The organism is Amycolatopsis echigonensis, from assembly GCF_002846615.1.
In the GTDB taxonomy this organism is placed as follows: Bacteria; Actinomycetota; Actinomycetes; order Mycobacteriales; family Pseudonocardiaceae; genus Amycolatopsis; species Amycolatopsis echigonensis.
On sequence record NZ_PJMY01000002.1, the window covers coordinates 113,034 to 567,208 of the forward strand.

General features: G+C 69.9%; 430 protein-coding genes, 4 tRNA genes, 7 pseudogenes and 1 riboswitch (2 of these 442 cut by a window edge). Of the genes and pseudogenes, 231 read left to right on the forward strand and 210 right to left on the reverse strand.

The features are described 5' to 3' along the window. The 4 genes in view from ATK30_RS02170 to ATK30_RS02185 are tightly spaced (each overlapping or abutting the next) and all read left to right on the forward strand, a layout consistent with a single transcriptional unit that may run on beyond the window. Positions 1-668 carry the 3' portion of an alpha/beta fold hydrolase gene (locus tag ATK30_RS02170; RefSeq protein WP_244194476.1) on the forward strand. Its footprint begins 40 nt before the window's first position, so the window shows 668 of its 708 coding nt (coding positions 41-708); its start codon lies off the left edge, out of view; its stop codon occupies positions 666-668. Continuing rightward, on the forward strand, positions 669-1,970 hold the full coding sequence (gene hisD / locus ATK30_RS02175) for a histidinol dehydrogenase (protein ID WP_101434058.1): 1,302 nt from the start codon (positions 669-671) through the stop codon (positions 1,968-1,970). Continuing rightward, a complete protein-coding gene (locus ATK30_RS02180) occupies positions 1,955-2,731 on the forward strand; it encodes an SDR family NAD(P)-dependent oxidoreductase (protein ID WP_101434059.1) in 777 nt (258 codons plus the stop codon). The genes hisD and ATK30_RS02180 overlap by 16 nt, the downstream gene beginning before the upstream one ends. After that, positions 2,728-3,468 carry an HpcH/HpaI aldolase family protein gene (locus ATK30_RS02185; RefSeq protein WP_208637242.1) on the forward strand — a complete coding sequence of 247 codons (741 nt, stop codon included), beginning with the start codon at positions 2,728-2,730 and terminating at the stop codon, positions 3,466-3,468. Before ATK30_RS02180 ends, ATK30_RS02185 begins: the two co-directional genes overlap by 4 nt. A 185-nt stretch (positions 3,469-3,653) precedes the next feature. On the opposite strand, the gene ATK30_RS02190 is transcribed toward ATK30_RS02185, so the two are convergent. Next, positions 3,654-5,099 (reverse strand): amidohydrolase family protein, encoded by a 1,446-nt coding sequence (locus ATK30_RS02190; protein WP_101434061.1) that lies wholly within the window; start codon positions 5,097-5,099, stop codon positions 3,654-3,656. Between the two features lie 55 nt (positions 5,100-5,154). Next, positions 5,155-5,556 carry a hypothetical protein gene (locus ATK30_RS02195; RefSeq protein ID WP_101434062.1) on the reverse strand — a complete coding sequence of 134 codons (402 nt, stop codon included), beginning with the start codon at positions 5,554-5,556 and terminating at the stop codon, positions 5,155-5,157. A 340-nt stretch (positions 5,557-5,896) separates the two neighbouring features. Here ATK30_RS02195 and ATK30_RS02200 point away from each other — a divergent pair, with 340 nt between their 5' ends. Continuing rightward, a complete protein-coding gene (locus ATK30_RS02200; RefSeq protein ID WP_244194477.1) occupies positions 5,897-7,207 on the forward strand; it encodes an NAD(P)/FAD-dependent oxidoreductase in 1,311 nt (436 codons plus the stop codon). Positions 7,208-7,274: 67 nt separating this feature from the next. After that, on the forward strand, positions 7,275-8,486 hold the full coding sequence (locus ATK30_RS02205) for a PucR family transcriptional regulator (protein WP_101434064.1): 1,212 nt from the start codon (positions 7,275-7,277) through the stop codon (positions 8,484-8,486). 4 nt (positions 8,487-8,490) lie between these two features. Here ATK30_RS02205 and ATK30_RS02210 read toward each other — a convergent pair whose 3' ends face one another. Beyond that, on the reverse strand, positions 8,491-9,165 hold the full coding sequence (locus tag ATK30_RS02210) for a TetR/AcrR family transcriptional regulator (protein WP_143271340.1): 675 nt from the start codon (positions 9,163-9,165) through the stop codon (positions 8,491-8,493). A gap of 66 nt (positions 9,166-9,231) precedes the next feature. Here ATK30_RS02210 and ATK30_RS02215 point away from each other — a divergent pair, with 66 nt between their 5' ends. The 3 genes from ATK30_RS02215 (at position 9,232) to ATK30_RS02225 (ending at position 14,522) form a co-directional block, all read left to right on the forward strand. After that, the gene (locus ATK30_RS02215) at positions 9,232-11,283 is read left to right on the forward strand and encodes a prolyl oligopeptidase family serine peptidase (protein ID WP_158242437.1); all 2,052 of its coding nucleotides are present in this window, start codon (positions 9,232-9,234) and stop codon (positions 11,281-11,283) included. A gap of 86 nt (positions 11,284-11,369) precedes the next feature. Further along, positions 11,370-13,040, forward strand: coding sequence for a DUF885 domain-containing protein (locus ATK30_RS02220; protein WP_158242438.1), 1,671 nt, complete (start codon positions 11,370-11,372; stop codon positions 13,038-13,040). Between the two features lie 75 nt (positions 13,041-13,115). Further along, on the forward strand, positions 13,116-14,522 hold the full coding sequence (locus ATK30_RS02225; protein WP_208637243.1) for an MFS transporter: 1,407 nt from the start codon (positions 13,116-13,118) through the stop codon (positions 14,520-14,522). A 366-nt stretch (positions 14,523-14,888) separates the two neighbouring features. Here ATK30_RS02225 and ATK30_RS02230 read toward each other — a convergent pair whose 3' ends face one another. The 10 genes from ATK30_RS02230 to ATK30_RS02275 all read right to left on the reverse strand — a co-directional run bounded on the left by ATK30_RS02230 (position 14,889) and on the right by ATK30_RS02275 (position 25,591). Further along, a complete protein-coding gene (locus ATK30_RS02230) occupies positions 14,889-16,319 on the reverse strand; it encodes an aldehyde dehydrogenase family protein (protein ID WP_101434067.1) in 1,431 nt (476 codons plus the stop codon). Positions 16,320-16,338: 19 nt separating this feature from the next. Then, positions 16,339-17,112, reverse strand: a complete 774-nt coding sequence (locus tag ATK30_RS02235; RefSeq protein WP_101434068.1) for an SDR family oxidoreductase — start codon at positions 17,110-17,112, stop codon at positions 16,339-16,341. Next, positions 17,112-18,002, reverse strand: a complete 891-nt coding sequence (locus ATK30_RS02240) for a dihydrodipicolinate synthase family protein (RefSeq protein WP_220817753.1) — start codon at positions 18,000-18,002, stop codon at positions 17,112-17,114. The genes ATK30_RS02235 and ATK30_RS02240 overlap by 1 nt, the downstream gene beginning before the upstream one ends. Before the next feature lie 5 nt (positions 18,003-18,007). Further along, positions 18,008-18,793 carry an enoyl-CoA hydratase-related protein gene (locus tag ATK30_RS02245; RefSeq protein WP_101434070.1) on the reverse strand — a complete coding sequence of 262 codons (786 nt, stop codon included), beginning with the start codon at positions 18,791-18,793 and terminating at the stop codon, positions 18,008-18,010. Then, entirely contained in the window at positions 18,790-19,977 is a 1,188-nt protein-coding gene (locus tag ATK30_RS02250; protein WP_101434071.1) for a CaiB/BaiF CoA transferase family protein, read from the reverse strand. Before ATK30_RS02250 ends, ATK30_RS02245 begins: the two co-directional genes overlap by 4 nt. Beyond that, positions 19,974-21,320 (reverse strand): FAD-dependent oxidoreductase, encoded by a 1,347-nt coding sequence (locus ATK30_RS02255; RefSeq protein ID WP_101434072.1) that lies wholly within the window; start codon positions 21,318-21,320, stop codon positions 19,974-19,976. The genes ATK30_RS02250 and ATK30_RS02255 overlap by 4 nt, the downstream gene beginning before the upstream one ends. 9 nt (positions 21,321-21,329) lie before the next feature. Further along, positions 21,330-22,628, reverse strand: coding sequence for an MFS transporter (locus ATK30_RS02260; protein WP_101434073.1), 1,299 nt, complete (start codon positions 22,626-22,628; stop codon positions 21,330-21,332). A 133-nt stretch (positions 22,629-22,761) separates the two neighbouring features. Further along, positions 22,762-23,361, reverse strand: a complete 600-nt coding sequence (locus tag ATK30_RS02265) for a helix-turn-helix domain-containing protein (RefSeq protein ID WP_101434074.1) — start codon at positions 23,359-23,361, stop codon at positions 22,762-22,764. Continuing rightward, on the reverse strand, positions 23,358-24,416 hold the full coding sequence (locus ATK30_RS02270; protein WP_244194478.1) for an IclR family transcriptional regulator: 1,059 nt from the start codon (positions 24,414-24,416) through the stop codon (positions 23,358-23,360). The genes ATK30_RS02265 and ATK30_RS02270 overlap by 4 nt, the downstream gene beginning before the upstream one ends. 281 nt (positions 24,417-24,697) lie before the next feature. After that, positions 24,698-25,591, reverse strand: a complete 894-nt coding sequence (locus ATK30_RS02275) for an SDR family oxidoreductase (RefSeq protein ID WP_101434075.1) — start codon at positions 25,589-25,591, stop codon at positions 24,698-24,700. Positions 25,592-25,671: 80 nt separating this feature from the next. Here ATK30_RS02275 and ATK30_RS02280 point away from each other — a divergent pair, with 80 nt between their 5' ends. The 3 genes from ATK30_RS02280 (at position 25,672) to ATK30_RS44605 (ending at position 27,124) form a co-directional block, all read left to right on the forward strand. Continuing rightward, on the forward strand, positions 25,672-26,250 hold the full coding sequence (locus tag ATK30_RS02280) for a TetR/AcrR family transcriptional regulator (protein ID WP_158242439.1): 579 nt from the start codon (positions 25,672-25,674) through the stop codon (positions 26,248-26,250). Between the two features lie 261 nt (positions 26,251-26,511). Next, on the forward strand, positions 26,512-26,739 hold the full coding sequence (locus tag ATK30_RS44600) for a hypothetical protein (protein ID WP_143271341.1): 228 nt from the start codon (positions 26,512-26,514) through the stop codon (positions 26,737-26,739). 4 nt (positions 26,740-26,743) lie between these two features. Continuing rightward, positions 26,744-27,124 (forward strand): hypothetical protein, encoded by a 381-nt coding sequence (locus ATK30_RS44605; protein ID WP_143271342.1) that lies wholly within the window; start codon positions 26,744-26,746, stop codon positions 27,122-27,124. 385 nt (positions 27,125-27,509) lie between these two features. On the opposite strand, the gene ATK30_RS02285 is transcribed toward ATK30_RS44605, so the two are convergent. Next, positions 27,510-28,211 (reverse strand): FadR/GntR family transcriptional regulator, encoded by a 702-nt coding sequence (locus ATK30_RS02285; RefSeq protein WP_101434077.1) that lies wholly within the window; start codon positions 28,209-28,211, stop codon positions 27,510-27,512. A gap of 87 nt (positions 28,212-28,298) precedes the next feature. On the opposite strand from ATK30_RS02285, the gene ATK30_RS02290 reads away from it, so the two are divergent. The 3 genes from ATK30_RS02290 to ATK30_RS02300 all read left to right on the forward strand — a co-directional run bounded on the left by ATK30_RS02290 (position 28,299) and on the right by ATK30_RS02300 (position 31,693). Beyond that, on the forward strand, positions 28,299-29,618 hold the full coding sequence (locus ATK30_RS02290) for an MFS transporter (protein WP_101434078.1): 1,320 nt from the start codon (positions 28,299-28,301) through the stop codon (positions 29,616-29,618). Between the two features lie 93 nt (positions 29,619-29,711). Further along, positions 29,712-30,920 carry a CaiB/BaiF CoA transferase family protein gene (locus tag ATK30_RS02295; RefSeq protein WP_101434079.1) on the forward strand — a complete coding sequence of 403 codons (1,209 nt, stop codon included), beginning with the start codon at positions 29,712-29,714 and terminating at the stop codon, positions 30,918-30,920. Further along, a complete protein-coding gene (locus ATK30_RS02300; protein ID WP_101434080.1) occupies positions 30,917-31,693 on the forward strand; it encodes an enoyl-CoA hydratase/isomerase family protein in 777 nt (258 codons plus the stop codon). Before ATK30_RS02295 ends, ATK30_RS02300 begins: the two co-directional genes overlap by 4 nt. A 369-nt stretch (positions 31,694-32,062) precedes the next feature. On the opposite strand, the gene ATK30_RS02305 is transcribed toward ATK30_RS02300, so the two are convergent. Next, the gene (locus ATK30_RS02305) at positions 32,063-32,356 is read right to left on the reverse strand and encodes a hypothetical protein (protein WP_208637244.1); all 294 of its coding nucleotides are present in this window, start codon (positions 32,354-32,356) and stop codon (positions 32,063-32,065) included. Here ATK30_RS02305 and ATK30_RS02310 point away from each other — a divergent pair. Continuing rightward, positions 32,349-32,645 (forward strand): hypothetical protein, encoded by a 297-nt coding sequence (locus ATK30_RS02310; protein ID WP_167441801.1) that lies wholly within the window; start codon positions 32,349-32,351, stop codon positions 32,643-32,645. The genes ATK30_RS02305 and ATK30_RS02310 overlap by 8 nt on opposite strands. On the opposite strand, the gene ATK30_RS02315 is transcribed toward ATK30_RS02310, so the two are convergent. Both ATK30_RS02315 and ATK30_RS02320 read right to left on the reverse strand, forming a co-directional pair. After that, entirely contained in the window at positions 32,646-33,395 is a 750-nt protein-coding gene (locus tag ATK30_RS02315; RefSeq protein WP_101434082.1) for an LLM class flavin-dependent oxidoreductase, read from the reverse strand. Positions 33,396-33,418: 23 nt separating this feature from the next. After that, a complete protein-coding gene (locus tag ATK30_RS02320; protein ID WP_101434083.1) occupies positions 33,419-35,368 on the reverse strand; it encodes an acetoacetate--CoA ligase in 1,950 nt (649 codons plus the stop codon). A 131-nt stretch (positions 35,369-35,499) separates the two neighbouring features. Here ATK30_RS02320 and ATK30_RS02325 point away from each other — a divergent pair, with 131 nt between their 5' ends. The 3 genes from ATK30_RS02325 (at position 35,500) to ATK30_RS02335 (ending at position 38,875) form a co-directional block, all read left to right on the forward strand. After that, positions 35,500-36,486, forward strand: a complete 987-nt coding sequence (locus ATK30_RS02325; protein ID WP_101434084.1) for an LLM class flavin-dependent oxidoreductase — start codon at positions 35,500-35,502, stop codon at positions 36,484-36,486. A gap of 134 nt (positions 36,487-36,620) precedes the next feature. Further along, positions 36,621-37,307, forward strand: a complete 687-nt coding sequence (locus ATK30_RS02330) for a response regulator (RefSeq protein ID WP_101434085.1) — start codon at positions 36,621-36,623, stop codon at positions 37,305-37,307. Next, complete coding sequence (locus tag ATK30_RS02335; protein ID WP_101434086.1) at positions 37,304-38,875, forward strand: sensor histidine kinase; 1,572 nt, start codon at positions 37,304-37,306, stop codon at positions 38,873-38,875. The genes ATK30_RS02330 and ATK30_RS02335 overlap by 4 nt, the downstream gene beginning before the upstream one ends. Positions 38,876-39,571: 696 nt before the next feature. Here ATK30_RS02335 and ATK30_RS02340 read toward each other — a convergent pair. The 3 genes from ATK30_RS02340 to ATK30_RS02350 form a co-directional block, all read right to left on the reverse strand. Then, a tRNA-Arg gene (locus ATK30_RS02340) sits at positions 39,572-39,648 on the reverse strand. Positions 39,649-40,989: 1,341 nt separating this feature from the next. Continuing rightward, entirely contained in the window at positions 40,990-41,409 is a 420-nt protein-coding gene (locus ATK30_RS02345) for a peptidase inhibitor family I36 protein (protein WP_167441818.1), read from the reverse strand. Between the two features lie 187 nt (positions 41,410-41,596). Then, positions 41,597-42,643 carry a LacI family DNA-binding transcriptional regulator gene (locus tag ATK30_RS02350; protein WP_101434428.1) on the reverse strand — a complete coding sequence of 349 codons (1,047 nt, stop codon included), beginning with the start codon at positions 42,641-42,643 and terminating at the stop codon, positions 41,597-41,599. Between the two features lie 143 nt (positions 42,644-42,786). On the opposite strand from ATK30_RS02350, the gene ATK30_RS02355 reads away from it, so the two are divergent. The 8 genes from ATK30_RS02355 (at position 42,787) to ATK30_RS02390 (ending at position 56,876) form a co-directional block, all read left to right on the forward strand. Further along, the gene (locus ATK30_RS02355) at positions 42,787-44,805 is read left to right on the forward strand and encodes a bifunctional copper resistance protein CopD/cytochrome c oxidase assembly protein (protein ID WP_208637245.1); all 2,019 of its coding nucleotides are present in this window, start codon (positions 42,787-42,789) and stop codon (positions 44,803-44,805) included. A 102-nt stretch (positions 44,806-44,907) separates the two neighbouring features. Next, positions 44,908-46,584 (forward strand): energy-dependent translational throttle protein EttA, encoded by a 1,677-nt coding sequence (ettA, locus tag ATK30_RS02360; RefSeq protein ID WP_101434088.1) that lies wholly within the window; start codon positions 44,908-44,910, stop codon positions 46,582-46,584. A 19-nt stretch (positions 46,585-46,603) separates the two neighbouring features. After that, positions 46,604-49,174 (forward strand): hypothetical protein, encoded by a 2,571-nt coding sequence (locus ATK30_RS02365; protein ID WP_101434089.1) that lies wholly within the window; start codon positions 46,604-46,606, stop codon positions 49,172-49,174. Between the two features lie 742 nt (positions 49,175-49,916). After that, complete coding sequence (locus ATK30_RS02370; protein WP_101434090.1) at positions 49,917-54,893, forward strand: NAD-glutamate dehydrogenase; 4,977 nt, start codon at positions 49,917-49,919, stop codon at positions 54,891-54,893. Further along, on the forward strand, positions 54,890-55,312 hold the full coding sequence (locus ATK30_RS02375; RefSeq protein WP_101434091.1) for an acyl-CoA thioesterase: 423 nt from the start codon (positions 54,890-54,892) through the stop codon (positions 55,310-55,312). Before ATK30_RS02370 ends, ATK30_RS02375 begins: the two co-directional genes overlap by 4 nt. Continuing rightward, positions 55,305-55,940, forward strand: coding sequence for a hypothetical protein (locus tag ATK30_RS02380; protein WP_101434092.1), 636 nt, complete (start codon positions 55,305-55,307; stop codon positions 55,938-55,940). The genes ATK30_RS02375 and ATK30_RS02380 overlap by 8 nt, the downstream gene beginning before the upstream one ends. Positions 55,941-55,985: 45 nt before the next feature. Beyond that, positions 55,986-56,264, forward strand: a complete 279-nt coding sequence (locus tag ATK30_RS02385) for a hypothetical protein (RefSeq protein ID WP_101434093.1) — start codon at positions 55,986-55,988, stop codon at positions 56,262-56,264. Positions 56,265-56,456: 192 nt separating this feature from the next. Beyond that, a complete protein-coding gene (locus ATK30_RS02390) occupies positions 56,457-56,876 on the forward strand; it encodes a DUF6292 family protein (protein ID WP_101434429.1) in 420 nt (139 codons plus the stop codon). Positions 56,877-56,882: 6 nt separating this feature from the next. On the opposite strand, the gene ATK30_RS02395 is transcribed toward ATK30_RS02390, so the two are convergent. Beyond that, a complete protein-coding gene (locus ATK30_RS02395; RefSeq protein ID WP_101434094.1) occupies positions 56,883-57,779 on the reverse strand; it encodes an acyl-CoA desaturase in 897 nt (298 codons plus the stop codon). A 391-nt stretch (positions 57,780-58,170) separates the two neighbouring features. Continuing rightward, positions 58,171-58,374 (reverse strand): cold-shock protein, encoded by a 204-nt coding sequence (locus ATK30_RS02400; protein WP_101434095.1) that lies wholly within the window; start codon positions 58,372-58,374, stop codon positions 58,171-58,173. A 390-nt stretch (positions 58,375-58,764) separates the two neighbouring features. On the opposite strand from ATK30_RS02400, the gene ATK30_RS02405 reads away from it, so the two are divergent. Beyond that, positions 58,765-58,953, forward strand: a complete 189-nt coding sequence (locus ATK30_RS02405) for a hypothetical protein (protein WP_009081303.1) — start codon at positions 58,765-58,767, stop codon at positions 58,951-58,953. Between the two features lie 364 nt (positions 58,954-59,317). On the opposite strand, the gene ATK30_RS02410 is transcribed toward ATK30_RS02405, so the two are convergent. Genes ATK30_RS02410 through ATK30_RS02420 form a run of 3 tightly spaced genes read right to left on the reverse strand, consistent with a single transcriptional unit; the run spans position 59,318 to position 62,326 of the window. After that, complete coding sequence (locus ATK30_RS02410) at positions 59,318-60,907, reverse strand: glycoside hydrolase family 13 protein (RefSeq protein WP_101434096.1); 1,590 nt, start codon at positions 60,905-60,907, stop codon at positions 59,318-59,320. Next, positions 60,907-61,296 (reverse strand): globin, encoded by a 390-nt coding sequence (locus tag ATK30_RS02415; RefSeq protein ID WP_376772182.1) that lies wholly within the window; start codon positions 61,294-61,296, stop codon positions 60,907-60,909. The genes ATK30_RS02410 and ATK30_RS02415 overlap by 1 nt, the downstream gene beginning before the upstream one ends. 28 nt (positions 61,297-61,324) lie before the next feature. Continuing rightward, complete coding sequence (locus tag ATK30_RS02420; RefSeq protein WP_167441805.1) at positions 61,325-62,326, reverse strand: mechanosensitive ion channel family protein; 1,002 nt, start codon at positions 62,324-62,326, stop codon at positions 61,325-61,327. 411 nt (positions 62,327-62,737) lie between these two features. On the opposite strand from ATK30_RS02420, the gene ATK30_RS47060 reads away from it, so the two are divergent. The 4 genes from ATK30_RS47060 to ATK30_RS02440 all read left to right on the forward strand — a co-directional run bounded on the left by ATK30_RS47060 (position 62,738) and on the right by ATK30_RS02440 (position 64,746). Next, positions 62,738-63,190 (forward strand): HNH endonuclease, encoded by a 453-nt coding sequence (locus ATK30_RS47060; protein WP_101434098.1) that lies wholly within the window; start codon positions 62,738-62,740, stop codon positions 63,188-63,190. 349 nt (positions 63,191-63,539) lie between these two features. Beyond that, positions 63,540-63,713: a hypothetical protein gene (locus ATK30_RS45940; protein ID WP_244194481.1), complete on the forward strand. Its 174-nt coding sequence runs from the start codon at positions 63,540-63,542 to the stop codon at positions 63,711-63,713. Positions 63,714-64,022: 309 nt separating this feature from the next. Then, on the forward strand, positions 64,023-64,277 hold the full coding sequence (gene ctaJ, locus ATK30_RS02435) for an aa3-type cytochrome oxidase subunit CtaJ (protein WP_101434100.1): 255 nt from the start codon (positions 64,023-64,025) through the stop codon (positions 64,275-64,277). After that, entirely contained in the window at positions 64,264-64,746 is a 483-nt protein-coding gene (locus ATK30_RS02440; protein ID WP_101434101.1) for a DUF5130 family protein, read from the forward strand. Before ctaJ ends, ATK30_RS02440 begins: the two co-directional genes overlap by 14 nt. Before the next feature lie 588 nt (positions 64,747-65,334). Here the strand turns inward: ATK30_RS02440 and pepN are convergent. After that, entirely contained in the window at positions 65,335-67,902 is a 2,568-nt protein-coding gene (gene pepN, locus ATK30_RS02445) for an aminopeptidase N (protein WP_101434431.1), read from the reverse strand. Positions 67,903-68,082: 180 nt separating this feature from the next. On the opposite strand from pepN, the gene ATK30_RS02450 reads away from it, so the two are divergent. Beyond that, complete coding sequence (locus ATK30_RS02450) at positions 68,083-68,703, forward strand: mycothiol-dependent nitroreductase Rv2466c family protein (protein WP_101434432.1); 621 nt, start codon at positions 68,083-68,085, stop codon at positions 68,701-68,703. Between the two features lie 43 nt (positions 68,704-68,746). Here ATK30_RS02450 and ATK30_RS02455 read toward each other — a convergent pair whose 3' ends face one another. Both ATK30_RS02455 and ATK30_RS02460 read right to left on the reverse strand, forming a co-directional pair. Beyond that, entirely contained in the window at positions 68,747-69,538 is a 792-nt protein-coding gene (locus tag ATK30_RS02455; protein ID WP_101434102.1) for an MBL fold metallo-hydrolase, read from the reverse strand. Further along, a complete protein-coding gene (locus ATK30_RS02460) occupies positions 69,535-70,230 on the reverse strand; it encodes a 2-phosphosulfolactate phosphatase (RefSeq protein ID WP_341867335.1) in 696 nt (231 codons plus the stop codon). Before ATK30_RS02460 ends, ATK30_RS02455 begins: the two co-directional genes overlap by 4 nt. Before the next feature lie 85 nt (positions 70,231-70,315). Here ATK30_RS02460 and ATK30_RS02465 point away from each other — a divergent pair, with 85 nt between their 5' ends. Together ATK30_RS02465 and ATK30_RS02470 are read left to right on the forward strand one after the other, a co-directional pair. Then, positions 70,316-70,789, forward strand: a complete 474-nt coding sequence (locus ATK30_RS02465) for a ribose-5-phosphate isomerase (protein WP_101434103.1) — start codon at positions 70,316-70,318, stop codon at positions 70,787-70,789. Next, complete coding sequence (locus ATK30_RS02470) at positions 70,789-71,598, forward strand: Fpg/Nei family DNA glycosylase (RefSeq protein ID WP_101434104.1); 810 nt, start codon at positions 70,789-70,791, stop codon at positions 71,596-71,598. The genes ATK30_RS02465 and ATK30_RS02470 overlap by 1 nt, the downstream gene beginning before the upstream one ends. A gap of 161 nt (positions 71,599-71,759) precedes the next feature. On the opposite strand, the gene ATK30_RS02475 is transcribed toward ATK30_RS02470, so the two are convergent. Further along, positions 71,760-72,563 carry a hypothetical protein gene (locus ATK30_RS02475; RefSeq protein ID WP_101434105.1) on the reverse strand — a complete coding sequence of 268 codons (804 nt, stop codon included), beginning with the start codon at positions 72,561-72,563 and terminating at the stop codon, positions 71,760-71,762. Positions 72,564-72,705: 142 nt separating this feature from the next. Here ATK30_RS02475 and ATK30_RS02480 point away from each other — a divergent pair, with 142 nt between their 5' ends. Next, entirely contained in the window at positions 72,706-73,581 is an 876-nt protein-coding gene (locus tag ATK30_RS02480; RefSeq protein ID WP_101434106.1) for a TIGR03619 family F420-dependent LLM class oxidoreductase, read from the forward strand. A gap of 1 nt (position 73,582) precedes the next feature. Next, positions 73,583-74,023 (forward strand): nuclear transport factor 2 family protein, encoded by a 441-nt coding sequence (locus tag ATK30_RS02485; protein WP_101434107.1) that lies wholly within the window; start codon positions 73,583-73,585, stop codon positions 74,021-74,023. 217 nt (positions 74,024-74,240) lie between these two features. Here the strand turns inward: ATK30_RS02485 and ATK30_RS02490 are convergent, their stop codons facing one another. Then, positions 74,241-74,708, reverse strand: a complete 468-nt coding sequence (locus ATK30_RS02490; RefSeq protein WP_101434108.1) for a MarR family winged helix-turn-helix transcriptional regulator — start codon at positions 74,706-74,708, stop codon at positions 74,241-74,243. Between the two features lie 73 nt (positions 74,709-74,781). Here ATK30_RS02490 and ATK30_RS02495 point away from each other — a divergent pair, with 73 nt between their 5' ends. After that, positions 74,782-75,789: a substrate-binding domain-containing protein gene (locus tag ATK30_RS02495; RefSeq protein ID WP_183124517.1), complete on the forward strand. Its 1,008-nt coding sequence runs from the start codon at positions 74,782-74,784 to the stop codon at positions 75,787-75,789. A 34-nt stretch (positions 75,790-75,823) separates the two neighbouring features. Here the strand turns inward: ATK30_RS02495 and ATK30_RS02500 are convergent, their stop codons facing one another. From ATK30_RS02500 to ATK30_RS02535, 9 genes are all read right to left on the reverse strand, one after another. Continuing rightward, entirely contained in the window at positions 75,824-76,279 is a 456-nt protein-coding gene (locus ATK30_RS02500) for a GNAT family N-acetyltransferase (protein ID WP_101434109.1), read from the reverse strand. Positions 76,280-76,318: 39 nt separating this feature from the next. Continuing rightward, positions 76,319-76,480: a hypothetical protein gene (locus tag ATK30_RS44955; protein WP_158242440.1), complete on the reverse strand. Its 162-nt coding sequence runs from the start codon at positions 76,478-76,480 to the stop codon at positions 76,319-76,321. Positions 76,481-76,505: 25 nt separating this feature from the next. Continuing rightward, entirely contained in the window at positions 76,506-77,603 is a 1,098-nt protein-coding gene (locus ATK30_RS02505; RefSeq protein ID WP_101434110.1) for a glycosyltransferase family 2 protein, read from the reverse strand. A 180-nt stretch (positions 77,604-77,783) separates the two neighbouring features. Beyond that, positions 77,784-79,055 carry a cation:proton antiporter gene (locus ATK30_RS02510; protein ID WP_244194483.1) on the reverse strand — a complete coding sequence of 424 codons (1,272 nt, stop codon included), beginning with the start codon at positions 79,053-79,055 and terminating at the stop codon, positions 77,784-77,786. A 327-nt stretch (positions 79,056-79,382) separates the two neighbouring features. Next, positions 79,383-79,958 carry a dihydrofolate reductase family protein gene (locus tag ATK30_RS02515; RefSeq protein ID WP_101434111.1) on the reverse strand — a complete coding sequence of 192 codons (576 nt, stop codon included), beginning with the start codon at positions 79,956-79,958 and terminating at the stop codon, positions 79,383-79,385. A 70-nt stretch (positions 79,959-80,028) separates the two neighbouring features. Beyond that, on the reverse strand, positions 80,029-80,883 hold the full coding sequence (locus ATK30_RS02520; RefSeq protein WP_244194505.1) for an RNA polymerase subunit sigma-70: 855 nt from the start codon (positions 80,881-80,883) through the stop codon (positions 80,029-80,031). Positions 80,884-81,063: 180 nt separating this feature from the next. Continuing rightward, positions 81,064-81,729 carry a fasciclin domain-containing protein gene (locus ATK30_RS02525; protein WP_101434113.1) on the reverse strand — a complete coding sequence of 222 codons (666 nt, stop codon included), beginning with the start codon at positions 81,727-81,729 and terminating at the stop codon, positions 81,064-81,066. Positions 81,730-81,793: 64 nt separating this feature from the next. After that, complete coding sequence (locus ATK30_RS02530; protein ID WP_101434114.1) at positions 81,794-83,311, reverse strand: molybdopterin-dependent oxidoreductase; 1,518 nt, start codon at positions 83,309-83,311, stop codon at positions 81,794-81,796. A gap of 194 nt (positions 83,312-83,505) precedes the next feature. Continuing rightward, on the reverse strand, positions 83,506-83,991 hold the full coding sequence (locus tag ATK30_RS02535) for a DinB family protein (protein ID WP_101434115.1): 486 nt from the start codon (positions 83,989-83,991) through the stop codon (positions 83,506-83,508). A 371-nt stretch (positions 83,992-84,362) separates the two neighbouring features. Between ATK30_RS02535 and ATK30_RS02540 the strand changes: the two genes are divergently transcribed. Further along, the gene (locus ATK30_RS02540; protein ID WP_101434116.1) at positions 84,363-86,060 is read left to right on the forward strand and encodes a DUF1003 domain-containing protein; all 1,698 of its coding nucleotides are present in this window, start codon (positions 84,363-84,365) and stop codon (positions 86,058-86,060) included. Positions 86,061-86,062: 2 nt separating this feature from the next. Here ATK30_RS02540 and ATK30_RS02545 read toward each other — a convergent pair whose 3' ends face one another. The 4 genes from ATK30_RS02545 to ATK30_RS02560 form a co-directional block, all read right to left on the reverse strand. Further along, positions 86,063-86,473: a hypothetical protein gene (locus ATK30_RS02545; RefSeq protein WP_101434117.1), complete on the reverse strand. Its 411-nt coding sequence runs from the start codon at positions 86,471-86,473 to the stop codon at positions 86,063-86,065. A 67-nt stretch (positions 86,474-86,540) separates the two neighbouring features. Further along, entirely contained in the window at positions 86,541-87,368 is an 828-nt protein-coding gene (locus tag ATK30_RS02550) for an SCO6745 family protein (RefSeq protein ID WP_101434118.1), read from the reverse strand. Positions 87,369-87,375: 7 nt separating this feature from the next. After that, the gene (locus tag ATK30_RS02555) at positions 87,376-87,795 is read right to left on the reverse strand and encodes a HutD/Ves family protein (protein ID WP_101434119.1); all 420 of its coding nucleotides are present in this window, start codon (positions 87,793-87,795) and stop codon (positions 87,376-87,378) included. Between the two features lie 109 nt (positions 87,796-87,904). Then, positions 87,905-88,486, reverse strand: coding sequence for a TetR/AcrR family transcriptional regulator (locus ATK30_RS02560; RefSeq protein WP_244194484.1), 582 nt, complete (start codon positions 88,484-88,486; stop codon positions 87,905-87,907). 105 nt (positions 88,487-88,591) lie between these two features. Between ATK30_RS02560 and ATK30_RS02565 the strand changes: the two genes are divergently transcribed. Further along, positions 88,592-89,551, forward strand: coding sequence for an SMP-30/gluconolactonase/LRE family protein (locus ATK30_RS02565; RefSeq protein ID WP_244194485.1), 960 nt, complete (start codon positions 88,592-88,594; stop codon positions 89,549-89,551). 4 nt (positions 89,552-89,555) lie between these two features. On the opposite strand, the gene ATK30_RS02570 is transcribed toward ATK30_RS02565, so the two are convergent. The 9 genes from ATK30_RS02570 to ATK30_RS02610 all read right to left on the reverse strand — a co-directional run bounded on the left by ATK30_RS02570 (position 89,556) and on the right by ATK30_RS02610 (position 97,143). Next, positions 89,556-89,837 (reverse strand): hypothetical protein, encoded by a 282-nt coding sequence (locus ATK30_RS02570; RefSeq protein ID WP_101434122.1) that lies wholly within the window; start codon positions 89,835-89,837, stop codon positions 89,556-89,558. A 29-nt stretch (positions 89,838-89,866) separates the two neighbouring features. Then, on the reverse strand, positions 89,867-90,217 hold the full coding sequence (locus ATK30_RS02575) for a hypothetical protein (RefSeq protein ID WP_101434123.1): 351 nt from the start codon (positions 90,215-90,217) through the stop codon (positions 89,867-89,869). 13 nt (positions 90,218-90,230) lie between these two features. Further along, positions 90,231-92,135, reverse strand: coding sequence for a hypothetical protein (locus ATK30_RS02580; protein WP_101434124.1), 1,905 nt, complete (start codon positions 92,133-92,135; stop codon positions 90,231-90,233). A gap of 307 nt (positions 92,136-92,442) precedes the next feature. Continuing rightward, the gene (locus ATK30_RS02585) at positions 92,443-92,745 is read right to left on the reverse strand and encodes a hypothetical protein (protein ID WP_101434125.1); all 303 of its coding nucleotides are present in this window, start codon (positions 92,743-92,745) and stop codon (positions 92,443-92,445) included. A 120-nt stretch (positions 92,746-92,865) separates the two neighbouring features. Beyond that, positions 92,866-93,183 carry a hypothetical protein gene (locus tag ATK30_RS02590; RefSeq protein WP_101434126.1) on the reverse strand — a complete coding sequence of 106 codons (318 nt, stop codon included), beginning with the start codon at positions 93,181-93,183 and terminating at the stop codon, positions 92,866-92,868. Between the two features lie 272 nt (positions 93,184-93,455). After that, positions 93,456-93,716, reverse strand: a complete 261-nt coding sequence (locus ATK30_RS02595; RefSeq protein ID WP_101434127.1) for a helix-turn-helix domain-containing protein — start codon at positions 93,714-93,716, stop codon at positions 93,456-93,458. A 124-nt stretch (positions 93,717-93,840) separates the two neighbouring features. After that, positions 93,841-94,785 (reverse strand): hypothetical protein, encoded by a 945-nt coding sequence (locus ATK30_RS02600; RefSeq protein ID WP_158242441.1) that lies wholly within the window; start codon positions 94,783-94,785, stop codon positions 93,841-93,843. A gap of 459 nt (positions 94,786-95,244) precedes the next feature. Further along, positions 95,245-96,102, reverse strand: coding sequence for an SAM-dependent methyltransferase (locus ATK30_RS02605; RefSeq protein ID WP_167441807.1), 858 nt, complete (start codon positions 96,100-96,102; stop codon positions 95,245-95,247). A 123-nt stretch (positions 96,103-96,225) separates the two neighbouring features. Continuing rightward, positions 96,226-97,143, reverse strand: a complete 918-nt coding sequence (locus ATK30_RS02610; protein WP_101434129.1) for an SDR family oxidoreductase — start codon at positions 97,141-97,143, stop codon at positions 96,226-96,228. A 201-nt stretch (positions 97,144-97,344) separates the two neighbouring features. Between ATK30_RS02610 and ATK30_RS02615 the strand changes: the two genes are divergently transcribed. The 12 genes from ATK30_RS02615 to groL all read left to right on the forward strand — a co-directional run bounded on the left by ATK30_RS02615 (position 97,345) and on the right by groL (position 111,190). After that, on the forward strand, positions 97,345-98,382 hold the full coding sequence (locus tag ATK30_RS02615; RefSeq protein ID WP_101434130.1) for a M48 family metallopeptidase: 1,038 nt from the start codon (positions 97,345-97,347) through the stop codon (positions 98,380-98,382). 175 nt (positions 98,383-98,557) lie between these two features. Next, on the forward strand, positions 98,558-99,565 hold the full coding sequence (locus tag ATK30_RS02620; protein WP_101434131.1) for a Ppx/GppA phosphatase family protein: 1,008 nt from the start codon (positions 98,558-98,560) through the stop codon (positions 99,563-99,565). A 101-nt stretch (positions 99,566-99,666) separates the two neighbouring features. Then, positions 99,667-99,996 carry a VOC family protein gene (locus ATK30_RS02625; protein WP_101434132.1) on the forward strand — a complete coding sequence of 110 codons (330 nt, stop codon included), beginning with the start codon at positions 99,667-99,669 and terminating at the stop codon, positions 99,994-99,996. Between the two features lie 412 nt (positions 99,997-100,408). Beyond that, positions 100,409-102,184, forward strand: a complete 1,776-nt coding sequence (locus ATK30_RS02630) for a sigma-54-dependent Fis family transcriptional regulator (RefSeq protein ID WP_101434133.1) — start codon at positions 100,409-100,411, stop codon at positions 102,182-102,184. A 215-nt stretch (positions 102,185-102,399) separates the two neighbouring features. Continuing rightward, entirely contained in the window at positions 102,400-104,037 is a 1,638-nt protein-coding gene (locus ATK30_RS02635) for a ferritin family protein (RefSeq protein WP_101434134.1), read from the forward strand. A gap of 70 nt (positions 104,038-104,107) precedes the next feature. Then, positions 104,108-105,151, forward strand: coding sequence for an FAD-binding oxidoreductase (locus ATK30_RS02640; RefSeq protein ID WP_101434135.1), 1,044 nt, complete (start codon positions 104,108-104,110; stop codon positions 105,149-105,151). Positions 105,152-105,221: 70 nt separating this feature from the next. Then, complete coding sequence (locus tag ATK30_RS02645; RefSeq protein ID WP_101434136.1) at positions 105,222-106,325, forward strand: aromatic/alkene monooxygenase hydroxylase subunit beta; 1,104 nt, start codon at positions 105,222-105,224, stop codon at positions 106,323-106,325. Between the two features lie 5 nt (positions 106,326-106,330). Continuing rightward, a complete protein-coding gene (mimD, locus tag ATK30_RS02650) occupies positions 106,331-106,669 on the forward strand; it encodes a propane 2-monooxygenase effector subunit MimD (RefSeq protein ID WP_101434436.1) in 339 nt (112 codons plus the stop codon). A gap of 95 nt (positions 106,670-106,764) precedes the next feature. Further along, a complete protein-coding gene (locus ATK30_RS02655; protein ID WP_101434137.1) occupies positions 106,765-107,766 on the forward strand; it encodes an amidohydrolase family protein in 1,002 nt (333 codons plus the stop codon). Further along, positions 107,763-108,494, forward strand: coding sequence for a metal-sulfur cluster assembly factor (locus ATK30_RS02660; protein WP_101434138.1), 732 nt, complete (start codon positions 107,763-107,765; stop codon positions 108,492-108,494). Before ATK30_RS02655 ends, ATK30_RS02660 begins: the two co-directional genes overlap by 4 nt. After that, complete coding sequence (locus ATK30_RS02665; RefSeq protein WP_101434139.1) at positions 108,491-109,516, forward strand: NAD(P)-dependent alcohol dehydrogenase; 1,026 nt, start codon at positions 108,491-108,493, stop codon at positions 109,514-109,516. The genes ATK30_RS02660 and ATK30_RS02665 overlap by 4 nt, the downstream gene beginning before the upstream one ends. A gap of 27 nt (positions 109,517-109,543) precedes the next feature. Then, a complete protein-coding gene (groL, locus tag ATK30_RS02670; protein ID WP_101434140.1) occupies positions 109,544-111,190 on the forward strand; it encodes a chaperonin GroEL in 1,647 nt (548 codons plus the stop codon). 55 nt (positions 111,191-111,245) lie between these two features. Here groL and ATK30_RS02675 read toward each other — a convergent pair whose 3' ends face one another. Next, positions 111,246-111,659 carry an enoyl-CoA hydratase-related protein gene (locus ATK30_RS02675; RefSeq protein ID WP_101434141.1) on the reverse strand — a complete coding sequence of 138 codons (414 nt, stop codon included), beginning with the start codon at positions 111,657-111,659 and terminating at the stop codon, positions 111,246-111,248. Between the two features lie 149 nt (positions 111,660-111,808). On the opposite strand from ATK30_RS02675, the gene ATK30_RS44965 reads away from it, so the two are divergent. From ATK30_RS44965 to ATK30_RS02680, 3 genes are all read left to right on the forward strand, one after another. Beyond that, on the forward strand, positions 111,809-111,955 hold the full coding sequence (locus ATK30_RS44965; RefSeq protein ID WP_158242443.1) for a hypothetical protein: 147 nt from the start codon (positions 111,809-111,811) through the stop codon (positions 111,953-111,955). Between the two features lie 318 nt (positions 111,956-112,273). Beyond that, the gene (locus tag ATK30_RS47065) at positions 112,274-112,591 is read left to right on the forward strand and encodes a nucleoside hydrolase (RefSeq protein WP_246369068.1); all 318 of its coding nucleotides are present in this window, start codon (positions 112,274-112,276) and stop codon (positions 112,589-112,591) included. Next, positions 112,485-113,207, forward strand: coding sequence for a nucleoside hydrolase (locus tag ATK30_RS02680; protein ID WP_246369067.1), 723 nt, complete (start codon positions 112,485-112,487; stop codon positions 113,205-113,207). Before ATK30_RS47065 ends, ATK30_RS02680 begins: the two co-directional genes overlap by 107 nt. Here the strand turns inward: ATK30_RS02680 and ATK30_RS02685 are convergent. After that, on the reverse strand, positions 113,176-114,231 hold the full coding sequence (locus tag ATK30_RS02685) for a LacI family DNA-binding transcriptional regulator (RefSeq protein ID WP_101434142.1): 1,056 nt from the start codon (positions 114,229-114,231) through the stop codon (positions 113,176-113,178). The genes ATK30_RS02680 and ATK30_RS02685 overlap by 32 nt on opposite strands. Before the next feature lie 73 nt (positions 114,232-114,304). Between ATK30_RS02685 and ATK30_RS02690 the strand changes: the two genes are divergently transcribed. The 3 genes from ATK30_RS02690 (at position 114,305) to ATK30_RS02700 (ending at position 118,167) form a co-directional block, all read left to right on the forward strand. Beyond that, positions 114,305-115,741: an MFS transporter gene (locus ATK30_RS02690; RefSeq protein ID WP_208637248.1), complete on the forward strand. Its 1,437-nt coding sequence runs from the start codon at positions 114,305-114,307 to the stop codon at positions 115,739-115,741. Continuing rightward, positions 115,738-116,670 carry a ribokinase gene (locus ATK30_RS02695; RefSeq protein ID WP_279629980.1) on the forward strand — a complete coding sequence of 311 codons (933 nt, stop codon included), beginning with the start codon at positions 115,738-115,740 and terminating at the stop codon, positions 116,668-116,670. The genes ATK30_RS02690 and ATK30_RS02695 overlap by 4 nt, the downstream gene beginning before the upstream one ends. A 258-nt stretch (positions 116,671-116,928) precedes the next feature. Beyond that, the gene (locus tag ATK30_RS02700; protein ID WP_101434145.1) at positions 116,929-118,167 is read left to right on the forward strand and encodes a L,D-transpeptidase; all 1,239 of its coding nucleotides are present in this window, start codon (positions 116,929-116,931) and stop codon (positions 118,165-118,167) included. Between the two features lie 987 nt (positions 118,168-119,154). Here ATK30_RS02700 and ATK30_RS02705 read toward each other — a convergent pair. The 3 genes from ATK30_RS02705 to ATK30_RS02715 form a co-directional block, all read right to left on the reverse strand. Next, a complete protein-coding gene (locus ATK30_RS02705) occupies positions 119,155-119,631 on the reverse strand; it encodes an NUDIX domain-containing protein (protein ID WP_101434146.1) in 477 nt (158 codons plus the stop codon). Between the two features lie 5 nt (positions 119,632-119,636). Further along, a complete protein-coding gene (locus ATK30_RS02710) occupies positions 119,637-120,857 on the reverse strand; it encodes a helix-turn-helix domain-containing protein (protein WP_101434147.1) in 1,221 nt (406 codons plus the stop codon). Positions 120,858-121,057: 200 nt separating this feature from the next. Beyond that, a complete protein-coding gene (locus tag ATK30_RS02715; RefSeq protein WP_101434148.1) occupies positions 121,058-121,414 on the reverse strand; it encodes a GntR family transcriptional regulator in 357 nt (118 codons plus the stop codon). A gap of 195 nt (positions 121,415-121,609) precedes the next feature. Here ATK30_RS02715 and ATK30_RS02720 point away from each other — a divergent pair, with 195 nt between their 5' ends. The 12 genes from ATK30_RS02720 to mobF all read left to right on the forward strand — a co-directional run bounded on the left by ATK30_RS02720 (position 121,610) and on the right by mobF (position 135,547). Further along, positions 121,610-121,864 carry a helix-turn-helix transcriptional regulator gene (locus tag ATK30_RS02720; protein WP_244194506.1) on the forward strand — a complete coding sequence of 85 codons (255 nt, stop codon included), beginning with the start codon at positions 121,610-121,612 and terminating at the stop codon, positions 121,862-121,864. After that, positions 121,864-123,891, forward strand: a complete 2,028-nt coding sequence (locus ATK30_RS02725) for a type IV secretory system conjugative DNA transfer family protein (protein WP_101434149.1) — start codon at positions 121,864-121,866, stop codon at positions 123,889-123,891. The genes ATK30_RS02720 and ATK30_RS02725 overlap by 1 nt, the downstream gene beginning before the upstream one ends. Further along, the gene (locus tag ATK30_RS02730) at positions 123,891-124,280 is read left to right on the forward strand and encodes an SsgA family sporulation/cell division regulator (protein WP_101434150.1); all 390 of its coding nucleotides are present in this window, start codon (positions 123,891-123,893) and stop codon (positions 124,278-124,280) included. Before ATK30_RS02725 ends, ATK30_RS02730 begins: the two co-directional genes overlap by 1 nt. Continuing rightward, entirely contained in the window at positions 124,277-124,684 is a 408-nt protein-coding gene (locus tag ATK30_RS02735; RefSeq protein WP_101434151.1) for a hypothetical protein, read from the forward strand. The genes ATK30_RS02730 and ATK30_RS02735 overlap by 4 nt, the downstream gene beginning before the upstream one ends. A 95-nt stretch (positions 124,685-124,779) precedes the next feature. Beyond that, the gene (locus ATK30_RS02740; RefSeq protein ID WP_101434152.1) at positions 124,780-124,971 is read left to right on the forward strand and encodes a hypothetical protein; all 192 of its coding nucleotides are present in this window, start codon (positions 124,780-124,782) and stop codon (positions 124,969-124,971) included. After that, entirely contained in the window at positions 124,968-125,420 is a 453-nt protein-coding gene (locus tag ATK30_RS02745) for a hypothetical protein (protein WP_101434153.1), read from the forward strand. Before ATK30_RS02740 ends, ATK30_RS02745 begins: the two co-directional genes overlap by 4 nt. Then, complete coding sequence (locus ATK30_RS02750) at positions 125,417-125,680, forward strand: hypothetical protein (RefSeq protein ID WP_101434154.1); 264 nt, start codon at positions 125,417-125,419, stop codon at positions 125,678-125,680. Before ATK30_RS02745 ends, ATK30_RS02750 begins: the two co-directional genes overlap by 4 nt. Further along, entirely contained in the window at positions 125,677-126,435 is a 759-nt protein-coding gene (locus tag ATK30_RS02755; RefSeq protein WP_101434155.1) for a hypothetical protein, read from the forward strand. Before ATK30_RS02750 ends, ATK30_RS02755 begins: the two co-directional genes overlap by 4 nt. Then, positions 126,432-128,504: a hypothetical protein gene (locus ATK30_RS02760; RefSeq protein ID WP_101434156.1), complete on the forward strand. Its 2,073-nt coding sequence runs from the start codon at positions 126,432-126,434 to the stop codon at positions 128,502-128,504. Before ATK30_RS02755 ends, ATK30_RS02760 begins: the two co-directional genes overlap by 4 nt. Next, the gene (locus tag ATK30_RS02765) at positions 128,501-129,946 is read left to right on the forward strand and encodes a hypothetical protein (RefSeq protein WP_101434157.1); all 1,446 of its coding nucleotides are present in this window, start codon (positions 128,501-128,503) and stop codon (positions 129,944-129,946) included. Before ATK30_RS02760 ends, ATK30_RS02765 begins: the two co-directional genes overlap by 4 nt. Further along, complete coding sequence (locus tag ATK30_RS02770; RefSeq protein WP_101434158.1) at positions 129,943-130,866, forward strand: DUF2637 domain-containing protein; 924 nt, start codon at positions 129,943-129,945, stop codon at positions 130,864-130,866. Before ATK30_RS02765 ends, ATK30_RS02770 begins: the two co-directional genes overlap by 4 nt. Before the next feature lie 220 nt (positions 130,867-131,086). Then, positions 131,087-135,547 carry a MobF family relaxase gene (gene mobF, locus ATK30_RS02775; RefSeq protein ID WP_101434159.1) on the forward strand — a complete coding sequence of 1,487 codons (4,461 nt, stop codon included), beginning with the start codon at positions 131,087-131,089 and terminating at the stop codon, positions 135,545-135,547. 17 nt (positions 135,548-135,564) lie between these two features. Here the strand turns inward: mobF and ATK30_RS02780 are convergent, their stop codons facing one another. Next, positions 135,565-136,164 (reverse strand): hypothetical protein, encoded by a 600-nt coding sequence (locus tag ATK30_RS02780; RefSeq protein ID WP_101434160.1) that lies wholly within the window; start codon positions 136,162-136,164, stop codon positions 135,565-135,567. Between the two features lie 369 nt (positions 136,165-136,533). On the opposite strand from ATK30_RS02780, the gene ATK30_RS02785 reads away from it, so the two are divergent. The 3 genes from ATK30_RS02785 to ATK30_RS02795 all read left to right on the forward strand — a co-directional run bounded on the left by ATK30_RS02785 (position 136,534) and on the right by ATK30_RS02795 (position 138,903). Continuing rightward, positions 136,534-136,755, forward strand: a complete 222-nt coding sequence (locus ATK30_RS02785) for a hypothetical protein (protein ID WP_101434161.1) — start codon at positions 136,534-136,536, stop codon at positions 136,753-136,755. Between the two features lie 154 nt (positions 136,756-136,909). Further along, positions 136,910-137,326 carry a hypothetical protein gene (locus ATK30_RS02790; protein ID WP_101434162.1) on the forward strand — a complete coding sequence of 139 codons (417 nt, stop codon included), beginning with the start codon at positions 136,910-136,912 and terminating at the stop codon, positions 137,324-137,326. Then, positions 137,323-138,903: a DNA cytosine methyltransferase gene (locus ATK30_RS02795; RefSeq protein ID WP_101434163.1), complete on the forward strand. Its 1,581-nt coding sequence runs from the start codon at positions 137,323-137,325 to the stop codon at positions 138,901-138,903. The genes ATK30_RS02790 and ATK30_RS02795 overlap by 4 nt, the downstream gene beginning before the upstream one ends. Before the next feature lie 70 nt (positions 138,904-138,973). On the opposite strand, the gene ATK30_RS02800 is transcribed toward ATK30_RS02795, so the two are convergent. The 4 genes from ATK30_RS02800 to ATK30_RS02810 form a co-directional block, all read right to left on the reverse strand. Further along, the gene (locus ATK30_RS02800) at positions 138,974-139,432 is read right to left on the reverse strand and encodes a hypothetical protein (protein ID WP_143271344.1); all 459 of its coding nucleotides are present in this window, start codon (positions 139,430-139,432) and stop codon (positions 138,974-138,976) included. After that, positions 139,429-140,346 (reverse strand): DUF6192 family protein, encoded by a 918-nt coding sequence (locus ATK30_RS02805; RefSeq protein WP_101434165.1) that lies wholly within the window; start codon positions 140,344-140,346, stop codon positions 139,429-139,431. The genes ATK30_RS02800 and ATK30_RS02805 overlap by 4 nt, the downstream gene beginning before the upstream one ends. Before the next feature lie 289 nt (positions 140,347-140,635). Continuing rightward, positions 140,636-141,166: a hypothetical protein gene (locus ATK30_RS44610; RefSeq protein ID WP_143271345.1), complete on the reverse strand. Its 531-nt coding sequence runs from the start codon at positions 141,164-141,166 to the stop codon at positions 140,636-140,638. A gap of 5 nt (positions 141,167-141,171) precedes the next feature. Further along, a complete protein-coding gene (locus ATK30_RS02810; protein ID WP_101434166.1) occupies positions 141,172-141,438 on the reverse strand; it encodes a BrnT family toxin in 267 nt (88 codons plus the stop codon). 394 nt (positions 141,439-141,832) lie between these two features. On the opposite strand from ATK30_RS02810, the gene ATK30_RS44615 reads away from it, so the two are divergent. Continuing rightward, a complete protein-coding gene (locus tag ATK30_RS44615; protein ID WP_143271346.1) occupies positions 141,833-142,129 on the forward strand; it encodes a hypothetical protein in 297 nt (98 codons plus the stop codon). A gap of 204 nt (positions 142,130-142,333) precedes the next feature. Here the strand turns inward: ATK30_RS44615 and ATK30_RS02820 are convergent, their stop codons facing one another. Both ATK30_RS02820 and ATK30_RS45945 read right to left on the reverse strand, forming a co-directional pair. Continuing rightward, on the reverse strand, positions 142,334-142,522 hold the full coding sequence (locus ATK30_RS02820; RefSeq protein WP_101434168.1) for a helix-turn-helix transcriptional regulator: 189 nt from the start codon (positions 142,520-142,522) through the stop codon (positions 142,334-142,336). After that, on the reverse strand, positions 142,506-142,826 hold the full coding sequence (locus ATK30_RS45945; RefSeq protein ID WP_244194486.1) for an excisionase family DNA-binding protein: 321 nt from the start codon (positions 142,824-142,826) through the stop codon (positions 142,506-142,508). Before ATK30_RS45945 ends, ATK30_RS02820 begins: the two co-directional genes overlap by 17 nt. Before the next feature lie 375 nt (positions 142,827-143,201). Here ATK30_RS45945 and ATK30_RS02830 point away from each other — a divergent pair, with 375 nt between their 5' ends. After that, positions 143,202-143,453: an excisionase family DNA-binding protein gene (locus ATK30_RS02830; RefSeq protein ID WP_244194487.1), complete on the forward strand. Its 252-nt coding sequence runs from the start codon at positions 143,202-143,204 to the stop codon at positions 143,451-143,453. Between the two features lie 2 nt (positions 143,454-143,455). Beyond that, positions 143,456-144,916 carry a tyrosine-type recombinase/integrase gene (locus tag ATK30_RS02835; RefSeq protein WP_101434169.1) on the forward strand — a complete coding sequence of 487 codons (1,461 nt, stop codon included), beginning with the start codon at positions 143,456-143,458 and terminating at the stop codon, positions 144,914-144,916. 123 nt (positions 144,917-145,039) lie between these two features. Here ATK30_RS02835 and ATK30_RS02840 read toward each other — a convergent pair. Next, positions 145,040-145,113 (reverse strand) — tRNA-Pro (locus tag ATK30_RS02840). 102 nt (positions 145,114-145,215) lie between these two features. On the opposite strand from ATK30_RS02840, the gene ATK30_RS02845 reads away from it, so the two are divergent. Next, positions 145,216-145,289, forward strand: a tRNA-Gly gene (locus ATK30_RS02845). Here the strand turns inward: ATK30_RS02845 and ATK30_RS02850 are convergent. After that, positions 145,258-149,979: a HAMP domain-containing protein gene (locus ATK30_RS02850; protein ID WP_208637250.1), complete on the reverse strand. Its 4,722-nt coding sequence runs from the start codon at positions 149,977-149,979 to the stop codon at positions 145,258-145,260. The two genes, ATK30_RS02845 and ATK30_RS02850, sit on opposite strands and share 32 nt — an antisense overlap. Positions 149,980-150,134: 155 nt before the next feature. On the opposite strand from ATK30_RS02850, the gene ATK30_RS02855 reads away from it, so the two are divergent. Continuing rightward, the gene (locus tag ATK30_RS02855) at positions 150,135-151,646 is read left to right on the forward strand and encodes a SpoIIE family protein phosphatase (protein ID WP_101434170.1); all 1,512 of its coding nucleotides are present in this window, start codon (positions 150,135-150,137) and stop codon (positions 151,644-151,646) included. A 28-nt stretch (positions 151,647-151,674) separates the two neighbouring features. Here ATK30_RS02855 and ATK30_RS44970 read toward each other — a convergent pair whose 3' ends face one another. Further along, the gene (locus ATK30_RS44970) at positions 151,675-151,842 is read right to left on the reverse strand and encodes a hypothetical protein (protein WP_158242444.1); all 168 of its coding nucleotides are present in this window, start codon (positions 151,840-151,842) and stop codon (positions 151,675-151,677) included. 95 nt (positions 151,843-151,937) lie between these two features. Then, on the reverse strand, positions 151,938-153,236 hold the full coding sequence (locus ATK30_RS02860; protein WP_101434171.1) for a serine/threonine-protein kinase: 1,299 nt from the start codon (positions 153,234-153,236) through the stop codon (positions 151,938-151,940). Between the two features lie 213 nt (positions 153,237-153,449). Here ATK30_RS02860 and ATK30_RS02865 point away from each other — a divergent pair, with 213 nt between their 5' ends. Next, positions 153,450-153,902: a MarR family winged helix-turn-helix transcriptional regulator gene (locus ATK30_RS02865; RefSeq protein WP_101434172.1), complete on the forward strand. Its 453-nt coding sequence runs from the start codon at positions 153,450-153,452 to the stop codon at positions 153,900-153,902. Positions 153,903-153,953: 51 nt separating this feature from the next. Here ATK30_RS02865 and aspS read toward each other — a convergent pair whose 3' ends face one another. Both aspS and xylA read right to left on the reverse strand, forming a co-directional pair. Beyond that, on the reverse strand, positions 153,954-155,198 hold the full coding sequence (gene aspS / locus ATK30_RS02870; RefSeq protein ID WP_101434173.1) for an aspartate--tRNA(Asn) ligase: 1,245 nt from the start codon (positions 155,196-155,198) through the stop codon (positions 153,954-153,956). A 289-nt stretch (positions 155,199-155,487) separates the two neighbouring features. Continuing rightward, the gene (gene xylA / locus ATK30_RS02875) at positions 155,488-156,636 is read right to left on the reverse strand and encodes a xylose isomerase (RefSeq protein WP_101434174.1); all 1,149 of its coding nucleotides are present in this window, start codon (positions 156,634-156,636) and stop codon (positions 155,488-155,490) included. A 79-nt stretch (positions 156,637-156,715) separates the two neighbouring features. Here xylA and ATK30_RS02880 point away from each other — a divergent pair, with 79 nt between their 5' ends. Continuing rightward, positions 156,716-157,849 carry an ROK family transcriptional regulator gene (locus tag ATK30_RS02880; RefSeq protein ID WP_101434175.1) on the forward strand — a complete coding sequence of 378 codons (1,134 nt, stop codon included), beginning with the start codon at positions 156,716-156,718 and terminating at the stop codon, positions 157,847-157,849. On the opposite strand, the gene ATK30_RS02885 is transcribed toward ATK30_RS02880, so the two are convergent. Beyond that, complete coding sequence (locus ATK30_RS02885) at positions 157,846-158,568, reverse strand: dienelactone hydrolase family protein (RefSeq protein WP_101434176.1); 723 nt, start codon at positions 158,566-158,568, stop codon at positions 157,846-157,848. The genes ATK30_RS02880 and ATK30_RS02885 overlap by 4 nt on opposite strands. Positions 158,569-158,702: 134 nt before the next feature. On the opposite strand from ATK30_RS02885, the gene ATK30_RS02890 reads away from it, so the two are divergent. After that, positions 158,703-159,929, forward strand: coding sequence for an alkaline phosphatase (locus tag ATK30_RS02890; RefSeq protein WP_101434177.1), 1,227 nt, complete (start codon positions 158,703-158,705; stop codon positions 159,927-159,929). Positions 159,930-159,999: 70 nt separating this feature from the next. On the opposite strand, the gene ATK30_RS02895 is transcribed toward ATK30_RS02890, so the two are convergent. Next, positions 160,000-160,470, reverse strand: a complete 471-nt coding sequence (locus ATK30_RS02895; RefSeq protein WP_101434178.1) for an SRPBCC domain-containing protein — start codon at positions 160,468-160,470, stop codon at positions 160,000-160,002. Continuing rightward, on the reverse strand, positions 160,467-160,802 hold the full coding sequence (locus ATK30_RS02900; RefSeq protein WP_101434179.1) for an ArsR/SmtB family transcription factor: 336 nt from the start codon (positions 160,800-160,802) through the stop codon (positions 160,467-160,469). Before ATK30_RS02900 ends, ATK30_RS02895 begins: the two co-directional genes overlap by 4 nt. 388 nt (positions 160,803-161,190) lie before the next feature. Here ATK30_RS02900 and ATK30_RS02905 point away from each other — a divergent pair, with 388 nt between their 5' ends. Continuing rightward, positions 161,191-162,645 carry an amidohydrolase gene (locus tag ATK30_RS02905; protein ID WP_101434180.1) on the forward strand — a complete coding sequence of 485 codons (1,455 nt, stop codon included), beginning with the start codon at positions 161,191-161,193 and terminating at the stop codon, positions 162,643-162,645. Between the two features lie 86 nt (positions 162,646-162,731). Here the strand turns inward: ATK30_RS02905 and ATK30_RS02910 are convergent, their stop codons facing one another. Continuing rightward, positions 162,732-163,496 carry an SDR family oxidoreductase gene (locus ATK30_RS02910; protein ID WP_101434181.1) on the reverse strand — a complete coding sequence of 255 codons (765 nt, stop codon included), beginning with the start codon at positions 163,494-163,496 and terminating at the stop codon, positions 162,732-162,734. A 101-nt stretch (positions 163,497-163,597) separates the two neighbouring features. On the opposite strand from ATK30_RS02910, the gene ATK30_RS02915 reads away from it, so the two are divergent. Beyond that, a complete protein-coding gene (locus ATK30_RS02915; RefSeq protein ID WP_101434182.1) occupies positions 163,598-164,437 on the forward strand; it encodes an MmyB family transcriptional regulator in 840 nt (279 codons plus the stop codon). A 56-nt stretch (positions 164,438-164,493) separates the two neighbouring features. Here the strand turns inward: ATK30_RS02915 and ATK30_RS02920 are convergent, their stop codons facing one another. After that, positions 164,494-164,871 (reverse strand): winged helix-turn-helix transcriptional regulator, encoded by a 378-nt coding sequence (locus ATK30_RS02920; RefSeq protein ID WP_101434183.1) that lies wholly within the window; start codon positions 164,869-164,871, stop codon positions 164,494-164,496. A gap of 89 nt (positions 164,872-164,960) precedes the next feature. Here ATK30_RS02920 and ATK30_RS02925 point away from each other — a divergent pair, with 89 nt between their 5' ends. Next, positions 164,961-165,803 (forward strand): NAD(P)H-binding protein, encoded by an 843-nt coding sequence (locus tag ATK30_RS02925; RefSeq protein ID WP_101434184.1) that lies wholly within the window; start codon positions 164,961-164,963, stop codon positions 165,801-165,803. Here ATK30_RS02925 and ATK30_RS02930 read toward each other — a convergent pair whose 3' ends face one another. The 5 genes from ATK30_RS02930 to ATK30_RS02955 form a co-directional block, all read right to left on the reverse strand. Beyond that, on the reverse strand, positions 165,804-166,352 hold the full coding sequence (locus ATK30_RS02930) for a phosphoribosyltransferase family protein (protein ID WP_101434185.1): 549 nt from the start codon (positions 166,350-166,352) through the stop codon (positions 165,804-165,806). Between the two features lie 40 nt (positions 166,353-166,392). Further along, complete coding sequence (locus tag ATK30_RS02935; RefSeq protein WP_101434186.1) at positions 166,393-167,262, reverse strand: SAM-dependent methyltransferase; 870 nt, start codon at positions 167,260-167,262, stop codon at positions 166,393-166,395. Positions 167,263-167,293: 31 nt separating this feature from the next. Continuing rightward, complete coding sequence (locus ATK30_RS02940) at positions 167,294-168,172, reverse strand: helix-turn-helix domain-containing protein (protein ID WP_244194488.1); 879 nt, start codon at positions 168,170-168,172, stop codon at positions 167,294-167,296. 153 nt (positions 168,173-168,325) lie between these two features. Then, entirely contained in the window at positions 168,326-168,574 is a 249-nt protein-coding gene (locus ATK30_RS02945; protein ID WP_101434188.1) for a DUF397 domain-containing protein, read from the reverse strand. A gap of 1,054 nt (positions 168,575-169,628) precedes the next feature. Then, positions 169,629-169,967, reverse strand: a complete 339-nt coding sequence (locus ATK30_RS02955) for a hypothetical protein (protein ID WP_143271347.1) — start codon at positions 169,965-169,967, stop codon at positions 169,629-169,631. Between the two features lie 484 nt (positions 169,968-170,451). Here ATK30_RS02955 and ATK30_RS02960 point away from each other — a divergent pair, with 484 nt between their 5' ends. The 4 genes from ATK30_RS02960 (at position 170,452) to ATK30_RS02975 (ending at position 173,234) form a co-directional block, all read left to right on the forward strand. Further along, positions 170,452-171,078 carry a maleylpyruvate isomerase family mycothiol-dependent enzyme gene (locus ATK30_RS02960; protein ID WP_101434190.1) on the forward strand — a complete coding sequence of 209 codons (627 nt, stop codon included), beginning with the start codon at positions 170,452-170,454 and terminating at the stop codon, positions 171,076-171,078. A gap of 714 nt (positions 171,079-171,792) precedes the next feature. Beyond that, positions 171,793-172,023, forward strand: a complete 231-nt coding sequence (locus tag ATK30_RS02965; protein ID WP_101434191.1) for an HC3 family zinc finger protein — start codon at positions 171,793-171,795, stop codon at positions 172,021-172,023. A gap of 43 nt (positions 172,024-172,066) precedes the next feature. After that, positions 172,067-172,540 carry a hypothetical protein gene (locus ATK30_RS02970; RefSeq protein ID WP_101434192.1) on the forward strand — a complete coding sequence of 158 codons (474 nt, stop codon included), beginning with the start codon at positions 172,067-172,069 and terminating at the stop codon, positions 172,538-172,540. Between the two features lie 208 nt (positions 172,541-172,748). Beyond that, positions 172,749-173,234 (forward strand): DUF2127 domain-containing protein, encoded by a 486-nt coding sequence (locus ATK30_RS02975; protein WP_101434193.1) that lies wholly within the window; start codon positions 172,749-172,751, stop codon positions 173,232-173,234. Between the two features lie 6 nt (positions 173,235-173,240). Here ATK30_RS02975 and ATK30_RS02980 read toward each other — a convergent pair whose 3' ends face one another. The 5 genes from ATK30_RS02980 to ATK30_RS03000 all read right to left on the reverse strand — a co-directional run bounded on the left by ATK30_RS02980 (position 173,241) and on the right by ATK30_RS03000 (position 180,621). Beyond that, entirely contained in the window at positions 173,241-173,942 is a 702-nt protein-coding gene (locus ATK30_RS02980; RefSeq protein WP_101434194.1) for a PP2C family protein-serine/threonine phosphatase, read from the reverse strand. A gap of 88 nt (positions 173,943-174,030) precedes the next feature. Beyond that, positions 174,031-175,872, reverse strand: coding sequence for an ArnT family glycosyltransferase (locus ATK30_RS02985; protein WP_101434195.1), 1,842 nt, complete (start codon positions 175,870-175,872; stop codon positions 174,031-174,033). Further along, positions 175,869-177,134 carry a bifunctional glycosyltransferase family 2/GtrA family protein gene (locus tag ATK30_RS02990; protein WP_101434196.1) on the reverse strand — a complete coding sequence of 422 codons (1,266 nt, stop codon included), beginning with the start codon at positions 177,132-177,134 and terminating at the stop codon, positions 175,869-175,871. The genes ATK30_RS02985 and ATK30_RS02990 overlap by 4 nt, the downstream gene beginning before the upstream one ends. 103 nt (positions 177,135-177,237) lie before the next feature. Then, complete coding sequence (locus ATK30_RS02995) at positions 177,238-179,058, reverse strand: glycosyltransferase family 39 protein (RefSeq protein WP_101434197.1); 1,821 nt, start codon at positions 179,056-179,058, stop codon at positions 177,238-177,240. Positions 179,059-179,097: 39 nt separating this feature from the next. Continuing rightward, on the reverse strand, positions 179,098-180,621 hold the full coding sequence (locus tag ATK30_RS03000; RefSeq protein WP_101434198.1) for a sensor histidine kinase: 1,524 nt from the start codon (positions 180,619-180,621) through the stop codon (positions 179,098-179,100). Positions 180,622-180,798: 177 nt separating this feature from the next. On the opposite strand from ATK30_RS03000, the gene ATK30_RS03005 reads away from it, so the two are divergent. Next, complete coding sequence (locus ATK30_RS03005) at positions 180,799-181,314, forward strand: hypothetical protein (protein ID WP_101434199.1); 516 nt, start codon at positions 180,799-180,801, stop codon at positions 181,312-181,314. A 1-nt stretch (position 181,315) separates the two neighbouring features. On the opposite strand, the gene ATK30_RS03010 is transcribed toward ATK30_RS03005, so the two are convergent. After that, positions 181,316-182,164, reverse strand: a complete 849-nt coding sequence (locus ATK30_RS03010) for a fructosamine kinase family protein (protein WP_101434200.1) — start codon at positions 182,162-182,164, stop codon at positions 181,316-181,318. 175 nt (positions 182,165-182,339) lie between these two features. Between ATK30_RS03010 and tig the strand changes: the two genes are divergently transcribed. From tig to ATK30_RS03035, 5 genes are all read left to right on the forward strand, one after another. Further along, positions 182,340-183,722, forward strand: a complete 1,383-nt coding sequence (tig, locus tag ATK30_RS03015) for a trigger factor (protein ID WP_101434201.1) — start codon at positions 182,340-182,342, stop codon at positions 183,720-183,722. Between the two features lie 142 nt (positions 183,723-183,864). Further along, positions 183,865-184,470 carry a ClpP family protease gene (locus ATK30_RS03020; protein WP_101434202.1) on the forward strand — a complete coding sequence of 202 codons (606 nt, stop codon included), beginning with the start codon at positions 183,865-183,867 and terminating at the stop codon, positions 184,468-184,470. A 25-nt stretch (positions 184,471-184,495) separates the two neighbouring features. Further along, positions 184,496-185,158: an ATP-dependent Clp protease proteolytic subunit gene (locus ATK30_RS03025; protein ID WP_037364520.1), complete on the forward strand. Its 663-nt coding sequence runs from the start codon at positions 184,496-184,498 to the stop codon at positions 185,156-185,158. A 221-nt stretch (positions 185,159-185,379) separates the two neighbouring features. Further along, positions 185,380-186,675: an ATP-dependent Clp protease ATP-binding subunit ClpX gene (gene clpX / locus ATK30_RS03030; RefSeq protein WP_009081145.1), complete on the forward strand. Its 1,296-nt coding sequence runs from the start codon at positions 185,380-185,382 to the stop codon at positions 186,673-186,675. A 71-nt stretch (positions 186,676-186,746) separates the two neighbouring features. Continuing rightward, positions 186,747-187,142 (forward strand): hypothetical protein, encoded by a 396-nt coding sequence (locus ATK30_RS03035; protein WP_220817849.1) that lies wholly within the window; start codon positions 186,747-186,749, stop codon positions 187,140-187,142. Between the two features lie 72 nt (positions 187,143-187,214). On the opposite strand, the gene ATK30_RS03040 is transcribed toward ATK30_RS03035, so the two are convergent. Together ATK30_RS03040 and ATK30_RS03045 are read right to left on the reverse strand one after the other, a co-directional pair. After that, the gene (locus ATK30_RS03040) at positions 187,215-188,144 is read right to left on the reverse strand and encodes an alpha/beta hydrolase-fold protein (protein WP_101434204.1); all 930 of its coding nucleotides are present in this window, start codon (positions 188,142-188,144) and stop codon (positions 187,215-187,217) included. A gap of 48 nt (positions 188,145-188,192) precedes the next feature. Next, a complete protein-coding gene (locus ATK30_RS03045; protein ID WP_101434205.1) occupies positions 188,193-188,843 on the reverse strand; it encodes a TetR/AcrR family transcriptional regulator in 651 nt (216 codons plus the stop codon). Positions 188,844-188,908: 65 nt separating this feature from the next. On the opposite strand from ATK30_RS03045, the gene ATK30_RS03050 reads away from it, so the two are divergent. Beyond that, the gene (locus tag ATK30_RS03050) at positions 188,909-190,222 is read left to right on the forward strand and encodes a carotenoid oxygenase family protein (RefSeq protein WP_101434206.1); all 1,314 of its coding nucleotides are present in this window, start codon (positions 188,909-188,911) and stop codon (positions 190,220-190,222) included. On the opposite strand, the gene fdhD is transcribed toward ATK30_RS03050, so the two are convergent. Continuing rightward, the gene (fdhD, locus tag ATK30_RS03055; RefSeq protein ID WP_101434207.1) at positions 190,223-191,047 is read right to left on the reverse strand and encodes a formate dehydrogenase accessory sulfurtransferase FdhD; all 825 of its coding nucleotides are present in this window, start codon (positions 191,045-191,047) and stop codon (positions 190,223-190,225) included. 143 nt (positions 191,048-191,190) lie between these two features. Here fdhD and ATK30_RS03060 point away from each other — a divergent pair, with 143 nt between their 5' ends. From ATK30_RS03060 to ATK30_RS03070, 4 genes are all read left to right on the forward strand, one after another. Beyond that, positions 191,191-192,543, forward strand: coding sequence for an L-lactate MFS transporter (locus ATK30_RS03060; protein ID WP_101434208.1), 1,353 nt, complete (start codon positions 191,191-191,193; stop codon positions 192,541-192,543). After that, complete coding sequence (locus ATK30_RS46815; RefSeq protein WP_279629981.1) at positions 192,543-192,674, forward strand: MFS transporter small subunit; 132 nt, start codon at positions 192,543-192,545, stop codon at positions 192,672-192,674. The genes ATK30_RS03060 and ATK30_RS46815 overlap by 1 nt, the downstream gene beginning before the upstream one ends. 70 nt (positions 192,675-192,744) lie before the next feature. Beyond that, on the forward strand, positions 192,745-193,287 hold the full coding sequence (locus ATK30_RS03065; RefSeq protein WP_208637251.1) for an ArsR/SmtB family transcription factor: 543 nt from the start codon (positions 192,745-192,747) through the stop codon (positions 193,285-193,287). Then, the gene (locus tag ATK30_RS03070) at positions 193,284-194,528 is read left to right on the forward strand and encodes an MFS transporter (protein WP_101434210.1); all 1,245 of its coding nucleotides are present in this window, start codon (positions 193,284-193,286) and stop codon (positions 194,526-194,528) included. The genes ATK30_RS03065 and ATK30_RS03070 overlap by 4 nt, the downstream gene beginning before the upstream one ends. Here the strand turns inward: ATK30_RS03070 and ATK30_RS03075 are convergent. Then, positions 194,512-194,850, reverse strand: a complete 339-nt coding sequence (locus ATK30_RS03075; RefSeq protein WP_101434211.1) for a hypothetical protein — start codon at positions 194,848-194,850, stop codon at positions 194,512-194,514. The genes ATK30_RS03070 and ATK30_RS03075 overlap by 17 nt on opposite strands. A gap of 43 nt (positions 194,851-194,893) precedes the next feature. After that, on the reverse strand, positions 194,894-195,571 hold the full coding sequence (locus ATK30_RS03080) for a GntR family transcriptional regulator (protein WP_101434212.1): 678 nt from the start codon (positions 195,569-195,571) through the stop codon (positions 194,894-194,896). A 72-nt stretch (positions 195,572-195,643) separates the two neighbouring features. On the opposite strand from ATK30_RS03080, the gene ATK30_RS03085 reads away from it, so the two are divergent. From ATK30_RS03085 to ATK30_RS03095, 3 genes are read left to right on the forward strand one after another with little or no spacing between them, the layout of a single operon-like run. After that, on the forward strand, positions 195,644-196,066 hold the full coding sequence (locus ATK30_RS03085) for a VOC family protein (protein ID WP_101434213.1): 423 nt from the start codon (positions 195,644-195,646) through the stop codon (positions 196,064-196,066). After that, positions 196,063-196,806, forward strand: a complete 744-nt coding sequence (locus ATK30_RS03090; protein WP_101434214.1) for an SDR family NAD(P)-dependent oxidoreductase — start codon at positions 196,063-196,065, stop codon at positions 196,804-196,806. Before ATK30_RS03085 ends, ATK30_RS03090 begins: the two co-directional genes overlap by 4 nt. A 56-nt stretch (positions 196,807-196,862) precedes the next feature. Next, a complete protein-coding gene (locus tag ATK30_RS03095) occupies positions 196,863-198,290 on the forward strand; it encodes an LCP family protein (RefSeq protein WP_101434215.1) in 1,428 nt (475 codons plus the stop codon). A gap of 50 nt (positions 198,291-198,340) precedes the next feature. On the opposite strand, the gene ATK30_RS03100 is transcribed toward ATK30_RS03095, so the two are convergent. The 3 genes from ATK30_RS03100 to ATK30_RS03110 form a co-directional block, all read right to left on the reverse strand. Further along, entirely contained in the window at positions 198,341-200,653 is a 2,313-nt protein-coding gene (locus tag ATK30_RS03100; protein WP_101434441.1) for an FdhF/YdeP family oxidoreductase, read from the reverse strand. 46 nt (positions 200,654-200,699) lie between these two features. Continuing rightward, complete coding sequence (locus ATK30_RS03105) at positions 200,700-202,043, reverse strand: MFS transporter (protein WP_167441808.1); 1,344 nt, start codon at positions 202,041-202,043, stop codon at positions 200,700-200,702. Positions 202,044-202,115: 72 nt separating this feature from the next. Continuing rightward, the gene (locus tag ATK30_RS03110) at positions 202,116-202,562 is read right to left on the reverse strand and encodes a MarR family winged helix-turn-helix transcriptional regulator (protein WP_101434216.1); all 447 of its coding nucleotides are present in this window, start codon (positions 202,560-202,562) and stop codon (positions 202,116-202,118) included. Between the two features lie 81 nt (positions 202,563-202,643). On the opposite strand from ATK30_RS03110, the gene ATK30_RS03115 reads away from it, so the two are divergent. Next, on the forward strand, positions 202,644-202,994 hold the full coding sequence (locus tag ATK30_RS03115) for a hypothetical protein (RefSeq protein WP_101434217.1): 351 nt from the start codon (positions 202,644-202,646) through the stop codon (positions 202,992-202,994). On the opposite strand, the gene ATK30_RS03120 is transcribed toward ATK30_RS03115, so the two are convergent. After that, positions 202,991-203,332, reverse strand: a complete 342-nt coding sequence (locus tag ATK30_RS03120) for a hypothetical protein (protein ID WP_101434218.1) — start codon at positions 203,330-203,332, stop codon at positions 202,991-202,993. The two genes, ATK30_RS03115 and ATK30_RS03120, sit on opposite strands and share 4 nt — an antisense overlap. 60 nt (positions 203,333-203,392) lie before the next feature. On the opposite strand from ATK30_RS03120, the gene ATK30_RS03125 reads away from it, so the two are divergent. Then, a complete protein-coding gene (locus ATK30_RS03125) occupies positions 203,393-206,020 on the forward strand; it encodes a valine--tRNA ligase (RefSeq protein ID WP_101434219.1) in 2,628 nt (875 codons plus the stop codon). Between the two features lie 184 nt (positions 206,021-206,204). On the opposite strand, the gene ATK30_RS03130 is transcribed toward ATK30_RS03125, so the two are convergent. Together ATK30_RS03130 and ATK30_RS03135 are read right to left on the reverse strand one after the other, a co-directional pair. Next, on the reverse strand, positions 206,205-207,080 hold the full coding sequence (locus ATK30_RS03130; RefSeq protein ID WP_101434220.1) for an SGNH/GDSL hydrolase family protein: 876 nt from the start codon (positions 207,078-207,080) through the stop codon (positions 206,205-206,207). A gap of 94 nt (positions 207,081-207,174) precedes the next feature. Further along, positions 207,175-207,807, reverse strand: coding sequence for a class I SAM-dependent methyltransferase (locus ATK30_RS03135; protein WP_101434221.1), 633 nt, complete (start codon positions 207,805-207,807; stop codon positions 207,175-207,177). Positions 207,808-207,976: 169 nt separating this feature from the next. On the opposite strand from ATK30_RS03135, the gene folC reads away from it, so the two are divergent. Together folC and ATK30_RS03145 are read left to right on the forward strand one after the other, a co-directional pair. Then, on the forward strand, positions 207,977-209,656 hold the full coding sequence (gene folC, locus ATK30_RS03140) for a bifunctional tetrahydrofolate synthase/dihydrofolate synthase (RefSeq protein WP_101434222.1): 1,680 nt from the start codon (positions 207,977-207,979) through the stop codon (positions 209,654-209,656). After that, positions 209,653-210,060, forward strand: coding sequence for a DUF4233 domain-containing protein (locus ATK30_RS03145; protein WP_101434223.1), 408 nt, complete (start codon positions 209,653-209,655; stop codon positions 210,058-210,060). Before folC ends, ATK30_RS03145 begins: the two co-directional genes overlap by 4 nt. Positions 210,061-210,078: 18 nt before the next feature. Here ATK30_RS03145 and ATK30_RS03150 read toward each other — a convergent pair whose 3' ends face one another. Further along, a complete protein-coding gene (locus ATK30_RS03150; RefSeq protein ID WP_101434224.1) occupies positions 210,079-210,459 on the reverse strand; it encodes a VOC family protein in 381 nt (126 codons plus the stop codon). A 53-nt stretch (positions 210,460-210,512) separates the two neighbouring features. Here ATK30_RS03150 and ATK30_RS03155 point away from each other — a divergent pair, with 53 nt between their 5' ends. From ATK30_RS03155 to ndk, 3 genes are all read left to right on the forward strand, one after another. Continuing rightward, positions 210,513-210,995 carry a GNAT family N-acetyltransferase gene (locus ATK30_RS03155; RefSeq protein ID WP_101434225.1) on the forward strand — a complete coding sequence of 161 codons (483 nt, stop codon included), beginning with the start codon at positions 210,513-210,515 and terminating at the stop codon, positions 210,993-210,995. Between the two features lie 97 nt (positions 210,996-211,092). Further along, on the forward strand, positions 211,093-212,652 hold the full coding sequence (locus ATK30_RS03160; protein WP_101434226.1) for an alkaline phosphatase D family protein: 1,560 nt from the start codon (positions 211,093-211,095) through the stop codon (positions 212,650-212,652). Between the two features lie 70 nt (positions 212,653-212,722). Continuing rightward, complete coding sequence (gene ndk, locus ATK30_RS03165) at positions 212,723-213,133, forward strand: nucleoside-diphosphate kinase (RefSeq protein WP_101434227.1); 411 nt, start codon at positions 212,723-212,725, stop codon at positions 213,131-213,133. Positions 213,134-213,214: 81 nt separating this feature from the next. On the opposite strand, the gene ATK30_RS03170 is transcribed toward ndk, so the two are convergent. After that, on the reverse strand, positions 213,215-213,988 hold the full coding sequence (locus ATK30_RS03170) for an SDR family NAD(P)-dependent oxidoreductase (protein ID WP_101434228.1): 774 nt from the start codon (positions 213,986-213,988) through the stop codon (positions 213,215-213,217). Between the two features lie 86 nt (positions 213,989-214,074). On the opposite strand from ATK30_RS03170, the gene ATK30_RS03175 reads away from it, so the two are divergent. From ATK30_RS03175 to ATK30_RS03200, 6 genes are all read left to right on the forward strand, one after another. Next, positions 214,075-214,908, forward strand: coding sequence for a helix-turn-helix transcriptional regulator (locus ATK30_RS03175; protein WP_101434229.1), 834 nt, complete (start codon positions 214,075-214,077; stop codon positions 214,906-214,908). A 9-nt stretch (positions 214,909-214,917) separates the two neighbouring features. Further along, positions 214,918-215,643 (forward strand): maleylpyruvate isomerase family mycothiol-dependent enzyme, encoded by a 726-nt coding sequence (locus ATK30_RS03180; protein WP_101434230.1) that lies wholly within the window; start codon positions 214,918-214,920, stop codon positions 215,641-215,643. A 124-nt stretch (positions 215,644-215,767) separates the two neighbouring features. Continuing rightward, a complete protein-coding gene (locus ATK30_RS03185) occupies positions 215,768-219,103 on the forward strand; it encodes a phosphodiester glycosidase family protein (protein WP_101434231.1) in 3,336 nt (1,111 codons plus the stop codon). Between the two features lie 86 nt (positions 219,104-219,189). After that, entirely contained in the window at positions 219,190-220,392 is a 1,203-nt protein-coding gene (locus ATK30_RS03190; RefSeq protein ID WP_208637252.1) for an IS30 family transposase, read from the forward strand. A gap of 185 nt (positions 220,393-220,577) precedes the next feature. Continuing rightward, entirely contained in the window at positions 220,578-221,519 is a 942-nt protein-coding gene (locus tag ATK30_RS03195) for an ABC transporter ATP-binding protein (protein ID WP_101434232.1), read from the forward strand. Beyond that, positions 221,519-222,325, forward strand: coding sequence for an ABC transporter permease (locus ATK30_RS03200; protein WP_101434233.1), 807 nt, complete (start codon positions 221,519-221,521; stop codon positions 222,323-222,325). Before ATK30_RS03195 ends, ATK30_RS03200 begins: the two co-directional genes overlap by 1 nt. A gap of 8 nt (positions 222,326-222,333) precedes the next feature. On the opposite strand, the gene ATK30_RS03205 is transcribed toward ATK30_RS03200, so the two are convergent. Then, a complete protein-coding gene (locus ATK30_RS03205; protein WP_037366834.1) occupies positions 222,334-223,539 on the reverse strand; it encodes an IS110 family RNA-guided transposase in 1,206 nt (401 codons plus the stop codon). A gap of 230 nt (positions 223,540-223,769) precedes the next feature. Between ATK30_RS03205 and ATK30_RS03210 the strand changes: the two genes are divergently transcribed. Continuing rightward, on the forward strand, positions 223,770-224,609 hold the full coding sequence (locus ATK30_RS03210) for an ABC transporter permease (RefSeq protein WP_101434234.1): 840 nt from the start codon (positions 223,770-223,772) through the stop codon (positions 224,607-224,609). Between the two features lie 11 nt (positions 224,610-224,620). On the opposite strand, the gene ATK30_RS03215 is transcribed toward ATK30_RS03210, so the two are convergent. Continuing rightward, entirely contained in the window at positions 224,621-226,048 is a 1,428-nt protein-coding gene (locus tag ATK30_RS03215; protein ID WP_101434235.1) for a S8 family peptidase, read from the reverse strand. A 509-nt stretch (positions 226,049-226,557) separates the two neighbouring features. Between ATK30_RS03215 and ATK30_RS03220 the strand changes: the two genes are divergently transcribed. From ATK30_RS03220 to proB, 5 genes are all read left to right on the forward strand, one after another. Beyond that, on the forward strand, positions 226,558-229,773 hold the full coding sequence (locus tag ATK30_RS03220) for a translation initiation factor IF-2 N-terminal domain-containing protein (protein WP_101434236.1): 3,216 nt from the start codon (positions 226,558-226,560) through the stop codon (positions 229,771-229,773). 161 nt (positions 229,774-229,934) lie between these two features. Then, positions 229,935-230,249, forward strand: coding sequence for a 50S ribosomal protein L21 (gene rplU / locus ATK30_RS03225; RefSeq protein ID WP_009081084.1), 315 nt, complete (start codon positions 229,935-229,937; stop codon positions 230,247-230,249). A gap of 47 nt (positions 230,250-230,296) precedes the next feature. After that, positions 230,297-230,554 (forward strand): 50S ribosomal protein L27, encoded by a 258-nt coding sequence (gene rpmA / locus ATK30_RS03230; RefSeq protein ID WP_009081082.1) that lies wholly within the window; start codon positions 230,297-230,299, stop codon positions 230,552-230,554. A 118-nt stretch (positions 230,555-230,672) separates the two neighbouring features. Beyond that, the gene (obgE, locus tag ATK30_RS03235; protein ID WP_101434237.1) at positions 230,673-232,193 is read left to right on the forward strand and encodes a GTPase ObgE; all 1,521 of its coding nucleotides are present in this window, start codon (positions 230,673-230,675) and stop codon (positions 232,191-232,193) included. After that, a complete protein-coding gene (proB, locus tag ATK30_RS03240; protein ID WP_101434238.1) occupies positions 232,190-233,296 on the forward strand; it encodes a glutamate 5-kinase in 1,107 nt (368 codons plus the stop codon). The genes obgE and proB overlap by 4 nt, the downstream gene beginning before the upstream one ends. On the opposite strand, the gene ATK30_RS03245 is transcribed toward proB, so the two are convergent. Next, positions 233,293-233,916, reverse strand: a complete 624-nt coding sequence (locus ATK30_RS03245) for a TetR/AcrR family transcriptional regulator (RefSeq protein ID WP_101434239.1) — start codon at positions 233,914-233,916, stop codon at positions 233,293-233,295. The genes proB and ATK30_RS03245 overlap by 4 nt on opposite strands. A gap of 92 nt (positions 233,917-234,008) precedes the next feature. Between ATK30_RS03245 and ATK30_RS03250 the strand changes: the two genes are divergently transcribed. Next, positions 234,009-235,253 carry an FAD-dependent oxidoreductase gene (locus ATK30_RS03250; protein ID WP_101434444.1) on the forward strand — a complete coding sequence of 415 codons (1,245 nt, stop codon included), beginning with the start codon at positions 234,009-234,011 and terminating at the stop codon, positions 235,251-235,253. 2 nt (positions 235,254-235,255) lie between these two features. On the opposite strand, the gene ATK30_RS03255 is transcribed toward ATK30_RS03250, so the two are convergent. The 5 genes from ATK30_RS03255 to ATK30_RS03275 are packed head-to-tail and all read right to left on the reverse strand — an operon-like array spanning position 235,256 to position 240,086. Then, positions 235,256-235,732, reverse strand: coding sequence for a hypothetical protein (locus ATK30_RS03255; protein WP_101434240.1), 477 nt, complete (start codon positions 235,730-235,732; stop codon positions 235,256-235,258). Between the two features lie 28 nt (positions 235,733-235,760). Further along, on the reverse strand, positions 235,761-237,386 hold the full coding sequence (locus ATK30_RS03260; protein ID WP_101434241.1) for an AMP-binding protein: 1,626 nt from the start codon (positions 237,384-237,386) through the stop codon (positions 235,761-235,763). A gap of 13 nt (positions 237,387-237,399) precedes the next feature. Then, positions 237,400-238,134 carry an SDR family NAD(P)-dependent oxidoreductase gene (locus tag ATK30_RS03265; RefSeq protein ID WP_101434242.1) on the reverse strand — a complete coding sequence of 245 codons (735 nt, stop codon included), beginning with the start codon at positions 238,132-238,134 and terminating at the stop codon, positions 237,400-237,402. Between the two features lie 9 nt (positions 238,135-238,143). Next, positions 238,144-239,289, reverse strand: coding sequence for an acyl-CoA dehydrogenase family protein (locus tag ATK30_RS03270; RefSeq protein WP_101434243.1), 1,146 nt, complete (start codon positions 239,287-239,289; stop codon positions 238,144-238,146). Positions 239,290-239,291: 2 nt separating this feature from the next. After that, positions 239,292-240,086: an enoyl-CoA hydratase-related protein gene (locus tag ATK30_RS03275; protein ID WP_101434244.1), complete on the reverse strand. Its 795-nt coding sequence runs from the start codon at positions 240,084-240,086 to the stop codon at positions 239,292-239,294. Between the two features lie 115 nt (positions 240,087-240,201). On the opposite strand from ATK30_RS03275, the gene ATK30_RS03280 reads away from it, so the two are divergent. Beyond that, the gene (locus ATK30_RS03280) at positions 240,202-240,819 is read left to right on the forward strand and encodes a TetR/AcrR family transcriptional regulator (protein WP_101434245.1); all 618 of its coding nucleotides are present in this window, start codon (positions 240,202-240,204) and stop codon (positions 240,817-240,819) included. A gap of 1 nt (position 240,820) precedes the next feature. Here the strand turns inward: ATK30_RS03280 and argS are convergent, their stop codons facing one another. From argS to ATK30_RS03295, 3 genes are all read right to left on the reverse strand, one after another. Then, on the reverse strand, positions 240,821-242,539 hold the full coding sequence (gene argS / locus ATK30_RS03285) for an arginine--tRNA ligase (protein WP_101434246.1): 1,719 nt from the start codon (positions 242,537-242,539) through the stop codon (positions 240,821-240,823). Between the two features lie 57 nt (positions 242,540-242,596). Continuing rightward, positions 242,597-243,886 (reverse strand): MFS transporter, encoded by a 1,290-nt coding sequence (locus ATK30_RS03290; RefSeq protein ID WP_101434247.1) that lies wholly within the window; start codon positions 243,884-243,886, stop codon positions 242,597-242,599. Positions 243,887-244,831: 945 nt separating this feature from the next. Beyond that, positions 244,832-246,949 carry a RecQ family ATP-dependent DNA helicase gene (locus ATK30_RS03295; protein WP_101434248.1) on the reverse strand — a complete coding sequence of 706 codons (2,118 nt, stop codon included), beginning with the start codon at positions 246,947-246,949 and terminating at the stop codon, positions 244,832-244,834. A 166-nt stretch (positions 246,950-247,115) separates the two neighbouring features. Between ATK30_RS03295 and nadD the strand changes: the two genes are divergently transcribed. From nadD to ATK30_RS03320, 5 genes are read left to right on the forward strand one after another with little or no spacing between them, the layout of a single operon-like run. Then, positions 247,116-247,715, forward strand: coding sequence for a nicotinate-nucleotide adenylyltransferase (gene nadD, locus ATK30_RS03300; protein ID WP_078560899.1), 600 nt, complete (start codon positions 247,116-247,118; stop codon positions 247,713-247,715). 44 nt (positions 247,716-247,759) lie between these two features. Further along, entirely contained in the window at positions 247,760-248,167 is a 408-nt protein-coding gene (rsfS, locus tag ATK30_RS03305) for a ribosome silencing factor (protein WP_101434249.1), read from the forward strand. After that, complete coding sequence (locus tag ATK30_RS03310; RefSeq protein ID WP_101434250.1) at positions 248,164-248,778, forward strand: histidine phosphatase family protein; 615 nt, start codon at positions 248,164-248,166, stop codon at positions 248,776-248,778. The genes rsfS and ATK30_RS03310 overlap by 4 nt, the downstream gene beginning before the upstream one ends. A 4-nt stretch (positions 248,779-248,782) precedes the next feature. Further along, entirely contained in the window at positions 248,783-249,511 is a 729-nt protein-coding gene (gene octT, locus ATK30_RS03315; RefSeq protein WP_101434251.1) for a diglucosylglycerate octanoyltransferase, read from the forward strand. 4 nt (positions 249,512-249,515) lie between these two features. Beyond that, on the forward strand, positions 249,516-250,364 hold the full coding sequence (locus tag ATK30_RS03320; RefSeq protein WP_101434252.1) for a DegV family protein: 849 nt from the start codon (positions 249,516-249,518) through the stop codon (positions 250,362-250,364). On the opposite strand, the gene ATK30_RS03325 is transcribed toward ATK30_RS03320, so the two are convergent. Together ATK30_RS03325 and ATK30_RS03330 are read right to left on the reverse strand one after the other, a co-directional pair. Next, positions 250,357-251,043: a DUF3626 domain-containing protein gene (locus ATK30_RS03325; RefSeq protein ID WP_101434253.1), complete on the reverse strand. Its 687-nt coding sequence runs from the start codon at positions 251,041-251,043 to the stop codon at positions 250,357-250,359. The two genes, ATK30_RS03320 and ATK30_RS03325, sit on opposite strands and share 8 nt — an antisense overlap. 136 nt (positions 251,044-251,179) lie before the next feature. Beyond that, on the reverse strand, positions 251,180-252,103 hold the full coding sequence (locus tag ATK30_RS03330) for a GNAT family N-acetyltransferase (RefSeq protein ID WP_101434254.1): 924 nt from the start codon (positions 252,101-252,103) through the stop codon (positions 251,180-251,182). Positions 252,104-253,040: 937 nt separating this feature from the next. Here ATK30_RS03330 and ATK30_RS03340 point away from each other — a divergent pair. Then, the gene (locus ATK30_RS03340; RefSeq protein WP_376772266.1) at positions 253,041-254,069 is read left to right on the forward strand and encodes a ComEA family DNA-binding protein; all 1,029 of its coding nucleotides are present in this window, start codon (positions 253,041-253,043) and stop codon (positions 254,067-254,069) included. After that, positions 254,066-256,444: a ComEC/Rec2 family competence protein gene (locus tag ATK30_RS03345; protein WP_101434255.1), complete on the forward strand. Its 2,379-nt coding sequence runs from the start codon at positions 254,066-254,068 to the stop codon at positions 256,442-256,444. The genes ATK30_RS03340 and ATK30_RS03345 overlap by 4 nt, the downstream gene beginning before the upstream one ends. A 24-nt stretch (positions 256,445-256,468) precedes the next feature. On the opposite strand, the gene thrC is transcribed toward ATK30_RS03345, so the two are convergent. Further along, a complete protein-coding gene (gene thrC, locus ATK30_RS03350; RefSeq protein WP_101434256.1) occupies positions 256,469-257,734 on the reverse strand; it encodes a threonine synthase in 1,266 nt (421 codons plus the stop codon). Between the two features lie 13 nt (positions 257,735-257,747). Further along, positions 257,748-257,881: riboswitch (SAM riboswitch) on the reverse strand. A gap of 131 nt (positions 257,882-258,012) precedes the next feature. On the opposite strand from thrC, the gene holA reads away from it, so the two are divergent. Then, on the forward strand, positions 258,013-258,984 hold the full coding sequence (gene holA, locus ATK30_RS03355; RefSeq protein WP_101434257.1) for a DNA polymerase III subunit delta: 972 nt from the start codon (positions 258,013-258,015) through the stop codon (positions 258,982-258,984). 216 nt (positions 258,985-259,200) lie between these two features. Here holA and rpsT read toward each other — a convergent pair whose 3' ends face one another. Beyond that, entirely contained in the window at positions 259,201-259,461 is a 261-nt protein-coding gene (rpsT, locus tag ATK30_RS03360; protein WP_009081037.1) for a 30S ribosomal protein S20, read from the reverse strand. Positions 259,462-259,876: 415 nt separating this feature from the next. On the opposite strand from rpsT, the gene ATK30_RS03365 reads away from it, so the two are divergent. Next, positions 259,877-260,740: a DMT family transporter gene (locus tag ATK30_RS03365; protein WP_101434258.1), complete on the forward strand. Its 864-nt coding sequence runs from the start codon at positions 259,877-259,879 to the stop codon at positions 260,738-260,740. Positions 260,741-260,762: 22 nt separating this feature from the next. Further along, on the forward strand, positions 260,763-261,137 hold the full coding sequence (locus ATK30_RS03370; RefSeq protein ID WP_101434259.1) for a VOC family protein: 375 nt from the start codon (positions 260,763-260,765) through the stop codon (positions 261,135-261,137). Here ATK30_RS03370 and ATK30_RS03375 read toward each other — a convergent pair. Continuing rightward, complete coding sequence (locus ATK30_RS03375) at positions 261,134-261,745, reverse strand: class I SAM-dependent methyltransferase (RefSeq protein ID WP_101434260.1); 612 nt, start codon at positions 261,743-261,745, stop codon at positions 261,134-261,136. The two genes, ATK30_RS03370 and ATK30_RS03375, sit on opposite strands and share 4 nt — an antisense overlap. Positions 261,746-261,861: 116 nt before the next feature. Here ATK30_RS03375 and lepA point away from each other — a divergent pair, with 116 nt between their 5' ends. Together lepA and ATK30_RS03385 are read left to right on the forward strand one after the other, a co-directional pair. Further along, a complete protein-coding gene (lepA, locus tag ATK30_RS03380; protein WP_101434261.1) occupies positions 261,862-263,712 on the forward strand; it encodes a translation elongation factor 4 in 1,851 nt (616 codons plus the stop codon). A gap of 133 nt (positions 263,713-263,845) precedes the next feature. Further along, positions 263,846-264,367 (forward strand): Uma2 family endonuclease, encoded by a 522-nt coding sequence (locus ATK30_RS03385; RefSeq protein WP_244194491.1) that lies wholly within the window; start codon positions 263,846-263,848, stop codon positions 264,365-264,367. Positions 264,368-264,788: 421 nt separating this feature from the next. Here ATK30_RS03385 and ATK30_RS03390 read toward each other — a convergent pair whose 3' ends face one another. Beyond that, positions 264,789-265,235: a pyridoxamine 5'-phosphate oxidase family protein gene (locus tag ATK30_RS03390; RefSeq protein WP_101434446.1), complete on the reverse strand. Its 447-nt coding sequence runs from the start codon at positions 265,233-265,235 to the stop codon at positions 264,789-264,791. Between the two features lie 60 nt (positions 265,236-265,295). Between ATK30_RS03390 and ATK30_RS03395 the strand changes: the two genes are divergently transcribed. Beyond that, positions 265,296-266,345 (forward strand): NAD(P)H-dependent flavin oxidoreductase, encoded by a 1,050-nt coding sequence (locus ATK30_RS03395; protein WP_101434263.1) that lies wholly within the window; start codon positions 265,296-265,298, stop codon positions 266,343-266,345. Positions 266,346-266,971: 626 nt separating this feature from the next. Here the strand turns inward: ATK30_RS03395 and ATK30_RS03400 are convergent. The 3 genes from ATK30_RS03400 to ATK30_RS03410 form a co-directional block, all read right to left on the reverse strand. Continuing rightward, the gene (locus ATK30_RS03400) at positions 266,972-268,462 is read right to left on the reverse strand and encodes an amino acid permease (RefSeq protein WP_101434264.1); all 1,491 of its coding nucleotides are present in this window, start codon (positions 268,460-268,462) and stop codon (positions 266,972-266,974) included. A 120-nt stretch (positions 268,463-268,582) separates the two neighbouring features. Next, positions 268,583-269,605, reverse strand: a complete 1,023-nt coding sequence (locus tag ATK30_RS03405; RefSeq protein ID WP_101434265.1) for an alpha/beta fold hydrolase — start codon at positions 269,603-269,605, stop codon at positions 268,583-268,585. Positions 269,606-269,767: 162 nt separating this feature from the next. After that, positions 269,768-270,733: a zinc-binding dehydrogenase gene (locus ATK30_RS03410; RefSeq protein WP_101434266.1), complete on the reverse strand. Its 966-nt coding sequence runs from the start codon at positions 270,731-270,733 to the stop codon at positions 269,768-269,770. 60 nt (positions 270,734-270,793) lie between these two features. Here ATK30_RS03410 and ATK30_RS03415 point away from each other — a divergent pair, with 60 nt between their 5' ends. Genes ATK30_RS03415 through ATK30_RS03425 form a run of 3 tightly spaced genes read left to right on the forward strand, consistent with a single transcriptional unit; the run spans position 270,794 to position 271,808 of the window. Further along, positions 270,794-270,994: a hypothetical protein gene (locus ATK30_RS03415; RefSeq protein ID WP_101434267.1), complete on the forward strand. Its 201-nt coding sequence runs from the start codon at positions 270,794-270,796 to the stop codon at positions 270,992-270,994. An 11-nt stretch (positions 270,995-271,005) separates the two neighbouring features. Next, entirely contained in the window at positions 271,006-271,458 is a 453-nt protein-coding gene (locus tag ATK30_RS03420; RefSeq protein ID WP_101434268.1) for a guanyl-specific ribonuclease, read from the forward strand. Next, the gene (locus ATK30_RS03425) at positions 271,455-271,808 is read left to right on the forward strand and encodes a barstar family protein (RefSeq protein WP_101434269.1); all 354 of its coding nucleotides are present in this window, start codon (positions 271,455-271,457) and stop codon (positions 271,806-271,808) included. The genes ATK30_RS03420 and ATK30_RS03425 overlap by 4 nt, the downstream gene beginning before the upstream one ends. A gap of 40 nt (positions 271,809-271,848) precedes the next feature. Here the strand turns inward: ATK30_RS03425 and ATK30_RS03430 are convergent, their stop codons facing one another. Continuing rightward, positions 271,849-272,622 (reverse strand): enoyl-CoA hydratase-related protein, encoded by a 774-nt coding sequence (locus ATK30_RS03430; protein ID WP_101434270.1) that lies wholly within the window; start codon positions 272,620-272,622, stop codon positions 271,849-271,851. Positions 272,623-272,718: 96 nt separating this feature from the next. Between ATK30_RS03430 and ATK30_RS03435 the strand changes: the two genes are divergently transcribed. Both ATK30_RS03435 and ATK30_RS03440 read left to right on the forward strand, forming a co-directional pair. Beyond that, positions 272,719-273,294: an ArsR/SmtB family transcription factor gene (locus ATK30_RS03435; RefSeq protein WP_101434271.1), complete on the forward strand. Its 576-nt coding sequence runs from the start codon at positions 272,719-272,721 to the stop codon at positions 273,292-273,294. A 91-nt stretch (positions 273,295-273,385) separates the two neighbouring features. After that, positions 273,386-274,708: an alpha/beta hydrolase family protein gene (locus ATK30_RS03440; RefSeq protein WP_101434272.1), complete on the forward strand. Its 1,323-nt coding sequence runs from the start codon at positions 273,386-273,388 to the stop codon at positions 274,706-274,708. Positions 274,709-274,751: 43 nt separating this feature from the next. Here ATK30_RS03440 and ATK30_RS03445 read toward each other — a convergent pair whose 3' ends face one another. From ATK30_RS03445 to ATK30_RS47225, 7 genes are all read right to left on the reverse strand, one after another. Continuing rightward, positions 274,752-275,381, reverse strand: a complete 630-nt coding sequence (locus ATK30_RS03445; RefSeq protein WP_101434273.1) for a cyclase — start codon at positions 275,379-275,381, stop codon at positions 274,752-274,754. A 214-nt stretch (positions 275,382-275,595) separates the two neighbouring features. Continuing rightward, on the reverse strand, positions 275,596-276,339 hold the full coding sequence (locus tag ATK30_RS03450) for a sirohydrochlorin chelatase (RefSeq protein WP_101434274.1): 744 nt from the start codon (positions 276,337-276,339) through the stop codon (positions 275,596-275,598). Further along, positions 276,336-277,598, reverse strand: coding sequence for a sulfate adenylyltransferase subunit 1 (locus ATK30_RS03455; RefSeq protein WP_101434275.1), 1,263 nt, complete (start codon positions 277,596-277,598; stop codon positions 276,336-276,338). Before ATK30_RS03455 ends, ATK30_RS03450 begins: the two co-directional genes overlap by 4 nt. Continuing rightward, positions 277,598-278,518, reverse strand: coding sequence for a sulfate adenylyltransferase subunit CysD (cysD, locus tag ATK30_RS03460; RefSeq protein WP_101434276.1), 921 nt, complete (start codon positions 278,516-278,518; stop codon positions 277,598-277,600). The genes ATK30_RS03455 and cysD overlap by 1 nt, the downstream gene beginning before the upstream one ends. 10 nt (positions 278,519-278,528) lie before the next feature. After that, the gene (locus tag ATK30_RS03465) at positions 278,529-279,224 is read right to left on the reverse strand and encodes a phosphoadenylyl-sulfate reductase (protein WP_101434277.1); all 696 of its coding nucleotides are present in this window, start codon (positions 279,222-279,224) and stop codon (positions 278,529-278,531) included. Beyond that, positions 279,221-280,921, reverse strand: a complete 1,701-nt coding sequence (locus tag ATK30_RS03470) for a nitrite/sulfite reductase (RefSeq protein WP_101434278.1) — start codon at positions 280,919-280,921, stop codon at positions 279,221-279,223. Before ATK30_RS03470 ends, ATK30_RS03465 begins: the two co-directional genes overlap by 4 nt. A gap of 116 nt (positions 280,922-281,037) precedes the next feature. Further along, positions 281,038-281,460, reverse strand: coding sequence for a putative leader peptide (locus ATK30_RS47225; protein ID WP_369333436.1), 423 nt, complete (start codon positions 281,458-281,460; stop codon positions 281,038-281,040). Here ATK30_RS47225 and hemW point away from each other — a divergent pair. Together hemW and ATK30_RS03480 are read left to right on the forward strand one after the other, a co-directional pair. Beyond that, complete coding sequence (hemW, locus tag ATK30_RS03475; protein WP_101434279.1) at positions 281,384-282,601, forward strand: radical SAM family heme chaperone HemW; 1,218 nt, start codon at positions 281,384-281,386, stop codon at positions 282,599-282,601. The two genes, ATK30_RS47225 and hemW, sit on opposite strands and share 77 nt — an antisense overlap. A gap of 70 nt (positions 282,602-282,671) precedes the next feature. After that, entirely contained in the window at positions 282,672-283,592 is a 921-nt protein-coding gene (locus ATK30_RS03480; protein WP_101434280.1) for an NADP-dependent oxidoreductase, read from the forward strand. On the opposite strand, the gene ATK30_RS03485 is transcribed toward ATK30_RS03480, so the two are convergent. After that, entirely contained in the window at positions 283,582-284,289 is a 708-nt protein-coding gene (locus tag ATK30_RS03485; protein ID WP_101434281.1) for a TetR/AcrR family transcriptional regulator, read from the reverse strand. The two genes, ATK30_RS03480 and ATK30_RS03485, sit on opposite strands and share 11 nt — an antisense overlap. Positions 284,290-284,384: 95 nt before the next feature. Between ATK30_RS03485 and ATK30_RS03490 the strand changes: the two genes are divergently transcribed. From ATK30_RS03490 to ATK30_RS03505, 4 genes are read left to right on the forward strand one after another with little or no spacing between them, the layout of a single operon-like run. Beyond that, complete coding sequence (locus ATK30_RS03490; RefSeq protein ID WP_101434282.1) at positions 284,385-284,792, forward strand: SgcJ/EcaC family oxidoreductase; 408 nt, start codon at positions 284,385-284,387, stop codon at positions 284,790-284,792. Continuing rightward, the gene (locus ATK30_RS03495) at positions 284,789-285,151 is read left to right on the forward strand and encodes a hypothetical protein (RefSeq protein WP_101434283.1); all 363 of its coding nucleotides are present in this window, start codon (positions 284,789-284,791) and stop codon (positions 285,149-285,151) included. The genes ATK30_RS03490 and ATK30_RS03495 overlap by 4 nt, the downstream gene beginning before the upstream one ends. Before the next feature lie 57 nt (positions 285,152-285,208). After that, the gene (locus ATK30_RS03500) at positions 285,209-286,027 is read left to right on the forward strand and encodes a siderophore-interacting protein (protein ID WP_101434284.1); all 819 of its coding nucleotides are present in this window, start codon (positions 285,209-285,211) and stop codon (positions 286,025-286,027) included. 10 nt (positions 286,028-286,037) lie between these two features. Further along, positions 286,038-287,270, forward strand: coding sequence for a serine hydrolase domain-containing protein (locus ATK30_RS03505; RefSeq protein WP_101434285.1), 1,233 nt, complete (start codon positions 286,038-286,040; stop codon positions 287,268-287,270). On the opposite strand, the gene ATK30_RS03510 is transcribed toward ATK30_RS03505, so the two are convergent. From ATK30_RS03510 to ATK30_RS03525, 4 genes are read right to left on the reverse strand one after another with little or no spacing between them, the layout of a single operon-like run. Beyond that, on the reverse strand, positions 287,271-288,269 hold the full coding sequence (locus ATK30_RS03510) for a TIGR03842 family LLM class F420-dependent oxidoreductase (protein ID WP_101434286.1): 999 nt from the start codon (positions 288,267-288,269) through the stop codon (positions 287,271-287,273). 10 nt (positions 288,270-288,279) lie between these two features. Next, positions 288,280-289,662 carry a dihydropyrimidinase gene (gene hydA, locus ATK30_RS03515; protein ID WP_101434287.1) on the reverse strand — a complete coding sequence of 461 codons (1,383 nt, stop codon included), beginning with the start codon at positions 289,660-289,662 and terminating at the stop codon, positions 288,280-288,282. Further along, entirely contained in the window at positions 289,662-290,504 is an 843-nt protein-coding gene (locus ATK30_RS03520; RefSeq protein ID WP_101434288.1) for a nitrilase-related carbon-nitrogen hydrolase, read from the reverse strand. The genes hydA and ATK30_RS03520 overlap by 1 nt, the downstream gene beginning before the upstream one ends. Further along, positions 290,497-291,993, reverse strand: a complete 1,497-nt coding sequence (locus ATK30_RS03525; RefSeq protein WP_416332585.1) for an NCS1 family nucleobase:cation symporter-1 — start codon at positions 291,991-291,993, stop codon at positions 290,497-290,499. Before ATK30_RS03525 ends, ATK30_RS03520 begins: the two co-directional genes overlap by 8 nt. A gap of 250 nt (positions 291,994-292,243) precedes the next feature. On the opposite strand from ATK30_RS03525, the gene ATK30_RS03530 reads away from it, so the two are divergent. From ATK30_RS03530 to ATK30_RS03540, 3 genes are all read left to right on the forward strand, one after another. Further along, positions 292,244-292,915: a response regulator transcription factor gene (locus ATK30_RS03530; RefSeq protein ID WP_037714914.1), complete on the forward strand. Its 672-nt coding sequence runs from the start codon at positions 292,244-292,246 to the stop codon at positions 292,913-292,915. After that, entirely contained in the window at positions 292,912-293,979 is a 1,068-nt protein-coding gene (locus ATK30_RS03535; RefSeq protein WP_101434290.1) for a HAMP domain-containing sensor histidine kinase, read from the forward strand. Before ATK30_RS03530 ends, ATK30_RS03535 begins: the two co-directional genes overlap by 4 nt. Before the next feature lie 363 nt (positions 293,980-294,342). Next, the gene (locus ATK30_RS03540; protein WP_101434291.1) at positions 294,343-295,836 is read left to right on the forward strand and encodes a DUF4153 domain-containing protein; all 1,494 of its coding nucleotides are present in this window, start codon (positions 294,343-294,345) and stop codon (positions 295,834-295,836) included. Between the two features lie 256 nt (positions 295,837-296,092). On the opposite strand, the gene ATK30_RS03545 is transcribed toward ATK30_RS03540, so the two are convergent. Beyond that, on the reverse strand, positions 296,093-296,464 hold the full coding sequence (locus ATK30_RS03545) for an SSI family serine proteinase inhibitor (protein WP_101434292.1): 372 nt from the start codon (positions 296,462-296,464) through the stop codon (positions 296,093-296,095). A gap of 28 nt (positions 296,465-296,492) precedes the next feature. Continuing rightward, positions 296,493-298,139, reverse strand: a complete 1,647-nt coding sequence (locus tag ATK30_RS03550) for a PucR family transcriptional regulator (RefSeq protein ID WP_101434293.1) — start codon at positions 298,137-298,139, stop codon at positions 296,493-296,495. Positions 298,140-298,269: 130 nt separating this feature from the next. On the opposite strand from ATK30_RS03550, the gene ATK30_RS03555 reads away from it, so the two are divergent. Next, positions 298,270-299,763, forward strand: a complete 1,494-nt coding sequence (locus tag ATK30_RS03555) for a CoA-acylating methylmalonate-semialdehyde dehydrogenase (protein WP_101434294.1) — start codon at positions 298,270-298,272, stop codon at positions 299,761-299,763. Positions 299,764-299,770: 7 nt separating this feature from the next. Here the strand turns inward: ATK30_RS03555 and ATK30_RS03560 are convergent, their stop codons facing one another. From ATK30_RS03560 to ATK30_RS03580, 5 genes are read right to left on the reverse strand one after another with little or no spacing between them, the layout of a single operon-like run. Continuing rightward, positions 299,771-300,283 (reverse strand): hypothetical protein, encoded by a 513-nt coding sequence (locus ATK30_RS03560; RefSeq protein WP_101434295.1) that lies wholly within the window; start codon positions 300,281-300,283, stop codon positions 299,771-299,773. Next, complete coding sequence (locus tag ATK30_RS03565) at positions 300,280-300,858, reverse strand: hypothetical protein (RefSeq protein ID WP_101434296.1); 579 nt, start codon at positions 300,856-300,858, stop codon at positions 300,280-300,282. Before ATK30_RS03565 ends, ATK30_RS03560 begins: the two co-directional genes overlap by 4 nt. Then, positions 300,855-302,087: a PPE domain-containing protein gene (locus tag ATK30_RS03570; RefSeq protein WP_101434297.1), complete on the reverse strand. Its 1,233-nt coding sequence runs from the start codon at positions 302,085-302,087 to the stop codon at positions 300,855-300,857. The genes ATK30_RS03565 and ATK30_RS03570 overlap by 4 nt, the downstream gene beginning before the upstream one ends. Continuing rightward, on the reverse strand, positions 302,084-302,407 hold the full coding sequence (locus ATK30_RS03575; protein WP_101434298.1) for a type VII secretion target: 324 nt from the start codon (positions 302,405-302,407) through the stop codon (positions 302,084-302,086). Before ATK30_RS03575 ends, ATK30_RS03570 begins: the two co-directional genes overlap by 4 nt. Continuing rightward, positions 302,407-302,925 carry a YbaB/EbfC family nucleoid-associated protein gene (locus ATK30_RS03580; RefSeq protein ID WP_101434299.1) on the reverse strand — a complete coding sequence of 173 codons (519 nt, stop codon included), beginning with the start codon at positions 302,923-302,925 and terminating at the stop codon, positions 302,407-302,409. The genes ATK30_RS03575 and ATK30_RS03580 overlap by 1 nt, the downstream gene beginning before the upstream one ends. A gap of 221 nt (positions 302,926-303,146) precedes the next feature. Here ATK30_RS03580 and hrcA point away from each other — a divergent pair, with 221 nt between their 5' ends. From hrcA to ATK30_RS03670, 18 genes and pseudogenes are all read left to right on the forward strand, one after another. Further along, a complete protein-coding gene (gene hrcA / locus ATK30_RS03585; RefSeq protein ID WP_101434300.1) occupies positions 303,147-304,172 on the forward strand; it encodes a heat-inducible transcriptional repressor HrcA in 1,026 nt (341 codons plus the stop codon). A gap of 51 nt (positions 304,173-304,223) precedes the next feature. Further along, positions 304,224-305,386 (forward strand): annotated as a pseudogene (gene dnaJ / locus ATK30_RS03590) (molecular chaperone DnaJ). 2 nt (positions 305,387-305,388) lie between these two features. Next, positions 305,389-306,141, forward strand: coding sequence for a 16S rRNA (uracil(1498)-N(3))-methyltransferase (locus ATK30_RS03595; RefSeq protein WP_101434301.1), 753 nt, complete (start codon positions 305,389-305,391; stop codon positions 306,139-306,141). A 411-nt stretch (positions 306,142-306,552) separates the two neighbouring features. Then, the gene (locus tag ATK30_RS03600) at positions 306,553-306,930 is read left to right on the forward strand and encodes a histidine triad nucleotide-binding protein (protein ID WP_101434302.1); all 378 of its coding nucleotides are present in this window, start codon (positions 306,553-306,555) and stop codon (positions 306,928-306,930) included. Between the two features lie 93 nt (positions 306,931-307,023). Further along, positions 307,024-308,088, forward strand: coding sequence for a PhoH family protein (locus tag ATK30_RS03605; RefSeq protein ID WP_101434303.1), 1,065 nt, complete (start codon positions 307,024-307,026; stop codon positions 308,086-308,088). Beyond that, positions 308,085-308,636: an rRNA maturation RNase YbeY gene (gene ybeY, locus ATK30_RS03610; protein ID WP_037362443.1), complete on the forward strand. Its 552-nt coding sequence runs from the start codon at positions 308,085-308,087 to the stop codon at positions 308,634-308,636. The genes ATK30_RS03605 and ybeY overlap by 4 nt, the downstream gene beginning before the upstream one ends. A gap of 9 nt (positions 308,637-308,645) precedes the next feature. Beyond that, entirely contained in the window at positions 308,646-309,971 is a 1,326-nt protein-coding gene (locus ATK30_RS03615; protein ID WP_101434304.1) for a hemolysin family protein, read from the forward strand. Next, positions 309,964-310,302 (forward strand): cytidine deaminase, encoded by a 339-nt coding sequence (locus ATK30_RS03620; RefSeq protein ID WP_101434305.1) that lies wholly within the window; start codon positions 309,964-309,966, stop codon positions 310,300-310,302. Before ATK30_RS03615 ends, ATK30_RS03620 begins: the two co-directional genes overlap by 8 nt. Then, positions 310,299-311,198 carry a GTPase Era gene (gene era, locus ATK30_RS03625; protein ID WP_101434306.1) on the forward strand — a complete coding sequence of 300 codons (900 nt, stop codon included), beginning with the start codon at positions 310,299-310,301 and terminating at the stop codon, positions 311,196-311,198. Before ATK30_RS03620 ends, era begins: the two co-directional genes overlap by 4 nt. 76 nt (positions 311,199-311,274) lie before the next feature. Beyond that, positions 311,275-311,607: a CD225/dispanin family protein gene (locus ATK30_RS03630; RefSeq protein WP_101434307.1), complete on the forward strand. Its 333-nt coding sequence runs from the start codon at positions 311,275-311,277 to the stop codon at positions 311,605-311,607. After that, positions 311,604-312,053, forward strand: coding sequence for a DUF2752 domain-containing protein (locus ATK30_RS03635; protein ID WP_101434447.1), 450 nt, complete (start codon positions 311,604-311,606; stop codon positions 312,051-312,053). The genes ATK30_RS03630 and ATK30_RS03635 overlap by 4 nt, the downstream gene beginning before the upstream one ends. A 186-nt stretch (positions 312,054-312,239) precedes the next feature. Further along, positions 312,240-313,373 (forward strand): RDD family protein, encoded by a 1,134-nt coding sequence (locus tag ATK30_RS03640; protein ID WP_101434308.1) that lies wholly within the window; start codon positions 312,240-312,242, stop codon positions 313,371-313,373. A 45-nt stretch (positions 313,374-313,418) separates the two neighbouring features. Beyond that, positions 313,419-313,877: a CD225/dispanin family protein gene (locus ATK30_RS03645; protein ID WP_101434309.1), complete on the forward strand. Its 459-nt coding sequence runs from the start codon at positions 313,419-313,421 to the stop codon at positions 313,875-313,877. Between the two features lie 49 nt (positions 313,878-313,926). Continuing rightward, a complete protein-coding gene (gene recO, locus ATK30_RS03650; RefSeq protein WP_101434310.1) occupies positions 313,927-314,703 on the forward strand; it encodes a DNA repair protein RecO in 777 nt (258 codons plus the stop codon). Between the two features lie 26 nt (positions 314,704-314,729). After that, complete coding sequence (locus ATK30_RS03655; RefSeq protein WP_101434311.1) at positions 314,730-315,548, forward strand: isoprenyl transferase; 819 nt, start codon at positions 314,730-314,732, stop codon at positions 315,546-315,548. Then, a complete protein-coding gene (locus tag ATK30_RS03660) occupies positions 315,545-315,964 on the forward strand; it encodes a YbjN domain-containing protein (protein ID WP_101434312.1) in 420 nt (139 codons plus the stop codon). The genes ATK30_RS03655 and ATK30_RS03660 overlap by 4 nt, the downstream gene beginning before the upstream one ends. A 905-nt stretch (positions 315,965-316,869) precedes the next feature. Next, on the forward strand, positions 316,870-317,889 hold the full coding sequence (locus ATK30_RS03665) for a permease (protein ID WP_167441809.1): 1,020 nt from the start codon (positions 316,870-316,872) through the stop codon (positions 317,887-317,889). Beyond that, positions 317,886-318,641, forward strand: coding sequence for a TIGR03943 family putative permease subunit (locus tag ATK30_RS03670; RefSeq protein WP_101434314.1), 756 nt, complete (start codon positions 317,886-317,888; stop codon positions 318,639-318,641). The genes ATK30_RS03665 and ATK30_RS03670 overlap by 4 nt, the downstream gene beginning before the upstream one ends. Before the next feature lie 308 nt (positions 318,642-318,949). Here ATK30_RS03670 and ATK30_RS03675 read toward each other — a convergent pair whose 3' ends face one another. Next, positions 318,950-319,363, reverse strand: coding sequence for a Fur family transcriptional regulator (locus ATK30_RS03675; RefSeq protein ID WP_101434315.1), 414 nt, complete (start codon positions 319,361-319,363; stop codon positions 318,950-318,952). 2 nt (positions 319,364-319,365) lie between these two features. Continuing rightward, positions 319,366-319,653, reverse strand: a complete 288-nt coding sequence (locus ATK30_RS47635; protein ID WP_463672402.1) for an ArsR/SmtB family transcription factor — start codon at positions 319,651-319,653, stop codon at positions 319,366-319,368. Between the two features lie 769 nt (positions 319,654-320,422). On the opposite strand from ATK30_RS47635, the gene ATK30_RS03685 reads away from it, so the two are divergent. From ATK30_RS03685 to ATK30_RS03745, 13 genes are all read left to right on the forward strand, one after another. After that, a complete protein-coding gene (locus ATK30_RS03685; RefSeq protein ID WP_101434316.1) occupies positions 320,423-321,532 on the forward strand; it encodes a hypothetical protein in 1,110 nt (369 codons plus the stop codon). 3 nt (positions 321,533-321,535) lie between these two features. Beyond that, positions 321,536-322,174, forward strand: a complete 639-nt coding sequence (locus ATK30_RS03690) for a class F sortase (protein ID WP_101434317.1) — start codon at positions 321,536-321,538, stop codon at positions 322,172-322,174. Positions 322,175-323,004: 830 nt separating this feature from the next. Continuing rightward, a complete protein-coding gene (locus ATK30_RS03695; RefSeq protein WP_416332589.1) occupies positions 323,005-323,679 on the forward strand; it encodes a class F sortase in 675 nt (224 codons plus the stop codon). A 90-nt stretch (positions 323,680-323,769) separates the two neighbouring features. Continuing rightward, positions 323,770-325,158: a glycine--tRNA ligase gene (locus ATK30_RS03700; RefSeq protein WP_101434318.1), complete on the forward strand. Its 1,389-nt coding sequence runs from the start codon at positions 323,770-323,772 to the stop codon at positions 325,156-325,158. 150 nt (positions 325,159-325,308) lie between these two features. Further along, positions 325,309-326,238 (forward strand): ABC transporter ATP-binding protein, encoded by a 930-nt coding sequence (locus tag ATK30_RS03705; protein WP_167441810.1) that lies wholly within the window; start codon positions 325,309-325,311, stop codon positions 326,236-326,238. Next, complete coding sequence (locus ATK30_RS03710) at positions 326,235-326,975, forward strand: ABC transporter permease (protein ID WP_101434319.1); 741 nt, start codon at positions 326,235-326,237, stop codon at positions 326,973-326,975. Before ATK30_RS03705 ends, ATK30_RS03710 begins: the two co-directional genes overlap by 4 nt. A gap of 69 nt (positions 326,976-327,044) precedes the next feature. Further along, the gene (locus ATK30_RS03715) at positions 327,045-328,259 is read left to right on the forward strand and encodes a sensor histidine kinase (protein WP_208637269.1); all 1,215 of its coding nucleotides are present in this window, start codon (positions 327,045-327,047) and stop codon (positions 328,257-328,259) included. After that, positions 328,256-328,861 (forward strand): response regulator transcription factor, encoded by a 606-nt coding sequence (locus tag ATK30_RS03720; RefSeq protein ID WP_101434321.1) that lies wholly within the window; start codon positions 328,256-328,258, stop codon positions 328,859-328,861. The genes ATK30_RS03715 and ATK30_RS03720 overlap by 4 nt, the downstream gene beginning before the upstream one ends. Positions 328,862-329,310: 449 nt before the next feature. Further along, entirely contained in the window at positions 329,311-329,958 is a 648-nt protein-coding gene (locus ATK30_RS03725) for a YdcF family protein (protein ID WP_101434322.1), read from the forward strand. A gap of 30 nt (positions 329,959-329,988) precedes the next feature. Continuing rightward, positions 329,989-331,287, forward strand: coding sequence for a deoxyguanosinetriphosphate triphosphohydrolase (locus ATK30_RS03730; RefSeq protein ID WP_101434323.1), 1,299 nt, complete (start codon positions 329,989-329,991; stop codon positions 331,285-331,287). 34 nt (positions 331,288-331,321) lie between these two features. Beyond that, positions 331,322-332,395 carry a serpin family protein gene (locus ATK30_RS03735; RefSeq protein WP_101434324.1) on the forward strand — a complete coding sequence of 358 codons (1,074 nt, stop codon included), beginning with the start codon at positions 331,322-331,324 and terminating at the stop codon, positions 332,393-332,395. Between the two features lie 101 nt (positions 332,396-332,496). Beyond that, positions 332,497-334,230 carry a glycosyl transferase gene (locus ATK30_RS03740; RefSeq protein ID WP_341867337.1) on the forward strand — a complete coding sequence of 578 codons (1,734 nt, stop codon included), beginning with the start codon at positions 332,497-332,499 and terminating at the stop codon, positions 334,228-334,230. Positions 334,231-334,294: 64 nt separating this feature from the next. Further along, positions 334,295-334,861 (forward strand): carboxymuconolactone decarboxylase family protein, encoded by a 567-nt coding sequence (locus ATK30_RS03745; protein WP_101434326.1) that lies wholly within the window; start codon positions 334,295-334,297, stop codon positions 334,859-334,861. 64 nt (positions 334,862-334,925) lie between these two features. Here ATK30_RS03745 and ATK30_RS03750 read toward each other — a convergent pair whose 3' ends face one another. Further along, positions 334,926-335,867 (reverse strand): sigma-70 family RNA polymerase sigma factor, encoded by a 942-nt coding sequence (locus ATK30_RS03750; RefSeq protein WP_101434327.1) that lies wholly within the window; start codon positions 335,865-335,867, stop codon positions 334,926-334,928. Between the two features lie 51 nt (positions 335,868-335,918). On the opposite strand from ATK30_RS03750, the gene dnaG reads away from it, so the two are divergent. Genes dnaG through ATK30_RS03770 form a run of 4 tightly spaced genes read left to right on the forward strand, consistent with a single transcriptional unit; the run spans position 335,919 to position 339,748 of the window. Beyond that, complete coding sequence (gene dnaG / locus ATK30_RS03755; RefSeq protein ID WP_376772147.1) at positions 335,919-337,832, forward strand: DNA primase; 1,914 nt, start codon at positions 335,919-335,921, stop codon at positions 337,830-337,832. A 1-nt stretch (position 337,833) separates the two neighbouring features. After that, a complete protein-coding gene (locus ATK30_RS03760; RefSeq protein ID WP_101434329.1) occupies positions 337,834-338,355 on the forward strand; it encodes a hypothetical protein in 522 nt (173 codons plus the stop codon). A 50-nt stretch (positions 338,356-338,405) separates the two neighbouring features. Next, entirely contained in the window at positions 338,406-339,173 is a 768-nt protein-coding gene (locus ATK30_RS03765) for a trans-aconitate 2-methyltransferase (protein ID WP_101434330.1), read from the forward strand. Continuing rightward, positions 339,173-339,748: a class I SAM-dependent methyltransferase gene (locus ATK30_RS03770; protein WP_101434331.1), complete on the forward strand. Its 576-nt coding sequence runs from the start codon at positions 339,173-339,175 to the stop codon at positions 339,746-339,748. Before ATK30_RS03765 ends, ATK30_RS03770 begins: the two co-directional genes overlap by 1 nt. Before the next feature lie 11 nt (positions 339,749-339,759). Here ATK30_RS03770 and ATK30_RS03775 read toward each other — a convergent pair whose 3' ends face one another. Continuing rightward, entirely contained in the window at positions 339,760-339,939 is a 180-nt protein-coding gene (locus ATK30_RS03775; RefSeq protein ID WP_101434332.1) for a hypothetical protein, read from the reverse strand. Between the two features lie 165 nt (positions 339,940-340,104). Between ATK30_RS03775 and ATK30_RS03780 the strand changes: the two genes are divergently transcribed. The 8 genes and pseudogenes from ATK30_RS03780 to ATK30_RS47640 form a co-directional block, all read left to right on the forward strand. Further along, positions 340,105-340,177 (forward strand) — tRNA-Asn (locus tag ATK30_RS03780). Positions 340,178-341,663: 1,486 nt separating this feature from the next. Next, the gene (gene istA, locus ATK30_RS03785; protein WP_101434333.1) at positions 341,664-342,899 is read left to right on the forward strand and encodes an IS21 family transposase; all 1,236 of its coding nucleotides are present in this window, start codon (positions 341,664-341,666) and stop codon (positions 342,897-342,899) included. Next, positions 342,899-343,595: pseudogene (gene istB / locus ATK30_RS03790) on the forward strand (IS21-like element helper ATPase IstB); the annotation flags it as partial. The gene istA and the pseudogene istB, both read left to right, overlap by 1 nt. Positions 343,596-343,721: 126 nt before the next feature. Further along, complete coding sequence (locus tag ATK30_RS03795; RefSeq protein WP_208637253.1) at positions 343,722-344,804, forward strand: site-specific integrase; 1,083 nt, start codon at positions 343,722-343,724, stop codon at positions 344,802-344,804. Beyond that, positions 344,801-347,056: a tyrosine-type recombinase/integrase gene (locus tag ATK30_RS03800; RefSeq protein ID WP_208637254.1), complete on the forward strand. Its 2,256-nt coding sequence runs from the start codon at positions 344,801-344,803 to the stop codon at positions 347,054-347,056. Before ATK30_RS03795 ends, ATK30_RS03800 begins: the two co-directional genes overlap by 4 nt. Continuing rightward, entirely contained in the window at positions 347,046-347,441 is a 396-nt protein-coding gene (locus ATK30_RS03805; RefSeq protein WP_101434335.1) for a DUF6262 family protein, read from the forward strand. The genes ATK30_RS03800 and ATK30_RS03805 overlap by 11 nt, the downstream gene beginning before the upstream one ends. 47 nt (positions 347,442-347,488) lie before the next feature. Continuing rightward, complete coding sequence (locus ATK30_RS03810) at positions 347,489-347,641, forward strand: ATP-binding protein (RefSeq protein ID WP_208637255.1); 153 nt, start codon at positions 347,489-347,491, stop codon at positions 347,639-347,641. A gap of 557 nt (positions 347,642-348,198) precedes the next feature. Continuing rightward, positions 348,199-348,354, forward strand: a pseudogene (locus ATK30_RS47640) (IS701 family transposase); the annotation flags it as partial. 246 nt (positions 348,355-348,600) lie between these two features. On the opposite strand, the gene ATK30_RS03820 reads toward ATK30_RS47640, so the two are convergent. The 10 genes from ATK30_RS03820 to ATK30_RS03865 form a co-directional block, all read right to left on the reverse strand. Beyond that, complete coding sequence (locus ATK30_RS03820; protein WP_244194492.1) at positions 348,601-350,103, reverse strand: lyase family protein; 1,503 nt, start codon at positions 350,101-350,103, stop codon at positions 348,601-348,603. After that, positions 350,100-351,098, reverse strand: a complete 999-nt coding sequence (locus ATK30_RS03825; RefSeq protein WP_101434337.1) for a 1-aminocyclopropane-1-carboxylate deaminase/D-cysteine desulfhydrase — start codon at positions 351,096-351,098, stop codon at positions 350,100-350,102. The genes ATK30_RS03820 and ATK30_RS03825 overlap by 4 nt, the downstream gene beginning before the upstream one ends. After that, positions 351,095-352,432, reverse strand: a complete 1,338-nt coding sequence (gene xcbD / locus ATK30_RS03830) for a 3-sulfopropionylcysteine synthase XcbD (RefSeq protein ID WP_101434338.1) — start codon at positions 352,430-352,432, stop codon at positions 351,095-351,097. The genes ATK30_RS03825 and xcbD overlap by 4 nt, the downstream gene beginning before the upstream one ends. Continuing rightward, on the reverse strand, positions 352,429-353,319 hold the full coding sequence (locus ATK30_RS03835) for an XcbA family protein (RefSeq protein WP_101434339.1): 891 nt from the start codon (positions 353,317-353,319) through the stop codon (positions 352,429-352,431). The genes xcbD and ATK30_RS03835 overlap by 4 nt, the downstream gene beginning before the upstream one ends. Beyond that, the gene (locus tag ATK30_RS03840) at positions 353,316-354,146 is read right to left on the reverse strand and encodes a phosphosulfolactate synthase (protein WP_312878719.1); all 831 of its coding nucleotides are present in this window, start codon (positions 354,144-354,146) and stop codon (positions 353,316-353,318) included. Before ATK30_RS03840 ends, ATK30_RS03835 begins: the two co-directional genes overlap by 4 nt. A 131-nt stretch (positions 354,147-354,277) precedes the next feature. Then, complete coding sequence (locus ATK30_RS03845; RefSeq protein WP_101434341.1) at positions 354,278-355,381, reverse strand: cobalamin-independent methionine synthase II family protein; 1,104 nt, start codon at positions 355,379-355,381, stop codon at positions 354,278-354,280. 57 nt (positions 355,382-355,438) lie between these two features. Continuing rightward, on the reverse strand, positions 355,439-357,529 hold the full coding sequence (locus ATK30_RS03850) for an acetate--CoA ligase family protein (RefSeq protein WP_208637256.1): 2,091 nt from the start codon (positions 357,527-357,529) through the stop codon (positions 355,439-355,441). Continuing rightward, positions 357,523-358,359: a CoA-transferase subunit beta gene (locus ATK30_RS03855; RefSeq protein ID WP_101434343.1), complete on the reverse strand. Its 837-nt coding sequence runs from the start codon at positions 358,357-358,359 to the stop codon at positions 357,523-357,525. The genes ATK30_RS03850 and ATK30_RS03855 overlap by 7 nt, the downstream gene beginning before the upstream one ends. After that, positions 358,356-359,264 (reverse strand): CoA transferase subunit A, encoded by a 909-nt coding sequence (locus ATK30_RS03860; protein WP_101434344.1) that lies wholly within the window; start codon positions 359,262-359,264, stop codon positions 358,356-358,358. Before ATK30_RS03860 ends, ATK30_RS03855 begins: the two co-directional genes overlap by 4 nt. Next, a complete protein-coding gene (locus ATK30_RS03865; RefSeq protein WP_101434345.1) occupies positions 359,261-360,592 on the reverse strand; it encodes an FAD-dependent oxidoreductase in 1,332 nt (443 codons plus the stop codon). The genes ATK30_RS03860 and ATK30_RS03865 overlap by 4 nt, the downstream gene beginning before the upstream one ends. A 153-nt stretch (positions 360,593-360,745) precedes the next feature. Between ATK30_RS03865 and ATK30_RS03870 the strand changes: the two genes are divergently transcribed. Next, the gene (locus ATK30_RS03870) at positions 360,746-362,158 is read left to right on the forward strand and encodes an aldehyde dehydrogenase family protein (protein WP_101434346.1); all 1,413 of its coding nucleotides are present in this window, start codon (positions 360,746-360,748) and stop codon (positions 362,156-362,158) included. Between the two features lie 748 nt (positions 362,159-362,906). On the opposite strand, the gene ATK30_RS03875 is transcribed toward ATK30_RS03870, so the two are convergent. From ATK30_RS03875 to ATK30_RS03905, 7 genes are all read right to left on the reverse strand, one after another. Next, positions 362,907-363,824: a TIGR03564 family F420-dependent LLM class oxidoreductase gene (locus tag ATK30_RS03875; protein ID WP_101434347.1), complete on the reverse strand. Its 918-nt coding sequence runs from the start codon at positions 363,822-363,824 to the stop codon at positions 362,907-362,909. Between the two features lie 26 nt (positions 363,825-363,850). Continuing rightward, the gene (locus tag ATK30_RS03880; RefSeq protein WP_101434348.1) at positions 363,851-364,624 is read right to left on the reverse strand and encodes an SDR family NAD(P)-dependent oxidoreductase; all 774 of its coding nucleotides are present in this window, start codon (positions 364,622-364,624) and stop codon (positions 363,851-363,853) included. Between the two features lie 31 nt (positions 364,625-364,655). After that, positions 364,656-365,384, reverse strand: a complete 729-nt coding sequence (locus tag ATK30_RS03885) for an SDR family NAD(P)-dependent oxidoreductase (protein ID WP_101434349.1) — start codon at positions 365,382-365,384, stop codon at positions 364,656-364,658. 34 nt (positions 365,385-365,418) lie between these two features. Further along, on the reverse strand, positions 365,419-367,080 hold the full coding sequence (locus tag ATK30_RS03890) for an FAD-dependent oxidoreductase (RefSeq protein ID WP_183126906.1): 1,662 nt from the start codon (positions 367,078-367,080) through the stop codon (positions 365,419-365,421). A 170-nt stretch (positions 367,081-367,250) separates the two neighbouring features. Further along, positions 367,251-369,002: a helix-turn-helix domain-containing protein gene (locus tag ATK30_RS03895; RefSeq protein WP_101434350.1), complete on the reverse strand. Its 1,752-nt coding sequence runs from the start codon at positions 369,000-369,002 to the stop codon at positions 367,251-367,253. Continuing rightward, positions 368,986-369,582 carry an MEDS domain-containing protein gene (locus ATK30_RS03900; protein WP_158242445.1) on the reverse strand — a complete coding sequence of 199 codons (597 nt, stop codon included), beginning with the start codon at positions 369,580-369,582 and terminating at the stop codon, positions 368,986-368,988. Before ATK30_RS03900 ends, ATK30_RS03895 begins: the two co-directional genes overlap by 17 nt. A 117-nt stretch (positions 369,583-369,699) precedes the next feature. Beyond that, complete coding sequence (locus ATK30_RS03905) at positions 369,700-370,104, reverse strand: TetR family transcriptional regulator (protein ID WP_101434352.1); 405 nt, start codon at positions 370,102-370,104, stop codon at positions 369,700-369,702. Between the two features lie 216 nt (positions 370,105-370,320). On the opposite strand from ATK30_RS03905, the gene ATK30_RS03910 reads away from it, so the two are divergent. After that, positions 370,321-370,665 (forward strand): MDR/zinc-dependent alcohol dehydrogenase-like family protein, encoded by a 345-nt coding sequence (locus ATK30_RS03910; RefSeq protein WP_143271348.1) that lies wholly within the window; start codon positions 370,321-370,323, stop codon positions 370,663-370,665. Between the two features lie 725 nt (positions 370,666-371,390). Continuing rightward, complete coding sequence (locus ATK30_RS45955; protein WP_279629982.1) at positions 371,391-372,461, forward strand: replication-relaxation family protein; 1,071 nt, start codon at positions 371,391-371,393, stop codon at positions 372,459-372,461. Between the two features lie 30 nt (positions 372,462-372,491). On the opposite strand, the gene ATK30_RS03925 is transcribed toward ATK30_RS45955, so the two are convergent. The 6 genes from ATK30_RS03925 to ATK30_RS03950 form a co-directional block, all read right to left on the reverse strand. Then, positions 372,492-372,821 (reverse strand): J domain-containing protein, encoded by a 330-nt coding sequence (locus tag ATK30_RS03925; protein WP_098087039.1) that lies wholly within the window; start codon positions 372,819-372,821, stop codon positions 372,492-372,494. A gap of 14 nt (positions 372,822-372,835) precedes the next feature. Beyond that, entirely contained in the window at positions 372,836-373,204 is a 369-nt protein-coding gene (locus ATK30_RS03930) for a hypothetical protein (RefSeq protein WP_098085277.1), read from the reverse strand. Positions 373,205-373,289: 85 nt separating this feature from the next. Continuing rightward, entirely contained in the window at positions 373,290-373,484 is a 195-nt protein-coding gene (locus ATK30_RS03935; RefSeq protein WP_098085278.1) for a hypothetical protein, read from the reverse strand. A gap of 2 nt (positions 373,485-373,486) precedes the next feature. After that, positions 373,487-373,891 carry a hypothetical protein gene (locus ATK30_RS03940; RefSeq protein WP_098085281.1) on the reverse strand — a complete coding sequence of 135 codons (405 nt, stop codon included), beginning with the start codon at positions 373,889-373,891 and terminating at the stop codon, positions 373,487-373,489. 100 nt (positions 373,892-373,991) lie between these two features. Next, positions 373,992-374,423, reverse strand: a complete 432-nt coding sequence (locus ATK30_RS03945) for an Hsp20/alpha crystallin family protein (RefSeq protein ID WP_098085284.1) — start codon at positions 374,421-374,423, stop codon at positions 373,992-373,994. A 392-nt stretch (positions 374,424-374,815) separates the two neighbouring features. After that, entirely contained in the window at positions 374,816-375,211 is a 396-nt protein-coding gene (locus ATK30_RS03950) for a hypothetical protein (protein ID WP_143271349.1), read from the reverse strand. Positions 375,212-375,369: 158 nt separating this feature from the next. Between ATK30_RS03950 and ATK30_RS03955 the strand changes: the two genes are divergently transcribed. Further along, the gene (locus ATK30_RS03955) at positions 375,370-375,696 is read left to right on the forward strand and encodes a MerR family transcriptional regulator (RefSeq protein WP_098087040.1); all 327 of its coding nucleotides are present in this window, start codon (positions 375,370-375,372) and stop codon (positions 375,694-375,696) included. A 57-nt stretch (positions 375,697-375,753) separates the two neighbouring features. Here the strand turns inward: ATK30_RS03955 and ATK30_RS03960 are convergent, their stop codons facing one another. From ATK30_RS03960 to ATK30_RS44975, 4 genes are all read right to left on the reverse strand, one after another. Then, a complete protein-coding gene (locus tag ATK30_RS03960) occupies positions 375,754-376,275 on the reverse strand; it encodes a hypothetical protein (protein ID WP_098085288.1) in 522 nt (173 codons plus the stop codon). 189 nt (positions 376,276-376,464) lie between these two features. Beyond that, a complete protein-coding gene (locus ATK30_RS03965) occupies positions 376,465-376,854 on the reverse strand; it encodes an STAS domain-containing protein (RefSeq protein ID WP_158242446.1) in 390 nt (129 codons plus the stop codon). Then, positions 376,851-377,384: an ATP-binding protein gene (locus ATK30_RS03970; RefSeq protein ID WP_194999834.1), complete on the reverse strand. Its 534-nt coding sequence runs from the start codon at positions 377,382-377,384 to the stop codon at positions 376,851-376,853. Before ATK30_RS03970 ends, ATK30_RS03965 begins: the two co-directional genes overlap by 4 nt. Before the next feature lie 380 nt (positions 377,385-377,764). Next, positions 377,765-378,277, reverse strand: a complete 513-nt coding sequence (locus tag ATK30_RS44975; protein WP_158242447.1) for an STAS domain-containing protein — start codon at positions 378,275-378,277, stop codon at positions 377,765-377,767. Positions 378,278-378,762: 485 nt separating this feature from the next. Between ATK30_RS44975 and ATK30_RS03980 the strand changes: the two genes are divergently transcribed. Continuing rightward, positions 378,763-379,551, forward strand: a complete 789-nt coding sequence (locus tag ATK30_RS03980) for a GAF and ANTAR domain-containing protein (protein WP_229434788.1) — start codon at positions 378,763-378,765, stop codon at positions 379,549-379,551. A gap of 104 nt (positions 379,552-379,655) precedes the next feature. Here ATK30_RS03980 and ATK30_RS03985 read toward each other — a convergent pair whose 3' ends face one another. Next, complete coding sequence (locus ATK30_RS03985; protein WP_098085294.1) at positions 379,656-380,111, reverse strand: Hsp20/alpha crystallin family protein; 456 nt, start codon at positions 380,109-380,111, stop codon at positions 379,656-379,658. Between the two features lie 266 nt (positions 380,112-380,377). On the opposite strand from ATK30_RS03985, the gene ATK30_RS03990 reads away from it, so the two are divergent. From ATK30_RS03990 to ATK30_RS04030, 9 genes are all read left to right on the forward strand, one after another. Then, positions 380,378-380,992: an STAS domain-containing protein gene (locus ATK30_RS03990; RefSeq protein WP_143271350.1), complete on the forward strand. Its 615-nt coding sequence runs from the start codon at positions 380,378-380,380 to the stop codon at positions 380,990-380,992. Positions 380,993-381,224: 232 nt separating this feature from the next. After that, positions 381,225-381,680 carry a YflT domain-containing protein gene (locus ATK30_RS03995; RefSeq protein ID WP_244194494.1) on the forward strand — a complete coding sequence of 152 codons (456 nt, stop codon included), beginning with the start codon at positions 381,225-381,227 and terminating at the stop codon, positions 381,678-381,680. Between the two features lie 23 nt (positions 381,681-381,703). Further along, complete coding sequence (gene dnaK / locus ATK30_RS04000; protein ID WP_098085302.1) at positions 381,704-383,587, forward strand: molecular chaperone DnaK; 1,884 nt, start codon at positions 381,704-381,706, stop codon at positions 383,585-383,587. Between the two features lie 14 nt (positions 383,588-383,601). Next, positions 383,602-384,264: a nucleotide exchange factor GrpE gene (locus tag ATK30_RS04005; protein ID WP_101434356.1), complete on the forward strand. Its 663-nt coding sequence runs from the start codon at positions 383,602-383,604 to the stop codon at positions 384,262-384,264. 6 nt (positions 384,265-384,270) lie between these two features. Then, on the forward strand, positions 384,271-385,263 hold the full coding sequence (locus ATK30_RS04010; RefSeq protein ID WP_098085307.1) for a DnaJ C-terminal domain-containing protein: 993 nt from the start codon (positions 384,271-384,273) through the stop codon (positions 385,261-385,263). Beyond that, the gene (locus ATK30_RS04015; protein WP_098085310.1) at positions 385,260-385,616 is read left to right on the forward strand and encodes a chaperone modulator CbpM; all 357 of its coding nucleotides are present in this window, start codon (positions 385,260-385,262) and stop codon (positions 385,614-385,616) included. The genes ATK30_RS04010 and ATK30_RS04015 overlap by 4 nt, the downstream gene beginning before the upstream one ends. A gap of 3 nt (positions 385,617-385,619) precedes the next feature. Beyond that, a complete protein-coding gene (clpB, locus tag ATK30_RS04020; RefSeq protein ID WP_098085313.1) occupies positions 385,620-388,289 on the forward strand; it encodes an ATP-dependent chaperone ClpB in 2,670 nt (889 codons plus the stop codon). Between the two features lie 36 nt (positions 388,290-388,325). After that, positions 388,326-389,279, forward strand: coding sequence for a M48 family metalloprotease (locus ATK30_RS04025; protein ID WP_098085316.1), 954 nt, complete (start codon positions 388,326-388,328; stop codon positions 389,277-389,279). After that, the gene (locus ATK30_RS04030; RefSeq protein WP_208637257.1) at positions 389,276-390,310 is read left to right on the forward strand and encodes a S1C family serine protease; all 1,035 of its coding nucleotides are present in this window, start codon (positions 389,276-389,278) and stop codon (positions 390,308-390,310) included. The genes ATK30_RS04025 and ATK30_RS04030 overlap by 4 nt, the downstream gene beginning before the upstream one ends. Positions 390,311-390,380: 70 nt before the next feature. Here ATK30_RS04030 and ATK30_RS04035 read toward each other — a convergent pair whose 3' ends face one another. From ATK30_RS04035 to ATK30_RS04060, 6 genes are all read right to left on the reverse strand, one after another. Beyond that, complete coding sequence (locus tag ATK30_RS04035; RefSeq protein WP_101434357.1) at positions 390,381-390,974, reverse strand: methyltransferase domain-containing protein; 594 nt, start codon at positions 390,972-390,974, stop codon at positions 390,381-390,383. A gap of 120 nt (positions 390,975-391,094) precedes the next feature. Beyond that, entirely contained in the window at positions 391,095-392,213 is a 1,119-nt protein-coding gene (locus tag ATK30_RS04040) for a hypothetical protein (RefSeq protein ID WP_101434454.1), read from the reverse strand. 5 nt (positions 392,214-392,218) lie between these two features. Then, the gene (gene fxlM / locus ATK30_RS04045) at positions 392,219-394,312 is read right to left on the reverse strand and encodes a methyltransferase, FxLD system (RefSeq protein WP_101434358.1); all 2,094 of its coding nucleotides are present in this window, start codon (positions 394,310-394,312) and stop codon (positions 392,219-392,221) included. A gap of 45 nt (positions 394,313-394,357) precedes the next feature. Next, positions 394,358-395,608 carry a lanthionine synthetase C family protein gene (locus tag ATK30_RS04050; RefSeq protein WP_101434359.1) on the reverse strand — a complete coding sequence of 417 codons (1,251 nt, stop codon included), beginning with the start codon at positions 395,606-395,608 and terminating at the stop codon, positions 394,358-394,360. Next, positions 395,605-398,667, reverse strand: coding sequence for a lantibiotic dehydratase (locus ATK30_RS04055; RefSeq protein ID WP_244194495.1), 3,063 nt, complete (start codon positions 398,665-398,667; stop codon positions 395,605-395,607). Before ATK30_RS04055 ends, ATK30_RS04050 begins: the two co-directional genes overlap by 4 nt. 132 nt (positions 398,668-398,799) lie before the next feature. Next, a complete protein-coding gene (locus ATK30_RS04060; RefSeq protein WP_101434360.1) occupies positions 398,800-398,985 on the reverse strand; it encodes an FxLD family lanthipeptide in 186 nt (61 codons plus the stop codon). A 447-nt stretch (positions 398,986-399,432) separates the two neighbouring features. On the opposite strand from ATK30_RS04060, the gene ATK30_RS04065 reads away from it, so the two are divergent. The 5 genes from ATK30_RS04065 to ATK30_RS04085 all read left to right on the forward strand — a co-directional run bounded on the left by ATK30_RS04065 (position 399,433) and on the right by ATK30_RS04085 (position 403,519). Next, positions 399,433-400,716 carry a helix-turn-helix domain-containing protein gene (locus tag ATK30_RS04065; protein WP_009151813.1) on the forward strand — a complete coding sequence of 428 codons (1,284 nt, stop codon included), beginning with the start codon at positions 399,433-399,435 and terminating at the stop codon, positions 400,714-400,716. Between the two features lie 14 nt (positions 400,717-400,730). Beyond that, a complete protein-coding gene (locus tag ATK30_RS04070; protein WP_075849235.1) occupies positions 400,731-401,090 on the forward strand; it encodes a hypothetical protein in 360 nt (119 codons plus the stop codon). After that, positions 401,083-401,598, forward strand: coding sequence for an NUDIX hydrolase (locus ATK30_RS04075; protein ID WP_101434361.1), 516 nt, complete (start codon positions 401,083-401,085; stop codon positions 401,596-401,598). Before ATK30_RS04070 ends, ATK30_RS04075 begins: the two co-directional genes overlap by 8 nt. Before the next feature lie 152 nt (positions 401,599-401,750). Continuing rightward, positions 401,751-402,974: a helix-turn-helix domain-containing protein gene (locus ATK30_RS04080; RefSeq protein ID WP_101434457.1), complete on the forward strand. Its 1,224-nt coding sequence runs from the start codon at positions 401,751-401,753 to the stop codon at positions 402,972-402,974. Further along, a complete protein-coding gene (locus tag ATK30_RS04085) occupies positions 402,971-403,519 on the forward strand; it encodes a flavoprotein (RefSeq protein ID WP_009151797.1) in 549 nt (182 codons plus the stop codon). Before ATK30_RS04080 ends, ATK30_RS04085 begins: the two co-directional genes overlap by 4 nt. Before the next feature lie 83 nt (positions 403,520-403,602). On the opposite strand, the gene ATK30_RS45960 is transcribed toward ATK30_RS04085, so the two are convergent. The 17 genes and pseudogenes from ATK30_RS45960 to ATK30_RS04165 all read right to left on the reverse strand — a co-directional run bounded on the left by ATK30_RS45960 (position 403,603) and on the right by ATK30_RS04165 (position 415,104). Next, positions 403,603-404,505 (reverse strand): hypothetical protein, encoded by a 903-nt coding sequence (locus tag ATK30_RS45960; protein WP_244194512.1) that lies wholly within the window; start codon positions 404,503-404,505, stop codon positions 403,603-403,605. A 312-nt stretch (positions 404,506-404,817) separates the two neighbouring features. After that, a pseudogene (locus ATK30_RS45965) lies at positions 404,818-404,994 on the reverse strand (helix-turn-helix transcriptional regulator); the annotation flags it as partial. A gap of 96 nt (positions 404,995-405,090) precedes the next feature. Further along, complete coding sequence (locus ATK30_RS04095; RefSeq protein WP_009151795.1) at positions 405,091-405,723, reverse strand: PIG-L deacetylase family protein; 633 nt, start codon at positions 405,721-405,723, stop codon at positions 405,091-405,093. Further along, on the reverse strand, positions 405,720-406,577 hold the full coding sequence (locus ATK30_RS04100; RefSeq protein WP_009151794.1) for a 5'-3' exonuclease: 858 nt from the start codon (positions 406,575-406,577) through the stop codon (positions 405,720-405,722). Before ATK30_RS04100 ends, ATK30_RS04095 begins: the two co-directional genes overlap by 4 nt. Next, entirely contained in the window at positions 406,577-407,698 is a 1,122-nt protein-coding gene (locus tag ATK30_RS04105) for a glycosyltransferase family 4 protein (protein ID WP_009151793.1), read from the reverse strand. Before ATK30_RS04105 ends, ATK30_RS04100 begins: the two co-directional genes overlap by 1 nt. Beyond that, complete coding sequence (locus tag ATK30_RS04110) at positions 407,691-408,254, reverse strand: phosphoribosyltransferase (protein ID WP_101434362.1); 564 nt, start codon at positions 408,252-408,254, stop codon at positions 407,691-407,693. The genes ATK30_RS04105 and ATK30_RS04110 overlap by 8 nt, the downstream gene beginning before the upstream one ends. A 57-nt stretch (positions 408,255-408,311) precedes the next feature. Further along, positions 408,312-408,809: a helix-turn-helix domain-containing protein gene (locus tag ATK30_RS04115; protein WP_009151791.1), complete on the reverse strand. Its 498-nt coding sequence runs from the start codon at positions 408,807-408,809 to the stop codon at positions 408,312-408,314. A 67-nt stretch (positions 408,810-408,876) separates the two neighbouring features. Next, entirely contained in the window at positions 408,877-409,824 is a 948-nt protein-coding gene (locus ATK30_RS04120) for a radical SAM protein (protein ID WP_040925472.1), read from the reverse strand. Between the two features lie 17 nt (positions 409,825-409,841). Next, positions 409,842-410,156, reverse strand: coding sequence for a hypothetical protein (locus ATK30_RS04125; protein WP_009151789.1), 315 nt, complete (start codon positions 410,154-410,156; stop codon positions 409,842-409,844). Positions 410,157-410,223: 67 nt separating this feature from the next. Beyond that, positions 410,224-411,264: a glycosyltransferase gene (locus ATK30_RS04130; RefSeq protein ID WP_244194496.1), complete on the reverse strand. Its 1,041-nt coding sequence runs from the start codon at positions 411,262-411,264 to the stop codon at positions 410,224-410,226. After that, a complete protein-coding gene (locus ATK30_RS04135) occupies positions 411,261-411,749 on the reverse strand; it encodes a DUF6884 domain-containing protein (protein WP_009151787.1) in 489 nt (162 codons plus the stop codon). Before ATK30_RS04135 ends, ATK30_RS04130 begins: the two co-directional genes overlap by 4 nt. Further along, positions 411,746-412,303, reverse strand: coding sequence for a formylglycine-generating enzyme family protein (locus ATK30_RS04140; RefSeq protein ID WP_009151786.1), 558 nt, complete (start codon positions 412,301-412,303; stop codon positions 411,746-411,748). The genes ATK30_RS04135 and ATK30_RS04140 overlap by 4 nt, the downstream gene beginning before the upstream one ends. A 3-nt stretch (positions 412,304-412,306) precedes the next feature. Further along, positions 412,307-413,086: a reverse transcriptase domain-containing protein gene (locus tag ATK30_RS04145; protein WP_101434364.1), complete on the reverse strand. Its 780-nt coding sequence runs from the start codon at positions 413,084-413,086 to the stop codon at positions 412,307-412,309. Between the two features lie 214 nt (positions 413,087-413,300). After that, on the reverse strand, positions 413,301-414,005 hold the full coding sequence (gene queC / locus ATK30_RS04150) for a 7-cyano-7-deazaguanine synthase QueC (protein WP_009151784.1): 705 nt from the start codon (positions 414,003-414,005) through the stop codon (positions 413,301-413,303). Positions 414,006-414,007: 2 nt separating this feature from the next. Then, positions 414,008-414,490: a hypothetical protein gene (locus ATK30_RS04155; RefSeq protein ID WP_009151783.1), complete on the reverse strand. Its 483-nt coding sequence runs from the start codon at positions 414,488-414,490 to the stop codon at positions 414,008-414,010. 147 nt (positions 414,491-414,637) lie between these two features. Continuing rightward, on the reverse strand, positions 414,638-414,877 hold the full coding sequence (locus ATK30_RS04160; RefSeq protein WP_101434365.1) for a hypothetical protein: 240 nt from the start codon (positions 414,875-414,877) through the stop codon (positions 414,638-414,640). 17 nt (positions 414,878-414,894) lie between these two features. Then, the gene (locus ATK30_RS04165; protein ID WP_009151781.1) at positions 414,895-415,104 is read right to left on the reverse strand and encodes a hypothetical protein; all 210 of its coding nucleotides are present in this window, start codon (positions 415,102-415,104) and stop codon (positions 414,895-414,897) included. A 1,086-nt stretch (positions 415,105-416,190) separates the two neighbouring features. On the opposite strand from ATK30_RS04165, the gene ATK30_RS04175 reads away from it, so the two are divergent. Further along, complete coding sequence (locus tag ATK30_RS04175; RefSeq protein WP_158242448.1) at positions 416,191-417,597, forward strand: helix-turn-helix domain-containing protein; 1,407 nt, start codon at positions 416,191-416,193, stop codon at positions 417,595-417,597. A 30-nt stretch (positions 417,598-417,627) separates the two neighbouring features. Beyond that, positions 417,628-418,308 (forward strand): SDR family oxidoreductase, encoded by a 681-nt coding sequence (locus ATK30_RS04180; protein ID WP_244194497.1) that lies wholly within the window; start codon positions 417,628-417,630, stop codon positions 418,306-418,308. 368 nt (positions 418,309-418,676) lie between these two features. Here the strand turns inward: ATK30_RS04180 and ATK30_RS04190 are convergent, their stop codons facing one another. The 3 genes from ATK30_RS04190 to ATK30_RS04200 form a co-directional block, all read right to left on the reverse strand. After that, positions 418,677-419,267 (reverse strand): multicopper oxidase domain-containing protein, encoded by a 591-nt coding sequence (locus ATK30_RS04190; RefSeq protein WP_101434367.1) that lies wholly within the window; start codon positions 419,265-419,267, stop codon positions 418,677-418,679. Positions 419,268-419,328: 61 nt separating this feature from the next. Further along, positions 419,329-420,537 (reverse strand): IS110 family RNA-guided transposase, encoded by a 1,209-nt coding sequence (locus tag ATK30_RS04195; RefSeq protein ID WP_091517282.1) that lies wholly within the window; start codon positions 420,535-420,537, stop codon positions 419,329-419,331. An 82-nt stretch (positions 420,538-420,619) separates the two neighbouring features. Then, positions 420,620-422,776 carry a multicopper oxidase domain-containing protein gene (locus ATK30_RS04200; protein WP_143271351.1) on the reverse strand — a complete coding sequence of 719 codons (2,157 nt, stop codon included), beginning with the start codon at positions 422,774-422,776 and terminating at the stop codon, positions 420,620-420,622. Between the two features lie 121 nt (positions 422,777-422,897). Between ATK30_RS04200 and ATK30_RS04205 the strand changes: the two genes are divergently transcribed. Next, complete coding sequence (locus tag ATK30_RS04205; RefSeq protein ID WP_101434369.1) at positions 422,898-423,299, forward strand: hypothetical protein; 402 nt, start codon at positions 422,898-422,900, stop codon at positions 423,297-423,299. 18 nt (positions 423,300-423,317) lie between these two features. Here ATK30_RS04205 and ATK30_RS04210 read toward each other — a convergent pair whose 3' ends face one another. Continuing rightward, positions 423,318-424,001, reverse strand: a complete 684-nt coding sequence (locus tag ATK30_RS04210) for a uracil-DNA glycosylase (protein ID WP_244194509.1) — start codon at positions 423,999-424,001, stop codon at positions 423,318-423,320. Positions 424,002-424,222: 221 nt separating this feature from the next. Here ATK30_RS04210 and ATK30_RS04215 point away from each other — a divergent pair, with 221 nt between their 5' ends. The 4 genes and pseudogenes from ATK30_RS04215 to zwf all read left to right on the forward strand — a co-directional run bounded on the left by ATK30_RS04215 (position 424,223) and on the right by zwf (position 427,217). Further along, complete coding sequence (locus tag ATK30_RS04215) at positions 424,223-424,609, forward strand: DUF488 domain-containing protein (RefSeq protein WP_101434459.1); 387 nt, start codon at positions 424,223-424,225, stop codon at positions 424,607-424,609. Between the two features lie 25 nt (positions 424,610-424,634). Beyond that, positions 424,635-425,822 (forward strand): tellurite resistance/C4-dicarboxylate transporter family protein, encoded by a 1,188-nt coding sequence (locus tag ATK30_RS04220; protein ID WP_208637259.1) that lies wholly within the window; start codon positions 424,635-424,637, stop codon positions 425,820-425,822. A 74-nt stretch (positions 425,823-425,896) separates the two neighbouring features. After that, a pseudogene (locus ATK30_RS47230) lies at positions 425,897-426,142 on the forward strand (hypothetical protein); the annotation flags it as partial. Between the two features lie 82 nt (positions 426,143-426,224). Further along, entirely contained in the window at positions 426,225-427,217 is a 993-nt protein-coding gene (zwf, locus tag ATK30_RS04225; protein ID WP_208637260.1) for a glucose-6-phosphate dehydrogenase, read from the forward strand. Positions 427,218-427,222: 5 nt separating this feature from the next. Here the strand turns inward: zwf and ATK30_RS04230 are convergent, their stop codons facing one another. From ATK30_RS04230 to ATK30_RS04275, 11 genes and pseudogenes are all read right to left on the reverse strand, one after another. Then, positions 427,223-429,079, reverse strand: a complete 1,857-nt coding sequence (locus tag ATK30_RS04230) for a transketolase (protein WP_101434372.1) — start codon at positions 429,077-429,079, stop codon at positions 427,223-427,225. Next, entirely contained in the window at positions 429,076-430,314 is a 1,239-nt protein-coding gene (locus tag ATK30_RS04235; RefSeq protein ID WP_101434373.1) for an NAD(P)/FAD-dependent oxidoreductase, read from the reverse strand. Before ATK30_RS04235 ends, ATK30_RS04230 begins: the two co-directional genes overlap by 4 nt. 6 nt (positions 430,315-430,320) lie before the next feature. Continuing rightward, on the reverse strand, positions 430,321-431,445 hold the full coding sequence (tal, locus tag ATK30_RS04240) for a transaldolase (protein ID WP_101434374.1): 1,125 nt from the start codon (positions 431,443-431,445) through the stop codon (positions 430,321-430,323). Beyond that, positions 431,442-432,089 (reverse strand): GTP cyclohydrolase I, encoded by a 648-nt coding sequence (locus ATK30_RS04245; RefSeq protein ID WP_101434375.1) that lies wholly within the window; start codon positions 432,087-432,089, stop codon positions 431,442-431,444. The genes tal and ATK30_RS04245 overlap by 4 nt, the downstream gene beginning before the upstream one ends. Beyond that, positions 432,086-432,781, reverse strand: coding sequence for a dihydrolipoamide acetyltransferase family protein (locus ATK30_RS45970; protein WP_244194510.1), 696 nt, complete (start codon positions 432,779-432,781; stop codon positions 432,086-432,088). Before ATK30_RS45970 ends, ATK30_RS04245 begins: the two co-directional genes overlap by 4 nt. Before the next feature lie 174 nt (positions 432,782-432,955). Further along, positions 432,956-433,375: pseudogene (locus ATK30_RS45975) on the reverse strand (biotin/lipoyl-containing protein); the annotation flags it as partial. A 28-nt stretch (positions 433,376-433,403) separates the two neighbouring features. Continuing rightward, positions 433,404-434,378, reverse strand: a pseudogene (locus ATK30_RS04255) (alpha-ketoacid dehydrogenase subunit beta); the annotation flags it as partial. Next, a complete protein-coding gene (gene pdhA, locus ATK30_RS04260) occupies positions 434,375-435,457 on the reverse strand; it encodes a pyruvate dehydrogenase (acetyl-transferring) E1 component subunit alpha (protein ID WP_101434377.1) in 1,083 nt (360 codons plus the stop codon). The pseudogene ATK30_RS04255 and the gene pdhA, both read right to left, overlap by 4 nt. Positions 435,458-435,486: 29 nt before the next feature. Further along, positions 435,487-435,954: a CBS domain-containing protein gene (locus ATK30_RS04265; protein WP_101434378.1), complete on the reverse strand. Its 468-nt coding sequence runs from the start codon at positions 435,952-435,954 to the stop codon at positions 435,487-435,489. Further along, a complete protein-coding gene (gene gap, locus ATK30_RS04270) occupies positions 435,951-436,961 on the reverse strand; it encodes a type I glyceraldehyde-3-phosphate dehydrogenase (RefSeq protein WP_101434379.1) in 1,011 nt (336 codons plus the stop codon). Before gap ends, ATK30_RS04265 begins: the two co-directional genes overlap by 4 nt. A 101-nt stretch (positions 436,962-437,062) precedes the next feature. Beyond that, a complete protein-coding gene (locus tag ATK30_RS04275) occupies positions 437,063-440,257 on the reverse strand; it encodes a BTAD domain-containing putative transcriptional regulator (RefSeq protein ID WP_101434380.1) in 3,195 nt (1,064 codons plus the stop codon). 207 nt (positions 440,258-440,464) lie between these two features. Here ATK30_RS04275 and ATK30_RS04280 point away from each other — a divergent pair, with 207 nt between their 5' ends. Genes ATK30_RS04280 through ATK30_RS04315 form a run of 8 tightly spaced genes read left to right on the forward strand, consistent with a single transcriptional unit; the run spans position 440,465 to position 451,907 of the window. Then, on the forward strand, positions 440,465-441,295 hold the full coding sequence (locus ATK30_RS04280) for a hypothetical protein (protein ID WP_101434381.1): 831 nt from the start codon (positions 440,465-440,467) through the stop codon (positions 441,293-441,295). A gap of 20 nt (positions 441,296-441,315) precedes the next feature. After that, entirely contained in the window at positions 441,316-442,098 is a 783-nt protein-coding gene (locus tag ATK30_RS04285) for a succinate dehydrogenase/fumarate reductase iron-sulfur subunit (protein ID WP_101434382.1), read from the forward strand. A 13-nt stretch (positions 442,099-442,111) separates the two neighbouring features. Then, complete coding sequence (gene acnA / locus ATK30_RS04290; protein WP_101434383.1) at positions 442,112-444,895, forward strand: aconitate hydratase; 2,784 nt, start codon at positions 442,112-442,114, stop codon at positions 444,893-444,895. Positions 444,896-444,929: 34 nt separating this feature from the next. Continuing rightward, positions 444,930-448,571 (forward strand): nitrate reductase subunit alpha, encoded by a 3,642-nt coding sequence (locus tag ATK30_RS04295; protein ID WP_244194498.1) that lies wholly within the window; start codon positions 444,930-444,932, stop codon positions 448,569-448,571. Next, positions 448,571-450,175, forward strand: coding sequence for a nitrate reductase subunit beta (narH, locus tag ATK30_RS04300; protein WP_101434385.1), 1,605 nt, complete (start codon positions 448,571-448,573; stop codon positions 450,173-450,175). Before ATK30_RS04295 ends, narH begins: the two co-directional genes overlap by 1 nt. Then, positions 450,172-450,825 (forward strand): nitrate reductase molybdenum cofactor assembly chaperone, encoded by a 654-nt coding sequence (gene narJ, locus ATK30_RS04305; protein ID WP_101434386.1) that lies wholly within the window; start codon positions 450,172-450,174, stop codon positions 450,823-450,825. The genes narH and narJ overlap by 4 nt, the downstream gene beginning before the upstream one ends. Further along, a complete protein-coding gene (gene narI, locus ATK30_RS04310) occupies positions 450,822-451,565 on the forward strand; it encodes a respiratory nitrate reductase subunit gamma (protein ID WP_101434387.1) in 744 nt (247 codons plus the stop codon). The genes narJ and narI overlap by 4 nt, the downstream gene beginning before the upstream one ends. 15 nt (positions 451,566-451,580) lie before the next feature. Next, complete coding sequence (locus tag ATK30_RS04315) at positions 451,581-451,907, forward strand: cupin domain-containing protein (protein WP_101434388.1); 327 nt, start codon at positions 451,581-451,583, stop codon at positions 451,905-451,907. 39 nt (positions 451,908-451,946) lie between these two features. Here the strand turns inward: ATK30_RS04315 and ATK30_RS04320 are convergent, their stop codons facing one another. After that, positions 451,947-452,231: a hypothetical protein gene (locus tag ATK30_RS04320; protein ID WP_101434389.1), complete on the reverse strand. Its 285-nt coding sequence runs from the start codon at positions 452,229-452,231 to the stop codon at positions 451,947-451,949. 64 nt (positions 452,232-452,295) lie between these two features. Between ATK30_RS04320 and ATK30_RS04325 the strand changes: the two genes are divergently transcribed. The 3 genes from ATK30_RS04325 to ATK30_RS04335 all read left to right on the forward strand — a co-directional run. Further along, on the forward strand, positions 452,296-452,772 hold the full coding sequence (locus tag ATK30_RS04325; RefSeq protein WP_101434390.1) for a hypothetical protein: 477 nt from the start codon (positions 452,296-452,298) through the stop codon (positions 452,770-452,772). Positions 452,773-452,818: 46 nt separating this feature from the next. Then, on the forward strand, positions 452,819-453,721 hold the full coding sequence (locus ATK30_RS04330; protein ID WP_101434391.1) for a COX15/CtaA family protein: 903 nt from the start codon (positions 452,819-452,821) through the stop codon (positions 453,719-453,721). A gap of 150 nt (positions 453,722-453,871) precedes the next feature. Beyond that, on the forward strand, positions 453,872-454,175 hold the start of the coding sequence (locus ATK30_RS04335) for a DUF2249 domain-containing protein (protein WP_101434392.1). The gene runs 440 nt beyond the window's last position; only the first 304 of its 744 coding nucleotides appear in the window; it begins with the start codon at positions 453,872-453,874; its stop codon lies off the right edge, out of view.

Sequence of the window (454,175 nt, forward strand, 5' to 3'; positions counted from 1 at the left end):
GCGACGCCGACGTCTGGGCGGACGTGCGGCCACAGCTGCCGGGGCCGGTCGTCGACGCGGAGATCACCGCGCCGGACATCGGCGGGATGGCCGAGCAGATCCTGGCCGCGGTCGAGGGCCCGTTCGTGCTCGCGGGGCTCAGTCTCGGTGCGATCGCCGGCTTCGAGGTCGCCCGCCGGGCGCCGGAACGGCTCGCCGGATTCTGCGCCGTCTCGACCAACGCCGCCGCGCCGACCGCTGAGCAGCTCGCTGCCTGGGCCGGGTTCGACCGCCGCACGCGCGACGGCGAGTTCGATTCGGTGGTCGCGCAGGAGATCCTGCCGACGATGTTCTCTGGCCCGGATCCCGTGCTGCACCGGCGTTTCCTCGCCATGGCGCGACGGGTCGGCCCCAGCACGTTCCGCGCCCAGCTCGCCGCCCAGGCGACCCGGCAGGACGCGCACGCGGCCGTCGCGGGCCTCTCCTGTCCGATGCTCGTGGTTTCCGGAGCCCGGGACCGCTTGTGCCCGCCCGAATTCCACCGCTCGATCGCCGCGCGAGCGCGAAACGCCTCGTTGCGGGTGCTTCCGGAAGCCGGGCACCTGCTGACGTTCGAGGCACCCGGTGCCGCGGCGGCGGTGCTGGCCGACTGGCTGTGCAGTCTTTCCCCACTCTCGAAGGAGTCCTGAATGCCCAAGACCTTGAAATCCGCCGTCCCGGCCGAGCAGGTCGCGGCCGAGCGCACCGACGTCGGCGACCGGGTCCGCGCCCTCATCGCCGACATTCGCGAACGCGGGGACGCCGCGGTCCGCGACTGCTCGGCGAAGTTCGACGCGTGGTCGCCCGAGTCGTTCCGGCTTTCCGCCGAGGAGATCGAGAAGATCGTCGCCCGCGTGCCCGGCCAGGTGCTCGACGACATCCGGTTCGTCCAGGACCAGGTGCGCACCTTCGCGCAGCGGCAGCGGGATTCGTTGCAGGAGTTCGAGATCGAGACTCTTCCCGGTGTCCACTTGGGACAGAAGCATGTTCCGGTCGCCGCCGCGGGCGCCTACGTGCCCGGCGGCCGCTACCCGCTGACCGCTTCGGCGCACATGACGATCGTGACCGCGAAGGTGGCCGGGGTGCCGCGGGTTGCCGCCTGTACGCCGCCGATCCGCGGGGAAGTGCCGGAGGCGACGGTCGCCGCCATGCATCTGGCCGGAGCGGACGAGATCTACCTCCTCGGCGGAGTGCAGGCGGTCGCCGCGATGGCGGTCGGGACCGAGACCGTCGGGCGCGTCGACCTCATCGCCGGGCCGGGCAACGCTTATGTCGCGGAAGCGAAGCGCCAGTTGTTCGGCGAGGTGGGGATCGACCTGTTCGCCGGTCCGACCGAGGTGCTGATCGTCGCCGACCACACCGCCGATCCGTTCGTCGTCGCGGTGGACCTGTTGTCCCAGGCCGAACACGGCCCGGACTCCCCGGCAGTGCTGATCACCACGTCCGAGGACGTCGCTCGCGAGGTGCTGGAGCACGTCGAGGCGCTGCTGCCCGGGATGCCGACTCGCGATTTCGCCGGTCCGGCCTGGCGCGACCACGGGGAGATCCACGTCGTGGACGACCTCGACGAAGCGTTTGCGCTGGCGGACACCTACGCGTTCGAACACGTCCAGGTGCTGACCGAGGAACCGCGGCAGGCGTTGGAGAAGATGCGGGACTACGGCGCGCTTTTCCTCGGCCCGGGCACCTGCGTGTCCTACGGCGACAAGGTGATCGGCACCAACCACGTCCTGCCCACGCGCGGCGCTGCCCGGTACACCGGCGGGCTTTGGGTGGGGAAGTACTTGAAGACCGTGACCTACCAGGAAGTCACGAGCAGCGAGTCGAGCGTGCTGCTGGGCGAGGTTTGCGGGCGCGCGGCGCGCGTGGAGCTTTTCGAAGGGCACGCCCGCTCCGGCGACGTGCGCGCGGTCGAGTTCCGGCGGGGGGAGCTTTCGTGGAACCCGGCGTGACGGGCCAGCTCGCCGGGCGCACGGCGCTGGTCACCGGCGGCGGCAACGGTTTGGGCCGGGCGATCGCCGGTGCGCTATCGCATGCCGGTGCGCGAGTGGTCGTGGCCGGACGGCGAAAGGACAACCTCGAGGAAACGGTGGCGGCGCTGCCCGGACCGGGCCGGGCAGCCGTGTGCGATGTGGCGGATCCGGACTCGGTGGGCGCTCTCGCCGACGAACTCGCCGACGAGGAGATCTCGGTGCTGGTGAACAACGCCGGGGTCGCCGGGCCGGTCAAGCCGCTGGTCGACGTCGAACCGGAGGAGTGGGACGAGGTCTTCGGGGTCAACGTGCGCGGGGTTTACCTGGTGTGCCGGGCGTTCCTGCCGCCGATGGCGGCGCGGGGCACGGGCGACGTCGTCAACATCGCCTCGGTGAGCGGAAAACGTCCGCTGCTGCGCCGCACTCCGTACTGCGCGTCCAAAATGGCCGTGCTAGGCCTGACGGCCACGCTGGCCGGCGAGGTCGGACCGCAAGGGGTGACAGTGAACTCGCTGTCGCCCGGGCCCGTCGAAGGTCCGCGGATGGAACGCAATTTCCGGCTGGAGGCCGAACGCACCGGCGTCAGCTACGACGAGGCCGAGCGAGCGTTCACGAGCCGTGCGGCGTTGGGCAGGATGGTCACCGAGAAAGAAGTGGCTTCCGCGGTGCTCGCGATGCTGGCGATGCCGGGCTTGTGCGCGGCCGACATCGACCTGTCGGCCGGGATGGTGGCGCGGTGAGCACGCTGAAACAACGGCTCCGGTCCGGGGAACGACTGCTCGGCGGCCTGCTGCGGCTGCCCGCGGAGACGCTGGTCGAGATGGCCGGAGTGGCCGGGCTCGACTTCGTCGTGCTCGACTGCGAGCACGGGCCCGCGGACCTGGTGCCGCTGCAGCAGCACGTCGTGGCCGCCCAAGCGCACGGGCTCGGCGTCCTGGTCCGGGTCGGAGCGGCCGAACCCGCGCTCGTGCTGCGGGTGCTCGACCTCGGCGCGGACGGGGTGATCGTGCCGCACGTCGACACCGCAGAACAGGCCCGCGCCGCGGTCGCGGCCGCGCACTATCCACCGCTCGGGAAGCGGGGTTTCGCGACCTACAGCCGGGCCGGCCGGTTCGGTGCCCGCGGCATCGCCGAGCACCTGGAACAGGCGGCGGAAACGACCGTCGTGGTGCCCATGCTGGAGACACCGGAAGCCTGCGCGGCCGCCCCCGAGATCCTCGCGATCCCAGGCGTCGACTCGGTTCTGGTGGGGCCAGCGGACTTGGCGGTGGCGCTCGGCGGTGCCGCCGAACCCGCGGTCGCGCAGGCGCTCGACGCTGTCTCGGCAGCGGCGGAGTCCGCCGGCAAGCCGATGACGAGCATCGTCGGCACTCGGGAACAGGCTCGGCAAGCACCGCATGGGCTGGTGATCTACAACATCACGCACGTGCTGCTCCACACTCTGGCGGAGCTCGCCGAGAGGTCGCCGTTCGGCTGATCGGCGTCCGCGCGATGGTCGGACGGCGCCCTGGTGCGGACGGGTGAATCGCCAACGACGGTGCGCTGCACCCAGCCGAGGCGGTGCACCAGGCGAAACACCCGTCGCGCAACCGACTTCTCCGGCTCGGCCGCCGATGACCGGGGCGGCCGAGACCTTGAATTCACCAGATTCGTGAAGGCGGGTCAGTGCGCTCCGTCCAAACAGGACGGGCAACCCGGCAGGCGTGCACCATGATGGAGGAACCTTTCGTAGCGGGCTTCTTCCTCGAGCGGTGCGGGAAGGTCTGCGGTCAACAGCGGCCGCTCCGGGAGCGCGTCGAGATCTACCAGCGCGCCGTCCTTGATGACCGCGTGGATGCTCTCGTAGTTCTTGGCCCCCTGCAACGGATCCGCGTCGAGCACCACCATGTCGGCGATCTTGCCCGCTTCGAGTGTACCGAGATCGTGGTCGACCTTGTAGGCTTCGGCGACGTTGCGGGTCGCCGCGTGCAGCAAGTCCATCGGCGACATGCCCTTTTCCTCCATGGCCCGCAGCCAGAGGAAGTGACCTGTCGCCAGTCTCCCGAGAGCTTCGTCCTCGGGCAAGCCGTTCCAGGTGCCCTTGATGAGCGGCTCCCGCATGACCTCCGGCGCGAAAACGCCTCCGTCGTTGGCGAGCAGGATCTTCGCGCCGGAGCTCACGAGATTGCGGGTATTGGCATCCGCGGCCTTCCACATCGTCCATTCGGGGTCCGAAATGGACTGCTTGAGGATGGAAAGGCCGTTGTCCGTCAAGGGAAAAATGACGGCACAGCAGTTTCGCCGCGTGAACAGGTCGAGAGTCTCCTCCGGGATCTCAGTGGGCCCGGTCATGTTGCAATGCTGGATGAGGTCGCAACCGGCCTCGATCGACATTCGCAGGCCCTCGACCGTGGAAGTGTGCGATTGCGCGGTCAACCCGGCGCGATGGGCTTCTTCGACGATGACGCGCTGCGTGCGCTCCGAGAACTGGATGAAGGCGCCGGCAGCCGTCGCGCCGTGTTCGTTCGACGCGTATTTGACGAAATCGACACCGCGTTCGAGGTACTTGCGAACCTCTTCGCCCACCGCCTCGGGGGTCAGCCACATCAGATGCCGGCCGGTGTTTTCCACCCACGTCGCGTTCACCCGGTCGACGAGGTGAGAGGTCCCGATCCCCGGGACCCTGCCGTCGAAATCGCCGGAGAACGGGCCGTCGAGCCCGATGATGTTGCCGGCGCAGCGAATCCGGCTGCCCGCGACCTCGCCCCGGTCGATCTTGTCGCGAACCGCGATGAGCGCGCGCCGGGGCCCCCAGGAGTCGAACACCGTCGTCATTCCGCTTTTCAGGGCGACCTGGGCGGCCTCGGTGATCAAATCCTCGTAACGTCCTTCGTAACGGACGAGTATTTCCAGGAAGATGCTGATGAGGAGGTGCACGTTGGCGTTCATCAGCCCGGGGATGACGAACTTTCCGCTGAAATCCACGGTTTCGGCGTCTGCCGGGACCGGGAGCTCGGCAGGCCTGCCGATAGCCGCGATGCGATTGTTCTCGATCAGGATCGCCTGGCCGTCGAGGGCCTTGTCGGAAACACCGTCGATGACGGTCGCACCGGTCAGCAGGAGTGCCATCGTCTTCCTTTCCTGACTTCGTTGTCTGGCAATGTCATGACCCGGCAGGCACCGTTCAGACTTCCGGAAATACGGTCGGAAGCGTCGCGGTGCTCTGCGCGACCGAGTATGCCTCGGCGACGCGCTCGGTCACCGACGGATCGCCGCGCGTCTCGAGCACCGGTTCGGCGGCCTGAGCACCTTCGCGAGCCGCGCGACTGAAGCGAATCGCTTCGGCCCAATCCGACAGATAGGTCACGTCGGCGTGGACTGGCGGCTCCAGCGAGAACGACGCGCCCGCCTCCCGGTCGAAGCGCAACGTCCAGTACACGGTGCCACCCGGTCCGTCGCTCAGCTCGTAGGCGATCGCGTAGTCGCGGTCCAGCCGTGCGCACGCGGCAGCGACCTCGGCCGAGTCGCCGAGCAACTCGTTCATCCGGTCGATGTGTTCCTGGGACATGAAGATCAGGTCGGCCAACGTTGCTCCCAATCATCGGCGATGAGAGCCGTAGCGTATGACTGCGAGTCCCGCGCGGCTCTGTACAAAAGTCGCGAGAACACGGCGGTGCCCTCGACATTTGTCGATACGACGCGCTGTCGTCGCGACGGGTGCGCCGTCCGCATGCACGCGTAGTCGCCCTTCCTGGTCGGGAGTCGCTGCTGTCGTGCCGATGACCACCGTCATTCGTTGTCGGCGGACCGGTTCGGCCGCGACAGTTGTCTATCGCGGAAGGAGGTGTTCGCCGAGCACGATCGGCAGGACCGCGAATGCGAGGAAACGGCCCCGTGAGGCAGCGGGCACCGTCAGGGAGGACATGATGAGCGCGGAAATCGGCGCGGATGCCGTGGTGGTGGGCGCGGGGGTGATCGGCTCGGCCGTCGCGCTGGAGCTGGCCAGGGCGGGACGCCGGGTGGTCGTGGCCGACCGGGCGAGCGGGGCGGGCCAGGGCTCGACCAGTGCGTCGAGCGCGGTGATCCGGTACAACTTCTCCACCCTGGCCGGGGTGTCGGCGGCCTGGGAGGCGCAGTTCTGCTGGTCGGACTGGGCCGATCATCTCGGTCACGACGTCGGGGACCTGGCCCGGTTCGAGCGCAGCGGCCTGGTCGTGCTCGACGTGGACGTGGTGCCGCGGTCGGGGTGGGTCCCGCTGCTCGACGAGGTCGGCGTTCCGTACGAGGAGTGGGACGGCGCGACGCTGGCGCGGCGGGTGCCGGGCATCGACACCGGGCGCTACTGGCCGCCCAAGCGCATCGACGACGAGGAGTTCTGGTCCGACGCCACCGAAACGCTGGGCGGCGTGTACACCCCGGATGCCGGTTACGTCACCGATCCGCAGCTGGCCGCGCGGAACCTGGCGGCCGCCGCGGCGAAGGAGGGCGCGGAGTTCCGGTTCCGGGCCGCGGTGACCGGGATCGAGTCGGCGGACGGCCGGGTGCGCGCGGTCGTGCTGGCCGACGGGACGCGGATCGCGGCGCCGGTGGTGGTGAACGCGGCCGGGCCGTGGTCGGGGAAGCTCAACGAGCTGGCCGGGGTGGGGGAGGACTTCACCGTCGGCGTGCGGCCGATGCGGCAGGAGGTGGCGCACGTGCTCGCGCCCGAGGGCTACCACCCGGCCGGCGGCGTGGGGCCGGCGGTGGCCGACATGGATCTGGGCACCTACTTCCGCGGCGAGGTCGGCGGCGGGCTGCTGGTCGGCGGAACCGAACCGGAATGCGATCCGTTGCAGTGGCTCGACGATCCGGACGAGGCGAACCCGAATCCGACCATGGCCGTGTTCGAGGCGCAGGTGACGCGCGCGGCCCGGCGGCTGCCGGGAATGCGCGTGCCGAACCGCGCGCGCGGCGTGGTCGGGGTCTACGACGTGGCCGACGACTGGACGCCGATCTACGACCGGACGGGCCTGCCGGGGTTCTACGTGGCGATGGGCACCAGCGGCAACCAGTTCAAGAACGCGCCGGTGGTGGGCCGCATGATGAGCACCCTGATCGAGCAGGTAGAGGCGGGAGCCGACCACGACGCGAACCCGGTGCAGTACAAGGGCGTGCACACCGGGCTGCGGGTCGACCTCGGCGCGTTCTCGCGCAAGCGGGAGCGCAACGCGGGCAGCTCCGGAACCGTGATGGGCTGACCTCCGTCCATCGTGGACGGTGGTAGCGTCGGTGTCCGGCGCGCGGCCCGGGAAGCGATGGGTGCTTATGTTCGACGGTGATCTTCAGTCCATTGTGGACGATCTGGCCGAGCGCCTGCACCGCTCGGTGGCCATCGACGACCCCTCGATCCGGCTCCTCGCGGCCAGCCGCCACTTCGGCGACGAGGACCCGGTGCGGGTCAGTTCGGTGCTCAACCGGGCCGTGGAGTCCCCGATGGTCGACCGCCTCCTCGCGCTGGGCATCGCCCGCTGGACCGCGCCCGGCGTCGTCCACGTCGAGGGCACCCGGCCGAGACTGTGCGCGCCGGTGCGATGCAGCGGGATGCTGCTGGGTTACCTGTGGCTCATCGACGAGCACGGAGTGTTCAGCGAGGCCGAGCTGACGGCGGCTGCCGAGGCCGCGGCCGCCGCGGGCACCGTGCTCTACCGCGGGCTGCTGCTGCGCGAACGGACCAAGGCCCGGCACGAAGGCATCCTGCGGGAACTCGTCTCGCCCGACACCGCCGTGCGCGCGCAGGCGATCGAGGACCTGCGCGCCGAGCAGCTGTTCGACGAGGACCGTGCCCACTTCACCGTCCTCGCCGTGCAGTGCCGCACGGCCGCGCCGCCGCAACAGGTCGCCTTCGAGGCGGCCATCGAGGACGGCGTACGCGCGGTCACCGACGACGTGGCGCTGATGGTGGCCAACCCGTCCCGCGGCTGGATCCTGCTCGTCCAACGGCAACCCCCGGCCCGCACGCTGGTCGAGTCGGTGGCCGAGCGGATCACCAGCCGGTTTCAGCGGCTCACCGACCGCGACTCGCGTCCGGTCTTCGGTCTCGGCGGCACGGTCACGAGGCTCGACGCCGTGCTCACTTCGCATCAGCAGGCGTTCCTGGCCGCGCGGGCCGCGCTGCTCCTGCCCGGCATCGGTGCCGTGGCCCGCTGGGGCGAGCTGGGACCCTACGAGCTGTTGCTGAAGCTGCCGATGGACGACCTGCTCAGTACGGCTCAAGTGCCGGCGCTGGCGGCGATCGAGCGAGAGGACGGCCATCACGTCCTGCTCGACACCCTGACCGAGTTTTTCGATCGCGGCGGCAACATCCGGCGCACCGCCGACTCCCTGCACATCCACCGGGCCACGCTGTACCAGCGGCTCAAACGGGTCGAGCAGATCACCGGATACAGCCTCGACAACGGCGACGACCGGCTCGCGCTGCACCTGGGCCTCAAGCTGCGCGCCATCGCCGCCGCGTACCGCCGCCAGCTCGGCGACTGACGCGTCAGCGCGCGGCGCGACCCGGTGCGAGGCGGGTCTTGAGCCCCTCGATCACCGTGGTGACACATCGGCGGAAGGCCTCGTCGAGGTCATCCTCGGCTACGTCCGCGGCGAGCGCCCGCAGCGGGGAGTCGTGGGGCACCCGCAGGTCGTCCGCGACCGCGGTGAGATCTGCCTTGCCGAGGCGCCCTCGTCTCGCGGATATCGCGCCGCCGATGGCACAGGAACCAATGAGCTGCCCGGCGTCGGCTGCCTGGTTGATGGTGAACCCCGCATCCAGCAGAACCGCCAGCAACGCCTCGCTGAGGGGCGCGAACATCAACGACGCCCCGATCGAGAGCACGTCGAGCGTGTTCGCGTAGTCGATGAAGTGCCCCCGCAGGACGAACGCGGCCTCGACGACCCATTCCTCCCAGGAACAGGCGTCGCGCGGCGGGACGTCGAGCCGGCGCGACGCACGGCCGACGAGCTCCGACACCAGCTCGGCGCGGGACGAGAAGTAATGGTAGATCCCCGCGTGCGTGACGCCGAGCGACGACGCCAGCGCCGGTATCGAGAGATCTTCCGGAGCGAACTTCTCCGCGGTGGCAAGGATCTGTTCCCTGCTGATCGTCGGTTTGCGGCCGCCGCGGCGCCGACGAACAGACGGGGGGCCGTTCTCGATGTCTTGACTCGCCATAGCACCCAAGGGTACATAACCTTCATCTGTAAGTTACAGATGAAGGTTGAAGCGGGAGGGCTGGAAATGGCTCAGGACTACCCTTTGACGCGTCAGGTCGACGAGGTCGCCGGTGTGCCGGGCGCGCAGGTGGACGATCCCTACCAGTGGCTGGAGGAAGACTCGCCCGAGGTCGCGGCCTGGCAGGAGGAGCAGAACGCCGTCAGCCGAGCGCATCTCCACGCGTGGCCGCATTTCTCCGAGGTCCGCCGCGCGGCGCTCGAATACTCCGGACCCGACTTTCAGTCGATCGAGAACGGTGCGCCGATTTACGCGGGCGGTTTGTGGTTCAGCATGGGCACGTCCGACGGCGGGGCACACGCGGTTGTCGTCGTGGCGGAAGCACCCGGTGAACCGGTCCGGTGTGTCCTGGATCCGCGATCGGTCACCGGTGACGACACCGCGCTGCTGGCCGGATTCAGTCCCTCTCCGGACGGCAGACTGCTGGCGTTCTGGGTCTCGAGCCGCGGGAGCGAGCACGTCACGCTGCACGTCGTGGAGGTCGAGACCGGCCGCGAGCTCTCCCTGGGGCCGAGCCTGGTGTACGACGGGAGCGTCGCCTCGGCGGCCTGGCTGCCGGACAGCTCTGGGTTCTTCTGCAATCCGCTGACGGACGATCCCGGCCAGTTCGTGTTCCGGGTGGTGCTGCAGCGGATGGACGGCACCAGGCAGGTGGAGATTCCTTCGGTCGACGGGACATTCGTCAATCTCGCGGTCTCGGCCGACGGTTCGCGCGTGATCGTCAACGACCCGGTGGCCCGTAAACCACTCTTCGTCCGGGACATGGAGTCCGGTGCCTGGACGCCTCTGCTGCGGGGGATCGAGGGAGTCTTCAGCGGAGTCGTCGTCGGCGAGCACTTCTACGCGGTGACGAGTGTCGGCGCGCCGCGCGGCAGGCTCGTGAAAATCCCGCTGGCGTCCGCTGATGACACGAGCACCTGGGCGGAGCTGATCGCGCCGTCGGACGCGGTCCTCATCACCTGCCTGTACCGGGGCGACGCGCTCATCGTGCACGAGCTGGTCGACACCTACGCCCGAGTGCGGCTGCTCGCGCTCGACGGGACCGACCGCGGCGAGATCGGCCTGCCCGCGCCCGGATCGGCGGGATCGATTTTGCAGCTCGCGATGGGCGATCGGCGGCCCACGGGTTCGACCTACGTGTTCCCGTTCGAAACCTTCGATTCCTCACGCGCCTGGTACGCCTACGACGTAGCGGCCCGGGAGTTGCGGCAGCTGACCGTGCCGCAGCGGCGGATAGCCGGTACCACGACACGGATTGAGCGGTGCCTCGCCGCCGACGGCACGCCGCTGACCTACCATCTCGTCCACCGTTCGGATCTCGACACCTCGCTTCCGCATCCGGTCCTCGCGCACGGTTACGGCGACGGGCGGGCACCCTGGCTGCCGACGTTCGCCGGCATTTTCCAGCCCTTCATCGACGCGGGCGGCATCTACGTGCACCTGAATCTGCGTGGTGGCGGCGAGTACGGCGAGGACTTCTTCCGCGCCGGCACCATCCCGAACAAGGCCAACACCTTCCGCGACGCGCACGCGATCGCCGAAGACATGATCGCGAAGGGGATCAGCGAACCGCGGCGGATCGGCGTTGTCGGGGAAAGTTCCGGCGGTCTGCTCGCCGGGGCCGTGGCGACCCAGCGCCCTGACTTGTACGGCGTCTGCGTCCCGCGGGTGCCGATGGCCGATCTCCTTCGCCTGGCTGAGGAACCCTACGGCCTCGCGGCCGTGCGGACGCTGTGGGGCGACCCGACGACGGTCGACGGAGTGCGAGCCTTGCTGGAAATCTCGCCGTACCACCTCGTCCGGGAAGGCGTGGCCTATCCGGCCATGCTGGTGGAAGCGGGGGATGCCGACCATCGGTGCCCGCCGTGGCACGCGCGCAAGCTCGCCGCCCGGTTGCAGAACTCGACTTCGGCGGAGCAGCCGGTGCTGTTGCGAGTGTGGAGCGACACCGGCCACGCTTCGGGCATCGACCCCGCGGTGCGCGCCGAGCAGGTCGCGGAGTTCATCTCGTTCGCGATGATGACGTTCGATCTCGAGCCGGGCGGCGGTCGCCGATGACCCGCGACGATCGTGCGGCGTCCAGCGGAAAGGACGCGACCGTTGTCGATTCCCGGGCGGTCACCTCGGCGTTTACGTTTGCCCGCATGACGCGACACAGTGATCCGGCTCACCCTCTGGCTGACGAGTTGTGGGCGCACCTGCGGCGTACCCGGCCGCAGTTCGCGCTGCAGGCGGGCGAGCCGGTCATCCAGCTGCCGCGCGGCACCCATGAGGAGGCGAGCGAGGCCGCCGCGCTGGGCCGCCGGCTGCTGGCCGGGCTCGGCTCGCGGTCCGATGCGGACACCTCGACCGCCGCCGTGGTGCGCGAGGTGGCCGCCACCCTGGCCAGCGGCGACGAGGACTACTGGTGGAGCTTCCCGGTCGCGCCCTATCAGACCTACGAGTGGACGTTGTTCGGCCAGCAGGTGTTCCGTCCGTTCACCTTCGCCACCGGCGACGACGTGCGGCGCTACTTGTCCCTCGCTAGTGACTTCACCCGCGCCGTGAAAGCCGCCCGTGCCAAGCTCGCCGGTCAGGCCGAACGGGGCATCCAGCTGCCACGTCCGGCCCTGCCCGGCTTCCGGACCGCCGTCCGCGCGCATCGTGCCGCCGCCTCGGAGTTCCTGCGGCCAGCGGAGTCCCGGGTGGCCGGGCTCGATGCCGCCGCGCGCGGGGGCCTGGTGGACGGCGTGGACCGGCTCATCGCCGACGAGCTGCTGCCCGCTTTCGATGCCGTACTGGCCTATCTCGACGGACCGGGCGCGGACAGTGCGGTCGAGGGCATTGGACTCGGCCAGTACCGGGGCGGCGCCGAGGCGTACGGCAGGCTGGTGCGCCAGTACGCCACCTATCCCATCGAGCCCGCCGACGTGCACGAGCTCGGCCTGGCCGCGGTCGAGCAGCTGACCGGGCAACTGGCCGAGATCCGCCGTGAGGCCGGTTTCGAGGGCGACGAGACCGCCTACCGGGCCCGTCTCGCAGCCGACCCGCGTTTCCACGCCCGCGGCCCCGAGGACGTCGCGGCGACCTATCGCAGGCACATCGCCGCCATCGAACCCCTGCTCGGGCAATGGTTCCGGGTACAGCCGCGGGCGGAGTACGGCGTGCAGCGGCTCGACCCGGAACTGGAAGCGGGCATGACCTTCGGCTATTACGAGCCGCCCATCGCGACCAATCCGGTCGGCCGTTACCGCTTCAACGGTTCCGGCCTCGCCGATCGCGCGCAGATCTCGGCCGCCGCGCTGATCTTCCACGAACTCGTGCCAGGGCACCACTTCCACCTGGCGCGACAGGCCGAGGACGACACCCTGCACCCGTTGCAGGCGCAGGGCGCGGCGGATGCGTTCGGTGCCTACACCGAGGGCTGGGCCGAGTACGCGGCCTCGCTCGGCTTCGAAATGGGTCTCTTCGACGATCCGTGGGACCGCTATGGCGCCTGTCTGCACCAGCGGTTCGTGGCGCAGCGGCTGGTCGTGGACACGGGAATCAACCTGCTGGGCTGGTCCGAGGACAAGGCCCGCGCATACATGTCGTCGGTGACGATGGAGTCACCGGCACAGGTGGAGTCGGAGATCCTGCGCTACGGCACCGACCTGCCCGCCCAGTCGCTGTCCTACCGGCTGGGTTTCGAGAAGTTCTGGCAGCTGCGCCGCACGGCCGAACGGGAAATGCGCGACCGGTTCGACGTACGCGAGTTCCACGAAACCGTGCTCGGCCACGGCAGCCTTCCGCTCACGGCCGTCGAGCGCAACGTGCACACCTACCTGAGCCGCTGACTGCGACCGGAACCCGGCCTGATGTGCGAACCCCCATAACCCCGCCAAGTTCGTTCTCCTCCGAGGAGGCTTTCAATGTCGAAATCCCCGCTCACCATGGAAAAAGCACCGCGAACCGGGTCCTTCGCCGCGGGCGTCTTGGGCGCCGTCATCCTCGTCTACAGCCTGCTGGAGTCGATGCTCGCTCCGGCGCTGCCGATGATCCAGCAGGGCGTTGGCGCGTCCACCGCCGGGGTCAGTTGGGTCTTCACCGGGCTGTTGCTCTCCGGCGCGGTGTGCACGCCGCTCATCGGACGGCTCGGCGACATCCGCGACAAAAAGGTGGTCTTCCTCGTCGTGCTGGGCGTGGTCGTGGCCGGAGTGTTCCTCAGCGCCGTCGCCACGTCGATCGTGGTGCTCGCGGTCGGCCAGGTGCTCCAGGGCGCCGGGCTCGGCTTGGTTCCGGTGGGGATCGGCATTCTCCGGGATACGCAGTCCGACGGGACAGCGCGGACCGGCACCGGGCTGGTCATGGGAATGTCCGCACTGGGCTCGGCCGCCGGCGTGCTGGTCTCCGGCCCGATCCTGACGGTGCTGCCCTACACCTGGCTCTACTGGCTCCCGCTGATCGCACTGGTGCTCCTCGGCCTCGTGGCGGTGCCCGCCCTGCCGGCCACCCGGCCCAGCGGCGACGGCAAGGTCGACTGGACAGGCGCGGCCCTGCTCAGCGCCGGGTTGTTCGCGGTGCTCATCGGCGTCACCCAGGCTCCTTCATGGGGCTGGTCGTCGGCGAAGTTTCTCGTGCTCATCGCGGCCGGGGTCGTGCTGCTGGCCGCGTTCACCGCGGTCGAGCTGCGGATCGACCGGCCGTTGGTCGATCTTCGCACCGGCGGGAAACCGGTCGCCATCGTCTGCCTGGTCGCGTTCGCGGTCGGCTGGGCGACGTACGCGGTCTACCTCGCACTCCCGACCATCGTGGCAGCGCCTCCGGCCGTCGGATACGGGCTCGGCGAGACAGCGACCACGGCCGGGCTGCTGCTCCTTCCCCTGGGAGTGGTCGGCGGTCTCTCCGCGGCCCTGACCGGGCGGCTGGAACAACTGCTGGGCAGCAAGACCTTGATGGTCCTGTCCTGCGTCCCGGTCGTGGCCTCGTCCGCGATCCTGTTCCTGGCCCGCCACGACGCCGTTGTACTCGCCCTCGCAGCGGGGCTGGCGGGACTGGGCGTCGGCATCGGGCTGACCCAGGCGATCAACATCGTGTCGTCGTCCGTGCCCGCGGAGCGGCTGGCCAGCGCCATCGGTTTCGTCCTGATCGTGCGCACTATCGCGGGGACACTGGGCGCGCAGGTGTCCGGCAGCGTTCTGGCGAGCGACGTCGTCCCGGGCACGCCCTTGCCGACATGGTCCGCCTTCAGCTCAGCCTTCGTCATCGCGACTGTGGTTGGTTTGCTCGCGGTCGCTGCCGGTCTGGCTCTTCCCAGGCGTATCGCCGCCGCTGTATGAGCAGAAACGCTTGTCTGTCCGGCAAGAGACGACCGGATCGTCCGCCACGAGCACCGGGGCGGACGATCCGGCCGCAGTGAGCGGGAACCGTTTTGCTTGGCGGCTTCGCCTGAGGCACTGGCCGCTGTGGACGGACGGTGTGCCGGATCGCGGGCCGATGGTCGTCGCCCGTCACGCCTGACGCCCCTCGCTCTACGGGTGCGGTGATGGCGTAGGTGGAGCAGGCGTGGCGGGTGCGTTATCGCGAGCGGGCGGCAGTGTCGGATTTCGGGTCGCTGCGGGGCTGCGACCGGGTATGCCGGGAAGAAGCAGACCGATTGACTGGTTCGGAAGGCGTCCGAGCGACGGGACCGGGCAAGGCCGATTTCACTGATCGTGTCCCACATAGATGGTCTTGGACCAGGTGTAGAAGTCGGTTGCCGTCGGCCCCTGTTCCCGGAAGGTGTTGGAGGACGAGCACTTCACCCCGCCGAAGGGCACGTTGAGGTCGAGCCCGGTGGTCGGCCGGTTGATCTTCACGACACCGGCTTCGGCGTGTGCGGCGAAGTGGTGGGCGAGCGTGAGGTCGCGTGTGCACAGGCCTGCGGTAAGGCCGTAGGGGGAGTCGTTCACCAAGGCAAGGCCCTCGTCGTAGTCGTCGACCTGGATCACCGCCACAACCGGGCCGAAGACCTCGTTGCGCGCGACGTCGTGGTCGTGTGCGACGTCGGTCAGCACAGTGGCCGACAGGAAAAGCCCGTCTGCCTTTCCGCCCGTCGCGACGGACGCGCCCTGTTCGCATGCCCGCTCGATGGCGGAGAGATCGGTGTCCAGCTGTGCCGCGCTCACTACCGGTCCGATGGTGGTGCCTTCGGCCAGACCGTCGCCGGGGGAGAAGCGCTCGGCTTCCTTCACGAGTGCCTCGGTGAAGGCCGCTCGCACGCCCGGCGTGCAGTAGACGCGCGAGGTCGCTGTGCATGCCTGGCCGGTGAGCCCGAACGCGCCCGCGGCGACCGTCCGGGCCGCGACTGCCGGATCGGCATCGTCGAGTACCAGGTACGCGTTCTTTCCGCCCATTTCGAGCTGGACGCGCGCTCGCCGGGCGGACAGCGTCTGGTGCAGCCGCAGTCCGACCTCGGTCGACCCGGTGAAGGACAGCGCGCGTACCCGCTGGTCGGCGGCGAGCGCGGCACCGACCACGGACCCCTTGCCGTGCACGATGTTCAGCACTCCGGCCGGTAGGCCGGACTCCACCAGCGCGGCCGCGAGGTGGGTGGCGGACACGGGAGTCAGCTCGGCTGGCTTGAGCACGACCGAGTTGCCGCTGACCAGTGCCGGGGCGAGCTTCCACGCGGGGATGGCGATCGGGAAGTTCCAGGGCGTGATCAGCCCGACCACGCCGAGTGGTTCGGGCCGGGTGAACACGCTGGTGTCGGGTGTGCTGCTGGGGAACACGTCGCCGGTCCGCTGCCAGCCGTGCGCACCGAAGTATCGCAGGACGTCGATGGCCCGGCGCACCTCGCCGCGGGCCTCGGCCAGGGTCTTTCCCTCCTCTCGCACCAGATCGGCGGCGACCGTCTCGTGCCGCGAGCGCAGCAGCTCGGCTGCGTCGAGGAGGATCGCGCCGCGAGCCGGAGCCGGAGTGGCCGCCCAGGCGCGCCGCGCGTCCTCCGCCGCGGAGATCGCGGCGTCCACAGTGGACTCGTCGCCGGCGGGCGCGCGGACGGCGACTTCGCCGGGGCGCGCCGGGTTGTGCCGGTCCCGAACCGGGTCGCCGGTCCACTCGCCGCCGATGAGGTGTTGCACCGTGGTGGTCATGAGGCTCCTTTTCCGGACGTCACAGAGTCGGCACCAGGCCGCCGTCGCAGCGGATCGCGGTGCCGGTGAGGTAGGAAGCGGGCGCGCCGCACAGGAACGCGGCGGCCGCGCCGAACTCCGCCGGGTCGCCGTAGCGGCCCGCCGGGATGGTCGCGAGCGCGGCTTGACGGACGCTCTCGGCGCTCCGGCCGCTGCGTTCGCCGTTGGCCTGGTCGAGCGCCGCGACACGATCGGTCGCGATCCGGCCGGGCAGCAGCAGGTTGACGGTCACGCCGTCGGCGGCGACTTCGCCCGCGAGGGTCTTCAGGTACCCGGCCAGCGCGGCCCGGCCCAAATTGGACAGGGCGAGATTCGGGATCGGCGCTTCGACGCCGCTCGACCCGATCGCGAGGATCCGGCCCCAGCCGCGCTCGCGCATGCCCGGCAGCAGCGCCGACACGAGGCGCACGTGCGGGCGGACCAGTGATGCCACGGCGAGGTCCGCGTCGGCGACGGTGGTGTCCGCCGCGGTGCCCGGCTTCGGGCCCGGCCCGTTGAGCACCAGGACGTCGACCGAGCCGAATTCGGCGAGGGCCGCGTCGACGAGCTGCTGCGGCCCGTCCTCGGCGGTCAGGTCGACCTCGACCCCGATCGCGCCGGGCAGCTCCGCCGCGATGGCGCGGGCCCGTTCCCCGCGCCGCCCGCTGACCGCGACCCGAGCGCCCTCCGCCGCGAGGGCGCGAGCTACCGCCTCGCCCAGTCCGCCGGTCGAAGCGCAGACCACCGCGGTACGGCCGGTCAGTCCCAGATCCATTACGCAACCTCCGTCATCGTCGAGACCGCGGTGACGTGCCGGTGCAGCTGCTCGCGCAGTGCCTCCGGCAGCGCCGCCGCGGGCGGGCGCACGCCCGCGTCCATGATGAGGCCGCGTCGGCGCAGGCACTCTTTGCGGATCGCCAGTGCCACGGTTGCTTGCTGCTCGAAGTTCACCAGCGGCAGGTACGGCAGGAACGCTTCCCTGGCCGCGGAATACCCGCCGGTCCGCCACGCTTCGACGCACGCGAGCAGGCCCTCGGGAAACGAGAACCCGGTCATCGCGCCTGCCGCGCCCGCGGCGAGCTCATCCAGCAGCCCGAGCCCGCCCAGCCCGCCGAACACCGGGAGGTCGAGACTTTCGGTGAGCGTCGCGATCGCGGTGGTCGTCGGCGGGGCTTCGGCTTTCACCGCGACCACGCCAGGCGTCGCGGACAGCGCCGCGGCGAGCGCGGCCGGCCCGACCCGGACTCCGGAGACGAGCGGATAGTCCTGCACGACGAGCCCGGCCCCGGTCGCTTCGTGCACCGCGGCGAGGTGTCGCGACAGCACCTGCGGATCGCCGGAATTGACCTGCACCATCGCCCCTGCCAGCCGCGGCCCGGCGAGTTCCGCGGCGAGCGCGACGTCCTCGATGACCGGCGCGGTCGAGAGCCCGGTCGCGCCGACGACCACGGGGAGATCGACGCTGTCGAGCACGGTCTCCAGAACCGCGCGCCGTTCGGCCGTGTCGAGCCGCGCCGCTTCGCCGAACACGCCGAGCACGGTGAGGCCGGCGACCCCCAACGCGGCGTAGTGCTCGACGAGCCGCGCCAAGCTCGGTTCGTCGACGTCCAAAGCCGAACCGGTGAACGGGGTCGCGACGACGCCCCACACGCCGGGTGCCAGCATCGCCGTCACCGCCCCGGCCACACGGGCGGACGCTTCTCCTGGAACGCCCGCACACCCTCGACGCTGTCCTCGCTGTCGAGCGCGGACATCAGCGCGGGAAGCCGCGCCGCCCAGGCTTCCCGGGCGCTCAGCTGCGTGGTCCGCTGGACGATCTGCTTGATCGCGCGCAGCGACGTCGGCGCGCACGCCAGTACGTCCGCGACCCACCGGTCCACGACCGAGTCGAGTTCGCCGGCTGCGGCGACTTCGTTGACCAGGCCCATGCCGTGCAGTTCGGCCGCGCCGGCCCGGCGGCCGGTCAGCAGCAGCCCCATCGCCTGAGTGTGCGGGAGCCGGCGCACGAGCTGCGCGACCCCGCCGCCGAGCGGAAGCCGGCCGACGCGGGGCTCGGTCAGTCCGAACTGCGCGTGCTCGGCCGCGATCACGATGTCGCAGCCCAGCACCATTTCCATGCCGCCGCCGAGTGCGTAGCCGTTGACCCGGGCGATCACCGGCACGTCGAGCGTCGTGCGCAGGCACAGGCCGCCGAACCCGGTTTCCGGTTCGTCCGCCCAGAACCGCAGCCCGGTCTTCTCGATCGCGTTCGCCGACATGTCCGCGCCGACGCAGAACGCGCGCTCTCCCGCTCCGGTCAGCACGACCACGCGCACCTCTGGGTCCTTTTCGATCGCGTCCCAGATGTCGCACAACCGCCGCTGCGTTTCCGGTGCGACGGCGTTGAGCACCTGGGGCCGGTCGATCGTCACCCGGGCGACGTGCTTGTCGACCTCGAACCGCACCTCGTCGGTCACCGGAGCACCCCCGCGGCCTTGAGCGCGGCGATGCGCTCGGCATCGTAACCGTGCTCTGCCAGCACTTCCTCGTTGTGCTCGCCCAGCCGCGGCGGCACCCGGCGGACTTGCGCGGGCGTCTCGGACAGCCGGATCGGCGCGGCCAGCGCCCGCACCCGGCCCGCGGTCGGATGCTCCATTTCCAGCACCATCCGGTTCACCGCGGTCTGTTCGTCCTCGAGTGCCTCGGCGAGGCTGCGCACCGGGGCGCACAGGATGTCCTGTTCCTCCAGCCGTTTCACCCAGTATTCGGTGGTCTTCCCGGCGAACCGCTCGCGGAAGATCGTCTGCAGCTCCGGTTTGTGCTCGAACTGCAGCTCCAGCGTCGAGTACTCCGGTCGCGCGGACAGGTCCTCGGGGAGTTCGAGTGCGGTGCTGATGTCGCGCAACGGATTCTCCTTGAACGCGCCGACCATGCACACCGCTCCGTCGGCGGTCGGGAACACACCCGACAGCGGCATCGCGGCCCAGTTCACCTCGCGTCCGCGGTTGAGCTGCATGCAGGCTTCCTGCATCTGCATGTGGAGCATCGAGTCGTACATCGTCACCTCGACCTTCTGCCCCTCGCCGGTGCGCGCCCGGTTCACCAGCGCGAGCAGCACGCCCTGCATCAGGTGCATCCCGGTGGTGTAGTCGCACAACGTGGTCGGGTACACCGACAACGGCACGTCCTCGGACGCGCGCCGCCACATGACACCGGAGTACGCCTGCGCGATCACGTCCTGCCCGCCTTTGTGCCGGTACGGGCCCTCTTCGCCGAACCCGGTGCCGGACGCCCAGATCAGCCGCGGGTTGCGGCGGCGGCATTCGTCGTAACCGAACCCGATCCGCTCCATCACTCCGGAGCGGAAGTTGCTCACCACCACGTCCGCCTCGGCGATCAGGTCGCCGACGATCCGCTTGCCCTCCTCGGTGCGGGTGTCGATCGAGACGCTGCGCTTGTTCCGGTTGATGGACAGGAAGATCGGGTTGTCCGGCCCGTCCGGGTCCGGAATGGACGACCGCGACAGGTCGCCCGCACCGGGACGCTCGATCTTGACGACGTCGGCGCCGTAGTCGCCGAGCAGCTGCGTGCAGCTCGGCCCCAGGTAAACCTGGGTGAAATCGACGACGGTGATCCCGTCGAGCGGCAGCGGGGCGTTCATGCGACCTCCAATTCCACAGTGGCGTTCGGGGCGGGCACATCGCCCGGATCCGCGTCCTGGGCGCGCATCCCGGCCTGGATCAGTGCGGGATCGATCTCGCGCACGGTCTGCCCGCGGTCCGCGGCGATCCCGGCGGCGATGCCCGCGGCCTGGCCCATCGCCATGCACGGCGGGATCTCCCGCGAGATCCGCTGTGCTTCCGGTGTGGCCGAGTAGTGCCGTCCGGCGACGAGCAGCTGGTCGACGTCGCGGGGGAGCAAGGCCCGGTAGGGGGTGTAGTAGTCGCGGCCGCGGGCGACTGAATCGGCGAAGTGCCGCCGCTGCGTGATGTCGTCCTTAGTCACCACGTATTCGCCGCGCAGCAGCCGTGTCTGCCGCACACCGATCTGTTCGGCGACGTCGAGGAGGTAGCAGTGCCCGAACCCGGGCAGCTCGGCGCGGACGTAGTCGATCGCCGCGGAAATCCGTTCCCGGGCGTCGAATTCGGCCTCGGTGAGCGATTCCGGGTCGGCCCCGTCGTACCCGGTCAGGTGCGGGCAGTTGCACCACACGACGCCGGGCACCGGGGTCTTGAGCCACCACAGTTCCCAAGCACCGCCGAGCATTCGCTTCACCTTGCGGTTGATCGCCCGTGCCGCGCGGGGGTTCTCCTGCTCGAACTGCTGCGCCGCTTCGGTGTCCACTCCGCCGAGGCGGAAGACGAGTGTGACCAGATAGCTGTCGTGGGCGTAGGCGGCACCGGCCCGGGACGCGACGTCGATGTCGCCGGTCGTGTCGATCACGATGTCGCCGAGCACCGCCTGCGGGCCGGACTTCGTTTCGCACACGACGCCGCGCATCCGGCCGTCCTCGACCACCGGACGGGAGAACCAGCTGTGCAGCCGCAGATGCACGCCGGACTCGCGGACCAGGTCGTTCGACACGCGCTTCCAGCCGTCCGGATCGAACGCGACGGCATAGCAGATCGGCTTCGGGCTGGCGTGCGAGTGGAAGTCGAACGCGCCCCAGCGTCCCCATCGCCGCCACATCGCCGGCGACGAGATCCGGTCCGGCTCGGGCGGGTACACCGCGAGCCCGATCCGCTGCAACCGGTCGACGTACTCGGCGACGATGCCGCGGACCGACACCTCGCTGCCATTGCACATGTCGTCCAGCACCAGCACCATGCCGCCGGACGCGAGCCCGCCGAGAGCCGCGTAGCGCTCCAGCAGGGTCACCGAGGCTCCGGTGCGGGCCGCCGACACCGCGGCGCTGACGCCGGCCGGTCCGCCGCCGACCACCACCACGTCGCTGCGCCGCACTACGGGTGCGTCGAGATTCGATAGGGACATTGCGAGGTTCATCAGCACTCCTCACTCGCCTGCGTAGATGCCGGTGCGGCGCCGGGCCGCGAGATAAAGGGCCACACTGATCAAGCACAGCGCGGCGGTATAGGCGGGGAACATCCAGGGCGAGCCGTACTTGCCCAGCCACACCAGCAGGTACGACGCTGTCCCGCCGAAGAGCGCGACCCCGATGCCGTACCCGAGTCCGACGCCGGTCGCGCGGCACGGCGCGGGCAGCAGCGACGTGCTGACGACGTTGTAGAGCGTCATGTTCAGCACCAGTACGAGACCGCCGCCGAGCAGCACGGCGCTGAACCCGCCCAGTCCAGGCCCGGCGTACAGCAGCATCAGGAACACCGCGGGGACGGCGAGCAGCCGGGTCACGACGAACGTGCGGGACAGTTTCTTGCGGTCGGCCAACGCTCCGGTGAGGAGCGAGCCGATTACCAGGACCACGCCGAGCAGAGTGGTGATCGCGAATACGGACGTCGCGTTTTCCTTGTAGGTGCTACGGGCGAGCGTCGGCAGGCCGACGTTCCACGCGTAGTTGTACGCCTGCACCGCGCCGACGACGAAGATCATCGCGAGCAGCGCCAGCCAGTGCTTGCCGATCCCGCGCCATACCTCGCGGTTGCTGTTCGCGGGACGGTGCTCGGCGGCGGACGTGTGCAGGCTTTCCGGCAGTTGGCGTCGCATGTAGACGATCACGATGCCCAGCACCGCACCGAAAGCCATCGGCACCCGCCAGCCCCACGACTGCATCGCGGCGCCGCCGATTGCGGCGCTGGTGATGAAACTGATCAGAGAGGCGCCGAGGATGCCGAGGTTCACGAAGAGACTCATGATCCCGGCGGCGCGTCCTTCCCGGCCTTTCGCGGTGAGTTCGACGGCGTAGGCGGTCGCGAGCGGGCCTTCGACGCCGGTGGAGACTCCCTGTACGACACGGCAGATCAGGAGGATTACTCCGGACCACACGCCGAGGCTGGCGTAGCCGGGGACGACGGCGATGACGAGCGTCGCGAGTGCCATCGCGGCGACCGAGCCGAGCATCACCCTGCGGCGGCCGAACCGGTCGGCGACGAGGCCGAGCACGACGCCGCCGAGCGGACGGAACACGAAGCCGACGGCGAACACCGCGAGCGCGCTGAGCGTCGCCGCTACCGGATCGTGGTTGGGGAAGAACTGTGGTCCGACGAATGCCGACAGCAGACCGAAGATCTGCCAGTCGTACCACTCAAGGGTCCCGCCGAGCCCGAGCGCCACGAGCGGGCGGCGGGCGGCGAGGGAACGGGTTTGCCGGTGGGGTTCGGTGGAGGTGGAGGCCATGGTTTCCGCCTTAAGGGAAAGCGGTCTGCACAGAGGATCTGCCAGAAGGCAGGGCAAGGGAAGCCGTCGGACAGAATCGCCGGACGACCGCGCTGCGGGCAGGACGGCCCGTCGCGTGCTCAGTGTGCGGTGGTCACCAGGTAGGCGGGGTGATCACCCAGACGGCGACGCAAGTTTCGTCGCCGGAGTTCACGTACCAGTGCGGGATGGTGGAGGCGTACCGGATCGAATCGCCGGCTTCCAGGTGGTGCCGGACGCCGTCGAGGTACACGTCTTTGGCGCCGGAGAGGATGAGGCCGAATTCCTCGCCGTTGTGCCGGTAAGGGGTTTCGCTGCTGTCGTAGCCGGGCGGGGTTTCCACCCAGGTGGCCTCGAGCGCGCCGTTGAGGTCCGGCGTGAGCAGTTCGTAGACGCCGCCGTCGTTTTCGGCGATGCCGTGCCCGTCGATCCGGCGGCGCTCCTGGCGGCGCACGACCGGGGCGCGGTGCCCGTCCTCCTCGATCAGCTGGGCGATGGAGATGCCCAGCCCGTGTGCGATCTGCACCAGCGTGGAGAAGGACGGATTCGCCTTGCCGCGTTCGACCTGGCTCACGATTCCGGTCGAAACACCTGATAGCTCGCCGAGGCGCTCGACCGTGAGCCCGCGATCCTTGCGCAGGGCGCGGATCTTCCCGCCGATGACGTGCAGCATCGAAGCGCCCGGTACTCCGTTCGCTTCGTCCGCCGCCGTCATGACTGCCCGTCTCCCTTCACAGGATCGCTGGTGGATTTCAGCATAGTGACGGTCTTCAGGAAGTCAATGGCTATCTTCAGGATCCTGAAATTCCGCGCCGGGTCTGCTTGGCTGTCGAGCGGTCCGGGTTGGCGGCGGAGGAGCCGCGTCGAATTCCGCGAGAGTCCGCCTGGTGCCTCCGCAGGCGGACCACTTCCCGGACGCCCAGGTCTCTGTCGCCCGGTATGAGCACCCCGGTGAGATTCCTGTTTGTCAGGACGAGCATCAATTGCCGAGAAGTTCAAGGTTTCCGGTGATGGCCGCCGCCGTGTCTCGGACCGCACTCTCCACTTCGGACAGTCGCGAGCGGGGAGCCCGGCCGCCAGTGCGGCGACGCTGATCGCCGCGCAGACCTTGCCCGAGCTGTCGCGGATCGGGGCGGCGACGCCGAGGATGTGCTCGTCCAGTTCGCCGCGCGAGATCGCCACTCCGCGTTTGCGGATGCCGGCGAGCCGGGCGCGCAGGTCGTCCGGGTCGGTGACGGTGCGAGCGGAGAACCGCTCCAGCGGGGCTTGTCCGAGGACCGAGGCGACTGTGCGGGAATCCGCCCACGCCAGCAGCACCTCGGCGGACGCGCCGGCGTTGATGGGCAGGACATGGCCGCGCTCGTAGGACAGCCTGACCGCCTGGGGCGTTTCGACCAGGTCCAGGCGCACCACCGACCGCCCGGACCTGCGGGTGAGCAGTACCCTCTCGCCCACCGCGGCCGCCAGGTCCCGCATGACGGGCAGCGAAACCTCTGACAGGCCGAGACCGATCCTCGCCGAGCGGGCCAGCTGGAAGATCCGCGGGCCGAGCCGCAGTCCGCTGGCGTTCTCTTCGAGGAACCCGATGCGGACCAGGCTCTGGACGTAGCGGTAGCCGGTGGAGCGTGCGACGCTGAGTTCCGCCGCGATTTCCGTACCGCTCCACACCGGCTTGTCGGGCGATGCAGCAACAGGCTGTCGAGCGCGCGGTCGGCGGTCGAATTGCGCTCGCGATAGGTGCTGGTGCTGCGGCTGCGCGGAGACATGCACCACTCCTGATCGCCTCGTCTCCGGTCGCCCAGAAGATCATCCACATGAGGGCCGGTGCCGGGTGACCTCGACATTCACCGACGAAACCCCCCGCCGTCCCCGTCGAAGAGGGCACCTACTCGATTCCGCCTTCGCGTTTGATCTTTGCCGTGACTCCGCCTTTTTCAGTGAGCGCGCTCCACTTCGGCCTCCAGTCGCAGGTCTGCACCGGCGGCAGCCGCCGCTTCGTCAATGCGATCGAGGTCCGAGACCAGCACGAGGCCTGGCGGTTGATCCGTGACTCACTCCGGGTAGTTCCCGGCCTCGAGGTCGTCGAGCAGGCTGGGGTGGGAGGGCTGCCAGCCGAATTTCTTGCGGGTGAGTTCGCTGGATGCGGGCTGGTCGAGGGCGTAGACGGCACCGGCGGGGCCGAAGTGCTCGGCGGGCACGGAGCGGGTGGGCAGGCCGAGTTGGCCGCCGATGGCTTCGGCGAGGTCGCGCATGGGGTCGCCTTCGTCGGCGACTGCGTGCACGACCGTGCCCGGTTCGGCTTGTTCGAGGACCAGGCGGAACAGCCGGACGGCGTCGAGGTGGTGCACGGCGGGCCAGCGCTGTCCGCCGTCGCCCACGTAGGCCGAGACGCCCGTGCTGCGGGCGGCCGCGATGAGCGCGGAGGCGAATCCGTAGCGGTGGCCGCGGGAGTGGACCGACCGGGGCAGCCGCACGACCGCGGACCGGACGTCCTTGTTCGCCAGGTCGAGGGTGTACTGCGCGGTCTGTGCGCGCCTGCCCAAGGGTGAATCGGCCAGGGGGCCGGCGGCGACGGAGGGGTCGTTTTCGGTGGACAGCCGGCCGGGCACGATCGGGGTGCCGGAGGCGATGAGCAGCGCCTTGCCGGTTCTTTCGAGGGCGGTGCCGAATGTCTCGACCGCCTGGGCTTCGTCGGCGACCGATTTGACGAGGTCGGGGGAGTGGTTGAAGGCGACGTGGATGACCGCGTCGGCCTCGGCGGCGCCGACGCGCAGGGCTTCCGCGTCGGTGAGATCGCCGCGGAGCACGCTGGCGCCCGCGTCGGCGATCTTCTTAGCTGCGGCGTCGGAGCGGGCCAGGCCCAGCACTTCGTGTCCGGCGGCGGTGAGTTCGGGGACGAGCAGGGAGCCGATTCCGCCGCTGGCTCCGGTGACGAAGACCTTCATGTCGAACCTCCGTGATGGCAGTGACTGCCATCAGCGTAGCACCGCGATGGCAGTCACTGCTATCGCTTAGACTCCCGGTCATGGGTCGATGGGAGCCGAACTCGCGGGGCAGGCTGGCCAAGGCCGCGGTCGAGTTGTTTGCCGCGCAAGGCTTCGAGCAGACCACGGGTGCGCAGATCGCGGCGCGAGCCGGCATGCACGAGCGGTCGTTCTTCCGGCTGTTTCCCGACAAACGCGAGGTGTTCTTCTACGCGGTGGAGACGGCGCAGCGGGAGGCGATCGAGGCCATCGCCGACGCGCCTGAGGGCGTTGCCCCGATCGACGCGGTCGCGGCGGCGCTGGAACAGCGCTGCGAGATCATCCAGCAGCACCCTGAAGCGGCGTTGACCCGGCACAACCTCGTGTCGGCCAACGCGGAGCTGGCCGAGCGGGACTTGAGCAAGCACGCTGAGCTGGCCGACGGAATGGCTGAGGCGCTGGGCGAACGTGGCACGCCGGAGCCGGTCGCGAAGCTGATCGCGCATACCGCGGTTGTCGTGTTCCGCGTGTCCTTCGACCGCTGGATCGCGGACCCGAAGCGGCAGAACCTGTCGGCGATGTTCCGTGACGGCCTCAGCGAGCTGGCGTCGGTCCTAGGCTCCCGCGGCCGCTCAGCGTAAGGTCCGCGGCTTCTCTGCCGGGACAGGTACTAGGTCGGCGGGACCGGTGCGGCGGACATTTGTCGTCAGGTGCGTGCGGCGAACGGGTTCTCCGCAGGCCGCGGCTCAATCACACGTTCCGGTGGGTCAGTGCGGGTGTTCAGTCTCCGACGATGGTGACTTGTTTTATGTGGGCGGCGATTCCCAAGCCTGGATTTCTTAGCTTTCAACCGGCACAGCCACAATTCTTCAGGGTCATGGCCCGGCGTTCCTTGCCGCGATGTGGACAAGATCGCGGCCGACTTTTCCGTGGATGCGATCTTCATCAGCCCCACGGGGATCAAGCGAGATAAGGCCGGGGTACGACAGGGCTTCGTCGCAGATCCCGCTACCGAACGCCACGTCCCGGTGAATTGCAAGAAGGTCTTGCCGACCAGTGTTCGCCCGCGGGTTCAAGAAAAAGCAAAGAACGCGTGGTACATCGAGTTCGGTTCGCAAGTGGGAGAATAGTCCTATGGAACGCGAAGTGCTGATGGCCTTGCTGCGGTCAGGAAGCGGGGAAGCCTGGAGCCTTGCCGCCGATGCGCTCGCTCACGGGGCAGTGTGGGAAGGGTACGGCAGCAATGTCACCGCCAGCTTGAGTTCGATATTTCGCCGACGACGCAAGGTGGCGGAGAGGGCGGGACAGTATTCGGTGGGATTTGATGCTGCAGTGCATGCACTCAACGCATGGGGTGGGCACCGGTTGAAACTCGGGCAGATTGAGGACAAGTCGCGAAGCGGCATGGTTTTCCAGTTGTTTTTGAACACTGAATCGGATGCGGTAGTCGCCTGCTTCGGAATTGAACCTCCCGCTTATCGAGGGAAGTTTTCTCGGCCAGGAAAAGGGACGTAAGCATGATCGCGGGAAGCGGAAACAACACGCGCGCCGGCTCGACGGACGACCCGCGGAAGCAGCACACTCGGAGTTCTGAGCTTGTCATGAGCCCCGACCGTAGTTCCTGGCCAGCCGGGCGAAGGACTTCTGGGGCAAGTTGCTGAATGTGGTGATTAAGCGTGTTCGCCGTCGATGACGTCGTCGCAGCGGCCTGGAATGCCCGGACTGGCACCGTCGGCCTGCGCGGCACCTCGCCGCCACTGCGGGCGGCAAGGATCTGCTCTGCTGACAGGACCCCGCCCCGAGCAGCCGCTGCCTCGGCGACGCGGGTGGCACCGTTTGCGGTCGTGGCTCCGATAGCTGCCGCGCGGCCGCCTACGGCAGACTCGGAGCGGAAGACTCGTCAATCCTCGGGGTTCCAGCTGAGCAGGCGCACGCGGCTGACCGTCTCGAGGTGCTTCTTCATCGCCGCGGCGGCCGTCGCCGCGTCCTGGGCGCGGACGGCCTCGGCGATTGCGCGGTGCTGAGTCAGGGATCGGGGCGGCCGGTCGGGTTGCTGAAGGGATTCGTGGCGGCTTTCCGCGACGCCCGCGCGGATTTCTTTCATGAACTCCGCGAGGAGTGCGCTGTGTGCGGCGGCCGTTATGGCGGCGTGGAACCGGCGGTCGCCGTCTTCTCCTAGTTCGCCTGCTTCGATCTCGGCGCGCATGGCGTCGAGAGCGGCGTCTATTTCGGCGAGGTCCTCGTCCGTGCGGCGCAAGGCGGCGAGTTCGGCGAGTTTCGTCTCGATCGCTTCGCGCGCGTCGAGGACGTCCGGGAGACGGCGGCGCCGGTCGACGAGCGTGGCCACCGGCTCCGGGTCCAGCGTGTCCGTGCGCAGGTAGACGCCGCCGCCGTGCCGGCTCTCGACCAGGCCCTGGACCTCGAGCACAACGATCGCTTGCTTGATCGAAGCGCGGCTGACCTGCAGCCGCTCGGCCAGGTCACGTTCGGACGGCAGCCGGTCGCCGGCCTTCAGGCCCGCGCCCGCCACGTGCTCGCGCAGCTGGGCCATCACCTGCTCGTACAGCCTCGGCCGGGTTACCGGACGGAGCGAATCGGACACACGACCCCCTTGACAGACGATCGCCAGGCTAGCAGAGTTCCGGTTCACTGACCGAGTGGCTAAGTGGCTGAGCCAATGGAGGCCTGCATGTCGCGATCTGCCCCTGAGCGCCTGCACCGCAGGCGCGCCGTCATCGCCAGCACCATCGGCACGACCATTGAGTGGTACGACTTCTTCCTCTACGGCACGATCGCCGCACTGGTCTTCCCGAAGCTGTTCTTCCCGGGCAGTTCGGCGGGCGCGGGCGTGCTGGAGTCGTTCAGCACGCTGTTCGTCGGGTTCGCCGCCCGCCCGGTCGGCGCGGCGATTTTCGGCCACTTCGGCGACCGGATCGGCCGCAAGGCCACTCTGGTGACGACGTTGCTCATGATGGGTTTCGCCACCGTCCTCATCGGAGTGCTGCCCGGATACGCGGCCATTGGCGCAGCCGCCCCGATCCTGCTGACCGTGCTGCGGGTCGTCCAGGGCATCGGCGTCGGCGGCGAATGGGGCGGCTCGGTGCTGATGTCGATGGAGTGGGGGAGCAGGAAGCGCCGCGGGCTGATGGCGAGCCTGCCCCAGCTGGGCGTCCCGCTCGGCCTGCTGCTGTCGACCGCGATGGTCAAGCTCTGCACGTCGATCAGCGGCTCCGGGTTCGAGGCGTGGGGCTGGCGCGTGCCGTTCCTGTTCAGTGTAGTGCTGATCGGCATCGGGCTGTGGGTTCGGCTGAAGGTGGTGGAGAGCCCGGAATTCGCTGCCGTGAAGGTGAATCGCACAGTCGAACGCCGTCCCGTGTGGACGGCCATCCGCAAGCACCCGCGGGAGATCCTGACCTCCGCGTTCGTCCGGCTGTCGGAGCAGGCGCCGTTCTACCTGTTCATCACCTTCGTGCTCACCTATGGCACCAAGGAACTCGCGATGCCGCGCGGGGAACTGCTCAACGACACTCTGATCGCGGCGGCGATCGGCCTGCTCAGCGTGCCGCTGTTCGGGCACCTGTCCGACCGTTTCGGCCGCCGGCTCGTCTACGGGATCGGCATCGTCTGCACCGGCCTGTACGCCTTCCCCTACTTCGCTTTGCTGGACACGCGGTCGTCCGGCCTGGCGCTGCTGGCGATCGTCGTTTCGTTGCTGGTGCACGACGTCCAGTACGGTCCGCAGGCGGCGCTCATCGCCGAGAGCTTCGGCGCCAAGGTCCGCTACAGCGGCGCCGGGCTCGGCTACCAGCTCGCGTCGGTGATCGCCGGCGGCCCGGCACCTCTGATCGCGGCGGCCCTGCTGCAGGCCACCGGCTCCAGCGTCGGCATCAGCTGGTACATCGTCGGTTGCGCCGTGCTTTCCCTGGCTGCGCTCCTTCTGATGCCCCGGCGAGCCCGGGAAGCCGCTCCGGTGTCCGCTGTCGCGGCTCCCGAATCCTCGAAAGCCTGAAGGCCGCCTCCGCCGCCGAGTTCGCAGCTCGGCGGCGTGAGGCTCTTTCTTGATCGCAAGTGGCTCATCCACTCATCCAGTTAGGAGACCGTTGTGACAGCCTGGACGGAGCACCCCGGGGCCCTCGGCGGCCTGCGCGTGCTCGACCTCTCCCGCATCCTGTCCGGCCCGTTCTGCACGATGACGCTGGCCGACCTCGGTGCCGACGTGATCAAAGTGGAAGACGCCCGCGGCGGCGACGACACCCGCGCGTGGGGTCCGCCGTTCCAGGGCGACACCGCCGCGTACTTCCTCAGCGTCAACCGCAACAAGCGCGGCATCGCCGTCGACCTCAAGGACCCCGACTGCCGGCAGCTGCTGTGGGAGCTCGCCGCGACCGCTGACGTCGTGGTCGAGAACTTCCGGCCCGGCACCGCCGCCCGCCTCGGCTTCGGTTACGACGACGTCGCCGGGATCAACCCGCGCGTCGTCTACGCCTCGATCTCCGGCTACGGCCAGACCGGCCCGATGTCCGGCGAAGCCGGGTACGACGCGATCGCCCAGGCCCTGTCCGGGGTGATGAGCGTGACCGGCGAAGCCGACGGACCCCCGGCCCGCTTCGGCGTGTCAGGCGCCGACCTGGCCGCCGGGATGTGGGCCACCGTGGGAATCCTGGCCGCCCTGCACGAGCGCGAGCGCACCGGCCGCGGGCAGTGGGTGGACGTTTCCCTGCTGGACGGCCAGATCTCGTGGCTGACCTACGTCGCCTCGGGATACTTCGCGACCGGCGTGACCCCGGGCCGGTACGGGTCGGCGCACCCGACGATCGTGCCCTACCAGGCGTTCCCCACCGCCGACGGCCATCTCATGGTCGCCGCGGGCAACGACGGCCTCTGGCGGTTGTTCGCCTCGGCGGTGGGATTGGGCGACCTCGTCGACGACCCGCGGTTCGCCACCAATCCCGACCGCGTCCGCCACCGCGAGGAGCTGATTCGGCTGATCGAGGAAGCGCTCGAGGCACGGTCGGCACAGGAATGGGCGAAAATCCTGGCAGAGGCAGGGGTTCCGGTCGGCCCGATCAACACCGTCGGAGAAGCGCTGGAACACCCGCAGGTCGTCGCGCGCGGCATGGTCACCGAAGTCGAGCACCCGAGCGCCGGGACCGTTCGCGCGGTCGGCTCGCCGGTCAAGCTCTCGGCCAGCCCGCCCCAGGTGCGCACCCCGCCGCCCGGCCACGGCCAGCACACCGACGACGTCCTCTCCGCGCTCGGCGCCGACCCCGAGCTGCTCGCCGCCCTCCGGTCCCGGGGAGCGCTGCGATGACCGCCGACCTTGCGAACGGCGTTGAGTCCACTGTGGATTCCGGGATCGCGGTGCTGGTCATCGGTTCCGGACAGCGGCGAAACGCGCTGCCCGGCCGGGGCTGGACCGCCATCGAAGAGGCGGTCACCGCGCTCGGCGCCGACCCGGATACGCGGGTGATCGTGGTACACGGGCGGGGCGGCACGTTCTGCTCCGGTTCCGACCTGACCGAATGGGCAGGCGCTACCGCTGAGTTCGTCGAAGACTCCTTCGCCCGCATGGAATCGGCGTTCCGGGCGGTGGAGCGATGCCCGGTCCCGGTCGTCGCGGCGATCACCGGAGCCGCTGCCGGGGCGGGCTGTCAGCTCGCGCTCGCCTGCGACCTTCGGCTGGCCGCGGACACGGCCCGCATCGGCATGCCGATCGCCCGGCACGGCATCCTCGCCAGCCCTGCTTTCGCCGCGCGGCTGAGCACCCTCGCCGGACCCGGCCTTGCCCGCGAACTGCTTTACACCGGCAGGCTCCTGGACGGCCGAGCCGCCGCCGCGGCCGGCCTGGTGAACCGATCCTGCCCGGACGCCTCCCTCGACGCCGAGGTCGACCGGCTCGCCTCGGCGATCGCGGGACAACCGCGTCCGGCGGTCCTGGCAGCCAAACGCGCGGTGTCGGCCACACTGGCCCCCGTTCGCGCGGCCACTGGGCATTCACCGGGCCCGGCGGTGTCCATGCCGGAATTCCACGCCGCGATGGCCGCGTTCGGTGCCCGGGGTCGTCCCGACGAACGGTTTCGATGACGCGCTCGCACCACCGGCATCGCGATCACGATCTTCATAAGCGACGATCCGAGCAGACGCCACCGACAAAACCTTGCCGTCGCGAAGCGCGACTTAACCCGATCGAGGAGTCGTAGACCGTTCCCCGGGCTTCCTTACGGCTTCGTTGGCTCGTTCTCTGTCGGCGTTGGCTCAGCACCTCCGGGCCACTGCGCGGTAGACCAGTCGTCAGACCACCTCGTGGCCACTGGACTTCAGGAGCCGCATGGGTTGCTCGCCAGGTCCCGGCGGGGCTCACCGGCGACCACGGCGAAGGCGCGGGTGTGGCGCTGCGGAGCATGCCTCCAATGTTGACGGTGACCGCCACGGGCTGTCGTGACCCGTTGGCGGTCACCGATCCGCAGTCGAGGTCGAATTCGGGCCGTTCGGCGAATTTCGACTCCGGACTGAGTTCGAGGAATCCGTTGACGGGAGCGGTCTTGTTGCGCCGAAGGTGCGGTAGAAGCGGGAGATCGCCGCGGCGGCGGGGCGCCAGCCGTCGGGGTCGTCGGGCGAGTGGGCGTAGGTGTGGCGCAGGACCATGATCTGGGGCTGGGGGACTTCGGGGTGGTTGGCGACGGCGGTATCGAACTTCTGCTTGAGGTCGGCGACTTCCTCGTCGCCCTTCATCAGCGGCGTGACCATGACGTTGCAGTCTTGTTCGACGGCGAAGTCGACCCCTTCCGGCATGATCGACGAAGCCCACCGCAGTGCGGCGGATACCCGTTTGCTGAAGCGCCGCTTCTACGCGAGCTTTGCCGACCGTGACGCGACGCTGCTCGCGATGTTCGACGAATTCAGCATGCTCCTGATCGATGCCTTCCAATCCGGTGCCCACGGGGGGCATGGTCACCGCGCTGCTCATCGTCGCGGTCCCGCCGCGGTCGAGCCGAGTACCGGGTTCGGCGTGCGGCCGCGGGACGGCCTGGAGTGACTAGGGGAGCAAGGCTCGCACCCTCGCCGGGTCCGGTCCCTCCGGTCCGATGAGGACGACGGCGTCGTCGAATCCCGCCTCGGCGTAACGCTGTAGAACTTCGGCGGACGGCCCGAGATCGTCCGTCGCGGACATCGGGATTGCGCACACGATCGCCCGGCGGCCGCCGGCGGCCCGGTATCGCTGGTGGGCGGCGATGATCTGATCGGGGTCGCGGCGGTAGGCAGAGGCCAGCCATCCGTCGAATTCGCGCGCTGCCCGCTCGACGTTGGCGCCCCAAGAGCCGAGCAGCAGCGGCGGACAGCCGGCCTGTCCGGGCGGGGCGAGGTCGGCCTGATCGTCTCGTCCGAGCTCGAGCAGATGGCGCAGTCGCGGCAGGTTCTCGGAGAAGACCCGGAAGCGCGCCCGGTAGTCCCGGTCGAAGGCGGCGTAGTCGAGGTCGGTCGATCCAGGGCTGACCCCGAGTGCCAAGCGGTCGCCGCATACTGCCCTGAGCGACAGGATCCGGTGTGCGAGGTCGGCGGGATGGTGCAGCGGTACCTGCAGGGTGGCGGTGCCGACCTCGATGTTGTCGACCGCGGTCGCTGCGGTGGCCAGCGCGACGAACGGGTCCGGCGCCAGGAAGCCGCGTCCGATCACCTGCGCGGCCCACAAGCTCTCGAAGCCCTCTCCGGCAAGCCGTTTCGCCCATTCGCCGATGGCGATCGGCGGCCCGGGGCCGAGGCGGGCGAGGGTGGCGCCGAGCCGCATCCGCGCTCCTTTCTCGGGCCGGGTCAGCGGAATCGCTCCGCGGCGAACCGGGCGTACCAGCGCAGCGTGTCCGGGTCGTCGATCGAGGACAGGTTCGCGGCCTTCTCCAATTCCTTGCCCGCCAACAAGTTCTTGACCGGCACTTCGAGCCGCTTGCCACTCAATGTGTGTGGCACGGCGGGCGCCGCGACAATCTCGTCTGGTACGTGCCGCGGCGTCAGCCGAGTTCGCAGGGTGTCGACGATCCGCCGTTCGAGCGCTTCGTCGAGCCGGTGTTCCGGTGCGGGGACGACGAACAAGCCAAGCCAGTATCCGTTGTCCGGCAAGTCGATCCCGACAACCAGGGAGTCGGCGATCTCCGGGATTCCCTCCAGCACGTCGTAGAAATCCCCGCTGCCGAGCCGCACGCCGTCCCGGTTGAGCGTCGCGTCCGACCGGCCGTGGACCGAGACGCTCCCGTCGGCGTGGACGGTCACCCAGTCGCCGTGCCGCCACACGCCGGGCCAGGTGTCGAAATAGGACTCGGCGTACCGGACGCCGTCCGGATCGTTCCACAGCCGCACCGGCATCGACGGCATCGGCTGGGTGATCACGAGGTCGCCGACCTCGTCGACGACCGGTCGACCGGTGTCGTCCCAGGCCGCACAGTCGACGCCGGCGAGGCGGCCGCCGATCCGGCCTGCCCGCACCGGGGCGTATTCGTTGCCGCCGACGAATGAGCCGGAGATGTCGGTGCCGCCGCTGGTCGAGTCGATCCGCAGATCCGGGCTGACGTGGTCGGCCACCCAGCGGTAGCCGTCCGCGGGCAGCGCCGAGCCGCTGACCATCAGGTGCCGCAGCCGGCTCAGGTCGTGCTCCGCTCGGGGAGAGACGCCGGTCGCCGCAGTCGCCGTGACCACCGCGGCGCCCAGCAGCATGACGTTCGCGCCGGTGCGGGCGGCGACCTCCCAGATCGCGCCCGGCGGACGGGTGGGGCTTCCCTCGTAAAGCGTGATCGCCGCGCCCTGGCTCAGCGCGCCGAGCTGCATGTTCCACAACGCCCAGCCGGTCGAGGTGCAGGCGAACATCCGCTCCCCGGCGCGCAGCCCGCAGTACAGCCCCGACCACTTGAGCCCTTCGAGCGTGATTCCGCCGTGGCCGTGCACCAGGCCCTTGGGCGATCCGGTGGTGCCGGAGGTGAACAGGACCCACAGCGGATCGGAGAATTCGACCGGTTCGAACGCCAGCGGTTCGGGCCGCGAGAGCAGCTCGTCCCACGGCGTCGCACCGTCGGGATGCGGCTGGTCGAAGACATAGGGAACGTGCACGAAGCGACGCAGGCCCGGAAGGCTCTCGCGCAGGCGGGCGACGACGTCGCGGCGGTCGATCTCCTTGCCGTTCCAGTGGTATCCGTCGGCTGCGATGAGCACTGCCGGCTCCAGCTGCGCGAGGCGGCCGATGGTGCCGTCGGCGCCGAAATCCGGGGAGCAGCACGCCCACACGCCTCCGACCGCGGCGGTCGCGAGACAGGCGATCACCGCGTGTTCGGTGTTGGGCAGGTAGGCGGCGACCCGGTCGCCCGGCCGGACGCCCGCCCGGCGCAGCCAGCCGGCCGCGGCCGCCACCGCTTGGCGCAGCTCGCCGAAGGAGAACTCGCGTTCGGTCAGGTCGCCTTCTCGGACACAGATCAGCGCGGTGTCTTCGTCGGCGCCTCGGCGGAGCGCGTGGTGTGCCCAGTTCAGCCGTGCCCCGGGAAACCAGCGGGTGTCCGGCATGGGGCCAGCGGTCCGCACTCGCGTCCAGGGCGCGGTGAACTCGACGGCGTAGTAGTCGACGACGGAGGCCCAGAACCGGTCCAGGTCGGCGACTGACCAGGCCCAGAGCGCGTCGTGGTCGGGGAACGGCTGCCCTTCGCGCTCCTCCAGCCAGTTCAGATACGCGCGGAGCGGAGATTTCGCGATGCGGTCCGCCGTGGGGCGCCAGAGCACGTCCATGCCCGGAACATAGCCGGGGCGGGCCGAATTTCGCGGCGCTGTTGTTCGGGATTTGAGAATCGCGTGTGCCCGGGTTGAGACGGCCGCGCCACGATCGGCTCCGACGACGATGTCCCGAGGAGGCCGGACGCATGAAGCTCGCTCTTTACCTGCCCAACTTCCGCGACGAGGTGACGCTGAAGGAGCTCGAGGACCTCACCGCGCTCGCCGAAGACCGCGACTTCGACTCCGTCTGGACCCTTGACCGGATCTGCGTGCCCGAGTCCTCCGACCGCGGGGAGCTGCAGTACCCGTTCGGCATGATGTCCGACCTGCCGAACGCGCTGCCGGTCGTCGCGCGCGGCAAGTGGTTCCAGGGCATGACGCTGATCCCGTGGCTCGCCGCGAAGACTCAGAAGGTCCGGATCGGCATGAGCATCATCGACACGCCGTACCGGTCTCCCGGCGTGCTGGCGGCCGAGCTCGCCACCCAGGACCACCTGTCCGGCGGCCGGCTCAACGTCGGCGTCGGCTCCGGCTGGATGCCCGAGGAGTTCGCCGCGGCCAGCGTCCCGCAGCTGTTTCCGCGCCGGCACGGCCACGTCCGCGAGACGATCGAGATCATGCAGGGCATCTGGTCCAACGAGCTGTTCGAATACCACGGCGAGTTCGCGGACTTCCCGCCGTCCGGCTTCGGCCACAAACCGGTCCAGCAGCCGCCGCCGATCTACTTCTCCGGGCTCAAGGACCCGAAGCGCTCGGCCAAGCGCATCGCGAAGTACGGACTGCAGGGGTGGATCGGCATCCAGGACAGCCCGGAGGACATCAAGCGCTGGAAGGGCGAAATGGAGCGCGAACTGGGCGAGCTCGGCCGCGGCTTCCCGGACGGCTTCGACATGTGCAGCATGATCTGGTTCGTCATCACCGACGAGCCGATGGACCAGACTCCCGCGGGCAAGGCCACCAACCTGCTGGCAGGCAGCGCACAGCAGATCGAAGACATCCTCAAGCGGTACAAGGAAGCCGGAATGACCATGCCGCTGCTGTGGCCGCCGTTCCGGGACGTGCCGACCGCGAAGACCATCGACGACATCAAGCGGCTGACCGAGGAGATCATGCCGAAGGTGAACGCCGCCTAGCCGCCGCGTTCATGTGCCCGGGCGACACCGCCGTCGCCCGGGCAAGACCGCGTGCTTGGCCCGCGCTGTCCTGGTGCGGCACGATGAGGGGTGGCCGCCGCGCGGCGGCCGAGTGTCCGGCGAAGGGGCCCGCGATGACGGTCAGCGCGACGAAGCCGGGGCGGCTGGTGCTGGTCGTCGACGACGATCCGCGGGTGCGCACGGTCGTCGCGTGGCAGCTGGAGGCCGAGGGCTTCCGGGTCGCCGAAGCCGCGGACGGCCGCCGGGCTCTGGAGGCCATCGAACGGGAGCCCCTCGACCTCGTGGTCCTCGACCTCGCGTTGCCCGGGATCGGCGGTCTCGACGTGCTGCGCCGGCTGCGCGGGGGCGAACGGGATTCGGCGCTGCCGGTGATCGTCCTTTCCGGCCGCAGCGGCGAGACCGATCGGATCGTCGGCCTCGATCTCGGCGCGGACGACTACCTCGTGAAGCCCTTCTCGCCCGGCGAGCTGGTCGCACGAGTGCGTTCGGTGCTGCGCCGTTCCGCACCCGCCGAACCGGTCGCCGCGGCCGGGCTGCGGATCGACCACGCCGCCCGCGAAGTCTTCGTCGACGGACGCGAAACCGCCATGACTGCCAAGGAATTCGACCTGCTTGCCTTCCTGGCCGCACACCCGCGGCAGGTGTTCACTCGCGCCCAGCTGCTCGACCGGGTCTGGGCCAGCGCCGCCGAGTGGCAGAGCGAGGCGACCGTCACCGAGCATGTCCACCGCTTGCGCCAGAAGCTCGGCCCGCGTCCGGTCCGGACTGTCCGCGGCGTCGGTTACCGGTTCGAGCCATGACTCGTACGCACGAGACGACCTCTGACGCCGAAGCGTTGCTGCGGGCCCAATCAGGGGTCCTGGAACAGATCGCAGGCGGCGCGCGGTTGGCCGACGTGCTGGCCGAGGTCGCCGTCACGCTGGAACGGCTCATGCCCGGCTGCCACTGTTCCATCCTGTTGCTGGACCGGGACTCCGCGACCTTGCGCCACGGCGCGGCCCCGTCCCTGCCGGCGGCGTACTCCTCCCGCATCGACGGGCTGCCGATCGGCAGCGACGCCGGATCGTGCGGCGCCGCCGCGTATCTCGGCGTGCCGGTCGTCGCGGAGGACGTCACGACCGACCCGCGCTGGGTGCGCTACCGAGACCTCGCCAGCGCACACCGGCTCCGGTCCTGCTGGTCGACGCCGATCCGCGGCCGCGCCGGCGTGGTCGGCACCTTCGCCGTCTACCACGAACGCACCCACCAGCCGACCGCCCGCGAACACGGCTTGGTGCACCGTCTGACTCACTTGGCCTCGGTGGCCATCGACCACGACTCGCTGTTCGGCGCCCTCGCCGACAGCGAGGAGCGCTTCCGGCGCGCGTTCGACGACAACGTGATCGGCATGGCGATCACCGAGCCCGACGGCGCGGTGACCCGAACCAACGAGGCATTGCGGGAGTTGCTCGGCCGCACCGAAGACGAACTGGTCGGCATCCGCCTCGATCAGCTGCTCACCCCGACGGGACCGGACGCGTCCCTGTCGCATCCCGACGGCCGCACCCTGGACGTGGTCGTCTCCGTGTCGCCAGTGGCCGGCCCGGACGGCACGCCGGTGCGGCTGATCGCCAACGTCCTGGACGTCACCGAGCGCCGAGCGGCGGAACGGGAACGCCGTCGCCGCCACGAGGCGGAGGTCGCCCAGCGGGCAGCGGAGCACGCCAGCCGCGCCAAGACCGACTTCGTCGCGGCTCTGGGCCACGAGCTGCGCACCCCGTTGCAGGCCGTCACCGGGTTCACCGAGCTGCTTGGTTCGCTCGACCTGCCGCCGGACCGGCGCAAAGCGGCGCTGGAACACATCGCCACCGCGGCCGGCCACATCCTGGCGATGGTCGACGACGTCCTGGACGTCGCCCGGATCGAGGCCCGGTCCCTGCCGCTGCACCCGGCCGACGTCGACGTCACGGACGTGGTCACCAGCGTGCTGCAGCTGATGGAACCGTTGGCGGACGCGGAAAACGTCCAGCTGGCCAGCTCCGGCGAACCGGCCCGGTGCTGCTGCGACGAACGGCGGCTCAAGCAGATCCTGCTGAACCTGGTCTCGAACGCGGTCCGGTACAACCGGCCCGGCGGAACCGTCGAAGTCACCACTCGTACGGACGCTGGCCGGGTGGTAGTGGCCGTCGCGGACAGCGGCCGCGGCATCGCGCCCGAGCACCTGGAACGGCTGTTCACGCCCTTCGATCGGCTGGGTGTCGACAGCGATCAGGGCGTCGGGCTGGGGCTGCCGCTGGCGAAGGGCTTGGCGGAGGCGATGGGCGGAGAGCTGACAGTCCGCAGCAAGGCGGGGGAGGGAACGTCGGTCGAGGTCTCCTTGCCGCGGTGAAGTCGTATGCACGCAGGGGCCTGCCCGGCACGCTCCTGCCAACGTCCGGACGTGTTGCCGCGTAGTTAGCCGTTTTCGCGAAGGAGCCCAAGGTCACTGCGCTGGCACCGACAACGGGTGTTGGTTAGGCGGCTTCGTCGGATGGCGTGGTCTGTGTGGACTGTCGGTGCAACGGTGTTGTGGGCCGGTGGGCGAGGTCGATGTCGAGGGCGAGTTGCTGTGCTGACGGGCGTCTCGGCTGGCGTGCTCGGGTCGGTTCGGTGCCGTGCGTTGGTGTTGTGGCCGAATGCGCTGCGGCGGCGGGCGGGGTTGCGGGTGGTTGCTGCCTGCTTGCTGCCGGTGAGTGCGGGTGTCGGGCGAGGTGGTGGAGTTTGCGGAGGTGCCGTTGGACAAGTCCGGCGCGGCGGGCTTCCTCGAAGAGGGCTCGGGCTGCTCCGTTCCGCGTCCGTCGGCTGGGCTCGCGGTGATGGGTCATGGTTGTCCCGGGGCAAGGGCGGGCAGGGAAAGATCACATGTGTGTCTCGGTCCGGTCAGCAGGTAGGGCTGGCGGGTCGTGAAGAACGTGCTCGTCGGGCTTCCGGCGTCGCGCGCGCCTGGCGTGGTGAATCGCTGACGGGTGCGGTCCCGCGGACCCGGGAGGCGAAATCTCTCGCTGGAGAAACGCTGTGCTGGTGTCTCGCACAGCGTTTCCCCTGGTGGTGCCCCCGGCAGGACTCGAACCTGCGACCTAGAGATTAGAAGGCTCTTGCTCTATCCAGCTGAGCTACGAGGGCCCGGGCGGCTGACAGCTGCTGACCTCCAGCATGGGCAGCTTAGTCATCGCCAATCTCTCGATCGTTCGACACCGTCGAATCGTTTCAGCTTCCGTTCGTCGGATTTGCGGTTCTTCGGGGGCGGAATGCCACAGCGCGCGACGGTTCCGGCACGCACTGCGCGGGGAAGCGGTCTGGTGCGGTGAGCGGGCGGCGGTTTGTGCAGCCTGGACATCTGGATCTCCTGGTTGGTCCGACGGGGTCGGGGCGTTGCGGGCGGGCAGGGAGTGCGGCGATCTTGTGATGTTGGGCGTCTGGCCTGGGCGGGGACAGTTGGGCTGTTCGGCGGTTGTGGTCAGGCAGTGAGGTGTGAAGGCGGACCAGGTTGGGTGTCTGGTCAGGCAAGCGGTGGTGGCATGGATCGGCGGCTGATCGGTCCGGAGGCTGATGCGAGGCGGGTACCGGTGCGCGGCGGGCCTGGTTGACCTGCGCCTCAACCTGGCGGCGGGCGGGTGCCGGTGTGGGGCAGTGCCGGATGTCGCAGCCGAGCATCACCCGCGCGGGGTGCCGGTATGTGGGGGTGGACAAGGGAGACCTGCGGCGAACCTGACGTGGGCGGGCATCGGTGAGCAGCGGCGGACCCCGCAGCCGAGCCTGATCCGGGCGGGTGCCGGTGTGCTGCGGGACGGACCCGGTAGCCGGGCTTGACGCGGGGTGGCATCGGTACGCGAGCGGCGGACTGGGGCAGACCCGCGGCCGGACCGGACACCGGACGGGCATCCGTCTGAGCTGCGGCGGACCAGGGCGGAACCCAGGTTTCACCTCCCGGTTCCCAGTGTGGAGGGGGACCCGAGTTCCGGCTCCGCACTCCCAGCGCGGGGCCGGGGGCGGGACCTGGGTTTCATCTCCCGGTTCGCAGGTCGGGTTGGGTACGGAACTCCGGTTTCGCCTCTCGGCTCGCAGGTCGGGGCCGAGAGCTGAACCCAGATCTCGCCTTCCGGGCTCCCAGCCCGGGCAGGGAGCGGAATCCGGGCGTCGCCTCCCGTTCCCCGTGCGGATCGGGGGCGGGACCCGGGTTTCGACTCCCGACTTCAGCGCGGGTCGGGGCCGAGGGCGGGACTCGGGCCTGGCCTCCCGCCACCGGGTCGGGGCCGGTGGCGGGACCCGGGCCTCGCCTCCCGCCGCCGGGTCGGGGGCTGGGGCGGGAGGCGAGGGGTCCGAGGCCCGTGGGCGCGGATCTTCCGGGCTGCGCGCCCACGGGCCGGGGGGCCGCTCGGGGGTGCGGCCCCCGGGCCGGCGAACTGGGGCTGCGAGTCGACTCGTCCTGGAGCTGCCTCGTTCGCCTGGCCCGGTCTCGGGGGGCTATTCCCACACTTTCAGGGCGCGCACCGCGAACGGGGACTGCGGAACGTACGTGCCGCCGCCCGGATAGGTGATGAAATCGCCCTCCGTGGAACAGTCTGCTCCTTGGTAGATGGTGACGTCGCGGGTCATCCGGTTGACGAAGGAATGGCCTTGGAATCCCTCGGGCAGGGGAATGCAATCACCCGGATTTACCGTGCGCAGGTCATAACTCTGTGCGCTTCCGGAATAGGTTTCGGTGTCCCACAGGCAGAACTCGCCGGCACCGCAGGCGGGAGCGGGCGGATCCGCAGGAGCGGCTTGGGCCAGGCCGGACGTGGTCAGGAGACCGGCGGTGACCAGCAGCAGCACGCCGGGCAGGCGGGACGGGGCGGCGGGCCGGGAGCGGCGACCCGGGAAAGGCAGCAGGCGGCGGAACATCATGGGAACTCCCCCTCAATCGAAGCGGTGCCGGCGAAGGGGCCGGCGGTATCCCGGGAAACCGGGCGTGTTCTCCACCTTGGCGGGTTTCGTGCGATTTGTCTGCCCGCATTCCTACGTCTGTGGACAAGTAGTTTCCCTTCACCCGGAAGAGACCTAGTTGTCCACAGATCGCCGAACGGTCTTGCTAAATCGCCGCGGTGCTTTCGCGGACTGCCAGCGACACCGGGAGTTCGATCGGCGGGGGCACAGGCGACGCGGCGAGGAGGTCCATCACCAGTTCTCCGGCGACGCGGCCCTTGCCTGCCAGGTCCTGGCGCACGGTGGTCAGCGGTGGTTCAGACCACGCGGCCTGCGGGGTGTCGTCGAAGCCGACGATCGAGACGTCCGCGGGGACGCGCAGGCCCAGCCGGTGGGCGGCGGCGATCGCGGCGAAGGCGAGCTGGTCGGACATGCACAGCAGCGCCGTCGGACGCACCGGAGCGGTGAGCAGTTCGGTGGCCGCCGCGCGGGCGGTCGAGGCGGAGAGCCAGGGGGCTTCGGTGATGGTGATGTCGGTGATCCCGGCGGCGGCGAGCGTGTCGAGGTATCCGGCGAGGCGTTCCCGGGTGCCGTGGAAGGCGCTGGTGGCCGCGGTGCCGGAAAGGCGCGGGGCGGCCAGGATTCCGAAGCGCCGATGGCCCAATTCCACTAAATGGCGCGCGGCCAACGCCGCGCCGCCGCGGTCGTCGCAGCCGACTCGGGCCGTTTCCGGGAGCGGGGGCTGGTCGATGACCACCAGCGGCAAACCCCGTGCCCGCACGGCTTCCAGCGCGGGAGTTCCGTCGGCGAGGGAGTACGCCACGGCGATATCCGCTTGGGCGGCCAGGACTCGCGACGCCGGCGGGCCCTCCTCGGCTTCGCGGCCGGGCAACAGCAGCAGCGCATTCCCGGTCGGTTCTACGGTTTTCGCAAGCGCGTCCAGGGTGATCGACAGCGCGGGGTCGGAGAAGGCCGCCGACAGCGACGAATCCAGCAGGAAAGCGATCGCGCCGGTGCGGTTCGTGGCGAGGCTGCGGGCGGTCGGGTTCGGACCGGGGTAACCGAGTTCACCCGCCACGCGCAGAATCTGCTCCCGCAGCTGCGTCGACAGCTGGTCAGGCCGGTTGTAGGCGTTCGACACAGTGGCGCGCGACACCCCGACCGCCTCCGCGACGTCGTCCAGCGTCGGGCGGCGGCGACGGCTGCTGGTCATCGGCGGAGCATAGAGGAAAGCCTTGCGGTGCACCGGATTCCGTCCGGCAACCCGGCTCGACCAGCGCAAACGCCGCGAACGGGCGATGCGCGGAGAGACCCACCCCCGTGCCGCCGCGCGCGCGACCGGCCTAGTCTCGTACTGTGAGCTCGGAACCTGTGACGAAACCCGCCCCGAACCGCGGACGCAAGACCAGTGTGCTTCCGCTGCTTTCGGTCGGAGTAGTGCTCGCGGCGGTCGTCGCGGTCGGGCTCGTCGCGCTCACCGGCGGCGCGGGTTACGTCATCGCCGGATTGCCGGACCCGGGCCTCGTCACGCGCTACGGCGTCACGGTGGTCCGTGTGCTCGCCGAGGCGTCGTCGGTCGTGTGTGTCGGCGCTTTGCTGCTGGCCGCTTTCCTCGTGCCGCCACAGAAATCCGGCACGCTCGCCCCCGAGGGGTACGCCGCGGTCCGCACCGCCGGGATCGCCGCGTGGGCGTGGTTCGCCGCTTCGATCCTGTCCGTCGCGTTCACCGCCGCGGACAGCGCGGGCAAGCCGTTCGGCGACGTTCTTTCTCCGGACACCCTGCTCAGCCTCGTCAGCGCGATCGAGCAGCCCAAGGCGTGGCTCTGGACGGCGCTGATCGCGCTCCTGCTCGCCCTCGGCTGCCGCCTGGTGCTCAGCTGGGGCTGGACGGCGGTGCTGTTCTTCCTGTCCGTCGCCGGGCTCGTCCCGGTCGCGGTCACCGGGCACTCGGCCAGCGGCGGCTCGCACGACCTGGCCACCAACAGCCTGCTGTTCCACCTCGTCGCGGCCGCGCTGTGGGTCGGCGGTCTGCTGGCGGTGCTCGCGCTCGGCTGGCGCCGCGGCAAGAACCTCAGCCTCGCCGCGCAGCGGTTCTCCAAGCTCGCGCTGGTCTGCTGGGTCGTGATGGCGGTGTCCGGCATCGTCAACGCGCTGGTCCGGATCAACCTCGGCGACCTCTTCACCACCGACTACGGCCTGCTCGTCGTCGCCAAGATCGTCGCGCTGCTGCTGCTCGGCGTCTTCGGCCAGCAGCAGCGCAGCCGCGGCGTCGCGAACCTCGTCGACGGCAAGGGCGGCAGCCAGCTGCTGCGGCTCGCCGCCGTCGAGGTGCTGATCATGTTCGTCACCATCGGCATCGCGACCGGCCTCGCCCGCACGCCACCGCCGCCGGACGCGGTCACGCAGCCGGGCACCGTCGAACTCCTCATCGGCTACGACCTGCAAGGCCCGCCGACGTTCTGGCGGCTGCTCACCGACTGGCGGTTCGACCTCGTCTACGGCACCCTCGCGATCGTCCTGGCCGGCCTCTACCTGGCCGGCGTGCGGCGGCTGCGCAAGCGCGGCGACGCGTGGAAGACCGGCCGGACTGTGTCGTGGCTCGCCGGCTGCGCCGTGATCATGCTGGCCACGTCGTCGGGCATCGGCCGGTACGCGCCCGCGATGTTCAGCGTGCACATGGGCAACCACATGCTCCTGTCGATGGTCGCGCCGGTCCTGCTGGTGCTCGGCGGCCCGGTCACGCTCGCCCTGCGCGCGCTCCCGCCGGCCGGCCGCGAAGGCGCTCCCGGACCGCGCGAATGGCTGCTGGCCGCCGTGCACTCGCCGGTGTCGCGGTTCCTGACGAACCCGATCGTCGCGCTGCTGCTGTTCGTCGGGTCCTTCTACGGCCTGTACTTCTCCGGCCTCTTCGACAACGCGCTCAACTACCACTGGGCGCACCTGGCGATGAACGCGCACTTCCTGCTCGTCGGCTACGTCTTCTACTGGCCGGTGATCGGCGTCGACCCCGCGCCGCGGCGGCTGCCGCCGGTCGGCAAGCTCGGGATGATGTTCGGCGCGATGCCGTTCCACGCGTTCTTCGGCGTCATCCTGATGAACATGCAGACCGTGATCGGCCGCGAGTTCTACTCGTCGCTGAAGCTGCCGTGGGTCGGCGACCTGCTGACCGACCAGCGGCTCGGCGGCGGCATCGCGTGGGCCTCCGGCGAGGTCCCGGTGCTGCTCGTGCTGATCGCGCTGCTGGTGCAGTGGGCCCGCCAGGACGAGCGCGAGGCGAAGCGGCGCGACCGGCGCGAAGAGACCACCGGCGGCGAGGAACTGGCCGCCTACAACGCGATGCTGAAGAACCTCGCCGAGGGCAAACGGGCGGAATAGCGCGCCGGAAACAATGTCGCCGGAGTGACCTCGACTTGACCCTGGGTAGCGCGGTGGTGACCGCCGTCAAGCCGCCGGAGGAGCCACTCTACGATCGCTGTCATGGCCGAGTTCATCTACACCATGAAAAAGGTGCGCAAGACCGTCGGGGACAAGGTCATCCTCGACGACGTGAGCACCGCCTTCTACCCCGGAGCCAAGATCGGCGTCGTGGGCCCGAACGGCGCCGGCAAGTCGACCGTTCTCAAGATCATGGCGGGGATCGAGCAGGCCAGCAACGGCGAGGCGTTCCTGCAGCCGGGCGCGAGCGTCGGCATCCTCATGCAGGAGCCGGAGCTGGACGAGACCAAGACGGTCCGGCAGAACGTCGAGGAGGGGCTCGGCGACACCAAGAAGAAGCTCGACCGGTACAACGAGATCGCCGAGCAGATGGCGACCGACTACAGCGACGCGCTGATGGAGGAGATGGGCCAGCTCCAGGAGGAGCTGGACCACGCCGACGCCTGGGAGCTCGACTCGACCGTCGAACAGGCGATGGACGCGCTGCGCTGCCCGCCGCCGGACGAGCCGGTCACCCACCTGTCGGGCGGCGAGCGCCGCCGCGTCGCGCTGTGCAAGCTGCTGCTGTCCGCGCCCGACCTGCTGCTGCTCGACGAGCCCACCAACCATCTGGACGCCGAAAGCGTGCTGTGGCTGGAGCAGTTCCTCTCCAACTACAAGGGCGCCGTCCTGGCCGTGACCCACGACCGGTACTTCCTGGACAACGTCGCCGAGTGGATCATGGAGCTCGACCGCGGCCGCGTCGTCGGCTACGAGGGCAACTACTCCACCTACCTGGAGAAGAAGCGCGAGCGGCTCGAGGTCCAGGGCAAGAAGGACGCCAAGCTCGCCAAGCGGCTCAAGAGCGAGCTGGAATGGGTGCGGTCCAACGCCAAGGCGCGCCAGACCAAGTCCCGTTCGCGGCTCGACCGCTACGAGGAGATGGCCGCGGAGGCGGACAAGCACCGCAAGCTCGACTTCGAGGAGATCCAGATCCCGCCGGGCCCGCGCCTGGGCAGCGTCGTGGTCGAGGTCGAGAAGCTGCGCAAGGGCTTCGACGACCGGGTGCTCATCGACGGGCTCTCGTTCGACCTGCCGCGCAACGGCATCGTCGGCGTGATCGGCCCGAACGGCGTCGGCAAGACGACGCTGTTCAAGACCATCGTCGGGCTCGAGGAGCCGGACGGCGGCACGGTCAAGATCGGCGAGACGGTCAAACTGTCCTATGTGGACCAGAGCCGCGGCGGGATCGACCCGAAGAAGACCGTGTGGGAGGTCGTGTCCGACAAGCTCGACTACATCCACGTCGGGCAGACCGAAATGCCCTCGCGCGCTTACGTGAGCGCGTTCGGCTTCAAGGGCCCGGACCAGCAGAAGCCAGCCGGCGTGCTGTCCGGCGGCGAGCGCAACCGGCTCAACCTCGCGCTGACGCTCAAAGAGGGCGGGAACCTGATCCTGCTGGACGAGCCGACGAACGACCTGGACGTCGAAACGCTGGGCTCGCTGGAGAACGCGCTCGAGCAGTTCCCCGGCTGCGCCGTGGTGATCTCCCACGACCGGTGGTTCCTCGACCGGGTCGCGACGCACATCCTCGCCTGGGAGGGCACCGACGAGGACCCGGCGAAGTGGTTCTGGTTCGAGGGCAACTTCGAGGGCTACGAGAAGAACAAGGTCGAGCGCCTCGGCGCCGAAGCGGCGCGTCCGCACCGGGTCACCCACCGCAAGCTGAAGCGCGACTGACCGGCGCGGGGGGTCCCGAGTGGAAACCAGCAGGCACAACCGGCCCAGCCCGTCCGCGACCGCGGACGGGCGGCCCGCCGTTGCCCGTGGCGGGACCCTCGCCGACCTCGGTCGGCTGATCGACCGGGCGGAAGCTCTCCGGTTGCGGGCGCCCGAGCTGTCGCTGGTTCTCGGCGAGCGCTCGGCCGCGCTCGCGGAGGCGGCGGGCGCGGACGGGCACTGGATCCGGGCGGAAGCGCTCGTGGTGTCCGCTCGCGTGCGGACCGGGGCGCGGACGTCCACGGTCGGCCGCGCGGTCGCGGCTTTGCGCGCGGCTGAGCACGCCGGATACGCGACGACGGCGGCGCGGCTGCGCGTCGACCTCGCGATCTGCGCGCGCAGCCTCGGCGTTCCACTGATGGGGCTGGCCGCGCTGCGGCCGGTGCTGTCCGAGGACGTGCCGCCGTCGCTGCGCGCCGAAGCGCTGTGCCATCTCGTCGGGTGCCTCGCCCAGTTCGGCCGGAAGGCGGAGCTGGACCGGGTGCTCGTCGAGGCGGACCGGTTGCTGGTGGCCGACGATTCGCTCGACGCGGACGACCGGCTGCTCATGCGGGCGTTGCTGCGCAACGGAACCGCGGCGCACCGGCGCCGGCACGGGGACCTGACCGCGGCCGCGGACGCCGCGCGGACCGGGCTCGGATTCCTGGAGAAGATGGACCGTCCCCGCGACGACGGCGGTCTTGTCCGGATCCGGCTCGTGCTGCAGCTGGTCAGCACGCTGCTCGACCGCGGCGACGCGGACATGGCTTACGACATCGCCGAGCCCGTGCTGCGGGAACCGGTGCGTGCCGCCGGGGTCGCGCCCGCGGCGTGGCTGCGGCTGGCGGTCGCGACCCGGGTGCACCTGCCCTCCGGCGCGGGAGACGCCGCTGCCGAGCTGGTGCGGGAGGCCGTCGCGGCCACCGACCGGCACGGGCTCGCGGCGGTCACCGCGCGGTTGTGGCTGGAACTCGCGCAGATCGAGGAACGGTTCGGCAGCGCGGAAGAGGCCATCGGGTGCCTGCACCGGGCTCGGGCCGCGGAACACGTGCACTCGCGGGCCCGGCGCCAGGCGTGCGGGCTGATCGCGGGCGAGCTGGGCGGGGACTCGATCGCCTCGATGGACCTCGACGACGTCCTCGCCGCGTCCGCTCCCCGCGACGGCCGCCCGGTGTCGATGGAGGTCGAGCCGCGGGTCGCGGCCGAGGAGACCTCGGTGATGCCGGCGATCCGGGACGTCCCCGCGGAGCGGCCGGATCCGGTGGCGGCTCCGTTGCCGGTCGTTCCGGCGCAGGTCGAGGTGGCCGCTGAGCCGGTCTCGGCTTCGGCGTGGGTCGAGGCGGCGGAGAAGAAGCCGGCGTGGTCGTTCCGGCGGGCCGCGGCGGAGACGGAGGTCGAGCAGACCTCGGTGCTTCCGGCGATCCGGGAATCGGCCGAGGAGGCCCCGCGGACGGGCGGACGGCGGCGGGCGGAGGACCGCAAGTCGCCGGTGCTGCCGGGATGGGCGCGGCCGTTCGGGCGGAAGGACGCGGAAGCGCCTGCACCGCGGAAGCGGGCGGCTGCCGAGCCGGGCGGCCGGGAAGAGGCTTCGCGGGCCGAGTCGGGTCGTCCGGCGCAAGTCGCCGAGAACGCGGCTGAGGCGCGGGCTTCCCGGGCCGACGTGTCCGTTCCGCGGTCCGAGACGCCGCAGAAGAGCACGGCGGACTCGGCCGCTTCGCAGGTCGCGGAGACCGTGCCCGGTCGTGCACCGAAGAAGGCCGAGGACACCTCGGTTCGCTGGCCGGAGAAGCCGCCGGCGGCGCGTCGGTCCGCGGAGGACGCTCCTGCCCGCCGGGAAGAGAAGACGCAGTCCGACGAAACGAAGATTCCGTGGGCGCGGGAGGAAACCCCTCGTCGCGCGGCGGAAGAGACCGACGAGCCGCCGAAGTTCTCGCTGCGGATGCCGGATCTGTCGGACATCCTGCCGGAGCTGCCGCTCGCCCCGGCTCCCGCGGACGAGCCCGCCGCGCCGTTGTGGGAAAGCGCCGAGTGGGCGCAGGAGGAAGCGGCCCGCCGCGACGTGCGCGGGCGCAAGACCCGGCACGACGCCGAACACGGCTCGGTCGCCGCGAAGTCCGTGCTGGACCGGCTGGGCATCACCGCGACCGGCGGAGGCGGTGGACGGCGCCGGGCCGACGAGCCCGGACGCGCCGAATCCGCCGCGGCGGAACCGGAACCGGCGGCGAAGGACAAGCCGGACCTGGCTCCCGCGCCGCGGCCGGAGGAACCGGACCCGGTCGAGGAGCCCTGGCTGCCGCGGTTGCGGATGCCGCCCGCACTCGACCCGCTGTCCGACATCGACGCATGGACTCCGTCGGAGCAGCCGTTCCCGGAGGGCTACGCACGCGCCATCGCGGAGGACGAACCGCCGCCGGACGCCGGTCTCGCGGAATTGCTCGCCCGCGCCCTCGCCGAACACCAGGCGGGCACCGCGAGCGCGGCCGCGCTGGTGAAACGCCTCGGCCCGAACGACGAACCGAAGCCGATCAACGGCCGCGCGACCGCGGACCGCCACCGCAACAACGGCGACTGAAAGTTCCCGCGCCGCAAGGGAAGCGCTGGCACGGCCGGGCAGATTCCGCGGCAGGGCAAGGAATCGCGCATCGACGCGGACGCGGCTTTGGGTTTAGCGGTCCGTGAAGGGCTCCTTGCGGGAATCTGATTCCCGCAAGGAGCCCTTCACGGACTTCTGCGGGAGGCAGCCACGCGGCTCACGCACCTCCGCGCAAGTACTCCGTGCCGGAGCGGAAAAGCTCCGCCGCTCGTCGCGTTTTGCGCTGCGCCAAGCGGTTTTCCCAGTCACTGGCTGGACGCGCCGAGATTATGCGGCAACGAGCCACCCGGGCCCGCCGATCTGCGAGCACCCCGCGATTGCCCCATCCTGAAAGCGAGGCTGCTCCGCCCAGCCCACCCCGCTCCCTCCGCCGCAACGGAAGAATTAGCCCGTACGGGTGGGAATTCTCGCAGGGGAGGGACGCAACCTTTTCCGTTCTCGCCGCGGGCGATACGGACACTGAACCGATCCCGAAGCGGCCGCCGCGCCCGCGAAACCGGCGCTCCGGCCTCGTGCCAAGCCTTTTGCCGACCGCCGCCCGGTCCGAACTCGTCGGTAGCTGAACCGATCCCGCCCGAGCGCGCCGCCGGGGATCCCGGAAACGAACCTTAAGTCTTTCCCCGCCGCGCACGGGGGCGGTCGAGCGCGGATTAGGGTGAGGGATGTCCGGCACGTTGTGGTGACGGACGCATCTCGGTCTCGCACACTGGAGAGTTGCTCAATGAGCTCGACGGGAGTCTCGTCCCCGCCCGATGTCGGCACCGAAGCCGGCGCCGCCCGCCGCACGGCCAGCCCGGAACAGATCCGGGACGAGCTGATCGACACCGCCGCGGCGCAGGCGCCGGAGATCGCGGACCTGATCCGCTTGTACTACCGGCACATTCCGGCCGACGAGATCGTCGGCGACGAGCCGGTCGCGCTCGTCGGCGCGGTGCGTTCGCACCTGCAGCTGGCGAAGAAGCGCATGCCCGGGCGCCCGGCGGTCCGGCTGCTGAACCCGACCACCGCCGAGGACGGCTGGACGCGCGACGCGACCGTCGTGCAGGTCGTCACCGACGACATGCCCTACCTCGTGGACAGCGTCACCGCGGAGTTCGCCCGCGACGGCGTGCAGGTGCAGCGCATCGTGCACCCGATCGTCGTGGTGAGCCGCGGCCTGACCGGCGAGCTGGAGGGCCTGCACCTGGACGCCGACCCGGCCGATCCGCCCGCCGGCGCGTCCGCGGAATCGTGGATGCTCGTGGAGATCGACCTCGTCACCGACCCGCAGCGGGCGCGCGAGCTGGACAACCGGCTGACGTCGGTGCTCGGCGACGTGCGCGAGGTCGTCGAGGACGCCGAGAAGATGGCGCAGACGGCCTGCTCGCTCGCGGAAACGCTGGAGCAGCACCCGCCGAAGCTGCCCGGCGACGAAGTCACCGAGGGCGCGCGCCTGTTGCGCTGGCTCGCCGACGGGCACTTCACCTTCCTCGGTTACCGCAAGTACGAGCTGGTCGACAGCCCGCAGCCGAACAGCGACGAGCCCGCCCTGCGCGCGGTTCTCGCCTCCGGGCTGGGCGTGCTGCGCCAGGACAGCCTCGCCGCGCGCAGCCTCACCGCGGGCCCGGACAGCTCCGTTGACGCGCTCGCGCCGTCGCTGCTCGTGCTCACCCAGGCCAGCGCGCCGAGCACGGTGCACCGTCCGGTCTATCCGTACTACGTCGGCGTGAAGACGTTCGACGACCAGGGCAAGGTCACCGGCGAGCACCGGTTCCTCGGCATGTTCACCACGACCGCGCTGCACGAGAACGTGCTCGACATCCCGGTGGTCGGCCAGCGCGTGCGCGAGGTGATCCACCGCGCCGGGTTCCCGATGGAATCGTTCTCCGGCCAGCGGATGCTGGAGGTCCTGCAGAACTGGCCGCGCGCGGACCTGTTCTCCGCGGACACCGATTCGCTGTACTCCACGACCACCGGCGCGATCACGCTGTCCGACCGGCGACGGCTGCGGCTGTTCCTGCGCCGCGATCCGTACGGCCGCTTCTACTCCTGCCTGGTCTACCTGCCGCGCGACCGCTACACGACGCGCTCGCGGCTGGCGATGCAGGAAGTGCTGCTGGAAGAACTCGAAGGCACGCAGCTGGAGTACAGCGCGCGCGTCGGCGAAACGCTGCTCGCGCAGGTGCACTTCATGGTGCACACCGACCCGTCGAACGTCATCGAGCCGGACACGCTGCGGATCCAGGAACGGCTCAACACCGTTGTGCGCAGCTGGGACGACCGGCTGGTCGAGGCGATCATCGCGGAGCGCCGCGAGCGTGTCGGCGACGGCAGCCCGACCGGGATGACGGGCGAGGAGTCCGCGGTCGACCGGGGCCAGCGCTTCGGCGCAGTGTTCCCCGAGGCGTACAAGGAAGATTTCACCGCCGAGGACGCGCTGGCCGACCTCGCCAAGCTCGACACCCTCTCGGACGAGGGCGACCTCGCGCTGTCGTTCTACCTGCCCGCGGACGCCGAACCGGGCGAGCGGCGATTCAAGCTCTACCTGCGCGGCGAGGGCGTCACGCTGTCCAAGGTGCTGCCGGTGCTGCAGGCCATGGGCGTCGAGGTGGTGGACGAGCGGCCGTACGAGCTGTTCCGCGAGGACGGCGGGGCCAGCTGGATCTACGACTTCGGCCTGCGCGTCGACAAAAAGGGCCTCGAGGAAGCGGACGAAGCGGCCGCGATCGAGGTGCGCGAACGGTTCCAGGACGCCTTCCATGCCGCGTGGCAGGGCGACGCGGAGGTCGACGGCCTCAACGCCCTGGTCCTGCGGGCCGGGCTCACCTGGCGGCAGGCCGCGGTGCTGCGGGCCTACTCGCGTTACCTGCAGCAGGCGCGCAGCCCGTTCTCCCAGGCCTACATCCAGAACACGGTCGTCAAGCACACCGAGGTCGCGACGAAACTGGTGCGGCTCTTCGAAACCCGCTGCGACCCGCAACTGTCCGATGTGGACCGCAAGACGCACGAGGAATCGCTGACCGCCGAGATCTCCTCGATGATCGACGAGGTCACGAGCCTCGACGAGGACCGGATCCTGCGCAGGCTGCTCGCGGTCGTCAACGCGACCCTGCGCACGAACTACCACGTGCGCGACGCCGACGGGAACCCGCGGCCGTACCTGGCGCTGAAGCTCGACCCGAGCGGCGTTCCGGAGCTGCCCGAGCCGCACCCGAAGTACGAGATCTTCGTGTACTCGCCGCGCGTCGAGGGCGTGCACCTGCGGTTCGGCGAGGTCGCCCGCGGCGGCCTGCGCTGGTCGGACCGGCAGGAGGACTTCCGCACCGAGATCCTGGGCCTGGTCAAGGCGCAGGCGGTGAAGAACGCGGTGATCGTGCCGGTCGGCGCGAAGGGCGGCTTCGTGGTGAAGCGCCCGCCGCGGCCCACCGGCGACGCCGGGGTCGACCGCGACGCGCAGCTCGCCGAGGGCATCGCCTGCTACCGGATGTTCATCTCCGGCCTGCTGGACCTCACCGACAACCGCGTCGAGGGCGAAACCGTGCCAGCGCCGAACGTGGTGCGCCACGACGCCGACGACAGCTACCTGGTCGTCGCGGCGGACAAGGGCACCGCGAAGTTCTCCGACATCGCCAACGAGGTCTCGGCGCAGTACGGCTTCTGGCTCGGCGACGCGTTCGCGTCCGGCGGTTCGGTCGGCTACGACCACAAGGCCATGGGCATCACCGCCAAGGGCGCGTGGGAGAGCGTGAAGCGGCACTTCCGCGAGCTGGGCAAGGACACCCAGACAGAGGACTTCACCGTCGTCGGCATCGGCGACATGATGGGCGACGTCTTCGGGAACGGGATGCTGCTGTCCGAGCACATCCGGCTCGTCGCGGCGTTCAACCACATGCACATTTTCCTCGACCCGAACCCGGACGCCGCGTCGTCGTACGCGGAACGGCGGCGGCTGTTCGACCTGCCGCGCAGCTCGTGGGACGACTACGACCGCTCGCTGATCAGCGAGGGCGGCGGGATCTACCCGCGCTCGGCCAAGACCGTCCCGATCAGCCCGCAGGTCCGCGAGGCGCTCGGCCTCGACGAGGGCGTCACCAAGCTCGCGCCGATGGACCTGATCCAGGCGATTCTGCTGGCCCCGGTCGAACTGCTGTGGAACGGCGGCATCGGCACCTACGTCAAGGCCGAGAGCGAAAGCCAGGCCGCGGCGGGCGACAAGGCCAACGACGCGATCCGCGTGAACGGCAACCAGCTGCGCGTGAAGGTCGTCGGCGAGGGCGGCAACCTGGGCCTGACCCAGCTGGGTCGCATCGAATTCGCCCGCAACGGCGGCAAGATCAACACCGACGCGCTCGACAACTCGGCCGGCGTCGACTGCTCCGACCACGAGGTCAACATCAAGATCCTGCTGGATCACCTGGTGGCGGGCGGCGAACTGGAGCACGCGCGGCGCAACGAGCTGCTCGGCGAGATGACCGACGAGGTCGGCGCGCTCGTGCTCGCGGACAACTACCGCCAGAACGCGGTGCTCGGGGTCAGCCGGGCGCACGCCGGGCCGATGGTGTCGGTGCACGCGCGGCAGGTGTCCGCGCTGGTCGCGAAGGGCGCGTTCGACCGCAAGCTGGAGGCCCTGCCGTCCCCGTCGCAGTTCCGCGCGCTGGAGAAGGCGGGCGAGGGCCTGACCTCGCCGGAGCTGGCGACGCTGCTCGCCCACGTGAAGCTCGACCTCAAGGACGAGCTGCTCGCCTCCGACCTGCCCGAATCCGAGGTGTTCACCCGTAGGCTGCCGGAGTACTTCCCGGCTCCGCTGCGGGAGCCGTTCGCCGCGGCGATCGCGCAGCACCCGCTGCGCCGCCAGATCATCACCACGCTGATCACCAACGAGCTGGTCGACGGCGGCGGCATCTCGTTCGTCTACCGCCTGATGGAGGAGATGAACGCGACCGCCACCGACGCGGTGCGCGCGTACGCAGTGGTCACGCACGTCTACGACCTGCCGCGGCTGTGGACCGAGATCGACGCGCTGGACAACGTGGTGCCGACCGCGGTCGCGGACCGGATGGTGCTGGAGACGCGGCGGCTGCTCGACCGGGCCGCGCGCTGGTTCCTGACCAACCGCCCGCAACCGCTCGCGCCGCTGGCCGAGATCAACCGGTTCGGCCCGGTGGTCGCGGAACTCGGCCCGAAGCTGGGCGAGCTCCTGCGCGGACGCGAACTGGAGTCGGTGGAGCAGGACGCGGCCGCCCTGGTCGACGAGGGCGTGCCCGCCGACCTCGCCCGCCGGGTGGCGCTGCTGCTGCACAGCTACGGCCTGCTCGACGTGGTCGAGGTGGCGGAGCTGGCCGAACAGCAGGTCGGGCTCGACGCGACGCACACCCCGGCCGACACCGCCGAGCTGTACTACGCGCTGTCGGACCACCTGGACATCGACAAGATGCTCACCGAGATCAGCGCACTGGAACGCGGCAACCGCTGGCACGCCCTCGCCCGGCTCTCGCTGCGCGACGACGTGTACGGTTCCCTGCGCGCGATCACGCTCGACGCCTTGCGGCACAGCGACCAGGACCTGTCGGTCGACGAGCAGATCGGGCAATGGGAGAAGGCCAACGCGTCGCGGCTTTCGCGGGCGCGCGTGGCGCTGGACGAGATCACCCGTTCCGGGCGGCTCGACCTCGCGACGCTGTCCGTGGCCGCGCGCCAGATCCGGAGCACGGTGCGGTGACATTCGTTTCCCACGTCCAGCCGCGATGGTCGGACATGGACGTGTACGGGCACGTCAACCACGCGAACGTGGTGACGCTGCTCGAAGAGGCCCGGGTCCCCGTGCTGTTCGGCGAAGCCGAGCGCGCGGGGCTCACCGAGCTGCCGAAGGGCGTCGTGGTCGTGAAGCTCGCCGTGCACTACCGCGCGCCGATCGTCGCGGCGCCCGGCCGCTCGGTGCGCGTGGAGATCACGCTCACCGAGCTGAAGGCCTCTACGGTGACCCTCGGGTACGTCGTGCGGACCGGCCCGGACGCGACCGACCCGGTCGCGGTCACCGCGGAGACCGTGCTCGCCCCGTACGACACGGTCAACCTCCGGCCGCGCCGGTTCAGCGACGAGGAAACCGAATTCCTCAAGCGGGTGCTGGCCGATGCCTGAGCTGCGGATTCCGGATCCGGACGACCGGGAGACGCTCAGCGCGTTCGTCGCCCGCGCGGTGCGGCTGGACGGCACGACCGCCGTCCGGCTGCGCCGCCGGGGCGACGACGTCGTCGAGGCGTGGACGGCCACGCCGTTCGAGGTCCTCGCGACCCGCGCGGTCGCGGGCACGGTGACCCCGGCGGACGTCACGGTGCCCGGCAACGAACTGCTCGCGGCGCTCGCCGTCGCGGGCGGCGAGGTGATGGACCCGGGTCCCGCGCGTGACCTGCTGTGGCACGCCGAGCTGCCGGTGTCCGACCGGTGGCAGAAGGTCGACGAGCTGCCGGTCGGGGTGGTGTCGGATCTCGCCGATCGCGGCGTCGCGCTCGCCCGCGACAACGCCGGGCCGCACGGCACGCCGCCCGCCTCGCTGATGGACCAGGCGGTGCTCACCGTCACCGGGGGAGACCTCGAGGTCAAGGTCCAGATGCGGTGCCTGTTCGCGCTGTCCGGGATGGGGTTGTTCGACTCGTCGATCGACGGTGACGTCATCCGCGTGACCGCCACTGATTCGTGGCTGCGCCTCGACGCCCGCTACGGCGCGGTGCTGAAGCGGCGCCAGGCGTTGCTGCCGCTGGTGTTCTGAGCCGGTCCGCTGGCGGGAGCCCGCCGGCGGCGCCATCGTGAACGGATGACCGAACCCGACGGCGACCCGACCGCGGACTTCCTCGCCGAGGTCCGGCCCGAGGAGACGCCGTGGCGCACGGACCGGCCCGCGGACGCGGCCGGGGAGCCCGTGCCGAAAGCCGGGCCTGAACCCGGTCGTGCCCGGTCGGTGGTGCGCGCGGTGGGGGAGGCCGCGCCGTATGTCCAAGCAGGACTCTTCGCCGCGTGGATCGCCATGTCGATCGCCGATTCCTCGGACGGCGGCGGCTCTTCGAGCGATTTCGGCGGCGGCCAGACGGGTTGATCGCGGCTGCGGGGGTTGTCCCAGCGGGTAGAGTCGGAGTCCGGTCCAGCTGCCGGATGCCCGATCCGGTGCGGCCCCGATCATCGCGACCGCCGGCCTTCGCGCGATGGCCCGACCCCGGTTCGGTTCCGCGCGAAGCGGAGACGGCGGCGGAAGAGGAGACCCATGCTCCTGTCCGGTCCGGAACGTCCGATGTCCCTGCCCACGGCCGACGATCCGCAGGTGCTGCGGCAGGCGCTGGCCGCTTACGTGCGCGAGGTCGCCGCCGCGGTCGGAGTGTCGGTGGAGTGCACGTCGTGCGAGGTCACCGACACGGTCACCGCGTATGTCGCGCTGAGCGGCCGGTCCCCGCGGTTCCCCGGCCGGGATTTGATGCTGCTGTGGACCATGCGGCAAGGCTGGTCGGTGGCGGTGGAGACGACGCCCGCCGAATCCCCGCAGCCGGTCGCCCAGTTGGGCGGCGACGTGACGCCCGCGCCGGAGCGGGTGCGGCGGTTCGTCGCGGACGTCCTGAGCTCGGCCGAAAAAGCGGGGAGTCCGGGGCCGGCGCTGGCGGTGTCCAGCCACGGCGACCTGCGGACCCGGCTCGAGGAGCGGGTCCGCAGGGCCTGAGTTCGCTCAGGCGGCCTTGAGCTTGCGCGCGAGACGTTCGGGCCGGGGCCAGCGCACGTGCGAGGCCCAGCGGAACTTCTCGAACATCCAGATCAGCCGCGCCGAGATGTCGAGCTGACCGCGGCCGACGCCGTGCCGGGCCCCGGTCGGGTCGGCGTGGTGCGAGTTGTGCCAGGACTCGCCGAAGGACGCGATCGCCAGCGGCCAGAAGTTCGCCGACCGGTCGCGCGCCTCGAACGGGCGCTCGCCGATCAGGTGGCACAGCGAGTTGACCGACCAGGTCACGTGGTGCAGCACCGCGACCCGGACCAGCCCGGCCCAGAAGAACGCGGTCAGCGCGCCCCACCAGCTCATCGTGATCAGGCCGCCCAGCAGCGCGGGCAGCAGCAGCGTCCCGACGGTCAGCACGGGGAAGAGCCGGTCGATCGTCCGCAGGTCGGTGTCGTCGAGCAGGTCGGGGGCGAAGCGGCGCGGGTTGGTCCGGTCGCGGCCGAACAGCCAGCCCATGTGCGCGTGCCAGAAGCCCTTGGCGAGCGCGGCGGGCGACGTGCCGAAACGCCACGGCGAATGCGGGTCGCCGTCGCGGTCGGAGTACGCGTGGTGGCGGCGGTGGTCGGCGACCCAGTCGATGACCGGTCCCTGCATGGCCATGCTGCCCGCGACGGCGAGCGCGATCCGCAGGCCGCGGCGGGCGCGGAACGAGCCGTGCGTGAAGTACCGGTGGAAGCCGACGGTGATGCCGAGGCCGCTGACGCAGTAGAAGGCGGCGGCGAGGCCGATGTCCAGCCAGCTCAGCCCCCAGCCCCAGGCCAGGGGCACCGCCGCGGCGACCGCGACGAGGGGGACGACGGCGAAAAGCTTCACCAGGAATGCCTCGGTGCCGCTCTTGCGGCCGGCGAGCATGGGCTGGGGCGATTTCGGGGGACGCTGGACGGTGCTCTGGGTGTCGATGGGTAACGCTCCTACTCGAGCTGGTCCGGCCGCCGCGCTCTGCGGGGCCGAGGCCGATGCCGCGGCGCGAGCCGAGCGGAGGGGAGCCGCTCCGGGGGACACGCCGTGCGTTGCGAACTGACCGGGCAGGGGAGGGCCGTGCGGCCAGTCGCGACCTGCCCTGGTCAACGGGTGATCTCGCGTCCGGGTTCCCAGGACGCGGAAGACCTCGTGCGCCCGGGAACATTCACCGGGGCGCACCGGATTGCCGAACGACGTCGGCCGCCGCGGGCGGAAAGTCCGCCCCGGCGCGGGTTCCCCCTGGTGCGGAAAGCTCTCGCACCAGGGGGAACACCGGGAAAACTCAGACGGCGCGAACGCCGGTGGCCTGCGGGCCCTTCTGGCCCTGGCCGACCTCGAACTCCACGCGGGCGTTCTCCTCAAGGCTGCGGAAACCGTTGCCCTGGATCTCCGAGTAGTGCACGAACACGTCGGCACTGCCGTCGTCCGGGCTGATGAACCCGAAGCCCTTTTCGGCGTTGAACCACTTCACGGTGCCTTGCGTCATAAAAACGATCTCCATCGGATCTCAACATCAGATGCCACCTCGGCATCCGGGCCGGCAACCGACGGAGTGTCTTCCGGGAAGAGAAACACCACGCCCGCTACATCTTGCGAGCGTAGCTGCGGGACGTACCCACCGCACGAACACAAAACACGACCACGGCCAGTAAAGCACGCCGGAGCCGGTCCCACCAGGGCTGCCGCCCGAACGGTCCACTGTGGACGTCGCGGCGCGCGCGGCGGGGACGGGCTCGCGGGCAGGCCGGGGGCGGGGAGTAGCGTCTGGAGCGTCGAGAAGTCTCACCGTGCGCCGGCGTTCGAGCCGGCGTCGTCCCCGGCGGGTCCGTTTCGCGCGGAACCGCCGGTGGCCCCTTCCACCTCGACGAGGAGCGACATGCGCTCGGAACGACGTCCGCTGTCCGCCGAAACCAGTGAATTCGCCCGTGCCCGGGTGTCCGCCGAACAGGACCTGCGCGTCCAGCAGGAACACGCCGCCCGCACCGTCGCGGGACACGCGCACGACGTTGACGACCTGCGGGGATTGCTCGCGATGCTGGGTCTGGAGGCGGGTGCCCGCGTCTGAGCCGCCGGGGCTCGCTCGTCGGTGTTGAGGCTGGTGGGCGGTGCGGTGGGTCGGCCGTGGCGGGTAGGTCGGGCGAGCTGTTTCGCCGGGGCCTACCCGAGCCAGGCGGCTGAATCCGGTGCGAGCCTGCCGTTGACCAGCGGGCTGCTGGTGCTGAGGGGCGGCATGCGGTCGGGATGACGTCCGGGTTGTCGCCGGGGGCCTGCGCACGTCGTTGACGACCTGCGGGGGTTGCTCGCGATGCTGGGTCTGGAGGCGGGTGCCCGCGTCTGAGCCGCCGGGGCTGGCTATCGGTGTTGAGGCTGGTGGGCGGTGCGGTGGGTTGGCCGTGGCGGGTAGGTCGGGCGAGCTGTTTCGCCGGGGCCTACCCGAGCCAGGCGGCTGAATCCGGTGCGAGCCTGCCGTCGACCAGCGGGCTGCTGGTGAGCAGCACCTCGCCCGGCGGCAGGACGATTGAGCTGGCCGAGGTGTTCAGCGCGCAGATCAGGCCGCCCCGGCCGCGGCGGAACGCGAAGCAGCCCGCGGGCGCGCCGTACCACTCCAGCTCGTCTCCGCCCCGGAACGCCGGGTGGTGTTTCCGCAGCTCCACCGCGCGCCGGTACAGCGACAATGTCGACTCCGGGTCTTCGAGCTGCCGTTCCACGGTGAGCGGAGCCCAGTCCGCGGGCATCGGCAGCCAGGTCTGTGCGGTGCCCGAAAACCCATAGGGCGGCAGCGTGCCTTCCCAGGGCAGCGGCACCCGTTCGCCGTCGCGGCTGAATTCCGGGCCCTGCGAGCGGGCACGGGGGTCGGTCATCGCCTCGAGCGGCAGGTCGGCGTTCGGCAGCCCCAGCTCTTCGCCCTGGTACAGGTAGACCGCGCCGGGCAGGGCGAGTTGCACCAGCGCCATCGCGCGCGCCCGGCGGAGCCCGGTCGCGCCGCCGCCGTAACGGCTCGCCGCGCGCCAGACGTCGTGGTTGGACAGCGTCCAGGTCGCCGGGGCGCCCGCCGAACGCGGCACCGCCAGCGAACGCTCGATCGACGTGCGCATCGCGTCCGCGTCGAAATGGGTGAGCACCAGGCGGAAGTTGAACGCCAGGTGCAGTTCGTCCGGCCGCAGGTACCGCGCCAGCCGCTCCTCGTCCTGCACCCAGATCTCGCCGACGGCCATCGCGTCCGGGTACTCGTCGAGCACTTTGCGGATCAGCTGGTGCACCTCGTGCACGCCGTCGTCGTCGAAGCGCGGATCGCCGGGCGCGCCGCCGCCGTGCGAGGGCGTGTCGGGGTCCATGTCGGGCAGCCCGGCGGGCTTGGCCATCCCGTGCGCGACGTCGATCCGGAACCCGTCCACGCCCCGGTCGAGCCAGAACCGCAGGGTGCGCTCGAGATCGGCGCGGACGTCCGGATTGGCCCAGTTCAGGTCCGGCTGCTGCGGCGCGAACAGGTGCAGGTACCACTGCCCGTCCGGCACCCGCGTCCACGCCGGGCCGCCGAACACGCTGACCCAGTTGTTGGGCGGTTCGGAGCCGCCCGGGCCGCGGCCGTCGCGGAAGTGGTAGCGCTCCCGCTCCGGGCTGCCCGGCCCGGCGGCCAGCGCGGACTTGAACCACGCGTGCTGGTTGCTCGTGTGGTTCGGCACCACGTCCACGGTGACCCGGATGCCGCGCCGGTGCGCCTCCGTGAGCAGCACGTCGAAGTCGCCGAGGGTGCCGAACATCGGGTCGACGCCGCGCGGGTCCGCCACGTCGTAGCCGTGGTCGGCCATCGGCGACGGGTAGAACGGCGTCAGCCACAGCGCGTCGACGCCCAGCAGCTCCAGGTAGCCGAGCTTGCTGCGGATGCCCTCGAGATCGCCGATGCCGTCCTCGCCCGAGTCGGCGAACGACCGCACGTAGATCTCGTAGAACACCGCGTCGGACCACCACGACGGCCGCGGCGGGCGGTCCGGCCGCCGCCGGCCGGCCACGCGTCTCATCAGACGAAGCTGTTCATCATGCTGTGCGCGGCCATTTCCAGGTACGCCCACAGCTGGCTGAGGTACGGCTCGGGCAGGTTCTCCTCGTCGATCGCGATCCGGATGCAGCGCAGCCACGCGTCGCGTTCGATCGGGCCGATCTTGAACGGCGCGTGCCGCATTCGCAGCCGGGGGTGGCCGCGCTGGTCGGAGTAGGTGTGCGGACCGCCCCAGTACTGGATGAGGAACATCCGGAACCGTTCCTCCGCCGGGCCGAGGTCCTCTTCCGGGTAGAGCGGGCGCAGCACCTCGTCGCGGGCCACTTCCTCGTAGAACCGCTTGATGATCCGGCGGAAGGTCGGTTCGCCGCCCACCGCCTCGTACAGGTTCGCCGGTTCCGGCTCGCTCACAGTCGACACACCTCCATCTTGCCCTGCCTCAGCTCTGCGGCGCGCCCGCCTGCTTGTCCTGCATGGACGACAGCAACCGGCCGAGCGGCGGTTCGAAACCGGCCTCTTCCAGCGCGCCGAGCAGCTGCCCGCGCAGCTTCCGCTGCACCGCCCACTGCTTGCCCGGTCGCACCTTGACCGTCAGGCGCAACACGATTCCCTCCGGCGTGACCTGTTCGACGCCGAGCATCTCCGGCGGCTCCAGGACGTTCGCCGAGAGCGCGTCGGCTTCGACCGCCTTCGTGGCCGCGCCGGTGAGAACCTCGGTCGCCCGGTCGACGTCCGCGGAATAGCTCAGCGGGACGTCCACCACGGCGTAGGCGAAGCCCTGGCTGGAGTTGCCCACGCGCAGCACCTCGCCGTTGCGGACGTACCAGACGGTGCCCTTCATGTCGCGGAGCGTGGTGATGCGCAGGCCGACCGCCTCGACGGTGCCGGTGGCCGAGCCGATGTCCACGACGTCGCCGACGCCGTACTGGTCCTCGATCATCATGAACATCCCGGAAAGGAAGTCCTTGACCAGATTCTGCGCGCCGAACCCGAGCGCGACGCCGACGATCCCGGCCGAGGCGATGATCGGGGCCAGGTTGATGCCCAGTTCGCCCAGGACGAGGATCACCGCGAGGCCGTAGATGAGGAACGTGGCCATCGACTTCAGCACCGAGCCGATCGTCTTGGCCCGCTGCCTGCGGCGCTCCACCACGGCCGTGCCGAGCATGTCCGGCGCGCGTTCCCGCAGCGGTCTCAGCAGCGACGGGATCTTGCCGTTGCTGCCCGAGGCCGGGAGCGTGGTGACCCGCTCGATCACTCGCTTGGTGAGATATCGCACCACGAAGGCGATGAGGAGGATCATGATGATCTTCAGCGGCTTCGTCAGGAGCCAGCCCGCCGACGCGGCGAGCCACTCGTTGTGCGTGACCGAATAGACCTGGGCGCACCACGTCCCGGTCTCGGAGATGCAGCTGGGCGGAGCGCTGAGCACGGCATTCACTGGCTGAGGAAGTCCCTTCTTGCGTGGTTGTCCCGGCGGCGCGCAAGCGGCCGCAGGGTAGCCGCCGGGTCGCGGGTATGTGACACGTCACAGAACACGCGTGCGCCGGGGCCCTGATGTGTGGTCGACTATGCCTGCACCGGTGGAGGTGGTCGAGTGCCAGACCGACAACCCGTCCCCCTCGGCGGAGCCGGCCAAGCCATGGCCGAGCTGCCGCCGGAGGCGATCCTGCGTGCCTGCCCGGGAGGGTCCGCATCCGGCGGCTCCGTCCCGTCCGGGCCGGGGACCCGTCCAGGGGGAGCGTCCCGTCCGCCCGGACAGCGTAGAGCCCGCGATCCGGTCGCCCCGGCGTGGGGGCGGCGCCGGGTCCTCCTGCTCAACGCCACTTTCGAACCGCTTACCGCGGTGCCCATGCGGCGCGCGGTGGTGCTCGTCATGTGCGGCAAGGCGGAGGTCGTCCACGGCGATCCGGGCGGCGTGGAACTGCACGCCGCGACGGTGTCGCTGCCCGTTCCCTCGGTGATCCGGCTCAGCACGTACGTGCGGGTGCCCTACCGGGCGCAGGTGCCGCTCACCCGGGCCGGGCTGATGCACCGGGACCGGCACCGCTGCGCCTACTGCGGCGGGCGCGCCGAGACGATCGACCACGTCGTCCCGCGCAGCAAGGGAGGTCCGCACAGCTGGACCAACTGCGTCGCCTGCTGCGCGAAATGCAATCACCGCAAGGCCGACCGGCTCCTGTCGGAGATCGGCTGGCGGCTGCGCGTCGTGCCGCGCGCCCCGCACGGTCCGCACTGGCGGCTGCTGGCGCATTCCAAAGAGGCCGATCCGCTGTGGCAGCCGTACCTCGGGTCGGCGGCCTAGCCTTCCGTACCCGGAGACGTCGGCGCCCCGGCTGCCGGTGCGGCGGCCGGGGCGAGCCGATGGAGCGCGCTCGACGTCTCGTGTCCGGTGCTGGGCTGGTGCTCAGGCGGCGAGGCTGTAGTCCGCCTGGCAGGTGACGCGCGTGCCCATCGTGACCCGGGTGCCGCGCGTGACGCGGGTTCCGCGGGTGACTCGCGTGCCCATCGTGACGCGGGTACCGCAGGTGACACGGGTTCCTGCCGTGACCCGCGTGCCGCGGGTGACCCGGGTTCCCCGCGTGACGCGGGTGCCCATCGTGACGCGAGTTCCGGCCGTGACGCGGGTCCCGCGGGTAACGCGGGTGCCCCTGGTGACTCGAGTTCCCATGGTCATCCGGGTACCCATTGTCACGCGCGTGCCCGCGGTGACCCGGGTTCCCCGCGTGACCCGAGTGCCGCGCGTAACCCTGGTGCCGGACGTGACCCGCGTTCCGGGCACGAATCCGGTTTCGCTGGGTGACGAAATGGTCTCGGTGATCGCCTGAGCGGGGGGCTGGACGCTCTGCATGAGGTGTCCTCCTGGGACCGGTGCGTGACGGGCTGGGGCTGGGGAGGCGGGCGCAAGGCCCGTACAGGTGAAAAAGCTACGAGGATTTCAGGGTTCGGACAAGCCGCTATCGCCCGGTACGGCCGCCTGTACGGCGAGTTGCCATCTTTCGGCCCGCAGCCCTTCGCCCCAACGTTCCAGCGGCGACGGGCCAAGCGGCGGACGGCGCCTCAGCGGCGACGAACGGTCGCCCCCGGTCGCCGGTGTCGCGCGGTGGCTCCGGGAGGCATCCGATACGCTCACCGGCGTGAACGTTGTCGAGACGATCCTGGTCTACGCGGTCATCCCCGGGGCCATTTACTTCGTGGTCGGCGCCGCGACCTTGCGGAAGAAGTTCTCGGGGACGCCGCGGTACCGTCCGGGGCAGCCGTGGGAGTACCCCGCTATGTGGTGGACCGCCAACCCGGACGGCGTAGGAGCCGGCCACGGCCCGGCGGTTGACGTGAATGCGGCGCCCTCGGGCGCTTCGACGGCCGCAGGAGGCGCTCGTGGCAAGTGGTGAACTGACCCAGACCGCGGTCGCGGAGAAGGACTTGGCGTTCGGCGAGGCCATCACCAACAGCGGCCGGCTGTCCGCGGCGAAGATGTACGAACCCGCCGCGCCGACGAGCCCGTTCACGGTGCAGCAGCTCGCGCGCCTGGACGAGGCCCTGACCTTCGCGACGCGGGAGACCGGCCTCGACTTCAGCATCTACCTGGGCGACCTGGGCGAAGACACCCGGGCCGGCGCGGAAGCGCTGCACGCCGCCACCGAGAACCCGTCGAACGCGGTGCTGATCGGGGTTTCCCCCGCCCAGCGCGTGATCGAGATCGTCACCGGCGAACGCTCGCACGCCCGCCTGCCCGACCGCGGAGCGAACCTGGCCGTGGCGAGCATGGTGGCCTCCTTCAAGGAAGGCGACCTGACCGGCGGCCTGGTCAACGCCCTGCGCATGCTGAGCGACCAGGCAGGCCCCGCGCCAAAGCACTGATCTTCACGACCCACCAGGGCCGTCCCGCACCCCGCGGGACGGCTCTTTCTCTGTTCCAGGCCCCGGCCCACCGTCCGTGAGGGGAACCCTGACGGAATCAGATTCCCTCAGGGTTCCCCTCACGGCCCTCTGCCGATGGCGAGGAACCCCGTTCCCGACCTGGATTCCCTCAAGGGCCCCTTCACGGCGAATGCATCCGAATGCGGCGTTGGATGCGTCAGACGCACCGAACAACACATTCGGTGCAACCCACGCACCCAACGCCACAGTGGAGTGCTAGCCCCCGGCCAAAACCGCAGCCCGCCCGCCGCCGAGATGCGCCCGATTGCGGCATTGGGCGCATCTGCCGCACCGAACGCCACCTTGGAGCGCTAACCCCCGGCCAAACCGCAGCAGATGCACCCCAACGAGCGAGGTGCCCAGCCCGCCCCCGCACCCCGATACGAAGCCTCCCTGCGGTTCGGGGGTGCTTGTCAAGGCATCTTTCCCGCCTTGACAAGCACCCCCGAACCGTCAGCACAGTCGGGCTTCGGGGTGCCCCACGCAACCACCCACCTGCAATGTCGCCGCCAGGCGACGAGCCGACCCTCAAGCCTGGCTGTCGAAATCCCGAGCAGCCAACGCCCGCACGATCCCCGCACGCCCCTCCGAAACCAGCCGCCGCAACGCCGCCGGGTGATCCCCGGCAAGCCACTCGTCCGAAGCGTTCACCGTCTCCGCCTCAACCGCCCAAGACGGGTACAACCCGATCGCCGTAGGTTGCGCCCGCTCGCTGGACCGCCGAGCCCACACGTCGTCGATGACCTCGAAGTACCGCTCGACGTACTCGCCGAGCAGATGCTTCTGCCCTGGGTGCGAGAACCCGGAAATCAACGCGTCGCTCACCGCGTTGGGGATCTCGTCGTCGTAGATCGCCCGCTGCCACGTGTCGGCCTTGGCCTCGGCGGTCGGCTGCAGCGCCCGCGCACGCTCGGCGTGGCGCCGGCCGGCCGCGGTGTCGTCGCGCTGCTGTTCGGCGTTGATCTCCGCCTCGCCCGCCTTGCCGTGCGCGACCAGCGCCTCCAGCAGCCGCCAGCGCAGGTCGGTGTCCACGGTCAGCCCCGGCAGCGGCGCGGACCCGTCGAGCCAGCCCGCGACCACGGCCACGGTCTTGTCGTCGAGCACGCCCCCGGCCAGCGAGTTCACGAACGCCAGCTGGTGGTCCGACCCCGCTTCCGAGGTCTGGGCCAGCTCCAGCAGCCGTCCGCTGAAAGCGGGCCAGCCCTCCTCGGCCGCCCACTTCTGGTTGGCGTAGGAGTTGAGCGCGGTCTGCGCCTGCAGCAGCAGCCGCTGGACCACGCCGACCTCGCTCTCGGCGTGGATTCCGCGCGCCACCAGGGTGACGAAGTCGCGGGCCTTCAGCTCGGCCTCGCGCGTCATCTCCCACGCGGCCGACCAGCAGAGCGTGCGCGGCAGCGATTCGGTGATGTCGCCGATCCGGTCGATCAGCGTGGTCAGCGACGCCGGGTCGAGCCGCATCCGGCAGTAGGTCAGGTCGTCGTCGTTGACCAGCACGAGCTTCCCCGCGGCCTGGCCGACCAGGTCCGGCACGTCGGTGCGCTCGCCGGTGACGTCCAGTTCGACGCGGCGGGTGCGCACGATCTTGCCGTCGCCGTCCTCGTCGTACACGCCGACCGCGACGCGGTGCGTGCGCAGTTCGCCCGCGCCCGGCTTCGCGCCGGTCTGCACGACGGCGAACGACGAGAAGGTGCCGTCCTCAGCGACCTCGTAGCGCGGGCTGAGCGAGTTGAGGCCGGTGGTCTCCAGCCATTCCGCGCTCCACCACGAGAGGTCGCGGCCGGAAGCTTCCTCCAGCGCCGCCAGCAGGTCGGCGAGCGTGGCGTTGCCCCACGCGTGCTTGCCGAAGTACACCTTGAGGCCGTCGAGGAAGTGCTCGATGCCCACGTACGACACCAGCTGCTTCAGCACGCTCGCGCCCTTGGCGTAGGTGATGCCGTCGAAGTTGACCTCGACCGCGTGCAGGTCGACGATGTCGGCCGCGATCGGGTGCGTCGAGGGCAGCTGGTCCTGCCGGTAGGCCCAGGACTTCTCGATGTTCGCGAAGCTGGTCCAGGCGTTCTTGTACTCGGTCGCCTCGGCCTGGGCGAACACGCTCGCGAAGGTCGCGAACGACTCGTTCAGCCACAGGTCGTCCCACCAGCGCATGGTGACCAGGTCGCCGAACCACATGTGCGCCATCTCGTGCAGCAGCGTTTCGGCGCGCCGCTCGTAGGCGTAGCGGGTGACGCGGCTGCGGAAGACGTAGTCCTCGAGGAAGGTGACCGCGCCGGCGTTCTCCATCGCGCCCGCGTTGAACTCCGGCACGAACAGCTGGTCGTACTTGGAGAACGGGTACGGGGTGCCGAATTTCTCGTGGTAGAACGCGAAACCCTGTTTGGTTTCGGCGAACAGCCGCTCGGCGTCCATGTGCTCGGCGAGCGACGCGCGGCAGTAGATGCCGAGCGGGATGGTGCGGTGCTCGTCGCGGAACTCGTCGGTCCATTCCGCGTACGGGCCGGCGACGAGCGCCACCAGATAGGTGGAGATCCGCTCGGATTCGGCGAACTGCGTGCGGCGCGCGCCGTCCTCGGTGTCCTCGGCGCTCTCGACCAGCGCGTTGGACACGACCTTCCAGTCGCGCGGGGCGCGCACCGCGAGCCGGTAGACCGACTTGAGGTCCGGCTGGTCGAAGCAGGCGAACATGCGCTTCGCGTCGGCGGTTTCGAACTGGGTGTAGAGGTACACGCCGTCGTCGACCGGGTCGACGAACCGGTGCAGGCCCTCGCCGGTGTTCATGTAGCGGCAGTCCGCGGTGACGACGAGTTCGTTGTCCGCGGCAAGGCCGGGCAGCGCGATGCCCTTTTCCTCGGTGTAGCCGCTGACGTCGAGCTCGGCGCCGTTCAGTACGGCGGAGCGGACCCCTTCGGCGACGAGGTCGATCCACGACGCTTCGCCGGGACGGCTGCTGGAGAACCGCACCGTGGTGGTGGAGCGGAACGTCTTCTCCCCGGGACGGCCGGAGCCGTCGGTGAGGTCCAGCTCGATGTCGTAGGACGACACGTCCAGCAGCCCGGAGCGCTGCTTGGCTTCGTCACGCGTCAGGTTGGGGGCGGGCACGGGCACCTCTGGTCTTCGGTTCCGGTGGGCACGACGTCCAGCATCCAATCATGACGAGCCCGGAAGCGGCGACCAGGGAACAATGCGGAGGGCTCCCCGCGTTGCCCCGCAGTGCGGGGGTTTCGCCCCGCCCTCCGGCGAGCGCCGGGGAGCAGCCGCGCCGAGGAGCCCGTGAAAAAGATGACTGACTCGTCCCAGCCCACCAAGGTCGACTTCTACTTCGACCCGATCTGCCCGTTCGCGTGGATCTCGTCGCGGTGGATCCTGGAAGTCGAGAAGCACCGCGAGCTGGACCTGACCTTCCGCGTGATGAGCCTGTCGGTGCTCAACGAAAACCGCGAAGACCTGCCCGAGCGGTACAAGGCGCTGCTGAGCGAGGGCTGGGCGCCGGTCCGCGTCGCCACCGCGCTGGCGCAGCACGAGGGCCAGGAAGCCGTGCGCGCCTTCTACACCGAGTTCGGCACCCGCTACCACAACCAGCACAACGAGGACCGCAAGCTCGTCATCAAGGAGGCGCTGGCGGCGATCGGAGCGTCGGCCGAACTCGCCGAGGCGGGCGAATCGACCGAGTACGACGAGGCGCTGCGCAAGAGCCACCACGAGGGCATGGACCCGGTCGGCATGGACGTCGGCACGCCGACTATCCACGTCAACGGGACCGCGTTCTTCGGCCCGGTGCTGTCGTCGATCCCGCGGGGCGAGGACGCGCTGAAGGTGTTCGACGGCGCGGTCGCGTTGGCGAGCTACCCGGACTTCTTCGAGCTGAAGCGCACCCGGACCGGGGACCTGAACTTCGACTGACGTCGTCGTGAGTGCTGATCACGGTTCTAACCGTGATCAGCACTCACGAGAACCCGAGCGCCGCCCTGGTGACGTCCTCCGGGTACGGCGAGTCCCGCAGTGCGTCCTCAAGCGACGCCCGGGCGGTCTTCAGCTCGTGCAGGCGCAGCAGGCCGTCGCGATGCGTCCGCACGAACGCTTCGTCCACCTGGTCGCCGTGGCCAGGCACGACGATGCGCGGTTCGAGTGCGAGCAGTGCCTCCATCGCGCGGGCCCACGCGTCCAGCTGGTCGTCCGGGCCGAACGAGTACGCGGTGAAGCCGTGCGGGCCGTGTTCCACGACATCGCCCGCGAAGACGACTTTCGCGTCGGGCACGTGCACCACCAGGTCGTGGTCGGTGTGCGCGGGCCCAGGGTGCACGAGCGCGACCGTGCGGCCGCCGAGGTCGAGTTCCGCGCGGTCGGGAACGAGGCGGTCCGGCGGCATGAGCCCGGTGCGTTCGATGGCTTCGGCGATTTCCGGCTTGCCCTCTTCGCGGTAGTGCGCGGCCCACTTTTGTTTGTCAGTTTCGCCGTTTTTCAGCAGGGCCCGCAGACAGCCGGGGTGAGCCCAGATGTCGCACGGCAGGAACGGCGTGGTGCCGAAGGCGTGGTCGAAATGCGCGTGCGTATAGACGACCGACCACGGCAGCTCGGTCAGCTCGCGGACCGCGGCGGCGAATTCGGCGCCCTGGTCGACGTCGCCGCGGGTGTCGATCACCAGGCACCGGTCCTGGCCGAGCACCAAGCCGGTGGTGAGGTCCAGTTCGTCGTACCGGCGGGCGAAAACCCCGTCGGCGACCTCGGTCCAGCTCATCGCCCCTCCAGAATTCCGTGCGACAGCCTCGCCACGCTATCGCTGACGTCGTGCTGTGCGGCGAGAACTACGTCGTTTCCGTGGCCGGTCGCGGCGAGTTCCCGGCCGGAGGTGCAGGAGTGCAGCGCGGCCGGTACGTCGGTGGCCGCGTAGGAAGCCGCCGCGAGCGCGGCTTCGGCGGACCACGAGCCGGCCAGCGCGCTGACGATCGCGCCCGCGCCCAGCTGGTCCTCGACGCACGGCCGCAGCGGACCGAACTCGGTGCCTTCTCCGAACAGGTCGACCCCCAGCGTTCCCCGGCGGGAATCACGCCGATCGGCTGCCCGTCGGCGATTTCCCTCGCTTTCGCCGCGGTCGCGGACGCATTCCGCAGGCAGCCGGCCAATACGTGCGCGCCGGTTTTCGCCGCGGCCGCGCAGAGCGTCGCGCCGTTGGGGGAGGGGAGCGCGAGCAGCGTGCCGGACGGGATCTCCGTCACAGCGGACGGCCGGAGCGTCCATTCCTCTTCGCCCGCGATCACCGCTCCCGCGCCGCGCGCCTCGGCGATTCCGCGTTCGTCCCGCCACCGCACCGGCAGCACCCGGCCGCCGCGACTGACGACGAGATCCGTTGTGGTGCTGAAGGAAAGCACGTCCACGATGATCAGCACGGCGCATTCCCGGCCGAGGATCCCGACCCCTTCGCCGCCCCATTCGAGGCGGACGTCCGCGCCGTTCTGCGCTGCGATGTCCACCCCCGGAGCATGCCGGGTCCCCGGCGAGATGGCACACTCCCGCTGTGCGTGTCTACTTGGGATCCGACCATGCCGGTTTCGAGCTGAAGAACCACCTTGTCCGCCACCTCGGCGAACAGGGGCACGAGGTGACCGACATCGGTCCGTTCGTCTACGACGCGGCCGACGACTACCCGGCGTTCTGCGTCGAAACCGCGCGCCGCGTGGCCGCCGACGAGGGCAGCCTCGGGATCGTCGTCGGCGGTTCGGGCAACGGCGAGCAGATCGCCGCGAACAAGGTGCCGGGCATCCGCGCCGGACTCGGCTGGAGCGTCGAAACCGCGCAGCTGACCCGGCAGCACAACCACGCCCAGGTGCTGGGCGTCGGCGCGCGGATGCACACCGAGGAGCAGGCGACCGAGATCGTCGAGGCGTTCCTCGCCGCGGAGCCGGACCCGGACGAGCGCCACGTGCGGCGCGTGCAGCAGCTGGTCGACTACGAGCGCACCGGCACCCCGCCCGCGCTGCCGGAGGCCTGATGCCCGAGGGGCATACGCTCCATCGGCTGGCCCGTCTCCACAAACGCCGGTACGCCGGCGGACCGGTCGGCCTCAGCAGCCCGCAGGGCCGGTTCGCCGCGGAGGCGGAGAAACTCGACGGGCAGGTGCTCGTTTCCGCTGAGGCGTATGGGAAACACCTGTTCCACCACTACGGTCCTTTGGGGACAGTCCATGTCCACTTAGGTCTGTACGGCACCTTCGGCGAAGCGCCGCTGCCCGAGACCGCGCCGGTCGGCCAGGTGCGGATGCGGCTGGTCGGCCGCACCCACTGGACCGACCTGCGCGGCCCGACGCGGTGCGAACTGCTGGATCCGGCGCAGGTCGACGCGATCAAGGCCCGCCTCGGCCCGGACCCGCTGCGCCGCGACGCGAAACCGGATCAGGCGTGGGAACGGATTTCGCGGTCTCGCACGACGATCGCTGCCTTGCTGATGGATCAGTCTGTGCTGGCCGGGGTCGGGAACGTTTATCGTGCGGAAGTGCTGTTCCGGCACGGGGTTTCGCCGATGCTCCCCGGGCGGTCGCTGGACCGCGCGCTGTGGGACGCCATGTGGGCGGACCTGGTGACGCTGATGCGCGCCGGGGTCCGGGTCGGCCGGATCGACACGGTCGCGCCGGAGCATCTGCCCGCGGCGATGGGCCGGGCTCCGCGGGAGGACCGGCACGGGGGCGAGGTTTACGTGTACCGGCGGGCTGGAATGCCGTGTCTGATCTGCGGGACGCCGGTGGCGCACAAGGAATTGGCTGCGCGGAATCTTTATTGGTGTCCTGCCTGCCAGCCTGAATGAGTACGGCGGATTGAGCTGGTGCTCGGAGCTGGTTGTGCATTCGCGTAGGTGAGTTCGCCGCATCCGGCCAAGCTGAACTCGCCAACGGCATCAGCCGAAGCGAATCCGCGAGCAGAGACGGTGAAGGCCCCGCGGCTAGCCTGCCGCGGGGCCCTCACTGGTCAGAAGTCGAAGCCTCCGCCGTCGAATCCGCCGCCATCGAAGCCGCCTCCGTCGAAACCTCCGCCGAAGTCCTGGCTTCCGTCGAACCCGCCGCCGTCAAAACCGGCTCCGTCGAAGCCGCCGTCCATGCCGCCGGCGTCCAGGGCGTCCGCCTGGCCCGCGTCGTAGCCCGATTCCCAGGCCGATGCGCTGGCGATGCCGCTCATGCCGGAGAACATGGCGCTGAACAGGAACATCGAGCCGAGGCCCCACGCGCCGGCCACGAGCGCGGGCTTCCACCACGGTTCGCTGTACCAGCCTTGCGGCACTGGGCGGCCCGCGACGCGGCCGCCGGGGTAGTAGTACGGCGTGTCCTGGCCGGGGTCGGGCGAGGCGGCGTAGCGCTGGCCTTCGACGTCCACCTCGCGGTGTTCGGTGACCTTGCCCGCGCGTTCGCGTTCGGCCTCGTCCGGCAGCGCGGGGCCCGGGTCCATGCCCATCGCCACGCGCGCGGCGCGCACGTAGTACAGGCCCTCGACGGCGGTTTCCTTCACCAGCCGGGCCTGCTCGACGGTCTTGGCCTGCTCCAGCTGGGAACCGGCGGCGTTGTAGCGCTCGCTCGCGTCGGCCATCGCCTGCTGGGAGGCGGTGTCCGTGCCGGTGATGTTGAGGACCTGGCCGCCGAGGCGCTCGACGAGGCGGCGCGCGTCGGCTTTCGCGTCGTCGAGCTGGCTCTGCCTGGTCGCGGCCTGCTTCCTGGCCAGGTACAGCCCGCCTCCGACGATGACGACGACCAGCACGATCAGGAGGATCGCGGTGCCCATGGGTCACTCCGTGTCTCGATCTGACGCGACGGCCGGGCAGCCGTCCCTAAACCGGACAACGCGGACCGTGCGCGGAGAGTTCCCGGCGGTGCCTCCGTTCGGGCGGTGGCAGGCAAAACTAGAACACGTTATAGTCCGCGGCATGAGGTTCTCCCTGTCGATCGCGATGAGCCCGCTCGACCAGCTGAACGGGCTGGCCCGCGCCGCCGAGGAGGCCGGGTTCTCCTCCGTCGTGCTGCCCGATTCGCTCTTCTACTCCGAGAAAGTGTCCGCCGACTATCCCTACACGCCGGACGGCAGCCGGTTCTGGGACGAGGAGACGCCGTGGGCGGATCCGCTGGTCGCGACCGCCTCGATGGGCGCGGTGACCGAGCGGATCCGGTTCTACACGTCCGTGCTGAAACTCGGTTCGCGCAATCCGGTGCTGCTGGCCCGCCAGGTCAACTCGGTCGCCGCGCTGACCGGCGGGCGGTTCGGTCTCGGGCTGGGGATCGGCTGGTCGCCCGAGGAATTCGAATGGTGCGGCGCGCCGTACGCGCGCCGCGGCAAGCGGTTCGACGAGGCGATCGAGGTGCTGCGGCTGATCCTCGACGGCGGCATGGTCGAGTTCCACGGCGAGTTCTTCGACTTCGACAAGCTCCGGATGAGCCCGACGCCCCCGTCGCGCGTGCCGTTCTACATCGGCGGGCACACCGACGTCGCGCTGCGCCGGGCCGCGCGCGTCGCGGACGGCTGGTCGTCCGCGATGATGACGCTCGAGCAGCTGCGCGAGACCATCGGCAAGCTCAAAGGCCTGCTTGCCGAGCGCGGGCGCGCCGACGATCCGTTCGAATTCCAGGCGGTATGCGTCGACCGGTTCGGGCTCGACGGGTTCCGCGAACAGGCCGAGGCGGGCGTCACCGACGCGATCACCATGCCGTGGGTGTTCGAGGGACACGGATTCGACGCGGAGCTGGGCCTCAAGGTCGACGCGATCCGCAAGTTCGGCGACGAGATCATCGCGAAAATCGAGGAGTGACATGGGAGTCGAGGTCTGCTGGGACCCCGCGGCGAAGCAGCCGCCCGCGCGGGAAGCGGCGTTCAAGTCGATGACGGCGGCGACCGCGGGGGACAAGGACGCCTGGCTTGCGCTGTTCGCCCCGGACGCGGTCGTCGAGGACCCGGTCGGCCCGTCGATGTTCGACGAGGAGGGCAAGGGCCACCACGGGCCCGACGGCCTGTCCGCCTTCTGGGACAAGACGATCGGGAACGTCGAGAAGTTCGAGTTCGTGATCCGCGATTCGCACGCGGCGGGCTCGGAGGTCGCGAACGTCGGGACCATCACGACGTATCTGCCCGGTGGCTACCGCGTCGACACCGACGGGGTGTTCGTGTACCGGGTCAACGAGGACGGGCTGGTCGTTTCGATGCGCGCGTTCTGGGAGACGGAGCGGGCGATGGCGACTGCGCGGCAGGTCTGACGTCAGGCCGGGTTTCGCTTCGACGAAGTCGAGAACGCGTGCGGTGACGAGGTCGGGCTGCTGGTTCTCGGCACGATTTCCGTACTGATACGGGGATTCGGTGCGGTGACGCGTGCGGCGACTTCGATCGCGCGGAGCTCGTCGTCGGTGCTCGCCGCGTTGGGGGGCTGTTGCGCCGGACGCGCGTGGGGCTGAATTTCGTTGCTTCGGCGGGTAGTCAGGCATTGTCCAGGCGTAGCAAGGTGTTCAGCAGATTTCCGCCCGGCAGTCCCTCGTCGCCGAAAATGCGGTGCTGCACCTCGATCACGAGCGGCAGCGCGGCGCGCAGGACGTCTCCGCCGGAGTCGGTGACCTCGACGCGTTTGGCCCGGACGTCCTCGGCACTGCGCGCGCGGGCGACGAATCCCTTGCGTTCCAGCGTTTTGAGGATCTGCGACACCTGCATCGGGTGGATGTCGCCGGAGGTCGCCAGGCCGGATTGGGTGACCGGGCCGCCGCCGCGGTTCAGCCACGCGGCGAGGGCGAGCGTCTGGAACTGCAGGTGCGTCAGGTCGAGCGGGGCGAGAGCCTGGTCGACCTCGCGGACGTAGCGGTGCACGACCCGCCACATGACGAACCCCACCGCGTTCTCGGGGGCGCCGAGCGAGGCGGTGGCGAAGAGCTCGGCGAGCGCGTCCTTGTCCATCGGAAGGCATCGTAGCGGTTGCCCGCAGATAGTAAACGCGTTTAGTATCGGACGGGACGGAAAGGGGCACCTGATGGCTGACCTGCGGCTGGACTTCGGCCTGTACCGCTACGACAACACCCGCGCGCTCTTCGACGGCCGGGTCCGCTTCGACGGCGTCGACGCGACCCTGCATACCGCCGACATCGTCTCGGACTTGTTCGAGCGCATGGTGCGGGGCAGGGAGTTCGCGGTCGCCGAGCTCGGGCTCACGTTCTACCTGCGCACCCTGGACCTGCCGGATCCGCCGTTCGTGGCGCTGCCGGTGTTCCCGAACCGGCAGTTCCGGCATTCGGCGATCTACGTCAACCGCCGCAGCGGCATCCGGTCGCCGCGGGATTTGATCGGCAAGACGATCGGCGAGTTCGCGACCTACGGGCACGACGCGGGCGTGGTGGCGAAAGGCATCCTGTCCGATGAATACGGCGTGCGGCCGGAACAAAGCCGGTGGGTGATCGGCGGATTCGACTGGCCGATGGAGTGGTTCGATTTCGTCCCGCGACTGCATCCCGCGGAAGTCGACGTGCGACAGGCTCCGGCGGGGAAAGCGCTCGGGCAGATGCTGGAGGCCGGGGAGATCGACGCGTTTGTTTCCGCGGATCCGCCGCGCGGGATCCGGGAGGATTCGCCGGAGGTGGCGCAGCTGTTCCCGGATTACGTGAGTGTGGAGCGCGAGTATTACCGGAGGACCGGAATTCGGCCGATCATGCACACAGTGGTGGTCCGGCGGGATTTGCTGGCGGAGCACCCGGGGTTGGCGGAGCGACTGTATCGGGGATTCGTGGAGGCGAAAGAGGTCGCGATGGCGGATTACCGGCGTGGTCGCGTCTTCAATCACATGGGCGAGGCCGGGATGGTGCCGTGGTTCAGCGCGCTGTATGACGAGAACCGGCGGCTGTTCGGCGAGGATTGGTGGCCGTATGGGATCGAAAAGAACCGGCGGTCGGTGGAGGCATTCTTGCGGTGGCACTTCGAACAGGGGCTGTCTCGGCGGTTGATGACGGTGGAGGAGGTTTTTGTGCCGGAATTGCTGGGGACTTAGCCGTTCCAGCAATGCACCGCGGCCGGCGGTCTGGTCAATCCTCCTGGCCCGGGCTTCGGGCCAGGAGGATTTTCCGTTCGGTTCGGCCGGTTTCGCGGAAACCGTGCCGCAGATAGAACGCGTGCGCGCGAGTGTTGACCGCGAGAACCTCGAGTACCAGCGGCTGTTCTCGCTCCGCCGCGACCCTGATCAGCCGCCGGAGCAGCCGTCCGCCGATTCCTCGGCCTTGGTAGCGCGGGTCGAGTTCGATCCGGCCGAGGAAGACCTCGGCCGGCCGGTGTTCGACCACGAGCAGGCCCGCGTCGGCTCCGTCGACCGTGATCACCTGCCACCTGCCGGGTGTGAAGGCGCGGTCGTGGTAGCCGCGTTGGATTTTGTCGTTCCAGCCCCAGATCGCGGCGACATACTCGCCAAGAGCGGCCCGGTGCACCTGGAAACAGAAGTCGCTGTCCGCGGGGGTCGTCGGGCGAAGGCCGACCTCGTCCGGCATGCGCGCCTCCGGTGCTCGGGAGCGCTCAGGGTAGCGCGGTCACCCGTCGTTTTTCCGCACCTTCGGAAGGACCCGCACCATCGCGGTTCCCGCTGCCAGCAAAGCGAATCCGGCCAGCAGCAGCCACAGCACGTTCACGCCGGTGAACGCGAGTCCGCCGGTCACTCCGGCAGCCGAGGCCGCGCCGATTTTCTGGTACATAAGGGTTCTCTCTTCCGTCGGGGATTCACCAGTTCTTGCGGGTGCGCAGGAGCGCGTCCGCATATGCCTTCAGGTGGCAGGCCTGCAGGAAATAGTCGAGCACCAGCTCGTACATCGACGCGGCGAGCAGCATCCGGCGCCAGCCGCGGTAGCGCACGGTCACCGCTCGCTCCACCACGAAGATCGCCGAGAGGCCGAGCCACCACGGGTTGAGGTGCAGGCCGCTGCGGTACAGGGCTGTCGCGAGGGTGCTCAGGTAGATTCCGCTCACCAGGACGCCGGCCATGGTCAGCAGCTGCCTGCCCCAGTACCGCCACGTGACGCGGGTCAGTCCGTATTGGACGCAGTTCTCCACCGCGCCCCGCTTCCATCGCAGCCGTTGTGTCCACAGTGCACTCCAGCTGGTCATGACCTCGGTTTCCAGCGTGCACGCGCTGGGCGAGATCACCCGGTGTCCGAGGTGCAGCAGGGCGAAAGTGAGCTCGTTGTCCTCGGTGAGGACAGTGGTGTCGTAGATCCCGCCGTTGCCGTCGCCTGCCGGCAGCTGTCCGACGAGCCGGGCGTCGGAGACTTCGCGGAGGGTACGGACCCGGAACATCGCCGCGGTTCCGGTCAGCACCAGGCATTTCCCGCGCAACCGGTGCACGTCGCGGGCATAGCGCGCGTATTCGTTGCGCTGCAAATGCCCGACGAAACCGCCGCCCGGGCCGCCGCGGAAGACGCCGCCGACGCCGCCGTATCCGCGGTCGAGGTGGTGCAGGGCGGTGCTGACGAACTGCGGGTCCAAAGTGGAGTCCGCGTCCTGGACGAGGATCACGTCGTCCTCGTCGAGCCTGGGCAGCAGCCACGCGAGCAGCTGGTTCAGTGCGCCGGCTTTCTTGTGCGCGTTGTCTTTGGACGGTCGAACCCGGGCTCCGGCGGCCGAAGCCACACCGGCGGTGTCGTCGGTGCAGTTGTCGGTGACGACGAAGACCTCGTCGACGCTCCGGTCCTGTCGGCGCAGCGCGGCCACGGTGTGCGCGATCTGCGCTTCTTCGTCGTGCGCGGGGATGACGGCGACGACACGCACGCTGCCGGAACGGTGCCGTCCGGTTCGCGGCTCGGCGAGCGTGGGTGCGGACATGAGCGGGGATCCTCTGCGCGGAACGGCGACGTGGTGCGTCGCGCCTGAACCCTTACTCTGTTCGTGGTCACGGAACGTTACGCGAATTTTCCAGACGTCACCCACAAGGGGGAGATTTGCCCGCGAACCTGTGGGCCAGCTGGGAATTTGCCCTCGTCCGGCACCTACTGTGAGTGGGTGTTACCGGGGCTGCCGGTGCGCCCGCGGAGGCATCAACCGGGTGATGAGCGGCGTCGATCCGAGCCCGTGCAGTGCCACGCTCCCGAGGACGCAGACCACGGTCAGCGTCAGCACGAGGTCGCTCTCTTCGCCGCTCAGGCCGTTGATCGCGAGCAGCCCGAAGACGATCGACGTCGTGCCGCGCGGGCCCAGCGCGCCGACGAGGAACCGGTCCCGCAGCGGCATCCGGGACCGCGTGAGCGACACCAGCACCGGGAAGATCCGCAGGACGGTCAGCGCGAGGAGGCAGAACACGATCGGCTGCCACTCCACGCCGAAGGACGCCACGACCACCGCGGCCGCGCCGACGACGAACCACATCGCCATCGTCAGGATTCCGGTGACCTCTTCGAGCAGCCGCAGGTCCTCCGACGGCCGGGTGAAGTGTTCTCGAGCGGGGCTGTCCGAGGTGCGGAGGTGCCGCGCGGCGAAGGCCCGGTAGACGTAGCGGAAGGCGATCCCGGAGACGAAACAGGCGACGAATCCGTTGCCGTCGATGGCGACTGTCGCCGCGTAAGTCAGCAGGGGAGTCGTGAGGAGGGCGATGCGCCGCCCCTGGCCGGAAGTCCAGCCGGAACGGACAGCGAGGAACAGCAGGAAACCGATCGCCGTGCCGACGACGGCTCCGGTGACAATGGCCTTGAGCGCGAACGGCAAAGCGGTCGCGAGAGCTTTTCCGGCGGTGTTCGCGGTATTGTCGCTGCGCGCGAGAATGAGCGCGAACAGGAACAGCGGCGAGACCAACCCGTCGTTGTAGCCGCTTTCGACATTCAGCACGCTGCGCACCTGCGGCGTCAGGGTTTTGTCCCGCACGACACGTTCAGCGGCGGCGAAATCGCTCGGGATGACGATGCACGCGACGATCAACAGCAACGGCCACGGCAGATCCGGGAAGAACGCCCAGCCGGCCAGCATGGCCAGCCCGAGGCTCAGCGGCAGCGCGAGGAACAGCACCCGCGCGACGAGGCTGGGCGCGTGTCCCCAGAGCCGTCCGCCGCGGACCTCGGTGGCGTCGACGAAAAGCAGCATCGCGAGAATGAGTTCGGCGACGTGCTGCGCGACTTCGGTGTCGAAGAGCTCGAGCAGTTTCTCCGGATTCGCGAACAACGCGGTCGCGACCCCGCACAGCACCATCAGCACGGGCGCGGCGATGTTCCACCTGTCGAGCTGTTTGGCCGCGAGCGCGCGCAGCATGACCGCTGTCGACAGGACCAGCAGTGCGGGAATCAACATCGTTCGTCCGGCTCCACGGCTTTTGATCGCGCCCAGCCGTCTTCGGCCGCTGACGCTCCACAGTGTACCGGCGGGCGCATGCGATTTCCGGTATTCCGGGTGTAAGTCACGTCCATCCGGAATCGGTCGATTCGGTCGGTTCCCCGCGCTAGCTTTCACCGCGGTGGCCACGTCGCGAATCCTTGGTGCAGAGGAAGAAGCTGGCTCGGCTCGCCGCGGTGGGCAAGCCGAGCCTGACGGGCCTCGTCGAGCAGGCACGCGGTGATGTCGATCCGGTCCGCGCTCGGCCGGGATCGGCCCGAGCGTACAGAGTTCGGCGGGTACGGCTTACCGCCCGGAATCCTCCACCGAATTTCCGCGCACATACCGCGAAAGCGTCCCCGCGCCCACGCGTTCGACCGAAACGCACTCCAGATGCGCGGTTCCCGTGCCGTCCGGGAACAGGCGGGTGCCGCCGCCCAGGACGGTGGGGAAGGTCAGCAGCCGGTACTCGTCGATCAGGTCCGCTCCCATCAGGGTGTGCACGACGCTCAGGCTGCCGGTGACGACGACGTCGCGTTCTTCCTGTTTCACCGCGTCGACCAGGTCGCCGTCGAGGACCGACGAGTTCTGCCACGCGCTGGTGTCGGCGAGGGTGCTGGTGGCGACCAGCTTGGGCACGGCGTTCATCCGCCGCGAGAACGGGTCGTCGCGGTGCGGCCAGATGGTCGAGAACAGCTGCCAGGTCGTGCGGCCGAGCAGCAGGACGCCGTCGTCCAGCGTGCTCCCGACCCGGAATTTGTCGCCCGCGACGGCCTCCGCGCCGTGCCGGAAAGCCCAGCCCCCGCCGGGGGTGCCGGAGGAGCCGTCCGGGTCGGACGCGACGCCGTCGAGGGTGGTGAAGGCGATGACGATGACGCTCATGGCGGAGATCCCTTCAGTCGGTGGTCGCCAGTACTTACCGGCGGCCCCGGCTGAACTCATCGGTCCCCGGCTAGAAAATCCTCGACGGCAGGTCGAAGGCCTCGAAGACCCCCGGATCGGCGAAGACGACGTTGTGCGAAATCCGCCCGCCGGTCACGGTGAAGACCTGCAGCGTGTGCAGGCGCCCGTCGGCCGGGTAGGCGGCGAGCGCGGGCTGGCCGTTGGCGGTGAGCCCGCGCATGGTCCAGCCGGTTCCGCGCATTTCGAACACGCGGTGCATGAACCGGCCGTAGTCGTCGCTGCCGCGGAACCAGAGCGGGACCGGCGGCATTTCCATGATCGCGTCGTCGGTGAGCAGCCGGACGAGCCCTTCGACGTCCGCGGCTTCGAAGGCTCGCGCGTACCGGTCGATCACGGCCTGGGCTTCCGCGTCGTCCGGTTCGGCGATCTCGTCCATCCCGCCCGCGTCGGCGAGCGTCGCGCGGGCCCGTTGCAGCGCGCTGTTGACCGCCGGAACGGTTGTCTCCAGCTGCGTAGCGACCTCGGCCGCGCTGAACTCGAGCACCGACCGGAGGACGACGACTGCTCGCTGCCGCGCCGGGAGGACCTGCGTCGCGGCGATCCAGGCCAGCCGCAGCCCGGCGCGCGTGTCGGCATCGCAGCGCGCGTCGGGGAACGGCTGCAGCCACGGGATGTCCATCGCCGGCTGCAGCGGTGCGCCCGGATCGTCGCTCGCGGCACCGAGACCGGAGGGCAACGGGCGGCGGGCCCGGCCCTCCAGTGCGGTCAGGCAGACGTTCGTCGCGATCCGGTACAGCCAGGTCCGCACGGAAGCACGCGCCGGGTCGTACCGGTCGCGGGCTTTCCACGCACGCAGCAGCGTTTCCTGCACGAGATCCTCTGCCTCGTGGAAGGAGCCGGCCATCCGATAGCAGTAGGCGGTCAGCTCGCCGCGGTGCGCTTCGAAGTCCACCTGGTCATCATCCGGCACGCGCGACGCTGAGGGAATGGGGTGGTACTGCGGTTCTTAGTCGCGGACGCCGCACACGCCGGGCTGTTCTGGGAAACCGGACCCGGCGCGGGAACACGCGCCGGGTCCGACGGCTCAGTTTTTGTTGGTGCCCGGGGTCAGCACCTTGTCGATGACGAAAACGGTCGCGTTCTTGGTCGGAATGTTCCCGCAGAGGATCTTCGCGCCGTTGACGGTCAGGTTCTCACCGGAACCTTCGATCTTCAGCGGGCCGCCCGCGGTGTTCAGCGAGGTGACGGTCCCGGCTTGTTCGAGGCCTTTGGCGTCGTAGCGCTTGCCGACAACGTGGTACTGCAGGATCGGCGCGAGCTGGTTCGGGTTGGCCGCCAGCTCGTTGAACTTCGCGTCGCCGAGGGCGTTGAACGCCGGGTCGGCGGGGGCGAAGACGGTGATGGCCTGCTGGCTGTTGAGCGTGTCGACCAGGTTGGTGGCCTTGACGGCCGCGACCAGCTTCGTGAGCAGCGGGTTCGTCGAGGCCGCGGACGCGACCGGCTGCGGGCCCATCGAGTCGAGCGAACCGGGCGCGCTGCCCTGCGGGAGCTGGGAACAGGCGGGGCCGAAGACCTGGTCGTTGGTGGTGACGCCGGAGGCGCTGCTGGACATCGGCGCGGAGATCGGAGCCGAGGACGGCATCGCTGACGGGCTGCTGCCGCTCGAGGCGTTGGTGTCAGTGCCGCTGCCACAGGCGGTGAGGGCGAGGGCGGCAGCGGCACCGATACCGGCGAGGCAAAGGGTCTTCACGGGAATTCTCCGTTCACAGTGGACTGTTCGAGAGGGATTCGGCGCCGGACCGGCAGCGGATTGGTCAGGAAGCGATGAAAGTCGTGGAATGCCATCCGGTCGCGCCGTCCGGCACGGTCCCAGCACGGGTTTCCGTCTGGGTATAGCCGGATTTATCGGTCGCCCGCACGAACACCTGGTGCGTACCCGGCTTCACCGCGATCTGGGTCCACCACATCCGCCAGGTATTCGGGTTCACCTCGGCGGACAACGTCGTCGCCTGCCAGGCTCCACTGTCCACTTTGATCTCCACGGCGGCGATCCCGGTGTGCTGCGCCCAGGCGACGCCCGCGAGGCGCACTGTCCCGGCGGGAACGGTGTCGAAGCCCTTGGGCGTGTCGATCCGCGATTCGGTTTTGATCGGCGCCTGCTCGCCCCAGCCGCGGCGGAGCCAGTACGCCTGCCGGGCCTTCCAGGTGGTGACCTCGATATCCACCACCCATTTGACCGCCGAGACGTACCCGTAAAGGCCGGGCGTGACCAGACGGGCGGGAAAACCGTGCTCCAGCGGCAGAGGCTCGCGGTTCATCCCGAGCGCCAGCATCGCGCCGCGCGAACGGTCGAGCGCGGCCGCCACCGGGGTGCCGGACGTCCAACCGTCCACACTGGAGCAGAACAACTGCTCCGCACCCGGCTGTACTCCGGCTTCCTCCAGAAGATCCGCGAGATCGACCCCGACGAAGTTCGAAGTGGACACGTAATCGCCACCGACCTCATTGGACACACACGTCATCGTCACCGTGCGCTCGACCAGAGGCCGGTCGCGGAGATCGCGATAGCGGTACCGGATTTCCCGCTCGACCATTCCGTGGATGCGCAGGCTCCAGTCCTCCGTGCGCACCTGCGGAACGGACAACGCGGTGTCGACGCGGTAGAAATTCCGGTTCGGCGTGAGAAACGCCGGGGTGCCGAGCTTGGCGAAGTCCGCGTCGGCGGGAATCGGCGGGGCGGAAACCGCGGGCACGAGCTGCCCGACCGCCGCACGGGAAGCCGCAGCGTCGCGCGTCCCGCTGATCGCCTGTCCGGCACCGCCGAGAACTCCGGTCCCGACGACGGTACCGACACTGCTGAGCAGAAAGCGCCGCCGCGAGGAGTCCGTTGCCTGCTGTCGCGTCGCGATTCGGTGCAGCAGAAGGAAGACTGCCGTCCCGGCGACCAGGCTGGCCAGCGGAGCCAGCAACGCGATCGCGGTCAGATCCGGTCGCGCGGCCACGGCGACCCCACCGATGAGTCCAAACGCGACAATCACCGCGACGCCCGGCCACGGCGTCCGGCGCGACAGCAGACCGGCCGTGGCGGACACGAGCACTAACACCGCTGCCATGCCGCCGAGCAGGACGGTCTTGTCGTACGTGCCGAAGGTTCGCACGGCGAAGTCCTTCAGCGGCAGCGGTGTCAGGTCGATCGCGCCGTTCCCGACCGCGAGATACGGCGAGGCGTTGATGTTGCCGAACGACGCGACCAGGTGCCCGGCGGCTAAGGCCGCGACCAGGGCGAGGACGCCGCACAGCGCTGCCGGAAGGATCCGCAGACGGGAGGACATGCGAGGCATTCGTCGCCGGACCATCGGCGGATGGGTGTGAGCTGGTCACCCGCCGGTGGGAGCCTCCCGCAGGAGGGGGTCACGTCCGAGAGACGTCGCATTTGTGCGATCTCGTGTGGACATGGCCGTTCTGTCGGCTAAGTTCTCGGATAACTCCGCCGCCGTCGGCGTCGACAAGGACGGTGCGTACCCGGTCAAGAAGCAGCCGCTTCCGCGAGGATTTGCTCGCGGAGGATGTCCGCGTGCCCGCAGTGCTGCGCCAGTTCGCGCAGCATGTGCAGGTAAACGAACCTCAGCGGCAACGGGCCGCGGCGGTTGCCGGGCAGGAGGTCGGTCAGCTCGAGCGACGCGGTGGCCCGGCGAGAGTCCTCGCACGCTTCGCGGTGCGCCCGCTGGACGGACTCGACGGTGTCGTCGTCGGTGAGGATGAACGATTCGTCCGGTGTCGCCGGGATGCCGATCTCGGCGCGGGACCGGCCGGTGACGGCTTCGTCGAACCAGACCTTCTCCACGAAGGTCGCGTGCTTGACCAAGCCGAGCAGCGTGGTCCGCGACGGCACGAGCGATCGGCGGGCCTGCTCCTCGGTGAGCCCGTCGAGGCAGTGCCGGAGCGCCTCGCGGTGCTCGTCGATGAAGTACTCGAACTGGTCCTTGGCGGGGTTGTCGATCGCTGATTCCATGGGCACCGGTCCAGCTTGCCGGATCTCCGGGTCCAGGTGAAGAAGGGGTAAGCCGTCGCTCGGCGGAAACTGCCCGCGGACGGGCATCAGGACGACGCCGGTCAGGGCGGACCAGGTGCCAGCGGAAAGCTCATCGGTTCCGGGGAAGCCAGCGGCGTCGTTGCCGGACGGCGGAAGAGTCCTCTGTGGACAGCGGAGCACGGGTGCCGTGGACCCCTCCCGGACCGCGCCGGGATACTGGTGCGCAGAGACCGGCTCGAAGCGGAAAGGGGCTCGACGGTGCCGCGGCGCGGATCCAGGGAGCGAACGAAAATGTGCGGGAAAGCCGGCGCGACCGCCGAATCCGGACAGATCGGGTGAACCGCCGACGCATGCCGCGCCTGCCGCGGTTGCCGCGGCGTCCGGCCACGACCGCGGACGAGCAGGTCGGTTTCAACGGCGCGTTCGCGGCCGCGCTGACGCGTGCGATCGGGTCGATGCCCGCGCTCTATGTCGTCCTCGCGCTCGTCGCCGGATGGATGGCGCTGGCGACGTGGGGCCCGCTGCGCGCGGTCGATCCGTATCCGTTCGCGTTCCTGCTGTTCCTGGACAACGTGGTGCAGCTGGTGCTGTGCTTGGTGATCCTGGTCGGCCAGCGGGTGCTGGGCGGCGCGGCCGACCGCCGTTCGGTGCAGACCTACGAGAACGCCGAGGCCGTCTTCGAGCAGATCGCGGACCTGCAGCGGCATCTCGACGAGCACGACCGGGCGCTCAGCCGCGGCGTGAGCCTGCTGGAATCGAGCCCGCATCCGTGGATCCAGCAGCACCGGGTCCAGCGGCCGCCGCAGGCGCTCGACCAGGCGGTGAGCGTCAACGGCCGGATCGCGGCCTGGCTGACGCAGCGGCTCGGCAGCATGTGGGCGTTCTACCTGGCGGCCGGGACGCAGGTGGTGTGGATGGGCCTGGCCGCGCTCGGCGTGCAGCGGCTGGATCCGTACCCCTTCCCGTTCATGACTTTCCTGTCCACGCTGGTCCAGCTGGTCTTCATGATCGTGATCATGGTCGGCCAGGGCGTCCTCGGCCAGGCGGGCGACCGCCGTTCCGAGCAGACCTACCTCAACGGCGAGGCGATCCTGCACGAATGCCGCCGGATGAAGGCGCGGCTGGAGGCGCAGGACCGGCTGATCGAGGACCTCAGCCGTTACACCCGCGGCGAGCTGATCGAGGATCTCGCGCGGGCCATCCACGACGTCGACGGCCAAGCCCAGCGTGCCGTCCACGCCTGGGTCCCGCCCCGCTGGGACCAAGCGCCCGAAGAGCACAAGGCGGTGACCCGCGCCCAGGCCCGGCAGCTGGGCGAGCATCTCGCACTGGTCGGCTGCGTGATGGTGCCGGCCTTCGACCCGGCCCTCACCGTCGCGTTCGCCGACGACGAGGTCCTGCTGCTGGCCCAGCGGGAACACGACCGGTGGCGGACCGAACAGGCCTCCGGCGAGCTGGCCGACCCGCACCTGGTCGCCTGGGACGATCTGCCGGAGCCGGTGCGGGCGCGGAAACTGCACGTCGCGCGCAGCATCCCGGGCCTGGTGGCCAGCGTCGGCATGCAGGTGGTCCGCGACGGGCGGGCTCGCGGCGGCGCGGGCGAGGAGGATTTCACCGCCGAGGAATGGGCGACCCTGCAGCGGGCGATGATGGCGTCGGGAATCCTGGTCGGGCTCTCCGTCGGCGGGGTGGATTCGGACGAAATGTTCGCGCTGGTGAAAACCTTGCGGGAAGCGAGCGTCGCCCATCCGAGGCGCTTCATCCGCGAGGTCGCCGCGTCGTCGGCGTTCGACACGGGCCTGCGGCCGGGCGTCAAATACTCCGAATACCTGCCGTACGCGGAAAAGACGATCCGCTCGGCCGCGGCGATCGTCGCCGCCACCGCACCGGCGGAGCTGCCGGACTTCCGCGAATTCCTGGTGGAGATCGCCACGGTCGTCGCCGAAGTGAACCAGGAAGGCGGATTCCTCGGCGTGGGCGCGCAACGCCGGACGCCCAAGGAGGTGGCGGCGATGGACGCCGTCCGCTTGGCCGCGCGCCACGACTGAGGTCACTTGATCGCCACGGCGGCTCCCATGACGGCCCCGTAGAGCACGAAGACGTTGACCAGTGCGATAAACGACGGTTGGAGCCACCGGATCAGCGGAGCTGCCTGGCCGGGCACCAGCGTGCCGTTGGCGTCGAGCGCTTTTTCGCCCGGTCGCGAAGCCAGCAGCGAAACCAGGCCGAACAGTGCGCAGAGCGTGAACGGGAACCAGTGGCCGTGCAAGGGATTCCAGAGCCGCTGCGCGCCGCCCCAGGCCGCGGAAACGGCGCCGGTCATGGCGGCGAAGTTGGTCAGCGATTGAACAGTGACGAAATCGCTGACGTTCTTCGTGCCCGCCGGCGCCGCGTCGCCGAGGTTGCCGCTCGTCGGTTCGGCGGTCGCGGTGGTGGTGGCGAAGGCTTTGGCAAGGGACATGAGACACCTCGTTGTGACCCGGATTCCCCGAAGTCGCAGCGAGGCGCGGACCCGTTACGCCGGCTCGTCACCGTGATCCGGTGGCCACCAGCCGCGCGGTGATCGGTTCGAGCGCGGCGATCAGTTCGTCGAGTTCGGCGGCTGACAGGGCTTCGTACGGCGCGGCGGCGAGTTCGTCGGTCAGGGTTTCGATGTGTTGCTTGAGCTCGCGGCCCGCGTCGGTGAAGTGGCCGTCGCTGTCGACGAGCCCTCGTTCGCGCAAGCCGTTCATGACCGCGGCCAGCCGCGTCTTCGGCAGATGGTGGACGCGTCCGAACGACTCCGGCGGATGGATGCCCATGTCCAGCGCGGACAGGATGTGCGCCTCCGCGCCGCTGATGCGCGCGCCGACCAGCGCGGCGATGTGCCCGTCCCCTCGGTGCTCGCGCAGCATGGTCGCGCAATGCCACAGCCGGGCGGCCGGATCGCTCGGCATCGGCAGGGTGCGCATTCCGGCGTACATCATCCGGCCCGCGGTGGGTGCGCTCGTCGCGGCCTTGGCGGTCAGGTCGGCGGCGCGCACCAGTCCTGGAGACCCGGCCAGTTCGTCGCCGAGGATCCGGCGCAACGAGGCCGCGCTGCCTCGTTCCCGCGCGGCGACGGAAGCGTCGGGCGGGATCGTCTCCCACGCGCTCGGGATGTGCCGCGCGACCTCGCCCTCGGCGAAGTTGTAGAAAGCCGCGTGCACGACCTCGGCCGGAACCCGCCCCAACGGCGCGGCGCGGCTGGCGAAATAGCCGTCCCAATAGGTGCGGTGGCCGAGCGCGGCCAGTTCGTCGTTGCACTCGTCGGCGAAGAACGTGACGAGGCAGATCGGCTCGAGAAGCTCGAACATGCGCCGGGCGGTACTGGTCATCGCTGCATCATGCCAGCGTCGTGAGGAGAACATCGGCGATTTGCCCGCCGAGGTCGACGCTCGCGACCGCTCCGTCCGTGCTCTCCGCCGAGGGGTCGCGGAGGAGGACCTCGGCCCGGCAAAGCCCGCGCCGGGTCATCACGTTGAGGGCCTGGGTCGGCTGGTCGAGGCTGACGGTCACGGTGTCCTCGCCGGCGAACCGGATCTGGTCGCCGCGCTCGAGGTCGGCCGGGGTCCCGTTGATCGTCAGCCGGAGCGGGCCGAGAGCGGTGAAAAGCCGGTCGATGCCGGGGAAAGCCGAGAACGGCGCGTCTTCGAGAAGGTCCGCGACGCTGATCCGCCAGCGGTCGGCATGGGCGGCGAGTTCCCGGGTGGTGCCTGCTCCGTTGCGCCAGGGGACCGGGGTGACTTCGGAGGGGATGAGCATCAGAGCATCTCACTCGTTCGCCCCGGCAGACGCAAACCCGCGTGCCCGGTCCGCGTCTCTGAAGCCGCTGCTGCCGCGTGCGGTGAGCAGCCTGTTCGTGCGGGCGCGCTCACTGCGGCAAAAGCGTACGGACCGCGTTGGGGAATCCGGCCACTCCGTCTGGCCCGGCCAGCGCCAAATTGAAGAGAAACCCGGGCAGGAGCGATAGAATCGCTTGCGCGAGAGCCTCGGCGGGTGCGCCGGTCCAGGCTCCGGCCTCCTGCCGGTCGCGTACGAGGCCGGCCACTTCGGCGCTCATCTCGACCGTCGCGGCGGTGAGGCGGTCGGCGAGTTCCCGGTTGCGCTGGGCTTCCGACCAGACCAGCACCGCCATGTTCGCCAATTGCCGGTCGCGGTGCAGGTCAGTCACGACCTCCAGCAGTTCCGCCATCACCTCGCCGACGCCGTTCTCGCCGGTGCCGCGGGCGAGGGCAGCGCGCAGCACCCCGGCGACGTCGTCGAGGTTCTGCGCGGCGACCGCGACGATCATGTCCTCCTTCTTCGGGAAGTACCGGTAAACCGCGCCCGCGGACTTGCCCGCCTCGGTGAAGACGTCCTGCATCGACGTGCGGTGGAAGCCGTTGCGGAGGAAGCAGCGGCGCGCGGCCGCCAGGATTTCTCCCCGCTGGTCGTCCTTGTACTGCTGGCTCACCCTCGGCAACGTCCGCTCCCTCACGTTGACAGTTCTCGCGCCGAGAGCATACCGTGAAAGAAAAGCGGATGTCCGTCCTCTTTTAAAGGAGCGCCAGCGATGCCCATGACCCCTGTTCCCGACGTCACGCTGACCCCGGTCGCGTCCTTCCCCGAGAAGTACTTCCCGGAGAACCTCGCCGTCCGCGGCGACGGTTCGGTGCTGGTCACCGTCCTCCTGCAGCAGGAGCTGTGGATCGTGCCGGAGCCGCGGCGCCCCGTGCTCGTGCACCGCTTCGACCATCCCGTGACCGGGATCGTCGAGGTCCTGCCGGACGTCTTCCTGATCAGCCTGACCGAGGGGTACACGACCCACGAATCGCATCTGGCCCGGCTCGACCTCACCGGCTGGACGCCCGGCGAACCCGTCGCCCCGGAGATCATCTTCACCTTCGACGAGCCGGTGCGCGCCCTCAACGGCAGCTGCCTGCTCGGCCCCGGAGTGCTGGCCGTCGCCGACTGCTTCGCCGGGCTGATCTGGCGCGTCGACCTCGATGCCGACGCCCGCGGTGCGAAGGCCCGGATCTGGCTGGCCCACGACACCATGGCCGACGACCCGGACGCCGAGGTCGCCCCGCCGCGACAGCCGGGCGTCAACGGCGTCCGGTACAGCGCCCGGACCGGATACCTCTACTACACCTCCACCGCGCAGAAGGTCTTCATGCGGGTGCCGGTCGACCCCGGCACGCTCGACCCGGCCGGAGGCGCGGAATTCGTCGCCGCGATCGACAACGCCGACGACTTCGCCCTCGACGAGGAGGCCGGTTTCGCTTACGTCACCAGGCATCGCGCCAACACGCTCGACCGGGTGCCGCTCATTCCCCGGCACGGCAGCGAAGTCCGGCACGTCGCGGGCGAGCCGTTCGACGAACTCCTGGTCGGGCCGTCCAGCGCTGCCTGGGTCCCGGGCGAGGAAGGGCGGGCCCTGTACGTGACCACAGACGGCGGCACGACCGCTCCGCCGGACGGGATCTTCCGCAACGCCATGCTGGTGCGGGCGGAGCTGCGTCCGCGCACCGGTTCGTGAAGCATCACCGCACCGGAGTACGGGCGCCCGGGCCAGGCTCCGCGCGAGTGCCGTCGGCCGGCACGCTCACCGTCGGGAGGATCTGGGCCAGCTGCGCCTGCGAACCGGGCTGAGCCGGGGCCGGCGGGTCTTGGTGGACCGGGCCGCAGCCGTGGATTCCCTGGTCGGCCGGGACGGTCATCGGACACACTTGCGTCGCGCTGGCTGTCGCGGTCATGGCGCCGAAGGTCAGCGCCGCACCGGCGGTGATCGTCGCGATTCGGGCCCAGCGGATGGCATCGGACATGACGAATCTCCTTCGTTCAGCGGACAGGGTCAAACGAGCGTGCAGCGGGCGTAAGCCTTGAGCTGGAACGGTTTCGCGGTGTTTCCGCTCGCGTAGACCTCCCAGCCGGTCCCGTCGTCGGTGGGCCGGTTCGTGTAGACGGTCGGCCCGTAGCTGGACACGGCGTAGCCGCCCGACGAGACCTGGTACCCGGACGGGCATTGAGCCACCGCGTGGGCGGCTCCGCCGGAGCTGTCGGCCGTCGCGGTGGCCGAGCGGTTCAGCGGATTCGACAGCGGCGGCGAGGAATCGGCGGCGGCGGTCCCGGCGGTCAGGACGCCTCCGGCGAGGGCCGTCGCGACGGTGATCGCGGTCCGGTGGATCGTGCGCGGTACGGGCATGGCAACCAACTCCTCAGCAATTCATCGAGACGCCCAGCAGCGGGCAGGACGGGCTCTGGGTCGGCGACAACGGCGGCGGTCCGCTCTCGGCGGGCGGTTCAGCCGGACCGCTGCCGCCGTTCGATCCGGTCGGAGGTGCGGGAGTGCCGGTCTCGCGGTGCCCGGTCGGTCCGGTGGGACGCTGAGTGCGGGACGGCGTGGTGGTGTCGTTGTGCTGGGCCGGGCGGTGGGTTTCGTGCGGCTCCGGCGTGGTTTCCGGTGCCGCCACCGCGTTCGCGGCCGGGGGAGCGGGTGCGGGAGAGGAGGACGAAGGCGGCGGTGCGGCGGAGGTGCTCGGGCGGTGTTCCGGACGAGCGGGTGCTGGGGTTGCCGCTGCCGGTTCCGCCGATTGATTGCCGGGCAGGGCACCCAGTGCCCAGCCGACTCCTCCGCCGACGGGAATCGCCACCGCGGCAGCAAGGGCGCCGTAAGCCAGTCGACGCCGCCGCTCCGGTCCGTCGGCGATCTTGCGGGCCAGACCGGGAAGGCGGAGCCGCGCCAGCCGCCACCCCGCACGGCCGAGCTGCCACGCGATCGCGGCGATCCCGGCGATCGGCAGCGCCAGCAACAGAATCTGCACGGCCGCCGAAATCGCGCCCAGCACGGGGTGCGGATCGGTCGCGGCGCGAGACAGCAGGCTGGACACCGCCTGCACGTCGGTATGGATCAACCCCGGAACCTGCCAGGCGATGTAGCCCAGCTCCAGCGCGAGAGCGGGCACGATCAGCAGCACCCACGTCGTGACGGCGGCTTGCGGCCAGCGCTTCAACGCGTCCAGCCGCTCGTCGCGCGGCCGGCGCAGGAGGTAGTGCGACAGGATCGGGCCGATGTAGCGGTAGAGGTCCGGTACGCCGACGAGGTCCGCCATGAGGTAGTAACCGTCGAAGCGCAGCGTGGGCAGGAGTTGCTGCACGATCTCCAGGTTCACCGACAACACCGCCACCAGCAGCGGCGCCCATCCCGTGCTGAAGTAGGCCGCGGCGAGGGCGAGCGCGAAGATCGCGTTGAAGTACACGCCGCCCAGATCGGTGCGCAGCCGCCCGGCGCGGTTGAGCCGGTACGTGTCGGTGATGTCGGTGTAGAAAGCGGGCCACACCAGGTAAATCCCGGCGCCCATCCCGCCGGGTACGGCACCGGAATAGCGGCACGCGGCGGCGTGCCCGCATTCGTGGAATCCCGTCGACGCGACCGCCAGTCCGAGCACCGCCAGCACGCCGATCGGGTCGGCGAGAGTGCTGCTCATCGCGTCGGAAACGCTGTGCCCGGCGAGCAGCCACCACTCCGCGATTCCGGCCGCGGCCAGCACGAGCGGGATCACGACCGGGAAGAACAGCCACCCCAGCAGGCCGCCGACGAGCCAGGTCGCCGCCGGGGCGAGCACCTGGACGCGCACCCGCAGCGCCAGGAAAGGGTTGTGCCGGGCCAATTCCGGGACGGTGCCGTCGGCGTAGGTGGTCAGGCCGAGCGGGGCGAGCTTGCGGTCCAGCAGGTATGCGAGGTGCTCGGCCTCCAGCCGCAACCCGGACTGCTCGCTCGCGGCCGCCGCGACTCTCGCCAGCATCTTGGCGTCGTCGCGGTTTTCGGTCTCTTCTGATTCTTCGGGCACGAAGGCTTGCTGGGCGACCAGCAGGCGGACGATCAAGTACAGCAGGGCGGGCAGCCGCACGAGTTGCCCGTCGGTGCGCGCGACGAGAAGCGGCGGTTCGCGGTACCCGCTGCCGCGGAATTCCCCGACCGGCTCGGTGTCGGGCAGCAACCCGACCGGACCGGATTCCCCGATCCGCGCCGTCGCCCCCGTTTCGCCGCTCGCCGCGGTCGGCACGGCAGTGCGGTCCGCGGTGTCGGCGGTGGCGGCGGGAAGTCCGGGATGCGGGCACATGACGGTCCTCTCCGGGGCGGGTCGGTGACGTGCGGCCGGGCTGGTTCGCGGCGGTGGCCGGTGCCGTCCGGACGGCGGCCTCAGTCAATGGCGTTGGGCGGCCCGAGTCCGAGCGTTTCGCTAGCGATGTCTGCCGGTGACGACGGATCTGGCACTGGATCCGCGGTCAGCTCGTGGGGCGAGTGCTGCCCGAGGCCCAGATCTGGTCCGTGCCAACGATGTTGGCGGGGCGGTCCGGATCACCGCTGCTCGCAGCGGGCGGGCACCGGGCCGACCGCCGCCCGCGGGGTCCTCGGGACCGGACGGATCAGTGGTTCTCGACCGCGGCAGGCATGCAGGTGGTGGTCGTCGACGGCGGTTGCCCGAGCCCCAGCGCGCCGACGACTCCGCCGCTGCCCTCGCTGTGGGTGGTTTGGCAGGCGTAGTAGACGGTTCCGCCGTGCCCGTCGGGCACCGCGTAGCGGCCCGGGTCGGCCGTCGGAGCGGCGGGGCTGCCAGTGACCGCGGAGAGCGCCGTGCGGGCCGGCAGCACCTCCCCGGCCAGCGCGTCCAGCTCCGCGAAACGCGGGTCCTCCGGAACGGACCCCGCGATGGGCTTTGCTTGGTGCACGGTAGTCGCCTTCTCTCCGCTGTCGTCTGGGGTTTCGTCCGCACGGGGCGGGGCCGGAAAACGGCCGGCCCCGCCCCGTCGGAGTCCCCGCGCCCACCCGGGCGGGGGCGGTCACCGTGCTCAGTAGCTGGACACGGCCGCCGGGGTGCAGCTCATCGTCTCGTTGGGGTTGTTGGAACCCAGCCCGAGCGTCCCGGTCAGGCCCGGAGTGCCCTCGGAGTGCGAGGACTGGCAGGCCGACAGCGCCGTGGCGCCGTGGTGACCGCCGTCGTAGACGACGGTGTTGCCGCCCGAAGCGGCCGCCGAGCTGCTCGAGGCGGAGCCGTTCGCGCCGCCGCCGGCGTTGTTGAACGGGGTGGACACGATGCCCAGCACCGCGCGCTCCGGCAGCACCTCGGCGGCCAGCGCGTCCAGTTCCTCAAACTTCACCGAATCCATGGTGCTCCTTTTTCGTTCTCGATCTTTCTTTCGATCAATCCCGGAAAAGAGCTCTCCGCGTACGAAGACGCTCGGTTGTGTTTCCCGGATTCCGCGAATGCGGCGACCCCTTTGTAACACCTTCTGCCGAGCGGGTGCAAACCCGTGATTGTCTTGACAGGTAAGGGAAGCTGTTCAGCGAGCCGGGCAAGTTCAGTGTGTCGGACGCCATTTCAGAATTCCTGAAAACGGGGGCCTGTGCGGAGTTTCACGATTCGTGAAATTGCTCGTCGTCAGCGGGCCTGCCGCGCGGGCACCGGCGTCAGCCGCGGACGGCTCGCCCGCTCCGGGACCAGCAGTTCGTCCACCGGACAGCCCAGTACCGCGCACAGCGCGTCCAGGTCGCCGAGTTTGACGCTGGCCGGTCGCCCGGACCACCACTTGGACATCTTCCCGGCGGACACGGCCAGTCCGTGCGCGGCCAGGCGGGTGCGCAGGTCGGTGGCGGTCCAGATGCCGCGCCGGGCCGCGGCCAGCCGCAAGTTCCACTCCATGGTGACAGGACCTTTCCTGGTCAGTCGGAGGCTCCGTGCCGCTCCTGGAGAGTCCATTGAGGACACGGCAAGCCGAGGGAAACCGCGCGCCGCGGTCGCGGCGCGCGGGGGAAGGCGGTCCTGGTCAATCCGGGAAAACGGTCGGCAGGTCCGCTCTCGATCGCGGACTTCGCTGCCGTGGCGTGTGCGCCGGTCCGGTCGGGCCGCGCGGCACCACGCGTCCAGCGTTCACGCTCAACGCGACGACCCCGCTCGTGCCAGCCTGGGCCGACGTCGTCCCGTCGCCGATCGGAGTCGACGGTGTGCACGAGGATGTCTTGGTCGGCGAGGGAAGCCCTTCGGTCCGGCTCGTGGTCCAGTAACCGTTGCCTGCCTTGGGTTTGTGCGGGTGCGGCGTCGGTCCCGTCCGTGGTGCGGCGACCGGTTTGCCAGAGTGGGCCTCGACGGGCCGGTCAGTGCGGGCCGGAGCGGCCTTTGCCGGGGGATCGTTGCTCGAGCCGACCGGCGGAGCGGTGACCGAGCGCACGGGATGGGTGGTGAGGACCTGGCCGCTGATCATGTTCGTAAGGCCGGATGTCGGCAGCTGGTCAGTGATCCGCCGTGCGGTGCTGGCGAGCGGAGTAGCGAGGATCTCTCCGGTGATCGACCGTACGTCGTTGACTGGAGAGGCGTGGTGCGTCTGACCGGTGGTCACCGCGGAGACTGTGCTGCGGCTTAGCCGGGTCGCCGTCTGCAACGTCCGGTCCGGATGCCGCAGGCCGGTGCCGACGATGTCCGGCAGCCGCGCGTTGTCGTCGTCAGGCTTGGTCTCACTTGGCGCGTCACTCCTGTTCGGACCCGGATCGGCGACCTGGCTGTAAGCCAACGGGCAGGGCGCGCCCGTCCGCAGCACCGGGGCCGTCACCGGACACTGGTCAGCCGCCGCGGTGTCTCCGCCGATGAGGGCACCGAGCAGCCAGCTCCCCGCCAGAAACCCGATCGCGACGAGCAAGCGCACCACCCATCGGCCGGGGCTCCGCGTCCGCTGCCGTGTGCTCCACAGCACGCGACCGGCGGGTCGGTGCGGCATGGGAATCAGGCGCACCGACAGGACGCCGCGGCGGCTGGCACTGACCTTGGTAATCCCGACACCTGGCCGTGTGTACACCGCGACTTTGCGGGAGGCAACCGCCTCGGATTCCTTCGCGGGTAAGGGATCGGCCGCTTGTCATCCGAAGCTGTGTCCTCGTGGGACGAACAGTTCGGCAGGTCGGCCGCGAACGTCGCCGAGATCAAATCCGGGGCCAGGCGCCGTCGACTGAACCGTGCTGTTTTCCCGGGAATTCACGAGAGGGTCACCCTTGTGAGCGACGCCGGGGGTGATCGTCCACTGTGGACACGCAGGCAATAGTGTTCCAGGTTACAGAAATTCCTCGCGACGAGGAGGTGTAGCCGCGAGACGACCGGGTATTCCCGCACGGTCTTGCGTGCTTTGTCCGGGAAAGGCGGTGATCACGTTTCCGTTGCCACACAACAGCTTCCGTGATGCTCAGCGCTTGCGCGCCACCCCGGCGAGCATCGCGGCCTCGCTTGGATCCGCGAAGTCGACAACGGGGGTGTTGGGTCCGCTTTCCTCGGGATGCCAGGCGGCAGTCCACGTGACGCCGGGATCCAGCAGTTCGAAGTCGCCGAACAGTGCGCGGATTTCCGCGCTGGAGCGCAGCACGTGCTTGCTGACATTGGTGTCATACAGCTGGATGACCGTGTGCAGCTGTCGGGCGATGTCCTCCGGCAGTCCCTCGTGGGTGAGCTGGGACAGCACCATGTACGAGCCCGGCGGCAGCATTTCCCGGTACCGCGCGACGGCCTGCGGCCCGAGGTCGCGCCCGTCCGGGCCGGGCTGCTGGATGTGCAGCACCGCGGTGACCAGCAAGGCCAGCGGCTGGCCGGGATCGACAACGCCGGTGTCCGCGACGGATTGCCACAGCTCGTCCGGTTCGCGAAGATCGCCCTGGATCACCGCATGGCGTTCGGGATCTCCGTGGCGCTCCAGCAGAATCCGGGAGTGCGCGACCGCGACGGGTTCGCGGTCGATGTAGACGACGCAGGAGTCCGGAGCGACCTCGTCGGCGATCTGGTGCACGTTGCCCATCGTGGGGACGCCGGAGCCGATGTCGACGAACTGGCGGACGCCGAGGCGCACGAGGTGCCGTACCGCGCGGTGCAGGAAGGCGCGGTTGGCTCGGGCGCAGTACATCCCGGCAGGGAAGGCGGACAGGACCATTTTGCCGAACTCGCGGTCGATGGCCCAGTTGGCCGTGCCGCCGAGATACCAGTCGTAAACCCGCGCCACGCTGGGCCGGTCGAGGTCGACGCCCGGGATGGGCTCGTCAGGTCCTTGCGCCACGCTGCCTCCCCGCAGTCGTGATCAATCGTAGCCAATCCGGCGGAGCGTGCCGGACGAACGAGCTGCCGGGGTTCCGCCGAATCGAGCGCTGTCGGCCCCAGGCGCGGGACTCCGCCTGGAGCGCTAGCCGGTGGCCCGGCCCGGTTCGAAGTAGTGCCCCAGGTCGAGGTCCTCGAGCAGGCCGACCTCGGCCGGGGCCCAGCCGGTGATCTCGCGGGTGCGGGCGCTGGAGACCGGGCTGTCCGGTTTGAGGAACATCCCGAGAAACCCGAAGTGCTCGTCCACCTGGTCCATCGGCACCGATCGGACGGGGAGGCCGAGGTGGCGTCCGATGGCCGAGGCGATGTCGCGGAGCGCGATGCCTTCCTCGGCGACGGCGTGCAGGTATCCGGCCGGTGCGACCTCGATCGCCAGCCGGAAGAGCCGCGCGGTGTCGCGCACGTGGACCGCTGGCCAGCGCCCCGACCCGTCGCCCGGGTAGCCGGAGAAGCCGGTCCGGCGAGCGGTGGCGATGAGGTGCGGGACGAAGCCGTTGTCTCCCTTGCCGTGGTTGGTCGGGGCGAGACGCACGACGGTCGGCCGGAGACCCCGGTCGGCGAGCGCGAGCTCGGCGTCGTCCGAGGGCTGCCGCGCGGCGAGGAGCGCGTCGGGCGAGGGGCGATCATGCTCGGTGGCGGGCACTCCGTGCCGCGCCAGTCCCGCGGTGCCGGACGCGACCGCGATCGGCGCGCCCGAGCCGAGCCCCTCGCCGAGGGTGCGGATCGTGGTGACGTCGGAGGCGACGGCCTCCGCCATCCCTCCGGACAGAGATCGGTCGACCGGGAACGCGAGATGGATGACGGCATCGACGCGGGCGGCGGCTTCCCGCACCGCGTCAAGATCCTCGACAGAGCCGCGGACGCTCGTCGCGCCTGCTGCTTCGACAGCGGCGGCGGACGCGTCCGAGCGGGCGAGACCGGTGACCTGGTGCCCGGCGGCCAGGAGCTCGGGTACGACGGCCGAGCCGACCCAGCCGGAAGCGCCGGTGACGAGGACACGCATCGGAAGAACCTCCCAACAGCGGCACGAGCTGCGCCGCCCCAGACGGCGGATGCTCCGCATGATCACCTGCCTCCAGCCCTACCACTCTTCGGCCCGGCTCGCGAGCAGCTGATCCTCCGCGGCGACGGCGTCCCAGTAAGTCGCAGCTCGCCGTGATCGTCTTTGAGTAGGCTGCTGCCAACGACTTTCTCTGGGGGAGACATGACCGACCACATCGAACCTGCGCGCCGGGCCGCCGTCCGGTTTCCGGGCATCAGCCCGCGGGCCTACGAACATCCGGTGGATCGCGGCGCGCTCGCCACGCTGCGCGCGGTGCCCGGGTTCGCCCAGGTGATCAAGGCGGTCTCCGGCTTCTACAACGAACGCGGCGAACGGCTGATGGCGCTGGCGTCGTCGATCCGCGTCGGACCGCGGCAGTACCCGGAACTCGACCGGCTGCGCCACGAATGCGCCGAAACGCTGGATCTTCCCGCCGTGCCGAACCTGTTCGTCTACCAGGACCCGCGGCTGCAAGCGTCGACGCTCGGCATGGACGAGCCGTTCATCCGGATCAGCACCGCGCTCGTGGACCAGATGAGCCACGAATCGCTTCGCTTCGCCATCGGCCACGAAATGGGGCACGTGCTGTCCGGGCACGCGGTCTACCGCACGATCATGGTGCGCCTGATCAACCTCCAGATGTCGATGTCCTGGACGCCGGTGAGCGCACTCGGCATCCGGGCGATCATCGCGGCGCTGAGCGAGTGGTACCGGAAAGCCGAACTGTCGTGCGACCGCGCGGGCCTGCTCTGCGGCCAGGACCCGACCGCGGCGTTGCGCGCCCAGATCCAGCTCGCCGGCGGCGTCGACCCGTCCCGCGTCGACATCCCGTCCTTCCTCCAGCAGGGCGCGGAATACGAGGCGGGCGAAGACATCCGGGACAGTTTGCTGAAGCTGAAATACGTCGAGACGGAGACCCACCCGTTCGCCGTGGTCCGGGCGACGCAGCTGCAGAAATGGGCCGCGTCCGAGGACTACCGGGCGATCCTGACCGGCGATTACCCGCGCCGGGACGACGACGCGCCGGCCACGGACTGGAAGGACGATCTGAAGTCGGCGGCGAAGTCGTACAAGGATTCCTGGACCGCCTCGGCCGATCCGCTGACGAAGGTCTTCACCGAAGTCGGGGAGACGGTCGCGGACACGGCGAGCAAGGTGTGGGCCAAGTTCGGCGGGGGTTCGGAGAACGGCAACGCGTGAGGCGATTCCGCCGCGGCTGCTGATGCGAAAAGAACCTGTGTGGCTGTGGTGACGACGAGGTGCGCCTACGCGAGGTAACCGGGAAGAGCCGGAACGTGAGGCTGTCGACCGGGTTCTCGGCAGCTTCGCCGCGGAAGACGCGGTTGCCTGGTGCGTTCCGGGGTATCCCGGCGCAATGCGACTGGCCGTATTGGACATCGGATCGAATTCCGCACAGCTTCAGGTGGTCGACGTCGTGGCCGGTGCGCCGCCGCTGTCGACGCACGCGGTGAAGGAGCCCACCCTGCTCGCGGAGGAGCTGCTGCCCGACGGGACGTTGAGCGAGCGCGGCATCGAACGCGCGGCGGCCGCGGTCGGCCGGGCGGTGGCCGCCGCGGTCCGGCTCGACGTCGATCAGCTGTATCCGTTCGTGACCGCGGCGATCCGGGACGCGGTCAACCGCGACCTGGTGATCGAGCGGATCGCGGAGGCGTCGGGGATCCGGCCGCAGTACTTGTCCGGCGAGGAGGAAGGCCGGTTGACCTATCTCGCCGCGCATCGCTGGTACGGCTGGTCGGCAGGCCGGTTGCTGCTTGTCGACATCGGGGGCGGCTCGATGGAGATCGCGTTCGGCCGGGACGTGGAACCGGAGCTGGCGGTGTCGTTGCCGCTCGGCGCGGGCCGGTTGAGCCGCGAGTTCGACGCGGCGGAGCAGACGTCGCGCAGGCAGCTCAAGGCGATGCGGAAACACGTGCGCGGCACGCTTTCGGAGGTGACGGACCGTCTGCGCTGGGAGGGAACCCCGCGCCGGGCGGTGGCGACGTCGAAGACGTTCAAGCAGCTGGCCCGGCTCGCCGGCGCGCCTCCGCAGCGGAAGGGCCCGTTCGTCCGGCGCTCGCTCAGCCGGGCCGATCTCAAGGAAATCGTTCCGCGGCTGGCGAAGCTGACCAGCGCGGAACGGGCGCGGCTGCGGGGAGTTTCCCAAGCGCGGTCGGGGCAGATCCTCGCCGGTGCGCTGGTCGCGGAGGCGACCATGGCCGCGCTGGACGTGGATTCGGTCGAAGTCAGTCCGTGGGCCCTTCGCGAGGGAATCATGCTGCGGCATCTGGAAGCGGTCGCGGAGCGGCCGGCCCTGCCGCTGCAGCCGCTGAGCCGGTCGGATTCGGCGACTGTGGTCCCGCTGTCCACGGCCGTGGACCACTGACGGCCCATCCGGTGGCGTCGGCCCGCGGACTGGACAGGGCGGAGGTGGCGCGACACACTCAGCGCATGCCTCCACCGGGGTTTCACACGGTGACACCGCGCATGGTCGTCAGCGACATGGCCGCCGCAGTGGAATTCCTGCGCGCGACGTTCGATGCCGTAGGCGAGGCGAACGCCAGCCGTCCCGCAGAGGTCCGGATCGGCGACTCGATCATCCTGGTCTCGACTGCCGACCAGCGTGAGGCGTTCCCCGCCTTCCTCTATGTCTACGTCGACGACGCCGACACGATCTACCGGCGGGCGTTGACTGCCGGGGCGACAAGCATCGAGGAGCCCGTCGACACCCCGTACGGCGATCGCCGGGCGATGGTCCGCGACCCGTTCGGCAACGTCTACCAGATGGCCACTCGGCAGGGCGAGGACGCGCGCTGAGAACTGTTCTCGCCTCGGCTGGAAACGGGTCGGCCCATTTACGGGAAACCACACGGCCCCGAAGGTGGCTCTCGCAGTACCTGTATCACCAGGATCTCCCGGACGTCCAGGCTGCCTGACAACCTGTTTGAGTCGGCTTTCACGGCAGAATGGACGAAAACCCATGGCGGACAGCCATTTCACCGCTCAAGCAGATCTTTTCGATTTGAGCGGGAAGCACGCCCTTGTCACTGGCGGCACACTGGACGCCCGGAACCGGGCATTCAGTGCCATACCGCCGCGCGTGCGGGGACTGCCTTGCTGCTGGCCACGCCTTGTCTCACTATGAGACAAAGTGACGCGCGCCACGAGTGCACCATGTTGCGCGTGGGGTGGGCAGGACCCCCGGCACTGGACGTCAAAGGAGACGGTGGTGACGACTCGAGGCAATGAGACCATGCGCGACCTGCGGGAGCGGTTCCTGTCCCGCGGCTCGCCCGAGGTGCCGGGGGTGCGCGACGTCATCACCGCGTCGTGGCAGCGGGCGCTGGAGAACCGGGTCGACGTGGAGCGGCCGGAGCCGGTCTACGTGTCCGATCGCGACGAGGAGAGCCTGCTCGCGCACAGCGCCGCTCCGGTGCTGGCGAATCTGTCCGAGGAACTGGCCGGCCATCCGACCGCGATCCTGCTGACCGACGCGAACGGCCTGGTCGTCGACCGGCTCAGCACCGATCGTGCGCTCACCGCCGGGCTGGACCAGGTCTCGCTCGCCCCGGGCTACAGCTATGCCGAGGAATCGGTGGGCACCAACGGCATCGGCACCGCGCTGGAATGCCAGAAGTCCGTGCTGGTCTCCGGTTTCGAGCACTTCAACGGCGAGCTGACCGGCTTCGAATGCGCCGGCGCGCCGATCGTGCACCCGGTTCGCGGCCACCTGGCGGGCGTTCTCGACCTCACCTCATGGGCTGACGCGTCCGGCCCGCTTCTGCTGACGCTGGCGCGCACCACCGCGAAGCGGATCGAAGAGGCGATGCTCGCCAGCACCGGAGCGCGCGAACTGAGCCTCTTCCGCGAGTACCTTGCCGCCTGTCAGCGCGGTTCCGGGGCGGTCCTGGCGGTCAACCAGGACGTCGTCATGGTCAACAGCCATGCCGAGGAGCGCTACGACGTCACCGACCGCTCGGCGCTGATCACGCATGCCACGGATCTCGCCGGTTCGGCGAAACCCGCCACGGTGCTGGCCGATCTGCCGTCGGGGATCAGCGCGCGTCTCGAATACCGGCCGGTCTACAACGGCGACGTGCTCGCCGGGGGCGTCTTCCGGGTCAAGAATCAGACTGTCTCCCGGCGCACTTCCGCGCGTGCCGAACTTCAGCTGCCTGGTTTGGCCGGTGCGAGCCCCGCGTGGCGGCAGGCCTGCGCCGCGGCGGACGCGAGCCTTGGCGGCGGGCAGTGGCTGGCGCTGAGCGGCGAAACCGGCGTAGGGAAAGCGGCCATCGCCCGCGCGGTCGCGCTGCGCCACGGACGCAGGCAGGTCGTGGTCGACTGCGCTTCGGCGGACGTCACTGAAGACTGGCTGCCCGCACTCGCCGAGGAGGCGGCGTGCAGCGACCCGCCCGTTGTTCTTCTCCGGCATTTGGACGCGCTGGACGAGACCGTGTTGCCCGCGCTGTCCGACCTGTTCACCGCGTGGCAGAACGATCCGGCGCAGCACGCGCCCGCGTGGGTGGTGGCGACGGTCGGCAGCGAACCCGTCGATCCCGGCATTCACGGTGCGGTGATGGCGTTCTTCGCGCGGAAGATCGAGGTCCCGCCGCTGCGCCACCGCATCGAAGACGTGCAGCGGCTCGTGCCGCATTTGCTGGCCCGCCGGGCAGGCAGCCGTTCGCTGTCCGCGTCCGACGCCTGCGTCCGGCAGCTGATGCGGCTGCCCTGGCCCGGCAACGTCCGTCAGCTCGACCGGGTGCTCGCCGCGGCGGCGCACCAGCTGCACGGCGGCGTCCTCGACGTCGCCGATCTTCCCGCCGAATGCCGCACCTTCACCCGGCGCCGGCTCACCAAGCTGGAGACCATCGAACGAGACGCGATCGTGCGCAGCCTCGCCGCGAACCGCGGCAGCAAGGAACGCGCGGCCAGTGATCTCGGGATGTCCCGGGCCACGATCTACCGCAAAATCCGCGCCTTCGGCATCGTCGACGAAATGTGCTGATTCCCGGTTGCACAGTGGACTGACCGATTCCGGGAAAATGACCGTCCGCGGCTGATCGAAAGCTCATTCCGAACCCGCCCTCCCGATGCGAGGGCGGGTTTTTTCCTGCTCGTCGGCCCGATCTCAGATTGAGATAGAACGCGGGCATTTCCCGGCACAGACTCTGCCAGTCAGACGGACAGCGGCGGAGATGCCGCCGGTTCCAGGAGGCCCCAGTGAGCAGGCAGAGCCTTACCAAGGCGCACAACAAGATCACCGAGCTGTCGTGGGAGCCGACGTTCGCCACGCCGGCGACCCGGTTCGGGACGGACTACACGTTCGAAAAAGCGCCGAAGAAGGACCCGCTGAAGCAGATCATGCGGTCCTACTTCCCGATGGAGGAGGAAAAGGACAACCGCGTCTTCGGCGCGATGGACGGCGCGATCCGCGGGAACATGTTCCGGCAGGTGCAGCAGCGCTGGCTGGAATGGCAGAAGCTGTTCCTCTCGATCATTCCGTTCCCGGAGATCTCCGCGGCGCGGGCGATGCCGATGGCGATCGACGCGGTGCCGAACCCGGAAATCCACAACGGGCTCGCGGTGCAGATGATCGACGAGGTCCGGCACTCGACGATCCAGATGAACCTCAAAAAGCTGTACATGAACAACTACATCGACCCGGCCGGGTTCGACATCACCGAGAAGGCGTTCGCGAACAACTACGCGGGCACCATCGGCCGCCAGTTCGGCGAAGGCTTCATCACCGGTGACGCGATCACCGCGGCGAACATCTACCTGACCGTGGTCGCCGAGACCGCGTTCACCAACACGCTGTTCGTGGCGATGCCGGACGAGGCGGCGGCCAACGGCGACTACCTGCTGCCCACGGTGTTCCACTCGGTGCAGTCCGACGAGTCGCGGCACATCAGCAACGGCTACTCGATCCTGCTGATGGCACTGGCCGACGAGCGCAACCGGCCGCTGCTGGAGCGCGACCTGCGGTACGCGTGGTGGAACAACCACTGCGTGGTGGACGCCGCGATCGGCACCTTCATCGAGTACGGCACCAAGGACCGCCGCAAGGACCGCGAGTCCTACGCCGAGATGTGGCGGCGCTGGATCTACGACGACTACTACCGCAGCTACCTGCTGCCGCTGGAGAAATACGGCCTGGTGATCCCGCACGACCTCGTCGAGGAAGCGTGGAACCGGATCACGAACAAGCACTACGTGCACCGCGTCGCACAGTTCTTCGCGACCGGCTGGCCGGTGAACTACTGGCGCATCGACGGCATGACCGACGCCGACTTCGAATGGTTCGAGGACAAGTACCCGGGCTGGTACGACCAGTTCGGCAAGTGGTGGGAGGCCTACAACCGGCTGCGCTACCCGGGCCGGAACAAGCCGATCGCGTTCGAGGACGTCGGCTACGAGTACCCGCACCGCTGCTGGACCTGCATGGTGCCCTGCCTGGTCCGCGAGGACCTGGTGGTGGACAAGGTCGACGACCAGTGGCGCACCTACTGTTCGGAGACCTGCGCCTGGACCGACAAGGTCGCCTTCCGGCCGGAGTACGAGGGCCGCGAGACGCCGAACATGGGACGGCTCACCGGGCACCGGGAATGGGAGACGCTGCACCACGACCGCGATCTGGCCGACATCGTCAAGGACCTCGGCTACGTCCGCGACGACGGGAAGACGCTGATCCCGCAGCCGCACCTGGACCTCGACGACCCCAAGAAGCTCTGGACGCTCGACGACATCCGGGGCATCCGGTTCGCCAGCCCGAACGTCGCGCTCAACGAGATGACCGACGCCGAGCGGGAGCAGTGGGCCGCGGCCTACCGCGCCAACCCGAACGTCACCGTCGCCTGACGAGCCCGGGTCCCGCGGCCGCGTCCTCGCGGTCCGGTCGCGGGACCCCGCCGGAAGAATCGAGAAACCCATGGGCGACAAGCACCGCATCTCCTTCGAACCGGTCGGTGTCGAGATCGAGGTCACCGAGGACGAGAAGATCCTGGACGCCGCCTTCCGCCAGGGCGTCCACCTCATGCACGGCTGCCGCGAGGGGCAGTGTTCGGCCTGCAAGTCCTATGTGCTCGAAGGCGACCTGCAGATGGAGCGGTATTCGACGTTCGCGTGCAACGACGCGGAGGTCGAGGAAGGCTACCTGCTGCTCTGCCGGGCGCACGCCTACAGCGACTGCACGATCGAGCTGCTGAACTTCGACGAGGACGAGCTGCTCAACTCGGCTCCGCTGCAGGAGATCGCCACCGAGGTCGCCGAGATCGTGCCGCACACCCGCGACATCGTCGGCCTCCGGCTGCGGACCGCGAGCCCGCTCCAGTACAAAGCCGGGCAGTACGCCGAGCTGACCATCCCGGGCACCGAGGACTGCCGGTCCTTCTCGATGGCGACCACGCCCTCGACCGAGGACCACGTGGAATTCCTCATCAAGAAATACCCGGGCGGCCGGTTCTCGGCGTTGCTGGAGGACGGCCTGGCGGTCGGCGATTCCCTGCTGCTGCGCGGACCGTACGGCAACTTCACGCTGAAGAAGGGCCACGTGCTGCCGCTGGTGCTGATGGCGGGCGGCGCGGGAATGGCTCCGGTGCTCAGCCTGCTGCGGCACCTCGCCGAAACGGCCGACCCTCGGCGGATCCGGTTCTACTACGGCGCCCGCACCGCGGCGGATCTGTTCTGCCTGGACGAGATCCGGACGCTGGGGGAGCGGCTGGCCGATTTCGGGTTCGTGGTCGCGCTGTCGGAGTCCGCGGACGGCGCGGGCGAACTCGGCGTGGCCGTCGAACCGGGGATGGTCACCGACGTGGTCGAGGCCCGCGAACCGGAACTGCACCGCGCCGAGGTGTACCTCTGCGGGCCGCCGCCGATGGTCGACGCCGCGCTCGATCTCGCGACAAGGCAAGGGGTTCCGGAGGACCAGGTGTTCTACGACAAGTTCACGACCTCGGTCAGTGACGACCAGTGACAAGCGGAGCTTCGCCCCGCGCCGGGGGCTCCGCCACCCGGACCCCCAAAGACAGTAAGAGGAGAAAGAGATGGCGAGCAGTCAGACAGCGACACGCAGCTTCCCGAAAGTGGAGTTCACCGACTCCGAAGCCGGCGCGCTGGAATTCCCCAGTTCGAAGAGCCGCAGCTACAACTACTTCACGCCCGCCAAGATGCGCGCGACCGTGTACGAGGACGTGACGGTCGACGTGCAGCCCGACCCGGAGCGGCACCTGAGCCAGGGCTGGATCTACGGCTTCGGCGACGGACCCGGCGGCTACCCGCAGGAATGGACGCGGGCGAAATCCTCCAACTGGCACGCGTTCCTCGATCCCAACGAAGAGTGGGAGCAGACGCTCTACCGCAACAACTCCGCGGTAGTGCGCCAAGTCGCGCTGAGCCTGGAGAACGCCAAGCGCGCCGGAGCCTACTCCCACTGGAAGCCGGCGTGGCAGACCTTCATCGCGCGCAACCTGGGCGCGTGGATGCACGCCGAGAACGGCTTGGCGCTGCACGTGTTCACCTCGATCCAGCGCTCCGGGCCGACGAACATGATCAACACCGCCGTCGCGGTCACCGCCGCGCACAAGATGCGCTTCGCCCAGGACCTCGCACTGTTCAACCTGGACCTGTCCGACTCGCTCGAGACCTTCGACGGCGAAACGCACCGGGCGGTCTGGCAGTCGGCGGAGGAATGGCAGCCCACCCGCCGTGTGGTGGAGGAACTGACCGCGGTCGGCGACTGGGCGGAGCTGCTCTTCGGCGCCAACGTCGTGTTCGAGCAACTGGTCGGGCAGCTGTTCCGGTCCGAGCTCGTCATGCAGGTCTCTGCGGCGAACGGCGACTACGTGACGCCGACGCTGGTCGGCACCGGCGAGTACGACTACAGCCGCGACCTCGCCTACACCCGGTCGCTGTTCCAGATGCTCGCCCGCGACGAGGAACACGGCGCCGCCAACAAGGAGCTGTTCGGCGAGTGGCTGTCGACCTGGGTGCCGAGGTGCCTGGCCGCGGCCGAGGCGCTGCAGCCGATCTGGTCGCAGCCGGCGGAGAAGACGCGCACGTTCGCCGATTCGCTCGCCGCGAGCAAGGAGAAGTTCGCCCAGCTCCTCGAGGAGATCGGGCTCGACGTTCCGAAGGAGCTGGACAAGTGAGCGACATGAAGTTCGGCGCGCAGACCGAAATCTCGAACATGTGCGGCGTGACCCTGATGAACACCCCGATCGGCCGGGTGGTCGCCGACGTGATGGGCGCCAAGGACGGGGTCGGGCTGGTCGAATACCCGTCGATGATCCGGGTCGACGGCACCCGGCTGCTCGAATTCGACTACGCCGAGCTGACCGACGCGCTCGGCCAGGAGTTCGACGGCTCGGTCTTCGAGGAGATCAGCTCCACCCACTACGGCCGCATGGTGCACCTCGACGACCGCACCCTGCTCTTCGCCAACCCGGAGGACGCCGCCGAGTACATCGGCTTCGACCTGCTGGCCCAGGGCTGAGGCCGGACCCCGAACTGCGCGGCGGCGGGCCGAGCCGCCCGCCGCCGCGTTCCCACCGCAGCACTGCCGAGCACAACGAAGGGCGAGGATCTCCGATGTACGCGAAGGATGGCGAGCAGTACTACGTCGTCGACGGGCATGTCCACATCTGGGACGCGCGGGAGTCGAACATCAAGAACGTGCACGGGAAGCAGTTCATCGACTGCTTCTACGACTACCACCGCAACCTCAGCCCGGAGGAGGTGACGTGGGACTACGGCACCTACACCTACTACGGCGGCGAGCGGCTGATGAAGGACGTCTTCCAGGACGGCCACGTCGACCACGCGATCTTCCAGGCCACCCTGCTGCGGGACTTCTACCGGAACAACTTCGGCCAGACCGGCGAATGCCTCGACCTGGTGCGCCAGCATCCCGGCAAGCTGACCTACAACCACGCCTACGACCCGCGCGACGGCGAGGCCGGCCTGGAGCAGCTGCGCCGCGACGCCGAACAAATGCAGCTCAAGGGCGTGAAGCTCTACACCGCCGAGTGGCACGGCGACTCCCGCGGCTACCGGCTGGACGACCCGTGGTCGCGGCGCTACCTCGAAGAATGCCTGGAGCTCGGCATCAAGAACATCCACGTCCACAAGGGACCGACGATCCGGCCGCTGGACCGCGACGCGTTCGACGTGGCCGACATCGACCACGTGGCCACCGACTACCTCGACCTGAACTTCATCGTCGAGCACGTCGGCCTGCCCCGGCTGGAGGACTTCTGCTGGATCGCCACCCAGGAGTCCAATGTGTACGGAGGGCTCGCGGTCGCGATGCCGTTCATCCACGCCCGCCCGCGCTACTTCGCGCAGATCATCGGCGAACTGCTGTACTGGCTCGGCGAGGACAAAATCCTCTTCGGCAGCGACTACGCGCTCTGGACGCCGCAGTGGCTGGTGGAGCGGTTCGTGGACTTCCAGATCCCGGAAGACCTTCCGGAGTACCCGCGGATCACCGTGGCGCAGAAGAAAAAGATCCTCGGGCTGAACGCCGCCGCGCTGTACGACCTGGACGTGCCGGCGCAGTTCCGGCTGCCCGCGGAGGCCGGTGCGCGATGACCACCGCCGCGGTTTCCCTGGACGCGCAGGTCCTGTCGGCGCTGGCGACGGTGTTCGACCCCGAGCTGGACCAGCCGGTGACCGAACTCGGCTTCGTCCGCTCGGTCACGATCGACGACGCGGGCGTGGAGGTGCATCTGCGGCTGCCGACCTCGTTCTGCGCGCCGAATTTCGCGTACCTGATGGTTTCGGACGCCTACGACGCGCTCTCGGCGCTTCCGGAGGCGGGCCGGGTCAGGGTGCTGCTGGACGACCACCACGACTCCGTGAAGATCAACAGCGGGCTCGCGGCCGGTGCCGGATACGTCGGAACATTCGGCGTCGAGGCGGAGCGAAGTCTTGACGAACTGCGCCGGACGTTCCAGCGGAAAGCGCATCTCGCCGCGGTCGAACGGTGCTGCCGCGCGGTGCTGGCCGGCGGTGCGTGGACGCTCGAAGAGCTGCCGCTGCTGGAGCTGCTCGACCTGCCGGAAGGCCGGTTGAAGAACGCACTGCTGCGCCGGCGGGAAGCGCTCGGGCTGCCGGCCGACGCGCACGCGCGGGTGGCCGTGGACCACACCGGCCGTCCGGTCGGCAAGCAGGACGCCGCGCTGTGGCTGCGTTTGGCGGCCGCCACCCGCATTTCGATCGAGGGCAACGCGCATTTCTGCCGCGGGCTGCTCGCCACCCGGTACGCGGATCCCGAAGGGGCCGCACCGCTCGTCGTCGACACCAGGAGCCGATCGTGAAAGCCGTCCAGGTCACCGGATACCACCGGAATCTCGAACTCCGCGACGTCGACGAACCGAAGGTCGCCGGCCCGCTCGACGTGGTGGTCAAAGTCGGCGCGGCCGGGGTGTGCCGCACCGACCTGCACATCCTCGAAGGGCAGTGGGCGGAGAAATCCGGCGTCGCGCTGCCTTACACGATCGGGCACGAGAACGCGGGCTGGGTGCACGCCGTCGGCGACGCGGTCACCAACGTCTCGGTGGGGGACAAGGTGATCCTGCACCCGCTCATCACCTGCGGGCTGTGCCGGGCGTGCCGGCGCGGTGACGACGTGCACTGCGAGCAGTCGGATTTCCCCGGCATCGACACGAACGGCGGGTACGCGGAGTACCTCCGCACGTCTGCCCGGTCCTGCGTCAAGCTCGCCGACAACCTCGAACCGGCCGACGTGGCCGCGCTCGCCGACGCCGGGCTCACCGCGCAGCACGCGGCCGCGAAGGCGGCGAAACTGCTGCGTCCCGGCGATGTCTGCGTGATCATCGGCGCGGGCGGGCTCGGTCACATCGGCGTTCAATGCCTGAAAGCGATGAGCGCGGCGACGCTGGTCGTGCTGGACCGCAACCCGGCGGCTTTGGCGCTGGCCAAGGAAATCGGCGCGGACGTCACGATCGTCGCCGACGGGTCTCATGTGGACGCAGTGCTCGACCTGACCTGCGGCCACGGCGCGGAAGCCGTGGTGGACTTCGTCGGCGAAGGCGGCGCGACCGCCGAAGGGGTGCGGATGCTGCGCCGCGCGGGCAATTACTACGTGGTCGGCTACGGCGAGAACCTCGACGTCCCGACCATCGACATCATTTCCACCGAGATCAACTTCGTCGGCAACCTGGTCGGCTCGTACTCCGATCTGCAGGACCTGATGGTGCTGGCCGCCCGCGGCGACGTGAAGCTGCACACCGCGCGGTACCGGCTGGACGACTTCCAGCAGGCGATCGACGATCTCAGCGCCGGCCGGGTCCGCGGCCGCGCGATCCTCATTCCCTGACACCGCAAGGAAAGGACGGAGACCATCATGGCGAAGCAGCTGAGGTTCGGCGTCGACGCGCGGCGACAGCTCGAGCTGGGGGTCAACACCCTGGCCGACGCGGTGAAGGCGACGCTGGGCCCGAAGGGGCGCAACGCGGTGCTGGAGAAGCTGACCGGTCCGCCGACGATCACGAACGACGGGGTGACCATCGCCCGGGAGATCCAGTTGGGCGAGCCGTTCGCGAACATGGGCGCCCAGCTGGTCAAGGAAGTCGCGATGAAGACCAACGGCGCGGTCGGCGACGGCACCACGACCGCCACCGTGCTGGCACAGGCGATGGTGCGCGAGGGCCTGGCCGCGCTGGGCGAGGGCGCGAACCCGATGCGCGTGCGGCGGGGGATCGAGGAGACCGTCGAAGCGGTCGTGGAATACCTGCGGAAGTCCGCGGTCGCGGTGTCCGGCGAAACCGAGCTGGAGCGGATCGCGACGCTCGCGGCCAGCGACGACGAGCGGATCGGCCGGGTGATCGCGCAGGCGCTCGCCGCAGTGGGCCGTGCGGGCGTGGTGGAGATCGAAGAATCGGACCAGCCGGGGCTGAGCGTCGAGCTGGCCGATGGGATCGAGTTCGACCACGGCTACACGTCGCCGTACATGGTCACCGACCGGGACCGGATGGAGGCGAGCTTCGCCGATCCGGTGCTGCTGCTGACCAACAAGAAGATCAGCCAGGTGCAGGACCTGATGCCGACCGTCGAGGCGGCCCGCCGGCTGGACCGGCCGCTGGTGGTGCTGGCGGAGAACGTGGACGGTCCGGCGCTGCAGCTGATCGTGAGCGGGAACGTGCACGGCACGTTCGCGGCGGCGGTGGTCCGCGCGCCGGGCTTCGGGCACCGGCGGATCGCCGAGCTGGAAGACCTCGCCGCGGCGCTCGGCGGACGGGTGGTGAGCGAGGATTCCGGCGTGACGCTGGCCGAGGTCACCGAACGGGACCTGGGCCGCTGCGCGCACATCACCATCACCGAGGACTCGACGACGATCCTCGGCGGCGCCGGAGCCGAGGACGTGGTGCGCGCCCGGATCAGCCAGCTGGAGAAGCAGCTGGAGCGGGCCCGGATCGAGCACGACCAGGACAGCCTGCGGCTGCGGATCGCGCGGCTGTCCGGGCGGATCGCGGTGGTGCGGGTCGGCGCGGCGACCAGTGTCGAGCTGAAGGACCGGATGCTGCGCGTCGAGGATTCCCTGGCCGCGGCCCGGGCCGCGCTCGAGGAAGGCGTCGTCGCGGGCGGCGGTGCGGCGCTGGCCCAAGCGGCGCTTCAGGTGGACTTGGACCTCGACGGCGACGCGGCGCACGGCCGCGACATCGTGTTGCGGGCGCTGGGCGAGCCGTTGCACTGGATCGCGGCCAACGCTGGCTACGAGGGAGCCGAAGTCCGGGAACGCGTCGCGGGACTGGCCAACGGCCAAGGGTTCGACGCGCTGGCCGGCGGGTACTGCGATCTGTTCGCCGCGGGGGTGATCGATCCGTTGAAGGTGACCCGCTCGGCGCTCGAGAGCGCGGCGTCGATCGCGGCCCTGGTGATCACCACCGAGACGGCGGTGGTGGAGGAGGTCATGGTCAACCCGGGTTCGATCATCGCGCCGGGCTTCGGGGACCTCGCCGAGGGCATGGTCCGTCCGTCCAACATCTACTAGGAACCGGGGGTCCCGCGCCGGGTCCGCTTCCTACGGGCGGACCCGGCGCGGTCGACTACGCGGCGGCGTCGGGGCGGGCGTACGCGGCCAGCCGGACAGCGAGGCTGAGCAGCCGTGCGGGCGGGCAGTGGAGATCCACGAGCCCAGCGGCGACCGCGGCGGCCGCGTCGAGCGGCTGCGGCCAGCCGGACGGGTGCACGACACCGCCGGACATGATCCGGAGGTCGGCAGCTTCGGCGAGCGCGTAGCCCGCGCCGATCGCGTCCCCGTTGATGGCGGCGACCACCGGTGCCGGGTGCTCGCGCACGGCAGCCAGCGCGGGGCCCGCCCCGAGATCGGGCGCGAACTGGCGGCCGATTCCGGTCAACACCACCGGACGCCGCCCGGCGTAAGCGAGTGCCGCGACGAGCTGGCCGGTTTCCCCTGCTCGGAAGCGCACCACGACCGTTCCGTTCCGGTATTCCAGCATCCCCGGACCTCCTGGCCTCCTGGGCATCGACGTCGCCGAAGCGTAGGTCGGGCCGAGGCCGGGTTCTGTCTCAGAACGAGATCTCCGCCGGTGTGCCGATGTGGTGCGGTGGTGCGGTGGTGCGGAATCTCCCGGAAAGGTATGTGCTGATGTCCGACGACGATGTTCCCGACCAGCTCTCCTCCGACGGGGCTTCCGCGCACCGCGAATGCCTCGAACGGGCCCGCCGGGCCTTGGCAGGCACCGGATGGGAGATCGAACGGCGCGTTGAGACGAGCGGGATGCGTGCTGGGTAGCCAAGATTGACCTGCCACTGTCCACAAGGGATTCCCGGCTGTCAGTGAGTGAGCATGGCCTGCGCCTTGCCGCGTAGTCCGGAGAACTACCAGGAGCGCAGTGCGAGGATCCGCCCCCGCCCAGTTCCTCCACCGGTGCCATCGCGGTGGCGGCCCGCCGCACCGACGCCTGCTGATGCGCACGTTTTCCCTCCCGGTGAAGTCACCGAGGGTCGGCGAGCGCCTGCCGTGCTCCTCGGACCTTGACAAGCCAAGCGGGGAGTGTAATCGTTTCCGCACCTTAGTGGAAACGATTACGCACCGCGTGAAGGAGTAAGCATGCCCACTCCGGTCATCATCGACTGCGACCCCGGCCACGACGACGTGTTCGCCCTCTGGCTGGCTGCCGGGAACCCGGCGATCGACCTGCTCGGCGTCACGACAGTCGGGGGGAACGGTCGCCTGGAACACACCACGCACAACGCGCGAGTCGCCCTCACCGTGGCCGGCGTCGAGGGCGTGCCGATCGCTGCCGGGGGCGGACAAGCCCTTGCGGCGCGAACTCACCCCGGCGACCTGGATCCACGGGGACAACGCGCTCGGCGGTCCGGTGCTGCCCGCACCCACGGTGCCGCTGGACGAGCGAAGCGCGCTTGAACTGATCGGGGAGATTCTCGAGAGCGCGCCGGCCCCCGTCACCCTCGTCCCGACCGGACCGCTCACCAATATCGCGATGTTGCTGGAGCAGCGCGCCGATCTTCGGGGGAAGATCAAGGAGATCATCTGGATGGGCGGCTCGACGGGGCGGGGGAACGTCGGCGCCTACGCCGAGTTCAACGCCTGGGTCGACCCGGAAGCGGCCGACGTCGTCTTCAAGTCCGGCCTCCCGCTCACGATGGTCGGGCTGAACATCTCGCACCAAGCCCTGATCACCGAAGAGGTGATTCAGTCGATCGGGGCGATCGGGAACGAAACCAGCGCCTTCGGTGTCGAGCTGCTCCGTTTCTTCTGCAGTACCTACGATGCGGTCGAAAGCATGCCGGAAGGGCCGTTGCACGACCCCATCACGATCGCGATCGCGATCGACCGGGCCGTGGCGACCGTGCAGCGGAGCCACGTCGACATCGAGACCAAGGGAGAGTTCACCTCCGGAGCCACGGCGGTCGACCTGCACGACATGCTGAAGAAGGAACCGAACGCCGACGTCGCGATCACGCTGGACGTGCCCAGGTTCTGGCAGCTCATCCGCGAGGCTGTCGCGAACCTGAAGTGACGCCGTGGGACGCCTCCGCCAAGGGTTGGCGACCGGTCGAGCCGCCTTGGCGCAACGTCGTGCGGAGCCGGGTGTGCGACCCGGCGGCGGTCGCGTCGTCGATCTGCCGCATCAGCTGGTTGACCGCGACCTCGGCGATCTTCGCCATCGGCTGCTGCGCCGTCGTCAAGGTCGGACTGCAGATGTCGGCCAGGATCGTGCCGTCGAATCCGGTGATCATGACGTCCTCCGGGACCGACCTCCCCTGGCGGACGAATCCGGCGAGGAGCCCGGTGGCGATGAGGTCGTCACCGGCGATCACCGCGTCCGGCAGCTTCGAACGCCGCATCAGCTGGCTCGCCGCCGACAGGCCGAATTCGAAGAGGTAGCGGTCGATGACCGGCTTCTGCACGGTGAGGCCGAGGCGTTTCGCGCTCGCCGCGAAGGCCTGCCGACGCTCCCGGCCGACTGAGGTCCGATTGTCGGCGCCGACGAATGCGACTGTTTCGGCGCCTTGGCCGGAGACGTGCCGGAGGACCTGGTCGATGCCCGCTGCGTTGTCGACGCCGACAAAAGACAAATCAGCGTCGTCTTCGACTCGGCGATCGACTTGTACGACAGGGAGGCGCTGTGCGACATCGACAATCGTCGGCCGTGACCGGTCGAAGTAGGCGGGGACGACGAAAATTCCCTTCACTCGCCTGCTGGCCAACGCTTCGAGGCGTTCGATCTCGCGGTCGAGTTCGCCGTGCGAGTCCGCGATGAGCAACTTCAGGTTGAATGCCGCCAATTGGTCTTCGAACTCGTGGACGAGGGACGCGTAGAAAGGATTGCTCACCATCGGAACCACGATCCCGACGACGCCGTCGGATCCCTCGCGGAGTGCTTTGCCCAGTACGTTCACCTGATAGCCGAGGCGATCCGCGGTCTCGCGCACGAGGCGCATCGTCGCTTCCGACACCCGGCCCTTGCTGCCGAGTGCGCGCGACGCGGTCGCGATCGAGACGCCGGCGGCGTCGGCGACATCTTGAAGCGAAACCGCCATTGCTACTCCGTAAATTCACACAATGAAACTGCGTCAGTCTACCACATTCATGATCGAAACCGAGGTGCCGACAATGACGTCTGTCAACCGAGCCCGGTCCGGGTCGCCGGTCGCGATATTGATGGTGGCTTTGCTTTCCGCTTGCTTGGCGTTCCAGTTGAACGCAAGCATGCTCAGTCCGGCGCTGGTGTCGATTCAGCGGGAATTGAACGTCAGCGCGGGCGCGGTGGCCGACACGCAAACCGCATTTTTCACCGCCGCCGCCCTGTTCTCGTTGTTTCTTCCCCGGCTCGCCGATATCGTCGGCCGGCGTCGTGCTCTCACCGGCGCGCTGCTCTTGATGGCCGCGGGCTGCGTGCTCGCCGCGCTGGCGACGAATGTCGAAATGCTTTTCGTCGGCCGGGTCATCCAGGGCGCATCCGGCCCCGTCGTCCCGATCTCGCTGGTGATGTTGCGCGTCGAGGTCCGAGAGCCGAAGACGTACGGAACGCTCATGGGGGTGGTCACCGCGGTCAACGGCGGGATCGCCGGATTCGACGCCCTCCTCGGCGGCTACCTCGTGACCGAACACGGATTCCACTCCATCTTCTGGACGATGGGGGCGGTGGCCGTTGTCGCAGCGGTCCTGGTGCGCCTGCTGACCCGCGAATCCTTCGCGAAGGACCGTCGCCGCCTCGACATCGGGGGAACTGTACTGCTCGTCGTCGCCGTCGGCGCGGCACTGATCGCCGTCAACGAACTGGGCAAGCTGCTCAACGCCAACTTGGCTATCGCGCTCGGAACCGTCGTTCTCGCCGCGGTCGCCTTCGCCGTGTTCTGGCTCGTAGAGGGACGTGTCTCCGCTCCCTTGGTCCCGATCTCGCAGCTGCGGGAGCGGGCAACCTGGGCATTGGTCAGCACGACCGCGCTGACTCTGGCCGGCGTCTTCGCGATGATGAACGGCATCCTCCCGGCGCTCGCTCAGGACGGCGCACTCGGGTTCCGCCTCAGTGCCGAAGGAGTGTCGGCTCTCGTCCTCACGCCCTACGCTGTCGCCGGTCTGCTCGTGGGCCCGCTCGCCGGACGGCTCGCCGCGGGTTTCGGCTACCGGACGATGCTGCGGTCGGGCATCGCCGGCGCGTTCATCGGCATGGTCGCCCTGACGTTCGGTGTGGCCGCCACCGCCCCGATCTTTCTGTTCGTCATCGCCGTATGGGTCGGAGTCACCTACGCGGGCGTAGCGAACATCATGCTGAACGGTCTCGGGGTCGTCCTGAGCCCGGCGGACCGCCCGGGTTCCCTACCCGGACTGAATACCGGTGCCTTCAACATCGGTGCCGGCCTCAGCTTTTTGGTGATCTATGCGATCCAGACAGCCGCGACGCCGTCTCCCACAGCCCCGGGCACCGGCTACGTCGCCGCGGCGATCGGCAGCGCGGCGCTTCTGGTCGCCGCCTTCGTCGTCTCGTTCGCGATCCCGCGCCCCGTTTCCGCTGAAGCAGCGGCCACCCCGGCCAGGACTGTCCATTGAGGACCGGCCGGATCCTGAGCGTCGGCTCGGTGAACATCGATCATTGTCTTGGGATGCCGGCGATCCCGAAGCCGGGGGAGACCGTGCTGGCCGAGTCCGTCAGCACCTGCGTGGGAGGCAAGTCCTTCAACCAGGCTGCGGCGGCGCGCCTGCTCGGCGGCGACGTGGAACTCGTCGCGATGGTCGGGGAAGACGACGCCGCGCGTACGGTCAAGGACGAGCTCCGTGAGCTCGGGATCGGTTCGGAGCGGATCCTCGTGCACCGGGAGGAATCGACCGGGTCTGCGTTCATCAGCGTCGACGGGAGCGGTGAGAACTCGATCGTTGTCGTCCCGGGCGCCAATGCGAAAATGGCGGCATGCGGTGAGGCCGATGCCGCGGTCGCGGAAGCAGATGTCGTTCTTCTTGCTTGCGAAATTCCGGTCGATGCGGTCGCTGCCTTCGCCCGGCGTGCCGCGATGACTGGTGCGAAAGTGGTACTCAACCTTTCGCCGTATCGGCCAGTCGCCGAAGAACTCTTCCGGGACTCATTCGTGGTCATCGTCAATGATCACGAACTGGCTCGGTTGCGATCGGACGCCATGCCTCCCGGCACTGCCGAAGATGACGCTGAGACTGCGGCGGCGTTGCGACACATGGGAATCCGCCGCGCCATCGTGACCCGCGGCTCTCGGGGATCGATGCTTGTCGACGCTGACGGGTGCACCAGTATCCCTGCTGTACAGGTGAATGCCGCAGACACGACCGGCTGCGGGGACGCTTTCGCCGGCACCGTCGGATACGGTCTCGCGTGCGGTCTCGATCTCGCCGCAGCGGTCAGGCTGGGTTCCGAGGTGGGAGCGTTCGCGGCGACACGCCCCGGAGCGCGCCCCTCGTATCCGACGATGAGTCAACTGGAAGCGTGGCGCAAGTCGGGCTACCCCAGGTGAAGGTGGTGCACGCCACCGCATCAGCTGGACGACGATCCGGACCGGCGACGCCGAGGCCACCGCCGCGGAACTGCGCGGTCCCCTCGGAGGCTTCTCCCAGCGATCGAGATCCGGGCGTCCTGGCCATTGTGGTCGCGCGCGGTCATGCATCAGCTGCCGACCCGGCGATCGTCGAACGTGTCTCACTGCACCCTGGCCTGTCCAGCGGGGAGCAATGTCACGGCGTCCCGGCTGTGGTCGGCGGTAGTCTCTTGTCGTATGGCACGAGGTGGACAACAGTCTCTGGCGCGCGAGACCGCCCGGCGGATCTTCGGGACGAAAAGATTGGCGGTCGGCGCGATCGTCGCGGTGGCCCTGTCGCTCACTGCCTGCTCGACGTCGAGCTCTCCGTCGGCGGGACCGGCGGGAGGCGCGCCGGCTCCGCGGCCGGTCGCGCAGGTGAGCATCTCGCCTTCGCCGGGTTCCGGGATCAACCCGACGACCCCGGTCGTCGTGCAAGCGGTGCACGGGAAGCTCACCACCGTCACGGTGACGAACGCGAGCAAGGGCAACACGGTCGCTGGCGCCTTGTCGCCGGACGGGGCGAAATGGACCTCCACCGAAGACCTCGCGTACGGGGCCAGCTACCGCGTGGTCGCGGACGCCACCGGCACGGACGGCAAGACCGTGACGCAGCAAAGCACCCTGACGACCGTGAGCCCGGCCGCGCAGGCGTTCCCGGCGTTGACCCCGGCGCCGCCCGCGCCCGGACTGACCTTCGGCGTCGGCCAGATCATCGGGGTGTCCTTCGACCACAAGGTCACCGACCGCGCCGCGGCCGAAAACGCGCTCACGGTCACCACGACGCCCTCGCAGCCAGGTAGCTGGCACTGGATCGACGACCGGACCCTGCACTACCGGCCGCCGTCCTATTGGCAGCCTGGCACCACCGTGAAGCTGGACGCGAAGCTGTACGGCGTCAATTTGGGCTCGGGCGTGTACGGCAAAACGGACCGGTCGGCTACTTACCACATCCACGACTCCTGGATCGCGAAAGCGGACGGTGCGACCGATCAGATGCAAATCGTGCACAACGGCGCGGTCGTCGGCACGATGCCGATCAGCATGGGTAAGGACGCCACCCCGACCCACAGCGGTCCGCACGTCATTTCCGACAAACAGCAACAAGTCGTCATGGACTCGTGCACCTACGGGGTCTGCCCGCCTTCGCCGAAGGCGTACAAGTCGACCGAGTTCTGGGCAGAACGGATCTCGAACGACGGAGAGTTCGTGCACGAGAACCCGGCGAGCGTCGGGGCGCAAGGCAGCACCAACGTGTCGCACGGATGCATCAACCTGAACCCGCAGAACGCGCAGATCTTCTTCAACGAGTTCGGCCTCGGCGACGTCGTGGAGGCGGTCAACACGCCTGGCGGGCCGTTGCCGATCTACGACACCTACGGGGACTGGGAACTCAACTGGACGCAATGGCAAGCGGGCAGCGCTCTGCACCACTGAAACCGGAACCTGACCAGGTGTCTGGCGCGAGAGTCATTAAAGACCCCGTCAAGCTATGGATTACGTGGTCGGGTCTGGCCCTTGGCATGCTCGGGTTCGTCGCATGGGGTCTCATTGCCGGAGATTTTCGGTGGGCATGGATCCCGATCGGGGTAATAGGTGCCCTTCGAATTGTTCCGTTTTCGATAATCGACGGCCGAGTCAAGGCGACGTAGCCAGTCTCGAGAAGCAGGCTTCGGGACGGAGGCCCTGGTGTGCACAAGGTCGCGCGCCAGGGCCAATTCTCACTTTGCAGACGAGCGACGTTGCGCAGTCGACGGTGTGTCGGCGGGCAGTTCCGGGCCTGTGGCCGAATGCGCGGGCTTGCGGCGCAGGCGCTCGGCGGTGACCGCACAACCGCCCGGCCCGGCTGTTCCGCGTCGAACCGCTGCCACGCGCGTCCACTGGCGTGCCGGATCGCTTCGTCAACTCGGCGAATTGTTCTGCGTGAGCGGTGACGGGTGGTCCTGCGGATGCCCCTTGCTGCCAGTCCGAACCCCCCACCGTGCAGGCGAAGATCATCGTGGGTGAACCAGGCGCTCAGCGCCCGGTAGTTGTTGTAGCAGCGGACCGTGCGCGGGCTCTTGTTCTCCGCCTCGAGTGACATGGCCCACTCGTCGATCAACGCCTGTCAGGGCACCGGAGCGGGGACCAGGGCTCGGGTGCGCAGGTGAAAGTCCTCAAATAGGAGGGTCACTGAGCGCCACGCCAGCTCCCGCGCCGCGTCGGACGGCACGAAAAAGGGGCAGAACCCGCAGGTCCAGCCCCTCTCGGTCGGGATGACAGGATTTGAACCTGCGACCCTCCGCTCCCAAAGACCTGGTTTGCCGGGTTGTTAGGTCACCCGAAGTTGCTTACGTGCTGGTCAGCGCGATATGAGCAACCCTCGCGAAGCTTGGAAACAGCACGAACTGAGACGGAAACTGAGACGGCTCAGGCGGGCAGTCCTCACTCGGTGGGCGCGCCGAGCGCGGGCTCGCCGTGTTCGAGGTAGACCGTCGTACTCGACTTATGCGCCTTGAATGCCTGTGACAGTCGTCGGGCGAGCCTCGGGATTAGATAGTCGTCAAGCTTCGAGACGGGCACCCACTCCCAGTGGTCGAGTTCCTGCCCGTCAAGGGTTATCCGGTGTTCGTCGTCCCCGAGCGGGCCGCAGTCGAAGACGTACAGCAGCTTGTCGCCTTCCTTCTCGTTCGGAGCCCAGTCCTGGACGAGGAGATGGACAGGCGCGCGGTCGAGACTGAGTTCCTCGCGAAGCTCCCGCTGGCAGGCACCTGCAGGCGATTCGCCGCGGTCGACGTAACCGCCCGGGATGTCCCAGCGGTTGCCGTACGTCTTGCGGACTAGCAGCACACGGTCGCCATCAACGAACAACGCCCCGGCGGCGACCCGGGGCGTTGCGAACTTCTCGGTTGGATCGCTCATGATCCCTACCCTACGACCCGCATCCTGCGGGCGAGCTGGTCTAGCTCGAAGGACGGCTTACCGGGCGCGTTGCGGACCCAGTTCAGTACGAGCTGGCGGCTCAGGTAGTGGTGCCTCACCTGGTCGGGAGCCTTGCGTTCCGCGTCGAGCACGGTACTCAATGCCATATCGGCCCGTCCGGAGCTGTTGTACGCGCGGGCGACATCCAGCAAGTGCCGAACCTGGCGCTCGGCTGGCAGCGCGCTCGTGTCGAGCGTTGGTCCGAGGTCGAGCGCGACCTGGATATCGCCCAGCTCCATCGCAGTGTTGACGCGGTGTATGGCGACGTTGGTTGGTCCGAACGCCGTCCATAGGTAGTTGCTATCCGTGCCGAGCCGACGTGCGGCGTCGTCTGCCTCGGCGAGATAGCTCCTGGTTGTGGTTCGGTCGTCGGACCTGGCTGCGGCCATCGAACCGGCAAGGAAGAGCGTCCCGTAGGCGGAAAGCACCTCGCCGTCTCCGGTGCCGACGTGCGGCTCAAGATATGCAGCTCCCGCCTCCGTCAGACGCATTGCTGGCTCGTGTCGACCGGTAGAAAGAAGAGCGAACGCTACCGATCGGAACAGCGAGCCAGTGATCGCGTGATTGTCCGACTGCTGCGCTGCCGCCAGGCCGCGCTCGGCGGCCATCCAGGCGAGATCCGACTCGCCGAGCTTGGTGAGAACTGACGCCCCAGCTTGGTAGCTCAGGGCCAGCAGTTCATGCGCACGAATTCGTTGGTCTCCTTCGTACTGGCGGGCAGCGAGTAGCGCGTCGGCCAGGAGGAGCGGTGCTCTGCCAGCTGCGAATCCGAACCGAGAGTTTTGATAAGCGTCGAACACCGATCGAAGCTCTGAGGCTAGAGCGTCGAGGCTTGGAGGTTCGGCGTCATCGGACGTTGCGCTCAGGATCGGCGTGAGCTGGCGGTAGTCCATCAGAGCGGCGCGGAGCGCCGGCACGGTTGATGTTCCGCTGTCTGGTGTCCAGTCGAGGAGCGCTGGCTCACCGATCAGGTCTCCTAGCGCAACGTCGAGCGCGTCGGCTAAACGACGGATCACAGAAAGTCGATCCAGCTCTGCGCGGTTGTTTTCCGCCTTGCGGAGCCATTCTCCGGTGCGACCGACGAGCCCGGCGAGCGCTTCCTGTGACATGCCGCGGCGTCGGCGGTACCACGCAACGCGCTCGCCGATGGTCAGGTTCTCCGTCATTCCTCGCATGCCATCACCCTCCCCGTTGCCTCTCGAACGTACCGGGAAAGTTTTTCCCGGGCGTTCCCGCAAACCGGTTCAAAGCTGAGCTCATGCGAAACCAGCGATACCAAGCGGTCGCCGATCCTCCGGGTACTGCTGCGGTACCGAGGAGGCACAGCTACGTCCGGAACTTCTGCGACGCACGACGAGGAAGGGACTCAAAGCCCGCGCGACTCGATGCGATCCAGCCGCTGCCTGAGCTCGGCCACTTCTGCGCGGAGTTCGGTGAGTTCGCTTACGAACTGACCAAACTCGTCGCTCTTGGGAGAGGCGGTAGCGGGGCCCTGTCCGACAAACGAGCCCTTTCCCTGGTGGGAGACGACCAGCTGTGCCGAGCGCAGCTGCTCAAGTGCCCGCTTGACTGTCTCCGTGCCCACGCCGTATTCGGCGGCCAGCTCGCGCTGAGTCGGCAGTTGGTCTCCGGGCGAGAGGTCGCCCGCCTCGATCTGCCTGCGAATCCCGTCCGCGACGCGCAGGTAGCCGGCGCGCGGATCGCTCAAGTCGATGCCGTCCATAGCCGCGAGTCTAGGAGCAAAGCCAGCCAAGACGGCGAAGTTGGCCAAACTAGGTTGTCTATGACGTCTAAGACGTCTAAGCTGTCTGTATTCTCAAGTTCTGCGGATGCCTCCGCAGTTTCCGTTCAACAGCAAGAGACCCCGGCCGGTGCTGCAACACCGACCGGGGCGCACATCGAAACCCTGGGAGTAACGATGCAGGTTGAGGCTACCCGGCTGTACCGGGTCCGAACGGTCGCTGACGAGCTCGACGTCTCTGTCGCGACGATCTACCGCGCAGTGGAGTCTGGCGCGCTGAAGGCAATCCGCCTGGGCACAGGGAAAGGCGCCGTACGAATTCCCGGTAAGGCCATCGAGGAGTACCTCGACGCATGCGCCTCTGCGGCCGCAACCCGAATTGGTCGCGGGGCTGAGGACGTGTGGGGGGCTTCGGCTGGGGGTGCTGCCTGATGCGCACGTTCTTTGCCGCCGTGGTGGCGGGTGTGTTGATTTTCTTGGGCGCGGCGATGGCGGACTGGCACATGAAGGTCGCCGTGGTGTGGCCGTGGTTCGTGGTCGCGGGCGCTGTGGTGGCGTTGTTCCGGCTGGTGGAGCTGACGCGTGGCAATGTGGCGCGGTTGATGGTCGGGCTCGCTGGTCTGGCGGTCGTGACGGTGTGGTTCGCGATCGAGGCTCCGGACGCCACGCCGGGTTATGACGTGTGGCCGTGGGGTTTGGCCGGGGTGCCGGTGCTGGTGGTCGCCGGAGTGATGGCGGTGCAGGCGCGCGGCGGGTCGCGGGGGTTGATCGGTCGGTGGTCGCGGCGTTCGCGGCGCAACGGCGGGACGGCGTCGCGGTGGCAGATCTTCCGGGTGGCGTCGAAGTTCGCGATGAAGCGCAAGGCGAAGGTGTTGAAGCCGTCGTTGCGCCGGGCGATGTGGTGGAGCCGCTGGCGGGTTCCGGTGACGGAGTACGCGACCGCGGTCGTGCGGGTGGGTCGGCAGCGGATCTGGTCCCCTGTGGAGGACGTGACGTTGCGGTTCGGCGGCCCGCGCTCGGGCAAGACCGGAGAGTTGACGTGCCGGATCCTGGACGCGCCGGGCGCGGTGATCGCAACCTCGACGCGAACGGATCTCATCGACCTGACGGAGAAGCTGCGGTCGCAGCGGGGGCCGACGTACGTGTTCAACCCGAGCGGACTCGGCAAGCTGGAATCGACGATCACGTTCGACCCGCTGGCCGGGTGCGACAACCCGGTGACCGCGACTCACCGCGGGAGCGACTTGCTGCCCGACAGCGGTGCGGGCGAGGAACGCGAGCACTGGGTGTCGCAAGCCCGTCGTGCGCTGGCCGCGTTGCTGCACGCGGCGGCGCTGGGCGAGCTGACGATGCGGGACGTCCTCAGCTGGGTCTCCGATCCGGAAGAGGCCGCGGACGAGGTGCTGCGGCTGCTGCGCCGTTCGCCGGAACCGGCGTTCGAGAAGGCCGCACAGCAGTTCCTGACGACGAACGACCGGACCCGGTCGTCGATCACAACGACGATCATGCCCGCGCTGGGCTGGCTGACCGATCCGAACGCGTCGGCTGCGGCGGCACCGGGCGGCAGTTTCGATGTCGAGCAGCTGCTGGCAGACCGGGGCACGGTGTACATGCTCGGCGCAGACGAGGGCCACACCGCTCCACTGGTCGCGGCGTTGACCTCGCACATCGCCCGGGAGGCCCGTCGGGTCGCGTCCGAGTCGCCGGGCGGGCGGCTGGATCCGGCGTTGACGCTGGTCCTGGACGAGGCGGCGCTGGTGTCGCCGGTGCCGTTGCCGAAGTGGACCGCGGACATGGGCGGGCGCAACATCACCATCCACATCGGAGCCCAGTCCCGTGCACAGCTCATCGAGCGGTGGGGTGCGACCGGGTGCGCGACGATCATGACGAACTCGGCGACATTGCTGGTGCTGTCGAACCAGAAGGACCCGGACGACCTGCAGGCGTATTCGCTGCTGACCGCGGATCGGCACGAGAAGGTCGAGAACGAGGACGCTGACGGGCATGTGACCGGCCGGACTCCGCAGCGGGTTCCGGTGCTCACGCCGGGGCAGATCTCGCAGCTGCCCAAGCTGCATGCGGTGGTCATCCGGCAGGGCATGCCGGCGGCGATCGGGAAACTGCAGATGGCGTGGAAGCGCGCCGACGTTAAGGCCGTCGAGCGTCAGGAGCGCTGGAGCGAGTTCGCTGAGCGCCACGCCGCCCGTATTGAGCGGTGGCAAGACCGCCGCGACGAGTTCGCGATCCGGGTGGGCGCCTTCGTGGACGCACTGGCCGACCGGGTTGAGCCGTGGCTGGAGCGGGTCGATGCCTGGTTCGACGCTCGCGCTGAGGCCCGCCGGCAGGCGCGCAGGGCGGCGCGGGTGCGGGTCTCGGAGCAGGACCACGCCGAGCCGATGGTGCGCGCCGACGCGCTGCGTGTTGACGCTGCTCCCGCCGAGCCGGGGGAGGGCGAGTGATGGACGCGATCACCATCCAGTTGCCGGTGTTGCTGGAGTCCGGGAACACGACCATCGCTGCCAGCTACCGGCGGGACGACCCCTACGCGGTCACGCTCGGGTTCGACGCTGTCCGGCCGGGGGCGGAGTGGGTGCTGGCTCGCGACCTGTTCTGCGACGCCTTGATCTACGGGCAGGCCGGAGGCAAGCCCGGGGACGTGACGGTCACCGTCCGCGGCGACCTGGTCGTGCTGGGCTTGTCCACTCCGGACGGAGCCGCCGCGGCGGTCTTCCGCCGCGACGACGTCGCCGACTTCATCGGCCAGACCCACCAGATCGTCCGCGCGGGACAGGAAACAGCGGAACTGGACTGGTCCGACACCGCCGAGTTCCCGGGGGTGTCGCTGTGAACCCGACGAACCCGGACGACCTGTTCGCCCCGGCGACCGATGCCGAACGGCGGACCTGGCAGCTGCGGGCGCACGCGGCACTCGCCATCGTGCTGTCCCGAGCCGCGGCTGCCGGGCTGGATCCGGTGACGTGGACGCTGACCGATCTCGGCGGCCTGTACGGGCGGATCAACGAATACGGCCGGGTCCTGACGGAAGACCAGGCCCGGGAGCGGTTCGCCCAGTGGGTGGAGTTCCTCGCCCTGAGCACGAACCCCCGCTCCGCCCGGCCGGAGTCGGCGGCGTTGCGCGCAGTGGGCTCGCTAGCCGCACGGGACGGCGGATCCGTCGTGGTCGTGCTCAGCGCCTTCCTGCCCGACCACCACGACCCGGACGGGCTCCACCCGGCCGGCGAGGAGTGCTGAGCCGTGCCCGCGCCCAAAGCCCCGTGGGAGATCCACGACCACGTCACCCGCGAAAACGAACGCATCGCCCGCGAACGACGCGAGAGGACCGGCCGATGACCACCGCCACCGCTCCGCGGGTGTGGCTCGCCGCTACCCCGGCCGACCGGCCGGTGGTCCGCGACCAGATGGGCCGCCGCTGGCAGCCCGAGAACCACGCCGACAGCTACCGCACCGCCGACGGCCGGCACCACGCCGACTGGCGCGAACTGCACACCCTTTTCGACCTCGTGGAGGTACCCCGATGAACACCGCGATCTACCCCGACACCAAGACCCTGGTCCAGAACTTCCGGCAGCACACGATCGACGAGATCGACGGCTGGTCCGTCGGGTGGCGCGGCATGCGTGTCGAGTCCGACGCGTGCGAGCTGCGGTCGTGGCTGGCGGGTTTCGACAGCACGGAGGCCGCGCTGGTCGAGCTGCACGCGACGATGCTGCGGTCCGCCACCGGCGACGTGACGACGGTGCCGGAGCGCATGACCGTTCCGGCTGCAGTCCTGTTCGGATTGACGCGCGCGGTCCAGCAGGGCGGGCGGGCCGTGTCCGACGACGTGGTCCTGCGGTGCGTCGCGCACGTGCTGGCCGCGGTCCACAGCCCGAACTACGGGGCTGACCATGGTCGCCACCTGGACATGGCGCGCTCGTGGATGGCGCAGGCGTACCTGCTTGCCGGTGTCGAGGCCGGTGCGCGATGAACGGTGAGCAGGACGGGATCGAGCAGGTCACGTTGTCCCGCAGCGTGATCCGGCAGATGCAGCGCGAGGCGCGGGCCCGCGGCTACGCCCGGGGCCGGGTCGACGAGCGCCGGGACGCCCTGCGCCGTCTGGAGCGCCGTCCGGTCGGCGAGGCCGAGTTCGTGCACGAAGCGATGGCGCGACCGGGCGAGCCGTTCGGGCTGGTCTGGAACGTCCTGCAGGCCGCTCCCCGAACCGAGACGGGAGGCGAACCCCGATGAGCACGATCGACAACAACGGCACCGGCCCCGTGCAGGGTCCGGAGGAGACGATGCGTGCGGTCGCGGGCCTGGCCCGCGAAGTCGAAGCGCTGCGGATGGCGGTGGAAGCGGTGTCTCCGCTGCCGGAGCAGGTGCGCGTCTTGCACGACGAGGTCGCGCCGCTGCCGGAGCAGGTGAGCAAGCTGGCGAAGGTCGTGAAAACCCTTGCCGAGCAAGCGAATCCCGACGGCGACGGCGGGAAGACCCGGCCGTTGTCGTGGCTGGACCTGGACGACGGCGAGGACGTCGTCGGCGATCCGGCCGAGGCCGCGCAGGAGACGCTGGAGGACCTGTCGGTCTGGCTGCGCCGGGTGTTCCTGCGCTACCGCGACGCGGCGGCGGCGCTGCCGGAGTGCTGGTGGTGGCACCCGGACGTGGTCGAGGAACTGGTGTGCCTGATGCGCTCGTGGCTCGCGGCCTACGTCGACAAGGACGCCACCGTGGGCCGGGCGGCGGACTGGCACGACCGCTACCGGCCCGGCGCGGTGAAACGGATCAAAAACGCGACCGCGAACTGCTCGCTGGAAGCCCACCTGGCCGACGGCGAGCACCACCGGCCCGCCGCGCCCGTGCCCGCCGGGCTCGCGCTCGCCCCGATCGCTCTGTGGTGGGGCGAAGACCGCGAGAGCACCGCGCCCGAACCCGACCAGCAGCTGATCACTGAGGCGCGTGCCGCCGAGGCCGCGCGCCGCCGCAACGGAGGTGTCCGGCGATGAGCATCCTCGACAGATTCCGCCGCAACCGCGGCACCCACGGTTCGCCCTACCTGGCTCCGGCCGAGCGGCCGGCGGTCCGCGCCCGGATCGCGCGGGAACAAGAGGAAATCCTGCGCGGGGCGGGAAACGACCCGGACACCGCGCGCAGGGTCGCGGCCGAGCGGGCGGCCCGGCGGTCGGTGATCCGGCCGGAGATCGCGAAACGGATCGACGACGCCGCCACCGCGGCGCTGGAGCAGGCGAACCGGGACGGGGCCGGGATGGGCGCCTACCGGAGGGCGGTCAAGGAGGAATGCGCCCGGGCGGGAGTGTCCGAAGCGGACTTCTACCGCGCCGAGCCGGGCCTGCTGGCGATGGCGTGGCCGAGCCTGCACGAGCACCTCGGCGACGAGGAACCGGTGTTCGACCTCGACGCCGAAGACGCCCACGAGCGCGCCGAATTCCAGCACCAACTGGAACTGCACGGCCTCGCCGACCCGATCGGCGAACCCGACGACGTCGACGACGTCGAGCCGATGACGGTCGAGCAGGCACGCGACATCGTGGTGCGCGCCGAAGAACTCAGCCGACACCTCGAGACGTGCAGCCTGGGCGAGGAGCACTGCCCGACCTGCAGCGTGAACATTCTCGACGCGGACGGGTTCTGGGACCACCAGGTCGGCAACGCGCGTGCCCGGCTGGCCGACTACAGCCTCGAGGACATCCTCGCCGGAAACTTCGCCGTCGCGGACCGGGCGGACACGGTGCCCGAGCGGGAACCGGAGCCGGGCAGCTGGATCGCCCGCAACCTGACCGCGACCGGGCAGCGCGACCCGTTCAGGTCAGAGGCCGCGAGCGCCCCTGAGGCCGACCACGATCTGCGCGGGTTGATGACCGAGGCGGAGGCCCGGGACACGCTCCTGCGCGCCGAGCGGCTGCGCGGCCACATCGACACGTGCACGACGCTGGCGGGGGAGTGCGCCACCTGCAGCGAGTACGACCCGAGCAGGACCGATTTCTGGGAGGTCGAGGTCGCCGCGGCGACCTCGCGGCTGGCCGATCAGGACCCGGACGCCGTGATCCTGGTCGACACCGACCGGGACGAAGTGGTCGTCGTCAACCCGCACCAGGTGGCCGCCCGCGCGGCGGACCGCATCGTCGGCGAACCCGACGTGAACGACGCCGACTGGCGAACGAACCCGCCCGCCGCGTCTCCGGTGCCCGAACGCGACCCGGAACCGGGCAGCTGGATCGCCCGAACCCTGACCCCCGCCGACAGCGCCGATCTCGGGCCGGTGGTCGACGGCGAGCGTGTCTACCTCGAGGACGTGCAAGCACGGCTGGCGCGGCTCGCGGACGGCCCGGTCACGGAAGAGTCCCTCGCACAGGTCGGCCTCGACACGAGCGAGCTTCACTCGCTCGAATATCGACAGTTGCCCGCTGCGGTGCAGGAGTTCTTGAGTGCGGAACGGGCACGGGTGTACGAGGAAGAACTGCGGGCGCACGAGGCGGAGCGGCGCGACGCCGCGGACAGCCTGACCGCCGCGCAGGCCCAGCGGATCCTCGACCAAGCCGCCGAGATCGATGCCCACACGAGCGGCTGCCAGATCTCCGTCCAGAACTGCCCGACCTGCAGCGAACAGGAACACGACGACGCCGCGCCCTTCTGGGACCGCGTCTCCGCCGCACAGGACCGGCTCGACGGGCTGACGCCCGATCAGATCGCCGCCCAGGCCGCCGCGGAACGCGTCGCGCATCCGGCGGGCGTCGGACAGGCCGTCGCGCGCGACGCCGAACCCGGCCGCCGCGCTCGTGCCGGGCAGCCGGTCCCGGCACAGGCAGCGTCCGATGTGGACAGCGTGCTGGGCCGGATCGACGAGGTGCTCGCGGCACCGGAACCGCTGCCGCTGGGCGACGCGGTGCGCGAGTGCGACCGGTCGCTGGCCGAGGCCGAAGACGCCGTCAACCGCGCGCAGACGGTGAACGAGGACGCCGCGCGGGCCGAGCGGTGCGCCCGGTGGAACAGCGACGACGCCTGCGCCGAGGCCGCCGACTGCGACCGGGACTGCGACGGGGGCGAGCGGACGTGATCGACGATCTGACCTCGCGCACCGGACAGCCGGAGTTCCGGGACTTCGCCCAGGCCGCGGAAGACGTGCTCAACGACTACGACAACGGGCTCGTCGCGGCCGAGGGCGAGCACGCCGCGACCGGGCAGCGCTGGCTCTGGCCGGCCGCCCTGTTCCGGCGGTTGTCCGCGGCGGGGGTCCCCCGCGACCTGGCGCGGACGGTCGCGGCGGACACCTACGCCGCGGTCGCGATGCGGCAGCAGCACCGGCAGACCGGTCCGGCGCTGGAGATCCAGGCCCGGTTCGACGCATTGGTCGACAAGGTCGCCGCCGGGACGGGGCCCGAGCTGGCGGTCGCCGACTACCGCGAGGACATCGCGGGCTGGCGCGGCGACGGGCGGGCGCAGGGCCTGTTCGCCACGCCGGTCCCGGTCTCGTTCGCCGACGGCACGGTCCTGCCCGACGGCATGGAGCTGGCGGGGATCCGGGAAACCGGGGCCCGCCGCGCCATCGTCGCCCCGCTGGTGGAAGCCGGGATCGACGGCTGCGACGCCGCCCGCGCCGCCGGGACCGCGGACACGCGGCCGTGGGCCGGAGCTTCGGACGTGCCCGGGGTGTCCGATGCCGTCGCCCGGTACTGGGCACGGATCGAGCTGGCGTGGGAGGAACCGGAACGGGCCCGCGCTGGGGTGCTGGCCGAGGTCGCCGCCCAGGCCGCGATCGGCCAGTTCCTGTCGCTGCGCGCCGAGGGCATGTCGTCGGGCGAGGCCGCCGCGGTCGCGGCGGCGGGCGACCCGGTCGCGGTGCACGCGATCGCGGGATTCGTGCAGCGCTGTCGCGACGGGGCCGCCGAAGACGAGGCCGAACTCGACGCGGTCGCTGCCGCGACGGCGGCGGTCGAGGACGGCGAGGACTACCGGGGCCTCACGCCGCGCGCCGACGAACTGCCCGGCTACGGCGAGATCCGCACCGAGGCCGAGGAGGCCCTGGCCTGGCACACACCCGGGCTCGCCCCGCCGACGGGGGAGGACCGGGTCGAGGGCGAGGTCGTCGGCCGGTTCGAACGGCTCGCCCGTTGCGGTATGGACCGCGCCACGGCGGCCCGGCTGGCGGTGGCCGACACCGCCGAGCGTCGAGCCCTGGCCCGCGAGGAGCGGGAGTCGGCCGTGTTCGGCGAGGCGATGACGGTCGTCGTCGACGCCGCCACCGATCTGCATGAGCACCTGGAAGCCCAGCTGCCGCGCTGGCCCGGCGACGACGACGAGGACGAGGACGGCGAGACCGACGAGGCGCCTGGCGGGCTGGGCCGGGCGGTCGCCGAGTCCGGCCGCGCCGTGGACGACGCGGAAGCCGCCCTCGGCCGCTGGCCGGACGACGAGGACGAAGAGTCGTGCGGCTACTGGGCCGATGCCAGCGACGACGACTGCTGTGACGACTGGGACGACGAGTGGGACGGACGATGAGCACGAACGACACGACCACGAGCGCGGCGGGGCCGCAGCGCGCGACGACGGCGGTGTTCGTCGCGGGGCTGCTGGTCGCGCTCGGCGCGGCGGCGGCGACGGCGCACGGCTTGTTCGAGGTGGCCGTGGCGTCCGGGGTGCCGTGGCAGATCGCGTGGATCTACCCGTTGATCACCGACGGGCTCGCGATCGTCGCCTACGCGGCGACCTCGCGGCTGCCCAAGCAGGGACGCCGCTACGCGTGGGGCGTGGTGATCCTGGCGGCCGGGCTGTCCGGGCTCGCGCAGGCGGTGTATCTCGCCGGCGGGGTCGCCCGCACCGCCGGGACCGCCTCGGCGGCGGACGGGCTGCTGCGGTTCGGGGTGGGGGCGTGGCCCGCGATCGCGGCGGCGATCGTGGCGCACCTGCTGTTCATGCTCGCCACCGACCGTCCAGCCGGGACGGCGGACGCCGCTTCCGGCGGCACTCTCCCGGACGCTCCGGAGCATCCGTCGACTGCCCGACCGGCCGCGCCGGTCGTCGCGGCGACGTCCGTTCAGCGTCCGGCCGTTCAGGCCCCGGATGTTCAACCGGGTCCTTTTCAGTCGCCCGGGTCGGACGCGTCCAGCGGCGCGGCGGCAGGTGAACGTACAGCCGACGAGCCGGGAACCGTACAGCCAGAGCCGTCCGGCGCGGACGCGGCGGAGCCGGTGAAGCCGGAGCGTTCAACCGCGCCGGTGTCGTCGCCGAAGAAAGACCGGGCGCGCGCGGAGGCCCGCCGCTTCCAGATCCACGCCGGGCGCCTGCCGACCGTGGACGAGCTGATGAAGCTCGCCGAAGTCTCGCGCGGAACCGCCGGAACAGCCCTGCAGGAACTGCGAAACCAGCCCGCAGCACTCCAGCTCATCACCGACCACAGCACTCAGCAGGCCAACTCATGACCACCACGACCCTCACCAGCACGACAGCCACCAGCACGCCACTCACGAAGCCCATCACCAAGCCTCCCAGGTCACCTCACAGCTCCAAGCCACAGAACCAAGACAGTGCACACCTAGGCATCACGATCCGACGGGCCGCCGCGCCCTGGCGGGCGCGCGGAACCGCGACCGCCGTTGTCGATCTTGAAAGCGCGCTAGTTGATCTTGTGAGGGCGTTCTGATGCTGTCGATCGCGCGGGGATATTCGGTGAAGTACCTGACCGAGGAAGTGGCGAAGGGGCGGGAGAACTACTACACCGACGCGGTCGCGGCGGGCGAGCCGCCGGGCCGCTGGTACGGGTCGGGCGCGGCGAAACTCGGGCTTGTCGGGCTCGTCGACGAGCAGGACATGCGCGCGGTCTACGAGCGGTTCGTGGACCCGCGCGACGCGGCGTTCAGGGATCCGGCGCGGTGGGGCGAGGCGTCCACTCTCGGGCACACCGGCCGGAATTATCCGACGCCGGACGAGTTGTACCTCGCCGCGTTGGACGCGGAGCCGGACGCGACGGCTGAACGCCGCGAGCAGTTGCGGTTGGACGCGAACAAGTCCGCGCGGCAGAACCTGGCGTTTCTGGACGCGACGTTCAGCGTCCAGAAGTCCGTGACGGTGTTGCATACGGCGTTCGAGGCGCAACAGGTGAAGGCCGAACGGAGGGCGCGGCGGCTGTCGGACGCGCTCGCCGCGGCCGCCGGATCCGGCGCGGACGCGGGGGAGCTGGCGGAGCTGGCGCGCCAGCGCGACGGCGCCGCGGCGGCGGCGGAGTCGTGGAGGGCGCACCGGGACGCGGTCGAGGACGCGATCTGGGCGGGCAACCGCGCGGCGCTGGACTACCTGTCCGAGCACGCCGGCTACAGCCGGGTCGGGCACCACGGCGGAGCCGCGGGACGGTTCGTCGACGCGCACGACTTCGTGGTGGCGTCGTTCTTCCAGCACGACTCGCGCAACCACGACCCGCAGCTGCACATCCACAACGCGATCCTCAACCGCGTCCAGGGCAGCGACGGGCAGTGGCGGACGCTGGACTCGCGCGCGATCCACAAGTTCCGCGGCGCGGCCGCGGCGGTGGGGGAGCGCACGATGGAGGAGCACCTGTCCCGCGCGCTCGGCGTGCGGTTCGCCGCCCGCCCGGACGGAAAATCCCGCGAGGTCGTCGGGATCGACCCGCAGGTCATGGATCTGTTCTCCTCGCGGCGGCGCGCGGTGACCGCGAAGACCGCGAGCCTGGTGGAGGCGTTCGAGACGAAGTTCGGGCGCGCGCCGAACAGCCTGGAGCTGGACCGGCTGCAGCGACAGGCCACGTTCGCCACCCGCAAAGCCAAGTCCCACGACGGGGAAACCGTCGAGGAACGGCTGCAGCGGTGGGACCGGGAAACACGCGCCGAGGTCGCCGACGGGCTCGCCGGGGTCGCGCGCGACGTGCTCGCGCTCGCGCACGGGCCGCGGGAGGCCGTCGAGTGGTCGCCGGCCGAGGTGCTCAAGACCGCGCTCGCCGACGTCCAGTCCGGCAAATCCGGGTGGACCGCGCCGGACCTGACCCGCTCGATCAGCGACGCGCTGCCCGACCAGCTCGGCGACCTCGACGGGCCGCGGCTGGCCCGGCTGCTGGACACCCTCACCGAAGAAGGCCTGAAACTGGCGACCCCGTTGCACGCGGAGCGGCCGGGAACCGCGGTGCTGCCGCCGCAACTGCGGCTCGCCGACGGCCGCTCCGCGTACGACGCGCCCGCCGGTCGCCTCTACGCCACGCCCGAGCACGTGCACACCGAACGCGCCCTCGCCGCCGCGACCGCCCGCCGCGACGCCCCGGCGCTGGACGCCGCGACCGCCGACGCGTTCGTGGCCGCGCTCGCCGAGCAGGGCGTGGTGCTGGGCGCGGACCAGGCGGCGGCGGTGCGCGGGGTCCTCACGTCCGGTGCGGCGCTGGAGTCGCTGGTCGGCCCGGCCGGGACCGGGAAGTCCTTTGTGGTCGGCGCGCTGGCGAAAGCGTGGCAGGACAACGACATGTGGGACGGGCACAGCCGGAAGGTCGTCGGACTGGCGTCCAGCCAGGTCGCCACCGACGTGCTGGCCGGCGAGGGCCTGACCGCGCGCAACATCGCCCGCTGGCTCACCGCGCAGGACAAGCTCGCCGCCGGCTCGACCCACCCCGAGCACCTCGAGTGGAAACTCGCGCCGGGGGACCTGGTGGTGGTCGACGAGTCGGCGATGGCGAACACCGCCGACCTGGCGAAGATCCACCACCACGTCCGGGAGGCGGGCGCGAAACTCCTGCTGACCGGGGACCACCGGCAGCTGGCCGCGGTCGGCGCTGGCGGCGGCATGGCGATGGTGGCCGACGCCGGAGCGGCCTACGAGCTGACCGAGGTCCGCCGGTTCGACGCCGAATGGGAACGCGCCGCGTCGCTGCGGCTGCGCGAGGGCGACGAGTCGGTGCTGGGCGACTACCACAAGCAGGGCCGGATCCTGGATTCCGGCACCCGCGAACAAGCCGAGCAGGCGGCCGGGAAAGCCTGGCTGGCCGACACCCTGGCCGGGAAGCACTCGATCCTGATCGTGGACACCAACGAGCAGGCCGCCCACCTGTGCGCGGAACTGCGCCGCGAACTCGTCCGCCTCGGCCAAGTCGAGGAATCCGGGGTGCCGCTGGGCCAGCAGGGCACCTGGGCCGGGGTCGGCGACCTGGTGCAGGCCCGATTCAACGGCTGGGACCTCGCCGGGGTCGAGGGCAACCGGGAAGTCCCGGTCAACCGCAAGCAGTACCGGGTGCTGGAGACCCGCGAGGACGGCGGCCTGGTCGCGGCCCGCGTGCTCGGCCGCGGCGAGGGCGGCGAGCGGCTCGGGCCGCGGGTGACGCTGCCCGCCGACTACGTCGGCGAACACCTCGCGCTCGGCTACGCCTCCACCGTCCACAGTGCACAAGGGCTGACCGTCGACACCAGCCACGCGGTCGTGACCGAGTCGACCCGGCTGGAAGCCCTCTACGTCGGCATGACCCGCGGCCGGTTCGGCAACACCGCGCACGTCACCACCCTCGCCGTGCCCGCCGCCGCGCCGGACGCCGCCGCGCTGGACGCGGTCAAGCGCACCCCGGCCGCGGTCCTCGCGGGCGCGTTCGAGGGCACCGGGCCGCAGCGGTCGGCGCTGGACGAGGCCGCCGACGCGGCGGCCGAGACCGACGCGATCCGCACCCCGGCCGAGCTGCTGGCCGACGCCACCGAGATCGCGACCGCAGGCCGGACCACCCGGTGGCTGGACGAACTGGCCGAGGAGGGCGCGCTGACCGAAGACCAGCGGACCCGGATCGCCGCCGAGGACGGAGCCGCGACCCTGGCGCGCCTGCTGCGCCGGGCCGAGCTGGCCGGGCACGACCCCCGGCAGGTCCTGCGCGACGCGGTCGCGGTCCGCGACTTCGACGGCGCACGCCAGCTGTCGAACGTCATCCACGGCCGCATCGCCACACGCGTCGACCTCGAACCCTCCGGCGACTCCTACGCCGACTGGCTGCCGCGCGTGGACGACCCGCAGTGGTCGGCCTACCTGCGGTCGCTGGCCGACACCGCCGACCGGCGCCGCCGGGAACTGGGGGAGCAGCTCGCCGAGAACCCGCAGCAATGGGCGATCGAGGCCTTCGGCCCGGTGCCCGAGGACCCCGACGCCCGCGGTGCCTGGGCCGAGCGCGCCGCGGTCGTGGCCGCGCACCGGGAACTGACCGGATTCGACGACGCCGCGACAGCCCTGGGCGCGGCTCCCAAATCGGGCCAGGCCGAGGCCTACGCCTCGTGGCGCGCGGCCTGGCGCGCGCTGGGACGGCCGGACGCCGGCCGCGACGAATGGGAGATGTCCGACGGACAGCTGCTGATCCGCGTCCGCGCCTGGGACCGGGAAAAAGCCTGGGGCCCGGAATTCGTCGCCAACGAACTCGCCGGCACCCGCCAGGCCCGCGACGCCCGCCGCCGCGACGCGGCCGTGCGCCGCGCCGAAGCCCACGCCGCGGCCGACGCCACCGAGCGGGAGCGGCTGCTGGCCGAAGCCGCCGACGCCGACGCGCTCGCCGACACGCTCGCCGCCCGCGCCGCCGAACTGGAAACCGCGGACGAGGCGCGGGCGCGGTGGCTCGCGCACACCGCCGAGACCCGCGCCGCGGCCGACCGGGCCCGGACCCAGCTCGCCGCCCGGGCCGCCGACAGCGACCCGGAGCCGACCGTCACCGCCGACGAATGGGTCGACGCGCACCGCGAGCACACGATCGCCGAGGACGCGCACCGCGTCGTCGCCGACGACTACGACCTCGCCGACGTCGTCGCGCAACGAGACCGCGACGTCGCCGACGCCCGCGCCACCGCAGACGCGGACGGCGAGCCCGTCGACGAGCAGCCGGTCCCGGAGACCGCCGTGGCGGACCTGCGCGACGTCGCCGCCGAGGAACCGGCGGTCGCGGACTCGGAAGAAACACGCGTGCCCTCGGCCGCCGAGACCGCCGCCACGATCGACCGCGCGCAGCGGACCCTGCGGGAAATCCAGGCCCGCGAGGCCGCCGACGCGGCCCGCGAGGCCGAAGAAGCGCACGCGGACGAACTGCACCGCCGGCACACGGCCGACGCCGAGGACGCCGCGGTCAGCGACGACGCGGCGGTCCTGTGATGCCGCCCCGCCCCGGGTCAGCCCCGACCCGGGGCGGGGTCCGCGGTGGCGTCGGCCAGGCGGCGCACGTGCCGCCAGTGCCGGCACGCATCGGCCAGGGCCTGCTCCCGGTAGGCCCGGTCCGCCTCCCGCCACGCCGGCGTGCCGCGCTGCGACGGCGGCACCGCGATGTGCGCGCGCTCGCGCGGAATCCCCGCCGCACGATGCCACCCGGTGCGGACCGGCCACTCCTCCCGCACCCCCAGCAGCCACGCCAACGCCCGCCACACGCCGTAGGCGTACTGTGCGTCGACCGGCAGTGCCGCCCGAGGCTCGACCTGCAACCGCTGCCAGTCGCGGTCCGTCGGTCCCGGCATCCCCGCCGCGGCGCACAACGCCACCCAGCTTTCCGCCCGCGCGGCCTCCCGGCTCACCGCCGCCCCGGACCGCTCGGTCATCGGCGAGACCTCGCCGATCACGAGCCAGTGCAGCGCGTCCACCGCGCCCTTCTCCATCTCGTCCGCGAACCCGGAGTCCGTCAGCCGGCAACCGACCCGGTAGCACTCCTGAACCGCGTCGAATTCCGGCGCGACCCACTGCGGCAATTCCCCGGTGATCTCGCCCCACGTATCCGCCATGACCCCGATGGTGACACCAGGCACTGACAAAAACAGCGGCCCGAACGGGGCAGTTCGCCTGCCGCAGCGGCGGTTCACCGACACCGCCCTCCGCGGGCGGAACAAGGTCCGCGCAAGCGCGGACAGTGCTTTCTCGCTCCGCAGCCCGGCTTAGCACGGCCCCACCTCACGATCAAGGGGTCAGAAAACTTTCGGGTCCACAAAAAGCGCGTGGACCCGAAACTTTTCTGCCTGATCCCTTGACCGCGAGCCTCCGGGGCCGCGCGAGGCGCCGATAAGGGCGACGGGCACAGCCGTCGCCCGCCCTCCGGGCAGCGAAGAAAACCACCCGCCCAGGGCAGCCGGCACTACTCGCACCGGGAGATCGCCATGGCAGCACAGGGAAAGAAGACCAAAGAAGAACTCGCCGCCGAAAAACTCGGCATTCCGGTCGAAAAACTCCGTGAGCTCAAGGCACAGACCAGGGCCGCGAAGAGCCGCGGGAAGCGCCCGGCCGGAACCGCCGGAGCCGAGACGAAACTCGCCGCCTGGGGCCCGGTCGAGGGACAGGAAGAACTGTTCGCCTGCGACACGGACCAGGCCGCGTCATGAGCTGCACGCACTGGCACTTCTACGTCCTCGCCGGACTCGCGACCTGCCTCGACTGCGGCCACCAGTGGCACGTCTGAGAAGCACAACCGCCCGGACCCCGCTGGCGTCCGCACCGCACACCCGACACTTCCGCTGCAGCACAAGGAGTTTTCCGATGGGGATCACCTACTGCGGGCCGTACGCCGACGCGCTCGCCGACGACCACGAGGGCTACGCCGCCCGGATCCTGCCCGACGGCACCGAGACGGGCACCTGGACGCACGCCACCCGCGAGTTCACCGGCTACCGCGCCCACTGCGCCTGCGGGTGGCGCGGCAGCGCCGCGTACCCGGCCACCGACGAGGGCGAGAACCTGGCCGTGGAGACATGGGGCCGCGACCACCTCATCCCGCTGGTCAACACCGTCGCCCGCCGGCACACCGTCACCGGCGAGCAACTGCTCACGCTGGTGCGCGAACTACGCGGCTCCGTCGACCGCGTCGGCGACGAGCAAGGCGCGGGCCTGCTCCACGCGGTGGAGCGTATCGAGGAACTGCTCGACAATCTGGCGCACGACGAGGCCGTCCGATGACCTTCACCCTCTACGACGAGTTCGCCGGATTCGGCGGCAGTTCCCAGGGCGCGGCCGCGGTGCCGGGAGTCGAGCTGACGCTGGCGGCGAACCACAACCCGCTCGCCGTCGACGTGCACGCACTGAACTTCCCGAAAGCCGACCACTACTGCGGGGACATCGCGAAAGCCGACATCGCCGGGTTCCCACGCGCAGACCTGTTCTGGTCCTCGCCCTCATGTCCGCCGTGGACCGACGCTCGCGGGGTGAAACGGGATTTCGACCGCTCGACCCAGGGAGTGCTGTTCGACCTCGCCCGCGGCCCGGTCGCCACCGACCCGAACGTCGCCCGCGCCCGAGCCCTGATGGAGGAGGTCCCGCGGTACCTGCAGGCCATGCGCCGCAAGGGCAAGCCGGTACTGGCCGGGGTAGTGGAGAACGTCGTGCAGGTCCGCAAGTGGGACCAGTTCGCGCGGTGGCGGCGCGAAATCGAGGCCGAGGGCTACCGCACCCGCCTGGTCGCGCTCAACTCCATGCACGTCACCGCCGCGGGAACCGGGCGGGTCGCGCAGTCCCGGGACCGGTTCTACATGCCGTTCTGGCTCGCCGACCTCGGCCGGAACCCGGACTGGGACAAGTGGCTCCGCCCGCGCGCCTACTGCCTCGGCTGCGACGAGGTGGTGGACGCGGTGCAGGTGTTCAAGAAGACCGGCGTGGACATGGGCCGCTACGGAATCAAAACCGGCCAGTACGTGTACCGGTGCCCGCGCAGCTCCTGCCGGCACCGGGTCGTCGAACCCGACGTGCTGCCTGCCAGCACGGTCATCGACTGGTCGCTTCACCCCGGGCAGAAAATCGGGGAACGCGTCGACGGCAAAGGCCGACCGGACCCGCTGGCCGAAGCAACCCTCGCCCGGATCGAAGCCGGGCTGCGCCGGCACGCGCGGCCCCTGCTCACCCCCGCAGGCGGGACCTGGCGGCAGGACGCCACCAGCATCGACATGCCGATGCCGACCCGCACCACCCGCGACACGGATGCCCTGGTGGTGCCGCCACTGGTGGTGCCGGTCGCGAAACGCGCAGGCGTCGACACCGCGACCAGCGTGCAGCAGCCGTTGCGGACCCAGACCTGCCGCCGCGAAACCGCGATGGTGATCCCGCCGTTCGTGTCCCTGCTGCGCGGCGGCGGCTCCAAAACCACCGCCTACCCCGTCCACGGGCCCCTGCCCACCGTGTCCGCCCAAGGCAACCACCACGGGCTCGTCCGGCCGAACGGCAAGGCGACGAGCATGCTGTTGGCGTACTACGCCAATGGGCCCGCGCGTCCGGTCAGCGAACCGGTCGGCACGCTCACCACCAAAGACCGCTACGCCCTCGTCAGCGACACCCGAGGCGCGGTCGAGCAGTGCACCTTCCGGATGCTCGCCCCGCACGAAATCGCCGCCGGAATGGGCTTCGCCAAGGACTACCAGGTCAAAGGCTCCAACCGCGACCAAGTCCGCGGCTACGGCAACGCCGTCACCCCACCCGCCGCCGAAATCCTCGTCTCCGCACTCGTCGAAACCATCAGCGGCGAAGACGCCTCAGCTCCTCACTGACCGCGAGAGCGATTCGGCCGGGCCTCGGACCACACAGGTCCGCAGCCCGGCCGCTTCGCGCCTTCCCGGTTCAGCGGGCCTGTGCTGCCTCTCGGATCTGCTTGGAATGGACCGAGTACCCGGACTGCCGCATGATGTTCAAGTTGTCGATCATCGCCTCAAGCTGTTTTTTGAGATACCGGAACGCTTCGTCGTGGACGCCGTCCTTCGCGATCGGGTCGCACGCGGACTTGTGCAGGCGTATGAGCTGCTTGTCGATGGACCGCATCTTCGCCGCCATTGCGGTGGCGGCACGTCCTGGATCGCGCGTCACTACGTACACGTCTCCGTCGTAGAGGAAGCACTTCTGCTCGTCGGCGCAGCGGTAGTCGCGCACGTGCGCCTTGCCGTTCTCGAACTGGCTGTGCGTCAGATTCTGCGTCTCGCAGATGTCGGGGCCTCGCAGGCCGGTCTCGCCAGTAGCCTCGACCGCTCGCCAGACGCGGTCACCTGCGTCGGCTGCAGGCAATGGATCAGGCTGGTTTGTCATGACTCACCTCCGAGCATCTTCGCCAGCGCTTCGTCCATCGACGTGTCGCCGGTGTTGATCACAGTCTCGGCCCAGCCTGCAGCTGCACGTACTCGCTCGATGCTCTCCAGCAGAGTGTGCTTGGTGTTCTTGTCATATTCGGCGACATGCAGCGTGGGGATCATGCGCTGCATCTGTGTGTAGAACGTGGTGCATGCCCCCAGCAGCTCGAGCACCTCCCGCGGTGCCTCGGAGTAGTGCACTTGCGACGTTCGCCGCGGCGGCGGAGGTGCGGACTCCGGCTCGTCGTATCCGACGTCCGGCTCGTTGTCCTCGTCGTCCTCGTCTGCGACGTAGTACCGGGGCCTGTCCGCCTGGCGCAGGATGTGCCGTGCGGACGGGTCATTGAGCACGTGCCGGACGACCGTTGGCCTCTTCAAGATGTCCTTGACCGCGAGAGCAGCGTCTTCGTCATCCCGCACCAGATCGCGGACGCGATCCACGCGTTCCTGCGGAGTCACCGGATGCTGAGGAGTGCGCCCGGCGGCGCGCAACGCCTCATTGACAGTCCAGCGACGCTCTCCGCTCACCGGGTCCAGGGGCGGTTTACCGATCTTGCGGAACCTGCTGGGATGAGCCGACAGAATGTCGTGAATTGTGAAGCTCACATCCGGGTTGCGCTTCTCCGCCGGCCAGGCAATCGCTACGTGCCGGTAGCTCTTGAGGGTGTTCGTGGACAGCCCGATCGCTGCAGCGTAGGCGCGCAGCACTGCCTCGACGCCGTGGTCCTCAAAGCCATTGCGTTGCTTTGGGATCATGTCAAGGGTGATTTCGCCCAGCTCGAACTGAATGTTGGTCTTGCTGCGGACCAGGGTGCGGCCGCGTTTGACCCACCGGTCCCATTGCCGGGCGGTGAACATGTCGGGTCGCGTCATTGTTACCTCCTGTTTGTACCTCGCAACAGGGGGTGCCGCGTCGTCCTCCGACCTGCACTGCTCAGCGCGTGCCGCGGGGTGCCGCAGCACCCGCTCGCTGACTAAAAATCAATCGAACCTCGGCCTGCATCCAGCTCCCCGCCTCCGGGGCACTGGCCATCCAAGTCTGCTCCTGAGCGCCCAGACCTACAAGAGCGTAGAAACGCGGACTGAGGCCGCTGCGGTCCCAGTCCGCGTCTCGCTGCCGTGAACGTGGATGCTGTCTCAACCCAGGTCGGTCGGGCCGGTTCTACTTTTTCTCGACCTTGTATGACACACCCGAGATTCCCTTGACTGACAACGACTTCTTCCCTTTTGCCGTCGGCAGTCTCGTTGCGGCGGCAGCTGCTGCTGCGGCGGCTCTCGTCGCGGTCCCGGTCCTACGCGTTCCGCCGTGTCGCTGTGTTCCGGCGCGCGGTCGGAGCGACCGAACCACGGTCGTCGGCTGATTCGACCGCGGGCTTTCCTGTGCGGGGATGTTGCGAATGTCTGCCAGTGCCGCTTCGAGCCGGGCCACTCGGGCTTCGAGGTCGGCTCGGTCTTCCATCGCAGCTTCCCTGCCCGAGAAATTCCTCTCCACCAGCTGGCGAATCCACGAAGTGGGCTTGACGCCGTCATCGTCAGCGGCTTGGCGGACGCGGTCCATCAAGGACTTTGGCAGTCTGATGGACGTTGAGATCATGGGGTCATCGACTACGTCCGTCTCCCATGTGCCCTGCTTCATCTCCTCTGCAAAGTCATGATTCGCTACGTATTCGGCCATCTCGTCGATCTTGGTCATCATCCTCACCTCGCTTTCTTGTCGAATGTGCGACGCTCCGCTGTGGTCATATTGCGCGCAGTCACCACGTATTCGCGCCCGTCGGCCGCCTCTGCCAGCACTACAAGCAAGCGTCGTCCGTTCGCAGTGCTGCCGAAGACCAGTGTCGTGTCGTCGCGGCCCGAGAGCGTCAGCCGGGGGTGGGTGTAGATGACCTCTTCGACCTCCTCCGGTCGAACTTGGTGCCATGCGATGTGCTCTTCGCTCTGCTCGGTCCAGTGGATCTCCCGCACAAGTCAATGTAGCACGAAGTGGCACAATGTGGCACGTCGTGAGTCCAATGCGGGCCGGCGGCTAGGAGGGACTGCGTCGGCCTGAGCCCCCTTGGCGACTTCGGATACGCCTAGCCGTGGGCCACGAAGGGTTGCGGGTCTGTGCGTGAAAACTGACTGGGTCTACGGTGACCGTGTGAACGCACGCCGTGACTTGCACCTCACTAGCGATGGCCGATGGGAAAGCTTCGACATCTTCTCCGGGGCTCCTGACTCTGAGGGTCTCAACGTGGGTGAGCACCTCCAGTCGCAGGGATGGGAGCACTTTCTCCGGTTGGGCCAGGGCGATTGGTGCAGTCTGACCTTGACTGCGTGGCGACGGCCGTTTGAGGACCGGGCGGAATACTTGCTATCTGTGAGCACCGGTCTGGCGGCCTCGGAGTTCCTGAAGGTCGACAACCTGCCCCAACTGATGGACTTGGTGTCGAAGTGGGCTCCGGCCGTCCAGGCTGCCACCCTCGCTGACCTCGTCGAGGACCTCAACGAGCCCGACCTCAACGAGATGGGAGTCCTGGAAATCGCGGCCGCTCGGGCGGCCTGGGGTGCGCGCGAGCGTTTGCCGGAGCTTGAAGCGGATCGGCAACGGATGATCGCCGAGCGACGTCAGCGCCGCCGCGACCAGGGCAGCAACCAGCCTCGACCAACCGACTGATCTTGGATCACGAACTGTCGGAGACCGGTGTCTTCACCGCGCTCGTGACTGTCAAGTGAGATGATCACTGGGGGCCACGATGGGTGCGAAACGTCGTCGAAAGCATCCGCTCCAGCCATCCCAGGCGGCGGCTACTTCGCTCTGATCAGCAGCGGACACCTGAGTTGGGATGAACCACTACTTTTGCAAAGCGGTGCTTGCCGGTTACAGGTCTTCCTCCCTCTCGTCGATCCAGCGATCGAGGTCGGCGCGTCGGACCCGGAGCTCCCCGTTCGGGAGCTTGATGCACTTAGGGCCGCGTCGCTTGGCTCGCCACTCGTAAAAGGTGCGTCGGGCTACGCGCAGCTCGTCGCACACCTCCTCGACTGTCAGCAAGCTATTGGGGCGGTTCATTCTGCTCCTTGCGAAGGCGTGCCACGAACTCGTCAACGGCGGCAGCCGGCACCCGCCGAGTGCGGCCGATCGTCACCGACTCGAGCTGCCTGGATCGCAGCAGCGCATAGACAACGGATCGACCGATCGCCAGCCGATCGGCTGCTTCCTCGACCGTGAGCAAGACCCGCGGTTGGCCACCGGGGAGTTCGCGGAGTCTCTGCGCGACGACGTCGCCGACTATCGTTGCGAACCGGTGGGCGAAAGCGTCCGAAATGGCTAGGTCCCCGACGCTGACCGCCGGCTTGTCTTGATCTCCTTGCACGGCTTTCTCCGTGAAGTGGGGCTGGGCTGTGGGCCTGTCGCGGTGGTGACGCTAGCGCTCATCCGGGCGTCGCGCAGTTGGGCGACGCGGACCGGTTGGGCTTCTCGCCAGGTGCCTGCCCTCGCCCTCGGGCAAGCAGGAGGGAGCCGGACGCGGCGGCCGATGCGTCCGAGGCTGGCACGCGATTGTTGCGGCATGACGTCGTCTCGATTGGTTCGGCTCTTCTTGCTGTTGACGCAGCGGCGGGCTTGCTGCCGACCTAATTGCAAGTTCATTTGCAAAACGTGCGACATGTGCAATACCTGCAATTAGAAATAAGAAATGAACTGTCATTTGCCCCGCTTTAATTCCGGTATTCGACGTACAATTTTGCTCATGTCGAACACGGAACGCCGCTTTGCTCAGGCGGCTCAAGAAACGCAGCCGGACGAGCGGTCGGCAGGGCCGCGCGAGATGTTGACGGTTGAGGAGGCAGCGGACTGGCTCGCGGTCAGCCGCACCACGATGTTCGCCCTCATCAAGGACGAAGTAGTGCCCAGCGTCTTGGTCGGCCGATACCGGCGGGTGCCGGCCGACGAGCTGGCGGCTTACGTCGAGGGGCTCATCGCACGAGCGGAGGAGTGCTGACGGTGGCGGCGAAGAAACGACCCGAAGGAACACGGGCACCCAATGGGGCCAGCAGCATCTACCTGGGGGCAGACGGGAAGTGGCACGGACGCGTCACGATGGGCGTCAAGGACAACGGCGAGCCGGATCGCAGGCATGTCGAGCGTTGGGACGAGGGTGATGTCATCGAGGCGGTTCGCGAGCTTGAACGGCAACGCGACAGCGGTCAGGTGTCCGAGCCCGGTTCGCGGAAATGGACGGTCGAGGCCTGGCTGACGCATTGGGTCGAGACGATCGCGGCTCCTTCGGTGCGCGAGAACACGGCCACCGGTTACCGGACGGCTGTCTACCGGCATCTCATTCCCGGGCTCGGTGCGCACCGGCTTCGCCGACTGGAGCCGGAGCATCTGGAGAAACTGTATTCGAAGATGACCGCCGCAGGTCTGAAGCCGGGTACCGCACATCAGGTCCACCGGACGGCGAAGACGGCGTTCAAGGTCGCACGCGATCGCGGGTACATGACCAAGAACCCAGCGAGTCTGGCCAAGCCGCCGCGGGTGGACGAGGACGAGATCGTTCCGTTCACGCCCGCCGAGGCGAAGCGGATCATTGCCGAGGCGGGAAAACGGCGGAACGGCGCGCGGTTCGTCATGGCGCTCGCGCTCGGCCTGCGCCGCGGCGAGGCGCTCGGCCTGAAGTGGACGCGGCTCGACCTCGACGCCGGTCTGCTGCGCACGCCGCGTCAGCTGCAGCGATACCCATGGAAACACGGGTGCGAGGACCCGCATGCGTGCGGAGCCCGGTTGCACAAGCGGACGCCATGCCCGCCCAGGTGCAAGCGCCACAAGCGATCGTGTCCGCCGGTCTGTCCGCCGGACTGTGTGCGGCATGCCGCGTCGTGTCCGCAGCGGCGCGACGGGGGACTGCGCGAGGTCGACGTGAAGTCCAAGGCCGGGCGGCGAACGGTCGGCATTCCCGGCCCGTTGCTGGAGATGCTGCGTCGGCAGAAGGAGGCCCAGGACGCGGAGCGGGAGTTCGCGGGAACGCTGTGGCACGAGGGCGGCTGGGTGTTCGCGCAGCCGACCGGACATCCCATTGCCCCGCGTGCCGACCACGACGACTGGAAAGAGTTGCTCGCCGGGGCCGGGGTCCGCGATGCCCGGCTGCACGATGCCCGGCACACGGCCGCGACCATGCTGCTGGTGCTGAAGGTGCCGCTGCCGGTGATCATGGAGATCATGGGCTGGGGAGACGCCGCGGTCGCGAAACGCTACGTCCATGTTCCGTCCGAGATCGTGGCGTCCGTCGCCGGCCAGGTGGGGGAGTTCCTCTGGAGCGACGACTCTGAGAAGCAGCCGGAGCCGCCGACGGCGCAGCCCGACGCCGCCGCGATCCTCGCGCAGCTGCAGCGCCTGCTCGACGCCACGAAGGACCCAGACGGCCACGACGGCGACGAGCCGCCCGGCCTCCGGGCGGTTGGCTGAGCGACACGAGGGACTGGAGCGAGCCCGTATAACGGCTTGTACTGAGACGGAAACTGAGACGGCGGGTGTGCTCTGGATCAAAGCACGCCCGCCGTTTTCGCTGGTCAAGCAAGTAAATCAGGGTCGGGATGACAGGATTTGAACCTGCGACCCTCCGCTCCCAAAGCGGATGCGCTACCAAGCTGCGCCACATCCCGGCACCCCCGGAGCCTTCGGAAACCCGCGGGTACCCGGGGGGTGTACGACCCACCCTAGCGGGCACGCTAAGCTGGCTTCGCTCCCGGGTCACCGAGGGCGCTGCGGGTGTAGCTCAATGGTAGAGCCCTAGTCTTCCAAACTAGCTACGCGGGTTCGATTCCCGTCACCCGCTCCATCGTTTCCACCTCGGACGACGCCGCGTCCGCCTCCAGGCGGGCGGCGATCACGTCCAGCAGCAGATCAGTGTCCACCGGCTTCGTGATGTAGTCGTCCGCCCCCGAAGCCAGGGTGCGTTCGCGGTCTTCCTCCGTCGCCTTGGCTGTGACGGCGATCACGGGCAGGTCTTCGTGGGCCGCTTCGGCTCGGATGGCTGCGATGGTCGCGTTGCCGTCCAGTTCCGGCATCATCACGTCCATCAGCACCAGCGCGGTGTCCTCGTGGCGTTCCAGGGCCCGGATCCCGGCCACGCCGGTGTCGGCGTAGATGACTTCCAGGCCTGCCTGCTCCAGCACCGCCGCGAGGGCGAAGACGTTGCGCAGGTCGTCGTCGACGATCAGGACCTTTTCGCCGTTGAACCGCTTCGGGGCGCTGTTCGGCTCGGCCACGGTGATCGTGCTCGGCAGGACCGGCAGCTTCGGCGTGGGACGCACGGGCGTCGTCGGGGCGATCAGGTTCGCGGCGCCCACCGGCAGGTACAGCGTGAAGGTGCTGCCCTTGCCCGGGACGCTGCTAACGCGCAGTTCGCCGCTCAGGAGTTCCGTCAGCTGCTGGCTGATCGACAGGCCGAGGCCCGTTCCGCCGTACTTGCGGCTCGTCGTTCCGTCGGCCTGGCGGAAGGCGTCGAAGATGACCTCCAGCTTCTCCTCCGGAATCCCGATCCCGGTGTCCTCGACCGCGAACGCGATGATCCCGGCCGCCGAGCGCAGGGATTCCTGTTCGACCTCCTCGGGGTCGGCCATCCGGATGTGCAGGCGCACGCCGCCCTCGTCGGTGAACTTCGCGGCGTTCGACAGCAGGTTCCGCAGCACCTGCTGCAGCCGGTGCTCGTCGGTGTGCACGCTGCCCGGCACCGGCGGGTCGATCAGGACCGCGAACTCCAGGCCCTTGTCCGCGGTCAGCGGGCGGCACAGCGATTCGACGTAGTTCACCAGCTCCGGCAGCGTCACGTCGGACATCTGCAGGTCCAGCTTCCCGGCCTCGACCTTCGCCAGATCGAGGATGTCGTTGATCAGCTGCTGAAGATCGCTGCCCGCCGCCCAGATCGTCTTCGCGAACTGGATCTGCTTCTCCGTGAGGTTGCCCTCCGGGTTCTCCGACAGCAGTTTCGCCAGGATCAGCGCGCTGTTGAGCGGAGTTCGCAGCTCGTGCGACATGTTCGCCATGAACTCGTTCTTGTACTGCGAGGCGACCGTCAGCTGCCCGGCCCGTTCCTCCAGCTCCTGGCGGGCCTGCTCGATCTCGATGTTCTTGACCTCGATGTCGCGGTTCTGCTGGGCCAGCAGCGCCGCCTTCTCGGCCAGTTCGGTGTTCGACCGGCGCAGTTCGCCCTGCTGGGCCTGCAGCTGCTCGGACCGCGCGCGCAGTTCCTGGGCCAGCCGCTGCGATTCGGTCAGCAGCGCCTCGGTGCGCGAGTTCGACAGGATCGTGTTCACGTTGACGCCGATCGTGTGCCGCAGCTGCTCCAGCAGGTCCAGATGCACCGCGGAGAACTCGTTGACCGACGCCAGTTCCAGCACGCCGAGCACCTCGCCCTGGAACAGCACCGGCAGCACGATCACGTTCACCGGCGGCGCTGAGCCGAGCCCGGACGACACCAGCGCGTACTCCGGGGGAGCGCCGTTGACCAGTATCGTCCGGCGGTCCACCGCGGCCTGGCCGATCAGCGATTCGCCGAGCCGGAACCGCAGCCCGGTGCGGGCCTGGGCGAGGCCGTAGGCGGCGATGCAGTCGAGCAGCTTGTCCGGGTCGCCGCCGTCCTCGTCGTCGTGCGCGATGAAGAACGCGCCCTGCTGCGCGCTCACCAGCGGGGCCAGCTCGGACAGGATCAGCGTCGCCACCGACGCGAGGTCGCGATGGCCCTGCATCCTCCCCGACAGCCGCGCCAGGTTCGTCTTCAGCCAGTCCTGTTCGCGGTTCGCGGAGGTGGTCTCCTTGAGGTTCGCGATCATCTGGTTGATGTTGTCCTTGAGGTCCGCCAGCTCGCCGGACGCGTCCACGGTGATGTGCCGCGTGAGATCGCCCGCGGTCACCGCCGTGGCGACCTGGCCGATCGCGCGGACCTGCGTGGTCAGGTTGCCGGCCAGCTGGTTCACGCTCTCGGTCAGCCGCTTCCAGGTGCCGGACACGCCCTCGACCTCGGCCTGGCCGCCCAGCTTGCCCTCGGTGCCGACCTCGCGGGCAACACGCGTGACCTCCGCGGCGAACGCGGACAGCTGGTCGACCATCGTGTTCATCGTGGTCTTCAGCTCGAGGATCTCGCCCCGGGCGTCGACGTCGATCTTGCGCGACAGGTCGCCGCGCGCGACCGCGGTCGTGACCTGCGAGATGTTCCGCACCTGGCTGGTCAGGTTGTGCGCCATGAAGTTGACGTTCTCGGTCAGGTCCTTCCAGGTCCCGGCCACGCCGGGCACCCGCGCCTGGCCGCCGAGGATGCCTTCCGTGCCGACCTCGCGGGCGACGCGGGTGACCTCGTCGGCGAACGCGCGCAGCGTCTCGACCATGTCGTTCAGCGTCCCGGCCAGCGCCGCGACCTCGCCCGCCGCGTCGATCGAGATCTTCTTCGACAGGTCGCCGTTCGCCACCGCGCTCGCCATCGTGGCGATGCTCCGCACCTGCACCGTCAGGTTGTCGGCCATGACGTTCACGTTGTCGGTGAGGTCTTTCCAGATCCCCGCGACGCCCGGGACGCGCGCCTGGCCGCCGAGGCGGCCCTCGGTGCCGACCTCGCGGGCGACACGGGTGACCTCGTCCGCGAAGGCGGACAGCTGGTCGACCATGGTGTTGAGGATGTTCTTCAGCTCGAGGATCTCACCGCGCGCGTCGACGGTGATCTTCTGCGTCAGGTCGCCGCGGGCCACTGCCGAGGTGACGTGCGAGATGTTCCGCACCTGCTCGGTCAGGTTGTTGGCCATGAAGTTCACGTTGTCGGTGAGGTCTTTCCAGGTGCCCGCGACGCCCGGCACGGTCGCCTGTCCGCCGAGCTTCCCGTCCGTGCCGACTTCGCGGGACACGCGGGTGACCTCGTCGGCGAACGCGGACAGCTGGTCGACCATCGTGTTCAGCGTGGTCTTCAGCTCCAGGATCTCGCCCTTGGCGTCGACCGCGATCTTCTTCGTGAGGTCGCCTCGCGCCACCGCCGTCGCGACCTGCGCGATGTTGCGGACCTGCGCGGTGAGGTTGTTCGCCATGAAGTTCACCGAGCCGGTCAGGTCGCGCCAGATGCCGGCGACCCCGGGCACGGTGGCCTGGCCGCCCAGCTGCCCCTCGGTGCCGACCTCGCGGGCGACCCGGGTGACCTCGTCGGCGAAGGACGAGAGCTGGTCGACCATCGTGTTCATCGTGGTCTTGAGCTCGAGGATCTCGCCGCGGGCGTCCACGGTGATCTTCTGCGTCAGGTCGCCCTTCGCGACGGCGGTGGTCACGTGCGAGATGTTGCGGACCTGGTCGGTCAGGTTGTCGGCCATCTGGTTGACCGAGTCGGTCAGGCCGCGCCAGGTGCCGGCCGCGCCGGGCACCTCCGCCTGACCGCCGAGGCGGCCCTCGCTGCCGACCTCGCGGGCGACTCGGGTGACCTCGTCGGCGAACGACGAGAGCTGGTCGACCATCGTGTTCAGCGTCGTCTTGAGCTGCAGGATCTCGCCGCGCGCGTCGACGTCGATCTTCTTCGTCAGATCGCCCGCCGCGACCGCCGTGGCGACCTGCGAGATGTTGCGGACCTGGTCGGTCAGGTTGTCCGCCATCAGGTTCACCGAGTCGGTGAGGTCGCGCCAGGTGCCCGCGACGCCCGGCACGCGCGCCTGGCCGCCCAGCCGCCCTTCGGACCCGACCTCGCGCGACACGCGGGTCACCTCGTCGGCGAACGACGACAGCTGGTCGACCATCGTGTTGATGGTGTTCTTCAGCTCGAGGATCTCGCCCCGGGCGTCGACGTTGATCTTCTGCGTGAGGTCGCCCCGGGCCACCGCGGTGGTGACCGACGCGATGTTCCGGACCTGCTCGGTGAGGTTGTCGGCGAGGAAGTTGACCGAGTCGGTGAGATCGCGCCACGTCCCGGCCACGCCGGGGACCTCGGCCTGACCGCCGAGGCGGCCCTCACCGGCGATCTCGCGAGAGAGCCGGATCACTTCGGCGGCGAACCGCGACAGCTGCGCGTTGAGGCCGTTCACGGTCTTGGCCAGCTCGGCGTACTGCCCGCGCAGCGGACGGCCGTCCAGCTGCAGCGCCATCGGCTGCGACAGATCGCCCTCGGCGACCGCGCCCAGCACCCGGTCCAGCTCCACGACCGGACGGCTGACGTCCTCGATCAGCCCGTTCACCGTGTCGACCGCGGCGCTCCAGCCGCCCGGGCCGATCTCGGCGCGCACGCGCTCGGTGAGCCTGCCTTCCTGGCCCACCGCGGTGCGCACGCGCATGAGTTCCGTCACCAGCCGCTGATTGCGCTCGGCGATGTCGTTGAACGCGGACGCGAGCCGGGCGGTGATCCCGTCGCCGTGCGCCACGAAACGCCGCCGGAAGTTGCCGTCCCCGAGGTCGTGGACCGCGGCGAGCAGCCGCTCCAGCGCCGCGACCTCGCTCGCCGGGACGAATTCCGGTTCCTGGGCCCCGGCGTTCCGGGAGCGCCCGGAAGTCTGGGGGGACTCTGTCATCTCTGCCGACCTTCCCACCACGCGTGTGTCAGCCATGGTCGTCGACCCAGCCTGCCACGGTTCGCCCTACACTTCGACCCAGTCCGCCCGCGCACACTGTGCCAACCTGGAAGGACCAGGACCGTCAGGTCGACCCGGAGGCAGGAGGTTCGTGCATGGTGTCACGGCCCGCTCCGGCGTCGGCCCTGCCACCCGGCGCCGACCTGCCCGAGCACGCCGGTTTCTGGCGCTCGGTGCTCGACGACGTCCGCGAGCCGGTCTTCCTGCAGGACCCCGAAGGCGCCCTGCGCTGGGCCAACGCGGCCGCCGAACGGCTCGGCCCGGCCGAACTCGTCAGCGTGACCGAGACCACCGGCAAGGTCGGCCACCGGCCGGCCAAGGTCCGCGTGCTTCCCGGAGGCTGGCGTGCCTGGACCGTGGTCGACGACGGCCGTCGCCGGCCAGAAGAGTTCCTCGCCGAGGCCGGTCCGAAACTGGCGCTCGCGCGCGGACGGCACGGCACGGCGCGGGTGATCGCCGAACTGGCCGCGTCCGCGTTGGGCGATTGCGCGTTCGTGCTGCTGCCGACGACCCGCGGCCGCTGGGAATGGTGGAGCTGCACCGAGCACGGCGCGGCGGGCCACGGCCGGATCCGGCGGGTTCCGCCGCAGCTCGCGCCGGTCGTGTCGGACGCGGTCACCGACGTCGCCCGGCCCGAGGTCCGCCCGGTGCCCGCGACCGAGGTCGCGGCGCTTCCGGCGGCGGTAGCCGAGCCGTTCGAGGGGCATCTCGAGGTGTCGGTGGTCTCGTTCGGCTCCGGCATGGCAGGCGCGGTGCTGCTCGGCAGGCGCGGCGAGCCGGCGTTCGGGCTGTCGCAAGGTGAAGCAGTCGAGGCGTTCGCGGACGCGGCTGGTACGGCGCTGGCCAACGCGCAGCGTTATGCGCGTCAGGAGGAAGCCACCCGCGGGCTGGAGTCGACGTTGCTGCCGACGCCGCCCGCGCAAGTCGACGGCGCGAATTTCGAGCTGTGGTACGAACCCGCCGGCGGAGTGCTGGGCGTCGGCGGCGATTTCTACGACGTCCTTTCCCGCGACGACGGCAGCGCGTTCGTGGTCGTCGGCGACATCTGCGGCAAGGGCGCCGAGGCGGCCGCGCTGACCGGGCGGGTGCGGCATTCGCTGGCCGCCCTGCACCTGGTCGAACGCGACGGCCGGACAATGCTGCGGCTGCTCAACGAACTCCTGATCTCCGGCGGCAGCAACCGGTTCGCGACGCTCGTGCTCGGTTCGGTCGCGGCCGCGGACTCCGGGCTCGACGTCACGCTCGCCTCCGGCGGCCATCCCGCCCCGCTCGTGCTGCGGCGCGGGGGACGGGTCGAGGAGATCAGCGTGCCCGGCACGCTGGTCGGCGTGTCGCCCCAAGCCCGCTTCGCCGAGGAGACGACGCATCTGGACGAGGGCGACGTCTGCCTGCTCTACACCGACGGCGTCACCGAAGCCCGCAACCGCACGGAATCCACCGAACTGTTCGGCGACGAACGGCTCTACACGGTGCTGGAGGACTGCGTCGGGCAGCCGGCGAGGGAAGTCGTGCGCCGGCTGCGCGAGGCGGTGCGGGCGTGGCTCGGGAATTCCGGCCACGACGACATCGCGGTGCTGGCGATCGAGGCCGCGCCGCGCGCGGAGTAAGCCCAGCCCTTGCGCGGCAAGGGAAATTTCACTTCCCGGACTGGACCTGTTCTTCCGTCACTTGGTCTGCCTTCGCCGCTTGCTCCGGCGCTGGAACGGCCTCGGCGTCCGGTTTCGGCTCGGCGGCGCGGGCGGCGTCCGGGCGCCCGAAGTGTTCCCGGCACTGCCTTCCGAACCGACGTGCGTGTGCGGTCATCGGTCCCACCTCCCCGGCTCGCCACCAGGATCGCGCGCCGGGACGGACTTCGCCACCGAATTGCGCCGCGTCAGCCGACCGGGTGGCCGGTCTGTCTAATGTGGATTCTTCCCGCTCGGCGGGCCGGTGCTGGGAACCTGGGGCAATTTGGTCAGTCCTGGCGGCGTTCTCGGCGGAGTCCGGCCCGGTTCGCTCGGTGGGTTCGCCTGGCCGGACGGCACGGTGCGGGTCGTCGGGCTCGGCGGCGGCGTCGTGGTTTGCGCGGGCGCGTCCGCTTTCGCCGAACGTGCTGGCAGGGCCGACGACGCGTGCCGCGGGGCCGAGTCCGGTGAATCGGACGGAGCGGACGAGGGCGGAGAAACCGGAGCCCGAGCCGGTTCGGGGACCGGCGCGGACCCGGTGCTCGGCCGGAGCGGAGCAGCGAGCAGCAGCGTCCCCGCCGCGACCAGCGCCACCGGCAGGCCCGCCGCGAGCACCGCGCGCCGCCGCGAGACCCGGTGGCGGCGGCAGAAGACCGCCAGCCGCGTTTTGATCGGAAGCCGCAACGTTTCCGTGCCGCGCAACGCACGCGCCACGGCGGTCGCGGACGGTCTTTCTTCCGGATCGCGCATGGTCATCGCGCGCAAGGTTCTCGCCAGCGGTTCCGGCGTGTCCGGCGGCACCCGTGGCGCCCGATGCAGCCGCACCACCGCGGTTTCCGCCGCCGTGCCCGGGTATTCGCGGACGCCGGTCAGGCATTCCAGGAGAACGAGCCCCAGTGCGTACACGTCCGAAGGCGGGCCGGGCTGCTCGCCGAGCACCTGCTCCGGCGAGAGGTAGGCCGCTGTCCCGACGACCGCGCCGGTGTCGGTCACGCGGGTCGCGTCCACGATGCGCGCGACGCCGAAGTCGGCGATCCGCGGGCCGTCGTCGGACATGAGGATGTTGGCGGGCTTGAGATCCCGGTGCGTCACCTCGTGCGCGTGCACGTGGGCGAGCGCCTCGGCCAGCTGCGCGCCCAGCTCCACGACCTGGCCGGCGGGCAGCGGTCCGGAGCGCAGCCATTCGGACAGGTTCGGCCCCTGCACGCAGTCCATGACAAGGTACGCGTACCCCTCGTCGACCCCGGCGTCGACGAAACTCACCAGCCCGGGATGGCGCACCGCGCGCAGTGCCGCGATCTCCTGGTCCCGGCGGTGGCGGCCCAGTTCCACCGCTCCGGCGTGGAACAGCTTCACCGCGACCTCGGCACCGGTTTCGCGGTCCTCGGCCTGGTGCACGCAGGCCGTCGCGCCTTCGCCGATCCGCTCGCCCACCGCGTACCGGCCGGCCAGGACCAGCGGAGCGGGCCCGTACCGGCCCAGCGCGAACCGTCTCGCGGTGGTGGCCGCGTCCGAATCGCCGGTGCCGGTCATCTCCGATCGCCCTTCCCCCGGGGTAGCGGGGCCAATTTACTCGCCGTCGGGCGGAGGCCAAAGCGGAGCTGGTCAGGCTGGCGGAGGAGCCCGCCCGGCCGTTTCGCGAGTACAGTGGCAGCTGAGTACTACCGGCGCGCGCAATACTTGCGCGCGCCGAAGACGCTCGGGGCCGCGGCCGCCCGCAACCGGGCCGCCTGGAGGAGGTGCACCATGTCGGTGTCGGACGACGCCGTCGAGGCGCGCGCGCAAGGCTGGCGGACGCTGGCGGCGCTGCACGCGCGGATCGAAGACCGGCTGAATCGCGCGCTGGAAAGCGAGCACGAGCTGTCGGTGAGCGAGTACACGGTGCTCGACGTGCTCGGCCGCCAGGACGGCTTCCACCTGCGGATGAGCCAGCTGGCCAACGCGGTGGTGCTGAGCCAGTCGGCGACGACCCGGCTGGTCACGCGGCTGGAGGAGCGCGGCCTGCTGTCGCGGTACCTGTGCCAGGACGACCGGCGCGGCATCTACACCGAGGTCACCCCGTCCGGGCAGAAGCTGCTGGCCGCCGCCCGCCCGACGCACGACGCGGCGCTCTCCGCCGCGCTCGCCGAGGCGGAGGAACTTCCGGAGCTGGCCCCGTTGGTCACCGCACTGGGCGCGCTCACCTTCGCTGCCCAGTGAGCGGTCCGGGAGGGGCACCCTGATTTCCGCGGGGTTCCCCTCCCGGAACCGTCACGGGCGCAGGCGGTGCAGGTCTCGCGGGAAGAGCGTCGCCCCGCGCACATTGGCCGCGCCCAGCACTCGCGCGACCCATCGCTCCAGCCCGATCGCGAACCTGCCGTGCGGCGGCATTCCGTACGCGAACGCGTCGAGGTAGTCCGAGTACTGCCCGGCTTCCTCGCCGAGCACGGCCAGGTAGTCCGCGTACCGATGGAGCCGCTGGCCGCCGGTGACCAGTTCCAGGCCGCGGAAAAGCAGGTCGAAACTGTTCGACCGGGCGGGGTCCGCCGGGTCCGGCTGGGTGTAGAACGGCCGTTTCGCCATCGGGTATCCGGTCACGAACAGGAATTCCGACCTGTGTTCCCGCTCGGCCCACTCGCACAGCCACCGTTCGTGCGCGGGCGCGAGGTCCGGTTCGCCGCGCGGGTCCTCGCCGATGTTTCGCGCCAGAAGTTCTTGCGCCGCGGCGAAATCGATCGACGGAATCTCGTCCGGCACCACCGGCGCGTCCGGCCCGGCAGCGGCGGCCATCTCCGCCACGACGTCGCGCAGCACGGCCATGACGTCCCGGTGGTCGGAGATGAAGCCCAGTTCCGCGTCGAGACTCGTGTACTGAGCCAGATGTCGTGCGGTGTCGTGGGGTTCGGCCCGGAAGACCGGCCCCACCTCGTACACCCGCTCGAAGACTCCGACCATGGCCTGCTTGAAAAACTGCGGCGACTGCGCGAGACAAGCCGGACGGCCGAAGTAATCGAGCCGGAACACATTCGCTCCGGATTCCGTCGCGGTAGCGACGATCTTCGGCGTATGGATCTCGGTGAAGCCCTGGCCGTCCAGCACTCGCCGAAACGCCGCGACGCTGGCCGCGGCCACCTCGAATCGCCTACGCAGCACCGGATGCCGCAACGCGACCGCCGCGTTGTCCAGTACCACAGGCAAACCAGCGGCCACCTCAGGCCGATACAGTTCGAACGGCGGCCGTTTTTCCGGTGCGGACAGCACCTCCCAAAGAGGCTCCCGGAGCTCGACTCCTTGCGGCGCCCGCGGATTGGCGACCACCTGCCCGGTGAGCCGCACAACGGTTTCCTCGGCAACATCCGGCGGCTCGGCGAAAACCGCTTGCGCGGTACCGGATCGGTCGCGGACGACCAGGAACGCCACGGATTTCAAGACGCGCCGGCGGTGCACCCAGCCGGCGATCGTCACGGTGGAGCCCACGCGGTCACGCAGGCAGGCCACCGGGGTGCGGGTACTCATTCCTTCTCCTGAGCGCACTCGGCGACCCCTTGGGGGTGCGGGCGAGAAGGGACACTCGCGGTGCCACCGCACCTTCGCCGCCCGGCGGGCGGCCTCGTTCTGGCCGGATGACGGCGGCCGGGCCGGCGGGGCATTTCCTCCCCGCACTCAGGAGTGTCTTCGCGCGGGGCCGCGACGCTGCCTTCTCACCGGCGGCAGCTCTCTGTCCCTCGCCGCGCCCCGCGCTACTCGTCTCCGTCAACGTGTTGCCCGCAACGGTAAAACACCGCCGCCACCCGCGTCGCCTGATTTACCGGACGCCCAGCAGATGCTCCAAGGCCAGCTGGTTGAGCCGGGTGAAGTGGTACCCGCGGCGGCCGGCTGCTTCGACATCGAAGTCGTCAGCGGCCAGATCGTCCAGAGTTTCGCCCTCGGACAGCGTCGGCGTGGCCAGCTCCGGGACCCGCGACGCGGCAAGCGCTTCGGCGACTGCCGGATCGGCCCGGAACGCGCGGGCTTTTTCGCGCAGGATCAGGTAGGTGCGCATGTTCGCCGCCGCGGAAACCCAGACGTCCTCGGGATCCTCGGTGCGCAGCGGTTTGTAGTCGAAGTGGCGCGGGCCGTCGTAGCCGCCGTGCTCCAGCAGGTCGACGAGGAAGAACGCGCTGGTGAGATCGCCGTGGCCGAAGATCAGGTCCTGGTCGTATTTCGGGCCGTGCTGGCCGTTGAGGTCGAGGTGGAACAGCTTGCCCTGCCACAGCGCCTGCGCGATGCCGTGCACGAAGTTCAGCCCGGCCATCTGCTCGTGGCCGACCTCCGGGTTCAGCCCGAACAGTTCGGGCCGCTCCAGCTGCGAGATGAAGCCCAGCGCGTGGCCGATCGTCGGCAGCAGGATGTCGCCGCGCGGTTCGTTCGGCTTCGGCTCGAGCGCGAACCGGAGGTCGTAGCCCTGCGAAACGGCGTAGTCGGCGAGGACGTCGAGGCCTTCCTTGTACCGGGCGAGCGCGGCGCGGACGTCTTTCGCCGCGTCGGATTCCGCGCCCTCGCGACCGCCCCACAGGACGTAGGTCTGCGCGCCGAGTTCCGCGGCGAGGTCGAGATTGCGCCGGACCTTGGTGAGCGCGTAACGCCGGATGTCGCGGTCGTTGCTGGTCAGGCCGCCGTCCTTGAAGACCGGGTGGCTGAACAGGTTCGTCGTCGCCATCGGCACGCGCAGGCCGGTGTCCGCCAGCGCCCGCTTGAACTTGGCGATCGCGGCGTCGCGGTCCGGTTCGGTGGCGAGGAGGTCGTCGTCGTGGAAGGTGACGCCGTACGCGCCCAGGTCCGCCAGCCGGTGCACGCTCTCGACCGGGTCGAGCGGCGGGCGGGTGGCGACGCCGAACGGGTCGGCCGCGGGCCAGCCGACGGTCCACAACCCGAATGAGAATTTGTCTTCCGGCACGGGGGCGTAGTCGGCCATGCCCGTCCTTTCATTTAGTTCACGATGTAGACTAAATACTGCGCCGCGGCCGCCCCGGCCGTCAAGAGCGGAGGTGGACATGGAGCCGGTCCGGCACGAAGCGATGCGGGCGCGGAACCTCGAGCTGGTGCTCGGCGAGATCAGCCGCGGCGGCCCGCTCACCCGCGCCGCGCTGGCGGAGCTGACCGGGCTGACCAAGTCGACTGTGTCCACTTTGGTCGGCTCGCTGGTGGACGCGGGGTTCCTGGCGGAGACCGCTGCCGTGCGAGCGGGGGAGCGCGGCCGGCCCGGCGTCGAGGTGTCGCTGAGCGGCGCGCGGATGGCGTCGCTGGGGCTCGAGGTCAATGTGGACTATCTCGCCGCGTGCCTTCTCGATCTGACCGGCGCGGTCCGCCGGTCGGTCCGAATCGAACGCGACAACCGGGGCGCGCCGGCGGAAACCGTGCTGGACGCGGTACGGGAGTTGGCTTCCGCGGAGTTGGCTGAGGCGCGCGGGCTGGGTTTGACGGTCGCTGGCGCGGTGCTCGCGGTGTCCGGTCCGGTGCGGGACGGCGTGGTGCTGAGCGCGCCGAACCTCGGCTGGCGGAACGTGCCCGTTTCGCTGGACCTGCCGGTCCCGGTCTCAGTGGACAACGAAGCGAATCTCGGCGCGCTCGGCGAGCTGTGGTTCGGTGCCGGGGCGGCGGATTTCCTTTATGTGTCAGGCGAGATCGGCATCGGCGCGGGACTGGTCGTGGACTCGCGGTTGTTCCGCGGCACCGGCGGGGAACTGGGGCACGTGCTGGTTTCCCCGTCCGGCCCGTCCTGCCGCTGCGGCGCCGCGGGCTGCCTGGAGACCTACGCCGGACAGGAAGCGATGCTGACCGCGGCCGGAGTATCCACAGTGGACGCACTCTCCGCGGCCTTGGCCGAAGCGGACGACGCGGCGTTGTCGGCCGTCTCGGCGGCGGGGGAGGCTTTGGGGCTGGCGCTGGCGTCGGCGGTCAATCTGGTGGATGTGGACCGCGTGGTGCTCGGCGGCGTGTTCGGCCCGTTGTTTCCCTGGCTGGCCCCCGCCGCGGAGGCGGTGCTGCGGGCGAGGTTGACCGGCCTGCGCGGTTCGGTGCCGGTGCTGAGCCCGTCCGCCCTCGGCGATTCCGCCGCGACACTCGGCGCCGCGGGCCGCACGATCCACGGCGTTTTGGCTGATCCGGGGCCGTTCCTCGCTCGTTAGCCCAGGTTGTCGGCGAGCAGGGCCACGACGTCGCGCCAGGCCCGCTCGGCGTGCACCGGGTGGTAGCCGACGCCGGGGAGAAGCCTCTGCTCCGGGCCGACCGGCGGGTGGTGGAAGGCGTGCAGGGCGCCGCCGTAGACCGTGAGACGCCAATCGACGCCCGCGGCCTGCATCTCGGCGGCGAACGCGTCCCGTTGCGCGGCCGGCATGATCGGGTCCTCGGAGCCGACGCCCGCCCACACCGGGCAGCGGATGTTCGCGGCCTCGCCGGGACGCCCGGTGACCAGCCCGTTGATCGTGCCGATCGCGCGCAGGTCCACGCCCGCGCGGCCGAGTTCCAGCACGACCGCGCCGCCGGTGCCGTAGCCGATCCCGGCGATCCGGCTGGGGTCGGTCCGCGGTTCGGCGAGCAGCACGCCGAGCGCCGCGCGGCCGATTTCGCGCATCCGGTCGGGGTCGTCGAGCAGCGGAAGGCAGCGCGCCAGCATCTCGTCGGGATCGCTGAACCAGCGGCCGCCGTGGATGTCGAAGGCGAGGGCGACGTAGCCCAGTTCAGCGAGCGCATCGGCCCGTGCGCGTTGGAAGTCGTTCAGGCCGGTGCCTTCGGGTCCGATCAGGACCGCGGGCCGCCGATCAGTGCCCGCCGGGACGGCGAGGCGCCCGACCATGGTGAGGCCGTCGGCCGGGTATTCGACGGTGCGCGTCGTGACGGTCTCCATGGGAGCCAACCGTAATGAGCGCCGAGGCCCGGCGGAGTGCTGTTCACCGTCGGCGGACACGTCCGTTCAGGTGATGCTCTCGCGGTGGTCCGGAAATCATGTTAGGAAAGCTTCCTAACTAAAGGAGGGTCCGGATGCGCAAGACGACGGTGCTCGCGGCGGCCGCGCTCGCGGTGGCCGGGGCGGTGCCCGCGGTCGCGATGGCGGGCGACGGCCCGGTCGCGGACTCCAGCGGCTGGCAGCCGAAAGCGCGCAACATCGTCTACATCCAGGGCGACGGGATGGGCGCGGCGCAGCGGGAATTCGTCCGGCTCGCGACGACCGGCCGGGCGGGCGACCTGGTCATGAACCGGCTCCCGGTCACCGGCCTGGTGCACACCGACCCCGGCGACCCGGAAGCACTCGTCACCGACTCGGCCGCGGCGGCGACCGCACTGGCCACCGGGCACAAGACCCGCAACGGCGCGGTCGGGCAGGACGCGCAAGGCCGCCGTTTGCCGACCATCCTCGAGCAGGCGAAACGCGCCGGTAAGTCGACCGGTCTGGTCACGACCGCGCAGGTCACCGGTGCGTCGCCGGCCGCGTTCGCGTCGCACGTGCCTTCACGGGACCTGCAGAGCGACATCGCGAAGCAGTACCTCGCCGAAAGCCGTCCGGAAGTCCTCCTCGGCGGCGGCGAGGACTGGTGGCTGCCGAAGGGCGATCCGGGAGCGTGGCCGGACAAGCCGGGCGAGGAAAGCCGCAGCACGCACGGCAACCTCATCGAGCAAGCGAAACGGTCCGGCTACACCTACGTGCGGAACGCCAGCGAACTCGCCGCGACGCGGGCACCGCGGCTGCTCGGGTTGTTCGCCAACGAGGACATGGTCGACTACGGCCCGGACGGCAAGGGCGCGTACCAGCCGAAGGTCGCCCTGCCGGTGATGGCGAAGAAGGCGCTCGACACGCTTTCCGCCAACCCGCGCGGTTTCTTCCTGTTCCTGGAAGAAGAAGGCATCGACGGAATGGCCCACGAGAACAACGCGCACGGCGTTCTCGACGCGGGACGGGCGCTCGACGCGGCCGTCGCCGAAGTGCTTCGCTTCACCCGCTCGCACCCCGACACGCTGGTGATCATCGGCGGTGACCACGAGACGGGCGGACTGGCCATTGAGGACACTGACGGTGCCCCCGAGGGCAAGGAGGACGGTCCGTTTCCCGTTCCTGGCACCAAACTTTCGCTGACCGTCGACTGGACGACCGGCGACCACAGCGGCGTGCCGACCCCGGTCACCGCGACCGGCCCCGGCTCGGACCGGCTTGACGGGACGATCGACAACACCGACGTCTACCGCGCGATGGTGTCCGCCGCCCGCCTGTGAATGGCCGTGCCGGTTCTAGCCGGGATCGCCACTCACGGGGCCAGATCCGTGATGTCGTGCGCTACCCGCGTCAGGACTCGTTCTCCGCGACCCGGGCGAGCTGAGCCGTGACAGTGCCCCACCCGTCCGCGAATCCGAGGTCGGAGTGCCGTTCTCGTGCGGCCGGGTCTCCGTGCCGCACGATGACGCGGTAGTCGGTGCCGTCCGGATGGTCGCGAAGGACGATCTCCGCCGTCATCGCGACCGGCTGCGGATTCGCGGGCCGCCACGTGCTGTCGAGCGCGTTCGTGAAAACAATCCGCTCATAGTCCTCGACCACCAGGAAACACGCGTCGAGATGCGGGACGAACGTGCGGCCGTCCTCGCTCATCCTCGTGACGAACGCACCCCCGGCGCGCACGTCCAGTTCCTCGACGCGGCACCGCAGCGGGGCCGGAATCCACCACCGGGCGAGGCTGGCCGGGTCGGTCCAGGCGTCCCAGACGCGCTTGCGCGGCGCGCGGATGACGCGGTCGAGACCGAGATCGAGATCGGGGTTCACGGCTGGTCCTCCTGGCTGGTGACGAACTGTTCGAGGCGGTCAGTGCGCTCGGCCCAGACGCGCCGCTGTTCGGCGAGCCAGTCCTCGACGAGCGCGAAGCGGTCCCGATTGAGGACGCACGTCCGCACCCGCCCGGACTTCACGGTGCGGATCAACCCGTGCGATTCGAGCATCCGCACGTGCTTCATGAAGGACGGCAAGGTCATCGGCGCGTCGCCCGCCAGCTCCCCGACGCTCGCCGGACCCTGCCCGAGCCGCCGCACGACAGCCCTCCGGGTCGGATCGGCGAGGGCGGCGAACACCCCGTCGAGCGCGGTCGAATGCTGAGCCATGAGGCTAAGTATTGCGAGCGAGGATGGTGAGCGCAAGGGCTAAGTGTTCAGGGCGGGCCGTGCCGCGTGGGAAAGCACGGTATACGGGCAGGGCAGCGAAAAGCGTTCACCAGAGGGCGATCGAAGCGTCTCCGGGGCCTGCTCGGCTGCTGGACTTAAGCCGTGCCCAAGGCAGCCCCGATCAGGCCGATCCGCGCCGCGGCTCAGCGAAAAGAAGTGGCAACCGAGGGAGTCGAACCCTGCGCGGCTTGTGAAGGCGGCGCTCCTGACCGGCCCTGACCCTTCGGCGGGCGACGGCTGCCATGTCCTCTGAGTACCCGTTTCAACGCCGACCCCAGCATCCGAATTCCCGCTTCACCCGAACGGGCGGGGCTGGCAGGCTGGGCGCATGGACGATCTTCTCCTCCGCCGCGTCCGGGTCGGGTTGCGGGGTCCGCTCGCTGACGTCCGGGTGCGCGACGGCGTCGTGTCGGCTGTCGAGGAACCGGGCGCTGGCACCGGGTTCGCGGCGCGGGTGCTCGACGGGCATGGCGGCACGCTCCTGCCCGGCCTGGTCGACGCGCACGCGCATCTCGTTCAGTGGGCCGGTTTCCGCAGGCGCATCCCGCTGGACGGGGCGACGTCCGCGGTGGGCGCGGTCGAGTTGCTGATGGAGAAGCTGCTCGACGCTCCGGCGGAGGACCTCGTCGTGGGAGTCGGGTTCCGGGACGGGCTGTGGCCGGATCGGCCGCACAAGGATCTGCTGCAGCGCGCGCTTCCGGGCCGCGCGGTGGCGTTGTTCAGCGCGGATCTGCATACGTTGTGGCTCAGCCCGGCCGCGTTGAAGCTGATCGGCCGCGAGCATCCGACCGGCGTCCTGCTCGAGAACGACTGCATGAGCGCGACGGCGGCGTTGCCGTCCGCGCCGGTCGAGGTTCAGGACGGCTGGGTCGCCGAAGCGCTGGCCGCCGCGGCGAAACGGGGCGTGACGGCGGTGGTCGACTACGAATACGCGGACACGGTCGCGGATTGGACCCGGCGGGCAGCCGCGGCAAGGCCCGCGACGCGGGTTTCCTGTGTGATCGCCCGGTATTTGCTGGACGAGACCATCCAAAGAGGACACCGCACCGGTGACGTTCTGGCGGCGGGCGAAGGGCTGCTCACGGTCGGCCCGTTCAAGCTGTTCGTCGACGGCTCGCTCAACACCCGCACCGCTTATTGCCACGAGCCGTACCCGGGGTCCGGCGAGAAGGGTCTGCTGGAGCTGCCGCCGGAGGAACTGGTGCCGTTGATGCGCCGCGCGCACGAGCACGGCCTGACCCCGGCGGTGCACGCGATCGGCGACCACGCCAACACCATCGCGCTGGACGCGTTCGCCGAGGTCGGCTGTCCGGGCCGGATCGAGCACGCGCAGCTGGTGCGGCCCGAGGACGTGCCGAGGTTCGCCGCGCTCGGGCTGGTCGCGAGTGTGCAGCCCGCGCACCAGCCCGACGACCGCGACGTCGCCGACCGGCATTGGCCCGGCCGCACCGATCGCGCGTACGCCTACCGCACGCTGCTGGAATCCGGTGCCCGGCTGGAATTCGGCTCGGACGCGCCGGTCGCGCCGCTCGACCCGTGGGACGGGATCGCCGCCGCGGTCGGGCGGACGGACGACGAGCGGCCCCCGTGGCATCCGGAGCAGGCTATTCCGCTCGAGGACGCGCTGGCGGCGTCGTCGGGCGGCCGCCGCGGCGTCCAGGTCGGCGACGTGGCCGATCTGGTGCTGACGGCGGCCGACCCGAGCGGACTGTCGGCACGGGAACTGCGGGAAATGCCGGTGTCCGCGACGATCGTGGCGGGAAGGCCGACGTACTTGTCGTAGCGAAGGTCGAACGGCGCGGGCGGTGGCCTACACCCGGGTGGTCGCGCTCGGCGGCATGGTGCTCACCGCCGTGCTGTACCTGTGCGTCACTTGCCGTGCGGGTCCGCGGCGTTGAGCGTCGCCACCACGTGGTGGTAGTCGCCCCGGGCCTCGCCGTGGCGGAGGAACTTGACGTTCTCGACCTGGATCTCGGTGGCGTCCGGCTGCGTTTCGAGCAACTCCATGACCTCGCTGACGAAGGCGTCCAGCGGCATCGCGAACTCGCTTTCCTCCTGACCGGGCAGGAGCGCGGTGCGCACGGACGGCGGCTCCAGTTCGACGACCTTCACCGAGGTGTCGGCCAGTTGCAGGCGCAGCGATTCGCTGAGCATGTGGATGGCGGCCTTGGACGCGTTGTAGCTCGGCGTGGCTTTCAGCGGCGCGAAGGCGAGGCCGGACGAGACGGTGAGGATGGTGGCGTCCGGGCGGGTCTGCAGGTGCTCGACGAACGCGGCGATGAGCCGGATCGGGCCGAGGACGTTGGTGGTCACGGTCGCTTCCGCGCTGTCCACAAAGGACTCGGGGCGGTGCCAGTCCTCGACGCGCATGATGCCCGCCATCGGGACGAGCACGTTCAGGTCCGGATGCTTCGCGAGCACCTCCTTGGCCGCGGCAGCGATGCTCGCCGGGTCGGTGGTGTCGATCCGCACGGTGTCGAGGCCGGGGTTCTCGGCGGCGATCCGCGCGAGCAGTTCGGTGCGCCGCCCGCCGACGATGACGGTGTTGCCCTTCGCCTGCAGTTCGCGGGCGAGGGCGAGGCCGATGCCGCTGGTCGAGCCGGGGATGAAGACGGTGTTTCCGGTGATGTTCATGCCACTGAGTTTCGGCGGATCGAAGCGGCGGCGGCAGAGACCGCATATCGGGGGATCGGCGATCCCTGGCTGACGCGCCGGACCGGCCGGATACTGAAGACATGGATCGAGCTGAGCTGGCGGTTTTCCTCCGCAGCCGTCGCGAGGGATTGCGGCCCGAGGACGTCGGGCTGCCCGCGGGCGCGCGGCGGCGGGCGGCCGGGCTGCGGCGGGAGGAGGTCGCGGCGCTGGCGGCGATGTCCACCGACTACTACACCCGGCTGGAGCAGCAGCGCGGACCGCAGCCGAGCGAGCAGATGCTGGCCGCGCTGGCCAGGGCGTTGCGGCTGACCGACGACGAGCGGGACTACCTGTTCCACCTCGCGGGCCGTAACGCGCCGTCGCCGGTGGTCGCGGCGACGCACGTCGCTCCGGCGCTGCTGCGGGTGCTCGACCGGCTGTCGGACACGCCCGCGCTCATCCTCTCGAACCTCGGCGAGGTGCTGGTGCAAAACCGGCTCGCGGAGGCGTTGTACGGCGACCGCTCTCAGTACACCGGACTGGCGCGCAGCGAGATCTACCGGTGGTTCACCGACCCGGACGAGCGGCTCGTCTACCCCGCGCACGACCGGGACCGGCAGAGCCGGGCGCTGGTGGCGAACCTGCGAGTGGTGCACGGGTCGATGGGCCCGCGTTCGCGCGCGGGCGAGCTGGTCCGCGCGCTGACCCGGGAGAGCCCCGAGTTCGCGCGGCTGTGGGAAGAACACCAGGTGGCCAAACGGTTCGAGGACCACAAGGTGCTTGTGCATCCGCAGGTGGGGGAGATCGAGGTGGACTGCCAGGTGCTGTTCACCGAGGACCAGTCGCAGGCGTTGCTGGTGCTGACCGCTCCGCCGCGCAGCGAGGCGTTCGAGAAGATCCAGCTGCTGGGCGTGCTGGGGAACGAGCAGTTCGCCGGGTAGCCCGGGTCTCGTGAGCGGCAATCCCGGTTAGAACCGGGATTGCCGCTCACGAGACCTCAGCGCGGAAGCGGGCCGGTGTACGCGTCGCGGGCCTTCTCGACGGCTGGCAGATGCTCGTCGGTCCATTCGGCGAGCGCGGCGAAGACCGGCGACAGGCTCCGGCCGAGTTCGGTGATCTCGTACTCCACGCGGGGCGGCACCTCGGCGTAGTAGTGCCGCTGGACGAGGCCGTCGCGTTCGAGCTGGCGGAGCCGCTGCGTGAGAACCTTCCCGGTCGCGCCGAGCCGCCGCTCCAGGTCGACGAAGCGCACCGGCCCGGACTGGTTGAGCGTCCACAGGATCGGGGTCGTCCACCGGCTGAACAGCAGGTCGACGGCCGGGCTGATCCGGCACGCGGCGAGCGGATCGGCCCCGGGCTGCGCGGTCGTGGTCATGCGGCTCCAATACTTTCCCTGGGGAACCTACTGTACGGCGGCTTTTAGCCTCGCTGTGTCGCTTTCGACCGCTAGCTGAGGAGCAAATCTTGATCGTCGTCACTGGTGCCACGGGCAACGTCGGCCGCCTGCTGGTCGAATCCCTGACCGAATCCGGCCACGCCGTGACCGCCGTCTCCCGTGGGCTGACGTCCCCGCCGCCCTCGCGGCCCGGGGTCACCCCGATGGTCGCGGATCTGGCTGACGCGGGCAGCCTGGTCCCGGCGTTGAAGGGCGCGGAGGCACTGTTTCTGCTGGTCTCCGGCGCGGGAGCGCACGTCGACGGGGAAGCCGTCCTGCGGGCCGTGGCCGACGCCGGCGTCTCGCGGGTAGTCCTGCAGTCGTCACAGGCCGTGGGAACCCGGCCGGAGGCGGGTTCGCACGGGCCGCTCGCCGCGCTGGAAGAAACGGTGCGGTCGTCCGGTCTGGAATGGACGGTTCTTCGTCCCGGTGGATTCACGACCAACACCTTCGCCTGGATCCCGTCGATTCGGGTGCAGCGCAAGGTTTTCTCGCCGTTCGGCGATGTCGCGCTCCCGGCGGTGGATCCGCTCGACATCGCTGAAGTCGCCGCGGCCGCCCTGACTGGATCGGGTCACCTGGGCCAGACTTATGTCCTCACCGGACCCGAGGCGACGAGCCCGCGGCAGCGCGCGGAAATCCTCGGTGCCGCGCTCGGCGAGCCGCTGGAGTTCGTCGAACTCAGCCGTGAGCAGGCACGCGGACAAATGCTGCGGCAGATGCCGGAACCGGTCGCCGACGGAACGCTCGACATCCCCGGCCAGCCGCTTCCGGAGGAACTGCGGATCAGTCCCGATGTCGAGAAGGTGCTGGGCCGTCCGGCGACTTCCTTCGCTTCATGGGCGAGCCGCAGCGTCGACGCGTTCCGGTGATCAGAAGTCGCGCGAGTGCAGGAGGGACCGCACGCGGAGTTGCCGGCGGGGTTCGTGGCGGCGGAGCCCGTCGACAATCACCGCGACCCCGATCCACGTCGCCCCGGCGTCCGCGACCAGGGCTTGTGCGGCGAAGGCCTGGCCGCCGGTGTCGATCCAGTCGTCCACCAGCAGCGCGCGGTCGCCCGCTTGGAGCAGGCGGCGGCTGAAGCCGAGCCGCAGGTGCCGGTCCTGGTAGTCCGGCGGCGAGGTGCGCTGGAGCCATCGGTCGGAATCGCAGGCCGGGTACCGGTTTTTGCGCACCTCGACGAAGCCCGCGCCGAGTTCCACCGCGACCAGCGGACCGAGCAGCGACCCGCGGGATTCGGGGCCCAGCACGACATTCGGCTGGTCGTCGGCGAACAACCCGGCGAGCGCCGGACCCAGTTCGCGCAGCAGTTCGGGCGAACGCCACCATCCCGTCGGGTCGGGGTAACGGTGGCGGTCGGTCCGGTCCCCGAGCACGACGGTGGCTTCGCGGATCCGGTCCGCCACAGTGCTCGTGCGCATGCGCCGATGGTCGCAGCGGTGCCTGCGCGGCGCGAGCGAATTACGGTTTCCGCGCGGCTCCGGCCAGGATCACCGAATGCGCCGGCGTCGGGAACTCCACCTGCGGCGCGCCTTCGCCGGACTCCTCCGGATGCCACGACGGCGTCCAGGTGAGCCCCGGTTCCAGCATCTCGAACGACCCGAACAGCGCCTGGATCTCCTCGCGCGACCGCCAGATCACCGGGCTGCTCGACCGGTCGTACAGCTGCTTCAGCTCGACCAGCCCGGCGTCCACGTCGGAGGGGACGCCCTGGTCGGTGATGTGCGAGAGGGCGAGAAACGAGCCGGGGGCAAGGAGATCGCGGTACTGCGCGACGATGGACGGGCCGAGGTCTTCGGTGCTGCCGCTGTCTTCGGCGGGCGGCTGCTGGACGTGCAGCACCGCGATCAGCAGCAACGCGAGCGGCTTTTCGACGTCGATCACGCCGGTCGCGGCGATCTGCTCCCACAGTCGCTTCGGATCGCGCATGTCGGCGTGGATCACCGCGTGCCGGTCGAGGTCGCCCGACTCGCGCAGCAGGGTTTCCGAATGCGCGACGGCGACCGGTTCGTAGTCGACGTAGCAGACATGGGCCTCGCCCGGCGCGAGCTCGTCGGCGACCTGGTGCGCGTGGCCCATGGTCGGCACGCCGGAGCCGAGGTCGACGAACTGCCGCACGCCCTTTTTCACCAGATGCCGCACGAGCCGGTGCAGGAACAGCCGGTTGGCCTTCGCGATCGGGCGGATCAGCGGGAACTCGCGGATCACCTCGTCGGCGAACTCCCGGTCGATCGTCCAGTTGGTCGTGCCGCCGAGGTAGTAGTCGTACACCCGCGCGACGCTCGGGTGGTCGAGATCGACCCCGGGAGGCGGGAAGGGTTCGTCGGCCACCGGTGGCTTTTCCTTTCGTCCGGTACTGCGGTCAGCGGGCGGGCGTCGCGCAGCGGCTCGCCCATTCTTTGAGGTACTGCAGGGACTGGTCGCGCGAGAGCGTGGCGGCGAGCTGGGCTTCCCAGGACTCCTCGTAGGAGGCGAACTCGTCCTGGCTCTCCGGCACGGTGATGAGCTTGACCTTGCTTTCCTGGTAAGCGAAATCGAGGAGGTCGGGCTGGGCGAAGCGGAGGATGGTGAAATCCTCGTCCGGGTACGCGGCCGCGTCGCGCGGGAGGATCCGGACCTCGGCGGTGGGATGCGTTTCGACGATGCGGATCATGTGTTCGAGCTGGTCAGTGGCGATGCTGGCCTTGGTGCCGTAGACGAGTTTTTCGACGCAGCTGTACTCCAGCATGAAGACCGCGCGCGGACCCGGGCAGGCGTCGAAAAGCCGTTGCCGCGCCTTGCGTTCGGCGACGCGGTCGGTGACCCGCTCCTGGCGGCTGGCTTGGAACTGCGCGAGCATGTAGTACTCCGATTGGAGCAGTCCCGGGATGCGATTCCCGGTCCAGCTCAGGATTTCCGTCGCCGCTTGCTCCCGTTCCAGGATCTCGCGGAACCAGTGCGGAGTGATCATCCTCCGCTCGGCGCGGCGTGCGGAAGGATCGTTGGCCTGGTTGAGTTCCCGCAGCTGATCTGCGTCGGCGTGCGGGATGTCCAGCACCTCGATGATCCGCTCGAGGTCGTCGGGGCGGGTGCCCGCCTTGCCGGATTCGATTTTCTGGACCTTGGGCTGTTTGCAGCCGATCCCGTCGGCGAGCTCGACCTGGGTCAGCCCGCGCGCGGTGCGCCACGCGAGGATCCGGGAGCCCAGCCGGGAACGCTGGGTCCGCAGGGAGGGCGGCGGCTGCCGGATCGGCGTGGTCACCAGGGGCTCCGTCATTTCGTCCAGGGGCCGATGCGAACCTCCGATAGTAATGCGCCGACCCGGCGGACAATACTCCGGGTCGGCGTCTTTTTTCGCAAGGATCGCTGGCGCCGGACGGCGGTTTCGGTGCGACGATTTCGCGGTCGCGCCTGGTCAGCCGTCGAATTCCCCGCGCCGCACGGCCTCGACGAAACGCGCCCACTCGCCCCGGTCGAAGACCAGGACGGGAGAGCTGTCGGTCTTGCTGTCCCGCACCCCGACAAGCCCGTGAGCAGCCAGGTTGACCTCGACGCAGTTACCGGAATTCGGCCCGCAGGCGGAGGGTTTCCGCCAGCCGTGGTCCGGGAAGCCCACTGCCGGGCGGGTCGGGTGCGCGTGCTCGTGCGGGTCGTAGGTGTCCACTGCAACCCCTCGTTTTCTCGGTTTCGGCCGATGAATGGAATATTCCGCGCAGTACGGAATGTGTTCGGAATATTCCTAAGGGTAGTGGGAGGGTGGGGCACACGCGCTCTGCGTTGGGGAATTCACCTGAATGGACACTTCTCGTGCATTGGGCAGTGCTTGCGCACGTGCAATTTCGCATTGTTGGTGCGGATTCCGTTGTTGGGGTGGGTGTGTGTTGCTTTTTTCGTGGTTTTTTGAGGCGTGGAAGGGTTGGGGTGCCTGCGCTTGATGACACCTGTGGAGCGGCTGACCGGCCGGGCTGGTCCAGTGGAGTTTCCGCTTGCGCCGCTTGGTGATCCGGCGGCCGGGCGCGGTGGAGCGGATGGCCTGCGGGTGTGGGGTGGGTCGGGGCTCGGCGGCTCCGCTGCTTCGCTGCTTCGCGACTGAGTGCTGCGGGCTCGGACACCGTCGGCGGGTTGCGGCGCTGCAGATGGGAGCGACGCTTCTCCGAGCCGAGCCGAGCCGAGCCGAGCCGAGCCGAGCCGAGCCGAGCCGAGCCGAGCCGAGCCGAGCCGAGCCGAGCCGAGCCGAGCCGAGCCGAGCCGAGCCGAGCCGAGCCGAGCCGAGCCGAGCCGAGCCGAGCCGAGCCGAGCCGAGCCGAGCCGAGCCGAGCCGAGCCGAGCCGAGCCGAGCCGAGCACGCGGGCGGGCCGGGTCGAGCGGTGGGGTCAGGCGCAACGGGGCTGAGCGGCAAGCCGGGCGAGTGAGCCCGCAATCCTGTCCATGAGGTAGGCGATCTCCACACCCCGGTCTCCCCTCCGCGCTAGCGTCGCCCGTCGCCCGTCGCCCGTCGCCCGTCGCCCGTCGCCCGTCGCCCGTCGCCCGTCGCCCGTCGCCCGTCGCCCGTCGCCCGTCGCCCGTCGCCCGTCGTCGGCAAGCGGCAAGCGGCGCGGCCGTGGGCCGATCTCGGCGCAGCGACCTCGTCTCCCGGTGCCCGGCCCTGCCCGGCCGGGCACCGGGAGCGCAGAACGCGGGCGGCCGTGAGTCGCCGCCGGCGTCCGCTTCGAGGGTGGTCAGGTGCGCCGGTTCGTCGTGTGCCGCTTGCGGAGCACGGTGGCGGCGACCTGCATGAGGACCACTCCGCCCGCGGTGGCCAGACCGGCCGGGACTCCAGCGGTCGCGAAGACGATCGCGGTCGCCCCGACGAGCGGGGTCAGCAGAACCGCGATCAGCTGCCACGGCTGAGTCGCGCCGTCCGGCTGCTGCGCGGCCAGTTCGACCGACGTCCGCGCCGTCTTCCACGACGGATAGGCCGGGCGCGTGCTCGGCCGCAGCGAGGGCACTGCCGGTGCCAGCTGGGGCATGCCCGGTTCGTGAAACGTCACGGTCACCCGGCCGGGGTGTTGACTCACGGTGACGGCATACGGTCTGTCGTCGCCGGTGTCCGGCTTTTCTGTCCGACGGGGTGCCTGGCCTGCATTTTCCGCGCCAGGAACGGTCATTGTGCATCCTTTCTTGTCCGCCGGAAAGATACCGGAACGCAGTTCCCAGGCTGCCCCCGGGGGAACCGGTTCCGGTGGCTGCGAGGGGCGTCGAGGGAATGGAATATTCCACCCGATTAACCCCTCCTGCCTGCGGCAATGCCATCTTTGCACGCTCGCCGCCGATCGCGCTAACCCGGGGCGGGAATTCTCCGTAGGAACCGTCCTGTCTGGTCTTTCAGGAACGGGTATTCACCATCTTCCGGGCCATTCATGATGTTATCCATCAGCTCGTATTCGACCTGATCGGATGAATATCCGCGGAGATCCACTTTGGAGGCTGTCGCGTTGATCAACCCGGCGAATGTGACCGCAGCGCTGCTACCGTGAGTGTGCGCCGCAGACGGGGGAGGGCATGGACGCACGGACGCTGGCTCGCGAGGAGCGCGCCGACTTCGCGGACTTTCTGGAGACGCTCACGCCGGACCAATGGGAACAGCCGACGCTGTGTGCCGGCTGGAACGTGCGCTCGGTCGTCGCTCATGTCGTGAGCTACGACGAACTGAGCGGCCGCCAGTTGGCGCAGCGGTTTGGCCGCGCGCGGCTGTCGCTGAAGCGGTCCAACGAGATCGGCCTCGCCGAGTACCGGGTGCGCGCGCCGGAGGAGCTGATCGGCGTCATGCGGCGGTACCCGCAGCCGGGCCGGATGCTGGGCAAGTTCGGCGGGATGGTCGGGTTTCTCGACGGCCTGATCCATCAGCAGGACATCCGCCGCCCGCTCGGGCTGCCGCGGACGATCCCAGCGGCCCGGTTGCGCCGGGCGCTGGAACTGTCGCTGCGCGCACCGCCGGTCGGGGTGTCGCGTCGGCTGACCGGGTTGCGGGCCGTCGCGACCGACTTGGACTGGGCGTCCGGGAACGGCATCGAAGTCCGCGGCCCGGCGGAGGCCATGCTGCTCGCCCTGGCCGGCCGCCGCGCGGCGGCCGACGATCTCACTGGCCCGGGCCTCGATGTGCTGATCAGCCGCACCACCGTGGCGTGATTTGCATGGCTTGCGGGGTCCTGGCGGCTGCGGCGTGACTCCGGCAGGGCTCGGGGTGCCCACGATGTACGGCCCGGACACTGCTTCCGCTCCGTTGTCAGTCGTTGTGGTGCGGAGTTCGATTCCCGGCGTGACTCCGGCTGGCGCGGAGTGGCCACCCGGCGTTCTTGGGCGCTGCTTCCGGCGCGTTGTCGGCCGCACCGCTGTGACGCAGAGTTCGATCCCTGGCGCGACTCCGGCTGGCTCGTTGTATCCACTCCGCATGCCCAAGCGCTGCTTCCGCCACTCCGCCGGGGTGCGATCCAGCCCAGCGTGCTGGCTATTCGCGCCACTGTCGTGTGACAACCCCCGCGCAGGGGTTGCGTATGCGCTTGGCGACAGCAGTCATAGCGGCGACCGCACTCCCGGAAGCGAGGTGATGCCCGCGGACGCCCGCCGCTTTCCCCCTCGCGGTGCCCGTGACTGCTGCCGCGCCTCGCATCGCTGAGGCAGCACGGGCGCCGTAACAACCGCGGCGGCGTCCGCCCTCCCGGGGGTGTCACCACCTGGTGACACCTAACCCGTCGGTAACCCGCGGCTCGGTCCCCGGCGACCGCGGAAATGCTTGTGGCTGCGGGAAAAACCCGATTCCGGTGATCACTCGGAACGGGGGCTTGCGTTACGCGGCGACGACATCCCACATGGGACTCCACGCACCACAAGGGGAGGAGTCCGGTGTTCAGATGGCAGCAGGCGGAGGGAAAACGGCACGCGCTCGACGGGCCGTTCGCGCCACGACCCGGGGAAACGTTCACCGCACTGTGCGGAGCCGAAGTCACGGTCGCCCGCCACGACGTACCGCAGCTCGGCGGCCACTGGTTCGACCCGACGTGCTCTGACTGCGCGCAGGAATGGCTCCGCCGACAGGAAGAGGCCCGCTCGAACGAAGAACGGTGCCTGGCGTGAGCAGTGCGGAGGGATGGCGCTTGGCACTCGCTGGGAACGGCGCATGACCGGACGCTGGAGCAGGCTCCCCGAGCAGCGCAGTTCGGCCGTCGGGCTCACCGGCCCCGAACTGGTTGCCTGGATTCGCGACCTGCAAGCCACCCTCGCGCTGGACCTCGGCTTCCTGACCCGCGCGCTCGACGAACGATGCCCGCGGCCCGACGCGGTGCGGGACCTTGGCGAGCGCCTTCTCGACCTCGGCCGCGCGTTGGTCCGGCGGGCAGATCACCTCAACGAGGTCGTCTTGGCGAGCCTGCCCGCGCACGGCTGGCTGCCGCAGGCGGGCGCGCCGGAGAACGCGATCCGGGTCGCGCACCAGGTCGGACGCCGTCCGCTTCGGTGCGGGCCGGTGTTTCTCGGCTTGTGCGGGGCCGCGTGTTTTCCGGTGTACGGGCAGGATCCGCACAATCACACGAAACGGTACGAGCGATGTGCGGAATGTCAGAGCAAGGGAGGTGCGGCAATGCTTCGCGAGTGACGGGAAAAGCTCGGCAAGGGCAACGGGCCGTGAGGGCTTGAGCTGCGGGCCGGACCCGGCGAAGCGGCGGGAGCTAGCGGAAGGCTGTTCGGCGCGAGGGTGAGCTAGCGCTGAGAGACCCCCGCCACAGGGCACGCAAACCGGATCACCTGGGCGAAACCCGGCCTTCAACCCAGCAACGCTCGGGCTTTTCCGGTTTCCTGTACCGATGAGCGAGGAGACCTCTACCCGTTCCACCGAGCGGCTGTTCCGGATCGCGATCACGCTGAAGGGCCTCGACGGAGGCCTTCAACTGGTCGGGGCGCTGATCCTGGCGTTCATCCCCGCGACGTTCGTCAACGGGTTCGTCAACGCGGTCATCACCCGCGACCTGCTTGGCGACCCCTCCGGCACGCTCGCGCGGCATCTGGAAACCGCCGCCGAGCATTTCACCGGCGGGGGCACCAAGACGTTCGCCGTCGCGTACCTGCTGGCGCACGGGTTGCTCAAGCTCGGCCTCGTGTGGGCGCTCGCGCGCAAGTGGGTGCGCGCCTACCCGGTCGCGATGGTCGTGCTCGCGGCGTTCGTCGTGTACGAGATCTACCGCGCCTTCGAGACCCACTCGATCGCGCTGCCGTTCTTCGCGGCGCTCGACGCGGTGATCATCGTGCTCGTCTATCGCGAGTACCGGAACCTCAAACGCGATCACGCCTGACCCCGCTCAGGCGGCGGTGGGAAACCTCTCCGTCACCCGCGTCCTCACGTCCGCGGGTTCCACGAACAGCGCCGTCGCGTTGTCGCGGCCGCCCAGGGCGATGGCGGTCGCGACCAACGCCGAGGCACCGCGGGCCGGGTCGGCGAGGATTTCGTCGATCGTCGCGGGCGGCAGGACCTTGTGCACGCCGTCGCTGGTGAGGAGGAGACCGCCGCTCGGGGTTTCCGTCGTGCCGATCTCCTCCGGTTTCGCCGTGCGGACGCTCGTGGTCACCAGATGCTCCATCCGCGGCGAGTACGGCTGGTGCCGCGAGCGGAAGTACTCCGCCAGCGTGTGGTCCTGCGTGAGCTTGTGGGTCATCGACCCGTCCCACGCGTACGCCCGAGCGTCGCCGACCCACGCGATCCGGTATCCGCCGGCGAAGGGCATCGCCACCACGAGAACCGCGTCTCCGGTGCCGCCCAGGCGGCGAACTGCTTGCTGTGCGGCCAAAATCGCCTTGACCGGACCGGCTTCGACCGGGGTGCGCGCGGCAGCCGCGGCGGCGACCTGGGCGGCTCGCCTGGCACCGGGGTCGTCCCCCACGCCGTCGGCGAGCGCGAACGTGATCCCGGGTGCCCCGGCGGCCGCGTAGGCGCTCACCGCATCGGCATTGCGCTCGCGCGGCCCCTTCTCGCTCGCGGTGTGCCAGCGTGGGTATCCGGCCATCGTGACCTCCCGGGCGTTCGCGGCGGATGCCTCTCCGTGCTTTTCAGAATGCGCCTCGTTCCTGGGAAGAGGCTGAGGATTCCCGAACTCACCGGGTGAGCTGGTAGACAGTTTCGCCACCGATCGTCGTCGCGGTGAAGTTCGCGGCCACCCACTCGGAAATGTCGTTCGACCCGCCGCCGGGACCGCCGCCCCGTCCGCCGTCCACGTAGTACGCCACTTCGCCCGCCGCGACGTACTGCTTGAACTGCTCCAGCGTCGGGGCCGGATCGCTGCCGTCCCAGCCACCGATGCCCATCACCGACTTGCCGCTCGCCAGCTCCAGGCTCGCCGCCGACTGCGAACCGGTCGTCGCGGCGGCCCACTTCGTCGTCGTGCCGCCCAGCACCTGCGCGAGGGTTCCGCTGGTCTCGTCCATCCCGCCGCCGAAACCGCCCCTGCCGCCCATGGCGGTCGTACGCGGGCCGGAAGTCGGGATGGAACCGCTGTGCGGCAAGGAAACCGTCTCCACGGCGTACCCGGCCGTGCCGACCCCGAGCGTCAGGACGATCGCCGCGGCGAGGCCGATCAAGACCGTCCGCACCCGCGGGACCCCGACCACCACGACGGTGCTCACCAGCAACCCCAGCACCACGATCGCCCAGCGCAGCGCGGGCAACCAGTCCGGCGTGCGGTCGAGCAGGATGAAGTCCCACACCGCGGTCGCCGCGATCATCCCGCCCAGCACCATCCGCGGTCCGGGGTGCGCCCGGCCGCGCCACAGCGCGTGCCCGGAAAGCGCGACCAGCGCGGCGATCGCGGGCGCGAGCTGCACCGCGTAGTACGGGTGCACGGTGCCGCTCATGAAGCTGAACACCAGCCCGGTCACGAACAGCCAGCAGCCCCAGACCAGCAGCGACGCCCGGGTCCGGTCGGTGCGCGCGGCGCGCCGGGTGAACCACAATCCGGCGACCAGGCCGATCAGCGCGGCGGGCAGCAGCCACGAGACCTCGGTGCCGAAGCTCGCGCCGAACATCCGTCCGAGGCCGGAACTGCCGCCGAACGCGGTATTGCCCCCGCCCATCCCGCCGCCGGCGCCGCCCATGCCGCCGTTGCCCTGCCCGCCAAAGATCCGCCCGAGCCCGTTGTACCCGAGCGCCAGCTCGAGCAGACTGTTCCCGGTCGACCCGCCGATGTACGGCCGCGAAGCCGAAGGCCAGATCTCCACCAGCGCCACGAACCAGCCAGCCGACACGACCACCGCGACCCCGGCGTAAACCAAGTGCAGCAATCGCTTCCCGAGACCGGTCGGCGCGGCGACCAGGTACGCCAGGGCGAACGCGGGCAGCACGAGAAACGCCTGCATCATCTTCGTCAGGAAGCCGAAACCGATTGCCACGCCTGCGAAAGCAAGCCATCGAGGGCTCGCCTTCTCAATCGCTCGCACGGTGCAGTACGCACCGGCGATCAGCAGCAGGGTGAGCAGCGCGTCCGGGTTGTTGAAACGGAACATCAACGCGGCGACCGGCGTCAGCGCGAGTATCGCCCCGGCCAGCAAACCCGGCAGTGGCCCGGAAACCCGGCGCACCGTCAGGTACAGCAGGCCGACGGAAGCGACGCCCATCAGAGCCTGCGGGGCGAGCACGGTGAAGCTGGAGAAGCCGAAGACTCGCGCGAAAGCCGTTCCCACCCATAGTGCAGCGGGCGGTTTGTCGACAGTGATCACGTTCCCGGCGTCCAGCGAACCGAACAGCCATGCCTTCAGGCTCTGCGTGCCCGACTGCACGGCCGCGGCGTAGAACGAGTTGCCGAATCCGGAAGCGGTCAGGTTCCAGAAGTACAGGACAGCGGTGAGTGCCAGCAGGCCGAGCATCGACGGGCGGGCCCAGCGAGGCTCCGCGCGATCCGGCGCGTCCGGGGCAGCAGGCCGGGCGGACAGGACAGTGCTCAAGACGACTCCTCGGTAGCGGCACGGCGCGGATTGAAGACCCAGCCCCGCAGCAGCAGGAAACGGAGCACCGTGGCGGCGAGGTTCGCCAGCACGAGCACGGTCGTCTCCAGGGCGAGCCCGGGATTGGTGGTGTGGTTGAGCAAGGCGAGCGAACCGCTCGTCAGCGCCAGTCCGAGGCCGAACACGATCAGCCCCTCGAACTGGTGCCGCCCGGCTCCGGCCCGTCCTCGGACGCCGAACGTCACTCGCCGGTTCACCGCGGTGTTCGCGATGGCGGTGACGAGCAGTGCGGTGAAGTTGGCCGCTTGCGCGCCGACCACGGTCCGCAGCAGCAGGAAAAGCAGCAGGTACGCGACAGTGCTGGCGATGCCGACCGCGGCGAACCGCACGAGTTGTTTGACCAGGCTCGGGGACACCCCGGGGGCCTCCACGCCGATCGGTTCGCGGCCGAGCTGCTCGCGCAGCCGGTGCACGGGAATCTCGCCGGTGAGGGTCGCGCGGGTGATCCGGGCGATGCCCTTGAGGTCGGCCGCGGCGGTCGCGAGGAGATCGACCGACGAGTCCGGGTCGTCGACCCAGTCGACCGGCACCTCGTGGATCCGCAGCCCGGACCGCTGGGCGAGCACGAGCAGTTCGGTGTCGAAGAACCAGCCGGTGTCGCGCACGTGCGGGAGCAGCGCGCGGGCGACGTCGGCGCGGATCGCCTTGAACCCGCATTGCGCGTCGGAGAACCTGGCGGCGAGCGTGCCGCGGAGGATCAGGTTGTAGCAGCGGGAGATGAACTCGCGCTTCGGCCCGCGGACCACGCGGGCGCCGCGGGCGAGCCGGCTGCCGATCGCGACGTCCGAATGTCCGGACAGCAGCGGCGCGACGAGCGGGTCCAGCGCGGCCAGGTCGGTGGACAGGTCGACGTCCATGTAGGCCAGCACGGCGGCGTCCGAATCGGACCAGACGGCCCGCAGCGCGCGGCCGCGGCCCTTCTCGTCCAGGTGGCGCACCTCGACCTCGGGGAACTCGCGGGCCAGTTCCTCGGCCACGGCAAGGGTCTTGTCGGTGCTCGCGTTGTCCGCGACGGTGATCCGGTAGGGGTAGCCGGCGCGTTCGGCGAGATGCGCCCGCAGCCTGCGGATGCACGGTTCGAGGTCGGTTTCCTCGTTGTAAACCGGGATGACGACGTCCAGCACGGGCTGCGGGCCGCCGAGGCCGACCGGAGTCGTCCCGGGCCGCGGGGCGCTGCTGCGGGAAGGGGCGGTGGCGTTCATGGGTTCACCGTCGTCTGCCGGGCTTTGGCCACGTTGTGGTGTTCCTGTGCCTGCGCTGTGCGACGTACGCCCGCTCGGGTGATCTTGGCCGCACGGCACGGAATCAGGCACCGAGGTCATAGACCGTGACACCGTCCACAGTGGTCATTTGGTAGTTCTCGGCCACCCACTGGACGATCCGGGCGGCGGCGTCGCTTCCGCTGCTGGAGCCGCGCATGGTCAGGCCGTCGCCGAGGAAGTAGCGGATCTGCCCTTGCCGGACGTACTGCTCGAACTGCGCGAGCGTCGGATACGGGTCGGTGCCGTTGAATCCGCCCACCGCGAGCACCGGTTTGCCGCTGCCCAGCTGGTATCCGGCGGCGTTGTTGGACCCGACGGTCGCCGCGGCCCACCGGTGATCGCCGGACTGCCGAAGCAAGGCTGTCAGGTTCGCGCCGGGCAGGCTGGTGCCGAGCAAACCTCCCGGGCCGCCACCGCCGAACATCCGCCGGGTGTTCGGTCCGGCGGACGGAATCGCGCCGCTGTGCGGAGTCGCCGCGGTGGCGAAGCTGTACGCGCCGGTTCCGGTCAGCAGCACGACCAGTCCCAGCACCGCGGCGACCCGGCCGAAGTGCTGGACGAAAAACAGTGCGATCGCGGCCAAAAGCCCAACGATGAGGACCGTCGGGGCAAGCCACGGTTGCCAAGAACTGTCCAGCAGCAGATAACTCGTCACCGTCGTCAACGTGACACCGCCGCTCAAAAGCCCTACAGCGGCCGGATTGCCGCGGATGCGCCACAACTGGACGGCGGCGATTCCGACGAGCGCAGCGATCGCTGGGGCGAGCGCGACGGTGTAGTAGGGGTGGATGATCCCGCCCATGAAGCTGAACACCGCGGCGGTCACGATCAGCCAGCCGCCCCAGAGCAGCAGCGAAGCGCGGCCGCGGTCGGTGCGGGGCGCGTAACGGGTGAACCACAGGCCCGCGCCGAGCCCGAGCACCGCCGCCGGCAGCAGCCACGCGATGCCGCCCGCCATCTCGCTGCCGAACAACCGGAACAATCCGGTGCTGCCCCAGCCGCCGCCCGGACTGCCGCCGACGCTGCCGGTCTCGTCGCCGGTGATGCGGCCGAAACCGTTGTACCCCAAGGTGAGTTCGAGCAGGCTGTTGTTCTGTGAGCCGCCGATGTACGGCCGGTCCGCGACTGGCCACAACGCCACTACGGCGAGATACCAGCCTGCCGAAACGACGACCGCAGCAAATCCTGCGAGCAAATGCAGTAGTCGCTTGCCGACGGTGGTCGGTGCGGCGACGAGGTACGCGAGCGCGAACGCGGGCAGCACGAGGAACGCCTGCAGCATCTTGGCGAGGAAGCCGAATCCGATTGCCACGCCAGCGAAAACGAGCCATTTCGGGCTGGCCTTCTCGAGCGCTCGTACCGTGCAGTAGGCGGCGGCGATCAGGAGCAGCACCAGCAACGCGTCCGGGTTGTTGAAGCGGAAGATCAGCGCCGCGGCTGGGGTGAGGGTAAGCACCGCGCCAGCGAGCAACCCCGCTGCCGCGCCTGAGGTGCGTCGGACAGTCGCGTAGAGCAGCCACGTGGAGCCGACACCCATCAACGCTTGCGGCACCAGGATGCTCCACGCATTAACGCCGAACAGCCGCGCGGACAGGCTCATCACCCAGAGCGCGGCGGGTGTCTTGTCCACCGTGATGCCGTTGGCCGCATCGGTGGAGCCGAAGAACAACGCCTTCCAGCTCTGTGCTCCGGCTTGGGCGGCGGCGGAGTAGAACGCGTTGGCCCAGCCGGACGCGGCGAGATCCCACAGATAAAGCGCGGCCGTGGCGACGAGCAGCAGCACGAGGGCCGGGCGCACCCATCTCGGCTCGGCGCGCTGGACCGGCACGGCGGGAACGGTCGAAGGGGTCGCGACTGCGGTCATGCGGTCAGCCTCGCGGCGTGAGCTGGGGCCGGGATGTGCTTACCCTGTGTGCCCGCTGTGGGACCTGCGGTCATCCGCGACCGGCGTCCGCTGAGCCGGGACCGCGATCGGCAGCCGCACGGCGAATTCCGTCTGGCCAGGGCGGCTGCGGACCGTGATGGCGCCGTGGTGCGCGGTCAGCACGGCGGACGCTATCGCCAGGCCCAGCCCGGTCGAACCGGCTGCCCGCGACCGGGACGAATCTCCGCGGGCGAAGCGTTCGAACACCGCTGGCTGCAGCTCCGGCGGGATGCCCGGGCCGTTGTCGGTCACGGTCACCACGGCACTGCCGTCCGCGGACCGGGCGAGCGCGGTGACGACCGTCGTGCCGGGCGGCGTGTGGACGCGCGCGTTCGCGAGCAGATTCGCCAAAACCTGGTGCAGCCGCTGGACATCGCCCAGCACGAGGATCGGTTCGTCCGGCATCGAGAGCTGCCAGCCGTGGTGCGGACCGGCCACGTGCGCGTCGCCGACCGCGTCCGCGACCAAGCGGGTCAGGTCGACTTCGGCGACGTCGAGCGGACGTCCCGCGTCCAGGCGGGCGAGCAGGAGGAGGTCCTCGACGAGTGCCGTCATCCGGTCGGCCTCCGACTCGATCCGGGTCATCGAATGCGCGACGTCCGGCGGGGCGTGGCTGCCAGACCGTCCGGCGAGTTCGGCGTAACCGCGGATGGCGGCGAGCGGGGTGCGCAGTTCGTGGCTGGCGTCGGCGACGAACCGCCGGACCCGCAGTTCGCTGGCGTGCCGGGCTTCGAGCGCGGACGAGATGTGGCCGAGCATGTGGTTCAGCGCCGCACCGACCTGGCCGACTTCGGTGCGCGGATCGGTGTCTTGGGCGGGGACACGGACGGACAGGTCGACATCGCCGCGGTCCAGCGGAAGTTCGGAGACTCGCGAAGCGGTTTCCGCAACACGTTCCAACGGCCGCAGGGTTCGGCGGACGGCGAAGGCACCGAGGAACGCCGCACCGGTCACCCCAGCAGCGGCGACGCCGAAAAGGATCAGGCCGACGGTCAGCAGCGTCTGCTGCATGGGTGCCAGGGGAACGCCGGTGATGACGACGCCGTCGGGGACCGGGAACGCGGTGAGGCGGTAGTCGCCGAGGCTGCCGATGGTGCGGGTGTAGGGGCGGCCGTTGGTGGGGAGGTCTTGCAGTGCCGCCAGTTCGTCGGAGGTGAGGGTGACGCGCTGGCCGTGCTGGGTGAGCCAGCCGCCGGTGCCGTTCGTGCCCTCGGGGGAGAAGTGGGCGTTGACGGTGCCCGCGCCTTGTCCCGGGGCGTCGAGCGGGTTGCGTTCCCCGTCGCCGGGCGGGCCGGGGTGAGTCGCGAAGTCCAGGGCACGGGCGGTCGCGGCGGAGAGCTGGGTGTCGGTCTGGGACATCAGGAACGCGCGGAGGGCGAACTCGCTGATCACGCCGATCACCAAGCAGACAAGGGACAACAGGACGACGACGGACACCGTGAGTTTCGCGCGCAGGGAGCGGCGCCCGAACCGGGCGGCGGCGGATCTCGTGCGCGAACTCATGCCCCGAGCGTGCGTTCCGACGGTGTGGGGGCGATGTGTGCTTCCTGTGAGCGCGCTGTGCGGTTGCGCCCGGTTCCGGCGATTCGGGGCCACAGGCGCGACTTGCCGGGAACACAGGGCGACCACAGCAGCTGTCCGCACGGTGGGGTCAGCAAGCCGCGAACGAAGGAGAACGCCATGACCGCACCGCATCCCGCTCCGAACCCGCCCGCCGCGCCCGAACCGGCCTGGGGCGCCGCGCCCGGACCCGGCCCGGCCCGGCCGAACCGGGCCAAGTGGATCGCCGGAGGGATCGCCGCGGTGCTGATCGCGGGCGGCGGCGGTGCGATCTGGGCGGCCACGTCGTCCTCGTCGACCAGTGCCGATCCCGCGGCGTCGGCGGCGGGCGGCCCGGCCGGACAGGGCGGTCCCGGCGGCGGCCTCGGCCCCGTCTTGCACGGCGAATTCGCGACCAGCTCCGGCACGAAGTTCACGCAGACCGGCGAGGTCACCGCGCTGAGCGCCACCTCGCTGACCGCGAAAAGCACCGACGGGTTCACGAAGGTCTACGTCATCGACTCCGCGACCGCCACCGGAATCAGGACCGGCGAGGACGTGACGATCGTCGCGACGGTGAACGGCGCCACCGCGACCGCGACCTCCGTCACCGAGGCCGGAACCCAGCCCGGCGGTGCCGGCCCCAACGCTGGCTGACTCAGCCCAGCGAGCGCGCGGCCGCGGTCGCTTGCCCGGCGTAGGACCGTCCGAACAGGACGGTGTGCACCAGAAGCGGGAAAAGCTGGTGCAGCGCGATCCGCTCCCGGTATCCGTCCGCCAACGGTGCGACCTCGTCGTAGGCGGCGACGATCCGCTCGAGATGCGGGCAGCCGAACAGATGCAGCATCGCGAGGTCCGTTTCCCGGTGCCCGCCGTGCGCGGCCGGGTCGATCAGCACCGCCCCGTCCGAATCCCACAGGACGTTCCCGCTCCACAGATCCCCGTGGAGCCGGGCGGGCGGTTCCGGCGGACCGGCCATCGAGGGGATCCGCGCGCAGGCCCGTTCGAACACCGCCGGGTCGAGAAGGTCGGAGGCAATCCGGACGTAAGGGAGGACCCGGTGTTCCGCGTACCACTCCGGCCACGACTCGCCCGGGGAATTGCGCATCGGAGCGGTCCCGATCCAGGCGTCGGTCAAGCCGCCCGGGGGAGGGGCGCCGAACGCCGGGGCTCCGGCCGAATGCAGCCGGGCGAGATTCCGGCCGAACTCCTCCGCGTGCGATGGCGTGCTCTCGCTCACCCGGTCCAGCACGAGCCACGTGTCGTCCGCGCCGTGCACGCGGGGGATCCGCACCGCGTCCGCCTCGGCCAGCCAGCGCAGCCCGGCCGCCTCGGCCCGGGTCGCGCCCGGAGCGTGGCCGCGCTTCACCACCGCGTCGACGCGCCGGTCACCTTTGGTCAACACTACTTCACTGAGGGTGCCCGACCTGCCCTGTGGGACCGCCTCGAACCCGCTGAGCCGCGCCGCCGCGGCGGCCGGACCTTCGCTCTGCTGCCCGGAAACCACGTCCCCGACGCTACGGGCGCGCGGCGGGTTCCGCTGATCGACACCGCCTCGGCGGGAGCCCCGCAGCCGGTCTTGTCAACCCTCTGGCCTAGACTCGGATATCCCGGTCAGCAGGTGACCGGGGCGGTCCCGAGGGACTGTCCGCCCCCATCGTTTACCGCTCGAGGAGAAGACCTTGAAGAGCACCGTCGAGCAGCTCAGCCCGACGCGAGTGAAGATCAATGTCGAGGTGCCGTTCGACGAGCTCAAGCCGAACTTCGACGCCGCGTACCGGAAGATCGCCCAGCAGGTGCGCGTCCCCGGTTTCCGCCCCGGCAAGGTCCCCGCTCGCGTCCTGGAAAGCCGGATCGGCCGCGCGCCGGTGCTCGACGAGGTCGTCAACGAGGCCATTCCGGCCAAGTACATCGAGGCCGTCCGCGCGGGCGAGGTCCGGACGCTCGGCCAGCCCGAGTTCGAGGTGACCAAGCTCGAGGACCGCGAGGTGCTGGAGTTCAGCGCCGAGGTCGACGTGCGGCCGGAGATCGAGCTGCCCGACCTCGCCGGCCTCGAGATCAGCGTCGACGACGTCGAGACCACCGACGAAGAGGTCGCCGAGCAGCTCGACGAGCTGCGCGCCCGCTTCGGCACCCTGACCGGCGTCGAGCGCCCGGCCCAGACCGGCGACTTCGTGTCGATCGACCTGTCGGCCAGCGTCGACGGCAAGCCCGTCGAGGAGGCCTCCACCACCGGCCTGTCCTACGAGATCGGCTCCGGCCAGCTCGTCGACGGCATCGACGAGGCCATCGTCGGCGCGGCCGCGGGCGAGACCAAGGTGTTCACCACCAAGCTGGTCGCGGGCGAGTTCGCCGGCCAGGACGCCGAGGTCACCGTCACCGTGCAGTCGGTCAAGGAGCGCGAGCTGCCCGAGGCCGACGACGAGTTCGCCCAGCTGGCGAGCGAGTTCGACACGATCGACGAGCTGCGCGAGGACCTGCGCACCCGGCTCGGCCGCGTCAAGAAGATGCAGCAGGGCGTCCAGGCGCGCGACAAGGTCCTCGAGATCCTCCTCGAGCGCACCGAGGTGCCGCTGCCGGAGAAGGTCGTCGAGGCCGAGATCGAGAACCGCAAGCACGACGCGGTCCACCCGTTCGACCACGACGAGGAGCAGTTCGCCAAGGCGCTGGAGGCCGAGGGCCGCACCCTCGACGAGTTCAACGCCGAGGTGAAGGAGGAGTCGGAGAAGGCCGTCCGCACGCAGCTGCTGCTGGACACCATCGCCGACAAGGAGCAGACGTCGGTCAACGACGGCGAGCTCACCGAGCGGATCATCTACCAGGCGCAGCGCTTCGGCGTCAGCCCGGACGAGTACGTGCAGCGGGCCCAGCAGTCCGGCCAGCTGAGCGCCATCTACGCCGACGTCCGCCGCGGCAAGGCTCTGGCCTCCGTCGTGCGCGGCACCACGGTGAAGGACGCGTCCGGGTCCGAGGTCGACCTGAGCGAGCTGTTCGGCGCGGACGAAGAAGCCCCCGCCGAGGAGACGCAGGTCACCGAAGAAGCGGCGGCGACCCCCGCGGAGTAAAGCTGTAAGCGAACTTGGGCGGTGTCAGGCATTCTGCACCGCCCAAGTTCGTTAGGGTCGGTTGCAAGATCTCAAGCATGAACACGACAGCGGCGGCGCGGCTCTCACAGGCGGCCCGTCGCCGGTGAAAAGGCAGGCAGACGTGAAGCAGCACATGCCCGAGGGGCGGACCGGCACCGCGGGGCTCAACCTCACCGACTCGGTGTTCGAGCGGTTGCTCCAGGAGCGCATCGTCGTTCTCGGCTCCGAGGTCAACGACGAGGTCGCCAACCGGCTCACCGCGCAGCTCCTGCTGCTCGACGCGGACGACGCCGAATCGGACATCCGGTTCTACATCAACTCGCCGGGCGGCTCCGTGACCGCCGGGTTCGCGATCTACGACACCATGCAGCTGATCCGCCCGGACGTGGCGACCTACGCGATGGGGATGGCGGCTTCGATGGGGCAGTTCCTGCTCTCGTCGGGCACCCCCGGCAAGCGCTACGCGCTCCCGCACGCGCGCATCCTGATGCACCAGCCGTCCGCGGGCGTCGGCGGCACCGCGTCCGACATCGCCATCCAGGCGGACCTGTTCAACAAGTGGAAGCAGGAGCTCGCGAGGATCACCGCCGAGCAGACCGGGCAGACCACCGAGCAGATCATCAAGGACGGCGACCGCGACCGCTGGTTCACCGCGCAGGAGGCGAAGGACTACGGCTTCGTCGACCACGTGCTGACCCGCGACAGCGGCATGAACAACAGCAACTGAGCGCCGAAGCACACAGGAGAGCATCATGAGCAACTTCCGGCTCCCGGGTGACTTCCGGGCCCCGAATATGCCGCTGTCGCCCCAGTCGCGGTACATCCTCCCGTCCTACGTCGAGCGCACCAGCTACGGCGTGAAGGAGTCCAACCCGTACAACAAGCTGTACGAGGAGCGGACGATCTTCCTCGGCGTGCAGGTGGACGACGCGTCGGCCAACGACGTGATGGCCCAGCTGCTGCACCTCGAGCACGAGGACCCGGACCGCGACATCAGCATCTACATCAACTCCCCGGGCGGGTCGTTCACGTCGCTGATGGCGATCTACGACACCATGCAGTACATCCGCCCGGACATCTCGACCGTGTGCCTCGGCCAGGCCGCCTCGGCCGCCGCGGTGCTGCTGGCGGCGGGCACGCCGGGCAAGCGCATGGCGCTGCCGAACGCGCGCGTGCTGATCCACCAGCCGGCCACCGAGGGCACCTACGGGCAGGTCTCGGACCTGGAGATCCAGGCCAACGAGATCCAGCGCGTGCGCCGCCAGATGGAGGTCATCCTGGCGAAGCACACGAACAAGGAACCGGACGAGATCAAGGCCGACATCGAGCGGGACAAGATCCTCACCGCCGAGGAGGCGAAGGCCTACGGCCTGATCGACGAGGTGCTCCCGTACCGGAAGGCCTCGGCGAACTGACCGCGACGGGCCGGTGCGCGGCGAATCCGCGACGCGCACCGGTCCGCTGGTCTACTGTCGGTCGTCGACGTGCCCGACGCGCTCGGGTGTTCCCGCCCGCGCCTTCGGGCGGGTACCGTCGGTGGCAATGCGTGTGGGTTCCGGGAACGCCTGGCAGTCCCGGGGCCGCCAGAGAGTAGTGCAGGTGCGCTCGCGCACCGGAGGGGACGAGGTCAACGGCCATGGCACGGATCGGTGACGGCGGCGACCTGCTGAAGTGTTCTTTCTGCGGCAAGAGCCAGAAGCAGGTGAAGAAGCTCATTGCCGGGCCAGGGGTCTACATCTGCGATGAGTGCATCGACCTCTGCAACGAGATCATCGAAGAGGAGCTGGCCGAAGCCGGCGACGTGAAGCTCGACGAGCTGCCGAAGCCCGCCGACATCCACGAGTTCCTCGAGCAGTACATCATCGGCCAGGACGACGCGAAGAAGACGCTCGCGGTCGCGGTGTACAACCACTACAAGCGGATCCAGGCCGACGACAAGTCCGGGCCGAAGGATTCCAAGGACGAGCCGGTCGAGCTGGCCAAGTCGAACATCCTGATGCTCGGCCCCACCGGCTGCGGCAAGACCTATCTCGCGCAGACGCTGGCGAAGCTGCTGAACGTCCCGTTCGCGATCGCCGACGCCACCGCGCTCACCGAGGCGGGCTACGTCGGCGAGGACGTCGAGAACATCCTGCTGAAGCTGATCCAGGCGGCGGACTACGACGTCAAGCGCGCCGAGACCGGCATCATCTACATCGACGAGGTCGACAAGATCGCCCGCAAGAGCGAGAACCCGTCGATCACCCGCGACGTGTCCGGCGAGGGCGTGCAGCAGGCGCTGCTGAAGATCCTCGAGGGCACCACCGCGTCGGTGCCGCCGCAGGGCGGGCGCAAGCACCCGCACCAGGAGTTCATCCAGATCGACACCACGAACGTGCTGTTCATCGTGGCGGGCGCGTTCGCCGGGCTGGAAAAGATCATCAACGAGCGGGTCGGCAAGCGCGGCCTCGGGTTCGGCGCGGAGATCCGCACCAAGGCCGAGATCGAGGGCAGCGACGTGTTCTCCGAGACCATGCCGGAGGACCTGATCAAGTTCGGGCTGATCCCGGAGTTCATCGGCCGGCTCCCGGTCGTGGCGACGGTGAACCACCTGGACAAGGAATCGCTCGTCTCGATCCTGACGCAGCCGCGCAACGCGCTGGTGAAGCAGTACAAGAAGCTCTTCGAGATGGACAACGTCGAGCTGGAGTTCACCAAGACCGCGCTCGAGGCCATCGCGGACCAGGCCGTGCTGCGCGGCACCGGCGCCCGCGGCCTGCGCGCGATCATGGAGGAGGTCCTCCAGCCGGTCATGTACGACATCCCGAGCCGCGAGGACGTGGCGAAGGTCGTGATCACCGAGCAGACCGTGCGGGAGAACGTCAACCCCACGATCGTGGCTCGCCAGCCGTCGCGCCGCACCCGCAGCGAGCGCGGCGAGAAGTCGGCCTGACCCGGCGGCCGCCGGGCGTTGAGCAGGAGTCGGCTGTCCGGGTGTCCTCGGCAGGCGCGATAATGGACAGGATGACAACCGTGCCGCTGACCGCACCCCGGGGGGACGAGACCGCCGACCCCGGCGAAGCGGTACCTGCCGAGACCGAGCCGCCCGCCGCCCCGGTCGGCCTCGTGGAACTCAGCGAGCGGGTAGCCGCGTCCGTGCTGACGCGGTTCCCGTGGCTGATCCGCGCGTCCGAGATCCTGCTCGCGCTGTTCACGCTGGTCTGCCTGGTCGCGGTCGGCACCCGGCTGTCGGCGCTGCCGCTGCTGCCGATCCCGCTGTTCGTGGTGGCGTGGCTGTTCCTGCGCCGGTTGCGTGCGGCGCAGACCCGGGCGCAGCAGCTGCGCTGGTCGCTGCTGATGGCACTGGCCGCGATGGTCGGGTTCTGGGTGATGTCGGTCGTGGCCCGCTGGGTCTCGTAAGTGCTGACGCCGGTGGAGGTCGTGCGTGTTCATCACGGTTAGAACCGCGATAAACGCGCACCAGATCGGCAGCTAAACCTTCTGCTGCAAATGCTTCCCCAAGAACCCCACCATGCTCGGCACCGTCGTGCGGAAAAACGTGTCGCTGTGCTTCCCGTGCGCCGTGTAGCCGATCGTCGGGTGCGTTTCCGCGATATACCGCCGCACCCCGGTGATGAACGGATCTTCCGTGCCGCAGTAAACCGCCGTCGGAATGCCTTGCAGCGCGGACTGGTGGCGCAGCGGATCCAACGACGTCCAGTCCGTCATTCCGGTGAAAATGTGGCGTTTCGCCATTTCCGGCCACGACGTGATCAGTGCCGGGGCGATCGCGGCGACCGCGGCGGGCGGTTGGCGGCGTTCGGCTCGGCGGCGGGCGTACAGCAGCGCGCCGAAGCCGCCCATCGACACTCCGGCGCACGCGAACGGCTGGCCGTCCGTGCCGCCGAAGCCGCGGGTGCGCAGCCACTGCGGGACTTCTTCCAGCAGCATCGCCATCGGGTCGTCGCCGGGGCGGACCTGGTGCCAGTAGTTGTCGCCGCCGTCGACCGCGAGGAAGCCGTACGCGGGCACGGCTTTGCGGGCGACGTCGCTGCCGAGTTGCTTCAGCAGGCCGCTCGGCGCGGCCGAGCGCGCGGAACCGTGCAGGCCGTGCAGCATCAGCGAGATCGGCAGACCGGCCGGCGGCTTCTTGCTCGGCAGAAGAAAGACGAGATCCACTTCGCGGCCGCGGGCGTGCGAAAACACCCGCTCCACCCGCATGCTGCCCAGTTGCGTGACCGGCGTCGACGACGTGACGCCCAGCGCCCGCTGCATCGGCTGGTTGAACGGCACCACGCCGGTCGCGCTCCCGACCGCGAGCCCGGCGATGCCGAGGCCCGAGGCGCCCGCGATCAGCAGGGACCGGCGGCTCACCCGCCTTCGGCCCTCGGTCTCCTGGTTCACCGGTTCCCCCTCACCCATATAGCGTAAGACGTGGAGAAGGGACGAAACGTTGCCTTCTGAAGATCTTCACTCGGTTGTTGTGACCAGCCCCACGGACGCCCGAGCGGCGGCAGGACTGTCTCCGAGCCCGACGACCAGCGTCACGCAGAGCGGCGCGAGGACCTCGGCCACCCCGCGGTCGCCCCGGCCGAAGTGGCCCAGCAGTTCGAGGGTGACATAGCCGTGCACCGCACTCCAGACCTGTGAGGCGACGACGAGCGGGTCGCCCTGGAGCCGTCCGGCGTCGATGGCGCGCGCGACGGCGGCGACCATGCCGTGGAACGACGCCGCTGCCTCGGTGTCCGGGTCCTTCTTGAGCAAATCGCCGACTGCGTGTCCGTGCGCCCCCGCCGCGCGGAACATGAGCGTGAACAGCTCCGGGTGCTCCACCGCCGTTTGGCGGTAGGCGAGCGCGAGGCGGTACAGGTCGGCGACCGGGTCGTCGGTCTGCCCGACGGTCGCCATGTTCGCGATCAGCCGCCGAAACCCTTCTCGCGCAACGGCTTCCATGAGTGCGGCCATCCCGCCGAAGTGGGTGTAGACGGCCATTGTGGACGCGCCGATCTCGGCCGCCAGCTTGCGGGCCTGCAGTGCTTCCGCGCCGCCGTCGGCCAGCAGCCGGATCGCCGCCTCGACCAGTTGCGTCCGCGTGTGTTCGCCCCGGGTCCGCTCGCTCATGCTTGCCAGTATCCCATAACCCTGTTATACCGGTGCTCATAACCACGTTATGGACGGAGTGGGTCATGGGCAATCTCTTCCTTGAAGGCAACTTCGCGCCGGTCGAGCGCGAGTACACGAGCACCCGGCTGACAGTCACCGGGAAACTGCCGGACTACCTCGACGGCCGCTACCTGCGCAACGGGCCGAACCCGGCCGACCCGGATCCCGAAACGCACCACTGGTTCCTCGGCCGCGGCATGGTGCACGGGGTGCGGCTGCGGGACGGCCGCGCCGAGTGGTACCGCAGCCGCCGGGTCGGCACCGACGAAAGCGGGGCCAACACCAACGTCATCGGGCACGCCGGGCGCACGATCGCGCTAGTCGAGGGCGGACTGCCGCAATGGGAGCTCAGCGAGGAACTCGACACGCTCGGCGTTTGCGACTTCGGCGGCACTCTCTCCGGGTACACGGCGCACCCGAAGCGCGACCCGCGAACCGGCGAACTGCATGCCGTCTCCTACCAGTTCGGACTCGGAAACCGGGTGCAGTACTCGGTGATCGGCACCGACGGCCGGGCGCGGCGCACGGTCGACGTCGAGGTCACCGGCGCGCCGATGATGCACGATTTCTCGCTCACGCAACGGTATGTCGTGTTCTACGACCTGCCGGTCACCTTCGATCCGGACCAGGTGCCGGTACCGGTCGACGTGCCCGACCCGCTGACCGCGCGCACCGGCCGCGGCGTGAGTTCCTTGCCGTACCGGTGGAATCCGGACTACCCGGCGCGCGTCGGCGTGATGCCGCGCGAGGGGGACAACAGCGACGTCCGCTGGTTCGACGTCGGCCAGTGCTACGTCTTCCATCCGCTCAACGCCTACGACGAGGACGACCGGATCGTGCTCGACGTGGTCCGGCACCCGAAGATGTTCGACCGCGCGCTGCACGGCCCCGCCGAAGGCGAGCCGACGCTCGACCGGTGGACCGTCGACCTCACGCTCGGAAAGGTGGTCGAGGAACGCATCGACGAGCACGGCCAGGAGTTCCCGCGGGTGGACGAGCGGCTGGTCGGTTTGCCGCACCGGTACGGCTACGCGACGGCGGTCGACGACCGGTCGCGCAGCGTCGGCGCGGTGTACAAACACGACCTGCGCAAGGGTTCCGCGGAGGCGCACCGGTTCGGCCCCGGGCGCGAGCCGGGCGAGTTCGTGTTCGTTCCGTCCAGCGCGGACGCGGGCGAGGACGAGGGCGTGCTGATGGGCTACGTCTACGACGCGGCCGAGGCGCGCAGCGACCTCGTCCTGCTCGACGCGGGCACCCTCGAAACCGTCGCCGCGGTCCACCTGCCGGACCGGGTCCCGCACGGCTTCCACGGCAACTGGGTGCCCGCCGGAGCCTGATCAGGTGAGCAGGCGCTGGTCCCCGGTGTAGAGATTCATGCTGTCTCCGCGCAGGAAACCGATCAGCGTCATGCCGTTCTCCTCGGCCAGTTCGACCGCGAGCGACGACGGCGCGGACACCGCGGCGAGCAGCCCGATGCCGGCCATCGCGGCCTTCTGCACGAGTTCGAACGAGGCGCGGCCGGAGACCAGCAGCCCCAGATCGGGCGCCGGGATCCGGCCCGCCTGCAGAGCCCAGCCGAGCACCTTGTCCACCGCGTTGTGCCGTCCGACGTCCTCGCGCACGACGACGAGCTGACCGTCCGAAGTGAACAGTCCGGCGGCGTGCAGGCCGCCGGTGGACGAGAACACTTTTTGCTGTTCCCGCAATCGATCCGGCATCTGCGTGAGGACGTCGGTCTTCACCGCGAATTCGGACGCGGCGGGGGAGAACCGGCTGCGCAGCTTCACCGCGTCGAGAGCGGCCTTGCCGCACACGCCGCACGACGAGGTCGTGTAGAAGTTCCGCTCGACCCCGGTGTCCGGAGGGGCGACACCTTCGGCGAGTGCGATGTCGAGCACGTTGTAGGTGTTGCGGCCTTGGTCGTCGACGCCGTCGCAGTAACGGGCCACGGCCACGTCCTCGCGGGACCCCAGCACACCCTCCGACAGCAGGAAGCCGTGCGCCAGTTCGACGTCGTGGCCGGGCGTGCGCATTGTCACCGCCAGTGCCTTGCCGCCGACCCGCAGTTCCAGCGGTTCCTCGGCGGCCAGCGAGTCCGGCCGGCGCCGTTCGCCGGCCGCGGAGATCCGCCGTACCGGCCGCCGCACCGTCACTCTGCCCATCGCTCGCTCCGCTCGTCCTTATTGTCGTCTTCGGTCGTGTCTCGGTGTTGTCACCGACAAGACATTCGACAGTCATCCGGCGCAACGCCGAGGATCTGGTAAACCATTCCCAGCACCTCGTCACTGTTGGGAGGAGACCGCCGATGGCTGTCCCCGGCTTCCTTGCCCGTTCCCGCATCGTCGCACCGCCCGGCTGGACCCGCTGGCTCGTGCCGCCCGCCGCGCTGTCCATCCACCTGTCGATCGGCCAAGCCTACGCGTGGAGCGTCTTCAAGACGCCGTTGGAGAAGACTCTCGGACTGACCGGCACGGAGTCCGGGCTGCCGTTCCAGCTCGGCATCGTGATGCTGGGGCTGTCCGCCGCGTTCGGCGGCACCCTCGTGGAGAAGAACGGACCGCGCTGGGCTATGACCGTCGCCACGATCTGTTTCTCCGCCGGGTTCCTGCTCGCCGCGCTCGGCGTCGCGACCGGGCAGTTCTGGCTCGTCGTGGCCGGCTACGGCGGCGTCGGCGGGATCGGTCTCGGCATCGGCTACATCTCGCCGGTGTCGACGCTGATCAAATGGTTCCCGGACCGGCCGGGCATGGCCACCGGGATCGCGATCATGGGCTTCGGCGGCGGCGCGCTGATCGCGTCGCCGTGGTCGTCGGCGATGCTCGGCTCCTCGCCCACGACCGGCGACATCGCGACGGCGTTCCTGATCCACGGCATCGTGTACGCGGTGTTCATGACGATGGGCGTGCTGATCGTTCGCGTCCCGGCCGACGACTGGCGTCCGGCGGGCGAGGTGAAACAGGCCGCGGCCAAGCCGATGATCTCCACGGCGAACGTCTCGGCGGCGAACGCGCTCAAGACGCCGCAGTTCTGGTGCCTGTGGATTGTCTTGTGCCTCAACGTGACCGCGGGCATCGGCATCCTGGAGAAGGCCGCGCCGATGATCACCGACTTCTTCAAGGGCACCTCGGCTCCGGTCGGCACCGCGTCCGCGGCCGGGTTCGTCGCGCTGCTGTCGCTGACCAACATGCTGGGCCGGTTCGTCTGGTCGTCCGCCTCGGATCTGGTGGGGCGCAAGAACATCTACCGGTTCTACCTCGGCGTCGGCGCGCTGCTGTACCTCGTGATCGCGTTGACCACGAACGCGTCGAAGCTCGTGTTCGTGCTGTGCGCGATGCTGATCCTGTCCTTCTACGGCGGCGGATTCTCGACGCTCCCGGCGTACCTCAAGGACCTGTTCGGCACCTATCAGGTCGGCGCGATCCACGGCAGGCTGCTGACCGCGTGGTCGGCGGCTGGCGTGCTCGGGCCGCTGATCGTGGACGGGATCGCGGACAGCCAGAAGGCCGCCGGCAAGACCGGGCCGGACCTGTACCAGCTGTCGTTCTGGATCATGATCGGCCTGCTGGTGGTCGGGTTCGTCGCGAACGAATGCGTGCGCCCGGTGAAGGAGAAATTCCACGAACCCGTCGACCGCGGCGCGGTGGGGAGCGAGGCGTGATGACGAGTGCCGAGGGCCGTTCCGGCGGCCGGACCCTTCTGCTGGTGATCGCCTGGCTGTGGGTGCTCGCCCCGTTCGCCTACGGCGTGGTCGAGCTGATCCGGAAGGTGGTCAGCCTGTTCGGCGGCTGAGCGCCGCGGGAGCGCACGGCCCGGAAACAAGGGCTGGACAAATAGTCAAGAGTCGTTGACCATTGTCCCCGTGACTGGGGACGATCAAGCGGGCTACGTTCCGCCTCAAGACACTGTCCATGTCGAGACCACCGACCAGCTGCGCGCCGTGAGCAACGTCGTGCGGCACCGCGTGCTCGCGGTGCTGCGCGACGGGCCCGCGACGATCACGCAGGTCGCCGAGCAGCTGGGGATCGCGAAAGGCAGTTCCAGCTACCACATGCGGGTGCTGGAGCGGGCCGGGATCGTGCACGTCGTGCGCACGCGGAAGGTGCGCGGGGTGCTGGAGCGCTACTACGCGCACGTCGGGCGGAGCATCGAGCTGCCCGAACCGGCCGCGGGACAGCGGGACGTGCTGCTGCAGCACGCCCTCGACGACCTCTCGACCGCGCCCGAGGGCTCGCCCCGGTTCGTCCGGATGCTGCACACGCGGATCAGCGAGGCGCAGTTCGAGGAGTTCGAGCGCCGCCTGGCCGGACTGCTCGACGAACTGCGGGACGCGCGCGACGCAGACGAGGCGGCCGCCACCGTCGCGGTCGCGTTCTTCCGTCCGGGGCCGGGTGCGGCCAGATGACGCAACCGAAAATGCCTCCCGCGTTCAGTCGCTTGTGGACAGCCGCGACGGTCAGTTCTCTCGGCGACGGCGCGTATTCCGCGGCGTTGCCGTTGCTGGCGGTTCTGCTGGACAGCGATCCGCTGGTGGTCAGCCTGGTGACGGTGGCGGTGCTCGCGCCGTATCCGGTGGCCGGGCTGTTCGCCGGCGCGCTGGTCGACCGCTGGGACCGGCGGCGCACGATGTGGATCGCGGACCTGGTGCGGGCAGTGCTGCTGGGGCTGACGGTCGCCGCGGGCGCGTTCGGCTGGCTCAGCATTCCGGTCCTGCTCGCGGTGGCGTTCCTGCTCGGCACCGGCACGCTGTTCTTCGACACCGCCGCACAGGCGTATCTGCCGGATTTGCTCGCACGGGACCAGACGTTGCTCCGCCGTGCCAACGGCTACCTGCGCGGGGCGTCGACCGCGGCCGGGCAGTTCACCGGACCGCCGATCGGGAGTTTCCTTTTCGCCGTGGGGAAAACGCTGCCGTTCGCGGTGAACGCGCTGACCTACGTGGCCAGTGCGACGCTGATCCGGACGCTGCCGCCGACGCCGGTCCCGGAGCGTGCGCCGGGCCGGTCGGTGTGGGCGGACTCGAAGGAGGGTTTCGCTTACGTAGTCAAGGATCGGCTGCTGCTCGGCCTCGCTCTGCGGCCCGCGGTCGGGAACCTGGCGTTCGGCGCGTTCGGGGCCGTGCTGGTGGTGTTCGCGAAGGACGCGCTGGGACTGCACTCCGCCGGATACGGTTTCCTGCTCGCCGTCGAAGCCGTCGGGGGGCTGGTGGGTGCGATGGTGCTCGCCGGACCGCTGGAGAAATGGCTGGGAACCGGCACCGCGCTCACCGTCACCGCGGTGATCGAGGGCGGCGCGGTGCTGGTGTTCGGCCTCGCCCGGGACCCGTGGCTCGCCGGGGCGATGTTCGCGCTGTGCGGCTGCGCCATGGCGACGACCATGGTGCTCGGCGCTTCGCTGCGGCAGGTCGTGGTCCCGGCGCGGCTGATGGGCCGGGTCGCCGCGGCGTCGCGGCTGGTCTCGGCTTCGGCCGCACCGGCAGGCGCGGCGCTGGGCGGCTGGCTCGCCGCGACGGCCGGAGTGCGAGTGCCGTACCTCGCGGCCGCCGGGGTGCTCGTGTCGATGACTCTGGTGACGATGAGCATGACGAGCAACAAGCGGATCGAAGCGGCGCTCGCGAAAGCGAAAGAGGCTACCCCCGTCGCATAGCCGTCGATGCGGTGAAAACGACCGGGAGCAGCAAAGTCAGCACGAAAACCGTGAGCCACACGCGGCGCGCTGTCCGTTTCGGCTGGGCCAGCGAGGCGGTCAGTGCGCCGATTACGGCCGCGACCGGCAGCGCGAAAAGCCCGAAGTGCAGGAAGGAGGCGAGCACGATGACCCCGAGCACGGCTGGCTCGGTCAGCCCCTTCGCGCCGATCAACAGCGCCAGCGCGAGCCCGCACAGCGCGAGGGCGCAGACCAGGTACGCGCCGACGCCGTGCAATGCCCCGGTGAGTGCGACGCGCGCTCGGCTCGTATCCGTGTCCACTCAACGAGCCTGACAGGTCGCGGAGCACGGCGGATGCGTGGAACTACTCGGTTTGGATGCGTTCGAGCAAGCTTTCCCGGGCAGACTCCACGTGCTGTTCCGCGACCCGGGCCAACCGCCCCCGGTCGCCGCGGCGAATCAACTCCGCCAGTTCGCGATGCTCGGCGACCACCCGAGCGCGGTAATGCTCGTGCCCGAGCGAAACCCGTTGCAGCTGAAACAGAAACACCTGCGACCGCACCGCATTCCACGCCTCCGTCAGGCGGCCGTTGCCCGCGGCGGCGTATACGCGGTCGTGAAAAGCGATGTCCAGCGCCAGCAACCGCGGTCCCTCCGCTTTCGACCGGACCGCCGCCGCCAAATCAGCGACCAGCGCGTCCAAGGCGTCCAGATCCGCTTCGGTGGCAGCGGTGCGCGCCGTCACCGCGGCGAGCCGGTCCAGCGCCGCGCGGACCGAGTAGACCTCGTCGACGTCCTCGGCGGTCACGTCGACCACCGTGGTCGGGCGGTGCCAGTCGCAGCGGACCAGGCCTTCCCGCGCGAGCTGGGCGATGCCTTCGCGCACCGAACCGCGGCTGATCTCCAGCGACGCGGCGAGTTCGACCTCGCGCAACGGCGCGCCGGGCCGGAAATGCCCGGCGAAGATCGCTTCGCGCACCCGGTCGGCGGCTTCGTCGGCGAGCCCGCGGCGCGCCGCCTTCCTCAGGGGGGTGACTTCCACGGGTTAATGTTGACATTCGGACATTGGCCAGTCAACGTGAAGACCCCGATCCCCGCGCCGAAGGAGTGCCGCATGGCTGTCCGTCCCGCCTTCCACCTGGCCATTCCGGTCGACGACCTGCCGAAGGCCCGCGAGTTCTACGGTGGCGTGCTGGGGCTGGCGGAGGGGCGCTCGGCGGACGCGTGGGTCGACTGGAACTTCCACGGCCACCAGGTCGTCACGCACGTGGTCCCGGGCGCTCGCGCGGAAGCGGGCCGCAATCCGGTCGACGGGCACGACGTGCCGGTGCCGCACTTCGGGCTGGTGCTCGACGTCGACAGCTTCCACGAACTGGCCGGGCGGCTGCGCGCCGCGGGCACCGAGTTCGTGATCGAGCCGTACCAGCGGTTCGCCGGCGAACCGGGGGAGCAGTGGACGATGTTCCTGCACGACCCGGCCGGGAACGCGCTGGAGTTCAAGGCTTTCCGCGACGAGACGCAGCTGTTCGCGAAATGAACGTCCTCGTCACCGGAGCTTCGCGCGGGATCGGCCGCGCCATCGCCGTCGCCTTCGCCACCCGGGGCGACCGGATCGCCGTCCACTGTGGATCCAACCGGGAGGCCGCGCGCGAGACGCTCGAGGAGCTGCCCGGTTCCGGGCACGTGCTCGTGTCCGGCGACCTCGGCAACCCCGAAGCCGCGCAGTGGATCGCCGACGTGGCCGAGGAACAGCTCGGCGGCGTCGACGTGCTGGTCAACAACGCGGCGGTCGGGACGACTCCGGCCACCCGCACGCCGATCGCCGAAATGTCCTATGCGGACTGGCAGGACGCCTGGCAGCGCACGCTGGACGTCAACCTCCTCGGCGCGGCCAACGTTTCCTTCCACGTCGCCCGCCACCTCATCGACCGGGGCGTGCCCGGCCGGATCGTCAACATCGGGTCGCGCGGGGCGTTCCGCGGCGAGCCCGAATACCTGGCGTACGGGGCGAGCAAGGCCGCGCTGCACGCGTTCGGCCAGTCGCTGGCGGTCCAGCTGGCCCCGCACGGCATTTCGGTCACCTCGGTGGCTCCGGGTTTCACCGCGACCGAGCGCGTCGCCGACCGGGTCACCGACGAGGTGCGGCGGCAGAGCCCGTTCGGCCGGGTCGCCGAACCGGAGGAGATCGCCGAAGCGGTGGTGTTCCTGGCCTCGTCGGAGACGCCCTGGGCGTCCGGTTCGATCCTGGATCTGAACGGAGCCTCACACCTGCGCTGAGCTGTGAGCTGTGTCACGAATGCAGCACATCGAGGTTCTCGGACGTCCAGAGGGGCGTGCGGATCGCAGGGAAAGTTATCGCCGGAGCACTGTCGACGGTGGTGTTCGCCGGGACGGCGTACGGATTCTCGACGCTGTCGTCGCTCGAGGACATCACGCGCAGCGACGTCATCGGCACCGGCGGCAGTACCAGACAGGGGGAGCAGCCCGCCGACGGAGCGCTCGACATCCTGCTCGTCGGCCGCGACGCGCGCAAGGACCCGAAGGGCAATCCGCTGCCGCAGAGCGTGCTGCAGGAACTGCGCGTCGGGGACAACGGCGACGACCTCACCGACACCCTGATCGTCATGCGGATTCCCAATGGCCAGCAGGAGGTCAAGGCCTTCTCCATCCCGCGCGATTCGTACGTCCCGCTGCCCGGCGGCGGAAAGGGCAAGATCAACGCCGCGTTCGGGCGCGGCAAGGCGGCCGCCGCGGCGAAACTGCGGGCCAGCGGGGAAACCGACAAGGACAAGATCGAACAGGAATCGCTCACCGCCGGCAGACAGGCGACGCGGCAGGCGGTCGAAGACCTCACCGGCGTCACGATCGACCATTACGCCGAGGTCAATCTGCTGAGCTTTTCCGAGATCAGCAAGGCCGTCGGCGGCGTCGAAGTGTGCTTGAAGCACGCGACCAAAGACGAGAACTCGGGCGCGGATTTCCCCGCGGGCAAGCAGCGCCTTTCCGGCGGCGCCGCGCTCGCTTTCGTGCGGCAGCGCGACAATCTGCCCGGCACCGACTTCGGCCGCATGCGGCGGCAGCAGGTGTTCCTCGCCGCGCTCGCGCACCAGGTGCTGTCCGCCGGAACGCTCGCCGACCCGGGCAAGCTGAACGACCTGATCGACGCGGTCAAGCGCTCGGTGGTGCTGGACCAGTGGTGGGACGTGCTCGACTTCGTCGGCCAGATGCGCGGGGTGTCCGGCGGCGGCATCCAGTTCACGACCGTTCCGGTGCTGAACCCGGACTACCGGTACGACCGGTCCCATCCGTCGGCGACCGCGGTGCAGGTGGATCCGGTGCAGGTGAAAGCGTTTGCGGCCGGATTGATCGGCGCGGCCCCGCCCGCCGCGCCGCCGGGTGCGCCGAAGGCAGCGGTGGAGGTTTCCAACGCCGGTGAAGCGTCCGGGCTCGCGTCGCGGGTCGCGGATGTGTTGAAGGGCAAGGGGTTCGCCGCGACCGCCGCGGGCAACGCCCCGTCGCAGCGGACGTCGATCGTGCGCTACCCGGCTGCGCTCGCCGCCGAGGGCGCGGAGGTGGCCAAGGAACTCGGTGGACTGTCCACTCAGGAATCAGCGGACGTTCCGGCCGGGCACATCCAGGTGGTGCTCGGAAAGGTTTACGCCGGACCGGGGGTGTCGGACGGCGGATCCGCGGCCGGCGTGCCGGTGAAGGCCGACCAGCCGCAGCCCGTCACTTCGGACGGGGACAACTGCATCGACTGAGGTCGTGAGTGGCTGCGCTGGTTCTCACCGGCGCAGCCACTCACGACCGGTCACCCGTGGTGGTGCGGCTCCAACCGGATCACCACAGCCTTCGACACCGGCGTATTCGACTTCTCCGCCACGGAATCCAGCGGCACCAACGCATTAGCCTCCGGAAAGTACGCCGCCGCACATCCCCGAGCCGTCGGGTACGACACCGCGCGGAAGCTCGGCGCCCGCCGGTCTCCGTCGCGCCATTCCGAGACCAGATCCACGATCTCGCCGTCCGCGACGCCCAGTGCGGCCAGGTCGTCCGAGTGCACGAACACCACCCGGCGTCCGTCCTCGATGCCGCGGTAACGGTCGGACAGGCCGTAGATCGTCGTGTTGTACTGGTCGTGGCTGCGCAGCGTCTGCAGCAGCAACCGCCCCTCGGGGACCTCCGGGTACTCCAGCTCCGACACCGTGAACGTGCCCTTGCCGGTAGCGGTGCCGGTGAACTCCCGCGAGTCGCGCGGGGCGTGCGGCAGCACGAAACCGTCCGGTTCGCGGACGCGCCGGTTGTAGTCGTGGCAGCCCGGCACCACCGCGGCGATGCGGTCGCGGATCAGGTCGTAGTTCTTCTCGAACGACCGCCACGGCACCGGGTGGTCGGCGCCGAGCAGCCGCTCCGCCAGCCGGCACACGATGGCGACCTCGGACAGCAGTTCGTCGCTCGCCGGGGCCAGCCGTCCGCGCGAGGCGTGCACCTGCGACATCGAGTCCTCGACCGTCACGAACTGCCGGCCGGATTCCTGCTCGTCGCGTTCGGTGCGGCCGAGCGTCGGCAGGATCAGCGCGGTGCGGCCAGGAACGACGTGCGAACGGTTGAGTTTCGTCGACACGTGCACGGTCAGCGAGCACGACCGCAGCGCGTCCGCGGTCCGGTCGGAATCCGGGGTGGCGGAGGCGAAATTGCCGCCCATCGCGAAGAACACCTTGCCGCGGCCGTCGAGCATCGCGCGGATCGAGTCGACGGTGTCCCAGCCGTGCTTGCGCGGCACGCTGATGCCGAACTCCGCCTCGAGCGCGTCCATGAACCGCTCGGGCATTTTCTCCCACACGCCCATGGTGCGGTCGCCTTGCACGTTCGAGTGGCCGCGCACCGGGCACAGGCCCGCGCCCGGTTTGCCGATCATCCCGCGCGCCAGCGCCAGGTTCACGACCTCGGCGATCGTCGGCACGGCGTGCTTGTGCTGGGTCAATCCCATCGCCCAGCAGTAGATCGTGCGCTCCGACGTCGCGATCATCCGCGCGATGCGCTCGATCTGCTCGCGGGCGAGGCCGGTCGCCTTCTCGGTCTCCGGCCAGTCGATCTCGCGCAGTTGCTTGGCCCAGTCCTCGAAGCCGTGTGTGGACTTCTCCACGAACTCGCGGTCCACAATGGACCCTGGCGCGGCGTCCTCCCACTGAAGCAGCAGATGCCCGACCGCCTGGAACAGCGCGAGGTCGCCGCCGAGGCGGATCTGCGCGAACTCGTCGGCCAGCGGCGTGCCCTTGCCGACGACGCCGCGCACGTTCTGCGGGTTCTTGAACCGCATCAGCCCGGCCTCGGGCAGCGGGTTGACCGCGACGACCTTCGCGCCGTTGCCCTTCGCCTGCTCCAGCGCGGACAGCATCCGCGGGTGGTTCGTGCCCGGGTTCTGCCCGACGACCACGATCAGGTCGGCTTGGTGGAGGTCGGCCAGCGACACCGAACCCTTGCCGATGCCGGTGGTCGCCGACAGCGCCGCACCGGACGATTCGTGGCACATGTTCGAGCAGTCCGGCAGGTTGTTCGTGCCGTACGCGCGCACCAGCAGCTGGTACACGAACGCGGCCTCGTTGCTGGTGCGGCCGGAGGTGTAGAAAATCGCCTCGTCCGGGCTCGCCAGGCCGCGCAGTTCGTCGGCGATCAGGCCGAACGCGTCGTCCCAGGAGATCGGCTCGTAGTGCGAAGCGCCTTCGCGCAGCACCATCGGCTCGGTGAGGCGGCCCTGCTGGCCCAGCCAGTAGTCGGTGCGCTCGGCCAGTTCGGACACCGGGTGCGCGGCGAAGAACTCGCGACCGACACGGCGTTTCGTCGCCTCCTCGGCGACCGCCTTCGCGCCGTTTTCGCAGAACTCCGCCAACTTGCGCTTCTCGCCGTCGATCTGCCGCGGTTCGGGCCACGCGCAACCCGGGCAGTCGAAGCCGTCCCGCTGGTTCAGCAGCCGCAGCGTGCGGGCGGTGCGGACCGGGCCCATCTGCTCGACCCCGCGCGCCAGCGATACCGCGACTCCCGGGATTCCGGCCGCCCAGCCTTTCGGCTTGCCCACTTCGAGGCGGGCTTCGTCCACGTCACCAGTCGGAGCTTCGCGAGTCATGGGCACATCGTCCGCCTTGGGGCCGCGGAACCCAAGACGGGGGTCGTCACACCGCTTCCCGCCGCTCGCGCGCGCGGCGTTCGGCCCGCGCCAGCGCACGGTCCGCGGCGGTCACGATCAGCAGCAACCCGCTGGTCACGATCAGCACGACGGCCAGCCGGTGCAGCCCGCCGGAGTCGGCGTGCCCGCCATAGCACTGGGCGATGACCGTGGCCGCGACTATCGCGCCGAGGTATTGCGCGGTCCGGAAGAGACCGCTCGCGGTGCCCATCGTCTCGGCCGGCGTTTCGCGGTAGAGCGTCGTCTGGTTGGCGACGCTGGTGAGCCCTTGGGCCAGGCCGAACAACGCGGCGAGCACGAGCAGCCAGATCAGCGCGGTGCCGTCGTTGACGAACAGCAGCGCGACGGATCCGGCGAGGAGCGCCGCACCAACTACCAGCAGCCGCAGCCGGACGCCGGTCGGACGGCCGGACAGCGCGGCCGCGCACACGGCGACCCCGGACATCGGCAGGAGCAAGAGCCCGGCCGCGGATTCGGCGAACCCGCGGGCCTCCTCGAGCCACTGCACGTAGCCGAACATGATCGTGTAGATCGCCAGGAAGCTCAGTGCCTGGCGCAAATACGTGCGCAGCACCGGGCCGTTGGCGGCGAGCATCCGCAGGTCGATGAACGGCTTCCGGGCGCGCAGCTCGACCCTCGCGAACAGCCCGCCGAGCACGATCGCGGCGGCCAGCAGCCAGAGGTCGCCGACGCCGGGCTCCATCAGGTAGCACAGCAACACCAGCAGCGCGGCGGAAAACAGCGCGATCCCGGCGACGTCGATCCGCTCCGCCGGCTTCTCGGCGGGGGTGTCTTTCGGCACCCACAGCAGAGTCAGCACCAGGGAAATGCCGGCCAGCGGCAGGTTCACCGCGAAGATCGCCGGCCAGCCGAAGAGGGCGATCAGCACGCCGCCGAGCGTCGGGCCGATCACCATGACCGTCTGCGCGGACATCGCCAGCACGGACAACACCCGCGCGGGAACGCCTTCGCCGATCTGGTCGGCGCGCCGCCGCAGCACGGCCATCGCGGCCGGGAATCCGGCGCAGGTGCCGATGCCGAGCACCGCCCGTACCCCGGTAAGCCATTCCACGGAGATCGGAATCATCCCGGCGATCCCGGCCACCATCACCACGGACGCGCCGCCGAGCAGCACGCGCCGCGCGCCGTAGCGGTCGACGAGCAGTCCGACGACCGGCTGCCCGACCGCCGTGGCCAGGTACAACGCGGAAATCAGCCAGGCCGTGCGGCCCGGCCCGGCGCCGAAGGCCTGCCCGATCGGGACGAGCGCGACGGCGATGAGCGTGGAGTTGATCGGGTTCAGCACGGCGCTCGCGACCAGCGGGGTCACCAGGCGCGCGCCGAAACGGGATTTCGCGGGGGCGGTCGCGGTGTTCGTCGGTGCTCCTCAGGTTTGAGCCGGTCAGCGCTGGGCGATCCGCTGCAGCAAGGGCAGCGCGCGCCGGACCGTTTCGAGTTCGTCTTCGGTCAGTTCGTCCGCGAGCGCGGCGGCGAGCCATTCGTCGCGGTGCTGCCGGATCCCGATGACGGTCTTGGCGCCGAGATCGGACAGCGAAATCACGACGCGCCTGCCGTCGGCGGGATCGCGCGTGCGGTTCAGGTAGCCGAGCGAGTCGAGCACGCCGAGGGTGGCGGCCATGGACTGCTGCCGGACGTGCTCCGCGGCGGCCAGTTCGGCCTGGGTCCCGGGACCTTCGCGGTGCAGCCGGTGGAGCACCGCGGTCTGGGTCGGTGTGAGGATCTCGGCGTTGTCGACCTGCCGCAGCCTGCGGTGCAGCTGGCCGACGACGCCGCGGATCCAGCCGGCGGACTCGGCGACGCGCGGCGGGACGGGCGGGTCTTCGGACATAAGCACAGTCTAGCCTGTTGAGCTCAGCCTGTGCATCCTTGGGCCGGGAGTGGTCCCGGTAAGTCCGGTCACCATGACGGTATGACGAAGCTGACCTTCTGTCACCAGGCGATCGCGGTGAGTGCGGTCATGGCGGCGGCCGCCGGGTGCGGCACTCAGGTGACGGGACCGGTCACGATCACGGTTTCCCGGGGCGGCATCGGTCCCCTCGCGGTGCGGAAAATCAACGCCGACAGCGTCGAGGTGAGCATGGCTGTCCCGCTCGGCCCTACGGTGAAAAAGGGCTGTACGGCTTCCTTCTGCGTCGGCGGCGACGCTGCCTTCCAGGTCACGTGGGGCTCGGACGAACCCCGGGACATGCCGGGCACGCAGGTCAAGCGGCTGGTGACGGTGAAGAGCTCCGCGGTCCTGGACCTGAAATCGGCGCCTTAGAGCGGCTGGCTGCTGGTCTCGGACGGGGAGCCGAGCCCGACGACGTACCCGATCTTGTCGTCGTTGACCCCGATCGGCCGCACCTGGTGCACCACGATCGCCGCGGCGAGCAGCAGCACCAGGCCGACGATCGCGGCGATGCCGGGCCAGCGGCGCGGCGCCGCGCCGCCGCGGCCGTACCCCGGGGAGGGGGCGTTGCGGCGTTCGCGCTTGCGCCGCTTCTTCATGTCCTTCTTGGCGCCGAGCCACGCGTCGCGCTGGGCGTGCTTGCGCCACTCCGGGTCCATGAGGTCCGGATGGGTTTCCATCCGGTCGTCCGGATCCTCCGGCCGAGTCATCGAAGCACCGCCTTTCCCCCTGCGTAACCCCGCCGCGGCGGGTTCGTAGACTTGTCCATTGTGACCGAGAACGCTCCGCAGCAGAAAACCGACCTTCCGGGTGCCTGGGACCCGGCCGCCGAGGAAGCCCCGATGTACGACCGCTGGGTAGCGGCGGGGTACTTCACGGCTGACGCCTCGTCGGACAAGCCGCCGTTCTCGATCGTACTGCCGCCGCCGAACGTCACCGGCAGCCTGCACATGGGCCACGCGCTCAACCACACCCTGATGGACGCGATGAGCCGCCGCCGCCGGATGCAGGGCTACGAGGTGCTGTGGCTGCCGGGCATGGACCACGCGGGCATCGCGACGCAGAACGTCGTCGAGCGCCAGCTGGCCGGCGAGGGCCTGTCGCGGCACGACCTCGGCCGCGAGAAGTTCGTCGAACGCGTCTGGGAGTGGAAGGCCGAGTACGGCGGCAAGATCCTCGGCCAGATGAAGCGGCTCGGCGACGGCGTCGACTGGTCGCGCGAGCGCTTCACCATGGACGAGAACCTGTCCAAGGCCGTCCAGACGGTGTTCAAGAACTTCTACGACGCGGGCCTGATCTACCGCGCCGAGCGCATCATCAACTGGTGCCCGCGCTGCCAGACCGCGCTGTCGGACATCGAGGTCGACCACAACGACGACGACGGCGAACTCGTGTCGATCCGCTACGGCGACGGCGACGCCTCGATCGTCGTGGCCACCACGCGCGCGGAGACGATGCTGGGCGACACCGGCGTGGCCGTGCACCCGGACGACGAGCGGTACACGCACCTGGTCGGCACCGAGATCGAACTGCCGCTGACCGGCCGGAAGATCCCGGTGGTCGCGGACCGGCACGTCGACCCGGAGTTCGGCACCGGCGCGGTCAAGGTGACCCCGGCGCACGACCCGAACGACTTCGAGATCGGCCGCCGCCACGACCTGCCGATGCTGACCGTCATGAACGAGCGCGCCGAGGTCACCGTGCCCGGTCCGTTCGAGGGTCTCGACCGGTTCGAGGCGCGGCCCGCGGTGGTCGCCGCGCTGCGCGAACAGGGCCGGATCGTCGCGGAGAAGCGGCCGTACGTGCACGCGGTCGGGCACTGCTCCCGCTGCGACACGGTCGTGGAGCCGCGGCTGTCGCTGCAGTGGTGGGTCAAGGTCGCCGAGCTGGCCAAGGCCGCGGGCGACGCGGTGCGCGACGGGCGCACGAAGATCCACCCGGCCGAACTGGAGAAGCGGTACTTCGACTGGGTCGACAACATGCACGACTGGACGATTTCGCGTCAGCTGTGGTGGGGGCACCGGATCCCGGTCTGGTACGGCCCGGACGGCGAGGTCGTGTGCGTGGGCCCGGACGAGCAGCCGCCGTCGGGCGAGGGCTGGACGCAGGACCCGGACGTCCTCGACACCTGGTTCTCGTCGGGCCTCTGGCCGATGTCGACGATGGGCTGGCCGGACGAGACCGCGGACCTGGCGAAGTTCTATCCGACCAGCGTGCTGTCCACCGGCTACGACATCCTCTTCTTCTGGGTCGTCCGGATGATGATGTTCGGCGTGCAGGAAATGGACGGGCGGCAGCCGTTCGACCACGTGTACCTGCACGGGCTGATCCGCGACGCCAACGGCAAGAAGATGTCCAAGTCGCGCGGGAACGTCATCGACCCGCTGGAATGGATGGACGCTTACGGCGCGGACGCCACCCGGTTCACGCTCGCTCGCGGAGCGAACCCGGGTGCGGACATGGCGCTGGCCGACGAGTGGGCGGCGGGTTCGCGCAATTTCTGCACGAAGCTGTGGAACGCCAGCAAGTTCGCGATGATGAACGGGGCCACGGCGGAGGGTTCGCTGCCGCCCGCTTCCGAGCTGACCGAATCCGACCGGTGGATTCTCGGGCGGCTGGCTTCGCTGGTGTCCGAAGTGGACGGTCTGTTCGAGGACTTCCAGTTCGCCAAGGTCGCCAACGCGCTGTACCAGTTCACGTGGAACGAGCTGTGCGACTGGTACCTCGAGCTGGCCAAGGTTCAGCTGTACCAAGGGGATTCCGCCCGGGTCGAGGCCACGCGGAAGGTGCTCGGGCATGTGCTGGACACGGTGCTGCGGCTGCTGCACCCGTTCATTCCGTTCGTGACGGAGAAGCTCTGGACGGCGTTGACCGGCGGCGAGTCGTTGGTGATCGCCGAGTGGCCGTCCGCGGTCGAGGGGTATGCGGACCCGGTCGCGGACGCTCGCGTGGCTGATGTGCAGAAGCTGATCACCGAGATTCGCCGGTTCCGCGCGGACCAGGGGCTGAAGCCGGGGCAGAAGGTTGCTGCTCGGTTGTCCGGGGAGGCGTTCCCGGACGGGCACTCCGGTGCGATCCGGTCGTTGGTGCGGCTTACCGAGCCGGAGGACGGGTTCTCGGTCAGTGCCTCGTTGGAGGTCGCGCTGGCTGGGGGCGTCGTGACGGTGGAGCTGGATACTTCCGGCACCATCGACGTGGCTGCTGAACGGAAGCGGCTGGAGAAGGACCTCGGGGCTGCGCGGAAGGAGTTGGCGCAGACTGAGGGGAAGCTGGGCAATGAGGCGTTTATCGCGAAGGCTCCGGAGCAGGTGATCGAGAAGATCAAGGTGCGGCGGGAGACCGCGGTCGCGGATATTGGGCGGATTGAGGCTCGGTTGGCTGCGTTGCCTGCTTCCTGAGGGGCTGGGTTTCGGCTCGTCGCCTGGCGGCGACATTGCGCCGGGGGGTGCGTGGGGGCACCCCGAAGCTGAGTGTGACTACGGCGCGGGGGTGGTGTGGGTGCCTGGTGCGTCGGTGCCGGTATAGGTCCGTGAAGGGCTCCTTGGGGAATCAGATTCCCTCAAGGAGCCCTTCACGGTGTTGTCAGCGCAGGTGTTGGCGGATGACCTTGGTTTCTCCGGCCATTCCGGCGTATAGCGGGTGGTAGGGCGCGGCGGCCAGCAGGTTCAGGTCTTTGCCGTTGATCCAGGCGACGCCGGGGGGCTGGCAGGCGTCGTGGCCGAAGGACGGGGTGTAGATGTCCACATAGGACGATCGACCGTCGGCGGCGACCGCCTTGCTGACGGCGGCGTTCAGGGCTTCTTCGACGCTCGAGAGCCAGGCGTAGTCGCCGTTCGCGAAGGGCAGGACGTTCGGGCAGTAGCCCTTCGCCGGGGCGATGCGGGGGTAGCCGATGGCGAGCACCCGCGCGTGCGGCGAGCGGGCGCGGATTCCGGCCAGTACTTGCTGGATGCTCGCTTGCGTCTTGGGCAGCAGCGCCTTGATCGTGTCCACGCCGTTGACGGTGAAGTGCCGCTGGCACGGGTTTCCGGTCGGATCCGAGTCTCGCAGGGTCGGGCACGTGTTGACCAGTGTGCCGAACAGGCCCGAATCGTTGCCGCCGATGCCGAGCGTGACCAGGTCGGTGTCCGAGCGCAGCGCGGAGAACTGCGGGGCGTTCTGGCCAAGCGGCACGCTTTGCGGCTTGGTCATGTTCGAGGTGTCCGCGCCGCCGCAGCTGACGTCGGTGAAGCGGTCGACGGCCAGCGAGCTCGCCAGCATCGACGGGTAGTTGGACGTCGAGCGGAAACAGCCGAACGGATCCAGCCGGGGCAGCGGGATGAGCGGTCCCGAGGTGTACGAATCGCCCAGGGCGACGTAGTGGCGGTAGTGCCGGGGCGCGGCGCTGGCGGCCGCCGCCGTCGACAGAAGCAGTGCGAGCGCCGCGATCGCGGCCAGCACTATCCGGATGGTGCGCATGCGAACCCCGTCCTCCCGAGCGGTACGACCCGCTTTACCTTTCGGCGCCGCGGGCTCTGGCGCTCTCCGCCGATCGGGTGGTCGGGGCGGGTTTTCACCCGGCTGCGGGGTGATCCGCGGGTTTCCGCCAGGCCAGCAGGTACCGCCAGAACACCAGCGGGCGGACTGTGCTGCCGGGAAGCAGTCGCTCGGCGTCCCGGCGGACGTCGTTCAGCGTCGGGAAGTCCATGCGCACCGGGGCCTTGGCGACCGGGTCCGGACCGCCGTTGAGCTGGTCTCCGGCGAAGACGGCCAGCCTGGCCAGGGCGTTCGCGGGGACGGCGACGAGTTCGCGGGCGTAGTCGCCGGGGCGGCTCGGGCGGGCGCAGCCGAGCACCGCGAGGACGCCGCCGGGGACGAGGGCGTCGCGCAGTGTCGTGACGGTGTCGAACGGGACGTGGTGCAGCGAGGCCAGGCAGGAGATGTAGGCGTAGGCCTCGGGCTCCAGCGGTTCGGTCGTGACGTCCGCGCGGCGGTAGTCCACCGTGCCTGGTCCGGGCGAACCGGTGGCGGCGGCACGGGCGATCATTGCGTCCGACGTGTCGATGCCTTCGACGGTCATTCCGGCGGCGGCCAGCTTGCGGGCGAACCGGCCGTCGCCGCAGCCGACGTCCAGGGCGCGGCCGGGGCCCGGCGGCAGCAGCCGGAGCAGCGTCGGGTGATAGTGATGGTTGTGGTCGAAGGGCATGTCGCCGACCTTGCCACGGATCGCCGCGGGCGTGATCGCGCCGAGGCCCGGGGCCGCCGGGGGCGCGGCGGGCGCCGGGTACCCTCGACGGTGTGCCAGGCCGAATCTTTCGCCTGGTCTTCCCCGGTCGCGCGACCGCGCCGGGACAGCGACTTCAAGGAGTGCACGAGTGCCGCGCGGTGAGGAGCCCGAGGAGACCCGGCGGCCGGATCTCTCCGATCCGGACAGTTTCGCGGGGGTCGACGAACTGGGCGCGCTCGCCCACGGCGACGACGAGTACGACGCCGGGAACGAGCTGGAGCCCGACCTCGACGCGCCGGACGCGGCGTACACCGTCGGCGGCGGTTCGCGCGGCGGGATCGGCGGTATCGGCCAGCTCGGCGACAACCTGGCGCTCGGCCCGGTGCCGGACCTGCGCCCCGAGGAGGGCGCCGAGCTGCACGAACTCGACGACGAGGGCGCGCCCGCCGAGTTCGGCGACGAGAACGGCCCGGAGGCGCGCCGCGACCTGATGGCCGCCGAGGCCGAGCTGAACCAGCGCTGGCCGGAGACGAAGCTCGAACCGTCGCTCGCCCGGATCCAGGCGCTGATGACCCTGCTCGGCGAGCCGAACCGCGGCTACCCCGTGGTGCACGTCGCGGGCACCAACGGCAAGGGTTCGGTCGCGCGGATGATCGATTCGCTGCTGACCCGGATGGGACTGCGCTCGGGCCGCTACACGAGCCCGCACCTGCAGCTCGTCACCGAGCGGATCGCGCTCGACGGCCGCCCGGTCTCCGCCGCCCGCTACGCCGGGCTGTACCAGGACATCGCGCCGTACGTGGCGATGGTCGACGGCGCCAGCGAGGACGGCGTGCCGATGAGCAAGTTCGAGGTGCTCACCGGGATGGCGTTCGCGGCGTTCGCCGACGCCCCAGTGGAGGCCGCGGTGCTCGAGGCGGGCATGGGCGGCGCGTGGGACGCGACCAACGTGGCCGACGCCCAGGTCGCGGTCATCACGCCGATCGGGCTGGACCACACCGAATACCTCGGCCCGACGGCGGTCGACGCGGCCGGGGAGAAGGCCGGGATCATCAAGCCCGGATCGGTCGCGGTGATCGGCGAGCAGGACCCCGAGGTGCTGAACGTCCTGCTGAAGCGCACGGTCGAGGTCGACGCCGCGGTCGCGCGCGCGGGCAGCGAGTTCGGCGTGCTTGAACGCGAGGTCGCGGTCGGCGGCCAAATGCTGAAGCTCCAGGGCCTCGGCGGCGTCTACGACGAAATCTTCCTGCCGCTGCACGGCGCGCACCAAGCGGCGAACGCGGCGCTCGCGCTGGCCGCGGTCGAGGCGTTTTTCGGGGCGGGCAAAGACAAACAGCTCGTGGTCGAGGCGGTGCGCGAGGGGTTCGCCGAGGTTGAGAACCCGGGCAGGCTCGAACACGTGCGGGCCGCCCCGGCGGTGCTGGTCGACGCCGCGCACAACCCGATGGGCGCGCGGGCGCTCGCCGCGACGATCGCCGACGAGTTCAACTTCCGCCGGCTCGTCGCGGTCGTCGGCGTGCTGGGCGACAAGGACGCGCGCGGCATCCTGGACGCGCTGGAGCCGGTCGTGTCCGACATCGTGGTCACGCGGAGTTCGTCGCCGCGGTCGCTGCCGGTCGAGGACCTGGCCGAGCTGGCCGCGTCGATCTTCGGCGAGGACCGCGTGCTCGCCGAACCGGACCTGGAGACCGCGATCGAGACCGCGATCGGCCTCGTGGAGCAGACCGACGACCCGGAGGAACCGCTCGCGGGCGGCGGAGTCCTGGTGACCGGTTCAGTGGTCACCGCGGGCGACGCGCGCACGCTGTTCGGGAAGGAGCCCGCATGAGCGAGAACCCCGAGACGCCGGTCAAGCCGCCCGCGAAGGACCCGATGAAGGGCTTCCGCGGCGTGCTGGCCGGAACGCTGATCATGGAGGCGATCACCGTCGCGCTGGCGCTGCCCGTCGTCGCGAAACTCGGCGGCGGCATCACCAGCTTCACCGGCTGGACGGTCATCGCGCTGGCCGTGGTGCTGATCGTGCTGTGCGGTCTGCTGAAGCACGTCTGGGCGGTGCCGGTGATCCTGCTGCTGCAGCTGGCGATCATCGGGGTCGGCGTCACGCAGCCGGCGATCGCGATCATCGGCATCATCTTCCTGGCCGCGTTCCTGTGGTTCCTGTGGCTGCGCCGCGACGTCGCGCGCCGGATGGCCGCGGGCACGTTGCCGAGCCAGCAGCAGCCCCAGGCTTGAGCCCGCGGCCGTACCGGCTCAGCGGTAGACGCTGACCTCGATCAGGTTCCGGTCCGGGTCGCGGAAGTACACGCTGCGGATCGGCCCGGTCGCGCCGGTGCGGTCGACCGGGCCCTCCTCGATCGGCACTCCGTGCGCGGCCAGATCGTCGACGACCTGCTCGAGCGAATCGGCCGTGATCAGGCACAGGTCCGCGCTGCCCGGCGTCGGCCGGTCCGCCTTGGGTTCGAACTCGTGCCCGGCCTCGTGCAGGTTGATCTTGCTGGAGCCGAACGCCAGCGCCTTGCGCCCGGCCCCGAACGTCACCTCGGCCATGCCGAGGACGCGGGTGTAGAAATCGACCGTCGCGCCGAGGTCGGCGACGGTGAGGACGAGGTGGTCGAGCCGGTCGATCCGCATGGTTTCACCCTATTCCGATGTAACGGCCGGGCCGCCACGGCGACGGTGCAAGTGTGATCGTGGTGCGGGAGCTGAGCGCGGAGAACTGGGCGGAGTGGCGCGACCTCCGGCTGGCGGCGCTGCGCGAGGATCCGGCGGCGTTCAGTGCGAAGCTCGCGGACTGGCAAGGCGAAAATGATGCCGAACCGCGCTGGCGGGCCCGGCTGCGGGACGTGTCGTTCAACGCCCTGGCCGACCTCGACGGCGTTCCGGCGGGGATGGTCAGCGGGCACCTTTCCGAACGCGGCGACAAAGCCGAGCTGCTGTCGATGTGGGTCGCTCCCTCGGCCCGCGGCAGGGGAGTCGGGGACGCGCTCGTCCGGGCCGTCGTGCGCTGGAGCGAAGGACGCGGGGCCGGTGAGCTGATGTTGCGCGTCGCGGGCGGCAACGAGCAGGCGCTGGTCTTGTACCGGCGGCACGGATTCGTGAAGCGTCCGCTGTCTTCGGAGGCGGCCTCGTGCGAGCACGAGATGGTTCGGGAAGCACACCGAGCGTAACGACTGGTTGTGAACTTCCTCCTGCCGAGTGAGCCGTTCACCCGGCGGTCAGCCCGAATTGGCCGCTTGGCCGTGGTTGCCGGATAGAACGACCGTCATGACCGAAACGACCCCATCGCGGCGCTCCGTCCTCAAAGCCGGAATCGCCGTCCCCGCGCTCGCCGCGGCAGGCGGGCTGCTGCTGCCCGGCACCGCCTCGGCCGCCCCGCTCGTCCGCCGCGACCGTCCGGTGCTCACCCACGGCGTCGCGTCCGGGGACGTGACCGCCGGCTCCGGCATCGTGTGGTCGCGAGCCGACCGCCCCGCGCGGCTGATGGTCGAGATCGCGCGCGACCCGTCGTTCCGGCACGCGCGGCGGGTGCCCGGCCCCTTCGTCACGCCCGACACCGGCGGCACGGGCAAGGTGCGCGTCGCCGGACTGGCCCCGGGCACCGAGTACCACTACCGCGTCACCGCGGTGGACCTCGACGGCCGCAGCGCGAGTGAACCGGTCGCCGGCCGTTTCGCCACCGCGCCGGTCGGCCGCGCGAACACGCGGATCGTGTGGAGCGGTGATGTCGTCGGCCAGAACTACGGCATCAACCCGGCGCTCGGCGGCATGACGATCTTCTCCGCGATGGCCGACCGCCGCCCGGACCTCTTCCTGCACAGCGGCGACACCGTGTACGCCGACGGCCCGCTCACCGAAACTGTCACGCTCCCTGGCGGCGCGGGCACCTGGCACAACATCGTGACGCCGGAGAAGTCGAAGGTCGCCGAAACCCTCGACGAATACCGCGGCCAGCACGCCTACAACCGGCTCGACACCCACTTCCGCCGTTTCGCCGCGGAGGTTCCCGCCTATGTCCAGTGGGACGACCACGAGGTCGTCAACAACTGGTACCCCGGCGAAATCCTCAACGACCGTCCCGAATACACCGAAAAACGTGCCGACGTCCTCGCGCAGCGCGCGTTCCAGGCGTTCCACGAATGGCATCCGATCGACCGCCTCCAGGCCGTCGACGGCCGGGTCTACCGGAATTTCCGCTACGGCAGCCGGGTCGAGGTGTTCGTGCTCGACATGCGCACCTACCGCGACGCCAACACCTCGGACCAGACCAAACCCGGCCACATCCTCGGCGAGGCGCAGGCCCGCTGGCTGGCCGACGCGCTCCGGCGCAGCACCGCGACCTGGAAGATCGTCCAGGCGGACATGCCGATCGGCCTCGTCGTGCCGGACGGCAAGGACATCGAGGCGGTCGCCAACGGCCTGCCCGGCGCGCCCGGCGGCCGCGAGACCGAGCTCGCCTGGGTGCTGCGGCAGATCTCGCGGCACCGCGTGCGCAATGTCGTGTGGCTGACCGCCGACGTGCATTACACCGCCGCGCACCATTACTCGCCGGAGCGCGCCGCGTTCCAGGACTTCGACCCGTTCTGGGAATTCGTCTCCGGACCGCTCAACGCCGGCGCCTTCGGCCCGAACAAACTCGACCCGACGTTCGGCCCGGAAGCGGTGTTCGTGCACGCTCCGCAGACGCAGAATTCCTCGCCGGCGCAAGGGTTCCAGCACTTCGGCGAGGTGAATGTGGACGGTGCGAGCGGGGCGCTGACGGTCGACCTCCGCGACGCGACAGGGGCCTCGCTGTGGTCGAAGACGCTGCAGCCGCAGCGGCCCTGACCGGCCCGGCCGACGCGTCGGATAGGCTCAGCGCCGATTAACACGAATCCGCACAAGGAGAAATACCGTCGTGACTGAACGCACGCTGGTCCTCGTCAAGCCCGATGGCGTCGCGCGCGGCCTCGTCGGCGAGGTCGTCTCGCGCATCGAGCGCAAGGGCCTGAAGCTGGCCGCGCTGGAACTGCGCACCGTCGAGCGCTCCGTCGCCGAGGAGCACTACGCGGAGCACAAGGAGCGCCCGTTCTTCGGCGACCTGCTGGAGTTCATCACGTCCGGCCCGCTCGTCGCGATGGCCGTCGAGGGCCCGCGCGCGATCGCCGCGTTCCGCCAGCTGGCCGGCGGCACCGATCCGGTCGAGAAGGCCACCCCGGGCACTCTGCGGGGCGACTTCGCGCTAGAGACCCAGTACAACCTGGTGCACGGTTCGGACTCGCCGGAGTCGGCCGAGCGCGAGCTGAAGCTGTGGTTCCCGGACCTGTGATCGGGCTGATCCGGCTGGTCCGGCACTGAGCCTCCCGAACGCCGGGCAGGGACTTCGGTCCCCGCCCGGCGTTCGCGTTTCCTAGACCCGGGCGCCGCCGTCGACGCGCAGGACGGCGCCGGTCACGTAGGAAGCCCGGTCGCTCAGCAGCCACGCCGCGGCTTCGGCGATTTCGGCGGGATCGGCCGCGCGGCCGAGGGGAGTGGTCTCCGCGAGCCGGTCGAGCAGTCCCGGCGATTCCGCCTCCCACCGCCGGATCATCTCGGTCATCGTCGTGCCGGGCGCGATCGCGTTCACCCGGATCCCCTCCGGCCCGTAAGCGACCGCCGCCGATTCGGTCAGGCTGTTCAACGCGCGTTTCGCGGCGCCGTAAACGGGCAGCGCGGGGTTCGCGCCGAAGCTGCCGATGCTGGACGTGTTCACGATGGCCCCGCCTCCACCAGCCCGCATCGCCCTTACCTCGGCGGCCATCGCCAGCCACGGTCCGCGCAGATTCACCTGGTACAGGCGGTCGAAGTCGGCCAGCGGCACCTCGTCCAGCGGGCTCGGCGGCGTGCCGGTCGCGCCGTTGTTGAACGCGAGGTCGAGGCGGCCGTGCAGCTCCAGCACCCGGTCGATCGCGGCCTGAACGCTTGCCGGGTCGGCGAGATCGCACCGGACGTAATCCGCGACGCCGCCCTTCGCGCGCACTTGTTCGGCCACCGTCTTCAACTGCGTTTCGGTCCGCGCGTCCAGGACGACCTTCGCGCCCTCCTCGGCGAACAACCGGGCCGCTGCCGCGCCGATCCCTCGCCCGGCGCCGCTGATGAAGGCGATCTTGCCGTCGAGCAGGCTGTTCGTTCGTGTTTCGGTCATGACTTCGATGGTCGTTCGACGACGAGACGGCAGCCAGGCATCGGGGGTACCTGGCTGAGCCCGCCCGGACTGCGCAGACTGGACGGGTGGACCGAACGGAACTGGCGGGTTTCCTGCGCAGCAGGCGCGAACGCATCGCCCCGGAGGATGTCGGCCTTCCCGCGGGCAGGCGGCGGCGCACGCCCGGGCTGCGGCGCGAGGAAGTCGCGCGGCTGGCGTTCATCTCGGTCGAATACTACACGCGGCTCGAACAGGCCCGCGGCCCGAACCCGTCGAACGAGGTGCTGGCCGGGCTGACCCGCGCGCTGCGGCTCTCGGACGTCGAAGGCGACCACCTCCACGAACTCGCCGGCGCGCCGAGGCCCGCGCGGGGCCCGTCCCGGGAGGTCCGGCAAACCATTCTCGACCTGCTGGACCGGTTGCCGCAGACGGCCGGGATCGTGCTCTCCGCGACGTACGAGGTGCTCGCCTGGAATCCGCTCGCCGCCGCGCTGCTGGAGGATTTCTCCGCTCTGTCCCGCGAGGAGCGCAGCTTGCCGCGCCGGGTCTTCCTCCCGCGCGGCCGTGACCGTTTGTACGGCTTGGTGGAAGCCGAGGCGTTCGCCCGCGCGATGGCCAACCGGCTGCGGGTGACCGCGGCGAAGTACCCGGACGACCCCGAGGTGCGCACTCTCGTCGCGGATTTGCTCGCGGGGAGCGAGCGGTTCGCCGCGCTGTGGGCGTCGCACGACGTGGTGGCCGCATCGACGTTCAGCAAGACGTTCGAGCATCCGGTCGTCGGGACCGTGTGCGTGGATTGCGATGTGCTCGGCATTTCCGACCGGGACCAGGAGGTCGTGCTGTACACCGCCGCGCCGGGCTCGCCGGGCGAGGAAGCACTGCGGTTATTGTCGGTGCTCGGAACCCAGCGCATCGGTTAACCTCCACCGGTGACTGCTCTGCCGCTGCCGCCGCGCGACTACCTGCCGCACCTCCGCACGCTCACTGGGGCCTTCGCCGCGGAAGCCCCGGGCGACCTCGGCAATCCGGTCCCGTACTGCGGCGACTGGACCAAGCGCGACCTCGTCACGCATCTGGGCAACGTGCACCGATGGGCCGCCGGGATCGTCCGCACCGGCGAGCTGAGCAAGCAGGAATTCGACGTTTCGCCGGGCGGCGACCTCGCGTCCTGGTACGGCGAGAGCGCCGCCGAACTCCTGGACGCGCTCGAAGCGGCCGATCCCGCCGACTCGTGCTGGGTATTCGGCGCCGCGCCGAAGACGAAGGCGTTCTGGTTCCGTCGCCAGGTGCACGAAACTGCCGTCCATCTGGTCGATCTGTTCGGCGCGCGCGGCCGGACGGCGCAGCTTGATCCGCTGATCGCCGCCGACGGCGTCCACGAGGTGCTCGGCACGATGCTGCCGCGCGTCGCGCGCTGGAAACACGAGGTTCCGCTGGCCGCGCCGATCACCTTGCGCACCACCGACACCGGGCACGCGTGGACCGTCGTTCCCGGCGAACCGCCCGAGCTGGGCGAGGGCGAAGCGGTGGCCACCGTCGCGGCGCCCGCGCGGGATTTGCTGGTGCTGCTGTGGAATCGCACCGACACGCAGCCCGAGATCGCTGGCGACGCGGCCGTCGCGAAGGGGTTCCTCGCCGCTCGTATGACTCCCTGAGCGGATAATCCTGCGCCATTCAGGTCCCGTTCACCGCGGGGACTTCCGGCGGTCGCGCCGATGGATTTGGCTGGTCTGAGCCATTTTCGCGATCGGGGGGTATCTGGTGAAAAGATCAAGATCCGTGCTGCTCAGCGTCCTGCTCGCGCTGTCGCTGGCCACACCGGCGCAGGCCGACCCGCTCTCCGCTCCGCTCGGCTCGCCACCGGTCGAGACCGCCTCCGCTTTCTCCTCGGCCAGGGAAGCTCCAGCCGTCGCCGCGGCGCCCGCCGCCGACGACGGTCTCGAGACCAGCAGCGCCACCAACGCGGTGGCACCTGGTCTCAACCTCACTCAATTCGACCGCTTCGACCCGAAGGGCTGGATCCGCGGCGACGCGCTGAGCGTCGACCTCACCAGCAAGGTCCTGAAGCCGACTTACCTCAGCCCGGGCACCGTTTCCGCGCGCACCCCGCTGTCTCAGCAGGTCGCTCGCGCCGGTGCGGTCGCGGGCGTCAACGGCGATTTCTTCGACATCAATGCCTCCGGCGCGCCGCTCGGTGTCGGCATCGACAAGGGCGAGCTGCACAACGCACCCGCGTCCGGCCACAACACCACCGCGGCGATCACCGAGCAGGGCCGCGCGAAGCTCGCCGACATCTTCCTCGAAGCGTCGGTCACGCTGCCGGACGGCCGCGCTGTCCCCGCCACGAATTTCAACAGCCCGGTGCTCGCGAAGGACGCACTCGGCGTGTACACACCGCTCTGGGGCGCTTCGGCGCGCGCGACGTCCGTGGCCGGCGCGCAACGCGTCGCCGAGGTCGAGATCCGCGACGGCGTCGTGACGCAGGTGCGCCCGCAGCCGGCGGACGGCCCGATTCCGGCTGGCAGCACGCTGCTCCTCGGCCGTGAAGCTGGTGCGGACGCGCTGTCGGCGCTGCACGTCGGTGACCGCGTTGGAGTCTCGTACGCGCCGCGAACCGACGCGGGCAAGATCGCGGTCGCGGTCGGCGGGAACAAGACGCTGCTGAAGGACGGGCAGCTCCAGCAACTCGACGACGTCACCCTCGCGCCGCGCACCGGCGTCGGCTTTTCCGCTGACGGCAAGCGGATGTGGCTCGTCACGGTCGATGGCCGCCAGGCCGACAGCCGCGGGATGACCGAACTCGAAATGGCCCGGCAGCTGAAGCGGCTCGGTGCCGACGACGCGATCAACCTCGACGGCGGCGGCTCCTCGACGCTGCTCGCGCGTGGCGAAGGAGAAGCCGCGCCGTCGGTGCGCAACTCGCCTTCGGACGGCGGAGAACGCTTGGTGCCCAACGGCATCGGCGTCGCGACCGTGCCCGGCAGCGGACGGCTGACCGGCTTCGTGCCCGCCCCCGCGCAGGAGGGCGACAACTCGACTCGCGTCCTGTCCGGCCTGAGCCGCGCGCTCGTGCCGAACGGACACGACGAGACCGGTGCCGCAGTAGCGTCGAAGCCGTTCTGGACCACGTCGAACCCGGTCCGCGGCACTGTCACGAAGAATGTCTTCACCGCGCAGCCCGACTTCCTGCACCCGGACGCGCGCGCCGACGTGACCGTCACCGCGCACCAGAACTTGGTGAAGGGCAGCACGAAGCTGACCGTGCTGGGGAAACCGGTCCGCCTCGGCGCGAGCACGAAGCAGGTCGCGCTGTCCGGTGCCGACGCGCGCGGCGAGTTCCAGGTCTACGGCTACGACGCGGACGGTTACGGCACTTGGATCGAACCGTCGGACGTGAAGCTGGAATACGACCCCGCCGTGGTGAAGATCGAGCCGTCGGGCAAGGGTTTCGCGGTCGCCGCGAAGACCGCGTCCGGGGCCACCGCGATCACCGTGCACGCGGGCGGACAGACCATGCACTTGGCGGCCTCGGTGGGCACTGAAGCCCGGGTCGCGGCACCGCTGGCCGGTCCGGAAGGCTGGTCCGCGACGGTGTATCCGGCGGTCGTCGGCGCGGCGCTGTCGTCGGCGGACGGACGCAACGGCGGCAAGGGTCTGGCGCTCGACTACCGGCTCACCGGCACCACCGCCACCCGCGCCGCGTATGTCAACGCCGCCAACCCGATCGCGGTGCCGGGCGGCACGCAGAAGATCGGCATGTGGATCAACGGCGACGGCAAGGGAGCCTGGATCCGCGCGGAACTTCGCGACGGTGCCAATACGGCGTCCATTGTGGACCTTTCGCTGAGCGTCACCTGGACCGGCTGGCGATACGTGACCGCCGCGGTGCCCGCCGGACTGCCGGACGGACAACGGCTCACCCGGTTCTATGCCGTGGAAACCGCGCCCGCCAAGCAGTACGAGGGCAGGCTGGTTTTCAACGACCTCACCTTCGAGGTCGCGCCGACCACCTCCGTGCCGCACGATCCGGCCGTGCCGGACCCGGCGCTGGTCACCAACGGCACGCTCGGCAACGGCGGCCTGAAGATCGCGGTCGTCAGCGACGCGCAGTTCACCGCGGATGCTCCGGACGGCCCGCTGGTCGGCCAGGCCCGTCGAGCCCTGCGCGAAGCGGTGGCCGCGAAACCGGACCTCGTCGTGATCAACGGCGACTTCGTGGACCGCGGCACCGCGCCGGACTTCGTCCTGGCCCGCAAGATCATCACCGAAGAGCTGGACGGCCGCGTCCCCTGGTACTACGTCCCCGGCAACCACGAAGCGGAGGGCGGCAACGGCCTGAACAATTTTCAGGCCGCGTTCGGGGAAGCGCACCGCGTGGTCGACGTCCACGGCGTGCGGTTGATCCTGATGGATTCCTCGCGGGGTTCGCTGCGCGCTGGCGGATTCGACCAGGTCCGCATGCTGCGCGAGGCGCTCGACAACGCTGCGCAGGACCGCTCGGTGCGCGGTGTGGTCGTCGCGATGCACCATCCGGTGAAGGACCCGAGCCCGACCGGCAATTCCCAGTTGGGCGACCGGAAGGAGGCCGCGTTGCTGCAGACGTGGCTGACCGGTTTCGAGGAGAAGTCCGGGAAACCGGCTGCTTCGCTGGCGTCGCACGCCGGGGTGTTCGGGCTGTCGCGCACGGACGGCGTGCCGTACCTGGTGAACGGCAACTCGGGCAAGACCCCCGCCGCGGCCCCCGGCGACGGCGGTTTCGTCGGCTGGACGCTGGTGCGGGTCGACCCGTCGGACCGCGGCCAGCCGGTCCAGTTCGAGACGCGCCCGAACGTCGACGCGCTGACGGTGACCGGCCCGGGCACTCTTTCGCGGGGCGGGACCGGAAAGGTGACCGCTGCGATGACCCAGGAAGGCCGATCGATCCCGGTGGCGTACCCGGTGAGCGCCGCTTGGGGCGGTCGCGGGGTGCACATCGGCGGCTGGCCGCCCGCGCCCTGGGATGTGGTGTCGCTCGACCCGGCCACCGGGACGGTGCGGGGCCTGCGCCCGGGAACGGCGGAGATCTCGGTGACGGTGAACGGGGTGACCCGTTCGGTGCCGGTGACGGTGCGCTGAGCCGGGTTGGTGCCGTGGGAGTCCGTGAGGGGACCTTGGGGTCATGGGGTGGTTGCAACGCCGTCTGGTTGAGGGGGCGGGTTGTGATGGCGAGGGTGCGGAAGTACCGGTGGTTGCCGCGGTCGGTGCGGGTGGTGTTCTGGGAGCAGGTGCGGCGCGGGCTGGCGGCGAAGCCGGCGGCCCGCGCGGCGGGGCTGAGCCCGAACACCGGGGTGCGGTTGTTCCGCCCGGCTGGCGGGGTGATCGGGAATGCGCCCCGTCGGGCGGGGCCGGTGCGGTTGAGCCTGGCCGAGCGGGAAGAGATCGCCTGTTTGCGGGCGGCGGGCCACGGCGTCCGCGCGATCGGGCGGGCGCTCGGGCGGCCGGCGTCGACGGTGTCGCGGGAACTGTCCCGCAACACCGGGTCCTCGGGTTACCGGGCCAGCAGCGCCCAGCACGCCGCGGAGCAGCGCGCGAAACGCCCCAAGGTCGCGAAACTGGCCGCTGACGCCGAGCTGCGCGACGCGGTGCGGGCGGGGCTGGCCCGGAAGTGGTCGCCGCGGCAGATCTCGGCGAGACTGGTGCTGGACTTCCCCGACCGGCCGGAGATGCGGGTGTCGCACGAGACGATCTACCAGTCGCTGTACGTGCAGGGCCGGGGCGCGCTGCGCCGGGAACTGGCCGCGGCGCTGCGGACCGGGCGTGCGCTGCGGATGCCGCGCCGCCAAGCCCAGGCCCGCCGGGCCCGGTCCGGGGGCCGGATCCGGGACATGGCCAACATCAGCCAGCGGCCGGCCGAGGCCGCCGACCGCGCCGTGCCCGGGCACTGGGAAGGCGACCTGATCCTGGGCAAAAACAACACGTCCGCCATCGGGACGCTGGTGGAACGGCAGACCCGGTTCGTCATGCTGCTGCACCTGCCCCACGGCCGCGACGCCGCCACCGTTGCCGCGGCGATGACCGAGGCGATCCAGACCCTGCCCCCGCTGCTGGTCAGGTCTCTGACCTGGGACCAGGGAACCGAAATGGCCCACCACAAGAAAATCGCCCTCGACACCGGCCTGCAGATCTACTTCTGCGACCCCCACAGCCCCTGGCAACGAGGACGCAACGAGAACACCAACGGCCTGCTGCGCCAGTACTTCCCCAAAGGCACCGACCTGTCCCGCCACACCACCGACGACCTCGCCCGCGTCGCCGCCGAACTCAACGGACGCCCCCGCCAAACCCTCGACTGGCACACCCCAGCCGAAACCCTCGCACGACTACTCTCACACCAACAAACACCACGTGTTGCAACCACCCCGTGAATCCGCCGCTCCTGGAGGGAATCTGATTCCCTCAGGGGTCCCCTCACGGACAGCTCGGACGTGCTGCGGTCGGGCTCGCGGTGGCGATACCTGCCGAGGCAGTGCGGATCCACCCGGATGCCGTAGCCCGCCCTCCGGGGAAACCGGTCGAGAATTGTCGGTCCCTCCCTCTACTGTCGTTCCTCGTGGGAGAGTCGGCATCGGAACCAGCGCTCGTGCAAGCGAAGGCGCTGGTCAAACGGTTCGGAGAGTTCGAGGCAGTCCGCGGCGTCGACGTCGAGGTGCGGCCGGGGGAGGCGTTCGGCTTCCTCGGGCCCAACGGCGCCGGGAAGTCGTCGACGATGCGGATGATCGCGTGCGTGTCCCCGCGCACCGACGGCGATCTGCGCGTCCTCGGGATGGATCCGAACGTCGACGGGCCGAAGATCCGCGCGCGCCTGGGCGTGGTGCCGCAGGAGGACAACCTCGACGTGGAGCTCACCGTCCGGCAGAACCTCCACGTCTACGGCCGCTATTTCGGCCTCTCCCGCGCCCACGTGCGGCGCAAAGCGGTGGAGCTGATGGAGTTCGCGCAGCTGTCCGAACGCGCCGAGAAACCGGTCGATTCCCTGTCCGGCGGCATGAAGCGGCGGCTCACCATCGCCCGGTCCCTGGTCAACGATCCCGAACTGCTGCTGCTCGACGAACCGACCACCGGGCTCGATCCGCAGGCGCGGCATCTGTTGTGGGACCGGCTTTTCCGGCTCAAAGCCCGCGGCACCACGCTGATCGTCACGACCCACTACATGGACGAGGCGGAACAGCTCTGCGACCGGCTGGTCGTCATGGACGGCGGGCGGATCGCCGCGGAAGGCTCGCCCGCCGACCTGATCGCCCGGCATTCCACCCGGGAAGTCGTCGAGCTGCGGTTCGCGCCGGGGGAGCAGCAGGACGCGGCCGACCGGCTCGACGGGCTGGCCGAGCGCGTCGAAGTCCTCCCGGACCGGGTCCTGCTCTACACGATGACCGGCGAGGCCACCCTCGAGCGCGCCCACGAGCGCGGCCTGCGTCCGCTGTCGAGCCTGGTGCGGCGCAGTTCCCTGGAGGACGTCTTCCTCCGCCTCACCGGCCGGACGTTGGTGGACTGATGACCGCTCCCGCCACCGGCCGCGTAGTCGGCCGCTTCCACGGCGCCTGGCTGCGCGTCGAGGGTTACTGGACGTGGTACCGCAGGCACTGGCTCAGCACGCTCTACTCCACCGGCCTGCAACCGGTGCTCTTCCTCGCCGCGATGGGGCTCGGCTTCGGCTCGCAGGTCAAAGCCGGTCCGGCGACCGGCGGCGTGTCGTATCTCGAGTACGTCGCCCCGGCGCTGCTCGTCGCCGGCGCGGCGCAGCAGGGCGTCAGCGAGTCGAGCTATCCGGTGCTCAGCGGATTCAAATGGCAGAAGGACTATCTCGCCGTCACCGCGACGCCGGTGTCTCCGGGCCAGGTCCTCGGCGGCCACCAGATCTGGACCATTCTGCGGCTCGCTCTTTCCGGCGCGGTCTACGCGCTCATCGCGTTGCTGTTCGGCGCCTGGGCCAACGCGGGAGCACTGCTGGTGATCCTCGTCGGCGTCCTCACCGGGCTCGCCTGCGGATCGCTGATGGCCGCGCTGGCGGCGTGGACCTTCGACGAGGGACAGCGGTTCGGGCTGCTTTTCCGCTTCGTCGTCATCCCGATGACCCTGTTCTCCGGCACGTTCTTCCCGATCGCCCAGCTGCCGCTGTATCTGCGCTGGCTCGCCTGGATTTCCCCGCTGTGGCACGGGACCGAGCTCGCGCGCGCCGCCACCCTCGGCGGACGCGGACTGCTCCCGGTGCTCGGGCATCTCGCGTATCTGGCCGCGCTGGTCGCGATCGGCTGGGCGATCGCGCACCGAGGCTTCTACCGACGGCTGGTGGCTGTCTAATGCTTTTGTCAAGCGGCAGGGGTGACTGTGGTGTGGTTGGCCTGGTACGGCTGGCGGGTGCGCAGGATCGCGTAGAGAACCGTCACGCGGCGGCGTGCGAGTGCGATGAGGGCTTGTTGGTGTCGTTTGCCTTCGGCTCGTTTGCGCGCGTAGAACGCCTTGCTGGCCGGGTCGGCTTGGATAGCGCAGAACGCGGAGTGGTAGAAGACGCGTTTGAGGTTCTTGCCGCCGCCGGTGGCTCTGCGCAGGTAGTGCATCTTCCCGGACTGTTGCAGCACAGGAGCCAGGCCCGAGGCGGCAGCGAGCGCGTCAGCGCCGGCGAATCGGGCCAGGTCGCCTGCTTCGGCCAGGAATTCGGCGGTGAGGGTGGCCCCCATTCCGGGCAGGCTCCGGACGAGGGCCGCGTCAGGGTGCTGGTCAAGAACCTCGGCGATCTCGGAATCCACGGCGGACAGACGAGCGCGCGTGGTGAGCGCATCGTTGGCCAGCTCGCGCACGAACTGCGCGGTGCGCGTTTCGCCGGGCACCCGCACGCGTTGGTGTCCGGCGGCCTCGAGCGCGGCAGCGGCAAGTCGGTCGGCGCGGTCGCTGCGGACCCCGTTGCGGTGCAGGTAGGCGGTGATCCGGGCTCGTCCGGCCCGGCGGATCTCGGCCGGTGTGGTGTAGCGCGTCAGCAGGCGCAGGTCCCCGAGGTTGGTCAGGTCCAGAGCTCGCTCCAGGCCGGGGAAGATGCCGGTCAGCATGTCGCGTGTCCGGTTGATGCGGCGGGTTTGCTCGGTCACCAGGTCGCTGCGGCGCGAGACCAGCAGGCGCAGGTCGAGGGTCAGCTCGTCGTCGCCGGTGACCGGCCGCCAGTCCTCGCGCAGCCGCAGCTGGTCGGCGATGACCCGGGCGTCGCGGGGGTCGGATTTGTGCTCGCCGCCGCGGGTGCCGTGGCGGGAGCGGTTCACGGTCAGGCCGGGCACGTGCACCAAGCGGTGTTCGGTGTCCAGCAGCATCGCGGTGACCAGGCCCGCGATTCCGCCCAGCACGTCGATGCCCACTGTCGCCGGACCGTGCTCGGCGGCGGCCTGGGCGAGCTCGGCAATGAACTCGCCGATGGCGTCGGGCGCATTGTCCACTCGCCGCGATACAAGCTCCCGCCCGGTTTCAGCCACAACGATTGCGGCCCAATGGAATTCCTTGGCGATGTCGATGCCCGCCACCAGCGTCACGGCTCCTCCGGTCCTTCAGCGAACGGCTTGGCGCGGCAACCTCATTCCGCCGTCAACGCCCTACATAGCGATGGTCCGCAGCGCCTAATCAGCGGTCAGAACAAGGTGGCGGGACCGGTGGCGGAGCCACCTGAGCCATCGGGGAGCAGCGTGATGAAAGCCATGCCGATCCCGCCCGCGCCCACCGATCATTCCGGACGACCGGCGGCACGTCATGAAGGTAGGGCGTGATGACCGACCTGCAGCACGCCCCGATTCTTCCGCAGCGGCGCGGAATCCTGCTCCGCGTCCTGCCCGCCGGGATGTACAGCGGCCGCGCGACGGCGCTGATCGAACGCGCGCTCACCGTCTACGGACGGTCGTGGACGATGCTCGCGTCCGGCGCGCTCGAGCCGTTGTTCTACCTGCTCGCCTTCCAGGTCGGCTTCGGCAAACTGGTCACCACGGTGCCGGGGCCGGACGGGCGGCCGATGAGCTACGTCGCGTTCGTCGCGCCCGCGCTGCTGGCATCGTCGGCGATGAACGGCGCGGTCTTCGAGTGCACGTACAACCTGTTCTTCAAACTGCGCTACGCCAAGACGTACGACGCGATGCTGGCCACCCCGGTCGGCCCGCTCGACGTCGCGCTCGGCGAAATCGCGTGGGCCATGATCCGCGGCGGCCTCTATTCGGTCGCGTTCCTGGCGGTCACCGGCGTCATGGGGCTGCTCACGTCGTGGTGGGCGCTGCTGCTCCTGCCCGCCGCGCTGCTCGTGTCGTTCGCGTTCGCGGCCGTCAGCATCGCGCTGGTCAGCTTCCTGAAGTCGACGTCGCAGTTCGACTACATCCAGCTCATCCTGATGCCGATGTTCCTGTTCTCCACCACGTTCTTCCCGATCACGGTCTACCCGGAAGCGCTGCGGTGGCTGGTCCGCTGCTTCCCGCTCTACCACGGGATCGAGCTGATGCGCGGGCTCGCGACCGGCATCTTCTCCTGGAGCATGCTGGGCAACCTGGCGTACCTGCTGGTGCTCGCCGCGATCGGGATCTGGGGCGCGACAAGGAGGATCGCGAAACTGCTGCTGACCTGAGCGCGGTCCGCTCAGCGCGCCGGGCTGGGCAGTCCGGCCTGCGCGGGCGCCACCGCGGACCGCGCGTCGACGAGGCCGTGGCCGTAGAAGCCGTTGTATCCGTCGTAGCCGGAACAGTAGGCGTCCTGCACCCCGTCGCCGGTCAGGTCGTAGTTGTCCGGGCACGGCATCGGCGTCGCGCGCGAGTCCAGCGCGCGGCGCAGCTCGGCGGCCGTCCAGGTCGGATGCACCGACTTGAGCAACGCCAGCACCCCGGCGACGTGCGGCGCGGCCATCGACGTCCCGCACATCGGCGCGTATCCGCCCGGGACGGTCGAAATCACGCACCGGTCGTCGCCGCCGCCCGGCGCGGTGACATCGACCACACCGAGCCCGTACGAGCTGTAGCCCGACTTCACCCGGTCCGGGCTGATCGCCGACGCCGTCACCACCTCCCGCAGCCCGGCGGGCAGCGCTTCGCACTTCCCGGCGGCGGACGGCGAACCCGAGCGGGCCGACGGCGTGAGGTCGACCGCCTCGTTGGTCGCGGCGGCGACGTTCAGCGTGCCCTGCGAAGTCGCGTATTCGACCGCTCGCGCCAGCACTTCGTGCACCACGCCGCGGTCGTTGCCGCGCACGCAGGACAGGGACCACGGATTCACGAACCAGCTGCTGTTGGCGATCGGCAGATGCCGCGCCGCCGACCACATGATCCCGCAGACCGCCGCCTCCGGATCGGCGTAGCCGCGGTCGTCGATCACCTTCACCGACGCGATCCGCACGCCCGGCGCGACGCCGGTGATGCCCTTGCCGTCGTTCGCAGCGGCGATGATGCCCGCGACGTGCGTGCCGTGCGCGGAGGTCGTCGGCTGCCACGCGGCCGGGCTGGGGTCCGGGACGCCGGTGAGACAGCCCGCCGAATCGTCCGGGTCGATCGCCGCGGCGAGGTCGGGGTGCTTCGGGTCGACGCCGGAGTCCAGGACGCCGACGACCACCGCCCGGCTGCCGCCGGTGATCTGGTGCGCGGCCGGGGCTCCGATCAGGTTCATGTCCCACTGCTGCGCGGACAGGTCCGTCGCGGGGACCCGCGCGGGATCGCTGAGCGGGAGTTCGGCGCGCGCGGGCTGCGCGGCGGTGCCCGGCCGTTCGGCGGCCGTGCGGGTGGCTTGCGCGCTGAACGTCCGTTCCGGGCCGAGGCGGTCCGCGAACGCCCGATCGGCTGAAGTGACGACCGCCACCGAAATCTGCGGGTAGTAGCCGACGAGCTGCCCGCAGCCCGCGCTCGTCTGCTGGCGGGCGGAGGATTCCGGGGTGCCGCGGTCGAAGGCGACGACGTAGCGCACCGTCCGGCCGTCCGAGGCGCATCCGGGACTCGCGGCGGCGGGGGAGACCGCCGCGCATCCGGCGAGAACCAGGAGGGAGCACACGGCCGCGCGCAGCGGCCGCGCCAGCACAGACACCGGACCTCCCACCGCGCGCGAGGCTATGCCGGGCGCCCGCGCGAGCGCCCGAGCCCGCACGCTAACCACCCGGGCCCGGCGCGACAAGCGAAGCGCGGAAGTTCCCCCGGGCGCATGATCGCGGCACGCCCGGGCGCCTGCCGCGGGACACCGACTACACCGGGTGTCCCCCCGGGTGTGGGATACTCGCGTTGGCCGCTGCGCCGACGGGCATCCCGCTCGCGTCGTGAGCGGCCCGGAGGAGTGCCGGACCGGCACCACGCGCGTCGCCCCCGGGAGGCCGGGCCAAGGTCGATGTCGTGGCGGGTGGCCCGGGGGTCGCGAGCAGGCCGGCACCCCGCCGAGCAGACCAGGAACCGAGCGGCCGCCGACCCGGCGGACCGCACGGCTGCCAGCAGGATTCCCGCCGCTGGTCACCACCACGGCGGGCACGGAACAGAAAGGGCCCCTGCGCGGCCGCGTCACCACCGGTGCGAACCGGCTGACGCGCCCGGGGGCGGAGGAGACATATGTCGAACGCGGACACACCCGCCGATCAGACCGGCGGGAATACCGCCGCACCCACGACCAGCAGGCTGGGCGAGCTGCCGCCGCGCATCCGCGTGCACGCGCTCGCCAAGCTGCTCGGCCTGAGCAGCCGCGACCTGCTCGGCAAGCTCGCCGAGCTGGGGGAGAGCCCCCGCAGCGCCCAGTCGAGCGTGACCAAGGAGGTCGCGCACCGCGTGGCGGTGATCCTCGACGCGGAGGCCGCGGGCGACTCCGCCGAGGCGGCCGGCCAGGACACGGCCGCCGGAAACGACGTCGCCGAGCAGGCGGCCGCCGGAGACCAGGACGGCGGGGCCGTCCCGGGACCCGCCGCCCAGGAGACCGCCGGTGAGGCTGCCGCGCCTGAGGCCGATGCCGCGGAGGTCGCAAGCACCGAGCCGGAAACCACCGAGCCGGAAACCACCGAGCCGGAAGCCGCCGAACAGAGCGCCGCCCCCGAAGCCGCCGCTGCGGGCGATGCCGCGCCGGAGACCGCTGCCGCGGAAGCCGCCGCCGAGCCGGAAGCTGCTGAGCAGGCGACCGGCGCCGCCGAGCAGGAGTCCGCTCAGACCGGCGAGAAGCGCACCCGCACCCGTCGCGCCCGCCGGGCCGTCGCGCCCGCGATCCCGGCCGAGCAGCAGGAAACCGAGCAGGCCACCCCGGCCCGCGGCCCCGTGCACGTGCCGGTCTTCGCCGCGCCCTCGCCGGTCTTCCTGCCGCCCGAGCCCCCGCAGCCGGCGCGGAGCAAGCCCGAGCCGCTGTTCGGCGTCGGCGAGGCTCCCGCGCAGGCCGAGCGTCCGGGCCGGGGCGAGCGCGCCGCCGACACCGCCGAGGAAGAAACCTCGGACGAGACCCGCGACGAGCGTTCCGACGAGGACAGCGAGGACGCGGGCGGCCGCCGCCGGCGCCGTCGCGGCCGTCGCGGCCGCGGCCGGGGCAAGGGCAGCGACGAGGCCCAGTCCGAGAACGAGGACGAAACCTCCGAAGACCGGCAGGACCAGCAGGCCTCGCAGGTCAAGGACTCCAAAGACACCAAGGACGCCAAGACCGAGAAGCCGGACGAGGCGGGCGAGGCCGAGGCGGAGTCCGACGACGACGCCGAGTCCGAGAGCGGCACCAAGCGCCGCCGCCGTCGCCGCCGTCGCAAGGGCGGGGACGACGAAGCGGCCGAGGCGACCGGCACCGACGACCCGCCGAACACCGTCACGCACGTCCGCCAGGCCAAGGCCGCCGAGGCCGAGCGCCCGGCGCGCGACGAGGTGCGCAGCGTCCGCGGCTCCACGCGGCTGGAGGCCAAGCGCCAGCGCCGCCGCGACGGCCGCGAGGCGGGCCGCCGCCGCGCCCCGATCCTGTCCGAGGCCGAGTTCCTCGCCCGCCGCGAGTCGGTCGACCGCACCATGGTCGTCGCCGAGAAGGGCGACTCGACGCAGATCGCCGTGCTCGAGGACGGCGTGCTGGTCGAGCACTTCGTGACGTCGGCGGGCACCGGCTCGATCGTCGGCAACGTCTACCTCGGCCGCGTCCAGAACGTGCTGCCCAGCATGGAGGCCGCGTTCATCGACATCGGCCGCGGCCGCAACGCCGTGCTCTACGCGGGCGAGGTCGACTGGGACGCCGCCGGCCTGGAAGGCAAGGCGCGCAAGATCGAACAGGCGCTGTCCACCGGCGACAGCGTGCTGGTGCAGGTCACCAAGGACCCGGTCGGGCACAAGGGCGCCCGGCTGACCACGCAGATCTCGCTGCCCGGCCGCTTCCTCGTCTACGTCCCCGCCGGCGGGGCCACCGGCATCTCGCGCAAGCTGCCGGAGAACGAGCGGCGCCGGCTCAAGGACATCCTCAAGCGGATCGTCCCGGAGGACGCGGGCGTCATCATCCGCACCGCCTCGGAGGGCATCAGCGAGGAGGAGCTCGACCGGGACGTCCAGCGGCTCAAGGCGCAGTGGGACGTCATCAAGGAGAAGGCCTCGGCCGGGACCGCCAAGAAGGGCGGGGCCCCGACCATGCTGTACGAGGAGCCGGACCTGCTGGTGAAGGTCGTGCGCGACCTGTTCACCGAGGACTTCGCGAAGCTCGAGGTCCAGGGCTCGACGGCGTGGGAGACCATCCACGGCTACGTGCAGCACGTCGCGCCCGACCTGGCCGACCGGCTCAAGCGCTACACCGGCACCGGCGACGCGTTCGCCGACCACCGGATCGACGAGCAGATCACCAAGGCGCTCGACCGCAAGGTCTGGCTGCCCTCGGGCGGCTACCTGGTCATCGACCGCACCGAGGCGATGACCGTCATCGACGTCAACACCGGCAAGTTCACCGGCTCGGGCGGCAACCTCGAGGAGACGGTGACCCGCAACAACCTGGAGTCGGCGGAGGAGATCGTCCGCCAGCTGCGGCTGCGGGACATCGGCGGCATCATCGTCATCGACTTCATCGACATGGTGCTCGAGTCCAACCGCGACCTGGTGCTGCGGCGGCTCACCGAATGCCTCGGCCGCGACCGCACGCGCCACCAGGTGGCCGAGGTCACGTCGCTGGGCCTGGTCCAGATGACGCGCAAGAAGATCGGCACCGGGCTGCTCGAGGCGTTCTCCGCGCCGTGCGAGCACTGCAAGGGCCGCGGCGTCGTCGTGTCCACCGAACCGCAGCGCACCGCGGGCGGCGGCACCGGGAACGGGCACAACGGGAACAACGGACACAGCCACGGCGGCGGCGACACCAAGAGCTCCCGGCGCTCCCGCGGCCGCGGGAAGGGCGAGGAGCAGCACGAGCCCAAGCCGGAGCAGGCCGTCCCGGCCCCGACCCCGGTGCAGCGCGAGTCCGTGGTGACGGCGGTGCAGGCCATGGCCAACGCGTCCAAGGCGAAGCACGAGCACCACGGTCCGGAAGCGTCGGCGGAGACCGCCGAGGCGAAGGAGCAGGAAGCGGTCAAACAGCCGGCTGAGCAGGCCGCTGCGCCGGAAAAGGCCGAGGACCGGACGGAGGCCCCGGCCTCTGTCCAGCAGCCGGAGCCGAAGCAGCCGGAGCCCGCGGCCGGCCAGGCCGCGCCGGAGGCGGAAGCCCCGAAGGAGACCGCGGAAGCGGGCTCCGCCGAAGAACCCGAGGTCGACGTTCCGGCCCCGGCCGTGCGCAGCGCCCGGCGCCGTCCGCGCCGCGCCGCTTCGCGTCCGGCAGGGCCGCCGGTGAAGGCTTCGGAGCAGAGCTGATCCACCACGGGTACCCCGGGTGCAGCAGCGCCCGGGGCCTCCCGTAACCTGTAGTACGGCTCATCGCAAGCATGAGCCGCTGCGCGAGCACCTGGACCGCCTCCCGGCGGGCCGGCCGCGCCAGCCCCCTAACCCATTGTCGAGTAATGCAGGAGACTTCCGTGTCGGCGTACGCGATCGTCAAGACCGGCGGCAAGCAGTACAAGGTTGCCGTTGGCGACGTCGTCGAGGTCGAGAAGCTCGAGGGCGAGCCGGGCACCGAGCACACCTTCCCCGCCGTGCTGTTCGTGGACGGTGGCGAGGTCACCACGGACGCCGACGCGTTGGCGAAGGTCTCGGTCACCGGCAAGGTCGTCGAGCAGACCAAGGGTCCGAAGATCCGGATCCACAAGTTCAAGAACAAGACCGGCTACCACAAGCGCCAGGGCCACCGGCAGAAGCTGACCCGCGTCGAGGTCACCGGCATCTCCAAGTAGTTCTCCGGATCTTCGCAACAGAAACTTTTCCAGAAGGGGCTTGAGCGATGGCTCACAAGAAGGGTGCGTCCAGCTCCCGCAACGGTCGTGATTCGAACGCCCAGCGACTGGGCGTGAAGCGCTTCGGCGGCCAGGAGGTGAACGCGGGCGAGATCCTGATCCGCCAGCGGGGCACCAAGTTCCACCCCGGCGTGAACGTCGGCCGTGGCGGCGACGACACGCTGTTCGCGCTCGCCGCCGGTGCGGTCGAGTTCGGCTCGAAGCGCGGCCGCAAGACGGTCAACATCGTGCCAGTCGAGGCCTGATCTTCGGTCTCGGCAGCGTCAGAACCTCCAAGCGAGGGGTGGGACCGGAATAACTCCGGCACCACCCCTCGTTTGTTTTTGTCCGGATACTTTTTCGCACGTGAAGTGAGGCAAGCCCATGGCGTCCCGGTTCGTGGACCGCGCGGTCATCCATCTGACCGCCGGGGACGGGGGAAACGGCTGTGCCTCGGTGCACCGCGAGAAGTTCAAGCCGCTCGGCGGCCCGGACGGCGGCAACGGCGGCAACGGCGGGGACGTCACCCTCGTCGTCGACGCCAACGTGCACACCCTCCTCGACTTCCATTTCCGCCCGCACGCCCGCGCCGGCAACGGCAAAATGGGCATGGGCAGCAACCGCAACGGCGCCGCCGGCGAGGGACTGGAGATGAAGGTCCCACCGGGCACCGTCGTGTTCACCGAGGACGGCGAACTCGTCGCCGACCTCACCACCCCCGGCACCCGGTTCATCGCCGCACAGGGCGGACGCGGCGGCCTCGGCAACGCCGCGCTCGCGTCGAAGGCCCGCAAGGCGCCCGGCTTCGCGCTGCTCGGCGAGCCCGGCGAAAGCCGCAACCTCGTGCTGGAGCTGCGTTCGGTCGCGGACGTCGGCCTGCTCGGCTTCCCGTCGGCGGGCAAGTCGTCGCTGATCTCCGTGCTGTCCGCGGCGAAGCCGAAGATCGCCGACTACCCGTTCACCACGCTCGTGCCGAACCTCGGCGTGATCACCGCCGGTTCGTCCGTGTTCACCATGGCCGACGTGCCGGGCCTGATCCCGGGCGCGTCCGAGGGCCGCGGCCTCGGCCTGGACTTCCTGCGCCACATCGAACGCTGCGCCGTGCTGGTGCACGTGGTCGACTGCGCGACGCTGGAGCCCGGCCGCGACCCGCTGTCCGATGTGGACGCTCTCGAGCAGGAGCTGGCCCGCTACACGCCGGGGCTGGGCGGCAAGCTCGAGGAACGCCCGCGCGTGGTGGTGCTGAACAAGATCGACATCCCGGAAGCGGCCGAGCTGGCCGAGTTCGTGCGCCCCGACCTGGAGGCTCGCGGGCTGCGCGTGTTCGAGGTGTCCACCGCGTCGCGCAAGGGCCTGAAGGAGCTGACCTTCGCGCTGGCGGAGGTCGTCGAGGCCTACCGCGAGGCGCAGCCGGTGCTGGAGCCGGAGAAGATCGTGCTGCACCCGCTCGCGATCGACGACAGCGGGTTCTCGGTCGAGCCCGATCCGGACGAGGAAGGCGGGTTCATCGTCCGCGGTTCGCGCCCGGAGCGGTGGATCCGGCAGACGAACTTCGCCAACGACGAGGCCGTCGGCTACCTCGCGGACCGGCTCAACCGGCTCGGCGTCGAGGAAGCGCTGGCGAAGAACGGCGCCCGCCCGGGCAGCCCGGTCACCATCGGCGACATCCAGTTCGAATGGCAGCCGTCCACGCCGGGCGTCGCGGTGCATCTGTCCGGCCGCGGCACGGACGTCCGGCTGGAGCGCAACGACCGCGTCGGCGCGGCCGAGCGCAAGGAAGCCCGCCGGATCCGCCGCGACGGCACCGGCGAAGAGGACGAGCCGATCGACGAGGAGACCCCGTCCGTCGAGGCTGAACTGGACGACGTGTGGGAGGACGAGGAGCAGGCGGAGCGCGACCGGTGAGCGGCACGCGCCAGGAGATCGCGCAGGCGCGCCGGCTCGTCGTGAAGGTCGGTTCCTCGGCGCTGACCACCGCGGGGGACGGGCTCGACGTAGCTCGCCTCGACGCTCTGGTCGACGCGATCGCGGACCGCGTTGCTCGCGACGCGCAGATCGTGCTCGTGTCGTCGGGCGCGATCGGTGCCGGGCTCGCGCCGTTGAAGCTGGGCAAGCGTCCGCGTGACCTGGCTACCCAGCAGGCCGCGGCGAGTGTCGGACAGCTCGCGCTGGCGCACGCGTACGCGGAATCGTTCGGCCGCTACTCCCTCACGGTCGGCCAGGTGCTGCTCACCTCGGACGATGTCGTCCGCCGCGCGCACTACCGCAACGCGCAGCGCACGTTCTCCCGGCTGCTCGCGCTCGGCGCGGTGCCGGTCGTGAACGAGAACGACACCGTTGCCACGCAAGAGATCCGCTTCGGCGACAACGACCGGCTCGCCGCGCTCGTGGCGCACCTCGTCGGCGCCGACGCGCTGGTCCTGCTGTCCGATGTGGACGGTCTGTACGACGGCGACCCGCGCGACGGCGCGACCCGCAAGATCACCGAAGTGCGCGGCGAGTCCGATGTGGAGGGCATCGCGGTCGGGATGTCGTCCTCGGGTCTCGGCACCGGCGGGATGGTCTCGAAGCTTTCCGCCGCGCGCACCGCGGCCGGGGCCGGAATCCCGGTGCTCCTGGCCGCCGCCGCGGACGCCGGGGACGCGTTGCGCGACGCGAACGTCGGCACCGCCTTCGCGGCCGCGGACACGCGCCTGTCCGCCCGCCGGTTCTGGCTCGGGTACGCCGCCGACACCTCCGGCCGCCTCCGCCTCGACGACGGCGCGGTGCGGGCGATCCTGCGCCGCCGATCGCTGCTGGCGGCCGGGATCACCGGGCTGGAGGGGGATTTCGAGGCCGGCGATGTGGTCGATCTGGTGGATGCGGCGGACGTCCCGGTGGCGCGCGGGGTGGTCGGGTTCGACGCGGGGGAGTTGCCCGCGTTGATCGGCCGGTCGAGCCATGAGGTTCCGGTGGAGCATCGCCGGGAGGTCGTGCACGCGGACGACCTCGTTCCGCTGCGCCGCTAAGACCCCGAGAGATGCCGGGCCACGCGGGCGAGCTGCTCCGCGTAGTACTCCACAAAGGACTCTGACGACGGATCCTCCCCGGTGAGCGCTTCCGCGATCCGGGGGAGCGACGTCGGCGCGCTCGCCGCCGCCATCAGCATCAGCAGCAACGTCTTCGGGTCCACGTCGGACGGGAAGTCGCCCGCTTCCTGCCGGGCCCGCATGTACTCGAGCTGTCCCCGCAGGAACTCGCGCTGCGATTCCGCGCCCGCCTTGCTCGCGGTGCCCTCGGCCATGTTCTCCCGCAGGAACAGCCGCGCCTGGTCCTGATCGGAGAGCCCGCTCCGGGCGAAATCCGCGACCACGTCCGCGAGCGGCCGGTCCGCCGTGGTCATCGCGGCGAACCCGGAGAACGGTTCGCTCGCGACCTCCGCGTACAGGCCTTCCTTGCCGCCGAAGTAGTACGAGATCAGCTGCTTGTTCACGCCCGCGCGCTGCGCGATGTCGCTGACCCGCGCGGCCGCGTACCCCTTGCTGCCGAACTCGGCCTTCGCCGCCTCGAAAATGCGGGCCTTCGTGCGTTCGGGATCGCGCTGACGCTCACCGGGGCGCGGCGCGCGGCGCGGGGTGGTCTCGGACACCTCGGCAGCCTAACCGACGCATTAATCATCCTGATGGTTGACACAATCATCCGTGAGGATGATTATGGTAGGCGACCGAGAGGGGAATGACCATGAAGAAGATCAAGGTGGCGGTAGTAGGCGGCGGCACCGGCGGGTTGTGCCTGGCACACGGCTTGTCGCGGGCCGGGTTCGAGGTGGCGGTGTACGAGCGCAGCCGCACGAGGACCGAGCGCCTGCAGGGCTACCGCGTGCACATCGCGCCGATGGGCTCCGCCGCACTGCACGAGTGCCTCCCGACGGCGGCGTGGGAGCAGTTCCTGGCCGCCACCGGGGTCAGCGAGGGCACGTTCGGCTTCGTCACCGAGAAGATGCGCGAGCTGGCGGTCTTCGACCCTCCGTCCAGCGCCGACCCAGCCGCCGCGCATCACTCGGTCAGCCGGATTTCGATGCACCAGGCGCTGTCGTCCGGACTGGACGGAATCCTGTGGCACGACAAGGAATTCGTCCGCTACGAGACCGATGCCAAAGGCGTCGGCCTGCACTTCGCCGACGGCACCACCGCCGAGGCGGACCTGGTCGTCGGCGCGGACGGCGCGAGTTCGCGGGTCCGCGCGCAGCTGCTGCCGCACGCGAAGCGAGTGGACACCGGAATCCGTACCATCATCGGCAAATTCCCGTTGACCGAAGAGTCCCGCGCGCAGCTCCCGCGACAACTGGCGACGGCCCCGACGCTCGTGCTGCCCCCGCCGGGCTGCGGGATGTTCACCGCGCCGCACGAGTTTCCGGCGGCATCGGTCAACGACGAGACCGCGACCGTCGACCCAGTGCTGTTCGACAACACCGCGAGCTACGTGATGTGGTCCTACGGCGCGAAGGCCGGGCATTTCCCCGCTGACCTCGCCGAATTGGACGCTCCCGCGCTTCGTTCGCTGATGCTGGACCGGATCCGCGACTGGCATCCGGCGTTCAGCCGCCTGGTCCGGGATTCGCCGGACGGCACGGTGAGCATGCTGCCGATCCGCACGTCGGTGCCGGTCCGCGAGTGGGAGACCGGCCCGGTCACCCTGCTCGGCGACGCAGTGCACAGCATGACGCCGTTCCGCGGCATCGGCGCGAACATCGCCCTGCGCGACGCGCAAGTGTTGTGCCGCAATCTTTCTCGCGGCGGCGACGTAACCGCTGCGGTCGCCGACTACGAGCGGCAGATGCGGAAGTACGCGTACCCGCAAGTGCGTGGTTCGTTGCGCAGCGCCGAGCAGTTCGTGACCGAGAGCCGATTCAGCCGCGGGGCGACGCGTGCGTCGATGGCCGTGGTGGGCGCGGGCCTCTCGCTGCGGCGGAAGCTGCGAGGCTGACGTCAGCCCGCGCCGTACCAGCGCCCGCCCGGCGGCATGGCGTATTCCGTGTACAGGAGAGCGGCCAGGGTCTGCCAGCCGGTTTCGTCCGCGGCGTAGGTCCGGCCGCCCGGCGCGACCAGCACGGCCTGGCCGCTGGCGTCGGCGACCAGCGAGATCGGCACCCGGAACTCGTCGTAGTCGTGCCGCACGAGCCAGCGCCATCCGATCGTGAACCGGCGGCGCGCGGTCACCGGATAACGCACGTCGACGTCGGACACCCCGGTGCCGACGGCCGTCCACAGCGGAGTGACGCGGAGTCCGGCGAGGTGCACGAGCTGCGGTTTCTTGCCGTCCGGTTCGAAGCGGTAGTACGGACGCCTGCGCCACTGTTCCCAGCGCAGCCGCCGTCGTTCCCGCCGGATCGGGCCGCGCAGCCGGGACAGGGCCTCCTCGACCAGCGCCAAGGCGCGGGCGTAGTCGGGATCATTGCGGGACACGAGATTCTCCCCTCTCTCGTGCCCGAAGCTACTGAACCGGCCGGGGACCGGTCCCGCTGTGCTTTTCCACCAGTGCCCGGAGCTGGAACTTCTGGATTTTGCCGCTGGCGGTCCGGGGGAGTTCCGGGAACAGTTCCACGCGCTCTGGCCAGTACTGCTTCGCGACGCCCTTCTCGGCGAGAAAGCCGCGCAGCTGCTCCAGATCCAAGTGCGCGCCGGGGTTGAGCACGAGGCAGGCGCACGCGCGTTCCTGCAGCCGCGGATCGGGAATCGCGACCACGGCGGCCGCTTCGACGTCCGGGTGTTCGTAAAGGACGTTCTCCACGTACGCGACCGGGATGTTCTCTCCGCCGCGGATGATCACGTCCTTGGTGCGGCCGGCGATGCGGAGGTAGCCGTCCGCGTCGATGGTCGCGAGGTCGCCGGTGTCGAACCACTCGCCGGTGAAGCTCTCCCGCGCCAGGTCGAGCCGTTCCGCGTAGCCGACGAACAGGAACGGCCCGGCGACCTGCAGCCGGCCCTCGGCGCCCGGCGGCAGCTCGGTCCCGTCCGCGTCGACGACCCGGATTCGCATGCCGGGCCACGGGTAGCCGTCGGTGTCGATCAGCTTGTCGTCCGGATCGCCCGGGATGCCGAGCGTGACCAGCGCGTCCTCGGTCTGCCCCCAGCCGCCGAGCACGACGAGACCGGGAAGTTTCCGTCGTGCCTGCCGCACGAGCGCCCGGGGGATCGGCGCGCCCATGCAGCAAAACCGTCGCAGGGAACTGAGGTCGTGCTCGGCGAGGTTCGGCGCGGACACCAGGTCGTGCAGGAACGGCGTCGCCGCGGAGGTGTAGGTGATGCCGTGCTCGGCGACCAGCTCCACGAACCGGGCGGCGTCCCACACGTCCTGCAGCACGCAGGTCGCGCCGTTCTGCACGCCGAGCCTCGCACCGTAAAGAAACCCGGTGAGATGCGCGAGCGTCGAGGCCATGTGCAGGACGCTCTCGGAGGTGATGCCGAGCCGGGCGGGGAGCGGGTTGTTCGCGGCGATGGCGGTGTTGTGCGTGTGCATCACGCCCTTAGGCTCGCCGGTGGTGCCGGAGGTGAAGATCAGCAGCGTGACGTCGTTGGGATCAGGCCGCCACGACGGCAGTTCCCGCCGCTCTTCCCACGGTGTCGCGGCGAACTCGTCCCAGGACGACCCGACCACGAGCACGTGCTCCAGTTCCGGCCACTGCGGACGGAGCCGCTCCGCCATCGCCGGATAGTCGAAACCGCGGAATTCCCGCGGCACCACCAGGACTTTCGACTTCGCGAGCGCCACCATGAAGCCGACCTCGCGGTCCCGGTAGATCGGGATGAGCGGATTGCTGACCGCGCCGATCCGGCTCGCCGCGTAGTGCACGACGATCCACTCGATCCAGTTCGGCAGCTGGAACGACACGACGTCGCCCGGGCGGACGCCCAGCTCCAGCAGCCCGAGCGCGCAGCGGTCGACCTCCTGTTTGAGCTGGCCGAAGGTGATGCCGCGCCGCGAATCGACGAATGCGGTCTTGTCCGGCGTGGCCGCCGCGGCGTCGTCCAGGCAGTTGGTGATGGTGCGGTTGCCCCAGTACCCGGCGCGGGTGTGGGCTTCGATCGTCTCGTCGGTGAGGATCGTCGCGAACGGCATGGCGGGCTCCGGGTCAGCTCATGGTGAGGCCGCCGCTGACGCTGACGGTCTGGCCGGTGACGTAGGCGGCCTCGTCGGAGGCCAGGAAGGCGACCACATTCGCGATGTCCGACGGCTGCGCGAGCCTCCGGAACGGGATGGCTTTCGTCAGCGCTTCGCGCAGCTTCGGATTGTCGCCGCCGAGCGAGGCGAACAATTCGGTGTCCGCGGGCCCGGGACAGACGACGTTGGCGTTCACCGTGCTGCGCGCCAATTCCCGGGCGATCGACTTCGTGAACGCGATGATGCCGCCCTTCGCCGCGGAGTACACCGCCTCGCCCGACGAACCGACCCGGCCCGCGTCGGACGCGATGTTGACCACGGACCCGAAGCCCTGCTCGACCATCACCGGCAGCACCTCGCGGCAGGTGTTGAGCACGCCGTAGAGGTTGATCTGGACGACGCGGTCCCAATCGGCGCGATCGGACTCCACGAACGGACCGGCCTTGTCCCATCCGGCGTTGTTGACCAGCACGTCGATCCGGCCGAATTGCGAGCGGACCTGCTCGACTGCGCTGGCGACGGATTCGGCGGAGGTGACGTCGGTTTTCGCGCCCAGCCCGCCGATCGCGGCCGCGGTTTCCTTCGCGGTGGTCTCGTTGATGTCGCTGACCACGACGGTCGCGCCCTCGGCGGCCAGTTTCTCGGCGATGCCGCGGCCGATGCCCTGACCGGCGCCGGTCACGATGATGATTTTGTCTTTCAGCACAATGCCTCCTCAAGGGGCGTACGCGCGGCCGAGCAGGTTGCGCGCGATGACGAGCTTCGACACCTGCGCGGTGCCGTCGCCGATTTCCAGGCCGATCACGTCGCGCAGCCGCTGCCCGACCGGGCTTTCGCTGGAGTACCCGAGGTGCCCGAACGTCAGCAGGCACTGGTGGATGGTCTCGGCGGCGAGCTTCGGCGCCCAGAACTTCGCCATCGCTGCTTCAGTGCTGTGCTCGACGCCGTTGTCCTTGCGCCACAAGGCTTCGTAACAAACGTGCCGGGCTCCGCGCAGGTAGGTCGCCTGCTCGGCGAGGGGGAACGCGACGCCCTGGAAAGTCCCGATCGGACTGCCGAACGCCTCGCGGTCGCGGGACCACTGCAGCGCCTCGTCGAGAGAAACCTGGGCCGCGCCGAGGCAAGCGAGGCCGATGATCGCGCGCGAGTAGTCGAAGCCTTGCATCACGGAGACGAACCCTTGCCCTTCGCCGCCCACCAACGCTTCCCGGGGGACCGGCAGCCCGTCGAAGTGCAGCGAGGCCCGGCCGATCGCCCGGCTGCCGAGATCGTCGAACGCCGCCCGCGAGACATGGGTGTCGTCCAGTTCGACCCAGAACGCGCTGACGCCGCGGGCGCCGGGGCCGCCGGTGCGGGCGAGCACGAGCGCGACGTCCGCGGACATGCCCAGCGTGATCGACGTTTTCTCGCCGGTGAGCAGCCAGCCGTCGCCGTCCGGTTCGGCCTTCATCTCGAGCTTCGCGGCGTCGGTGCCGTGCCCGGGTTCGGTGATGCAGAACGCGGGCACGACCTCGCCGGACGCGATCGGCGGCAACCACGCGGCCTGCTGCTCCTCGGTCGCGTTGCGGGTGAGGATGTCGCTGACCAGCGCGCTGACGATGAGGAGATAGGCCGCGTTGAAGTCGCCGCGCGCGACCTCCTCGGCCGCCATCCCGGCGACGACCGCACTGGCCTCCTGGCCGCCGTGCCGTTCCGGGATGCGCAGGCCGGTCAGGCCCATCGATGCCAGGTCCGCGACGAGCTGGGGCCGCAACTTCGCCGCCTTGTCATCGGATTGGTAATGCGGCGCAAGGACTTTCCTGGCGAACCGGCGCAGTTCGTGCCGGTAGGCGTCCTCGTCGTCGGTGAACGAGAAATCCATGGTCAGTGCCAGTTCACGTGCGAGACGAAGTCCGGCTTGCGCTTCTCCGCAAACGCTTGCGCACCCTCCAGGCCCTCGGGCGAGGCGGTGAAGAGGTCGAGCGCGGACATGGCCAAATTGGACAGTCCGGCCTGGTGGTCGGTGTCGGCGTTGAAGGATTGCTTGAGGAAACGCAGCGCGGTCGGGCTCAGGGCGGCAGTGTCATCGGCCCACGCCTTGGCGGTCTTGAGCAACTCGCCCGGCGGGACGACTGCGTTGACCAGACCCATCCGTTCGGCCTCGGCCGCGTCGTACTGGCGGCAGAAAAACCAGATCTCGCGCGCCTTCTTCTCGCCGACGACCCGCGCGAGATAGGCCGAACCGAACCCGGCGTCGAACGATCCGACCCGAGGACCGGCCTGGCCGAACCGCGCGGTCTCGCTGGCGATCGTGACGTCGCACAGGACGTGCAGCACGTGGCCGCCGCCGATCGCGACGCCGTTGACCGCGGCGATCACCGGCTTCGGGATGTCCCGGATGAGCTTGTGCAGGTTGCCGATCTCGAACATGCCGCTCTCGGTGGGACCGTAGTCGCCGGTCTCCGCGCGCTGTTTGACGTCGCCGCCGGTGCAGAACGCCTTCTCGCCGGCGCCGGTGAGGATCACCGCCTGCACGTGCTTGTCCGCCCACGCCGCGCGGAACGCCTTGATCAGCTCGTCGACCGTCCGCCCGCGGAAGGCGTTGTAGCGCTCCGGCCGATCGATGGTGACAACGGCGGCCGGGCCGTCGATCTCGTACCGGATGTCCTCGAACTCCATCGTCCGCTCCCGTCTGTCGTCTGACCACGGTGACAAAATTTGACCCTAGAGTCAAAAGTTGAACGCATAGTCAACCGGTAGGCTTTCGGGACAGCGGAAAACCGGGAGGAGCGGGATGGGCGCGGTGAAGCCGCCGTCCGAGCGCATGCAGCGCAAACGGGGCAAGCGGATCCAGGAGATCCTGACGGCAGCGGCCGAACTGTTCGGCGAACGCGGCTACGACGCGGTGAGCCTGGAGCACGTCGCCGAGCGCCTCGACGTCACCAAGGGCTCGCTGTACTACTACTTCTCCAGCAAGGACGAGCTGGGCACGGCGGCGATCGAAACACTCGGCGACGAGTGGACGGCCCGGCTGGAGGAGTTGCTCGACCGCACCGAAGGCACGCCGGAAGTCCGGCTGCGCGCGTTGATCCACGAGCACGTCACGATCGCGGTCAACGACTATCCGGCGGCGCTGCGGCTGTTCCTGATGCCGCGCGAATGGCCGAGCGCGCAACGCGAACGCATCAAGGAACTCCGCCGTCGCCACGACGCGCTTTTCCGGGCGCTGATCGAAGAAGGCTTGGCGAGCGGCGAGTTCACCGTCACCAGCGTCGACACCGTGCTGCAGTGCATGCATGCCGCGATGAGCCAGGCGCCGACGTGGTGCGGTGAACTGCCGTCCGCCGCGCGGGGGAAAGCAGTGGACGAGGTCGCCGATACCTTGATGGCGCTCGTCCACATCGGACGGTGAATTAGAGGCGGCGCGGGGCCTCGATGCCGAGCAGCGCCAGTCCCTGGACGAGCGTGCGCGACGTGAGCGTGGCCAGCTGTACTCGCGAAGCGCGCAGCTCCGGCGTTTCCGCGCTCAGCACCGGACACTGTTCGTAGAAGCGCGAGAACGTGACCGCCGTGTCGTACAGGTACGTACAGAGCTTGTGCGGCGCGTACGCGGACGTCGCCGCGGTGATCGCTTCGCTGAACCGAAGCAGCGTCAGCGCGAGAGCGCGTTCCGCCGGTTCTTGAAGCAGGACTGGCGCGTTTTCGACGGTCTCGCCGGCCTTGGCGAGGATCGACTCGATCCGCGCGTGCGCGTACTGCAGGTAGACGGACGTGTTGCCGTCCTTGGCGAGCATGCGGTCCCAGTCGAACACGTAGTCGCGCTCGCGGTCGCTGGAAAGGTCGGCGTACTTCACGGCTCCGATTCCGACCGCGCGCGCGACTTCCTGCTGCTCTTCCGTGCTGAGTTCACTGCGCTCGGCAACGATTTCCGTGGCCTGTGCGACCGCTTCGTCGAGCAGGCTGGCGAGCTTGATCGTCTCGCCGGCGCGGGTGCGCATCACCTTGCCGTCCGCGCCGAGGATCGAGCCGAACCCGATGTGCTCGGCGTGCACGCCGTCGAGCCACCCGGCCGCGCGGGCCACCGCGAAGATCATCGCGAAGTGCTGCGCCTGCGGGGTGCCGACGACGTACAGCAGGTCGGTCGCGCCGCGTTCGACGGTCCAGTACCGGATGGTGGCGAGGTCAGTGGCCGCGTAGCCGTAGCCGCCGTCGCGCTTGCGGACGATCAGCGGGAGCCGGTCGCCTTCGCGATTGGCGAAGCCTTCGGGGAACACGCACACGGCGCCGTCGCTGATCTCGGTGAGCCCGTCGGCTTCGAGTTCGTCGACGACCTCGCCCAGGTACGGGTTGTAGAAGCTTTCCCCGTAGATGTCGTCGTCGGTCAGCGTGACGCCGAGCTGGCGGTAGGCCGCGTTGAAGTGCCTTGTCGACTCGTCGACGAGTTCCTGCCAGAAGGCGAGCGTGTCCGGGTCGCCGCCCTGGAGTTTCACGACGCGCTCGCGGGAGCGGGTCGCGAAGGCCTCGTCGGCGTCGAACTTCCGGCGCGCGGCCTGGTAGAACGCGTTCAGGTCGCTGCGGTCGCCGGACGGATCGTCCAGGTGGTGCTCGATGAGCATGCCGAACGGCGTGCCCCAGTCGCCGAGGTGGTTGTGCGGCAGCACTTCGTGTCCGACGAAACGCAGCAGCCTGCTGATCGCGTCGCCGATCACCGTGGAACGCAGGTGCCCGACGTGCATTTCCTTGGCGACGTTGGGACTGCTGTAGTCGAGCGCGACGCGGCGCGGCTGCTCGGTTTCGGCGACGCCGAGCCGGTCGTCTTTCACCTGCTCGGCGACGCGCTGCTCAAGCCATTCGCGGCGCAGCACGAAGTTCAGGAATCCGGGTCCGGCGATCTCGGGCGGGTCGGCGACGCCGTCCAATTCCAGGTTCTCGACGATCCCGGCCGCGACCTCGCGCGGTGGTTTGCCGAGCCGTTTGCCGAGGCTCATCGCCAGGTTGCACTGGTAGTCGACACCGTCGCGAGTGGACACCGCGATGAGCGCCGCCGACGGATCGAGGTCGACGTCGAACGCGCGGCGGAGCGCGGCCACCACGCGTCGGGCCAGTTCCTCACTAACCTCGGGCTTGCGCACGGTGTCCCTCCTTCGCGTAGTCGATCGTTGAAGCCTACCGACCGCGCGCGAGCGGGTTTACCGCAGTTCGCTGCCGTTCGTTTCGGGCATTCGGAAGATCACGAAGAACGCGATGACCGCCCCGACGGCGACGTACCAGAAGAACGCGGTGGCAGCGCCCGCCGCGGACAGCGCGCTGAGCACGAGCGGCGCGGTCCCGCCGAACACGGCCACGGTCAGGTTGTACCAAGCGCCGATACCGAGCCCGCGGAGTTCGGTGGGGAAGAGCTCACTCATGATCGCGGGGGCGAGCGAGGTCATCGCGGTGTAGAGCGCGAGGCCGACGCAGAACACGATGAGCAGATTCCCGAGCCCGGGTCGCACGAGGTAGGAGAGAGGGACGATCACCAGCGCCGTCGCGCCGGACCAGACGAGCAGCTGCGGCCGCCGTCCGTACCGGTCGGCGAGAGCGCCCATCGGGTACTGGAGGACGACGAAGAGGGCGGTCGCGACGGAAAGCGCGAGGAACGTGTCGACGTCGTTAGCGCCGCGCCCTTTGACGGCGAAGGACGGGAGGGCGCTGAAGAAGGTGTAGTAGCAGAGCGTGTTGAGCATCGAGAACCCGATGAGCTGCCTGACCGCCCTCGGATGCCGGGTGAGCGTGGTGAGCAGCGGCCGCTGCACCTGTCGCGCGGTTTCCTTTTTCTCGTGGTACAGCTCGGTTTCGGCGAGACTGCGTCGCAGCCACAGCCCGACGAGCCCGAGCACCCCGCCGAGCAGGAACGGAATCCGCCAGCCGAACGAGGTGAGGTGCGCCTTGTCCATCGTGCGGGCGAGCACGAACCCGACCACGGTGGCGATGAGCACCGCGGACCCGGTGGAGATGTAGAAAAAGGACGAGTAGCGACCGCGCCGCTCCTTGGGCGCGACCTCGCCGAGGTACGCGGAAGCGTTGGACACCTCCCCGCCGAGCGAAAGCCCCTGCGCGATCCGGGCGAGCAGCAGGAGAATCGGAGCCAGCCAGCCGACCTGCGCGAACGTCGGAAGGACCCCGATCGCGACCGACCCGCCCGCCATCAGCGAAATGGTGAGGATCATGGCGGGCTTGCGCCCGTGCACGTCGGCGAACCGTCCCAGCAGCACGCCGCCGAGCGGCCGGAAGAAGAACGCGAGCGCGTAGGTGGCGAACGTGTTGATCAACGCGAGCGTTTCGTTGCCAGGAGGGAAGAACGCGCCGGCGAAGTAGATGCTGAAGGTCGCGTAGATCGTCCAGTCGAACCACTCGAGCGCATTGCCCGCACTGGCAGCGAACAACTTCCGCACCGGCAACCGATGCCGAGCGACGCCTTCGGTCGTAGAACCGGCCATCGGGCAACCTCCACACGTCCACGTCCACGTCCGCACGGGCGGAAGGGGACTTTGCCAGAAATGCCCGGAGATCGGTAGATCTCGGCAAAGGATGCCAGTTGGCACATGTCCCACTGCGGCCGGTGACGCGGGATTGCCTTTGCCGCACGCGGTCGCGGTGCGAAGCAACGTCGGCGTGCGCCATCGGACATCGGCGGTGGTGCGGGTGTGCGCCACCGGAGATCAGCGGTGGCGCGGGTGTGCGCTACCCGAGTTCAGCGGTGGCGCGGGTGTGCGCTACCCGAGTTCGCGGTGACGCGAGCGTTGCCGCGCAGAGACTGCGTGCTGACGTGGCCGTGCATGGCGCTCTGGCTAAGGCTGTCCGCCGGGCTACTTGGCCGATACTCGTCCCCGCCCCGCCCCGCCCCGCCCCGCCCCGCCCCGCCCCGCCCCGTTCGTTCGGCATCCCGCGGACATGCGGTCACCTCGGGAGCGCAGGGCAGACCGCAGTCCCAGGGCGCGCGTCGGGCGCGCCGCCCCGCGGGGCCCGCAGCGCCGTCACCGACGCAGCGACCACGTCGCGGACCGGATCAGCCCAGCAGCATTGGCCTCACCCCGGCGGTCTTCGCCATGCCTCGACTCCTGCTTGTCGCATGCCCGCCTGGACGGCGCGTCGTGCACAAGCCCTGACCAGTTCGCCTGTCTGCCTGGGCTGCGGCAACTGCCAGCCAGCCGCCACCAAGTGGCCGCCAGCCAGCCGCCAGCCGATGCCAGTGCCCGCCAACCGGCCGCCCGCCAATCAGCCGACGCCCGCCAACGGCCACCAACCAGCCGCCAGCCGACGGCAGCGACCACCAACCGGCCGCCCGCCCGCCAGCCGCCAACCGGCCGCCCGCCAACCGGCCGCCCGCCAACCAGCTGCCGACCCCAGCCGCTCCCTCCCAGCCGCCAAGCTCCAGCACAACCTCAGGCAGTGGTCGCCAACGCGAACGGCAACACCCCCTCCGCGCCGGCCTGGCGCAGCAGCCGCGCCGCCAGGGTCATCGTCCAGCCGGTGTCGATCAGGTCGTCCACCAGCAGCACCGGACCGCGGCACTGCGCGACGCTCGCCGCCACGTCCTCCGGCAGGCTCAGCCTCCGCCACAAATCGGCCAGCCGTTGCGCGCTGTTCGCCTGCCGGGGCGGCGGTCCGGCCGACGCCAGTTCGCCCAGATAGTCCAGCCGTCCGATCGCCGAGAGTCGCAGCGCGAGGCTGTCCACCAGTTGCGGCCGTGTTGCCGACGGGATCGCCACCACGGCCACCGGACGTTGCGCCCACTGCCAGCCCGCGAGCACCTTCACACACGCGTCGAAGACCGAGTCGGGGACCTCCGCGTCCTTCGCGCCCGGGCCGAGCAGTTCGCGCAGCCGTCCGCCCCAGCCCACGTCCGTGAGCCGGCCCAGCACCTGCCCCGGCTCGGCCTGTTCGCCCGCTTTGATCCGGCCCGACAGCGGCACGTCGAGCCCGCTCATCCCGCTCGGCCACTGTTTGCGCGGCGCGACCTCGACGCCGGGCCGGTCCAGCCGTTCCCGCGTGGCGCCCGTGACTTCCTCGGACACCGCCGTGCTCCAGTGCTCCCCGGTGCAGTTGTCGCACCGGCCGCACGGCACCGCCTCCGGATCGTCCAGCTGCCGCCGCAGATACTCCATCCGGCACCCGGTCGTGCGGATGTACCCGAGCATCGCCTCCTGCTCCGCCGCCCGCGCGACACCGACGCGTTCGTACCGCTCCCGGTCGTACTCCCACGGCTGCCCAGTGCTTTCCCAGCCGCCGCGCACCCGGCGCACCGCACCGTCCACATCGAGCACTTTCAGCACCATCTCCAGCCGCGACCGGGAAAGCTCGACCGACGGCTCGAGCGCGGCTGTCGAAAGTGGACGGTCGGCGTACGCGAGCGCGTTGAGCACCTGCGTGACGCGCAGTTCGTCCGGGAACGCCAGCGACCCGAAGTACGCCCAGATCGCCTTGTCCTCCCGTCCGGGCAGCAGCACCACCTCGGCCCGCTCGACGCCGCGTCCGGCACGGCCGACCTGCTGGTAGTAGGCGATCGGCGACGACGGTGCGCCCAGGTGCACCACGAACCCGAGGTCCGGCTTGTCGAATCCCATTCCGAGCGCCGACGTCGCCACCAGCGCCTTGACCCGGTTGGCCAGCAGGTCGTCCTCCGCGGCCTGGCGGTCGGCCGGATCGGTCTTCCCGGTGTAGGCGGCCACCGGATAGCCGCGGTCGGACAGCAACGCCGCGACGTCGTGCGCGGCGGCGACCGTGAGCGTGTAGATGATGCCCGACCCCGGCAGCTCCGCCAGGTGCTCGGCGAGCCAGGCCAGCCGCGCCTCGTCGCTGGGGAGTTCGGCCACGGCCAGCCGCAGGCTTTCCCGGTCGAGCGGGCCGCGCAGGACGAGCGTGTCCGTCTCACCGCCGATGCCGAGCTGCTCGGCGACGTCCGTGGCCACCCGGTCGTTCGCGGTCGCGGTGGTGGCCAGCACCGGCACGCCTTCCGGCAGGTCGCCCAGCAGCGTGCGCAGCCGCCGGTAGTCCGGCCGGAAGTCGTGGCCCCAGTCGGAAATGCAGTGCGCCTCGTCCACCACGAGCAGGCCGGCGCTGGCGGTGAGCTTCGGCAGCACGCTGTCGCGGAAGTCCGGGTTGTTCAGCCGCTCCGGACTGACCAGCAGCACGTCCACCTCGCCCGCGGCCACCGACGCCTGGACTTGGTCCCACTCCTGCGCGTTCGCCGAGTTGATGGTGGCCGCGTGGATCCCCGCCCTGGCGGCGGCGGAGATCTGGTTGCGCATCAGGGCGAGCAGCGGCGACACGATGACCGTCGGCCCCGCTCCCTGTTCCCGCAGCAGCGCGGTGGCCAGGAAGTACACGGCCGACTTCCCCCAGCCGGTGCGCTGCACGACGAGCGCGCGCCGGTGGTGCGCGACCAGTGCCTCGATGGCGGTCCACTGGTCCTCTCGGAGGGCGGCGTCGTCTCCGGCGAGCGCGCGGAGCAGGGTCTCCGCGCGGGTCCGGAGGGCTGGGGTGGTATCGGTGGTGTCCACGTCCCCCGGTCTACCCCATGCCCCCGACAATCCCGGAGCCGCCCGGACCGGAACGGACAGTTTCCGGCCGGAAACGCAGAGTTATGTGACTCATGTCACAACAGTAACCTAGGTCGCAGCCGCGACGGGAAGCCCTCGCGTGCCCGCGCGTATAGGCTCACCGGCTATGTCACCACGCCGGATCGGGGTCATGGGCGGCACCTTCGACCCCGTGCACCACGGCCACCTCGTCGCGGCCAGCGAGGTCCAGTCGCGGTTCGCGCTCGACGAGGTCATCTTCGTGCCGACCGGCCAGCCGTGGCAGAAGTCCGGCCGCCGCGTCACGCGCGCCGAGGACCGCTACCTGATGACGGTCATCGCCACCGCGTCCAACCCGGTCTTCTCGGTGAGCCGGGTCGACATCGACCGCGGCGGGCAGACCTACACTGTCGACACGCTGCGGGACCTGCACGAGGAGTACCCGGACGACGAGCTGTTCTTCATCACCGGGGCCGACGCGCTCGAGCAGATCCTCACCTGGCACAAGGCCGACGAGCTGTTCGACTTCGCGCATTTCATCGGCGTCACCCGACCGGGCTATCGGCTCAATTCGCACCATCTGCCCAGCGGCAAGGTGAGCCTGGTCGAGGTCACCGCCATGGCCATCTCGTCCACCGGATGCCGCGAACGGGTCGAGCGCGGCGAGCCGGTCTGGTACCTCGTGCCCGACGGCGTTGTGCGCTACATCGCCAAGAAGGACCTCTACCGCAAGGACGCCGAGGCCTGACCGGGTACCCTCGTCCGGGCGTACCCCGAATCTGAAGGAGCACTGTGGCAGCGACGTCCGAGGCACGGGACCTGGCGGTGGCGGCCGCGCACGCGGCGGCGGACAAGCTGGCCACCGACGTGGTCGTCCTCGACGTGTCCGAGCAGCTCGTGATCACCGACGCGTTCGTGATCGCGTCCGCGGCCAACGAGCGGCAGGTCGGCGCGATCGTCGACAACGTGGAGGAGAAGCTCCGCATCGAGGGGCACAAGCCGGTCCGGCGCGAAGGCGCGCGCGAGGGCCGCTGGGTGCTGCTCGACTACGTCGACGTCGTCGTCCACGTCCAGCACGCCGACGAGCGCTCGTTCTACGGCCTCGAGCGGCTGTGGAAGGACTGCCCGCGGATCGAGGTCGAAGGGCTGGCGACGGTTCCCGCGAACGACACCGGCGACGCGGACGGTCCGGAGGCGTGAGCCCGCGGCGGCTGCTGCTCTGGCGGCACGGCGAGACGGACTACAACGCCGCCGGCCGCATGCAGGGACACCTCGATTCGGCGCTGACGCCAGTCGGATGGAACCAGGCGCGCTTCGCCGTGCCCGCGCTCGCGCGGTTCGCGCCGGAGCTGGTGATCGCGTCCGACCTGCGCCGCGCCACCGACACCGCGACCGTGCTCACCGAGGCGATCGGCGTGCCGCTGCAGATCGACAAGCGGCTGCGCGAGACCCACCTCGGCGAATGGCAGGGCCTGACCGGCGCCGAGGTCGACGAGGGCTATCCGGGCGACCGCGAGCTGTGGCGCACCAACGCCGCGTGGGCCCCGCCGGGCGGCGAGTCCCGGGTCGAGGTGGCCGAACGCGCCGCCGAGGTGGTCGACGACCTGATGCAGCCGAACTCCGACGCCGGGGAGTCGGTCCTGCTCGCCTCGCACGGCGGCTTGATCCTCGCGCTGACCGCCAAGCTGCTCGGCCTTCCGGTCGAGGTCTGGCCGTCGCTCGGCGGGATCATGAACTGCCACTGGGTCGACCTCGGCCACCGCGACGGGAAGTGGCGGTTGCACGCGTACAACGCGGGCATCACCGGCTGACCCGATGAGCCCGCAGCTGCTCGTCTTCGGCGATTCACTCTGTTTCCACGGCCCTGAAGGCCCTTGCGCGGCCGACGATCCGCGTCTGTGGCCCAACGTCGCCGCGAACGCGTTGTCCGGAAAAGCCGACCTCGTCGCCGGCATCGGCTGGACCGCGCGCGACCTGTGGTGGTCGCTCACCGGCGACCCGCGCGTGTGGGCGGATCTGCGCCGTGTCGACGCCGTCGTGCTCGCTGTCGGCCACATGGACACACTGCCGTCGCCGTTGCCGACGTACTTGCGTCAAGGACTTCGCTACCTTCGCCCCGACGGCGTGCGTCGCGTTGTACGCGGTGCCTATCTCGCTGCGCAGCCACGGCTGTCTGTCGTGATGCGCGGACGTCCTCGCGTGCTTCCTGCGCGGCTGAGCGTGAGCTACTTGGACCAGTCCGTCGAAGCGTTGCGCGCGTTGCGGCCTGAGTTGCCTGTGTTCGGAATGCTGCCTTCAGTGCACCGCGCTGACGCGTACGGGCGCGTACACACGGGACGCGCCGAAGCAGCCGCCGCGATCGCTTCGTGGGCCGCGCGATGCGAAGTGCCGTTGCTCGACACGCCCGGCGTGGTTGGCGAACATGTCTTGAGCGGCGCGGGAAATCCCGACGGCATGCACTGGGGATGGGCGGGACACGAAGCTGTCGGCACCGCCATGGCGAAGCTCGTTGCGCCGCACCTCGGCCCTGGCAACGTAGGCTGACGACGTGTCGGTCGCCGTGGTCACGGATTCCACCGCGCACCTGCCCGAAGGCTTCGCCGAGCGGCACTCGGTGCGCGTGGTGCCCCTGCACGTCCTCGTGGAAGGCGTGTGCTCGCTCGACGGCGTCGAAATGGGTCCCGCCGCGCTCGCGGAAGCGCTGGGGGAGCGGAAGATCGTCACGACTTCCCGGCCCACTCCAGCCGAGTTCGTCACCGAATTCCGGGCCGCTCTCGACGCGGGCGCGGACGCGGTCGTCTCGGTGCACCTGTCGAGCGAACTGTCCGGCACGTGGGAAGCCGCCGTGCTGGCAGCGGAAGAAGTCGGTTCCGACCGGGTCCGCGTCGTCGATTCCCGCACTACGGCGATGGGTCTGGGCTTCGCTGCCCTGCACGCCGCGGACGCCGCCGCTTCCGGAGCCAGCCCCGCCGAAGTCGAAGCGGCAGCAACGAAAGCGGCCGAACGGTCGTCAACGTTGTTCGTGGTCGAGACGCTGGAGCACCTGCGTCGCGGTGGCAGGATCGGCTCGGCCGCGGCGTTGCTCGGCACCGCGCTGGCGGTGAAACCGGTGCTGCACATGTCCGACGGCCGGATTTTGCCGCTGGAGAAGGTGCGCACGATGAACCGCGCGATCGGGCGCTTGGTCGAGCTGTCCGTGCAGGCGGCGGGCACCGGACCGGTCGAGCTGGCGGTGCACCATCTCGCCTCGCCGGAGCGGGCCGTCGAATTGGCGAACCGGCTCGAGGAAGCGATCCCGGGGTGCGCCGGGGGATGCGTGGTGTCGGAGATCGGCGCGGTCATCGGCGCGCACACTGGTCCCGGCGTGCTCGGCGTGGTCGTGCAGCGCGCTAGCTGAGTTCCTGGTTGCCGAACCGCGCGAGCAGGTGCCAGACGCGCTTGAGAGCTTGCTCGCCGTGGCCAGCCGCTTTCCCCAGTATCCGTGGGTCGAGATGTCCGTCCTCGGCCAGTTCGGCACCGAGCGCGGTGAACTTCGGTCCGCGGTAGTCGGGGTGCCGAAGCAGTTCTCCAGTGGTGAGCCGGAACCCTTCGTGCCATTCGACCCTGCCCAGTTTCCGGGCCGTCGCTTCGATTTCCGTTCCTCGATAGGACGGATCGAGTACGAGTGCTTCGACGTCCCGAGCCAGGTCCACCTCTCCGTGCACCTGCGCCTCGATGTAGTCGTCCAGCAAGTCTTTGTCGTCAGCCTCCGCGGCTGCGACCAGCGCAGACAGTCGATCCTCGACGCCGAACGCCGTCGGCTCGAAGAAACTGTCGGGATAGGTGAAAGTGGTGCGGGACATGGTGTGCCGGGCGAGTCGCAGATGCGCCGAACCGAACCGCGGCGAGCCGCCTGTCTTCCGGCCGCGGAAATTCAGCGACCCGTATTTCGGCCGGTGCTCCGGTGCGGCCTCGTCGTAGGCGCCCGCGAACAACCGGCTTTCCCAGCGCCAGCGGTCTACGCCCGGATGCGCGGTCAGCCCGCCGTTGCTGACGCCGGTCTCGAACTGCGAGCGGTACCGGCCGTCCCGCGCCATGCACTCCAGGATCGGCACCCGTCGACCAGCCGATCCGGGTGGAAATGCAGCGTGACCCGTCATGACGGATCCGCTGGCCCGCCAGCCGCCAACCCGGCGACATGGGCGACCGCGCGTTCCCCAGGCTCCACTCGGATCACGGCCAGGACATCGTGATCGTGCGCTCGAAGTTGACGTACCCGGCGCGCCGGAACGCGTTCGCCATCGGGACGTTGCCGAGGTCCGTCGCCGCCCGGATACGAGGAACCTGTTCCGCAGCAAGGATTCGGGTGCCCTCGGCGAGAATGTCTTCGATGTAGCCGTTGCCGCGATGTTCGGGCAGGACGGCCAGATAGCCGATGACCGGGTGGTAGTCATTGCGTGCCGGCGTGACGAATCCGACCGGCGTGCCGTCGGGCAGAGTGGCGACTCGCCACCAATCCCGAGGACTGCGGTAGTGCGCCAATTCGTCCTGGTAATGGCGGATTGCCGCTTCACGAGCGGACATCCGGGTCAGATCGTCACGGCTGTGGGCGTCGAGGGTCCCGTTCAGGACCCGGGTCATCAGGTCGAGGATCTCGTTCTCGTCGCGGATCTTCCGGAAGACCAGCCGGTTTCGCGGCGGGGCGACCGGAATCCCTGGCCGCCACTCGAAGCGCAGCCGCTCGGCGAGCAGGTGAGCACCGTTCTGTTCGAGCGCGGCCATCCGGTCTTCGACCACGCTCCGGGTCGCGGCTTTTTCGCGCCAGTCAACGGGAATTATCCGGTTGTAGACCGGGGGTCGAGTGCCCGCGGGCAGAATCTCCGCCGTCGCGGTCCGGAGCAGCCGCGCGCCGATGGTCACGTCCTCGACATCGAAAAAGTCCAGCAGAAACGGGACAGGTTCCTCAGCCCGCCCCCACCACGCGGCCCTGGCGACGAGTTCTCCGCCGCGAAGCGCGACCCACAACCACTCCGGCCTGCGTCGGCCGGTGGCGAGGTCGTCGGCGAGTTCGTGGTCGAGCCCGTAGGTGAGCTGGCAGAAGAGATCGAGTTCTTGCGGCCCAGAGATCGGGCGGAAGGTCAGTTCGGCGTGGTCCACAGCTACGGCATGCCCCCGTTCAACGGCTGACTACCAGATCTAGCGGACGATTGCAGCGGACGCGAACGCTTTTCGATCGCCAGCGCAGCAGGCCAAACCCGCCAGTATGACCGCGCACCCCGACAAACTCCGCCGCGTCTCGGGCCGTAACGGCCGAACTGTCCCCAAGGGGCGGGTTGTCCACAGATCGCGCGGAACCCCCTCGCCGCCGGACCGGCCGACGCCTAGCGTCGATCGTGTGTTCGAGCACTCCGCCCGAGACCAGGGCACTCCCGTCACCGTCAGGCTCACCTGGCTGGCCGACCAGCTGGCCGCGGCCCCGCACCTCGCCGGACCCGGCAGCGGGTCGGCACGCCGCTGGCTGCCCCTTGGCGGGCCGGGCCGATCAGTGCGCAGCAGCGGGGCGGGCGAGGCGGATCGGTTGTCGGCAGGTGCAGACAGCGACCTGGACGCGGGCGCGGAGCTGCCTGGCGGAGATTCGGCTTCGCGGACCCGGGGCGAGGGTTCGAAACATCGACTGTCTGCGGGTGCCGACAGCCACCTGCAGACAGGCACAGACGGCGCGGCTCCTGACTCGGTACCGGGCCGGAAAGCAAGGCTGTCTCCAGTTGCTGACAGTTCACCGCTTCTGGGCGGCCAGTGGGATGAAGTGGCGAGCAGTTTGGCGGCGACTGCGGACGGCGCTGCGAACGACCGGCCGCTCGGCTCGATGCCGCTCCCACGGTCGGCGGGCTTGAAAGGTCGGCTGTCGCCAGGCGCAGACGGCCCGGCATCCGACTCAACGCCGCACTCGCGCACCACGGGGCGGAAATCGCGGCTGTCGGCAGGTGCTGAGAGGCCTCTGTCGGCAGTTGCAGACGGCGGGGCACCGGCTTCGCGCACCACGGGTCGGAGCCCTCGGCTGTCTGCAGCCGCTGACAGTCATCTGTTGGCAGGCGTGGACGGCCAGGCACCGGGCTCGCGCACAACGGGCAGGAAATCGTGGCTGTCGGCAGAGGCTGACAGTCGTCTGTTGGCAGGCGCGGATGGAGGGGCACCGGTCTCGCGAACCACGCGTCGGACACCTCAGCTGTCTGCAGCCGCTGACAATCGTCTGCTGAGAGGCGCGGACGGCGGGGCACCAGACTCGCGCACCACGGGGCGGAAGTCGCGGCTGTCTGCAATTGCCGACAGTTCACCGCTACTGGACGGCCAGGTGGCACCCGCCGCGGACGGTATGCCGCTCTCCCGGCCGACGGGCCTCAAAGCCCGGCTGTCCGCACTTGCCGACAACCCCGAACCACCGGAAAGCCCCTTGCCCGGCGGCAAACTGGTCCGCAGCTGGCTGCCGGAACACACCGAACACCGCCTGGCCCGCCGCTGGCTCCCCGGCTCAACTGGCCTGACCGGCTTCCTAGGCCGCCGAGGAATGATCTTCGCCCTGGCCTTGCTGGCCGCCACCGCCGTCATCGCTGGCGGCCTGGCAATCTTCGGCCGCTCACCCGCAGCAGAGATCGCTCCGCCGCTCCCAACCGCCCGGGCGCAAGTGCCGCACGCGTCGAAAGCCAACGAGAACCTGGTAATCAGCGTAGTCGGCCACGTACGTTCGCCAGGACTCGTCACCGTGCCGTCGGGCTCCCGCGTCGCCGACGCCCTCCGCGCAGCCGGCGGTGCCGACCCCGGCGTCGATCTGACCGCGCTGAACCTCGCCCGCAAACTCACCGACGGCGAACAGTTGGCAGTCGGTGTCCCAGCCGCCCAATCGGCACCGGTCGGCTCAGGAGCCGCGCCCAGCAAAATCGACCTGAACTCCGCGACCGCCGAACAACTCGACAGCCTCCCAGGCGTCGGCGAGGTCACCGCGCGGCGCATCACCGACTGGCGTACCCAGCACGGCGGATTCTCGAGCGTCGAACAACTCCGCGACGTTGACGGGATCGGCCAGAGCAAATTCGAAAAGCTCCGCGAGCAGGTGACCGTCGGATGAAACTGGACACCGAGGAAAAGTCGCGGCGGGACCACGATTTCCGCCTCGTCCCCGCTGCTGTCGCCGGATGGGCGGCCACCCTCGCCGGACTGCACCTTGGCTGGTGGGTCGCGACCCTGGTCGGTGCGGTAGCGATCATCTGCGCCACTGTGCTTCTGGTGCGCGGCCGCACCAGATATGTCGGTGTCGGGGGAGCGCTGCTGCTGGTAGGGCTCGTGGCAGCAGTACCCACCGCCCTGCGCATCCACGACGCGGCAGCCGACCCGCTGGGATCCGCTGCCGTACATGGCGGCACAGCGGCGCTGCGGGTCGAGATCAGCGAGCGCCCACGGCCGATCCACCAAGCCGGTTACGCCGATCAGCAGGCAGGTACCCGATCGGTGGCGATTCCCGCACGAGTCACAACGGCCACAGTGGACGGTCGTCCCGTCGAGTCGACCGGCAGGGTGCTGTTGCTGGCACCGGTCGCGGGATGGAGCGGCCTGCTGCCCGGCCAGGAAGTTACGACGTCCGGTCGCCTCATGCCCGCACGCGGCGGCGAGTTGACCGCCGCAGTACTCTCCGTCCGCGCGGCGCCAGCCGACGTCGGGCCAGCACCGTGGTGGCAGCGCGCCGCCGCAGTCCTGCGGAACAGTTTGCATTCGCTGTGCGCGATCCTGCCGGAGGAACCAGCGGGCCTCCTGCCTGGACTGGTCCTCGGCGACACGAGCGCGTTGCCGCAACGAGTCGAGGAGGAGTTCAAGGCCTCCGGGCTCACCCACTTGATGGCAGTGAGCGGCGGAAACCTTGTCATCATCGGCGGAGCCGTCCTCCTGCTGTGCCGATTGGTCCGTGCTGGACCGAGACTTTCCGCCGCAGCGGCTGGGAGCAGCTTGGCAGGTTTCCTCGTCCTGGTCGGTCCTGAACCGAGCGTCGTGCGGGCTGGCGTCATGGGCGGCATCGGCTTGCTCGCGCTGGCACTCGGACGGCGTGGTTCAGCGTTGCCCGCGTTGGCCTTCGCGGTGTGCGTACTGGTGGCATGGGACCCGACTATGGCGGGAAATTTCGGTTTCGCGCTTTCGGTTCTCGCAACGGCAGGCCTGGTGCTGCTCGCGCCGCGCTGGGCGGATTCGCTGGTACGAAGGGGAGTTCCTCCCGGTTACGCCGAAGGCCTCGCCGTGCCGCTGGCCGCGTTCGTCGTCACCGCGCCAGTCATCGCCGGGATGGCGGGAACGGTCAGCATCGTCTCAGTTGTCACCAATGTCCTCGCGGCACCGGTGGTCGCGCCGGTGACCGTGCTGGGAGTGCTGGCAACCGTCGTCGGGCCATGGTGGCCAGGTGCGGGGCATCTGCTGATCCAGGTGGCAGATCCGGAGGCCCGGTGGCTGATCACCGTCGCCCGGCACGGCGCGAGAGCGCCTGGCGCGGCGCTCTCCTGGCCGGGTGGCTGGTGGGGCGGACTATGCGCGGCTGTCCTGCTGGTCGTAATCGTCGTGGCGGCGCGGTTTCGCCGGCTCCGGCTGCTGGTGGCGATCGGATTGGTCGTTATGCTGCTGACGGTCGTGCCGGCCAAAGTCCTGGCTCCTGGCTGGCCGCCGGACGGCTGGGCGATGGTGGAATGCGATGTCGGACAAGGAGATGCGGTCGTCCTGGCTACCGCCGAACCCGGACGGGCCGTGGTCGTCGACACCGGGCCGGAGCCGGGGCCGGTCGACGAATGCCTGCGGAGGCTGGGCGTCGATCGGGTGCCGTTGCTCGTGCTGAGTCACCTGCACGCGGACCACATCGGCGGCCTTGCCTCGGTATTCGACGGCCGGGCAGTCGGCGCGATCGCGGTCGGTCCAGGACGTGCTCCGGCATGGGCGTGGCAGTCGGTGTCCGGCGAAGCGCGGCGTCGAGGCGTGCCGCTAGCGCAATTGAGCGAGGGGCAACGGCTGGAGTGGCCGGGGCTGTCGCTGGAGGTGCTCGGTCCGCGTTACGCCACCACTCGCGCACCCGCTCTGCAGGACGGCACGATGATCAACAACAGTTCCGTGGTCCTGCGCGCCGAAACCTCGGCTGGCCGGGTTTTGCTGACCGGGGACGTCGAACTGGCCGCGCAGGCGGATCTTCTCGCCGAGGGTGTGGACCTGCGGGCTGACGTCTTGAAGGTGCCGCATCACGGTTCGCGGTATTCGCTGCCGCAGTTCCTCGCGGCGGTGCGGCCGCGTACGGCGTTGATCAGTGTCGGCGCGGGCAACGGATACGGACATCCGAGCAAGTCCACAGTGGACGTTCTCGGCACGATGGGAGTGCTGGTCACCCGCACCGACGTGGACGGGGACACCGCCGTCCTGCCTGGAGGAAGCGGATCGGCGGTCGCGCGCCGGGGCGAGCCGCGGGGTCCGCCGCGGTAGTGCGGCGGACCCCGGGCCGGTGCGTCAGTAGCCGAGCGCCTTGGCGACGGCTTCGGCGGACGGCGGCACGGTGGCCTTCGGGCCGACGTGGTTCTCGACCGCGTCGAGGGTCTTGAGGCCGTCGCCGGTGATGAGGAGGACGGTTTCGGCGTCCGGGTCGAGCTTGCCGGTTTCGACGAGCTTCTTCGCGGTCGCCACGGTGACGCCGCCCGCGGTCTCGGTGAAGATGCCTTCGGTGCGCGCGAGCAGCCGGATGCCTTCGACGACCTCTTCGTCGGTGACGTCCTCGATCGCGCCGCCGGTGCGGTTGACCACGTCGAGCACGTACGGGCCGTCGGCCGGGTTGCCGATCGCGAGCGAGCGGGCGATGGTGTCCGGCTTGACCGGCTGGACCACGTCGTGGCCGTTGCGGTACGCGGTGGAGACCGGCGAGCAGCCGGTGGCCTGTGCGCCGAACACCTTGTACGGGCTGGCGTCCACGAGACCGAGCTGGCCCAGCTCGCGGAAACCCTTGTCCACCTTGGTGAGCTGGGAACCGGAGGCGATCGGCACGACGATCTGCTCGGGGAGGCGCCAGCCGAGCTGCTCGGCGACCTCGAAGGCGAGCGTCTTCGAGCCCTCGGAGTAGTACGGGCGGACGTTGACGTTCACGAACGCCCACTTCGGGTGCTCGGCGGCCAGTTCGGTGGCGAGCCGGTTCACGTCGTCGTAGTTGCCGTCGACGGCGATCAGGTCGCCGTCGTAGACCGCGGTGGTGAGGATCTTCGCGCGCTCGAGGCTCTTCGGGATCAGCACGACCGACCGCCAGCCGGCGCGGGCCGCCGCGGCGGCGGTCGCGTTGGCCAGGTTGCCGGTCGACGGACAAGCGAGGACCTCGAAGCCGAACTCGCGGGCGGCCGCGAGCGCGACGGCGACGACGCGGTCCTTGAACGAGTGCGTCGGGTTCCCGGTGTCGTCCTTGACCCAGACGCTCTTGAGGCCGAGCTCCTTCGCGAGCCGGTCGGCGCGCACGAGCCGGGTACAGCCGGGTTCGGTGTTCGGGATCTCCTCGACGTTCGAGGGGACGGGAAGGAGTCGCTTGTAACGCCAGATGTTGCGCGGGCCCGCCTCGATGTCCTCGCGGCGGACGCGGCCGAAGTCGTAGGCGACCTCGAGGGGCGAGAAGTCTTCGACGGAGACGAATTCCGGAGCGAGCGGCTGCCGGTGCCCTTCTTCCTTCGACACCAGTTCGACGGCCGGACCGAGGTCGATCGTCTTGTTGGCGGAGGTGGCGCTGAGGGCTGCAGTCATCGCGAGGTTCCTTTCCTCATCTGCCCCGCCGAAGCGGGCCGGAATTGGCACCGTGGTCGTCAGCTACCCCGCGATCGCGGGATGACAGGCTGTACGCCGGTTGCCGGGGCTTCGTCGGGCCGTTCCCTCTGCCCCTCTGGATGAGCGGTATTCGGTTGTCGGAGCGCCGCCGGGCGCGTCCTCGGCTACACCGTACGACATCGCGATCAGCTCATGCCATGGAGGCGGCCCACATCACCGGAGCGGGCGGCCCGGCGGCCGGGTGAGAAGATGGCCGGGTGACCACCGCACCCGCGCCGCTGCACCTCGTCACGGGCGAGGAAGAACTGCTCATCGAACGGGCTGTGCGAGCTTCCCTCGACGCGGCCAGGGCCGCGGACCCGACGGCTGACCTCACGCGGATGCGGGTGTCCGATCTCACACCGCCCGTGCTGGCCGAGCTGGTGAGCCCGTCGCTGTTCGCCGAGGGGCGCGTGATCGTTCTGGAGTCGGCGCAGGACATCTCGCAGGAACTGTCCGACGCGGTGCTGGCGTACGCGAAGGCACCGGCCGACGGCATCGTCCTCGTGGTCGTGCACAGCGGCGGCGGGCGGAGCAAAGCCGCCAAGGCGCTCCCGGGCGCGTTGAAAAAGGCGGGCGCGGAAATCACCGAATGCCCGAAGCTCACCAAGCCCGCCGAGCGCGAGTCGTTCGTCCGCAACGAGGTGCGCCGCGCGGGCGGCAAGATCGACGCCGGGGGCCTGATGGCGCTGCTCGACTCGGTCGGCTCGGACCTGCGCGAACTGTCCTCGGCGGCGACGCAGCTGGTCGCCGACACCGGGGGAGTCGTCGACGAGCAGGCAGTCCGCCGCTACCACACCGGACGCGCCGACGTGACCGGCTTCGCGGTCGCGGAGAAAGCCGTCGCGGGCGACCGGGCCGCCGCGATGGAGTCGCTGCAGTGGGCGATGCAGCTGGGCGTCCCGCACGTGCTGGTGGCCGACGCGCTCGCCGACGCGGTCCGCACGATCGCTCGCGTGTCCGCGGCCGGTCGCGGCAACCCGAACCAGATGGCGGGCGAACTGGGCATGCCGCCGTGGAAGATCCGCAAGGCGCAAGGCCAGGCCCGCGGCTGGGGACAGGACGGCCTGGCGACCGCGATGCGCGTCGTGGCGCGGCTGAACGCCGAGGTCAAGGGCGCGGCGGCCGATTCGAACTATGCCCTGCAGCGCGCGGTCCTCGACGTGGTCGCGGCCAAGGGAGACCGCTGACGTCCTAGTCAGGCGACTGCCTCAGCCGAGCGTCGGCCGCTCGAACCGCTGCGTGCCGAATGTCCCGGCGACCGCTGCGCGGGGCGGCTGCGGCCATGACTGGCGCCGAGCCCTGCGTTCAGCCGGTGCCGCCCCGAACGACTGAACCGGCCCACGATCCAGGACACGGAAAAGGCCCGGCAGCCGAAGCCGCCGGGCCTTCCGGAAAGACTGCGCTCAGAGCTGGTTCGCGCGCTTCGCGAGAGCCGACTTCTTGTTCGCGGCCTGGTTGGCGTGGATGACGCCCTTGGTGACGGCCTTGTCGAGCTTGCGAGCGGCGTCGCGCTGCAGTTCGAGGGCCTTGTCCTTGTCACCGGCTTCGGCGGCCTCGCGGAACTTGCGGATCGCGGTCTTCACCGAGGACCGGATCGCCAGGTTGCGCTGCCGCGCCTTCTCGTTCGTCGTGATGCGCTTGACCTGCGACTTGATGTTGGCCATGGAGGCGTTCCTCTTTCACTCGGTGAAGGTCGCTGCCGCGTTCGTGTGGCTCCGGACCAGTCCCGAGGGACTGCCGGGTTTCCTCCCTGACGGAATGCCGCACGGCAACAGTCGAAAATCTTAACAGCCCTGCTCGCGGCGCTGGAGAGGCCCCCGGCGAGGCGTCCGGCGGGGCCCTGGTGCCCGCGATCGCCCGGCATCCCGGCTCCGGCTCGGTTACGGTGGGCTTCGGTAGTGCCTAGGGTTCCGTCGCCTGCCCGTGGTCCCGCACGGCGGGTCGCGCAGACAACGAGGGCGGGCGGGCCTGGTCCGAGCGGCACCTTCGGCGGGACACCGAGCCCCGCCGTTCATCTGACGGGACAAAAGCCTGGAGGACCCGGTCTTCAGCGTGCGCTGAAAACCTGAAAGGGTCCGGATGAACACCACTGCCCTCGCCATGGTCCTCGTCGCCGCGGTCGTGCACGCCGCGTGGAACCTCGCCGCCAAACGGGTTTCCGGCGGCGGTCCGCGGTTCGTCTGGCTGTACTACACGGTTTCGGCGATCGGGATGCTCCCGGTGATCGCGGTCGCGCTGGCCGTCGAACCCGAACGTCCACAGTGGACTTGGCTGCTCGCCGCGCTGGTCACCGCGGTGCTGCACGTGGTCTACGGAATCGTGCTGCAGCGCGGTTACGAGGTCGGCGACCTGTCGATCGTCTACCCGCTGGCCCGCGGCACCGGGCCGCTGGTGTCGGTGCTCGTGGCCGTTCTGGTCCTGGGCGAACGGCCCGGCGTGCTCGGGCTGATCGGCGCCTTCCTGGTCGTCTCGGGCGTCCTGGTGATCAGTCTCGGCGGCAGCACCGGCGATGCGAGGGCCCGTCGCGCGGGCGTGTTCTACGGCGTGGCCACCGGAACGGTCATCGCGGCATACACGCTGTGGGACGCGCACTCGGTGACGTCGCTCGGCGTGCCTCCGCTCGTCTATTTCGGCGGAGGCGCGATCGGCCAGAGCATTCTGCTGGCGCCGACCGCCGCCCGCGGCCGGTCCGAGATCAAGCGGCTGTGGCGGGACCACCGGCGCGAGGTCCTGATCGTCGGGCTCGCCTCGCCCGCGGGATACCTGCTGGTCCTGTACGCCCTGCGGATCGCGCCGGTCAGCCTCGTCGCTCCGGCGCGCGAGTTGTCGATCGTCTTCGGCGGGGTCGCCGCCTGGCTCGTGCTCCGCGAGCGCAACGCGGTCCGCCGGCTCGCCGGATCGCTCGTGGTGCTGGCCGGGATCGCTGCGATTGCGGTCGCCTGAGCGGCTCGGGTAGGCAGGAGCCATGGACGTACTGAGCAGCCGGGTGCTGATCCACCCCCGCGACCACGAGGTGTCGACCGCGTTCTACCGCGATGTCCTCGGCCTCGCGATCGAGCGCGAGTTCCCTGGCGGCACGCGGTTTTTCGCCGGCGGCGGGTCGATCGAGGTGGTCGGCACCGGCGAGGCCGGGCCCGGTCCGGACGTCAATCTGTTCCTGCAGGTCCGCGACCTCCCGGCGACGCTGGCCGAACTGGCCGGGCGCGGGGTCGAGCCGGTGCGCGAGGCCCGGCGGGAACCGTGGGGCACCGACGAGGCGTGGATCGCCGACCCGGACGGGCTGCGGATCGTGCTCGTCGAGGTCCCGGAGGACCACCCGTTGCGCCGCGACAAGCGCTAGCCCGGTTTCACGGCCCGGAGCTGGGCGGCGAGCGCGGCGAACCCCGGCGGGTCCCAGGTCCAGGTCTGCAGGTCGGTGAATCCGGCGGCGGCGGCTTCGTCGGCCAGCTCGTGCCGAGTCACCGGAAGCCACTTCTCGTGCGCCGAGAGCAGCAGCCGTCCGCCTGGCCGCAGCACGCGGAACAGCTCGGCGAAGGCGGCCGGACGGTCTTCCCAGAGCTGGACGTTGTTCACGGTCAGCACGACATCCGCGGACGCGTCCGCGCAGCCGGTGCGGGCCGCGTCGCCCGCGCGCACCTCGGCGCGGTCGCCGCAGCGGTCCGTGCAGAGGTCGCGCATCTCCGGCGAGGGTTCGACGCCGATCACCTCGCCGGCGAGTTTGCTCGCCGCGTCGAGGCCGACCCCTGGTCCGGGGCCGATGACGAGCACGGTTTCGTCGGGTTCGAGACGGGCCAGGTCGACGACGCGGTGCTCGGTCGCGGCGTTGCCGGCCGCCATCAGCTTCCCGCCGAGCCTGCCCAGCAGGCCGCTGGGGTGGCCGAAGGCACGGTCGAGCGCGGCGTCGAGGACGCCGGGACCGGGCGGCGAGGGGGAGGGTGAAGTGGTCATGCTTCGAGGTCATCACGAGACGCGCGGGGCCGCATCGGGGATGACCCCCACCCGCACCCGGAGGTCCATGGGACGATGGGGTACGGACATCCCCCACCATCCCGAGGACAGCCCGAGTGACAGCGCCCAAGACGTTCGCCGACACCACCTTCACGCCGCCGGAGTTGATCCGCAACTTCTGCATCATCGCCCACATCGACCACGGCAAGTCGACGCTGGCGGACCGGATGCTGCAGCTCACCGGCGTCGTCGAGGAGCGAGCCATGCGCGCGCAGTACCTCGACCGCATGGACATCGAGCGGGAACGCGGCATCACGATCAAGGCCCAGAACGTCCGGCTGCCGTGGCAGGTGGACGGCAAGGACCACGTCCTGCACCTGATCGACACTCCCGGCCACGTGGACTTCACCTACGAGGTTTCGCGGGCGCTCGAGGCGTGCGAGGGCGCGATCCTGCTGGTCGACGCCGCGCAGGGGATCGAGGCGCAGACGCTCGCGAACCTGTATCTGGCGCTCGACAACGACCTGCACATCATCCCGGTGCTGAACAAGATCGACCTGCCCTCGGCCGATCCGGACAAGTACGCGGCCGAGATCGCGCACATCATCGGCTGCGAGCCCACCGACGTGCTGCGCGTGTCGGCGAAGACCGGCATGGGCGTGACCGAACTGCTCGACGAGTGCGTGCGCCAGGTCCCGCCGCCGGTGGGCGACGCGGACGCGCCCGCCCGCGCGATGATCTTCGACTCGGTCTACGACACCTACCGCGGCGTCGTCACCTACATCCGCGTGGTGGACGGCAAGATCACGCCGCGCGAGAAGATCAAGATGATGTCCACCGGCGCGACGCACGAACTGCTCGAGGTCGGCATCATCTCGCCGGAGCCGAAGGCCAGCAAGGGTCTCGGCGTCGGCGAGGTCGGCTACCTGATCACCGGCGTGAAGGACGTGCGCCAGTCGAAGGTCGGCGACACCGTGACGTCCGAGCGGCACGGCGCGGCGGAACCGCTGGCCGGCTACCGCGAACCGAAGCCGATGGTGTTCTCCGGGCTGTACCCGGTCGACGGCTCGGACTACCCGGAGCTGCGCGAGGCGCTGGAGAAGCTGCAGCTCAACGACGCCGCGCTGACCTACGAGCCCGAGACGTCGGTCGCGCTGGGCTTCGGCTTCCGCTGCGGTTTCCTCGGCCTGCTGCACCTGGAGATCACCCGGGACCGGCTGGAGCGCGAATTCGGCCTGGACCTGATTTCCACCGCGCCGAACGTGGTGTACCGCGTGGTGCTGGAGGACCGCAGCGAGGTCATCGTCACCAATCCGTCGGACTGGCCGAGCGGGCTCAAGATCTCCGAGGTGCACGAGCCGGTGTCGAAGGTGAGCATCCTCGCGCCGTCGGAGTTCGTGGGCACGATCATGGAGCTGTGCCAGGCGAAGCGCGGCACCCTGCTGGGCATGGACTACCTGTCCGAGGACCGGGTCGAGCTGCGCTACACGATCCCGCTCGCGGAGATCATCTTCGACTTCTTCGACACGCTGAAGTCGCGCACGCGCGGTTACGCGTCGCTCGACTACGAGGAGTCCGGCGAGCAGGTGGCGGACCTGGTGAAGGTCGACATCCTGCTGCAGGGCGAGACGGTGGACGCCTTCTCCGCGATCGTGCACAAAGATGCGGCGTACACGTACGGAAACCGCATGGCGACGCGTCTGCGCGAGCTGATTCCGCGCCAGCAGTTCGAGGTGCCTATCCAGGCGGCGATCGGCTCGCGGATCATCGCCCGCGAAACGATCCGCGCCATCCGCAAGGACGTGCTGGCCAAGTGCTACGGCGGTGACATCTCGCGGAAGCGGAAACTGCTGGAGAAGCAGAAGGAAGGCAAGAAGCGGATGAAGACCGTCGGCCGGGTGGAGGTGCCGCAGGAAGCGTTCGTCGCGGCACTGTCCACTGAGGACAACGGGAAGAACAAGAAGTAGTCCACCTTCGGGTGAACGGCGGCTCCGGGATTCCGGGGCCGCCGTTTTTTGTCGGTGGTGGCTGGTGTCCTTGGGTGCGACGGAAAGGAACGCGCTCATGACACTCACTGGCTGGCCCTCAGGTTCAGAATCGATGACAGTGCGGGATCTCGCCGCGATCCCGGACGACGGACGGCGGCACGAACTCATCGACGGCGTGCTGTATGTCAGCCCTGCGCCGGGGTTGCGGCACCAGCACGCGGTGTTCCGGCTTTACGGATTACTGGAGTCGGGTTGTCCGCCGGGAATGGACGTGGTCGGCGGCCCCTTCGCGGTGCGGTCCGGGGATCGGGTCGAGCTGCGGCCCGATCTGGTGGTGGGCCGGGCCGAGGATTTCACCGATGCCGACCTTCCAGTACCGCCGCTGCTGGCGGTCGAAGTGGTGTCGCCGAGCACGGGGATCCACGACCGCGTTACCAAGAAAGCGGTTTACGAACGGATGGGCGTGCCGGACTACTGGGTGATCGATCCGGTCGCGCTTTCGCTGACGGCATTCGAGACGGGGGAGGACGGTCGTTATCGGCGGGTCGCGGAAGTGGCTGGAGAGGAAACGTTCGAGACGTCGCGGCCGTTTCCGGTTCGAGTGCGGCTGGAGGCGCTTATGAATGGACGGTGATGGGTTTCGGACCTGGCGGGAGAGGGGAGGTGGTGGCTTGACGAGACGGGGGTTTGGTGACGGACCAGTCGTTGCGGTGATCTCCGCGGACGGTGTTGTGCGGGTGTTTTCCAGCGTGGGCTGAGGGCAAGCGGTGGTCTCGCCGGTCGTCGGTCACAAATGTCGGATGCGGCGTGACTCGCGTGTGGCTTGACATTGTGAGGCGTGGGGCGTGCCAGCGGCGATTGGCTGCTTCCAGCGCCCAGCGCCCAGCGCCCCCCCAGTACCCCGCGCGCCAGCAGCCCGGCCTTCCGACGTGTGCTCGGGGCCGCTGGAGCGAATCAGCGGTCACCGTTGGTTTGCCCGACCTCTGGTTTGTCCGAGCTCCAGAGAAGCTGTCGCACAGCGCACGGCGGTGCGCCCAGCTCAGGCTCGTGGCAAATCAGCCGTTCCCGATGATCTTGCCCACCTCCACGAACACCGCGGCGCGGCGTTCGGCGGCCATCACGCGGTCGTACTCCTCCCAGTCGTCGTGGGTGCCGGTGGCGGCTCGGAACACTTCGCGCAGCAGGGGCGGGAGGCCGTCGGCCGGGAAGGAGGGGTCGGGGTCGGCCGGGCCGATCAGGCGGACCGGGCCGGTCACGGAGAGCCAGCGCCAGCCGCGGCGGAACGTCACGGTCGCGTGGCCATTGCGGCGCAGCAGCGTGAGCTTGTGCGCGCCGCCGACGGCGACGAAGCCCACGCTCGGCTTGCCGGTCACCGGGTCGTCGAGGATGCCCGCGTTCACCACGGACGCGTGCACGGTGCCGTCGGCGCGGGTCGTGGCCACGGTGGCCAGGCCGTTCTCCTTGACCGTCAGCGCGCGGAGCTGTTCCAGGGTTGCCGTCATGCTCTTCTGCAACGCGGCGGTGACCCGGCGCATTTCCGGTCCGGCACTAGGCTCGGGGACATGTTCGATGATCTCGAGTTCCCGGTGATCGTGGCGCCGATGGCGGGCGGGCCGACGACTCCGCAGCTGGTCGGCGCCGTCACGGAGGCGGGCGGGTTCGGTTTCCTCGCCGCCGGTTACCTCAGCCCGGAGACGCTGGACGCCCAGATCGCGCACACCGCCGACCTCACCGGCGGCCGGTTCGGCGTCAACCTGTTCGTCCCCGGCGGCCGGTCGGTGGCCGACCTCAGTGCGCACCGGGAACGGTTGCTGGCCGAGGCCGTGCGGTACGGCGTCGAGCTCGGTGACCCGGTCTGGGACGACGACGAGTACCCGGCGAAACTCGACCTCGTCGTGCGGCACCGGGTTCCGGTCGTGTCGTTCACCTTCGGCGCGCCGACGTCCGCGGAGGTGCAGCGCGTCCACGAGGCTGGCGGCAAGGTCGCGGTGACGGTCACGAATCCGGAGGAAGCCGACCTCGCTGCCGCGCGCGGAGCCGACGCGCTGGTCGTGCAGGGCTTCGAAGCGGGCGGACACCGCGGTCTGTTCACCGACGACCCGGGCAACCCGGCCGGTGGCGAGGAGTACGGCCTGCTCGCGCTCCTGCGTCTGCTCGGCGCGCGCACGAGCCTGCCGTTGATCGCGGCCGGGGGACTGGTCAACGGCGCCGACGTCGCGGCGGTGCTGGCTGCCGGTGCGTCGGCGGCGCAGATGGGCACGGCTTTCCTGCTCGCGACCGAAGCCGGCACCGGCGACACCCAGCGGCGAGCGCTCGCCGAAGCTGGCCGGACGACGGCGTTCACGCGCGCCTTCAGCGGACGTCCGGCGCGGGGCATGGTGAACCGCGTCCTGAGCGACCTCTCCGCGGACGCTCCCTCCGCGTACCCGCAGCTGCACCACCTGAGCAAGCCGGTCCGCGCGGCGGCCGCCAAAGCCGGTGACCCGGAGGCGATGTCACTGTGGGCCGGGCAGACGTACCCGCTCGCCGGCGACGGCTCGGCGGCCTCGATCATGGCCCGCCTGCGCACGGAAGCGAAAGCGGCAGCGGAACGGCTCGACCGGTTGCGCTGAGACACCCGCCGCGGCGCGGACAGGAACCGCGACGGCTTGGGGCCGGGTGCACTGATACACCTGCCACGGCACGGACAGGCACCACGACGGCTTATCCGGCTGCCGTGTTCTGGTCGCGGGACCGAGCTGCTGGCAGGGCTGAGGCTTCCGGCGTGGTCGGGGAGGCGTTCATGCGCTGACTCGGTGGTGGAGCGGCTCGAACAACCATGCGCGACCCGCTCGCGGTCAGTGGTGGCGAGTGTCATGGCGACGCGCGATGACCGCCGGAGAGGACGGGAACCTCCACCCTGCAGGAAACCGGCGGATTGCTTGTCCCCGGCATCAGGCTGATGCGTGGCTACCACGAGGATTCCGAAGCAACCGCACGCGCCTTCACCGGCAGCTGGTTCCACACCGAGGGCGAGGTGCGCGGCCGGTGGCAAGCAGGTGCACTCGACTAAGGCATCGGGCCAGCGAAGGCCGAGCCGATGAGCGAGGGCCAAGCCGGTCGGTCGCCGTGAGCAGAAGCAGCGACGCCGGAATTCCCGAGCGGACGTGTTCCAACCCGAGCCAGCGGAATCAGCAGCCAGCGCACAAGAAAACGCGGGGGACGCCCTCAAAGCGTCCCCCGCGTCGAACGAGAAGAATCAGTCCGAAGTGGACTTCAGCCCGCCAGGTTCCCCGTCGCCGGAACCAGCGTCCTCGCCTCGTTCCATCAGCGAGTGGCGTTTGCCGTAGGCGAAGTAGATCGCCATGCCGATCACGAACCAGATCGCGAAGCGCAGCCACGTTTCCGGTTTCAGGAACGTGATCAGCCAGATCGAGAAGATCACCCCGATGACCGGGACCACCGGCATGCCCGGCGTCTTGAACGTGCGCGGCAGGTCGGGGCGCTTGTAGCGCAGCACGATCACCGCGAGGCACACGACGACGAAGGCCAGCAGGATGCCGATGTTCGTCAGTTCCGCGGCCTCTCCGATCGGCAGCACGCCCGCGATCAGCGCGGACGCAGCGCCCAGGATCCACGTGATGCGCGAGGGGACCTTGCGCACCGGATGGGTCTTCGAGAACCACTTCGGCAGCAGGCCGTCGCGGCTCATCGAGTAGCCCACGCGCGTCGCGCCCATCAAGAACGTGAACAGCACCGTCAGGATGCCGATGATCGCGCCCACCGCGATGATCGCGCCCAGCCAGCCGAGGCCGACCTTCGCGAACGCGCTCGAGAACGCCGCTTCCGGGTTGATGTCGGTGTACTTCACCATGCCCGTCAGCACCAGGCAGGCCAGCACGTACAGCACCATCGAGATCGCCAGCGAGTAGATGATCGCCTTCGGCATGTGCTTCTGGGAGTCCTGCGACTCCTCGGCCGCGGTGGACATGGCGTCGTAGCCGAAGACCGCGAAGAACACTGTTGCCGCGCCGGTGAAAGCGCCGCTCAGGCCGAACGGGAAGAAGTTGCTGTAGTTGCCGCTCTGGATGTGGAAGGCGCCGACCACGATCACCAGCAGCACCAGGCCGACCTTCAAGTACACCAGCAGCGTTTCGAACCGTGCCGCGTTCTTCATGCCCTGGTTGAGGATGAACGCGATCAGCAGGCAGAGCAGTGCCGCGAACAGGTTGATCTTGTAAGACCCCGGTGCGACGCCCGCTGGTTCAGTCCCTGGCGCGCCGGACATCCAATGCGGCAGCGACACGTGCAGGAAACCCAGCAAATCGTTGAAGTACCCGGAAATCCCGATCGCCACCACGGAGACGATCGCCGTGTACTCCAGCAGCAGGTCCCAGCCGATGAACCAGCCGACGATCTCGCCGAGCACCGCGTACCCGTAGGTGTAGGCGGAGCCCGCGCGCGGGATGAGCCCGGCGAACTCGGCGTAGGAGAACGCCGCCGCGGCGCTCGCGATGCCCGCGATCAGGAACGAGATCAGCACCGCCGGGCCCGCGGTCTTGTTCGCGACCGCCCCGGCGAGCGAGAAGATGCCCGCGCCGATGATGCCGCCGACGCCGATCGCGGTCAGCTGCCGCAAGCCGAGCGTGCGCTGCAGGCCGCTTTCCCCGACCTGCTCGATGGTTTCGATCGGCTTCCGCCGGAAGATCCCGGTCCCGGAGCCCAGGTTCGGGCCGCGCGGAGCTGACATCGATGTCTCCTCAGACTGGTGGTTCGCCGGACCCGGGTTCCGGGCCCTGGCAGGGCACCGTACCCGGAGGCGCCGCGCCTGTCACCGACTCCGTAGTGTGACGATGTCGGCAGCCCTGCGTCACCCGGTCGCGGAGTCGTCCTCGGTTTCGCTGACCGTGGGCGCCGGGCGTGCGGCCGAGCGGACCGCGCCCGCGGCGAAGAACGTGAGCAGCTCCGCGACCTCGGCCGGATCGTCCAATTGCGGGCAGTGGCCCCAGTCCTCGCGCACGAGGAGCCTGCTGTGCGGCACCAGCGTGTGCAGCTTCCGCCCGGACGCGGCCGTCACCAGCTTGTCCTTGCCGCACGCGACCGCGAGCAGCGGGATCCGGATCAGGTCGAGCCGGTAGGCGTCGGCGAGTTCGGCGACGAGCTGCCGGGCCTGTTCGAGCCGGGACGTGGTGGCCCGGTAGTCGGGGAAGAGCGTGGTGAAACGGCGGACCTGACCCGCGTCCGCCTGTCGCGAGTCGGCGTAGAGGATCCGCGGCACGAGCTGTCCGGCCACCGCGCGGACCAGGAACCCCGGCACGGGCAACGGAAGCGAGGAGTACAGCCGCAGCGGCAGCGGATTGCGCCCGACCGTGCGCACCAGCCACGAGTCGACGAAACCGGGCGCGGCGATGGACACCACGCCGGCGGTCGGCAGCCGGTGGTTCTGCGCCGCGCGCAGGCTCATCGTGCCGCCGAGCGAGTTGCCCGCGAGCACGACGGGGCCGAGCACGGCTTGCTCGCGCACCACCGCGGCGGTGAACGCGTCGAGCTGCGGCAGCATCGGGCCGGGGCGCAGCGGCTGCGCCTCGCCGAAGCCAGGGAGATCGACAGCGACCGCGGCGATGCCCGCAGCGGCTAGTTCTCCGAGTACCGGACGCCACGTGTCGGCACTGTCGCAATACCCGTGGAGCAACACGAGCCGGGGAGCGCGGGGTTTCTCGGTGCCCTTGCGGCGCGTGCGCTTGGGTGCGGACGCCTCGGCGACGGGCGGGCCGACCTCGAGCACGCGCGTGCGCATGCCGGCGAACCGCCGGAACGATTCGCGGATCGGCTCCGGTTCGCTGGGGTGCCGGCCGCCCCGGCCGGCCGGGACTGGCCGCTGCGTCGCGGTCATGTTCTCCAGGTTAACCGCCCAAGGTCGACTTCTGGTGGAACTTCGGGGGTCACTATCTGATTGCGAAGCTGGGGTGTTGACGATTCACTGGAGAACAGGTAAAAGCGCTGGCCCAGGCCCGCTTGACGCGGAAAAGCCCAGGCCAGCGCGGTGCGACTGGGATCAGCGGGTGAAGACGATCTTGCCCGCGGTCTCCCCGGCGGCCATCGCGGCGAATCCCGCGGGGGCCTCCGCAAGGGGGAGCTCGGTGCCGATCTGCGGCTTGATGCCCTTCAGATCGAGGTAGGCGAGCAAGTCGGCCAGTTCGTCGCGGGTGCCCATGGTCGAGCCGAGGACCCGCAGCTGCAGGAAGAACACCCGCTGCAGGTCGGCCGACGGGTCGGGGCCGCTGGTCGAACCGGACACCACGACCACGCCGCCCGGCTTCAGCGACTTGAGCGTGTGGCCCCAGGTGGCCTTGCCGACGGTCTCGAACACGCCGTCCACCCGCTCGGGCAGCCGCGCGCCGGACTCGAACGTCTGGTGCGCGCCGACGCTCTCGGCCAGCGCGCGCTTCTCCTCGGTGCGCCCGGTGACCCACACGCGGAGCCCGGCCGCGCGGCCGAGCGCGATCAGCGCGGTCGACACCCCGCCGGACGCGCCCTGCACCAGCATCGTCTGGCCCGGCCGCAGGCCCGACTTCACGAACAGCATCCGGTACGCGGTGAGCCACGCGGTGCCCATCGTCGCGGCCTCGGCGAAGGTCAGGCCCGCTGGCTTCGGCACCGCGTTGCGGGCCGGGACCACGACCTGGTCGGCGAACGTGCCCTGGTGCTTCTCGGTGAGCAGGGTGCGCTTCGGGTCGAGCGTGTCGTCGCCCTGCCAGCCCGGCGCGTTGATCACCGAATGCAGCACGACCTCGGTGCCGTCGTCGAGCGTTCCCGCTCCGTCGCAGCCGAGGATCATCGGGAACTGGTCGGGTTTGATGCCGACGCCGCGCAAGGTCCACAGGTCGTGCATGTTCAGGCTGGCGGCTTTGACGTGGACCCGGACCCAGCCTTCGGGGACCTCGGGTTCCGGCCGCTCGCCGACGACCAGCGAATCGAGCGGGGACTCGGCGTTGGGTTCCTGCGCGTATACGGCGAACATGGCAGCAACCTACCTCCCCTGCCCGCCCCGACGCAGGCGAGCGCGCGTAGGCTCACACTCGTGTTGGACGGCCTGGCGAACTGGTGGGACGGGGTCGAGCTGTGGCTCGCCCAAGCCTGGTTCCCGGTGCAGTTCGTGCTGGTGATGGCCGTGCTCGTGCCGCTGTGCCTGCTCGCCGCGTGGGCCATCGACAAGCTGGTCGAACGCTTCGGCCGCTGGTTCGGCACGGCCCGTGACGACGACGGTCCCGGCCGCTCCTAAGCTGGCACACCATGGTCAACCGTAGGCGGATCACCGCTGCGCTCGTCGGTCTGCTCGTGCTGGTGCTCGGCGGGTGGCTCGTCAAGGAAACCGCCGGCTCCTCCGGTTCGCCGGCGCCCTCGTCCTCGTCGGGTGCTCCCGCCGCCGCTTCCGGGAAGGTGCCCGGGGCGGACTCCAAGCTGCCGGTCAAGCCGTTGTCCTCACTGCCGCCGCAGGCGAAGGACACGTGGAACTTGATCCAAAAGGGCGGGCCGTACCCGTATCCGCGCAATGACGACGTCGTCTTCCAGAACCGGGAGAAGAAGCTTCCCCCGGAGAAGAACGGCTATTACCACGAGTACACCGTGAAGACGCCGGGAAGCCCGGACCGAGGGGCCCGGCGGCTGATCACGGGAGCGGGGAAAGAGTTGTATTACACAGGGGATCATTACGCGTCGTTCGTCGTTGTGGACCCCGCCCGGTGAGCGGGGGCGAGACGGCGCGAACCGCGGCGGACGCGGCCTTCGCGCGAGGGGCTTATCCCCATCAGGTCGACGGCGCGCGGACCATGGACAAACTGTCCACACTGGACGCGATCGGCGAGGCGCTGTCTTTTCCGTCGTATTTCGGGCGGAATCTGGACGCGCTGTACGACATGCTCACGGATTTGTCGTGGTTGCCGACCGGGGAGCACGTGCTGATCTGGACCGGGTCGGACGCGTTGAAGGCGGCCGAGCCGAAGACTTATCTCGCGGTGCGGAGCGTGTTGTCGGACGCGCAGCGGGCGATGGGCTCGGGGGCGCGGCGGCTGACCTTGGTGCTGGTGGACGACTGATGGCCGGTGAGGGGAACCCAGGTTCCCCTCACCGAGCGCTTCAGTCCTGCGGAACCCAGTTCGGCTTGCGTTTCTGGGCGAAGGCCTGGATGCCTTCCTGTCCTTCCTCGCTCGCGAAGAAGCCCGCGGAGAGGGCGTTCATGTCGGCGAAGCCCTCGGCCGGGGTGGCCGGACGCGGACGGGCCAGCAGTTCCTTCGTGGCGGCCAAGGCCTTCGGTCCGCCCAGGGTCAGCGACTTGAGGTAGCCCTCGACCTTCTTGTCCAGCTCTTCGGCGGGGACGCAGGCGTTCAGAAGGCCGATCTCCACCGCACGCTTCGCGTCGAAGACGTCGCCGGTGAGGAAGAGTTCGTGCGCGGCCCGGGGGGTGAGCCTCGGGAGGACGGTCAGGCTGATGACCGCCGGGATGACGCCGATGCGGACCTCCGAGAACGCGAAGGTCGCTTCCGGGACCGCGACCGCGATGTCGCACGCGGCGACCATGCCGATGCCGCCCGCGCGAGCCGGGCCGGCCAGGCGCGCGACGACCGGTTTCGGGCTCGTCCACAGCTGGTCCAGGATCTTCGGGAACTCGTTCACGCCCTGGTCGGACGAACCGGCGCCGCGGGCTTCCTTCAGATCCATGCCCGCGCAGAAGACCGGTCCGGTGTGGGTCAGCTGCACCACGCGCACCGCGTCGTCCTCGCGGGCCTTGTCCAGCGACTCGCTCAGTTCCCGCCGCAGCTGCGCCGAGAGCGCGTTGCGGTTGTGCGGGGAGTCCAGGGTGATCGTGGCGATGCCGGCCGCCACCTCGTAGTGCACCAGTTCGTCAGCCATGCCTGACACTTTCGCACACCGCCGGTCCGGGAGCGGGTGTGAAGTTCATGCATGAAAACCCGTGCACGGAGACTCGTGCATGGCTAGGTTGGAGGCATGTCAGAACCTCGCTCCGCTGATCTGAAGGCCCTCAAAGCGCTCGCGAATCCATTGCGGCAGCGGATTCTGGAGCTGCTCGCCGCGTCCGGACCGGCGACGTCGACGACGCTGGCCGAGCGGCTCGGCGTGACGAGCGGCGGGACCAGCTACAACCTGCGGGTGCTGGCGGAGAACGGGTTCGTCGAGGAGCTTCCCGAACGCGCGCGCGGCCGGGAGCGCTGGTGGCGCGCGATGCCGAACGACGTGCGGTTGCCGCCCGCGCACGAGCGGGACGATCCGGCCAAGGCGGCGATCGGCGAGCTGCACCGGCTGTGGCTCGCGGGCGACACCGACCTATACGAACGGTTCGAGCGCGAGCGGCCGAGGCTCGGGGAATGGGCGGACGCGATTCCGTACTCGCGCGGCGCGATCACCGTGACGCTGGACGAGCTGGGGGACTTCTTCGAGGCGTATCTCGCCTTGCTGCGGCGGTATCAGCGTCCGGACGGCGAAACGCCGGAGGGGGCGCGCCGGGTCGAGACGCGGATGCTCGCGTTCCCGTCGCCGGCCGGTGAGGAGGCCGCCCAGGACTGACCTCGAGGAAGGCCCTGGGTGCCGAGCGGCCACTCGGCACCCAGGAACAAGGGAAAACGCGCACGATCTCCCGAAGCAAGGAGAACACTTCATGCTGCCCTGGGGCAAATCGCGGCTCGCTGCCGCGATTCTCGTGCTGGGCTCGGTCTTGGCGACCGCCCAGCCGGTGCAAGCACAATTGCCGGCTGACGTCAGCTTCACCGGAGCTGGCGGGATTACGTTGCACGGCACGATATTCCGGCCCGGCGGACCGGCGAAGTCCGCGATCGTCCTGCAGGGCGGGTCGGACTGGCGGACGCGGGACAACTTGCGGGTGCAGGCCGAGATGTTCACACGGCTCGGCGTCACGACACTCGTGTACGACCGGCGTACCAGCGGTTATTCCAAGACCCAGCGCGATTACGGCGTGCTGGCGGACGATCTGATTTCGGCGGTGCACGCGTTGCGCGCGCAGTCGGGAGCCAAGGACATCGGCGTCTGGGGCGTCAGCGAGGGCGCGTGGGTCGCGCCGCTGGCGGCGACGCGGACGGCCGACATCTCGTATGTGATCACGGTCGGCGGATCCGGGATGGGCGGGGCCCGGCAGACCTCGTGGTACTGGGGGAATGTCCTTCGCCACCAAGGGATTTCCGGTTCGCTGCTGACGACCTTGCCGGTGCGAGGGACGCGGTTCGCGATCGGGGCCGGGTGGTTTCCGGAGGCGGATTACGACCCGGTGCCGGTGTTGCGGCGGCTGAACCAGCCGATCCTGGCGTTGTGGGGCGACCTCGACATCAACCACGCGCCGGTCGAGAGTTCCCGGATTTTCGCGGACGCGCTGACGGCGAACCCGAACCACACGATCCGCTTTGTCGCTGGCGGCGGGCCGGATCTGTACGCGACCAGCGACGCCGGGTTCGACCGGCTGCCCCAAGTCGTGCCCGGTTATCCGGCGGCCGTCGGGGAGTGGCTGGCGGATCGACAGGGCGTGCACGTCGATGCCGCACCGGTTGCGCAGCGTCCGACGGAAGCACTCCGGCCGTTGGCGTGGTGGGAATCTGTGGCGGCGCAAGGGATCGCGCTCGCTTTGTTGCTGGGCGGGTTCGTTGTCGGCGGGGTGGTTTCGCTGGTGCGTCGCCGGGGGACCAGGTCGTCCCGGTGGCTCGCGGGGTGGGGAACGGCGACGGTCGCCGGGTTCGCGGGAATGCTCGGCTGGGCGCAGATGTCCGGGATGAAGAACCTCGGACCGGTGCTCGCCGGGCGGCCGTTGGCGTGGCTGACACTGCAGGCGTTGGCGGTCGCGACGGTGGCGGCGTTGGCGATAACCGTGGCTGGCCTGCGGAAACCGGAGCGTCGGCGCGGGACGATCGCACCGCTGGCGGCGGGGCTGGTGTTCGTGCCGTGGGCGGTCTACTGGGGACTGCTGCTGCCGTGAACGGGCGCGGCCACCCGGGCGCAGCGGGTGGCCGCGGTCCGGGTCAGCCGATGGTCGTGGTCGTGAAAACCGGGCTCGGGTTGGGGAAGCACGACGTCGGCGCGGTCACGTCCCCGATGATGCTGCTCGCCACGGCCTTGAAGGTCAGGCCGGGGTCGCTGTAGCTGGTGCCGGACAGTTTCGTTTCGATCGTGCCGGAGTCGCCTGCCTTGAGGTGCGCGGTGATGGTCGGCAGTTCGAAGGTCGACCCGCCGGCGATCGGGCCGGGGAAGCTCAACGTCGCGACGCCGTTGGCGACGCTGATCGTCGGCGGGGTGTCGCCGAGACCGGAGCCGCCGGCGAGGTCGGCGCTGACGTAAGTCGAGTTGGCCGGGATGGGGAACTTCAGCGCGAAGGTGTTGATGTTCTTGACCTTGTTGCCGCCCACGTCGCTCGGGACGGTGTTGGGCGCCGGGTCGATGACGACGTCGAACGCTGCGCCGGGCGCGACTGTCGCGGGAGCGGTGGCGTCGGCGTTCTGGGTCAGCGACACCTGCTGCGGGCCGACCACCGGCGCGTCGGCCTGACAGTCGAAGTTGATCGCGGTCGCGGCGGACGCCGGGGCCGCCAGCGCGAGCGGAAGGGCCGCGACCGCCGTCAGCGCGGCCAGCCGGTAAAAGTGAGGTGCTTTCATCTGTGTGCTCCTACCTGCGGGTTTCACGAGGGGAGAGAGAAAGCTGCGCAGCGATTAGAGAGTTACCGGCAAGTTAAGCAGTCCGTCAAGGAGTGACCGTTCACAGGAGCGCACCGTGACGAAAAATGTGAATAGTGCTCACCTTGTGGCGGTAGGGCCGGCCTGATCGGCCGTTCGGGCCTACCGACGGTGGTCCCGTTGCCCGGGGCGAAAGTCAGGCAGCCTGCGGTGTCCGCAGCAAACCGGCGACCGCGGCGGCGTAGCGGCCGATCACGACGTCCGCGACGCGCGGGTCGTCCGCGAGCGGCTCGGCGATGAACGCGCCCGGGTCGGCGTCGCGCGCCAGCAAGGCGATCCGGTCCGGCAGCAAGCCGGGAGCCAGGAACCACGACGCGACAATGAGATGCCGCACGCCGCGGGCGCGCAGCCGTTCCGCGGCGGCCGGGATGTCCGGCTGCGCGGCGCTGGCGAACGCCTCGCTCACCGGCAGCCCGAGCTGCTTTTCCCAGCGCGCGGCCAGTCCGGCCACGACCGCGTTGGCTTCGGGATTGGAGGAACCGACCGCGCTCAGCAGCACGCCGGTCCCGCTGCGGCGGCGGGCTCCGGCGAGCCGGTCGAGGGCGACGGCTTGGAGCGCCGGGTCGGCGCCGAGCACGTCCGACACCTGGATCCGGAATCCCGGGCACTCCGAGGTCACCTCGTCGACCAGCGCGGGCAGGTCGATCCGGGCATGAAAGGCGCTGCCCAGCAACAACGGCACGACGACCGCGGAGCGGCGGCCCTGCGCGTAAAGCCCGCGCAGCACGTCGGTAACGCGCGGTTCGGACAGATCGAGGAACGACTCGTGCACGTCCAGCCCCGGTGCCTGCGCACGGACGACATCGACCAGCGCCCGCACCGTCGCGGCGGAGCGGGGATCGCGACTGCCGTGCGCGACGGCGACCAGGGGAGGCGTCACGAGAAGCGCTCGCCGACGAGTCCGGCGGCGAGGGTGTCGCCGTCCTTCGGGTCGATCACCAGGAACGCGCCGGTGCGCGGGCTCACGCCGTAGTCGTCCACCGGCAGCGGCTCGGCCAGCTGCAGGCTGACGCTGCCGATGTCGTTGAGCTCCAGGCTTTTCGGAGAGTCCACACTGGACAGGGTCTGCTCGTCGAACCGGGCGTGCAACTCGGTCGCGAGCCCCTGCACGGTCCGGGCACCGTGCTTGATCAGCACCCGCGCGCCGGTCTTGAGCGGCTTCGACGAGAGCCAGCACAGCGTGCCGGTGATCTCGTCCGTGACCTCCGGCGACGCGTCGGCGGCCGCGATGAGGTCTCCGCGGCTGATGTCGATGTCGTCGGCGAGCAGCAGGGTCACCGAGGTTCCGGCACCCGCTTCTTCGAGCGGTCCGTCCGCGGTGTCGATCCGCTCGACTCGGCTGCGGATCCCCTGCGGCTGCACGACAATCTCGTCGCCTCGGCGCACCGTGCCCGCGGCGATCTGCCCGGCGTAACCGCGGTAGTCCGGGTACTCCGGGGTGCGCGGGCGAATGACGTACTGCACCGGGAATCGCAGCGCGGAATCGTGCGGGTCCGGTGCCACGGGCACGTTTTCCAGGTGCTCCAGCAGCGACGGGCCGTCGTACCACGGGGTCTTTTCGGACCGGGTGGCCACGTTGTCGCCGACCAGCGCGGAAACCGGGATGGCGACGACGGACGCCGAGTCGTAGCCGAGCGATTCCGCGTGCGCGGTGAACTCCTTGGCGATGACGCCGAAGGTGTTCTCGTCGTAGTCGACGAGGTCGATCTTGTTCACCGCCAGCACCAGCTGCGGCACGCCGAGCAGCGCGAGCACGGCCGCGTGCCGCCGGGTCTGCTCGACCACGCCGTTGCGCGCGTCGACCAGCAGCACCGCGAGCTGCGCGGTGGACGCGCCGGTGACCGTGTTGCGCGTGTACTGCACGTGCCCCGGGGTGTCGGCGAGCACGAACGACCGCTTCGGCGTGGCGAAGTACCGGTACGCGACGTCGATCGTGATGCCCTGTTCGCGCTCCGAACGCAGGCCGTCGACGAGCAGCGACAGGTCCGGAGTGGACAGTCCTTTGTCGACAGACGCGCGGGTGACCGCGTCGAGCTGGTCGGCGAGGACGGACTTGGTGTCGTACAGCAGCCGCCCGACCAGCGTGGACTTCCCGTCGTCCACGCTGCCCGCGGTGGCCAGCCTCAGCAGGCTCGACATCAGAAGTAGCCCTCCCGTTTGCGGTCTTCCATGGCCGCTTCGGACATCCGGTCGTCGGCGCGAGTGGCGCCGCGTTCAGTGAGCCGCGAAGCCTGGACCTCGGCGATGACTTCCTCCACAGTGGACGCCGTGGACTCGATCGCACCGGTGCACGAACCGTCGCCGACGGTCCGGTAGCGCACGCTCAGCTCACGCACTTCCTCGCCGGACCGCGGCCCGCCCCACGGGCCTTCGCTGAGCCACATGCCGTCGCGCTGGTAGACCGCGCGCTTGTGGGCGTAGTAAATCGAAGGCAGCTCGACCTTTTCGCGGGCGATGTAGTTCCACACGTCGGCTTCGGTCCAGTTGGACAGCGGGAACACGCGGACCTGCTCACCCGGACGGTGCCGTCCGTTGTAGAGGTTCCACAGCTCCGGCCGCTGCCGGCGCGGCTCCCACTGGCCGAAAGCGTTGCGCAGGCTGAAGATCCGCTCCTTCGCGCGCGCCCGCTCCTCATCGCGGCGGCCGCCGCCGAAGACCGCGTCGAACTTGTTCTCCGCGATCGTCTCCAGCAGGGGCGTGGTCTGCAGCGGGTTGCGCAGGCCGTCGGCGCGTTCCTCGAGCCGTCCGTCGTCGATCCAGTCCTGGACCTTCGCGACGACCAGCCGCAGGCCGTGCTTTTCGACCACGCGGTCGCGGAACTCGAGGACCTCGTCGAAGTTGTGCCCGGTGTCCACGTGCAGCAGCGGGAACGGCACCGGCGCGGGCCAGAAGGCCTTGATCGCCAGGTGCAGCATCAGCGTCGAGTCCTTGCCGCCGGAGAACAGGATCACCGGCCGGTCGAACTCGCCCGCGACCTCGCGGAAGATGTGGATGGCCTCGGACTCAAGGGCGGCCAGGTTGTCGACAGCCGCGTCGGCCGCCGGTTCCAAAGTCGTCATGCGTCCTTCCTCAGCCATGCAGACCGCACTCAGTTTTGCTCTGCCCGGCCCACCGGCCGCTGCGCGGGTCCTGGCCCGGCTCGACCTTCGCCGTGCAGGGCGCGCAGCCGATCGAGAGGTAGCCGATCGACACCAGCGGGTTCTGCAGGATCCCGTTCTCGTGCAGGTAGCCGTTGAACTCGTCGTCGGTCCACGCCGCGATCGGGTTGATCTTCACCAGGCCGTTGCGCTCGTCCCAGGTGACGATCGGCGTGTTCGCGCGGGTCGGCGCGTCCACCCGGCGCACGCCGGTGACCCACGCCGAGTACTTGGCGAGCGTCTGCCGCAGCGGCACGACCTTGCGCAGGAAACAGCACTGGCCGGGGTCGCGTTCGTGCAGCTTCGGCCCGTACTCCGCGTCCTGTTCGGCGACGCTCTGCTCGGCCTGTGCGTTGACGATCCGGACCTCCGGGTACACCGTCTGCACCGCGTCGCGCACCCCGAGGGTTTCGGCGAAGTGGTAGCCGGTTTCCAGGAACAGCACGTCCACCGCGGGCTTGACCTTCGTGGCGAGGTCGATCAGGACGGCGTCCTGCATGTTCGACGCCACGATGAAGTCGTCGCCGAAGGTTTCGGCCGTCCAGCGCAGCGCCTCCTCGGCGGTCGCGTCGGCCAGCTCCTTCTCGGCGCGTTCGGCCAGAGCCCGGTAATCCGTCGTGGCGGTCACTGCAGCACCCCTTCGTCCGCCCGCAACGCCCACTGCGGGAACCGTTCGCCCGGTTCGCGGCCCGCGACGTACGCGCGCACCACGCGTTCCACGTAGTCGACCAGTTCGCCGGCGGTGACCTTGTGCCCGCGCAGCTTCCGGCCGAACCCGGCGTCGAGGCCGAGCCCGCCGCCGAGGTGCACCTGGAAGCCCTCGACCTGGTTGCCGTCGGCGTCGGTGACGATCTGGCCCTTGAGCCCGATGTCTGCGGTCTGCACGCGGGCGCAGGAGTTGGGGCAGCCGTTGAGGTGCACCGACACCGGCGTTTCCAGCTGGGAGTTGATGTCCGCGAGCGACTTCTCCAGGTCCGCGACCAGCTGCTGCGCGCGCACCTTCGTCTCGACGATCGCGAGCTTGCAGAACTCCAGCCCGGTGCACGCCATCACGCTGCGCCGCCACGGCGACGGCTTGGTCTGCAGGCCCAGCTCGGCCAGTTCCGTCTGCAGCGAGGCGACCTTGTCCTCGGGCACGTCGAGCACGATCAGCTTCTGGTGCGGGGTCAGCCGCACCCGGTGCGATCCGGCCCGCTCGGCCGCGTCGGCGACCGCGACCAGCGTGCTGCCCGAGACGCGTCCGGCGATCGGCGCGGCGCCGAGGTAGAACTTGCCGTCCTTCTGCCGGTGCACGCCCACGTGGTCGACCGGGACCTCGGGGTTCTCCGGCGGCGGGCCGTCGATCAGCTTCCGCTTGAGGTACTCGGTTTCGAGGACTTCGCGGAACTTCTCCACGCCCCAGTCCTTGACCAGGAACTTCAGCCGAGCCCGCGAACGGAGCCGCCGGTAGCCGTAGTCGCGGAAGATCGAGACGACGCCGGCCCACACCTCGGGCACCTGCTCGAGCGGCACCCACGCGCCGAGCCGCTGCGCGAGCATCGGGTTCGTGGACAGCCCGCCGCCGACCCACAGGTCGAGGCCGGGGCCGTGCTCGGGGTGGTTCACGCCGACGAACGCGATGTCGTTGATCTCGTGCACGATGTCCGGCAGCCCGGAGATCGCGGTCTTGAACTTGCGCGGCAGGTTCGCGAACTGCGGGTCGCCGATGTAGCGCTCGAGGATCTCGTCGATCGCCGGGGTGGCGTCGAGCACCTCGTTCTCGGCGATGCCGGCGACGGGGGAGCCGAGCACGACGCGCGGGCAGTCGCCGCACGCCTCGGTCGTGGTCAGGCCCGCGTTCTCCAGCCGGGACCAGATGGAGGGCACGTCCTCGATCTGGATCCAGTGGTACTGGACGTTCTGCCGGTCGGAGATGTCGGCGGTGTCCCGCGCGTGGTCCCGCGAGATCTCGCCGACCAGCCGCAGCTGCTCGGTGGTGAGCGCGCCGCCGTCGATCCGGACGCGCATCATGAAGTAGCGGTCGTCCAGCTCTTCCGGCTCCAGCAGCGCGGTGCGGCCGCCGTCGATGCCGGGCTTGCGCTGGGTGTAGAGGCCGAACCAGCGGAACCGGCCGCGCAGGTCGCCCGGGTCGATCGAGTCGAAGCCGCGGTGCGCGTAGATGTTCTCGATCCGCGCGCGGACGTTGAGCGGGTGGTCGTCCTTCTTCGAGCGCTCGTTCGGGTTCAGCGGCTCCCGGTAGCCGAGCGCCCACTGACCCTCGCCGCGCTTCTGGCGAGTCCGAGGCGTGCGGCCCTTCGCGGGCGTCTCACGCGGGGGTGCGGACATGGAGATCCTCCGGGCGGGGTGGTCGAGGCGGCTCCGGCTGCCCGCCGCGGCGTCGGTGATGGGCGGGAGCGGGGCCGGTGGTCCAGGTGGTGGGCTGGGCAGGCTTTGCGCGGGAGTCAGCGAACAGGCCGGCAGAGCGCGCTCGCGACCCGGACAAGGTCGACGTGGCGGCGCGCCACGAGAAGGACACCGGCAGGACTCACCGGCTCAGATTGCCACGCGGGCCGAACGTCGTCCAAGCGCGTCCGGATGGTGGGAGAAGGCTCACGCCAGGGGTGCGAAACCGCCCCGGATGTGCATTGGGCGGGCGATCTGCCAGGTCTTTCCCGGCTTTCGGACGCATCGTGAGACGGATTCGGGCGCTTGTCAACCGGGTGCGCGGCGGGCGGTGCATCGTTCGGCGGCCGAACTTTCCTCCCGGCGGCGCAGGGGCGCGCGAGGGTCCGCGCGCGGCGGGGGAGAATGGACGTCGTGCCTGTTCCCGACACCCACCGCCCTTCCTCCGGACTGCCCGAGACCGCGCTCGCGGGCCTCGGCACCCGTCCGTTCGGCGTCTACGTCCACGTGCCGTTCTGCGCGACCCGCTGCGGTTACTGCGACTTCAACACCTACACCGCGGGCGAACTCGGCACCGCCGCGTCGCCGCGGTCGTGGCTGGACGCGCTGCGGCGCGAGCTGGAGCTGGGCGCGGAGATCCTCGGCAGCGCACCTCAGGCGGAGACGGTGTTCGTCGGCGGCGGGACGCCGTCCATGCTGGGCGCGGACGGCCTGGCCGAGGTGCTCGACGGCGTCCGGTCGGTGTTCGGGCTCGCACCGGGCGCGGAGGTGACGACCGAATCGAACCCGGAGTCCACTTCGCCCGAGTTCTTCGCGGGCATCCGTGCCGCGGGTTACACCCGGGTGTCGCTCGGCATGCAGTCCGCGGCCCAGCACGTGCTGAAGGTGCTCGACCGCGTGCACACGCCCGGCCGTCCGGTCGACGCCGCTCGCGAAGCCCGGGCCGCCGGGTTCGAGCACGTCAACCTCGACCTTATTTACGGCACGCCGGGGGAGCGCGTCGAAGATCTGCGCGCCTCGCTCGACGCGGTGTTGTCGGCCGGAGTCGACCACGTGTCGGCGTACGCCCTCATCGTGGAGGACGGCACCGCGCTGGCCCGTCGGGTGCGGCGCGGCGAACTGCCCGCGCCCGACGACGACACGCTGGCCAGCTACTACGAGCTGATCGACTCCGTCCTCGCCGGTGCGGGCCTGACCTGGTACGAGGTGTCGAACTGGGCGACTGACGAGGCGGCGCGGTGCCGCCACAACCTCGGCTACTGGCAGGGCGGCGACTGGTGGGGCGCCGGGCCGGGCGCGCACAGCCACGTCGGCGGCGTGCGGTGGTGGAACGTCAAGCATCCGGCCAAGTACTCCAGCCTCCTCGCGCAGGGGCAGAGCCCGGAAGCGGACCGCGAGGTGCTCACCGACGAGGACCGGCACCTGGAGCGGATCATGCTGGAGCTTCGAATCTCCGACGGCCTGGCGTTGTCCGCGCTCGACGAGGCCGGAGTGAAGGAAGCCCACGCGGCCGCCGCGGAGGGCTTGCTCGAACTGTCCGATGTGGACAACCGGGTCCGCGCGGTGCTGACCGACCGCGGCCGCCTGCTCGCGGACGCCGTGGTCCGGAGGCTCGCCGGCTGAATTTCCGCCCGCCGGGCATAAACGCGGCCGATCGTTTGTTGGGCTAATCATACGAGCGAGGGAGACGCGTATGCCGCAAGCGGTCAGATACGGCGAACACGGCGGGATCGAAGTGCTGCAGCTGGCCGAAGTGCCCCGGCCGGCGCCGGAATCCGGGCAGGTGCTCGTGCGGGTCCGCGCCGCGGGGATCAATCCGGGGGAAACGAAGATCCGGGTGGGCGCGCTGGCCGAGCGCTGGCCGTCCACCTTCCCGTCCGGGCAGGGCAGCGACCTGGCCGGAGTGGTGGCGGAGCTGGGCGCGGACGTCGAAGAAATCCAGGTGGGGGACGAGGTCGTCGGCTTCGTGCACACCCGTTCCAGCCACGCCGAGTACGTGCTCGTCCCGGCGGAGCATCTCGTCCCGAAGCCGAGCGGGCTGTCGTGGGAGGTCGCGGGCGGCTTGTTCGTGGCCGGAACGACCGCGTACGCCGCGGTCGGGGCGGTGTGCCCGCGCGAGGGCGAAACGATCGTCGTGTCCGGGGCTGCCGGCGGGGTCGGTTCGCTGGCCGTGCAGCTGGCGAAGCTCACCGGCGCGACCGTGATCGGCATTGCCGGCGAAGCGAACCACGAGTGGTTGCGCGAACACGACGTCGTCCCGATCGCGTACGGCGAAGGGCTCGAAGAGCGGCTCCGCGAGCTGACCGGCGACCAGGTGCACGCGTTCATCGACACCTACGGCGACGGGTACGTCGAACTCGCCCTGCGGCTCGGCGTCTACCCCGGCCGGATCGACACGGTGGTCGACTTCGCTGCCGCCGAGACCTATCGCGTGAAGACCGAGGGCAACATCGCCGGAGCGAGCGCCGAGGTGCTGCGGGACCTCGTCGCGTTGGCGGACAAGGGATTGCTCGACGTCCCGATCGCCGCGACGTACCCGCTGGCCGAGGTGCAAGCCGCTTACCGCGAGCTGGAACAGGGCCACACGCGCGGAAAGATCGTGCTTACCGTTTGACCATCACCGCCAGCCCCGCCACGAACGCCTCCAGGGCGAATTCGAGGCGGGGCTGGCTGGTTTCCGCGGTGAAGTATTCCCCTGCCTGCAACAGGTTCGGGAACGTGGTTGTGGGCAGCGACCGCATGTACTCCGCCATCTGCCGCCCGCGTTCGCTCATTTCCTCCGGGTCGTAATCGCCGAAGGTCCAGCCGCTGGCCTCGTACGCGAAGGCCTTGGCGTATGTGCTCAGCGCGTCTCCGGCGAACACCGCCTGCTTGAGATCCAAACCGCCCGCGCGCAGCAGCTGAAGCATGACCTCGCCCTGCCGCAGCGAATTCGGCGTCACCGGAATCGGCGTCCGCCACGCGACTTTCGCGATGCCCGGATACGCCATCATCGCCCGGATCTGGTGCCGCACTTGCTCTTTGACCTGGTCGGTCCACCGCTCCGGATCCGGTTCCGGGCACGGCACCTCGCTCAGCGCCGCGTCGAGCATCAGCTCGTCGAGTTCCTCTTTGTTGGCCACGTACGCGTAAAGCGACGCGGGCCCGGTCTCCAGCTGCTGCGCGACGCGGCGCATCGAGACGGCGTCGATGCCCTCGGCGGCGAGGATTTCGAGCGCGGTTTTCACGATCAGTTCCTGCGACAGCATCTGCTTCGCGGCGCGTCGGCGCGGGCTCGGCGTCCGGCGCCACGGCGGGGGCGGTGCGGTCATGCCCGAAGCCTAGACGACCCCCGCGCTTGACGCGAACGGTGTTCGTGAGTACAACTGACCTCGTACACGAACGACGTTCGTTAAGGAGAAACAGCATGTCGCAGCGCGAAGAAGTCCTGTCCGTCCTCACTCGTCTCGCCGACGCGTGGAACAATGGTGACGCCGACGCCTACGGGAACCTGTTCACCGAAGACGCCGATTACGTGACGTTCTTCGGGCTCCGGTCCGTCGGCCGCCAGGCGATCGTGGACTCGCACCGCGAGCTGTTCCAGGGGCCGCTGAAAGGCTCGAAACTCGCCGGCTTCGGCGACCCCCGGGTGCGGTTTCTGCGGGACGACGTCGCGGTCATCGTGACCGGCGGCGGCTCGTCGCTGACCGGAGGCGACGACCCGGCCGCCGAGGGCCGTGAAAGTTCGTTGACCTACGTCCTGGTGCGAGGCGACGACGGCTGGCGGATCACCGCTTTCCAGAACACCCGGGTCTCGAAGCCGTGGGAAGCATGAGAACGCTCGTCGAGGTCTCCGGCGTCGTCCCGGCCGCTCCGGAGGACGTGTTCGCACGGCTCGAAAAGCAGCTGACCGCGTCGGACGGCCTGATGAAGCTGGAAGTGGACCGCGAGCGCCGGTTCCTCGCCGCCCAAGGCGGCTGGTGGTATCGCGGGGAGTACGAGGTCGCCGGCGATCCGGCCGGGTCCCGCGTCACGCACCGGATCCGGAACGCCGCGGCCGGGCAGTGGTGGGCGGTGCTGCTGGCGAACCGGTTCTTCGTCGGATTCCGGGACCGGGTCAGTGCGGGTTTCCAGGCGACGCTCGCCGGACTCGAGAATGGGAGCGGGGACCGCGGCACTGGGCGGAACGGGTGAAGGCGCGTACCGTGGGACCCGCGACTTAGGTAGACCTTACTGAAACAGGGGTGTTCGATGGCCGAAGGTCCGGCGCGCAAGGGGAGGACCGCGGTGCGGCTGGAGGTGCTGCGCAAGGAGCACCTCACCCCGCACATGATCCGGATCGCGGCCGGCGGCGAGGGACTGCGAGATTTCCGCCCGAACGAGTTCACCGACGCGTACGTGAAGGTGATCTTCAAGGTGCCCGGGGTGGAGTATCCGGAGCCGTTCGACCTGAACCGGATCCGCGAAGAACTGCCGCGGGAGCACGCTCCGCGGATGCGCACGTACACCGTCCGTTCGTACGACGAGGCCGCGGGCGAACTGGTCCTCGACTTCGTGGTGCACGGCGACGAGGGACTCGCCGGGCCGTGGGCGCAGCGCGCGCAGCCCGGTGACGAGCTGCTGCTGGTCGGTCCGGGCGGGGCGTACGCGCCGCGCGCCGACGCCGGCTGGCACCTGCTGGTGGGCGACGAATCGGCGTTGCCCGCCATCGCCGCCGCGCTGGAGGCGCTGCCGGCGGGCGCGCTGGCGCACGTGTTCCTCCTCGTGGCGGACAAATCGGAGCACCAACCGCTCGCGACCAAGGCCGACGCGCAGGTCACGTGGCTGCACCGCTCGGCGTCCGACGATCTGGTCGCCGCGGTGAAGGCATTGCCGTGGCCCGGCGAGGACGTGCACGCGTTCGTCCACGGCGAGGCTGGTTTCGTGCGGGAGCTGCGGCGGTACCTGTTCGACGAGCGCGGCGTCGCGCGGGAGTCGGTGTCGCTGTCCGGATACTGGCGCGAGGGCAAGAACGACGAGGCCTGGCGCGAGGAAAAGGCGGCGGAGCGGAAAGCGGCCAGTTCGGCGTAAGGTCGCCGCCATGGCGACCGAGGTGAAGGTGGAGGCCGATCCGGCCGACGCGGGTTTCGACGGGGCACGGCTGCGGCGGATCGACCGGCATTTCGCCCGCTACGTCGAGGACGGTCTGCTGCCGGGCTTCCTCGCGGTGGTGAGCAGGCACGGCCGGATCGTGCACGTCGCGTCGCACGGCGCGCGGGACGTCGAGGCCGGCGCCCCGGTCGAGACCGACACGATCTGGCGGATGTACTCGATGACGAAGCCGATCACCTCGGTGGCGGCGATGACGTTCGTCGAGGAAGGCCTGATCGACCTCACCGACCCGATCTCGCGATGGCTGCCGGAGTTCGCCGAGCCGCGGGTGTACGTGAAGGGGTCGGCGCTGGCTCCGGTCACCGAGCCGGCGACCGAGCCGATCCGGTTGTGGCACCTGCTTTCGCACACCGCGGGCCTGACCTACGGCTTCCACCACACGCATCCGGTCGACGCGATCTACCGCGCCGGCGGGTACGAGTGGGGCACGCCGCCGGGGCTGGACCTGGCCGAGTGCACCAAGGCGTGGGCGCAGTTCCCGCTCGTGTTCCAGCCGGGTGCGGAGTGGAACTACTCGGTGGCCACCGACGTCCTCGGCCGGCTGGTCGAGGTGCTCGCGGGGAAGCCGCTCGACGAGGTGTTCGCCGAGCGGATCTTCGGTCCGCTGGGCATGGCCGACACCGGGTTCTGGACCTCGGACACCGACCGGTTGGCGGCGCTGTACCTGCCCGCTCCACGGACGAAAAAGCTCGTTCGCAACGACGCCTTCGGTGCGACGGGCACGTCGCGTCCAGCATGCCTTTCGGGCGGCGGCGGCCTGGTCTCCACGGCGGCGGACTACCACCGGTTGACGCAGATGCTGCTGCGCCGCGGAGAGCTCGACGGCGTGCGGGTGCTGAGCCCGCGCACGGTGGACCTGATGACGGCCAACCACCTGCCGGGCCATGTGGACCTGGAGGCGTACGGCCGCCCGCTGTTCGCGGAGATGCCTTTCGACGGGTACGGATTCGGGCTGGGCTTCTCGGTCCTGATCGACTCGGTGAAGGCGAAAACCCTGTCCACGCCCGGCGAATACGCGTGGGGCGGGGCCGCGTCGACGGCGTTCTGGGTGGATCCGGACGAGGACTTGACGGTGGCGTTCTACACGCAGCTGCTGCCGTCGTCGACCCATCCGATCCGGCAGCAGCTGCGGCAGTTGGTGTATCAGGCGATGGTGGACTGATCAGGCGGTCAGCTTCGGAATCACCTGCGACCCGTACGCGGCCATCGTCTCCTCCCGCTCGTCGTGCATCAGGTACAGCGCGAACTGGTCCACGCCGAGTTCCGTCAATTCCTCCAGCCGCGCGATGTGCGCTTGCGCCGGGCCGAGGAGGCAGAACCGGTCGACGATCTCGTCCGGGACGAACGCGGTCGACGGGTTCCCGGCGCGGCCGTGGTGGGAGTAGTCGTAGCCTTCGCGCTCGCGGATGTAGTCGGTCAGCTCGTGCGGCACCGGGCCGGACGAGCCGTACCGGGACACCAGGTCCGCGACGTGATTGCCCACCATTCCGCCGAACCATCTCAGCTGTTCCCGTTGGTGCGCCAGGTCTTCGCCGACGTACGCCGGGGCCGCGACGCAGATCGTGATCCCGCCCGGATCGCGGCCCGCGGCGCGCGCGGCGTCCCGGACCGCGCTGATCGTCCAGCGGGCGATCGCCGGGTCGGCGCATTGCAGGATGAAGCCGTCCGCGTGTTCGCCGACGGTCTGCAGCGCCTTCGGGCCGTACCCGGCCATCCACATTTCCAGCCGCCCGCCGCGGATCCAGGGGATGCGGACCGCGGTGTCGTTCATCGTGACCTCGCGGCCCTCGGCGAGATCCTTGACCACGCGCATGCATTCGCGCACCGTGGCCAAAGTGGACGGCGGACGGCCGACCACCCGGTGCGCGGAGTCGCCGCGGCCGATGCCGCACACCGTGCGGTTGCCGAACATGTCGTTGAGCGTCGCGAAGGTCGACGCCATCACCGACCAGTCCCGTGTGCCTGGGCTGGTCACCATCGGCCCCACGACCAGCGCGGACGTCGCTTCGAGGATCCGCGAGTAGATCACGAACGGTTCCTGCCACAGCACGCACGAGTCGAACGTCCAGCCGTACCGGAACCCGGCGTCCTCGGCGGCCTTCATCATCCGCACGACCTCCGCCGCCGGCGGGTCGGTCTGCAGCACGATCCCGAAATCCATCCGACCGCCCTCAATTCAAGTACTGATTGAGCTCGCGAGAAAGGAACTTGCCGTGCCCCGGACGGCCGTGGAATCCGTCCGGCGACACCACGACGCGACCGCGCGACAGGACAGTGTGGACCCTTCCGGTGAGCGAAAACCCTTCGTACGCCGAGTAATCCACGTTCATGTGGTGCGTTTCCGCGGAAAGCGTCTGCTGCGCCGAAGGGTCGTACACTACGATGTCCGCGTCCGAGCCCGCCGCGATGACCCCCTTGCGCGGGTACAGCCCGAACATCCGCGCGGGCGTCGCCGAGCACGTCTCGACCCAGCGGCCCAGTGAGATCTCGCCCGCGACAACGCCCTGGTGCAGCAGGTCCATCCGGTGCTCGACGCCCGGCATTCCGTTGGGGATCGCCCGGAAGTCGCCGCGTCCCAGCTCTTTCTGGTCCTTGAAGCAGAACGGGCAATGGTCGGTCGAAACGACGGACAGATCGTTCGTACGGAGGCCGCGCCACAGGTCCGCCTGGTGCGATTTCTCTCGCAACGGCGGCGAAGCCACGAACTTGGCCCCCTCGAAATCCGGCTTGGCCAGGTCCTCAATGGACAGATAGAGATACTGCGGGCAGGTCTCGGCGAACACGTTCTGCCCGTTGTCCCGCGCCTCGGCGACCGCGGCGAGCGCCTGGGAAGCCGACAGGTGCACGATGTACAGCGGTGACCCGGTCACCTGGGCGAGCCGGATGGCCCGCGAGGTCGCCTCGCCTTCCAGTTCGGGCGGGCGGGTGAGGCCGTGCTGCACCGGGTCGGTGTGTCCGGCGGCGACCGCCTGCGCGGCCAGTTCGTCGATCGCGATGCCGTTTTCCGCGTGCATCATGATCGTCGCGCCGATCTCGCGCGCCTGCTGCATGGCGCGCAGGATTTCCCCGTCGGTGGAATAGAAAACGCCCGGGTAGGCCATGAACATCTTGAAACTGCCGACGCCGCCGTCGACGCACGCCCGCATTTCCTTGAGCGTGGAGTCGTTGACGTCCGACATGATCATGTGGAACCCGTAGTCGATCGCGCAGTTGCCGTCCGCTTTGGAATGCCACTTGTCCAGGGTGGACAACAGCGAGGTTCCTTTGGCCTGCACGGCGAAGTCGATGATCGTCGTCGTTCCGCCCCACGCGGCCGCGATGGTGCCGGTCTCGAAGGTATCGACGGAATGCGTGCCGCCGAACGGCATCTCCATGTGCGTGTGCGCGTCGATTCCGCCGGGCAGCACGTACTTGCCGGTCGCGTCGATCGTTTCGTCGCCGGCCAGCGTGCCGGGTGCGCCGACTGCCGCGATGGTTTCGCCGTCCACCAGCACGTCGGCGGTGACCGCGCCGGACGGCGAAACGACTTGCCCGCCTTGGATAAGGGTGGTCATCAGGCCTCCGCGAGCGGGCCGTAGGTGTCCGGGCGACGGTCGCGGTAGAACTGCCACAGGTCGCGGACCTCGGCGAGTTTGCCCATGTCGAGATCGCGGACCACGATCTCCTCCTCGGTGTCCGAGGCCGCCTCGCCGACGAGCTGCCCGCGCGGGTCCACAAAGTACGATTGGCCGTAGAAGTCGTTGTCGCCCAACGGTTCCACGCCGACCCGGTTGATCGTGCCCACGTAGTACTCGTTCGCCACCGCGGCCGCTGGCTGCTCCAGCCGCCACAGGTACTCCGACAGTCCGCGGCTCGTCGCCGAAGGGTTGAACACGATCTGTGCTCCGGCCAGCCCAAGCGCGCGCCAGCCTTCGGGGAAGTGCCGTTCGTAGCAGATGTACACGCCGATCCGGCCGACCGCGGTGTCGAAGACCGGATAGCCGAGGTTGCCCGGCTTGAAGTAGAACTTCTCCCAGAACCCCTTCACCTGCGGAATGTGGTTCTTGCGGTGCATTCCGAGGTATTTCCCGTCGGCGTCGATCACCGCCGCGGTGTTGTAGTAGACGCCCGGCTGTTCCTGTTCGTACATCGGCACCACGAGCACCACGCCGTGCCGTTCGGCGACCTCCTGCATGAGTTTCGTGGTGGGGCCGTCCGGGATCGCCTCGGTGTAGGAATAGAAGTCCGCGTCCTGCACCTGGCAGAAATAGGGGCCGTAGAACAGTTCCTGCAGGCACACCACCTGCGCGCCCTGCGAAGCCGCCTTGCCGATGGCGTCGACCGCGTTCGCGATCATCGATTCCTTGTCGCCTGTCCACCGCTGCTGGATCAAGCCGGCTCGGACCGTGTCAGACACTGGTTTCCTCCTCGTTCCGGTGCGCGTTCAGGGGAAGGTTGAGCAGGACATAGGCGACGAAGGCGCCGACAAAGCCCATTACCCAGTTGTAGTCGTACAAAGGCTTCAGGACGGGAATCAGCCCGTCCGCCGGGAACGGCCCGCCATAGGCGCCGCCGACCGCGAGCACCGCGCCGATCAGGGTCGCGACGAGCGCGCGCCAGTGCCAGCCCGCGGTGAACCAGTACTCGCCGCTCGGCAGGTAGAGCTCGGCCAGCTTCAGCCGGGTCCGTTTCACCGCCCAGTACCCGGCGACGAGCACCCCGGCGACCGCGCCGAGCAGCCCGCCGTAGAAGCCGAGCCAGGCGAAAATGTAGATGCTCGGGTCGGAGTAGAGCCGCCACGGCTGGATCAGGACGCCGATTACGCCGGTGATCAGCCCGCCGAGCGCGAAGGTGATCCGCTTCGGGAAGGCGTTGGAGAAATCGTAGGACGGGCTGACGACGTTCGCCGCCAGGTTGGCCGAGATCGTCGCCAGCACCAGCGCGATCAGCGCGACGACCACCACGACCGGGCTGGAGAACTTGTCCGCCAGCTGCGCCGGGTCCCAGATGTCCTGCCCGTAGAGCACGTGCCCGCCGGACGTGGTGAGGATGGCGACGATCGCGATGAACGTCATCGTCGTCGGCAGCCCGAGGATCTGCCCGCGCATCTGCTTGCGCTGGCTGCCGCCGAAGCGGGTGAAGTCCGGCATGTTCAGCGACAGCGTCGACCAGAAGGCGATCATCGCCATCAGCGACGGCGCGAAGACCTTCCAGAAGCCCGGCCCCCAGCCGAGTTTCCCGTTGTCGTGCAGGATCGGGCCGAATCCGCCCGCCTTCACCAGCACGTAGCCGAGCAGGATCAGGAACCCGACCGACACCAGCGGCGCGGTCCAGTTCTCGAACTTGCGGACGGCTTCCATGCCGCGCCAGATGATCAGCATCTGGACCACCCAGAACACCGCGAACGACAGCCACAGCGTCCAGTGCTGCCCGCCGATCACCGCCGAATCGCGCCAGCCGGACCCGGCGAGCCGCCCGACGATCACGTAGATCGCCTCGCCGCCCACCCAGGTCTGGATGCCGAACCACCCGCACGCGATGAACGCGCGCAGCAGCGCGGCGAGGTTCGCGCCGCGCAGGCCGTAGAACGCGCGGGCGAACACCGGGAACGGGATGCCGTATTTGGTGCCGGCGTGGCTGTTGAGCAGCATCGGCGCGAGCACGATCAGGTTGCCGATGGTGATCGTGATCAGCGCTTGCAGCCAGTTCATGCCGAGCGCGATCAGCGACGCGGCCAGTGCGTACGACGGGATGTTGTGCGCCATGCCCATCCACAGCGCGAAATAGTTGTAAGTCGTCCAGGTCCGCTTCTCGACCGGGACCGGGGCCAGTTCGTCGTTGAAGAACCGGCTGCCTCGCAGCGCCCGCACGTCGCCGAGATCCACCCGGCTGTGCTCACGTGTCATCGGCTCCATTGCGGAATCCTGCGCGCCGGGCGGGGGCCGGGGGCAGAGACAGTCTGTTCACTGTTGCGGTGCCCTCGGCGCAGTCTGTCGATTGCGCCGAACCGCGCCGGAGTGCATGACCTGCGTCACAACCTGGTCGTCATCCCGGGGCAAAACGGCCGAAACATCTCCACCGGATCTCCACATCTCACCCGGATGGCCTCCACGGCGATTGCTTAAAGTCGGCGGCATGGACAACGGGGGAAGACGGGTGCTGGTCGTCGAGGACGACCTCACCATCGCCGCGTCGATCGACGCCCGGCTGAGCGCGGAAGGGTTCTCCGTGACGGTCGCGCACGACGGGCCCGCGGCGGTCGAGGCGGAGGCGGCGACCAGTCCCGACCTGGTGGTTCTCGACGTGATGCTGCCCGGTTTCGACGGCCTCGAGGTCTGTCGCCGCATCCAGGCGCGACGGCCGGTGCCGGTGCTGATGCTCACCGCCCGCGCCGACGAGACCGATCTGCTGGTGGGCCTCGGCGTCGGCGCGGACGACTACCTCACGAAGCCGTTCTCGATGCGGGTCCTGTCCGCGCGAATCCAGGCGTTGCTGCGCCGGGTGGAACGTTCGTCGGCCGCGGCGGAAGAGCGGATCGTGCTGGGGGACCTGGAGATCGACATCGCGGAACGGCGGGTTCGCCGAGGAGGCGAACCCGCCCAGCTGACGCCGATCGAATTCGACCTCCTGGTGCATTTCGCGCGCCGGCCGCGCGCGGTGCAGCCGCGGGAACGGCTGCTCAGCGAGGTGTGGGACTGGGACGTGCAGGCGACCGGAGCCGGCACCCGGGCGGTGGACAGCCACATCAAGGCGTTGCGGCGGAAGCTCGGGGCCGACTTGATCCGGACTGTGCACGGGGTCGGGTACGCGCTGGAGGTGCCCGCGTGAAGCCGTTTTTCGCGAAGGCGGTTGATTTTCTGCCGAGACCGCTGGACGGGATCCGGTCGATCAAGCTGAAACTGGCGATTCTGATGGTCGCGTCCGGCGGGATCGCGTTCGCGTTCTTCCGGGTCCAGATCGGCTGGCTGCCGCCGCGGACGACGGTGACCGCGGTGGCGATCGCGTTGCTGACGTCGCAGGTTCTGGCGCACGGCATGACCCGGCCGCTGCGCGAGATGACGGCCGCCGCGCGGGCGATGGCGAAAGGCGACTACACCCGCCGGATCCGCGCGACCGCCCGCGACGAGGTCGGCTCGCTGGCCGCGGCGTTCAACCAGATGGCCGCCGACCTGTCCACCGCGGACCGCCAGCGCCGGGAGCTGATCGCGAACGTCTCGCACGAACTGCGCACGCCGATCACCGCGCTGAACGCCGTACTGGAGAACCTGGTGGACGGCGTCGCCTCGCCGGACCCCGCGACGCTCCGCACGGCTTTGCACCAGACCGAACGCCTGGGCCGGCTGGTCACCGAACTGCTGGACCTGTCGCAGATCGACGCCGGGACTCTGCCGCTGGACCGAACGCCGGTTGACCTGGAAGACCTGCTCGCCGAGGTCGCCTCCGAAGCGGAAGCAATGGCCGCCGCGGCCGGTCGAGGGGTCCGGTTCGCGGTGTCGGTGTCCCCGCCGGGCGCGACGGTGCCCGCTGACCGCGAGCGGCTGTACCAGGTCGTGCTGAATCTGCTGGAGAACGCCGCCCGGCACGGCCCGGCCGGGGGAGAAGTGGCGGTGCTGGCGCGGATCGAGGCCGGAGAAGCGCGGATCGAGGTGCACGACCAGGGGCCGGGCATCCCGGAACCCGACCGGGACCGGGTGTTCGAACGCTTCACCCGAGGAGAACGCGCCGGAGGCGGCGGGACCGGACTGGGGCTGGCGATCGCGCGATGGGTGGTGGAACTGCACGGCGGAACGATCGCGGTGGTCGACCCGGAGCCGGTCGCAGCAGTGCCCGGCGGTCCCGCGACTGGCGGCGGCGGGCCGGGGTGCCGGATCCGGGTGACACTGCCTGCTTGACGGTGGGCTTGGGCGCGCCGGATGAGGCTGGTGGGGGTTGCCGGGGGTTGCCGGGGGTTGGTGGCGGTGGCTGTTTGACGGCTTCGGGCCCGGCGGTCGTTGATTTGGGTGCCGCGTAGACGGCGGCCGATTCCGGGGACGCCGTCTACGCGAGGGCCTGTTGCCTCGCCGGGAGGCGGCGGCTTGGTCCCGGGGAAGGGTGCCTACGGAAGTCCGTGAGGGGAACCCTGACGGAATCTGATTCCCTGAGGGCTCCCCTCACGGACCTCCGCCGCTGCGCCCGGCGGGCCGCTTCTGAGAAATCGTGAAGTCCCTCCGAGGCCACTTCAGGCACACATATTTGCTATCGCGAAGAGAGGGTTCATGTCCGAGCAGGCACAGAATCACCCCGCCCATGCCGTTCCGCCCTGGCTGGTGCGGGTCGTCCGGCAGCCGGGGCCGAGGCCGTTGTTCGAAAGGGCCGAGGCCGCGGTGCCCGGCGGCGCGAAACTGGTCGCGCTGGCGGTCGCGGTCGCCGGGGCGGTCGTCGTGCCGGTGGACCGGCCCGGGATCGGCTGGGTCCTGGCCCTGCTGATCGCGGCCGGAGTGCTCCTGGCGTGCGCGAAACTGCGCGGCAGGCAAGAACGGACGGCCAAGGCGAGACGCTGGCGGCAGGCCGCGTGGGCGTTGATGGCGATCGCCCTGCTCGCGGTCGGAGCCCTGCGAGCGGCCGAGTGGTTGTTCGCGTTGTGCGCGGCGGGAGCGGCAGCCACGGCATCGCTCGCCGTCGTCGGCAAGCGGACTGTGCACGGCACGACGTACGACGTTCTCGCCGTGCCGCTCGAAGCGTTCCGCGCGGTGCCGTGGCTGCTCCGCCGCAGGCCACGCCCCGGCGGGCAACGCGGACGGGTTCTCGGGGCGGTGCTGCTGTCCGGGCTGGTCCTGGTGGTCTTCTTGCCGTTGCTGATCAGCGCGGATCCTCGCTTCGCGCAGTTCGTCGGCGACCTTGTCCCGGAGGTGCGTCCGGGTTCGGTCGTCCAAGCCGCGCTGGTGTTCGTCGTGGCCTTCGCCGCGATGGCAGCCGTCTTCCTGATCTCCACGGAACCCTTGCCGGAACGGGAAAACCGGAGAACCACGCTCGGCGACCGGCTGTCGTGGACGTCCTCGCTGGGCACCTTGGCGGTGGTGTTCACCGCCTACGTCGGAGTGCAAGCGACTGCACTTTTCGGCGGCACGGACTACGTCCTCCGCACCGACGGCCTCACCTCGGCGGACTACGCGCGCGGCGGTTTCTGGCAGCTCTGCGTCTGCACAGTGCTAACCCTCGGCATCGTCGCCGCGGCGCTGCGCTGGGCGCCGAAAGCCACCCGCGCCGACCGGACGGTCCTGCGCGCGCTGCTCGGTGCGCTGACCGTGCTAAGCCTGGTCGTGGTGCTGTCCGCTTTGAGTCGCATGTGGACCTACCAGCAGGCGTACGGATTCACGGTGCTGCGCTTGCTTGTGGAGGTGTGCGAGATCTGGCTGGGCGTGGTGTTCGTCCTGATCGGAGCGACGCTGGGCACCCTCCGCCCCGGCTGGCTGCCCCGCGCGGCGATCGCCGCCGCCGCACTGGCGTTGCTGGGACTGGCCGCGGCGAATCCGGAGGCGGCGATCGCGGACGCCAACCTGGACCGGGCGGCGCAGGGCAAGCCGCTCGACGTCCGCTACCTGAGCCGGTTCTCCGCCGACGTGGCGCCGGTCGTGGCAAGCCGCCGCCCCGACGCGGCTTGCCTGTTGCGCCCGCTCGCCCATTCCCTGCCCGACGACGCTTGGCCAGCCTGGAACTGGAGCCGTTCCCGGGCCCGGGAGATCATCCGGTCGGGGCCGCCGTGCGTGTGACGGGTTCCGGTCCGGGCGCGGTCAGCCAAGGGTGCTTCGGCCTCCGGAGATGGGTCTCGGGGCCACCGTGCAGTGATGATGCACCTGGCTGCGGCGTCGGGAGTCAGCTCCGTGGCACCGAACGGGCTTTCCTGGTCGATGCCCACGTCCGCGTCGACGGAGAACCGGCGAGCGTCCGCGGCCCGCTCCCACCGGAATGTTCGCCGCGGCAAGCGATTCCAGGGCTGCCGGAACCGCTTCCCGCGTCCGCCCGACGTTAAAGCGCGAACACTCCGTTCGACTGGCTGTCCGCCGCGCACTTGTTCGGGTACGTCGCCCGGTACGTCACCGGCGTGCCCCGCCAGCTGCCCAGTGCCGTGACGTCCACCGGCGAGTAGATCATCGTGCACTTCTGCCGACGCGGGGAGATGCGGGAGAAATCGCCGTTGACCGCTTCGAGGGTCGCGCAGGCGGCGTCGCGGTGGCGGTGCGTGCCGCCGGTGGGTTCGCAGGTCAGGGACGCGCTCGTGACGCGCCCGGAAGTCTCGTGCATGGTCAGCTGCAGCATCGAATCCGGGACGTGCGGTGCGGCCAGGCCGCCGAAACCGATCAAGGCAGCTGCGACCGGAGCGAAGGAAGAGAACACCATACGAGGGATATCGGCGCCGCGGACCCGATCACTGTGCTCCTCGTCCGGGTGGGTTTTCCTCGCTCGGACGGGTGGCGGTGCCGAGGTCGTGCGCCAGCAATGCCACGTACAGCGACAACATCGACTCCGGATCTTCCAGTCGCACTCCCAGCACCTGTTCGATGCGGGCGAGTTGCTGGTAGTACGCGGTCCGCGAGGTGTGGGCGGCGACGGCCGCGGCGGACTTGTTGCCGCCGTGCGCGCAGTAGTGCCGCAGCGCGGAGACGAGACGACTGCCGGAAGCAGCGTCGCGTTCGAGGAGCGGGCCTAGTTCTCGCGCGGCGAAGGCGTGGACGCGCTCGTCGTCGGCGAGAAGGTGCAGCAGGCCGCGTAGCCGAACATCCTTGAGACGGTGCAACGGTTGGTCGTCGTCCTCATCGAGGGCGGCGGCAGCGACGTGTGCGGCTTCGACCAAGGTGCGTTGTGCCTCAGCAGGTCCCGTGACAGTCGTGCCTACGCCGATGGCGGCTGGTGCGGACGCGCGCGCGTCGTGGATGTCAGTGGCAAGGCGCTGGAGCACGGCGTCAGCGTTGGCGTCCGGCGAGAGGGCGAGAAGCGCGCGTACGGCGGTCTCGTCCGTCGACACCAGCGCGGAAACCTTCGCGCGACGCGTCGCGAGAGCAGTCGCTTCGGCCAGTTCGCGCAACAGTGGCGGCGTCGACAGCGTCGGTCGCGTAGTCGCGGTAATGCGCGGCCTCACCGCGAGACCGACCAACTGCCGACCGGTCAACGGCACAGCTAGCGCAGAAGAGCGCGCGAGGATTTCGGCTGTCGGCGCGGGAGAATTCAGCAACTCGGTCAAGACCGCGCGGTGTGCTTGTCGTTCGAGGGTGTCGGAGTCGCGCGTCACGAGACGGTGCACCGCGAGCGCGGACGCTGCTCGTTCGGCGACCACCTGATACCGATGCGGTGGCGGTTCGGCGCACACCAGCACCAGCCGTCCCCAGTCGTGGCCGCGCGCGCCGACGACGGTGACGAGCCAGCCCGCCGCCGAGTGGTATCCGGTGCGCTCGCCGACCTGCACCACTCGCGACCGCGCCGGCCAGCCGATCAGCAGTTCGCCCGGATCGGTGCCCGCAGTGTCGTAGGCGAGGACTTCGTGTTCCAGGGTTTCCAGCACGACCGGCTGTTCGGTCAACCGCGCCACCTCGGCGAGCACCGCCGCGGGCTCGGCACCGGCGACGGTCAGCGACGTAAACGTCTCGTGCACCCGCTCCGCCGCCCGAAGCTCGGCGAGCTGCGCGTCCACGATCATTCCGTTCACTGCCTCGGTCACCGCGACATAGCGCGTCTCGCGGGACAGCGTCACGAGCGGCAATCCGCGCTGCTCAGCCGCCGTCACGAGAGCGTGCGGCAGCCGGTCGTTCCAGTGCCGCACGAGCTCGACCACCAGGCCCGCGACGCCGACGTCGGCGAGATCGGCGACGTACCGGGTCAGCGTCGCGTCGTCGTCCGGGAGCGCGACACCGGTGGTGAGCACGAGTTCTCCGCCGCGCAGCAGGTGCGCGATGTCGGCGACCTCGGCCGCGTGCGCCCAGCGGACTCGCCGTTCGAGCCCGGTGCTGCCCGCGACCACGCGCGGACAGCCCTGGCGCAGCACCGGCAACGCGAGCGCCTCGGCGACGGTCGGGTACATCGGTCCCCCTTGCTGGCCGGCCAGGCACAGACTGTACGGCGGAGAGGGGTAGTCCGTACACGTTGTCGATGGCGGACCCGGGTGCCGCGCCCGGAGACTCGGGGGCACCCGACCGGAAGGAGCGGACGTCGTGACCGACCGCATCAGCCATTGGATCGACGGCAAGCCGGTCGTCGGCTCCGGACGCACCGGCGACGTGTACGACCCGGCTACCGGCCAGGTCAGCGCGCAGGTGGACTTCGCGGGACCGGCCGAGGTGGACCAAGCCGTGGCCGCCGCGACCGCCGCGCTGCCGGGCTGGCGGGGCACGTCGCTCGCCGGACGCACGCGCGTGCTGTTCGCCTTCCGCGAGCTGCTTCAGGCACGCAAACACGAGCTGGCGAAGATCGTGACGAGCGAGCACGGCAAGGTCGAATCGGATGCTGCGGGCGAAGTCGCGCGCGCGATCGAAAACGTCGAATACGCCTGCGGCGCGGCGCAAATGCTGAAGGGCGGCTTCAGCGAGAACGCTTCCACGGGCGTCGACGTCTACTCGATCGCGCAGCCGCTCGGCGTGGTCGGCGTGATCTCGCCGTTCAATTTCCCCGCGATGGTGCCGCTCTGGTTCGTGCCGAACGCGTTGGCGTGCGGCAACACCGTCGTGCTCAAGCCAAGCGAGAAGGACCCGTCCGCGGCGCTGTTCATCGCCGAACTGCTCGCCGAAGCGGGCTTGCCGTCAGGTGTGTTCAACGTGCTGCAGGGCGACAAAGTCGCGGTCGACGGCCTTCTCGCGCACCCGGACGTCAAGGCGATCTCCTTCGTCGGCTCGACCCCGATCGCCCGCTACGTCTACGAAACCGGCACCAGCAACGGCAAGCGCGTGCAGGCGCTCGGCGGGGCGAAAAACCACATGGTCGTGCTGCCGGACGCTGACCTCGACCTGGCCGCCGACGCCGCCGTCTCGGCCGGTTTCGGATCGGCGGGGGAGCGGTGCATGGCGGTTTCGGTGGTGGTCGCCGTGGAGCCGATCGCGGACGAACTGGTGGCCAAAATCGTTGAGCGGATGCGGAAACTGCGCGTCGGAGACGGACGCAAGCCGTCGTCCGAGATGGGACCGCTGGTCACCAGGGCGCACCACGAGCGAGTTTCGTCCTATGTGGACGCCGGAGTGGCCGAAGGCGCGGAACTGGTGATGGACGGCCGGGGCGTGGAAGCAGACGGCGCGAACGACGGTTTCTGGCTCGGCCCCACTCTTTTCGACCGGGTCACTCCCAGTATGTCGGTCTACACCGACGAAATCTTCGGCCCCGTGCTGTCCGTCACGCGAACGACGACCTTCGACGACGCGCTCGCGCTCATCAACGCCAACCCGTACGGCAACGGCACCGCGATCTTCACCGGCGACGGACGGGCGGCGCGCCGCTTCCAGAACGAGGTCGAGGTCGGCATGGTCGGCGTCAACGTGCCGATCCCGGTCCCGGTCGGCTACTACTCGTTCGGCGGCTGGAAGGATTCGCTGTTCGGCGACACGCACGCGTACGGGCCGGAGGGGTTCCACTTCTTCACGCGGACGAAGGTGGTCACTTCGCGCTGGCCGGACACCTCGCACGCGGGGGTGAACTTGGGGTTCCCGAAGAACTCCTGAACCGGATTCACCACACGCCGTTCTCGCCGACGATGCTCGCCACCGAGCCGCTGTTCCCCAGCAGGCACACCGCGAGCACCCGCTCGGCAGCCAGCCGTTCGCCCCGGGCCGCATTGAGCTCATGGGTGCGGCCGCCCACACGGAGCTGCCATTTCTCGACCGTGCCCGGGCCGCGCGGCGTGTGCTTGAACCCGACCGGGTAGTCGTCGGTGATCGGGCCGGTGCCGAAATCGTGCGCCGGCCCGGGGACGACCGTCAGCGGTGCCCCGCAGTCAGCGAGCTCGCGTCGTCCGAACCGGATCGCCAGCGCGACGACGACGGCGGCGGACGCCACCGCCCACAACGCGGACGCGCTGAAGCCGGACTTGACGACCGCGACGACCGCGATCGCCACTGCGATCGCAACGAAGACCCAGACCGCCCAAAAGAACCAGCCGAGGACCGCTCCGCGCTGGCTCCGGTGCAGTCTCCCGGCGAGATTGGCGGCGGCGACCTCGCCGGGATCAGCCTTCGCGCTCATGCCGCGATCACGTTGACCAGGATTTTGCTGCGCGGGACGAAGACCGCGCCGTTGGCCCGACCGCCGAGCACCCGGCTCTTCAGGTCGGGGTCGAGCCGATAGCTCTTGCCGTTCACGACGAGGTAGGTGAAGGGGATCCGTTCCGTGATCTCGTACAGGTACATCGGGGGCAGGACGCCGGACGGCCGGTGCTGCACATGGCCGAAATCGTGCGTCAAGCCCGTCACCACGTCGACCTTGCCCCCGCGCCAGTCCGCCAGCCGCCGCCCGATCGCCCGCCCGGGATACACCGCGATGACCAGGAAGACCAGTGACATCACGTACAGGGGCGCGTTCTTCGACCAGTAGGACACCAGCGGCTTGCCGAAGTAGGCGTTGAGATTGTTGGTGGCCTGGATCATGGCGGGGCTGATGCCGAACCAGATCGGGGTCAGGACCGCCAGCGCGACGAGAACGAGCAGCACCAGGACGAGCGTCCAGAAATTGCCGTCCAGCACCACTCGCCGCTGGGACGGATGCAGTTTGCCTTCGCGGTTGGCCTGGTCTGCGGCTGCTTGCACAGCTTCCTGGGTCACTCGCCGGAGCCGCCCTTCGCCTCCTTGGCCTCGCGTTCCTTCTTGGCGGCTTCGGACGCTTCGGAGTATCGGTCGTATTGTTCGTTCTCCTGCCGTCGGGTCTCGGCGCCGACGCCGACCGTGTCGGCGGGGCTCCACTTCGGCACGCCGCCCTCCGCTTCTTTCCAGCCCTTCGGGCTGAGCACGCTGCGGCCGTCCTCCGAGTAGGTCTCTCCCCACTCGTTGACCCGGTCCTTCCACTTCTCGTTCAGCGGTGCCTGCACCTTGTCCTTGGCCGCTTCCTTCCAGCGGTCGGCCTTGACCTCGGCGGACTCGGCCTTGCCCGCGGCCTTCAGCTCTCCGGCCTTCTTCTCCAGGTTGATGCCGACGTCGACGCTCTTGTCGGTGATCTTGCCCGCCGACTTGCCGACCTTGCGCAGCGCGTTCGCGGCCTGCTCGATCGCCGCCTTCGACTTGCCCGCGCTCTCCGCGAGCTTGTCCAGCTTCTCCACGACCTTCGCGATCCGGGTGCCGATCTTCTCCGCCAGGATCCCGCCGTCGACGATGGTGTCGGCGATGAACGCGGCTACCGTGCCGCCGAGAGTGCACCACGACGAAGCGAGCGCGGCGAGGCCCTTGATGATCAGCTCGCCGACGAACGACGAGATCATGTCGCGGATCAGCCCGCGTTCGGTGCCGACCAGGGCACCGGCGACGTTCATCGCGGTGGACGCGCCGTTGGCCTGCCCGGCCGCGTTGCGGAGCTTGTCCACGTAGTCTTTCGCCCGGCCCTGGTAGGCCTGGCCGCCTTGGCCTTGGAAGTTCGGCGCCACCTTGCCCGCGGCCTGCTCGTACTTGTCCGCGCTATCGGCGAGCTGCTTCGCGACGTTCGACCAGGTCACGGCCTTGGCGGTGACCGCTTCCGGATTGCCGGCGAGCTGGTCGAGTCCCTCCTTGAGGAAGCTGATGTGCTCGATCAGCCAGCCGACGCCCGCGCTGGCCAAGCTGCCGAGCGGGTCCATCGCCACACCGAGCAGGTCGAGCGCGTCGGTCACCCCGTCGACGGCGAGGTTGCCCCAGTCGCCGTGCCGGAGGTCGGTCTGCGTCGCGGAGAGATCGTTGACGATGCCCGCACCGGAGGTCTGGGCGTTGAGGTTGTCCAGTTCGTTCGAGGACGACCCCATGTTCGTGCTGAAGCCGCTCGGCGATTCCGACTTGGCGACCAGCGGGTTTTCCTGCGTCTCGGTCATTCCGGCAGCTCCTTGCCGAGGCCGTTGATGTGGCCGACAGTCTGTTGCTCGTGCCTGTCGTAGTGATCGTGCGCCTGTTGCAGCAGGTTCGCGATCTCGTCGCCTTCGCCCGCCAGGTCCGTCACGAACGAGGTCGCCACGGACATCCAGATCTGCAGCGGCATCGCGAACACCTGGCCGACGATGCCGAACGCGTCGTCGCCGAACGACTGGCCGGACTCGGTGGCCTGCGCCGCGGTGTGCACGCCGGCCGCGATGTCCTCGACCTCGCCCTTGTGCGCGCGCAGCGCCGGCAGGTCGACCTTCGATCCGTCTGCCATCAGTTCCTCCCCAGGAACGAGCCGCCGCCGTAGTAGTCGTCGTCATCTGTCGGGTCCGGCGCCGGGCGGGCGGGGCGTGCGGGCCGGGACGGCGGAGCGGGCGGGGCCGCGGGCCGGGACGGCGGAGCGGAATCGTCCTGGGCGTCGAAGAATTGCGGCTGCGACGGCGCCGGCGGGGCCGTTTCCTCCGGAATCTCCGGCTCCGGGATCTGCTCTTCGAGGAATTTCATCGCGTCGCTGTTCTCGCCGATCACCGGTGCCATGATCGCGGTCAGCTGCTGCGCGGCCTGGGCTTGGGCGCGCCGGGCGGTGGCCAGCACGGCGGCCGCGAGGGCGGCTCGGGGCATCTCGTCCGCGCGGGAGCCGAACTGGAGTTCCTGCAGCGCACCGGCGGTGTTGACGGTCGCGGTGACCGCGCCGTCCGGGCTCGTCGCGGTCGCCGACACGTGCTTCAGCCGTTCCTGGGCCTCCGCGGCCCGCTGCCGGATTTCGGCGATTTCGGGAGAAAGTGCGTTCATGTCGGCCGCTGCTTTCGGATCGAGTTCTGCATAGTCGTTCCGAGGCAGAAAACCGGGTTCTGGTTCCCCGTGCAAGCTAAGTTCCGAGTTGCCCGGTTCGTCGTCATTAAGAATTGTTTGCCCGCCATTTACCTCGCGCCGCCCGGGCCGGAGGGCGCGCCGGGCACCGCCGGGTCCGTAAACTCGTTGTGAGTAGCAGGAGGACCGCGAAGGAGGTGCCGGTGGCGAACACGGAAGAGCGTCGCTTCGAGGTGCTGCGCGCGATCGTCGCCGATTACGTGTCGAACCAGGAGCCGGTCGGGTCGAAGACGATCGTCGAGCGGCACAATCTCGGCGTTTCCAGCGCCACCGTGCGCAACGACATGGCCGCGCTGGAGGAAGAGGGCTACATCGCCCAGCCGCACACCAGCGCCGGCCGGATCCCGACCGACAAGGGGTACCGCCTGTTCGTCGACCGGCTCTCGGAGATCAAGCCGCTGTCGGCGGCCGAGCGGCGCGCGATCACCAGCTTCCTCGACTCCGGCACCGACCTCGACGACGTGCTGCGCCGGTCGGTCCGGCTGCTCGCGCAGCTCACCCGCCAGGTCGCGGTGGTGCAGTACCCGATGCTCACCAACACCGTGGCGCGGCACCTCGAAGTGGTCCCGCTCACGCCCGCGCGGCTCATGCTCGTGCTGATCACCGACTCCGGCCGCGTCGACCAGCGCACCGTCGACCTCGGCGACGTGGTCACCGAGGAGACAGTGCTGCGCCTGCGCACCGTGCTCAACGGCGCGCTCGCCGGACGGCGGCTGGCCGACGCCGCGGCGAACGTGGCCGAACTGCCCGACGGCGCGCCCCCGGACCTGCGCGACCACCTCACCCGGATCTGCACCACACTGGTCGAATCGCTGGTCGAGCACCCCGAAGAGCGGATCGTGCTCGGCGGCACCGGCAACCTGACCCGCAACGTCGCGGACTTCCCCGGATCGCTGCGCCAGGTGCTCGAAGCGCTCGAGGAACAGGTGGTGGTGCTGAAGCTGCTCGCCGCGGCCCGCAACCCCGGTGCGGTCACCGTGCTCATCGGTGAGGAAAATGAGGACGAGCAGATGCGCAGCACCTCGGTCGTGTCCATCGGCTACGGCCGGGACGACATGCTGCTCGGGGGGATGGGCGTCGTCGGGCCGACCAGGATGGACTACCCGGGCACGATCGCGGCGGTCCAGGCGGTCGCCAACTACGTGGGGCAGATCCTGTCCGGCCGCTGACCGGCGGCAGGCCGGGGACGTGGCGGAACACGAAGGAGAAGGCAGAGCAACGTGGCGAGGGACTACTACGGGATCCTCGGGGTGGCCAAGAACGCGAGCGATCAGGAGATCAAGCGCGCGTACCGCAAGCTGGCCCGCGAGCTCCACCCCGACGTGAACCCGTCGGAGGACGCCCAGCACCGCTTCGGCGAGGTGACCACCGCGTACGAGGTGCTCTCCGATCCGCAGAAGCGCAAGATCGTCGACCTCGGCGGCGACCCGATGGACACGGGCGGCCGGGGCGGCGGGGCGGCGACCCCTTCGCCGGCTTCGGCGGGCTCGGCGACATCATGGACGCCTTCTTCGGAGCGGCCGGCGGGGGCGGCGGAAGGGGCCGCGGGCCGCGCAGCCGCGTCCAGCCCGGCTCCGACGCGCTGATCCGGCTCGGCCTCACCCTCGAGGAGTGCGCGACCGGCGTCGACCGCGAGATCACCGTCGACACCGCGATCGTCTGCGACCTGTGCCGCGGCGCGGGCACCGCCGAGGGCACGAGCACCAAAACCTGCGACACCTGCGGCGGGGCCGGCGAGGTCCAGTCCGTGCAGCGGTCGTTCCTCGGCCAGGTCGTCACCGCGCGCCCGTGCCCGGTGTGCCGCGGCTTCGGCGAGGTCATCCCCGACCCGTGCCGCCAGTGCGGCGGCGACGGCCGGATCCGGTCGCGGCGCGGCGTCACCGCGAAGATCCCGCCCGGCGTCGGCGACGGCATGCGGATCCGGCTGTCCGGCCAGGGCGAGGTCGGCCCCGGCGGCGGCCCGGCGGGCGACCTCTACGTCGAGATCGACGAGGCCCCGCACGAGGTGTTCGTCCGCGAGGGCAACGACCTGCACTGCAACTTCCGCATCCCGATGACCACCGCGGCGCTCGGCGCGACGGTCCCGATCGCCACGCTGGTCGACGGCGACTACGAACTCGACATCGAACCCGGCACCCAGCCCAACACCGAACTGGTGCTCACCGGGAAGGGCATGCCGCGGCTGCGCTCGTCCGGCCGCGTCGACGGCCGCGGCGACCTGCACGTGCACATCGACGTCGTGGTGCCGACCAAACTCGACGAGGCCCAGCGTGACCTGCTCGTCGACCTGGCCCAGCAGCGCGGCGAAGAAGTCCCGACGCTCGCCGCCAACGGCAGCAAGCACGGCGGGCTGTTCTCCAAGCTGCGCGCGAAGAACCGCTGACGGTGCCGGACACGACCCTGCCGGTCTTCCTCGCCCCGGCCGTGCCCGCCGAAGGCCGGGCGCTGCTCGACGGCGAGGAAGCCCGGCACGCGGCCACCGTGCGCCGGCTGCGCGTAGGGGAGCAGCTCGTGCTCTCCGACGGTGCCGGCGCGATGGCGCGCTGTGCCGTGGACGCGGTCGAAGCGGGCCGGGCGGCGTCGGTCACCCTCACCGTTCTCGAGCGCTGGCAAGAAGAACCGCCCGCACTGCGCGTCCACGTCGCCCAGGCGCTCGCCAAAGGCGACCGCGGGGAACTGGCCGTCGAACTGGCCACCGAAGCCGGCGCGGACGCGATCGTGCCCTGGCGCGCCGCCCGCAGCGTCGCCCGCTGGGACGACGGACCCCGCGGCGAGAAAGCCCTCGCCCGCTGGCGCGCCACCGCCCGCTCGGCCGCGAAACAAGCCCGCCGAGCCCACGTGCCCGCCGTCGCCGAACCCGTCGGCACGCGCGAACTCGCCCAGCTCGCCGCGACGATGTCCGCGACACTCGTCCTCGAATCCGGCGTCACCAGCAAACTCACCGACCTCGACCTCCCCGACGGCGGCGACCTCCTCCTCGTCGTCGGCCCCGAAGGCGGCATCACCGACGAGGAACTCGCCCTCCTCGAACAAGCCGGAGCCACCACGGTCCGCCTCGGCCCGACCGTCCTCCGCACCTCCACCGCAGCAGCCGTCGCGCTCGGCGCGCTAGGCGTCCTCACCGGCCGCTGGCACTGACGCGAACCCGGAAAACCCGGCAGAACCCCTCAATATCCGCCCCAGGTGATGGCGCGCCGCACCCCCGCCAGCTACTCTGCACGGCAACGCGCGAACCCAAGGGTTTCACCCCGCCCCCAGGCGGGCATTACTCTTGAGTACGAACCCGAACCCCGCCGGGCACCTCCCCCCTCGGTCCGGCGGAGCCGCGGCGGCGGTGGAGCGACCCCCAGGCTCCACCGCGCCGCGGCGTCTTCGTATCGCCGGCGCGATCCTTCGCTGCTGCGGTTCCGGCTATTACTCCCGGGGGGCCGAGCCCCCCGGACCCCCGCGGTGCGGTGGTTGCGTGTCGTGCGTCCGTCGCGTTAGTGCGTGGGGTGGTTGCGTGGCGTTCGTTGGTTGCCGTGTGCTTGGGCTTTGTAGGGTGTTCGCATGAGTGATGCGGGTGCTGCGGAGACTTTGTTCGAGCGGATCATCGCCGGGGAGATTCCGGCGGACGTCGTGTACCAGGACGACAGCACGTTCGCGTTCCGGGACATCAATCCGCAGGCGCGGGTGCACGTGCTCGTGGTGCCGCGGAAGAGGTACCGGAACGTGGGGGAGCTGGCCGAGGGAGACCCGGAGCTGCTGTCGCGCGTGCTGTTGACGGCGCGGAAGGTCGCCGAGATCGAGGGGATCGCCGAGAGCGGGTATCGGGTCGTGTTCAATACCGACGCCGACGCCGGGCAGACCGTGTTCCACGTGCACGCCCACGTGCTCGGCGGCGAGCAGCTGGGGCTGTTCGGGAAGCCGCAGGCCGGAGTGCACTGAAACCGGGCTGCGGGGCGGGGATCAGGACAAGTAGCATTCAAGGGTCCCCGTACGCCGACTTGCGAAGTGCGCAGAAAGCAGGACCGAGGCCACGTGGCCGGAACTGAGACAGGTGGAGCCGCCCGAGCTGACAATCGGGTATCGGCCGAGGCAACCGCCGCTGGGGCGGCACAGGTTCGATTCCCGATCCCGGAAGCGGCCCAGCTGAGCCTGCTGGGGTCCCGGGACGAAAATCTGCGGGTGGCCGAGGAACTGCTGGCCGCGGACGTGCACGTGCGCGGCAACGAGGTCACGCTCACCGGCGCCGCCGCGGACGTCGCGTTCGCGGAACGCGTGTTCACCGAGCTCGTGCAGCTCGCCGGCGGCGGGCAGCAGGTCGGGCCGGACACCGTGCGGCGCACCGTCGGGATGCTGTCCAGCGGCGACGCCTCGCCCGCCGAAGTGCTGAGCCTCAACATCGTGTCGCGGCGCGGCAAGACCATCCGGCCCAAGACGCTGAACCAGAAGCGGTACGTGGACGCGATCGACAAGCACACGATCGTGTTCGGGATCGGGCCCGCCGGCACCGGCAAGACGTACCTCGCGATGGCGAAAGCCGTGCAGGCGCTGCAGGCCAAGCAGGTCACGCGGATCGTGCTGACCCGCCCCGCGGTCGAAGCCGGCGAGCGGCTCGGGTACCTGCCGGGCACCTTGAACGAGAAGATCGACCCGTACCTGCGCCCGCTCTACGACGCGCTGCACGACATGGTCGAGCCGGAGTCGATTCCGCGGCTCATGCAGGCGGGCACGATCGAAATCGCACCGCTCGCCTATATGCGGGGTAGAACGCTGAACGACGCCTTCATCATCCTCGACGAGGCGCAGAACACGACGCCCGAGCAGATGAAGATGTTCCTCACCCGCCTCGGCTTCGGGGCCAAGATCGTCGTCACCGGCGACATCACCCAGATCGACCTCCCCGGCGGGCAGCGCAGCGGGCTCCGCGTCGTGCGCGACATCCTCGGCGGCGTCGAGGACCTGCACTTCGCCGAGCTCACCAGCCAGGACGTCGTCCGGCACAAACTGGTCGGCGACATCGTCGACGCGTACGAGAAGTGGCAGGCCGTGCAGGACGCGCAAGAGCAGCAGACCGGCGGCTGGAAAGGCACCCGCCGATGAGCATCGAGATCGCCAACGAATCCGGCGTCGACGTCGACGAGGCGTCCATCGTCTCCGCCGCGCGCTACACCCTCGAGAAAATGGAGGTCAGCCCGCTCGCCGAGCTGTCCATCCTGTGCGTGACCCTCGAGGTGATGGAAGACCTCCACGAACGCTGGATGGACCTGCCCGGGCCCACCGATGTCATGGCCTTCCCGATGGACGAGCTCGACTCCTCCCGCCGCCCCGACGCGCCCGACTCGTCCCCCGCCCTGCTCGGCGACATCGTGCTCTGCCCGGCCTTCGCGAAAGACCAGGCGAAAACCGCGGGCCACCGGCTGATCGACGAACTGCACCTGCTCACCGTCCACGGCTGCCTCCACCTCCTCGGCTACGACCACGCCGAACCCGCCGAGGAACGCGAGATGTTCGGGCTGCAGAAGCGGATCCTCGGCGAATTCCAGGCCGCGGTCGCCGCGCACGAGGCCCGCAACGTGCAACGCGACGTCGACGACCGGGTGCTCGGCATCGCCGGGCTCGACGCACCGCGGCCCGGGGAAACGCCCTAGGCTCCGACCATGGGAAACCCCCCAGCACAGGTCGTCATCGCGGTGACGCTCGTGCTGCTCGCGGGCGTGTTCGCGGCCGCGGACGCCGCGGTCGGCACGGTGTCGCAGGCCAGGGTCGACGGCCTCGTCCGCAACGGCCGCGTCGGAGCCCGCCAGCTCGCCGCGGTCGTCGCCGAACGCCGCAGGCACATCAACCTGCTGCTCCTGCTGCGGCTCGCCTGCGAACTCACCGCCACGGTGCTGGTCACCGTGTCCTTCGTCGCCTGGTTCGACCGGCTGTGGCTCGCCATCCTGGTGTCCGCGGTCGTCATGGTCGTGGTCAGCTACGTCCTCATCGGCGTCGGCCCGCGCACCATCGGCCGCCAGCACCCCTACCGCGTCGGCACGATCGTCGCCGGACCGGTCCGCGCGCTCGGCACCGTCCTCGGCCCGCTGTCGCGGCTGCTGATCGTGCTCGGCAACGCGATCACCCCCGGCCGCGGCTTCCGCGAAGGCCCGTTCACCTCCGAGGTCGAACTGCGCGAACTGGTCGACCTCGCCCAGGAACGCGGCGTCGTCGAGGACTCCGAACGCGAGATGATCCACTCGGTGTTCGAACTCGGCGACACCGTCGCCCGCGAGGTCATGGTGCCGCGCACCGAAATCGTGTGGATCGAGCGCACCAAAACCGTGCGCCAGGCCCTCGCGCTCGCGCTGCGCACCGGCTTCACCCGCGTCCCGGTGATCGACGAGTCGGTGGACGACATCGTCGGCGTGGTCAACATCAAAGACCTCATGCCCGAGTACATGGGCCCGGACGGGCCGAGCACGGTCGTCGACGCGGTGATGAACCCAGCCAGCTTCGTGCCCGACTCCAAACGGCTCGACGAGCTGCTCAAGGAAATGCAGCGCACGCACAACCACATGGCGATCGCCGTGGACGAGTACGGCGGCACCGCGGGCCTGCTCACCATCGAGGACATCCTCGAGGAGATCGTCGGCGAGATCACCGACGAATCCGACGCCGACGAGCGCCCCGAGGTCGAGGAGCTCGAGGACGGTTCGGTCCGGGTGTCGTCCCGGCTCAGCATCGACGACCTCGGCGAACTGTTCGGCATCGACCTCGAGGACCACGACGTGGAGACCGTGGGCGGGCTGCTCGCCGAGCGACTGGGTAGGGTCCCGCTGCCGGGGGCCGAAGCCGAGGTCGCCGGTCTTCGGCTGTTCGCCGAAGGGGGCAAGGACCGCCGCGGCCGGATGCGCATCACGTCCGTGGTCGTCCGGCCGTCCTCCGCGCGCCCGCGCACCCGCCCGCCCCAGCCCGAAGAGCACGACAGGAGAGTCGAACATGCCTGACCTCGACGCCGAGGACCAGAAGCTGGTCACGCTGGCCCGTTCGGCCCGCGCGCGCACCGGTGCCGCGGAAGGCGCCGCGATCCGCGACAGCGACGGCCGCACCTACGCCGCCGCCACCGTCGACCAGCCGTCGTTCAAGCTCACCGCCGTGCAGGCCGCCGTCGCCGCCGCGCTGTCCAGCGGCGCCGAGGGCATCGAAGCCGCCGCGGTCGTCACCGCTGACGCGCTGGTCGCCGAGGCGTCGATGCACGCGGTCCGCGACGTCACCAAGGCCGCGCCGATCATCTTCGCCGATCCGTCCGGCGCCGTGGTCGAGGTGCTGCACTCGTGACCGAACCGCACCGTTCCGGTTTCGCCTGCTTCGTCGGCCGCCCCAACGCGGGCAAATCGACGCTCACGAACGCGCTCGTCGGCACGAAGGTCGCGATCACGTCCAGCAAACCGCAGACCACCCGGCACGCCATCCGCGGCATCGTCCACCGCGAAGACGCGCAGCTGGTGATCATCGACACCCCCGGCCTGCACCGCCCGCGCACGCTGCTCGGCCAGCGGCTCAACGACGTCGTGCACGAGACCTGGTCCGAAGTGGACGTCGTCGGGTTCTGCGTGCCCGCCAACGAGAAAATCGGCCCCGGCGACCGGTTCATCGCCGCCGAGCTGAAGAAGATCGCCCGGCGCACCCCGGTGATCGGCGTCGTCACCAAGACCGACCTCGTGAAGCCCGAACAGGTCGCCGAGCAGCTGGTCGCGCTGCAAGAGGTGATGGAGTTCGCCGACCTCGTGCCGGTGTCCGCTGTGGACGGTTTCCAGGTGCGGACGGTCGCCGACCTGCTGGTGCAGCGCCTGCCCGAGGGACCGCAGCTGTACCCGGGCGGCGAACTCACCGACGAGCCCGAGCAGACCCTCGTCGCCGAGCTGATCCGCGAAGCCGCGCTCGAAGGCGTCCGCGACGAGCTGCCGCACTCCATCGCGGTGACCGTCGAGGAGATGATCCCGCGCGAAGACCGCGACGACCTCATCGACATCCACGCGCTGCTGTACGTGGAACGGCCCAGCCAGAAGGGGATCATCCTCGGGCACAAGGGCGAACGGCTGCGCGAGGTCGGCGCGACCGCGCGCAAGCACATCGAACGGCTGCTCGGCACGAAGGTGTATCTCGACCTGCACATCAAGGTGGCCAAGGACTGGCAGCGGGACCCGAAGCAGCTGCGCAGGCTGGGTTTCTGACCGGTTGTGATCGTGCCCGGCGGCGCGGGCGGGTAGCGTCAGGCCGAACCGCACCCGATTCGTCCAGGGGGACCGCATGACCGGCCCGTATCCGCCGCAGGGCCCGTACCCGCCTTCGTACGGTTACCCGCCGCAGTATCCGCCGCCGCCGGACAGCAACCTGGTGTGGGCGATCCTGGCGACGGTGTTCTGCTGCCTGCCGCTGGGCATCGTCGCGATCGTCAAGGCCAGCCAGGTGAACACCTTGTGGTACCAGGGATACGCGGCCGAAGCGCACCGCGCGGCGGACGAGGCGCGCAAGTGGGCGATGTGGTCGGCGCTCAGCGTCGCCATCCTGATCGGGCTGTACGTGATCGTCGCGCTCGTGGTGTTCCTGATCGCCGGGAGCGCGATCTGGTGGCCGCATTGAGCACCGTCTACACCGGACTGCCCGCGCGCGGAACCCGTGCGGTGGCAAAGGCTCTCGCCGGTCCCGCGGCCGCGGCCGGAGGGGTCGGCCTCGCGTGCGTCGCGGTGTGGTTCGGCGATCCGACCACTCCCGGCGGGCCGCTCCCGGTGTGCCCGACGAAGCTGCTTTTCGGGATCGACTGCCCCGGCTGCGGCGGGATGCGCATGGCATACAGCGTGCTGCACGGCGATTTTTCCGCGGCACTGCACTACAACGCGGTGGCTTTGGCGTTCGTCGCCCTCTTCGCGTGGAGCGGTCTCGCCTGGACGATGGGACGGCTGCGCGGCCGGACGATGCGGTCGTGGCTGCACTGGCGGTGGACGCCGCACGTCGTCGCGGTCGTGTTCGTCTTGTGGTTCGTGGTGCGCAATCTTCCGTTCGCGCCGTTCACCAGCCTGTTCGTCTGAGTTCGCCTCGTTTTCGCTGTCCCGGGAACCGATTCGGCCGCTGTCGCGTCCACTGTGTCACCCGATGCGGACACCTGCTCGGCCTCGCCGCGCCGAACGAGGTACGCTCCCGCGCACCGACGTGTCCGCCGCGGACACGACGTGGGTCAGCTCGCGCGCCGAGACCAGCAACGAGGGGGACACTCGATGACCTATCCCTACGGCCAGCCCGGCGGCCCGCCTCAAGGCGGACCGCCGTTCGGCACGCCGCCGGGACAGCAGGTGCCGGGCGGCTACCCCCAGCCCGGTTCCGGGCAGCAGAACCCGTACGGCCCCGGCAAGGTCTACGCGGACTGGGGCCAGCGCGCCGGCGCCTACCTCATCGACTTCGCCCCGCTCCTGGCGGGGCTCCTGATCGCTCTGCTCGTGTCGATGGCGTCGGGCATCGCGGGCACGATCGTCTACGCCCTCGCGATCCTCGGCAATCTCGCCTGGACGGTCTTCAACCGCTGGATCAACGGGGGCAACACCGGCCAGTCGCTGGGCAAGCGGATCGTCGGCATCAAACTCGTCAGCGAGGCCACCGGCGAGCCGATCGGGGCCGGGATGGCGTTCGTCCGCGACATCGCGCACGCACTGGACAACATGGCCTGCGCCCTCGGCTACCTGTGGCCGCTGTGGGACGACAAGGCGCAGACGTTCTCGGACAAGATCCTCAGCACGATCGTGGTGCCCGCCGGTTCCGCGCCGTCGGGTGCGCCGGGCGGATTCGGCCAGCAGGGCGGCTTTCCCGGCCAGTCCGGCGGATTCGGGCAGCCCGCCGGTTTCTCGGGCCAGCCCGGCGGATTTCCCGGGCAACCCGGTCAGCCGGGCGGTTTCCCGGGGCAGCCGGGTCCCGCGCCGCAGCCGGGATTCGGGCAGCCCGCCTCGGGCGGGTTCCCCGCGCAGCCGTCGCCGTACGGCGGATTCCCCGCCGCACCGCCCGGATCCGGCGCTCCGCAGCCGGGATTCGGGCAGCCGCCGGTCCCGGGAACGCCGCCGCAGCAAGGATTCGGGCAGCCGGGCGGTGCGCCGCAGCCCGCGTTCGGCCAGCCGGGAGTTCCGCCGCAGCCCGCGTTCGGGCAGCCGAACCAGCCCGGTCCGCCGAACCAGCCGCCGGGCCCGACGCCGTTCGAGCAGCCCGAGCCGACGCAGGTCGTGCGCCCGCCCGCACCCCGGCAACCGCCGTCCGAAGCGCTCGGCGCCGCTGAGCGCACCCAGGTCGTACCGCCTTCCGGGGAGCCGGAAGCGACGCAGATGATCAAGCCGGAAACGCCTGAATCCGGTCCGGCCCAGTCCTGATCCGCACCGGATCACGGTAAGCACGAGGAACTCGGGGGAACCCAGATGACCAATCCCTACGGCCAGCCCCAGCAGCCCTACGGCGGCCAGCCGCAGCAGCCCTACGGCCAGCAGCCGTACCCGCAGTCCGGTGCGACGCCGGCGCAGCCGTACCCGCAGCAGCCCTACGGCCAGCCCGCGCCGTACGGCCAGCCCGCCTTCGGCGGCGCGCCCGGCGGCGACCTGAGCTCCATCAAGGACTACAAGGGCTGGGCGATCGGCTGCATCTTCCTGATGTGGATCATCGCGATCTTCGCGATCATGAAGTCGAACGAAGTCCAGAGCTACAAGATGCAGGGCAACGCCGCGATGGCCCAGCAGGCGTCGCAGACGACGAAGACGCTGTGTCTGGTCGCCACCATCCTCGGGGCGCTGGGCTGGGTCGTCGCGATCATCATGATCATCATCAGCCTCGTGGCCGCGTCCGAGGTGCACAGCTACTACTGCACCGGCAGCTACTGCTGAACCAGGGTGTCCCGCCCCGGCATCGTCGGAGAAGTGCGACGATGTCGGGGTGGTGAACCTCTACCGCGACACCGGGGTGGTGCTGCGCACGCACAAGCTGGGCGAGGCCGACCGGATCGTCACCCTGCTCACGAAACGGCACGGCAAGGTCCGGGCCGTCGCGAAGGGCGTGCGGCGCACGTCGTCGCGGTTCGGAGCGCGGCTGGAGCCGTTCGGGCACGTCGACGTGCAGTTCTATCCCGGCCGGTCGCTCGACGTCATCACCCAGGTCGAGACCGTCGACGCGTTCGCCCTGCCGCTCGTGGCCGACTACCAGCGCTACACCGCGGCGTCGGCGATCGCGGAAACCGCGGACCGGCTCTCGGCTGAAGAGGGCGAACCGGTCATGAAGCTGTATCTGCTGGTCGTGGGCGCGTTGCGGGCCCTGGCCGGCGGTCAGCGGGACGCGTCGCTGGTGCTCGACGCGTTCTTCCTCCGGGCCATGGCCTACGCCGGCTGGGCGCCGGCGATCACCGAATGCGCGCGCTGCGGCCTGCCCGGCCCGCACGCCGCGTTCAACGTCGCCGCGGGCGGCTCGATGTGCCCGGACTGCCGCATCGCGGGCTCGGTGCATCCCGCGCCCGAGGTGCTGACGCTGCTGGAAGCGCTGCTGCAGGGGGAGTGGGCGGTCGCCGAGTCGTCGCCCGGGATCACCCGCCGGGACGCGTCCGGCCTGGTCGCGGCGCATCTGCAGTGGCATCTGGAACGGCAGCTGCGGTCGCTCCCGCTCGTGGAGCGGCGTGCCCGGGAGGCCGCCGGGCCGGGCCCAGTAGGGTCGGCCGGGTAGGAAGTCCATTCTTCAGGAGGCCGCGAGTGCTGCGCAGGGGACGGGAGACCCGCTCGCCGGGGTACGAACTGCGGGCGCCGGATCCGCATCCCTCGGGCGCGAAACCGCCGGAAATCCCGCCGGACCTGGTGCCGAAGCACGTGGCGCTCGTCATGGACGGCAACGGCCGATGGGCCAACCAGCGCGGCCTGCCGCGGATCGAGGGCCACAAACGCGGCGAGGCCGTGATGATCGACGTCGCGAGCGGCGCGGTCGAACTCGGCATCAAGTGGCTGTCGGTGTACGCCTTCTCGACGGAGAACTGGAAGCGCAGCCCCGAGGAAGTCCGGTTCCTCATGGGCTTCAACCGCGACACCATCCGCCGCCAGGTCGACTACCTCGGCTCGATCGGCGTGCGCATCCGCTGGGCCGGGCGGCGGCCGAAGCTGTGGGCCAGCGTGATCAAGGAACTGCAGATCGCCGAAGAGAAGACCAAGCACAACACCAAGCTCAACATGACGATGTGCGTCAACTACGGCGGCCGCGCCGAACTGGGCGACGCGATGCGGCGGATCGGCCAGGACGTCGCGGCGGGCAAGATCAACCCGGACAAGATCGACGAGCGCACCATCGGGAAGTACCTGTACCAGCCGGAAATGCCGGACGTGGACCTGTTCCTGCGGCCCTCGGGGGAACAGCGGACGTCGAACTTCCTGCTGTGGCAGTCCGCGTACGCGGAGATGGTCTACCAGGACACGCTGTTCCCGGACTTCGACCGGACCCACCTGTGGAAGGCGTGCCTCGACTTCGCGAAACGCGACCGCCGGTTCGGCGGCGCGGTGGACCAGGCAGGGAGCACGAAATGAGCACCGCGGAAGCCGCCGAAACCGGCGCACTGCTCACCCGGGCGCGCGAAGCACTGGAACGCTACCTGGAAGTCCACGTCGACGACGACGGCGCGATCACGTTCTCCCACGCGGACGTCCCGTGTGTCATCCAGGCGACCCGCCTCGCCGACGGCCTGACGGTGCTCAGCCTGACCTGCGTAGTGGCGTGGGACATGCCCGACGACCCGGCACTGGCGGTCGCGGTCGCCGAGCGGGCTGGACAGGGGCTGTTCGGGACGCTGGGCGTCGGCCACACGGAGCGCGGGATGGACGTGACGCTGCGGTACGCGTTCCCGGCGGAGGGGATGGACCCGTCGCCGCTGGGGACGTTGCTGATGCTGGTGGTTTCCACCGCTTCGCAGTTGCGGACGGAGTTGCCCGGCGTGGAGGCGTGAGCCGGGTTTCCGTTTCCTGACCGGGTTTTGTCCTCGGCTCGTGCGGTGCCGGGTCCGGGGTGGCGGGGCTGGGCCGGGTTTCGGTCGTTCGCGCTGATGGCTTGGCTGCTCTGTCTGGTGACTTCGCACTCCAGCGGGCGTTCGTTGGAGAATCTCCTTGGCTGGGCCAGTCTTCGGGGGTTCTGGCTCGCTTTCGGCCGGGCGGAGGTCGCTGATGCCTTGCCCTTATTGGCTTCTCCTGCATCTCGGAGCTCCTACGCCGGGGCTGGCTTCGTGACTCGACCAGCCTGCCGTTGGACCCGTTGTCTGCTGGGTTCGCTGCTAGCTTCCGCAGCCGCTTAACCAGTCGCGGTCGCTTAACCACTTGCGCCCGCTTAACCACTCGCGGTCGCTTAACCAGTCGCGGTCGCTTAACCAGTCGCCGCGGCATAACCAGTCGCGGTCGCTTAACCGCTCCCGGCGGCTTAATCAGTCCCGACGGCTTAACCAGTCGCGGGGGCTTAACCGCTCCAGGCCGTTTAACCACTCCCGGCCGTTTAACCAGTCGCGGCGGCGTCTGGGTCGCGCACCGTGTCTCCAGCCGCACCGCGCCGTGGGATTCCGAGACCAGCACCCCCACGACCGGCAAACCCAACGACCCCTTGCGGCGCGCCCGAAGTGTGGCTTCGCTGCGGCTTTGTTCGTGGCGGCCGTTTCGCTTCGTTTTCTGTATTCGCCTTCCCTGTCCAAGTCTCGCCGCCACCCGCCCCGAAGACCCCGGTCCGTCGCGATCCCCGTGCCACCCGCCCGATTCCGCCCCTTCCTCCTGTCCAATCGGGTGACATTCACGCAAAACCGGCGCGAGGGGACCCCTCGCGACACCGGCGGCTGGGGTTCTGTCGGACCCGGCTGGCATCATCGCCGTCGTGGAAACCCTTTCCAACAACGCCGCCGAGGAGCGCCCCCGCACGCGGCGGTTCCGGATCAGCTCCATCGAGATCCTGTGCGCCGTGCTGCTGGTCGCCGTCCTCGCACAGAGCAAGCTCCAAAACCTCTTCGACGTGCCCGCGCTGCGCACCGGATCCACCGTGTTCGTCGCGGTGTGCGTGCAAGCGCTGCCGTTCCTCGTGCTCGGCGTGCTGATCAGCGGCGCGATCGCGGCCTTCGTGCCCGCCCGCGCGCTGGAACGGGTGCTGCCGAAGAGAGCGTCAGCCGCGGTGGGGGTCGCCGGGCTGGCCGGAGTCGCCTTGCCCGGTTGCGAATGCGCGTCGGTCCCCGTGGCGCGCCGGTTGATCGGCCAAGGCGTCGCGCCCGCCGCCGCGCTCACCTTCCTGCTCGCCGCGCCCGCGGTGAACCCGGTGGTGCTGGTGGCCACGGCGGTCGCGTTCCCCGGCCGTCCGGAAATGGTGTTCGCGCGGTTCGCCGGCTCGCTCGCCACCTCGATGGTGATGGGCTGGATCTGGGCCCGCTGGGGCAAGCTCTCCTGGATCACGGAGCGGGCGCTGCGCCGATTGCCCGATGTCCCACCGGGACAGCGATGGCGGGTATTCGCCGAAACCGCCCGCACCGATCTCGTGGAAGCCGGCGGATTCCTCGTCCTCGGCGCGCTGATTTCCGCTTCGCTCAACGTTCTCGTGCCCGCGAAATGGTTCGAAGTGCTGTCCGGGCAGATCGTCGTCGGCGTCGTGGTGATGGCGGTCCTGGCCGTGGTCCTCGCGCTGTGCAGCGAGGCCGACGCGTTCGTCGCCGCTTCGCTCACCGCCGTGCCCTTGCTGCCGAAGCTGGTGTTCCTGGTGGTCGGCCCGGCCATCGACGTCAAGCTTTTCGCTTTGCAGACAGGCACTTTCGGCCGCTCCTTCGCCGCGCGGTTCGCCCCGGTCACTTTCGTGGTGGCGATCGCCTGCGGCACCGTCGCGGGCGTGATCTTCCTCGGAGGCGTCCGATGAGGCGCGAAACCCAGAACGTGCTGCTGATCCTGCTGGGCGGCGCCCTGGTGAAGATCGCGCTCAACGGCGACTACTTGCGCTACGTAAAACCAGCCCAGCAACCATGGATCATCATCGGTGGCGCCGTGATGCTGCTGCTGGGCGCGACAGCGATCGTCCGCGACATCGCAGCCGCGCGTGCCGAGGCGAAAGCGGCCCACGAATCCGAGGCGGACACCGAACCTCCAGACGCGCACGGCCACCACCATCACCCCGCGCGCTCAGCCTGGCTGCTGGTCGTCCCGGTACTGGCGGTGTTCCTGGTCGCCCCGCCCGCACTCGGCGCGGATTCGGTCACCCGCACCGAAGCGCGCCTGCCCTCCAGCGCCTCGAGCACGTCGGCCGCCGCGTTCCCGCCGCTGCCTGCTGGAGCAGTGGTTCCGATGGCGATGAACGAGGTCGTCACGCGCGCGGGCTGGGACGCCAACGGCACCCTGAACGGACGCACCGTCCAGATTTCCGGATTCGTCGTGCACACCGGAGGCCAAACCCTGTTGGCCCGCTTGGTCATCAGCTGTTGCGCAGCCGACGCCGCACCGGTCACCGTGCACCTCAAGGGCGGCGGTGCGGACCGCTTCCCGAGCGACACCTGGCTGCGCGTCGCGGGCCAGATCGTCCCGGGCACCGCGACCGAGGCCAACAGCTACACGCCGGACCTGGTCCCGGTGACAGTCGAGCGGATCACCGCGCCGAAGGATCCGTATGAGTACTGAAAGGAGCGACGCGCTCGATTGTTCCGCCGCGGCCGCCTCGGAACGCGGACCGCCGCGTCCACCCGCCCGGTGCACCCGAGTTTCTTCGGCTGATCCGGAGAGGTCCTGCTTCGCGTACTCGCTCAAGTCCGCCGCTTGAGAGGGCCGCCGAACGGACTCTGACCGAGTTCAGTCCGAGTTGCTCAGAGTTGCGAAACCCTGCGGCCCGAAGGCGTCGCAGCGGCTCCGCTTGCCGGAAGCGTGCTCCGAACCTCGACGAGACCCGCGCCCTCTGGACAGTCGGAGACCGCACAACCTGTCCGGAGGGGTCAGCTCGCGTGCTCGGCGCAGGTGCCGGTGATCTCCACGGTGTGGTTGATGTCGGTGAACCCGTGGTCCGCCGCGATTTTCTCCGCCCAGCGTTCCACCGCGGGACCCTCGACCTCGACCGTGCGCCCGCACACGCGGCACACGAGGTGATGGTGGTGGTGCGACGAGCACCGGCGGTAGATCGCCTCGCCGGAGTCGGTGCGCAGCACGTCGATCTCGCCCGCCTCCGAGAGCGACTGCAGCGTCCGGTAGACGGTGGTCAGGCCGATGCCGTCGCCGCGCTTGCGGAGTTCGTCGTGTAGTTCCTGTGCCGAACGGAAGTCGTCGACGGTGCTGAGCAGGTCGACCACCGCCGCACGCTGCTTCGTGGACCGCCGGCCGGGCACCGGGGCCGGTTTGGGGACCGAGGACATCGTCACTTCCCTTCCTGCACGTGGGCGACCGCGTCGACGACGATGTGCGCCAAGTGGTCGTCCACCAGCCGGTAGACGACCTCGCGGCCGCGCCGCTCGCCCTGGACCACGCCCGCCGTCTTGAGTACGCGGAGGTGCTGGCTGATCAACGGCTGGGCGACGTCGAGTTCGTCCACGAGCTCGTGGACGCACCGGTCCGCCGCCCGCAACTGCAGCACGATAGCGATCCGCACCGGAGCGGCGAGCGCCCGGAGCAGTTCGCCAGCGTCGGCGAGCACGCCCGAAGGCACGACCGCAGGCCCAGACCCAGCGGGACGCGCGCCCGAACCGCCCGAGCCGCCCGCGTCGACGGGGTGCGGCGGGTCGGTGGGCAGTTCTGCCTGCGCACCGCCGACGGCCGTGTCGTCCGAGGCGGCGGAAGCACGCTCTGCCGAGCCGCTCGTGCCGCCCGCGTTGACGTGGCGTGGCGGTTCCGCGGACAGTTCGGCCTGGGTGCCGCTGATGGCCGCGTCGTCCGAGGCGGAGGAAGCAAGCTCGCCGGAAGTCTCGGTGTTCTCGCTTGCGGTCGGTGCCGGAGCGGCAGGATCCGCTGCCCCCGGGTAGTACGCGGCAGCGCTGTTCACTGAGGCCTCGGCGTTCTTGGTCGTTGCCGAGCCCGTGCCGTCCACCGCCGGACCCACGCCCCGAGACCCGGTGCCCGGACCGTCGGACAGGGCGCTCGAAGGTGCCGACGTCATCGCTGCCTCCACTCGCGTCCCGCCGTCCGCTCCGTCTCGCCGCACCCCTGCGGCCGGCGCCGACCAGGGGACGGCGTTTCCGAAGCCGGATGTCATTGCCGATAACCTTCGCCGCCATCGTAGTGTTCCCTTCCCCGGGCGCGGTGATCGCCGGGTCTCGGGGGACCGGCGTTCCGGATTGACCCGACCGGGTGAGTTCGTGAAGATTTGGCTTGTCGGCTTCGCAAGCGGTGGCGGACGGTGCAAGGTTGTCGCGGGGGCGATTCGTCGCGTCTCGTAGGGTGGCGGATCGCTCGGGGCCGCCGGAGGGCAGTGGGGAGACATGACTCGTTTCGTGACGAAGGCCGCGGTGGCGGCCCTGGTGGCACTGCCGGCGCTGGCCCCGGCCGCCGCGGCCCAGACCCAGGCCGGGCAGGCCGTCGACGAGAAGACCGGTCCGGTGTCGTTCGCCAACGTGGCGTCCGTGCGGCTCGGCGGCGACCCGCAGCACGGCGGCGCGCTCATCACCGAAACCCAGCGGTCCCCGCTCACCCCCGGCCAGTCGCAGCTCGGCACGGACCGCGTCGCGGTGCCGAAGAACGACGGCGAGCGCAACACTTTCGGCCCGAACTACGAGATCGACCTCGGCAAGTACGGCGACAGCTCGGCCAGCCCGTACCCGGCGGGCATCGCGAGCCGCGACCATCAGGTCGTCGCCGCGCTGCAGACCACCCACGTGCCCACCGCCGTCGCGGAGACCAACTACGCGCTGCGCGACAACGGCCGCAAGAAGCCCAAGCCGGTCGACAACACGATGCTGGTCCTCGAGGGCGCGCGCAGTTCGGTCGACTGCTCGGGCCCCGGCAAGGTCACCGGCACCGCCACGGCCGCCCGCGTCTGGGTGCGCGGCGAGGACGACGCGCTGAAGCAGGTCGCGATGCCCGCCAGCGGGACGCTCAGCGTCACGGGCCTCAAGATGGGTTCGCCCACCGACGTGCCGCAGAGCGACCCCGCCAAGACCACCTCGGACCTCGTGGTGTCTCGCGTTTCCGCGTTCGACCAGCTGATCAAGCAGGATGGCTGGCGTTCCGGCGACGTCACCGCCCAGGCGGGCTGGCGCGTCGAAATCACCACGCACGCGCGCGACGCCAAAGACACCAAGCTGAGCGACGTGCAGACCACCATGGTGCTCGGCGGCGTCAGCTGCTCGATCCCGAAGGACTTCGTCGCTTTGGCTGGCAACGGCTCCGGCAGCGGAAGCACCGTCCAGCAGCCGTCGGTGCCCACCGAGGTCCCGGCCGGCTACCTCGGCCCGCAGGCCGCCGCACCGTCGGACGACCTGCGCCTGCCGCTCGGCTTCGGCCTGCTCGGCGGAGGTCTGCTGTTCGGTGCCGTCGCGATCGTCCTCGGCCGGCGGCGCGCGGCGCGGGTCGTGCGTTCCCGCGGCGAATAGACCGTGCCGCGCACCGTGCTGACGGTCGCGTCGGCGGTGATCGCCGTCCTGGCGATCGCGGCCGGCGTGATCGTCCTGACCTGGGTGCCCGCCCCGTCTCCGGCCGCGGTCGCCGACCCGCCGCCCGGTTCGCTGCCGGGCGAGGACGGCGCTCCCGCCGAACTGCCCTCGGACGGCCAGGCGATCGGCCTGCAACGCCCCGGCAGCATCCGCCTGCCGGACGGTTCCGAGGCCCGGCTGAGGCGCACAGAGATCACCCAGGCAGGCATCCTGCCGATTCCGCGCGGCCTCAGCGACGCCGCGTGGTGGGGCGCCCGCCTCGGCGCGGCACAGGGCGCGGCGGTGCTGTCCGGACACGTCAACTGGGCGGGTACGAAGGGTCCCTTCGACGACCTGTGGCGCGTCCACACCGGGGACAACGTCAGCATCGTCGACGCTTCCGGCGGCCGCTGGCTCTACCGCGTCACCGGCGCGACCACGATCCCGAAAGAACAACTGCCCGCGCAAGCCCCCGGCTGGTTCGCCCAGACGGGCCCGCACCGCCTGGTCCTGGTCACCTGCGGCGGCGACTACATCGGCGGCACCGAAGGCTACGACGAGAACCGGATCGTCACGGCGGACCTGGTCTCCCGGCCGGATTGATCGGGTTGGACTGATCTGGCCGGAGTGATCTGGCTGGCGTGGCCGGGCGGAATTGACCCGGCTGGATTGACCCGGCGGGAGTGGCCTGGCGTGATTGACCGGGCTGGACTGATCTGGCCGGACTGACTTGGCCGGATTGGCCCGGGCGGAGTGGCCTGCCCGGCGCGGCCGGGCGGAATTGACCTGGCTGGATTGACCGGGCTGGGCTAGCCCGGCCGGAGTGGCCTGGCGTGATTGAACGGCCTGGATTGACCCGGCGGGAGTGGCCTGGCGTGATTGACCGGGCTGGACTGATCTGGCCGGACTGATTCGGCCAGATTGGCCCATCCGGAGTGGCGTGGCCGGACTGGCCCGGCCGGACTTGCCTGGCGGGATTGACCCGGCCGGATTGACCGAGCTGGAGTAGCCGGGCCGGATTGACAGCGCTGGAGTGGCCCGGCTGGACTGATCTCTCTGGACTGGCCGGGCTGGAGTGGCCCGGCTGGAGTGGCCTGGCCGGACTGATCTGGCTGGAGTGGCCTGGCCGGACTGATCTGGCTGGAGTGGCCTGGCCGGACTGATCTGGCTGGAGTGGCCTGGCCGGACTGATCTCGCTGGAGTGACCCGTCCGGAGTGAACTGCTCGGACTGATCCGGCCGGACCTAGCCGTCCAGGTCGGCACGGCTGGCAACCTCGCACCAGCCGTGCCGCGTGATGGGTCCGCTCATCCGAAACACCTGCGGAGACCAAGGTCGCGGAGATCAAGGCCGCCGACCCACCCGCCGTCCCTGAAAAACCCTGCAACCCCATCACCTCCCCATCGCATGTCTCCCCGGAGAAACCTCCGGACCATGGGGAGCACGATGCAGGGCACGCAAGCACAACCAGCACGCAAACGCGGCGCAGTGATCGTCGTGGCTGCCGTCGTACTAGTGGCAGCCATCGCCGCCGTGCTGATCTTCTTCACCGGCAAGGACACCGCCGACTCGGCGCAGCCGCGGCAGCAGGCCGGCACCGCGCAGGTCGGCACCGGTCCGGCAGGGAGCAGCCAGGCCGGGAACACCCCGCCGGACCCCGGGCAGACCCCTGGCACCGTCAAGCTGCCCGGCGGTGGGCAGGCGAAGCTGATTCCCGAGGAGGTCGGCGCGGACGGCGCGCTGCCGATCCCGAAGAGCCTCGGCGAAGCGGCCTGGTGGGGGTCCGGCGTCGGGGCCGCGCAGGGCGTCACGCTGCTCTCCGGGCACGTCAACTGGGCGGGCGAGTCCGGGCCGTTCCAGGAACTGTGGCGGATGAAACCCGGCCAGGTCGTCAGCGTCGCCGACACCGCGGGCAAGCAGTGGCAGTACAAGATCGACGAGGTGCGCACGATCCACAAATCAGACCTGGCCGCCGAATCGGCGAAGCTGTTCGACCCCGAGGGCCCGCACCGGCTGGTGCTCGTCACGTGCGGCGGCGACTACGTGGGCGGCCAGGAGGGCTACGACGACAACCGGGTCGTCACGGCCTCGCCGGTCACCCGTTCGTGACCTCCGACCTGCGCGGAGGCCCCGGGGACCGGCCGGATACGCTGGACCTTCAAGTCCGATAACCGTCCCCGCATGCGTCCGGAGCGTGGAGTGCCCGCCAATACCATCGAAACCGTCGTCAGTCTGTGCAAGCGCCGTGGCTTCGTCTTCCCGTCGGGAGAGATCTACGGCGGCACCAGGTCGGCGTGGGACTACGGGCCGCTCGGCGTGGAGCTGAAGGACAACATCAAGCGCCAGTGGTGGAAGACCGTCGTGCAGGGCCGCGAGGACGTGGTCGGCATCGACTCCTCGGTCATCCTCCCGCGCCAGGTGTGGGTCGCCTCGGGGCACGTGAACGTGTTCACCGACCCGCTGATCGAGTGCCTTTCGTGCCACAAGCGGTTCCGTGCCGACCAGCTCGCCGAGGACTTCGAGGCGCGCACCGGCAAGGCCACCACCGAGGACGACCTGTCCGAGGTGCCGTGCCCGAACTGCGGCACCCGCGGCAAGTACACCGAGCCGCGCGACTTCAACATGATGCTGAAGACGCACCTCGGCCCGGTCGAGTCCGAGGAAGGCCTGCACTACCTCCGCCCGGAGACCGCGCAGGGCATCTTCGTCAACTTCCTCAACGTGCAGACCGCCTCGCGCAAGAAGCCGCCGTTCGGCATCGGCCAGATCGGCAAGTCCTTCCGCAACGAGATCACGCCGGGCAACTTCATCTTCCGCACGCGCGAGTTCGAGCAGATGGAGATGGAGTTCTTCGTCGAGCCGGGCGAGGACGAGCACTGGCACCAGTACTGGATCGACACGCGCACCGAGTGGTACAAGGACCTCGGCATCAAGGCCGAGAACCTGCGCCACTACGAGCACCCGAAGGGAAAGCTCTCGCACTACGCGAAGCGCACCGTCGACATCGAGTACCGGTTCGCGTTCAACGCCGGCCAGGAGTGGGGCGAGCTGGAAGGCATCGCCAACCGCACCGACTTCGACCTGACCACGCACTCGAACCACTCGGGCGTGGACCTGTCGTTCTTCGACCAGGCCTCGGGCCAGCGCTACCGGCCGTTCGTGATCGAACCGGCCGCGGGCGTCGGCCGTTCGATGATGGCGTTCCTGGTCGACGCGTACGACGAGGAAGAGGTGCCGAACGCCAAGGGCGGCACCGACAAGCGCACCGTGCTGCACCTCGACCCGCGGCTCGCGCCGTTCAAGGCCGCGGTGCTGCCGCTGTCGCGCAACGCCGACCTGTCGCCGAAGGCGCGCGACCTGGCCGCGCGGCTGCGCAAGCACTGGAACGTCGACTTCGACGACGCCCAGGCGATCGGCCGCCGCTACCGCCGCCAGGACGAGATCGGCACGCCGTACTGCGTCACGGTCGACTTCGACACGCTCGAGGACAACGCCGTGACGGTCCGCGAGCGCGACAGCATGAGCCAGGAGCGCATCTCGATCGACCAGGTCGAGTCGTACCTGGCCGGTCGCCTGCTCGGCTGCTGACCGCCGCGAAACCCCGTTCCGGACGGCCCTTCCCGCACTCGCGGGAAGGGCCGTCCGGCGTTTCGCCCCGGTCACCCCTGACACCTGTCACGGTCGGGTCGTGACGCTCGGCCTGCGTGCCGCCCGCCCCGGCGCGGCACGCTTCAAGCCATGGACAACACACAGGAAATCGCGGCGGGGGCGGCGATCCGGCTGGGCGGGATCGCCAAGCGCTACGGCGACGTGCGCGCGGTCAGCCACGTCGACCTGACCATCGCGCCGGGGGAAGTGGTGGCGCTGCTCGGGCCCAACGGGGCGGGCAAATCGACCACCGTCGACATGATTCTGGGGCTCACCACCCCCGACGAGGGCACCGTTTCGGTGTTCGGCCAGGCACCCGCCGACGCCGTCCGCGCCGGGATGATCGGCGCGATGCTGCAGGGCGGCACGCTGCTGGACGACCTGACCGTGCGCGAAACCGTCGGTCTCGTCGCGAAACTGCACCGCCGTCCGATGCCGGTGCGGGACGCGCTGCGCGCCGCGGGCGTCGAGGACATCGCCGACCGGCGCGCCAACAAGCTTTCCGGCGGGCAGAAGCAGCGCGTGCGCTTCGCGGTCGCTCTGGTGTCGGACCCTGATCTGCTGGTGCTCGACGAGCCGACCGCGGCGATGGACGTCGGCAGCCGGCGCGAATTCTGGAAGTCGATGTACTCGTTCACCGACACCGGCCGCACCGTGCTGTTCGCGACGCATTACCTCGAGGAAGCCGAGGAATTCGCCGACCGGGTCGTGCTGATGCGGGCCGGGGAGGTCGTCGCCGACGGGTCCGTCGCGCAGGTCCGCGCCCTCGCCGGCGGCCGCACGATCCGCGCGGTGCTGCCCGCCGGGGTCAGCGACCAGCTGGTCTCGACGCTGCCCGCGGTCACCTCCTTCGAACTGCGCGGCGAACGCGTCGCACTGTCCAGTTCGGACTCCGACACCACTTTGCGCGCGCTCCTCGCCGCTGTCCCGGCTGTGCGCGACATCGAGATCGGCGCGGTCGGCCTCGAGGGCGCGTTCCTTTCCCTGACCTCCGACGAAACGGAAGAAGCAGTCCGATGAACCCCGCCTACCTGGTTGTCGAAACCCGCAGGCTGTTCCGCTCGCCGCGGTTCCTGATCTTCGTCGTGGCCTTCCCGGTCCTGATGTTCCTGTTGCAGGCCACGGTGTTCACCGACCAGTCGGCGGCGGACCACGTCGCGATCGCGGGCGTGATCATGGTCAACATGATGACGTTCGGCGCCTTCGCCGCGGCCACCACGAACGGCGCCCGGCTCGCGATCGAACGGGCCGGCGGCTGGCAGCGGCAGCTGCGGCTGACCCCGCTGTCCGGCGCGGGATACCTCGGCGGCAAAGCGCTGTCCGGGATGCTCGCCGGGCTGCCCGCGCTGATCCTGGTGCCGGTCATCGCGGCCTTCTCCCAGGGCGTGCACCTCGACCCGGCGGGCTGGACGCGGGTCTTCCTCGGCATTTTCCTGGGCACCATTCCGCTGGTGCTGCTCGGACTGCTGCTGGGCCAGTTCGGCACTCCGGAGTCGATGCAGCCGATCAGCATGATCGTCACCCTCGGCATGGGTTTCCTCGGCGGGCTCTGGATCCCCCTGGAGGGCATGCCGTCCTGGATGCACGACGTCGCGCAGATCATGCCGACCTACTGGGTACTCGGGCTGGTCCGGCCCGTGGTGACGAACCAGCTGCTGGTGAGCTTGCCGACCGCGATCGGCGTGCTCGGGGCGTGGACGCTGGCGCTCGGGATTGTCGTGGTCAGGCGATACCGTAAGGACAGCGCTCGGGTCTGACCGGGCCGGGGAGGGGAGAACGACGTGTGGCCACTCGGGCGGGAGGCGACGACCGGCAAGCCCACGGCGCTGCGCTTCGCGACCAGCAAGCCCGCGACGCTGCGGTTCGGGCTCACCGACCGGGCGTCCTGGTGGGACGACCCGCCGGTGCGCCAGGGACGGGGACCGCACAAGATCGGGTGGCCGATCTTCGCGGTCGGCTTCCTGCTGCCGTACCTCATCCCCGCGACCCGGGGCCTGATCCAGGACCCGGGGCCGCTGTGGATGCGGATCCTGCTCTTCGCGCTGATCGACGTTTACGCGCTCTGCTACGTCGTGTTCCCGGCGGTCTTCGGCAAGTCCCGGCGGGTGAAGCTCTGGTTCGGCGGGGTCATGCTGGTGCTGGGCCTGCTGTGCGCGCTGGTCGCGGACGCGAGCCCGTACATCCTGCTCTACGCCACCGCGACGCTGGCCTTCCTGTTCCCGGCTGCCTGGGCGGTGATCTTCAACGGGTCGGCGCTGGGTCTGCTGGTGCTGGTCCTGTACCTGCGCGGGGCGCTGTCGGAGCACTTCAGCGACGTCATCACGGTCGTCTCGGTCACGTCGGCGATGTTCTTCATGTCCAATCTGATCCGGGTGATCCGCAGGCTGGAGCTGGCGAACCAGGAGATCGGGACGCTCGCGGTCGCCAACGAACGCGAGCGGGTCGCCCGGGATCTGCACGATCTGCTCGGGCACAGCCTCACCACGATCACGGTCAAGTCCGGTGTGGCGCGGAGGGTGCTGGAAAGCTCCGGCGACATCGACCGCGCGGTGCAGGAGATCCGAGAGGTCGAAGGGCTTTCGCGTTCGGCGTTGTCGGACGTGCGGGCGACGGTGTCGGAATATCGCGAGGTTTCGCTGCCCGCGGAGATCGCTGGGGTGCGGGCGGCGTTGCGCGCGGCGGAGATCGACGCCGAACTGCCGCACGCGGTGGACAACGTCCGGCCGGAATTGCAGAGCACATTCGGCTATGTGCTGCGCGAGGCGATTACCAACGTGCTGCGGCACTCCGGTGCGAAGTCGGTGAAGGTGCGGCTGGGCCGCGACTGGCTGGAGGTCGAGGACAACGGCTGTGCGGTGGGGGACGTCGCGCCGGGCAACGGGTTGCGCGGACTGTCCGAACGGCTGGCCGCGATCGGGGGCACGCTGACGACGCGGACGCGGCCCGGGGGAGGATGGGTCGTCCGGGCCGAAGTCCGGCAGCCGAGCCCGGACGGATCCGCCGTCACGGTGCGGGCCGAACCCGCCGGAGGACTGACATGATCCGGGTACTCCTGGCCGACGACCAGGCGATGGTGCGCGGCGCGCTGGCCACCGTGCTCGGCCTGGAGGGCGACATCGAAGTGGTGGCCCAGGTCGGCACCGGCGACGAGGTCGTGGCCGCGGCGAAGGAAACGGCACCGGACGTCGCGCTGCTCGACGTGCAGATGCCCGGCATGGACGGCCTCACCGCGGCGGCCGAGCTGAAAACCGCGCTCCCGGCGTGCCGGGTGATCATCTGCACGACGTTCGGCCGCCCCGGCTACCTGGCCCGGGCCATGGCCGCGGGCGCGGCCGGGTTCGTGGTGAAGGACGCGCCGCCGGAACAGCTCGTCGAGGCGGTGCGCCGAGTCCACAGTGGACTGCGAGTGGTCGATCCGGCGCTGGCCGCGGAGTCGCTCGCCACCGGAACCAGCCCGCTGACCGCCCGGGAACGCGACGTGCTCAGCGCGGCCAAGGACGGCAGCACGGTCGCGGACATCGCGAAATCTCTCTTCCTGTCCGACGGAACTGTGCGCAATCACTTGTCGTCGGCGATCGGGAAGACTGGTGCGCGCACGCGCGCGGAGGCGGTGCGGCTGTCGGAGGAACGCGGTTGGCTCTAGCTTCGGCTCCGCGCCAAGCGGCTCACTGAAGTCTCGCGGCGCGGGTGTGCGGCGAGTTCGCTGTCGTGTTGTTCGCCGGGTCGGTGCGGAGCACCGGCTGAGAGGTCACGGGCCGCGTGGCTCCGCTCACGGACCTCCACATCGCGCGCCGGGCCGATCGGCAGAGACAAGAACCCCGTGCCGCCGACGCCGCACCCACCACTGAGAAACCTCGACGTGGCGGCCTTGGGGTGTGTCCGTCGCACCGAATGCCACGCAGCAGACCTCGCCGCACTCACCTCGGCAAACCATAGGACCGCCGTTGTGGGCGTGCGCCTTGGCCCCTGCCTTCAAACGGAGGTGCGGCGCGCGGTGGGCTGATCAAAAACCTCAATGGAAGGGCCACCCGCCCAGGGCGGCACCGGGGTGCCTTCCCGCCACCGGAGGTCGGCTCTGCGAGGATGGCCGTCATGGATGCGCGGACAGGTCCTACGGCGGGAAACTGGGTGCGCCGCATCGTTTTCGGTGCGGTGCTGGCCCTTGTCGCGGTCATCGGGGGCACCGCGTTCCGTGTGTGGCAGGTCGCGCGCGAGAACGACCGGACACCGGCGGATGCGATCGTCGTGCTGGGCGCCGCGCAATACAACGGCAAGCCCTCGGAGATCTTCACCGCGCGGCTGGAGAAGGCCCGGCAACTCTACGCGGCAGGCGTTTCGAAGACCGTCATCACCGCTGGCGGCAAGAAAACTCGCGACAACTTCACCGAGGCGACGGCGGGGGCCCGATGGCTGGCCAAACACGGCGTGCCGGAATCCGCGACGTTGCCGGTCGGCGAGGGCAATGACACCCTGCGCAGCCTCCGCGCGGTCGCCGATCAGGTGAAGGCGCGCGGCTGGCGTTCGGTGGTGCTGGTCAGCGACCCGTGGCATTCCTACCGGTCGCGGACGATGTCCGAGGACCTCGGGCTGGAGGCGTGGACCGCGCCGACGCACAGCGGGCCGATCGTGCAGGAACGGTCGACGCAGGTCCGCTACATCTTCCGCGAAACCGGCGCGCTGCTGTTCTACGAGCTGACCAAGTCGCCCGCGGACGACCTGTTCGGCACGACGATGGGCTGAATTGTCGGTCCCCGCGCCTAAGCTGGCGGGGTGAGCGACGGCTACCGCGAGCACGACCGCGCCCGCGTGCTGGCCGAGGAACCCAAGGGCGCGGCGCTGGCCGGTGCGCGGCCGGACGGGCGCAGCGCGTTCGCCCGCGACCGCGCGCGGGTGCTGCATTCCGCCGCGCTGCGCCGGCTGGCGGGCAAAACTCAGGTGGTCGGGCCGGGCGAGGGGGCGGAGGTCAGCGGCGCGCCGCGGACCCGGCTCACGCATTCGCTGGAGGTCGCGCAGATCGGCCGCGGCATCGCCGAGGAGCTCGGCGCGGACCCGGACCTGGTCGACACTGCGGGGCTCGCGCACGACATCGGGCATCCGCCGTTCGGCCACAACGGCGAACACGCGCTCGACCAGGCGGCCCAGGCGTGCGGCGGCTTCGAGGGCAACGCGCAGACGCTGCGCATCCTCACCCGGCTGGAGCCCAAGGCGGTCGGGCCCGACGGCACGACGGCCGGGCTCAACCTCACCCGGGCCTGTCTCGACGCCACCACGAAGTATCCGTGGCCGCGCCGGTCCGGGGAGCCGAAATACGGCGTCTACGCGGACGACACCCCCGTGTTCAGCTGGATCCGCGAGGGCGCGCCGAGCCTGCGCCGGTGCCTGGAAGCGCAGATCATGGACTGGTCCGACGACGTGGCGTACTCGGTGCACGACGTCGAGGACGGGGTGCTGGCCGGGCGGATCCGGTTGCGGCTGCTGGCCGATCCGGAAGAACGCGCGGCCGTCGCCGAGGCGGCCGCCCGGCATTTCTCCACGCTCTCGGTGTCCACTTTGGAGGGTGCGGCGAAAGAGCTGCTCGACCTGCCGGTGGTCGCCGAGCTGGTGCGCGCGGAGCCGGACGGTTCGCTGCGCGCTCAGGTCGCGCTGAAACGGCTCACCAGCGAACTCGTCGGCCGGTTCGCCTCGGCCGCGGTCACCGGCACTCGCGCGGGCTACGGCGAGGGCCCGCTCACCCGGTACGCGGCGCGGCTGGCGGTGCCCGAGCAGGTCGGGGCGGAGGTGGCGCTGCTCAAGGCGCTGGCGCTGCGGTACGTGATGAGCGATCGCCGCCGGCTGGCGATGCAGGACAGGCAGCGGGAGGTGATCACCGAGCTGGTGGCGGCCTTGTGCCGGCGCGCGCCCGAGGCACTGGACCCGCTGCTGGTGCCGGCGTGGAACGCGGCCTCCGACGACGCGGCGCGGTTACGGGTAGTGGTGGACCAGGTCGCGTCGCTCACCGACGCGCAGGCGTACGAATGGCATCGATGGCACACCGGACGGCACGGAACGGCGCCGCCTGCCGAACCGTGAGCCGCGCGACCACCCGTTCCGGTACGGTCGCCGCATGGCCCTGGACAGCCACCTCACCTTCACCCTGGCGCTGCACGGTGCGACCGCGCCCCCGGGAAGCGACGCGTGCTTCTCGCCCTACTCGGCGGCGAGTGCGCTCGGCCTGGCCGAGCAGGCGGCACGCGGACGCACCGCGGAAGAGCTGGCCGGCGTGCTCGGCCGCGACCAGAGCGGCCTGCTGCACGCCGCGGCCGAGTCGGGCGACGACGTCCAGCTGGCCGTCGCGAACACGCTCTGGGCCTCGGACCGGATCACGGTCGAGGACAGCTTCCAGGCCGCACTCGTGCGCTGGCCCGGCGGCAAAGCCGAGACCGCGCCGTTCGAGACCGATCCCGAGGGCGCGCGCGAGCGGATCAACACCGACGTGGACCAGACCACTCACGGGCTGATCCCCGAGCTGCTGCCCGAAGGCGCGATCCACCCGCACACGCGCGCCAGCCTGGTCAACGCGCTCTACCTGAAAACCGCCTGGCGGCATCCGTTCCCCGAGCGCGCCACCTCGGACGCCGATTTCCACACCCCCGAAGGCGTGCGCCAGGTGCCGACGATGCACTTGGACGAATCCGTCGGCTACGCGCACGAAAACGGCTGGCAGGTCGTCCGGCTGGCGGCCGAGGGCGGCGTCGAGACGGTGATCCTGCTGCCGGACGGCGACCTCGAGAGCGCCGAAGCCGCGCTCGACGGACAGTCGCTGCGCGCGCTTGTGGAAAGGCCGAAGCAGCACAAAATCCAGCTGTCGCTGCCCAAGATCTCGCTCGACGTGCGCGCTGACCTCGAACGTGCGCTGCAGGGCCTCGGCGTGCGCGAGCTGTTCACCCAAGACGCGGATCTGACCGGTCTCACGCCGGACCGTCCGCTGTGGGTGGACAGCATCCTGCACCAGGCCGTGCTCCGGCTGGACGAACAAGGCCTCGAAGGCGCTGCCGCCACCGCGATCCAGATGCGCACGATGTCGCTCATCTCCGCCGAGCCGCTCGAGGTGCGGGTCGACCGGCCCTTCCTGCTGCTCGTCCGCCACGCCGAAACCGGCGCGGTGTACTTCTTCGCGCGGGTGGTGCGCCCCGCGTGAGCGTGTTCCGGCCCGAAGCAAACCCCGACGCGAACCCCGACGCGAAACCCGAAGCACCGCCTCGCGAACCCGGCGCGACCGCCGTCGCCCCCGAACCGCGGATGCGCCGGTCCTGGGCCGACGCCGGGATCATCGGCGCGTACCTGGCGTTCTCGGTGCTCCTGTTCGGCGGCCTGTGGGCCGATCTCGGCCAGGGCTACCTGTGGAACAGCGCGTCGGACCAGAACCTGTGGGAATGGTTCTTCGCGGTCACCGCGAAATCGGTGCAGCACCTGGAAAATCCGCTCACCAGCGGTCTCCAGAACTACCCGCTCGGCGTGAACATGATGGCCAACACGGCCATGCTCGGCGTCGGCATCCCGCTGACCCCGGTCACGCTCGCCTTCGGCCCCACCGCCACCTGGGCGATCGTGCTCACCGGCAGCCTCGCCGGCAGCGCGGCGGCCTGGTACTGGGTGTTCTCGCGGCACCTCGTGCGGCACCGGGTGTCCGCGGCGATCGGCGGCGCGTTCGCCGGTTTCGCGCCGCCGATGATCTCGCACGCCAACGCGCATCCGAACTTCGTGGCGTGGTTCCTGCTGCCGTTCATCGCGCTCAAGGTGATCCAGCTGGCCCAGGGCAAGCGCCCGGTGCGCAACGGGATCTGGCTCGGCGTGCTCACCGCGTACCAGATTTTCCTCGGCGAAGAGCCGCTGCTGATCTTCGCGCTCGGCTTCCTGATCTTCGCGGTCGCGTACTGCGCTTCGCGGCCTCGCGAGGTCAAGGCGATGGTGCGGCCGGTGCTCCTCGGCGGCGGCATCGCGGTCGCGCTGACCCTGGTGGTCGTCGCTTTCCCGTTGTGGTGGCAGTTCTTCGGCCCGGACAGCTACACCGGGCTGGAACACGGCCAGGTCGGCAACGACACCGCCGCGATGACCCGGTTCGCGACCCAGTCGGTGTCCGGGCAGCCGGAGGCGGCGGCCGCGGTGTCGCTGAACCGCACCGAGGAGAACGCGTTCTTCGGCTGGCCGCTGATCGTGCTGATGGTCGTGATCACGGTGTGGCTGCGGCGCGAGGTCGTGGCCCGGTCGCTGGCGATCTCGATGTTCCTGATGGCCTGGCTTTCGCTCGGCTCCGAAATCACCGTGCTGCACGAGAACACCGGCATCCCCGGTCCGTGGAAACTGCTGGCGGACCTGCCGTTGTTCGAATCGCTGCTGGAATCGCGGCTGGCGATGGCGTGCGTGCCCGCGATCGGCGCGCTGCTGGCGATCGCGACCGACCGGGTGTTCACCGCCGCGGAGAAGGGCGAGCTGAAGCTGCCGGTGCGGCTGATCTGGCTCGGTGCGGTCGCGGCCGTGCTGCTGCCGATCGCGCCGACCCAGCTGCTCGTGCAGAAACGCCCGCCGACGCCCGCGTTCTTCGCCGACGGCACCTGGCAGACCTACGTCGCGCCCGGCGGCACCGTCGTGCCGGTGCCGCTCCCGAGCTCGGGGGAGTCGGAGCCGCTGCACTGGCAGATGGACGCCGGCCTGCGCTACGCGATGCCGGAGGGCTACTTCGTCGGCCCCCAAGGCCCGAACGACAAACGCGGCCGCTACGGCTCGTACCAGCGCCCGACCTCGACGCTGTTCGACCGCGTCCGCGACTCCCACCAGGCGCAGGAGGTCACCGACGCCGACCGGAACCAGGCGATCGAGGACCTGCGCTACTGGAACGCCAGCGTGCTCGTGCTGATCCCGCGCGAGCACAGCGACGCCTACCGCGCCACCGTCGACCTCTTGCTGCGCAAACCCGGGCAGTACGTGGACGGCGTGTGGATCTGGGACGTGCGGCCGATCACCGGGCATCGCTGAGGCTGTCACATCCCGCGCGGCTGTCCCGTTCCTCCTGTCGAACCACTCAGAAGGAGGACCCGACATGCCTCGTATCCCGGTCAAACGAGCCAGTGACGGCGGCCCGGTGCTCAAGCTCTTCTACCGGATCGCCGGGAAGCGGTACGGCGCGGTGCCGGAGCCGACGGCCGTCGTGGCGCACCACCGCGGGCTGCTGCGGACCACCATCGCGCACGAGATGATGGCGGAGAAGGCGTCGAAGCACCTGCCCGCCAACGTGCGCGAACTCGCCGTGTACCGCGTCGCGACGCGGATCGGCTGCTCGTGGTGCGTCGACTTCGGCACCATGCTGCAGCGGCACGACGGTCTCGACATCGACCGGCTCAAGCACATCGACGAGTACGAGACGTCGCCGCTCTTCACCCGGCAGGAGCGGCTGGCGCTGGCGCTGGCGGACGCGATGTCCGGCCCGACCGTGACGGTCACCGACGAGCAGATCGCCGAGCTCGTCGCCGAATTCGGCGAGAAGGGCGTGGTCGAGCTGACCTATCAGATCGGCCTGGAGAACTCGCGGGCGCGGATGAACAGCGCGCTCGGCATCGTCGACCAGGGCTTCACCTCGGGCGACGCCTGCCGGGTCCCGATTCCGTGACCTCGGGAAGGTCCGTGAAGGACTCCTTGAGGGAATCAGATTCCCTCAAGGAGTCCTTCACGGACTACTGCTCCGGCCGGGTGATCCGGGTCAGCTTCTCGGGGTTGACCTGGTCGTAGACGCCGACGATGCGGCCGTCGCGCACGCTGAACGTCTGCACGCGCTCGTCGAGGGCGAGGTAGCCGTCGACGGCGGGCAGCTGCGGCATCCACAGTCCGAGGTCGCCGTTGACGAGCACCGGCCGCCCGTTTTCCATCGTGCCCGGCGCGTACTTCGCCAGCACCCCGAGCACGAAGCGGGCGACCTTGTCCGGCCCGACGATCATCCGGCGGCTGGTGCGCGAATGGCCGTTGGAGTCGCCGATCATCACCACGTCCGGGTGCAGCAGTTCGGTGACCGCGCGGATGTCGCCCGCCAGCAGCGCCACCACGAACTTCTCCAGCACCGGCTGCTGCTGCGCCAGTTCGATCCGGGCGGGCGGATCGGCGTCCTCGACCGCGCGGCGGCCGCGGGAGGCGTGCTGGCGCGCGGCGGCCGGGCTGCAGCCCAAGACGTCGGCGATCTCGGCGAACGGCACCGCGAACGCGTCGTGCAGCACGAATGCCACGCGCTGCTCGGGCGTGAGCCGGTCGAGCACCACCATCGCGGCCATGCGCAGGCCGTCGTCGCGCACCGCGGCCTCGAGCGGATCCTCGCTCGCTGGCGCGCCGAGGGGCGTCACGATCGGTTCGGGCAGCCATTCGCCCACGTACTTCTCGCGCCGCACCGCCGCCGACCGCAGCCGGTCGAGGCAGATCCGGCCGACCACCGCGGTCAGCCAGCCGCGCAGGTCGCGGATCCCGGCGCGGCCCGCGTCGTCCAGTCCGGCCAGCCGCAGCCAGGCCTCCTGCGTCGCGTCTTCGGCGTCCGCGCGGGTGCCGGTGAGCCGGTAGGCCGCGGCGATCAGGTGCGGCCGGTGCGCGTCGAACTCGGCGGCGAGGTCCTCCAGCGCGGTCGTGGTGCTCATGTCCCGAGTGTGCCGCACGGCGCGGCGGGAGGGAGAACTATTGTGGTTGCCGTGGCAGGACGGATTCGGGAGAGCGATATCGCGGAGGTGCGTGAGCGCAACCGGATCGACGAGGTCGTGGGGGAGTACGTCGCGCTGCGCCGTGCCGGCGGGGGCAGCCTGAAGGGCCTGTGCCCGTTCCACAACGAGAAGACCCCGTCGTTCAACGTGCGCCCCACTCACGGGACCTTCCACTGCTTCGGCTGTGGCGAGGGCGGCGACGTCATCAAGTTCATTCAGAAGATCGACCTCGTGTCGTTCGTGGAGGCGGTCGAGCGGCTCGCCGACCGGGTCGGGATCCGGCTGACCTACGAGGGCGGCGGCGCGTCGGTGCAGCGCGACCGGGGCACCCGGTCCCGGCTGATCGAGGCGCACCGGGCGGCGGCCGAGTTCTACCTCGAGCAGCTGGGCACCGAGGAGGCGCGACCGGCCCGGGACTTCCTGACCGAACGCGGTTTCGACGCCGCGGCCGCCAAGCAGTTCGGCTGCGGGTTCGCGCCCGGCGGCTGGGACAAGCTCACCAAGCACCTGCTGGGCCGCGGGTTCGAGGTGAAGGAGCTGATCGCGTCCGGCCTGTCGAAGGAGGGCCAGCGCGGCCCGATGGACCGGTTCCACCGGCGGCTGGTGTGGCCGATCCGCGACCTCGGCAACGACGTGGTCGGCTTCGGCGCGCGGCGGCTGTTCGACGACGACCGGATCTCGGCGAAATACCTCAACACCTCCGAAACGCAGATCTACAAGAAGTCGCAGGTGCTGTTCGGCCTCGACCTGGCCAAGCGGGAGATCGCGCATCGGCACCAGGTCGTGGTGGTCGAGGGCTACACCGACGTGATGGCGATGCACGCGGCGGGCGTGCCGACGGCGGTCGCGTCCTCGGGCACCGCGTTCGGCGAGGACCACATGAAGGTCTTGCGCCGGCTGATGATGGACGACGACGCCTTCCGCGGCGAAGTGATCTTCACCTTCGACGGCGACGAGGCGGGCCAGAAGGCGGCGCTCAAGGCGTTCGAGGGCGACCAGACGTTCGCCGGGCAGACCTACATCGCGGTCGCGCCGGACGGGATGGACCCGTGCGAGCTGCGCATCGCGAAGGGCGACGCCGCGGTGCGCGACCTCGTGGCCCGGCGCACGCCGCTGTTCGAGTTCGTGATCAAGAGCATGCTGAAGCAGTTCGACCTGGATTCGGTCGACGGCCAGGTCGCCGCGCTGCAGAAGACCGTGCCGATGGTCGCCGCGATCAAGGACCGGGCCAGCCGGGACGGGTACGCGTCGAAGCTCGCCTGGTGGGTCGGCTGGCAGGACGTCGCGCAGGTGGTCAACCGGGTGCGCGGCGCGGCCGGAGCGGCGGCGCGGCGCGGCCCGGTCGAACCGCAGCAGCGGCGGTCGGCGGCCCGGCAGGAGGCCCCGGCGCCCCAGCCGGAGAAGCAGGACCTGCCGCGTCCCGCGCCGAACGACCCGCGGTTCCTGGCGCAGCGAGAGGCGCTCAAAGCCGCGCTGCAGCAGCCCGCGATCGCCGGTCCGGAGTACGACTCGCTGCCGGAGGAGGCGTTCACGCACCCGGTGTACGTCGCGGTGCACCTGGCCGTGCTGAAGGCGGGCGGGGCGGCGTCCGGGCTCACCGGGCCCGCGCTGCTGGACGCCGCGTCGGCGCACTGTCCGGAAGGGACGGTCCGCCGCGTGCTCAGCGAACTGGCGGTGGAACCGTTGCGCGCCTTGGGAGAAGTGGACTCGCGCTACATCTCCGGCGTGCTCGCGAGCGTGCAGGAGAACCTCGTCGGCCGGCAGATCGGCGAGATCAAGTCGAAGCTGCAGCGGCTGTCGCCGGTCGAGGCCCCGGACGACTACCGGGCCCTCTTCGGCGACCTGGTCGCGCTGGAGCAGTACCGGAAGTCGCTGCGCGAGCAGGCGGCGAGCGGGTGGGAGTGACGTGGGACTGCTGAGCCGGTTCTTCGGCCGGGGACTGCCCGAGGGGTTCCCCGGCGAGCTGGCCGAGGGCGAGGAGCCGGTCGCGGCCGCCGCGGTCGAGTCCGGCGGGCACCTGGTCGTGACGTCGCTGGGCCTGTGGATCCCGTCCGGCGACGGCGCGCGCCGCGTCGGCTGGCACCTGGTCGGCAAGGCGGCCTGGGACGACGGCGTGTTCACGCTGACCGAATCCGAGGAGACCGGGCGGACCGGCGCGGTCGCGGTGCTGGCCGACCGCGAGCCGGTGCGGTTCCGGCTGCCGCAGCCGGGGAAGGTGCCGCAGCAGGTGCGCCTGCGCGTCGACGGCTCGGTGCGGGGACGGCACCGGCACGAGTTCCCCGAGGGCGGCGCGTGGTTCGTCCAGCGCAAGGTCCCCGGCCGCGACGGCGTGGAACTGCAGGTCCGTCCGGATCCCGGCACCGACCCGGCGCTGGTCGAGGCGGTCGCGGCGGAGGTCGCGGAGAAGCTGGCCAACCGCGCGGAGTAGCAGTACGCTCGTAATCAGTACGGCTGTACTGTTTACTGGGGAGGCTGCTCATGTGGGACCCGGCGAAGTACCTCGACTACTCCGACCTGCGCGGTCGGCCGTTCTACGACCTGATCGGGCGCATCTCGGCGGCTTCGCCCCGCCGGGTGGTGGACCTGGGCTGCGGCCCTGGCACCCTGACCCTGGATCTGGCGCGCCGCTGGCCTGACGCGGTCCTGGAGGCGATGGACAGCTCGCCGGAGATGGTCGCCGCGGCCCGGGAGCGCGGGGTGGCCGCCGAGGTCGGCGACGTCCGGACGTGGACGCCGAAACCGGACACCGACGTGGTCGTCTCGAACGCGGTCCTGCAGTGGGTGCCCGAACACGAGGACCTGCTGCGCCGCTGGGTCTCGGAACTCCCCGCCGGAGCGGTGCTGGCGGTGCAGGTCCCCGGCAACTTCTCCGCCCCTTCGCACGCCATCACCCGGCAGCTGGCGGCCTCTCCGGCCTGGGCTTCACGGCTGTCCTCGGTCACGCTGCGTGCCGAAGACGCGGTCGGCGAACCCCGCGACTACGCGAATCTGCTCGCCGACGCAGGATGCCTGGTCGACGCCTGGGAAACCACCTACGTGCAACGACTCTCCGGCCCGCGCGCGGTCTTGGAATGGATCACCGGGACCGCCCTCCGCCCCATCCGCGCGGCCCTGAGCGACGAGGACTGGGCCGCCTTCCAAGACGACCTGGCCCCGCTGCTGGACGAGGCCTACCCGCCGCGCCCGGACGGCACGACCTGGTTCGAATTCCGGCGGATCTTCTTCGTCGCGAGCATCCCCGGCTGATGCCGTACTGGAACACGAACGTCGCCCGCCATCCGGGCATCCTCCGTGCCGTGCCCGCCGGATGCGCGACCGCGCTGGACGTCGGCTGCGGAGACGGCCTTCTGGTGCGGAAACTGGCCGAGGCGGTGCCGGACGTCACCGGGATCGACAAGTCGCCGGAGATGGTCGCTCAGGCGCGTTCGCTGTCCGGCGACACCTTCGTCGAGGGAGACTTTCTCTCCGCTGACCTCGGCCTGTACGACTTCGTCTGCTCGGTGGCCACCATCCACCACCTGGACTTCGAAGCGGCCCTCGCGCGGATGCGCGACCTGCTGCACCCGGGCGGGGTAGTGGTGGTCGTCGGCCTGGCCCGCGACGCGAGCGTGACGGACTGGGCGGCGACGATCGCAGCCGCGCCTGTCGTGCGGATCGTGAAGACGGTTCGCCGCGCGCGTGGCCCGGAGGGCATGCCGGCGATGCAGCCGCGGATGAGCTACCGCGAGGTGCGCACAGCAGCGCAGCGGTTGCTGCCAGGAGCGCGGTACCGCAGACACGTGCTGCGGCGATACTCGCTCACCTGGCAGAAACCGGCCTGAGCTGGGGTTTCTCAGCCGTTCCGGTGCCCGAACCGCTCGCCGAGCTTGGCCCGCGCCACCCCGGCGGCGCCCTGGACCATCGGATGGTCGGCCAGTTTGCGGTAGGTGCGCACGATCTGCTCGTACCGTCCCCGGCCGGCCTTGGTGCCCAGCACGTACCCCAGGCCCACGCCCAGCAGGAACTTCTTCATCGGCGGACACACCTCTCGTCAGCAGGACTTCCGACTGTCCATTGTCCAACACAACCGCCCTCCGTGCGGGAGCCGCCGAAAACCCACCCCCCTGTGCGAGGGCGGAACGGCATGGGCTAAAGTTCTTCCCGTCAGCCCGGAGAGATCCGGACCGGCGGAGCACGATCCCCTGTAGCTCAACTGGCAGAGCATTCGGCTGTTAACCGGAGGGTTCTTGGTTCGAGTCCAAGCGGGGGAGCAAAAGCCCAGGCCAACGGCCTGGGCTTTTTTCCTACCCGTGAGTAGGGGCGATTTAGTGTCGATCTTGACGGTCGTCCAGTGAACCGGTCGCCGCGCCACTGGTGACCCGCTGCACGGGGTCCGGTGGGCTCGCGGGGCGGGGGTGTTGTGGTTGGCAGGAGCCGATCCTGCCGCGGTGATCTTCGCTCGACGCTTCGGTTCCTGCTCTGGCCTCGGTGCGGGCAGGGCGGGGTTCGCTGGGGCGGTTCGGGCCTCAGGGCCTCAGCTGGGGCGGGCGACTTGATGAACGTGTGTCGCGGGCGAAGAGTCGCGGCGCGTCGAGGACCCACCGCCAGAGGTCGGTGAAGCCGCAGGCAGGTGGTCGTCAGGAGGCCGTGCCCCGGGCTTCTGTCGTGGTCGGCAGACTCCCTGTCGTGTCGACAGATCGTCATGCCGCCCGGTCGCGGGCGCCTGCTTGGGATGGCGTGGGCCGGCCCTGGGCGAATTCCAGTCTGCGCCGGCGGCGGGGCCGGGCTGTCGAAGGCGCGGGCGCCAGTGGGTGACGGGACGTGCCAACGGGGTCGAAGCCGCGACTTGGATGCTGCGACATGCTGGTTGGTCACTCAACACCGCTGGCTTTCGGCAGTTCTCGATGGCTGCCCGGGCCTGTCGGGAATTCGCTCGGCGGGCGGATTTGATTGTTGCGGGATTTGAACCGGATTGGCGCGCGCCGATGGCGCGGGAGACTCTTGATCCATCCGGCGGAAGGCGCGTTTTCCCGGGACGGAGCAGGGCTGATGCGCTGAGTCGTATTGTTGAAGAGTCGCCGTGAGGCGATTCGCTTCAGTATGTCGGGCGAGGCTGTTCAGTGGGCCAGTCCGGTAGCGGCATTGCTACGGATCCTGTTGGTCGCACGCGCTTGACCTGCGCGAACGGTACAGCTGACCCTCTCACTGCCAGTGAGGACTAGACTACCCTTAGTCTCCAGGTCGACGTTAGCAGGTCGAGAATGCCGTGGTCAAACGCTGCCGTTCGGTGCCGTTGGGGGTCGTTGGTGGGCGTTGATCACGCACGTCTGCTCCAGGGTTGCTCCAGGAAAATTGGTGAGAAGGCGTGCGGGGGTGGGGCCTTCACTGCGGCGTCCGGCGTGCGCGGCGGTTGGAGTCAATCCAGGGGTGTGGAAGCCTGGCGCGCCGGGCTCGGCCGGTTGCCGCGGGCGCCGTTCGCTGGCCAGGATTCGTGGCGTTGTACGGGCTCTCTAACTGGACGCCGTTCGGCCAGCGGGCGGAAGACTTCGGCTCGACGGTTACACCGACGGGGCGCTGATGTACGGGGTTGCGCAACCCGAGGTTGGTATCGGCGTTGAGTTTCGGCGTCGATGCGGCCGTGCTGATCGCGGCGCGGCGGCCCTGCTGTCGGGATCTCATTCTCACGGTGTCGGTTCCGGCTGAAGACTGACCCTCTGGTTCCGGGTGAACCTTGACCCACCTGTGAACGATCATGAGGTGCTGAACGTGGAGGACTGGGCGGAGATCCGCCGGTTGCATCGCGCCGAAGGGATGGCGATCCGGGCCATAGCCAGGCGGCTGGGGATCGCGCGAAACACTGTGCGACGGGCGCTGGAAGCGCACGAGCCACCGCGGTATGAGCGGCCGGCGAAGGGCTCGATCGTCGACGCGGTGGAACCACAGATCCGGGCGTTGCTGGCCGAGTTCCCGGAGATGCCTTCGACGGTGATCATGGAACGGGTCGGCTGGGAACGCGGCAAGACGGTGTTCTTCGAGCGGGTCCAGGCGCTGCGACCGCTGTTCAAGCCCGCGGATCCGGCGTCGCGGACGGAGTATCAGCCCGGCGAGCTGGCTCAGTGCGACCTGTGGTTCCCACCGGCGGACGTCCCGCTCGGGTTCGGCCAGACCGGCCGGCCGCCAGTGCTGGTGCTGGTCTCGGGCTACTCGCGGATGATCACCGCGGTGATGCTGCCATCGGGGCAGTCACCGGATCTGCTGGCCGGGCACTGGCGCCTGCTCTCGAGCTGGGGACGGGTCCCGAAGGCGCTGGTCTGGGACAACGAGTCCGCGATCGGGCAATGGCGGGGCGGGAAACCGCAGCTCACGGAGGCGATGAACGCCTTCCGCGGAACGCTCGGAATCCGAGTGATCCAGTGCCGGCCCGGTGACCCGGAGGCCAAAGGCCTGGTCGAGCGGGCCAACGGCTATCTGGAGACCTCGTTCCTGCCCGGCCGCTTGTTCACCAGCCCGGGCGACTTCAACACCCAGCTCACGGACTGGCTCGAGCGGGCCAACCAGCGCCAGCATCGCCGGCTGGGCTGCCGTCCGGTCGACCGTTGGGCCGCGGACCGCACCGCGATGCTGGCGTTGCCGCTGGTCGCCGCGGTGACCGGCTGGCGCTCGAGCAGCCGGTTGCCGCGGGATCACTACTTGCGGTTGGACTCGAACGACTACTCGGTCCACCCGAGCGCAGTCGGCCGCCGCGTCCAGCTCGCCGCCGGCCTTGACGAGGTCGTGGTGACCTGCGGTGGCACCGAGGTCGCCCGGCATGCCCGCTGCTGGGCCGATCACCAGAGCATCACCGACCCGGTTCACGCGGCTGCGGCCGCCGAGATGCGCCAGGCCCGCCGCCTGGTCGCAGTCCCGAAGGTCGACACCAGCGTCGAGCACCGGGCCCTGACCGACTGCGACCAGCTGTTCGGCCTGGACGGCGCCGAAGAAGGGATCGCCTGATGGCCACCACGAAACCCACCGCAAAGACCAGCGGCCGCAACGTCGCCGGCGAACTCGCCTACCTCACCCGCGCCTTGAAAGCCCCGTCACTGGGCCAGGCCGTCGAGCGGCTGGCCGAGCGGGCCCGGGCGGAGAACTGGACGCACGAGGAGTTCCTCGCTGCCTGCCTGCAACGTGAAGTGGCCGCGCGGGAGTCCCATGGCGGGGAGGGCCGGATCCGTTCCGCTCGGTTCCCGTCGCGGAAGTCGTTGGAGGAGTTCGATTTCGACCACCAGCGCTCACTCAAACGGGACACCATCACCCACCTGGGCACCCTGGACTTCGTCTCCGCCAAGGAGAACGTCGTCTTCCTCGGTCCGCCCGGGACCGGGAAGACGCACCTGTCGATCGGGTTGGGGATGCGGGCCTGTCAGACCGGGCACCGGGTCGCGTTCGCCACCGCAGCCGAGTGGGTTGCCCGCCTCGCCGACGCCCACCACGCCGGGAAACTGCAGGATGAGCTGGTCAAACTCGGCCGGATCCCGCTGATCGTCGTGGATGAGGGTCGGCTACATCCCGTTCGAGGCCGAGGCGGCGAACCTGTTCTTTCAGCTCGTGTCGTCGCGCTATGAGCGAGCCAGCTTGATCGTCACGAGCAACAAGCCGTTCGGCCGCTGGGGCGAGGTCTTCGGCGACGACGTCGTTGCCGCGGTTATCTGACTGCTCGGGTTGAGTGTCCACGATGTACACGATTGGGTTGGCGTGCCTCCCTTGCGTCCGTTGTGGACGGATTACCTTGCTCCGTCTATGACGGGATCAGCGTTGAGGGTGCAGCGGGTCGTGATGCCTTCGGGCACGGAGTCGGCGACTGTTGTGGCCGACGGCCTGGTGCTGGATCCGGTGGATCGGTTCCTGGCGCATCTGACCGCGATCGACCGCTCCCCGAACACCGTGCGCGCCTATGCCCATGATCTGCGGGACTATTTCGAGTTCCTGCACTGCCGTGGCCTGCACTGGGATCGGGTCGCGCTGGAGGATCTGGGCCGGTTCGTGACGTGGCTGAGGTTGCCGGTCGGGGCCCGCGATGGACGGGTGGCGATGCTGCCCTGGGTGGAGGCGAATCTCGCTGCCGCGACGGTGAATCGCAAGCTGTCGGCTTTGGCGTCGTTCTATGAGTTTCATCAGCGGCACGGTGTCGAGCTCGGTGAGTTGCTGACGCGGTGGCGGCCGGGCCGCCGCGGCGGGTCGTGGCAGCCGTTCCTGGCGCACCTGGGCGCACGGCCGGAGCGGCACCGCGCGATCTCGCTGCGAGCAGAGCGGCGGCCGCCACGGGAGCTGAGCCAGGCGGAGATGACGGCGCTGATCGGTTCTTGCGACCGGTTGCGGGACAAGTTCCTGCTGAACCTGTTGAAGGGCACGGGATTGCGGATCGGTGAGGCGCTGGGGTTGCGGCACGAAGATCTCGACGCCCGCCGTCGGCTGGTCGCGGTTCGGCCCCGGAGGAACGTGAACCGAGCGCGGGCAAAGACGTGGTCACGGGAAGTTCCCGCCGATGCTGACCTGTTCCGCCTCTACAGCGATTACCTGCACGAGGAATACGGGACGCTGGACTGTGACTACGTGTTCGTCAATCTCTGGGGCTCGCCGGTCGGCGCGCCGATGAGCTACGCCACCGTCGACCGACTGGTGCGCCGCCTGCGAGCCCGCACCGGGATCGCGTTCTCGCCGCATCTGTTCCGCCACAGCTACGCCACCGGGTTGCTGCGCCGCGGGGTCGCCGCCGAGATCGTCCAGCACTTGCTCGGGCACGCCAGCATCAGCACCACCGTCGACACCTACTCCCATCTGGGTGTCGAGGACGCTCGTCGCGCCCTGGCCGCGGCCGGGTTCCTCGACGCGCCAGCGACAACGGAGCCGACCGCATGAGGCAGCTGCACCCGATCCCGCACGGCGACAACGACTCCGGCACCGATCTGGCGGCCCGGCTGCGGCCGCAGTTCGCGCAACCGGTGATCCTGGTCGACCCCGACGACCCGGTGATCGGAGGGCCGCAGTGCCTGGTCCCGGTCTGCGACCGGCTCGCGGTGATCTTCGGCAAGTGCTCGGCCCACCATCAGCGCTGGATCGAGGCCGGCCGCCCCGACGACGTCGAGACCTGGGCGAAGTCGGCGCCCGCGAACCGGCGCTGGCTGCACCAGCCCCGGAAATGCGCGATCACGACCTGCCACCGCAGCCGCCGCGAGCACGGTCTCTGCCACTCCCACGCCAGTCGGTGGCAGAAACAGGGCCGCGCCGGGCTGACACAGTGGATCGCCGACGGCGGTGGCGGTCCGCCGCTGCCGGCCGGGGACGGCTGCCGGTTCCCCGACTGCTGCCTGGAGGCCGAGGGCGAGGCTGGATTATGTGACCATCACCGGAATCGGTGGATCCGCGCCGACCGGCCGCCGATCGAGTCCTGGCTCCTCGGTTGCGCGACGTTCGGGCAGGACCGGTTCGACCTGCGCGCCCTGCCGCTGAAGATGCGGCTGGAGATCGCCTACGCGATCCAATGCCGGGTCGACGAACGCCGCACGATCACCCGGCCGCACTCGATCCGGCGGCTGCTGCGAGCCCTGCCCGGCGGCGGCGTCCCCTCGCTGCTGGACCGCAGCCCCGATTCCTGGATGGCCTATCTCGGGTTCTCCAGCGAGCGCGGCTACATCGAGCGACGGTTCCTGCTGGACGCGATCGGCTATCTGCGTGATCTCGTCGACGGCGTTGGCTGGGACGCGGAGTTCCCGCGCGATGTGTGGCTGCTGCGCCGGCTCGGGTTCCCCGGCCGCGACACCCGGTTCCGGTTCACCGGGATCGAACCGATCTGGTTGCGGCAGTTGACGAAACGGTGGGCCCGCTGGCGATTATCCACCGGGATCGCCGTCGCGACCGTCGGCGCCGACATCCGCGCGATCACCCTGTTCGCGCAGTCGTTCCCGGCCCTGCAGCGCGGACCCGAAGCACTGACCCGGGAGCTGGTCGAGGTCCATCTGGCGCACCTGATCGAACGGTTTCCGAATCCGAAGAGCCGGACCGGTCAGCTCAGCAGCCTCGCCGGTCTGCTGCGCGCGGCCCGCCAACACGGCTGGGAATCCCGGCTGTCTGCTCAGGTTGACCTGTTTCCCGAGGACTACCCGCGCCTGGTCAAGGGGCCACCACGGGCGTTGTCGGAAGCGGTGATGGCCCAGCTTGAACACCCCTGCGTCCTCGCCCGCTTCGCCGACTCCCGCGGCCGGTTGTTGGCGCGGATCCTGATGAGCACTGGGCTGCGCGTCGGTGACGGCGCCCGGCTGCGGCTGGACTGCGTCGTCCGCGACGGCCAGGGCGCGCCTTACCTGCGCTACACCAACCACAAGATGCGCCGGGACGCGTTCGTCCCGATCGACACCGACCTGGCCGAGGCGATCGCCGTCCAGCAGCAGGCGGTGCTCGACGAGTTCGATGACCCGGCGGTCCTGCTGCCGCGGCCCACCCGCAACCCTGACGGCAAGGTGGCGTTCAGCACTGCAACCTTCCGGGGAGAACTGCGAGAGTGGTTGCGCGTCAGCGATGTCCGGGACGAACTCGGCCGCGCCGTCCATGTCGCGCCGCATCAATGGCGCCACACGTTTGGCACTCGCCTGATCAACAACGAGGTCCCGCAGGAGACCGTCCGTCGTTTGCTCGACCACGACTCGCACGCCATGACTTCGCACTATGCGCGGCTGTCGGACACGACCATCCGGGAGCAGTGGGAACGCGCTCGCAAAGTCAACATCGCCGGTGAGGCCTTGGCCACCGACACCGGTCCGCTGGCCGACGCTGTCTGGATGAAGAACAACCTCTCCAGGGCGAAGATGGCGCTGCCCAACGGCTACTGCTCCTTGCCGCTGCAGCAGAAGTGCGAGTTCGCCAATGCCTGTTTGACCTGCCCAGTTTTCGTCACGACGCCGGAGTTCCTGCCCCAGCATCGTCACCAGCTCGAGCAGACCCAAGACTTGATCGCCCAGGCCGACCGCAACGGACACCAGCGCCTTGCCGAGATGAATCGCACCGTCGAGAAGAACCTCCTGGCCATTATCGACGGCCTGACCACATCGGATGGCTGCTGCGGCGGCGGAAAGTCCTGCGCCTGCAACGGAAAAAGCGGCTCGAATGCTTGCTGACAACCCCAGACACCTCGCCGAACACGCCCGTCAGCGCCACGATCAGACCCTGCACCGCGCCCAACAGGCGCTCGCCGAGCTGGCCGACGCCGGAGAACAGGTGACCGTTGCGCAACTTGCCAACCGGGCCGGCGTCTCGCGGTCATGGATCTACACCCAACCCGCATTGCGCGACCGGATCCGGCAGCTACAGCAGCATCGCGCCAGCGCTGGCTTCGTCCGCGACACCGCCACCCGGGCCACCGACGACTCACTGCGTCAACGTCTGGCCCTGGCGCACGAGCGAATCAACCAGCTCCGCACCGAGAACCAGCAACTCCGTGACGCCCTTGCCCACGCCCACGGCCAACTCCGCGCAGCCCGCCTCAGCACCGGTGATCGATAGTCAAAGACACCTGTCCACGACGCGAAACGCCAGGTCAAAGGCGGTATTTGAAGATCGAAGTCGAGATAACCGCGGCGATGCTGGACCGGTTGCTGCACCGCGCGACCGTGGTCGGCATCGACGGCCCGTCCTATCGGCTCCGCTCGCATCAGTCCACATCGGACAAGCTGCGCAAGGCGGTGAACGCACATGTCTCCTGACCAACCCCAGCCGGCCGGCCGCATCTGCGGGATCTGTTGGCGCGAGTTCATTCCCAGTCGCGCCAACAACATCTACTGCTCCAAGCGTTGCAAGAACACCGCCTTCGACCGGAAACGCCGCCCCCAGAAGGCGGACGCCGAGGGCGCCGGCCGGCAGCACACCGTGAGCTCGTCGGCACGCCCGCAACCGGCGGCCGTCCGGGACTGTCCCCACTGCGGTGGACCGGTGACCATCGTCGCGCTGCTCACCACACCCGAGGCCGCACGGCCGACACCACCAGCAGCCGTGCCCGACACGGTGATTCCGTTGCACCGTCCCTAACTGCTACAGTCCCTCAACCGCCTGGGGAAGATGATTCATGGAACGATGTCGCGGAGGTCATGACGGCTACCGCGGAATGGGTTTACTGGTACAATAATGAGAGGCTGCATTCGTGGTGCGGGCATCGCCCGCCACTGGAGTTCGAACAGGGCTACTGGCACGACACACCCGAGCAGCCCCTGGCAGTGGCATGAGACAAAGGACCACGTCTCCACGAAAGCCGGGGCGGTCCAACCAGGTCCGACGCTATGACGCCTGGTATCGCCACATCACCCTCGCCATGCTCGCCCACGCCTACCTCGCCGTCACCGCCGCAGTGTCCCCAAAAGCCCTGGCCACGGCCTCATCCCGCTCACCCTCGGCGAAGTCCGTCGTCTCCTGGCACATCTGATCCACACCGGGTGCCCATGGCTCCGGATCCAGGCCTGGTCACGCTGGTGCCGACGCCACCAACACCGCGCCAAGACCAGCCACTACCAGCGAAGACACAACCAACATCACGAAGTGCGGCTGGAGTATTAGGTACGGTAGCCCAATTGGTACGAGCGCCAACAGGCGTTGAGCCGGACGGCAGCGGAAATCCGCCCGATTACCGCACTTCAACGGCGACTCGCGAGTAGGTACGGCGAGCGCCCGATCACCGGCCGGAGGCCATGGCGTGCGCCGACGCGACGAGTGCCTGTTCGGCGTCGCGCGCGTGCTCGAACCGCGCCTGGTGCCACTCGCGCGCGGCGGCGACCGAACCGGCGACGGCGGCCGCGTGCTCGCGGACCCGGTGCGGCGCCGCGCCGCCCTCCGCGACGCGTTCGGCGACCAGGCAGCGCGGCTCGGCGGCCAGCGCGACGAGCCGGTCCGGCACCACGAGTGCTGCACCGGTCACCTGTTCGGCCGCCTCCGCGAGCAGGGCGGGGGTGAGCGCGTGCTCGCCCGCCATGGAGACCGCACGGCCCACCACCCGGTAGGCCGTGCGGTAGTCGAGCCCGAGATGCCGGGCGAAGTCCTCGGCGAGGTCGGCCGCACCCGTGTGGTGCGCACCCGCCTGCGCCGCCAGGTTCTCGGTGTTGGGCGTCAGCCCGCGGACGACGGCGGTGCCGAGCCGGACGAGACGGGTCGACAGCGCGAGCGCACCGGCCACTTCGCCGTAGGCGTAGAGCCAACTGTCGGTGCGGGCGGACGGCGAGCGCCGGGTCACCAGCAACCCGGTCAGCCTGCCGACGACCGTGCTCGCGCCGCCCCGGATCACCGCCAGCGCATAGGGATTCCGCTTCTGCGGCATGAGCACGCTGGCCCGGCACAGCGACGCGTCGAGTGTCACGTAGCCGAACGCCGGGCTGGCGAAGATCTCCAGGTCCTCGGCGAGCTGGTCCACGGTCAGCACGGCCTGGGTCGCCGCGCCGACGGCATCCACGAGACCGTCGGTGGACCACATCACGTCCCTGGTGTGCCGCCCGGCGGCGGCGAAACCGAGCAGTGCCGCGAGGTGGTTCCGGTCCAATGGCAGGCGTGTGCCGCCGACGCCGCCGGACCCGCCCGGCGACACGTCGGCCTGGCGATGGGCGTCGGCGATCCGGTCCAGGTGCCGCACCGCCTGCTCGGCGAAGCCGCCGAGGTAGTGCCCGAAGGTGGACGGCTGGGCAGGCTGGAGATATGTGGTGTCCGCCCACAGCGTGTCCGCCGCGTCGGTCTCCGCGACCGCGAGCGCTTCGGCGAACCCGGTCACCGCGTCGTGCAGGTCGAGCAGGTGCTCGCGCAGGGCGAGCCGGAACGCGATCCGGCCCGCCTCGCGACGGGTGCGGCCAAGATGCAGTCGCCCGGCGTCGGGACCGAGTTCGCGTTCCAGCACCCGTTCCCGGCTGTTGTAGGCGTCGCCGTAGGCCGGGTCGTACTCGAACTCGGCCGCCGGGGTGTCGAGCAGGTCGAGCAGCCGCCGCAGCAGCGGCCGGACCTCCGCTTCGCTCAGCACCCGGCAGTCGATGAGCGCGAGCAGGTGCGCGAGGTCGGCGAGGGTGAGGCCACGGTGCAGCAGCGGGGCATCGGCGATCTCCAGCGCGTAACCGGCGTCGACGAGCTCGGGCGCGGGGCCACTGGTGATCATGGCCTCGGCGCCGAGATAGCCGTTCGGTGTGGTAGTTCCGGTCACGAGGCCCCCTTGCGGTCGGTGAACAACGTCGGCGCGCCGCCGGTCACCAGGAACACCTGGGGGCCGGTGACCCGGCCCGCGGCGCATTCCGCGACCAGGCCCGCCATGGCCTTCGCGCCGAACACCGGGTCGAGGAACACGCCTTCGGCGCGCGCCACCAGGAGCGCGGCCGCGGCCCCTTCCGGCGACGGGATCCCGTATCCCGGCCCCAGACAGCCGCCCAGCACTCGCGGTTCCGCCGGTTCCGGGCCGTGCACGAGTGCGGCGGCCGCGGCGGCGAGTGTGGTGATCCGGGTTCGACATTCGGCCACCGGCCTGCTGACGGTCACCCCGATCACGTCGAACGCGGCCGCCGCGAACGCGACACCGGCGAGCAGTCCGGCGTGGGTGCCGCACGAGCCGGTGGGCAGCCATACCGCCGCCGGTTCGGTGCCGGACTCGTCGAGTTGCGCAGCCAGTTCGATCGTCGCGCGGACGTAGCCGAGCGAACCGAGCGCGGTCGCGCCGCCTCTCGGCAGGACGTACGGGCGGCGCCCGGTCGCGCGCAGTTCGGCCGCGAGCGCGGCGATCCCGTCGTCCACGGTGGACCGGTCGGCGGCGCCGGTGAACCGCACGTCCACACCGAGCCAGCGGTGCAGCCGGAGGTTTCCTTCGTCCGGCGGAGGATTTCCGTAGCACACGACGTGCGGCTCGATGCCGTACCGCAGCGCGGTGAGCGCCGCCAGCAGCGTCCAGTTCGACTGCGGGCCCGCGCCGGTGACCAGGCAGTCACAACCCTGCCGCAGCGCGTCCGCGATCAGGTACTCCAGGCCGCGCACCTTGTTGCCGCCCAGACCGAGCCCGGTCAGGTCGTCCCGTTTGAACAGGACGGGCACGCCGAGTTCGGCCGACAGGCGGGGCGCCGGGTGCAGTGGAGTCGGCGACCGCACCAGTTCGATCCGGGGCGGCTCGTGCGGTCCCAGCAACCGATCTGCGACGGGCGCGTGCGTGGTCATGCCGCACCGCATTCGGCGCGTACCCGGTCGACGAACGCGCCGCACGCGCCCAGCGCACTGTCCACAGTGAGCAACCGGTCCAGTTCGGCGTCGGAAAGCAGCGCGGTGCCTGCACAGTTCCGCAGCGCGGTGCGGAAGTCCACATCGGACTGCAGTCCAGCGAGCGCGGCCGAGCGCACGAGTTCCTGCGCGATGTGCTTGCCGACGCGGTCCGCGAGCGCCCGCATCACCGGTTCCGACAACAGGTATCCGCGCTGCGCGTCGATGTTGCGCCGCATCCGGTCGGCGTCCACAGCCAACCCGTCGAGCATTTCGGCGCCGAGCGCGGCACAGGCGGCGAACGAGCAGCACGCGTCCGGCACGAGCCGCCATTCGGTCTTCCACGCGCGCCCGTCCCGCTCGTGCTCACAGCCGATGCCCTCCAGCGCGAGCGCCGCCTGTGCGCGCACCACCCGCGAGAGCGTGCCGAGTTGTTCGGAGATCTCCGGGTTTCGCTTGTGCGGCATGGTGATGGAGCCGACCGCCGCCGCCGACCCGCCCTCGGCCAGTTCCCCGATTTCCGGCCGCTGCAACTGGTAGACCTCGTTCCCGATCTTCGCGATGGTGGCCGACATCGCCGCGAGCAGCCCGGTGAACTCCGCGATCCCGTCGCGCGCGGTCAGCCACGGCACCGGCGCGACGCCGAGCCCGAGACGGGCGGCGAACGCGTCGAGCAGGTCGAGCGCGCGGTCGCCCCAGAACTCCATGGTGCCCAGTGCGCCGCCCAACTGGACGTTCTCCCAGCGCACGCGGCCTTCGGCGAGCCGCCGCAGATGGCGATCCAGTTCGGCCGCCCACACCGCGGCCTTGAACCCGAACGTGATCGGCAGACCCGGCTGGCCGTGCGTGCGGCCGCACATCGGGGTGTCGCGATGCGCCACCGCGAGCGCCAGCGCGCGGTCACGCAGCCGCCGCACGTCACGTTCGGCGATGTCGCCGACGGTGCGGAAGACAAGCGCGGTCCAGGTGTCGGTCAGGTCCTGGACGGTGGCGCCGTAGTAGACCCACTGGGCGGCGTCGGGCGGCAGGGTTTCCCGCAGTGTCCGGATGAGGCCGAGTGTGGAATGACCGCATGCCCGCGTCTGTTCCGCAACGCTGTCGATGTCCACTGTGGACACTTTCGCGCCCGCATGGATGGCGTCCGCCGCGTCGCGTGGCACGAGGCCGACGTCCGCCTGCGCCTCGGCGAGTGCGGCGAGCACGTCCAGCCAGCCCTGGGTGCGGCCCTCGTCGGTGAACAGGGCCGTCGCTTCCGGCGTCGTCCAGAGATGACCGAAGATGCGCGAGGAGATCATGACGCCGCCGCCATCGCGGGCAGGCCGCAGATCGCACGCAGCGCGGCGCGGACTTCGTCGAGGTTCGCGCCCCACGGCACGGTCGCGGACCGGCCCGCGTACTCCACGCCCCGTTCCAGCAGGCAGCACTTGGTGAGCACCGGCCCGGCGCCCGCGCGCGCCTTCGGGCACAGATCCACCCGGTCCGGTTCGCTGCCGTAGAATTGCTCGTGGAACGCGCGCGAGCGCTCGCAGCCGATCAGCAGCCAATCGTCCCGATAGGACGGATGGGTGTCCAGAAACCGCACCTCGCCGTCGAGTTCGGCGCCGGAACCCCGGCAGGGCAACAGAAACGCGGGCGCCGGATGGTCCGCGGCGAGCGCGCGGATGTCGACCGCGTCGAGCACCAGTTCCACCGGCGGCAGATCCTCGTCGAACGCGACGGCCTGTTCGGCCATCGAAAGGAGCTTCGGCGGGTACGGCGGCACCACCTCGGTCACCCGCACCCGCAGCGGCTCCGGCCGCCAGATGAAGTTGACGTGCTCGAACCGGCCGCGCACCACATAGGCCAGCGCGCCGTCCTGGTGCCCTGAACGCGCGGCGGCGGCCAGCGCGCTCGCGTTGCCGACGTCGGTCGCCGGGTCGTCGAGCCACACCGTCGTGTCCGGTCCCGACAGTACCCGCAGTTCGGCGACCGGTGAGAACAGCGGCCCGAGCGAGACCGGCCGGACGCCGACGAGCGCCGTGTCGTCGCCCGAGCGCAGCACGAGGAACGCGGTGCGCCGGTAGATCTCCCGTGGCCGCAACAGGTCGTCGATGGCGCGCGGGGTCAGCGGGATGTCCACCTCCTGCACGGAGAGTCCGCGGTAGGGGCGGGTGATGGTGTTCGGCGCCGGGTCGGGAATCACGCCGACGCCTCGACCGTCGTGTCGAACGGCACGGTGTCGGCGCGCAGGCCGAGTCGCAGCGTTTCCAGGCTCAGCGCGTCGGCGGGCGCGATGTTGCCCAAGTTCGCCCCGAACCCGAGCTTCCGGATGAACCACGCCTGCTGGTTCTTCTCCGGCGCCTCGAAGATGACCCGCTCGACCGGCACCCGCCGCAAGATCGCCGTGATGACCTCGGACCGGATGCCGTGATCGCGGTCGTAGATGCCGACCGTGCCGCTCTCCCGGCCCTCGGCGACCAGCCAGCGCGCCCCGGCGTCGAGATCACCGGCCATCTCCTCGGCCCATTCGTCCGGAGTGGACGGATAGGTGTCGTCCTTCGCGCCTGTCTCGGCCAGCACCACGAAGTCGGCGGACAGTTCCCGGATCAGCGCCCGCTTCCGGTCCACGGTCAGCGCGCGCAGCCCGTTGGACACCTCGACGTGCGAGATCCCGCTGCGCAGCGCCCACTCCCGCAGTTCGCGCACCCGGTTCTGCAGTGCGCAGATCTCCAACAGGGTGCCGCCGAGCGAGACACCGCAACCGTGCTCGGTGTAGCGACGCACCCGCTGCGCCAGCGTGGGATCCACGTAGCCGATCCCCCAGCCGATCTTGACGATGTCCGCGAGCTGTCCCGCCTGGTCGAGGAACGCCTCGGTGCCGGCGACGGTGAGCCCCTTGTCCAGGACGTGCGTCACGCCGCACATCCTGGGTTTCACCGTCCGCGCCGGCAGATCGAGGAAGCTGGGACATCCGCTCACCTGGCACCTCCCGCAGATCGTCGAACACCATCGACGATAGGAAGCGCGCACGCCGAGTGCCTGGTCCTGGAGAGGTCAGGATCGCGCGGCCACTCGCCCCGTCAGGCCGAACGGCCGGCTCGAACTGCCGGAACCCGGCGCCGGGTCGGGCGGCGCCGGGCTCCTGTCCGCGAGCGGGTGGCCTACTTCTTCAGCTCCGCCCGCACCAGCGCCGCGCCGTCGGACAGCGCGCGCAGCTTGCTCGCCGCGATCATCCGGGGCAGGTTGATGAGGCCGCAGTCGGTGGACAGGCCGAGCCGGTCCGCCGGCACGTACTCCAGCACCCGGCGGATCCGGTCCGCCACCTCGTCCGCGGTCTCGGTCACGGTGGACTTCACGTCGATCACGCCGGCCACGAACGGTTTCGTCCATTCGTTGTCCACCAACGGTTTCAGGTCGTCCGGGCCGGTACGGCCGACCTCGTAGTTGAGCGCGTGGATGTTCGCGTCGAGCACGTGCGGGAACAGCGCCTTGGCCCGGTCCGGCGCCGGGGCGTCGGAGGCGCGGCGGTCGAGCACGAACGCGCCGAACTCGGTCTCCGTCTCGTCCGGGTAGTACGCGGGCGTGCCCGAGTAGTTGCCCCAGCAGGTGTGCACCCAGAACTGGCAGTCGACGTCGCGGACGGCCACGTTGAGCGCTTCGATCTCCCAGTCGCCCATGCCGTAGGGCCACACGAACTCGTCGAGCTGGATGATGTCGCAGCCGTTGTCGGCGAGCTCGCGGAAGTCCTCGTTGAACGCTCTCGCGATCGCGAGCGCGAGTTCCTTGGTGTCCTTGTAGTGCAGGTTCGTGGTGGCGGCGGCCAGCACGCCCAGACCGGTGTAGGACACCTTGACCGGCTTGTTCGTCGCCTTACGGGTGGCGCGCAACTGGTTCAGGTGGAACGGGTACTCGCGCTGGATTTCACCGGTGCACGTCGGCGAGAACAGCGTCGAGTAGATGGGCAGGCCGATCGGCGGGCCGGTGAGCTTGTACCCGGACATGCGCTCCAGGTAGTAGTACAGAATCGTGCCGTACGGCGAGTCGCCGCCGTAGACCTTGCCGTCGCTGATGATGTCGAGCCCGCCGGCCTCCTGGTCGTGCACGATCGCGCCGATCGTGTCCTCGAACGCCTCCTTGCTGATCGAGTCGTAAATGAATTCACCCTTGGGCAGCGTGGCGAACGCCGCACCGTCGTACCACCGCGGATTCGGATAGTTCCCGACCATCGCGGTCGGCAGCAGAACGTCTTGCGAACCAATGAGCATGTTCTTCGTCCTTCCAGTCGCCGGTCGTGCGAAACGACGGTAGGACGGGAGAACACCTCAGTTCTTCGGCATGGCGGGACCGTACTTTTCGGTGGTGTCCGCACCGCGGGTCAGAATTCGCCAGTCCACGCACACGCAGCCGTCCGGTCCGGCCAGCACCGGGTTGAGATCGAGTTCGGCGATCCGGTCGCTGCCCGCCAGCAGGTCGCCGACCGACACCACGACGTCGGCCAGCGCGTCCCGGTCGACCGGGAGAGCGCCGCGAACGCCGGAAAGCACGGCCGCGCCGCGCAACTCCTCGAGCATCGCGCGAGCCTGTGCGTGGTCGAGCGGTGCGAGCGCGAACCGGACGTCCCGCAGCACCTCGACGAGAACGCCGCCCATGCCGACCATCACGACGGGCCCGAACGAGGGATCGCGAAAGCCGCCGACGACCGTCTCGACGCCGTCCATCTTGGACTGCACGAGTACCGACGCGCCTTCGGCGAGTGCGAGCAGTTCCCCGGCCGCCGCGCGTATTCGTTGTTCGCCGACGAGGCCGACCCGCACACCGCCGACGTCGCTCTTGTGCGTCAGGTCCGGGTGCGCGACCTTCAGCACGACGGGGCCGGGCAAGCGCGCGGCGGCGGCCACGACTTCGTCGGCCGACTCGCAGCGAACCGTTGGCACCACCGGGATTCCGGCGTATTCGAGCAGGTCTCGCGCGACGATCGGGTCGCCCGGATCGTCCACCGGGCCGAGCAGGTCACTGGGCTCGTGCGGCGAGGACGGCTTCGGCTCGAACATGCCGTACCGGACGGCGGCGCCGATCGCGCGGGCCGTCCTGTCCGGCCATGGCAGGCACGGCACTCCGGACTGGTGCAAGACATCCGCGACGTCATCGGCGGAGCGGGGCGCCACGAAACAGGCGTAGACGGGAACAGGCACGTTGTCAGCCCGCAGGCGCTTTACGGCGTCCCGGACCGCCGACGCTACCTCGAGCGACGCCGACCGCTGCAGCAACACCGGAACGACGACATCGACCTCACCGGAACGGGCGAGCAGGTCGATCGCGCCCGGATAACCCGTGGCGAACAGCCGCCACGCCGGAGTGATGTCGACAGGATTGCGCGGACTGCCGTACGGCGGCAGCAATTCACTCAACCGAGACCGCAGCGCGGGACTCAATTCCGGAACGTCGAGCCCTTCGTCCGCGAGCAGGTCCGCGAGTTCCACCCCGGTCCCGCCGGAATTCGTGATGATGCCGACGCGACGGCCACGCGGCGTCGGCTGCTCGGCGAGCGCACGGGCCACGTCCAGCATCTCCAGCCCGGTCCGGACCCGGACCACGCCCGAGTCGCGCAGTGCGGCGTCGAGGATGTCGTCATCGGCGGCCAGCGCCGCGGTGTGCGAGACGGCGGCGCGCCGTCCGGCCCCGGTCCGCCCGCCGACGACCGCGATCACGGGCTTCTCGGCCGTCGCCCGGCGAGCCTCGGCGAAAAACGCGCGCGGGTCGGTGATCGACTCCAGCAGCAGCGCGATCACCGTGGTGGCCGGGTCTTCGCGCAGGTACGCAAGCACTTCGGCGTCGGTCAGATCGGCCTTGTTGCCCGCCGCGTACACCTTGGCGAACCGCATGGCCTCGTCGGTGGCGAGCATGTGCACGGCCATCCCGTACGAGCCGGACTGGGTGACCAGGCTGACGCCGCCACCGCCCGGTGGCGTCCCGGCCGCGATCGACGCGTTGAGCGGCAGGTCCGCGTTCTGCACGCCGAAGCAGTTCGGACCCACCACCCGCACGCCGCCCGCTCTCGCCGCGGCGCGCACCTTTTCCTGTAGCCGCACGCCATCGCCGCCGATCTCGGCGAAGCCCGCGCTCAGCACCACGGCCGCGGGCACGCCCTTGTCGGCGGCCGCCTCGATCACACCGGGCACGCTGTCCGCCGGGGTCGCCACCACGACGAGGTCGATCTCGCCGGGCACGGACCGCAGGTCCTGGTATGCGGCCCGGCCGCCGACAGTCCTGTTCGGACAGACCGGAACCACCTCGCCGGGAAAGCCGGAAAGGTTGTCCCACAAGAGCTTTCCGACTGAGCCAGCGCGATCGGACGCGCCGACGAGCGCCACCCGCCGTGGCGCGAACACCGCGTCCAGCGCACGATTCAGCACGCGCAACCACCTCCGGGGTCGTGCGCGAACACCCGCGACAACTCGCGTTCGTCGAACTCGCCTTTGCGAACGCCGAGCGGGTCGATCGTGCGGACCGCCGCCAGTTCCGTTGTGGACGGTGGGTCGAGCGGGCGCAGGTCGCCCGCCACGTCAAGGGGAAACCCCGTCGCGGCGCGGACCTCGTCGACACTCACGTCCGGGAAGGTCCGGCACAGCCGCACCGTCTCGCCCGGGAAGTCGAACACGCCCAGTTCGGTGACCATCCACTGTGGACCGCCGCCGGGGAAGCCGAGCTCGGTCCTGCTGCCGGCCGGGGTGCGGTGGCCCATGTCGGTGATGAAGTCGCACTCGGGCACCAGCGTCCGGCCGCCGCGATGCCGGGTCGTCCACAGTGTCAGGTTGCCGATCGTGGCGGAGAGGTTGCAGCCGCCACCACCGCCGCCGAGCTTGACCTTCGGCCGGTCGCGCGGACCGATCATGGTCACGTTGGTGTTGCCGAACCGGTCGATCTGCCCGCCGGACAGGAACATCCGGTCCACGTCGCCGCGCAGCGCGGCGTCGAAGAACTCCTCGAACCGCATGCTGTACGCGGCGCCCTGTTTCAGCGCGGCGTCGTTGCCGGTCGGCGGGATGAACGGCGGCTCGGGGTTGATCGCGTACATCGCGCCTTCGACCAGCACCATGTCCGGCGCGTGCGTCCGGCGGGCCACGTGCATCGCGACCTGCGCGCACGGGCTGCCGAAGCCGTGGAAAACGGTCTCGTCCGGCCGGATGGTGCGGGCGAGCAGGACGACGAACCATTCGTCCAAAGTGAACGGTCGCGGGCTCACGCGAACAGCTCCTTCCATGCGTCGGTCGAGGCGGACCAGCCGGTCAGCTCGTCGAGGCGCCCGATCGCCTTCTGGTATCCGTCCTCGGAACCCGTGTCGTGCACGTATTTCTGGAGATACCCGGCGGCGTCGCCCGAGCGGGCGGCGGTCACGTACTCGTTCAGATGCGGGCGGTCGTAGGCATAACGGGGGTAGCAGGACGCCGGATGCGCGCCGAACGGGACCTCGACGAGCGCCGACACCAGGTGTCCTGGCACGGTGATCCCGGCCGCGGTGACGTCCTCTGTGGACACCAGCTCGTCGACCGTCGCGATCACCGCCTTCGACGCGGACGCGAAGCGCTCGTCGAGCACGTACGGCTGTTCGAGATGCAGGTTGCCGTAGCGGTCGCCGGACGGCGCGTGCAGCAGCGCCACGTCCGGCCGCAGCGCGGGCACCGCGACGAGCTTCTGCCCGGTGAACGGGCATTCGATCTCGCGGTACTCCGGGTGCAGCGAGCCGATGTCGGACCCGCGCACCCCGACGACCGGCAGGAACGGCACGCCCATCTCGGCGGCGCGCAACTGGGCGAGGATCGTCGCGCAGCAGCTTTCCGCGATCTCGATCAACCCGTTCCTGGCGGCTTCGCGGTAGGCGGGCGCGAGACCGAGGTCCTGCTCGAACCCGACGTAGCTCTCCTCGCACCGCCGCACCGCGCCCGCGGCGACGAGCAGGTCGACGTCGATGCTGTGCGCCGACCCGACGAGGTGCAAACCCGTGCGACCCTGCCGGATCAGCTCGCGCACCAGCGCCATCGGCAGCCGCGCGCACAGCCCGCCGCCGAGCGCGACGATCGCGCCGTCCGCGACGGCCGACGCGGCCTCGGCGAGTGTGGTCCGCTTGTCCCGCGGCGGTCGCAGGCTCATGTCCGTGCTCCTTCCGATCGGTTCGCCCGGCCCGCCGCGACCAGCACCGGGTCGTAGACGGGCGCGAACGGTGGTGCGTAAGCAAGATCGAGCGCGCCGAGGTCGTCCACGGACAGCTCGGCGTGCAACGCGGTGGCTACCACGTCGATGCGTTTGGCCGCGCCCTCGCGGCCGGCGAGCTGCGCGCCGAGCAGCCTGCCGTCCGGCGTGTGCACCAGGCGCACGTGCAGCGGGGCCGCGCCCGGGTAGTACTTGGCGCGCGAACGTGACTCGACATCCGTTGCCACAGCGGGGATTCCGGCCGCCGTCGCCTCGGCGAGACTGAGCCCGGTCCGCGCCACCTCCAGGTCGAACACCTTCACCACGGCGGTGCCGACCACGCCGCGGAACGACGCACGCCCGCCTGCCGCGACGGTCCCCGCGACCCGCCCGGTCTTGTTCGCGGCGGGGCCGAGCGGCACCCACGCGGGCGCGCCGAGCACGAGGTGCGGCAACGCCACGCAGTCGCCCGCGGCGAACACACCGGGTAACGAGGTCCGCATCCCCTCGTCGACGACGACGGCCCCGTTCGGCAGTTTCTCCGCGCCCGCGAGCAGACCGGTCGCCGGGCGCACGCCGACGGCCAGCACGATCAGGTCCACCGCGAACTCGGCCCCGTCGACGACCGCGACCGGGCCCGTAGCGCCGTCGAGGATCGCGTCCAGCCTGCTGCCAAGCTGCAGGTCGGCGTGCCGCCGGACCTCCGCGTCGACCACCTCCGCGATTGGCTCGTCCACTGTGGACAGCACGCGGGGCAGCGCCTCCACGATCCGCACGGCCGCGCCCGCCGCGACGAGCGCTTCGGCGGTCTCCAGTCCGATGTAGCCCGCGCCGACGACGATCGCTTTGCGCACCGAGCCGGAGTCGAGCAACGTGCGCAGCTTCGCGGCGGACGCCAGCGAGCGCACCGTGAACACCCTCGGGTGGTCTATACCAGCAATGGGCGGCACCACGGGATCGGCGCCTGCCGCGAGCACCAGCGTGTCGTAGTCCAGGGTCTCGGCGCCGCCGTCGTTCGCCACCGTCACCCGCCGCGCGGCGGTGTCCAGCTCGCGCACGGTCGTGCCCAGGCGGAGGTCGATTCCCCGCCGGTCACGGAAAACCTCCGGCGGGTAGGCGAGCAACGTCTCCGCCCGGTCGACGATTCCGCCGAGGTAGTAAGGGATCCCGCACATCCCGTACGCGGCGTACTCGCCCGCCTCGCACACGATCACGGGCCTCTCGGGCGCGACCCGCCGCGCGGCCGAAGCCGCCGACATGCCTGCCGCGCCACCCCCGATCACCACCATTCCCGCCACGGTGCCGCCTCTCGTCGCGAACCAACATGGTCAGCATGCGGCCCGGCGCCACCTCGCGGTCACCCCTTGGCAGGACGAAGAATCGGCGCCGGCTCGCCCTGCCGGATCGATGGAATAGGGCCGTCCGGGGGCGACCGTGGTCTCATGACTGAGCCATCCGAGGACGCCGTCCGTACCGAAATCGACGCCGTGCTGCGCCGGGCGCGCGCCGCGGCCGACGCCATCGAGCACTACGACCAGGACCAGGTCGACGAGCTGGTCACCGCCGTCGCGTGGGCGGTGGTGCGCAAGGACCACGCCGAGAAGCTGGCGAAGCTCGCCGTCGACGAGGGCGGGTTCGGCAACTACGCGGACAAGGTCGCCAAGATCGGCAAGCGGGTCACGGGCGTGCTGGCCGACATGGGGCCGGTGCGTACCGTCGGCGTGGTGGCGGAACGGCCGGAGGCCGGGATCGTGCAGATCGCGAAGCCAGTCGGGGTCGTCGCCGCGCTCATCCCGACGACCGGACCCGACGCGACGCCGCCGGTCAAGGCGCTGTTCGCGCTGAAGGGCCGCAACGCGATCGTGTGCGCGCCGCACCCGAGGACGCGGCAGAGCACGGAAATGGTCGTCGACTACATGCGCGAGGCGTGCCGTCAGGTCGGCGCGCCCGAGGACCTGGTGCAGGTGGTGCCGGAGCCGTCGCTGGCGAAGACGCGTCTGCTGATGCGCGGCGCCGATCTCGTCGTCGCGACCGGTGGCGCCGGGATGGTCAAGGCGGCCTACAGTTCCGGCACCCCGGCCTACGGCGTCGGGGTCGGCAACTCGGTGCACGTGGTGGACGAGACCGCCGACCTGGCCGACGCCGCCGAGGCGATCATCACGGCCAAGACGTTCGACGAGGCCACGAGCTGCCTGGCCGACAACGCCGTCGTCGCGCACGCCTCGGTGTACGACGAGCTGGTCCGGCGACTCGTCGACGGCGGCGGGCACCTGTGCTCTGGCGAGCAGAAAGCGTTGCTGCGCAAGGCGATGTGGCCCGACAACGGTCCGATCCCGACAATCGACGTGGTCGCGAAACCGGCGCCGCACATCGCTCACCTCGCCGGTTTCGAGGTGCCGGACACCTGCCGCCTGCTGCTGGTCGAGGAATCCGGCACCGGCCCCGGACACCCCTTCTCCGGCGAGAAACTGTCCGTCGTGCTGGCGGTCTATCGCTACGAGGGCGGCATCGACAATGCGGCGAAACTCGTCAACGACATCACCGGGTATCAAGGACTCGGCCACACATGCGGCATCCACACCAGCTCGGACGAGAATGTGGCCCGCCTCGCGTCGACCACGAAAACCGCGCGGGTGCTGGTGAACCAGAACCTGAACGAAGGCGCGGGCAGCCCGCGTAACGGCCTGCCGTTCACCCTGAGCCTGAGCTGCGGCACCTGGGGCGGGAATATCACGACGGAGAACGTCAACGCCCGCCATTTCGTGAACCTGACGTGGGTGTCGCGCCCGATCCCGCCACGTGTCGTGAGCGAGGAGGACCTGTTCGCCGCACACTGGCAGCGCTACGGGAGGTAGCAGAACGCCCCGGCCGCGGATTCGCGGCCGGGGCTGCCGGACGTTGGCCTGTTCGGCCGATCGTCAGCTCGATTCTCGGCATGTAGCGATTTCGCTGGCAGCAAAGAGATATCTTCGGAGCAAGCCCTTCGGTCGGTCGATGGAATATTGGACAGTCTGATTGCCTCTTGCCGAGGGTAGGTCGTGAAGCGGGACGAGTATGTCGAGATTCAGGTCGAGGAGCGCCGAATTCCCCGTTTCGCGCGTCACATGTTGAAGCGCGCACGTCGAGAAGGGCGTACCGGCCTGTTGGCCTACGCGTTAATTCCAGGAGGAAGCACGCCTCCGCCGTAGACATGGCGACTCGTGTTCATTCGCCAAGGAACGAGAATACTCTTCAGGGCCGGGCCTGGGCTGCGACAGGGACGTAAATGGGTCGACCTTGCCCCCGGCGTCCATCCGTTGACGTTCGCGGTTGGCGGTCTCGGCGAGATGGAATTCAGCAGAGAATTCCATCTCGAACCGGCAAAAATCGTGGTCGCCGGATGCAGGACCACATATTCACGATTTCCGGGAAGCAGCAGCCCGCGACCCGACCGGTGGTATATCGGGATTCTTGAAGGCCACCTGTAGTCGACCTCGGCTGCACAGTACTTCGGCGCCCACCGTCAACATCTCAGCGAGAGGCTGTTTCACGGCTTTGCCGTCGAATTGGAGCCGGTCGACGACGCCTGATCGGGCCTTCAGCAGGCCACGGATACCCCGACACTCAACCACTCAACTCCGCCAACAGCGCCCTGGTCCGGGCGATGCTCGCGGCCGGGGCATCGCCCACTGGGTACACCGTCGCCCACAGTTCGGTGACGCCCAGCTCCGCGTAGCGCTTAATCTGTTGCGCCACTTGGGTTTCCGTTCCCGTGACCGCCAGCTCGCCCGGCGACGACACGCCCTCCCGTGCGAACAGGCGCTGGTAGTTCTCCAGCCCGCCGTAGCGTGCGAAGACCTGTTCGGCCGCCGCACGGCCGGTCTCGGCGTCGTCGCATACCGCCACTGGCAGGCCCGCGACGATTCTCGGCGCCGCCGACGACGCCTTCAGCAGGGCCGGCACGATCTCGTCGCCCAGCGTGCGGGGGCCGGCGAGCCAGGTCACCACACCGTCCGCGTACTCCCCCGCGACCCGGACCATGCGTGGGCCCAGTGCACCCACGAGCACCGGCATCGGGGTCGTGCCCGGCACCGTGAACCCACCCTCCACCCGGTAGAACCGGCCGCGATAGGACACCTCTCCGGTGCGCAGCAGCGGGCGCAGCACGCTCAGGTATTCGCGCATGTGCTCGGCCGGGCTGGTGAACGCCAAGCCGTGCAGGCCCTCGATCACCGGGCGGTGCGACACCCCGACGCCGAGCGTGAACCGGCCGCCGCAAAACTGTTGCACCGTCGCCGCCTGCTGCGCGAGCGCGAGCGGGTGCCGTGGATAGGTCGGCACCACGCCCGCACCCAGTGCGATGCGGCTCGTTCCGGCGCCGGCCACGGCGAGGACGCTGAGCGCGTCCACCCCGCGGGAGAAGTGCACGCTCCACGCCGAGGCGAACCCGTCCGCCTCTGCCTTGCGCACCTGTTCGACGATCTCGCCCGGCTGCGCCGGCGCGCCGACGACCTCCGGCCCGACCCCGATTGCGATCCGCATGTCACCACTCTCCTTCGAGGACTGTCCTACTGGGACGTCATCCCGCCGTCCGCGGCCACCACCGAGCCGGTGAGGAACGCGGCTTCGTCGCTGGACAGGAACAGCGCGACGTTCGCGATCTCCGCCGGCGTGCCGAGCCTGCCGATCGGGTACTTCGCCGTCGTCATGGCGAGCCCCTTCTCCAGGTCACCGCCGCCGCGCGCGGTCAGCATCGGCTCCATCAGCGGCGTGTACACCGTGCCCGGGCAGATCGCGTTGACCCGCACGCCCTTCGGCGCGAGATCCACCGACATCGACCGGGTCAACGCCACCACGGCGCCCTTCGACGCGCAGTACGCGGCGAAGTTGGCCACGCCGACGAGCGCCGCGACCGACCCCTGGTTCACGATGGAACCCTTGCCGCTGCGCACCATCTGGCGTGCCGCGGCCCTGGCGCACAGGAACGTGCCCTTCACGTTGACCGCCATGCAACGGTCCCAGTCGTCCTCTTCGGCGTCGACCACCGAGCCCGCACTGTTCACGCCCGCGTTGTTGTACAGCACGCCGACGCTGCCCAGCTCCCGCTCGATCCGGTCGAACACGGCGTCCACCGCGCGCGCGTCCGTGATGTCCGCGGTCACCGCGATGGCCGTGCCGCCCGCCTGCTGGATCGCGTCCACGGTTTCCTTCGCCGCCGCGGCGGCCACGTCGAGCACCGCGACCGCGGCGCCCTCTTCGGCGAACAACTTCGCCGCCGCGCCACCGATGCCACCGCCGCCGCCGGTCACCACCGCGACCCGTCCGGCCAGCCTGCCTGCCATTCGACTCTCCTTGTCTCTCACCGCGCGTCTTTCACAGAGCGGTCATTCCGCCGTCGATCACGAGCGCGTGACCGGTCACATAGGACATTCGCCCGGACGCCAACACCGAGACCGCGTCCGCGATCTCGTCCGGTGTGGCCACCCGGCCCACCGGAATCCGGTCCTCCACCTGGGTTCGCAGCGCGGGCTGGTCCAGCCGCCAGCTTGTCATAGGGGTATAGACCATTCCGGGACACACCGCGTTCGCCCTGATCCCGGCCGCCGCGTAGTCCACCGCGATGGACTTGGCGAGCATCAGTGCCGCACCCTTCGACGCCGTGTAGGCACAGCGCCCGGGAAACGCGACCAGCCCGGCGATCGACGCGATGTTGATGACGTGCCCGCTGCCGCGCGCCACCATCGAAGGCAGCACCGCACGGCTGGCCAGGAACGGGCCGCGCACGTTCACCGTGTGCACCCGGTCCCATTCCTCCACCGGCGTTTCGTGGCATGTCGTGGCCGCCTGCGACCCGGTGATCCCGGCATTGTTGACCAGTACGTCGATCGCGCCGAATCGGTCGAGCACCGCGGCCACCGCACTGTCCACATCGGACTCATCGGTCACGTCGCAGCCTCGGGCGAACATGGCCACCTCGGCGGCGGCGTCCGGCTTCAGGTCGACCGCGGCCACCTGCAGGCCGTCCTCGCGCAAGCGCGCGCAGATCGCCCGCCCGATCCCGGACGCCCCGCCGGTGACCAGCGCGACCCGCTCGGCAGTCATTTCGCCGCCTCCGCTGGGAAACGCACGTCGCCGGTCACAGGCTCACCAGCGACATCTGGCCCGCCCGCAGCCGGGACAACTGGATGAAGTGCTCCGGGTTCAGGAACAGCTCGTTCAGGTCGGCCATCTGGTCGATGGTGAAGCCCTCGGGCCTGCGGATCAGGTAGTCGATGTACTGGAACGCGTCCTTCGCGCCGTAGCCGACGTGATGCGCGCCGACGATCTTGCGGGAATCCGCGTCCACCAACAGTTTCAGCCAGCCGGACAGGATCGGCCTTGTGAACGCGTACAGCATCGAACCCTCGGCGGCGGGCAGCGCGAACGATTCCGGGTCGGCGTCGTCCGGCGGCATCTGGATCTTGATGACGTTCGGGTACTCGGTGCGCGCCTCGGCCTCGGACAGCCCGCACCAGGTGACTTCGTAGGTGGTATGGAAGAAGTCGGGGTACTCGCTGAAGTCGAACTCGTGGTGCTCGCCCATGATGTTGCGGGCCGCGGTGACCCCGCACTTGCGCGCCTTGAACATCTCCATCGGCGGGCCGAGCAGATCGCCGACGGCGTACACGTTCGGCACCGAGGTGCGCATCGTCGCGTCCGCCACCACGAAGCCCCGGTCGTCGATCTTCAGCCCGAGCGGTTCGTACATCCGCAGATCCGGCCGCTCGCCGGTGCCGACGAACACGAAGTCCGTCTCCACCTCCACGATCTCGCCGTTCGCGTCCCGGTAGCGGACCCCGGTCACCCGGTCGTCGCCCAGCACGTCGAGGGTCTGCGCGCCTTCGACGATCTCGATGCCCCGGTCCACCATCATGTCGATCACGTAGTCGCGCAGGCCTTCGTCGACGTGGTGCAGACTCGCGGTGCGCAGCAGCGGGCTGCGGGTCAGGATCGTGGTCTGGCAACCGGTCGCCTGGAAGAACGAGCCGTACTCCAGCGCGACCTTCGAGCCGCCGATGATGACGCACCGGGTCGGTTCTTCGTCCAGTTCCTCGATGAGGCTCGCGAAGTCGTACACGCCCTTGCGGTCCAGACCACTGATCTCGGCCGGGAAGTCGGTGCGGGCGCCGGTGCACAGCACGAGGTTCTTCGCCTGGAACCGCCTGCCGTCCACCTCGACGGTGTGCTCGTCGATCACGGTGGCCGCCGCGTTGAGGATGTACTCCATGCCCAACTGTTCCTTGGACTGCCAGTTCATGATCGCGTGCGGCATGCCCCGGCCGGCGCGGAACAGCTTGACGATCTCCAGAATGCTCGCCTTGCTCGCGTCGAACTCCGGGTACCAGAGCTTGCCCTGCATGTGCTTCGCGAGGTCCAGTTCCCGCGCGCACTCGGAGAACAGGTGGTGCGGCACGCAGGCCTGGTGCGGGCACGAGCCGCCGAGGAACGGCCAGGCGTCGATGGTGAGCTGGCGTCCGCCGCGCGCCTTGAGGAACGCGGAGCCGAACCGCCCGGCCGCGCCGCCGCCGATGAAGATCGCGTCGTACTCGCGGTCGTCCTCCTCCGGGCTCGCCACGTTCCACAGCGCCTCGGTGTTCTGGTCCGGATGCTCCACGATGTCGTCGATCAGCAGCGCCCACTCGCCGACGGTCAGCGGCTCACCGTCCGCGCCGCGGTCGTCGCCCACCGGGTCGCCCAGTGCGCTGATCCGGGCGCGTAAGGCCGCGAAACCGTCCTGGGGATTACGGACATCAATCATGATCGGGCTCCTCTCGCTGGGGTCGTGAACCTCAGCATCCGCCCGGAAGTGGCTTCCCCCACAGGTCATCACGGGACGAAGAACCGCCGGAACCTGACCCTGCGGGAACCAGGTGCGATCGCGGTGGAGCGACGAGCCCACAGTGAAACCCCGCGCGGCGGACAGCGCCCTTACGTCTGCGAGCGCAGCGCCTGCAGCGTGCCCCACGTCCGCGTGGCGAGCTGGAGGTTGAAATGCACGTCCGGGTCGTTCAGTTCGAGCCCGGTCAGTTCGCGGATCCGTTGCAGCCGGTACTTCAATGTGCTGCGGTGCACGGACAGTTCGGCGGCAGTGGCGTCGTAATTGCCGCCGTGCTCCAGGTACTGCGTCAGTGTGTGTACCAGTTCCGACCCGCGCAGGGCGTCGTAGTCCAGCAGGCAGCCGAGCCATTCCCGGACGAAGACTTCCAGCTCGTCGAGATCCGGCACGGTGGCGAGAATCCGGAACACACCCAGTTTCGAGTACTCACACACGCTGTCGCTCGACAGCAACGTCTTCTGCAACCGCAGGGCGAGCCGGGCTTCGCGCAGTGAGCCGGGCAGCTCCGTGGGATCGACCCGGATTCCGCCGACGCCGATCTGGCATTGGCCGCCGCCGAGATTGGACAGCACGTCGCGCCGTAACCGGTCCCAATTGGTCTGTCCCGCGGTGACCACGACGACACTTCCCGACCGCGTCTCGTCCAGCGCGTCGAGTTCGGCCGACCGCAGTGCACGCCGGACTGCTTCGAGCAACGCGTCCGGGCGCCGCGAGCGGCCCTTGCCCTCGATCAGCACGACCCGGTGTGGCCGCCGCAGGTCGTAGTCGAGCGCGTCCGCGCGGGCGTGTGCGCTGTCGGTGTCGGTTCCGGTCAGCAGGTCGTGCACCAGATCCCGGCGCAGCCGCAGTTCGGTGTCGGCGATACCGCGCAGCCTCGCCAGTTCCATCGACAACACGGTCGTGCCGTGCTCCAGCGCCACGAGATCGGCGCTGTCGGCCCGGCGCTCCGGATCGACGAGCGCGAGCACGCCCAGCACGTCGGGTCGCGGGGAGGCGAGCATGGTCAGCCGATGCCCGTCGCGTAACGGCTTTCCCGCCCGCATCAACCGGCGCAGCAACTGTTCCCGGGTCGCGAACGACTCCTTCGGATACGGGTCCGGCCGGCCGGGACCGGACCACGCGGTGAGGTTCCCGTAGCGGTCCTCCATCGCGACCGGCATCCCGGTGAGTTCGTGCAAAGCGTCCGCGATGCCCTGCTGCCCGTCACCCGACACCGCGACCCGGGTCAGCCGCTCGTGGATCTGCATGCTCCGGCGCAGCGACGCCACCGTGTCGGCGAGCGCCTCGTTCGTCTCGGCGAGCTGCGCCGCGGACGCGCACTCCTTCGCGTGCAGCCGCGCGTTGGACACCGCGACCGCGGTCTGCTGGGCGAGCACCTGGAGCAGGAAGCGCTCGTCGCCGCTGGGCTCGGCGTCGCTGGACGCGATGACGTGCCCGAGCAGTTCCGACGCGCTGCGCAGCGGGTACGCCCACGCCCAGGTGCGCCCGGCCAGCTCGATCGGACCGCCGCCGTCGAGCAGCGCGACCTGCCCGGTCAGCTCACGGGTCGCGGCGAGACATCCGGTGCCCGGCCGCCACGTCCCGTCCGTGAAGTGGTAGCCGTCGATCCGGCAGCCGCCGAGTCCGAGCGCGGACGACGTGGCCAGCGAGAAAATCTGGTCCTCGTTGACGGACTCGGTCATCAGCAGCGAGATCACCAGCAGCGCCCGCATGTCACCGAGCCGCTTGCGAAGCTGCGCGGGATCGGCGTCCGCGGGATCCACCAGCGTGACCGGCGCGATGCCGTCGTCGTCGCGCCACGGTCGTTCGGGGAGGCGGGTCAGCCCGTCATGTTCCGGTCGCATGCAGAACCTCGTCGGGACCGACGTAGTAGGGGTTCTCGACGAGCATGCCCTGGATGAACACCAGCGGATGCGTCTTCACGATGTTCACCACCACTTCCCCGTTGAACAGGTCGAGGTCGTAGAGGCACAGCACCACGGTCGGGTTGCGGCCCATCAGCCGGTTCAGCTCCCACTCGTAGTCCACCAGATGCTCCACGCCGGGCGCGTCGCGCAGCGCCCACGTCATCTCGCCGACGATCCGGGAGAACCCGTAGCCCTCGGTCTGCGCCTTGTCCAGGCACTCCGACCAGAACGTGAGCATCTCGGCCGTGCCGAACCGGCCCCCGGCCAGATACGTGGCTTCGGGCAGGTGGATGTCGAGCTGCGTGTCGTGCGCGGGCGGGGCCGCCAGCATGGTCAACCGCTGGGCCGTGCGCGCCGAATCCACCACACAGATGCATTTGTCGCCGGCCTCCAGCCCGGCCGACAGGTACCCGGTCAGCAACCGGTCCCGATCGGCCGCGCCGCGGTAGAAGGCGCAGACGTGACTGCCCGGCCCCAGCCGGATCTCTTCGACTCCGAATGACACTGCTGTCGTCACCGGGACACCACCACCCTGTGGCTGGACGATTGACCAATCGTACCGTGGTCAGCGCCTCGGCGAGCCCGCCCGCGAGGACGAATCGACCGGCCCCGTTCCCCCTCGCGGGACCAGTGCTCAGCGGGCGCCGAGTTCGGTGTCGATGAGGTGGCCCATGGCCGCGTCGACGCCGGCCCGGTCACCGCTGAGCAGCAGGTCCAGCAGCAGGCCGCGAGCGACGGCGAGGCTGATCCTGGCCTGCACCGCGGCCTGCGCGCCGTCGGACCCGCGCCGCTGGAAGATCAGTTCGAGCGGTTCGAGCCACGGCTGGATCAGTGACTCGCGCAGGCTGACCGCGTGCGCGCGGCCCTGCATCGCGTGCCCGGACAACTCGAAGAACAGCGGCCCGTAGGTCACCGCCGCGTCGCTGACCTGCCGCCAGTAATGGCGCAGCGCGGCGCGAGAATCGGTCTCGCGGTCACGGAGCAGGGCGCAGATCCACTCCACGCGGCTCTCGCCGACCCGGCTGCGGTCGCCATCCACGGCCTACGGTGCAACCCGATCGCCTCACCAGGACACCTGGCCGTCGTCGGCGCGGGCACAGTCGGCCTACTCACCGCGCTCTACGCCCACCAGCAGGGCTGGAGAGTCACCATTGTGCACCGCGACGGACGCCCTCCCTTCGACGCCGTAGCCAAGGCAGTGCCGGCCTCGTTCCGATCACCCGCCGCGCTGTCCCCGCAGCAGACCTTCGACGTCGTGGTGGACGCGGCCACCGGAGCCGATCCAGCGCCGCTCGACCTTGCCCTTCGACTCGTGGGTGACGGCGGCACCATCATCGTCCAGAACGCCTACCACCCCGGCGTCCACCTTCCAACGCCGCTGCGTGACCTCTTCCGCCGGTCGATCCGCCTGATCGGCTCGTTCTCGTACTGCCGCCGCCGATCGGACGACTTCGCCCTGGCCCTGGACATGCTGCGCAGCCACGCTGCACAGGTCGCGCACCTTGTGGCCTCAGTGGGCGAACTCGCGGATCTGCCTACCGTGCTCGGCGGACAGTGGACGCGCTCGATCCGCCATGTTCTCACCGTCCACGCCTCATAGCGCGCCCTCGGTCTGCGGACGAATCTGCACATCGCGCGACATCTGGAGATCCAACCGTCGACACCCGAGGGGCAGCGCTGAACGCGCGTGAAGTCCGCGCACAGGAGGCCCAAGATGCTCCACCTGAGCCGCGCAAGCACGGGTAACGGCCTGGTCACAGTGGCGGGGTCGGTGTCCAAAATCGGCCGAAAAATCGGCCTTCAGTAGTGCAGGGGTTTCCTGGCACACTGGAAGGGACGGGCCGATATGGTCACCACTCGCCGAGCATCGACGAGGCACGATCACCGCACGGCTGGTCACAGCGAGAGCACGGTTCTGTCACTTTTTGATTACCGCTGTCAATTTCGGGGCCGAAATCCGGAGTTGAGGGGTGCCGGGGATCTCTCGGCCGCTCCGGGTGGAAGGCGGTGGTGATCATGGTGGACAGTGCTGACCGCACTGGCAGTCGTGGCGTAGTCGGTGCGGATGGGTTGGCGTCTCGTTCCGCGTCTGGGTCGGCGGGGGCTCGGCGTTCTGAATCCGCCGACCAAAACGCCGAGGCCGCTGCTACTAACTCCGCTGGTCAGCGGTGGTTTCGGCGGGAACAGGCGGAAGGCCGACTGAGGAGTGGTCCTCACCCATCCACACATCGGGGGCGCGCGGGGCGCGGCGGCCGGAGGGCCGGGGAACCCGACGCGGGCCTGTGGTTCCGCCTGGTCGACCGAGACCGGCGACTGCTGGCCCTGCTGGCCGAGCACAAGGTGCTGACCACCAACCAGATCGCCGCGATCGAGTTCCTGTCGGTGCGCCGCGCGCAGGACCGGCTGCGGCACCTGCGGGAGTTGGGCGTGGTGTTCGCGTTCCGCGAGTCCTACCTGCGCGGCGGAACCAGCCAGACGCGCTACGCGCTGGGCTACCTCGGCGCACGGCTGATCGCGGCACAGCGCGCGGAGAAACCACCGTCGCCGAAGGCGTACACCGAGAGCCTGGAACGGCTCGCGCTGTGGCCGAAGCTGGAACACCAGCTCGGCGTGAACGACTTCTTCTGCTCCCTCGCCGCCCACCGCAACCCTGCCCGGCTGCGCGAGGAGGGCCGCGAGGGCGAGGTGGGCGGGCTGACCCAGTGGTGGTCGGAGAAGCGGTGCACCGAGTTCTTCTGGCGGTACCTGGGTGCCGGTCGGGAGACCCGGCTGCGCCCGGACGGCTACGGCTGCTGGGAGGAGGCGGGCCGCGCGGTGCGATTCTTCCTCGAACACGACACCGGCACCGAGTCCCTGGCGAAGGTCACCGGCAAGCTCGACGACTACAGCGATTTCCCGACCGACGCCTTCGGTGTCCTGCTGTTCTCGGTGCACGCGCCCCGGCGGGAGATCGCCCTGCGCACGGCGCTGCATCCCTGGTCACCGTCGAGGCCGGCGACGACGTCGCTGGTCGTGGCCGCGGTCCGGGCGTTGCCATCGTCGAGCAGGGTCACGGTCGCTTCGTCCACGCCCGGTATGGCCTTGGTGACCTGGGCGCACACCTGCTGGAGCAAGACGGTGAAGTCGTCCACGCTGCCCAACGCCGCAGTCAGGCTTTCCAGCGCGCCGGTGACCTCGTCCAGCACCTGTGGCCACATCTCGTCCCGTGCGCGGTCCATGATTGCCTCTCGTCGGCTGCCGGGCGCCGCAACGCCTGACTACCTCGGGTATCCCGTCAGGCCGCCCGTTACCCATGAACCCTGGGGTGCATCCGGTGCGCCAGCGCAGTCGATGCCACATGACCTGCGGGAACCGGTGGTGACACGCCTGCCGGGCATCAAGTCGCGGACCCGGTGAAAGTCGGTGCGGAGGCGGTCAGTCGCGCGGTCAGTGGAGGTGGCGGCGGACGGGGCCGACTCGCAGGTCGGGTTGGCTGCGCGCACCGGGGCGGTGGATCCGCACGGGAATGGAGATGGGCTCTCGACATGGTGACGGGGCGGGATGGTCGCGGTCGTCGGTCGCGCGTCGGCGTGGATCGCGCAACTCGGCGTAGGCGGCGAGCACCTCGGTCAGGCGGGCCGGATCGGTGGGTGCGTGCGCGGCGTCGGGGTGCAGGTGGCGCACCAGTGCCCGGTAGGCCGCGGCGATCTCGCTCGGCGTCGCCTCCCGCGAGACGCCGAGTACTTCGTACGGGTCGGGTACCGGTGACGGTGACATGGTCATCCGCTCCGTCAGGGATGGTCGGTCCTGCTCGCCGTTCCCGTGGTGTCCTCGGGCACGGTGTTCTCGGGCACGGTGTGCAGGTGGCTGACGGCGGTGTAGACCTCGCGGGCGGCACCTTCCGCCTCGTCCAGCGCGTGGCGCAGCGCGGCCAGTTCCCGGCAGGTGCGGGCGACGTGCTCGGCGGGGTCGACGTCGTCGTCGGCACGCAGCCGATACCGCTCGGGATAGCCGCCGACCTGCGGTGCCAGCGCTGCGGCCAGGTCACCCAACGCGCCGAGCAGATAGATCAGCTGCCAGGTCTCCTCGCGCAGGCCGGCAGGGCCGGGCCCGTGGCCGGCTGTCACGCGGCCTACCGCGTGCTGCACGGCCTCGGTCACCCTCGTCAGCGCGACGGCCAGCGACGCGCCGGGCGGTGATCCTGAACGAGTGCGGGAACGGGGCATCGCACGTTGCTCCCGTCGATCACGGCCAGGACTGGTCGTCGGCGGGCTCGTCGGGCAGCGGCACGACGCGCCGCTGATCGGCCACGTCGGCCGGGTCGGCCTCGACCACGTCGATCGGCTCGGTGAGCGGGTCCGCGCCGGACTCGTCCTCCAGGTCGGGTCGGGCGGGGCGCAGCTGGTCGGCCACGTCGTTCCAGGGCTTGTCCAGGCTCATCGTCATTCCTCCCCTTGCGGCGTCTTCCCGTCGCGGTTGGTACCGGCCAGGTCGTCCAGGGCGGGGGCGAGCAGCAGTGCGCCGGTGGTCAGGCAGCCGTGCAGTGCCCGCAGATCGGCGTGGATCTCGTTGCTGACCTGCGGGCCGTGCCGCTCGGCGAGGGCCGGGGTGCGGTCCATCAGGGTCTGCACCAGGTCGGCCAGGGTGGTGGTGACCTCGTGCGTGCCGGTGATGACCGCGGACACCTCGGCCGCGCCAGGGAAACCGGTGCGCAGGGCGGTGGCGGTGTCGGCGAGCCGCCGCCGGGCATCGGCCAGCGCCCCGTCGATCCGCGTCCCGCCGACGCGCGCGACCTCGGTCCGCGCTGCGTCGATCGGCGCCGCGCCGTCATGCCTGGTGTCGGTCATCGGTTCCCTCCTTTCCCGCACCTCGTCGGCTTCCCCCGGCACGGCCCCGGAAACACCCCGCCGACGGGGCGCGTCGGCGGGGCCGGCGAGGGCGTGCGGGTCAGGCGTTGACCTGCTTGCGGTCGCTGCCGGCGCTGATGGCGATCTTGCGGGGCTTGGCCTTCTCAGCCACCGGGATTCGCAGCGTCAGCACACCGGCCTCATAGCCGGCCTGGATGTGCTCGGCGTCCAGAGCCTCGCCCAGGAACAGCTGCCGGCTGAACACGCCGCGGGGCCGCTCGGCGACCTGGTACTCCACGTGCTCCTTGGTCTGGCCGGGGCGTTCGGCCTTGACGGTCAGCACGTTCTGCTCGACGTTCACCTCGATCGAGTCCGGGCTGACGCCGGGCAGGTCGAATGCGACCACGTACTCGTCCCCGGTGCGGTAGGCGTCCATCGGCATCGCCGCGGGACGGGCCGCGGTTCCGTTGGCGCCGAAGAACTGCTGGGTCAGCCGGTCGAGCTCGCGGAACGGGTCGGTACGCATCAACATGTCACAGTCTCCTTCCACACCATCAGGTTGTCGATCAGGTCAGTTCCGATCGGACGGGGCTGCATCCCCGCCGCTCATTCTTGCTAACGGTCCGCTCAGCTTTTCTGTTCCCGTGACCACAACTTCGGCGACGACGGCGAGGGAACCTGGGGGTGCCCGGACGCGCCGAAGCCCGCCCTGGCGATGCAGTGGCGGGCCTCGCGGATTCACATGATCGAGGAAGGCTGGACGCTGTCCCCAGCGACGACCGTGACCGGTGCTGGCCGTGGCGGGTCGGTAGGTGCGTCACGAGACGCGGTGCTGGCATTGCTCACCGGTGTGCCAGCCAACGACGAGAGCCGGCTGCCACGGGCAGGTTCACGTGATGGTGCCCCGGTACGGTCGTGCCGTTATCACCTCCTTACGTGTTCGCTGGTGCTGCGATCCGGGAAGAGGGTCCGCGCGGTCGGCGCGGCGTCGCACAGCGGCGGCGGAGGAGACCGTTCGCGAGCTCCGACTCGCCGCGCGGTCCGCGCGAGATCACCGCTGACAGCGTGGGACAGCGGGTCGCGGCGCGACGACGCCTCGTCGCCGCGGTGGCGACGGGTGGGCGCTGGTCCTGGTGGCCGGTCGTGCGGCGGGAGAGGCCGCGTCGCGGAGGAGCCGAAGTTGGCGGCGACGATCGCGTCGAACTCCGCGCGCACCCACGCGGGCTCCGCGCAGATCAGGTCGGCGAAGCGAGCCGGCCCGACCTCCAGGGGCCACGCGAGGTCGCTTCCCGCCGTGCGGGCGATGCTCGTGCCATCCATCTCGATCACTCCCCAGCTGTGTGTCCACCAGGTTCTGACCGATACTTTTCTTATAGTGAGTACTGTAGATTATGTCAAGGCGCCACTGGAGGTACCGTGGTTCGGAGAGTGTCGGGTGAGGGTCAGGTCGACCCGTGGTGTCCGTGGGAGGCCCGCTCGTGACCAGTACTGATCTGCGCGATCTCGATGATGTCGACTATCCGGCGTACACCACCGGGCAGGCCGCGATGATGCTCGGTGTGCAGCAGGCGTTCCTGCGCAGCCTGGACACCGCTGGGCTGGTGCGTCCGCAGCGTTCCGGTGGTGGGCACCGCCGCTACAGCCGCCGCCAGCTGCACCTCGCCGCGCGCATCCGGGGTCTGCTCGACGACGGCCACGGGATCGTCGCGAGCGCCCGGATTATCGCGCTGGAAGACGAACTCGCCGCCGCACACGCCCAGATCGCCGAGTTGCGCAGCCGGCTGGACACCGCGACGCAACCCTGATCGCCCGGCACGTTCAGTCACGGCTCCGCATCGGCTCAGTCCGCGCCGGTGCGGGGATCAACGGCAGCGCGCGTAGAAGGAGAGGGCCCGCCGGTGTGCCCCGGCCAGCGTGTCGAGCTGGTCGGCGGTGAGCGAGGTCGTGATGCCCTCGTCGGTCTCCTCGCCCATGATCGCGATGCTGCCGCGCCAGACCCGCGGCGCGCAGCTCAGCGAGATCAGCACGGCCGAGCCGACCGGATTGGGCGGGTGGACTCGCGGCAGGTGATCGGCCGCGTCGGCCACTTTGGCGCGCATCCCGCCGGCCAGCGGCACGCCGTTGACGGCGCCGCCGTCGGGATCGACCTGGTCGCGTACCGCGGTCCACAGTTCGTGCTGGTAGGGCTCACCCCACTCGTCTGGCCCCGTGTCGCCGACCGCCTCGCGCACCATCAACAGGCCCTCGGGTGTGATCACGGCGTAGCGCACGGTCGGGCCTGGCACCTGCTCGGCGCCCGCGCACCCGATGATGAGGTGATCCCGTGGTGGGGGTGTGCCGTGCGCACCGCCAGCGACCTGGTTGCTGCGGGTGATGGCGCGCACGCGGCCACCCTACGGTCGGCGGACCACAATGGCCGCGGCCCGACGGCGGACTCAACCCGAACGAGTGAACCGTGACCGCTCCACCCCAGGGTCGGCGCGATCGTGCACCACCGGTCGCCGCGCATCGCTCGGATGCATCAGCCGGAGGTCGGTGGCCGCCGACGCTCTCTCAGCAACCCAGGGGGCGGCTTAGGGTCTGGGAGCCTGCAGCGCCTCGTCGACCGTGTGGTAGAGCGCCAGGACGTCGTCGAGGCCGGTGACCTCGATGGGCCTGATGACGGGACGGTTCGCGTCGACCACGACCGGCAGCGATGCGTGCCGCCGTCCCGCGTGCCGGGTGGCCTGCAGCAGCACGGTCAGTCCGGCGGAGTCCAGGAACGTGACCGCGGTCAGATCCAGGATGCAGGGGCCGCGGCCGGCCTCCCGATCGAGGCACTCGATGATCGCCGCGGCCAGGTGCGGCGCGGTGTCCAGGTCGACCTCGCCGGTCACCTCGATCACCAGGGTGCCGTCGTCGGCCTCTCGGTGCGAGCGGATGCTCAACTCCACCGGCGGCGGTTGCTCGCTGGGAGGGGTCACGTCGGCACGTGGGAGGTGTCGGTGAGGGCGGGCCAGGATGCCGAGGTGAGCGAGCCGCCACTACGGGGTTCGGTGCCTCGCGCGCGTGCCACCGCCAGATGCCGGGACGCACCGTTATGTCCTGCGCCGTCCAGGGCCAGCTCGGCCCACACCGTCTTGCCACCGGCGCGGTGCTGCACGCCCCAGGCCGACGCCAGCCGGTCGACCAGCAGCAGGCCGCGTCCCCCCGAGTGATCCGGCGGACGGATCCGGGGCAGCCCGCTCGCGGTGTCGTCGACCTCGATCCGCAGCCGCCGACCATGATGGATCAGCGTGGCGCGGCAGGTGCGCCGGGGCGCACCATGTCGGTGCGCGTTGCTGACCAGCTCATCGGCCACCAGAACGGCGTCCTCGACGACCACGCCGCCGTGGTCGGCCACCAAGCCGCGGACCAGCCGACGCACGTGCTTGGTCGGTGTCGTATCGAGGTCGCAGCTCACGCCGGGCGCTGTCGAGGTGCTGCCTGCCGTCTCCCACGCCTGGGTGGACATGGCACCACACCACCTTCGTCCGAGAACACTCTCCACGGCGAAGAGTCATCCCCGGAGATACCCGACGGTTCACCACAGCAAACCTGAGCGGTGTCCACGCTAGGTGCCGTGTCGTTCCCTGGGCCGACTTCCACTCGACCAGCTCACTGACCCAGCGGCGCCCAGGCACGGCGTGGGCGGTGTTTCCATCGCAACCCAGCGGCGTGCCCGGCAACGCTGCCAGGTGACGAGGCGATCCGCGAGTCGGTTGCGCGCTGGAGTGGGCTCGCACTCGCCGGACAGCCTGATGGCGATGAGGTTGCATCCCCTCACCACGGTCTATGGATGTTGTGTCGTCGCGCGCCTGGTGGAGTTCGGGTTGCGCGTGCCGCCTGGTCGTGTCAGGGGCCGTGGCCTTCTGAACCTGGCTCGCCGCCGTCCGGGGTCGGTGGTTGTTCGCGCCGGACGCGGCCGTTGCCTGCGGGATATGACGGTGCGGCCAGGGCCTGGGCACGGCTGGGGTGGACGTCGAACGTGGTGGTCAGGTCGAGCAGGGTCAGCGGCAGGAGTACGGGCCGGTGGGTGGCGACGACCCGGAACGCGATCCGGTGCTGGTGTGCGTCTTCGCGGGCCTGCAGGAGCGCGGTGATGCCGGCGGCGCCCAGGAACCGCACGTCGGTGAGGTCCGTGACGAGCACGGTGTGCTCGGTGCTGGTCAGGGCGTGGCTGAGCCGGGTCCGCAGGTGGGGCGCGGTGAGCAGGTCTAGCTCGCCGTGGACCTCTGCGAGCAGCGCGGTGGGTGTGGGGCTGCTCAGCGCAACCCGGAACGCGGGACACGTGCCGTGGCCGGCGGGCGTGTGGTCCGGGTGGTCGGGCTCGCCGGCGGCGGGTGGCCGAATGAGGCGGTCGGTCATGACACGCCCCAGGGAGGTCGGCTGGGACGTCCCGGCGGCAGCGGGTGGGCAGGGGACACGGCCAGACCTCCGTCTCGCGATGCGGCGGAGGGGACGCCGGCCGTGGCCCGCGCCGGAGTCGTGCGGTGCGCGAGCCGTCGCAGGTGCGGATGGGCCTGGTTGTCCTGCTCCACCTGAGTGGGTTTGCAGCACGTCCCGGCTGACTGCACAACCGCGGCTGACCGACATGCTAGTGACGGCGCTGCCCGCTTGCCAGAGGGCGAGGGACTTCGGGGAGGTGGTGGGCTGGACGGTTGCGGCCGGCGCGGGCGGTGCCGAGACTTGGGGTCGTCGGGGGCGACCTCGATACTTCGGTACGGTCATCGACGGTCGGTGTTCAGCAGCGCAGCATCGGATGCGATGAAGGTCGCCTCCGGCGCTCCCGCGGCAGGCCGGGGTGAGCCCGCGTGACCGTGGCCGTTGCCGCGACAAAGGGGTTTGTGCGCATGACCGGCGAAACCGAGCTGCTGACCATCGCCCAGGAGCTGGCCGAGGTGTCGCGGCTGGTCGAGGACGACGACGTGACGGGCGCGCTGGGGCGCTTCGCCGAGCGGGTGCTGCGCACCGTGCCGGGCTGCGCGGCGGTCACCGTCACCGTGACCGGCGCGCGGGCCGAGCAAGCGGACGTGGTGGCGGCATGCGCGACGCCGGGTGCAGCGGTGCCCGCGCAGGACCTGCTGACCGGCGACGGGCCGCTCGTGGGCGCGTTGCGGTATCGCGAGCCCCGCCGGGTGGACGACACGCGCACCGATCAGCGGTGGCCGCGGTTCAGTGCGCACCTGGCCGAACAGGGCTATCGCAGTGTCCTGGTGTTGCCGGTGCCGACCCGCCATCGCGGCGGATCGGGCGGGTCGGCGGTGCTGACGGTGTTCTCCGATGAGCCGCACCGATTCGACGAGACCGTCCACGATGTCGCGCTGCTGCTGACGGTGCACGCCGGCGTGGTGTTCGACAACGCGCAGCTGTTCCACGACAGCCGCCGCCTGGTGGACCAGCTCAAGGTGGCGCTGGAGACCCGGCAGACGATCGGGCAGGCCCAGGGCCTGCTGATGCGCCACTTCGGCTGCGACGCCAATGGCGGGTTCCACTTGCTCAAGGGAGCCTCGCAGAACACCAACACCAAACTCCGGGACGTCGCCGAGACGCTGGTTGCCGCCCACGAACAGGACACCTTCGCCAGCGCCCTGGCCAAGTTCCGGCTTGACGCCACCACAGCGGGAGCCGCGACGAGCTAGCAGCCCGGTTTCTCACAGCCACAGCCGCGCCCGCGCCACCGACCCCCGGCCCTGCTGGGCGGGGCAGGTGGCGCGGGCATTGCCTGTGGACTGCCGGGGGACGGTCACTTGCCGGTGATCGCGATGCGGCGCGGCTTGGCCGCCTCGGTCTTGGGCACGCGGACGGTCAGCACGCCCTCGTCGAGGGTGGCCTCGATCTTGTCGGCGTTCACGTCCTGCGGCAGCGTCACCCGGTAGGCGAACTGGCCGGTGCGGCGGGTGCGGTGCCGGAACCAGCCCTGTCGCTCCTTCTGTTTGACCTCACCGTTGATGGCCAGCTCGGTGCCGACCACGTCGATGGTGATGTCGTCCCGCTTGATGCCGGGCAGGTCGACCTCGACCAGGTAGGCGTCCTCGGTCTCGGTCACGTCGGCCAGCGGCGCCCAGGCCCGCACACCCTCGTCGAGGCGGCCGGCCACCGAGTCCATCCAGCGGCCCATCTGGCTGTAGAGGTCCTCAAACTCCCGGAACGGGTCCCAGTGCCGCAGCGAGCTCGACGATCGCACAGCAGGAAGCGTCATGGCTCTCACCTCCACAACTTGATCACGTGTCGATACCGCGTCCGCCAGAGCCTGCCGCCCCGGCGGCCGGACACCCATGACGACGAACCTGAGCCGCCACTTGTTCCCGAAGTTGAGCCTGACAGACTCAAGATTTGTGTGATGTGAGTCACAAATACGGGTGGTGTCGGGAACACGGGACGGAGTCGTGCACGTCTTGTTGGGTGAACGACGGCCAACTCATCCCGCTCTGCTCGCGGACGCCAGGATGGGAGGTGGTGTTCGGGATGGCGAGTGCACCGACGTTCGTAACGACGCCCGCGCCGAGCACCGGGCACGGCGCCCCGCCAGCGCGCACCGGCACCAACCGGCGTATGCCCCAGGCGTGGACGCCTGACTGCCCGACCCGTGCCAGCGGGGTGCCCGCCGGGCGCGTGCTGGCCGACTCCGGCGACGGCGTGTGGATTCTGCGTCCGAACGCGGAGCAGGCCGAGCGCCTGTGCCGGCACCTGCCCGGCTGGCTGGCCCGGCTGCGCACCGGCGGCGCCCGGCAGGTCGTGATCGACCTGCACCGGGTCCGGCGCCTGGACTTCACCGGGTTCGGGCTGCTGCTGCGCCTGCTGCGCGACGTACTCGGAGTTCCGGTGGTGATCACCGAGGCGGCCGGACACGTCGCGGCGACGTTGAGCCAGCTCGACCTGCTCGCCGACGCCCGGCTGGTGCCGGCCCCGCATCGACCACCCCGGACCAGCGCTCCCGCCGCGCCCTGCACGCCACGCCGACTGCGTGGTGAGCGGGTGCTCCATCCCGGCAGTGCGGCGCACGGCAGCAAAACCAGGCGCACGGCGCGCAGCGGGCACGGCGACCGACACCGGCACCGCAGCCCCGCGGCATCACGCTAGGCGCAGCATCCGCACCAGCCGACAGGTGAACCCCGTCGACCTGTCGGCGGCGGTGACCGCGGACCCGGTTGGTGCGAGCCGCGGCGGGTATGCGGGTGGTTGGCCGGTGATTTCTCTCCCGCTACGCGCGGCATGCGTGTGGTGGCGCTCGTGGCCGGAGAGGCCCCATGGAAGGCGACTTGACAACAACAGGAACAACAGGGAGGCGGAAGCAATGGCTCGATTGGCTCAGGTGACCAGCTCCCGTAACCGGGAGGTCGTGGCGGGTTTCGACAACTACGCCGACGCGGAACGCGCGGTGGACTCGTTGTCCGACAAGGGTTTCCCGGTCGAGCACACCACCATCAGCGGCGTAGGGCTGCGCATGGTGGAAGACGTGCTCGGGCGGCTGACGTATCCGAAGGCGGCCGGGCTGGGTGCCCTCAACGGGCTGTGGATCGGGCTGCTGTTCGGCGTGTTCCTGGCGCTGTTCACCACCAACGCGGTCGCGTGGTTCGCGGTGATCTTGTGGGCGCTGCTGTGGGGCGCGGTGGTCGGCGCCGTGGCGGCCCTGATCTGGCACGCGCTCTCCGGTGGCCGCCGGGACTTCCTCTCGGCCAGCCAGCTGATCGCCGACCGCTACGAGGTGCTGGTCGACCCCGCGCACGCCGAACGCGCCCGCGAACTGCTGCAGACCAGCCAGTCCTGATCACGTGAGGGGAGGCGCTTCTCATGGCTAAGGCAGTCGGTATCGACCTGGGAACCACCAACTCGGTGATCGCCACCGTGGAGGGCGGCCAGCCGACCGTGATCCCGAACAGCGAGGGCAGCCGCACCACCCCGTCGGTCGTGGCGTACACCGACCAGGGCGAGCGGCTGGTCGGGCAGCTCGCGCGCCGCCAGGCGATCCTGAACCCGAAAGGCACCATCGCGTCGGCGAAGCGGTTCATCGGCCGTCGGTTCGAGGAGGTGGCCACCGAACGGGACACGGTGTCCTATGAGGTGGTGTCCGGCCCGAACGGCGCGGCACGGTTCGATGTGCGTAGCAAGCAGGTCGCGCCGGAGGAGATCTCTGCGGCGGTGCTGCGCAAGCTGGTCGACGACGCGTCGAAGTACCTGGGCGAGAAGGTCACCGAAGCGGTGATCACGGTGCCGGCGTACTTCAACGACGCCCAGCGGCAGGCGACCAAGGACGCCGGCAAGATCGCCGGGCTGAACGTGCTGCGGATCATCAACGAGCCGACCGCGGCGGCGCTGGCCTACGGGCTGGACAAGAAGAAGAACGAGACCGTGCTGGTGTTCGACCTGGGCGGCGGCACCTTCGATGTCAGCCTGCTCGACGTCGGCGACGGGGTCGTGGAGGTCCGCGCCACCGCCGGCGACACGCACCTGGGCGGTGACGATTTCGACCGGCGGATCGTGGACTGGCTGGCCGAGGAGTTCCGCAAGGACTACGGCATCGACCTGCGCAAGGATCCGCAGGCGCTGCAGCGGCTGTACGAGGCGGCGGAGAAGGCGAAGGTCGAGCTGTCCTCGGTGTCCCAGACCACGATCAACCTGCCGTTCATCACCGCCGACGCCGGCGGGCCGAAGCACCTGAACACCACGCTGATGCGGTCGAAGTTCGACCAGCTCACCGCGGACTTGGTGGAGCGCTGCATGGGCCCGGTGCAGCAGGCGATGGCGGATGCGAAGGTGACCGCGAACGACATCGACGAGGTGATCCTGGTCGGCGGTTCGACCCGGATCCCGGCGGTGCAGCAGCTGGTGCGCCGGTTGACCGGCGGCAAGGACCCGAACATGACGGTCAACCCGGACGAGGTCGTCGCGCTTGGCGCGGCGCTGCAGTCCGCGGTGATCAAGGGCGAGATGTCCGACGTCCTGCTGCTCGACGTCACTCCGCTGTCGCTCGGTGTGGAGACCCTGGGCGGGGTGATGACCAAGGTGATCGAGCGCAACACCACCATTCCGGCGCGGCGTAGCGAGGTGTTCTCCACCGCGGAGGACAACCAGAACGCCGTGGATGTGGTGGTGCTGCAGGGTGAGCGGGAACGCGCGGCGGACAACCGGGTGCTGGGCCGGTTCCGGTTGGAGAACATCCGGCCCGCCCCGCGTGGGGTGCCGCAGGTCGAGGTCACCTTCGACCTCGACGCCAACGGCATCCTCAACGTCTCCGCCAAGGACAAGGACACCGGCGCCGAACAGACCATCACCATCAGCGAAAGCTCCAACCTCGACCAGAGTGAGGTCGAGCGGATGGTCGCCGACGCCGAACGGCACCGCGGCGAGGACGCCAAGATCCGCGAGCGCGTCGACGCCCGCAACACCCTGGACACCATCGCCTACCAGGTCGAGAAGCGCCTCGGTGAGTTGGGTGACGCCGCGCCCGCGCACGAGAAGGCCCGCGCGGAGCTACTCATCGGCGACGCTCACCAGGCCGTCAAGGACGACACCGTCGGTATCGAGCGGCTGCGGGAGCTGACTTCGGAGCTGCAGCAGCTGTTCTACGGCCTGGATACCGCGGCCGGAGGCACCGCCGGCAATCAGGCCGGTGGCGGCGCCCGGCGGGACGGCGGCGGTGATGACGTGATCGACGCCGAGTTCACCAGCGAGTGAGAGGAGGGCACGCCATGGCCGAGGACCGCATCCGCTCCGGCCCCGGCGAGCACCTCGACCCCGGCGGCCGAGCGACGGTCGGCGAGCAGCAGCCGCGGGAGGAGCGGTTCGTGCGGGAGCGGGCCGAGCCGCCCGCTCCCGAAACCGACCCGGCCGCCCCGGCCGACCAGGCCGAGCCCGAGGACGAGCCCGAGGACGAGGTGGCTCGGCTGCGGGCACAAGTGGCCGAGCTGGAAGACCGGTGGCGGCGTACCGCCGCGGAGCTGGACAACCTGCGCAAGCGGGTAGCCCGAGACAGCGAACGGCAACGCCTTGACGAGCGCGGCCGGGTGGCCGCGGCCTGGCTGCCGGTCGTGGACAACCTCGACCTCGCCCTGACCCACGCCGACGCCGACCCCGGCTCGATCGTGCAGGGCATCCGCGCGGTCCGCGACCAGGCCCTGACGGTGCTGGCCGGACTGGGCTACCCACGCCGCGACGACCACGGCGTGGCGTTCGACCCGACCCGGCACGAGGCCGTGTCCACCCGCGCGGACACCGAGGCCAAGCCCGGCACCGTGGTCGAGGTACTGCGCCCCGGCTACGGTGACGCCGACCGGCAACTACGTCCGGCGACGGTCGTGGTCGCCGCCCGCGCCGCCGATGACGGATCCCGAGACGAGCGGGACAGGGGGTGACGCTCGGTGGCTCGTGACTTCTACGAGGCGCTGGGGGTGTCGCGCACCGCCAGTCAGGAGGAGATCCAGCGCGCCTACCGCACGCTGGCGCGCAAGTACCACCCGGACGTGAACAAGCAACCGGGGGCCGAGGATCGGTTCAAGGAGGTCTCCGAGGCGTACCAGGTGCTCTCCGATCCGGAGACGCGGCGCCGCTACGACGCGTTCGGGCCGGACTTCCGGCAGGTGCCCGAGGGCGTCGACCCCGAGACCTGGCAGCGCGCCCGCGCCGGCACCGGCGCGCGGTCCGGTTCCGGTGGTGAGCGGGTCTGGGTGAACACCGGGCCCGGCGGAGGGTTCGGCGGGTCGCCGTTCAGTGCCGGGTTCGGCGGCGAGTTCGATGTCGAGGACCTGTTCGGCAGCATCTTCGGCCAGCGCACCGCCCGCGCCCGCGGGCAGTCCGTGCGGGGCGCGGACCAGGAGGCCGAACTCGAATTGACTGTCGAGGAGGCATACCGGGGCGGGCAGCGTTCGCTGACCCTGCCCGGCCCCGACGGGCCGCGCACGCTGCGGGTGACCATTCCCGCCGGGGTGACCGACGGGCAGCGGATCCGGCTGGCCGGGCAAGGCGGCCAGGGCATCGGCAACGCCGCGGCAGCGGGCGACCTGTATCTGGTGGTGCGGCTGACACCGCACCCGCGCTACCGCGTCGACGGACGAGACCTGACCGTCGATCTGCCGTTGGCGCCATGGGAAGCCGCATTGGGCGCGACGGTCGCGGTGGACACCCCCGGCGGGCAGACCAAGGTGAAGGTCCCGGCGGGTACCTCCAGCGGCCGGCGGTTGCGGCTGCGCGGACAGGGCATGCCCCACCCGCGCGGCCAGGCCGGTGACCTCTACGCCGAGGCGCGGATCGTGGTACCCGACCGGCTTACCGACGCCGAGCGCCGGCTGTTCGCCGAACTGGCCACAGCCTCGACCTTCGACCCCCGCGGCACGTCGGCGAGGAGGCGGTCATGACCGACAGTTCGATCCCAGGTGCCCCGATGAGCTATGCGTTGATCCGCTACCAGCGCGATCCCGACCACAACCGGCGTGGGTGGCTGGACCTGGAATCCTTCGCCCGCGCCACCGGCACCCACCCGGACCTGGTGACCCGGTTCGTCGCGCTCGGGTTGCTCGACCCAGAGCGAGACCGGGCCGGGGCGCTGTGGTTCGCCCCGGACCAGCTGGCGAGGCTGGCCCGCATGCAGCGACTGCGCGCCGCGTTCTCGGTCAACTACGCCGCTCTGGGGCTGGTGCTGGATCTGCTGGACCGGGTCGACCAGCTGGAACGCGCGCTGCGCCGTAGTCAACGACAACCGTGGAGGTGACCCGTGGACAAGACCGACCCTTTGACCCAGAAATCCCGGCAGGCACTGCACGACGCCCAGACGAAGGCGGTGCGCTTCGGCCACACCGAGGTCGACGGTGAGCACCTGCTGCTGGCGCTGCTGGACGACCCGGACGGACTCGTGCCGCGGCTGCTGGCCCAAGCCCAGGCGGACCCGGACACGCTGCGCACCGCGCTGGAGACCGAACTGGGACGCCGTCCCAAGGTGTCCGGGCCCGGCGCCGCACCGGGGCAGATCTTCCTCACCCAGCGGCTGGTCCGGCTGCTCGACACCGCCGAGCGCGAGGCCAAGCGGCTCAAAGACGAGTACGTCTCCGTCGAACACCTGGTGATCGCGCTGATCGAGGAAGGGACCACCACCGCCGCGGGCCGGCTGCTGCACGAGCACGGCCTGACCCGCGACCGGTTCCTGCAGGCGCTGACCGCGATCCGCGGCAACCAGCGGGTCACCTCCGCGATGCCCGAGGTCGCCTACGAAGCGCTGGACAAGTACGGCCGCGACCTCGTCGCCGACGCCGCCGCAGGCAAGCTCGACCCGGTCATCGGGCGTGATGCTGAGATCCGCCGCGTGGTGCAGATCCTGTCCCGCAAGACCAAGAACAACCCGGTCCTCATCGGCGACCCCGGCGTCGGCAAGACCGCCATCGTCGAGGGCCTCGCGCAACGCATCCACCGCGGCGACGTGCCCGAAGGGTTGCGCGACAAGACCGTCTTCGCCCTCGACATGGGCTCTCTGGTCGCCGGCGCGAAGTACCGCGGCGAGTTCGAGGAGCGGCTCAAGGCCGTGCTCAACGAGGTGAAAGCCGCCGAGGGCCGGATCCTGCTGTTCGTCGACGAACTGCACACCGTCGTCGGTGCCGGCGCCGCGGAAGGGGCGATGGACGCCGGGAACATGCTCAAACCGATGCTGGCCCGCGGCGAGCTGCACATGATCGGCGCCACCACGGTCGACGAGTACCGCAAGCACATCGAGAAAGACGCCGCCCTGGAACGCCGCTTCCAGCCCGTGCTCGTGGACGAACCGGACGAGGCCGACGCGATCTCGATCCTGCGTGGGTTGCGGGAGCGGCTGGAGATCTTCCACGGCGTGAAGATCCAGGACAGCGCCCTGGTCGCCGCCGTGACCTTGAGCCACCGCTACATTTCCGACCGGTTCCTGCCGGACAAGGCCATCGACCTGGTCGACGAGGCTTGCGCGATGCTGCGCACCGAAATCGACTCGATGCCGGCCGAACTCGACGAGCTGACCCGGCGGGTGATGCGCCTGGAGATCGAGGAAGCGGCGCTGGCGAAGGAAACCGACCCGGCCAGCCAGTCCCGGCTCACGGAGTTGCGCAAGGAGTTGGCCGACCTGCGCGCCGAAGCCGACGCCATGCGGGCGCAGTGGGAGGCCGAACGTGCCGCGCTGCGCAAGGTGCAGTCGCTGCGGCAGGAGATCGACCAGGTGCGCCATGACGCCGAGCTGGCCGAACGCGACTACGACCTCAACCGTGCCGCCGAACTGCGTCACGGCAGGCTGCCCGAGCTGGAACGCCGCCTGGACGCCGAGGAACAGCAGCTGACGGCCAAGCAGGGCAGGCAGCGGTTGTTGCGTGAAGTCGTCACCGCGGACGAAATCGCGGCGATCGTGTCGCGCTGGACAGGCATCCCCGTGTCCCGCCTGCAAGAAGGCGAACGCGACAAACTCTTGCGGCTGGACGAAATCCTGCACCAGCGAGTGGTCGGCCAGGACGAGGCCGTGCAACTGGTCGCGGACGCGATCATCCGCGCCCGGTCCGGCATCAAGGACCCGCGCCGCCCGATCGGGTCGTTCGTCTTCCTCGGCCCCACCGGCGTCGGCAAGACCGAACTCGCCAAAACCCTTGCAGCGGCGCTATTCGACACCGCCGACAACATGGTGCGCCTGGACATGAGCGAGTACCAGGAACGCCACACCGTCTCCCGCCTGGTCGGCGCCCCACCCGGCTACGTCGGCTACGAGGAGGGCGGCCAGCTCACCGAAGCGGTGCGCCGCAAGCCGTACTCGGTCGTGTTGTTCGACGAGATCGAGAAGGCCCACACCGACGTGTTCAACACGCTGCTGCAGGTCCTCGACGACGGCCGGCTCACCGACGCCCAGGGCCGCACCGTCGACTTCCGCAACACGGTCATCATCATGACCTCCAACATCGGCTCGGAATATCTGCTGGAGGGCGCGACGGCGGGCGGGGAGATCAAACCGGAGGCGCGGGAGCGGGTGATGGCGGCGTTGCGCGGGCACTTCCGGCCCGAGTTCCTCAACCGGATCGACGACATCGTGCTGTTCAAACCGCTGACCGAGGCCGAGATCGAGCGCATCGTCGAGCTGATGACCGACGAGCTGCGCGGCCGGCTCGCCGAACGCCGGATGACCCTCCATCTGTCCGACCCGGCGCGGCATTTCATCGCCCAGCAAGGGTTCGATCCGGTCTACGGCGCCCGACCGCTGCGCCGGTTCATCGCCCGCGAGGTCGAAACCCGCATCGGCCGCGCCCTGCTCGGCGGCGACGTGCACGACGGCGCCACCATCCACATCGGACTATCCGACGGTGGGCTGACGGTCAGCTTCGACAACCCCAACACCGGCCCGAGCCAGGACCCGGCCGACCGAGTAGCCGCCGGCACCGGGTCATAACCCACAACACCAGACGACAACGGGAGGTGAATCCTCATGGTGCGGCGCTACACCAACGCGCTCAAGACCGCGCTGCTGCTCGGTGTGCTCACCGCGCTCATCCTCACCATCGGCTACGCGCTCGGCGGCAGCACCGGACTCATCGTGGCCACCGTGCTGTCGCTGGTGATGAACGGGGCCGCCTACTTCTACTCCGACACGATCGCGTTGCACGCCATGGCCGCCCGCCCGGTCAACGAAGCGCAGGCACCCGAGCTGCATGCGATGGTGCGCGAGCTGGCCACCAGTGCCGGCCAGCCGATGCCGCGGCTGTATGTCAGCCCCATCGCCCAGCCCAACGCGTTCGCCACCGGCCGCAGTCCCCGCCACGCCGCGGTCTGCGTTACCGACGGCATCCTGCGTCTGCTCACCCCACGCGAACTGCGCGCGGTCCTGGGCCACGAACTGTCCCACGTGTACAACCGGGACATCCTCACCTCCAGCGTCGCCGCCGCCCTGGCCGGGATCCTCACCAGCCTGGCCAACCTCGCCCTGTTCCTGCCCATCGGCTCGTCCACCGAGGACGACGACGGACCCCACCCGGTGGCCGCGCTGCTGATGCTGATCCTCGCCCCCGTCGCGGCCGGGCTGATCCAGCTCGCCATCAGCCGCAGCCGCGAATACCAAGCCGATGTCGACGGCGCGGATCTCTCCGGCGACCCGCTCGCTCTAGCAAGCGCCCTGCAGAAGATCGACCAGTGGACACGGCGGCTGCCGCTGCCCGCCGACGCTCCACACGCCGCCTACGCCCACCTCATGATCGCTCACCCGCTCAGCGACGACGGGGTGGCGGCGCTGTTCAGCACCCACCCGCCGACCGCCGAGCGCATCCGCCGCCTGCGGCAGCTAGCCAGCCAGGTAGCGGCCGGCCCGTCGGGTCCAGCGCGCCCCGCGCCCCGGTCGAGTTGGGCGGGTGCACTGGCCCCCACGATGAGGAGCCTCGCGCGATGAACAGCACAGTTAGCCCTCGAACGGCGCGGATCTGCGGTGCAGTCGCGGCGGCGGCCATTGCGCTGTCAGCCTGCACGACCGGATCGAGCAATCCCGCCCAGCCGAACGCCACCACCACCACCCCGGCCCCCGCGGGGCCAGAGGCCGGGTACGCCGACGTGGTCGACCGGGTCAGCCCCAGCGTGGTCACCGTCCAGGCCGGCCAGGACCTGGGCAGCGGGGTCGTCCTGCGCCCGGACGTCGTGGTCACCAACCAGCACGTCGTGGGAACCCAGCGAGAGGTCACCATCGCCTACGCCGACGGCGCCCGCTCACCCGGCACCGTCCTGGCCACCGACACCATCACCGACCTCGCCGTCGTGCGCACCGACCGCAAGAACCTGCCCGTGCCGCAGTACCGCAACGACCTGCCCCGGCCCGGTGAACAAGCCCTGGCCATCGGCAGCCCCCTGGGCTTCGAGAACTCGGTCACCGCCGGCATCATCTCCGGGCTGCACCGCGAGATCCCCGGATCCGCCGGCCAAACCCAGTCCCTTGTGGACCTCATTCAAACCGACGCGTCGATCTCCCCCGGCAACTCCGGCGGTGCACTGCTCGACACGCAAGGCCGGGTCGTGGGCATCAACGAGGCATACATCCCACCCGCCGCAGGGGCGGTGTCTCTCGGGTTCGCCATCCCCTCAGCCACCGTCACCGACATCGCCGACCAACTGCTCACCAAGGGCACCGCGACCCACCCCTACCTCGGGATCTCACTCGGCCGGCTCACCCCCGACATCCAACAACAACTCGGCGTACACACCGACCACGGCGCACTCGTCCTCGGCATCGACCAAAGCGGTCCCGCCGCCGCCAGCGGCATCCACACCGGCGACGTCATCACCGAATTCGCCGGCACACCAATCCGCAGCGTCGAGGACCTCCTGGCTGCCCTCCGACACACCCAGCCAGGACAGAAGGTGCCGGCCACCCTCATCCGCGCAGACACATCCCAATCCGTCACCCTGACCATCGGCTCGCGCACCGGCTGAGCACCCTCAGCACCCACGTTAATCGGTCCGAGCGGCGGCTGGGAACGCCACCACCGCCCGACGAAACGGTTCAACACGCTGACTTGACAGGGAACCGCAGCGGGGCGACCAGCCGTGCTCCGGGGGCAAGTTGCCGCCACCACGAGGCGGGTATGTCCCAAGGCGAGACGGTGGCGATCATGCGGTCGTACGGGGCGTGGTCGGGGTAGCCGTGCCCGCCGTCGCCGGTGATCACGTGAACGTCGCCGTAGCCCGTGGCGGCCAGCGCTTGTGAGGCTTTCGCGGTGACGTCCGGGTCGATGTCGATGGTGGTCACCAGGTCCGCGCGGCCGGTCAGCTGGGCAAGCAGGCTGGCGTTGTACCCGGTTCCCGCGCCGATCTCGAGGATGCGGTTGCCCGGTTGGACGTCGAGTTGGTCGAGCATGGCCGCGACCAGCCACGGCGCCGACGCACAGGACAACGACCGGCCGTCGTCGAAGCGATGGGTGACTACCGCCTGCCACGGGTCGTAGGCGACCGCCAGGTCGGCGTCCGGTACGAACTCGTGCCGCGGTGTGTCGAGCAGGACCCGCTCGACTTCGCTTCGCTGCGCGTGTCCGGCTTTCCGGATTCTCTCGACCATTGCCGCACGCAACGCTTCCGGCGAAGTAGTGGTGGTGTGCATCGGTTCCTTCGTGTCAATGGTCGTCGGGTTGGCGAGTACTGGCTAATGATCGACACGGACTGCTTCTCGGACAGAGGAACCAAACCCGTTGTGGTGTAACGGCTTCGATTGGGACCAGCATCACGAGCTTGCTGGAAGTTTGACGTTGGACGACGTCGCATTCACCTTGCGTGCCATGACCTCTTCGGCGGAGGCGAGTGCTGTCGTGAGGTCTGCCAGCAGCGGGGCAGGGAGTGTGCCGCTGCCAAGTGCACACGCTTCTACCAAGTCGGCCATCTCGCGTGCTTGGGAGTCGGTGAGCAGCTCGCGGCAGCCATTGTGGGTGAGCACGTCGCGGGCGACGTATCCGTCTCGTGTAGCGGTGGCGTGGTCGATCAGATTGACGGCGATCTGGCGGACGGATGGATCGTCGACAGTGCCGATGGCGTCGATGAAGGACAACCCGAGCCGTGTGTGGAAGACCGCCAAGCCTGGGGCGGAGACGTCGAGGCCGTGGTACCGGTTCACGAGCGCGGCCAAGTCGGCGTCGCCCGAGGTGCACTGGATGGTCAGGCAGGCAGTCACGGCGTTCTCCCAGGGGTCTCCTGGTGTTGTCTCGGCCAGGAGGGCAAGGGCACTGTCGGTGTCCCTGGATACGGCGTGGGCGATGACCGCGATCTGGCGACCGTCAAGCATCCGTCGCCCGACGCCCTTGTACGCGTCGAGCCGGGCGCGTGCCTCCGCCCAGCGGCCGGCTGCGGCCAGAGCGCGGCCACCGGTCGCCAGCAGGACTGCCCACAGCCAGCTGCGGATGTGCTGGTGCGTCTCGGCGGAGTCGGTGAGTTCGGCCGGGATCTCGATGCCGTCGACGATGGCGTCAGTTCGGGCGGAGACCGCGGTGAACAGGGTGTCCATCAGCGCGAAGGCGCGCTCGCCCTGACCCTCGCGGATGTAAAGACGGGCGAGGTTGGTGATCGGTTCGAGAGCGAGCCGGGCTACCTGCGCGCCCAAGGGGCGGACGCGCAGGTAGATGTTCACCTGCTGGTGGCACCACCGCCGGGCCAGTTCGGGCAGGCCGCAGTCGGAGGCGATGAGCGCCGCGTTGTTGTGCACGGCGGCGGCTTCGGCGAGGTCGCCGCTGTGCTCGACTTGGCGTGCTCGGTCGCACAGCTCGGCCACCCGCCGGGCCAGCGGGAGGCAGGCCGGGCGGGTTCGGGCAACGAGGGGGAAGCGGCGCGCGAACTGGCCGGCGGGGTCCACGGGCGTCACTCCCAGGTGACGGTCATGGGCTTGGTGGGGCGGTCCAGAACCACGAAGCCGGGGTTGGTGTCCGGCTGGGGCGCGGTGTCGGGAATGGCGAATCGGACGGTGCTGGAGCGGAAGCCCTGGTCCCACGTCGAGATCTCGACCGAGACCTGCTCGGCGAGTTCCTGCGCGTTGGGGCCGTGGCCGATGACGCCGACCTCGTAGCGTCGGCCGCCGTCCGGATCGGGGTCTGCGGCGCGGATGGTGAGGTAGGCGAGGCTGCCGTCGGCGGCGGTGGTGGCCATCGCCACCGAGGGGAACATCGGCCGCACAAGGCCGCTTTCCTTCGCGGCGGGAGCGACCTCCATGCGCATCAGCGGGTTGGGCAGGTGGCAAGCCAGCCAGAGATCCAGCCATTCGAAGGATTCCATTGGGACGAAGTGCACGCCGGTCCACACTTCGCAGGCAGGACTTTCAAAGACCCCGGTCAGGTTGTCCGGGTCGGTGGCGTGGTTGTTGTCCTTGTGGATTTGCAGCGTCACCTCCCCGGTACCGGTGAGGTCCAGAACGCGGCGAGCGTCGTCGCCAAGGCCACGCAGCGGCATGAAGATCGCCATCTCGCTGCCCAGGCTGCGCCAGCCGTCCTGGTCGCGTTCGAAGACGATGCTGCGGGAGGCGCATCCGCGCAGGCGCACCGGAGCCACCAGGCGTCCGCCGGGTGCGAGCTGGTCGAGCCAGGCAGCCGGGACCTCGTGGGCGCCGACGGTGGCGATGACGCGGTCGAAAGGCGCGGTCTCCGGGTGGCCGAGCGCGCCGTCGGCGGCGACCGCCTCGACGTTGCTGATGCTGGCGGCGGCCAGGTGCTCGCGGGCACCGGCAACGAGGTCCTCGTCGATGTCGATCGTGGTGACATGCCCGTCGGCGCCGGTGAGGGTGGCCATCAGGGCGGCGTTGTAGCCGGTGGCCGCGCCGAGTTCGAGCAGCCGCTCGCCGGGCTGGATGCCGAGCTGTTCGAGCATCATGGCGACGATCTTGGGCTGGGACGCGGCGCTGATTCGGGTGCCGTCGCCCTCGTGTTTGGTGTAGACGGGCTCGTCGGCGTACGCCTCGACCAAGGGGACGTCGGGCAGGAACAGGTGTCGGGGCACCTGCCGGAACGCGGCCTCCACAGCGTCGGTGCGGACGGTGCCGTCCTTGACGAGGCAGTCGGCGAGCTTGGTACGCAGCTCGTCGGCGGAGCCGGTGGAAGCGTCACTGACGGTGGTTGTCATTGCGGGAACCCTAACGGTGTTGGAGGTGGTCCCGGCTGGTGCCTGCCGGGTAGGCGTGCTGTGGAAAACGGTGTCGACGGCCAGCGCGGCGATGGTGGCCTGGTCGGTGCCGGAGAGACCGGCGCGGTTGGCGTGGAAGATGAAGTGGTGCGCCAGAACGGCGCGCAGGCCACGCTCGAGGTGTCCGGGGCGAGCGAGTTCGGCGAGTTGGCGGCCGGCCGTGTCGAACGCTGTCCACCAGGTCTCGGGAACCACGTCGGGGGCGACGTCGGCGACCTTGTGCGTGTTGGTGGTCATCAGTCGGCGCACGGCTTGGCTCAACCGCTCGGTGTGCGGAGAGTTGTTGGAGTGGGGTTGGGCGGTGGGCCGGAGCGCAGCCACCTTGTCCCAGACGTCGCCCTGCTCGAACCAGTCCAGTCCGGCGGCGCGCAGCATCGAGCTGAACAGCAGGACGGTGGTCTCTCTCTGACCCAAGGCAGCGGGTTTCGTGGCACGGGCGAGGCAGTGGCGGCTGTCATGGTGAAACAGCGAGTGCGCGATGTCCATCGCGGCGGGTCCACCGAAGGCAAGGGTTTCGGGTTCGTAGATGCCGCGAGTCCAGCGCGCGAGATGCCCATCGGCCTCCAGGTCGGACAGCAGCGTGTCGACCGCTTTGGTCTCGGGGTTGACCGGTTGGTAACGCAGTCGCCAGGCGGGTGTCTTGCGCAGGTGCCACCACGTGTTGAGTTCGCCGTCCTGCTGGGCCTGGTCGAGGGCGGGTACGAGCAGGGTCGCGGCGGTGTGCTCGGCCGTTGTCGGGTCGGCGAACTCGACAAGGTAGTGGTGCCAGCTGTCCGGCAGCATCAGCGCGGAATCTCCTCTCGGTCGGACGGATCAGGTTCGGACGGATCAGGTGATGAGCATGCTGGTGTCCCAGCCTGTCGCGGGCTCGATCTCAGCGGCGAGCGCAGCTACGCCGACCCCGGCAGCGCCTTCGAGGAAGCCGGGGCTTTCGGGAACGGCCTGGGCGCAGGCGCGGTGCAGCATCTCGGTGGCCAGCCCGCGGAGTCGGGAAGCGGCCGGCTCCAGTGCGTCGATGGCGGTGTGAGCGGTGATCCGGGCGAGTCCGGCGTAGCCGTGGCACAGCGAAGCGTCGCTGATCAACGCATCCTGTTCCGGGTCGGTCACGGCACTGATCAGGGCTTCTTCTGCGGTCTGGCGGCGATCGGCGTCGTCGAGGGCCAGGGCGGCGAGGTGCAGGGTGCGGGCGATGCCTGCTGTTCCGTAGCACCAGCTCGGGCGTCGGCTGGCCCCGCTGTGCCGCACGTGCATGGGCGTCGACCGTGCCTCGTCTCGGGTGATCATGTAGGGCCACCGGTGTCCGCTCGGAGTGCTTATGCGCCAGGAGTCCAGCCAGGCGCAGATCGTCGCGACGGCCTGGCGCTGCCCGTCCACGGCGATGCCCCGGCGCAGGGCCTGGGCCAGCAGTGCCAGCGGGCCGCCGATGCCGTGTGCGACGCCGAAGTTGCCGTGGCCTCCGGGGAACTCGTCGTCCGCGTGGCCGGTGGGACCGGTGAGGGTCCACCACCCCGGCATGGCCTCTCCTTCGACCATCACCGGTTGGGTGAGCCGCACGAGGGCGCCTAGAACGGCCGGCAGGGCGGTGCCGTCGGGGTCGTGGTGCAGTAGATGGGCACCGAGACCAGCGAGGCCCCGAATCGTGTCGAACTCGGCCATCTGCGGCAACATCCCGACGGCATCCATGCGCTCGTGGGCCTTGTCGACGCGGTTGTGGGCGTCGGCGGCGATCTGCCGGGTCAAGGGCGTAAGGGCGGACTGGTACGTGCCGGGACGGACTGTGGCGGCGCCCGCGAGGGCGCGCGCGACTGCCGGCGCGCCGTAGAACAAGCCGGTGCTCGCTCCGGCGGTGATCGGCTTGCTGGTAACGGCGGTCAGCCAGTCGTGGGCGCGGTCGAATGGCCGTATCCCGGCGGCTGCTAGCTCGATGTGCAGCAGTGCCACGCCGGGAGCGCCGTGGGCGAGGGATTGGTGCCACCACGGCTCGTCCGTGGGCAGGTGGGCGGCGTCCGGCCGGGCGAGGCGATCGGCGATCCCCGTCGCGTACTCGACCGCGGTGTTCGAGGCGAGGTCGGCGTTCATCGCGGTCCTCCGGTGCGGGCGGCGAAGGTCAGGGCCGCGGTCCGGGCCAGGTAAAGGCACACCGCCTTGTCGTCGGGTTCGATGCCGTAGGCCCGCAGGAAGTGCGTGTGCAGCAACGAGCCCAAGGCGGCGTCCGGGTCGACGCCCTCGGCCTCGGCCTCGGACAGGTGCGCTCGGTAGGCGGCTACGGTCTGGGCGCGCTCGGCCCATGTCGCGACAACCGAAGCCGCACCTGGCGTGCTGCGCAAGGCACGGAAATCGTCGGAGGGGTCGGCGAGGCATCGTGCCTCGGCGAACACCGGCCGGGGCAGGACGGCAGGAGGTTTGGCCGGGACATGGTCGATCAGCCACCGCATCCCGGCTTCAGTCCCTCCCATGAAGGCGACGGCGATGGCGGCGAAGTTCGCCGCGGCCAGAGCATGGTCGTGCGTTCGCGCGGGCCAGGCGAGCTGGGCGAGCACGGCGCGGGAGTCAGCCGTGAAGAACGCCTCGACGGCTGACAGTGCCGCACCTGAGCCCCAGCGGCCGGTCTCCGGGTAGGAGGTCGCGAAAGCGATGTCACGCAGCAGGCCGAGGCGGCGGAGCCGGTCGGCCCAGGCGCTGACCCGGCCAGCCGCCTCGCCGAACACCACTGGCTCTGCGCTGCGGAGACTGATCCGCAAGCGCAGGTAGTGCTCGTTGCCCTCGCGGAATCGCAGAAACCACCACCGCGGTTGGGCCTCGCCCCACTCCGCCAGCAGTGCGGGCAGGTGCTTGGCGAGCACGCTGTTGTGACGTTGCGGGTCGCCGTAGAGCTTGGCGAACAGCATGGGGGAACCACCCGGCGACAGCCCGTGCTCACCTGGCCGGACGATCCGCTGGGACGTCGGGCGTGGTGGTCGCGTCGTGGCCTGCGGCTGATAGCTGGCCATGGGCACGACGACGTCGTGAGCACGGCCATCGAGCCATCCGGCGGCGTTCTCAGCGGGTCCTTCCTCCAGCACCGCGTGGGGGTGGGTACCGAGGTGCTCGCGCAGCAGGACCCGGTGCGTTTCCTCGACGAGATCGAGCGGCAACCGCCAGTCCCCGTCGACCAGGAACACCGCCTGCGGAAGGCGGCGGCGGGTGCGCCATTCGGCCAAGGCGCCCTCCCAGGTCGCCCAGCTGGAGGTCCGGTCGGGAAGGTCGGCTGCGACCAACCGCCACCGGGCCGGGGATAGCACGATGCGGCCGAAGCGCAGCCGGGGAAGAAACGGCAACGTGGCCGCCGTGCCCCAGTCGAAGTCGGTGACCTCCGCGCAGTGGGCGCGGGTCAGTTCGACCAGGAGGCGGGCCAGCGGCGGAGTGTGTTTGCGCAGGTTGAGTGCGTGCAAGCCCCACGCTTCGACCCTCGCGCCGAGGGCGGGTGCGGTCAGATACAGGCGGTCGCTGTCGCAACTGACCGCCAAGTCCGCCGCCGTGAGAACCGCTGTTGACGCGGCGGTGTCGCGGTGTTCGGCGAGGCTGACGATGGTTGGCAGGACCTGGGCGCTGCGGGCGACGTGTGCGGTGGCGGGATCCAGAGGCGGGAATGACAACTGGGCCTGGATTACCCCGTCAGACGCGGGCGGGGCGAGCGGCGTGACCAGCATTCGGCGGTCGTGTTCGTCGAACAGGTGCAGGAATCGGCCGCTGACGACGCCGGCCGATCGCGAGACTGAGGTAACGACGAGCTGAAAGTTGCCCTGCTTCAGGGCTTGCTGGCTCGGGGAGTCCACGCGGGCGCACAACTCGAGGTGCGAGGGCAGCCGCATCGAGTGCACCGGCGCCAGCTCCAGCTCGGCGATCAACCTCTCGTCGAGGACGACCTCTTGCTGACCGTCCAACGCGGCGGCCTGGGCCAACGCCAGCAGCCGTTCATCCCGAGGCGTCTGCTGGGGTCGTATGACCACTCCGCTGGTGCCGGGGTAGCCGTCAGGCCAGCCGATCCCGCTGTCGGCGATGACCTCGAGCAGTGGCACCTGGGCACCGGTGCCGAACCGCTGGTAGAAGCGTCGGTGGAAGTCCGCCCAGGCTGCCGTACTGCTGGCGCGGGAGGTCAGTCGCGCCAGGACCAGCGCGGCACGTTCCGCTTCGCGGGCGACTGCGCCGGGGAGCACTACGTCCAGGTCCAGCCGCAGGTCGACCGTGACTGGGCTCCGCCGTGACGGAGCCAGGCAGCTCATGGACGCGGCGACGTCGGTCCGTAGCCTGCGCCGCGCTTCCGCTGGGCTGTTCCGATGTCGCCGCAACATGTCGTGGATGTCGTTCAGCGTCATGCACCACTCGGTGGCAGCCTCGCCGACCGTGGCCAGCTCGCGCACCAAGTGGCCAAGTGCGTCGGGCTCCGTGCTCGGCGCATGGAGGTTGGTGACGAGCACGCGACGAGCGACCAACGTGGCCAGCAAGCCGGTCACCGTGCTCCCGGCGGCACTCGGGAACTCGGCCTGAACCTGCTCGCGCATGTCATCGAAAGGAATCGGTGTCCGCGCAGCTCGCACGGCCGCGCGCACCGGGCCGGTGTAGCGAAGTCCGACTTCGACCGCGCCGGTGCCTCGATGGTTGACGGTCGGCTGGTACGGAACCACAAGCCGCTCACCGCGTACCATCAACGTGGAGTTCGCGACGAGGACCAAGCGCTCCAGGATCTCGGCCTGACCTTCCAACCGTCGGATGACCTCGGCCAGCCACCCGGCGTCGGCCGCAGCGTCTGCGCGATGATCATCGCCCCAACGCTGAGAGGGATCCGCGTCGAACCGCGCGGCGGCGACCCCGGCGAACAAGCCGTTGGGGGTCGGACGGCCGGTCAACCGTGCCAGGTACCGCAGAACGGACAGCACCACGCGCCGGGATTCGCGCTCGTTGGCAACCTGAGCACCACACAGGTTGTGGACGCGGTCAGCAAGGACAGGGCTGGCCAGGCCGATGGCGTCACGGACGGCTTCGACCTCCCACACTTCGCGCAGCCAGTCCACCCATTCGGTGACGGCGTCGGCCCCGGTCGCAGTCAGCGCCGGCCATGGCGGAAGTTTCAGCTCGCCCTCTGCAACAGCTCGGACCAACAGGCCACCCGCGGCTCGAAAGCCGACGCGGTCGGGCAAGGCCGTGGACACGGGACACCTTTCCAAAGCGACGGATGGAAACCGGACGCCCGCCCAAGAAGCCCCAGGCGGGCGTCCGGTCGCTCGTGACAATCAGGCGGCGCTGATGCAGGTCGACTTCTCGCATGTCGTCCCGCAGCCGTCATCCGTCATGTTGATCAGATGCGCCGGGTCCACCACCTCGACCAGCGTGATGTCGAGGTCGAACTCCGAGCCCATCTCGACCCCCGCGGCGGGCGTGGCCACCGTGGTCGGCGACCACTCCATCTGAACCGTCACAGATCCTCCTTCGTGGGTTTACGCTCCGAGTCCCGGCGAGTCGGCCGTGACTCGCCCGCCAGGCGGACCAGCCCGGAACTCGACCGAGGTACCGAGCGCTCCCGCCAGCACACCCGCGAGCGGAATTCCATCGAAGTGGAGGGCAGTCTCACCACCACACACCCCTCGGCGGCACGTCCCGGTGAAAGACGCTTCCGGATACTCGGGCTGCGCCGAAGCGGAAGCTCGCCCGGACCGCAGCGATATCAGTCAACCCCTGGTGATCAACGACAGCCAGAGCGCCGACGCGGCGTCGATGAGGCGGCAATGAGGCGTCACCACCTCTGACCTGCATAAACGTCTTTTCAGAGGCGGTAGTCCGAACGGGTACAGCTCGCCGAGCGGGTGATCAGCCTTGACCCGTAGCTGGCTATCGTGGCAGGTGACCGACGGGGTGAGGTGGTGTTCATGGGTGACCGACGAGATGCCTTCGCCGCGCGGCGTGAGCAGATGGGTTTCACCCAGGAGAGCTTCGGCGCGGCGGTGGGCGTGGAGTTCTCCACGGTCGGACGCTGGGAACGCGGCACCCTGACCCCGCAGCCGTACCGTCGACCGTGTTTGGCTAAGACCCTCGATGTGAGCCTCGACCAGTTGGATGCGTTGCTCACGCCAAACCGGCAAGCTTCTACCGTTGCCACTGAACCAGCCGACCCTGCGGAGGCCGACGACATGAACCGTCGCGACCTGCTGCGCTTGTTCAGCATGACCGGCGCGTTGCTCGCGCTTCCTGCTGGCGAGACAGTACTCGGCGACGTCGACCGGCTCGCCGCCACAGCTCACGCGGGCACGGTGGACACGGCGGGAGCAGCAGAGTTCGCCCAGCTCAACTCCCACCTGTGGCGCGTGTACGCACTGTCACCGACCAAGGCCCAGGTGCTGCCGCTGGTCCGAGCCCAGCTCGGTGTACTCAGCGACTCCTTGCGACGACCGCAGACACCGACCATCCGACAACGGCTCTGCGAACTGACCGCCGACCTCTTCCAGTTGGCGGGGGAAATCTTCTTCGACGGCAACCGATACACCGACGCCGCTCACTGCTACACGCTTGCGGCAACAGCGAGCAAGGAGGCCGTCGCTTCCGACCTGTGGGCCTGCGCGTTGACCAGGCATGCTTTCGTCGCCGTGTACGAGCGCCGATTCGCGGATGCCGCGCCGATGCTCGACGTGGCCGCCACCCTCGCACGTCGAGGCGACCCCAGCCTGTCGACCCGACACTGGGTCGCCGTGGTGCAGGCCGAGACCTTCGCCGGCCTCGGCGACTTTGACTCCTGCCAACACGCCCTCGACACCGCTGCTGAGGTCCAGCACCTACGGGGCCAGGTGCACAACGGCGGATGGCTCCGGTTCGATGGCTCCCGCTTGGCCGAAGAACGCGGTACCTGCTATGTCACGCTGGGCCGCCACGACCTAGCTGAAGCGGCTCTGGTCGACGCGCTGCAGGGCACCTTGACCGCCCGCCGGAAAGCAGGCGTCCTGACCGACCTGGCGATGATCGGCGTGCACCGCCGCGACCCGGACCAGGTCGTCACCTACGCCGACACCGTCCTGACTACCGCCCGCCAGACCCGCTCGGGGGTCATCGAACAGAAGCTGCGGGGCCTTCAACCGCACCTCGCTTCCTTGCTCAACGACCAACAAATCCAGCGACTCGATGCCGAGATCACCGAACTCGTCGGCAACCGCGCCGCGTGATGGAGGACGAACGAATGCACAACGACCGTGGCCGCGTGTTCCGCGAGGCGTGGATAGCCGGAGTCACCAAGCACTACCCCGGTGAGCCGAAGCCTGGCTACATCACCCCGTGGGACCAGACCCCGGACTGGGAACGCGACGCCGCGACCGCCGTGTACGACCAGGTCCTCGCCTTCATCAAGGCCACCGACGGCGCCACCACCAAACTGACCCCAGACCAGAAAGGCCGCTTTGTGGCGTTGTGCTGGATCGGCCAGATCTTCAAGCACTTCCCCGAGCCGAAGCCGTCGTACGTCGCGGACTGGAACGACTTGCCGGACTGGCAGAAGGCGACGGACATCGACATCTTCGAGCGCATCGAACACGATGCCTGACCAGGCGACCATCGACGCTGCGGCCGTCGATGCCCGCCTTGCCGAGACCGAATACGACGGCGCTCAGGCGTGGCTGCGCGCACGTTCGACCGCGTTGGAGCCGCTCGCGGCCGAGGTCTGGGTCACCGACCCGGAGCACCGCTACGTGCTGCTCGTGCGGCACCGGGTGCGAGGCTGGGTACCGCCTGGCGGAACCGTCGAGCCAGGCGAGACTCCTCGCGATGCAGCAGCCCGTGAACTCTTGGAGGAGACCGGCCTGCTGGGCAAGCTGCTGTCAGTGCCGGCGGCCGTCGCTGTCCGCTCTTTCCGCGCCGACTGGACGCCGACGCTGAGCCTGTCCTACGGAGCCGTCATCAGCCGCGACACGCCACTCGGCGGGGAGAAGGGACAGCCGCCGAAGTGGGTCGACCTGAACGAATCGTGGGAGAGCGTGTTCCCCGAGGATCGCGACCGAATCCGCGCGTATGTGCGCAGGCTCGCGGCAGGGGACGCTGTAGAGGCGCGCTGATCCCTTCAGCGGCCACCCCGCCCTGACGATTGCACGGGCGGCCTGGGTCGTACGTCTGGACCTGAACGTCCGCCGTTGGCTGTTGACATGGCCGCTGATCAGGTCCGATCAACGCCGGGTAGCGTGGGCGAGCTAGCGAATCAGGAGTGATCATGGCGATACGACGAGATGCCCTCGCAGCACGGCGCGAGGCTCTCGGGTTCACTCAGGAAACCCTCGCCCAGGCGCTTGGGGTGGAGCTCTCGACAACCGGGCGGTGGGAACGCGGAACGCTGACGCCCCAGCCCTGGAGGCGTCCGGATCTAGCCAAGTTGCTCAAGGTGTCCCTGGATGAACTGGACATCCTGCTCAATCCGCCGCAGACAATGGCGGCGGGCCGCTCCTCGGCGACGCGGCGCGAGGTCATGGTGGACGCGGCCCTTCTCGCCGGCTTGATCGCCTCCGAACACATGCTGGGCACCCACAGCGAGGAGCCCCTGCGCCAGCAGGCAACCCTCGTGAGCGCGTCAGCGGGGGTTACAGATCTCCATCGGAAGTATCAGGCCGCCCGCTATGGCGACGTTGCCCGGCGATTGCCTGAAGTCAATGCGGCAGTTGACGCCCTGGTAGCCGGCGGGCCAGCGCGACAACGACGAGAAGCGCTCGGCCTGCAGTGCAGTGTGGCAATCGTGGCGGCCAAGCTGGCGACCAAGGCTGGCGACGGTGAGGCGGGTTGGGCCGCGGCTGAGCGGGCTCGGGAGGCGGCTGAGTCGGCCGAGGACACCTTTGGTCTCGCCGCGGCGGCATATCAGCGGGCGTGCGCTCTGCTGCGCGCGGGCGATAGCGAGAACGCCGAGCAGATAGCGGTCTCCGCCGCCGCCGGTCTTCGAGGCCAGGATCCGCAGAGTGCAACCTGGCGAGGCGCGTTGACCCTGATCAGCTCGGTCATTGCCGCACGTCGCAACGACTTTGCCGCAGCGCGCGAGCGGCTCGATCACGCCGACGAACTGGCACGGTGGCTCGGAGCCGACGACAACATCGGGTGGACCGCGTTCGGCCCAACGAACGTGCTGATCCATCGCACGTCAGTGGCAGTCGCCTTGAATGATCCCCGAGGTACACTCGCGACGGCAGAGCAGTTGGACATCACCGCGTTGCCGGTCGGCCTGAATGGACGCCAGGCTCAGTTCCACCTGGACAGCGCGTGGGCGCACGCGCAGCTAGTCGAAGACCCGCAGGCGGTGATCCATCTGCTGGAAACTGAGCGGGTTGCACCCGAGTTGGTCCGGGCCAACCCGAACGCTCGCTCATTGATCGAGGACTTGCTCGCCCGCGAGCGCCGCCGTGACGTGCCGGCCTTGCGCGGTCTCGCCTTGCGCACCGGAGTGGCCGCGTGAACGTCGATCCGCGGTGGATTTACCTGGTGACCTCAGCTGCCCCGCCGGTGTTGCGGCTCGAGGACTTCATTCCAGCCCTGTACGCCGACGGCTGGGCGGTGTGCGTGATCGCGACACCGACTGCTGCGACGTGGATCGACCTAGACGCCTTGGCCGCAACCACTGGGTGCCTTACACGGGTGCACCCGCGACCGCCCCGGCAGCAGGAGGAATCGCTCCCGCGAGCCGAAGCGGTCCTGGTGGCCCCGGTGACGTTCAACTCGATCAACAAGTGGGCATCGGGCACCAGCGACACGCTCGCGCTGGGCGTGCTCAACGAGATGCTCGGTGCCGGAGTCCCGATCATCGCGGCCCCGTGTGTCAAACCGGTACTTCGTCAGCATCCTGCTTACGCCGACAGCATCGCCCGGCTTGCAAATGCCGGCGTGGTGTTACTCGATCCAGACGCCATAACCAGGCGCGCTGAGGATGGTCTGGCGACATTCGACTGGTCGCAAATTATCGCAGCTCTGCGCGACACAACCGGTTCTGTTGTGGACAGGTAGCGAGGCGCTTGTGCTGCGACGGTTAGGCTTTCCGTTGTCGTCGCGCACACTGCGCCGACCGTCCAATGTAGATCAACGGTGCCTCAATCACCCAGTAGCTGTTCTCGATCACGCCAGCCCAAGCGGAGCAAGGTGAGTGCACTGGCTGACAACCGGGGGCCAAGCCGGTCGATGGCCTCCGCTGTGAACGGCATGTCGGTTCGCCCGCCGCGGCCGATCACCCGTCCCTCGTCGTTGGTGTCCACGAGGTCGGCGAACAGTCGGTCGAATACCACGTCGTCGACCACCGCCACGGTCATCTGGACGGCCCCGAGCTCCAAGGGCTCCATCGCCAGGCCGTAGTGCCAGAGTCGAAGCCCACCCTCGGCGCGTGCTCGATCGAATGATCGGAAGGGCTCCTCGTGTGCGTAGTCGATCGGTCGGGAGGTAGAGCCGTCGTGCTCGGGGTTTCCGAGGAACTCCTCGGAGAACTCGCGCATGATGTTGCGCCACAACGAGAAGTCGTTGCGCACGTCGGCCAGATCGACCGAGGACGGCTGGAATTCACCGGCTGGCATCACGTGGCACAGGCCGCCGCCGTCCGCGACCTTTCCGCCGTCGCGCTCGTGCAGCACGAACCGGTGCTGACCGTCCGACCTGTCACGCCGGATGGTCAGCGTGCTGATCCCCGGCGACATCAGCAGCTGCTGAGGGTCGAAAGGATCACCGATCGCCGCGCGCAGGGGAAGAGCGTTCCAGCCGGGCACTGAGCGGTTCGAGGCCAGCCACGCAGCCTTGAACTCGTGCGCGAGGGCTTGCTTGACGTCGAACACCTCGAAGAAGGTGGTGGTCCCGAAGCTCATCGCCAGTCCGTGATCGGACTGCAGGCCAAGTAGCCGGTAGCTCAGCCGGTTCTCCAGCAGCCGTGGTCGGACGAGGTCCCGCACCGCTCGGCTGTAGCCCGCGTACAGCTCGCCCCGCTCAGTCAGCGGCAGGACGTGCTCCAAGGATCGCAATGGGCGAGTCGGCCGCTGCTGGTCTGACCACGCCAGCCGCACCGATTCCAAGGGAACTGGCTGCTCGAGCAGCCAGCCGGGTCCGGCGAGTACGTGGCCGCCGGGTGCCCGTTGTGATTCCGGATAGAGCCAGGCGGCCAGCTCGGTCAGCTCGCGACCTCGCACCCCTGGCGCGTTCCGCACGTGGAGCCACTCCTGCTGGCTGCGCCGTACGTCAGCTGAAGCGGTCTTGTTCGACGTCGGGGTGGTTGATCTGGAGTCGGTCTGGTGTTTCGTCCGGTGCAGGATGTCGTCGAGTTCAGCGAGGGAGATCCGCAGGCTTGTCGCGAGGTCCGGTCGTTGCCATGGCTGGGGTGCTTGGGTACCCCGTTCCCATCGGCCGATGGTGCCGCGGTCGATACTCAGCTGCTCGGCGAGGCTCTCCTGCGTGAAGCCAGCGGCCAGGCGGTACGCGGCCAGCGGACTCACCGAGTCGACCATCAGCAGACCACCTCGTCAGTCACCGTCGCATCGTAGCGAAATCTCACATATGCGCAGGTCACAGGGCCTGCGCGGCGTCCCTCGATCGGAGCCTGGTCACAATGTCGACGCCGCTGGGAGGCGTCCGAGGATGGGCACCGGTACGAAGTTCTCCGCGTAACGCACTCCGATTCGGGAGCCCCATAGCCGGGCGAGGGTCTCGGCCATGGGACCGAAATGGTCGGTGATCGGCTGCGAGGTGTGGGCCGCGAGCGCGCGCTTTTTGATCTCGTAGGTGTCGGTGATGTCGATGGTGGTGTGTGCGGGTACGGGGCCGTCGGCGGTGAGGCTGTTGTAGGTGTCGGCGGTGTAGACGCGGCGTGGGTGGCCGGTGGCGATGACGACGTCGGGCAGGGCTGCGACGAGCGTTTCCGCGAGATTCCGGTGGTCGGGGTGAACGTCGCGAAGGGGGTGGGTGATGACGATCTCGGGCCGGACGGCGAGCAGCAGTTCGCGCAGGGCCGTCGCCGTGGGTTGGTCGTACTGGTACAGCTTGGCCCCCAGGATCGCCGCTCCGGCCGCTGCTTCGGCATCCCGCACTGGTTCGGGGTGATGCGGAATCGCGACGGTGACGGCGGCCCCGGAGGCGGAACAACGGGCGAGTGTTCCGCCCGCCCAGAGTTCGGCGTCGTCGGGGTGTGCCATCACGGTCAGCACGGACGCCGGAGCGGTGAACGGCGGGGCGGTCACCAGAGTCCGAGTTTCTCGATGACGTCGGCCGGCTTGGGCAGCTCGCGCGTGGGGTGGCCGGTCGGGTGGTGTGGGAGGTCGAGGTCGGTGCGCATCCGGATGAGGTCGCGCCAGGCGAGCACCTGCTCCCAGACGTCGGTGACCTTGGTCTTCTTCGCCCCGGTCAGTCGTCCGGAGGCGAGAAGCTGGTCGAGGTGCAGCCCGCCGGCCAGGAGCTTGGCGGCCGTGCCTTCACCGATTCCCTTCACGCCGGGGATGTTGTCGGCGGAGTCGCCCTTCAGCGCGCAGAAGTCGGGCCACTGGTCCGGTGTAACGCCGTAACGGTCGGCGACCTCGGCCGGGCCGATGTGTCGTCGGCCGCGTTTCATCACGGTGTTGAGTGCGTGGACCCGGTCGTCGACGAGTTGGTAGAAGTCGCGGTCGCCGGACATGATCCGCACATGACGCTCGGGGTCCTGATTGCGGGTGACCTTGACGAGGGTGGCGATCACGTCGTCGGCTTCGGCGGTGTCGATCTCGATCCAGGCGATGCCGTAGTCGGTCAGCGCTCGCTGGACGTGCGGGATCGCGCGCAAGGGTTTGAGCGCGGCTTCGTCGAGGACGCGGTTGGCCTTGTAGTCGGCGTCGCTGTCCTTGCGCTCGGCGGCACCGTGCTCGCCGTCGAAGACCACGAGCACCTCGGGTGGCTCGGACAGTTCTTCGCGGATGGCGACGCGCAGGAGGGCGAAGAACCCGAACTCCGCGGTGAGGTCGCGAGTCTTGTCGCGGGAGAGGATCGCTGCGGGGAATCCGAACGCCGCGCGCCAGAGGAGGTTGTGACCGTCAACCAGGAGCAAAGGGACGCCAGCAGGCATCACCGCACCGCCTTTACGAATGTCTCGGCGACTGTGGTGGGCAGATAGTCCCGCGAGCGGTAGTACGCAGCCCTGGATAGTTCGGCGTAGCGTATCGGATCTTCGAGCAGTTGCTCGGCGGCGCGCCACAGGCCGTGCTCGCCCCACGATCGGGGGACGATCACCCCACCGGCCCCGTCGCCGGTGCCGACCAGGTCGGGAAGGTTGCCTACGTCGAAGGCGACCACCGGGGTGCCGACGCTCATCGCCTCGAGCGCGACCAGCCCGAAGGTCTCGCGCAGCGAGGGCACGATCACCACCGCGGCCTGCGCGAGCCAGGACGGCACCTGGTCCCAGGTCAGGCCGTCGCCGTGGATGGTGCCGAGCTTGAGGTGGGCCGCGGAGTAGCGGGCCTTTTCGAGTTCGGCCGCCTGGCCGCCGGCGGCGATCTCGAATCCGGCCTCGCCGACGATCACCTCGATCGTCCGGTCGACCAGGCGCCCGGCGTCCAGCAAGGCCCGGATGTTCTTCTCCGGCCCGAGCCGGGCCAGGATCCGGATCGGGCCGTGCCGACGCAGGGCTTCCCGTCGTGAGTCGGGTGGCGGTGCGTGGTCGTGGAGCAGGGCGTTGGGCACGATCTGCCAACGGTCAGTGTCGTAGCCGCGATCGTGTGCCTGGTCGAGCACCGTCGGGGACGGCGCGATCACCAGGTCGGCGCGGTCCAGGGCGGGCTGGAGATCGTGGTCGTGGCCGACGACGTGCATGGCCAGTACCGAACGCGCCCGGCTGACCGGCGCGGCTCTGCCGAGGCCCCACAAGCCGTCGGTGTAGACGGCGACGTCGACCCGGTGCTTGCGGTACAGCTCGCACAGTTCGGCGGCGAGCAGGGCGTCCTGGCCGTGGGTGCTGATCGCGTCGCGGAGTTCATCGTCGTCGCAGGGGAAGTCGACGCCCACCGAACACACCCTCACCACGTCGTCGTCAGGGGTGGTGATCGGGGCGGCGGTCAGGATGAGGCTGCGGTGGCCGAGCTGGCGCAGTCCGTGGGCGAAGGCGGCGGTGGCTCGTTCGATCCCGGCCGGCGCGTTCGGAGTGTAGGAGGCCAGGACGAACGCGATGGTCAGCGGAGGCGGGCTAGGCATGGCAGAGCGCCTCCTCCGGGCGTGGCAGAGGGGTGGTGTTCTGGTCGGCGGGCGGCTTTTCCCAGGGAAAGACGACCCAGTCCGAGACGGTCCAGATCGAGTAGTCGGGCAGCGTTGCCGCCCCGGTGTTGAGGCACAGGACTGCGGTCAGGAGCTCCGCGCTCGGGCTGAGCAAGGGCGTGAGGTCGTGTCGGAGGCGGCGGAGGGTGGCGCCGCTGCCGCAGATGTCGTCCACTAGCAGCACCCGGCCCTTCATTCGTTGCCCGTTCAAGGCGCGTGTCAGCGGATCAAGGTCGAGCGTCACCTTGCCCGTGGCCTGCTGATAGGTCGCGTCGCCGGTGTTGTGGCGGGCATGGACCATGCGGGCTTTCACCCCGAGCGTGGAGGCGATCATGCGGGCGGGCGCGACGCCGCCGTTGGCGATGCCGATGACGTGCTCGACCGACTGGTGATCGCGCAGGATCGCGCCAACCAACAGGGTCGTGGCCTCGCGGAGCGAGTCGGGAGTCAAGCGCCAGATCTGGTGGTGCTCGAAGACGCGGCGTGCAGTGGTCATTCGTGGTCCATTCTTTGAGGGGCAAGGGATGTCGCGTCAGTGAGGCGATCGCAGGTCCTATGCGCCTTGGAGCTCACGCAGGGCTTGCACGAGGTCGTACATGGGAGATCCGGCGATCCCGGCAAGTGCCGTCAGTGCGTGGGCGTCCAGTTCTTCGACGGGGGTACGTCCGACCGGGCATTGGCGGGCTCGGACCGTCGCCCATCGCTGGAGGGGCTGCAGTCGGGGGTCGGTCGTATGAGCGAGGGCCGACAGGTCGACCTTGACGCGACCGTCGTGATCGCTGCCGAACGCGAGGGTGGTCGCGCGGAGCAACAGCTCGTCGGGCCGCTGCTTCAGCACGGCGCACAGTTCGACCAGCCGCTCGACGGATATGCGGCGTGTGCCGAGTTCGTAGGTGGCGAGAGTTTGCAGGGACAGCTCGTCCTCGTCGTCAGCGCCCATTTCGGCGCGCATCTGCTTGCGGGTCCAGCCGCGTTCTTTCCGGGCGGTCCGCAGCAGGTCTCCCAGCACCCGCGCGAACTGCTCGAGTTGTTCGCTCGTCGGCGTGTTCATCGCCCTTCCTCCTGCAATGCGATGCGTACTTTCAGCCGGGCTACGCCGGAGCGGTTCGAGGAGTCGTTCATGCCGAGCCGTCCCTCGCAGTCAGTGCGAGGTCGTTGACCCCAAGCAGCGGGCGCAGGGAGCTGATGGCCTGCGCGTCCGGCTGATTGCGCCATACCTGGCCGTCGGCTCGGATCACGGTGAAACCCCCGGCTGCTTCGCGAGTGCGCAGGCGTACGGGTACGGCCGACGTGGCGCTCAGCTCGGCAAGGAGGTCGGTGGCCTCGTCGTCGGTCAACTGCTCGGTGCTGGCCAGTGCGGCACCTTCTCCGATGGGGAGCATCTGCAGGAAGGTCACCCCGTGCACACCGAGCGCGGCGGCCAACTCGACCAGCGGCCGGACGCTGGCCCGCGCGGTGGAGCGCAGAAGCACGGTCTGGATCTGGGTTGGGATGCCGTGGGCGACCGCTGCGCGGATTCCGGCGACGGCGCGCTCGAAACTGCCCGCGCCGCGCCAGCGGTCGTGGCGTTCGGCGTCCGGGCCGTCGAGACTGACCCGCACGGCGTCCACGCGGGACGCTAGGGCTTCGGCACGGCGGACCAGGTGCGTTCCGTTGGTGGTGACGCTGACCGCGCAGCCGCCCGCGACGAGTACGTCGATCAGCTCGGGCAGTTCGCGCAGCAGCAGTGGTTCGCCACCGGAGATGTCCACGCCCAGGATCGCGGACTCGGCGACCAGCCGCGCGATGCGGTGCCGGTCGGGTCGAGCCAGTTCGGGCACGGACTTGTCGTCCAGGCAGTGGGGGCAGGCGAGGTTACAGCGCACCAAGGGCGACCAGCACACGCTGATCGGTACGTCGGCGTGCAAGGCCGCCGGGTGGATCTCGGGCCAGGAGAAGAGGGCGTCGTCGGACAGCCGGATCCGGCCGGAGGCGAGTTCGGCACCAGTGCGGTGGGTTAGCCCGGTCAGCGGGTCATGGACGACGAACCCGGTACCGTGTGTCCGCGCCGTGAAGGTCCGCGTCATGGCGGTACGTCGCCCGATCACAGCGTGTCCTGCGGTGGCAGCATCGGCGGGGCGTACAGCTCCTCGAACGGCTTCGGGCCGACGTACTGGCGGCAGGTACAAGGCACCCACTGGTTTCCGATCCAGGTACCGTCCTCGGTGCGCGCATCCTTGTGCAGGATCTGGCCGTGGCACTCGTTGGTGTCAGGGTCGTGCTGTTCCAGCCCATGCGAGCAGCCGCACAACGGTTTCGGCGTGGTGTCTGCGGGTGCGCGGCGGCGAGTCAGCTTGCCGGCCAGCAGCCCTGTGGCGAACAGGCCAGCGCCGACCGCGAGGGAGATCGGGTCGATCATCGGGCAGTGTCTTCCTTCTCGTCGTTGTCGTCGTTGCGGCTTTCGATGCAGGGGTCCGTCGCTGGCGCTAGTGGGGTCGCAGCACCTCGCAGGTGCGCAGCAGCTCGCTTACCTCGGCGATGAACGAGTAGGTGCGGCCGGTCGGGGCGGGCCGTCGCATCAGGTCCCAGTAGCGGGCGAGGGTGCCGGGCCAGGTGGCGAGCTTGCGTTGCCATTGCTGTTCCGCGTCCGGTGGATCGAGGTGGAACCCGACGACTTGCCGCAGCGGGATCACCAGCAGCCCGCTCGCGATCAGACACGCGCCGAGGTACGTGTCTTCCATGCCCCAGCCGATCCGTCCGAACTCGGGATCGAACCCTCCGACGTTGAGGACGGCGGCGCGTGGAACGGCGACGAGGCAGGTGACGACCATGCGGGGCAGGTCCCAGTCGACATAGCGCTGGCCGTAGCCGAGGTCGACGAAGTCGTGGGTGTGGTCCAGCGGACGGCCGTCCAGGCGCTCGGTCAGCGTGACGCCGGTGTAGAGCAACGGGCGGCCGACCGGTGGCCGCCATACGACCCGATGGTCTGCGCCGAGTTGGGGATGCTCGGCCAAGACGCCGCGTCCGCCCTGGTGCAGGTCGTAGGGCAGGTTGTGGCGGAAGCCGACGAGCACCGTGGTGTCGGTGGCGCGGGCGGTGATGTCGGTGATCACGTGTGGGGGCAGGACCATGTCGGCGTCGAGGTAGAGGACCGTTTGCCCGCGGGCGAGCGCGGTGCCGAGGTTGCGTGCGGTGGCCCCGCCCGCGCGTTCTGGGAGCCGCAGGACGGTGGTGACGACCGGGTGTCGGGCAGCGATGGCAGCCGTGGTGTCCGTGCTGGCGTCGTCGACGACGATGACCTCGAACCCGAGCCGATGGTGCTGGCCTTCCAAGGCGTCGAGCACAGCCGGCAGGCAGTAGCTGACGTTGTAGGCCGGGACGACGACCGACAGGGTGCGCACGGCGGCCAGTGAAAGCTCCGACGGCGTGGGCTCGTGCCACCCGATCCCGGATATGGCTTCCCGGCTGCGAGTGCTGCTGGTGTGGAAATTGTTGCGGCGCAACAGTTCCTCGTGCAGCGTGGTCACGCCCACCCCCACTGGTGGAGGTAGGTCAACCCGTCCCACCATCCCCACGGGTCCGGGATGACCGCAATCTGATCGAACCGGTCGAGGTGGTCGAACACGCGCTGCAAGGCGAGCAGGTACAACGGCTCGACCACGATCAACAGGTGCCGCAACGACGGTGTCTCCGCCAATTCGGCGTCCAGTTGCCCGGAGACCGTCCGCTCGTGCAGACGCACGGCGTCGACCCGGTTCGTGAGCCGGTGGTCGTAGGTGCTGATCGCCTTCTCGGGACGCAGCAGGCCGTGCGCGGCCGAGAGGATACGGATACGGGCTCGGCGAGAAGGATCTGCGGCGAAGTGATCACGCGCCTGCGGAACGCACGCGCCCTGGTAGAGATCAAGCGCCGCAACCGGGGCGCTGGTGACGAGCTTCTCCCGCGAACAGTTGAGGATGATCAAACCCTGGTCGGGCGCGAGGATGCGCGTGCTGGGCGGCCGAAGGGTCATGGTTCGCGCACCACCCGCAGGCCGATGCCGCGCGAGCGCAGTTCAGCGGGCGCGGCGTTGAGGAACGTGCACTGCGCATACAGCGGTGGCGCGGCATAGGAACCGCCACGGATGATGACTCCGTCGCTCATCGCGGTGCTGGCGGTCCACTCCCACACGTTGCCCGCGACATCGAGCAGGCCCTCGGGTGTGGCACCGTCAGGGTGGGTGTCGACCGGGGTGACCGTGCCGTGCCCGGAGTCGCGCAGGTTCGCGAACGCCGCCTGCCACGGTGCGTTGCCCCACGGCCAGCGTCGGCGGTCAGCTCCGGCGGCCATCCACTCCCACTCCGCCGAGCGTGGCAACCGCCCGCCCAATCGGCTGGCGATCTCGGTCGCCTCGGCGTGGCTGATCTCGGCGACGGGGAACCGCGGCCCGAGGCCAGGGTGCTCGCTCGGCAGGTGTCCGTAGGCGATCGGGGTGCGCGTCCACAACAAAGTGGCGACCTGGATAGGGCGGGCGTCGTCCCCGAAGGCGCAGACTCCGCCGGTGACCTCGATCCATTCCAGGTTCATGCCTCAGCCGCCGATCAGGAAAAGGTCTTCGACGTTGGCGTCGTCGCGGATACGGCTCTTGGCCTCGTTGGGCCGCAGCCGAAGCTGCAGGAGTGCGTCGCTGATGGTGTAGAACGCCTCCTGCGCGTCCTCGCGGGTTCGGGCGAAAGCGACATAGTTGTCGGCGAAGCGGACGACCCGAAGCCCAGAGACTCGTTTATCCACTTGGGACAATCGGAGATTGATCAGCATGGGCGCCAGGCCGGAGCCCGGCGCGATGGGGCTCGGCATCGCGGCGAGCGCGGTACGGAGGCGGGCCAGGAAGGTGCCGTCGTGGATGTGCTCGGCATGCCAGTCGATGACTTCGTCGATCGTCGCGCCTTCCGACACCGAGGCGACGTCGAGATCGGCGACCCACCGGAAGCCCGCGCGGCTATACCCAGCGGCCTGACGCAGGGAGGTGATGCGGTTGCGGCGCGGACGGAATCCGGACACCCAATCGCGGAAGGCGCTCGCTTCCAGCACCGGTTCGAGGGCGTTGCGCAGCGCGCGGTGCACCAGTCGATCCCGCACGGTGGGGATGAAGGTGTGCGTCTCTTTGCCGGTGTAGGTGGGGAGCCGTACGTCGCGGATCGGTCCGGGCTGCCACGTACCGCTTGCGAGTTCGATGGCCAGTTGCGGCAGCATCACGCGGGCCTCGCGGCGAAGGTGGCCCCAGGTCATGTCGTCAGCACCGGGTGCCGAAGCTCGCCGGCCGCATTGGCGCAACGCGCGGCGCAGGTACGGCTCGGACAGCAGCGGCATCAACGAGTGTGACTGCGGTCCGGAGGCGGAGGGCGCTGGCGGCGTTGCCGCCTGGTGCGCTACCGTGCTGGGTGCTTGGGCGGCAGGAACGATCCCCTCGCCACGCTGTACCGGTTCGCAACCCAACACGCGCGAGCCGTGGCGCGAGGAACGACGGCCCCGCCCAGGCCCAGTTGGCGAGCCGAGTTCCGCCTCCGTCATCATCATCACCTCGTCACGCGCAGCGGTAGCTGGTGGGGTCGGTGATGCCGTTCTGTTGGAACGCTTCCTTGCGTTCAGTGCAGGTTCCGCATGTCCCACAGTGCGTCGCCTCGCCCCGGTAGCACGACCACGTCCGCTCGAACGGAACGTCCAGTGCCGTGCCAATGCGGACGATGTCGGTCTTGCTCTGGGTGAGAAACGGGGCGAGGATCTCGAAATCGTCGACCAGCAGCCCCTCGTTGGCGGTGCGGACCGACCGGGTGAACCGCTCGACGAACTCCGGTCGACAGTCCGGGTAAACGGCGTGATCACCGGCATGCGCACCGAACGCGACCACATCGGCCTTGCGGGCAACAGCCACGGAGACGGCGATGTCGAGCATGATCGCGTTGCGGTTCGGGACGACGGTGGCACGCATCGACTCGTCGGTGTAGTAGCCGTCAGGCACCGCCACGTCGGTGTCGGTCAGGGCCGAGCCGACCAGCAGCCGACCGAGCATCGAAAGCTCAACGGTCTCGTGTGGACAGTTGAGCAGTCGCGCGATCTCGGCCGCGTACTCAAGTTCGACTCGGTGCCGTTGGCCGTAGTCGAAGGACAACAGCGTCAGCTCGGCCCCGCGCGCGGCTAGCCAGTACGCCAGCACGGTGGAGTCCAACCCGCCGGAGGCGATCACAATGGCGTGGCGCGGATGTCGGTGAGCGGGGGTGCCGATCGGCATGTTCACCACGTCCCGCACAGCGAGGACGTCGAGCGGGCCGCGCCGACCACTGCGGTCCACGGCGGAAGGGTCATGTGTGGTTGCGGTTGTTCAAGCCACCGCACGCCTTCGTCCACGTTGTCCAAAGCGGGAAGCAAGATGGAGTCACCGCGTTGTTTCCAGCCGACCTGGATGCGCACCAGGTCGTCCCAGGACGACTGGCGCAGGGGCGTGCGTGGCTGGGTGAGGAAGATCCAGTCGTTGGGATCGCCGGGAACCACGATGATGGGCGCGCGCAACATGTGCCGCGCAAGGAAGTTGTTGACCTCCCCGGCAAACCCGGCGCGCATGATAAGCGCGTCGACGGTCGTGCCAAGCTGAAGGCGGACATCACCGGTGACGCTGTCGATGGTGGTTGGCCACGCGAACACGTCCCTGTAGTCCCGCGCTCGTTGGTCAGGCTTCTGCTCAGCCAGGGCGGGGTGGTCGTCGATGACGGCGGTCATGAGTCGGTCCTCCTCGAGAGGGGTGGGTGCTGGTGGCGGCCGGGCGGAAGGCGTCGTCGAACCGCTTCCGCCCGACCGCAGTCGGTGTCGCGAGCGCGCGCTCGTCCGAAGGCACGGCGAGAAATCCGGCCTGGCTTCAACATCTGGCTAGACGGCCCCCGCTCGGTGCGGCGGGTGCTCGGCGAGCAGAACGTCGCGGAGTGCCGCCCGGAGCTGCCCGGCCTCGGCGTTGGTCAGCCGCGCAAGCCGTCCGCCGGGCAGCTCGATCTCGACGTCCGCGGGAGTGCGCCGCCGCAGGTGCAGCGCGGACCGCTGGCCGTCGCCGTCGCGGCAGTCGACTTTGCGGTGGTGCCATCCCAGTCGACGAAGCAAGGTCGCGGCGGGCACGGTCGGACATGACCGCCTCATGAGCCGTCGGTTTTTCTGATCATGCCGAGGCCATGTGTTCCGGCCGTGGCGATCGCGTGCCGCAGGACACGGTTCGGGGGCTGGCGCGGCGCGCGGCGATGCGAACCGGCGTAAGCGGATTCGGTCTGCCGACGCCGCCACGCCAGCCGCAGCAGGCAACAGACAAACGCCAGCGCGGCGCTCGCCGTGATGACCACGGCAATCATCCGGCCTCACCCCTGATGGCGGGGATCGCGGCGAGACCAGGTATCGGGGTCGTGGTCCCGCCGCGACATGACAGCAGAGCAGGGCGCCCCTCGGCGGTTGGGGGAAGACCGCCGTTGTTCTGCTCCGCCGTGCCCGCCATGCCGGTTGCCGTGAAAGGGCCAGGTGCACCTGGCGCGGGTGTGGTCGCCACCTCGGTGGCTTGCATGACGGCGGAGCGGAACTGGGCGGTGGCGGCGCGGTCGAGGACCGCGACTTCCCCAGGGGGAGCCATGACCACGACCTCCGAGCCACGCACGACAACACGCAGGGTCCTCTCGCGGCCGGCGACATCACGGCACGCGATGGACCAGGGTCCGGTGTTCATCGTGCGGCACCGCCTCGCGCGGTGTCCCTACTCCATTCCCGTCGACACACCGGCTGCACGAACAAACACGGCACAGCGAGCTGAGTCTGTGGGCATCGCGGCGCGCAGGGCGTCGCGAATCGCTGGGAGAGCATCATCTACTCCAATAGTCAGCGAGTCCCTATTTGGTTTGTTGCGTCGTTTGTCGTCCGCCGCAGGCCGTCAAGAGCGGCCTGCGATCGGCACCCGGTGACCATTCGGTGCGCCAGCCGGGAGGTGCCCGTTGCCGGTTCCAAAACTGCTGGTGGTTGCGGCTGCGAACACCGATCAACTAAACGATCGCCACGGGGAGCGGACCAGAGCGGCGGTGGGGCGGCGATGGGGCGCGGATGGAGCGTCATCCCCGATGACCTGCCCAAACGTTGACCGAGCGGCGTCTACGTCAATCGGGTGAAGCGGGTTGACACCGTGTGTAACCAGGCTTCTCGGCGGTGTCTTGGACGCCGCAGCCCCGAGGAGGCATATTTACTCGCCGCGATCGGACGCGTGAGGGAATGGTACCCACGCCACGCCACAGTCGGTGATGCTTCTCAACGAACAAAAAGGCAGCTCGTACGCGTGTTTTCCGGTCACTCCGCTGATCCGCCGGCCTGCCGGGCTTTTGGTGTCTTGTGGCCCTAGTCTTGACCTGGCCAAACGGCGACGGGAATATCAGGGGCGGTCTAGCCGGACGGGGACGAGCATGGCAGCACGACGAGACGGCCTGGCACGACGCCGCGCGGCGATGGGTTTCACCCAGGACACGCTCGCCGAGCGCCTCGGGCTCGAACGATCCACGGTAGGACGCTGGGAGCGCGGCACGGGCACGCCGCAGCCGTGGAACCAGCCAGACCTCGCCAAAGCCCTCGACTTGTCCCGCGACGCCCTCGCCGCTCTCCTCGGTCCTGATCAACTCGCCAGTCCTCCCGCTGGCCGGACGTCCGAGCTTGAGGTTGCGCGCGACGTGGCCGCTGCGTTCAACTGGCCGGACTGGCACCACGCCGGGCAGGCCAGCGTCCTGGAGCCACCTTGGTCGATCACCGGGACGATGCAGGTTCTTCACGAGGTCGCGGGAGGCACGATGGATCGCCGGGGGTTCTTGATCATCACGGGTGCCGCGCTCGCTGGCGTTGCAGACCGATGGGGTTCAGCCCTGACCGGTGTCCTTCCACCGACCACGGTCGCGCTGCCCGAGCAGCGCGACCCGCGCCTGTCCGCCACGGTCCTGGACCGGCTCGACCACCGGCTCGCCGACCTTCGCCAGCTCGATGACGAGTTTGGCGGACGCGAGCTCCACCAGCTCGCGGTCGCGGAATTCAACTGGCTGACTCGTCTCGCCGATCAAGCGGACTACAGCACCTCCGCCGGGCAGCGGCTGTTCAGTCTCGTCACCGAGGCAGCCCGCCTGTGCGGATGGCTGCACTTCGACGCGGCCCACCATGCCGCCGCCCAGTCCTACTACGTCGCGGCCCTACGGTCCTCGGCCAGCGCGAACGACTCCCTGACCGGCGCGCACGTCTTGGCGTGCATGAGCTTCCAGGCAACGCTGACCGGCCACCACCAGGAAGCCATCGCCCTGATCGACGCCGCCGAGGACCGGACCAAGCACACCGCCACTCCCCGTCTTCGGGCGCTGCTGGCCAGCCGGAAGGCGCGGGCGTACGCGAAAGCGGGCGACGCGGCGTCCTGCGGTCACGCCCTCAACGATGCCGAACGACGACTCGACGCGACCACGTCCCAGAACCCGGAACCTGACTGGATCTACTTCTTCGACGAGTCGGAGCTCGCTGCGCAGGCCGCTGCCTGCTGGGTCGACCTGCGCCAGCCCGCCAAGGCTCGCCCGCTGATCGACAACGCGCTGAGCAGCATGAACCCCCAGTACGTCCGAGACCGCACGATCTACCACGTCCGCAGCGCCGAAGCGCACCTGCACGCCAATGACCTCGACCTCGCCTGCGACGACCTCCACACCGCGGCCGACCTCGCCGCCCACACCGGCTCGGTGCGTTCCATCCACACCATCCGCGAAGCGCGGCGTGCGATGTCGCACCACGACCGGGAGGCTCGGGTCCAGAAGCTCGATCTCCACCTCGCCGACCTGGCCGCCTAACGAATGCACAGCTCTCGCAGGGTCGCGCTCGTGACGGGCGCGAACCGGGGTATCGGCTACGCCATCGCCGGACAGCTCGCCGAACGCGATATCCATGTCGTCGCCACCGCCCGCGACGTCGAACAGGCGAACCGGACCGCGACCGATCTCGTCGGCCGAGGATGGGCCGCCTCCGGCGTACGCCTCGATGTGACCGAATCTGACACCATCGCCGCAGCGGTCCAGCACACCCTCGACCGGCACGGCCGGATCGACATCCTCGTGAACAACGCTGGGATCAGCGACGGAGACCAACAGCCGTCGCACATCGACGTCGACCTGGCCGCCCGTGTCTGGCAGGTGAACGTGCTCGGCGCCTGGCAATGCGCCGAAGCTGTCGTTCCCGCGATGCGTACCGCCGGTTACGGCAGGATCGTCAACCTGTCCAGCACGCTCGGCTCTCTGCATCACATGACGCGGCCCACCGAGCCCGCCTACCGCGTCTCCAAGGCGGCCCTCAACGCCGTCACACGGGTCCTCGCGGCGGAACTCGCCGGCACCGGGATCCTGGTGAACTCCGCGTCCCCCGGCTGGGTCCGCACCGACCTCGGCGGCCCGAACGCTCCTCGCACGGTCGAGCAGGGTGCCGACACTCCCGTCTGGCTCGCCACGTTGCCCGACGGCGGCCCCACCGGGGGATTCTTCTACGAACGCGAACCTCTGGAATGGTGATGCACGCCGCAGGCGAAGCTTCAGCGAACGTCACCCCGGAGCGACCACGATCGTGATCAACGCCCCGACCACGAGAAACGGTCCCATAGGCACCAATGAGCCCTGCGGTCTTCGTCGGGTCGCCCGAACCAGGAGCCACACCAGGGCGGCTGCGAACCAGCCGAGGACGGTCGCCGTGACGAGTGCAGACCAGCTCAACCAGCCGAGCGCGAGGCCGAGTAGACCGCCCAGTTTCACATCTTTCCTGAACTAACGAGGCGTGCTGGCATTGGTGAACTGAGTGGTGTCACTGTCTGTGATGTCATCCGTTGTTGGACATTGAGGTTTCTCGGGCGTGTCGCGGTGGCGTGAGGACGCGGCTTGTCGAGTCACGGGTCGGCGATGAGGCTGCCCATGGCACCTCGTTCGGCGTCGGCGAGTCGGTGGGTGGTGAGGGTGTATGTGCCGGGCTGGGTGAGGGTGAGTTCGACGAAACCGCCTTCACCGGGCTGCAAGTCCAGTTCCTGCGCGGCACCGTCGGCGGCATTGCCCGGCACGAGCTGATAGGCGCCCTCCTTGAAGACGGTGTCGAACTGGGCGCCGACCACGTGGAACGCGCTGGGTTCGTTCGGGCCGGCGTCCAGTACCCACAGCCGGATGCGTTGCCCGACGCGGACATGGATCGGCGCGTCGCGGTATTGGTTGGCGTACCCGTTGAACACCACGAGGTTGGGGTTGGCGGCGAGCAGTTGCGACATTGTCGGGACGCCGCCGTTCGGGCCAAGGTAGAACTCGGATTGCACGAACACCTCGGAGGCCGCGACGGGGTCGAGGGTGGGTGGGTCGATGATCACGGCGCCGTACATGCCCATCGCGACGTGTTGGATCATCGGCGCGGTTTCGCAGTGGTAGAGCCAGATTCCCGCGTGCTCGGCCTGGAACTGATAGGTCAGTTCGCCGCCGGGCGGGATCGGTCGCATGGCGGTGTCGGGGTCGACCTGGCTGGCGTGGAAGTCGATGGAGTGCTGCCTAATGTTTATGTCAAGCAGCGGTAGCCGTGGTGTGTCGGTAGTCGGCCTGGTAAGGCTGGCGGGTGCGCAGGAGCGCGTAGAGGACGTTGATGCGTCGTCGGGCCAGCGCGATCAGTGCCTGGTGATGGCGCTTCCCTTCGGCGCGTTTGCGCTGGTAGAAAGCTTTGCTGAGTGGGTCGGTGCGGATCGCGCAGAACGCGGACTGGTAGAAGATGAACTTCAGGTGTTTGCTGCCGGCGGTGGCTCGCCGCAGGTAGTTCATCTTCCCGGACTGCTGCAGGACCGGCGCGAGGCCGGCGGCCGAAGCGAGCTGATCGGCGCTGGTGAAGCGGTCCAGGTTTCCTGCCTCCGCGAGGAATTCCGCGGTCAGGGTGGCCCCCATCCCCGGCAGGCTTCGGACGAGGGCCGCGTCAGGGTGGCGGTCGAGCCCGTCGGCGATCTGGTTCTCCAGTTCGCCGATGCGGTGCCGGGCCGCGATCGCGTCGGTGGCGAACTCGCGGGCGAACTCGGCCATGCGCTTCTGCCCGGGAACGATCACATGCTGGGCCTGAGCGGCCGCAATCGCCTTGCCTGCCAAGGGTTCGGCATAGCTGCGGCGGACGCCCGCGGCCAGCATGTGATCGATCAGGCCGTCGCGTCCGGCTTCGCGGACCTCTTCCGGTGTGACGAAGCGGACCAGAAGCCGCAGGTCGCTGAGGTTGGTCACGTCCACGACGCGTTCCAGGCCGGGGAAGAACCCGGCCAGGGTTTCGCGCAGCCGGTTGAGGCGGCGGGTCTGATCGATGACGAGTTCACGGCGTCGGGAGACCAGCATCCGCAGGTCGAGGGTGATGTCGTCCTCGGCGGTGACGATGCGCCAGTCGTCGCGCAGGCGCAGCTGGTCGGCGATGGTGGCCGCGTCGCGGGGATCGGATTTGGCTTCGCCGCCCTTGCTGGCGCGGCGGGCTCGGTTGACCACCAGGCCCGGGACGTGGACCAGGCGGACACCTGCCTCCAGCAGCATGGCGGTCAGCAAGCTGGCCACTCCGCCCATCAGGTCGATCGCGGCGGTGAGCTCGCCGTGCTCGGCTTCGGCCTGGCGCAGCTGGGCGATCAGGGCGTCGATGCTGTCCGGGTCGTTGTCGACGCGCCGGGAGAGCAGGACTTTCCCGGTCTCGGCGGCGACGATCGCGACCCAGTGGAACTCCTTGGCGACATCGATGCCTGCTTTTACTGCCATCGAACCTCCGGTCGATCACACGGTGTGGTGCGTCCCGATTCCGCCGTCAACGCCCTACATAGCGATGGTTCGCAGTGCCTAATCAGCGGTCAGAACCAGGTGGTGGAGCGGGCGGCACAGCACTCTGAACCATCACCGGCAGCAGGCATGAAAGCCATACCCGCTCCACCTGCATCCGCCGATCCTCGCGGACCGCGGACATCCCTGAAAGGTAGGGCGGCATATCACCGTCGTTGATCACGTGCACAGTGAACAGGTCGCCGACCCGGCCGTGCAGGATCGGTCCGGGCACGGTGCCGTTGTAGGTCCAGACCTGTTGCCGCACGCCAGGGGCGACCTCGATCGTGGTTTGTTCGACGCGCAGGGTGACGTCGTGTTCGGTGCCGCCGGGGGCCGACTGCAGAGTCGGGTCGTAGGGCCGCCACGTCGGCGGTGGGACGGCGTTCATGTCCATGCCGGCCATGTCGGGATCGTTGTGTCCGGCCGTGGGCGCGGTGAGGGGTGTCGTCGTGGTGCGGATGGTCAGGGTCATGCCGGCTTGCCGGTGGCCGGGAACGGTGCACCATGCCTGCTCGTCGTGGGCGATAGTGCCGAAGTCGACAGTTTGTTGCTGGCCGGGGGCCAGCATTGCGGTGCTATGTTGACCGTTCAGTTTCAGGTCGTGACTCATGTGGCCGGTGTTGCGCACGGTCAGCACCAAGTCGGTGCCCGGGGTGACGGTGATGGTCGCCGGGGTGATCGTGAACTCGGTCAGGCTGACCGCCACCGGCACGCCGGAGGTCGCGGTCGTTGCCGTGGGCTGGGTGGCGTTGTCGATCTGGCCGGGCCAGGTGCCGGTGCCGACCAGGGCGAGTACGGCGAGCACGGCCGCCACGGACCCGATGGCCAGGATCTCGTGGCCAGCGAGTCGCCACCGCGCCGATCCGGCGCCCAACTCGCCGGTCATGTTGGGGGCCAGACGGCGCGACGCCGTCAGGGCCGCGATCACGAGGGCCGGGAACGACCCGAAACCGACCAGAACCAGCATCCAGGCCAGCACTCGCGGACCGCTCGTGATGGGGAGGGCGAGCAGGAGTGTGCCGAGGTTGCCCAGCACGGCACGGGGTAGCCACGCGTACTCCAGCACCTCGGTCAGCCTCCGGTTGCCGACCGGCCCGCCGCCCACGGTGACCGGGATGAGGAAGGTCAGCGCTCCGGTGAGGATCTGGGCGACTACCCCGATGCCGAGCATGGGCACCAGGAGGCGGCCGAGCAGGTTGTCGGCTGTGGTGCTGCCCAGGGTGAGGCCGACGATGTCGACGGCCAATGCGGCGAGCAGCCAGCCGTTGCCGGCCAGCAGCGCCACCGGGGCGGCCGAGCGTGGTGGTTTGGCCCGCATCTCCCGGATCGCGGGTACCAGGGCGTAGGCCACGCCGGCGGTGTAGCCGGCCATACCGGCGGCGGCCAACCAGTGCACCTGGCCGACGAGTGCGGTCAGCAGTGCACCGGTGACCGTGATGGTCAGGCCGAGCACGGTGATCACCAGGACCCGCCGGGCGGTGCGCGGGGCCGTGTCGGCCATCCGGGTGCGCAACACCGCGGGCCAGAGCATGAACAGGGTGCCGATCACCACCAGGCCGAGCCAGCCCAGCAGATTGAGGTGCGCGTGCGCCAGGCGCAGCGCTTGCTCCCACCGGGCCGAGCGTGCGGCGCCGCCGACCAGCAGGCCGCCCAGGGTGCCACCGACGGCCAGGCACGTTCCCGCGGCGACGTAATACCACGCCACGACCCGCAGCCGCCCGGACAGCCGTGCGGCCCGCGCCATGGCGATCAGACTGGCCGTGTGCGCGAGGACCGCCCCGACCACCAGCACGGCCCCGGCGATGGCCAGCCACGGCAGCCGGGCCGACATGCCGGTCAGCACGGCGATCGCGCCGAGGTTGAACACCGCGAGGCGGGCGTTGGCCGGCCACTCGGGTCCCGGCCGGGCGTGCAGCAGGGCTTGGGCGAAGTGCCGGCTGTACACCAGCACGGCGTTGCTGGCCGCGCCGAGCACCAGCAGGTGTAACGCCAGCCATTCCGGCATGGCGAGCACACCGTGCGCGGCCACTGCGCCGGCGGCGGCCACCAGGTACCCGGCGATCAGGCTCGCGGCGAGGGCGTGCCGACGACGGCGTGGCGATGCGCCGGGCCCGTCGGTCAGCGGCAGGCGCCGATAGCTCGGCGCCGGCTCTGGTCCGTGGTCAGTCAACCCGCTCAACCACCCAGCTTTTTCACAACTCGTCTAGTAGAAACAAGACTAGGGTACGGTGCGGCCGGCGGGTTCGTCAGGGACGGAGGTCCTGTGCGGCCGGGCCGCCGGAAGGGAATGATCAGCGGTCATGCTCGTGGTGTCCTGGGACACGGTCCGTTTGTTTCTGCACGTGCTGGCCGCGACGATCTGGGTTGGTGGGCAGCTCACGCTGGCCGTGTTGGTGCCCGCGCTGCGTGGGCTCGGCGCCCGGGTGACCACGACTGCGGCGCGGCGGTTCAACCAGGTCGCCTGGCCGGCGTTCGCCGTGTTGGTGGCGACCGGCGTGTGGAGCATCCTGGCCGAGGCCGCCAAGGACACCGGCCGTTACCGGACCACGCTGATCGTGAAGCTCGCCGTGGTCGCCGTCTCCGGGATCACGGCGTTCCTGCACGCCCGCGCCCGCAGCACCGCCGGGCTGGCCGTGTTCGGCGCACTCACCGGCGTCAGCGCGCTGGCGGCGTTGTTCCTCGGCGTGCTGCTGGCCGGCTGAAACAGGCAAACGGAGCGGCTACTGCTCGGCGAGGTGGGCGGCGCGACGGAGCACGTCGTGCAGCATGGGGATGGTGAGGGTGCGGGTGGCGATGTTGCGCTGGCTGGGGTGGTAACAACCCAGTAGGTGCAGGCCGCGGCCGGTGCGCGGATCGGCCAACCGGACGTGGGCACCGTGGCCGAAGCGGGGCCGCGGTCGGGGCAGTGACCAGCCGGCCGTGGCGAGCACGGGAAGTGCGGCCTGCCAGCCGAACCCGCCGAGCACCACGACCACCCGCAGCGTCGGGCGCAGCAGTGCCAACTCGCGGGCCAGCCACGGCCGGCAGGTGTCCCGCTCGACGGTGGTGGGCCGGTTGTCCGGGGGTGCGCAGTGCACCGGCACGGTGATCCGCACCCCGCGCAGGGCCAGGCCGTCACCCCGATGGGTCGCGGTGGGCTGGGAGGCGAGGCCGACCGCGTGCAGGGCGGCGTAGAGCACGGCGCCGGAGGGATCGCCGGTGAAGATCCGGCCGGTGCGGTTGCCGCCGTGTGCGGCCGGAGCCAGTCCGATGATCGCCATCCTGGCGTCCGCCGGACCGAATCCGGGGACCGGTTTCGCCCAGTAGTCCCACTCGCGGAAAGCGCTGCGCTTGACGGTGGCGACGTGTTCGCGCCAGGCCACCAGCCGGGGGCACGCCCGGCATCCGACGAGCGCGCTGTCCATGTCGGCCACCGTCTCCGCGTCCGGCGCACTGGCGGCCGGGTAGCGCGGATCATCCGGCGTCGTCGGCACCCGGTCACGGTGGTTGCGTCGCATGGACGGGCACCTTCACTGAGGGGACACTGGGTATGGGTGGTGCGTCACGCACCCATAGTTTATACAAGTCAACTTGGATAAAATGACGGGGTAGGAGGTTACCTGTGAGCGTCGGGAAGGAGCGCGCCGTGGACACGCACGTCGCCTATCGCAGGATTTATGACCAGCCCGCCCGGTCGGACGGCGTGCGGGTGTTGGTGGACCGGGTATGGCCACGCGGAGTGCGCAAGGAGAACGCGCATCTGGACGAGTGGCTGCGCGAGGTCGCGCCGTCCACCGAGTTGCGCCAGTGGTACGGGCATGACCCCGAGCGGTTCGCCGAGTTCCGCCGCCGGTACCTGGAAGAACTGGGCCAGTCGCCGCACCGGCAGGCCGCCCAGCACCTGTGCTCGCTGTCCCGGACGCAGGATCTGACACTGCTGACCGCAACCCGGGATGTCGAGCACAGCCAGGCGGCCGTGCTGGCCGAGTGGCTGGATCAGCACAGCCACCACGGCCGTGGTCGGTCGAGCTGACCACGGCCAGGCGGAGCCTGACCGCGTGGACCAGCCGGTGCCGCGAGAGTCCCGCCCAGTCTGGGCGGGATGGCGGTGCGTGGTGCGTGGTCTCAACCCCGGCGTGTTCGCGTTCGTCATGGCCACCGGCATCGTGTCCACCGCGCTGCACGATGACGGCGAGCTGGCCGTGTCGGACGCCCTGCTGCTGATCGCGGTGGCCGGGTATGTCGGGCTGGTGGGTGTGTCCGGGTGGCGGCTGCTGCGGTGGCCGCGGCAGCTGCTGGCGGATGTGGTCAGCCCTCGGGGGTTCGCGTTCCTGACGTTCGTGGCCGCCTCGGACGTGTTGGCCGTGCGGCTCGCCGTCGGCGGCTGGTGGTGGCCGGCGGGCGTGCTGCTGGTCGTCGGTGTGGCGAGCTGGGTGGTGCTGGGCTATGGCGTGCCGCTGGGGCTGATCGCCGACCCGCGGCGGCATCCGAGTCTGGATCAGGTCAACGGCACCTGGTTCATCTGGGTCGTGGGCACCCAGTCGATCGCGGTGGCCGCCGCCATGCTCGTCCCGTTCGGCCCGGCCACGATCCTGGCGGTGGTGGGGTCGGTGTGCTGGGCGATCGGGTTGGTGTTGTACCTGTTGCTGGCCGGGATCGAGCTGGCTCGGTTGCTGGTGCGGCCGGTTCCGGCGCGGGAGTTGGTCCCGTCGTACTGGGTGTTCATGGGGGCCGCGGCGATCACGATCGTGGCCGGCGCGCGGCTGCTTCCCCTGCCGGACGCCCTCTTCTCGCGTGGTCTGTTCGCGGACGTCTCGCTGGTGCTGTGGTCGTTCTGTAGCTGGCTGATCCCGCTGCTGGTGGCGCTCGGTGTGTGGCGGCATCTCGTGCGGCGGGTGCCGCTGCGCTACGACAGCGCGTTGTGGAGCGTGGTGTTCCCGGTGGGCATGTACGGCGTGGCGAGTGCCCAGCTCGGTCACGCCACCGGTATCCGCTGGCTGGCCGTCTTCGGCGGGGGCGAGGCGTGGGTGGCGCTGGCGGTGTGGATCATCGTGTTCGCGGGCATGCTCGTCGCGGGCTGCCGGTGGCTACGCCGTGCCCGGTCCGTGCGCGACGGCGATGTGGGACACGGAGATGTGGGGCACGGGGATGCCGGCGTCGAGCGGTTCGGCCGGGTTGCCCGAGGCGGGCAGGCCGGCGACGGCCGGGTGCGGCAGGTGCGTCGGGATCCCGAGGTGGGTGAGTGACGCCCGAGGCCCCGGGCGTTGACACCGCTACGGGGTCGTCGTGCTCGCTGCGAGGACGAAAGTGAGGGACAGCAATGGAGTCGCCGCGTGGGGATGCGCTGGTGCTGTTCGGGGCTTCCGGTGACCTCGCCCGCCAGAAGTTGCTGCCCAGCGTGTACCGGCTCGCGCGTCGCGGACGGCTGAACGGCGTACACGTGATCGGGGTCGCGGCGACCGCCTGGACGGCGGAGCGCTTTCGCCGCCAGATCCGTTCGACGGCGCAAGCCGCTGGCGAGACGGTGGATGACGGCATCTTCAGTGATCTGGCCGGGCGGGTCGACTACGTGGCGGGTGATTACCGGGATCCGCAGTTGTATCACCGGCTGGCGGCATCACTGAACGGGCCTGCACCGGGGAGGCCGGGTGGTCGTGGAGAAACCGTTCGGCCGCGATCTGAGTTCTGCGCACCATCTCAATGTCTGCCTGCACGACGTGTTCGCCGAAACCGACATCTTCCGGATCGATCACTTCCTGGGCAAGGAGCCGGTCCAGAACGTGCTCGTCACGCGATTCGCCAACACGGTGCTGGAACCGCTGTGGAACCGCAACTATGTGGCCCACGTGCAGGTGACCATGGCGGAGTCGTTCGGTGTGGAGGGCCGGGGCACGTTCTACGACCGGGTCGGGACAGTGCGGGACGTGGTGCAGAATCACCTGCTGCAGTTGGTCGCCCTGCTGGCGATGGAGCCGCCGGTGTCGGCCGATCCGGGTGCGCTGCGCGACGAGAAGGTCAAGGTGCTCACCGCGACCCGTGCCGTGGAGCCCGCGGACCTGGTACGCGGCCAGTACGTGGGCTATCGGGACGAGGCCGGGGTGGCGACTGACTCACGCACGGAGACCTTCGCCGCGCTGCGCTTGGAGATCGACTCCTGGCGATGGGCCGGAGTGCCCTTCTACGTGCGGGCCGGAAAGTCACTGCCGTGCACGGTGACCGAGGCGGTCGTGGAGTTCCGTGAGCCGCCCCGCCTGTTGTTCGCCGAAGCCGATCCGAGCAGGCCGGGGCCCAACCAGTTGCGGTTCCGGGTCAAACCCGACGGCCGGATCACCTTGTACCTGCAGGCCAAGGTGCCGGGTGGTCGTCTGGTCACCGAACCGGTGGCGCTGGCCATGTCGGAGGCCGAGGCGCTGGGCGAAGGCCCCGCCGCTTATGAACAATTGCTCGACGACGCGTTGGACGGCAATCCCTCCCGGTTTGCTCGACAGGATGCCGTGGAGCAGGCGTGGCGGATCGTTGAGCCTGCTGTGACCATGCCGCCACCGCCGCTGCCGTACCAGCGAGGTTCCTGGGGTCCCGAGCTGGCGAACGCGGTGGTCCGCCAGCATGGTGGCTGGCGCTCGTGCCAGCCGGGCAGGTGATCGCGTCACGTTGTCAGCAGTCGCCGCGCCGCGGTGACGATGTGGGGCGCGGAGATGCCGGCGGCGTCGAGCAGTTCGGCCGGGGTGCCCGAGCCGGGCAGGTCGGCGACGGCCAGGTGCGCCAGGTGCAGCGGCAGCCCGGTATCGGCGAGTGATGCCAGGACGGCGGCGCCGAGGCCGCCCTGCGGGTAGTGGTCCTCGACCACGACGAGCCGTCCGCCGGTGTCGCGGACGGCCCGGCCGATTGTGTCCGCGTCGGGGGGTTTGACGCTGTAGAGGTCGATCACGCGGGCGGTGATGCCGTCGGCGGCGAGGGTCTCGGCCGCGGCAAGGCATTCGTGCACAGTGACGCCAGCGCCGAGCAGGGCAACTGTGTCGGCGTCGCTGGTGCGCAGGGTCTTGGATCCGCCGATCGGGAAGGGTTCGTCGGTGTTGTACAGCACGGGGTAGGCACCGCGGGTGGTGCGCAAGTAACACAGGCCGGGGCTGTCGGCCATCGCGGCGACCAGGTGCGTGGTGGCGACCGCGTCGGCCGGGTAGAGCACCGTCGAGCCGTGCACGGCCTGGAGTGCGGCGAGGTCTTCCAACGCCATCTGCGAGGGGCCATCCGGGCCGATCTCGGCGCCGGCGTGGGAGCCGCACAGTTTGATGTTGGCGCGGGAAATTCCGGCCATGCGCAGGAAGTCGTAGGCGCGGGACAAAAACGCGGCGAACGTGGAGGCGAAAGCCACATACCCGCGAGCCGCCAGCCCGACGGCGGCGGCGATCAACTGTTGTTCGGCGATGAACATCTCGAAGAACTTCTCCGGGTGCGCCTGGGCGAACCGGGCGGCGCCGGTGGAGTTGCTCACCTCGGCGTCCAGGGCGACGACCTCCGGTCGCGCTCCCAGGGCGGCGAGCGCGTCGCCGTAGGCCATCCGGGTCGCGACCCGGCTCCCCTGCTCATAGCGGGGCCAGCTGATTGGCGTTGCCTCCTGGACGGCGGTCGGGTGGGCCGGGACCGGTGGTGGTGTGACGCGCAGCGCGCGCGGTCCGCCGAGCGCGGCGACGGAACGCTCGGCCAAATCGGCCGGCAGCGGCCTGCCGTGCCAGCCATTGCGGTCTTCGATCTCCGGCACGCCCTTGCCCTTCACGGTGTGGGCCAGCACGACCGTGGGGACGTCCGCGTCTCGCGCCGTGACGAATGCCTGGTCGATCTGGTCGAGGTCATGTCCGTCGATCACGAGCGCACGGCAGCCGAACGCCTCGACCCGGCGCCGGTAGACCTCCATCTGCCATTCCCATTCGGTGGGGCCGCGCTGGCCGAGCCGGTTGACGTCCACGATCGCGGTGAGGTTGCCCAACCCGTAGAACCCGGCCTTGTCCAGGGCTTCCCAGATCGACCCCTCGGCCATCTCACTGTCCCCGCACAGCACCCACACGTGGTAGGGCAGGTGGTCGAGCTTCGCCCCGGCCAGCGCGATGCCGACCCCGTAGGGCAATCCCTGCCCCAGGGAACCGGTGGCCACGTCCACCCAGGGCAGCACCGGAGTCGGATGCCCCTGCAACCGGGACCCGAAGCGGCGGAACCCGTTGACCAGTTCGTGATCGCTGAGGACGCCTGCGGCCTTGAACATCGCGTACAGCAACGGGGAGGCGTGGCCCTTGGAGAAGATCAGATGGTCGTTGCCGGGATGCTCGGGCTGGGACCAGTCGTAGCGCAGGTGGCGGGTCAGCAGGACGGCCATCAGGTCAGCGGCCGACAGGCTGGAGGTGGGATGCCCGGAGCCGGCGGCGGTGCTGCACCGAATCGAGTCGACCCGCAGTTGTCCGGCCAGCTCGCGCATCCACGGCATGTCCTCATGGGTCCTGGTTGCGGTCATGCCGTGGTCCCCACCTCGGCCAACGGCACGCTGGGATCTGCCAGCCGAGCGGTGTCGACTGGCGTTCGAGCATGGATGAGGGCCTTGATGTCGTCGGTGACGTCCCAGATGTTGACGTTCATGCCCGCCAGCACCTGGCCTTGGTGGAACCAGAACGCGATGAATTCGCGCGTGCTCAGATCGCCGCGGATGACGACCTGGTCGTAGCCCTCGGGTTCGGTGTAGCCGGTGTATTCCATGCCCAGGTCGTACTGGTCGGTGTAGAAGTACGGCAGCGCCTCGAACCGAGCCTCCTGACCGAGCATGGCCGCGGCGGCGGTCGCCGGCTGGTTGAGGGCGTTGGCCCAGTGCTCGACCCGGATGTGCTTGCCCAGGAACGGGTGGTAGGCGCGGGCCACGTCCCCGGCGGCGTAGATGTCCGGGTCGGAGCTGCGCAGCGAGGCGTCGACCACGATGCCGTTGTCCACCTCCATGCCGGCGTCAGCGGCGAGTTGGGTGTTGGGCGCGGCGCCGACCCCGACGACCACGGCGTCCGCCTCGATGTGGCTGCCCTCGGTCAGCCGCAGCCCGGTCGCTGTGCCACTGCCGGTGGTGATCTCCTGGATGCCGGTGTCCAGGCGCAGGTCGACGTCGTGGGCGCGGTGCAGGTCGGCGAACACCGGGGCCACCTGCGGGCCGAGGACGCGCAGCAGCGGCAGGGCGGCGACCTCGACCACGGTGACCGCGACACCGGCGGTCCGGGCCGCGGCGGCGACTTCCAGGCCGATCCAGCCGGCGCCGATGACGGCGATCCGCGACGCCGTAGTGAACACCTCGCGCAGGCGGTCGCTGTCCTCGACGCGGCGCAGGTAGTACACGCCCTCCGCGTCCGCGCCGGGGATCGGGAGCCGGCGGGGTTCGGCGCCGGTGGTCAGCAGGAGTTTGTCGTAGGGCAGGCGGTCGCCGTCGGCGAGGATCACCTCGTGCCGGTCGCGATCGAGGCGCTGGACGGCGGTGCCCAGCCGCAGGTCGATGTCATGGCTCGGGTACCAGTCGGCGTCGTGGACGAAGACACTGTCCCGCTCGGCCTTGCCTTGCAGGTAGTCCTTGGACAGCGGCGGTCGTTCGTAGGGACGCCATTCCTCGTCGCCGACAAGTACGATCCGGCCGTCGAAACCCTGCTCGCGCAAGGCTTCGGCGGCTTTGGCGCCGGCCAGACCGGCACCGACGATCACGAACGCGGGCTGAGGGGCCATCGCTGATCACCGTCCCGACGCGGTGGCGGGTGTGGTGGACAGGGTGCGGGCGAGTTGCTCGCCGAGGTGATCCCAGCTGGCGTCGAACTTCGCCACGCCCTCCTCTTCGAGGACCTGGACCACGTCGTCGTAGTCGATACCGAGTTCGGCGAGGTCGTCGAGGGTCTGCTGGGCGGCCTCGTAGGTGCCGTGCACGCTGTCGGCGGGGACCACGCCGTGGTCGGCGACGGCGCGCAGGGTGGCCTCGGGCATGGTGTTGACCACTTCGGGTGCGACGAGATCGACCACGTACCGGGTGTCGGGGTAGCTGGGGTCCTTGACGCCGGTGGATGCCCACAGTGGACGTTGCGGCCGGGCGCCGGCCTGGTGCAGGGCCTGCCACCGTTCGGTGACGCACGCCTGCTCGTAGCGCTGGTAGGCCAGCCGGGCGTTGGCGATCGCCGCCTTTCCGCGCAGCCCGGCGGCATTGTCGCTGCCGAGCTTGTCCAGCCGGTGGTCGATCTCGGTGTCCACTCGGGACACGAAGAATGAGGCGACCGAGGAGATCGAGGCGAGGTCGCGGCCGTTTTCGCGGGCTCGTTCCAGGCCGGCGTGGAATGCGTCGATCACCTCGCCGTAGCGGGCCAGGGAGAAGATCAGCGTGACGTTGATGCTGATCCCCTCGGCCAGGCAGGCGCTGATCGCCGGCAGTCCCTGTTTGGCGGCCGGAATCTTGACGAACAGGTTGGGCCGGTCCACCAGCCACCACAGGGCTTTGGCTTCGGCGATGGTGCGTTCGGTGTCGTGCGCGATGCGTGGGTCGACCTCGATGGACACCCGGCCGTCCACGCCGTCGGTGGCGTCATACACCGGGCGCAGCACATCGGCTGCCCACCGCACGTCGAACGTGGTGATCTCGCGTAGCGCGGTGTCCATCTCGACCCGGCGCGCGGCGAGCTGCCCGAGTTGCTCGGTGTAGGTGTCGCTGCCGGTGATGGCTTTGGCGAAGATGGTCGGGTTGGTGGTGACCCCGGCGACGTGCTGGTCGGCGACCAGGCGGGCCAGGCTGCCGCTGGTGAGTCGTTCGCGGCTCAGGTCGTCCAGCCAGATCGAGACTCCGGCGTCGGTGAGAGCGGTCAACGGGTCGGTCACCGTGGCCTTCTTCCGGAGAGGCACCCGCGCTGGGTGGCGGGCACGTTGGTGAGGGACAGGAGTTCGGCGCGGATGGCGGGGTCGTCACGGACCCGGCCGCGCAGGGCTGTGCCGACGCCGGTCACGTCGGCGGCGGAGGGGCCCGGTGGGAGCGGGCAGGTGTGCTCGACCTGGACGGTGACGCCGACGCCGTGCGCGTGGGTCGCGGCGTGCAGCCAGTCCGCCAGCCGGCCGGCCAGGCGAGCGACGGATTGGGGCGGTGCGGCCAGGTATCGCATGGCGTCCGCGATGATGGGGGTGGGTGCCACGAGCCGGTCCGGGAGGTAGCCGACTCGGGCCAGGGCGGTGATCGGCAGCAGATGGTCGGGGCACAGCGTCCCCAGCGTGATCGCGGGGATGACCACCAGATCACCGCCGTCCGCGTCGAGATGTTCCGTGGCGGGCGGCGGCGGTTCGGTGGCCAGGACGGTGGCGTAGGTGCGGGCCAGGCGCCAGCCGGCGTCACCACGCACCGAGGCGTCGTCCGGGAGGCCCAGGGCGGCCAGGAAGGCGGTGGCGGCCTCCGCCGCGGCGGACAGGTCGATGCTGCCGGTCGCCTCATCGCGCGGTGGGGCGGTCGGTCGGATGCACGAGTGGGGGCTCATAGCACGATCCGGGTGGGGTGTTCCAGCAGCGCGGTCACCTCGGCGAGGAACTGGGCGCCGGTGGCACCGTCGAGGACGCGATGGTCGATCGAGAGCGTCAGGGTCATGATGGTGGCGACCGCGAGTTGGCCGTCGCGGACGATCGGACCAGGCGTGGCGGCCCCGACGGCGAGGATGGCGGCCTCGGGCGGGTTGATCACGGCGGTGAACTGGTCGATGCCGTACATGCCGAGGTTGCTGATGGTGAAGGTGCCGCCGGTGATCTCGTCCAAGGACAACCGACCGGCGCGGGCCCGCTCGGCGAGGTCATGGGCCTCGCGGCTGATCTGGGACACAGTCTTGCGGTCGGCGTCTTGGACGACCGGGACGATCAGCCCCTCGTCCAGAGCGACCGCGATCCCGATGTGCACCCGGTGGTGGCGCAGCAGCCGGGTCTCACCCCAGGAGGAGTTGACCTCCGGGTGCGCGATCAGTGCCTGGGCACAGGCTTTGACCAGCAGGTCGGTGACGCTGACCCGGACACCGGCGTCCGCGAGGTCGGTGTTGACCTGCGCGCGGAAGGCCACCAGAGCGTCGGCATCCACGACGCGGCTGAGGTAGAAGTGCGGGGCCTGCTGGGCGCTGGCGGCGAGGCGTTGCGCCGTCAGGCGCCGCACCCGGGTCAGCGGCACCTCCTCGGTATCTGGGCCCACGGCTGCTGCGGGTGTCGGCCGGGCTGTCGGCTGCGGTGCTACCGGCGCTGGGACCGGTGTTGGCGCTGGTGGGGCGGCGGCGTGCTCAGCAGCTTGGTCGGCGGTTTGGTCGGCGATGGCGGCGTCGATGTCGGCGCGCACGATGCGTCCGTCCGGGCCACTGCCGGGGATCGCGGCCAGGTCCAGTCCGTGTTCGCGGGCGAGCCGGCGAGCCAGCGGGGATGCCCGAAACGCCACTGTGGACGGTGGGCCCGCGACCGGGGTGGGCGGTGGTGAGGGCGGCGCCGGAGGTAGGGCTGCGGACGGTGTCTGGGCAGTGGTTGTCGCCGGAAGATCGGAGCTGGCGGCGGGCGGGGTGCCAGTGGGGTCGATGACCGCGATGGGGGTGCCGATCGGCACGGTCGCGCCTTCGTCGACCAGCAGGCGGGCGAGGACGCCCTCGTCGTATGCCTCCAGTTCCATGGTGGCCTTGTCGGTGTCGATCTCGGCCAGGACGTCGCCCTTGTGCACCGGGTCGCCTTCGTGCTTGCGCCACGTGGACAGGACGCCTTCCTCCATGGTGTCGGACAGGCGGGGCATCAACACGTCCGTCATCGGTGGCCTCCTGGCCGGTGAAGCGGGTGGCGTCGAGGGTGTCCCGGATGGCGCGGGTCAGGGCGGTGGCATCGGGTAGCGCGGCCAGTTCCAACGGTTTGGCGTACGGGAGTGGGACTTCGGCCGCCGCGACCCGGCGGACCGGGGCGTCCAGGTAGTCGAACGCGCCCTCCTGCAGGGTGGCCACGATTTCCGCGCCGATGCCGTAGGACAGCCAGTCGTCTTCCAGCACGACGGCGCGGCTGGTCTTGCGGACCGAGGCGCAGATCGTGTCCCGGTCCAGGGGGCGCAGGCTGCGCAGGTCGATCACCTCGACGGAGATGTCGTCCTCGTCGAGTCGGCGGGCGACGTCGAGGGCGACGACGGCGGCGCGGGAATAGGCGATGACGGTGATATCGGCGCCGGGTTTCATCACCGTGGCGGTGCCGATGTCGAGGGTGTGGTCGCCGTCGGGGACCTCGCCCTTGGTGTTGTACAGGGCGAGGTTCTCCAGCAGGAGCACCGGGTCGTCGTCGCGGATCGCCGCGGCGAGCAGGCCCTTGGCGTCGGCCGGGGTGGCCGGGGCGAGCACCTTCAGGCCAGGCACGTGGGCGTACCAGACCTCCAGGTTCTGCGAGTGCGTGGCCGCCAGTTGTTGTCCGCCTCCGCCCGGGGTGCGGATCACCAGCGGCACACTGACCTGTCCGCCGAACATCGAGCGCATCTTCGCGGCGTGGTTGACGATCTGGTCGATGGCCAGCAGGCTGAAGTTGATCGTCATGATCTCCACCACCGGCCGCAGCCCCAGCATGGCCGCGCCGATCGCGGTGCCGACGAATCCTTCCTCGCAGATCGGGGTGTCCCGTACCCGGCGGGGACCGAACTCGGTGAGCAACCCGGCGGTGATCTTGTAGGAGCCCTCGAAGACACCGATCTCCTCGCCAAGCAGCAACACGTCCTCGTCGCGCAACAACTCGGCGCGCAGCGTGTCGTGCAGCGCCTGCCGGTAGCTGATCACGGTCACGGCGTCACCACCGGATCACCGGGCCGGCCCCGGTAGGTGTTGGCGACCGGGGTCGCGTACACGTAGTCGAACAGTGCCTCGACGTCCGGGGCCGGGGCGTGGTCGGCGGCGTCGACGGCTGCCGCGACGGTTTGCTCGGCCTCGCTGTCGATCCGCGCGGCGTCCTGCGTGTCGAGGACACCGTCGTCGATCAGCCGGGCGCGGAAGGCGGGCAGTGGATCCTGTTCCCGCAGACGCTGGTTGTCGGCGTCGCTGCGGTAGCGGGCCGGATCGACCACCGAGTGGCCGCGCAGCCGGTAGCTGACTGTTTCCAGCAGCATCGGCTGGTGCTCGCCCCGGGCCTGATCCAGGGCGTCGCGGGCAGCCTCGCGGACGGCGAGCACGTCGTTGCCGTCCACGCGCTGCCCCGGGATGCGGTAGGAGCAGCCCCTTCGGTACAGCTCGGGTTCGCCAGCGGCGGCCTCGACCGGGGTGCCCATGCCGAGCTGGTTGTTGACGATCACGTACACGATCGGCAACCGCCACACGGCGGCGAGGTTGAGCGATTCGTGGAAGGCCCCGATGTTCGTGGCCGCGTCCCCGAGCAGGCACATCACCGCGTCACAGTCCCCGCCCGGCTCGTGGCGGTAGGACACGGCGAGCGCGGCCCCGGTCGCTGGCGGGATCTGGCCGCCGACGATGCCGTACCCGCCCAGCAGGCGGTGTTGGGTGTCGAACAGGTGCATCGAGCCGCCCCGCCCACCGGACAGGCCGGTGGCGCGGCCGAACAGTTCGGCCATGACCCGCGCCGGTTCGGCGCCGCGGGCCAGGGCGTAGCCGTGTTCGCGGTAGGTGGTGAACAGATAGTCGGTGGGTCGCAGGGCGGCCATCAAGCCGACGACGGTGGCTTCCTCACCGAGGTTGAGGTGGCAGTAGCCGCCGATCTTCGCCTTGGTGTACATCTCGGCGGCGCGCTGCTCGAAGACCCGGATCAGCGTCATCTGCCGGTAGAAGCCGCGCAACACCTCGGCGTCCTCCGACAGCCTGTTGCCACGGGTGGCCACGGGGCCGCTCGCCGGGGCCGAAGCGGGGTCGACCATGCCGATACCTCCTCGCCGCGTGTCTGGGTTCAGCTGCCGGGGTCGGGGTCCTGCAGCACGAACTGGTCGGCGCCGGCCTGACATTTCGGGCACGACGTCGGGGCCTGACTGCCGCGCACAGCCTCACCGCAGACCTGGCACACCCATTCGGTGGCCAGCAGCGCGACCACGTCGGAGCGGCTCACGATGCCCACCAGCCGTGCTCCGGCCAGCACCGGAACCCGGTGGATACGCCGTTCGACCAGCAGGTGGCGCACCTCGTCGACGTCGGTGTCTTCGGTGACGCTGATGACCGCGGTCGACATCACCTCGCCCGCGGTGCCACCGGAGCGGGCCAGCAGGTCGTACTCGCTGACCAGACCGACGACCGCGCCATCGGGGTCGACGACGGGCACACCGCTGATCCGATGCTCCCGCAGTACCGCGGCCACCGTGGCCGGCGTCGCGTCGGCCGGCACGGTCACCACCGGCGCGGTCATGATCTCCTTGACCCTCACCAGGATCCCTCCGCGATGCCCAGCACGGCCAGCGCCTCGCGCACCATCTGGTGGGTGAAGCCCCACTCGTTGTCATACCAGCTCATGATCTTGATCAGAGTGCCGTCCACCACCCGGGTCATCGCCGCGTCGATCACCGAGGCGCGCGGGTCACCGACGATGTCGGTCGACACGATCGGGTCCTCGGCGACCCCGACGATGTCCCGGTAGCGGTCGGTCGTGGCCTCGGCGCGGAAGATGTCGTTGACCTCGGCCACGGTGGTGGGCCGGGTGGTCACCGCCGTGATGTCGGCAATCGAGCCGACCGGCAGCGGCACCCGCAGCGCCACCCCGTCGAATCGGCCGGCCAGCTCGGGCAGCGCCCGCGTGGTGGCCAGTGCGGCCCCGGTCGAGGCGGGCAGCATGTTCACCGCCCCGGCCCGGCCGCGCCGGACATCCGTGCTGGGGCCGTCGATCAACTGCTGGGTGGAGGTGTAGGCGTGCACCGTGGTCATCACCGCCCGGGCCACGCCGACCCGGCGATCCAGGATCTCCACCACGGGGGTGATGCAGTTGGTGGTGCAACTGGCGCACGAGATGATCCGCTGATCCGCGGCCGCCCGGTTGGTGCCGTGCACCACGGTGGCGACGGTCTCGGTGCGGGCAGGCGCCGACAGGATCACAAACCCGGCCCCGGCCGTCAGGTGCCCGGCCAGTTCGGGTTCGTGCCGGAACACGCCGGTGCACTCGAACACCAGGTCCACGCCCAGCTCGCGCCACGGCAACTCGGCGGGGGTGCGCCGCGCGGACACCGGGATCCGGTGCCCGTCGACGACCAGGGCGTCACCGTCCACGCTCACCGGCCGGGGGTAGCGGCCATAGACACTGTCGTAGCGCAGCAGGTAGGCGAGGTTGTCGATCGAGACGAGGTCATTGACCGCCGCGACCTGCACGCCCTCGGTGGTCAGTAACACTTTCAGTGTGGCCCGGCCGATCCGGCCCAGGCCGTTGATCGCCACCGTCGCCATCGCACACCGCCTCCCAGACACGTGCCGCTCGGGATGGGTTCCGGTCATGAGCGTGGTCGGGTCGGCTTGCGATTTGCCTGCGATGACGATGTGCGATGGGTTTATCCGGCGAGTGCGGCCAGCTGCGGCACCAGCGCCTGGTAGCCGGCCTCACGCACCGCGGCCAGCGCCGCCCCAGCCACGGCGCGGGCACCTGGGGCGCCGCGGGCGTGCAGCAGTTCGGCCTGCGCCCACCGGGCTTCGTGCCGGGCCAGCGGAACACCCTGACGCAGCGCCGTGTCGATGAGCGGCTCCGCCTCGGCGAGCCGTCCCTGGCCGACCAGCACCAGGCCCAGCCGGGCCGATGCCCAGCCCGCGAACAACGGAATCTCCCGGCCCGCGTCCAGGCACTCGCGGAAGGCGGCTTCGGCGCCGTCCAGGTCGCCGGCGCACTGCCGGGCGATCCCCTGCGCCCGCAGCGCCGCCGCGGTCCACTCGGTGTGCTCGATGCGCCGGGCGATGGCCAGCGCGGCCCTGGCCGCGTCCTCGGCCTCGTCGTGGCGGCCGAGGGTCGAGAGGGCTTCGCTGCGATGCCACAGGCAGGAGGCGTGCATCTCCGGAAGGTCGGCGGCGCGGGCCCAGGCCCACGCCGCGTCGATCTCGGTCAGGCCAGCGGCCGGCTCGCCGAGCAGCACCAGGGCGTGCCCGCGGGTGGCGCGCGGATTCCACAGCAGCAGCGTCTCGGGTGAGGTCGTGGGCAGCCGGGACAGATCGTCCAGCCGGGTAGCGGCCTCGCCGAGCCGGCCGGCCAGCAGTGCGGCCATCGCCTGCCAGTGCAGCAGCCGCGCGGCACCCTCCGGGTCCCCGGCCCGCCGCACCAGCCGCTGTGCCCGCCGGAAGCACCGCCGGGCCCCGTCGAGCCGGGCCAGCCACAGGTCGACCAGCGCCCGCGCGGCCAGCGCCTGGACACGGGCCGCCGGATCGTCCCCGGCGTCGGCGATCGCCAGTTCGGCCAGCTCCGCGCCCCGGAACGCGCTGGCGGACCGCGTCTCCAGGAGGGCCCGCTGGGCCAGCACGCGGGAGCGCTCCGCCCCGGACGGGGCGTCGGCCAGCGCCACGTCCAGGTCGGCGCGCGCGTCCGGGAGTTGGCCGCACCGCCGGTGCGCCTCACCCCGGATGCGCCACAGCGCGGCCCGGGTGTGGCCGGGCGTCGCCGCCGTCAGGCCCGCCCGGGTCAGGCGCAGGGCTTCCCGGTCGGCGATCCGGTTCAGCCGGACCCGCGCGGCGTCGGCGAACGCAACAGCCGCCGCGGGGTGGTCGCCACCCGCCGTCAGATGGGCGGCGACCTCAGCGAGGTCCGCGTCGTGCTCGCGCAGGGCCTCGGCGAGCATCAGGTGATGCCGCAGCCGGCCCGCGGGATCGAGGTCGGCGGTCACGATGTCGCCGATGGTGCTCGTGGCAGGTGCCCAGCCGTCGTCGTCACCCACTACCAGGCCAGCGCTGGCCAGAGTGGTCAGCGCGTCCAGGGCGGCCGGCAGGTCCAGCCGGGCGGCGGTGGCCACCACGCTGGCAGGGGCGGGACGGCCCAGCAGCGCGAGCAGCGCCAGCGCCTCCCGGCTCGACGTGGGCAGCGACGCCACCCTGGCCCGCAGCAGCGGTCGTCCCCCGGCGGTCACCAGCGCCCGAACTCGGGACCGCGCGCCGCGGTCGCGTAGTCGCCATCGGCCGCGCGGATCGCGTTCGATCAGGTGTTCCGCGGCCAGCGCCTCCAGCACCTGGATGACGGTCGCGGGCGTGCGGTCGCTGCGCTCGGCAACGACCGCACGCAGAATCGGGCCCATGATCATGGACAGGTCGGTGGCCGACCACGGGGCGAGGTCCACCCTGCGAATCAGTCCGGGATCGGCGCCGGCCAGCGCCTCGGCCGGATCAGGACTCCCGGGCGGTCGCGACGTCGGACAGGTAGCGATCACCTGGAGGCCCGGCACACGCTGGCGCAGCACCCGCAGCAGGGCCAGGCTGCTGTCGTCGGCCCACTGCAGGTCGTCAATCGCGAGCAGGCAGCGAGGCCGGGCCTGGCCTCGGACCGCGCGCAGGACGGTCCGCACCACCCGTGGGATCTCGGTGTCCAGCGGACTCCCGTCCTGCGACGCCTCGGCGGGGCGGGGCGCCGGGACCAGGTGGCGATGCTCGCCGCGCGCGGCCGGGTAGGTCTGTAGGGTCCGGAGCAGGTCGGCGGCCAGTGCGCCGGGGGCGTCCCGGAGATCCCGATGCGTGTGCAGCGTCACGACCGGCATGGCGACCTGATCGGCGAGTTCGGCGAGCAGCCGGGATTTCCCGCAGCCCTGCGTGCCGTGCACCAGCACCACCCGCGTCTGCCGATCGGCCAGCAGCCCGGCGATCCGCGCCAGCACCTGGTCCCGCCCCACGAACGGCATGATCAGCGCCGGCGGCTGCTCGGCGGTGACCTCCACCAGTTGGCTCCCCGCTGGACTGCCCGGGCGGATCTCGTCGCACAGCACCTGCTGCCGGAGCCGCAGCGCGTCCGTGGAGGGGTCGATGCCCAGTTCGTCGGCCAGCCGCCGCCCGAACGCGTCGAAGGCCGCCAGCGCGGCGGCCCGGTCCCCGCTGACCGCCAGCGACCGGACCAGCAGCAATGCCGCGGCCTCGCGCAGAGGATGCTCGTCGGCGGCCGTCTGTGCCCAGGTCAGCGCTCCGGTGGTGTCGCCGACCGCCAGCGCGGCGCTGGCCGCGCCCTCCAGCGCGTCGAGGTGGGCGCGCAGCAGGTGGTGGCGGTGCTCGACGGCCCAGTCGGCGTAGGCGTCCTCGGCCAGCGGCTCACCCTGCCACAACGACAGGGCCGCCCGGAACGCGGTCAGGGCGGCGTCCGGGTCGTGGGTCAGTTCGGCCTGTCCCCGGCCGACGGCGGTCAGGAACGCCTCGATGTCCACCCAGCAGCGGTCGTCTCCGACCAGGGTGTAGCCGCCGGAACCGGTCTGGATCAGCGACCGGTCACCCAGCGCGCGGCGGATGCGGCTGATGAGGATCTCGACGTTGCCGCCAGCGTCGACCGGCGGGTGTGTATGCCACAGTGCCTCGATCGCGACGTCCTTGGACAGCAGCGTCCCCCGAGCCAGGGTGAGCATCCGCAGCAGTTGGCGCGCCAGTCGGCCACCGAACACCCGGTCGGGTTGCTCCCGGCCGTCCCGCCGGACGGTAAACCGGCCCAGCATCTGAATGCTGACCCGCGGGCCGGGCCGCTCGTCCGCCGGGTTGGGTTGACTGTTCGGTTGGGTCTGCTGACGTGACAGGCTCATCGATGGACACCGCCGGTCTCTCGTGGCTTCGGTAGCCGCTGTTCACCATCCCGGCGCGGCCGATCGCAGGCAATCTGCAAGCACCGTCTCCCACTGTGACTGTAGCCACCGGGACCACATGGGAACCGGGGTCTTTGGTCCCCGGATCAACGTCCTCTGACCAGGTGACACGGGTGATACGACGGCGGTAGGTGAGGAGGTGGGCCGATGGTGCACACGCGCACCCCGGCCGGACCGGGTAGGACCGGAACCCGCGCGCCGGGGCGGGCGCCGATCACGACCCGGACGCTGCGGATCGACCGGTGGTGGGCCTACCCGGCCTCGACGTTCACGGTCCTGCTGGCGTTCATCGTGTACTCCACCTACGCGGCGGTGGCCAACCGGGACTACTACGCCGACCCCTATCTGTCGCCGTTCTACTCGCCGTGCCTGTCCTGGCACTGCGGCGCCGTCCCGGGCTCGCAGGGCGCGCCCCACCTGGGCTGGTTCGGCACCTGGTGGATCGTCACCCCGGCGGTGATCGTGCTGATCTTCCCGCTGGGATTCCGGTTGACCTGCTACTACTACCGCAAGGCGTACTACCGGGCGTTCTGGCTGGCGCCCCCGGCCTGCGCGGTACCCGAGCCACACCGCCGCTACACCGGCGAGACCCGCTTCCCGCTGATCCTGCAGAACGTGCACCGCTACTTCTTCTACGCCGCGATGGTGTTCAACGTGATCCTCACCTGGGACGCGGTGATCGCGTTCAACTTCGACGGGCACCTCGGCATCGGCGTGGGCACCGTGGTGCTGGTGATCAACGCGGTGCTGCTGTGGCTGTACACGCTGTCCTGCCACGCCTGCCGGCACGTCGTGGGCGGGCGGATCAACCACTTCTCCCGCCACCCGATCCGCTACCGACTCTGGACCGCCGTGTCGAAGATCAACCCGATCCACGGCCGGTTCGCCTGGGCGTCACTGGTCTGGGTGGCGCTGACCGACCTGTACGTGCGGCTGGACGCGGCCGGTGTCCTGCATGATCCGCGCATCGTCGCCTGACCAGGGAAGGTACCGTGACCATGAGCTACCGGATGAGCCTGCGGATCTGGCGGGGCACCGCCGAGGGCGGCGGCCTGGTCGACTACCCGGTCACCGTGGCCGACGGCGAGGTCGTGCTCGACCTCGTGCACCGGGTGCAGGCCACCCAGGCCGGTGACCTGGCGGTGCGGTGGAACTGCAAGGCCGGCAAGTGCGGCTCGTGCAGCGCGGAGATCAACGGCCGTCCCCGGCTGATGTGCATGACCCGCATGTCCGCCCTGCCGAAAGACGCCATCACCATCACGCCGTTGCGGACGTTCCCGATCATCCGGGACCTGGTGTGCGATGTGTCGTTCAACTACCGCAAGGCCATGGAGATCCCGTCCTTCGCCCCACCGGCCGACCTCGCGCCCGGGGAGTACCGGATGCGGCAGGCCGACGTGACCCGAGCGCAGGAGTTCCGCAAGTGCATCGAGTGCTGGCTGTGCCAGACCGTCTGCCACGTCATCCGTGACCACGAGGACAACAAGCCCAGCTTCGCCGGGCCGCGGTTCTTCATCCGGCACGCCGAACTGGACATGCACCCACTGGACACCGTCGACCGGCGCGACCAGCTCCGTGAGGCCCACGGCCTCGGTCTGTGCAACATCACCAAATGCTGCACCGAGGTGTGCCCGGAGAGCATCCACATCACCGACAACGCGATCATCCCGATGAAGGAACGCGTCGTGGACCGCCGCTACGACCCGCTGCGCCGCCTCTTCCCACGCTGCCGGCGCAAACCCGGCGGCGACCCCGACGGCTCGGCACGCTCGGATATGTGAGCGGAGGATCACCATGTCCACCAACACTTTCGGCACCCGCGACACCCTCACCACGGGGGACGCGTCGTATGTGATCCATCGTCTCGACCGGCTCGACGGTGCCGAGCGCCTGCCGTTCGGGTTGAAGGTGCTGGCCGAGAACCTGCTCCGCCATGAGGACGGCCACGCCGTCACCGCCGAGCAGATCCGCGCGCTCGCCGCGTGGGACCCGGCCGCGGAGCCGGCGACCGAGGTCCAGTTCACCCCGGCGCGGGTGTTGATGCAGGACTTCACCGGCGTGCCGTGCATCGTCGATCTGGCCGCGATGCGCGAGGCCATGGTTGCCCTGGGTGGGGACCCGGCGGCGATCAACCCGCTGCGGCCGGTCGAGCTGGTGATCGACCACTCGGTGATCGCCGACTACGTCGCCCGCCCGGACGCGTTCGACCGCAACGTCGAGTTGGAGTACCAGCGCAACCGGGAGCGCTACCAGTTCCTGCGCTGGGGCCAGCAGGCGTTCGACAACCTGCGGGTGGTGCCGCCGAAGACCGGGATCGTGCACCAGGTCAACATCGAACATCTGGCCCGGGTGGTGTTCGCCGAGGACGGCCAGGCGTTCCCGGACACCCTCGTCGGCACCGACTCGCACACCACGATGGTGAACGGGCTGGGCGTGCTGGGCTGGGGGGTCGGCGGGATCGAGGCCGAGGCCGCCATGCTCGGCCAGCCGATGAGCATGCTGATCCCGCAGGTGATCGGGGTCCGGCTCACCGGCGAGCTACCGGAGGGTGCCACGGCCACCGATCTGGTGCTCACTATCGCCGAACTGCTCCGCGCGCACGGCGTGGTCGGCACGTTCGTGGAGTTCTGCGGCCCGAGCCTGGCTCAGGTGCCGTTGGCCAACCGGGCCACCATCGGCAACATGAGCCCGGAATACGGGTGCACCTGCGCGATCTTCCCGATCGACGCCGAGACCCTGGCCTATCTACGGCTCACCGGCCGCACCGACGAGCACGTCGCGCTGGTCGAGACGTACGCCAAGGAACAGGGACTGTGGCACGAACCGGACCACGAACCGGCCTACAGCCACGTCCTGGAACTCGACCTGGCCACCGTGGTGCCCTCGATCGCCGGGCCGAAACGCCCTCAGGACCGCATCCCGCTGGACCGGGCACCCCAGGCGTTCCGCGCGGCGGTGCGCGGGTACCTGCCGGCCGATCCGGCACCGGTCGGGTTGGACGAGAGCGGCGCGGAGTCCTTCCCCGCCTCCGACCCGATCGCGGTCACCGGCGACCGCCCCGGCGACCGGCCACGGGCTGTTCCCTCGGCGGCCGAGCCGGGGCGGCGGCCCAGTTCGAAGATGCCGGTCGCCCTGGACACCGGGGAGACCGTCGAGCTGGACCACGGGGCAGTGGTGATCGCCGCGATCACGAGCTGCACCAACACCTCCAATCCTCAGGTGATGCTCGGCGCCGGCTTGCTGGCGCGCAACGCCGCCGAGCGGGGCCTGCGCCCGAAACCGTGGGTGAAAACCAGTCTCGCGCCGGGTTCGAAGGTCGTCATGGACTACTTCGACCGGGCCGGCGTGCTGTCGGCGCTGCGTGAACTCGGATTCGATCTGGTCGGCTACGGCTGCACCACCTGCATCGGCAACTCCGGTCCGCTGCCCGAACCGGTGTCTCGCGCCATCAACGCCGGTGACCTCGCGGTGTGCTCGGTGCTGTCGGGCAACCGCAACTTCGAGGGCCGCATCCACCCGGAAACCAAACTCAACTATCTGGCCTCGCCGCCGCTGGTGGTCGCCTACGCGCTGGCCGGATCGATGGACGTCAATCTCGCCCAGGACCCGCTCGGCACCGGCACGGACGGGAAGCCGGTGTTCCTGCGCGACATCTGGCCCGACTCGGGAGAGATCGACCGGGCCGTTGCGGCCAGCCTGGACCCCCAGATGTACGTCCGCGACTACGCCGACGTGTTCACCGGCGACGAACGCTGGCAATCGCTGCCCGTCCCGGCCGGCGACACGTTCGCCTGGGATCCCGCCTCGACCTACGTGCGCCGGCCGCCGTTCTTCGAGAACTTGCCTGCCACCCCCGAGCCGCTGCGCGACATCGAAGGCGCCCGTGTGCTGGTACAGCTCGGCGACTCGGTCACCACCGACCACATCTCGCCGGCCGGGGCGATCAAGCGGGACGCGCCGGCCGGCGCCTACCTGCGCGAGCACGGGATCAGTCCACGCGAGTTCAACTCCTACGGCTCCCGGCGCGGCAATCACGAGGTGATGATCCGCGGCACCTTCGCCAACATCCGGCTGCGCAACCTGCTCGCCCCGGCCACCGAGGGCGGCATCACCCGCCACCTGCCGGACGGGGAACGGATGAGCATCTACGCCGCCGCCCAACGGTACGCCGCCGAGGGCGTGCCGCTGCTGGTCATCGCCGGCAAGGAATACGGGTCCGGGTCGTCGCGGGACTGGGCCGCCAAGGGCACCGCCCTGCTCGGCGTGCGCGCGGTGCTCGCGGAGTCGTACGAGCGGATCCACCGTTCCAACTTGATCGGCATGGGCGTGCTGCCCCTGCAGTTCCCGCCCGGGCAGAACGCCACCACACTCGGCCTGTCCGGCGAGGAGGTGTACGCCATTCACGGCCTGGCCGGCGACGGCGAGCTACCCGAGTGGGTCCGGGTCATCGCCACCCCGGCGGACGGCACCAGCCGGGAATTCGATGCCGACGTCCGGATCGACACGCCCAGTGAAGCGGACTACTACCGCCACGGAGGGATCCTGTCCTATGTGCTCCGCCGAATCGCCGCACACTAGCCAACCGTCCACACAGGACGCTGTTGACGCGCTGATGCGCGCCGCCCAGTGGTTCTTCCCGGGTGAGCAGTCAGCGGACCGGCGCGTGCTGTACCGGGAAGGCGGCCGGGGCGCGGACGAGTTCTACCGGGAGCGGTGGCGCCACGACCGGGAGGTCCGCTCCACCCACGGGGTCAACTGCACCGGCTCGTGCTCGTGGAAGGTGTACGTCAAGGACGGCATCATTACCTGGGAGACCCAGGCCACCGACTATCCCTCGGTGGGTCCGGATTCTCCGGAGTACGAACCGCGCGGCTGTCCGCGCGGGGCGTCATTCTCCTGGTACACCTACTCGCCGACCCGGATCCGCTATCCCTACGTGCGGGGGCCGCTGCTGGAGCTGTGGCGGGCGGCGCGGGCCCAGCACGTCGACCCGGTGCAGGCGTGGGCATCGATCGTGGCCGCCCCAGATGCCACCCGCGCCTACAAGCAAGCCCGGGGCAAGGGCGGGTTCGTGCGGTCCACCTGGGGCGAGGTGATCGAGCTGATCGCCGCGGCGCAGGTGCACACGATCCAACGCTATGGCCCGGACCGGATCATCGGGTTTTCACCGATTCCGGCGATGTCGATGACGTCCTACGCGGCGGGCACCCGCTACCTGTCGATGATCGGCGCCACAATCTCCTCGTTCTACGACTGGTACGCCGACCTGCCAGTCGCCTCCCCGCAGGTGTTCGGCGACCAGACCGACGTGCCCGAGTCTGGCGACTGGTGGAACGCGGGCTATTTGATCGTGTGGGGCACGAACCTTCCCATCACCCGCACGCCGGACGCGCATTTCATGACCGAGGCCCGCTACCGCGGACAAAAGGTCGTGGTGGTGTCGCCGGATTTCTCCGACCACACCAAGTTCGCCGACGAATGGCTGGCCGCCGCCCCCGGCACCGACGGTGCGCTCGCGATGGCCATGGGCCACGTCATCCTCACCGAGTTCTACGCCAAGCGGCAGGTGCCGCGATTCCTCGACTACGCCCGCGCGTTCACCGATCTGCCGTTCCTGGTCACTCTGGCCGAACATCACGGCGGCCTTGTCCCGGGCCGATTCCTGACCGCCGCCGACCTCGGCGGCGGCGCCGGCACCGAGAACGCTGCGTTCAAAACCGTGCTGCTCGACGACGCCACCGGAGCGTCGGTCGTGCCCAACGGATCGGTCGGTTTCCGCTGGGCGGCCGAGCCAGGCGAGTGGAACCTCAATCTGGACACCGATCCGGCCCTGACGCTGCACGGCCGTCCCGGCGCCGAGTCCGTCGCGGTGGATCTGCCTCGCTTCGACTGCGGGAACGGCGAAGCCGGTGCGGTCCTGCGACGGGGCGTCCCCGCGATTCGTGTTGACGGCCATCTGGTCACCACGGTGTTCGACCTTGTGATGGCCCAGTACGGCGTGGCGCGCGACGGACTGCCCGGAGAATGGCCAACCGGCTACGACGACGCCGAGCAGCCCTACACGCCCGCCTGGCAGGAGGCGATCACCTCGGTTCCGGCGGCGGCGTGCACCCGGGTCGCGCGGGAGTTCGCCCGCAACGCCGAACGCACCGGCGGCCGGTCTATGATCGCGATGGGCGCGGGCACCAACCACTGGTTCCACTCCGACCAGATCTATCGCACCTTCCTGTCGCTGCTGCAACTGTGCGGCTGCCAGGGCGTCAACGGCGGCGGCTGGGCCCATTACGTCGGCCAGGAGAAGGTACGGCCCTTGACCGGCTGGTTCCACCTGGCATTCGGCCTGGACTGGCAGCGCCCGACCCGGCACATGGTCGGCACCCCGCTGTTCTGGCTCGCCACCGACCAATGGCGCTACGAAGCCTTCGGCGCCGACGTACTGGCCAGCCCGCTCGGCTCGGGCCGGATGGCCGGGCGCACCCTGCCCGATTGCAACGCACTGGCCGCCCGGCTGGGCTGGATGCCTTCCCACCCGGCGTTCAACCGCAACCCGCTGGACCTGTGCGACGAAGCCGACCACGCCGGCAAGGAAGTGCCGGACCACGTCGTTGAGCAACTGAAATCCGGCGCGTTGTCCTTCGCCGCCGAGGACCCGGACGATCCGGCGAACTTCCCGCGGGTGCTGATGGTGTGGCGGGCGAACCTGTTCGCCTCGTCGATGAAGGGCCACGAATACCTGCTGCGGCACCTGCTGGGCACCGACGATGCCGTCACTGCAACGGAAACCCCACCCGAACTGCGCCCGACCGAGGTGCGGTGGCGGGACGAGGCCCCGGTCGGCAAGCTGGACCTGTCCGTCGCGGTCGACTTCCGGATGACCAGCACGTGCCTGTTCTCCGACGTGGTCCTTCCGGCCGCGACCTGGTACGAGAAATACGACCTGTCCTCGACGGACATGCATCCCTTCGTGCACGCCTTCAGCCCGGCGATCGCTCCGCCGTGGCAGGCCCGCACGGACTTCGACCTGTTCCACACCCTCGCCGCCGAGTTCTCCCGGCAGGCCGCGACACACCTCGGCGTGCGCCGCGACGTGATCGCCGCACCGCTGGCCCACGACACCCCGGACGAACTGGCCCAGCCGCACGGCCTCGTCCGGGACTGGAAGGCCGGAGACTGCGAGCCGGTTCCCGGCAAGACCATGCCGAAACTGATCGTGGTCGAACGCGACTACGCGGCGGTGGCCGAGAAGATGGCCGCGATCGGGCCGCTGCTGGACACGGCGGGAACCACCACCAAGGGCATCACCTGGGTCCCGGATGCGGAGATCGACTACTTGCGCCGGCGCAACGGCACCGTCCGCGGCGGCATCGCCGACGGCCGCCCCTCGATCGCCCGGGACGACCAGTTCTGCGAGGCCATCCTCGCGCTGTCCGGCACCACCAACGGCAGGCTCGCCGAAGCCGGATTCCGCGTGCTGGAACAACAAACCGGGGTCGCGCTGGCCGATCTGGCCGGGGAGCGGGCCGGGGATCGGATCACCTTCGCCGACACGCAGACCCAGCCCCGCGCGGTGATCACCTCACCGGAGTGGTCGGGCAGCGAAACCGGCGGGCGCCGCTACTCGCCGTTCACGGTCAACGTCGAGCGGCGCAAACCCTGGCACACGCTGACCGGGCGGCAGCATTTCTTCCTCGACCACGAGTGGATGGCCGAGTTCGGCGAGCAGCTGCCGACCTATCGGCCGCCGCTGAACGTGCTGGCCCACTTCGGTGATCCCTCCCGGTCCGACCCGGGGCGCCCGGAGATCGTGGTGCGCTATCTGACCCCGCACTCGAAATGGTCCATCCACTCCGAATATCAGGAGAACCTGCACATGCTCACGTTGTTCCGTGGTGGGCCGGTGATCTGGATGAGCCCGGCCGACGCGGACAAGATCGGCGTGGCTGACAACGACTGGATCGAGGCGTACAACCGCAACGGCGTTGTTGCCTGCCGCGCGGTGGTCACCCACCGGATGCCCGAAGGCACGGTGTACATGTACCACACGATGGACCGGCACCTGAACGTGCCGAAAACCGAGGTCTCCGGCCGGCACGGCGGAGGCGACAACTCGCTCACGAGATTGCTGATCAAACCCACGCACCTGATCGGCGGCTACGCCCAGTTCACTTACGGTTTCAACTACATCGGTCCGACCGGCAACCAGCGCGACGAGATCACCGTCATCCGGCGTCGTGCCCAGGAGGTGGAGTTCTGATGCGCGTCATGGCGCAGGTCGCGATGGTGATGAACCTGGACAAGTGCATCGGCTGCCACACCTGCTCGGTCACCTGCAAGCAAACGTGGACCAACCGGCCGGGCAGCGAGTACATCTGGTTCAACAACGTGGAAACCAAGCCCGGCACCGGCTACCCGCGCCGCTACGAGGACCAGAACCGGTTCAAAGGTGGCTGGGCCCTCAACCGGCGCGGCAAGCTGAAACTCAAGGCGGGCGGGCGGCTGCGCAAGCTGCTGTCCATTTTCTACAACCCGGAACTGCCGTCGCTGGACGACTTCTACGAGCCGTTCACCTACGACTACGAGCACCTGACCACCGCGCCGCTGTCGGACTCCTTCCCCAGCGCCCGCCCCAAATCCCAGCTGACCGGGCGGAACATGTCCCCGTCGGCCGGGCCGAACTGGGACGACGACCTCGCGGGCTCCGGCACCTACGCCGCCGCCGACCCGAACCTCGACGGTCTGGCCGAACAGGTACAGCTCGAGTTCGAGCACGCGTTCCACTTCTACCTGCCCCGCATCTGCGAACACTGCCTCAACCCATCGTGCGTGGCGTCGTGTCCCTCGGGCGCGATGTACAAACGGGTCGAGGACGGCATCGTGCTCGTCGACCAGGACCGCTGCCGCGGCTGGCGGTTCTGCGTCTCCGGTTGCCCGTACAAGAAGGTGTACTTCAACCACCGCACCGGCAAAGCCGAGAAATGCACCTTCTGCTACCCGCGCATCGAGAGCGGCCAACCCACCATCTGCTCGGAAACCTGCGTCGGTCGGCTGCGGCACCTCGGCGTGATGCTCTACGACGCGGACGCCGTGCTTGCCGCCGCGTCCACCAAGGACGACAAGGAGCTGTACGAGGCCCAGTTGTCGGTGTTCCTCGACCCGCACGACCCGGATGTGATCGCCGGGGCCGAACGGGACGGCATCGCGCACGACTGGATCCAAGCGGCGCAACGCTCCCCGGTGTACGCACTGATCGCCACGCATCGGGTCGCGCTGCCGCTGCATCCGGAGTATCGGACGATGCCGATGGTCTGGTACGTCCCGCCGCTGTCCCCGATCACCGACGCCGTGCACGCCACCGGTCACCACGACGACAACCCCGACCAGGTCTTCGCCGCCATCGAATCCCTGCGCATCCCGCTGGGCTACCTGGCCAACCTGTTCACCGCCGGCGATACCTGGCCGGTGGAGCGGGCACTGCGGCGACTGACCGTGCTGCGCACCCACATGCGCGCCCAGCAACTCGGCGACCCCGTCGATGCCGACCTGCTGGCGTCGGTGAGCATGACGGCCGAGGAGGTCGAGGATCTGTACCGCATCCTGGCCATCGCCAAGTACGACGAACGCTACGTCATCCCGAAGGTGCACGCGGAGGACACCGGCCGGTTGCAAGCACAGCACTGTGCCGTCGGCTACCCGGGCGGCGTCGCCGACCTCGGCGCGCACACCGAAGACACCCTCGCCGCAACGGGGGGCGGCGGCAGCCAGTTCCGTGACGACGACGGGCGGACGCGGTTCAACCTGCTGGGCTGGAACGGCTCCGGCCGCCCGGCACACCTGTTCGGCGAAGGCGGTGGCCGATGATCCGCCGGACCCGACGCGCCACGCCGCATCCCGCAGATACCCCGCTGCTCTGCAAGATCACCTCGATCCTGTTGCAGTACCCCGACAACCGCGTCCTGGCCCACCTCACCCAGGTGACCGCGGTCTTCCCGGCGATCACGGACACCGTCGCGCGAGACTCGCTGGGCGGGTTCACCGACTGGTTGGCGGGCCGGACACCCACCGAAGCCGCCCAGCACTACGTGGTGACCTTCGACCACACCCGCCGCCGCGGCCTGTACCTGACCTACTACCGGCACGGCGACACCCGCGCTCGAGGCATGGCCCTGCTCGCGCTCAAACACACCTACCGCCAAGCCGGCTACCCCGCGCCCGAGGACGAGCTGCCCGACTTCCTGCCCTTGATGCTGGAATTCGCGGCAGCCGCCCCCGAACCCGGGCAGCGCCTGCTGATCCAGTGCCAGGCCGGGCTGGAACTGCTCACCGAGGCCGTCCGCGAGGCCCACAGCCCCTACGCCGAGTTGCTCGACGTGATCCGCGCCTGCCTGCCGGACCTTCCGAAACGGCACCGCGACGAGCTGCGCGCCCTCGCCGAAGCCGGACCACCGATCGAGCAGGTGGGCCTGGAACCCTTCGCCCCGCCCGACTACGTCACGGGAGGACACCGATGACCGCCTGGGACCTGTGGTGGTGGGTGATCCTGCCCTACCTCGCCCTCGTCACCTTCGTCGTCGGCCACATCTGGCGGTGGCGCTACGACCAGTTCGGCTGGACCAGCCGCTCCACCCAGCTCCAGGAACGCGTCCTGCTGAAATTGGGCAGCCCGCTGTTCCACTACGGCACGTTCGCCGCGATCGCCGGCCACGTCATCGGCATCCTGATCCCGGAGTCGTTCACCCGCTGGCTGGGCATCCCAGAGAACGTGTACCGGTGGTTCTCTTCGATCGCCGGGACCCTCGCCGCGCTCGGCGTGACCATCGGTGTGGCCATGCTCGCCTACCGCCGCATGTCGATTCCACGCGTGCGGGCCACCACCAGCCCGGTCGACTGGGTCGCGCTGATTCTGCTCGCCATCGTGATCGTGCTCGGCATCATCCCCACCGTGGGCGTCAACCTGCTCGGCGGCGGCTACGACTACAGGGAGAGCGTGGCGCTGTGGTTCCGCGGCCTGTTCGCCGGCAACCCGGACGTGGCCGCCATCGCGCACGCCCCGTTGATCTACCAGATCCACGCCACCGCCGCCTGGGCCATCCTGGCCATCTGGCCGTTCACCCGGCTCGTGCACGCCTGGAGCTACCCGCTGTGGTACCTGTGGCGGCCGTTCATCGTCTACCGCGGCCGAACCCCGGCCCACCCGACCGAACCTGGCACCAGCGGCCGCCGTTGGCGCCGCATCGGCGTCCCCTACTGATCGAGAGGGCAGACCATGCGGAAGTTCTCTCTGGACGCCCTGGCCCGGGAACACCTCGACCGGGCGACGAGCGGTTCAACCGGCCGCAGCGCCACCACCGTCTACGGCGGACACGAACAGGTGCTGCGCCAGACCCTGGTCGCGCTGCGCGCCGGAACTTCGCTGACCGAACACGACAGCCCGGGCGAGGCCACGCTGATCGTGCTGCGTGGCCGGGTACGGCTGCACGCGGGCGAGGACACCTGGGAGGGACGTGCCGGCGACCTCCTGCTCATCCCACCAGCGAGGCACGGCCTGGTGGCGGTCGAGGACAGCGTCGCCCTGCTCACCGTCGCCAAATAGTCCAGCCCGCCAGTCGAGTCGGTCATAGCGCCACGGCGCTCACCGAGGCTGGTGGGTCAACACGAGGCAGGCACCGCGCGCCAACTCGCCGATCGGATCGTCGGCGACCACCGCGATCCCGCCGTCAGTCAACGCGGCGACGATCCGCGTCGCGGCGTTGCGTCGCCCGGCCGCACTGGCCACCGCAGTCAAGGTGATCGAGGTCCGGTCCGCCTCCCGGCTGATCTGGTAGACGGATGGGCGAATGCGCCGCAGCGCCCGCACCACGATCTCGACCTGCACCGTGGCGGCCATCGGCATGTCGTCGTCCTCCGTTGTCGCCATTGCGTCGTTCCCTTCCGGCAGGGCTCCCGCCCGCGCTCCATTTTAACTAGCTATGGTTGTTTCTATGACTTTCGATCGGCGATTTGCTGCAGCTCCGTTCGCCGCGGTTGGCACGGGGTGCGTGGTGGCCGGGGGCCTTGTCGCGGCCGTCACAGCCCCTGCGCCCTCGACGCACGCGTCGTGGGCGGCCGCCTACCTGGTCCTGGTGGCCGGTGTCGCACAGATTGCCCTCGGTCTCGGCCAGGCCGCGCTCGCGTCGCATCCACCATCGACAAGGCAGGTCGCCGCGCAGGTCATCGGGTGGAACGTCGGCAACGCCGCGGTCCTGGCCGGGACGTTGACCGGGGTCCTCCCGCTGGTGGATCTGGGCGGGGCGCTGCTGGTGATCGACCTGGCACTGCTGATCCACGCGGTTCGTGGTGGCCTGCGGCGCAGCACACGGGTCGGACGGTGGGCGCTGTACGGGTTCCGCGTGCTGGTGCTGCTCCTGTTGGTGAGCATTCCGATCGGGTTGGCCCTTACTCGGATTGAGCCGGCGTGACTGCCAAGCTGGACCACCGCCACGATGAGGACGGCGAGGTTTTCCCGTGATCGGCCGGTCCACGGCGATCGCGGAACGGCTCATGCCACCGCGGGGGTCGGTGCGAACGCTGCGCCGTGCAGTGGCGGCCACACTCGTTGCACTGGTCGCGTTGGTCGGCACCGGCGGTTGGGTACGACTGTCCGATTCGGGACTTGGCTGCACCACTTGGCCCAGGTGCTTCGCCGACGACTTCGTGGCGCGCGGCACGTATCACTCGCTGGTGGAGTTCATCAACCGATGCGTGATCATCGCTGTCGGGGGGCTGGTCGTCGCGACGTTCGCGCTTGCCGTGTGGCACCGGCCGCGCCGCACGGATCTGGTGTGGTGCGCAGCGGGGCTTGCTGTCGGGTATGTCGCCGAGGCGGTGCTGGGTGGGCTGTCGGTGTTGCGCGGGCTGGCTCCTGTGGTGGTAGCCGTGCACATGGCTGTGGCCCTCGTTCTGGTGGCCATCACGGTGATCCTTTATCACCGGGCCGCGGCACGGGCGCCATATCCGGTGACGCCCGGCGGTCCACAGGTGCGGCTGGGGCGGCTGATGCTGGCCGTCCTCGGCATCGCCATCATCGTGGGCACGGTGGTCACCGGCAGCGGCCCACACGCCGGCCAACCCGGCACGCCCCGGCTGCCACTGCCCCGGCCGGCGGTGACCGAACTGCACGCCGTGATCGGGATATTCCTGCTCGGCCTGATCGTGTCAGGCTACTTCTTCCTGCGCGCCGGACACGTTCCCGATGGTGCCCGGCGAGGATATCGGTGGATCGTGACGCTCATGCTCGCGCAAACCGGTGTCGGTTACCTGCAGTACTTCACCGGCCTACCCGCCGATCTTGTCGAACTGCACATGCTCGGCGCTGCCGTCCTGGTGGCCCTGCTCGTTCACACCTACCTGGCCTTGACCACTGCCTGAGCATCCGGCTGCGTAACCCGGCACATCGGCCGGACGGCGTATGGGATCGCCCATAGCCACTGGCGACGTCTTGACCTCGCCACAGTTAATACTATGATTACTCATAAATACTATGAATAATGGGGATTTCCTGGCGAGAGAAGGCTTCCCATGACCACGACATCCGGCCTCTACATCACCGGCACCACCACGGACCCGGCCGTGCGGGCGAGCGCCGCGATCCGCGATGCGGCCGACCGGCTGCTGCTGACGTACCAGGCGAAAGCCGCTCTGGTGACCGACCTGTGCCTGGACGGCATGATCCGCGAGCAGACCTATACAGCGTTGGTGGACTTCGCCATCGGCCAGGTGCGGCCGTACCTGGCCGCGACCGACCGTGTCCTCTACGCCGCCGCAGCCGGAGCGGGCGAGACCCGGCTGCTGGTGCGGGCACTGCGGCGGTTCCGCGAGTCCA

Coding starts and splice junctions, on each gene's coding strand:
- ATK30_RS02685 (WP_101434142.1), bottom strand. CDS start 114,231: ATGGCGGTTTCGCTTCAAGATGTCGCCGACGCCGCCGGCGTCTCGATC.
- ATK30_RS03925 (WP_098087039.1), bottom strand. CDS start 372,821: ATGTCACCGTCACCGGTACCCGACCCGTACGAAGTACTCGGCGTCTCG.
- hisD (WP_101434058.1), top strand. CDS start 669: ATGCCCAAGACCTTGAAATCCGCCGTCCCGGCCGAGCAGGTCGCGGCC.
- ATK30_RS03200 (WP_101434233.1), top strand. CDS start 221,519: ATGACCGCTCCCGCCACCGGCCGCGTAGTCGGCCGCTTCCACGGCGCC.
- ATK30_RS03660 (WP_101434312.1), top strand. CDS start 315,545: ATGAGCACCGCGGAAGCCGCCGAAACCGGCGCACTGCTCACCCGGGCG.
- ATK30_RS03800 (WP_208637254.1), top strand. CDS start 344,801: ATGAGGCAGCTGCACCCGATCCCGCACGGCGACAACGACTCCGGCACC.
- ATK30_RS02530 (WP_101434114.1), bottom strand. CDS start 83,311: ATGTCCTCCCGTCTGCGGATCCTTCCGGCAGCGCTGTGCGGCGTCCTC.
- ATK30_RS02740 (WP_101434152.1), top strand. CDS start 124,780: ATGACCACCGCCACCGCTCCGCGGGTGTGGCTCGCCGCTACCCCGGCC.
- ATK30_RS04080 (WP_101434457.1), top strand. CDS start 401,751: ATGGCGATACGACGAGATGCCCTCGCAGCACGGCGCGAGGCTCTCGGG.
- groL (WP_101434140.1), top strand. CDS start 109,544: ATGGCGAAGCAGCTGAGGTTCGGCGTCGACGCGCGGCGACAGCTCGAG.
- ATK30_RS02220 (WP_158242438.1), top strand. CDS start 11,370: ATGACGCGACACAGTGATCCGGCTCACCCTCTGGCTGACGAGTTGTGG.
- ATK30_RS03685 (WP_101434316.1), top strand. CDS start 320,423: ATGACTCGTTTCGTGACGAAGGCCGCGGTGGCGGCCCTGGTGGCACTG.
- ATK30_RS02235 (WP_101434068.1), bottom strand. CDS start 17,112: ATGGATCTGGGACTGACCGGCCGTACCGCGGTGGTCTGCGCTTCGACC.
- ATK30_RS02570 (WP_101434122.1), bottom strand. CDS start 89,837: ATGTCCGATGCCATCCGCTGGGCCCGAATCGCGACGATCACCGCCGGT.
- dnaK (WP_098085302.1), top strand. CDS start 381,704: ATGGCTAAGGCAGTCGGTATCGACCTGGGAACCACCAACTCGGTGATC.
- ATK30_RS03005 (WP_101434199.1), top strand. CDS start 180,799: ATGACCGCACCGCATCCCGCTCCGAACCCGCCCGCCGCGCCCGAACCG.
- ATK30_RS03505 (WP_101434285.1), top strand. CDS start 286,038: ATGGCGACCGAGGTGAAGGTGGAGGCCGATCCGGCCGACGCGGGTTTC.
- ATK30_RS02305 (WP_208637244.1), bottom strand. CDS start 32,356: ATGGTCACGCCGCTGATGAAGGGCGACGAGGAAGTCGCCGACCTCAAG.
- mimD (WP_101434436.1), top strand. CDS start 106,331: ATGAAGTTCGGCGCGCAGACCGAAATCTCGAACATGTGCGGCGTGACC.
- ATK30_RS04145 (WP_101434364.1), bottom strand. CDS start 413,086: ATGCCGCTGCTGTCCGAGCCGTACCTGCGCCGCGCGTTGCGCCAATGC.
- ATK30_RS03500 (WP_101434284.1), top strand. CDS start 285,209: ATGGCCGAAGGTCCGGCGCGCAAGGGGAGGACCGCGGTGCGGCTGGAG.
- ATK30_RS03190 (WP_208637252.1), top strand. CDS start 219,190: ATGGCGAGGGTGCGGAAGTACCGGTGGTTGCCGCGGTCGGTGCGGGTG.
- ATK30_RS04015 (WP_098085310.1), top strand. CDS start 385,260: ATGACCGACAGTTCGATCCCAGGTGCCCCGATGAGCTATGCGTTGATC.
- ATK30_RS02260 (WP_101434073.1), bottom strand. CDS start 22,628: ATGGCCTCCACCTCCACCGAACCCCACCGGCAAACCCGTTCCCTCGCC.
- ATK30_RS44970 (WP_158242444.1), bottom strand. CDS start 151,842: ATGACCGCACACGCACGTCGGTTCGGAAGGCAGTGCCGGGAACACTTC.
- ATK30_RS03575 (WP_101434298.1), bottom strand. CDS start 302,407: ATGGCAGACGGATCGAAGGTCGACCTGCCGGCGCTGCGCGCGCACAAG.
- ATK30_RS02400 (WP_101434095.1), bottom strand. CDS start 58,374: ATGACGCAAGGCACCGTGAAGTGGTTCAACGCCGAAAAGGGCTTCGGG.
- hemW (WP_101434279.1), top strand. CDS start 281,384: ATGGACGTCGTGCCTGTTCCCGACACCCACCGCCCTTCCTCCGGACTG.
- ATK30_RS02640 (WP_101434135.1), top strand. CDS start 104,108: ATGGGCGACAAGCACCGCATCTCCTTCGAACCGGTCGGTGTCGAGATC.
- ATK30_RS03035 (WP_220817849.1), top strand. CDS start 186,747: ATGACAACCGTGCCGCTGACCGCACCCCGGGGGGACGAGACCGCCGAC.
- ATK30_RS03630 (WP_101434307.1), top strand. CDS start 311,275: ATGACCGGCCCGTATCCGCCGCAGGGCCCGTACCCGCCTTCGTACGGT.
- ATK30_RS02960 (WP_101434190.1), top strand. CDS start 170,452: ATGGACGCACGGACGCTGGCTCGCGAGGAGCGCGCCGACTTCGCGGAC.
- ATK30_RS02205 (WP_101434064.1), top strand. CDS start 7,275: ATGTTCGACGGTGATCTTCAGTCCATTGTGGACGATCTGGCCGAGCGC.
- ATK30_RS03825 (WP_101434337.1), bottom strand. CDS start 351,098: ATGACCACGCACGCGCCCGTCGCAGATCGGTTGCTGGGACCGCACGAG.
- ATK30_RS02700 (WP_101434145.1), top strand. CDS start 116,929: ATGGCACGAGGTGGACAACAGTCTCTGGCGCGCGAGACCGCCCGGCGG.
- ATK30_RS03390 (WP_101434446.1), bottom strand. CDS start 265,235: ATGACGGCAACCCTGGAACAGCTCCGCGCGCTGACGGTCAAGGAGAAC.
- ATK30_RS03290 (WP_101434247.1), bottom strand. CDS start 243,886: ATGGCCGGTTCTACGACCGAAGGCGTCGCTCGGCATCGGTTGCCGGTG.
- ATK30_RS02930 (WP_101434185.1), bottom strand. CDS start 166,352: ATGCGCACGAGCACTGTGGCGGACCGGATCCGCGAAGCCACCGTCGTG.
- ATK30_RS03675 (WP_101434315.1), bottom strand. CDS start 319,363: ATGTCCTCGGTCCCCAAACCGGCCCCGGTGCCCGGCCGGCGGTCCACG.
- ATK30_RS03070 (WP_101434210.1), top strand. CDS start 193,284: ATGACGCAACCGAAAATGCCTCCCGCGTTCAGTCGCTTGTGGACAGCC.
- ATK30_RS03750 (WP_101434327.1), bottom strand. CDS start 335,867: ATGAGCACCACGACCGCGCTGGAGGACCTCGCCGCCGAGTTCGACGCG.
- ATK30_RS03525 (WP_416332585.1), bottom strand. CDS start 291,993: ATGACACGTGAGCACAGCCGGGTGGATCTCGGCGACGTGCGGGCGCTG.
- ATK30_RS03895 (WP_101434350.1), bottom strand. CDS start 369,002: ATGCGACCGGAACATGACGGGCTGACCCGCCTCCCCGAACGACCGTGG.
- clpX (WP_009081145.1), top strand. CDS start 185,380: ATGGCACGGATCGGTGACGGCGGCGACCTGCTGAAGTGTTCTTTCTGC.
- ATK30_RS03860 (WP_101434344.1), bottom strand. CDS start 359,264: ATGAGCCTGCGACCGCCGCGGGACAAGCGGACCACACTCGCCGAGGCC.
- ATK30_RS02910 (WP_101434181.1), bottom strand. CDS start 163,496: ATGAACATCACCGGAAACACCGTCTTCATCCCCGGCTCGACCAGCGGC.
- ATK30_RS03430 (WP_101434270.1), bottom strand. CDS start 272,622: ATGGCTGACGAACTGGTGCACTACGAGGTGGCGGCCGGCATCGCCACG.
- ATK30_RS03645 (WP_101434309.1), top strand. CDS start 313,419: ATGACCAATCCCTACGGCCAGCCCCAGCAGCCCTACGGCGGCCAGCCG.
- ATK30_RS03270 (WP_101434243.1), bottom strand. CDS start 239,289: ATGGATTTCTCGTTCACCGACGACGAGGACGCCTACCGGCACGAACTG.
- ATK30_RS02660 (WP_101434138.1), top strand. CDS start 107,763: ATGACCACCGCCGCGGTTTCCCTGGACGCGCAGGTCCTGTCGGCGCTG.
- ATK30_RS02315 (WP_101434082.1), bottom strand. CDS start 33,395: ATGCGGCTCGGCGCCACCCTCGCCCGCCTCGGCCCCGGGCCGCCGATC.
- ATK30_RS03620 (WP_101434305.1), top strand. CDS start 309,964: ATGCCTGACCTCGACGCCGAGGACCAGAAGCTGGTCACGCTGGCCCGT.
- ATK30_RS02510 (WP_244194483.1), bottom strand. CDS start 79,055: ATGTTGATTCCCGCACTGCTGGTCCTGTCGACAGCGGTCATGCTGCGC.
- ATK30_RS04135 (WP_009151787.1), bottom strand. CDS start 411,749: ATGACCCTTCGGCCGCCCAGCACGCGCATCCTCGCGCCCGACCAGGGT.
- ATK30_RS02610 (WP_101434129.1), bottom strand. CDS start 97,143: ATGCGTGTCCTCGTCACCGGCGCTTCCGGCTGGGTCGGCTCGGCCGTC.
- narI (WP_101434387.1), top strand. CDS start 450,822: ATGACCGCCTGGGACCTGTGGTGGTGGGTGATCCTGCCCTACCTCGCC.
- obgE (WP_101434237.1), top strand. CDS start 230,673: ATGGCGTCCCGGTTCGTGGACCGCGCGGTCATCCATCTGACCGCCGGG.
- ATK30_RS04280 (WP_101434381.1), top strand. CDS start 440,465: ATGGTGCACACGCGCACCCCGGCCGGACCGGGTAGGACCGGAACCCGC.
- ATK30_RS02450 (WP_101434432.1), top strand. CDS start 68,083: ATGACTGACTCGTCCCAGCCCACCAAGGTCGACTTCTACTTCGACCCG.
- ATK30_RS03210 (WP_101434234.1), top strand. CDS start 223,770: ATGACCGACCTGCAGCACGCCCCGATTCTTCCGCAGCGGCGCGGAATC.
- gap (WP_101434379.1), bottom strand. CDS start 436,961: ATGGCGACGGTGGCGATCAACGGCCTGGGCCGGATCGGCCGGGCCACA.
- ATK30_RS03135 (WP_101434221.1), bottom strand. CDS start 207,807: ATGCCCTTCGACCACAACCATCACTATCACCCGACGCTGCTCCGGCTG.
- ATK30_RS02730 (WP_101434150.1), top strand. CDS start 123,891: ATGGACGCGATCACCATCCAGTTGCCGGTGTTGCTGGAGTCCGGGAAC.
- ATK30_RS02395 (WP_101434094.1), bottom strand. CDS start 57,779: ATGCTCGCCGGCCGCAAGAGCGGCACCGAGGCATTCCTGGTGAAGCTT.
- ATK30_RS02545 (WP_101434117.1), bottom strand. CDS start 86,473: ATGTCCCTTGCCAAAGCCTTCGCCACCACCACCGCGACCGCCGAACCG.
- ATK30_RS46815 (WP_279629981.1), top strand. CDS start 192,543: ATGACGAGTGCCGAGGGCCGTTCCGGCGGCCGGACCCTTCTGCTGGTG.
- ATK30_RS02575 (WP_101434123.1), bottom strand. CDS start 90,217: ATGCCCGTACCGCGCACGATCCACCGGACCGCGATCACCGTCGCGACG.
- ATK30_RS03880 (WP_101434348.1), bottom strand. CDS start 364,624: ATGGCAGGCAGGCTGGCCGGACGGGTCGCGGTGGTGACCGGCGGCGGC.
- ATK30_RS02720 (WP_244194506.1), top strand. CDS start 121,610: ATGCAGGTTGAGGCTACCCGGCTGTACCGGGTCCGAACGGTCGCTGAC.
- ATK30_RS02475 (WP_101434105.1), bottom strand. CDS start 72,563: ATGGGCACCGCGATCCTCCTGATCGTGCTGGTCGTCGTCATCGTCGGA.
- ATK30_RS02460 (WP_341867335.1), bottom strand. CDS start 70,230: ATGGGGCGGCGAAGGGGTCGGGATCCTCGGCCGGGAATGCGCCGTGCT.
- ATK30_RS02715 (WP_101434148.1), bottom strand. CDS start 121,414: ATGGACGGCATCGACTTGAGCGATCCGCGCGCCGGCTACCTGCGCGTC.
- ATK30_RS02210 (WP_143271340.1), bottom strand. CDS start 9,165: ATGGCGAGTCAAGACATCGAGAACGGCCCCCCGTCTGTTCGTCGGCGC.
- ATK30_RS02865 (WP_101434172.1), top strand. CDS start 153,450: ATGTCGGTGTCGGACGACGCCGTCGAGGCGCGCGCGCAAGGCTGGCGG.
- ATK30_RS03640 (WP_101434308.1), top strand. CDS start 312,240: ATGACCTATCCCTACGGCCAGCCCGGCGGCCCGCCTCAAGGCGGACCG.
- ATK30_RS03280 (WP_101434245.1), top strand. CDS start 240,202: ATGGGCGCGGTGAAGCCGCCGTCCGAGCGCATGCAGCGCAAACGGGGC.
- ATK30_RS03385 (WP_244194491.1), top strand. CDS start 263,846: ATGACAGTGCGGGATCTCGCCGCGATCCCGGACGACGGACGGCGGCAC.
- ATK30_RS02745 (WP_101434153.1), top strand. CDS start 124,968: ATGAACACCGCGATCTACCCCGACACCAAGACCCTGGTCCAGAACTTC.
- aspS (WP_101434173.1), bottom strand. CDS start 155,198: ATGAGTACCCGCACCCCGGTGGCCTGCCTGCGTGACCGCGTGGGCTCC.
- ATK30_RS03935 (WP_098085278.1), bottom strand. CDS start 373,484: ATGAGCCTGGACAAGCCCTGGAACGACGTGGCCGACCAGCTGCGCCCC.
- ATK30_RS02880 (WP_101434175.1), top strand. CDS start 156,716: ATGGAGCCGGTCCGGCACGAAGCGATGCGGGCGCGGAACCTCGAGCTG.
- ATK30_RS02380 (WP_101434092.1), top strand. CDS start 55,305: ATGCCTGAGCTGCGGATTCCGGATCCGGACGACCGGGAGACGCTCAGC.
- ATK30_RS03845 (WP_101434341.1), bottom strand. CDS start 355,381: ATGCTCATTGGTTCGCAAGACGTTCTGCTGCCGACCGCGATGGTCGGG.
- ATK30_RS02255 (WP_101434072.1), bottom strand. CDS start 21,320: ATGAACCTCGCAATGTCCCTATCGAATCTCGACGCACCCGTAGTGCGG.
- ATK30_RS03705 (WP_167441810.1), top strand. CDS start 325,309: ATGGACAACACACAGGAAATCGCGGCGGGGGCGGCGATCCGGCTGGGC.
- ATK30_RS03220 (WP_101434236.1), top strand. CDS start 226,558: ATGTCGAACGCGGACACACCCGCCGATCAGACCGGCGGGAATACCGCC.
- acnA (WP_101434383.1), top strand. CDS start 442,112: ATGTCCACCAACACTTTCGGCACCCGCGACACCCTCACCACGGGGGAC.
- hydA (WP_101434287.1), bottom strand. CDS start 289,662: ATGACCACCCTTATCCAAGGCGGGCAAGTCGTTTCGCCGTCCGGCGCG.
- ATK30_RS03090 (WP_101434214.1), top strand. CDS start 196,063: ATGAACGTCCTCGTCACCGGAGCTTCGCGCGGGATCGGCCGCGCCATC.
- ATK30_RS03740 (WP_341867337.1), top strand. CDS start 332,497: ATGCGCCGGTCCTGGGCCGACGCCGGGATCATCGGCGCGTACCTGGCG.
- nadD (WP_078560899.1), top strand. CDS start 247,116: ATGTCACCACGCCGGATCGGGGTCATGGGCGGCACCTTCGACCCCGTG.
- ATK30_RS04035 (WP_101434357.1), bottom strand. CDS start 390,974: ATGCACACCACCACTACTTCGCCGGAAGCGTTGCGTGCGGCAATGGTC.
- ATK30_RS02905 (WP_101434180.1), top strand. CDS start 161,191: ATGGACGATCTTCTCCTCCGCCGCGTCCGGGTCGGGTTGCGGGGTCCG.
- ATK30_RS02690 (WP_208637248.1), top strand. CDS start 114,305: ATGACGTCTGTCAACCGAGCCCGGTCCGGGTCGCCGGTCGCGATATTG.
- ATK30_RS02515 (WP_101434111.1), bottom strand. CDS start 79,958: ATGAGCGTCATCGTCATCGCCTTCACCACCCTCGACGGCGTCGCGTCC.
- ATK30_RS02550 (WP_101434118.1), bottom strand. CDS start 87,368: ATGACCAGTACCGCCCGGCGCATGTTCGAGCTTCTCGAGCCGATCTGC.
- ATK30_RS02770 (WP_101434158.1), top strand. CDS start 129,943: ATGAGCACGAACGACACGACCACGAGCGCGGCGGGGCCGCAGCGCGCG.
- ATK30_RS02705 (WP_101434146.1), bottom strand. CDS start 119,631: ATGAGCGATCCAACCGAGAAGTTCGCAACGCCCCGGGTCGCCGCCGGG.
- ATK30_RS02830 (WP_244194487.1), top strand. CDS start 143,202: ATGTCGAACACGGAACGCCGCTTTGCTCAGGCGGCTCAAGAAACGCAG.
- ATK30_RS03455 (WP_101434275.1), bottom strand. CDS start 277,598: ATGTCGAGCCTGCTGAGGCTGGCCACCGCGGGCAGCGTGGACGACGGG.
- ATK30_RS02330 (WP_101434085.1), top strand. CDS start 36,621: ATGACGGTCAGCGCGACGAAGCCGGGGCGGCTGGTGCTGGTCGTCGAC.
- ATK30_RS04155 (WP_009151783.1), bottom strand. CDS start 414,490: ATGACCGCCGTCATCGACGACCACCCCGCCCTGGCTGAGCAGAAGCCT.
- ATK30_RS02370 (WP_101434090.1), top strand. CDS start 49,917: ATGAGCTCGACGGGAGTCTCGTCCCCGCCCGATGTCGGCACCGAAGCC.
- ATK30_RS03410 (WP_101434266.1), bottom strand. CDS start 270,733: ATGTTCGCCGTATACGCGCAGGAACCCAACGCCGAGTCCCCGCTCGAT.
- ATK30_RS04100 (WP_009151794.1), bottom strand. CDS start 406,577: ATGCCTGCTGGCGTCCCTTTGCTCCTGGTTGACGGTCACAACCTCCTC.
- ATK30_RS02490 (WP_101434108.1), bottom strand. CDS start 74,708: ATGGACAAGGACGCGCTCGCCGAGCTCTTCGCCACCGCCTCGCTCGGC.
- ATK30_RS03130 (WP_101434220.1), bottom strand. CDS start 207,080: ATGCGCACCATCCGGATAGTGCTGGCCGCGATCGCGGCGCTCGCACTG.
- ATK30_RS04125 (WP_009151789.1), bottom strand. CDS start 410,156: ATGATCGACCCGATCTCCCTCGCGGTCGGCGCTGGCCTGTTCGCCACA.
- ATK30_RS02795 (WP_101434163.1), top strand. CDS start 137,323: ATGACCTTCACCCTCTACGACGAGTTCGCCGGATTCGGCGGCAGTTCC.
- ATK30_RS03765 (WP_101434330.1), top strand. CDS start 338,406: ATGTGGGACCCGGCGAAGTACCTCGACTACTCCGACCTGCGCGGTCGG.
- ATK30_RS02240 (WP_220817753.1), bottom strand. CDS start 18,002: ATGCTGGCACCCGGCGTGTGGGGCGTCGTCGCGACCCCGTTCACCGGT.
- ATK30_RS04110 (WP_101434362.1), bottom strand. CDS start 408,254: ATGACCACTGCACGCCGCGTCTTCGAGCACCACCAGATCTGGCGCTTG.
- ATK30_RS02710 (WP_101434147.1), bottom strand. CDS start 120,857: ATGACGGAGAACCTGACCATCGGCGAGCGCGTTGCGTGGTACCGCCGA.
- ATK30_RS03865 (WP_101434345.1), bottom strand. CDS start 360,592: ATGGTGGTGATCGGGGGTGGCGCGGCAGGCATGTCGGCGGCTTCGGCC.
- ATK30_RS03150 (WP_101434224.1), bottom strand. CDS start 210,459: ATGCGGATCGACCGGCTCGACCACCTCGTCCTCACCGTCGCCGACCTC.
- ATK30_RS03400 (WP_101434264.1), bottom strand. CDS start 268,462: ATGTCAGCTCCGCGCGGCCCGAACCTGGGCTCCGGGACCGGGATCTTC.
- ATK30_RS02800 (WP_143271344.1), bottom strand. CDS start 139,432: ATGACAAACCAGCCTGATCCATTGCCTGCAGCCGACGCAGGTGACCGC.
- ATK30_RS03950 (WP_143271349.1), bottom strand. CDS start 375,211: ATGGATGGCACGAGCATCGCCCGCACGGCGGGAAGCGACCTCGCGTGG.
- ATK30_RS02390 (WP_101434429.1), top strand. CDS start 56,457: ATGTCCCTGCCCACGGCCGACGATCCGCAGGTGCTGCGGCAGGCGCTG.
- ATK30_RS02320 (WP_101434083.1), bottom strand. CDS start 35,368: ATGGACGTGCTCTGGCGCCCCACGGCGGACCGCATCGCGAAATCTCCG.
- ATK30_RS03805 (WP_101434335.1), top strand. CDS start 347,046: ATGCTTGCTGACAACCCCAGACACCTCGCCGAACACGCCCGTCAGCGC.
- ATK30_RS02970 (WP_101434192.1), top strand. CDS start 172,067: ATGACCGGACGCTGGAGCAGGCTCCCCGAGCAGCGCAGTTCGGCCGTC.
- ATK30_RS44965 (WP_158242443.1), top strand. CDS start 111,809: ATGTCCGACGACGATGTTCCCGACCAGCTCTCCTCCGACGGGGCTTCC.
- ATK30_RS02620 (WP_101434131.1), top strand. CDS start 98,558: ATGCGACTGGCCGTATTGGACATCGGATCGAATTCCGCACAGCTTCAG.
- ATK30_RS03545 (WP_101434292.1), bottom strand. CDS start 296,464: ATGGTGTTCTCTTCCTTCGCTCCGGTCGCAGCTGCCTTGATCGGTTTC.
- ATK30_RS04005 (WP_101434356.1), top strand. CDS start 383,602: ATGGCCGAGGACCGCATCCGCTCCGGCCCCGGCGAGCACCTCGACCCC.
- queC (WP_009151784.1), bottom strand. CDS start 414,005: ATGCCGATCGGCACCCCCGCTCACCGACATCCGCGCCACGCCATTGTG.
- ATK30_RS02750 (WP_101434154.1), top strand. CDS start 125,417: ATGAACGGTGAGCAGGACGGGATCGAGCAGGTCACGTTGTCCCGCAGC.
- ATK30_RS03940 (WP_098085281.1), bottom strand. CDS start 373,891: ATGACCGACACCAGGCATGACGGCGCGGCGCCGATCGACGCAGCGCGG.
- ATK30_RS03570 (WP_101434297.1), bottom strand. CDS start 302,087: ATGACCGAGACGCAGGAAAACCCGCTGGTCGCCAAGTCGGAATCGCCG.
- octT (WP_101434251.1), top strand. CDS start 248,783: ATGAGCCCGCAGCTGCTCGTCTTCGGCGATTCACTCTGTTTCCACGGC.
- ATK30_RS03275 (WP_101434244.1), bottom strand. CDS start 240,086: ATGGAGTTCGAGGACATCCGGTACGAGATCGACGGCCCGGCCGCCGTT.
- xylA (WP_101434174.1), bottom strand. CDS start 156,636: ATGGCCGACTACGCCCCCGTGCCGGAAGACAAATTCTCATTCGGGTTG.
- narJ (WP_101434386.1), top strand. CDS start 450,172: ATGATCCGCCGGACCCGACGCGCCACGCCGCATCCCGCAGATACCCCG.
- ATK30_RS02980 (WP_101434194.1), bottom strand. CDS start 173,942: ATGGCCGGATACCCACGCTGGCACACCGCGAGCGAGAAGGGGCCGCGC.
- ATK30_RS03615 (WP_101434304.1), top strand. CDS start 308,646: ATGGGAAACCCCCCAGCACAGGTCGTCATCGCGGTGACGCTCGTGCTG.
- ATK30_RS02230 (WP_101434067.1), bottom strand. CDS start 16,319: ATGACCACCACGGTGCAACACCTCATCGGCGGCGAGTGGACCGGCGAC.
- ATK30_RS04190 (WP_101434367.1), bottom strand. CDS start 419,267: ATGCGACCGATCCCGCCCGGCGGCGAACTGACCTATCAGTTCCAGGCC.
- ATK30_RS04325 (WP_101434390.1), top strand. CDS start 452,296: ATGACTTTCGATCGGCGATTTGCTGCAGCTCCGTTCGCCGCGGTTGGC.
- ATK30_RS02405 (WP_009081303.1), top strand. CDS start 58,765: ATGCGCTCGGAACGACGTCCGCTGTCCGCCGAAACCAGTGAATTCGCC.
- ATK30_RS03045 (WP_101434205.1), bottom strand. CDS start 188,843: ATGAGCGAGCGGACCCGGGGCGAACACACGCGGACGCAACTGGTCGAG.
- ATK30_RS03695 (WP_416332589.1), top strand. CDS start 323,005: ATGGGGAGCACGATGCAGGGCACGCAAGCACAACCAGCACGCAAACGC.
- ATK30_RS03260 (WP_101434241.1), bottom strand. CDS start 237,386: ATGCCGTTCGCGACGATCCTCACCGACGAGACGATCGAAGCCCACACC.
- ATK30_RS04030 (WP_208637257.1), top strand. CDS start 389,276: ATGAACAGCACAGTTAGCCCTCGAACGGCGCGGATCTGCGGTGCAGTC.
- ATK30_RS04285 (WP_101434382.1), top strand. CDS start 441,316: ATGAGCTACCGGATGAGCCTGCGGATCTGGCGGGGCACCGCCGAGGGC.
- rpmA (WP_009081082.1), top strand. CDS start 230,297: ATGGCTCACAAGAAGGGTGCGTCCAGCTCCCGCAACGGTCGTGATTCG.
- ATK30_RS47065 (WP_246369068.1), top strand. CDS start 112,274: ATGCCCACTCCGGTCATCATCGACTGCGACCCCGGCCACGACGACGTG.
- ATK30_RS02850 (WP_208637250.1), bottom strand. CDS start 149,979: ATGACAGAGTCCCCCCAGACTTCCGGGCGCTCCCGGAACGCCGGGGCC.
- ATK30_RS03870 (WP_101434346.1), top strand. CDS start 360,746: ATGACTGAGCCATCCGAGGACGCCGTCCGTACCGAAATCGACGCCGTG.
- ATK30_RS03405 (WP_101434265.1), bottom strand. CDS start 269,605: ATGACCGCGACGCAGCGGCCAGTCCCGGCCGGCCGGGGCGGCCGGCAC.
- ATK30_RS03725 (WP_101434322.1), top strand. CDS start 329,311: ATGGATGCGCGGACAGGTCCTACGGCGGGAAACTGGGTGCGCCGCATC.
- ATK30_RS03775 (WP_101434332.1), bottom strand. CDS start 339,939: ATGAAGAAGTTCCTGCTGGGCGTGGGCCTGGGGTACGTGCTGGGCACC.
- ATK30_RS02900 (WP_101434179.1), bottom strand. CDS start 160,802: ATGGCTCAGCATTCGACCGCGCTCGACGGGGTGTTCGCCGCCCTCGCC.
- ATK30_RS03060 (WP_101434208.1), top strand. CDS start 191,191: ATGGCTGTCCCCGGCTTCCTTGCCCGTTCCCGCATCGTCGCACCGCCC.
- ATK30_RS03420 (WP_101434268.1), top strand. CDS start 271,006: ATGGTCAACCGTAGGCGGATCACCGCTGCGCTCGTCGGTCTGCTCGTG.
- ATK30_RS04205 (WP_101434369.1), top strand. CDS start 422,898: ATGCTCGTGGTGTCCTGGGACACGGTCCGTTTGTTTCTGCACGTGCTG.
- ATK30_RS02500 (WP_101434109.1), bottom strand. CDS start 76,279: ATGCCGGACGAGGTCGGCCTTCGCCCGACGACCCCCGCGGACAGCGAC.
- ATK30_RS02725 (WP_101434149.1), top strand. CDS start 121,864: ATGCGCACGTTCTTTGCCGCCGTGGTGGCGGGTGTGTTGATTTTCTTG.
- ATK30_RS03370 (WP_101434259.1), top strand. CDS start 260,763: ATGGACGTACTGAGCAGCCGGGTGCTGATCCACCCCCGCGACCACGAG.
- ATK30_RS03445 (WP_101434273.1), bottom strand. CDS start 275,381: ATGAAAGCACCTCACTTTTACCGGCTGGCCGCGCTGACGGCGGTCGCG.
- ATK30_RS02675 (WP_101434141.1), bottom strand. CDS start 111,659: ATGCTGGAATACCGGAACGGAACGGTCGTGGTGCGCTTCCGAGCAGGG.
- ATK30_RS03980 (WP_229434788.1), top strand. CDS start 378,763: ATGACCGGCGAAACCGAGCTGCTGACCATCGCCCAGGAGCTGGCCGAG.
- ATK30_RS03435 (WP_101434271.1), top strand. CDS start 272,719: ATGTCAGAACCTCGCTCCGCTGATCTGAAGGCCCTCAAAGCGCTCGCG.
- ATK30_RS03490 (WP_101434282.1), top strand. CDS start 284,385: ATGTCGCAGCGCGAAGAAGTCCTGTCCGTCCTCACTCGTCTCGCCGAC.
- ATK30_RS03115 (WP_101434217.1), top strand. CDS start 202,644: ATGACGAAGCTGACCTTCTGTCACCAGGCGATCGCGGTGAGTGCGGTC.
- ATK30_RS04115 (WP_009151791.1), bottom strand. CDS start 408,809: ATGAACACGCCGACGAGCGAACAACTCGAGCAGTTCGCGCGGGTGCTG.
- ATK30_RS03375 (WP_101434260.1), bottom strand. CDS start 261,745: ATGACCACTTCACCCTCCCCCTCGCCGCCCGGTCCCGGCGTCCTCGAC.
- narH (WP_101434385.1), top strand. CDS start 448,571: ATGCGCGTCATGGCGCAGGTCGCGATGGTGATGAACCTGGACAAGTGC.
- ATK30_RS03875 (WP_101434347.1), bottom strand. CDS start 363,824: ATGCGGATCGCAATCGGGGTCGGGCCGGAGGTCGTCGGCGCGCCGGCG.
- ATK30_RS03745 (WP_101434326.1), top strand. CDS start 334,295: ATGCCTCGTATCCCGGTCAAACGAGCCAGTGACGGCGGCCCGGTGCTC.
- ATK30_RS04165 (WP_009151781.1), bottom strand. CDS start 415,104: ATGATTGCCGTGGTCATCACGGCGAGCGCCGCGCTGGCGTTTGTCTGT.
- pdhA (WP_101434377.1), bottom strand. CDS start 435,457: ATGGTCGACCCCGCTTCGGCCCCGGCGAGCGGCCCCGTGGCCACCCGT.
- ATK30_RS02335 (WP_101434086.1), top strand. CDS start 37,304: ATGACTCGTACGCACGAGACGACCTCTGACGCCGAAGCGTTGCTGCGG.
- ATK30_RS44605 (WP_143271342.1), top strand. CDS start 26,744: ATGGAACGCGAAGTGCTGATGGCCTTGCTGCGGTCAGGAAGCGGGGAA.
- ATK30_RS03440 (WP_101434272.1), top strand. CDS start 273,386: ATGCTGCCCTGGGGCAAATCGCGGCTCGCTGCCGCGATTCTCGTGCTG.
- ATK30_RS44955 (WP_158242440.1), bottom strand. CDS start 76,480: ATGTACCAGAAAATCGGCGCGGCCTCGGCTGCCGGAGTGACCGGCGGA.
- ATK30_RS03600 (WP_101434302.1), top strand. CDS start 306,553: ATGAGTGATGCGGGTGCTGCGGAGACTTTGTTCGAGCGGATCATCGCC.
- ATK30_RS02995 (WP_101434197.1), bottom strand. CDS start 179,058: ATGACCGCAGTCGCGACCCCTTCGACCGTTCCCGCCGTGCCGGTCCAG.
- ettA (WP_101434088.1), top strand. CDS start 44,908: ATGGCCGAGTTCATCTACACCATGAAAAAGGTGCGCAAGACCGTCGGG.
- ATK30_RS02250 (WP_101434071.1), bottom strand. CDS start 19,977: ATGAACGCCCCGCTGCCGCTCGACGGGATCACCGTCGTCGATTTCACC.
- ATK30_RS04275 (WP_101434380.1), bottom strand. CDS start 440,257: ATGAGCCTGTCACGTCAGCAGACCCAACCGAACAGTCAACCCAACCCG.
- ATK30_RS02760 (WP_101434156.1), top strand. CDS start 126,432: ATGAGCATCCTCGACAGATTCCGCCGCAACCGCGGCACCCACGGTTCG.
- ATK30_RS02855 (WP_101434170.1), top strand. CDS start 150,135: ATGGTGTCACGGCCCGCTCCGGCGTCGGCCCTGCCACCCGGCGCCGAC.
- ATK30_RS03710 (WP_101434319.1), top strand. CDS start 326,235: ATGAACCCCGCCTACCTGGTTGTCGAAACCCGCAGGCTGTTCCGCTCG.
- ATK30_RS03890 (WP_183126906.1), bottom strand. CDS start 367,080: ATGATTGATGTCCGTAATCCCCAGGACGGTTTCGCGGCCTTACGCGCC.
- ATK30_RS02275 (WP_101434075.1), bottom strand. CDS start 25,591: ATGAAGGTCTTCGTCACCGGAGCCAGCGGCGGAATCGGCTCCCTGCTC.
- ATK30_RS03480 (WP_101434280.1), top strand. CDS start 282,672: ATGCCGCAAGCGGTCAGATACGGCGAACACGGCGGGATCGAAGTGCTG.
- fxlM (WP_101434358.1), bottom strand. CDS start 394,312: ATGCTGCCGGACAGCTGGCACCACTACCTTGTCGAGTTCGCCGACCCG.
- ATK30_RS02615 (WP_101434130.1), top strand. CDS start 97,345: ATGACCGACCACATCGAACCTGCGCGCCGGGCCGCCGTCCGGTTTCCG.
- ATK30_RS44610 (WP_143271345.1), bottom strand. CDS start 141,166: ATGACCAAGATCGACGAGATGGCCGAATACGTAGCGAATCATGACTTT.
- mobF (WP_101434159.1), top strand. CDS start 131,087: ATGCTGTCGATCGCGCGGGGATATTCGGTGAAGTACCTGACCGAGGAA.
- ATK30_RS04025 (WP_098085316.1), top strand. CDS start 388,326: ATGGTGCGGCGCTACACCAACGCGCTCAAGACCGCGCTGCTGCTCGGT.
- ATK30_RS02600 (WP_158242441.1), bottom strand. CDS start 94,785: ATGCCGCACCGACCCGCCGGTCGCGTGCTGTGGAGCACACGGCAGCGG.
- thrC (WP_101434256.1), bottom strand. CDS start 257,734: ATGACTGCAGCCCTCAGCGCCACCTCCGCCAACAAGACGATCGACCTC.
- ATK30_RS02225 (WP_208637243.1), top strand. CDS start 13,116: ATGTCGAAATCCCCGCTCACCATGGAAAAAGCACCGCGAACCGGGTCC.
- ATK30_RS04140 (WP_009151786.1), bottom strand. CDS start 412,303: ATGAACCTGGAATGGATCGAGGTCACCGGCGGAGTCTGCGCCTTCGGG.
- ATK30_RS03945 (WP_098085284.1), bottom strand. CDS start 374,423: ATGTTGATGCGTACCGACCCGTTCCGCGAGCTCGACCGGCTGACCCAG.
- ATK30_RS04295 (WP_244194498.1), top strand. CDS start 444,930: ATGCGCGCCGCCCAGTGGTTCTTCCCGGGTGAGCAGTCAGCGGACCGG.
- ATK30_RS02915 (WP_101434182.1), top strand. CDS start 163,598: ATGGATCGAGCTGAGCTGGCGGTTTTCCTCCGCAGCCGTCGCGAGGGA.
- ATK30_RS02410 (WP_101434096.1), bottom strand. CDS start 60,907: ATGAGACGCGTGGCCGGCCGGCGGCGGCCGGACCGCCCGCCGCGGCCG.
- ATK30_RS02190 (WP_101434061.1), bottom strand. CDS start 5,099: ATGGCACTCCTGCTGACCGGTGCGACCGTCATCGACGGTGTTTCCGAC.
- ATK30_RS03145 (WP_101434223.1), top strand. CDS start 209,653: ATGAGCGAGAACCCCGAGACGCCGGTCAAGCCGCCCGCGAAGGACCCG.
- ATK30_RS04070 (WP_075849235.1), top strand. CDS start 400,731: ATGCACAACGACCGTGGCCGCGTGTTCCGCGAGGCGTGGATAGCCGGA.
- ATK30_RS03050 (WP_101434206.1), top strand. CDS start 188,909: ATGGGCAATCTCTTCCTTGAAGGCAACTTCGCGCCGGTCGAGCGCGAG.
- ATK30_RS02350 (WP_101434428.1), bottom strand. CDS start 42,643: ATGACCAGCAGCCGTCGCCGCCGCCCGACGCTGGACGACGTCGCGGAG.
- ATK30_RS02780 (WP_101434160.1), bottom strand. CDS start 136,164: ATGGCGGATACGTGGGGCGAGATCACCGGGGAATTGCCGCAGTGGGTC.
- ATK30_RS03540 (WP_101434291.1), top strand. CDS start 294,343: ATGTCCGAGCAGGCACAGAATCACCCCGCCCATGCCGTTCCGCCCTGG.
- ATK30_RS03110 (WP_101434216.1), bottom strand. CDS start 202,562: ATGTCCGAAGACCCGCCCGTCCCGCCGCGCGTCGCCGAGTCCGCCGGC.
- ATK30_RS02565 (WP_244194485.1), top strand. CDS start 88,592: ATGACCCCTGTTCCCGACGTCACGCTGACCCCGGTCGCGTCCTTCCCC.
- ATK30_RS02820 (WP_101434168.1), bottom strand. CDS start 142,522: ATGAACCGCCCCAATAGCTTGCTGACAGTCGAGGAGGTGTGCGACGAG.
- ATK30_RS03550 (WP_101434293.1), bottom strand. CDS start 298,139: ATGTACCCGACCGTCGCCGAGGCGCTCGCGTTGCCGGTGCTGCGCCAG.
- ATK30_RS02325 (WP_101434084.1), top strand. CDS start 35,500: ATGAAGCTCGCTCTTTACCTGCCCAACTTCCGCGACGAGGTGACGCTG.
- ATK30_RS02265 (WP_101434074.1), bottom strand. CDS start 23,361: ATGACGGCGGCGGACGAAGCGAACGGAGTACCGGGCGCTTCGATGCTG.
- ATK30_RS03985 (WP_098085294.1), bottom strand. CDS start 380,111: ATGACGCTTCCTGCTGTGCGATCGTCGAGCTCGCTGCGGCACTGGGAC.
- ATK30_RS04320 (WP_101434389.1), bottom strand. CDS start 452,231: ATGGCGACAACGGAGGACGACGACATGCCGATGGCCGCCACGGTGCAG.
- ybeY (WP_037362443.1), top strand. CDS start 308,085: ATGAGCATCGAGATCGCCAACGAATCCGGCGTCGACGTCGACGAGGCG.
- ATK30_RS03970 (WP_194999834.1), bottom strand. CDS start 377,384: ATGTCCACCCAGGCGTGGGAGACGGCAGGCAGCACCTCGACAGCGCCC.
- ATK30_RS02580 (WP_101434124.1), bottom strand. CDS start 92,135: ATGTGCCCGCATCCCGGACTTCCCGCCGCCACCGCCGACACCGCGGAC.
- ATK30_RS02385 (WP_101434093.1), top strand. CDS start 55,986: ATGACCGAACCCGACGGCGACCCGACCGCGGACTTCCTCGCCGAGGTC.
- ATK30_RS02290 (WP_101434078.1), top strand. CDS start 28,299: ATGTCGCGATCTGCCCCTGAGCGCCTGCACCGCAGGCGCGCCGTCATC.
- ATK30_RS03025 (WP_037364520.1), top strand. CDS start 184,496: ATGAGCAACTTCCGGCTCCCGGGTGACTTCCGGGCCCCGAATATGCCG.
- ATK30_RS03365 (WP_101434258.1), top strand. CDS start 259,877: ATGAACACCACTGCCCTCGCCATGGTCCTCGTCGCCGCGGTCGTGCAC.
- ATK30_RS04065 (WP_009151813.1), top strand. CDS start 399,433: ATGGGTGACCGACGAGATGCCTTCGCCGCGCGGCGTGAGCAGATGGGT.
- ATK30_RS03735 (WP_101434324.1), top strand. CDS start 331,322: ATGGCCCTGGACAGCCACCTCACCTTCACCCTGGCGCTGCACGGTGCG.
- ATK30_RS03345 (WP_101434255.1), top strand. CDS start 254,066: ATGAAACTGGACACCGAGGAAAAGTCGCGGCGGGACCACGATTTCCGC.
- ATK30_RS03990 (WP_143271350.1), top strand. CDS start 380,378: ATGGCGAGTGCACCGACGTTCGTAACGACGCCCGCGCCGAGCACCGGG.
- ATK30_RS03160 (WP_101434226.1), top strand. CDS start 211,093: ATGACCGAAACGACCCCATCGCGGCGCTCCGTCCTCAAAGCCGGAATC.
- ATK30_RS03170 (WP_101434228.1), bottom strand. CDS start 213,988: ATGACCGAAACACGAACGAACAGCCTGCTCGACGGCAAGATCGCCTTC.
- ATK30_RS04195 (WP_091517282.1), bottom strand. CDS start 420,537: ATGGCAGTAAAAGCAGGCATCGATGTCGCCAAGGAGTTCCACTGGGTC.
- ATK30_RS02520 (WP_244194505.1), bottom strand. CDS start 80,883: ATGGCCGGCTCCTTCCACGAGGCAGAGGATCTCGTGCAGGAAACGCTG.
- ATK30_RS02975 (WP_101434193.1), top strand. CDS start 172,749: ATGAGCGAGGAGACCTCTACCCGTTCCACCGAGCGGCTGTTCCGGATC.
- ATK30_RS04105 (WP_009151793.1), bottom strand. CDS start 407,698: ATGCCTAGCCCGCCTCCGCTGACCATCGCGTTCGTCCTGGCCTCCTAC.
- fdhD (WP_101434207.1), bottom strand. CDS start 191,047: ATGGGCAGAGTGACGGTGCGGCGGCCGGTACGGCGGATCTCCGCGGCC.
- ATK30_RS02200 (WP_244194477.1), top strand. CDS start 5,897: ATGAGCGCGGAAATCGGCGCGGATGCCGTGGTGGTGGGCGCGGGGGTG.
- ATK30_RS02885 (WP_101434176.1), bottom strand. CDS start 158,568: ATGGAGACCGTCACGACGCGCACCGTCGAATACCCGGCCGACGGCCTC.
- ATK30_RS02215 (WP_158242437.1), top strand. CDS start 9,232: ATGGCTCAGGACTACCCTTTGACGCGTCAGGTCGACGAGGTCGCCGGT.
- ATK30_RS02345 (WP_167441818.1), bottom strand. CDS start 41,409: ATGTTCCGCCGCCTGCTGCCTTTCCCGGGTCGCCGCTCCCGGCCCGCC.
- ATK30_RS02590 (WP_101434126.1), bottom strand. CDS start 93,183: ATGGATTCGGTGAAGTTTGAGGAACTGGACGCGCTGGCCGCCGAGGTG.
- ATK30_RS04075 (WP_101434361.1), top strand. CDS start 401,083: ATGCCTGACCAGGCGACCATCGACGCTGCGGCCGTCGATGCCCGCCTT.
- ATK30_RS02595 (WP_101434127.1), bottom strand. CDS start 93,716: ATGGAGTGGAACTTGCGGCTGGCCGCGGCCCGGCGCGGCATCTGGACC.
- ATK30_RS47060 (WP_101434098.1), top strand. CDS start 62,738: ATGCGGCGCGCGGTGGTGCTCGTCATGTGCGGCAAGGCGGAGGTCGTC.
- ATK30_RS03770 (WP_101434331.1), top strand. CDS start 339,173: ATGCCGTACTGGAACACGAACGTCGCCCGCCATCCGGGCATCCTCCGT.
- ATK30_RS03470 (WP_101434278.1), bottom strand. CDS start 280,921: ATGTCCGCACCCCCGCGTGAGACGCCCGCGAAGGGCCGCACGCCTCGG.
- ATK30_RS02485 (WP_101434107.1), top strand. CDS start 73,583: ATGGGAGTCGAGGTCTGCTGGGACCCCGCGGCGAAGCAGCCGCCCGCG.
- ATK30_RS44975 (WP_158242447.1), bottom strand. CDS start 378,277: ATGACCGACCGCCTCATTCGGCCACCCGCCGCCGGCGAGCCCGACCAC.
- ATK30_RS02645 (WP_101434136.1), top strand. CDS start 105,222: ATGGCGAGCAGTCAGACAGCGACACGCAGCTTCCCGAAAGTGGAGTTC.
- ATK30_RS02505 (WP_101434110.1), bottom strand. CDS start 77,603: ATGTCCGCACCCACGCTCGCCGAGCCGCGAACCGGACGGCACCGTTCC.
- ATK30_RS02860 (WP_101434171.1), bottom strand. CDS start 153,236: ATGACCGGCACCGGCGATTCGGACGCGGCCACCACCGCGAGACGGTTC.
- ATK30_RS03885 (WP_101434349.1), bottom strand. CDS start 365,384: ATGACTGCCGAGCGGGTCGCGCTGGTCACCGGCGGGGCGTCCGGGATC.
- ATK30_RS02470 (WP_101434104.1), top strand. CDS start 70,789: ATGCCCGAGGGGCATACGCTCCATCGGCTGGCCCGTCTCCACAAACGC.
- ATK30_RS02920 (WP_101434183.1), bottom strand. CDS start 164,871: ATGACCACGACCGCGCAGCCCGGGGCCGATCCGCTCGCCGCGTGCCGG.
- ATK30_RS03580 (WP_101434299.1), bottom strand. CDS start 302,925: ATGAACGCACTTTCTCCCGAAATCGCCGAAATCCGGCAGCGGGCCGCG.
- ATK30_RS02790 (WP_101434162.1), top strand. CDS start 136,910: ATGGGGATCACCTACTGCGGGCCGTACGCCGACGCGCTCGCCGACGAC.
- ATK30_RS02755 (WP_101434155.1), top strand. CDS start 125,677: ATGAGCACGATCGACAACAACGGCACCGGCCCCGTGCAGGGTCCGGAG.
- ATK30_RS02890 (WP_101434177.1), top strand. CDS start 158,703: ATGCGCAAGACGACGGTGCTCGCGGCGGCCGCGCTCGCGGTGGCCGGG.
- ATK30_RS02495 (WP_183124517.1), top strand. CDS start 74,782: ATGGCTGACCTGCGGCTGGACTTCGGCCTGTACCGCTACGACAACACC.
- cysD (WP_101434276.1), bottom strand. CDS start 278,518: ATGACGACTTTGGAACCGGCGGCCGACGCGGCTGTCGACAACCTGGCC.
- ATK30_RS03120 (WP_101434218.1), bottom strand. CDS start 203,332: ATGACTCGGCCGGAGGATCCGGACGACCGGATGGAAACCCATCCGGAC.
- ATK30_RS03085 (WP_101434213.1), top strand. CDS start 195,644: ATGGCTGTCCGTCCCGCCTTCCACCTGGCCATTCCGGTCGACGACCTG.
- ATK30_RS03000 (WP_101434198.1), bottom strand. CDS start 180,621: ATGAGTTCGCGCACGAGATCCGCCGCCGCCCGGTTCGGGCGCCGCTCC.
- ATK30_RS02280 (WP_158242439.1), top strand. CDS start 25,672: ATGGGTCGATGGGAGCCGAACTCGCGGGGCAGGCTGGCCAAGGCCGCG.
- ATK30_RS03100 (WP_101434441.1), bottom strand. CDS start 200,653: ATGACTCGCGAAGCTCCGACTGGTGACGTGGACGAAGCCCGCCTCGAA.
- ATK30_RS02300 (WP_101434080.1), top strand. CDS start 30,917: ATGACCGCCGACCTTGCGAACGGCGTTGAGTCCACTGTGGATTCCGGG.
- xcbD (WP_101434338.1), bottom strand. CDS start 352,432: ATGATCTCCTCGCGCATCTTCGGTCATCTCTGGACGACGCCGGAAGCG.
- ATK30_RS04120 (WP_040925472.1), bottom strand. CDS start 409,824: ATGACGCGGACCTTCACGGCGCGGACACACGGTACCGGGTTCGTCGTC.
- ATK30_RS04235 (WP_101434373.1), bottom strand. CDS start 430,314: ATGGCCCCTCAGCCCGCGTTCGTGATCGTCGGTGCCGGTCTGGCCGGC.
- ATK30_RS02540 (WP_101434116.1), top strand. CDS start 84,363: ATGCCGCGCCTGCCGCGGTTGCCGCGGCGTCCGGCCACGACCGCGGAC.
- ATK30_RS03395 (WP_101434263.1), top strand. CDS start 265,296: ATGTTCGATGATCTCGAGTTCCCGGTGATCGTGGCGCCGATGGCGGGC.
- ATK30_RS02535 (WP_101434115.1), bottom strand. CDS start 83,991: ATGGAATCAGCGATCGACAACCCCGCCAAGGACCAGTTCGAGTACTTC.
- ATK30_RS03325 (WP_101434253.1), bottom strand. CDS start 251,043: ATGGCGCGGGACGGCCGGTACCGCTCGCAGTTCGAGACCGGCGTCAGC.
- ATK30_RS03485 (WP_101434281.1), bottom strand. CDS start 284,289: ATGACCGCACCGCCCCCGCCGTGGCGCCGGACGCCGAGCCCGCGCCGA.
- ATK30_RS03560 (WP_101434295.1), bottom strand. CDS start 300,283: ATGAGCGCGAAGGCTGATCCCGGCGAGGTCGCCGCCGCCAATCTCGCC.
- ATK30_RS02785 (WP_101434161.1), top strand. CDS start 136,534: ATGGCAGCACAGGGAAAGAAGACCAAAGAAGAACTCGCCGCCGAAAAA.
- ATK30_RS02625 (WP_101434132.1), top strand. CDS start 99,667: ATGGTCGTCAGCGACATGGCCGCCGCAGTGGAATTCCTGCGCGCGACG.
- ATK30_RS03795 (WP_208637253.1), top strand. CDS start 343,722: ATGCCTTCGGGCACGGAGTCGGCGACTGTTGTGGCCGACGGCCTGGTG.
- ATK30_RS03510 (WP_101434286.1), bottom strand. CDS start 288,269: ATGGATTTCGGGATCGTGCTGCAGACCGACCCGCCGGCGGCGGAGGTC.
- ATK30_RS04230 (WP_101434372.1), bottom strand. CDS start 429,079: ATGACCGCAACCAGGACCCATGAGGACATGCCGTGGATGCGCGAGCTG.
- ATK30_RS03040 (WP_101434204.1), bottom strand. CDS start 188,144: ATGGGTGAGGGGGAACCGGTGAACCAGGAGACCGAGGGCCGAAGGCGG.
- ATK30_RS02555 (WP_101434119.1), bottom strand. CDS start 87,795: ATGCTCATCCCCTCCGAAGTCACCCCGGTCCCCTGGCGCAACGGAGCA.
- ATK30_RS03720 (WP_101434321.1), top strand. CDS start 328,256: ATGATCCGGGTACTCCTGGCCGACGACCAGGCGATGGTGCGCGGCGCG.
- ATK30_RS02480 (WP_101434106.1), top strand. CDS start 72,706: ATGAGGTTCTCCCTGTCGATCGCGATGAGCCCGCTCGACCAGCTGAAC.
- ATK30_RS04315 (WP_101434388.1), top strand. CDS start 451,581: ATGCGGAAGTTCTCTCTGGACGCCCTGGCCCGGGAACACCTCGACCGG.
- ATK30_RS04050 (WP_101434359.1), bottom strand. CDS start 395,608: ATGAACGCCGACCTCGCCTCGAACACCGCGGTCGAGTACGCGACGGGG.
- ATK30_RS02455 (WP_101434102.1), bottom strand. CDS start 69,538: ATGAGCTGGACCGAGGTCGCCGACGGGGTTTTCGCCCGCCGGTACGAC.
- ATK30_RS04175 (WP_158242448.1), top strand. CDS start 416,191: ATGGCAGCACGACGAGACGGCCTGGCACGACGCCGCGCGGCGATGGGT.
- ATK30_RS03250 (WP_101434444.1), top strand. CDS start 234,009: ATGAAGAAGATCAAGGTGGCGGTAGTAGGCGGCGGCACCGGCGGGTTG.
- ATK30_RS03495 (WP_101434283.1), top strand. CDS start 284,789: ATGAGAACGCTCGTCGAGGTCTCCGGCGTCGTCCCGGCCGCTCCGGAG.
- ATK30_RS02655 (WP_101434137.1), top strand. CDS start 106,765: ATGTACGCGAAGGATGGCGAGCAGTACTACGTCGTCGACGGGCATGTC.
- ATK30_RS04210 (WP_244194509.1), bottom strand. CDS start 424,001: ATGGACAGCGCGCTCGTCGGATGCCGGGCGTGCCCCCGGCTGGTGGCC.
- ATK30_RS03670 (WP_101434314.1), top strand. CDS start 317,886: ATGAGGCGCGAAACCCAGAACGTGCTGCTGATCCTGCTGGGCGGCGCC.
- ATK30_RS04245 (WP_101434375.1), bottom strand. CDS start 432,089: ATGAGCCCCCACTCGTGCATCCGACCGACCGCCCCACCGCGCGATGAG.
- ATK30_RS02990 (WP_101434196.1), bottom strand. CDS start 177,134: ATGAACGCCACCGCCCCTTCCCGCAGCAGCGCCCCGCGGCCCGGGACG.
- rpsT (WP_009081037.1), bottom strand. CDS start 259,461: ATGGCCAACATCAAGTCGCAGGTCAAGCGCATCACGACGAACGAGAAG.
- ATK30_RS02805 (WP_101434165.1), bottom strand. CDS start 140,346: ATGACGCGACCCGACATGTTCACCGCCCGGCAATGGGACCGGTGGGTC.